The organism is Caulobacter ginsengisoli, from assembly GCF_030814835.1.
GTDB classification, from domain to species: domain Bacteria; phylum Pseudomonadota; class Alphaproteobacteria; order Caulobacterales; family Caulobacteraceae; genus Caulobacter; species Caulobacter ginsengisoli.
This window is the reverse complement of sequence record NZ_JAUSVS010000002.1, coordinates 1-457,350: the sequence shown is the minus strand read 5'-3', so window position 1 is coordinate 457,350 and position 457,350 is coordinate 1. Positions and strand designations below refer to the sequence as shown.

The 457,350-nt window shown below is 68.7% G+C and carries 389 protein-coding genes, 4 tRNA genes, 1 other RNA gene and 4 pseudogenes (1 of these 398 only partly in view); 186 read left to right on the top strand and 212 right to left on the bottom strand.

Annotated features, from left to right (window positions below; all coding sequences use genetic code 11):
- Nucleotides 1–108 carry the beginning of an Hpt domain-containing protein gene (locus tag QO010_RS07495; protein ID WP_307347865.1) on the bottom strand. It extends 237 nt beyond the left edge of the window, so 108 of the gene's 345 nt are visible here — the first part of the coding sequence; it begins with the start codon at nt 106–108; its stop codon lies off the left edge, out of view.
- Nucleotides 109–185: 77 nt separating this feature from the next.
- On the opposite strand from QO010_RS07495, the gene QO010_RS07490 reads away from it, so the two are divergent.
- Together QO010_RS07490 and QO010_RS07485 are read left to right on the top strand one after the other, a co-directional pair.
- Nucleotides 186–261: transfer RNA gene (locus QO010_RS07490), tRNA-Lys, on the top strand.
- A gap of 136 nt (nt 262–397) precedes the next feature.
- Nucleotides 398–1,690 (top strand): MATE family efflux transporter, encoded by a 1,293-nt coding sequence (locus tag QO010_RS07485; protein WP_307347864.1) that lies wholly within the window; start codon nt 398–400, stop codon nt 1,688–1,690.
- Here QO010_RS07485 and QO010_RS07480 read toward each other — a convergent pair.
- The 3 genes from QO010_RS07480 to QO010_RS07470 form a co-directional block, all read right to left on the bottom strand.
- Entirely contained in the window at nt 1,687–1,860 is a 174-nt protein-coding gene (locus tag QO010_RS07480) for a hypothetical protein (protein WP_307347862.1), read from the bottom strand. The genes QO010_RS07485 and QO010_RS07480 overlap by 4 nt on opposite strands.
- A gap of 79 nt (nt 1,861–1,939) precedes the next feature.
- The gene (gene glk / locus QO010_RS07475; protein WP_307347860.1) at nt 1,940–2,893 is read right to left on the bottom strand and encodes a glucokinase; all 954 of its coding nucleotides are present in this window, start codon (nt 2,891–2,893) and stop codon (nt 1,940–1,942) included.
- Nucleotides 2,894–2,992: 99 nt separating this feature from the next.
- Nucleotides 2,993–3,565 carry a TetR/AcrR family transcriptional regulator gene (locus QO010_RS07470; RefSeq protein WP_307347858.1) on the bottom strand — a complete coding sequence of 191 codons (573 nt, stop codon included), beginning with the start codon at nt 3,563–3,565 and terminating at the stop codon, nt 2,993–2,995.
- Nucleotides 3,566–3,627: 62 nt separating this feature from the next.
- On the opposite strand from QO010_RS07470, the gene QO010_RS07465 reads away from it, so the two are divergent.
- Nucleotides 3,628–4,644, top strand: coding sequence for an alpha/beta fold hydrolase (locus tag QO010_RS07465; protein WP_307347856.1), 1,017 nt, complete (start codon nt 3,628–3,630; stop codon nt 4,642–4,644).
- 3 nt (nt 4,645–4,647) lie between these two features.
- On the opposite strand, the gene QO010_RS07460 is transcribed toward QO010_RS07465, so the two are convergent.
- From QO010_RS07460 to QO010_RS07445, 4 genes are all read right to left on the bottom strand, one after another.
- Nucleotides 4,648–5,397, bottom strand: a complete 750-nt coding sequence (locus QO010_RS07460; protein WP_307347855.1) for a glucose 1-dehydrogenase — start codon at nt 5,395–5,397, stop codon at nt 4,648–4,650.
- Between the two features lie 56 nt (nt 5,398–5,453).
- Nucleotides 5,454–6,128, bottom strand: a complete 675-nt coding sequence (locus QO010_RS07455) for a DsbA family oxidoreductase (RefSeq protein WP_307347854.1) — start codon at nt 6,126–6,128, stop codon at nt 5,454–5,456.
- An 81-nt stretch (nt 6,129–6,209) separates the two neighbouring features.
- Nucleotides 6,210–7,442, bottom strand: coding sequence for an LLM class flavin-dependent oxidoreductase (locus QO010_RS07450; protein ID WP_307347853.1), 1,233 nt, complete (start codon nt 7,440–7,442; stop codon nt 6,210–6,212).
- Between the two features lie 52 nt (nt 7,443–7,494).
- Nucleotides 7,495–8,211, bottom strand: coding sequence for a glycosyltransferase family 2 protein (locus tag QO010_RS07445; RefSeq protein ID WP_307347852.1), 717 nt, complete (start codon nt 8,209–8,211; stop codon nt 7,495–7,497).
- Nucleotides 8,212–8,340: 129 nt separating this feature from the next.
- Between QO010_RS07445 and QO010_RS07440 the strand changes: the two genes are divergently transcribed.
- Complete coding sequence (locus QO010_RS07440; RefSeq protein ID WP_307347851.1) at nt 8,341–9,495, top strand: aminotransferase; 1,155 nt, start codon at nt 8,341–8,343, stop codon at nt 9,493–9,495.
- A gap of 4 nt (nt 9,496–9,499) precedes the next feature.
- Here QO010_RS07440 and QO010_RS07435 read toward each other — a convergent pair whose 3' ends face one another.
- Nucleotides 9,500–10,216: a Crp/Fnr family transcriptional regulator gene (locus tag QO010_RS07435; RefSeq protein ID WP_307347850.1), complete on the bottom strand. Its 717-nt coding sequence runs from the start codon at nt 10,214–10,216 to the stop codon at nt 9,500–9,502.
- Between the two features lie 93 nt (nt 10,217–10,309).
- Here QO010_RS07435 and QO010_RS07430 point away from each other — a divergent pair, with 93 nt between their 5' ends.
- Nucleotides 10,310–11,062 (top strand): class II aldolase/adducin family protein, encoded by a 753-nt coding sequence (locus QO010_RS07430; protein ID WP_307347849.1) that lies wholly within the window; start codon nt 10,310–10,312, stop codon nt 11,060–11,062.
- 10 nt (nt 11,063–11,072) lie between these two features.
- Entirely contained in the window at nt 11,073–11,636 is a 564-nt protein-coding gene (locus tag QO010_RS07425; RefSeq protein ID WP_307347848.1) for an HD domain-containing protein, read from the top strand.
- On the opposite strand, the gene QO010_RS07420 is transcribed toward QO010_RS07425, so the two are convergent.
- The gene (locus QO010_RS07420; protein WP_307347847.1) at nt 11,626–11,829 is read right to left on the bottom strand and encodes a hypothetical protein; all 204 of its coding nucleotides are present in this window, start codon (nt 11,827–11,829) and stop codon (nt 11,626–11,628) included. The two genes, QO010_RS07425 and QO010_RS07420, sit on opposite strands and share 11 nt — an antisense overlap.
- Before the next feature lie 62 nt (nt 11,830–11,891).
- Here QO010_RS07420 and QO010_RS07415 point away from each other — a divergent pair, with 62 nt between their 5' ends.
- Complete coding sequence (locus QO010_RS07415; RefSeq protein WP_307347846.1) at nt 11,892–12,902, top strand: formylglycine-generating enzyme family protein; 1,011 nt, start codon at nt 11,892–11,894, stop codon at nt 12,900–12,902.
- Here the strand turns inward: QO010_RS07415 and QO010_RS07410 are convergent.
- The gene (locus QO010_RS07410; protein ID WP_307347845.1) at nt 12,874–13,668 is read right to left on the bottom strand and encodes a glutathione S-transferase family protein; all 795 of its coding nucleotides are present in this window, start codon (nt 13,666–13,668) and stop codon (nt 12,874–12,876) included. The genes QO010_RS07415 and QO010_RS07410 overlap by 29 nt on opposite strands.
- Before the next feature lie 119 nt (nt 13,669–13,787).
- Between QO010_RS07410 and QO010_RS07405 the strand changes: the two genes are divergently transcribed.
- The gene (locus tag QO010_RS07405) at nt 13,788–14,591 is read left to right on the top strand and encodes a crotonase/enoyl-CoA hydratase family protein (RefSeq protein WP_307347844.1); all 804 of its coding nucleotides are present in this window, start codon (nt 13,788–13,790) and stop codon (nt 14,589–14,591) included.
- Here QO010_RS07405 and QO010_RS07400 read toward each other — a convergent pair.
- The 3 genes from QO010_RS07400 to QO010_RS07390 all read right to left on the bottom strand — a co-directional run bounded on the left by QO010_RS07400 (nt 14,579) and on the right by QO010_RS07390 (nt 16,762).
- Nucleotides 14,579–14,785 carry a hypothetical protein gene (locus tag QO010_RS07400; RefSeq protein WP_307347843.1) on the bottom strand — a complete coding sequence of 69 codons (207 nt, stop codon included), beginning with the start codon at nt 14,783–14,785 and terminating at the stop codon, nt 14,579–14,581. The two genes, QO010_RS07405 and QO010_RS07400, sit on opposite strands and share 13 nt — an antisense overlap.
- Nucleotides 14,786–14,860: 75 nt before the next feature.
- A complete protein-coding gene (locus QO010_RS07395; RefSeq protein ID WP_307347842.1) occupies nt 14,861–15,277 on the bottom strand; it encodes a VOC family protein in 417 nt (138 codons plus the stop codon).
- Between the two features lie 69 nt (nt 15,278–15,346).
- Nucleotides 15,347–16,762, bottom strand: a complete 1,416-nt coding sequence (locus QO010_RS07390; protein ID WP_307347840.1) for a helix-turn-helix domain-containing protein — start codon at nt 16,760–16,762, stop codon at nt 15,347–15,349.
- A gap of 130 nt (nt 16,763–16,892) precedes the next feature.
- On the opposite strand from QO010_RS07390, the gene QO010_RS07385 reads away from it, so the two are divergent.
- The 3 genes from QO010_RS07385 (at nt 16,893) to QO010_RS24050 (ending at nt 20,899) form a co-directional block, all read left to right on the top strand.
- On the top strand, nt 16,893–18,512 hold the full coding sequence (locus QO010_RS07385) for an isocitrate lyase (RefSeq protein ID WP_307347839.1): 1,620 nt from the start codon (nt 16,893–16,895) through the stop codon (nt 18,510–18,512).
- A gap of 27 nt (nt 18,513–18,539) precedes the next feature.
- Nucleotides 18,540–18,770 carry a hypothetical protein gene (locus QO010_RS07380; RefSeq protein ID WP_307347837.1) on the top strand — a complete coding sequence of 77 codons (231 nt, stop codon included), beginning with the start codon at nt 18,540–18,542 and terminating at the stop codon, nt 18,768–18,770.
- A gap of 260 nt (nt 18,771–19,030) precedes the next feature.
- On the top strand, nt 19,031–20,899 hold the full coding sequence (locus QO010_RS24050) for a methyl-accepting chemotaxis protein (RefSeq protein ID WP_307347835.1): 1,869 nt from the start codon (nt 19,031–19,033) through the stop codon (nt 20,897–20,899).
- On the opposite strand, the gene QO010_RS07370 is transcribed toward QO010_RS24050, so the two are convergent.
- The 3 genes from QO010_RS07370 to QO010_RS07360 all read right to left on the bottom strand — a co-directional run bounded on the left by QO010_RS07370 (nt 20,853) and on the right by QO010_RS07360 (nt 24,068).
- A complete protein-coding gene (locus QO010_RS07370) occupies nt 20,853–21,902 on the bottom strand; it encodes an aspartate-semialdehyde dehydrogenase (RefSeq protein WP_307347833.1) in 1,050 nt (349 codons plus the stop codon). The genes QO010_RS24050 and QO010_RS07370 overlap by 47 nt on opposite strands.
- A gap of 217 nt (nt 21,903–22,119) precedes the next feature.
- A complete protein-coding gene (locus QO010_RS07365; protein WP_307347831.1) occupies nt 22,120–22,881 on the bottom strand; it encodes a hypothetical protein in 762 nt (253 codons plus the stop codon).
- A 2-nt stretch (nt 22,882–22,883) separates the two neighbouring features.
- Nucleotides 22,884–24,068, bottom strand: a complete 1,185-nt coding sequence (locus QO010_RS07360; RefSeq protein ID WP_307347829.1) for an acyl-CoA dehydrogenase family protein — start codon at nt 24,066–24,068, stop codon at nt 22,884–22,886.
- 125 nt (nt 24,069–24,193) lie between these two features.
- On the opposite strand from QO010_RS07360, the gene QO010_RS07355 reads away from it, so the two are divergent.
- The 7 genes from QO010_RS07355 (at nt 24,194) to QO010_RS07325 (ending at nt 32,113) form a co-directional block, all read left to right on the top strand.
- Complete coding sequence (locus tag QO010_RS07355) at nt 24,194–25,246, top strand: phosphotransferase (protein ID WP_307347828.1); 1,053 nt, start codon at nt 24,194–24,196, stop codon at nt 25,244–25,246.
- Entirely contained in the window at nt 25,243–26,028 is a 786-nt protein-coding gene (locus QO010_RS07350) for an enoyl-CoA hydratase/isomerase family protein (protein WP_307347826.1), read from the top strand. Before QO010_RS07355 ends, QO010_RS07350 begins: the two co-directional genes overlap by 4 nt.
- A gap of 10 nt (nt 26,029–26,038) precedes the next feature.
- Nucleotides 26,039–26,767: a ribonuclease T2 family protein gene (locus tag QO010_RS07345; protein WP_307347824.1), complete on the top strand. Its 729-nt coding sequence runs from the start codon at nt 26,039–26,041 to the stop codon at nt 26,765–26,767.
- Between the two features lie 33 nt (nt 26,768–26,800).
- A complete protein-coding gene (locus QO010_RS07340; protein WP_307347822.1) occupies nt 26,801–27,370 on the top strand; it encodes a pyridoxamine 5'-phosphate oxidase family protein in 570 nt (189 codons plus the stop codon).
- Nucleotides 27,363–29,264: a sulfotransferase gene (locus QO010_RS07335; protein WP_307347820.1), complete on the top strand. Its 1,902-nt coding sequence runs from the start codon at nt 27,363–27,365 to the stop codon at nt 29,262–29,264. The genes QO010_RS07340 and QO010_RS07335 overlap by 8 nt, the downstream gene beginning before the upstream one ends.
- Before the next feature lie 103 nt (nt 29,265–29,367).
- Nucleotides 29,368–31,713, top strand: coding sequence for a TonB-dependent receptor (locus QO010_RS07330; RefSeq protein ID WP_307347818.1), 2,346 nt, complete (start codon nt 29,368–29,370; stop codon nt 31,711–31,713).
- Between the two features lie 142 nt (nt 31,714–31,855).
- Nucleotides 31,856–32,113 carry an SWIB/MDM2 domain-containing protein gene (locus tag QO010_RS07325; RefSeq protein ID WP_307347816.1) on the top strand — a complete coding sequence of 86 codons (258 nt, stop codon included), beginning with the start codon at nt 31,856–31,858 and terminating at the stop codon, nt 32,111–32,113.
- A 97-nt stretch (nt 32,114–32,210) separates the two neighbouring features.
- Here QO010_RS07325 and QO010_RS07320 read toward each other — a convergent pair whose 3' ends face one another.
- Nucleotides 32,211–33,413 carry a diguanylate cyclase domain-containing protein gene (locus QO010_RS07320; protein ID WP_307347815.1) on the bottom strand — a complete coding sequence of 401 codons (1,203 nt, stop codon included), beginning with the start codon at nt 33,411–33,413 and terminating at the stop codon, nt 32,211–32,213.
- A gap of 198 nt (nt 33,414–33,611) precedes the next feature.
- On the opposite strand from QO010_RS07320, the gene QO010_RS07315 reads away from it, so the two are divergent.
- Nucleotides 33,612–33,986, top strand: a complete 375-nt coding sequence (locus QO010_RS07315) for a hypothetical protein (RefSeq protein ID WP_307347814.1) — start codon at nt 33,612–33,614, stop codon at nt 33,984–33,986.
- Between the two features lie 6 nt (nt 33,987–33,992).
- On the opposite strand, the gene QO010_RS07310 is transcribed toward QO010_RS07315, so the two are convergent.
- Entirely contained in the window at nt 33,993–34,865 is an 873-nt protein-coding gene (locus QO010_RS07310) for a sigma-70 family RNA polymerase sigma factor (RefSeq protein ID WP_307347812.1), read from the bottom strand.
- Between the two features lies 1 nt (nt 34,866).
- A complete protein-coding gene (locus QO010_RS07305; protein ID WP_307347811.1) occupies nt 34,867–35,337 on the bottom strand; it encodes a carboxymuconolactone decarboxylase family protein in 471 nt (156 codons plus the stop codon).
- A 164-nt stretch (nt 35,338–35,501) separates the two neighbouring features.
- Between QO010_RS07305 and QO010_RS07300 the strand changes: the two genes are divergently transcribed.
- The 5 genes from QO010_RS07300 (at nt 35,502) to QO010_RS07280 (ending at nt 42,517) form a co-directional block, all read left to right on the top strand.
- Nucleotides 35,502–36,647, top strand: a complete 1,146-nt coding sequence (locus tag QO010_RS07300) for an amidohydrolase family protein (RefSeq protein WP_307347809.1) — start codon at nt 35,502–35,504, stop codon at nt 36,645–36,647.
- Complete coding sequence (locus tag QO010_RS07295) at nt 36,644–37,252, top strand: TetR/AcrR family transcriptional regulator (protein ID WP_307347807.1); 609 nt, start codon at nt 36,644–36,646, stop codon at nt 37,250–37,252. Before QO010_RS07300 ends, QO010_RS07295 begins: the two co-directional genes overlap by 4 nt.
- 103 nt (nt 37,253–37,355) lie before the next feature.
- Nucleotides 37,356–39,095: a flavin monoamine oxidase family protein gene (locus QO010_RS07290; protein WP_307347805.1), complete on the top strand. Its 1,740-nt coding sequence runs from the start codon at nt 37,356–37,358 to the stop codon at nt 39,093–39,095.
- A 116-nt stretch (nt 39,096–39,211) separates the two neighbouring features.
- Nucleotides 39,212–40,333 (top strand): glycosyltransferase family 4 protein, encoded by a 1,122-nt coding sequence (locus QO010_RS07285; RefSeq protein ID WP_307347803.1) that lies wholly within the window; start codon nt 39,212–39,214, stop codon nt 40,331–40,333.
- 33 nt (nt 40,334–40,366) lie between these two features.
- Complete coding sequence (locus QO010_RS07280; RefSeq protein ID WP_307347801.1) at nt 40,367–42,517, top strand: amylo-alpha-1,6-glucosidase; 2,151 nt, start codon at nt 40,367–40,369, stop codon at nt 42,515–42,517.
- Here QO010_RS07280 and QO010_RS07275 read toward each other — a convergent pair.
- The 6 genes from QO010_RS07275 to QO010_RS07250 all read right to left on the bottom strand — a co-directional run bounded on the left by QO010_RS07275 (nt 42,514) and on the right by QO010_RS07250 (nt 49,608).
- Entirely contained in the window at nt 42,514–43,920 is a 1,407-nt protein-coding gene (locus QO010_RS07275) for an amidase (RefSeq protein ID WP_307347799.1), read from the bottom strand. The genes QO010_RS07280 and QO010_RS07275 overlap by 4 nt on opposite strands.
- Nucleotides 43,921–43,941: 21 nt before the next feature.
- Nucleotides 43,942–44,760, bottom strand: a complete 819-nt coding sequence (locus QO010_RS07270; protein ID WP_307347797.1) for an enoyl-CoA hydratase/isomerase family protein — start codon at nt 44,758–44,760, stop codon at nt 43,942–43,944.
- Between the two features lie 41 nt (nt 44,761–44,801).
- A complete protein-coding gene (locus QO010_RS07265) occupies nt 44,802–46,040 on the bottom strand; it encodes an acyl-CoA dehydrogenase (protein WP_307347795.1) in 1,239 nt (412 codons plus the stop codon).
- A gap of 15 nt (nt 46,041–46,055) precedes the next feature.
- Entirely contained in the window at nt 46,056–47,171 is a 1,116-nt protein-coding gene (locus tag QO010_RS07260; protein ID WP_307347793.1) for an acyl-CoA dehydrogenase family protein, read from the bottom strand.
- 65 nt (nt 47,172–47,236) lie between these two features.
- A complete protein-coding gene (locus tag QO010_RS07255) occupies nt 47,237–47,893 on the bottom strand; it encodes an NUDIX domain-containing protein (RefSeq protein ID WP_307347791.1) in 657 nt (218 codons plus the stop codon).
- The gene (locus QO010_RS07250) at nt 47,815–49,608 is read right to left on the bottom strand and encodes a phosphoenolpyruvate carboxykinase (GTP) (protein ID WP_307347789.1); all 1,794 of its coding nucleotides are present in this window, start codon (nt 49,606–49,608) and stop codon (nt 47,815–47,817) included. Before QO010_RS07250 ends, QO010_RS07255 begins: the two co-directional genes overlap by 79 nt.
- A 230-nt stretch (nt 49,609–49,838) precedes the next feature.
- On the opposite strand from QO010_RS07250, the gene QO010_RS07245 reads away from it, so the two are divergent.
- The gene (locus QO010_RS07245; RefSeq protein WP_307347787.1) at nt 49,839–51,935 is read left to right on the top strand and encodes an acylase; all 2,097 of its coding nucleotides are present in this window, start codon (nt 49,839–49,841) and stop codon (nt 51,933–51,935) included.
- A gap of 12 nt (nt 51,936–51,947) precedes the next feature.
- On the opposite strand, the gene QO010_RS07240 is transcribed toward QO010_RS07245, so the two are convergent.
- The gene (locus QO010_RS07240) at nt 51,948–52,124 is read right to left on the bottom strand and encodes a YegP family protein (RefSeq protein ID WP_307347785.1); all 177 of its coding nucleotides are present in this window, start codon (nt 52,122–52,124) and stop codon (nt 51,948–51,950) included.
- A gap of 156 nt (nt 52,125–52,280) precedes the next feature.
- Between QO010_RS07240 and QO010_RS07235 the strand changes: the two genes are divergently transcribed.
- Genes QO010_RS07235 through QO010_RS07225 form a run of 3 tightly spaced genes read left to right on the top strand, consistent with a single transcriptional unit; the run spans nt 52,281 to nt 54,357 of the window.
- Nucleotides 52,281–53,513 carry an FAD-dependent oxidoreductase gene (locus tag QO010_RS07235; RefSeq protein WP_307347783.1) on the top strand — a complete coding sequence of 411 codons (1,233 nt, stop codon included), beginning with the start codon at nt 52,281–52,283 and terminating at the stop codon, nt 53,511–53,513.
- A gap of 1 nt (nt 53,514) precedes the next feature.
- Nucleotides 53,515–53,862, top strand: a complete 348-nt coding sequence (locus QO010_RS07230) for a YybH family protein (protein WP_307347781.1) — start codon at nt 53,515–53,517, stop codon at nt 53,860–53,862.
- A gap of 9 nt (nt 53,863–53,871) precedes the next feature.
- Nucleotides 53,872–54,357 carry a DUF3291 domain-containing protein gene (locus tag QO010_RS07225; protein ID WP_307347780.1) on the top strand — a complete coding sequence of 162 codons (486 nt, stop codon included), beginning with the start codon at nt 53,872–53,874 and terminating at the stop codon, nt 54,355–54,357.
- A 176-nt stretch (nt 54,358–54,533) separates the two neighbouring features.
- On the opposite strand, the gene QO010_RS07220 is transcribed toward QO010_RS07225, so the two are convergent.
- Together QO010_RS07220 and QO010_RS07215 are read right to left on the bottom strand one after the other, a co-directional pair.
- Nucleotides 54,534–55,682 carry an acyl-CoA dehydrogenase family protein gene (locus tag QO010_RS07220; protein ID WP_307347779.1) on the bottom strand — a complete coding sequence of 383 codons (1,149 nt, stop codon included), beginning with the start codon at nt 55,680–55,682 and terminating at the stop codon, nt 54,534–54,536.
- Nucleotides 55,683–55,750: 68 nt separating this feature from the next.
- Entirely contained in the window at nt 55,751–57,121 is a 1,371-nt protein-coding gene (locus tag QO010_RS07215) for a pectate lyase family protein (protein ID WP_307347778.1), read from the bottom strand.
- 130 nt (nt 57,122–57,251) lie between these two features.
- On the opposite strand from QO010_RS07215, the gene QO010_RS07210 reads away from it, so the two are divergent.
- Together QO010_RS07210 and QO010_RS07205 are read left to right on the top strand one after the other, a co-directional pair.
- Nucleotides 57,252–58,082 (top strand): 2-keto-4-pentenoate hydratase, encoded by an 831-nt coding sequence (locus tag QO010_RS07210; protein WP_307347776.1) that lies wholly within the window; start codon nt 57,252–57,254, stop codon nt 58,080–58,082.
- Between the two features lie 22 nt (nt 58,083–58,104).
- Nucleotides 58,105–59,382, top strand: coding sequence for an MFS transporter (locus QO010_RS07205; protein WP_307347775.1), 1,278 nt, complete (start codon nt 58,105–58,107; stop codon nt 59,380–59,382).
- 236 nt (nt 59,383–59,618) lie between these two features.
- On the opposite strand, the gene QO010_RS07200 is transcribed toward QO010_RS07205, so the two are convergent.
- Entirely contained in the window at nt 59,619–60,287 is a 669-nt protein-coding gene (locus tag QO010_RS07200; protein WP_307347774.1) for a UdgX family uracil-DNA binding protein, read from the bottom strand.
- Between the two features lie 93 nt (nt 60,288–60,380).
- Between QO010_RS07200 and QO010_RS07195 the strand changes: the two genes are divergently transcribed.
- The 4 genes from QO010_RS07195 (at nt 60,381) to QO010_RS07180 (ending at nt 63,994) form a co-directional block, all read left to right on the top strand.
- Nucleotides 60,381–61,256 (top strand): transglutaminase family protein, encoded by an 876-nt coding sequence (locus QO010_RS07195; RefSeq protein WP_307347772.1) that lies wholly within the window; start codon nt 60,381–60,383, stop codon nt 61,254–61,256.
- 52 nt (nt 61,257–61,308) lie between these two features.
- On the top strand, nt 61,309–61,455 hold the full coding sequence (locus QO010_RS07190; protein WP_307347770.1) for a hypothetical protein: 147 nt from the start codon (nt 61,309–61,311) through the stop codon (nt 61,453–61,455).
- Between the two features lie 111 nt (nt 61,456–61,566).
- Nucleotides 61,567–62,475 carry a hypothetical protein gene (locus QO010_RS07185; protein WP_307347768.1) on the top strand — a complete coding sequence of 303 codons (909 nt, stop codon included), beginning with the start codon at nt 61,567–61,569 and terminating at the stop codon, nt 62,473–62,475.
- A 40-nt stretch (nt 62,476–62,515) separates the two neighbouring features.
- The gene (locus tag QO010_RS07180) at nt 62,516–63,994 is read left to right on the top strand and encodes an MFS transporter (RefSeq protein WP_307347767.1); all 1,479 of its coding nucleotides are present in this window, start codon (nt 62,516–62,518) and stop codon (nt 63,992–63,994) included.
- On the opposite strand, the gene QO010_RS07175 is transcribed toward QO010_RS07180, so the two are convergent.
- The 6 genes from QO010_RS07175 to QO010_RS07150 form a co-directional block, all read right to left on the bottom strand.
- A complete protein-coding gene (locus QO010_RS07175) occupies nt 63,991–65,064 on the bottom strand; it encodes a Leu/Phe/Val dehydrogenase (RefSeq protein ID WP_307347766.1) in 1,074 nt (357 codons plus the stop codon). The two genes, QO010_RS07180 and QO010_RS07175, sit on opposite strands and share 4 nt — an antisense overlap.
- Nucleotides 65,065–65,126: 62 nt before the next feature.
- Entirely contained in the window at nt 65,127–66,146 is a 1,020-nt protein-coding gene (locus QO010_RS07170; RefSeq protein ID WP_307347765.1) for an alpha/beta fold hydrolase, read from the bottom strand.
- A complete protein-coding gene (locus QO010_RS07165; RefSeq protein ID WP_307347764.1) occupies nt 66,143–66,727 on the bottom strand; it encodes a uracil-DNA glycosylase family protein in 585 nt (194 codons plus the stop codon). The genes QO010_RS07170 and QO010_RS07165 overlap by 4 nt, the downstream gene beginning before the upstream one ends.
- 5 nt (nt 66,728–66,732) lie before the next feature.
- Nucleotides 66,733–66,981 carry a DUF3253 domain-containing protein gene (locus QO010_RS07160; protein ID WP_307347763.1) on the bottom strand — a complete coding sequence of 83 codons (249 nt, stop codon included), beginning with the start codon at nt 66,979–66,981 and terminating at the stop codon, nt 66,733–66,735.
- 10 nt (nt 66,982–66,991) lie between these two features.
- A complete protein-coding gene (locus tag QO010_RS07155) occupies nt 66,992–67,927 on the bottom strand; it encodes a DUF1444 domain-containing protein (RefSeq protein ID WP_307347762.1) in 936 nt (311 codons plus the stop codon).
- On the bottom strand, nt 67,924–68,277 hold the full coding sequence (locus QO010_RS07150) for a hypothetical protein (RefSeq protein ID WP_307347761.1): 354 nt from the start codon (nt 68,275–68,277) through the stop codon (nt 67,924–67,926). Before QO010_RS07150 ends, QO010_RS07155 begins: the two co-directional genes overlap by 4 nt.
- 61 nt (nt 68,278–68,338) lie before the next feature.
- Here QO010_RS07150 and QO010_RS07145 point away from each other — a divergent pair, with 61 nt between their 5' ends.
- Nucleotides 68,339–68,797, top strand: coding sequence for a PaaI family thioesterase (locus QO010_RS07145; RefSeq protein ID WP_307347760.1), 459 nt, complete (start codon nt 68,339–68,341; stop codon nt 68,795–68,797).
- Complete coding sequence (locus QO010_RS07140; RefSeq protein ID WP_307347759.1) at nt 68,794–69,285, top strand: GNAT family N-acetyltransferase; 492 nt, start codon at nt 68,794–68,796, stop codon at nt 69,283–69,285. The genes QO010_RS07145 and QO010_RS07140 overlap by 4 nt, the downstream gene beginning before the upstream one ends.
- On the opposite strand, the gene QO010_RS07135 is transcribed toward QO010_RS07140, so the two are convergent.
- From QO010_RS07135 to QO010_RS07125, 3 genes are all read right to left on the bottom strand, one after another.
- A complete protein-coding gene (locus tag QO010_RS07135; RefSeq protein WP_307347758.1) occupies nt 69,263–69,667 on the bottom strand; it encodes a molybdopterin-dependent oxidoreductase in 405 nt (134 codons plus the stop codon). The genes QO010_RS07140 and QO010_RS07135 overlap by 23 nt on opposite strands.
- Nucleotides 69,668–69,843: 176 nt before the next feature.
- The gene (locus QO010_RS07130) at nt 69,844–70,464 is read right to left on the bottom strand and encodes a glutathione S-transferase family protein (protein ID WP_307347757.1); all 621 of its coding nucleotides are present in this window, start codon (nt 70,462–70,464) and stop codon (nt 69,844–69,846) included.
- Between the two features lie 2 nt (nt 70,465–70,466).
- Nucleotides 70,467–71,753, bottom strand: a complete 1,287-nt coding sequence (locus QO010_RS07125; RefSeq protein ID WP_307347756.1) for a NupC/NupG family nucleoside CNT transporter — start codon at nt 71,751–71,753, stop codon at nt 70,467–70,469.
- 130 nt (nt 71,754–71,883) lie between these two features.
- On the opposite strand from QO010_RS07125, the gene QO010_RS07120 reads away from it, so the two are divergent.
- On the top strand, nt 71,884–72,081 hold the full coding sequence (locus QO010_RS07120; RefSeq protein WP_307347755.1) for a hypothetical protein: 198 nt from the start codon (nt 71,884–71,886) through the stop codon (nt 72,079–72,081).
- 3 nt (nt 72,082–72,084) lie between these two features.
- On the opposite strand, the gene QO010_RS07115 is transcribed toward QO010_RS07120, so the two are convergent.
- Nucleotides 72,085–74,160, bottom strand: a complete 2,076-nt coding sequence (locus tag QO010_RS07115) for a S46 family peptidase (protein ID WP_307347754.1) — start codon at nt 74,158–74,160, stop codon at nt 72,085–72,087.
- A gap of 176 nt (nt 74,161–74,336) precedes the next feature.
- On the opposite strand from QO010_RS07115, the gene QO010_RS07110 reads away from it, so the two are divergent.
- The 7 genes from QO010_RS07110 to QO010_RS07080 all read left to right on the top strand — a co-directional run bounded on the left by QO010_RS07110 (nt 74,337) and on the right by QO010_RS07080 (nt 81,479).
- Complete coding sequence (locus tag QO010_RS07110; protein WP_307347753.1) at nt 74,337–75,497, top strand: ABC transporter permease; 1,161 nt, start codon at nt 74,337–74,339, stop codon at nt 75,495–75,497.
- Nucleotides 75,494–76,255 (top strand): ABC transporter ATP-binding protein, encoded by a 762-nt coding sequence (locus QO010_RS07105; RefSeq protein ID WP_307347751.1) that lies wholly within the window; start codon nt 75,494–75,496, stop codon nt 76,253–76,255. The genes QO010_RS07110 and QO010_RS07105 overlap by 4 nt, the downstream gene beginning before the upstream one ends.
- Nucleotides 76,256–76,276: 21 nt before the next feature.
- A complete protein-coding gene (locus QO010_RS07100; protein ID WP_307347749.1) occupies nt 76,277–77,266 on the top strand; it encodes an HlyD family secretion protein in 990 nt (329 codons plus the stop codon).
- A 109-nt stretch (nt 77,267–77,375) separates the two neighbouring features.
- Nucleotides 77,376–78,281 carry an SDR family NAD(P)-dependent oxidoreductase gene (locus QO010_RS07095; RefSeq protein ID WP_307347747.1) on the top strand — a complete coding sequence of 302 codons (906 nt, stop codon included), beginning with the start codon at nt 77,376–77,378 and terminating at the stop codon, nt 78,279–78,281.
- A 128-nt stretch (nt 78,282–78,409) separates the two neighbouring features.
- Nucleotides 78,410–79,393, top strand: a complete 984-nt coding sequence (locus tag QO010_RS07090; protein WP_307347745.1) for an aldo/keto reductase — start codon at nt 78,410–78,412, stop codon at nt 79,391–79,393.
- Nucleotides 79,390–79,971 carry a TetR/AcrR family transcriptional regulator gene (locus tag QO010_RS07085; protein WP_307347743.1) on the top strand — a complete coding sequence of 194 codons (582 nt, stop codon included), beginning with the start codon at nt 79,390–79,392 and terminating at the stop codon, nt 79,969–79,971. Before QO010_RS07090 ends, QO010_RS07085 begins: the two co-directional genes overlap by 4 nt.
- Nucleotides 79,972–80,048: 77 nt before the next feature.
- Nucleotides 80,049–81,479 carry an MFS transporter gene (locus QO010_RS07080; protein WP_307347742.1) on the top strand — a complete coding sequence of 477 codons (1,431 nt, stop codon included), beginning with the start codon at nt 80,049–80,051 and terminating at the stop codon, nt 81,477–81,479.
- Here the strand turns inward: QO010_RS07080 and QO010_RS07075 are convergent.
- On the bottom strand, nt 81,472–82,596 hold the full coding sequence (locus QO010_RS07075) for an Mrp/NBP35 family ATP-binding protein (protein ID WP_307347740.1): 1,125 nt from the start codon (nt 82,594–82,596) through the stop codon (nt 81,472–81,474). The genes QO010_RS07080 and QO010_RS07075 overlap by 8 nt on opposite strands.
- A gap of 105 nt (nt 82,597–82,701) precedes the next feature.
- Here QO010_RS07075 and hflK point away from each other — a divergent pair, with 105 nt between their 5' ends.
- The 4 genes from hflK to QO010_RS07055 all read left to right on the top strand — a co-directional run bounded on the left by hflK (nt 82,702) and on the right by QO010_RS07055 (nt 86,511).
- Nucleotides 82,702–83,877 carry an FtsH protease activity modulator HflK gene (hflK, locus tag QO010_RS07070; RefSeq protein WP_307347739.1) on the top strand — a complete coding sequence of 392 codons (1,176 nt, stop codon included), beginning with the start codon at nt 82,702–82,704 and terminating at the stop codon, nt 83,875–83,877.
- A complete protein-coding gene (gene hflC, locus QO010_RS07065; protein WP_307347737.1) occupies nt 83,874–84,731 on the top strand; it encodes a protease modulator HflC in 858 nt (285 codons plus the stop codon). Before hflK ends, hflC begins: the two co-directional genes overlap by 4 nt.
- A 184-nt stretch (nt 84,732–84,915) precedes the next feature.
- Nucleotides 84,916–85,449 (top strand): DUF2087 domain-containing protein, encoded by a 534-nt coding sequence (locus tag QO010_RS07060; protein WP_307347735.1) that lies wholly within the window; start codon nt 84,916–84,918, stop codon nt 85,447–85,449.
- A gap of 36 nt (nt 85,450–85,485) precedes the next feature.
- Nucleotides 85,486–86,511 (top strand): alpha/beta fold hydrolase, encoded by a 1,026-nt coding sequence (locus QO010_RS07055; protein ID WP_307347732.1) that lies wholly within the window; start codon nt 85,486–85,488, stop codon nt 86,509–86,511.
- Here the strand turns inward: QO010_RS07055 and QO010_RS07050 are convergent.
- Nucleotides 86,508–87,362, bottom strand: a complete 855-nt coding sequence (locus QO010_RS07050) for a permease (protein WP_307347730.1) — start codon at nt 87,360–87,362, stop codon at nt 86,508–86,510. The two genes, QO010_RS07055 and QO010_RS07050, sit on opposite strands and share 4 nt — an antisense overlap.
- Nucleotides 87,363–87,496: 134 nt before the next feature.
- Between QO010_RS07050 and QO010_RS07045 the strand changes: the two genes are divergently transcribed.
- Nucleotides 87,497–88,345, top strand: a complete 849-nt coding sequence (locus QO010_RS07045) for a universal stress protein (protein WP_307347728.1) — start codon at nt 87,497–87,499, stop codon at nt 88,343–88,345.
- Between the two features lie 11 nt (nt 88,346–88,356).
- Nucleotides 88,357–90,882 carry a cation-translocating P-type ATPase gene (locus QO010_RS07040; protein WP_307347726.1) on the top strand — a complete coding sequence of 842 codons (2,526 nt, stop codon included), beginning with the start codon at nt 88,357–88,359 and terminating at the stop codon, nt 90,880–90,882.
- Here the strand turns inward: QO010_RS07040 and serB are convergent.
- Nucleotides 90,872–91,753, bottom strand: a complete 882-nt coding sequence (gene serB, locus QO010_RS07035) for a phosphoserine phosphatase SerB (protein ID WP_370873726.1) — start codon at nt 91,751–91,753, stop codon at nt 90,872–90,874. The two genes, QO010_RS07040 and serB, sit on opposite strands and share 11 nt — an antisense overlap.
- Here serB and miaA point away from each other — a divergent pair.
- The 4 genes from miaA (at nt 91,737) to ilvN (ending at nt 95,798) form a co-directional block, all read left to right on the top strand.
- Nucleotides 91,737–92,648, top strand: a complete 912-nt coding sequence (gene miaA, locus QO010_RS07030; RefSeq protein WP_307348634.1) for a tRNA (adenosine(37)-N6)-dimethylallyltransferase MiaA — start codon at nt 91,737–91,739, stop codon at nt 92,646–92,648. The genes serB and miaA overlap by 17 nt on opposite strands.
- 65 nt (nt 92,649–92,713) lie before the next feature.
- Entirely contained in the window at nt 92,714–93,178 is a 465-nt protein-coding gene (locus QO010_RS07025) for an eCIS core domain-containing protein (RefSeq protein WP_307347724.1), read from the top strand.
- Between the two features lie 230 nt (nt 93,179–93,408).
- Nucleotides 93,409–95,226 (top strand): acetolactate synthase 3 large subunit, encoded by a 1,818-nt coding sequence (locus QO010_RS07020; RefSeq protein ID WP_307347722.1) that lies wholly within the window; start codon nt 93,409–93,411, stop codon nt 95,224–95,226.
- Between the two features lie 8 nt (nt 95,227–95,234).
- Nucleotides 95,235–95,798: an acetolactate synthase small subunit gene (gene ilvN, locus QO010_RS07015; protein ID WP_307347721.1), complete on the top strand. Its 564-nt coding sequence runs from the start codon at nt 95,235–95,237 to the stop codon at nt 95,796–95,798.
- Between the two features lie 4 nt (nt 95,799–95,802).
- On the opposite strand, the gene QO010_RS07010 is transcribed toward ilvN, so the two are convergent.
- Nucleotides 95,803–96,645, bottom strand: coding sequence for a Crp/Fnr family transcriptional regulator (locus QO010_RS07010; RefSeq protein ID WP_307347719.1), 843 nt, complete (start codon nt 96,643–96,645; stop codon nt 95,803–95,805).
- A gap of 48 nt (nt 96,646–96,693) precedes the next feature.
- Between QO010_RS07010 and QO010_RS07005 the strand changes: the two genes are divergently transcribed.
- Nucleotides 96,694–97,308, top strand: coding sequence for a group I truncated hemoglobin (locus QO010_RS07005; protein WP_307347718.1), 615 nt, complete (start codon nt 96,694–96,696; stop codon nt 97,306–97,308).
- 40 nt (nt 97,309–97,348) lie between these two features.
- Here QO010_RS07005 and QO010_RS07000 read toward each other — a convergent pair whose 3' ends face one another.
- Nucleotides 97,349–97,765, bottom strand: coding sequence for a MarR family winged helix-turn-helix transcriptional regulator (locus tag QO010_RS07000; protein WP_307347717.1), 417 nt, complete (start codon nt 97,763–97,765; stop codon nt 97,349–97,351).
- Nucleotides 97,766–97,811: 46 nt separating this feature from the next.
- On the opposite strand from QO010_RS07000, the gene QO010_RS06995 reads away from it, so the two are divergent.
- On the top strand, nt 97,812–98,177 hold the full coding sequence (locus QO010_RS06995) for a VOC family protein (protein WP_307347716.1): 366 nt from the start codon (nt 97,812–97,814) through the stop codon (nt 98,175–98,177).
- On the opposite strand, the gene QO010_RS06990 is transcribed toward QO010_RS06995, so the two are convergent.
- Both QO010_RS06990 and QO010_RS06985 read right to left on the bottom strand, forming a co-directional pair.
- A complete protein-coding gene (locus QO010_RS06990) occupies nt 98,165–98,743 on the bottom strand; it encodes an inner membrane-spanning protein YciB (RefSeq protein WP_307347715.1) in 579 nt (192 codons plus the stop codon). The genes QO010_RS06995 and QO010_RS06990 overlap by 13 nt on opposite strands.
- A 123-nt stretch (nt 98,744–98,866) precedes the next feature.
- Complete coding sequence (locus QO010_RS06985; RefSeq protein WP_307347714.1) at nt 98,867–99,535, bottom strand: aquaporin; 669 nt, start codon at nt 99,533–99,535, stop codon at nt 98,867–98,869.
- Between the two features lie 111 nt (nt 99,536–99,646).
- On the opposite strand from QO010_RS06985, the gene ssrA reads away from it, so the two are divergent.
- From ssrA to QO010_RS06955, 6 genes are all read left to right on the top strand, one after another.
- Nucleotides 99,647–100,012: a transfer-messenger RNA gene (gene ssrA, locus QO010_RS06980) on the top strand.
- Between the two features lie 132 nt (nt 100,013–100,144).
- Complete coding sequence (locus QO010_RS06975; RefSeq protein WP_307347713.1) at nt 100,145–100,621, top strand: SspB family protein; 477 nt, start codon at nt 100,145–100,147, stop codon at nt 100,619–100,621.
- Nucleotides 100,622–100,624: 3 nt separating this feature from the next.
- Nucleotides 100,625–101,095, top strand: coding sequence for a PaaI family thioesterase (locus tag QO010_RS06970; RefSeq protein ID WP_307347712.1), 471 nt, complete (start codon nt 100,625–100,627; stop codon nt 101,093–101,095).
- Nucleotides 101,096–101,104: 9 nt separating this feature from the next.
- Nucleotides 101,105–101,914, top strand: a complete 810-nt coding sequence (locus QO010_RS06965) for a C13 family peptidase (RefSeq protein ID WP_307347710.1) — start codon at nt 101,105–101,107, stop codon at nt 101,912–101,914.
- An 86-nt stretch (nt 101,915–102,000) separates the two neighbouring features.
- Complete coding sequence (locus QO010_RS06960; protein ID WP_307347708.1) at nt 102,001–104,013, top strand: serine hydrolase domain-containing protein; 2,013 nt, start codon at nt 102,001–102,003, stop codon at nt 104,011–104,013.
- 105 nt (nt 104,014–104,118) lie between these two features.
- A complete protein-coding gene (locus QO010_RS06955; RefSeq protein WP_307347706.1) occupies nt 104,119–104,505 on the top strand; it encodes a DUF5367 family protein in 387 nt (128 codons plus the stop codon).
- Here the strand turns inward: QO010_RS06955 and QO010_RS06950 are convergent.
- Nucleotides 104,502–104,855 (bottom strand): RusA family crossover junction endodeoxyribonuclease, encoded by a 354-nt coding sequence (locus QO010_RS06950; protein WP_307347704.1) that lies wholly within the window; start codon nt 104,853–104,855, stop codon nt 104,502–104,504. The two genes, QO010_RS06955 and QO010_RS06950, sit on opposite strands and share 4 nt — an antisense overlap.
- Nucleotides 104,856–104,917: 62 nt before the next feature.
- Between QO010_RS06950 and QO010_RS24065 the strand changes: the two are divergent.
- Nucleotides 104,918–105,409, top strand: a pseudogene (locus QO010_RS24065) (molybdopterin cofactor-binding domain-containing protein); the annotation flags it as partial.
- 120 nt (nt 105,410–105,529) lie between these two features.
- Entirely contained in the window at nt 105,530–106,975 is a 1,446-nt protein-coding gene (locus QO010_RS06945) for a xanthine dehydrogenase family protein molybdopterin-binding subunit (RefSeq protein WP_503128608.1), read from the top strand.
- On the opposite strand, the gene QO010_RS06940 is transcribed toward QO010_RS06945, so the two are convergent.
- Nucleotides 106,972–107,292, bottom strand: coding sequence for a YbjQ family protein (locus tag QO010_RS06940; protein ID WP_307347700.1), 321 nt, complete (start codon nt 107,290–107,292; stop codon nt 106,972–106,974). The two genes, QO010_RS06945 and QO010_RS06940, sit on opposite strands and share 4 nt — an antisense overlap.
- A gap of 98 nt (nt 107,293–107,390) precedes the next feature.
- Between QO010_RS06940 and fumC the strand changes: the two genes are divergently transcribed.
- Together fumC and QO010_RS06930 are read left to right on the top strand one after the other, a co-directional pair.
- Complete coding sequence (fumC, locus tag QO010_RS06935) at nt 107,391–108,782, top strand: class II fumarate hydratase (RefSeq protein WP_307347699.1); 1,392 nt, start codon at nt 107,391–107,393, stop codon at nt 108,780–108,782.
- A gap of 98 nt (nt 108,783–108,880) precedes the next feature.
- Nucleotides 108,881–109,387 carry a hypothetical protein gene (locus tag QO010_RS06930; protein WP_307347697.1) on the top strand — a complete coding sequence of 169 codons (507 nt, stop codon included), beginning with the start codon at nt 108,881–108,883 and terminating at the stop codon, nt 109,385–109,387.
- Here the strand turns inward: QO010_RS06930 and QO010_RS06925 are convergent.
- Nucleotides 109,384–109,782 (bottom strand): YccF domain-containing protein, encoded by a 399-nt coding sequence (locus QO010_RS06925; protein WP_307347695.1) that lies wholly within the window; start codon nt 109,780–109,782, stop codon nt 109,384–109,386. The genes QO010_RS06930 and QO010_RS06925 overlap by 4 nt on opposite strands.
- A gap of 41 nt (nt 109,783–109,823) precedes the next feature.
- Here QO010_RS06925 and QO010_RS06920 point away from each other — a divergent pair, with 41 nt between their 5' ends.
- Genes QO010_RS06920 through QO010_RS06905 form a run of 4 tightly spaced genes read left to right on the top strand, consistent with a single transcriptional unit; the run spans nt 109,824 to nt 111,472 of the window.
- Nucleotides 109,824–110,504: a phytanoyl-CoA dioxygenase family protein gene (locus QO010_RS06920; protein WP_307347694.1), complete on the top strand. Its 681-nt coding sequence runs from the start codon at nt 109,824–109,826 to the stop codon at nt 110,502–110,504.
- Nucleotides 110,501–110,959: a GNAT family N-acetyltransferase gene (locus tag QO010_RS06915; RefSeq protein ID WP_307347692.1), complete on the top strand. Its 459-nt coding sequence runs from the start codon at nt 110,501–110,503 to the stop codon at nt 110,957–110,959. Before QO010_RS06920 ends, QO010_RS06915 begins: the two co-directional genes overlap by 4 nt.
- 8 nt (nt 110,960–110,967) lie before the next feature.
- Entirely contained in the window at nt 110,968–111,237 is a 270-nt protein-coding gene (locus QO010_RS06910; RefSeq protein WP_307347690.1) for a type II toxin-antitoxin system CcdA family antitoxin, read from the top strand.
- 1 nt (nt 111,238) lies between these two features.
- A complete protein-coding gene (locus QO010_RS06905; protein ID WP_307347688.1) occupies nt 111,239–111,472 on the top strand; it encodes a CcdB family protein in 234 nt (77 codons plus the stop codon).
- A gap of 61 nt (nt 111,473–111,533) precedes the next feature.
- Here QO010_RS06905 and QO010_RS06900 read toward each other — a convergent pair whose 3' ends face one another.
- Genes QO010_RS06900 through QO010_RS06890 form a run of 3 tightly spaced genes read right to left on the bottom strand, consistent with a single transcriptional unit; the run spans nt 111,534 to nt 114,688 of the window.
- A complete protein-coding gene (locus QO010_RS06900; protein WP_307347686.1) occupies nt 111,534–112,475 on the bottom strand; it encodes a glycosyltransferase family 9 protein in 942 nt (313 codons plus the stop codon).
- A gap of 12 nt (nt 112,476–112,487) precedes the next feature.
- The gene (locus QO010_RS06895; protein WP_307347685.1) at nt 112,488–113,618 is read right to left on the bottom strand and encodes a sensor histidine kinase; all 1,131 of its coding nucleotides are present in this window, start codon (nt 113,616–113,618) and stop codon (nt 112,488–112,490) included.
- Between the two features lie 59 nt (nt 113,619–113,677).
- The gene (locus tag QO010_RS06890; protein WP_307347683.1) at nt 113,678–114,688 is read right to left on the bottom strand and encodes a polyprenyl synthetase family protein; all 1,011 of its coding nucleotides are present in this window, start codon (nt 114,686–114,688) and stop codon (nt 113,678–113,680) included.
- A 107-nt stretch (nt 114,689–114,795) separates the two neighbouring features.
- On the opposite strand from QO010_RS06890, the gene QO010_RS06885 reads away from it, so the two are divergent.
- Nucleotides 114,796–115,533, top strand: coding sequence for a tRNA1(Val) (adenine(37)-N6)-methyltransferase (locus QO010_RS06885; protein WP_307347681.1), 738 nt, complete (start codon nt 114,796–114,798; stop codon nt 115,531–115,533).
- Here the strand turns inward: QO010_RS06885 and QO010_RS06880 are convergent.
- From QO010_RS06880 to QO010_RS06870, 3 genes are all read right to left on the bottom strand, one after another.
- On the bottom strand, nt 115,530–116,090 hold the full coding sequence (locus tag QO010_RS06880) for a nucleoside 2-deoxyribosyltransferase (RefSeq protein ID WP_307347650.1): 561 nt from the start codon (nt 116,088–116,090) through the stop codon (nt 115,530–115,532). The genes QO010_RS06885 and QO010_RS06880 overlap by 4 nt on opposite strands.
- 45 nt (nt 116,091–116,135) lie before the next feature.
- Nucleotides 116,136–117,155 (bottom strand): ketol-acid reductoisomerase, encoded by a 1,020-nt coding sequence (gene ilvC, locus QO010_RS06875; protein WP_307347648.1) that lies wholly within the window; start codon nt 117,153–117,155, stop codon nt 116,136–116,138.
- Nucleotides 117,156–117,326: 171 nt separating this feature from the next.
- Nucleotides 117,327–117,632, bottom strand: a complete 306-nt coding sequence (locus QO010_RS06870; protein ID WP_307347646.1) for an RcnB family protein — start codon at nt 117,630–117,632, stop codon at nt 117,327–117,329.
- 30 nt (nt 117,633–117,662) lie between these two features.
- Between QO010_RS06870 and QO010_RS06865 the strand changes: the two genes are divergently transcribed.
- Nucleotides 117,663–118,397: a hypothetical protein gene (locus QO010_RS06865; protein ID WP_307347644.1), complete on the top strand. Its 735-nt coding sequence runs from the start codon at nt 117,663–117,665 to the stop codon at nt 118,395–118,397.
- Nucleotides 118,398–118,498: 101 nt separating this feature from the next.
- A complete protein-coding gene (locus QO010_RS06860) occupies nt 118,499–119,053 on the top strand; it encodes a DUF924 family protein (protein ID WP_307347642.1) in 555 nt (184 codons plus the stop codon).
- A gap of 4 nt (nt 119,054–119,057) precedes the next feature.
- On the opposite strand, the gene QO010_RS06855 is transcribed toward QO010_RS06860, so the two are convergent.
- Nucleotides 119,058–119,342 carry a hypothetical protein gene (locus QO010_RS06855; protein WP_307347641.1) on the bottom strand — a complete coding sequence of 95 codons (285 nt, stop codon included), beginning with the start codon at nt 119,340–119,342 and terminating at the stop codon, nt 119,058–119,060.
- 179 nt (nt 119,343–119,521) lie between these two features.
- On the opposite strand from QO010_RS06855, the gene QO010_RS06850 reads away from it, so the two are divergent.
- From QO010_RS06850 to QO010_RS06840, 3 genes are all read left to right on the top strand, one after another.
- Nucleotides 119,522–120,361, top strand: coding sequence for a thymidylate synthase (locus QO010_RS06850; RefSeq protein ID WP_307348632.1), 840 nt, complete (start codon nt 119,522–119,524; stop codon nt 120,359–120,361).
- Nucleotides 120,358–120,876, top strand: coding sequence for a dihydrofolate reductase (locus QO010_RS06845; RefSeq protein WP_307347639.1), 519 nt, complete (start codon nt 120,358–120,360; stop codon nt 120,874–120,876). The genes QO010_RS06850 and QO010_RS06845 overlap by 4 nt, the downstream gene beginning before the upstream one ends.
- 65 nt (nt 120,877–120,941) lie before the next feature.
- Nucleotides 120,942–121,853 carry an SMP-30/gluconolactonase/LRE family protein gene (locus QO010_RS06840; RefSeq protein ID WP_307347637.1) on the top strand — a complete coding sequence of 304 codons (912 nt, stop codon included), beginning with the start codon at nt 120,942–120,944 and terminating at the stop codon, nt 121,851–121,853.
- A gap of 79 nt (nt 121,854–121,932) precedes the next feature.
- On the opposite strand, the gene QO010_RS06835 is transcribed toward QO010_RS06840, so the two are convergent.
- Nucleotides 121,933–123,027, bottom strand: a complete 1,095-nt coding sequence (locus QO010_RS06835; protein ID WP_307347635.1) for an NADH:flavin oxidoreductase — start codon at nt 123,025–123,027, stop codon at nt 121,933–121,935.
- A gap of 197 nt (nt 123,028–123,224) precedes the next feature.
- Between QO010_RS06835 and QO010_RS06830 the strand changes: the two genes are divergently transcribed.
- On the top strand, nt 123,225–125,075 hold the full coding sequence (locus tag QO010_RS06830) for an alpha/beta fold hydrolase (RefSeq protein ID WP_307347634.1): 1,851 nt from the start codon (nt 123,225–123,227) through the stop codon (nt 125,073–125,075).
- A 170-nt stretch (nt 125,076–125,245) separates the two neighbouring features.
- The gene (locus QO010_RS06825; RefSeq protein WP_307347632.1) at nt 125,246–126,205 is read left to right on the top strand and encodes a CsgG/HfaB family protein; all 960 of its coding nucleotides are present in this window, start codon (nt 125,246–125,248) and stop codon (nt 126,203–126,205) included.
- Nucleotides 126,206–126,889: 684 nt separating this feature from the next.
- On the opposite strand, the gene QO010_RS06820 is transcribed toward QO010_RS06825, so the two are convergent.
- The 7 genes from QO010_RS06820 to QO010_RS06790 all read right to left on the bottom strand — a co-directional run bounded on the left by QO010_RS06820 (nt 126,890) and on the right by QO010_RS06790 (nt 132,473).
- Complete coding sequence (locus tag QO010_RS06820) at nt 126,890–127,603, bottom strand: hypothetical protein (RefSeq protein ID WP_307347630.1); 714 nt, start codon at nt 127,601–127,603, stop codon at nt 126,890–126,892.
- Between the two features lie 56 nt (nt 127,604–127,659).
- Nucleotides 127,660–128,451: a hypothetical protein gene (locus tag QO010_RS06815; RefSeq protein WP_307347628.1), complete on the bottom strand. Its 792-nt coding sequence runs from the start codon at nt 128,449–128,451 to the stop codon at nt 127,660–127,662.
- 82 nt (nt 128,452–128,533) lie between these two features.
- On the bottom strand, nt 128,534–129,697 hold the full coding sequence (locus QO010_RS06810; RefSeq protein WP_307347626.1) for an MFS transporter: 1,164 nt from the start codon (nt 129,695–129,697) through the stop codon (nt 128,534–128,536).
- A 71-nt stretch (nt 129,698–129,768) separates the two neighbouring features.
- The gene (locus tag QO010_RS06805) at nt 129,769–130,992 is read right to left on the bottom strand and encodes an acyl-CoA dehydrogenase family protein (RefSeq protein WP_307347624.1); all 1,224 of its coding nucleotides are present in this window, start codon (nt 130,990–130,992) and stop codon (nt 129,769–129,771) included.
- A 5-nt stretch (nt 130,993–130,997) separates the two neighbouring features.
- On the bottom strand, nt 130,998–131,285 hold the full coding sequence (locus QO010_RS06800; RefSeq protein WP_307347623.1) for a putative quinol monooxygenase: 288 nt from the start codon (nt 131,283–131,285) through the stop codon (nt 130,998–131,000).
- A 92-nt stretch (nt 131,286–131,377) separates the two neighbouring features.
- A complete protein-coding gene (locus QO010_RS06795; protein ID WP_307347621.1) occupies nt 131,378–131,668 on the bottom strand; it encodes a hypothetical protein in 291 nt (96 codons plus the stop codon).
- A gap of 115 nt (nt 131,669–131,783) precedes the next feature.
- A complete protein-coding gene (locus QO010_RS06790) occupies nt 131,784–132,473 on the bottom strand; it encodes a TerB family tellurite resistance protein (protein ID WP_307347620.1) in 690 nt (229 codons plus the stop codon).
- 35 nt (nt 132,474–132,508) lie between these two features.
- Between QO010_RS06790 and QO010_RS06785 the strand changes: the two genes are divergently transcribed.
- Both QO010_RS06785 and QO010_RS06780 read left to right on the top strand, forming a co-directional pair.
- The gene (locus QO010_RS06785) at nt 132,509–136,042 is read left to right on the top strand and encodes a hydantoinase B/oxoprolinase family protein (protein WP_307347619.1); all 3,534 of its coding nucleotides are present in this window, start codon (nt 132,509–132,511) and stop codon (nt 136,040–136,042) included.
- 9 nt (nt 136,043–136,051) lie between these two features.
- Nucleotides 136,052–137,053, top strand: coding sequence for a hypothetical protein (locus QO010_RS06780; protein ID WP_307347618.1), 1,002 nt, complete (start codon nt 136,052–136,054; stop codon nt 137,051–137,053).
- 40 nt (nt 137,054–137,093) lie between these two features.
- Here the strand turns inward: QO010_RS06780 and metH are convergent, their stop codons facing one another.
- From metH to QO010_RS06745, 7 genes are read right to left on the bottom strand one after another with little or no spacing between them, the layout of a single operon-like run.
- The gene (gene metH / locus QO010_RS06775) at nt 137,094–139,760 is read right to left on the bottom strand and encodes a methionine synthase (protein WP_307347617.1); all 2,667 of its coding nucleotides are present in this window, start codon (nt 139,758–139,760) and stop codon (nt 137,094–137,096) included.
- The gene (locus tag QO010_RS06770) at nt 139,757–140,140 is read right to left on the bottom strand and encodes a hypothetical protein (RefSeq protein WP_307347615.1); all 384 of its coding nucleotides are present in this window, start codon (nt 140,138–140,140) and stop codon (nt 139,757–139,759) included. Before QO010_RS06770 ends, metH begins: the two co-directional genes overlap by 4 nt.
- Nucleotides 140,140–141,201, bottom strand: coding sequence for a homocysteine S-methyltransferase family protein (locus QO010_RS06765; RefSeq protein WP_307347613.1), 1,062 nt, complete (start codon nt 141,199–141,201; stop codon nt 140,140–140,142). Before QO010_RS06765 ends, QO010_RS06770 begins: the two co-directional genes overlap by 1 nt.
- On the bottom strand, nt 141,198–142,073 hold the full coding sequence (gene bla, locus QO010_RS06760) for a subclass B3 metallo-beta-lactamase (protein WP_307347611.1): 876 nt from the start codon (nt 142,071–142,073) through the stop codon (nt 141,198–141,200). The genes QO010_RS06765 and bla overlap by 4 nt, the downstream gene beginning before the upstream one ends.
- Nucleotides 142,070–143,008, bottom strand: coding sequence for a methylenetetrahydrofolate reductase [NAD(P)H] (metF, locus tag QO010_RS06755; RefSeq protein ID WP_307347609.1), 939 nt, complete (start codon nt 143,006–143,008; stop codon nt 142,070–142,072). Before metF ends, bla begins: the two co-directional genes overlap by 4 nt.
- A complete protein-coding gene (locus tag QO010_RS06750) occupies nt 143,005–143,976 on the bottom strand; it encodes an ArsR/SmtB family transcription factor (protein WP_307347607.1) in 972 nt (323 codons plus the stop codon). Before QO010_RS06750 ends, metF begins: the two co-directional genes overlap by 4 nt.
- A gap of 32 nt (nt 143,977–144,008) precedes the next feature.
- The gene (locus tag QO010_RS06745; protein ID WP_307347605.1) at nt 144,009–144,365 is read right to left on the bottom strand and encodes a winged helix-turn-helix transcriptional regulator; all 357 of its coding nucleotides are present in this window, start codon (nt 144,363–144,365) and stop codon (nt 144,009–144,011) included.
- Nucleotides 144,366–144,402: 37 nt separating this feature from the next.
- Here QO010_RS06745 and QO010_RS06740 point away from each other — a divergent pair.
- Both QO010_RS06740 and QO010_RS06735 read left to right on the top strand, forming a co-directional pair.
- A pseudogene (locus QO010_RS06740) lies at nt 144,403–144,735 on the top strand (carboxymuconolactone decarboxylase family protein); the annotation flags it as partial.
- 3 nt (nt 144,736–144,738) lie between these two features.
- A pseudogene (locus QO010_RS06735) lies at nt 144,739–144,945 on the top strand (carboxymuconolactone decarboxylase family protein); the annotation flags it as partial.
- Here the strand turns inward: QO010_RS06735 and QO010_RS06730 are convergent.
- The 5 genes from QO010_RS06730 to ettA all read right to left on the bottom strand — a co-directional run bounded on the left by QO010_RS06730 (nt 144,942) and on the right by ettA (nt 162,138).
- Nucleotides 144,942–145,892, bottom strand: a complete 951-nt coding sequence (locus QO010_RS06730) for a 2-hydroxyacid dehydrogenase (protein WP_307347603.1) — start codon at nt 145,890–145,892, stop codon at nt 144,942–144,944. The pseudogene QO010_RS06735 and the gene QO010_RS06730 overlap by 4 nt on opposite strands.
- A 45-nt stretch (nt 145,893–145,937) precedes the next feature.
- Complete coding sequence (locus QO010_RS06725; RefSeq protein WP_307347601.1) at nt 145,938–148,820, bottom strand: M10 family metallopeptidase C-terminal domain-containing protein; 2,883 nt, start codon at nt 148,818–148,820, stop codon at nt 145,938–145,940.
- A gap of 109 nt (nt 148,821–148,929) precedes the next feature.
- Nucleotides 148,930–151,467, bottom strand: coding sequence for a M10 family metallopeptidase C-terminal domain-containing protein (locus tag QO010_RS06720; RefSeq protein ID WP_307347599.1), 2,538 nt, complete (start codon nt 151,465–151,467; stop codon nt 148,930–148,932).
- 107 nt (nt 151,468–151,574) lie between these two features.
- Nucleotides 151,575–160,382 carry a M10 family metallopeptidase C-terminal domain-containing protein gene (locus tag QO010_RS06715; protein ID WP_307347597.1) on the bottom strand — a complete coding sequence of 2,936 codons (8,808 nt, stop codon included), beginning with the start codon at nt 160,380–160,382 and terminating at the stop codon, nt 151,575–151,577.
- A gap of 88 nt (nt 160,383–160,470) precedes the next feature.
- A complete protein-coding gene (gene ettA / locus QO010_RS06710) occupies nt 160,471–162,138 on the bottom strand; it encodes an energy-dependent translational throttle protein EttA (protein WP_307347595.1) in 1,668 nt (555 codons plus the stop codon).
- 128 nt (nt 162,139–162,266) lie between these two features.
- Here ettA and QO010_RS06705 point away from each other — a divergent pair, with 128 nt between their 5' ends.
- Nucleotides 162,267–163,925 carry an amidase gene (locus tag QO010_RS06705; RefSeq protein WP_307347594.1) on the top strand — a complete coding sequence of 553 codons (1,659 nt, stop codon included), beginning with the start codon at nt 162,267–162,269 and terminating at the stop codon, nt 163,923–163,925.
- Between the two features lie 39 nt (nt 163,926–163,964).
- On the opposite strand, the gene QO010_RS06700 is transcribed toward QO010_RS06705, so the two are convergent.
- Together QO010_RS06700 and QO010_RS06695 are read right to left on the bottom strand one after the other, a co-directional pair.
- Nucleotides 163,965–165,608 (bottom strand): right-handed parallel beta-helix repeat-containing protein, encoded by a 1,644-nt coding sequence (locus QO010_RS06700; protein ID WP_307347593.1) that lies wholly within the window; start codon nt 165,606–165,608, stop codon nt 163,965–163,967.
- Nucleotides 165,608–167,281: a tetratricopeptide repeat protein gene (locus QO010_RS06695; RefSeq protein WP_307347592.1), complete on the bottom strand. Its 1,674-nt coding sequence runs from the start codon at nt 167,279–167,281 to the stop codon at nt 165,608–165,610. Before QO010_RS06695 ends, QO010_RS06700 begins: the two co-directional genes overlap by 1 nt.
- A gap of 330 nt (nt 167,282–167,611) precedes the next feature.
- Here QO010_RS06695 and QO010_RS06690 point away from each other — a divergent pair, with 330 nt between their 5' ends.
- A complete protein-coding gene (locus QO010_RS06690) occupies nt 167,612–169,417 on the top strand; it encodes a YfbK domain-containing protein (RefSeq protein ID WP_307347591.1) in 1,806 nt (601 codons plus the stop codon).
- 39 nt (nt 169,418–169,456) lie between these two features.
- Here QO010_RS06690 and QO010_RS06685 read toward each other — a convergent pair whose 3' ends face one another.
- From QO010_RS06685 to QO010_RS06665, 5 genes are all read right to left on the bottom strand, one after another.
- Complete coding sequence (locus QO010_RS06685; protein ID WP_307347589.1) at nt 169,457–170,491, bottom strand: hypothetical protein; 1,035 nt, start codon at nt 170,489–170,491, stop codon at nt 169,457–169,459.
- Between the two features lie 88 nt (nt 170,492–170,579).
- Nucleotides 170,580–171,026, bottom strand: coding sequence for a DoxX family protein (locus QO010_RS06680; RefSeq protein ID WP_307347587.1), 447 nt, complete (start codon nt 171,024–171,026; stop codon nt 170,580–170,582).
- Entirely contained in the window at nt 171,023–171,733 is a 711-nt protein-coding gene (locus tag QO010_RS06675) for an HvfC/BufC family peptide modification chaperone (protein WP_307347585.1), read from the bottom strand. The genes QO010_RS06680 and QO010_RS06675 overlap by 4 nt, the downstream gene beginning before the upstream one ends.
- Nucleotides 171,726–172,571 (bottom strand): MNIO family bufferin maturase, encoded by an 846-nt coding sequence (bufB, locus tag QO010_RS06670; RefSeq protein WP_307347583.1) that lies wholly within the window; start codon nt 172,569–172,571, stop codon nt 171,726–171,728. Before bufB ends, QO010_RS06675 begins: the two co-directional genes overlap by 8 nt.
- A 3-nt stretch (nt 172,572–172,574) precedes the next feature.
- On the bottom strand, nt 172,575–172,859 hold the full coding sequence (locus QO010_RS06665; RefSeq protein ID WP_307347581.1) for a BufA1 family periplasmic bufferin-type metallophore: 285 nt from the start codon (nt 172,857–172,859) through the stop codon (nt 172,575–172,577).
- Between the two features lie 215 nt (nt 172,860–173,074).
- Between QO010_RS06665 and QO010_RS06660 the strand changes: the two genes are divergently transcribed.
- From QO010_RS06660 to QO010_RS06650, 3 genes are all read left to right on the top strand, one after another.
- Nucleotides 173,075–173,632: a sigma-70 family RNA polymerase sigma factor gene (locus tag QO010_RS06660; RefSeq protein WP_307347579.1), complete on the top strand. Its 558-nt coding sequence runs from the start codon at nt 173,075–173,077 to the stop codon at nt 173,630–173,632.
- Nucleotides 173,622–174,263 carry an NrsF family protein gene (locus QO010_RS06655; RefSeq protein WP_307347577.1) on the top strand — a complete coding sequence of 214 codons (642 nt, stop codon included), beginning with the start codon at nt 173,622–173,624 and terminating at the stop codon, nt 174,261–174,263. The genes QO010_RS06660 and QO010_RS06655 overlap by 11 nt, the downstream gene beginning before the upstream one ends.
- Before the next feature lie 164 nt (nt 174,264–174,427).
- Nucleotides 174,428–176,266 (top strand): sensor histidine kinase, encoded by a 1,839-nt coding sequence (locus QO010_RS06650; RefSeq protein ID WP_307347576.1) that lies wholly within the window; start codon nt 174,428–174,430, stop codon nt 176,264–176,266.
- 3 nt (nt 176,267–176,269) lie between these two features.
- Here the strand turns inward: QO010_RS06650 and QO010_RS06645 are convergent, their stop codons facing one another.
- Together QO010_RS06645 and QO010_RS06640 are read right to left on the bottom strand one after the other, a co-directional pair.
- Nucleotides 176,270–176,926: a response regulator gene (locus QO010_RS06645; RefSeq protein WP_307347575.1), complete on the bottom strand. Its 657-nt coding sequence runs from the start codon at nt 176,924–176,926 to the stop codon at nt 176,270–176,272.
- A complete protein-coding gene (locus QO010_RS06640; protein ID WP_307347573.1) occupies nt 176,923–178,041 on the bottom strand; it encodes a hypothetical protein in 1,119 nt (372 codons plus the stop codon). Before QO010_RS06640 ends, QO010_RS06645 begins: the two co-directional genes overlap by 4 nt.
- Before the next feature lie 154 nt (nt 178,042–178,195).
- On the opposite strand from QO010_RS06640, the gene QO010_RS06635 reads away from it, so the two are divergent.
- Complete coding sequence (locus QO010_RS06635) at nt 178,196–178,978, top strand: hypothetical protein (protein ID WP_307347571.1); 783 nt, start codon at nt 178,196–178,198, stop codon at nt 178,976–178,978.
- A 55-nt stretch (nt 178,979–179,033) separates the two neighbouring features.
- Nucleotides 179,034–179,615, top strand: coding sequence for a CsgG/HfaB family protein (locus QO010_RS06630; RefSeq protein WP_307347569.1), 582 nt, complete (start codon nt 179,034–179,036; stop codon nt 179,613–179,615).
- 238 nt (nt 179,616–179,853) lie between these two features.
- Here QO010_RS06630 and QO010_RS06625 read toward each other — a convergent pair whose 3' ends face one another.
- Both QO010_RS06625 and QO010_RS06620 read right to left on the bottom strand, forming a co-directional pair.
- Nucleotides 179,854–181,080: an acyl-CoA dehydrogenase family protein gene (locus tag QO010_RS06625; protein ID WP_307347567.1), complete on the bottom strand. Its 1,227-nt coding sequence runs from the start codon at nt 181,078–181,080 to the stop codon at nt 179,854–179,856.
- Nucleotides 181,081–181,097: 17 nt separating this feature from the next.
- Nucleotides 181,098–182,213: an acyl-CoA dehydrogenase family protein gene (locus QO010_RS06620; protein ID WP_307347565.1), complete on the bottom strand. Its 1,116-nt coding sequence runs from the start codon at nt 182,211–182,213 to the stop codon at nt 181,098–181,100.
- Between the two features lie 146 nt (nt 182,214–182,359).
- Between QO010_RS06620 and QO010_RS06615 the strand changes: the two genes are divergently transcribed.
- Complete coding sequence (locus QO010_RS06615; protein ID WP_307347563.1) at nt 182,360–182,929, top strand: hypothetical protein; 570 nt, start codon at nt 182,360–182,362, stop codon at nt 182,927–182,929.
- Here QO010_RS06615 and QO010_RS06610 read toward each other — a convergent pair.
- Nucleotides 182,926–183,588: an OmpW/AlkL family protein gene (locus QO010_RS06610; protein WP_307347562.1), complete on the bottom strand. Its 663-nt coding sequence runs from the start codon at nt 183,586–183,588 to the stop codon at nt 182,926–182,928. The two genes, QO010_RS06615 and QO010_RS06610, sit on opposite strands and share 4 nt — an antisense overlap.
- Nucleotides 183,589–183,702: 114 nt before the next feature.
- Complete coding sequence (locus QO010_RS06605; RefSeq protein ID WP_307347560.1) at nt 183,703–184,620, bottom strand: CPBP family intramembrane glutamic endopeptidase; 918 nt, start codon at nt 184,618–184,620, stop codon at nt 183,703–183,705.
- A 125-nt stretch (nt 184,621–184,745) separates the two neighbouring features.
- Here QO010_RS06605 and QO010_RS06600 point away from each other — a divergent pair, with 125 nt between their 5' ends.
- Complete coding sequence (locus QO010_RS06600) at nt 184,746–186,173, top strand: nitrilase-related carbon-nitrogen hydrolase (RefSeq protein WP_307347558.1); 1,428 nt, start codon at nt 184,746–184,748, stop codon at nt 186,171–186,173.
- 31 nt (nt 186,174–186,204) lie between these two features.
- Nucleotides 186,205–187,596 (top strand): NAD-dependent succinate-semialdehyde dehydrogenase, encoded by a 1,392-nt coding sequence (locus QO010_RS06595; protein WP_307347556.1) that lies wholly within the window; start codon nt 186,205–186,207, stop codon nt 187,594–187,596.
- Between the two features lie 189 nt (nt 187,597–187,785).
- Here the strand turns inward: QO010_RS06595 and QO010_RS06590 are convergent, their stop codons facing one another.
- Nucleotides 187,786–188,187, bottom strand: coding sequence for a GxxExxY protein (locus QO010_RS06590; RefSeq protein ID WP_307347554.1), 402 nt, complete (start codon nt 188,185–188,187; stop codon nt 187,786–187,788).
- A 53-nt stretch (nt 188,188–188,240) separates the two neighbouring features.
- Here QO010_RS06590 and pepN point away from each other — a divergent pair, with 53 nt between their 5' ends.
- Both pepN and QO010_RS06580 read left to right on the top strand, forming a co-directional pair.
- Nucleotides 188,241–190,832: an aminopeptidase N gene (gene pepN, locus QO010_RS06585; protein WP_307347552.1), complete on the top strand. Its 2,592-nt coding sequence runs from the start codon at nt 188,241–188,243 to the stop codon at nt 190,830–190,832.
- 201 nt (nt 190,833–191,033) lie between these two features.
- Complete coding sequence (locus QO010_RS06580; protein ID WP_307347550.1) at nt 191,034–193,460, top strand: sensor histidine kinase; 2,427 nt, start codon at nt 191,034–191,036, stop codon at nt 193,458–193,460.
- A gap of 301 nt (nt 193,461–193,761) precedes the next feature.
- Here the strand turns inward: QO010_RS06580 and QO010_RS06575 are convergent, their stop codons facing one another.
- Nucleotides 193,762–199,632, bottom strand: coding sequence for a beta strand repeat-containing protein (locus QO010_RS06575; RefSeq protein ID WP_307347548.1), 5,871 nt, complete (start codon nt 199,630–199,632; stop codon nt 193,762–193,764).
- A 620-nt stretch (nt 199,633–200,252) separates the two neighbouring features.
- On the opposite strand from QO010_RS06575, the gene QO010_RS06570 reads away from it, so the two are divergent.
- The 3 genes from QO010_RS06570 (at nt 200,253) to QO010_RS06560 (ending at nt 202,015) form a co-directional block, all read left to right on the top strand.
- A complete protein-coding gene (locus QO010_RS06570) occupies nt 200,253–200,783 on the top strand; it encodes a phage tail protein (protein WP_307347546.1) in 531 nt (176 codons plus the stop codon).
- A gap of 73 nt (nt 200,784–200,856) precedes the next feature.
- Complete coding sequence (locus QO010_RS06565) at nt 200,857–201,417, top strand: phage tail protein (RefSeq protein ID WP_307347544.1); 561 nt, start codon at nt 200,857–200,859, stop codon at nt 201,415–201,417.
- 52 nt (nt 201,418–201,469) lie between these two features.
- On the top strand, nt 201,470–202,015 hold the full coding sequence (locus QO010_RS06560) for a phage tail protein (RefSeq protein WP_307347542.1): 546 nt from the start codon (nt 201,470–201,472) through the stop codon (nt 202,013–202,015).
- 61 nt (nt 202,016–202,076) lie between these two features.
- On the opposite strand, the gene QO010_RS06555 is transcribed toward QO010_RS06560, so the two are convergent.
- Nucleotides 202,077–202,370, bottom strand: coding sequence for a DUF6916 family protein (locus QO010_RS06555; protein WP_307347540.1), 294 nt, complete (start codon nt 202,368–202,370; stop codon nt 202,077–202,079).
- Nucleotides 202,371–202,440: 70 nt separating this feature from the next.
- Between QO010_RS06555 and QO010_RS06550 the strand changes: the two genes are divergently transcribed.
- The 3 genes from QO010_RS06550 to QO010_RS06540 are packed head-to-tail and all read left to right on the top strand — an operon-like array spanning nt 202,441 to nt 204,615.
- On the top strand, nt 202,441–202,947 hold the full coding sequence (locus QO010_RS06550; RefSeq protein ID WP_307347538.1) for a GNAT family N-acetyltransferase: 507 nt from the start codon (nt 202,441–202,443) through the stop codon (nt 202,945–202,947).
- Entirely contained in the window at nt 202,947–203,525 is a 579-nt protein-coding gene (locus tag QO010_RS06545; protein WP_307347536.1) for an aspartyl/asparaginyl beta-hydroxylase domain-containing protein, read from the top strand. Before QO010_RS06550 ends, QO010_RS06545 begins: the two co-directional genes overlap by 1 nt.
- Nucleotides 203,515–204,615: a sulfotransferase family protein gene (locus QO010_RS06540; RefSeq protein WP_307347534.1), complete on the top strand. Its 1,101-nt coding sequence runs from the start codon at nt 203,515–203,517 to the stop codon at nt 204,613–204,615. Before QO010_RS06545 ends, QO010_RS06540 begins: the two co-directional genes overlap by 11 nt.
- Here QO010_RS06540 and QO010_RS06535 read toward each other — a convergent pair.
- From QO010_RS06535 to QO010_RS06510, 6 genes are read right to left on the bottom strand one after another with little or no spacing between them, the layout of a single operon-like run.
- Nucleotides 204,554–205,066, bottom strand: coding sequence for a periplasmic heavy metal sensor (locus QO010_RS06535; protein WP_307347532.1), 513 nt, complete (start codon nt 205,064–205,066; stop codon nt 204,554–204,556). The two genes, QO010_RS06540 and QO010_RS06535, sit on opposite strands and share 62 nt — an antisense overlap.
- Nucleotides 205,063–205,509, bottom strand: coding sequence for a hypothetical protein (locus QO010_RS06530; protein ID WP_307347530.1), 447 nt, complete (start codon nt 205,507–205,509; stop codon nt 205,063–205,065). The genes QO010_RS06535 and QO010_RS06530 overlap by 4 nt, the downstream gene beginning before the upstream one ends.
- Nucleotides 205,510–205,519: 10 nt before the next feature.
- On the bottom strand, nt 205,520–206,071 hold the full coding sequence (locus tag QO010_RS06525) for an RNA polymerase sigma factor (protein WP_307347528.1): 552 nt from the start codon (nt 206,069–206,071) through the stop codon (nt 205,520–205,522).
- A 56-nt stretch (nt 206,072–206,127) separates the two neighbouring features.
- Nucleotides 206,128–206,598, bottom strand: coding sequence for an EF-hand domain-containing protein (locus tag QO010_RS06520; protein WP_307347527.1), 471 nt, complete (start codon nt 206,596–206,598; stop codon nt 206,128–206,130).
- A 34-nt stretch (nt 206,599–206,632) separates the two neighbouring features.
- A complete protein-coding gene (locus QO010_RS06515; protein ID WP_307347525.1) occupies nt 206,633–209,536 on the bottom strand; it encodes a bifunctional [glutamine synthetase] adenylyltransferase/[glutamine synthetase]-adenylyl-L-tyrosine phosphorylase in 2,904 nt (967 codons plus the stop codon).
- 33 nt (nt 209,537–209,569) lie between these two features.
- Entirely contained in the window at nt 209,570–210,343 is a 774-nt protein-coding gene (locus QO010_RS06510; RefSeq protein WP_307347523.1) for a sterol desaturase family protein, read from the bottom strand.
- A gap of 68 nt (nt 210,344–210,411) precedes the next feature.
- Between QO010_RS06510 and QO010_RS06505 the strand changes: the two genes are divergently transcribed.
- Nucleotides 210,412–211,053, top strand: a complete 642-nt coding sequence (locus QO010_RS06505) for a TetR/AcrR family transcriptional regulator (protein WP_307347521.1) — start codon at nt 210,412–210,414, stop codon at nt 211,051–211,053.
- A 13-nt stretch (nt 211,054–211,066) separates the two neighbouring features.
- On the opposite strand, the gene QO010_RS06500 is transcribed toward QO010_RS06505, so the two are convergent.
- The 7 genes from QO010_RS06500 to ccmI form a co-directional block, all read right to left on the bottom strand.
- The gene (locus QO010_RS06500; protein WP_307347519.1) at nt 211,067–212,479 is read right to left on the bottom strand and encodes a sensor histidine kinase; all 1,413 of its coding nucleotides are present in this window, start codon (nt 212,477–212,479) and stop codon (nt 211,067–211,069) included.
- A gap of 9 nt (nt 212,480–212,488) precedes the next feature.
- Nucleotides 212,489–213,160, bottom strand: coding sequence for a response regulator transcription factor (locus tag QO010_RS06495; RefSeq protein WP_307347517.1), 672 nt, complete (start codon nt 213,158–213,160; stop codon nt 212,489–212,491).
- 68 nt (nt 213,161–213,228) lie between these two features.
- Nucleotides 213,229–214,785 (bottom strand): Do family serine endopeptidase, encoded by a 1,557-nt coding sequence (locus QO010_RS06490; RefSeq protein WP_307347515.1) that lies wholly within the window; start codon nt 214,783–214,785, stop codon nt 213,229–213,231.
- A gap of 75 nt (nt 214,786–214,860) precedes the next feature.
- Nucleotides 214,861–215,376, bottom strand: a complete 516-nt coding sequence (locus QO010_RS06485) for a cytochrome c-type biogenesis protein (protein WP_307347513.1) — start codon at nt 215,374–215,376, stop codon at nt 214,861–214,863.
- A 199-nt stretch (nt 215,377–215,575) separates the two neighbouring features.
- Nucleotides 215,576–217,543 (bottom strand): heme lyase CcmF/NrfE family subunit, encoded by a 1,968-nt coding sequence (locus QO010_RS06480; protein WP_307347511.1) that lies wholly within the window; start codon nt 217,541–217,543, stop codon nt 215,576–215,578.
- 1 nt (nt 217,544) lies between these two features.
- Nucleotides 217,545–218,036, bottom strand: coding sequence for a cytochrome c maturation protein CcmE (gene ccmE, locus QO010_RS06475; protein WP_307347508.1), 492 nt, complete (start codon nt 218,034–218,036; stop codon nt 217,545–217,547).
- Entirely contained in the window at nt 218,033–219,145 is a 1,113-nt protein-coding gene (gene ccmI, locus QO010_RS06470) for a c-type cytochrome biogenesis protein CcmI (RefSeq protein ID WP_307347506.1), read from the bottom strand. Before ccmI ends, ccmE begins: the two co-directional genes overlap by 4 nt.
- Nucleotides 219,146–219,255: 110 nt before the next feature.
- Between ccmI and QO010_RS06465 the strand changes: the two genes are divergently transcribed.
- From QO010_RS06465 to QO010_RS06450, 4 genes are all read left to right on the top strand, one after another.
- Nucleotides 219,256–219,843, top strand: a complete 588-nt coding sequence (locus QO010_RS06465) for a TetR/AcrR family transcriptional regulator (RefSeq protein ID WP_307347505.1) — start codon at nt 219,256–219,258, stop codon at nt 219,841–219,843.
- A 70-nt stretch (nt 219,844–219,913) separates the two neighbouring features.
- Nucleotides 219,914–220,384 (top strand): (2Fe-2S)-binding protein, encoded by a 471-nt coding sequence (locus tag QO010_RS06460; protein ID WP_307347504.1) that lies wholly within the window; start codon nt 219,914–219,916, stop codon nt 220,382–220,384.
- Nucleotides 220,381–221,334: an FAD binding domain-containing protein gene (locus QO010_RS06455; protein WP_307347503.1), complete on the top strand. Its 954-nt coding sequence runs from the start codon at nt 220,381–220,383 to the stop codon at nt 221,332–221,334. The genes QO010_RS06460 and QO010_RS06455 overlap by 4 nt, the downstream gene beginning before the upstream one ends.
- A complete protein-coding gene (locus tag QO010_RS06450; protein ID WP_307347502.1) occupies nt 221,331–223,499 on the top strand; it encodes a xanthine dehydrogenase family protein molybdopterin-binding subunit in 2,169 nt (722 codons plus the stop codon). The genes QO010_RS06455 and QO010_RS06450 overlap by 4 nt, the downstream gene beginning before the upstream one ends.
- Here QO010_RS06450 and QO010_RS06445 read toward each other — a convergent pair.
- From QO010_RS06445 to QO010_RS06415, 7 genes are all read right to left on the bottom strand, one after another.
- Nucleotides 223,496–224,440 carry an L-lactate dehydrogenase gene (locus QO010_RS06445; protein ID WP_307347500.1) on the bottom strand — a complete coding sequence of 315 codons (945 nt, stop codon included), beginning with the start codon at nt 224,438–224,440 and terminating at the stop codon, nt 223,496–223,498. The genes QO010_RS06450 and QO010_RS06445 overlap by 4 nt on opposite strands.
- Before the next feature lie 5 nt (nt 224,441–224,445).
- Entirely contained in the window at nt 224,446–225,507 is a 1,062-nt protein-coding gene (locus QO010_RS06440) for a sensor histidine kinase (RefSeq protein WP_307347498.1), read from the bottom strand.
- 246 nt (nt 225,508–225,753) lie between these two features.
- Nucleotides 225,754–227,091 carry a hypothetical protein gene (locus QO010_RS06435; protein WP_307347497.1) on the bottom strand — a complete coding sequence of 446 codons (1,338 nt, stop codon included), beginning with the start codon at nt 227,089–227,091 and terminating at the stop codon, nt 225,754–225,756.
- Nucleotides 227,092–227,192: 101 nt separating this feature from the next.
- The gene (locus QO010_RS06430) at nt 227,193–228,593 is read right to left on the bottom strand and encodes a sensor histidine kinase (RefSeq protein ID WP_307347496.1); all 1,401 of its coding nucleotides are present in this window, start codon (nt 228,591–228,593) and stop codon (nt 227,193–227,195) included.
- On the bottom strand, nt 228,590–229,270 hold the full coding sequence (locus QO010_RS06425; RefSeq protein WP_307347494.1) for a response regulator transcription factor: 681 nt from the start codon (nt 229,268–229,270) through the stop codon (nt 228,590–228,592). The genes QO010_RS06430 and QO010_RS06425 overlap by 4 nt, the downstream gene beginning before the upstream one ends.
- Nucleotides 229,271–229,273: 3 nt before the next feature.
- On the bottom strand, nt 229,274–229,687 hold the full coding sequence (locus tag QO010_RS06420) for a PepSY domain-containing protein (protein ID WP_307347492.1): 414 nt from the start codon (nt 229,685–229,687) through the stop codon (nt 229,274–229,276).
- A gap of 100 nt (nt 229,688–229,787) precedes the next feature.
- Nucleotides 229,788–230,750 carry a DnaJ C-terminal domain-containing protein gene (locus QO010_RS06415; RefSeq protein ID WP_307347491.1) on the bottom strand — a complete coding sequence of 321 codons (963 nt, stop codon included), beginning with the start codon at nt 230,748–230,750 and terminating at the stop codon, nt 229,788–229,790.
- 140 nt (nt 230,751–230,890) lie between these two features.
- Here QO010_RS06415 and QO010_RS06410 point away from each other — a divergent pair, with 140 nt between their 5' ends.
- The gene (locus QO010_RS06410) at nt 230,891–231,352 is read left to right on the top strand and encodes a DUF805 domain-containing protein (protein ID WP_307347489.1); all 462 of its coding nucleotides are present in this window, start codon (nt 230,891–230,893) and stop codon (nt 231,350–231,352) included.
- On the opposite strand, the gene QO010_RS06405 is transcribed toward QO010_RS06410, so the two are convergent.
- Nucleotides 231,349–231,828 carry a YcgN family cysteine cluster protein gene (locus tag QO010_RS06405; protein ID WP_307348628.1) on the bottom strand — a complete coding sequence of 160 codons (480 nt, stop codon included), beginning with the start codon at nt 231,826–231,828 and terminating at the stop codon, nt 231,349–231,351. The genes QO010_RS06410 and QO010_RS06405 overlap by 4 nt on opposite strands.
- 65 nt (nt 231,829–231,893) lie before the next feature.
- Here QO010_RS06405 and pbpC point away from each other — a divergent pair, with 65 nt between their 5' ends.
- The 7 genes from pbpC to QO010_RS06370 all read left to right on the top strand — a co-directional run bounded on the left by pbpC (nt 231,894) and on the right by QO010_RS06370 (nt 240,817).
- Entirely contained in the window at nt 231,894–234,149 is a 2,256-nt protein-coding gene (pbpC, locus tag QO010_RS06400; protein ID WP_307347487.1) for a multimodular transpeptidase-transglycosylase PbpC, read from the top strand.
- Nucleotides 234,150–234,190: 41 nt separating this feature from the next.
- The gene (locus tag QO010_RS06395; protein WP_307347485.1) at nt 234,191–235,978 is read left to right on the top strand and encodes an ABC-F family ATP-binding cassette domain-containing protein; all 1,788 of its coding nucleotides are present in this window, start codon (nt 234,191–234,193) and stop codon (nt 235,976–235,978) included.
- A gap of 474 nt (nt 235,979–236,452) precedes the next feature.
- The gene (locus QO010_RS06390) at nt 236,453–237,460 is read left to right on the top strand and encodes an ABC transporter substrate-binding protein (RefSeq protein WP_307347483.1); all 1,008 of its coding nucleotides are present in this window, start codon (nt 236,453–236,455) and stop codon (nt 237,458–237,460) included.
- A gap of 10 nt (nt 237,461–237,470) precedes the next feature.
- Complete coding sequence (locus QO010_RS06385) at nt 237,471–238,214, top strand: ABC transporter ATP-binding protein (RefSeq protein WP_307347481.1); 744 nt, start codon at nt 237,471–237,473, stop codon at nt 238,212–238,214.
- On the top strand, nt 238,211–238,978 hold the full coding sequence (locus QO010_RS06380; protein WP_307347479.1) for an ABC transporter permease: 768 nt from the start codon (nt 238,211–238,213) through the stop codon (nt 238,976–238,978). The genes QO010_RS06385 and QO010_RS06380 overlap by 4 nt, the downstream gene beginning before the upstream one ends.
- A 73-nt stretch (nt 238,979–239,051) precedes the next feature.
- The gene (locus QO010_RS06375) at nt 239,052–239,714 is read left to right on the top strand and encodes a hypothetical protein (RefSeq protein ID WP_307347478.1); all 663 of its coding nucleotides are present in this window, start codon (nt 239,052–239,054) and stop codon (nt 239,712–239,714) included.
- Nucleotides 239,711–240,817 (top strand): DUF2336 domain-containing protein, encoded by a 1,107-nt coding sequence (locus tag QO010_RS06370; protein WP_307347476.1) that lies wholly within the window; start codon nt 239,711–239,713, stop codon nt 240,815–240,817. The genes QO010_RS06375 and QO010_RS06370 overlap by 4 nt, the downstream gene beginning before the upstream one ends.
- A 4-nt stretch (nt 240,818–240,821) precedes the next feature.
- Here QO010_RS06370 and QO010_RS06365 read toward each other — a convergent pair whose 3' ends face one another.
- The 7 genes from QO010_RS06365 to QO010_RS06335 all read right to left on the bottom strand — a co-directional run bounded on the left by QO010_RS06365 (nt 240,822) and on the right by QO010_RS06335 (nt 247,207).
- Entirely contained in the window at nt 240,822–241,181 is a 360-nt protein-coding gene (locus QO010_RS06365) for an energy transducer TonB family protein (RefSeq protein ID WP_307347475.1), read from the bottom strand.
- Nucleotides 241,178–242,539, bottom strand: coding sequence for a hypothetical protein (locus QO010_RS06360; RefSeq protein WP_307347473.1), 1,362 nt, complete (start codon nt 242,537–242,539; stop codon nt 241,178–241,180). The genes QO010_RS06365 and QO010_RS06360 overlap by 4 nt, the downstream gene beginning before the upstream one ends.
- Before the next feature lie 148 nt (nt 242,540–242,687).
- The gene (locus QO010_RS06355) at nt 242,688–243,002 is read right to left on the bottom strand and encodes a hypothetical protein (protein ID WP_307347471.1); all 315 of its coding nucleotides are present in this window, start codon (nt 243,000–243,002) and stop codon (nt 242,688–242,690) included.
- Between the two features lie 50 nt (nt 243,003–243,052).
- Complete coding sequence (locus tag QO010_RS06350) at nt 243,053–244,639, bottom strand: peptide chain release factor 3 (RefSeq protein ID WP_307347469.1); 1,587 nt, start codon at nt 244,637–244,639, stop codon at nt 243,053–243,055.
- A gap of 65 nt (nt 244,640–244,704) precedes the next feature.
- Entirely contained in the window at nt 244,705–246,237 is a 1,533-nt protein-coding gene (locus tag QO010_RS06345) for a hypothetical protein (RefSeq protein WP_307347467.1), read from the bottom strand.
- 86 nt (nt 246,238–246,323) lie between these two features.
- On the bottom strand, nt 246,324–246,704 hold the full coding sequence (locus tag QO010_RS06340) for a hypothetical protein (protein WP_307347465.1): 381 nt from the start codon (nt 246,702–246,704) through the stop codon (nt 246,324–246,326).
- Between the two features lie 158 nt (nt 246,705–246,862).
- Nucleotides 246,863–247,207 (bottom strand): DUF1491 family protein, encoded by a 345-nt coding sequence (locus QO010_RS06335; RefSeq protein ID WP_307347463.1) that lies wholly within the window; start codon nt 247,205–247,207, stop codon nt 246,863–246,865.
- Between the two features lie 84 nt (nt 247,208–247,291).
- Between QO010_RS06335 and QO010_RS06330 the strand changes: the two genes are divergently transcribed.
- A complete protein-coding gene (locus QO010_RS06330) occupies nt 247,292–248,209 on the top strand; it encodes a hypothetical protein (RefSeq protein ID WP_307347461.1) in 918 nt (305 codons plus the stop codon).
- Between the two features lie 5 nt (nt 248,210–248,214).
- Here the strand turns inward: QO010_RS06330 and QO010_RS06325 are convergent, their stop codons facing one another.
- Entirely contained in the window at nt 248,215–249,909 is a 1,695-nt protein-coding gene (locus QO010_RS06325; protein WP_307347460.1) for a sensor histidine kinase, read from the bottom strand.
- A gap of 178 nt (nt 249,910–250,087) precedes the next feature.
- Between QO010_RS06325 and QO010_RS06320 the strand changes: the two genes are divergently transcribed.
- Together QO010_RS06320 and QO010_RS06315 are read left to right on the top strand one after the other, a co-directional pair.
- Nucleotides 250,088–250,867: a sensor histidine kinase gene (locus QO010_RS06320; RefSeq protein ID WP_307347458.1), complete on the top strand. Its 780-nt coding sequence runs from the start codon at nt 250,088–250,090 to the stop codon at nt 250,865–250,867.
- 203 nt (nt 250,868–251,070) lie between these two features.
- On the top strand, nt 251,071–251,496 hold the full coding sequence (locus QO010_RS06315; protein ID WP_307347456.1) for a SufE family protein: 426 nt from the start codon (nt 251,071–251,073) through the stop codon (nt 251,494–251,496).
- On the opposite strand, the gene mopJ is transcribed toward QO010_RS06315, so the two are convergent.
- The 5 genes from mopJ to QO010_RS06290 all read right to left on the bottom strand — a co-directional run bounded on the left by mopJ (nt 251,493) and on the right by QO010_RS06290 (nt 256,454).
- Nucleotides 251,493–251,978: a motility/cell cycle regulatory protein MopJ gene (gene mopJ, locus QO010_RS06310; protein ID WP_307347454.1), complete on the bottom strand. Its 486-nt coding sequence runs from the start codon at nt 251,976–251,978 to the stop codon at nt 251,493–251,495. The genes QO010_RS06315 and mopJ overlap by 4 nt on opposite strands.
- A gap of 254 nt (nt 251,979–252,232) precedes the next feature.
- Nucleotides 252,233–252,655 carry a Ros/MucR family transcriptional regulator gene (locus tag QO010_RS06305; protein WP_307347452.1) on the bottom strand — a complete coding sequence of 141 codons (423 nt, stop codon included), beginning with the start codon at nt 252,653–252,655 and terminating at the stop codon, nt 252,233–252,235.
- A 246-nt stretch (nt 252,656–252,901) separates the two neighbouring features.
- Nucleotides 252,902–254,134, bottom strand: coding sequence for a DUF2336 domain-containing protein (locus QO010_RS06300; protein WP_307347450.1), 1,233 nt, complete (start codon nt 254,132–254,134; stop codon nt 252,902–252,904).
- 65 nt (nt 254,135–254,199) lie between these two features.
- Nucleotides 254,200–255,084, bottom strand: a complete 885-nt coding sequence (locus QO010_RS06295) for a crotonase/enoyl-CoA hydratase family protein (protein WP_307347449.1) — start codon at nt 255,082–255,084, stop codon at nt 254,200–254,202.
- Nucleotides 255,085–255,110: 26 nt separating this feature from the next.
- The gene (locus QO010_RS06290; protein WP_307347448.1) at nt 255,111–256,454 is read right to left on the bottom strand and encodes a cytochrome P450; all 1,344 of its coding nucleotides are present in this window, start codon (nt 256,452–256,454) and stop codon (nt 255,111–255,113) included.
- Between the two features lie 191 nt (nt 256,455–256,645).
- On the opposite strand from QO010_RS06290, the gene QO010_RS06285 reads away from it, so the two are divergent.
- Entirely contained in the window at nt 256,646–258,202 is a 1,557-nt protein-coding gene (locus QO010_RS06285; RefSeq protein ID WP_307347447.1) for an acyl-CoA synthetase, read from the top strand.
- 5 nt (nt 258,203–258,207) lie between these two features.
- Here QO010_RS06285 and QO010_RS06280 read toward each other — a convergent pair whose 3' ends face one another.
- Nucleotides 258,208–258,993, bottom strand: a complete 786-nt coding sequence (locus QO010_RS06280) for a thioesterase family protein (protein ID WP_307347445.1) — start codon at nt 258,991–258,993, stop codon at nt 258,208–258,210.
- The gene (locus QO010_RS06275; RefSeq protein ID WP_307347443.1) at nt 258,990–259,769 is read right to left on the bottom strand and encodes a helix-turn-helix domain-containing protein; all 780 of its coding nucleotides are present in this window, start codon (nt 259,767–259,769) and stop codon (nt 258,990–258,992) included. The genes QO010_RS06280 and QO010_RS06275 overlap by 4 nt, the downstream gene beginning before the upstream one ends.
- A 125-nt stretch (nt 259,770–259,894) precedes the next feature.
- Between QO010_RS06275 and QO010_RS06270 the strand changes: the two genes are divergently transcribed.
- From QO010_RS06270 to QO010_RS06260, 3 genes are all read left to right on the top strand, one after another.
- The gene (locus QO010_RS06270; protein WP_307347441.1) at nt 259,895–260,257 is read left to right on the top strand and encodes a nuclear transport factor 2 family protein; all 363 of its coding nucleotides are present in this window, start codon (nt 259,895–259,897) and stop codon (nt 260,255–260,257) included.
- Between the two features lie 80 nt (nt 260,258–260,337).
- Nucleotides 260,338–260,787, top strand: coding sequence for a MaoC family dehydratase (locus tag QO010_RS06265; protein WP_307347440.1), 450 nt, complete (start codon nt 260,338–260,340; stop codon nt 260,785–260,787).
- A 14-nt stretch (nt 260,788–260,801) separates the two neighbouring features.
- A complete protein-coding gene (locus QO010_RS06260; RefSeq protein WP_307347439.1) occupies nt 260,802–261,206 on the top strand; it encodes a VOC family protein in 405 nt (134 codons plus the stop codon).
- Here QO010_RS06260 and QO010_RS06255 read toward each other — a convergent pair.
- Nucleotides 261,203–264,133, bottom strand: coding sequence for a hypothetical protein (locus tag QO010_RS06255; protein WP_307347437.1), 2,931 nt, complete (start codon nt 264,131–264,133; stop codon nt 261,203–261,205). The genes QO010_RS06260 and QO010_RS06255 overlap by 4 nt on opposite strands.
- A 101-nt stretch (nt 264,134–264,234) precedes the next feature.
- Here QO010_RS06255 and QO010_RS23980 point away from each other — a divergent pair.
- Nucleotides 264,235–264,690, top strand: a pseudogene (locus tag QO010_RS23980) (LysR family transcriptional regulator); the annotation flags it as partial.
- Nucleotides 264,691–264,752: 62 nt separating this feature from the next.
- The gene (locus tag QO010_RS06240; RefSeq protein WP_307347432.1) at nt 264,753–265,148 is read left to right on the top strand and encodes a LysR substrate-binding domain-containing protein; all 396 of its coding nucleotides are present in this window, start codon (nt 264,753–264,755) and stop codon (nt 265,146–265,148) included.
- Here QO010_RS06240 and QO010_RS06235 read toward each other — a convergent pair.
- Nucleotides 265,145–268,015 (bottom strand): hypothetical protein, encoded by a 2,871-nt coding sequence (locus QO010_RS06235; protein WP_307347431.1) that lies wholly within the window; start codon nt 268,013–268,015, stop codon nt 265,145–265,147. The genes QO010_RS06240 and QO010_RS06235 overlap by 4 nt on opposite strands.
- Before the next feature lie 100 nt (nt 268,016–268,115).
- Between QO010_RS06235 and QO010_RS06230 the strand changes: the two genes are divergently transcribed.
- Nucleotides 268,116–269,018 carry a LysR family transcriptional regulator gene (locus QO010_RS06230; protein WP_307347429.1) on the top strand — a complete coding sequence of 301 codons (903 nt, stop codon included), beginning with the start codon at nt 268,116–268,118 and terminating at the stop codon, nt 269,016–269,018.
- The gene (locus QO010_RS06225; RefSeq protein ID WP_307347426.1) at nt 269,018–269,926 is read left to right on the top strand and encodes a LysR family transcriptional regulator; all 909 of its coding nucleotides are present in this window, start codon (nt 269,018–269,020) and stop codon (nt 269,924–269,926) included. The genes QO010_RS06230 and QO010_RS06225 overlap by 1 nt, the downstream gene beginning before the upstream one ends.
- Nucleotides 269,927–269,944: 18 nt before the next feature.
- Here the strand turns inward: QO010_RS06225 and QO010_RS06220 are convergent, their stop codons facing one another.
- Complete coding sequence (locus QO010_RS06220; protein WP_307347424.1) at nt 269,945–270,163, bottom strand: CsbD family protein; 219 nt, start codon at nt 270,161–270,163, stop codon at nt 269,945–269,947.
- 151 nt (nt 270,164–270,314) lie between these two features.
- Between QO010_RS06220 and QO010_RS06215 the strand changes: the two genes are divergently transcribed.
- The 3 genes from QO010_RS06215 (at nt 270,315) to QO010_RS06205 (ending at nt 273,960) form a co-directional block, all read left to right on the top strand.
- Entirely contained in the window at nt 270,315–272,468 is a 2,154-nt protein-coding gene (locus tag QO010_RS06215; RefSeq protein WP_370873725.1) for a S9 family peptidase, read from the top strand.
- Nucleotides 272,453–273,013 (top strand): GNAT family N-acetyltransferase, encoded by a 561-nt coding sequence (locus tag QO010_RS06210; RefSeq protein WP_307347420.1) that lies wholly within the window; start codon nt 272,453–272,455, stop codon nt 273,011–273,013. The genes QO010_RS06215 and QO010_RS06210 overlap by 16 nt, the downstream gene beginning before the upstream one ends.
- 140 nt (nt 273,014–273,153) lie before the next feature.
- Nucleotides 273,154–273,960: a hypothetical protein gene (locus QO010_RS06205; RefSeq protein WP_307347418.1), complete on the top strand. Its 807-nt coding sequence runs from the start codon at nt 273,154–273,156 to the stop codon at nt 273,958–273,960.
- A gap of 28 nt (nt 273,961–273,988) precedes the next feature.
- Here the strand turns inward: QO010_RS06205 and QO010_RS06200 are convergent.
- Nucleotides 273,989–274,062, bottom strand: a tRNA-Gln gene (locus QO010_RS06200).
- Between the two features lie 153 nt (nt 274,063–274,215).
- Between QO010_RS06200 and QO010_RS06195 the strand changes: the two genes are divergently transcribed.
- Both QO010_RS06195 and sppA read left to right on the top strand, forming a co-directional pair.
- A tRNA-Pro gene (locus QO010_RS06195) sits at nt 274,216–274,292 on the top strand.
- 165 nt (nt 274,293–274,457) lie between these two features.
- A complete protein-coding gene (gene sppA, locus QO010_RS06190; RefSeq protein ID WP_307347416.1) occupies nt 274,458–276,254 on the top strand; it encodes a signal peptide peptidase SppA in 1,797 nt (598 codons plus the stop codon).
- Between the two features lie 581 nt (nt 276,255–276,835).
- On the opposite strand, the gene QO010_RS06185 is transcribed toward sppA, so the two are convergent.
- On the bottom strand, nt 276,836–280,003 hold the full coding sequence (locus QO010_RS06185) for a TonB-dependent receptor plug domain-containing protein (RefSeq protein ID WP_307347413.1): 3,168 nt from the start codon (nt 280,001–280,003) through the stop codon (nt 276,836–276,838).
- A 365-nt stretch (nt 280,004–280,368) separates the two neighbouring features.
- Here QO010_RS06185 and QO010_RS06180 point away from each other — a divergent pair, with 365 nt between their 5' ends.
- Nucleotides 280,369–282,384: an alpha/beta hydrolase family protein gene (locus tag QO010_RS06180; protein ID WP_307347411.1), complete on the top strand. Its 2,016-nt coding sequence runs from the start codon at nt 280,369–280,371 to the stop codon at nt 282,382–282,384.
- 59 nt (nt 282,385–282,443) lie between these two features.
- On the opposite strand, the gene QO010_RS06175 is transcribed toward QO010_RS06180, so the two are convergent.
- Complete coding sequence (locus QO010_RS06175; protein ID WP_307347409.1) at nt 282,444–283,112, bottom strand: Fe2+-dependent dioxygenase; 669 nt, start codon at nt 283,110–283,112, stop codon at nt 282,444–282,446.
- A gap of 129 nt (nt 283,113–283,241) precedes the next feature.
- Between QO010_RS06175 and QO010_RS06170 the strand changes: the two genes are divergently transcribed.
- Nucleotides 283,242–284,876 carry a tetratricopeptide repeat-containing sulfotransferase family protein gene (locus tag QO010_RS06170; RefSeq protein ID WP_307347407.1) on the top strand — a complete coding sequence of 545 codons (1,635 nt, stop codon included), beginning with the start codon at nt 283,242–283,244 and terminating at the stop codon, nt 284,874–284,876.
- On the opposite strand, the gene QO010_RS06165 is transcribed toward QO010_RS06170, so the two are convergent.
- The 3 genes from QO010_RS06165 to QO010_RS06155 all read right to left on the bottom strand — a co-directional run bounded on the left by QO010_RS06165 (nt 284,861) and on the right by QO010_RS06155 (nt 290,570).
- Nucleotides 284,861–286,168: a tetratricopeptide repeat-containing sulfotransferase family protein gene (locus QO010_RS06165; protein WP_307347405.1), complete on the bottom strand. Its 1,308-nt coding sequence runs from the start codon at nt 286,166–286,168 to the stop codon at nt 284,861–284,863. The genes QO010_RS06170 and QO010_RS06165 overlap by 16 nt on opposite strands.
- A gap of 7 nt (nt 286,169–286,175) precedes the next feature.
- Nucleotides 286,176–287,354 (bottom strand): aspartyl/asparaginyl beta-hydroxylase domain-containing protein, encoded by a 1,179-nt coding sequence (locus tag QO010_RS06160; protein WP_307347403.1) that lies wholly within the window; start codon nt 287,352–287,354, stop codon nt 286,176–286,178.
- 102 nt (nt 287,355–287,456) lie between these two features.
- Nucleotides 287,457–290,570: a TonB-dependent receptor plug domain-containing protein gene (locus QO010_RS06155; RefSeq protein WP_307347401.1), complete on the bottom strand. Its 3,114-nt coding sequence runs from the start codon at nt 290,568–290,570 to the stop codon at nt 287,457–287,459.
- 336 nt (nt 290,571–290,906) lie between these two features.
- On the opposite strand from QO010_RS06155, the gene QO010_RS06150 reads away from it, so the two are divergent.
- Nucleotides 290,907–291,887: a hypothetical protein gene (locus tag QO010_RS06150; protein ID WP_307347400.1), complete on the top strand. Its 981-nt coding sequence runs from the start codon at nt 290,907–290,909 to the stop codon at nt 291,885–291,887.
- Nucleotides 291,888–291,897: 10 nt separating this feature from the next.
- Here QO010_RS06150 and QO010_RS06145 read toward each other — a convergent pair whose 3' ends face one another.
- A complete protein-coding gene (locus QO010_RS06145) occupies nt 291,898–293,514 on the bottom strand; it encodes a peptide ABC transporter substrate-binding protein (RefSeq protein ID WP_307347398.1) in 1,617 nt (538 codons plus the stop codon).
- 65 nt (nt 293,515–293,579) lie between these two features.
- Between QO010_RS06145 and QO010_RS06140 the strand changes: the two genes are divergently transcribed.
- On the top strand, nt 293,580–294,116 hold the full coding sequence (locus tag QO010_RS06140) for a hypothetical protein (RefSeq protein WP_307347396.1): 537 nt from the start codon (nt 293,580–293,582) through the stop codon (nt 294,114–294,116).
- A gap of 28 nt (nt 294,117–294,144) precedes the next feature.
- Here the strand turns inward: QO010_RS06140 and QO010_RS06135 are convergent, their stop codons facing one another.
- Nucleotides 294,145–295,053 carry an ABC transporter permease gene (locus QO010_RS06135; protein ID WP_307347394.1) on the bottom strand — a complete coding sequence of 303 codons (909 nt, stop codon included), beginning with the start codon at nt 295,051–295,053 and terminating at the stop codon, nt 294,145–294,147.
- Entirely contained in the window at nt 295,050–296,009 is a 960-nt protein-coding gene (locus tag QO010_RS06130) for an ABC transporter permease (RefSeq protein WP_307347392.1), read from the bottom strand. The genes QO010_RS06135 and QO010_RS06130 overlap by 4 nt, the downstream gene beginning before the upstream one ends.
- Before the next feature lie 98 nt (nt 296,010–296,107).
- Between QO010_RS06130 and QO010_RS06125 the strand changes: the two genes are divergently transcribed.
- A complete protein-coding gene (locus QO010_RS06125; RefSeq protein ID WP_307347390.1) occupies nt 296,108–296,512 on the top strand; it encodes a TIGR01244 family sulfur transferase in 405 nt (134 codons plus the stop codon).
- Here the strand turns inward: QO010_RS06125 and QO010_RS06120 are convergent.
- Nucleotides 296,509–296,658 (bottom strand): hypothetical protein, encoded by a 150-nt coding sequence (locus tag QO010_RS06120; protein ID WP_307347388.1) that lies wholly within the window; start codon nt 296,656–296,658, stop codon nt 296,509–296,511. The two genes, QO010_RS06125 and QO010_RS06120, sit on opposite strands and share 4 nt — an antisense overlap.
- A gap of 146 nt (nt 296,659–296,804) precedes the next feature.
- On the opposite strand from QO010_RS06120, the gene QO010_RS06115 reads away from it, so the two are divergent.
- Both QO010_RS06115 and QO010_RS06110 read left to right on the top strand, forming a co-directional pair.
- Complete coding sequence (locus QO010_RS06115; RefSeq protein ID WP_307347387.1) at nt 296,805–297,743, top strand: hypothetical protein; 939 nt, start codon at nt 296,805–296,807, stop codon at nt 297,741–297,743.
- Nucleotides 297,740–298,633, top strand: coding sequence for an MBL fold metallo-hydrolase (locus tag QO010_RS06110; RefSeq protein WP_307347386.1), 894 nt, complete (start codon nt 297,740–297,742; stop codon nt 298,631–298,633). Before QO010_RS06115 ends, QO010_RS06110 begins: the two co-directional genes overlap by 4 nt.
- Here the strand turns inward: QO010_RS06110 and QO010_RS06105 are convergent.
- Both QO010_RS06105 and QO010_RS06100 read right to left on the bottom strand, forming a co-directional pair.
- Nucleotides 298,622–301,708, bottom strand: coding sequence for a long-chain-fatty-acid--CoA ligase (locus tag QO010_RS06105; RefSeq protein ID WP_307347385.1), 3,087 nt, complete (start codon nt 301,706–301,708; stop codon nt 298,622–298,624). The two genes, QO010_RS06110 and QO010_RS06105, sit on opposite strands and share 12 nt — an antisense overlap.
- A gap of 60 nt (nt 301,709–301,768) precedes the next feature.
- Nucleotides 301,769–303,313 carry a bifunctional aminoglycoside phosphotransferase/ATP-binding protein gene (locus QO010_RS06100; protein ID WP_307347383.1) on the bottom strand — a complete coding sequence of 515 codons (1,545 nt, stop codon included), beginning with the start codon at nt 303,311–303,313 and terminating at the stop codon, nt 301,769–301,771.
- Nucleotides 303,314–303,493: 180 nt separating this feature from the next.
- Between QO010_RS06100 and QO010_RS06095 the strand changes: the two genes are divergently transcribed.
- The gene (locus QO010_RS06095; protein ID WP_307347382.1) at nt 303,494–304,093 is read left to right on the top strand and encodes a TetR/AcrR family transcriptional regulator; all 600 of its coding nucleotides are present in this window, start codon (nt 303,494–303,496) and stop codon (nt 304,091–304,093) included.
- Nucleotides 304,094–304,243: 150 nt separating this feature from the next.
- On the opposite strand, the gene pdxH is transcribed toward QO010_RS06095, so the two are convergent.
- Nucleotides 304,244–304,909, bottom strand: a complete 666-nt coding sequence (pdxH, locus tag QO010_RS06090) for a pyridoxamine 5'-phosphate oxidase (protein ID WP_307347380.1) — start codon at nt 304,907–304,909, stop codon at nt 304,244–304,246.
- A gap of 94 nt (nt 304,910–305,003) precedes the next feature.
- On the opposite strand from pdxH, the gene QO010_RS06085 reads away from it, so the two are divergent.
- The 3 genes from QO010_RS06085 to QO010_RS06075 all read left to right on the top strand — a co-directional run bounded on the left by QO010_RS06085 (nt 305,004) and on the right by QO010_RS06075 (nt 307,457).
- Nucleotides 305,004–305,684, top strand: coding sequence for a J domain-containing protein (locus QO010_RS06085; protein WP_307347379.1), 681 nt, complete (start codon nt 305,004–305,006; stop codon nt 305,682–305,684).
- 13 nt (nt 305,685–305,697) lie between these two features.
- Nucleotides 305,698–306,819, top strand: coding sequence for a chorismate synthase (gene aroC, locus QO010_RS06080; RefSeq protein WP_307347377.1), 1,122 nt, complete (start codon nt 305,698–305,700; stop codon nt 306,817–306,819).
- 134 nt (nt 306,820–306,953) lie between these two features.
- The gene (locus QO010_RS06075) at nt 306,954–307,457 is read left to right on the top strand and encodes a response regulator (protein WP_307347375.1); all 504 of its coding nucleotides are present in this window, start codon (nt 306,954–306,956) and stop codon (nt 307,455–307,457) included.
- Here the strand turns inward: QO010_RS06075 and queE are convergent.
- Nucleotides 307,454–308,086, bottom strand: coding sequence for a 7-carboxy-7-deazaguanine synthase (gene queE, locus QO010_RS06070; protein WP_307347374.1), 633 nt, complete (start codon nt 308,084–308,086; stop codon nt 307,454–307,456). The two genes, QO010_RS06075 and queE, sit on opposite strands and share 4 nt — an antisense overlap.
- Nucleotides 308,083–308,817 (bottom strand): 7-cyano-7-deazaguanine synthase QueC, encoded by a 735-nt coding sequence (queC, locus tag QO010_RS06065; protein ID WP_307347373.1) that lies wholly within the window; start codon nt 308,815–308,817, stop codon nt 308,083–308,085. Before queC ends, queE begins: the two co-directional genes overlap by 4 nt.
- Before the next feature lie 50 nt (nt 308,818–308,867).
- Between queC and QO010_RS06060 the strand changes: the two genes are divergently transcribed.
- From QO010_RS06060 to QO010_RS06050, 3 genes are all read left to right on the top strand, one after another.
- On the top strand, nt 308,868–309,080 hold the full coding sequence (locus QO010_RS06060; protein ID WP_307347372.1) for a hypothetical protein: 213 nt from the start codon (nt 308,868–308,870) through the stop codon (nt 309,078–309,080).
- Between the two features lie 184 nt (nt 309,081–309,264).
- Nucleotides 309,265–312,192, top strand: coding sequence for a TonB-dependent receptor (locus QO010_RS06055; protein ID WP_307347371.1), 2,928 nt, complete (start codon nt 309,265–309,267; stop codon nt 312,190–312,192).
- 143 nt (nt 312,193–312,335) lie between these two features.
- Nucleotides 312,336–313,868 (top strand): response regulator, encoded by a 1,533-nt coding sequence (locus QO010_RS06050; RefSeq protein ID WP_307347370.1) that lies wholly within the window; start codon nt 312,336–312,338, stop codon nt 313,866–313,868.
- Nucleotides 313,869–313,894: 26 nt separating this feature from the next.
- On the opposite strand, the gene QO010_RS06045 is transcribed toward QO010_RS06050, so the two are convergent.
- Nucleotides 313,895–313,971, bottom strand: a tRNA-Met gene (locus tag QO010_RS06045).
- Nucleotides 313,972–314,072: 101 nt separating this feature from the next.
- On the opposite strand from QO010_RS06045, the gene QO010_RS06040 reads away from it, so the two are divergent.
- From QO010_RS06040 to QO010_RS06030, 3 genes are read left to right on the top strand one after another with little or no spacing between them, the layout of a single operon-like run.
- Entirely contained in the window at nt 314,073–315,101 is a 1,029-nt protein-coding gene (locus QO010_RS06040) for a glycosyltransferase (RefSeq protein WP_307347368.1), read from the top strand.
- A 13-nt stretch (nt 315,102–315,114) separates the two neighbouring features.
- Nucleotides 315,115–316,851, top strand: coding sequence for an asparagine synthase (glutamine-hydrolyzing) (asnB, locus tag QO010_RS06035; protein ID WP_307347366.1), 1,737 nt, complete (start codon nt 315,115–315,117; stop codon nt 316,849–316,851).
- A gap of 11 nt (nt 316,852–316,862) precedes the next feature.
- Nucleotides 316,863–318,068, top strand: a complete 1,206-nt coding sequence (locus QO010_RS06030) for a PQQ-dependent sugar dehydrogenase (RefSeq protein WP_307347364.1) — start codon at nt 316,863–316,865, stop codon at nt 318,066–318,068.
- On the opposite strand, the gene QO010_RS06025 is transcribed toward QO010_RS06030, so the two are convergent.
- Nucleotides 318,058–319,170: an NAD(P)/FAD-dependent oxidoreductase gene (locus QO010_RS06025; RefSeq protein ID WP_307347361.1), complete on the bottom strand. Its 1,113-nt coding sequence runs from the start codon at nt 319,168–319,170 to the stop codon at nt 318,058–318,060. The genes QO010_RS06030 and QO010_RS06025 overlap by 11 nt on opposite strands.
- Before the next feature lie 260 nt (nt 319,171–319,430).
- Between QO010_RS06025 and QO010_RS06020 the strand changes: the two genes are divergently transcribed.
- Genes QO010_RS06020 through QO010_RS06010 form a run of 3 tightly spaced genes read left to right on the top strand, consistent with a single transcriptional unit; the run spans nt 319,431 to nt 322,114 of the window.
- Entirely contained in the window at nt 319,431–319,928 is a 498-nt protein-coding gene (locus QO010_RS06020) for an Lrp/AsnC family transcriptional regulator (RefSeq protein ID WP_307347359.1), read from the top strand.
- A complete protein-coding gene (locus tag QO010_RS06015; RefSeq protein ID WP_307347356.1) occupies nt 319,909–321,210 on the top strand; it encodes a tetratricopeptide repeat protein in 1,302 nt (433 codons plus the stop codon). Before QO010_RS06020 ends, QO010_RS06015 begins: the two co-directional genes overlap by 20 nt.
- Nucleotides 321,211–321,220: 10 nt before the next feature.
- Nucleotides 321,221–322,114, top strand: coding sequence for a pirin family protein (locus QO010_RS06010; protein WP_307347353.1), 894 nt, complete (start codon nt 321,221–321,223; stop codon nt 322,112–322,114).
- A 157-nt stretch (nt 322,115–322,271) separates the two neighbouring features.
- Here QO010_RS06010 and pgsA read toward each other — a convergent pair whose 3' ends face one another.
- Both pgsA and uvrC read right to left on the bottom strand, forming a co-directional pair.
- Nucleotides 322,272–322,913 (bottom strand): CDP-diacylglycerol--glycerol-3-phosphate 3-phosphatidyltransferase, encoded by a 642-nt coding sequence (gene pgsA, locus QO010_RS06005; RefSeq protein WP_307347351.1) that lies wholly within the window; start codon nt 322,911–322,913, stop codon nt 322,272–322,274.
- A 14-nt stretch (nt 322,914–322,927) separates the two neighbouring features.
- Nucleotides 322,928–324,814 (bottom strand): excinuclease ABC subunit UvrC, encoded by a 1,887-nt coding sequence (gene uvrC / locus QO010_RS06000; protein WP_370873724.1) that lies wholly within the window; start codon nt 324,812–324,814, stop codon nt 322,928–322,930.
- A gap of 96 nt (nt 324,815–324,910) precedes the next feature.
- On the opposite strand from uvrC, the gene QO010_RS05995 reads away from it, so the two are divergent.
- Entirely contained in the window at nt 324,911–325,873 is a 963-nt protein-coding gene (locus QO010_RS05995; protein WP_307347345.1) for a proline iminopeptidase-family hydrolase, read from the top strand.
- On the opposite strand, the gene QO010_RS05990 is transcribed toward QO010_RS05995, so the two are convergent.
- The 3 genes from QO010_RS05990 to QO010_RS05980 all read right to left on the bottom strand — a co-directional run bounded on the left by QO010_RS05990 (nt 325,870) and on the right by QO010_RS05980 (nt 337,140).
- Complete coding sequence (locus QO010_RS05990; RefSeq protein WP_307347343.1) at nt 325,870–326,664, bottom strand: DUF6065 family protein; 795 nt, start codon at nt 326,662–326,664, stop codon at nt 325,870–325,872. The genes QO010_RS05995 and QO010_RS05990 overlap by 4 nt on opposite strands.
- A gap of 67 nt (nt 326,665–326,731) precedes the next feature.
- Complete coding sequence (locus QO010_RS05985) at nt 326,732–331,297, bottom strand: M10 family metallopeptidase C-terminal domain-containing protein (RefSeq protein ID WP_307347340.1); 4,566 nt, start codon at nt 331,295–331,297, stop codon at nt 326,732–326,734.
- Between the two features lie 107 nt (nt 331,298–331,404).
- Complete coding sequence (locus QO010_RS05980; RefSeq protein ID WP_307347337.1) at nt 331,405–337,140, bottom strand: M10 family metallopeptidase C-terminal domain-containing protein; 5,736 nt, start codon at nt 337,138–337,140, stop codon at nt 331,405–331,407.
- A gap of 183 nt (nt 337,141–337,323) precedes the next feature.
- Between QO010_RS05980 and QO010_RS05975 the strand changes: the two genes are divergently transcribed.
- Together QO010_RS05975 and QO010_RS05970 are read left to right on the top strand one after the other, a co-directional pair.
- The gene (locus QO010_RS05975) at nt 337,324–338,097 is read left to right on the top strand and encodes an SDR family oxidoreductase (RefSeq protein WP_307347334.1); all 774 of its coding nucleotides are present in this window, start codon (nt 337,324–337,326) and stop codon (nt 338,095–338,097) included.
- A 4-nt stretch (nt 338,098–338,101) separates the two neighbouring features.
- On the top strand, nt 338,102–338,938 hold the full coding sequence (locus QO010_RS05970; protein WP_307347332.1) for a TauD/TfdA dioxygenase family protein: 837 nt from the start codon (nt 338,102–338,104) through the stop codon (nt 338,936–338,938).
- On the opposite strand, the gene QO010_RS05965 is transcribed toward QO010_RS05970, so the two are convergent.
- Entirely contained in the window at nt 338,919–339,644 is a 726-nt protein-coding gene (locus tag QO010_RS05965; RefSeq protein ID WP_307347330.1) for a Crp/Fnr family transcriptional regulator, read from the bottom strand. The two genes, QO010_RS05970 and QO010_RS05965, sit on opposite strands and share 20 nt — an antisense overlap.
- A 179-nt stretch (nt 339,645–339,823) precedes the next feature.
- On the opposite strand from QO010_RS05965, the gene QO010_RS05960 reads away from it, so the two are divergent.
- Nucleotides 339,824–340,567, top strand: a complete 744-nt coding sequence (locus QO010_RS05960; RefSeq protein ID WP_307347328.1) for an alpha/beta fold hydrolase — start codon at nt 339,824–339,826, stop codon at nt 340,565–340,567.
- 130 nt (nt 340,568–340,697) lie between these two features.
- Here QO010_RS05960 and QO010_RS05955 read toward each other — a convergent pair whose 3' ends face one another.
- The 5 genes from QO010_RS05955 to QO010_RS05935 all read right to left on the bottom strand — a co-directional run bounded on the left by QO010_RS05955 (nt 340,698) and on the right by QO010_RS05935 (nt 347,890).
- Nucleotides 340,698–343,100, bottom strand: a complete 2,403-nt coding sequence (locus QO010_RS05955) for an aldehyde dehydrogenase family protein (protein ID WP_307347326.1) — start codon at nt 343,098–343,100, stop codon at nt 340,698–340,700.
- A gap of 6 nt (nt 343,101–343,106) precedes the next feature.
- Nucleotides 343,107–344,090, bottom strand: coding sequence for a deoxyribose-phosphate aldolase (deoC, locus tag QO010_RS05950; RefSeq protein ID WP_307347323.1), 984 nt, complete (start codon nt 344,088–344,090; stop codon nt 343,107–343,109).
- A gap of 210 nt (nt 344,091–344,300) precedes the next feature.
- Entirely contained in the window at nt 344,301–345,509 is a 1,209-nt protein-coding gene (locus QO010_RS05945; RefSeq protein ID WP_307347320.1) for a phosphopentomutase, read from the bottom strand.
- 29 nt (nt 345,510–345,538) lie between these two features.
- A complete protein-coding gene (deoA, locus tag QO010_RS05940; protein ID WP_307347319.1) occupies nt 345,539–346,858 on the bottom strand; it encodes a thymidine phosphorylase in 1,320 nt (439 codons plus the stop codon).
- Nucleotides 346,859–347,890, bottom strand: a complete 1,032-nt coding sequence (locus tag QO010_RS05935) for an AraC family transcriptional regulator (protein WP_307347317.1) — start codon at nt 347,888–347,890, stop codon at nt 346,859–346,861.
- Nucleotides 347,891–347,988: 98 nt separating this feature from the next.
- Between QO010_RS05935 and QO010_RS05930 the strand changes: the two genes are divergently transcribed.
- A complete protein-coding gene (locus QO010_RS05930) occupies nt 347,989–348,843 on the top strand; it encodes a DUF2306 domain-containing protein (RefSeq protein ID WP_307347315.1) in 855 nt (284 codons plus the stop codon).
- A 3-nt stretch (nt 348,844–348,846) separates the two neighbouring features.
- On the opposite strand, the gene QO010_RS05925 is transcribed toward QO010_RS05930, so the two are convergent.
- Nucleotides 348,847–349,530, bottom strand: coding sequence for an imm11 family protein (locus QO010_RS05925; RefSeq protein ID WP_307347312.1), 684 nt, complete (start codon nt 349,528–349,530; stop codon nt 348,847–348,849).
- 1 nt (nt 349,531) lies between these two features.
- Nucleotides 349,532–350,296, bottom strand: a complete 765-nt coding sequence (locus QO010_RS05920) for a class I SAM-dependent methyltransferase (protein ID WP_307347309.1) — start codon at nt 350,294–350,296, stop codon at nt 349,532–349,534.
- Between the two features lie 110 nt (nt 350,297–350,406).
- Between QO010_RS05920 and QO010_RS05915 the strand changes: the two genes are divergently transcribed.
- Complete coding sequence (locus QO010_RS05915; protein ID WP_307347307.1) at nt 350,407–350,982, top strand: hypothetical protein; 576 nt, start codon at nt 350,407–350,409, stop codon at nt 350,980–350,982.
- Here the strand turns inward: QO010_RS05915 and QO010_RS05910 are convergent.
- Together QO010_RS05910 and QO010_RS05905 are read right to left on the bottom strand one after the other, a co-directional pair.
- A complete protein-coding gene (locus QO010_RS05910) occupies nt 350,927–351,727 on the bottom strand; it encodes a CPBP family glutamic-type intramembrane protease (RefSeq protein ID WP_307347305.1) in 801 nt (266 codons plus the stop codon). The two genes, QO010_RS05915 and QO010_RS05910, sit on opposite strands and share 56 nt — an antisense overlap.
- A gap of 84 nt (nt 351,728–351,811) precedes the next feature.
- Nucleotides 351,812–352,189: a VOC family protein gene (locus QO010_RS05905; protein WP_307347303.1), complete on the bottom strand. Its 378-nt coding sequence runs from the start codon at nt 352,187–352,189 to the stop codon at nt 351,812–351,814.
- A 207-nt stretch (nt 352,190–352,396) separates the two neighbouring features.
- Between QO010_RS05905 and QO010_RS05900 the strand changes: the two genes are divergently transcribed.
- The gene (locus QO010_RS05900; protein ID WP_307347300.1) at nt 352,397–353,293 is read left to right on the top strand and encodes a hypothetical protein; all 897 of its coding nucleotides are present in this window, start codon (nt 352,397–352,399) and stop codon (nt 353,291–353,293) included.
- A gap of 5 nt (nt 353,294–353,298) precedes the next feature.
- Here the strand turns inward: QO010_RS05900 and QO010_RS05895 are convergent, their stop codons facing one another.
- The 10 genes from QO010_RS05895 to QO010_RS05850 form a co-directional block, all read right to left on the bottom strand.
- Complete coding sequence (locus tag QO010_RS05895) at nt 353,299–353,598, bottom strand: hypothetical protein (RefSeq protein ID WP_307347297.1); 300 nt, start codon at nt 353,596–353,598, stop codon at nt 353,299–353,301.
- Nucleotides 353,599–353,602: 4 nt separating this feature from the next.
- Nucleotides 353,603–355,522, bottom strand: coding sequence for an FAD-dependent oxidoreductase (locus tag QO010_RS05890; protein ID WP_307347294.1), 1,920 nt, complete (start codon nt 355,520–355,522; stop codon nt 353,603–353,605).
- 84 nt (nt 355,523–355,606) lie between these two features.
- Entirely contained in the window at nt 355,607–356,947 is a 1,341-nt protein-coding gene (locus QO010_RS05885; protein WP_307347292.1) for an MFS transporter, read from the bottom strand.
- A complete protein-coding gene (locus QO010_RS05880; protein ID WP_307347288.1) occupies nt 356,948–358,003 on the bottom strand; it encodes a 2-oxoacid:ferredoxin oxidoreductase subunit beta in 1,056 nt (351 codons plus the stop codon).
- Nucleotides 358,000–359,832, bottom strand: a complete 1,833-nt coding sequence (locus QO010_RS05875) for a 2-oxoacid:acceptor oxidoreductase subunit alpha (RefSeq protein WP_307347285.1) — start codon at nt 359,830–359,832, stop codon at nt 358,000–358,002. Before QO010_RS05875 ends, QO010_RS05880 begins: the two co-directional genes overlap by 4 nt.
- A gap of 46 nt (nt 359,833–359,878) precedes the next feature.
- The gene (locus QO010_RS05870; protein ID WP_307347282.1) at nt 359,879–361,666 is read right to left on the bottom strand and encodes an FAD-dependent oxidoreductase; all 1,788 of its coding nucleotides are present in this window, start codon (nt 361,664–361,666) and stop codon (nt 359,879–359,881) included.
- Nucleotides 361,667–361,830: 164 nt separating this feature from the next.
- Nucleotides 361,831–362,178, bottom strand: a complete 348-nt coding sequence (locus QO010_RS05865; RefSeq protein WP_307347279.1) for a hypothetical protein — start codon at nt 362,176–362,178, stop codon at nt 361,831–361,833.
- A 10-nt stretch (nt 362,179–362,188) separates the two neighbouring features.
- Nucleotides 362,189–362,827 (bottom strand): peptidoglycan L,D-endopeptidase MepK, encoded by a 639-nt coding sequence (locus QO010_RS05860; protein ID WP_307347275.1) that lies wholly within the window; start codon nt 362,825–362,827, stop codon nt 362,189–362,191.
- 1 nt (nt 362,828) lies between these two features.
- The gene (locus tag QO010_RS05855) at nt 362,829–364,400 is read right to left on the bottom strand and encodes a L,D-transpeptidase family protein (protein ID WP_307347272.1); all 1,572 of its coding nucleotides are present in this window, start codon (nt 364,398–364,400) and stop codon (nt 362,829–362,831) included.
- An 88-nt stretch (nt 364,401–364,488) separates the two neighbouring features.
- Nucleotides 364,489–365,658 carry an acyl-CoA dehydrogenase family protein gene (locus tag QO010_RS05850; RefSeq protein WP_307347270.1) on the bottom strand — a complete coding sequence of 390 codons (1,170 nt, stop codon included), beginning with the start codon at nt 365,656–365,658 and terminating at the stop codon, nt 364,489–364,491.
- A 212-nt stretch (nt 365,659–365,870) separates the two neighbouring features.
- On the opposite strand from QO010_RS05850, the gene QO010_RS05845 reads away from it, so the two are divergent.
- Nucleotides 365,871–366,386 carry a phage tail protein gene (locus tag QO010_RS05845; protein WP_307347267.1) on the top strand — a complete coding sequence of 172 codons (516 nt, stop codon included), beginning with the start codon at nt 365,871–365,873 and terminating at the stop codon, nt 366,384–366,386.
- Between the two features lie 31 nt (nt 366,387–366,417).
- On the top strand, nt 366,418–367,497 hold the full coding sequence (locus QO010_RS05840; protein WP_307347264.1) for a phage tail protein: 1,080 nt from the start codon (nt 366,418–366,420) through the stop codon (nt 367,495–367,497).
- A 12-nt stretch (nt 367,498–367,509) separates the two neighbouring features.
- Here QO010_RS05840 and upp read toward each other — a convergent pair whose 3' ends face one another.
- The 4 genes from upp to QO010_RS05820 form a co-directional block, all read right to left on the bottom strand.
- Nucleotides 367,510–368,145 (bottom strand): uracil phosphoribosyltransferase, encoded by a 636-nt coding sequence (upp, locus tag QO010_RS05835; protein WP_307347261.1) that lies wholly within the window; start codon nt 368,143–368,145, stop codon nt 367,510–367,512.
- 12 nt (nt 368,146–368,157) lie between these two features.
- The gene (locus tag QO010_RS05830; protein WP_307347260.1) at nt 368,158–369,366 is read right to left on the bottom strand and encodes a DUF1688 family protein; all 1,209 of its coding nucleotides are present in this window, start codon (nt 369,364–369,366) and stop codon (nt 368,158–368,160) included.
- Nucleotides 369,353–370,609 (bottom strand): GTP cyclohydrolase II, encoded by a 1,257-nt coding sequence (locus QO010_RS05825; protein WP_307347257.1) that lies wholly within the window; start codon nt 370,607–370,609, stop codon nt 369,353–369,355. The genes QO010_RS05830 and QO010_RS05825 overlap by 14 nt, the downstream gene beginning before the upstream one ends.
- Before the next feature lie 115 nt (nt 370,610–370,724).
- The gene (locus QO010_RS05820) at nt 370,725–370,904 is read right to left on the bottom strand and encodes a hypothetical protein (RefSeq protein WP_307347255.1); all 180 of its coding nucleotides are present in this window, start codon (nt 370,902–370,904) and stop codon (nt 370,725–370,727) included.
- A gap of 240 nt (nt 370,905–371,144) precedes the next feature.
- Here QO010_RS05820 and QO010_RS05815 point away from each other — a divergent pair, with 240 nt between their 5' ends.
- On the top strand, nt 371,145–372,176 hold the full coding sequence (locus QO010_RS05815) for an adenosine deaminase (protein WP_307347252.1): 1,032 nt from the start codon (nt 371,145–371,147) through the stop codon (nt 372,174–372,176).
- Here the strand turns inward: QO010_RS05815 and QO010_RS05810 are convergent.
- The 6 genes from QO010_RS05810 to QO010_RS05785 all read right to left on the bottom strand — a co-directional run bounded on the left by QO010_RS05810 (nt 372,166) and on the right by QO010_RS05785 (nt 377,601).
- A complete protein-coding gene (locus QO010_RS05810; protein ID WP_307347249.1) occupies nt 372,166–372,933 on the bottom strand; it encodes a glycine zipper 2TM domain-containing protein in 768 nt (255 codons plus the stop codon). The genes QO010_RS05815 and QO010_RS05810 overlap by 11 nt on opposite strands.
- Before the next feature lie 69 nt (nt 372,934–373,002).
- The gene (locus QO010_RS05805; protein WP_307347246.1) at nt 373,003–374,151 is read right to left on the bottom strand and encodes an acyl-CoA dehydrogenase family protein; all 1,149 of its coding nucleotides are present in this window, start codon (nt 374,149–374,151) and stop codon (nt 373,003–373,005) included.
- A 5-nt stretch (nt 374,152–374,156) separates the two neighbouring features.
- Nucleotides 374,157–375,311 carry an acyl-CoA dehydrogenase family protein gene (locus tag QO010_RS05800; protein ID WP_307347244.1) on the bottom strand — a complete coding sequence of 385 codons (1,155 nt, stop codon included), beginning with the start codon at nt 375,309–375,311 and terminating at the stop codon, nt 374,157–374,159.
- On the bottom strand, nt 375,308–375,784 hold the full coding sequence (locus QO010_RS05795) for a GNAT family N-acetyltransferase (protein ID WP_307347242.1): 477 nt from the start codon (nt 375,782–375,784) through the stop codon (nt 375,308–375,310). Before QO010_RS05795 ends, QO010_RS05800 begins: the two co-directional genes overlap by 4 nt.
- Nucleotides 375,785–376,579 (bottom strand): enoyl-CoA hydratase/isomerase family protein, encoded by a 795-nt coding sequence (locus tag QO010_RS05790; protein WP_307347238.1) that lies wholly within the window; start codon nt 376,577–376,579, stop codon nt 375,785–375,787.
- On the bottom strand, nt 376,576–377,601 hold the full coding sequence (locus QO010_RS05785; RefSeq protein WP_307347236.1) for an NADP-dependent oxidoreductase: 1,026 nt from the start codon (nt 377,599–377,601) through the stop codon (nt 376,576–376,578). Before QO010_RS05785 ends, QO010_RS05790 begins: the two co-directional genes overlap by 4 nt.
- Before the next feature lie 209 nt (nt 377,602–377,810).
- Between QO010_RS05785 and QO010_RS05780 the strand changes: the two genes are divergently transcribed.
- Nucleotides 377,811–382,619 (top strand): beta strand repeat-containing protein, encoded by a 4,809-nt coding sequence (locus tag QO010_RS05780; protein ID WP_307347235.1) that lies wholly within the window; start codon nt 377,811–377,813, stop codon nt 382,617–382,619.
- 13 nt (nt 382,620–382,632) lie between these two features.
- Here the strand turns inward: QO010_RS05780 and QO010_RS05775 are convergent, their stop codons facing one another.
- The 3 genes from QO010_RS05775 to QO010_RS05765 form a co-directional block, all read right to left on the bottom strand.
- Nucleotides 382,633–385,440 carry an FG-GAP-like repeat-containing protein gene (locus QO010_RS05775; protein ID WP_307347233.1) on the bottom strand — a complete coding sequence of 936 codons (2,808 nt, stop codon included), beginning with the start codon at nt 385,438–385,440 and terminating at the stop codon, nt 382,633–382,635.
- 345 nt (nt 385,441–385,785) lie between these two features.
- Nucleotides 385,786–388,605, bottom strand: coding sequence for an FG-GAP-like repeat-containing protein (locus tag QO010_RS05770; RefSeq protein ID WP_307347230.1), 2,820 nt, complete (start codon nt 388,603–388,605; stop codon nt 385,786–385,788).
- Nucleotides 388,606–388,732: 127 nt separating this feature from the next.
- A complete protein-coding gene (locus QO010_RS05765) occupies nt 388,733–389,344 on the bottom strand; it encodes a TetR/AcrR family transcriptional regulator (protein ID WP_307347227.1) in 612 nt (203 codons plus the stop codon).
- A 215-nt stretch (nt 389,345–389,559) separates the two neighbouring features.
- On the opposite strand from QO010_RS05765, the gene QO010_RS05760 reads away from it, so the two are divergent.
- Together QO010_RS05760 and QO010_RS05755 are read left to right on the top strand one after the other, a co-directional pair.
- Nucleotides 389,560–390,426 carry a phytanoyl-CoA dioxygenase family protein gene (locus tag QO010_RS05760; RefSeq protein ID WP_307347224.1) on the top strand — a complete coding sequence of 289 codons (867 nt, stop codon included), beginning with the start codon at nt 389,560–389,562 and terminating at the stop codon, nt 390,424–390,426.
- A 47-nt stretch (nt 390,427–390,473) separates the two neighbouring features.
- Nucleotides 390,474–391,130: a hypothetical protein gene (locus tag QO010_RS05755; protein ID WP_307347221.1), complete on the top strand. Its 657-nt coding sequence runs from the start codon at nt 390,474–390,476 to the stop codon at nt 391,128–391,130.
- On the opposite strand, the gene QO010_RS05750 is transcribed toward QO010_RS05755, so the two are convergent.
- From QO010_RS05750 to QO010_RS05725, 6 genes are all read right to left on the bottom strand, one after another.
- Entirely contained in the window at nt 391,127–394,318 is a 3,192-nt protein-coding gene (locus QO010_RS05750) for a beta strand repeat-containing protein (protein ID WP_307347218.1), read from the bottom strand. The genes QO010_RS05755 and QO010_RS05750 overlap by 4 nt on opposite strands.
- A gap of 142 nt (nt 394,319–394,460) precedes the next feature.
- Nucleotides 394,461–397,580: a hypothetical protein gene (locus QO010_RS05745; RefSeq protein ID WP_307347216.1), complete on the bottom strand. Its 3,120-nt coding sequence runs from the start codon at nt 397,578–397,580 to the stop codon at nt 394,461–394,463.
- Nucleotides 397,581–397,734: 154 nt separating this feature from the next.
- Nucleotides 397,735–398,046 (bottom strand): cupin domain-containing protein, encoded by a 312-nt coding sequence (locus tag QO010_RS05740; protein WP_307347213.1) that lies wholly within the window; start codon nt 398,044–398,046, stop codon nt 397,735–397,737.
- 9 nt (nt 398,047–398,055) lie between these two features.
- Nucleotides 398,056–400,935: a hypothetical protein gene (locus QO010_RS05735; protein ID WP_307347210.1), complete on the bottom strand. Its 2,880-nt coding sequence runs from the start codon at nt 400,933–400,935 to the stop codon at nt 398,056–398,058.
- A gap of 77 nt (nt 400,936–401,012) precedes the next feature.
- Nucleotides 401,013–401,918, bottom strand: coding sequence for a hypothetical protein (locus QO010_RS05730; protein ID WP_307347207.1), 906 nt, complete (start codon nt 401,916–401,918; stop codon nt 401,013–401,015).
- 105 nt (nt 401,919–402,023) lie between these two features.
- Nucleotides 402,024–405,146, bottom strand: coding sequence for an FG-GAP-like repeat-containing protein (locus QO010_RS05725; RefSeq protein WP_307347204.1), 3,123 nt, complete (start codon nt 405,144–405,146; stop codon nt 402,024–402,026).
- 208 nt (nt 405,147–405,354) lie between these two features.
- On the opposite strand from QO010_RS05725, the gene QO010_RS05720 reads away from it, so the two are divergent.
- The gene (locus tag QO010_RS05720; RefSeq protein WP_307347201.1) at nt 405,355–406,245 is read left to right on the top strand and encodes an HTH domain-containing protein; all 891 of its coding nucleotides are present in this window, start codon (nt 405,355–405,357) and stop codon (nt 406,243–406,245) included.
- Here the strand turns inward: QO010_RS05720 and QO010_RS05715 are convergent.
- The 3 genes from QO010_RS05715 to QO010_RS05705 all read right to left on the bottom strand — a co-directional run bounded on the left by QO010_RS05715 (nt 406,242) and on the right by QO010_RS05705 (nt 413,366).
- Complete coding sequence (locus tag QO010_RS05715; RefSeq protein WP_307347198.1) at nt 406,242–409,184, bottom strand: hypothetical protein; 2,943 nt, start codon at nt 409,182–409,184, stop codon at nt 406,242–406,244. The two genes, QO010_RS05720 and QO010_RS05715, sit on opposite strands and share 4 nt — an antisense overlap.
- A gap of 122 nt (nt 409,185–409,306) precedes the next feature.
- Nucleotides 409,307–412,054 carry a M10 family metallopeptidase C-terminal domain-containing protein gene (locus QO010_RS05710; protein WP_307347195.1) on the bottom strand — a complete coding sequence of 916 codons (2,748 nt, stop codon included), beginning with the start codon at nt 412,052–412,054 and terminating at the stop codon, nt 409,307–409,309.
- 100 nt (nt 412,055–412,154) lie between these two features.
- Nucleotides 412,155–413,366 (bottom strand): acyl-CoA dehydrogenase family protein, encoded by a 1,212-nt coding sequence (locus tag QO010_RS05705; RefSeq protein ID WP_307347192.1) that lies wholly within the window; start codon nt 413,364–413,366, stop codon nt 412,155–412,157.
- A gap of 93 nt (nt 413,367–413,459) precedes the next feature.
- Here QO010_RS05705 and QO010_RS05700 point away from each other — a divergent pair, with 93 nt between their 5' ends.
- The 9 genes from QO010_RS05700 (at nt 413,460) to QO010_RS05660 (ending at nt 427,502) form a co-directional block, all read left to right on the top strand.
- Nucleotides 413,460–415,526, top strand: a complete 2,067-nt coding sequence (locus QO010_RS05700) for a 3-hydroxyacyl-CoA dehydrogenase NAD-binding domain-containing protein (protein ID WP_307347189.1) — start codon at nt 413,460–413,462, stop codon at nt 415,524–415,526.
- Between the two features lie 335 nt (nt 415,527–415,861).
- On the top strand, nt 415,862–419,125 hold the full coding sequence (locus tag QO010_RS05695; protein ID WP_307347186.1) for a beta strand repeat-containing protein: 3,264 nt from the start codon (nt 415,862–415,864) through the stop codon (nt 419,123–419,125).
- Between the two features lie 27 nt (nt 419,126–419,152).
- Nucleotides 419,153–419,278 (top strand): hypothetical protein, encoded by a 126-nt coding sequence (locus QO010_RS05690; RefSeq protein ID WP_307347184.1) that lies wholly within the window; start codon nt 419,153–419,155, stop codon nt 419,276–419,278.
- 226 nt (nt 419,279–419,504) lie between these two features.
- Nucleotides 419,505–422,426 (top strand): hypothetical protein, encoded by a 2,922-nt coding sequence (locus tag QO010_RS05685; protein WP_307347181.1) that lies wholly within the window; start codon nt 419,505–419,507, stop codon nt 422,424–422,426.
- Nucleotides 422,427–422,507: 81 nt separating this feature from the next.
- Nucleotides 422,508–424,064, top strand: a complete 1,557-nt coding sequence (locus QO010_RS05680; protein ID WP_307347178.1) for a class I adenylate-forming enzyme family protein — start codon at nt 422,508–422,510, stop codon at nt 424,062–424,064.
- A 32-nt stretch (nt 424,065–424,096) separates the two neighbouring features.
- A complete protein-coding gene (locus QO010_RS05675) occupies nt 424,097–424,714 on the top strand; it encodes a hypothetical protein (protein ID WP_307347175.1) in 618 nt (205 codons plus the stop codon).
- Between the two features lie 42 nt (nt 424,715–424,756).
- The gene (locus QO010_RS05670) at nt 424,757–425,389 is read left to right on the top strand and encodes a hypothetical protein (RefSeq protein ID WP_307347173.1); all 633 of its coding nucleotides are present in this window, start codon (nt 424,757–424,759) and stop codon (nt 425,387–425,389) included.
- Nucleotides 425,390–425,475: 86 nt separating this feature from the next.
- Entirely contained in the window at nt 425,476–426,417 is a 942-nt protein-coding gene (locus QO010_RS05665; RefSeq protein WP_307347170.1) for a D-alanyl-D-alanine carboxypeptidase family protein, read from the top strand.
- Between the two features lie 44 nt (nt 426,418–426,461).
- Nucleotides 426,462–427,502 carry a L,D-transpeptidase family protein gene (locus tag QO010_RS05660; protein ID WP_307347167.1) on the top strand — a complete coding sequence of 347 codons (1,041 nt, stop codon included), beginning with the start codon at nt 426,462–426,464 and terminating at the stop codon, nt 427,500–427,502.
- A gap of 203 nt (nt 427,503–427,705) precedes the next feature.
- Here the strand turns inward: QO010_RS05660 and QO010_RS05655 are convergent, their stop codons facing one another.
- A complete protein-coding gene (locus QO010_RS05655) occupies nt 427,706–428,704 on the bottom strand; it encodes an LLM class flavin-dependent oxidoreductase (RefSeq protein ID WP_307347165.1) in 999 nt (332 codons plus the stop codon).
- A gap of 149 nt (nt 428,705–428,853) precedes the next feature.
- The gene (locus tag QO010_RS05650) at nt 428,854–429,276 is read right to left on the bottom strand and encodes an OsmC family protein (RefSeq protein WP_307347162.1); all 423 of its coding nucleotides are present in this window, start codon (nt 429,274–429,276) and stop codon (nt 428,854–428,856) included.
- A 353-nt stretch (nt 429,277–429,629) separates the two neighbouring features.
- Between QO010_RS05650 and QO010_RS05645 the strand changes: the two genes are divergently transcribed.
- Entirely contained in the window at nt 429,630–431,000 is a 1,371-nt protein-coding gene (locus QO010_RS05645; protein ID WP_307347158.1) for an MATE family efflux transporter, read from the top strand.
- Between the two features lie 176 nt (nt 431,001–431,176).
- On the opposite strand, the gene efp is transcribed toward QO010_RS05645, so the two are convergent.
- Entirely contained in the window at nt 431,177–431,743 is a 567-nt protein-coding gene (gene efp, locus QO010_RS05640; RefSeq protein WP_307348626.1) for an elongation factor P, read from the bottom strand.
- A 101-nt stretch (nt 431,744–431,844) separates the two neighbouring features.
- On the opposite strand from efp, the gene epmA reads away from it, so the two are divergent.
- The 4 genes from epmA (at nt 431,845) to QO010_RS05620 (ending at nt 434,558) form a co-directional block, all read left to right on the top strand.
- The gene (epmA, locus tag QO010_RS05635) at nt 431,845–432,861 is read left to right on the top strand and encodes an EF-P lysine aminoacylase EpmA (RefSeq protein WP_307347155.1); all 1,017 of its coding nucleotides are present in this window, start codon (nt 431,845–431,847) and stop codon (nt 432,859–432,861) included.
- A 51-nt stretch (nt 432,862–432,912) separates the two neighbouring features.
- On the top strand, nt 432,913–433,959 hold the full coding sequence (locus QO010_RS05630) for a lysine-2,3-aminomutase-like protein (RefSeq protein ID WP_307347153.1): 1,047 nt from the start codon (nt 432,913–432,915) through the stop codon (nt 433,957–433,959).
- Nucleotides 433,960–434,121: 162 nt separating this feature from the next.
- Nucleotides 434,122–434,304 carry a hypothetical protein gene (locus QO010_RS05625; protein ID WP_307347151.1) on the top strand — a complete coding sequence of 61 codons (183 nt, stop codon included), beginning with the start codon at nt 434,122–434,124 and terminating at the stop codon, nt 434,302–434,304.
- A 2-nt stretch (nt 434,305–434,306) separates the two neighbouring features.
- Complete coding sequence (locus QO010_RS05620; protein ID WP_307347148.1) at nt 434,307–434,558, top strand: hypothetical protein; 252 nt, start codon at nt 434,307–434,309, stop codon at nt 434,556–434,558.
- Nucleotides 434,559–434,675: 117 nt separating this feature from the next.
- Here the strand turns inward: QO010_RS05620 and QO010_RS05615 are convergent, their stop codons facing one another.
- Nucleotides 434,676–435,116, bottom strand: a complete 441-nt coding sequence (locus QO010_RS05615) for a hypothetical protein (RefSeq protein ID WP_307347145.1) — start codon at nt 435,114–435,116, stop codon at nt 434,676–434,678.
- 222 nt (nt 435,117–435,338) lie between these two features.
- Nucleotides 435,339–435,737, bottom strand: a complete 399-nt coding sequence (locus tag QO010_RS05610) for a hypothetical protein (protein ID WP_307347143.1) — start codon at nt 435,735–435,737, stop codon at nt 435,339–435,341.
- A gap of 89 nt (nt 435,738–435,826) precedes the next feature.
- Between QO010_RS05610 and QO010_RS05605 the strand changes: the two genes are divergently transcribed.
- On the top strand, nt 435,827–436,969 hold the full coding sequence (locus tag QO010_RS05605) for a serine hydrolase domain-containing protein (RefSeq protein WP_307347141.1): 1,143 nt from the start codon (nt 435,827–435,829) through the stop codon (nt 436,967–436,969).
- Nucleotides 436,970–437,049: 80 nt separating this feature from the next.
- Nucleotides 437,050–437,586 (top strand): hypothetical protein, encoded by a 537-nt coding sequence (locus tag QO010_RS05600; protein ID WP_307347138.1) that lies wholly within the window; start codon nt 437,050–437,052, stop codon nt 437,584–437,586.
- 158 nt (nt 437,587–437,744) lie between these two features.
- On the opposite strand, the gene QO010_RS05595 is transcribed toward QO010_RS05600, so the two are convergent.
- From QO010_RS05595 to QO010_RS05565, 7 genes are all read right to left on the bottom strand, one after another.
- Nucleotides 437,745–438,302 carry a GNAT family N-acetyltransferase gene (locus tag QO010_RS05595; protein WP_307347136.1) on the bottom strand — a complete coding sequence of 186 codons (558 nt, stop codon included), beginning with the start codon at nt 438,300–438,302 and terminating at the stop codon, nt 437,745–437,747.
- The gene (locus tag QO010_RS05590; RefSeq protein WP_307347134.1) at nt 438,299–439,261 is read right to left on the bottom strand and encodes a quinone oxidoreductase family protein; all 963 of its coding nucleotides are present in this window, start codon (nt 439,259–439,261) and stop codon (nt 438,299–438,301) included. The genes QO010_RS05595 and QO010_RS05590 overlap by 4 nt, the downstream gene beginning before the upstream one ends.
- Before the next feature lie 213 nt (nt 439,262–439,474).
- The gene (locus tag QO010_RS05585) at nt 439,475–440,905 is read right to left on the bottom strand and encodes an amidase (protein WP_307347131.1); all 1,431 of its coding nucleotides are present in this window, start codon (nt 440,903–440,905) and stop codon (nt 439,475–439,477) included.
- A 29-nt stretch (nt 440,906–440,934) separates the two neighbouring features.
- Nucleotides 440,935–442,206 carry an aminotransferase class III-fold pyridoxal phosphate-dependent enzyme gene (locus QO010_RS05580; protein ID WP_307347129.1) on the bottom strand — a complete coding sequence of 424 codons (1,272 nt, stop codon included), beginning with the start codon at nt 442,204–442,206 and terminating at the stop codon, nt 440,935–440,937.
- A 226-nt stretch (nt 442,207–442,432) separates the two neighbouring features.
- Nucleotides 442,433–443,380: an aldo/keto reductase family protein gene (locus QO010_RS05575; RefSeq protein WP_307347126.1), complete on the bottom strand. Its 948-nt coding sequence runs from the start codon at nt 443,378–443,380 to the stop codon at nt 442,433–442,435.
- Between the two features lie 18 nt (nt 443,381–443,398).
- Nucleotides 443,399–443,881, bottom strand: coding sequence for a type III secretion system chaperone family protein (locus tag QO010_RS05570; RefSeq protein ID WP_307347124.1), 483 nt, complete (start codon nt 443,879–443,881; stop codon nt 443,399–443,401).
- Between the two features lie 66 nt (nt 443,882–443,947).
- A complete protein-coding gene (locus tag QO010_RS05565) occupies nt 443,948–444,220 on the bottom strand; it encodes a GNAT family N-acetyltransferase (protein WP_307347122.1) in 273 nt (90 codons plus the stop codon).
- A 70-nt stretch (nt 444,221–444,290) separates the two neighbouring features.
- On the opposite strand from QO010_RS05565, the gene QO010_RS05560 reads away from it, so the two are divergent.
- Nucleotides 444,291–444,869, top strand: a complete 579-nt coding sequence (locus QO010_RS05560) for a DUF3617 domain-containing protein (protein ID WP_307347120.1) — start codon at nt 444,291–444,293, stop codon at nt 444,867–444,869.
- Nucleotides 444,870–444,893: 24 nt separating this feature from the next.
- Here QO010_RS05560 and QO010_RS05555 read toward each other — a convergent pair whose 3' ends face one another.
- The gene (locus QO010_RS05555) at nt 444,894–446,078 is read right to left on the bottom strand and encodes a thiolase family protein (RefSeq protein WP_307347118.1); all 1,185 of its coding nucleotides are present in this window, start codon (nt 446,076–446,078) and stop codon (nt 444,894–444,896) included.
- Between the two features lie 107 nt (nt 446,079–446,185).
- Here QO010_RS05555 and QO010_RS05550 point away from each other — a divergent pair, with 107 nt between their 5' ends.
- Together QO010_RS05550 and QO010_RS05545 are read left to right on the top strand one after the other, a co-directional pair.
- Nucleotides 446,186–447,673: a hypothetical protein gene (locus QO010_RS05550; protein ID WP_307347116.1), complete on the top strand. Its 1,488-nt coding sequence runs from the start codon at nt 446,186–446,188 to the stop codon at nt 447,671–447,673.
- A gap of 67 nt (nt 447,674–447,740) precedes the next feature.
- Complete coding sequence (locus QO010_RS05545; protein ID WP_307347113.1) at nt 447,741–448,226, top strand: winged helix-turn-helix transcriptional regulator; 486 nt, start codon at nt 447,741–447,743, stop codon at nt 448,224–448,226.
- A gap of 122 nt (nt 448,227–448,348) precedes the next feature.
- Here the strand turns inward: QO010_RS05545 and mnmA are convergent, their stop codons facing one another.
- The 3 genes from mnmA to flgK are packed head-to-tail and all read right to left on the bottom strand — an operon-like array spanning nt 448,349 to nt 452,596.
- Nucleotides 448,349–449,509, bottom strand: a complete 1,161-nt coding sequence (mnmA, locus tag QO010_RS05540; RefSeq protein ID WP_307347111.1) for a tRNA 2-thiouridine(34) synthase MnmA — start codon at nt 449,507–449,509, stop codon at nt 448,349–448,351.
- Between the two features lie 40 nt (nt 449,510–449,549).
- Complete coding sequence (locus QO010_RS05535) at nt 449,550–450,476, bottom strand: flagellin (protein WP_307347108.1); 927 nt, start codon at nt 450,474–450,476, stop codon at nt 449,550–449,552.
- A gap of 14 nt (nt 450,477–450,490) precedes the next feature.
- Nucleotides 450,491–452,596, bottom strand: a complete 2,106-nt coding sequence (flgK, locus tag QO010_RS05530; RefSeq protein ID WP_307347105.1) for a flagellar hook-associated protein FlgK — start codon at nt 452,594–452,596, stop codon at nt 450,491–450,493.
- A gap of 405 nt (nt 452,597–453,001) precedes the next feature.
- On the opposite strand from flgK, the gene QO010_RS05525 reads away from it, so the two are divergent.
- From QO010_RS05525 to sciP, 4 genes are all read left to right on the top strand, one after another.
- Nucleotides 453,002–454,489: a flagellar hook-length control protein FliK gene (locus QO010_RS05525; RefSeq protein WP_307347102.1), complete on the top strand. Its 1,488-nt coding sequence runs from the start codon at nt 453,002–453,004 to the stop codon at nt 454,487–454,489.
- An 8-nt stretch (nt 454,490–454,497) separates the two neighbouring features.
- Nucleotides 454,498–455,166, top strand: coding sequence for a flagellar hook assembly protein FlgD (locus QO010_RS05520; protein WP_307347100.1), 669 nt, complete (start codon nt 454,498–454,500; stop codon nt 455,164–455,166).
- Nucleotides 455,167–455,215: 49 nt separating this feature from the next.
- Complete coding sequence (locus tag QO010_RS05515) at nt 455,216–456,622, top strand: flagellar hook-basal body complex protein (RefSeq protein WP_307347098.1); 1,407 nt, start codon at nt 455,216–455,218, stop codon at nt 456,620–456,622.
- 166 nt (nt 456,623–456,788) lie between these two features.
- Nucleotides 456,789–457,070, top strand: a complete 282-nt coding sequence (gene sciP / locus QO010_RS05510; protein ID WP_307347096.1) for a CtrA inhibitor SciP — start codon at nt 456,789–456,791, stop codon at nt 457,068–457,070.
- The last annotated feature ends 280 nt before the right edge of the window (nt 457,071–457,350 follow it).

Sequence of the window (457,350 nt, the reverse complement as noted above, 5' to 3'; positions counted from 1 at the left end):
CTGTTCGCGGAACAGCGCCAGCACCTCCTCGATCACCGTCCGGTCGCCGGCGGCATAGTCCTCGAGATACTCAAAATCGACCGCGCCGGTGATGTCTCGCCTGGCCATGATTCCCGCCTTGCCTTCCCGACGCTTTACAGTATGTTCCGCGCCCTTGCCGAGGGGTTCCCCCCGGAGCGGGAAATGGGTGCATAGCTCAGTTGGTAGAGCAGCTGACTCTTAATCAGCGGGTCGTAGGTTCGAATCCTACTGCACCCACCATTTCCCGGACACTGCCTCGCCAGATCGGCGGGGCGAGGCCTAGTCCCTCATCAATCCGCTGATTCCGCCAGAATTCTGAGCCTGGCGACGCCGTGCTAGCCTGCCGCCGTCAACAGACGGGGGCGTCCGAGCAGGTATGGCCGGCCGTTTCGACCTGGAGCGGAAGTTGCTGCGCCTGGCCGCGCCGGTGGCGGCCGGCCGGCTGGGCGTGGTCGTCATGGGGCTGGTCGACATGATCGTCGTCGGCCAGTTCGCACCTCGCCAGCTGGCCGACCTGGCCCTGGGCTGGACCCTGGTCGGGCCGGCCTCCTACGGCGGCATCGGCCTGTTGCTGGGCGTGCAGGTGCTGACCGCCCGGGCGGTGGGCGCCGGCGAGGCGGCCGGCGGGATCTGGCGGCGCGGCCTGGTCATCGCCACGGTCGCCGGCCTGGCGGTCTGGCTGGCGGCCTGGAGTTCGGGGGAGCAACTGCTGGCCGCCTTTGGCCTGGCCCCGGCCCTGGCCGAGCGCGGCGGCGCGGTGGCCGGCGTGCTGGCCCTCTCGCTTCCCTTCCATCTGGCCTTCATGGCCTGCACCCTGTTCCTGGAAGCCCGGCAGCGGCCCCTGCCGGGGTTGATCGCCATGTGGGTGGCCAATCTGGCCAATCTCGGCCTGGACCTGGCCCTCATCCCGACCTGGGGCGCCCTGGGTTCGGCCTGGGCGACCGCGCTCTCCCGGGTGCTTCTCTTTGGTCTGCTGGCGGCCTGGATGCTGGCCTCCCCCGGCGTGCGGCCCTGGCTGCGGGCCGGGCGGCGCGAGCCCGGCTACCGGCCATTGCTGGCCATCGGCGGGGCGGCGGCGGTCAGTTCGCTGATCGAGGCCGGCGCCTTCGCCACGCTGGGGATCATCGCCGGCCGGCTGGGCGCGACCGCTGTTGCGGCCTTCTCGCTGGCCACCGGGGGGCTGCTCACCTTGGTCTATCTGCTGGCCCAGGGCCTGGCGACGGCCGGGGCGGTGCTGAGCGCGGAGGCCCTGGGTCGCGGCGAGCCAGGCGCGGCGCGCCAGGCCGGCTGGCGCGCCATCGGCCTCTGCCTGGCGGCGATGCTGCTCAGCGGACTGGTCAGCCTGGCTTTCGCCAGTCCGATCGCCAGAGGCTTCACCGCCGATGCGGCGACGGCGGCGGCTCTGACGGCGGTGATGGGGCTGGTGGCCGTCCTGATGATCCCGGACGGCGTTCAGGGCGTCGTCGATTCCGTCCTGCGGGCGCGCGGGGAAACCTGGCAGCCGACCGTACTGCGCACCGCGCCCTTCGTGCTGCTGGCCCCGCCCCTGGCCCTGTGGCTGGGCGAGCGGCAGGGTCTGAGCGGTGTTCTGACCGCCCTGCTCTGCGCCAGCCTGCTGGCCATGGCCCTGGTGCTGGCGCGCCTGTGGATGATTTCCCGCCGACCCTAGTGCGTGCGGACGTACCAGAAGAAGGCCAGCATCAGGGCGAAGATGATGGTCACCGCCAGGGTGCCGACCACCAGGGGCGGGCCGTTGTCGCTGTGCTCGTCGCCTTGGCGGGCTTCGGTCTTGTCCAGTTCCACATGGCCTTCTTCGCCGGCCTTCTGGGTCCAATGCATGACGTCGCCTCCAATCGTCAGAGCCCGCGGGGTGCAGAGCCTCGCAACAGGAAATGGCTGGGCGGGGTCGAAGGTTCCGTCAGGGGGCCGCCGGCGACGCCGCCAGCGCCGCCCCGACCAGGGCGGCGTGCGGGTGGACGATCACCTGGGTGGGAATGCGGGCCACATAGGCCTTGAACCGCCCCTTGTCCTCGAAACGCGCGCGGAAGGGCGAGGCGTCCAGCAGGTCCAGGATGCGCGGCGGGATGCCGCCGGCGATATAGACCCCGCCCGTGGCCCCGAACCCCAGCGCCAGGTCGCCGGCCACCGCGCCCAGGATGCCGCAGAACCGCATCAGGGTGTCCAGGCTGGCCGGGTCGCCGGCCAGGGCCGCCTTGGTGATGGCCGCGGGATCGTCGGTTTCCACCGGCCGGCCCGCCATGTCGGCCAGGGCCCGGTGCAGGCTGCAGATGCCCGGCCCCGACAGCAGCCGCTCGATCGACACCCGGCCGAACTCCGCCCGCAGCCGGCGCAGCACCTCGTCCTCGACCTCGTCGCCCGGCGCGAAGGCGGCATGCCCGCCCTCTGTCGTGACCACCGTCCTGCCCGCCGCCAGGGCCGAGACCCCAAATCCGGTCCCCGGTCCCATCACCACCAGAGTCCCGCCCGGCTCGGCCTGCGCCTCATGGCCCAGCCGGTGCAGGTCGTGGCCGGTCATGGCCGGGGCCGCCAGGGCCAGGGCCGCGAAGTCGTTGAGCAGCCGCGCCTCGCCAAACCCCATCTCCCGCAAGCCCTGCTCGGAGAGGAGCCAGTCGCTGTTGGTGAAGTCGATGGCCCCGTCGATGATCGGCCCGGCCACGGCGATGGCGGCGCGGGCGGGCGGGGCGCTCAGCTTGACCGCCTCGAGATAGACGCGGATGGCGTCGGTCGCCTGGGGATAGTCGGCGACCTCGTATCCGTGGATGGCCTCGATCTTCGCCGACCCGGCGCGAGCCAGGCCGAAGCGGGCATTGGTGCCGCCGATATCGCCGACCAGAACCAGGTCTTCCGCCATGCGCATCCTTTCTTTGTCGCGTGACAACGCGCCAGCGGGGCGAGCGGCTGCGAAGAGAGGCCTCTCGCCCGAAACATCGCCATTCTGCGGCTGTCGCCGTCAGCCCGCCAGCGCCTCGAACGCCGCGATGGCCACTTCGGGCGTCACCGCGTCGGGGGTCAGGCAATGCTGATAGACCAGGCCCAGCGACAGCGCCTGGATGACAACAGGCAACACCTGCGGTGGCATCGGCAGGCAATCGGCTGGAAACCGCGCCACGAGGTCGGCGGCCCCGGCCGCGAAGCCGGCGGCGTGGGCGTCGCCCAGCCGCTGGCGCATCTCGTCATGGGTCAGGGTGTAGAGGTGAAACTCCGAGATGAAGGCCGCCTGGGCGCGGGCGCGGGGCAACAGTTCCGCGCAGGCCTCGCCCAGGGCCCGCAGACAGGCCCGCAGGTCGCCATCCGGCGGAAAGCGAGGCTGCATGCGCAGGGTCTGGGCCGACATCACCGCCAGGAACAGCGCCTCCTTGCTGGCGAAGTTCGAATAGACGGCCCCCTTGGTCAGCCCCGCCCGGGCGGCGATCTCGTCGAGGGAGGCGCGCTGGAACCCCTTCTCGGCGATGACCGCCGTGGCCCCGGCCAGCAGCCGTTCCAGGGTCTGGGCGCGCTTGCGGCTGAGAGGACGACTCGACATGGGCTCATTTTCGATACTTATTGGTATCCGATACTATAAAGTATCCGATTGAGGGATGGAATATGGCGGACATCGGAAAATGGGCGCTCTGGCTGGGCCTGGGCCTTGGCGGCCTGGTCGTAGCCGGGCTCATCGGCGCCGTGGCGATCGAGGTCTGGCTCGAGCATCGCGACGCCACCAGGTTCCCGCCGCCGGGACGGATGGTCGATGTCGGCAATGGTCGTCGGCATATGCTCTGTGTCGGCCAGGGCGGCCCCACCGTCGTGCTGGTGTCGGGCGGCGGGGTTCCCGCTGTCCTGCTCGCTCCGTTACAGACCCGCATCGCCCGTTTCGCCCGGGTCTGCGCCTATGACCGCGCCGGGCTGGGCTGGAGCGAGCCGAGCCGCTCGCCGCTCAGCATCGCGGGCCAGGCCGCCGAGCTGCGCGCCGTGCTGGCTGGGGCGGGCGAGACCGGGCCGTTCGTCCTGGTCGGCCACTCCTATGGCGGACTGATCGCCCGCCAGATGGCGCGGGATCAGCCGGGGGCCGTTGCCGGCATGGTGCTGGTGGACGCCGCCGAAGAGGGTGTGGTCTTCAATCAGCGCTTCTTCGACTGGGTGTCGTCCGGCGCGGCCTTCTATCGCCGGCTGGAGGGCGCCGCCAAGCTCGGGCTGGTCCGGGCCCAACTGGCCGCCGACCCGGCCAAGGCCCGCCTGCCGGCCTCCCTGGATCCGGCCCAGCGCCGCCAGGCCCTGGCCCTGGTGGTCCGCCCGGCCTTCTTCCGCGCGGCAGGCAACGAGGCGGCCCACGGCTACGACCTGACGCCGGAGGACCAGCGGCGGCCAGGCGGCTTCGGCGCGCTGGGCTCCATGCCGTTGATGATCGTGCGGCACGGCCGGCCGTTCACGGGTCCCGACGCCTTTCTCGAGCCCGGTTGGGCCGCCGGCCAGGCACGGCTGGCGGCGCTATCGACCGACAGCGAAACCCTGGTCGCGCAGGGCAGCGGTCACGACATTCCCGGAACCGGCCCGGACCTGGCGGCTGCGGCGATCGCCAAGGTCGTGATCGCCCTGCGTGAGAAACGGCCCTTGCGGCGCTGAGACCTACCGGGCTCCGACCCCGCCATCGACCCGCAACGCATCGCCGGTGATGAAGCTAGCCGCATCCGAACAGAGCCACAGCGCCGCCCGGGCCACCTCTTCCGGTTCGGCCACCCGGTTCATCGGGTGCATGCCGGCCACGCGGTCGGCCCTGGCTGGGGCGGCGGCGATGGCGGCCTTCATCATGGCGGTGCGAACCACGCCCGGGCAGACGGCGTTCACCCGGATGCCCAGGCGGGCGTATTCCAGGGCGGCGGTGCGGGTCAGGCCGATGACGCCGTGCTTGCTGGCGGCGTAGGCCGGCATGTTGGGCGCGCCGCCCACCCCGGCAATCGAGGCGGTGTTGACGATGCTGCCGCCACCGGTCTTCAGCATGGCGGCGATCTCATGCTTGAGGCAGAGGAAGACGCCCCGCAGGTTCACTGCGATGGTGCGGTCGAACACATCCTCGTCGGCCTCGTGGGTGGGCCTGGCCTCGACCTCGATGCCGGCGTTGTTGAAGGCGCAGTCCAGCCGCCCGAACCGCTCGACCGCCGCGGCGACCATGGCCGCCACCGAGGCGCTGTCGGCGACATCGACCCGCACGGCGAGGGCGCTGGGCAGGCCCGCCGCCACCGCCTGGGCCCCCTCCAGCGACAGGTCCGCGCAGACCACATTGGCCCCGGCCTCGGCGAACAGCCGGGCCGAGACCGCCCCGATGCCGCCGGCCGCCCCGGTGATGATGGCCGTGCGGCCCCTGAGTTCCCCTGACATTCCAGCCCCCCCGTTTAGGTGCACGATCCTCCGGGCCGGGGGCCCGGGTCAACCGCTCAGCACCAGCTGGCCTGGTCCTGGGCCGGCTCGCGCAGCAGTTCGCGGATATTGGCGTCGAGCACCCGATAGCCGACATTGCCGTAGAGCTTCTGACGCCCTTCGTTGAGCACGAAGCTGGGACTGCCCTGGATGCCCATGGTCACTGCATCGGCGTAGTCGCTGGCCAGGGCCGCGAAGGCCCGGCCGTCCAGGATCAGCGCCTCCACCGGCGCCAGATCAAGGCCCGTGGCATGGGCGATCTCGCCCTGGATGCGCCAGACGCCGATATCGCGCCCCTCGGCGAAGAAGGCGCGGCGGAAGGCCCAGGTCGCCGCCTCGAAGGCGCCTTCCGCGCAGCCGCCTTCCGCCTCCAGAAGCTGAATGGCCTTGAGGAACAGTTGCGGACCGGTCGAGGACGCCGGGCGCACCGTCAGCCAGAGGTCGGGGCTGATCGCCGCCTCGGGAAACTGTCCGGCCACATGGCGGATGTGGGCGTTGAAGCCCTCGTACCGGCCTTTGTCCTTCCAGGCGGTCGAAATCTTGCGGGCGGTGTCGCCGAACACCGAGCAAAAGCGCGGCTCGAAGCGGATCTGGTCGCCGAACGCCGCCTTGAGCGCATCGACCCGGAGCTGGGCGATGTAGGCCCAGATGCAGAGGACGTCGGAGAAACAGACGATCGGGACGGGGGTCACGGTAAAACTCCAGCAATGGCCGACGGCAGATTGGACCAGTTGCCCCCTGCCCGCCTTGACCTGGGTCAGGCTCGCGCCCGGCTACTGGTTGATCTGGGCCTTGGCGACCGAGGCCCGGACCACGGGGATGTCATCGTCGGCCAGGGGCTGCATCCAGATCTTGCGGGCCAGGGCCGCCTCGATATGCGGGGCCAGTCGCGCCGCCTTGGCCGCCTCGCGCTCGGCGACATCGGCCTTGAACTCGGCCATCACCTCGGCGGCGAACAGTTCCAGAGACTGGCAGATGTGATCGTGCCGGTTGCGGCCGGCCTGCTGCATGAAGATGACCTGGTCGATGCCCGAGGCCTGGAAGGCCCGCAGGTGCTCGCGCATGTCGTCGGGTGTGCCGATGCCCGAGGCGCGGTAACCGGCCAGTTCGCTGGCGGTGATCAGGTCCTGCGTGCGGTCGCCGCGCCTGGCCAGGTATTCCGGCCACAGATTGGTGCGGCCGGGCACGGTGTCATGGGCGACCAGGGCGTTCAGGGCATAGCCGAAAAACTCGAACCCCTCGTTGCCGCGCCGGATGGCCGCGGCCCGGTCGTGGTGGATCGAGAAATTGGAGACCATGGCGATGTTGGCGTTCACCGTGTGGCCGATGGGCACGCACTGATCGGAGGCGATGATGTCGTAGTAGATCTGCGACCAGACCCTGGCCTCGTCCGGGTCGATGAAGCTGAAGGCCAGGGCCCCGACACCCTTGGAGGCGGCGACCTTGATGGTGTCGCGGTTGGTGCAGGCCATCCACATCGGCGGATGCGGCTTCTGCATCGGCTTGGGCAGCACGTTGCGGCAGGGCATGGAGAAGCTGGCGCCCTCGAAGCCGGGATAGGGCTCCAGCACCATCATGTTGGCGATCTGCTCGGCGGCCTCCAGGCACATGGCCCGCTTTTCCTTGGCCGGGATATGGAAGCCGCCCAGCTCCAGCCGGGTCGCTCCCTCGCCGATGCCGAAATCGACCCGGCCGTGGCTGACGATGTCGAGGGTGGCGAGGCACTCGGCGGTGCGGGCCGGGTGGTTGTAGTTGGCGATGACCTGGCGGATGCCGTGGCCCAGCCGGATGTTTTTGGTCATCCCCGCCGCCGCGGCCAGGAAGACCTCCGGGGCCGAGGAGTGGCTGTATTCGTCGAGGAAGTGGTGCTCGACCTCCCAGGCGTAGTCGAAGCCCAGCTTGTCGGCCAGAACCACCTGCTCGAGCGCCTCGTGGAACAGCCTGGCCTCGTCACCTGGCAGCCAGGGCCGGGGCAGCTGGTGTTCGTAGAAGACGCCGAACTTCATGGCAGCCGCTCCCCGCGTTTTGCGGGAGTGTCGGTTGGAAGCGGCTAGGGAATCAAGCGCTCCAGGCCGACGCCCAGCGTTTGTTGCCACCCATCAGCTTGAGCATGGCGAAGTTCTGGCGGACGACGCCGCGCACGGTCAGCAGCTTCACCGTGTCGCCAATCATGTGGACCTCGTCGACCAGGCCGCGCCAGGCGTTGGTCTTCTCGCTCTTGGGCGTGTGGCGGACCTGCGGCCATTCGACGACCGCGACCCGCAGGCCCTTGCCGATGATCAGCTCGTTCATGAACACCTCGCCGCTCCAGCGGGGCATTTCCAGCATGGCCTTGGCCGCTTCGCGCACCAGATGGGCCGGGATCACCCGCTCGCCGGAGATGAAGTCCAGGCCCATCAGCTTGTAGACCCCAAGACTGTTGCCGCGCAGGCTGATGCTGACATCGGCCTGGCCGCTCAGCACCGGTTCGGCCAGGGCGTCGATGTCCTCGGATTCCAGGCCGTTCAGGTCGGCGTCGAGGAACATCAGATGATCGCACTTGGCGGCGGCGATGCCGCAGGCCAGGGCGTGGGTCTTACCGCGATTGTCGGGATAGCTGATCAGCCGCACCTCGGGGTAGGCCGCCACCCGGGCGTGCGTATCGTCGGTCGAACCGTCGTTAACGACGATGACCTCGGAGATCAGAGGATGCTTGAGGGCCGCTTCCAGGATCCGGTCGATCCGTTCGGCTTCATTGTAGGCACAGACGATACAGCTGATGCAGTCCGCTGGCATGGTGGGTTTCACCCTTGTTGACCCTGTTACTAACTCAAGAAGCAGATCGGGGTCGCGATGGTTCCTGGCCTTCGGTTTGAAGAGCCAGAATTGCCGCCCGCCCCCGCAACGCTTACCAAGCGGCGTAAGATGAACCCTATCTTCACCCAATTGCCAACCACCATCTTTACCGTGATCTCGGGCCTGGCCCGCGAGCATGGCGCGGTCAACCTGGGCCAGGGTTTCCCGGACGATCCGGGGCCGGAGGATGTGCGCCTCCGGGCCGCCGAGGCGCTGGTCAGCGGCTACAACCAATATCCCCCGATGACGGGCCTTCCCGAGCTGCGCGCCGCCGTGGCCGAGCACTATCGCCGCTTCCAGAACCTGGACCTGGAACCGGCCGAGGTGCTGGTCACCTCCGGCGCCACCGAGGCGCTGGCGGCGTCGCTCCTGGCGCTGATTTCGCCGGGCGACGAGGTGGTACTTTTCCAGCCGATGTACGACGCCTACCTGCCGATGGTGCGGCTGGCCGGCGGAATCCCGCGATTCGTCGATCTGGCGCCGCCCGACTGGCGAATCACCGAAGCGGCCCTGGCCCCGGCCTTCAGCCCGAAAACCCGGCTGGTGGTGTTCAACAACCCGCTCAACCCCGCCGCCCGGATGTTCGACGCCCAGGAGGTCGCCCTGCTGGCCGACTATTGCCGGCGTTTCGACGCCATCGCGGTTTGCGACGAGGTCTGGGAGCATGTGGTGTTCGACGGCCTGACCCACCGGCCGCTGATCGCCGAGCCGGGCATGCGCGAGCGGACGGTCAAGATCGGCTCGGCCGGCAAGATCTTCTCGATGACCGGCTGGAAGGTCGGCTTCGCCTGCGCCGCCCCGGCCCTGATCGAGGTCATCGCCAAGGCCCACCAGTTCCTGACCTTCACCACTCCGCCGAACCTGCAGACGGCGGTGGCCTACGGCCTGGGCAAGGACGAGGCCTATTTCACCGGCATGCGGGCCGACTATCAGCGCAGCCGCGACCGCCTGGCCGCCGGCCTGACCGCCGAGGGGTTCAAGGTGTTGCGGGCCGAGGGGGCCTATTTCCTCTGCATCGACCTGCCGGCCTCGGGCATCGACATGGACGACGCGACCTTCTGCCTGCGGGCGGTGAAGGAGGCGGGCGTGGGGGCGATCCCGGTCAGCGCCTTCTATGCCGAGCGGCCGGTAACGACCGTGGCGCGGCTCTGCTTCGCCAAGGTGGACGCGACGCTGGACGCGGGGATCGAGCGGCTGGCCAAAGCGCGGCGGATGTTCGCTTGAGGATCTACCGCAGCCCCTCAGGCAGGGTCCGTGACCGGGCCAGCGCCTCCAGCCCCGCCGGGTCGCGAATGGTCAGAGCGCCATAGCCCACCGAAATCAGGCCCTGCGCTTCCAACCCCTTCAGGGTCCGGTTGAGCGTCTGGCGGGAGACCCCCACTGTCTCGGCCAGACTCTCCTGCGACAGGCGCAGGCCGATGACCACCGTCTCGCCCTCGCGGCGGCCATGCGCCTGGGCCAGGCCCACCAGCCGCTGGGCCAATCGCACCGGCAGGGGCAGGTCGGCGGTGGTGACGATGTAGTCCATCGCCTTGCGGTACTGCTCGCAGACCAGTCGGGCGAAGGCCGCATAATGGTCGCTGTTTTCCGCGGTCAGCCGCCGGAACACCGCCGGGCTGAGCTGCAGCACCCGGGCCCGGCCCACGGCCAGGGCGTCGGACGTGCGCGGCAGGCCGTCGATCATCGCCGCCTCGCCGAACCAGACGCCGGGGCTGGCGATCATCAGCAGGGCTGAGCGGCCCTGCGCCGTGGTCTGGATGACGCGGATCTCTCCGGAGATCAGCGCGAAGAGTCCGTTCGGCGGATCGCCAGCGGCGTAGACCACCTCGTCGATCAGGGTGCGGACCATGCCCTGCTCGAGAATGCCGGCCGCCAGGGCGCCCGGCAACGCCCGGAACCAGGGGTTCCGGGCCAGCACTTCGCGCACGGTTTCTGAAGTCGCCATGGATCAGGCTCGACGGAAACGGTCCGAATTGTCAACTACGCGACAGTTTACCTTTCGGGTCCGCCTTAGGGTCCGGCAGCCAAGGAGGCCGCCATGCCCAACAGACCCTCATCGATCAGCCCCAACGAATGGGATCGCCGCGTCGACCTGGCGGCCTGCTACCGGATGATCGCCCATCTGGGATGGGACGACCTGATCTTCACCCATATCTCGGCGCGGGTTCCGGGGCCGGATCATCAACTGCTGATCAACCCCTATGGCCTGATGTTCGAGGAGGTGACCGCCTCCAACCTGGTCAGGATCGATCTGGCCGGCGCGATCCTCGACGGCTCTGACGCCGCCATCAACCCGGCGGGCCTGGTCATCCACAGCGCCGTGCATGCGGCGCGGGCCGACGCCGAGTGCGTCGTCCACCTGCACACCCCGCACGGCGTGGCGGTCTCGGCCCAGAAGGGTGGCCTCAAGCCCGCATCGCAGACCGCCCTCTACGCCCTGTCGACCCTGGCCTACCATCCCTACGAGGGCGTGGCGCTGGAGGCCGACGAGCAGCCGCGCCTGCAGGCCGACCTCGGCGACCGGGACCTGATGATCCTGGAGAACCACGGCCTGCTGGCCTGCGGCCGCACCGTCGCCGACGCCTTCCTGAAGATGTTCATGCTGCAGCGGGCCTGCGAGATCCAGATCCTGGCCCAGTCCGGCGGCGGCGAACTGATCACCGTCGGCCCCGACATTCTCAAACGCATCGCCGCCCAGTCGCGCCGCTCGCTGGGCGACGCCGGCGCCGGCCTGATCTGGCCGGCCATCCTGCGCAAGATGGACCGCCTCGACCCCAGCTACCGCCATTAGGAGCCCAAGCATGACCCTTCGCGCCCGCTTCACCGATATGAAAAACGGCGACCAGGAGGACTGGACCCGCATCGCTGCGCAGTTCTTCCCCTTCGCTGCCAAACTGCCCGACCGTGTGCTCGATCATCTGCACGGCCTGGGCGGCGACGGCGGCGGTTTCGCCGTCGACCGGCTGACCCACAGCCTGCAGACCGCCACCCGGGCCCAGGCCGACGGCCGCGACGAGGAGTATGTGGTCTGCGCCCTGCTGCACGACATCGGCGACGGGCTATGCAGCTACAATCACGCCGCCATGGCCGCGGCCATCCTCAAGCCCTTCGTCAGTCCGGAGAACCACTGGATGGTCGAGAACCACGACGTCTTCCAGGGCCACTACTTCTTCCACTTCATCGGCCGTGATCGGCATGCACGCGACCGCTTCGCCGAGCATCCGAGCTATGCCCGAACCGTGGAGTTCTGCGCCCTCTATGATGCGCCGGCCTTCGATCCCGACTATCAGACCCTGCCGCTGGACGCCTTCGAACCGGCCCTGCGCCGGGTGCTGGCCGCGCCGCGCATGGCCGCTACTTCTTGAGCACCGCGTCGGCCTTGCGGTCGATGCGCTTTTCCTCGGCCTTGGACATGCGGCCGGCCTTCACGGCCTGGCTGGCCCGGGCCTTCGCGTTGCGGGCATGGGTCTTGTCCTCAATCGGATAGGCGCGTTTTTCCGGTTCGGCGAAGTCCTTGTTCGGCAGCTTGTTGCGATGTTGGGCGTCGAGTTCGGCCATGACGGTCTCCTTTGGCGGTAAAACGCCTGATGCGGCCGCGCGTTCGGTGTCAGGATAGGGCCGTGACTCGCTCGATCCTGATCCTGCTCGGCGCCCTGACCCTGGGCGCCTGCGCGCCTAAGCTGGCGGTCAAGGCGCCCGCCGCCTGCCAGACCGGCCTTGTGGTTCCCACCCCGGACCAGCCCCAGGCCGGCATGGTCCTCATCAAGGGCGGCCGCTTCGAAATGGGCGCCCAACCCCGCCACCGCGAGGAAGGCCCGCCGCGCCGCACCCGGGTCGGCGATTTCTGGATCGACAGGACCGAGGTCACCAACGCCGACTTCGCCCGCTTCGTGGCGGCCACCGGCTATGTCACCCAGGCCGAACGCCCGCTCGATCCGGCGGCCTATCCCGGCCTGACCAAGGAGCAGCGCCGTCCTTCCTCCCTGGTCTTCGTGCCCAATCCCAAAGCCGACCTCTCCAATCCCGCCGACTGGTGGCGTGTGATCCAGGGCGCGAACTGGCGCCATCCGCAGGGGCCAGGCAGTGACCTCAAGGGCCGGGACAGCTTCCCGGTGGTCCAGGTCAGCTGGGCCGACGCCAAGGCCTATGCGAAATGGCTGGGCCGCGACCTGCCGACCGAGGCGGAGTGGGAATACGCCTCGCGGGGCGGCCTGGACGGGGCCGCCTACAGCTGGGGCCAGACCTATGACAAGGCCGGCAAGCCGATGGCCAATATCTGGCAGGGCGTCTTCCCGGCCTTCGACAGCGGCGGCGACGGCTACAAGGCCCAGACCGCCCCGGCCGGTTGCTATCCGGCCAACGGCTATGGGCTCTTCGACATGGCCGGCAATGTCTGGGAATGGACGAACGACTGGTACGCCCCCGGCCTCAACCCCGCCGACGGCGACGATCCCCAAGGCCCCAGCGACGCCCTCGACCCCGCCAACCGCTCGCACGTGATCAAGGGCGGCTCGTTCCTCTGCGCTGACAACTATTGCTACCGCTACCGGCCGGCGGCCCGGGAGGTGGGACCGCCGGACACCGGTTCATCGCATGTGGGGTTCAGGACTGTACTGAGGGTTCGCCGTTGAAGCGGATGTTGTCCTTCTCCAGGCCCTTGAGCACCACCTCGACGCCGCCCGAGCGGATCATCCATTCGAGGCGGTGATCGCGGTACTGCCGCTTGAACTGCCCCCGCTCGACGATGCCGGCCACCTGGCTCATGGCCGCCAGCGAGTCCCGGGCCGCCTTGAAGGCCGCCGCCACCGACGGCCGCTGGCGCACCCGGCCCAGCCAGTCCGCAAGCTTCGACCCCTCCGCCGGCGCCAATTCATAGCCCGCCGAGCCCTGCACGAAGGGCGCGACACAGAGGTCGGCCCAGCCAAACGTCTCGCCGCCGAACCATGGACCATCGCCCAACTGCGACTCCAACCAGGCGTGCAGCCGGCCGACCTGCCCCTTCGCCTCGGCCTTCAGCTTCTCGGCCAGTTCGCCCTCGGCGCGGCGGAACCAGGCGATCTCCGACAGGCCCCAGTTGATGGCTTCGTAGGTGGTGTCGCAGACCTCCTCGATGGTGCGGGCCGCGGCGCGGGCCAGCGGATCCCTGGGCAGCAGCGGCGGGTCGGGGAAGCGATCCTCGATAAATTCCAGGATGATGGTCGAGTCGTAGATCGGGGTCCCCTCGACGAACAGCACCGGCACCTCGCCGCGCGGACTGGCGGCGCGGAACTCGGCCGGGGTGGCCCCCGAGCCCATGGCGTCCGGGGTGCGGACGGTGAAGGGGACGCCCTTCTCGGCCAGGGCGATCTTCACCTTCTGGGCGTAGGGCGAGAGGGGGTGTTCGAGCAGCTCGATCATCGGCGTTCTTCCCTGGGCTTTTGGCTATCAGGCCGGGGAAATTCGCCTCGCGCAACGGCGGATGTTTGCTTCCCCAAGGGCGCCTGGGCCACTATTCGCCCAATCGAGGGAGAGAGATCATGGACGAGCGCATCACGGTCGAAGTGTCGAACGGCGTCGCCGACGTGCGGATGGTGCGGGTCGACAAGATGAACGCCCTGGACGACGCCATGTTTCAGGCCCTGATCGACACCGGCGAGGCGCTGAAGAGCCGCGCCGATGTCCGCGCCGTGGTGCTGTCCGGCGAGGGCCGGGCCTTCTGCGCCGGACTGGACATGGGCAACTTCGCCAAGATGGCCTCGGGCGAGCGGCGCGGCGGCGACAGCCTGGTCAAGACCGAGCGGACCCCCGGCGGCTCCAACCGCGCCCAGCACGCCGTCATGGTCTGGCGCGAACTGCCTCAGCCGGTGATCGCGGCCGTCCACGGCGTAGCCTTCGGCGGCGGCTTCCAGCTGGCGCTCGGCGCCGACCTGCGTTTCGTCACCGCCGACGCCCGCATGGCGGTGCTGGAGATCAAGTGGGGCCTGATCCCCGATATGGCCGGCATGGTGATCCTGAAGGGTCTGGTGCGTGACGATGTGGCCCGTGAGCTGACCTACACCGGCCGCATCTTCAACGGCGAGGAGGCCCTCAAGCTGGGCCTGGCCACCCGGGTCTGCGCCGACCCGCGCGCCGAGGCCCTGGCCCTGGCCGCGGAGATCGCCGGCAAGAGCCCCAGCGCCATCCGGGCCGGCAAGCGGCTGCTCAACATGGTCGAGGACGGCGACCAGCACGCCATCCTCAAGGCGGAGTCCGTCGAACAGGGCGCGCTGATCGGCTCGCCCAACCAGATCGAGGCGGTGATGTCCAACCTGGAGAAGCGGACGGCGGTCTACGCCGACTGAGCGTCCTTCTGGCCGCCTTCCCGGCTGACCCGGAACAACCGCCGCTCGCGCGACCACACCTCGATGGCCGCATGACCCTCGGCCAGCCGCTGACGAGCCAACTCATGAGCCCGTTGGTCATCGCGCACGACTACGGCCAGCACCTCCGGCTCGGGCCGATCGAGGTAATGGACGTGGAAAACGTAGTCCTGCATGCGTCGGCCCCTGCCTGCCTCTACAGGTCAAACGCCGGAGCCGGCGGGTTCCATCCCTGGAACCCGCCGAAATCGTCAGGCGGCTGGCGGTCCCCCGGCGACGGCGGCCGGGTCCATCCAGTTCAGTTCCCAGACATGACCGTCCAGGTCGGTGAAGCTGTCGCCATACATGAAGCCGTAGTCCTGGGCCGGCAGCCATTCGCCCCCGCCGGCGGCGATGGCCTTGGCCTTCAGCGCCTCGACCTCGGCTCGGCTGGCGCAGGAGAGACAGACCAGCACCTCCTTGCCCTTGGCGGTGTCGGCGACATCGCCCTTGATGAAGGCCTTGAAGCGGGCCGTCTCCATCAGCATCGAGAAGATGTTCTCCTCGATCACCATGCAGGCGGTGTCCTCGCTGCAGAACTGCTCGTTGAAGGTGAAGCCCAGGGCGCCGAAGAAGTCGCGGGAGGCTTTGACGCTCTTCACCGGCAGGTTCACGAAAATCATCCGCATGGCGGGTCTCCTGTTTGATCTGGCCCTAGGACGGACAGCCAGCAGGCCAACCGACAGGCCGTCGCAAATTTATGGCGCGAACGGGAACGACGTCACGCTCTTGACCGACTCCTCGACCAGCGGCTTGCGGTTGACCGGGGCGGCGGCGCGTTGCGGACAGTTTCGACGCTCGCAGATCCGGCAGGCGGGGCCGACCTCGACGATGGCCGGCGAGACGATGTCCAGGCCCCTGGCATAGACCAGCTTGCCGGCGTGCTTGAGCTCGCAACCCAGCCCCACGGCCAGTTCGTCCTCCAGCCCCGCCAGCAGGCCGGCGACCCGGCGTACGGTGCGCGAGAGGGTGAAGTAGCGTTCGCCATCGGGGGTCTCGATCACCTGGGTGACGATGCGGCCCGGGGTCTTGAAGCTGTCATGGACGTTCCAGCGGGGACAGGTGCCGCCGAACCGCGAGAAGGGGAACGGGCCGCTGGAATAGCGTTTGGAGATGTTCCCCGCCGCATCGACCCGCACCATGAAAAAGGGGATGCCGCGCGCGCCGGAGCGGGCCAGGGTGGTCAGGCGATGGGCGGCCTGCTCGAACGAGACGCCGAACCGCGAGCGCACCCGCTCGATGTCGTAGCCGGTCTCTTCCAGGGCGGCGAGGAACCTGCCGTAGGGCATCATGACGGCCGCGGCCAGGTAGTTGCCCAGGAAGACCTTGAGCTGCTCGCGGGTCGCCCGGTCCGGCGGAACATAGCGGTCGGCGATCTGGGCGATGGCATCGCCCTGTTCGATCAGGCCCAGCTGATAGGCCATGGCGAAGGTGCGGCTGGCCGGGGCCATGGTTTCGGAGACCAGCAGCTGCTTGCGGTGGCGGTCGAAGCGGCGAAGGGCGCCGGCCATGATCTCCACCGGCATCACGCGGGTGCGGACGCTGTGCGCTTCCAGCAGCCGGTCGCGCAGGGCCGGGGTCAGGTCGCGCGGATCGACCCCCAGGTCGGCGACGATCTGCTCGGCCAGCTCCTCCAGCTCGGCGAAGTGGTTGCGCTGGGCGCCCACCAGGTCGCGGACCCAGTCGGTGGGCGTCGGCCCCGTGGGCCCGTCGCGGCCCTCGAAGGCGCCCAGGTCGATCAGATTGCCCCGGTCCAGATAGGCCCGGTAGAGGCGTACGAAGGCCTCGGCCAGGCTGGGGGACAGCTCGGCGACCTCCGCCACCTCGTGGCGGCTGAGGGCCAGGTCGGCGAACATCTTGTCGGCCAGCACCTCCTCCAGCCCGGCCCCGCCGCCCGGCTCGTCGGCGGAGAGGCTGCGCAGGTCGAGATCATACGCTTCGGCCAGCCGCAGCAGCACCTGGGCCGTCACCGGCCGCTGGTTGCGCTCCAGCAGGTTGAGATAGCTGGGCGAGACCTTGAGCTGCTCGGCCATGGCGCTCTGGGTGACGCCCAGGTCGCGGCGCAGGCGCTTCAGTCGCCCGCCCAGGAACAGCTTCTTGTCGCTCGTCGCCATACGGTCACGTTGTCACAAGTTTACAGAAAACACAAAGTCACTTTGTGACAATTCGGCTTCAATTGGTTCGCGCTGGCGGAGCCGCCGAGGCTAGCTGCCGTTACGCAATTTCGAACCGTCGAGGAAGTCCATGTCGCCCCGCAAGACCTACGCCGAACACCAGCAAGCCCTGCTCGCCCGCTATCCCAGCGGCCAGACCTCGGGCGGCGTGGCCGTGGACGACATCATCCAGCTGAAGCTGCAGAACACCTTCAACACCCACCTGGATATCGCCAAGGCCATGTCCCTGGTCATGCGGGCCGACATGGCCGAGTACGACCTGGACAGCAGCAAGTTCACCCAGTCGCTGGGCTGCTGGTCGGGCTTCCACGCCCAGCAGATGATCAAGTCGGTCAAGCGCCTGCGCGGCACGACCAAGGGCGCCTATGTCTATCTGTCCGGCTGGATGGTGGCGGGCCTGCGCAACCGCTGGGGCCACCTGCCCGACCAGTCGATGCATGAGAAGACCGCTGTGGTCGAACTGATCGAGGAGATCTACGTCTCCCTGCGCCAGGCCGACGAGGTGGCGATCAACGACCTGTTCAAGGACCTGAAAGCCGCCCGCAAGGCTGGCGATGACGTCGCCGAGCGCGCCGCCATCAAGGCCATCGACAACTTCGAAACTCACGTGGTGCCGATCATCGCCGACATCGACGCGGGCTTCGGCAACGAGAACGCCACCTACCTGCTGGCCAAGGAGATGATCAAGGCCGGCGCCTGCTGCCTGCAGATCGAGAACCAGGTCTCCGACGCCAAGCAGTGCGGCCACCAGGACGGCAAGGTCACCGTGCCGCGCGAGGACTTCATCGAGAAGCTGCGCGCCTGCCGCCTGGCCTTCGAGGAACTGGGCGTCGACGAGGGCGTCATCGTCGCCCGCACCGACAGCCTGGGCGCGGGCCTCACCCAGAAGGTGCCGGTCAGCAAGGAGCCGGGCGACCTGGCCAGCCAGTACATCAAGTGGCTGAAGACCGAGGCCATCACGCCTGAGAACCCCATCCAGGAGGGCGAGATCGCGCTCTTCCAGGGCGGCCAGTTCGTCAAGCCGGTGCGCATGCCCAACGGCCTCTTCGCCTTCCAGGACGGCACCGGCCGGGCCCGGGTGGTCGAGGACTGCATCGCCTCGCTCACCGAGGGCGGCGCCGACCTGCTGTGGATCGAGACCGACACCCCCAACGTCGACGAGATCGCCTCGATGGTGAACGAGGTCCGCGCGGTCGTGCCGAACGCCAAGCTGACCTACAACAACAGCCCGTCCTTCAACTGGACCCTGAACCTGCGCAAGCAGGTGATCGCCCAGTGGGTGGCCGAAGGGAAGATCGCCGCCGACGCCTATCCGGACGGCGCCGGCCTGATGTCGGCGGAGCTGGATGGCACGGAGCTGGGCCAGGAATCCGACCGCCGCCTGGCCGCCTTCCAGGCCGACATCTCGGCCCGGGCCGGGGTGTTCCACAACCTGATCACCCTGCCGACCTTCCACCTGACCGCCAAGTCGATGGACGAGCTGTCGCGCGGCTATTTCGGCCCTGACCGCATGAAGGCCTACGTCAATTCGGTGCAGCGCGAGGAAATCCGCCGCGGCGTCTCGGCGGTGAAGCACCAGCACGAGGTCGGCTCGGACCTGGGCGACACCTTCAAGGAAATGGTCGCCGGCGAGCGCGCCCTGAAGGCCGGCGGTCACGGCAACACCATGAACCAGTTCGCGGCCGAGTAGCCGCACCGTATCGAAGGAGGAAATCCCATGGCGACTTCCCAGTTCTCCCCGGCCGCAATGCCCAACTCGTCGGCCCGCGAACGGGCCGTGCACCGGGTGGCGGAAGCCTCGCACCGGCTCAACGAGGCGGTGCGCAAGGCGGTCGAGGCCGGCTACAGCGTCGAGTTGGTCCGCACCTCGCGATGCCACGACGGCTCGGGCAACTGGGGCGACCAGATCGTGCCCACCGTCGGTGAGAAGGAACCAGCACAGGCTTGATGTGGGCCGCGGCCGCGACGGCATTTTGTCGCGGCCCGCGCCGCCTTCGGAAGTAAACGCCAAGCCTTCAGGTTGCTGCACCCAAGAGAAGGCTATACCCGAATTGAGCATCACGCTGGCGACATCATCAACCAGGCACAGTTTAGGGTTGCATTTCGCCGCTCAGAGCTAATCGAGAGCGGTGTTCGCTGATCATTATTGGTTAATTCTTGTGGCGCTCCCTGTCAGTCCTGAATGCCACGCGGCAAAGGACTGATGCGGTGAAACTCAATCTAAAGACCGGCGGGCGGTTGGCGCTCGCGTTCTTCGCGGTCATCGCTGTTGCCCTGGTGACCATCGGCACCGTGGTGCCGCAAATCCAGAACGCCTCCCGCCGGGTGAGCCTGGCGGCCGATGTGCGCGGCCCCGCCGCCATGACCAGCCTCAAGCTTTCGGTCGCCACGGTCAGCTCGGCCAACGCCCTGCGCGGCTACATCATCACCCATGATCCGTCCCTGCGCGACCAGTGGTCGACCCAGTGGACGCGGGTCGACGAGCTCACGGCCCAGATGAACCGCCTGGCCCCGAACTTCACCAACCCGCAAAACAAGGCGGATTGGGCGAGCCTGTCGCAAACCCTGCCGAAATTGAAAGCGGCGCAGGCGGCGGCCTTCCAGGTCGCCGACACCGGCGACGCGGCCGCGGCGGCTCAGGCCCTCAAGGAACAGGTCCTGCCGGTGTTCAAGCAAACCCAGGCCCTGCTGGTCGGCGAGAAGGGCAACGGGGGGCTGGCAAGCCGTCAGAGCCAGCTACTGACCTCGGACCTTGAGGCCGCCCGCGCCCAGATGAAGCGCAGCGAACTGCAGATCATGATCAGCCTCGCGGCCCTGATCGCGCTGGCCGCCCTGGTCGGCTGGCTGACCACCCGGGCCATCGCCGCCCCCTTGACCCAGCTGAACGGCCTGCTGCTGCAGATGGCGGGCGGCCGGTTTGATCTGAAGGTCACCGGCACGGAACGGGCCGATGAAATCGGCGACATCGCCCGCTCCGCCGAGGTCTTCCGCGAAAACGGCCTGGAACGGGCCAAGCTCGAAGCCCAGGCCGCCGCCTTCCAGCAGCATCTGGACCAGAAGCTCAAGGAAACCGAGACCGCTTTCGAAGCGGCGGGACATGAGCAGAAGCGCGTCGTCGACGCCATGGCGCGGGCGCTTTCGGCCCTGGCCGAGGGGGACCTGACCACCCGGCTTTCGGCCGAGGTGGCGGCGGACTACGCCGCGCTCAAGCAGGACTTCAACACCGCCGTCTCCAGCCTCGAAAGCGCGATCGCCACCATTGCCCAGGCGGCGAGCGGCATCGGCAATGGCTCCGACGAAATCGCCTCGGCCTCGGACGACCTGTCGCGCCGGACCGAGCAGCAGGCCGCCAGCCTCGAGGAAACGGCCGCGGCCCTGGACGAGATCACCTCGACCGTCCGGCGCACCGCGGCCGGCTCGACCGAGGCCGCGTCTGTCGTCGCCACCGCCCGCGGCGACGCCGAGCAGTCCAGCGCGATCATGCGCGAGGCCGTCGAGGCCATGAGCGCCATCGAGGAGTCCTCGACCCAGATCAGTCGGATCATCGGCGTCATCGACGAGATCGCCTTCCAGACCAACCTGCTGGCCCTGAACGCCGGGGTCGAGGCCGCGCGGGCCGGCGACGCCGGCCGCGGTTTCGCCGTGGTCGCCTCGGAAGTCCGCAGCCTGGCCCAGCGCTCGGCCGACTCCGCCAAGGAGATCAAGGCCCTGATCAACACCTCGGCGGGGCAGGTGGGCCAGGGCGTCGATCTGGTCGGCCGCACCGGCGAGGCGCTGCAGCGGATCGTCGCCCAGTTCGCCAGCATCGACGCGGTCGTGCGCGAGATCAGCGCCTCGGCCCAGGAGCAGGCCACCGGGCTCCACCAGGTCAACACCGCCGTCAACCAGATGGACCAGGTCGTCCAGCAGAACGCCGCCATGGTCGAGCAGGCCAGCGCGGCCACCTATTCGCTCAAGGGCGAGGCGGACCAGCTGACCGAACTGGTCGGCCGCTTCAAGGTGACGCGGGCGGCCTCCGGTCAGCGCGACCTCACCCCGCCCGCGAACAGAGCGCCTCCGCGATTTGCACAGCGTTGAGCGCCGCGCCCTTGCGCAGGTTGTCCCCGGTGACGAACAGCGCCAGGCCGTGCTCGACGGTCGGGTCGGCGCGGATACGGCCGACATAGACCGGGTCCTTGCCTGAGGCGGCCAGAGGGTTGGGGATGTCGACCAAGACGACGCCCGGCGCCTGAGCCAGGATTTCGGTCGCCGCTTCCGGGCTTAAAGCCCGCTCAAACTCCGCATTGATCGACAGCGAGTGGCCGGTGAACACCGGCACCCGCACGCAGGTCCCGGAGACCGGCAGGTTCGGGATGTCGAGGATCTTGCGGGTCTCGTCCCGCAGCTTGACCTCCTCCTCGGTGTAGCCCGCCTCGGCCAGCCGGTAGTTGAACGGCACCACGTTGAAGGCCAGCGGCGCGGCCCACTTGGCCGGCGGCGGGAAAGTCACAGCCTCACCGTCCCGCGCCAGCGCGGAAGCTTGCGCGCCGGCTGCGTTCACCTGCGCTTCCAGCTCGTCGATCCCGGCCACCCCGGCGCCGGAAGCGGCCTGATAGGTGCTGACCACCAGCCGCTTCAGCCCCGCCGCGCGGTGCAGCGGCCCCAGCACCGGCATGGCCGCCATGGTCGTGCAGTTGGGGTTGGCGACGATGCCCTTGGGGATGCTGGCCAGGGCTTGGGGATTGACCTCGGACACCACCAAAGGCGCGTCCGGATCGCCGCGCCAGGCCGAGGAGTTGTCGATGACCACCGCCCCCGCCGCCGCCACCTTGGGCGCCAGGGCCAGGGAGGTCGAGCCGCCGGCCGAGAAGAAGACGATATCCAGGCCCGCATAGTCGGCTGTCGCGGCGTCCTCGACGACGACCTCGCCGCCGTTCCACGGCAGCCGCTTGCCCGCCGACCGCGCCGAGGCGAACAGGCGCAGCGAGGCCAGCGGGAAGGCCCGCTCGGCCAGCAGCTGGCGCATCATCTCGCCGACCAGGCCGGTGGCGCCGACGATGCCGACATGCGGCGGCGAGGCGGCGGAAAAGCGGGGGTTCATGGAAGGCGTCTCCTTGTGGTGCGGAGGCGCGGGGTCTTGTCTAAGCCCCGCGCGTCGGCGGGGCTATGTCCTGATGGCGCGGTCTTAGACCTTGCGCCCACCCGACAACGCCCCGCCGAAGCAGGTCGTTTTAATAGTCGGTTTGGCGGTCGCGTTGGACATCGGGGATGTTCTTAGGGGGAGCGGCGTTTTCTGTAAACTGACCTCTGCAGTCGAACTAGTTCGGCAGGTCGGTTTCCCGGCTGAAGACAAAACGCGCCGGCCGGGCGATGGCCTTGAACAGAGTGGCTTTGGACACCCGAAGCACGGGCGAGTCGGGATCCGGCTCGTCGCGGTCCGACACGGCCAAATAGAAGCTCTCGCTGGTGATCCCCGGCAACGCCAGCATGGTGTCAAAATACAGGAACAGGTTGGCGCCCATATCGAACCAATCGCTTGTGCCCGGCAGCGTCTCCGAACTCACTGACATCGACAGACTTCGGCTCTCCTGAAACAGCCCCGGCAGAGGGTCGGCGTCGAGATCGTAGATGGTCGCCACCAGCGGCCGGGCGTCTCCGATCTGGCCGGCGATCTGGCAGGATCGCCAGCGCCGGGCGCTGATAAATATCAAGTCTCCGCCACCCATCTGCGGCTGGTCAGCCTCCTGATAGACGAGGGATTGGCTGTGGCCAGCGTCCAGCCACCAAGCGCGGACTGTATCCGACCTCAGGGCTCGGGTTGGTAAGTCCGGTTGGGGCTTGTCACGATCCTTGCGCAACGGTTCGACCACCGTAATCGGCTCGACAGCAGCCATCTCCTCCGGCGTCCAGGCCGTAAGGCTCTGAGCCTGCGCGAGTTTCTCGATATCTGGGGCCCGGCGCGACAGGTCGTTGCAGGCCTTCATCAACGCCGCCAGATCAGCTTCAGCGTGAGCGCTCGCCAGTGGCGTGAGCCCGAACAGCACCACCAACGCGATGGCCGCCAGCCGCCTGTAGCCCATCCCTAGAGCCCCAACACCAGCCGCGCCATGATCCCCCGCTGGATCTCGTTCGACCCGCCATAGATCGAAGCCGCCCGATTGTTCAGGTAGCGGGGCATGGCGACCAGGGTGTGATCCGGCCCGACCGGCTCGATGTTGGCCCCCACCGCCCGCGCCTCGGGCTGGTAGACCCAGCTGTAGGCGCCGCCGGTTTCGATGGCCAGTTCGTCGATCCGCTGGGTGGCCTCGGTGCCCTGGGTCTTGAGCATCGACGAAGCCGGGCCGGGGTTCTTGCCGGCCGAGAGGGCGGTCATCACCCGGTGCTCGGTCATCTCGATGGCCTGGACGGCGATCTCGGCCTCACAGAGGCGGGCGCGGTAGGTGGGATCGTCCAGCAGGCCCTCGGCCTTGGCCATGGCCCGCAGGCGGCCGAGCGCCACCTTCAGCCCGCCGGCCGAGCCGCCGCCACGCTCGAATTCCAGCAGGTATTTGGCCACCGTCCAGCCGTCGTTCTCCTCGCCCAGCCGGCCCGAGACGGGGACGCGGACATTGTCGAAGAAGACCTGGTTGACCTCATGCTCGCCGGCGATGGTGATGATCGGCTTCACCTCGATGCCGGGGGTGTTCATCTCCAGCAGCAGGAAGGTGATGCCCTGCTGGGGCTTGCCCTGCGTGCTGGTCCGCACCAGGCAGAACATGCGGTTGGCGAAGTGGGCGTGGGTGGTCCAGATCTTCGAGCCGTTCAGGACATAGTGGTCGCCGTCGCGCTCGGCCCGCATCTGCAAGGAGGCGAGGTCCGAGCCCGAGCCCGGCTCGCTGTAGCCCTGGCACCAGTAGTCCTCGCCGGCCAGGATGCGCGGCAGGAAGAAGGCCCGTTGCTCGGGCGTGCCGTAGCGCATGATGCAGGGCCCGACCATGCGCAGGCCCATGGGCGAGAGGTTGGGCGTGCCGGCCCGGGCGCACTCGGCGGACCAGATGTAGCGCTGCATCTCGTTCCAGCCCGTGCCGCCGAACTCCACCGGCCACGAGGGGGCGACCCAGCCCTTGGCGTAGAGAATCCTGTGCCAGGCCAGATTCCATTCCTTGTCGGTGAAGACGCTGGTGGTGCGCCGGCCGGCCTCGCGCAGGATGGGCGGCAGGGCCTCCTCCAGGAAGCCGCGGACCTCGGTCTGGAAGGCGAGTTCCTCGGGGGTGAGATCGAGGTTCATGGGGCCGCTCCCTAAGTCTGTCCCCCTGCCCTGCCACCGCTGGCGAGCCGCTTCAAGGGTGACGCCGGGGCACGGTTGTCGGCCCTGACGGCGGCGGCGCATAGTTGGCTCAAGAGGAAACGCCCATGAGTCAGCCCGCTCCCGCCGTCGTCGATGTCGCGCCCGCCCACCGGTTCGACAACGCCAGGCTCGACGCCTACCTGACCGCCAGTATCCCGGGGTTCGGCGCCGGGATGGTGGTCAAGCAGTTCCAGGGCGGCGCCTCCAACCCCACCTTCCTGCTGGCTGCCGATGGCGGCGACAAGCTCTATGTCCTGCGCAAAAAGCCGCCGGGCGCCCTGCTGGCCAGCGCCCATCAGGTGGACCGCGAATATCGGATCATGAAGGCGCTGGGCCAGACCGATGTGCCCGTGCCGGTGATGCGCTGGCTGTGCGAGGACCCCGAGGTCATCGGCACCAGCTTCTATGTCATGGACTATCTGCCCGGCCGGGTGTTCCGCAACGCCACCCTGCCCGACCTCACGCCCCCGGAGCGCACCGCCGTCTATGACGAGCTGAACGCCACCCTCGCCAAGCTGCACAGGGTCGACTTCGAGGCCGTGGGCCTTTCCGACTTCGGCCGGCACGGCAGCTATTTCGAGCGCCAGGTCAGCCGCTGGATCAAGCAGTATCGCGGGGCCGAGACCGACCATATCCCGGAGATGGAGGCGCTGATCGAGCGCCTGCCCAACATGATCCCCCCCGATGACTCGGTGACCATCGCCCATGGCGACTATCGGCTCGAGAATGTCATGTTCCACCCGACCGAGCCGAGGCTGATCGCGGTGCTGGACTGGGAGTTGTCGACCATCGGCCACCCCTTCGCCGATATCGCCTACAACTGCTTCCTCTGGCGCTCGGAATCCCAGGCCTGGGGCAGCCTGGTCGGGGTGGACTTCAAGGCCACCGGCATCCCGACCGAGGCGGAGTATGTCGCCGCCTATTGCCGCCGGACCGGGCGGGACAGCATCCCGGACTGGAACTTCTACATGGCCTTCGGGATCTTCCGCCTGGCCTCGATTTCCCAGGGCGTCTACCGCCGCATCCTGGGCGGCAACCTGGCCATGGAGCGCGAGGCGATCAACGGGACACCCCGCCTGGCCTGGCAGGCGCTGGAAGTGCTGGAGGGAAGGCTGTGAGCGATCTCGTCACCCTGAGCGTCGAAGACCACGTCGCCCTCATCACCCTGAACCGGCCGGAAGTCCGCAACGCCCTCAACTTCCCGGCCTATGACCAGCTCGAGCGGCATCTGAAGACCGCCAGCGCCGACCCGGAGGTGCGCTGCGTCATCGTCACCGGGACCGACCCGGCCTTCTGCTCGGGCGACGACGTGCGCGAGATCATGGCCGCGCCGAAACCCGCCGTCGCCCCGCCGCCGGTCGTCAAGCACAAGCCGACCCCGGCGGCCATGGCGGCGCTGGACTGCGAAAAGCCGATGATCGCGGCGATCAACGGCGCGGCCATCGGCTGGGGCATGGAGCTGGCCCTGTTCGCCGACATCCGCATCGCCTCGGAGAAGGCCAGGTTCGCCGAGATGTTCATCAAGCGCGGCCTGATCTGCGACGTCGGCGGCTTCTACCGCCTGCCGGCCATCGTCGGCCCGGCCAAGGCCGCCGAGCTGCTGTTCAGCGGCGATATCATCGACGCGGCCGAGGCCCTGCGCATCGGCCTGGTCAGCGAGGTGGTCGCCCACGAGGCCCTGCTGGACCGCGCCAGAGCCATGGCCGCCCGCATCGCCGTCAACCCGCCGCTGGCCCTGCGCTACATGAAGGAGGGCCTGCGCCGCACGGCCTATGGCGACCCGCACGAGATCGGGTCCTGGGCGATCGAAACCATCCGCCTGCTCATGAAGACCGAGGACCACCGCGAGGGCGTCGCCAGCTTCCTGGAGAAGCGTGCGCCGGTGTTCTCGGGGCGCTAAGCTGCCGCCCATGAGTCTCAAGCATCTGGCGGCAGCCGCTGCCGTCGTCGCCCTGTTCGGCGCCTGCGCGCCGCCGGCCGCGCCGCCTGCTTCCGTCGCCTGCACGGTCCCCGCCGACCTGGCGCCGGCCCCGGTGCTGACGCCGCCGGAAGACGAGATCCAGAGCGGGGTCACCAACGCCTACTACCTGCTGGCCCTGACCTGGTCGCCGGAATGGTGCCGGACCAATGGCCAGGGGACCACCAAGGAAGAACTGCAGTGCGACCGCGAAGCGCGCGGGTTCGTGTTGCATGGTCTCTGGCCCAACGGCGTTGCCAAGCCCTATCCGCGCTATTGCCGCCCGGTCGGCGGGATCGACGCCCAGACGGTGCGCCAGATGTTCTGCCGCACGCCCTCGCCGGGCCTGATGCAGCACGAATGGCAGGCCCACGGCGCCTGCGGCTGGCCCGACGCCAAGAGCTATTTCCGGCAGTCGGCGGCACTCTACGACAGGATCGTGTTTCCGAAGATCGAGACCATTCCGAACCCGACGGCAGGCGCCGTGCGCCAGGCCTTCATCGCCAGCAACCCCTGGCTCAGCGCCGGAAGTATCTACCTGCAGGTCGACAAGGCCCAGCGGCTCACCGAGATCCGGCTCTGCTATGACCTGAAGTTCCAGCCGATGCGCTGCATGAGCGGGACGGGCACGCCCGACGCCATCCCCATCCGCCTGACGCCGAGCGCCAACGGGGGGTTCTAGCCTCGCCCCCTTTGGGTCGGTTAGGTTGCCGACATGGCCAAGCAACTCCCCGCCCTGACGCCGGTCCTGCGCGAGTTTATCCAGCGGCAGAAGATTTTCTTCGTCGCCTCGGCCGCGCCGGGCGCGCGGGTGAACCTGTCGCCCAAGGGCAATGAATGCCTGGCAGTGCTCTCCGACAACGCCGTGGCCTATCTGGACCGCACCGGCAGCGGCAACGAGACGGCCGCCCACATGATCGCCGATGGCCGGCTGACCTTCATGTTCTGCGCCTTCGAAGGCCCCCCGGTGATCCTGCGGCTCTATGGCAAGGGCACGGTGCTGCACAGGCGAAGCAAGGCTTTCCGTGACCTGCTCGACGCCCATTTTGACGGCCAGTCGGTCCCGGGCTGCCGTCAGGCCATCCGCCTGGATTTCGACCTGGTCCAGACCAGCTGTGGCTACGCCGTGCCATTGATGGACTATGTTGAGGACCGTACCATTCTCGACGACTGGGCCGACCAGAAGACCGAAGAAGAGCTGGAGGCCTATTGGCGGCTGAAGAACCAGCGGAGCCTCGACGGGCTACCGACGGGCCTGTTCGAAGAGGCGGAAGCGCTTGGCTGAACCCGCCGGCGACCTCGCCACCGCGCTGGCCCATACCGAGCGGCTGCTCGGCCCTCGGCCCGACCTTGCCGAGGCCCAGGCCCGCGAAATCCTCAAGGTGGTCCGCGACCACCCCGGCGCCCTGACCCTGCTGGCCCGGGCTCAGGCCGTCCAGGGTCGCAGCCGGGCGGCCATCGACACCCTGCGGCGAACCACAAGCCTGGCGCCCGGCCATGCCCTGGCCTGGAGGCTGTTGGCCGAGCAGCTCGACCTGGTCGGCGACAGCGCGGCGGCCGAGCAGGCCCAGGCCCGCCATATCCGCGCCTCGGTCAACGTCCCGGAACTGATGGCCGCCGCCACGGCCCTCTGCGACAACGACCTGCCGACGGCCGAGCGGCTGCTGAAGCCCTATCTGGCCGACCATCCCACCGATGTGGCGGCCATCCGCCTGCTGGCCGAGGTGGCGGCGCGGCTGGGGCGGTTCGTCGATTCCCAGGCTCTGCTGGAACGCTGCCTGGAGCTGGCCCCCGGCTTCACCGCCGCCCGCGCCAACCATGCCACCGTCCTCTATCGCCAGAACAAGTCGGCCGAGGCGGCCGCCCAGCTGGACCGGCTGCTGGCCGAGGAGCCGGACAATCCCGGCCACCGCACCCTGCGGGCCGCGGCCCGGGTGCGGATCGGCGACTATCTGGACGCCATCGCCGACTATGAGATCGTGCTGGCCAGCCATCCCGACCAGCCCAAGGCCTGGATGAGCTACGGCCATGCGCTCAAGACCGTTGGGCGGGTGGCGGACGGGATCGCCGCCTACCGCCGCAGCCTGGCCCTGGCGCCGGGCCTGGGCGAGACCTGGTGGAGCCTGGCCAACCTCAAGACCTATCGCTTCACCGACGAGGACCTGGCGACGATGCGGTCCCAGTTGGCCCGCGATGACCTGACCGACGAGGATCGCTTCCACCTCGACTTCGCGCTGGGCAAGGCGTTGGAGGACGCCGGGCAATTCGAGGTCTCCTTCGCCCACTACGCCGCCGGCAACGCCCTGCGCCGCCAGACCCTGGACTATGACCGCCAGGCCCACACCGACCTCGTCGCCCGCACCATCGCCTTCTTCACCCCCGAGCGCTTCGCCGAGCGCGCCGGGGCCGGCTGCGCGGCGCCCGATCCGATCTTCGTCGTCGGCCTGCCCCGGGCCGGCTCGACCCTGGTCGAGCAGATCCTGGCCAGCCATTCGATGGTCGAGGGGACGATGGAGCTGCCCGACATCATCGCCCTGGCCCGCCGCATCGCTGGCGGACGAAACGGCGACGCCTATCCCGAAGCGCTGGCCGATCTGCCGCTGTCGGCCTTCCGGGAATTGGGCGAGGAGTATCTCGAACGCACCCGCATCCAGCGCAAGCTGGGCCGGCCGCTGTTCATCGACAAGATGCCCAACAACTGGAGCCATACCGGCTTCATCCACCTGATCCTGCCGAACGCCAGGATCGTCGACGCCCGGCGCCATCCGCTGGGCTGCGGATTCTCGGGCTTCAAGCAGCATTTCGCCCGCGGCCAGAGCTTCACCTACGACCTGACCGACATCGGCGGCTACTACGCCGACTATGTGCGGCTGATGGCCCATATCGACGCGGTGCTTCCCGGCCGGGTGCACCGGGTGATCTACGAGGCGATGGTCGCCGACCCGGAAGGCCAGGTGCGGGCCCTGCTCGACTATTGCGGCCTGCCGTTCGAGGCCGGCTGCCTGAAGTTCTACGAGAACGACCGGGCCGTGCGCACCGCCAGCAGCGAACAGGTCCGCCAGCCGATCTTCGCCGAGGGCGTCGACCAGTGGCGGTCCTACGAGCCGTGGCTGGGACCGCTGAAGGCGGCCCTGGGGCCGGTGCTGGACGCCTATCCGGATGCGCCGCCCAACCTGTGACCCTGTGATCACAAAGCTCAGTGAACGTCGGCTCTCCGACTTGACAGACTCTCGGGCCTGAGCGCGACATTCAACCATCAGGAATTAGGTCGGGGCCGGACCAATGAAGACGCGCAAGCTTTCCGCCGTGCTGCTGGGCGCCAGCATGCTGGTTCCCCTCGCCACACCGGCTTTTGCCCGCGACGACGACGGCGTCTCGCTTGAGGCGGTGATCGTCACCGCCCAGAAGCGCGACGAGAACCTGCAGTCGGTGCCGGTCAGCATCCAGGCCCTGGGTTCCGACAAGCTGGAACAGGCCAATGTCTCCAGCTTCAACGACTACGCCAAGCTGCTGCCCAGTGTGGATTTCGCCACCACCGCCCCGGGCTTCTCCCAGGTCTATATGCGGGGCGTCGCCAGCGGCGGGGACGGCAACCACTCCGGCTCGCTGCCCAGCGTCGGGGTCTATCTGGACGAACAGCCGATTACGACGATCCAGGGCGCCCTGGACATCCACATCTACGACGTCGCCCGGGTCGAGGCCCTGGCCGGGCCGCAGGGCACCCTCTACGGGGCCAGCTCGCAGGCCGGCACCATCAGGATCATCACCAACAAGCCCAGCACCGCCGGCTTCTCGGCCGCCTATGACATCGAGGGCAACATCGTCTCCAGCGGCGACCCGGGCTACAGCGCCGAGGGCTATGTCAACATTCCGCTGTCCGATAACGCCGCCATCCGCCTGGTCGGCTGGGCCGAGCATGACGGCGGCTATATCGACAATGTGCCGGGCACGCTGTTCTACCCGACCTCCGGGGCGACCTCGGACAACACCGCCATCGCCAAGAAGAACTATAACGACGTCGATGTCATCGGCGCCCGCGCGGCCCTGAAGATCGATCTCAATGAGAACTGGACCCTGACCCCCAGCCTGATGGGCCAGAAGGAAGAGACCAACGGCATCTTCGGCTACGACCCGCAGGTTGGCGACCTGAAGGTCAGCCACTTCTATCCCGAGACCAGCAACGACCGCTGGTACCAGGCCGCCCTGACCCTGGAAGGCAAGCTGGGCATCTTCGACCTGACCTATGCCGGCAGCTATATGAAGCGCCGGGTCGACTACCAGCAGGACTACAGCGATTACAGCTACTTCTACGACACGCTGAGCGGCTACGGCGTCTATTTCTACGACAACGCCTTCAACTTCATCAATCCGGGCCAGTTCATCCGGGCCAAGGACCGCTACACCAAGGAATCGCACGAGTTCCGGCTGCGCACGCCGGACGAAAACCCGGTCCGGGCGCTGTTCGGCCTCTATTACGGCCGCCAGGAGCACCTGATCGAGCAGCGCTATATGGTGGCCAACCTCAACGACAACCTCGAGGTCACCGGCTGGCCCGACACCGTCTGGCTCACCGAGCAGTCGCGGATCGACCGCGACAAGGCGGTGTTCGGCGAGATCGCCTGGGACGTGACCCCCAGCCTGACCCTGACGGGCGGCATGCGCTACTTCCAGTCGGAGAACAGCCTGTCAGGCTACTTCGGCTTCGGCCCAGTGTTCGCCGCCAACTTCGGCCTCACGACCGGCGAACTGGAATGCTTCAAGCCGACCACCGTGGGCCGCGGCCCCTGCACGAACGTGCAGAAGGTCATCGAGGAGACCGGGCACACCTACCGGGTCAACCTTTCCTACAAGCTCGACGACGACAAGATGATCTACGCCACGGTGTCGACCGGCTTTAGGCCGGGCGGGATCAACCGGCGGGCCACCCTGCCCCCTTACAAGTCGGACTTCCTGACCAACTACGAGATCGGCTGGAAGACCATGCTGTTCAACAACCGCATGCGGTTCAACGGCGCGGTCTATCTGGAGAACTGGAAGGACTTCCAGTTTTCGCTGCTGGGCACCAGCGGCCTGACCGAGATCAAGAACGCCGGCCAGGCCGAGATCTACGGCGTCGAGAGCCAGATGAGCTGGCGGGTGACCCAGAACTGGACCGTGCAGGCGGCCGGCTCCTACACCCACGCCGAGATCACCGAGAACTTCTGCGGCTTCCTCAAGCCCAACGGCCAGCCGGAGACCAACTGCCCTTCGCCCGAGGCGCCGACCGGGACCGAGCTGCCGGTGACCCCCAAGTTCAAGGGCAACCTCTCCAGCCGCTACACCTTCACGGTGGGCGACTGGGACGCCTACTGGCAGGCATCCGTCAACTATGAGGGCTCGGCCTGGACCGACCTGCGCATCCTGGAGCGCGGCATCATCGGCAAGCAGGACAGCTACTGGACCGCGGACCTCGGCTTCGGGATCTCCAAGGGCGACTGGACGGTCGACGCCTATGTTCAGAACCTGACGGATGAACGGGGCGATCTCTACCGTTACGCCGAGTGCGCCGAGACGGTTTGCGGGGGTCGCGTCTACCGAGTTCCCGTCCGGCCGCGGCTGATCGGGATCAAATTCGGCCAAAAGTTCTAAATCGGGGCCTTTTCAACCGCTTTACTGTGCACAAATCCACTTTGCGCGGATGACTCTCCCCTCGGGGGCTCCTAGGCTGCTTGGAACGACTCACCGCTGGCGTCGCCGGCAAACCTCAACTCCAGATAGGAGCAGGCACGACGTGACTGAAAAGAAACCCAACGCTCTGCAGAAGCCCCTCACCCCCTCATCCGAACTGGCCGCCGTGGTTGGTTCCGCCCAGCTGTCGCGCGGCGAGGTGGTCTCGAAGATGTGGGAATACATCAAGAAGAACAACCTCCAGAACCCCGCCAACAAGCGGGAAATCCTGGCCGACGCCAAGCTGAAGCCGATCTTCGGCGGCAAGGACAAGGTCAGCATGTTCGAAATGAACAAGCACCTGGCCGGCCATCTGAAATGAGCTGAGCCGCAAGGCATAGCCCTTCGGTTCACGGGGGCGACGGAAAGGGCGGGTCCAGCAGGATCCGCCCTTTTTGTTTGGACGGCCGGGGAGTGGCTCAGGCGACCGCCGCCGCCAGCGGGGCCGCTTCCTCCACCTCGCGCCAGAAGGCGATGGTCCCGCGGCCATTGGCCTTGGCCTGGTAGAGGGCTGCGTCGGCCCGGGAGGCCAGCTGTTCCAGGTCCACCCCGTCCTCCGGCGCCACGGCGATGCCGACGCTGACGCCGATGACGATCTCATGGCCCTCGATCATGTAGGGCGCGGCGATGGTGCGCACGATGCGGTGGGCCAGCATCCGGGCTTCCTCGGGTTGGGCGACGTCGGTCTGGACGATGACGAACTCGTCCCCGCCCAGCCTGGCGGCGGTGTCCCTGGCCCGCAGCACGCGGGTCAGCCGCTCGCCCACCGCCCGCAGCAGGGCGTCGCCGACCGGATGGCCGTAGCGGTCATTGACCGGCTTGAAGCGGTCCAGGTCCAGGTAGTGGATGGCCAGCAGCCGCCCGGCCGCGTCGATGTCGAGGATGTCGTCGTCGAAGCGCTCGCGCAGCAGCAGCCGGTTGGGCAGGCCCGTCAAAGCGTCCTGGCGGGCCATGTCGGCGAAATTGCGCTTGGTCAGCAGGTGGCCGACCGTGGTGCGGTAGGTCCACATCACCGTCTCCAGGCTGCCCAGCGCGAAGGCGGCGACCAGCAACGCCTGGCCGCCATAGGCCAGCTGATTGTGCAGCCCCCCGCCGCCGCCCACCTGTACGGCCAGGGCCAGGGCGGTCGGCATCGCCGCCAGCATCAGGCAGGCCGTGCAGATGGCCGGCCGCATCGCCAGCCGGGTGACCAGCCCCGCGCCGTAGCCGAACACCAGCCCGGTCACCAGCATGTGGTCCAGCAGGTCGCCGGTCGCCAGGGCCCGGACATTGAATGTCCCCAGGACGGCGGCGAACGCCAGGCAGGCCGTCGCATAGCGCCGCTCCCAGATCTTGGCTTCGCCGCGGGTCAGATTGCGGGCCATCGAGGTCTGCGCGGTTCCGCGCCGGCGATAGGCCAGGATGACCCCGGCCCGGGCCAGGCCCGCGACCACACCCACGGCGGCCAGGCCGGCGAGCAGCGGATCGTTATTGCGCACGGCGATCAGCGCCCCCATGCCGGCCATCGCCGCGGTCATGATCAGCACCGCCGGCAGGGCGGCGAACAGCAGGTCGACCAGCTCGACATAGACGTCGTTGGGCAGTCGCCGGCTGGACGCCTTGAGGATCAGGAAACGCCACATGGCCCGGGGCCTCCACACGACGACGGCGAAGTCCCGAACCTCCGCGCGCCTTGGTCGCCCCTGAGCCTCAGCATCGCGCGCCGTCGTTAAGGAATTGTCGTAGAATCATCCGCCGCGCCGCGACCGATTATCCAGCCCCGACTGGACAACCGGGAGGACGCCACGCCAGACTGGCGCGGCTGCGAGGGAGGCTTGCCCATGACCATCCTGCGGATCATCGCCCTGATCCACGGCCTGTCGCTGATCATCGGCGAAACCTGGCGCAGCTGGGGCGCCGGCCGGCCGCTGGTCTTCGTGGTCGACGACTACCTGATCGGCGGGTTTGTCATCCTGGGCGCCTGGCTGATGCGCACCGACACCCTGAGAAACCGGGCGCTGTTCGCGGCGGCCTGGGGAGCGAATGCGGGGATGCTGTACGGGAGCTTCTTCGGCAAGCTGGTGGACCCGGCGTCGAGTAATGCCGGGAACTGGTCGATCGGGGTGCTGACCTGGCTGGTCGGGCTGGCGTTCGTGGTGTCGGTGGCGGGAATGGTGGCGGCCATCTTGTTGCCCGCCAGGCCGAAGCCGGCCTAGCGTCCGTCAGATAGAGGCGACGCGCTCCAGCTTGTCCGGATTGCGCACCACATAGATCCCGACGATCCGCCCGTTCGCGACCTCCAGCGCCGTCGTCTGCACCACGCCATCCGGCTCCATGGTGACGAACCCTGGCAGCCCGTTGACCAAGCCCAGCCGCAGCAGCTTCGAACCGCCGGCGGCGACCACCGCGGCGATCCGTTCGTGCACCGCCATCACCGCCTCCAGCCCCTCGATGGGAACCATGGCCGCCGGGCGTTTGCCACCGCCGTCGGCCTGCAGGACCACGTCGGCGGCCAGCAGACTGCGTAACGCCCCCATGTCGCCCTGGCGGGAGGCGGTGAAGAAGGCCTGGGCGATTTCCAGGCCGTGTTCGCGCGGGACGTCGAAGCGGGGCCGCTCAGTGCGGACGTGGGTGCGGGCGCGGCTGGCCAGCTGGCGGCAGGCGGTCTCGTCGCGGCCGATGGCCTCGGCGATCTCGGCGAAGCTCTGGCCGAACACGTCGTGCAGCAGGAAGGCGGCCCGCTCCAGGGGGCTGAGCCGCTCCAGGGCCAGCAGCAGCGGCAGGGTGACGTCGTCGACGTCGGCCGCGTCCTCGGCCTCGACGATGGGCTCGGGCAGCCAGGGGCCGACATAGGTCTCGCGCCGGCGGTGGGCCGACTTGATCAGGTCAAGGCTCAGGCGGGTGACGACGCGGATCAGGAAACCGGCCGGGTCGCGGACCGCGCCGCGGTCCGTGCCCAGCCAGCGGATGAAGGCCTCCTGGACGATGTCCTCGGCGTCGGCCACCGAGCCCAGCATCCGGTAGGCCGCCCGGACCAGGCGGGGCCGCAGGGGGTCGAAGACGGCGGCGGCCGTGTCTGGTCCGGGGGCGCTCACGTCAGGCGGCCTGATGGGCGACCGGACGAGCCGTCAGCAAGACGGGATCGACCCGGAAGCCGATATTGAAGCGGTTGAAGCCGTTGATCACCACGATCATCATCGTCAGCTTCACGCGCTCCTCCTCACTGAACTGGGTCTCGACCAGGGCCCAGGCGGCGTCCTGCTCGGCCGGACTATTGAGCCGGGTGAGGGCCTCGGTCCAGGCCAGGGCGGCCCGTTCGCGGTCACTGTAGAGCGAGGTCTCGCGCCAGGCGTCCAGCAGGACGATGCGGTTCTCGGTCTCGCCCTGGGCGCGGGCTTCGGTGACGTGCATCTGCAGGCAGACGGCGCAGCCGTTGATCTGCGAGGCGCGGATCTTGACCAGTTCCAGCAGGCTGGGCTCGAGGCCGGACGACTGCACCTTCATGCCGCAGTCGATCAGCGGCTGGAGCAGGGCGAGATGGGCGAAGGGGTTGAGGCGGGCGGTCATGTGAGGGTCTCCGTTGGGGTTACGGAGTGAGGACGAGATGGCGGAGCGGAAGGTGACATGAACGGTTGGAAAAAAATGCGACCATTAGTGACTAAAATTGGAATTGCGGCGTCGACGCCTTCCGGCTTATCGTTCCCGCAACAAGAAGAGCCGGAGGAAACGCCATGCCCTACGCCGGGACGCGCCTGATCAACGACGCCGACAGCCATATCATGGAGAGCCTGGACTGGCTGGCCGGCTACGCCGACGCCGATGTGCGTGAGCGGCTGGGCAGCATGCGGCTGGAGGCCGGCGGCTCGGGGGCGGCCAAGGCCATCGAGCGGGCTCAGGCGCGGGTCAGGGACCCCGTCGCCACCGCCGAGATCTCCAGCAATGTCGTGGCTGGGCCCAAGGGCTGGGCGGGGTTTGGGGCCATCGACCCGGCGGAGCGGCGAGCGGCGTTGGACGACCTGGGCTTCAACCGCCAGCTGGTCTTCACCACCTTCGCCGGCTCGCAGTTCCTGCCCTCCAGGGACCTGGCGGTGAAATACGGCGGCGCGCGGGCGCTGAACCGGGCGGTCGCCGACTTCTGCCGGGGCGATGACAGACTGATCGGCGTGGGCGTGGTTCCGCTGGACGAGCCGGACCTGGCCCTCGCCGAAGTGCGGGGGGCGATCGCCGCCGGCTGCGGCGCGGTGTGGCTGCCCGCCGCGCCGGCCGGCGATCGTTCCCCCGGACACCCGGACCTTGACCCCATATGGGCCGCGCTCAGCGAGGCCGGGGTCCCTTTCATGCTGCATGTCGGGGCCCTGACCCCGATGCTGCCGGCCGCCTATCACAACAACGGCCATCCGCGGCCCAAGGACTGGCTGGGCGGGGGCGAGAACCTGCGGGCCAAGGACTTCTTCTCGCTGGCCTTCGCGCCGCAGAACTTCCTGGCCAGCCTGGCCCTCGACGGCGTCTTCGACCGCTTCCCGACCCTGCGCGGCGGGGTGATCGAGCTGGGCGCCGGCTGGGTGCCCGACTTCCTGCGCCGACTGGACCAGGCCTGGAAGGGCTGGCGCAAGACCGACCCGGTGGTGGGCGGCCTCTCCATGCCGCCCTCGCAGTTGATCCGCCGGGCCGTCCGCTTCACCCCCTTCGCCACCGAGGACGCCGGGACCATCATCCGCGAGGGCGGCGAGGAGCTGTTCCTCTTCTCCTCCGACTATCCCCACCCCGAAGGCACCAAGAACCCCATCGAGCGGTTCGAGAGCACCTTCGAGGGCCTCTCCGAAGAGGCCAGGGACCGGTTCTACCGGCGGAACTTCGAGGATATGTTCGCCGGGTGACTCTGGTCGAAACCAAGCGGCGGATCAGCGCCGAGGCCCGCCGCGACGGCCTCCTTGAGGCGGCCGCCCGGCTGATCGTCGAGCAGGGGCTAGTGGCCTGCACGCTTGAGGCGGTCGGCGAGGCGGCGGGGGTCAGCAAGGCCCTGGTCTACAAGCACTTCGCCAACCGTCCGGCCCTGTTCGAGGCCCTGATCGAGCGCGAGTTCGCTGAGATCCGCCGCCGGGGCCTGAGCCTGGCCCCGGTCGGCACGCCGCTGGCCCAGGCCCGCGAGCCCTACCTGAGGAGCTACCTGCGCTACCTGGCCGAACGCGGCGCGGTGCTACGGTCCCTGCTCGGCGACCCCACCATCGCCTCCCTTACCGCCAGGCAGCGGCGCGGCGAGCGGGGCGGCATCGAGGGCTATTTCGTCAAGGGCGTGATGGAGGCCTATGGCCTGCCCAAGGACCTGGCGATGCTTGGCCTGCGCATGACCCTGTATGCGCCGGAGTCGGCCATCGGCTGGATGACCCGCACCGGCTTCGACCTCGACCGGGCGGCGGAATTCTGGGCGACCTTCCTGGAGGGCGGCTGGCGGGCGGCGGCGGGGAAGTTCGGAACGGACTGACCCGAATCCGAGATGGGTCGTTGAGGTTGTATTTTTCTACTATTTCAGGTTGACGACTCCGCCCCGTCCGCCGACCCTCCGCCATCTCGTCGGAGGGATCCCCATGACCAGCTACACCATCTTCGGCGCCGGACCGGCCGGCCTCTACACCGCCTGGCGGCTGGTGACCGGCGGCAAGGCCGTCAGTGGCGACACCATCAACTTGATCGAGTGGGGCGACTACGCTTTCGGCGGCATTGGGACAGGCACGCGGGCGCCGGCGGGGCGGATCTGCTCCTATTTCTGCAACAACGACCCGACCCAGTCCTATATCGAGGCCGGCGGGATGCGGTTCATCATGTGGGACCCTACCCAGAGCCAGGGCCACCAGCTGGTCACCCTGACCATCCAGGCCCTGGGCCTGGGACCCAAGATCATCGACTTCAACACCACCGACAATCCGCTGCTCTATCTGCGCGGCGAGCACATCTACCAGAACAACCTGGCCGCCACGCCGGCCCCCTACAACACGCCCGGCAACAACGCCGCCCCGGCCGCCACGCTGTTCTCGAACATCTCGGCCCTGATCACCGGCAATCCGGGGCCCAAGACCCGCGCGGACCAGTGCACGTTCTACGGAACCGGCGCGCTGCCGCCCAGCTTCAACAGCTATGTCTATCCGCCGGGTTCGCTGGCCGGCTCGATCGGCTACTGGAACGTCTTCTATGACCAGGCCGGCAACGAGGGGTATGAATACGCCTCCGACGCCGGCGGCTACACATCCAACGTCATCAACTGGAACGCCGCCAACGCCGCCATCTATAATGGCGAGTTCGCGCCCGGCGGGGCCTTCAAGACCCTGGACGGCGGCTACAGCCAGGTGTTCGAGCAGCTGTTCCAGCAGACCCAGGCCGCCGCGGCCAACGCCGGCGTCGCGTTCAACTTCCAGAACAACACCCGCCTGCACTCGATCTGGCTGACCCCGCAGAACCAGCTGCAGTTCCAGACCGCCAGCGCCAGCGCCCCCGACACCGCCAATTCCGGCGTGCTGACCAGCGACTACGCCTTCATGGCCATGCCGCCGGCGTCGATCGACCTGGTCGCCAACGCCACCCGCTATGCCGACAACACCGGCAAGGTCGACGTGATCAACAACACCCAGGTGCAGCTCTATCTGGACGGGGTGATCCGCCAGCCGTCGATGCGGGTGATGATGTTCTTCGACAGCCCCTGGTGGGAGACCTGTCCCTACCCGCCCGACCTCAGCGGCGGGACCAATGTCTTCGGGCCCAGCATCACCGACCTGCCGCTGCGCCAGGTCTATTATTTCGGCAACAACTCCAACGGCCAGAACCCCAACCCCACCTACGGGGTGCTCTGCAGCTATGACGACATGCAGTACATCCAGTTCTGGCAGGAGCTGGAAGTCGAGATCGACCAGAACCGCAGCGTGCCGCTGGACCAGGACTACCAAGTGCTGCAGGGCCCGGGGACCGGCACCGACACCATGACCCGCATGGTGCTGCTGGAACTGGCCAAGCTGCATTTCGACCAACCCAACGGCGGCCTGATCCCCTGGCCGGTGCAGACCATCTACAACGACTTTTCGCTGAACCCCTTCGGGGCCGGCTACCACGCCTGGGCGGCCCATTACGACATCTGCGACGTGATGCAGAAGATCCGCCAGCCCAGCGTCCTGGCCGGGGTCGGGGCGGCCAACCTGTTCATCATCGGCGAGGCCTATTCCAACGACCAGGCCTGGGTCGAGGGGGCGTTCTGCACGGCGGAATCGGTGCTGGTCGACTATCTGGGCATGACCACCATCGCCGACACGACCAACTATCCGCTGATCTGCGCCTGCTGACGGACGACAGACTGGGGATTTCGCCCGAAATCCGCCGTTATCGGCGCAACCTCCCGGCCCTCTGAGGCTTTACTCCGTGCGCCGAGAGTCACGGCGCGCGTAAGGAGAGCTGCGCCGTGAAAATCGCTCAAATCCCCCCGCTGTATGAAGCTGTCCCCCCGGTCCTCTACGGCGGCACCGAGCGGGTGGTGGCGCATCTGACCGATGCCCTGGTCGAGCTGGGCCACGACGTCACCCTGTTCTCCACGGGGGAGACCCGCACCCTGGCGCGGCTGGAGGTCGTGCGCGACCAGGCCATCCGCCTGGATCCCTCGCCCCTCAAGTCCGACCTGGCGGCCCACCTGACCATGCTGGCCCAGGTCAAGGCGCGGGCCCATCAGTTCGACGTCATCCACTTCCATGTCGACATGGTCCACTTCCCGCTGTTCGCCGACATGGCCGACCGCACGGTGACCACCCTGCATGGCCGGCTCGACATGAAGGACCTGCCCGGCGTCTACGACCACTGGCCGCAGTTCCCCCTGGTCTCGATCTCCGACGATCAGCGCCGCCCCCTGCCCTTCGCCAACTGGGCGGGCACGGTGCATCACGGCCTGAACGCCGACATCTATCAGCCCAGCGCCGCCTCGAAGGGCTATCTGGCCTTCCTGGGCCGGATCTCGCCCGAGAAGCGCCCCGACCGGGCCATCGAGATCGCCAGGCGGCTGGGCATGCCCCTGAAGATCGCCGCCAAGGTCGATCAGGCCGACGCCCGTTACTTCGCCGAGGTCATCGCCCCGATGATCGAGAACGAGCCGCTGATCGAATTCATCGGCGAGATCGGGGATGACCAGAAGTCCGAGTTCCTGGGCGGCGCCCAGGCCCTGCTCTTCCCCATTGACTGGCCCGAGCCCTTCGGCCTGGTGATGATCGAGGCCATGGCCTGCGGAACGCCGGTGGTCGCCTGGCGCTGCGGCTCGACCCCCGAGGTGATCGAGGACGGCGAGACCGGCTTCCTGGTCGATTCCATGGACGACGCCTGCGCCGCCGTCGAGCGCTGCCGGACCCTGAACCGAGCCAGCGTCCGGGCGCGGTTCGAGCTGCGGTTCTCGGCCACGGTGATGGCGCGGCGCTATGTCGAGCTCTATTCTGACCGCCTGGCGCGGATGCCGTTCGCGCCGGAAGAACCCGAAACCGTCAGCGAGTCGGTCACCGCAATTGTGACTCAAGCCGAGACCAGACTGGCGCAAACCGCCTGACCAATCCCCTTTGCGGCAAGATTTAGGGGCCGAATGGACGACGCGCCGAACCTGACGTCCGCCCTGGACGAGACACATGACGACGACAGCGCCCGGCTGCGCCAGCCGGCGCTGAAGGACGGCGACTGTTTCCTGGTCGCCGACGAGCATGGCGACATCCTGGGCGGGGTCGACGGCCTGTTCGACGGCGACACCCGGCTGCTGTCGCGGCTGGGCCTGCTGATCGCCGGCAAGAAGCCCTCGCAGCTCAGCGCCGGGGTGACCTCCGACAACGTGATGTTTGTGTTCAACGGCGCCAACCGGCCGCTGCCGCCCAATGCCGGCCGGCACGTGCCGCCTGGCGTGCTGCACGTCGAGCGGCGGCGGTTCCTGTGGAACCGGCGGATGTATGAGCGGATCCGGCTGATCAACCACAACCTCGACGAGGTGATGGTGCCGGTCACCCTGGAGTTCGCCGCCGACTTCCGAGACATGTTCGAGGTGCGCGGCATGGTCCGCCCCAAGCGCGGCGAGATGGCCCAGGCGGTACTGGACGGCCGCAGCGCCGCCTTCGCCTATCGCGGGCTGGACGGCCTGGAGCGGACCAGTGTCATCAGCTTTTCCGAGCCGCCCTACCGCCTGCGCCACGACCACGCCGACTTCATCGCGCCCATGGCCCCTCGCTCGGCCCTGACCCTCTACCTGGAGGCCGGCGCCGAGGCGGACGAGCCGCCCAGCCGCTACCGCTTCCGCAAGGCGGCGGCTCAGGCGCGGCTGGCCATGCGCAAGCGCGAGCGGATGGGGGCGCGGGTGCGCACCTCGAACCGGCGGTTCAACCGCTGGATCGGCCAGTCGCGGATGGACCTGGCCCTGCTGACCACCGACCTGCCGACCGGGCCCTATCCCTATGCCGGCATCCCCTGGTTCTCGACCCCGTTCGGGCGGGACGGGATCATCAGCGCCTGGCAGATGCTGCTGTTCCACCCGGCCCTGGCGCGGGGGGTGCTGGCCTATCTGGCCAGCCGGCAGGCGACCGAGGTCAACGCCTTCCAGGACAGCCAGCCCGGCAAGATCATGCACGAGACCCGCAAGGGCGAGATGGCGGTGCTGGGCGAAATTCCGTTCGGCGTCTACTACGGCGGGGTCGACACCACGCCGCTGTTCGTGGCCCTGGCCGGCGCTTACGGACGGCGCACCGGCGACCTGGACTTCATCCGCGGCATCTGGGGTCATCTGAAGGCGGCCACCGCCTGGCTGGACGATTATTCGGACTCCAACGGCGATGGGCTGATCGACTATGCCCGGGCCGCCGCCACCGGCCTGGCCAACCAGGGCTGGAAGGACAGCCACGACAGCATCTTCCACGCCGATGGCCGCTTCCCCAAAGGCCCGATCGCCTTGGTCGAGGTGCAGGGCTACGCCTTCGCCGCCTGGCGGGCCATGGCGGACCTCGCCGGTCTGCTGGGCGAGGACGGGGCCGAGGGCTGGGCGGCGCGGGCCGAGCGCATCCGGGCCCAGGTCGAGGACCGCTACTGGATGGAGGAGGTCGGCTATTACGGCATCGCCATCGATGGCGAGGGCGAGCTTTGCCGGCCGCTGGCCTCCAATGCCGGGCATCTGCTGTTCTGCGGCCTGCCGACGCCCGAGCGGGCCAAACGAGTGACCGGCCACCTGGTCAGCGCCGCCTTCGACAGTGGCTGGGGCATCCGCACCCTGGCCCAGGGCCAGGCCCGCTATAACCCGATGAGCTACCATAACGGCTCGATCTGGCCGCACGACAACGCCCTCTGCGCCGCCGGCATCGCCCGCTACGGCGAACGGGAGACGGTGGCGGAACTGCTGCGTTCGCTGTTCACCGCCGCCAGCACGGCCGACATGCGCCTGCCCGAACTGTTCTGCGGCTTCCCCCGCCGGCCGGGCGAGCAGGCCGTCCCCTACCCCGTCGCCTGCGTGCCCCAGGCCTGGGCGGCCGGCACGCCGTTGATGGTGCTCCAGGCCCTGCTGGGCATCCAGGTCGACGCCATCGCTCGTGAGGTTCGGGTGACCAAGCCGCGGTTGCCCGATGGGGTGTCCTCGCTGACGCTGACCGGGCTGGAAGTGGCCGGCTGCACGGTGGATCTCAACTTCGAGACCGTGCGCGGCAGCCTGGTCATGGTCGCCGCCAGCAACTGCGGCGAAGGCATCAAGGTGATGGTCGAGGCCTAAAGGCTCGCCCGCTTGTCGCCCCAGGGCGCGGCCTGCTCCAACTGCCCAGCCAGGCGGAACAACCCCGCCTCATCGCCCATCCGTCCCACGAACTGCAGCCCGATCGGCAACCCGCCCTGGCTCCAGGCCAGCGGCACGGTCATCGCCGGCTGGCCGGTGATGTTGAAGGCCTGGGTGTTGCTCATGAAGCTGAACAGCCGGTCGACATATTGCTCGCGGGGCCCGCCGCGCAGCCAGCCGACCGGCACCGGCGGGCGGCCCATGGTCGAGGTCAGCAGCACGTCATAGGTCTCGAAATACCGCGCCACCGCCCGGCCGAAGGCGTGGGCGGTCTGGATGGCCTGGATGTAGGCCGAGGCCGGGACGCCCTCGCCCTGCTTGGCCAGGGCCAGGGTCAGGCCCTCGACCTCGCCCAGTTCGACCGGACGGCCCCGGCGACGGCCCTCGATCTCCAGGGTGGCGGCGATGCTGGGCGCGATGACCTGGCCGGCGGCGGCTCTGGCGCCGGCGAAGTCGGCGTCGGGCTTGGCCTCGACCACCTCGTGGCCCAGGCTTTCGCAGAGCTTGGCGGCGGCGTGGACCGCGGCGGCGCATTCCGGGTCGATGTCGGCGGCCGAGAAGGAGCCGGCGAAGAAGCCGATCCGCAGCTTGCCGGGATCGCGGCCGACTTCCTGCGTGTAGGGCCGCTCGGGCGGGGTCATCCAGTAGGGATCGCCGGCCACCGGCTTGCAGACGGCGTCGAGCAGGGCTGCGCTGTCGCGGACGCTGCGGGTGACGGCGTGCTGGATCGAAAACCCGCCCCAGCCCTCGTTGGCGGGCGCGAAGGAGACCCGGCCCCGGCTGGGCTTGAGGCCGAACAGCCCGGTGCAGGAGGCCGGGCAGCGGATCGACCCGCCGCCGTCGCTGGCGTGAGCGGCCGGTACGATGCCGCCCGCCACCGCCGCCGAGGCCCCGCCGGACGAGCCGCCCGGCGTGTTGTCGAGGTTCCAGGGGTTGCGGCTGGGCCCGAAGGCTTCCGGCTCCGTAACCGGCTCCAGGCCGAACTCCGGGGTGTTGGTCTTGCCGAAGATCACCAGCCCGGCCTTGCGATAGGCGCTGACGATGGCGCTGTCGGCAGGCTGCACAACGTCCTGGAACAGCCGCGAGCCGCCGGAGGTCGACGTGCCGGCGACATGGGCGCCCAGGTCCTTGATCAGATAGGGAACCCCGCTCAGCGGGCCGTCGGCCGGCGTCGCGGCGCGGGCCTGGTCGGAGAGGTCGAGGGTGACGGCGTTGATCTTCGGATTGACCTCGGCCATCCGCGCGATGGCGGCTTCGAGAACTTCGCCGGCGGAAACTTCGCGGCGTTTGATCAGGTCGGCGAGCCCAGTCGCGTCCTGAGCCAGATAGTCGGCCTGATTCATCCTCGCCTCCCCGCGATTGCTTTAGCTATCGGTATAGACCGGCGCCCGCTTCTGCAGGAAGGCCGTCATGCCTTCGCGCACGTCGTTGGTCTGGCTGCAGAGGATCTGGTTGCGGTCCTCCATGTTGATCGCCGCCTCCAGGCTGCCAGCGTCGACGCTCATGTTCAGGCATTCCTTGGTCAGGCGCAGGCCGAGAGGCGAGGTGGTCAGCATCTCGTCCAGATAGGGCCGGGCCGCCGCCGTCAGTTGATCGTCGGGGACGACCTCGGAGACCAGGCCGACGCGCAGGGCGCGGTCGGCGTTGATGAAGCGGCCGGTCAGCATCAGTTCCGAGGCCACCGACACCCCCACCAGACGCGGCAGGAAGTAGGAGACGCCAATGTCGCAGGCCGAGAGGCCAATGCGGATGAAGGCGGCGTTCATCCGGGCGCTCTCGCCGGCGATGCGGATGTCGCTGGCGAGCGCGAAGGCGAAGCCGCCGCCGCAGGCCGGGCCGTGGATCAGGCTGACGATAGGCTGCGGGCAGCGGCGCATGCGCATGACGATCTCGCTGATCCGCCGCTGGCTAAGCAGGCCCGCCGCCGCCCCGCCCATGTTCGGCCCGCTCTCGTTGCGACGCTCCGCATTGGCCTTGAGGTCCAAACCCGCGCAATAGGCCCGGCCCGCCCCGCGCAGCACCACGATCCGCACCTGCCGGTCGAAATAGAGGCCGCCGAAATAGTCGAGAAGTTCGTCGATCAGCACCGGATTCAGCGCGTTGAGACTCTCCGGTCGGTTGAATGTGACCCAGTCGATCTGGCCCTCCTTCTCGATCGAGAGGGCGGTGTAGGGCTGCGGCATGACTTCGTCTCCGGCGAATCCTTGGGAATACTCCCAAGCGACTAAGCGGTGGGAATCTTCTCGAACGGCACATCCTTGTCGACGCGGATGTCGGCGGGCAGGCCCAGCACCCGTTCGGCGATGATGTTGCGCAGGATCTCGTCGGTGCCGCCCTCCACTCGCGTGGCGGGGGAACGCAGCAGCATGGCCTGGAAGCGCGACTGCGCCGCCGCCATCTCCGGATCGGAGACCGCGCCGTACTGGCCCATCAGGTCCAGCGCGAAGGTCGCGATATCCTGCATGGTGGCCCCGGCGACCAGCTTGCCGATGCTGTTTTCCGGCCCAGGGGTCTCGCCGCGCGACAAGGCCGAAATGGCCCGCATGCCGGTGTATTTCAGCCCGCTGGCCCGGCAGGCCCAGTCGGCCAGCTTGGACCGCACGGCCTTGTCGTCGACCGCCGGACCCTCACCGGTGTCCATGCGGCAGCAGAAGTCGAACATCTCCTCAAACCCGGTCGGCATGCCCGAGCCGATGGTGAGGCGCTCGTTCATCAGGGTGGTCAGCGACACCGTCCAGCCCTGGCCCACAGCGCCCAGGCGCTGGGCGTCGGGGATGCGGACGTCGGTGAAATAGACCTCGTTGAAGCCGGACTGGCCGTTGACCTGCTTGATCGGGCGGATCTCGACGCCGGGGCTCTTCATGTCCAGGAAGAACATGGTCAGGCCCTTGTGCTTGGGCACCGTCGGGTCTGTGCGGGTGATCAGGATGCCGTACTGGCAATGCTGGGCCCCGCTGGTCCAGATCTTCTGGCCGTTGATCACCCAGTCGTCGCCGTCCTTGACCGCCCGGGTGCGCAGGCCCGCCAGGTCAGAGCCGCCGGCCGGTTCGCTGAACAGCTGGCACCAGATGTCCTCGCCCGCAGCCATCGGCGGCAGGTACTGGCGCTTCTGCTCCTCGGTGGCCCAGGCCATCAGGGTCGGGCCGCACATGCCGTGGCCGATGATGAAGGTCCCGGAGAGCTTGCCGTAGGCGCCCTCCTCCTGCCCCCAGATCACCCGCTCGATCGGCGTGGCGCCGCGGCCGCCGTAGTCCTTGGGCCAGTGCAGGCAGGCCCAGCCGGCGTCGAACTTCTTCTTCTGCCACGCCTTCATGGCCTGCATCGGGTCGACCCCGGAGAGGTTCAGGCCGCCGAACCCGGCATTCTCCAGGTCGGCCAGCAGCTCGTGCGGGGCGTTGGCGTCGATCCAGGCTCTGGCTTCGGCGCGGAAGGCGGCTTCTTGCGGCGTGTCGTCGAAATTCATGGCTCGCTCTTTCGATCAGGCGGCGTTACGGCGGCGCAGGCGCTCGACCAGCTTGTCTTCCCACTCCGACTGGCCGCCCAGGGTGAGGGCCAGCAGGTTGGCGCGGCGGTAGAAGAGATGGCAGTCGAAGGCCCAGGTGAAGCCCATGCCCCCGTGGACCTGGATGTTGTTCTTGCCGCACAGCTGGAAGGCCTTGGTGGCGCTGACCCGGGCCGTGGCGGCGGCGACGCCCAGTTCGGCCGCCCCGGTGGAGAGGGCCCAGGCCCCGTAATAGGCGTTGGAACGGGCCAGGGTGGCGGCGACATACATGTCGGCCAGCATGTGCTTGATGGCCTGGAAGCTGCCGATGGGGCGGCCGAAGGCGATGCGCTGCAGGGCGTAGTCCCGGGCCATCTCCAGCGCCTTGTCCGAACCGCCGACCTGTTCGAAGGCGGTCAGCACGGCGGCGCGGTCCAGGGCCTCGGTCAGCAGGCTGAAGCCCTCGCCCGCCGCGCCGAGCCGCTCGGCCGGGGCGTTGTCGAAGGCGATGCTGGCCTGGCCGCGAGCCGGGTCGATGGTGCCGACCGCCTGGCGGGCGACGCCGGGTCCGTTCAGGTCGACGATGAACAGCGAGAGCGATCGGTCGCCATCGCGCGCCGCCACGATAGCGAAGTCGGCGGCCATGCCGTCGAGGACCGGGACCTTGGCGCCGGAAAGCCTGTCGCCGGTCACCCGGGCCTGGATCGACTTCTCGCTGACCCGGCCGGGACCTTCCGAGGTCGCGAGGCACCCAATGGCCTCGCCGCTGGCGAGCTTGGGCAGCCAGGCGGTCTTCTGGGGGCCGCTACCCGCCGCCTTGATCAGTTCGGCGGCCAGATAGATGGATGAGGACATCGGCACGGGCGCGAGACTGCGGCCCAGCTCCTCGGCGATGACGCAAAGCTCCAGATAGCCCAGGCCCAGTCCCCCGAACTCTTCGGGAATCGCGGCCCCCAGAAAGCCCATCTCGCCCAGGCCCTTCCAGAGGGCCGTGTCGTAGGGCTGCTCGCCCTCCAGCACCGCGCGCACGGCGACGCTGGGGCTATGGTCGGCCAGATAGCGGCGGGCGGTGTCGCGCAGCTGCTGCTGTTCGTCGGAGAATTCAAAATTCATGCGGCGGTCCCTCGTTGCCGCGAACGTAAACCGCTGCGAGGGGGCGGGGAAAGACTGTCGCTAGGTCACTTCACAGGAGAATCGAACACTTCCGGGCGCCTAACCCGCAGCGCCAGGATCAGGGCTACCGTCTTGAGATCCTCGATCCCGCCCGCCTCGAATGTGGCCCACAGATCGGCCAGCTTCCATTCCTCGACGACGATGTCCTCATGCTCCTCGGCCACCCCGCCACCGGCCTCGACGCGATCGGCCGCGCTGTAGGGGGCGAGGAAGAGGTCGGTCTGTTCAGTGCACATGCCGGGCGAGGTCCAGGCGCGGACCACCGGTTCCAGCGTGGTGAGACGCAGGCCCGTCTCCTCCATCGCCTCACGCCTCGCACAGACGTCGGGCTCGTCGCCGTCCAGCATGCCGGCCGGGGCTTCCAACATCGTCTGGGGACCGCCGGCCCAGATCACCGGCGCGCGCGGCAGGCGGACCAGGATGGCGGTCTTGCGCTCGGGGTCATAGGGCAGCACGGCGGCGGCGCGGCCGTGGCGGACGATCTCGCGCACCACCTCGTGGCCGTCCGCGTCCCGGAAACGGCCGATGACCAGGTCCAGCCAGCCCTTATGGACGGTGCGGCTGCCCCGCAGGGTCAGCCGGTTCAGGCGGCGTCGACCTTCTGGGGCTGGCGGGCCGACGCTGCTTGCAGCCGGGCCAGCAGGGCCTCGTACTGGTCCCACAGCGCCGGCGGCAGACGCTCGCCGAACTGCTCATAGAAGGCCGGGATCAGGCTGGCCTCTTCGCGCCAGATCTCGACGTCGACGCTGGTCAGCGCCTCCATGCGCCGGGCGTCGAGGTTGAGGCCCGAGATATCGATCCCGTCCGCCGTCGGCAGCCGGCCGATGGCGGTATCCTGGGCGTCGGCGTCGCCTTCCAGGCGGTCGAAGATCCACTTCAGCACGCGGCTGTTTTCGCCATAGCCCGGCCAGATGAACTTGCCGTTCTCATCCTTGCGGAACCAGTTGACGAAATAGATGCCCGGCAGCTTGGCGGGATCCTTGGCGTTCGCGCCGACCTCGAGCCAGTGCTTGAAATAGTCACCCATGTTGTAGCCGCAGAACGGCAGCATGGCGAAGGGATCGCGGCGCAGCTCGCCCACCTTGTTCTCGGCGGCGGCGGTGCCTTCCGAGGCGACATTCGAGGCCAGGAAGACGCCGTGGGCCCAGTCGAAGGCCTCGGTGACCAGCGGCACGGCGCTGGCCCGGCGGCCGCCGAACAGGATGGCGCTGATCGGCACGCCAGCCGGATCGTCCCACTCGCTGGCGATGACCGGGCACTGGCTGGCCGGCACCGTGAAGCGGGCGTTGGCGTGGGCGGCCGGGCCGGGGGTCGCCGGGGTCCATTCGCGGCCGCGCCAGTCGGTGAGGCGTTCAGGCAGTTCTTCCGTCAGGCCTTCCCACCAGACGTCGCCGTCCGGGGTGAGGGCCACGTTGGTGAAGACGCAGTTGGCGTGCAGGGCGTCGATGGCGTTGCGGTTGGTCTTGCCACCCGTGCCTGGGGCCACGCCGAAGAAACCGGCCTCGGGATTGATAGCCCGCAGCTGGCCCTCGTCGTCGAAGCGCATCCAGCAGATGTCGTCGCCGATGGTCTCGGCCTTCCAGCCGGGAATGGTCGGCTGCAGCATGGCCAGGTTGGTCTTCCCGCAAGCAGAGGGGAAGGCGGCGGCCACGTAGCGGACGGCGCCCTTGGGCGAGGTCAGCTTGAGGATCAGCATGTGCTCGGCCAGCCAGCCGTTATCGCGGGCCATGACCGAGGCGATGCGCAGGGCGTAGCACTTCTTGCCCAGCAGGGCGTTGCCGCCGTAGCCCGAGCCGTACGACCAGATCTCGCGGCTCTCGGGGAAGTGGACGATGTATTTCTCTTCGTTGCAGGGCCACGGCACATCGGCCTGGCCGGGCGCCAGCGGGGCGCCCAGGCTGTGGACGGCCGGCACGAAGAAGCCGTCCTCGCCCATCTCGTCCAGGGCCGCCTGGCCCATCCGGGTCATCACCCGCATCGAGATGGCGACATAGGCGCTGTCGGTGATCTCTACGCCGAGCGCACTGATCGGCGAGCCGAGCGGACCCATGCAGAACGGCACCACATACATGGTGCGGCCGCGCATGCAGCCGGCGAACAGGCCCCGCAGCGTCTCGCGCATGGCGGCAGGGTCGGACCAGTTGTTGGTGGGGCCGGCGTCGATCTCATCCTGCGAGCAGATGAAGGTGCGGCTCTCGACCCGGGCCACGTCCTTGGGGTCGGAGGCGGCGTAGAAGCTGTTGGGGCGTTTGTCGGGATTTAGCCGTTTAAGCGTGCCGGCCTCGACCAGGCGGTCGGTCAGCAGGGCCCATTCCGCGTCCGAACCATCGCACCAATGCACGGCCGCGGGCTCGGTCAGGGCGGCGATCTCACGCACCCACGCCACGAGTCTGGCATGCTTTGTCGGGGCTGGCTCGAGCCCGGGAATCGATTGACCGCCCATCACCGGCGTCTCCTTGGTACTGGCGATCCCCGGCCGTCATTGAGTGCGGCTCTGGTCGATACGCCTTGCGCAATGCAGGTTGGGTAACAGGGCGGAAGGCCGCGCGGCAAGACAAAAGGCCGTTCACGGCGCTAGGTTGCGCTCCAACGAACGGGGAGGCCGTCATGAGATTCGTCCGCAACATCGCCCTGGCGGTGCTGGGAGTGCTGCTGGGCGCCGTGGCGGCAGCCGGCGGCTACGGTCTCGCGACGGCCCCGGCCAGGCCCGACCTCAAACCCTTGCTGGCCAAGGCTTCCAGCTACGATGTCCGCATTCGCCGCGACCGCTATGGCGTGCCGCACATCCTGGGCAGGACCGATCCCGACGCCGCCTTCGGCCTGGCCTTCGCCCATGCCGAGGACGATTTCGCCACCATCCAGGAGGTCACCCTGGCGGTGCGGGGCGACCTGGCGGCCAGCAACGGCGCCAAGGCGGCGCCCGGCGATTATCTGGTCCGCCTGCTGGGGGTCTGGCAGACCGTCGACACCGGCTACGACCGCGACCTACCAGCCGACGTCAGGGCGGTGCTGCAGGCCTATGCCGACGGGATCAACTATTACGGCGCGCTGCATCCGGAGGCGGTGAAGCCGGGCTTTCTGCCGGTGAGCGGCAAGGACATCGCCGCCGGCTTCGTCTTCAAGACCCCGTTCTTCTACGGCCTCGATTCGACCCTCAAGGAACTGAGCGAAGCCAGGCCCGACAAGACCCCGGTGGGCTCCAACGGCGTCGCCGTGGCCCCCAGCCGTTCGGCCGATGGCGCGACCCGGCTGCTGGTCAACAGCCACCAGCCCTATACCGGCCCGGTGGCCTGGTGGGAGGCGGTGGTCGAGAGTGGCCAGGGCTGGCATGTGGCCGGCGGCTTCTTCCCCGGCTCGCCCTTCATGCTGCATGGCCACAACGCCCATCTGGGCTGGGCCAACACCGTCAACAACCCCGACCTGATCGACGTCTACAGGCTGACCGTCAACGACAAGGGCCAGTACCGGCTGGACGGCCGCTGGGTCGATTTCCAGAAGTCGACGGCGGTGCTCAGGGTCAAGCTCTGGGGTCCGTTCGCGATTCCCGTGCGCATGCCGGTGCTCCGCTCGGTCCACGGGCCGGTGATGAAGACCAAGGCCGGCTATTTCGCCCTGCGCTACGCCGGCATGGGCGAAGTGCGCCAACCGCTGCAGTACTGGCGGTTGGATAAGGCCGAAAACCTCGAGCAGTGGAAGGCGGCCATGGCCCTGCAGGCCCTGCCTTCGATCAACTACGTCTATGCCGACGAGAAGGGGAACATCGGCTACGTCTATAACGGCCTCTTCCCAGAGCGCGCCGCCGGCCCCGACTGGTCGGGCGTGCTGCCCGGCGACCGCGGCGACCTGGTCTGGACCCGCTACCTGCCCTTCGATCGCGTCCCGCAACTGTGGAATCCGGCCGGCGGGCTGGTGTTCAACGCCAACAACACGCCCTTCGCGGCGACCACGGCCAACGACGGCCTCAAGGCCCAGGACTTCCCCGCCTGGATGGGCATCCAGACCAACATGACCAACCGGTCTTATCGGGAGCAGGAGACGTTCGGAGCGGACAGCTCGATCACGCCGGAAGAGTTCGCGACCTACAAGTTCGACATCGCCTACAGCCGCCGCTCAGAGGTCGGCCAGATGCTGGCGGCGCTGAGCAGGGTCGACCCCGGGCAGGATCTGGACCTGGCCAAGGCCCTGCTGCTGCTGGCGCGCTGGGACCTGCGGGCCAGCCAGGACAGCCGCGCCGCCGCCCTGGCCCTGTTCTCGGCCCAGGCCATCCACGACGCCAAGGAGGACGGCAAGGTGCTGGAGCCGGCCGCCGCGCTGCGCCAGGCGATGAACCGCCTCAAGCTCTCCTTCGGCCGCATCGACCCGACCTGGGGCGAGGTCAACCGCATCCGCCGCGGCTCGGTGGACCTCGGCATCGACGGCGGCCCCGACACCCTGCGGGCGGTCTACGGCAAACCCGACGCCAAGGGCCGGCTGGAGGCCATGGCCGGCGACACCTTCATCATGTTCGTCAGCTGGGACCGGTACGGCGTGCTGTCATCGAAGAGCATCCACCAGTTTGGCTCCGCGACCCTGGACAAGGGCTCGCGCCACTACGCCGATCAGACGCCCCTGTTCGTGAAGGAGCAGCTCAAGCCGGTGCTGTTCACCGAGGCGCAGTTGGCCGGCAACATCGAGGCCGACTACCGTCCCGGCCAGAGGCGGTAGCGCCTACTCCGCTCAGCTGTTGTCTTCGACCGGTGCGCCGGGACCGTTCTTCTTGATGGAGTCGATGGCTTCCTTGGCTGAGGTTTTCGAGGAATAGCCTTCGGTCGAGAACATGACCTCGCTGTTGTATTTGAAACGCACGCGGAACTCGCCGGCCTTGTCCTTGTAGATCTCGAACTTGTGGGCCATCGCCGGTCTCCATGCTGGGGTTGTCAAACCAGACTCTCCCTGCCCCCCGGACGCGTCAATTCAGTGACGCCTCACGATGTGGAGAGCCGCGGTTCCGCCGGGTCACGGTTGCCAGGGCCGCCAGCCGTCCTAGGTTGACCGGCACGGGAGGCCCAGATGAGCGAATTTCACGAGGTGGTCATCGTCGGCGGCGGCATCGGCGGCTCGGCCCTGGCCAGCGTGTTGGCGCGGCGCGGGGTCGACGTGCTGCTGCTCGAGCAGACCGAGGTGTTCCAGGACCGGGTGCGCGGCGAGTGGATCGCCCCCTGGGGCGTGGCCGAGACCCAGCGGGTCGGACTCTACGACACCCTGGTCAAGGCCGGCGGCCACCACATCACCCGCCACGTCACCTATGACGAGACCCGCTCGGCCGCCGAATCCGAAAGCCGGACGCTGCCGCTGAACATCTTCGCGCCGGGCATTTCCGGACCGCTGGCCATCGGCAACCCCCATCACTGCCAGGTGCTGTTCGACGAGGCCGTGGCGGCCGGCGCCAAGGGTCTGCGCGGGGCCAATGTGCTGACCGTGCGGCCGGGGGCCGAGCCGTCGGTGACCTATGCCAGGGACGGCGTGGAGCAGACCGTGCGAGCCCGGCTGATCGTCGGGGCCGACGGGCGGACCTCCGGCGTGCGCGAGGCGGCCGGGATCACCCTGCGCCAGGACAGGCCGCACCACTGGTTCGCCGGCATGCTGGTCGATGGGGCCAAGGGTGTTGACCTGGACCTGCAGACCATCGGCACCGAGGGCGACTTCAACTTCCTGACCTTCCCCCAAGGCGACGGCAAGGTGCGGGTCTATGGCGGCTATCCGCTCGAGCAGAAGGGCCGGTTCGTCGGCCCGAACGGCCAGCGGGCCTTCCTCGACGCCTTCAGCCTGGCCTGCTGCCCGGCCAACGAGGCCCTGGTCGCCGGTGAGCCGGCCGGGCCGGTGCTGAGCTATTTCAACAACGACAGCTGGACCGACCAGCCGTTCGCGGAGGGCGTGGTGCTGGTCGGCGACGCGGCCGGCTGGAACGACCCTATCATCGGGTTGGGCCTGTCGATCACCTATCGCGACGTGCGGACCGTCAACGACATCCTGGCCGCCGGAGACTGGTCACCCGCCGCCTTCGCCCCCTATGCCGAGGAGCGGGCCGAGCGCATGCGCCGCCTGCGCTTCACCGCGGCCCTGACCTCGGCCCTGGACGCCGAGTTCGGCCCGCAAGCCAAGGCCCGCCGGGCCCGTCACTTCGAGCGCTCGGCCGCCGATCCCAGCCTGGGGGCCCACGCCTTCGCAGTCATGGCCGGCCCGGAATCCCTGCCGCCCGAGATTTTCACCCCGGAACACCGCGCCCGCGTGCTGGAAGGCTGACATGGACATCGAGGCCTACAATGCCCGCTGGCTGGCCGCCTGGACGGCCAAGGACGTGCCCGCCCTGCTCGGCTTCTACGCGCAAGACTGCGTCTACAAGGACCCGCAGACCGCCGCCGGCCTGACCGGCCACGCCCAGCTCGGCCCCTACCTGACCGGCCTCTTCGCCGCGACCCCGCCGATGACCTATACGCCGGAGACGGTGTGGGCGATCGAGGGCGGCTTTTGCGGCCGCTGGTACTGCGAGATCGCCGGGCCGGATGGGCCGACAAAGATGCGCGGGTTCGACCTTGTGCTGCTGGATGGCGACCATATCTCCTGGAACGAGGTCTACGTGCATCCACTCTAGGGGGCGAACATGAGCGGCTATCATCTGGCGGAGATCAACATCGCCACCCTCAAGGCCCCCATCGACGCGCCCGAAACGGCCGAGTTCGTCGCCAACCTGGACCGCATCAACGCCCTGGCCGAGAGCCAGCCGGGCTTCGTCTGGCGGCTGACCGGCGAGGGCAACGACGCCACCGACCTGCAGGCCTTCGACAACCCGCTGACCATCCTGAACATGTCGGTCTGGACCGACACCGACTCCCTGGCCGCCTTCGTCTACCGCACGGCCCATCGTGAGGTGATGCGCCGTCGGACCGAGTGGTTCGAGAAGATGGAACTCTATACCTGCCAGTGGTGGGTCCCGGTCGGCCACCAGCCGACGCCCGAGGAGGGCATCGCGGCGCTGGAAACCTTGCGGCGGCTGGGGCCTAGCCCCGCGGCCTTCACCTTCAAGAACCCGTTCCCGGCGCCGGATGTGGCTGTCCGGCCCCAGCCGATCCTGGATGAGTGCGCCTGAGTCCCAAGCCCTTCCCCCGCTGGCGGGGGAAACCTTCCCTGAGATGCGCAGCATCGAAGGTCGTTGGGGGTCCTTGCGGCGTTGGCGGGTGGCACAACCGTGGGAAAGGGTCCCCAACGAGCCTCCGGCTACGCCGTCGGCCCACTTCCCCCGCCAGCGGGGGAAGGGCTTGCTGTCTACCCGCCCCGCTTCATCGTCTCCCGCGCGATGACCAACTGCTGGACCTGACTGGTCCCCTCGTAAATCCGGAAGATCCGCACGTCGCGATACAGCCGCTCTATGCCGTGGTCGGCGACGTAGCCGGAGCCGCCGAAGATCTGCACGGCCTTGTCGGCGACGCGGCCGACCATTTCGGAGGCGAAGTATTTGGCGGCGGCCGCTTCCAGGACGATGGTCTGGCCGCTGTCGCGCTTGCGGGCGCCTTCCAGGACCAGCGCCCGCGCCGCCATCGCCTCGGTCTTGCAGTCGGCGATCATGCCCTGAATCAACTGGAAGCTGGCGATCGGCTGGCCGAACTGCTTGCGCTCGGCGGCGTAGGCCACCGTATCGGCGATCAGCCGCTCGGCGACGCCCACGCACAAGGCGGCGATGTGCAGGCGGCCCTTGTCCAGCACCTGCATGGCGACCTTGAAGCCCTCGCCCTCTTCGCCGAGGCGATTAGCGGCGGGCACGCGGACGTTCTCGAAGATGACGTCGTGAATCTGCGCGCCGTGCTGGCCCATCTTCTTCTCGGGCTTGCCGACCGACAGGCCCGGGCTGCCGCCCTCGACCAGGAAGGCGCTGACCCCGCCGCCGCCCTTGGTGTTGGGATCGGTGCGGGCCATCACCGTGAACAGGCCCGCCTTCCCGGCATTGGTGATGAACCGCTTGGTGCCGTTCAGCACATACTCATGGCCGTCCAGCACGGCGGTGGTGCGGACCGAGGCGCTGTCGGAGCCGGCCTCCGGCTCGGTCAGGGCGAACGAGGTGACGATCTTCCCCGAGGCGATGCCAGGCAGCCACTTCTGCTTCTGGGCTTCATTGCCGAACATCACCAGGCCCTGGGCGCCGATGCCGACATTGGTGCCGAACTCCGAGCGGAAGGCGGGGCTGGTGCGGCCCATCTCGAAGATCACCAGGCACTCGTCCTCCATCGAGAGGTCCAGGCCGCCGTATTCCTCGGGGATGGAGATGCCGAACAGGCCCAGGTCCGCCATATCGCGGATGATCTCGTCGGGCACCTGGTTGGCCTCGGCCACCTGGGCCTCGATGGGCCGCAGCCGCTCGGCGACGAACCGGCTCACCGTGTCGATCAGTTGGTCCCGGGTTTCCGTGTCGAGCGCCATGGCCGTCTCCCCTCGTGCTTTGAGGATGGGTTACGGCAGAAGGCGGGAGAGGAAAAGGGGCCGCTAGGTCAGGTCCCTTTCGCCTTGGCCCCGGCGTCCAGCACGTCGGGGCGCCTGGGGGTCATGTCGAAGAGGTTCCAGTCATCGGGATTGAACGGCCGGCTGGTCGGCTTGGGATGGGGATAGCCGTGGATGGCGTCCTCGCTGTCGATGATCTGCCCGCGCCCCTCGGCGACGTCGGCGATCAGGCGGACGTCGTCATAGTCGCGGTCCCAGGGCCGGGCGCCGGCCTTGGCCAGCACCGACTGCTGCACGTCGACCGCCGCCAGCGGCGCCAGGCCCAGCGGCCAGAGCGGCGGCTTCTTCACGACGATAATCTTCGCGGGCGAGGTCGTGTAGCGGCCGAACATCGGCAGCGGCCGGCCGATGCGGTCCACGGCGATGTTGTCGCGGCCGTAGAACTCCAGGTCGCCATAGCCGCCGATCTCCAGGAAGGCCAGCTGGTCGGGCGTCGAGGGCCCGGCCCGCAGCACGTTGCCGACGGCGACCATCTGGCCCAGCTGGTATTCGTGGCCGGCCCATTCCTCGGCCATCAGGTTGTAGTGCAGGGCCCGCTGGCCGGGGTCGTAGATCAGATTGTTGACGATCACGCCCCGCACCCCGCCCTTGAACAGCGGGCTGCGCTCGTAGTTGTGGGCGTAGAGGTTGCCGATGATCAGGATGTCGCTGGTGTTGTCGTGGATCAGCGAGCCCTTGGAGTGCTCGATCTTGAAGTGGGTCGACCAGGCCAGCCCCTCGGCCACGATATTGTTGGAAAAGGTGACGGCGTGCGAGGCGCCGGCCCGCCATTCGTCGGGGGTCTTGCCGGTGAAGCGCGGTCCCGAGGCCGACATGTTCTCGTCGGTGGCCCAGGTCAGGGTGCAGTGGTCGACGATGACGTTCCAGGCGCCGCCCTGGGTGGAGAAGCTGTCCTCCTCCCAGCCGCTCTTCTTGGGCCGCCCGGCCTCGCCCGAGCGGATGCGGATATGCTGCATGACCACGTCATGAGCCGAAACATCCATGCCGCCGCGAATGATGGTGATGCCAGGCGACGGCGCGGTCTGGCCGGCGATGGTGACGAAGGACTCCTTGACCACCAGTGTCTTGGTGTCGAGGTCGATGACCCCGCCCACCTCGAAGACGATGATCCTGGGGCCGCTGGCGTTGATCGCCTCGCGCAGGGAGCCGGGGCCGTCGCCGGCCAGGGTGGTGACCTTGATGATTCGCCCGCCCCGCCCGCCAGGGGTCACGGCGGCCCAGCCCTGGGCGCCGGGGAAGGCCAGAACCGGAGCCGGAGCGGCCGGAGCGGCCGGTTTGGCGGCCCCGGAAAGGGGCGTGAGCAATAGGCCAGCCGCCGCCATGGCGGTCAGCGAAAGCCCTGCGAAAACGCGCTTGAACACGGGGTCCGCTCCCTGGAATTTCCTGTCGCGCGGCTGTTTCGCCGCGTCCGGATTGAAAATGACACCGGTTTCCTTTAGACACAACTGCGACCCGCAGAATGGTCGGTATCGGTAGTGGAGGACAGGGGGCGTGACGATTCCGGCGGCAAAGGCCGCGAGCCATACCAGCGTCTCCGATATCGCGACCCGCTTTGTGCGGGCGCGCCGCGCCGCCGTTTCTCTGCCAGGCTATCCCGGCGACGCGCCCGCCGACCTCGCCACCGGCTATGCCGTCCAGGACACCGCCATCCCGCTGTGGGGGACGCCGGTCGTGGGCTGGAAGGTCGGGCGGATCATGCCGGAATTCCACGACAAGCTGGGGGCCGACCGCCTGGGCGGCCCGGTGTTCGCCGATCGTCTCTGGACCGCCAAAGCCGGCGAAACCCTCGCCTTCCCGGTCATCCCCGGCGGCTTCGCGGCCGTCGAGGCCGAGTTCATCTATCGCCTTGGGACCGACGCCCCAGCCGGCAAGACCGACTGGACGCCGGACGAGGCCGTCGGCCTGGTCGAGACCCTGCTGTTCGGCGTCGAGATCGCCGGCAGCCCGCTGGCGACGATCAACGCCCTGGGCCCCACTGTGGTGGCCTCCGACTTCGGCAACAATGCCGGCCTGATCCTGGGCGGCGAGATCCCCGGCTGGCGTGACCGCTCGCCGGAATCGATGACCTGCGAGACCTTCATCGACGGCGCCCTGGTCGGCAGCGGCTCGGCCGCCTCCCTGCCCGGCGGCCCCACGGCCTCGCTGGCCTTCCTGCTGGGCTCCTGCGCGGCGCGCGGCCGGCCGCTGAAAGCCGGCGACCTGGTCTCCACCGGGGCGGCGACAGGCATTCATGACATCACGGCGGGCCAGTCGGCCCGTATCGTATTCGACGGCTTCGGCGAGATTCTCTGCCTGGCCGAGACGGCCAAGCCTGCCGCTTAGAGCGGGCTTTTGGGAGGACGACATGAGTGAAACGACCGCGGCCGCGCCGGAGGTTGCGCGTGTTGGCCGCTATCGCTGGGTGATCTGCGGCCTGCTGTTCCTGGCCGTGGTCATCAACTATGTCGACCGTCAGCTGCTGGGGGTGCTCAAGCCGTTCATTTCCAAGGACCTGGGCTGGAGCGAGACCAACTACGCCGACATCGTCTTCTATTTCCAGGCCGCCTATGCGGTCTCCTACCTGCTGTTCGGGGCCTTCGTGGACCGGGTGGGGGCCAAGATCGGCTATGCCGTGGCCTTCATCATCTGGCAGGCGGCCCACATCGCCCATGCCGGGGCGCGTGAGCTCAGCCACTTCTTCATCGTGCGCATGGTGTTGGGGGCCGGCGAGGCCGGCAACTTCCCGGCCGGCATCAAGGCGGTGACCGAGTGGTTCCCCAAGAAGGAGCGGGCGCTCGCCACCGGCATCTTCAACGCCGGCTCCAACATCGGGGCGATCATCACCCCGCTGGCGGCGCCGATCATCATGACGCTGTGGGGCTGGCAGATGGCCTTCATCGTCACCGGCGTGATCGGCTCGCTGTGGCTGGTCGCCTGGCTGACCATCTATCGCGAGCCGGCCAAACACCCCAAGGTCGGGGCCGCCGAGCTGGCCTATATCCAGCAGGACCCCGCCGACCAGGACGAGAAGGCCGGCTGGCTGAAGGTGCTGGGCAAGCGCGAGACCTGGGCCTTCGCGCTGGGCAAGTTCCTCATCGATCCGGTCTGGTGGATGCTGCTGTTCTGGCTGCCCGACTTCTTCAAGAAGACCTTCGAGCTGGACATCGCCACCTTCGGCCTGGTGCTGGCGGCGGTCTATCTGATCTCCGACGTCGGCAGCGTGGCCGGCGGCTGGATGTCCTCGCAGCTGATGCGCATGGGCCGCAGCATCAACTTCGCCCGCAAGATGACCATGCTGTTCTGGGCCCTGGCGGCCCTGCCCTACCTGTTCATCACCCAGATCCATAACCTCTGGGCCGCCACCGCCGTGGTCGGTCTGGTCGCCGCCGCCCATCAGGCCTTTTCGGCCAACCTCTACACCCTGCCCGGCGACATCTTCCCGCGTAAAGCGGTGGGCTCCGTCATAGGTATCGGCGGCATGCTGGGCGGCATCGGCGGCATGGTCATGGCCAAGTCGGTCGGCCATGTGCTCGAAGGCCTGGGCGGCTATGGCCCGATCTTCGCGGTGGCCGGGACCATCTATCTGCTGGCCCTGCTGGTCATCCACCTGCTGTCGCCGAAGCTGGCGACGGTGACGGTGTAGCCACTCCGCCCCCGGCGGGGGCGGACGACCTCGCCAGAGCGAGGTCCGGTGAGGGTTTCCGGGCCGTGCGGCGACAGGCCGTGACTGGCTTAGGCCTATGCGCCACGCGCTCAAGCGGTGCGGAAACAACTCACCTTCTGACACCGCACGGCTTTTGAAACCCTCACCTGGCCTGCCGGCGGGCGCGCTGCAGGCGCGCCTCGGGCGGGCCGTCCGCTCCCGCCGGGAGCGGAGCTCTAACCCGCCAGCTTCCAGGCCAGCCTGAGGTCCTCGACCAGCTCGCCGAACGCCTTGTCCCTGGCCCGTTCGTCGGGGACGCGGAGCAGGAAGCTGGGATGCCAGGTCACCAGCCCCTGGGACTGGTCGGGCAGCTGCAGCGCCCGGCCGCGGTTGGCGCCGATGGGGGTGGCCTTGCCGAACACCGCCGTCGCCGCCGTGGCCCCCAGGGCCAGCACCACCCGGGGCCGGATCAGCCGCCGCTCGGCGTCCAGCCACCAGCGGCAGGCGGTGACCTCGCCGGCGTTGGGGGTCTGGTGAATGCGGCGCTTGCCGCGCAGCTCGTGCTTGAAGTGCTTGACCGCGTTGGTCACCCAGACCCGTTCACGCGGCAGGCCGGCCTGCGCGGCGGCGCGGTCGAACAGCTGGCCGGCGGGGCCGACGAACGGCCGGCCGGCCTGATCCTCCTGATCGCCCGGCTGCTCGCCGACGATCATCAGCCGCGCCCTGTCAGGCCCCTCGCCCGGCACGCCCTGGGTGGCGTCGCGCCAGAGATCGCAGCGGCGGCAGTGATGCACGCCCGCCGCCACCTCCTCGAGCGACATGGGGGCATCGCCCTCCCAGGAGCGGTCACGAGACTGGCGAAGCGCGGTGCGGACGGCGCGGTCCGAGGGTTGCGAGGCGGTCATGGGCGAACCCTAATGTTCTCTTTTTGTTCTGTCCAGTTACTCTGCAGCCAGGATGATGGAACGGGCGGGCGAACCGGGAGTTCACCCCTTCACATGGCCCGGCTGACCATCCTGCATGAGACCCAGTACAGCTACGAGCATCCGGTGCGGTTCGGGCCGCACCGCCTGATGCTGCGCCCCCGAGACACCCATGCGCTGCGGGTGGTCGAGGCCGGCCTGACCGTCTCGCCGCCCGGCGAGTCCCGCTGGGTCTATGACGCCCTGGGCAACAGCGTCTGCCTGTTCACCCCCTCCGGCGAGGCGCGGGCGCTGAGCATCGTCAACCGCCTGATCATCGAGCGCTATCCGGCCCCGCTCCACCCGCTTCGCCACGACAATCCCCACACCCTGTCGCCCATCGTCTACGCCCGCGACGACCGCGTCGCCCTCAACCCCTTCATCGAGCCCTGCACCGACGACGAGGACGCGATCCTGCTGCGCTGGCTGCGCAGCCAGATGGGGGCGCTGGACGAGCGGGCCCTGCCCTTCCTGCTGCGGCTGAACCAGGCGATCCACGACGACTTCGCCTATGCCGAACGCGGGAACGAGGGCGTCCAGGCTCCCACCGAGACCCTGCGCCTGCGCTCAGGCGCCTGCCGCGACCTGGCCTGGCTGATGGTCGAGGCGCTGCGGCGACTGGGCTATGCCGCCCGCTTCGTCAGCGGTTATCTGCACGACCCCTCGGGCGGCAAGCGCGGGGCCGGCGCGACCCACGCCTGGTGCGAAGTCTTCCTGCCGGACCTGGGCTGGATGGAGTTCGATCCGACCAACGCCCTGGCCGAGTCCCCGGACCTGATCCCCATCGCCGCCACCCGCACGCCGCGCGAGGCCGCGCCGGTGTCGGGGACCATCGTCGGCGATCCCGGTCACAGCCAAATGATCGTCAAAGTCTCTGTCACGGCTTGTGAAAACCTGCCGCAAGCCGCTTGATTCAACTGGGGTCCTGGCGGCCCCAAAGTGAAAGAGCGTGAGGAGGACGGACATGCCCACCGGATTCCAGCAGCAGTCGCAGCACAACAGTTTTCAGATCCCCAAAACGGCCGCGGCGCCGAAACATGGGGAAAAGGCCGACAAATCCTGCCTGAAAAACGTCGAGCCGCGCAGTTTCAAACCCCGCCCCGGGCACTAGCGACCCAAACCGGGCGCCTTGGGGGCGAAATCGCCTCGCTTGTCCCGCGAGCCGGGTTGCGCTGGCCCCCCAACGCGTTAACCTTTGGGACAGGGGAATTAGGGGGAGAACGTGCGGACGCGAGTCGGCATCGGTTTGTTTGCAGTCACCAGCGTCGTCGCGGCGTCGCTGAGCGTTGCGGTGACTGCCGACAGCGGCGCCAATCCGAACCGCGCCCTCAGCGACACCCAGTTCGCCGATGTATCGACCGCCCCGGGCTCGCAGGTGGCTCTGGCCGGCGGCGACGATCCCGACGCGCCGATCCGCACCGGCCGCTGGGCCGAGGACCGGCCGCCGGTGCAGCTGGCCGGCGGGCCCGCCCCGTCCGTCCCCAATTCCTCCGTCATCCGCCTGGCCTCCGCCCCGCCGCCAACCGCGACTTCGGCTTCCAGCATGGCGCCCCGGCCCATCACCATGGCCGCGCTGCTGCCGCCCGACGCGAGAGCCAGCCTGCAGCCGACGTCGCGGTCGACCAGAGCCGCCCTGCCCCGCATCACCCTGGCCCTGGGCGCGCCCGGCGGCGCCGTCAATCCGGGCTCGGGCCTGGCCATCGATCGCGACAGCTTCGACAATCCCGCCGCGCCGCGCGTGTCGCGGCCGCCGCCCAGGACCCAGTCGCGCGGCCTGCTGGTCCAGCTGCAGGCCAAGCCCGACCGCAGGAAGGGCCGCTGGTTCATCTTCGCCGCCGGCTCGGGCGAGGCCTATGGCTTCAACCTGATCCGTGATCCGTTCAGCGGCTGGAAGAAGTCGGGCTGGTCGGTCGAGCAGCTGGCCGAGTTCGGCAAGGCCCAGATCGGCATCGGCTGGCGCAAGGGCCGGGCCCAGATCGCCGCCACCGCCGCCCGCCGCGAGATCGGGGCCTATGGCATCTCGCGCGAAGACACGGTGTTCGGCCTGACCTTCTCGCTGTCGGGCGCCAAGCCCACGGCCCGGCCACGCGGTGGCATCGGCCGCCAGCCGTCGCTGCAGTCGCCGCGCTGAGGCGGTTCCAAACCGCGTCGTCCGGCGTTACACCCGCGCCGTGCCCTCCGAAGATCGACTAGACTCGGCGCCGCAAACGCCGCTGCCCGATGCGCCGCCTGCCGTTTCCAGCTGGGCCTCGCGCCTGGTGGCGCTGGCGGTGGCCAGCGCGCTGTTGATGGAGTTCATCGACTCCACCGCCCTGTCGACAGCCCTGCCGACCCTGGCGCGCGGCTTCCATGTCGATCCGATCCACCTGAAGCTGGCCCTGACCTCCTACATCCTCGCCCTCGCGGTCTTCGTGCCGGTCAGCGGCTGGGCGGCCGAGAAGTTCGGGGCGCGGCGGGTGTTCCTGGCCGCCATGGCCGTCTTCCTGATCGGCTCGGCCCTGTGCGGCCTCTCGCGCACCCTGACCGAGCTGGTGGGCGCGCGGATCATCCAGGGCATGGGCGGGGCGATGATGACCCCGGTGGCCCGGCTGATCGTCGTCGGCCAAGCCCCCCGCGAGCAGCTGCTCAGGGCCATGGGCTGGTTCGTCATGCCGGCCCTGATCGGGCCCCTGATCGGCCCGCCCTTGGCCGGCTTCGTGCTCAGCGTCGCCGACTGGCCGTGGATCTTCTACCTCAACCTGCCGGTCGGCCTGCTGGGCATGGTGGCGGTCATGCGGTTCGTGCCGCCGATCAAAAGCCCCGACCCCGGTCCCTTCGACTGGCTGGGCTTCTTCCTGGCCGCCAGCGCCATCTCCGGTATCGTGGCGGTGGCCGAAACCGGGGGCCTGTCGATCATCCCGCCGGTCTGGCAGGCGGTCCTGGTGGCCGCCTCCCTGGCCGCGGCCTTCGCCTATGTCCGCTTCTCGCGGCGCAAGGCCCGGCCGATCCTCGACCTGGGCCTGCTCAGGTACAAGACCCTGCGGGCCAGCCTGGTCGGCGGCACCTTCGTGCGGCTCGGCATCGGGGCAGGGCCGTTCCTGATGCCGCTGCTGTTGCAGGTCGGTATGGGCTGGACGCCGCTGCAGGCCGGCTCGGTCACCCTGGCCGGCGGGCTGGGCGTGCTGGGCGCCCGGCCGTTCGCCGGGGCCATTCTCAAGCGGGTCGGCTTCCGCACCGCCCTCTGCGTCTTCCTGGTCGTCTCCTCGGTGATGATCGCCGCGCCCGCGGCCTTCCGGATCGGCACGCCGGCCCCGCTGATCATGGGCCTGCTGCTATTCGGCGGCTTCTTCCGCTCCAGCCAGTTCATCGCCGCCAACACCATCGCCTATGCCGACGTCCCCGACCGCTCGGTGGCGGCGGCCTCGACCCTGTCGGCGGTGACCCAGCAGGTGGGGCTGGCCCTGGGGATCAGTTTCGGCGGCCTGATGCTGCACTTCGCCAGGGGCGGCGCCGACGGCGCCCTGACCCCGGACCGCTTCACCCTGCCCTATATCGCCATCGGCGCGGTCACCCTGATGGCCCTGCCCTTCTATCTGGGCCTGGACAAGGACGCCGGCGCCAACCTCAGCGGCCACAAGGGCGCGACGTCGGCGGGGGCGGAGAAGATCTAGGCCGCCGCCTTGCGGTCCGGCCGCTGGATGCGGGCCCGGGCGATCTCGTCGGCGACGACGTGGGTCGGGCGGCGCTCGGCGACAGCCTGGTCCAGGACCTCGGCCATGGTCTGGGTCAGCCGGTCCAGCTTGGCGGCCACCCAGGCGCGGTCGAAAGCCTCGCCGCGTTCCAGGGCGCGGATCTCGCCGGCCACATTGATGATGCCGCCGCCGTTGATCACATAGTCGGGGGCGTAGAGCAGGCCGCGCTCGAACAGCGCCTGGCCGATGGCGGGCGTAGCCAGCTGGTTGTTGGCCCCGCCGGCGATCACCCGGCCCTTCAGGCGCGGCAGGGTCTCGGCATTGATGGCCCCGCCCAGGGCGCAGGGGGCGAAGACTTCCGCCTCGGCGTCGAAGATGGCCTCGGGCGCCACGATGGTCGCGCCGGTGCGGGCGGCGACCTCGGCCAGGACCTTTTCGTTGACGTCGCAGATGATCAGCTTCGCGCCGGCCGCGTGCAGCTTGTCCGCCAGATAGGCGCCGACATGGCCGACACCCTGCAGGGCGACGGTGACGCCCTTGAGGTCGCGGTCGTAGGCCCGCTCGACGGCCAGCCCGATGCCCCGGAACACGCCCTCGGCGGTCACCGGACTGGGATCGCCCGACCCCGAGCGGCTGCCCTCCAGGCCGGCCACGTGGCGGCTCTTGCGGGCGGCGTGGGTCAGGTCGGCGGGCGAGACCCCGACATCCTCGGCGGTCCAGTAGCGGCCGCCCAGCGACTCGACCGCCTCGCCGAAGGCCTCGAACAGGGCCGGGGTCTTGTCCTTGCGGCTGTCGCCGATGATCACCGACTTGCCGCCGCCCAGCGGCAGGTCGGCCATGGCGTTCTTGTAGGACATGCCGCGCGACAGCTTCAGGGCGTCGATCAGGGCGAGGTCGGCGCTGGCATAGGGCCACATGCGGCAGCCGCCGGCGGCGGGGCCCCGCGCGGTGGAGTGGATGGCGATGATCGAGCGGAGGCCGGACTTTTCGTCAAAGAAGGCGTGCACGCCTTCGTGGTTCTCGAAGGCCGGGGAATCGAACAGAGTCATGCCAGTCCGCAACGCAAATAGGGGAAGGAAGTTGCGCGGGGTTTACGCCCCGAAAGCCGCCTTCACAACCCCGAAGCCATCTGCCGGTTGGGCAGGGTCGGGGCGCCGGGAATGGTCGGAACGCCGGAGGGCAGCGGCCCGCGCGGGTCACGGATAAAGGCGGCGACATCGGCGATGACCTTGGCCCCCTGCTTGTCGCGGGTCAGCAGGTGATAGCCGTTGGCGTAGTAGGCCGAGCGGTCGGTCTTCTTCAGCCGGCCGGCCGCCTGGAAGCTGGGCCGGGCCGGAATGATCGGGTCATGCTTGCCATAGCAGTAGAGCACCGGGGCCTTGAGCCGGCCGGTCGAGGCCCAGGCCTGCTCCATCAGATCGACCATGCCGTAGAGGGTGTCGTTGCGCGCGCCCCAGATCATCAGGTTGTCGCGGCCCATGGCGACCAGTTCGTCATGATTGTCGGTGGGCCAGATGTTGCGGACCAGCGCCTCGGGCGGCTGCATGACCTTGGGCCCGGCGACATGGGCGGTGATCCACAGGGCGGTCTTGTAGGGGATGGGCTGGTTGGACCAGCCCCAGACCGCCGGCGCCAGCAGGACGATGCGATCGACCGCCGGGGCGCTGGGGTCGGCCATGGTGATGATGGCGTCTGCCCCGCCCATGCTCTCGCCCATCAGGGTCAGGGTCGCGCCCGGATGGCGGGCGCGGACCAGGCCGACGAAGGTCATGACGTCGCGCTTGATCAGATCCTGGCCAGCCCAGACGCCGCGATTGGGCGAGCGGCCATAGCCGCGCTGGTCGAAGGCATAGGTGGCGATCCCCTGCCCGGCCCAGACGGGGGCGGCGACGTGGAAGGCGTTGGCGTAGTCGTTCATGCCGTGCAGGGCGACGACCACCGCCGTCGGCTCCTCGGGCGCCGACCAGACGGTCATGCCCAGGCGCGCGCCGTCGAAACTGACGAAGCTGTCGCCGTCCAGGCGCGGACCGGCAAAGCCGGTGTCCGGGCGGCCGGCGGCCTGGATGATCGGCGCGCAGGCCCCCAGGGTCGACACGGCTGCAGCGGAGGCCAGGAAGACGCGGCGGTTCATGGGCCGAGTATTTCGCGAACTTTGGCGCGAAGAAAAGGCGACACTTCGTCCCCGAACCAGGGGTTGCGCTTCAGCCAACCGGTGTTGCGCCAGGACGGATGCGGCAGGGGCAGATAGCGGGGCAGATAGTCCCGCCAGCGTCGCACCGTCTCGGTCATGTTGGCTCCGGCCGCCTCGCCCAGGGCCCAGTCTTGCGCGTAGGCGCCGACCAGCAGGGTCAGTTCCGGGTTCGGCAGCGCGGCCATCAGCCGCGGCCGCCACAGCCGGGCGCAGCGCGGCGGCGGCGGATAGTCGCCGCCCTTGGGATTGGTCCCCGGAAAACAGAAGGCCATGGCCGCCACCCCGATCTCGCGGCGGCCGTAGAAGGTCTCATAGTCGATCCCCATCCACTGGCGCAGCCGGTCGCCGGAGGGGTCGGTGAAGGGGACGCCGCTCTCATGCACCCGCCGGCCCGGCGCCTGGCCGATGATCAGCAGACGGGTGTCGGGCGTCACCCAGGTCACCGGCCTGGGCTCATGCGGCAGCTCGCCGGCGCAGGCGCGGCAGGCGGCGATCTCGGCGAGCACGGCAGCGAGGGACATGGCCCCTAGGCGGGATCGGGACGCTTCAGGCGGTAGACGCCCTTGAAGGTGTCCGGGTCGGCCGGCTTGCCGTGGCGCAGGATCACCAGCCGCCCCTGCCTTGCCATACCGATGGCCTCGTTGCGCACCCGGCCGAGCTGCCGGCGCCAGCCCTCGGCGTCCAGCGCCTTGGCGACGGCGGCGGGATCGATGCTCTTGCCCTCCGGCGCGGCGGCCAGCAGGGCTTCGATGGCGTCTTCGATGGGCGAGGTCATGCCAAGGGGCCTATCCCATCCGAGGGCGTGGCGTCACGTCGGAATTGTCGGTCTCCAGCCCGGGCGCGCGGACCATCCACTGGCCGCCACGGCGCACCAGCAGCACCTTCGACAGAGCATCGCCGTTGTCGAACTGTTCGGTGACGAAGCCCTGCAGGAAGTCGAAGTCCTTCTGGTCCTGCACGTGACCGACCAGCAGGGTGCTCTTGTCCAGCACCGCCACCGTCAGTTCGCCCGGCCCCTCCAGCTCCTTGCGGCGCCAGAAGGCGTCGTCCAGCAGCAGGCTGGGCGCCAGGTCGTCATTGGCCGACACCAGCACCAGGCCCGGCGCGACGGTTTCGAACTGGATGTCGGTCATCGCCGCCAGGGTGGCGGTCCGGGCCGAGGCCCAGATGGCGTCCTGGTCATCGCCCAGTTCCTTGCGCACATCGCTCCCCAGCGGGTAGCGATAGGCGTCCGGAGTGTTCTGACCCAGCAGTATCACCAGATCGCCGGTGAACGGGCGGGAGAGGGGCGGATCGTCCATGCCCTGCTCCTTCTGCAATCGCGCCAGTTCGGCGAGGTAGGACGCCGGCCGGATCAGCAGCCGCATGTCGGCCCGCACGATCGGTAGGGTCTGGTTCATGGCCATCGTGACCCGGACGAACCGGCCGATAATCTCGTCGAGCGCCGAGGGGTTGTTGGCGTACTGCCGATAGGCGTTGCCCAGGTAGAGCTGGGCCGGCTCCTTTTCGCCCGGCGCGGTGATGTCCAGCTCGTCGACGCTCTTGCGGGTCACCTTCAGCTGCGGCGCGGCCTGATGCAGCGCCTCGACGAAGCGGTCGGTGAACGCCCTGGGGGTCAGCAGCGCCGCCTCCGCCCAGGCCCCGGCCAGCGGCGCCAGCATCAGGCAGAAGGCCGCCAGGACCGGGGCGAATCCGGCCGTTCTCCTCGTCAGGGCGATCATGGGGCCAGCACTTTCCATTTGCCGTTGCGCCTGACCAGCAGCCTGTCCCTGACGGGCGGCGAGTCAGGGTCTGGATCGGCCAGGTAGGCGCGCAGCTCCGCCACCGCCTGGGCGTCGCCCTCGTGGGCGATGAAGATGTAGTCGGCCAGCACCAGCGCCACGAGGTCACCGTTGCCCTTCAGCTCGGGCTGGGACCAGAAGCCGTCGTCGTCCAGCAGCGGAACCGCAGCGCCCGCCGCCGTCGCCACCTGCAGGTTGCCCTCTAGGCCCCGCAGGGTCGGCGGGCCGGGCCGTGGCCCGCTGGCGCCGAGCAGCACGCAGGCCACAAGCAGGGCCAAAAGCCTGGACATTCCTGTTCGCATCGGCGGCGAGCCTCGCTATGAGCAAACCCGAGTGAGGGATGTTGAGCACATGGACGGCGGAGACGAAATAGTCGGCGGGCCGCGGCTGATCGCCGAGGGCGAATGGGCCGGCTGGCAGTACTGGGGCGATCACGATCCCTTCGAGCACCAGTCGGGGCCCTATTATTTCCGCGACGAGCCGGACGGGACGGTGCGCTGCGCCTTCCGGGCCGAGAGGAAGCACATGAACGGCGGCGGCTTCATGCATGGCGGCTGCATGCTGACCTTCGCCGACTACGCCCTGTTCTGCATCGCCCGCAAGGAGCTGCTGGAACAGCACGCCGTTACCGTCAGCCTGAACGGCGAGTTCGTCGGCCCCGCCCATGTCGGCGACCTGGTCGAGGCGGTCGGCGAGGTAGTCCAGGCCGGCCGCTCGATGATCTTTCTGCGCGGCATCGTCTCGACGGGCGGGCGGCCGATGCTGACTTTTTCCGGCATCATCAAGAAGGTCGGGCGCCGCGCGCCATGAGCCTGGAGCCGGCCACAGAGGAAGACCTGCCGGCGATCATGCGGATCGAGCGGACGCCGGGCTATGAGCTGTTCATTGGCCACTGGGACCTGGAGACCCATAAGGCGCACATGGCCTCGACCGACGCCCGCTACTTCGTCTGGCGCGATGACGGGGTGGCGGGTTTCGCCATCCTTCTGGGGTTCGATGGGCCGCACCCGACGGTGCAGCTCAAGCGGCTCGGGGTTGGCCGGCCGGGCAAGGGGCTGGGCACGCGGTTCCTGCGGGCGGTGATGGCCCACGTCTTCGAGACCACCGACACCCACCGCTTCGAACTGCAGTGCAACATGGCCAACCCGCGCGCCCTGCATGTCTACGACCGCGAGGGCTTCACCGTGGAAGGGATCAAGCGGGATATCTACCGCATGGAAGACGGCTCGTTCTCCTCCTCGGCCTTCCTGTCGATCCTGCGGCCGGAATGGGCGGCTAGGGCGCCGGGACGACCTTGATCGACACCACCTGGCGGATCGAGCGCTCCGGCCGCTTGTCGGCGTCGATCACCAGCCGAAGGGGTCCGTCGTCGGCGGCCAGCGGGCCGTCGGCCTTGCGGTCGGCCAGGATGATCGCCCCATCCCGGAACGAAGCGTCGGCCTCGGCCAGCGACAGCACCACGCGATAACCGTCGGCGGCGGTGATCACTACGACCGAGGCCACCGGCTTGCCATGCAGACGTGGGCCGGAGGGAACACCGGCTTCCTTCAACACAGCGCTGAGCAGAGCGCCTTCATAGGCGGTCGCCTTGTCGCCCGAGCGCAGACTGGCGGTCGCGCGCGGCAGATCAGCCAGGTCGGCGGTCGTGAAGCTGGTCACCTTGCCGTTCAGCCCGGTCACGCTCAGGCTGGAGGCACCCAGGTTTGAAGAGGGCGCACCCGGCGCAAGGATGGGAGACGGCAGGGCCGGCGCCGGGACCGGCGGCTTTGTCCGCTGAGCCGAGGGCAAGGCTTGCCAGTCGTCCTGCGCCCAGGCGGGGGCCGCCAGCAGCAGAAAGATGGCCGCCGCCCGGCGGATCAACTCACACCCGCCTTGGCCGCCGGCCGGGCCAGCATGCCCTCGTACCAGTGGCGGACATGCTCGAACTCTTCCGGCACCGAGAACTTGGCCATGCGCGAGAAGTCGATGGCCGTGGCGGCCAGGATGTCGGCCATGGTGATGCGGTCGGCGGCGATATAGGCGCTCTCGGCGAGGCGCCGGTCGAAGAATTTCAGCACCCGGGTGGCGGCGGCGCGGTTGCTGTCGGCGATCTCGGGGATCTGCTTTTCCAGCGCCGCCAGGGCCGGGTGGCTGTGGCGCACGGTCATCATCAGCGGGTTGGACAGCATCAACTCGGCCCGCCGGGTCCACATCTCGATGACGGCGGTTTCCTTGGCGTCGACGCCGAACAGGTTGGGCTCGGGATAGACGCTCTCCAGATAGCGGCAGATGGCCACCGACTCGGTGATGGTGGTCTCCTCGTCGATCTCCAGGGCCGGCACGTTGGGCAGGCCCGTCTTGGCCAGGTAGTCGGGCGCGCGGTGCTCGCCCTTGAAGACGTCGAGATTGACGATCTCGATGTCGTCTATGCCCTTCTCGGCCATGAACCAGCGCACCCGGCGCGGGTTGGGAGCCCGGAAGCTGTCGTAAAGTTTCATGGCTATTGGCCCGCGATCAGGCCGGCCGGCATCAGGCCCACGACCGAGGCGGTCAGGCAGGTGGCCAGGAAGCCGGCGATCATTGCCTTCCACACCATGCCCATCACCTCGGCCCGGCGGCTGGGCACCAGCACGCCAAAGCCGGCGACGTTGATGCCGACCGAGGCGATGTTGGCGAAGCCGCAGAGGGCATAGGTCATCAGGATGCGGGTGCGCTCGGAAAGCTCGGTCATGCCCGACAGCTGGATGAAGGCGGTGAACTCGGTCAGCACCAGCTTGACCCCCAGCAGCCGGCCGGCGACCGGCGCCTCGCCCCAGGGCACGCCGATGCACCAGGCCAGCGGCGCGAAGACAGCGCCCAGGCCGCGCTCGATGCTCATCGGCTCGCCGCCGACGGGCGGAAAGGCCCCCAGGATGTGGTTGGCCAGCGCCGCCAGGGCCACGAAGACGATCAGGGTGGCGCCGACATTGAGCACCACGTTGAGGCCATCGCCCGTGCCCTTGATCAGGGCGTCGATGGAACTGTCATAGGTCTTGTCGGTCCCGCCATCGAGCTCCTCGGTGGCCTCGCTGGGGTCGGCCGGCATCATGATCCGGGCCAGCAGGATGCCGGCCGGGGCCGAGATCAGCGAGGCGGTCAGCACGTGGGCCGCGGCGTTGGGAATGGCGTTCTGCAGGATGGTGACATAGGCCACCAGGGTCGAGCCCGAGACGCAGCTCATCCCCACCGCCAGCAGCATGAACAGCTCCGAGCGGGTCAGCTTGTCCAGATAGGTGCGGATGAAGATCGGCCCCTCGATCTGGCCCATGAAGATGGTCGCCGCCGCCGCCAGACCGGGCGGGCCGCGCAGGCCCATGGTCTTCTGGAACAGGATGCCGAACAGCTTGGTGATCCATTTGAGGATCTTCCAGTGCCACAGCAGCGCCGACAGGGCGCAGATCACCAGGATCACCGGCAGCACCTGGAAGGCGAAGATGAAGGGCGCGGCCTTGGGGTCGGTCAGGGCGAACGGCGGCGGACCGCCGGCGAGGAAGCCGAACACGAAGGCGGTGCCGGCCTGGGTCGCGCTGCGGATGCTCTCCACGAACGCCCCAACCCCGTCGAAGAAGGCCTGGCTGCCGCCGCCCTGTCCCAGGCCGAAAAACAGGCCGATCAGGATCGCCTGCACGGCCAGGGCGCCGATGGCCAGCTTCCATGGGAAGCGCTTCCTGTTCTCGGAAAGCAGCCAGCAGATGCCCAGGACGACGGCGATGCCCGCCAGGCTCTGGAGGTTTTGCAGCGCGTACATGTGTGTCCCCCGGTGACAGCGGGACAGTTTGACATTGATCTGTGGGCTGCGCGCAAGGGCGTTGATGGCGCCCCTCGGAACCCTGGCCCGGCGCGCGGGTTTGCCTTTGGAAGCCCGCAAGGAGGTTCCCATGGCCGATAGCAGCAAGATTCAAGGCGAAGGCGACTACATTTCCGGCAAGCGCTACCAGAAGGAACAGACCGAGTTCGCCAGGTCCGGCAAGGTCGACAAGGCGGCCCATGAGGCCGAGGACGCCCTTGAGGGGCCTGAAGCCGCCGAGCTGGAACGCGCCCGGCGCGAAACCGCGGCCGGGCGCCCCAAACACTAGCCGCTACTTGCCGAGAAGTTCCTGCACCAGCGCCGTGCGCCCATACACCTTGGTCAGCGCCTCGGTGATCGCCGCCGTCGACACCACGACCGTCCGGTTGACCCGGCCGTCATAGCCGTACGCCCCGCCCAGGCTGTGGATATTGCCGTCGAAGGCCGCGCCGATCACCTCGCCCTTGGCGTTGATCACCGGCGAGCCGGAATTGCCGCCGATGATGTCGTTGGTGCTGACGAAGTCGAAGACGGTGTCGGGGTTCAGCTTATCCTTGGCGTCGATCCAGCGCTGCGGCAGGGCGAAGGGCTCCTGGCCGGTGGCGCGGTCCCAGAGGCCGCCGATGCGGGTGAAGGCCGGGACGTCCGCGCCGCGATAGCTCCAGCCGGCGACCTTGCCGTAGGAGAGGCGCAGGCTGAACGTCGCATCCGGATAGACGCTCTCGCCATAGACCGCGAACCGGGCCTGGGCGATCTTGCCGGCCGCCCGGTCGGTCGGGCCCGATACCGAAGACTCCCAGATGGTCCGCACGGCTCTGGCGTCCGGATCCGTCTTCAGCACGAACTGGATCATCGGATCGTCCGAGGCCATGACGGCGGCCAGGCCTCCATCCCACAGCGCCTTGCGCACCGCCGGGTCGGCCAGCTTGCTGCCGGCCACCAGACGGGCGGCCAGGGCGTCGGGGCTGTCCTTGCCCAGGATGGTCTTCACGGCCGGGGCGTCGACGGTCAGGTATTCCCGGGTCTTGAGCAGCCAGTGCTCCATCTGCAGGGTCTCGATCTGCGGATCGACCGGGCGCGGGTCGAGCAGGCGCTTGGCCTCCAGCGGCAGGCGCACCTCGGCATAGTCGCTCATACGCTCCGCGTCGGGCTTGGCCCGTTCCTGGCCGGCGCGCACCAGCGTGCGGGCCCAGCCGAACAGGCGCGAGCCGCGGCCAGCTTCGGATTCCAGCTGGCGATAGACCAGGAAGTTGTCGGCATAGGCCTTCTGGGCGGCGGCGATGTCCGCCCAAGGATCGCCGATCTCGGCCGACAGCTTGGGATCGGCGGCGACCTTGGCGCGCAGCTCGGCCTCTGCGGCTCGCTTTGCGTCCATGAAGGCCTTGTCGTTCAGCACCATCTGGCGGCCGAAATAGACCTTGAAGCTGTTCTCCAGGCCAAACAGGGGCTCGTTGGCGATGCGCTTCTGCTCGGGGCCCTGCTCGCCGAACTGGATCAGCCGGCCGCGCAGCTCGGAGCGCTGCAGCTGGCCGATCGGGATGCCCAGGTCCCGCAGCGTCTCCAGCTGCGAGACGGTCAGCAGGCGGTCGGTCGAGCCGGGATTGCCGGCCACGAAGGTCATCGAGCCCTCGGCCGGCGCGTTGGGATTCCACTTCAGGAACTGCGGGGTGGCGGCCGGCTTGTCGCCGTCATAGAGGCGCAGGAAGGCGCTATCGAGATCGAAGCGGGGGAAGTTGAAATTGTCCGGGTCACCGCCGAAGAAGGCGATGTCGAACTCCGGCGCGAAGACCAGCCGCACGTCGGTGTAGCGGCGGTACATGTAGACCTTGTACTGGCCGCCCCGGTAGAAGCTGATGGTCTGGCAACGCCGGCCCGGGACGTCATTGCAGATGGTCTTTTCAGCGACGGCCTGAGCCGCCTCCTTGGCCTGCACATAGGCCGCGCCGACCTTACCCTCGCCCGCCGCCTTGATCTGGCCGGTGACGTCGGTGATCGAGATCAGCACCTCGGCGGTCATGCCCGGGCATTTGCCCTCATCGCTACGGGCGTCGGTCAGGAAGCCGTCCTTCACATAGTCCTGGCCGGCCTTGGACAGCGCCTTGGTGCAGTCGACGACGCAGTGGTTGTTGGTCAGCACCAGCCCGGCCTTGGAAACCAGCGAGGCCGAGCAGCCCGGAATGCGCACGGCGGCGGCCTGGACCCTGTCCAGCCAGGGCTTGTCGATCTTCACCCCATAGTCCGACTGCACCTTCGCGGCCGGGAAGTTGTCGAAGGTCCACATGCCTTCGTCGGCCCAAGCGGGGGCGACGGCGGCGGTGGCGAACAGGGCGGCCAAAACGGCGCCGGCAAAAGTGCGGAATACGGTCATGAACCCCTCGTACTGGCCGACCCGGTCGGCAGAAACGTGCGCAAGATGCGGCAATAGCGCGCAACCTGTCCCCATGGCGAGTCGGTAGCGGCGCCGGTTACCCCGATTTAACTTGGACGCAGGTGATCCTAGCGTCCATACGGAGGACCCTGTTCGCCGGAGGGGTTGTAGAGCGTATGTCGCTCGCGCTTTCTACCTTGCTTTACGAGTGGCGCCGCTACATGGCCGCCATCGTCGCTTTGGGTGTCGCGGGCCTGCTGGTCCTGGCCCAGGTCGGCATGTTCATGGGCATCGGCAAGTCGTTCACCGCCCAGATCGACCGGGCCCGGGCCGATGTCATGGTGCTGGGCCCCGGCGCCACGGCCCTGTTCAACGGTGGCCCCTCGGGCCTGCCCCGCCGCCTGATGGGCGTGGTCTACCGCCATCCCGAGGTGATCCAGGTCGCCCCGCTGGACGGCTCCGGCGGCCGCTTCCAGAACATCACCCCGCCCGACAACAGCGGCGGCCCGCCCAAGGCGCGCAAGATGGAATTCGTCAGCGTCACGGTGATCGACCCGATCCAGGGCTATGTGACCGTGCCGACCGACTACAGCGACGCCCTGATCGAGACCCTGCGCCAGCCCTATGCGGTGGCGGTGGACCAGACCGCCCTGGCGCGGCTGGGCGTCAAGGTCGGCGACAAGGCCGTCTACAACGGCAAGACCATCACCATCGCGGCGACCACCACGGGCTATCCGAACGTGATGCAGCCGGTGCTGGTCATGTCGCGCGACACCCTGCGCATGCTGGGCGAGGCCGACACCGGCGAGCGGGTTGGGCCTCTGATGGTCAAGCTGGCCGATCCTTCCCGCGCCGAGATCGTCGCGGCCCAGCTCAACAAGGCCTCGGGCGGCAAGTTCAAGGCCTGGACCCGCCAGCAACTGGCCGCCGCCAACCAGGCGTCGATGTTCAAGGAGGCCTTCATCGTCATCCTGCTGGGCTTTTCCGCGGTGATCGGCATCTTCATCGGCGTGGTGATCACCTGGCAGACCCTGCGCGGGGCGATCATGGCCAACATCAAGGAGTTCGCCTCGCTGCGGGCCCTTGGCGTCTCGATGAGCGACCTGCGCCAGATCGTCATGGAGCTGAGCTTCTGGGTCGGCGTCGTCGGCATCGCCCTGGCGGGCCTGTTGACCTGGGGCGTGGCGTGGCTGGCGGGGGTCTTCTCGATGACCATGGCCTTTCCGCCGTTCATGGTGGTGGGCGTGGTCATTCTGCTGCTGCTCATCGCCCTGGCCTCGGGCTTTCTGAGCCTGGGCGTTCTCAAGAACAGCCAGCCGGCGGACCTGCTGCGATGAGCCGCAAGCCGCGCACCGACCATTCCGAGAAGCGGGGCGAGATCGCCATCCAGGCCCATGGCCTGGTCAAGCGCTTCAAGACCGGCCGCACCTTCGTCGAGGTGCTGAAAGGCGTCGATTTCGACGCCCGCCACGGCGACGTGACCATGGTCATGGGGCCGTCGGGTTCGGGCAAGTCGACCCTGGTGGCGGCGCTCTCGGGGCTGCTCAAGCCCGAGGAGGGCCAGGTCAGGGCCCTGGAAGCCGCGGACCTGTGGAAGCTGTCGCCCACCCGCATCGACCGCTTCCGGCTGGACCATTGCGGCTTCATCTTCCAGGGCTTCAACCTGTTCCCGGCGCTGAACGCCAAGCAGCAGGTGATGACCGCCCTGCACTATCAGGGCGTCCCCAAGGGCGAGGCCCACCAGCGGGCCCTCCAGGCCCTGGAAGAGGTCGGCCTGACGCCCAAGATGAACCAGAAGCCCTCGGAGATGTCCGGCGGCGAGAAGCAGCGCGTGGCCATCGCCCGGGCGCTGGCCAAGAACCCCAACCTGATCTTTGCCGACGAGCCGACCAGCGCGCTCGACGGCGAGAACGGCCAGGTGGTTATCCGCCTGTTGCGCCGGGCCGCCACCGAGCGCGGCGCGGCGGTGATCTGCGTGACCCACGACCCGCGCCTGGAGGCCTATGCCGACCGGGTCATCCACATCGAAGACGGCCGCATCCTGGACGACGTTCGGCGCACGCCCGACGCCAACCCCGCGCCGCTGAGCCATTGAGTTAGAGGATCGAAACGCCCCATGCCCGGGTTCCTGCGCAGCCGTTGGTTCTGGATCATTGTCGTGATCGTCGCCCTGGTGGTCGGCGGCGGCTACTTCGTGAAGAGCCAGGCCAAGGCCAAGAAGAAGCAGCTTGAGGCCGCTGCGGCCCAGGTGGGGCCCAGCCCCTATGCGGCCATCGGCAACGGCAAGGCCGATGTCGAGGGCGGCATCATCCAGGTCGCCGCCCGCCGCGGCGGCGTGGTCCGCGAGGTCTATGTCCAGGAAGGCGACGTGGTCACCAAGGGCCAGATCCTGGCCCGTCAGGAGGATGACGATCCCCGCCTGGCCGTCGCCGCCGCCCGGGCCGCGGTCGCCCAGAGCCAGGCCCAGATCCAGGTCATGCAGGTCAAGCTGACCGCCGCCCGCCGCGAGTACAAGCGGCTGGAGGATCTGTCGGCCCGCAACTTCGTCGCCCGCCAGCGCCTGGACCAGCAGGGCGACCAGATCCATGACTGGGAAGCCCAGATCGCCGCCCAGCGCGCCGCCGTCCAGACCCTCCAGGCCCAGCTGGCCGAGGCCCAGTACGCGCTGGAACTGACCATCATCCGCTCACCGGCCAACGGCCGCATCGCCCGCCGCTACGCCAACCCCGGCGCCGGCGCCTCGACCCTGAACGTCTCCAACATGTTCGACCTGGAGCCGGACACCGCCCGCATCGTCCGCGCCGAAATCGTCGAATCCGACCTGCCCAATGTCAGTATCGGCCAGCAGGTCGAGATCCAGCCGGAGTCCGACCCGACCAAGGCCTATGTCGGCACGGTCCTGCGCCGCGCCGCCGTGTTCGGCGCCCGCAAGCTGGCCTCGGACGACCCGACCCAGCGCTCCGACGAGCGCGTCGTCGAGGTCGTGGTCAGCGCCAATGACGCCCCGTTCCTGATCGGCCAGCGGGTGCTGGTGAAGTTCATGAAGCCGGGGTTCAAGGCTGGGGAGAAGCGCGATCCGCCGAAGGTCGCGGTGAAGAAGAAGTAGCCCTGCACGAACAGCTCTAAAAATGGGCCGTAGCGTCACGCTTGACGCCCCCTCTCCCGCACCGCACAACGCGGCCCGAATTCAAAAACGTTCCAGGGAGAGCGAACTCATGTCGGACATCCGCTTCGACGGCAAGGTGGCCATCGTCACGGGCGCGGGCGGGGGCCTCGGCCGTCAGCACGCCCTGGAGCTGGCCCGGCGCGGGGCCAAGGTCGTGGTCAACGACCTGGGCGGCAGCATGGACGGCTCGGGCGGCGGCTCGGAGGCCTCCCACGCGGTGGTCGAGGAGATCAAGGCCCTGGGCGGCGAGGCCATCGCCAACGGCTCCAGCGTCACCGACGACGCCGGCGTCGCCCGCATGGTCAAGGACACCATGGACCAGTGGGGCCGCATCGACATCCTGATCGCCAACGCCGGGGTGCTGCGCGACAAGTCGTTTTCCAAGATGGACCTGCCCGACTTCGAGTTCGTGCTGGGCGTCCACCTGCTGGGCACGGTCAAGCCGACCAAGGCGGTCTGGGAGATCATGCGCGAGCAGAACTATGGCCGTATCGTCTGCACGACGTCGTCGTCGGGCCTCTACGGCAACTTCGGCCAGTCCAACTATGGCGCCGCCAAGCTGGGCATCATCGGCTTCATGAACACCATCAAGCTCGAGGGCCAGAAGAACAACGTCCACATCAACGCCGTCAGCCCGGTCGCCGCCACCCGGATGACCGAGGGCCTGATGCCGCCGGCGGTGCTGGAGAAGCTGAAGCCGGAATATGTCACCCCGGGCGTCGTCTATCTGTGCTCGGAAGAGGCCCCCACGGGCTGCATCCTGACCGCCGGCGCGGGCGCCTTCGCCCTGGCCCGGATCGTCGAGACCGAGGGCGTCTACCTGGGCGAAGACGGTCTGTCGGCCGAGGAGGTCCGCGACAACTGGGCCAAGATCACCGACGAGACCGGCCAGAAGGCCTATTTCGCCGGCGGCGAGCAGGGCCAGAAGTTCTTCCGGAAGATGTCGGGCGGCTGATCGTCCAGGACGAAATCAGTGGGTGTGGCGCGGTCATGCCCACTTTTTTCGCACTGATGAATTACAAATATTGAAATCTGTAATTTGATACCCACATGCCAATCACAGCAAGCATGGGAGATTGCAGAATGAAGACGATCCAACTCGGAAAAGACGGCCCCACGGTTTCCCGCGTGGGCCTGGGCTGCATGGGGATGTCGGGCATGTACGGCCCGGCCGACCGCGCCGAGTCCCTCGCCACCATCCATGAGGCCCTGGAAGCGGGGGTGACCCTGCTGGACACCGGCGACTTCTACGGCATGGGCCACAACGAGATGCTGATCGGCGAGGCGCTGAAGGGCGGCAAGCGCGACAAGGCCTTCATCTCGGTCAAGTTCGGGGCCCAGCGGTCGCCCGACGGCCAATGGATCGGCTACGACGCCCGGCCCGAGGCCGTGAAAACCGCCCTCGCCTACACCCTGCAGCGGCTGGGGGTCGACCATATCGACCTCTATCGCCCTGCCCGGCTGGACCCCAACGTGCCCATCGAGGATACCGTCGGGGCTGTCGCCGACTGCATCAAGGCCGGCTGGGTCCGGCATCTGGGCCTCTCGGAAATCAGCGCCGCGACCCTGCGGCGGGCCCATGCGGTCCATCCCGTGCGCGATGTGCAGTTCGAATATTCGGTGATGAGCCGGGACCTGGAGCGCGAGCTGCTGCCGGCCGCCCGCGAACTGGGCGTCTCGATCACCGCCTATGGCATCCTCTCGCGCGGCCTGATCTCGGGCTCCAAGCCGGGCGGCGGCCAGGTCGGGGATTTCCGCGGGTTCATGCCCCGTTTCAGCGGCGACAACCTGGCGGCCAACCAGAAGCTGATCGACGCCTTCGCCCAGGTGGCCGCCAGCAAGGGCGCCAGCGTCGTGCAACTGGCCGTGGCCTGGGTCCTGGCCCGGGGCGAGGATATCGTGCCGCTGATCGGGGCCCGCAAGCGTAGCCAGCTGCAGGAAACGCTGGGCGCCCTGGCCCTCGACCTGACGGCCGAGGACCTGGCGGCCATCGAGGCGGCGATTCCGCCTGGCGCCGTGCAGGGCGACCGCTATCCTGCCCCGCAGATGGCCCATCTCGAAGCATGACCACGGACGACCCCAGAGGCCGCATCCTGGATGCGGCCGAGGCGCTGCTGCGCCGCCACGGCCCCGACAAGCTGGCCGTGGTGGACGTGGCGCGGGCGCTGGGGATGAGCCACGCCAACGTCTACCGCTATTTCGGCTCCAAGACCGAGCTGTTCGGCGAACTGGTGGCCCGGTGGCTGGGCCGGCTGGAAGGCCCGCTGGCCGCCATCGCCGCCGAGCCCGGCCCGGCGCCGGACCGGCTGAAGCGCTGGGCCCTGACTCTGCACCGCCAGAAGCGCGAAAAGGTCAGCGTCGATCCGGAGATGTTCGCCGCCTTCGACAAGGCCGCCGAGATGGCCCGCCCCTCGGTGGCCGGCCACCTGGCCCATCTGCACGCCCAGCTCACCGCCATCCTGGCCGATGGCAAGGCGGCGGGGCTGTGGCCCGGCGTCACCGAGCACAGCGCCCTGGACGTCTTCACGGCGATCAGTCCGTTCAGCCACCCGGCCCTGGTCCTGGCCGACGGCGCGACCGATCGTTCCGCCCAACTGGCGCGGGTCATCGACCTGATCGACGCGGGTTTGCGAAGTTCAACCTGAGAGGGGTTGCATACCGGGCTTTCTAACGATCTCATGTTCCCCACGCGCCAGCCAAGAGCGCTTCGGGAGACACGCCCTTGACCACCGCCCCGCCCAGCGGCGCCGGCCGCAAGCTGTCGGCCGCCACCATCGCCGCCTTCGCTGTGTCGGCCCTGCCCGTCGGCACCCTGACCACGCCGCTGCTGGTCTATCTGCCCAACTACTATGCCGGCCTGATGGGCATCTCGCTGACCGCGGTCGGGGCAGTGTTCTTCCTGGTCAAGGTCCTGGACATCGGTTTCGACCCGGTGATGGGCATGGTCATGGACCGCACCACCACCAGGATCGGCCGCTACCGGTTCTGGCTGGTGGTCGGGGCGCCGATCCTGATGCTGGGCGTCTGGATGCTGTTCATGGCGCCGCCTGGGGTGGGCCAGGCCTATCTCTTCGCCTGGCTGGCCGTCCTCTATGTCGGCTATTCGCTCTATGTGCTGTCGACCGTGGCCTGGGGCGCGGTCCTGGCGCCCACCTACCATCTGCGCAGCCAGGTCTTCGCCTGGGCCCAGGTGGCCGGGGCAAGCGGGGCGGTGATCGTGCTGACCCTGCCCTCCATCCTGGCCGGAAAAGCCGGCGGCACCGGCGACATCGGCGTCGTGCAGCTGATGGGCTGGATCGTCGTCATCTCGATCCCGATCTGCGCCGCGATCACCGCCCTGGGCGTGCGCGAGCCCATCGTGCCCCGGCCCAAGGGCAGCACCCGGGTCGAGCTGAAGGATTTCCCGGCGCTGATCCTGCGGCCCAGCATGGCCCGCCTGTTGCTGGTGGACATCTGCCTGACCCTGGGGCCGGGCTTCACCTCGCCCCTCTTCCTGTTCTTCTTCCGCCAGGCCCGCGGCTACACGCTGACCGAGGCCAATGTCCTGCTGCTGATCTATCTGATCGGCAGCCTGCTCTGCGCCCCGCTCTGGGCGCTGGTGTCGCGGCGGCTGGGCAAGCACAAGACCCTGATCGCCGCGGCCGGGCTCTATGCCATCGCCCAGACCCTGGTGGTGACCATCCCGCACCACAGCGTCGGCCCGATGGCGATCGGCATGTTCCTGGCCGGCGGCATCGCCTCGGCCTTCGCCTTCATGGTTCGCTCGATGGTGGCCGATGTCGGCGACGAGGTGCGGCTGGAAACCGGCAAGGACCAGATCGGCCTGATCTATGCCCTGATCACCAGCACGGCCAAGATCGGCACGGCCAGCACGGTGATGATCACCTATCCGCTGCTGCAGCACCTGTTCGGCTTCAACCCCGCGCCCGGCGCCGTCAACACGCCTGAAGCCCTGCACGGCCTGGTGCTGATCTACACCATCCTGCCGGTGGTCATGGTGGCCCTGGGCGGGGTGGTCATGCTGGGCTACAAACTGACCGGCGAAAAACACGCCGAAATCCGCGCCGCCCTGGATGAACGCGACGCCCAGGCCGCCCTGGAGGCCGAGAAGACCGCCCTGGCGGCGATGAGCGGCGAACCGCTGGTTACCTGAGGACCGCGTCCCGCAGCGTCGCGGCGGCCTGACGGAAGGCCACGGCGGCCGGACTGTCATTGTCCCCCGCCGTCAGCGGCCGGCCCTCGTCGCCGCCCTGGCGCAGGGGGATGTCGATCGGCACCTGGGCCAGCAGGGGCACGCCCAGCTTGGCGGCCTCGGCCTTGGCCCCGCCCTCGCCGAAGATGTGGATCGGCGCGCCCGTGACCGGGTCGGGGAAGAAGGCCATGTTCTCGACGACGCCCAGGACCGGCGTGCCGGTCTTGCCGAACATCGCCACGGCCCGACGGGCGTCGATCAGGGCCACCTCCTGCGGGGTCGAGACGATGACCACACCGTCCAGCTTGACGCTCTGGATGACGGTCAGGTGGATGTCGCCTGTTCCGGGCGGCAGGTCGATGATCAGTACGTCCAGCGGACCCGTTTGGCCCCATGCCACGCCGGCGGTCATCTGGCGCACCGCGCCCGAGGCTCTGGGTCCTCGGAAGATCATCGGGGAGTCGCCCTCGGCGATGAAGCCGATCGACATCACCTCCACCCCATGGGCCTTGAACGGGATCAGCTTGCCGTCGGCGAAGGCCGGCTGGCCCGAGACGCCCAGCATGCGCGGGGCCGAGGGGCCGAAGATGTCGGCGTCGGCCAGGCCCACCGCCAGGCCCATCCGGGCCAGGGCGCAGGCCAGGTTGACCGAGACCGTGGACTTGCCCACCCCGCCCTTGCCGCTGGCAACCGCGATGACATGCTTGACGTTGGCGGGGCGGACGGCGGTTTCGGAGGGACCGACCCGGCCTTGCGGGTCCTCGTTCAGCCGTCCGGTTCCCGATTGCTTTGGGGCCGGCTTGGAGGCTGGGGCGCCGCCCGAGGCGGTGGTCAGCACCACCTGGGCCCGCTCGATTCCTGGCAATCCGGCCAGAGCCTTCTCGGCGGCATCGCGCACAGGCGCGTAGAGCTGGGCGACGGCGGCGGGGACTTCGAGCATGAAGCCAGCCCGGCCATCGCGGATCACCAGGCCCTGAACCAGCCCAGCCGCCGCCAGCCCCTTGCCGCTGGATGGATCGCGGATACCATCCAGAACCGCCAGCGCGGCGTCCATGTCGGTCGATGTGGAGTGGCCCATGAATTCCGGTTCAGCTTGCGTTGGGGGCTTAGGGGTCTCATATCCGGCTGACCGCGCCGGCTTGCAAGGCCCGCCCGCACAACGACGGAAAGACGCGCAAGTCGCATGCCCTGGAACGACAACGCCAACCCCGGCCCCTGGGGCGCTCCGCCGCCCGACAAAGAGCCCGGCAAGAAGCCTGACAAAGCCTCGGGCGACCGGCCCTCGCCGGACCGTGAACCGGAGCGCGGCCCCCCGCCGCGCCGACTGCCTCCGCCGTCCGGCAACCCGCCGCCAGACCTGGACGAACTGCTGCGCCGCTTAAATCAGACCTTCCGCCGCCTGACCGGCGGTGGTGGCGGCAATCCCCTGGGCGGCGAGGGCGGCGCCGGCATCGACCAGCGCACGATCTACATCGTGGCGGGCGCGGTGGTGGCGCTGTGGGTGTTCTCGGGCATCTACATCGTTCAGCCGACCTATAAGGCGGTGCTGATGACCTTCGGGGCCTACACAGGTGACACAGGCCCAGGCCTGCACTACCACCTGCCCTGGCCGCTGCAGTCGGTAAAACAGATCGACTTCACCACCCTGCGCACGACGGCGATCGGCACGATCTCGGCCGACGACAGCGTCCAACCCTCCGACAACTCGACCCTGATGCTGACCGGCGACGAGAACATCGTCGACCTGAGCTTCACGGTGCAGTGGCGGGTCAAGGACGCCGGCAGGTTCGTGTTCAACATCGACAACCAGGCCCAACTGCTGACCACGGTCGCCGAGAGCGCCATGCGCGAGGTCGTCGGCCGCACCCCCCTCAGCCCGATCATCAGCACCGGCCGTGGCCAGGTCGAGGACCAGACCGCCGCCCTGATGCAGCGCATCCTGGACAGCTACGGCGCCGGGGTGACCATCGTGGCCGTTCAGATCAAGGAATCAGGCCCGCCCAAGGCCGTGGCCGACGCCTTCGTCGAGGTGGCCAGCGCCAAGCAGGACGCCCAGAAAATGGCCAACCAGGCCCAGGGCCAGGCCGCCAAGATCGTCCAGGACGCCAAGGGCTATCAGGCCCAGGTCGTGCAGGAAGCCCAGGGCGAGGCGGCCCGCTTCAACTCGGTCTACGCTCAGTACAAGCTGGCCCCCGGCGTCACCCGCCAGCGGCTCTATATCGAGACCATGCAGAAGGTGCTGGCCGGCTCGACCAAGGTCATCGTCGACAGCAAGGGCGCCAGCGCCCCAATCATCCTGCCGCCCGACGTCTTCCGGCCCAGAGCCCCCGTCGCTCAAGCCCCGGGAGCCGCCCAATGAACCGCAACACCCTGACCGGCTGGGCCGTCGGCGGCCTGCTGTTCGTCGTCCTGCTGGCCAACAGTCTCTTCGTCATCGACCAGACCGAACAGGCCGTGGTCGTGCGGCTGGGCGATCCGGCGCGCATCGTCAACGGACCGGGCGGCGACGGGCCGGGCCTCAAGCTCAAGGTCCCCTTCCTGGAAAACGTAGTCCGCTTCGACAAGCGCAACATCGGGGCCGAACGCGACGCCGGCGAGATCACCGCCGGCAACCAGGAACGGCTCGTGGTGGATGCCTATATCCGCTACCGCATCGTCGATCCGCAGGCCTTCTACCAGCAGCTGCACAACACCACCGACGCCGAGCAGACCCTGGGCCTGATGGTCACCTCCTCGCTGAAGAAGGCGCTGGGCCGGGTGCCCTCGCAGGAGATCATCTCGAGCCGCCGGGCCGAGGTGATGCAGATCACCAAGGAGGATCTCAAGCGCCAGGCCGAGCGCAGCCGGCTGGGTATCGAGATCATCGACGTGCGCATCAAGCGCGCCGACCTGCCCAAGTCCAACGCCGACGCGGTCTTCGAGCGCATGAAGTCGAACCGCCAGCAAGAGGCCGCGGCCTTCCGCGCCGGCGGCGCCCAGCAGGCCCAGCAGATCCTGGGCAAGGCGACCGAAGAGGCCGAGACCATCCGGGGCCAGGCCGACGCCGACCGAGCCCGCATCTTCGCCGCCAGCTACGGCCAGGACCCCGGCTTCGCCGCCTTCTACCGCTCGATGAAGGCCTACGAGCAGTCCCTGGCGGGCGGCAACACCACCCTGGTCCTGTCCCCCGACAGCGCCTTCTTCAAGTATTTCAGCCAGGGGCCGGGGGGCTAGGCCCCCGGTTGCGTGACGCCGGCCGTCGGGTTAATCAGCCGGACGGTCGGCAGTTCACCGAGGCGTCGCTGTCCCGAGAGGGAAGCTAAACCTGCCATCTGAAACGACTTCGCTCCGCTCCCCTTGGCGCCGCGTCGTAAGCCAGCGACCATCGACCCTCTTCGGCGCCTTGGAGGATCAAGCGATGTCCAGGGTCATGTTTCCCTACGCCGTGAACGACATTTCGGCGCTCGCCAAATCGATGAGCCGCGAACTTGGCGCCGCCGAGGGCCGGCCCGGCCATGTCCAGCTGCTCAACATGCTGGCCCGCGCGGCCGGATACCGGAACTACCAGCACTTCCGCGCCGGCGCGGAAGGAACGCCGGAGCAACCACCGCCCGCGCCGATCGCCGACCAGGGTCTGGTCGAGCGGGTCGCCCGGCATTTCGACAGCGAAGGGCGGCTGCTGCGCTGGCCTTCGCGCGATAGCCACGTGCGGCTGGCGCTCTGGGCCCTGTGGGCGCGGCTGGAGGCGGGCGCGGTCCACACCGAGCGCGAGATCAGCGCGGTGCTGAAAACCCTGCATGTCTTCGGCGACCACGCCCTGCTGCGGCGGGCCCTGGTCGACTATGGGCTGGTCACCCGCACGGCCGATTGCCGGGACTACCGCCGGATCGAACAGCCGCCGCCCGCCGACGCCCTGGCGCTCATCCGGCGGCTTGCCTCAAGCCGGCATTAGCCCCACATCCCTTCCCGGACCTAGGGAGGGGATGCCATGGCAGTCGCGATCACCGAAGAGACCCTGACCACCCCGCGCCACACCACCGGCTTCCTGGCCTGTGGGCCGGCCGACGGACCGCTGATGATCTTCGTCCACGGCTGGCCCGAGCTCTCCTGGAGCTGGCGTCATCAGCTGCCGGTGTTCGCCGGCCTGGGCTTCCGGGCCATCGCCCCGGACATGCGCGGCTATGGCCGCTCCAGCGCGCCCGGCCGGCACGAGGACTATGCGCTGCAGGAGATCGTGGCCGATATGATCGAGCTGCTCGACCACCTCGGCGCCGAAAAGACTGTCTGGGTCGGTCATGACTGGGGCGCGCCGCTGGTCTGGAGCCTCGCCCAGCAGCATCCTGACCGTTGTCATGGGGTCGCCAATCTCTGCGTGCCCTACATCCCGGCGGGATTCGCGCCGGAAAACCTGATCCCGCTGGCCGACCGGACGGTCTATCCGGAGGCGCGGTTTCCGGCGGCGCAGTGGGACTACCAGCTATTCTACCAGGAGAACTTCCCCGCCGCCGTGGCCGGCTTCGAGGCCAATGTGCGCAACACGGTCAGGCTGCTGTTCCGGAGGGGCAGCCCCGACGGCAAGGGCCAACCGGTGCTGACCGCCATGGTCCGGGCCATCGGCGGCTGGTTCGGCCCGGGCGCCCCGGCCCCCGAGCTGCCGCGCGACGAGACCGTGCTGACCCAGGAGGACGAGGACCGCTACACCGCGGCCCTGGAGCGCAATGGCTTCTTCGGGCCGGACAGCTGGTACATGAACCCGGCGGCCAACATCGCCTACGCCGAGCGAGCCAGACACCAGTGGCGGCTGACCATGCCGGCCCTCTTCCTGCACGCGGCCTACGACTACATCTGCGAGACGACCGACTCGCGACTGGCCGAGCCGATGCGCGAGCACTGCGCCAACCTCACCGAGGGCTTGGTCAAGTCCGGCCACTGGATGGCCCAGGAACAGCCGGCGGCGGTCAACGCCCACCTGGCCAAGTGGCTGGCGGCGCAGTTTCCGGCGCTCTGGCCTTAAGGGGGCGGCTTGCGGGCGTCGTTGAGCAGCAGCGCCGCCGCGTAGAGCACCACCACGACCACGCCCCAGCGGATGACCTCCAGGGGCAGCGACTTGATCACGAAGGCGGCCAGCAGCACGGCAGGGATGCCGCCCAGGGCCAGGCCCAGCACCACCTTGAGGTCGATCCGCTCGGCGGTGACGAAGCGCATGCCGCTGACCGGCATCAGGAAGGCGCAGGCCCCCATCATGATCGGGAAGATGGCGGTGGGGTTCAGACCCATCAGGCTGAGCAGGATGAGCGAGGGCGCATAGAGGCCGATGCCGAACGTCATCAGCGCGCCCAGCACGAAATGCAGCGCCACGGCCAGGGCGAATTCCATCGGCGGCAGGCTGAGCGCTTCGCCGCCGGCCGGCATCAGGCCCAGGTTCTTCATGGCGTAGAGCCCGGCCGCCACCACCAGCGCCAAGCCCACAACCCCCTGCACCACCCGCACCGGCAGGCGTGTGACGATGGGCGCCCCGACCAGGGCCCCGGCCACGGCGGCGGCGATGCAGCCGGCCAGCAGCATGGGGTCGACCTTGACCAGGGTGATGAAGATCAGCGCCTGGGCCACCGTCGGCAGGGCGTGGCCGGCGTTGAGGGTGGCCGGCATGAAGCTGTCCGGGACCAGCTTGCGCAGCTTCAGCCAGGCGGTGGTCGGAGCAAAGGAGCCGATGCCCAGGGTGTCGAAGAAGTTGGTCACGGCGCCCAGCAGAACCGCCTCGGCCTTGGGGACCAGTTCGTGACGGGCGGCGGCGGTGCGGATCAGCACGGCCGCGAAGGCCAGGGCCAGGACGGCGAGCCCGCCCAGCAGGATTGTGACGATCATGGCCAGGCCCCCAAGCTGTGGCTGGAGTTGGCCACGGGTCCGCCCCCCGCGCAATGGCCCGGCCGGCATGACCTCGATCAAGGCGCGGGCCGGACGGGCGCCCCATTCTGAGGTCTCTGATCGGAGCGCGCGCCATGGCCCTGAACGACATCCTGCTGCATATCGACAGCTATCCCGACCCGACGCCCAACGCCGCCATCGATGAGGCTGTCGCCCTGGCCGCCAAGCTGGGCGGGCGGGTGACCGCTCAAGCGTTCGCGATCCAGATCCCGCTGCGCCGCAACGCCGTCGCCGACCGGCTGGTGGGCCTGAGCGGCCTGGCGCGGGAAGAGGAGGCGCGCAGCCTCGCCGCCTGCCAGACCAGCCTGGCCCATTTCGCCACGGTCGCCTCCGAGGCCGACGTGTTCAAGGACACCCGGCTGCCGAGCAGCGACCTCTATGACCTGGACGCCGCAGTCGCCGTCCAGGCCCGCACCCACGACCTGACCATCGTGCCTTTCGGTTCCCCGATGGATGGCCAGCGCAGCATCGCCGAGGCCGCGATCTTCGGCTCGGGCCGGCCGGTGCTGGCGTTCCGAACCGGCAAATGCGGATCGGCGACATCCGAGCTGGGTGTCGTCGTGATCGCCTGGGACGGCAGCCGCGCCGCGGCCAGGGCCCTTGCCGACGCCCTGCCCGTGCTGGCCAGGGCGCGCGAGGTTCGCATCCTGACCATCCTCAACGACAAGCCGGCCGCCGGCGTCGGCCTGGGCGCCGAGGCGGCCCGGCATCTGGCGGCGCACGGCGTCTCGGCCAAGGTCGAGGAAGTCGACGCCAAGGGCCGCAAGATCGGCGCGGTGCTGGACGACTATCTGGCCAGCGCCAAACCGGACCTGCTGGTCATGGGCGCCTATGGCCATTCCCGCCTGCGCGAATTCGTGCTGGGCGGCGCCACCGAGCACATGCTGTTCGATCCGCCGGTTCCCGTCCTGCTGTCGCACTGACCGGCGGGTGCATGACCGGCGCCGGCCTCACCGGCCTTAGCGAAACCGAGGCGGCGGCCCGGCTGGCGGCCGACGGCCCCAACGCCCTGCCCCGTCCGCCCGGCCGCAACCTCGTCCGCATCCTGCTGGAGACGGCCCGCGAGCCGATGTTCCTGCTGCTGCTGGGCGCCACGGGGCTCTACCTGCTGCTCGGCGACCTGGGCGAAGGGCTGTTTCTGGCGGCGGGGGCGATGGCGGCGGTCGGACTGGTGGTGCTGCAGGAGGCGCGCAGCGAGCGGGCCCTGGCGGCCCTGCGCGACCTGGCCCAGCCCAACGCCCGGGTGATCCGTGAGGGCGAGGCGCGCAGCCTGCCGGCCGACCGGCTGGTGCGCGGCGACCTGCTGCTGGTCGGCGAGGGCGAGCGCATGCCGGCCGACGCCCTGCTGGTGGCCGGCGAGATGCTGAGCGTCGATGAATCGGCTCTGACGGGCGAGTCCGCTCCCGCTCTCAAGCGCCTGGCCACGCCGGGCGAAGTGTTTTCGGACGAGCCTGTTCCCGAGGGCCAGGCCGACCCCAGGCTGTTCGCCGGCGTCCTGGTCGTTCGCGGCCAGGGCGTGGCGCGGGTCGCCCGCACAGGGCCCCGCTCGGCCCTGGGGCGGATCGGCGGATCGCTGGCCAACCTCGCCGAGGCCCCGACTCCCTTGCAAAAGACGGCCGGCCGGCTGGTCGTGGTGCTGGGCGGGCTGGCGCTGGCCTTTTGCCTGGTCGTCGCGGTGGCCTATGGCCTGCAGCGGCACGACTGGGTCGGCGGCGCCCTGGCGGGCGTCACCCTGGCCATCGGGCTGATCCCCGAGGAATTTCCGATGGTGCTGGCCGTCTTCCTGGCGCTCGGGGCGTGGCGGCTGGCGGCCCACAAGGTGCTGGTCCGCCGCTCGGCGGTGATCGAAGCGCTGGGCGGGGCCAGCGCGCTCTGCGTCGACAAGACCGGCACCCTGACCGAGAACCGCATGCAGGTCGCCCGGCTATGGACCGCCGCCGGAGACATGGACCTGATAGGCGGCGAACCGGGGCCGGCCGGCCTGGACCTGCTCGCCCTGGCGGCCCGGGCCTCGGCGGTCCAGCCGGTCGATCCGATGGACCGGGCCATCCGCCGGCGGCTGCGGGACGGCGCCGACCCGGCGCCCACCGAGCTGGCGCCCGAGCGCGTCTGGCCGCTACATGCGGGCCGGCTGGCGGTGATCCAGGTCTGGCGCGGTCCCGGCGAGACCCGGCTGGCCGCCGCCAAGGGCGCCCCGGAGGCCATCTTCGCCCTCTGTGGGCTGGATGCGGCGCGGATCGCCCAGATGCATGCCGTTATCGAGACCTATGCTGAACAGGGACTGCGGGTGCTGGGCGTGGCCTCGTCCCGGCGCGATGGCCCGTTCGACGAGGAGCCGGCGGCGGGATGTTTCGAGTTCGCCGGGCTGGTCGGCTTCCTCGATCCGGTCAGGGCCGACGCGCCGGCCGCCCTGGCCGAGGCGAAGGCGGCCGGCATCGCCGTCTTCATGATCACCGGCGACCACCCAGCGACCGCCCTGGCGGTCGCCCGACGCTGCGGCCTCGACGTTTCCGATGGTGTCGTGCTGGGCGAGACCCTGGCCGCCCTGCCCTTCCCCAGCCTGTGCGAGCGGCTGCGCCGGGCCCGGGTCTTTGCCCGCGTGGCCCCCGAGCAGAAGCTGCTGATCGTCGAGGCCCTGCAGGCGGACGGCCATGTGGTGGCGATGACCGGGGACGGCATCAACGACGCCCCCGCCCTGCAGGCCGCCGACATCGGCGTGGCCATGGGCCGCAAGGGCACCGACGTCGCCCGCGAGGCCGCCGACCTAGTGCTGCTGGACGACAGCTTCGCCTCCATCGTCGGTGGGGTGCGGCTGGGCCGGCGGATCTTCACCAACCTGCGCCGGGCCCTGACCTATGTGACCGCCATCCACGTGCCGATCGCCGGCCTGGCCCTGGCCCCGATCCTCCTGGGCCTGCCGCCCATGCTGTTTCCGATGCATGTGGTGCTGATGGAGCTGGCCATCGACCCCACCTGCGCCCTGGTCTTCGAAGCCGAGCCCAGCGAACGGGACGCCATGCGCCGGCCCCCGCGCCGGCCGGACGAGACCCTGTTTGGCCTGCCCCAGCTGGCCGCCGCCCTGGTTCAGGGGGCCGGCGTCCTGGCCATCGTGCTGGGCCTCTACGTCTGGGCGCTGGGCGGATATCCGCAGGCGCAGGCGCGCGGCGCGGCCTTCCTGGCCCTGGTGCTCGGCAACCTGGTGCTGGCCCTGACCGACGCCACCGCCGGCCAGGGGCGGCTGTTCGCGCCGCAACACCGGACCTACTGGCTGATTTCCGCCGGCGTCGGGGCCATCCTGCTGCTGGTCTTCGCCCTGCCGCCGCTGGCCGCGGTGTTCCGCGTCGCGCCGCTGGACGGACCCCTGGCCGGCCTGGCCCTGGCGGCGGCCCTGGTCGGCGGCGGCTGGTTCGCCGTGGCGCAACAACTGCCGCGCCTGGCAGGGTGGCGGCCTACCGCTTGAACTCGTCCACCGAATAGCCCTGGAAATACAGCAGGGCGGTGAGATCGGCGTGGTCGACCCGGGCGGCCGCCTGCTCGGCGACGATGGGCTTGGCGCGGTAGGCGACGCCCAGGCCCGCGGCCTGGATCATGGCCAGGTCGTTGGCCCCATCCCCCACCGCCAGGGTGGCCTCGGGCGACAGTCCCAGGGCGGCGGCCTCGCCCTGCAGAGCGGCCAGCTTGGCCTCGCGGCCGAGAATGGGCTCGGCCACCTCGCCGGTCAGCACCCCGCCCGCCTCGATCAACCGGTTGGCGCGGTCTTCGTGGAAGCCGGCCTTGGCCGCTACGCGGCTGGTGAAATAGGTGAAGCCGCCCGAGACCAGCAGGCAGCGGGCGCCATGATGGGCCATGGTGCGGACCAGGGTCGCGGCGCCGGGATTGAGCCGCACCCGCTGCTCGTAGCAGGCCTGCAGGCTGCGGACCGGCAGCCCCTTGAGCATGGCCACCCGTTCGCGCAAAGCCCCCTCGAATTCCAGTTCGCCGCGCATGGCCCGCTCGGTGATGGCCGAGACCTGGTCCTTGACGCCGGCAAAATCGGCCAGCTCGTCCAGGCATTCGCAGCCGATGATGGTCGAATCCATGTCGGCGATCAGCAGCCGCTTGCGCCGCGCCTCGGTGGGCTGGACGCAGACATCGACCGCCAGGCCCTCCAGCAGGGCGGCGGTCATCCTGCGCGTGGCCTTGAGGTTGCCCTCGGCGGAGAAGTCGACGCAGCCGGGCCCCAGCGAACGGGCCGCGCCGGCGCATTGGCCCGACAGCCGGCCGGCGGCCTCGCCCAACACTTGCGCTTGAGGGGCAACCAGGGTGATGGAGAGCATCATGACCTCCCGCATCTGGCTGATCGCCGGTCCCACCGCAAGCGGCAAGTCGGCCCTGGCCCTGCGGCTGGCCCGCGAGACCGGCGGCGAGATCGTCAATGCCGACGCGTTGCAGCTCTATGCCGACCTGCGGGTGCTGAGCGCCCGCCCCGCGCCGGACGAGGAGGCGCAGGCCCCCCACCACCTGTTCGGTGTGGCCGACGGGGCCGATGGCTGGTCGGTCGGCCGCTGGCTGCGGGCGGCGACCGGGGTGCTGGACGACATCGCCGCGCGGGGGCGGACGGCCATCGTAGTCGGCGGGACCGGTCTCTACTTCAAGGCGCTGACCGAGGGCCTGGCGGAAATCCCCCCAGTACCCGTGGAAGCGCGGGCCGAAGCGGCGGGCGTGTTCGACACGCTGGGTGAAGCGGCGACCCGGGCGCGGCTGGCGGCGGCGGACCCGGTGTCGGAGGCCCGCATCGCGCCAGGCGACCGGACACGGCTGATCCGGGCCCTGGAGGTCTGGCTGGCCACGGGCCGGGCCCTGACCGCCTGGCATGCCGACACCCGCCCGGCCCTTACCCCCGATAGCTGGCGGGCGGTGGCGATCGAACCGGACCGGGCCGCCCTCTACGGCCGCTGCGACGCGCGGCTGGGGGCGATGCTCGAGGCCGGGGCGCTGGACGAGGTGGCGCGGCTGGCGGGGCGGGGGCTGGCGTCCGATCTGCCGGTGATGAAGGCCGTGGGGGTGCGCGAACTGGCGGCCCATCTGCGCGGCGAGCTAACCCTGGAGGCGGCCCTGACGGCGGCGCGGCAGGAAACCCGCCGCTACGCAAAACGGCAGCTGACCTGGATCCGGAACCAGACCCCGGACTGGCCGAGGATCACGGCGCTGGAGCCCGACGCGGCGTGGAGGCAGTTGGGGCCCTAGGGGACGGCGGCAACCCAGGGCATAGACCCGACATGGCGCGGCCCTATCTCCCTGCCGAAACGGCGATGCTGACCCGGATCTTCGGGGGTTCCATCGACTATGGCCGGGTGCGCATCGCCAAGGGCGCGGGCGCCAACCTGGTGGCGATTGGCGCCTTCCAGCGCAGGGCGCCCGCCATCACCCTGGGGCGAACCATCTACTACCGCGACGACTTCTACCGCGAAGATTTCACGGCCAATCCCGCCGACGCCGCCCTGCTAGCCCATGAGACCACCCACATCTGGCAGTACCAGACCCGGCTGGGCGAGACGCTGGGCCCGCCGACCGTGGCTCTGGACACCCTCAAGCACGGCAAGGACGCCTACGAGGTCGCCAACCTGACCGCCGACACCGACTTCAACAGCCTGGGCTATGAGCAGCAGGCCGAGGCGGTGCTGGAATACGCCACAGCCATGCTGGGCGGCCATGCGGCAAACCTCGCCCGCTATGGCGCGGTGTTGCGGTCAGGCGGCATCCCGCTGCCCGGCTAAATCCCGGATTTGGGCAATTCCTTTCCCCAAACCTCACCTTGACCCTAAACCCGTGTCGTGGCATGACGCTCACGCAAGCTTTGGAGCAAAAGTCGTGCGTATCGCAAAGATCGTACTTACGGAGCGGCCGACCACGACGTGACCCCAGCACGTCGTGAAACGGCCGCGCGAACTGAGGGCCCCTTGTGGGCCTTTTTTCTTGCCTTTTTCGCCTCCTCCGGACCGATCAGATGCCCAGCCAGAAGACCCTGACCCCCACCAACACGACCGCCACCCAGGAAATGACCGGCGCCGAGATGGTGGTCCGCGCCCTCGTCGACCAGGGCGTCGAGGTGATGTTCGGCTATCCGGGCGGGGCGGTGCTGCCCATTTATGACGCCCTGTTCCAGGACAACGCCGCCCACGGCGATCGCCTGCGCCATATCCTGGTCCGCCATGAGCAGGGCGCGGCCCATGCGGCGGAGGGCTATGCCCGCTCGACCGGCAGGCCGGGCGTGGTGCTGGTGACCAGCGGGCCGGGGGCGACCAACGCCATCACCGGCATCGTCGACGCCCTGATGGACTCCATCCCGATGGTCGTCCTGACCGGTCAGGTCCCCACCCACCTGATCGGCACCGACGCCTTCCAGGAGGCCGACACGGTCGGCATCACCCGCGCCTGCACCAAGCATAACTACCTGGTCAAAGACGTCCGCGACCTGCCGCGGATCATCCACGAGGCCTTCCACATCGCCACCTCGGGTCGGCCCGGTCCGGTGCTGATCGACATTCCCAAGGACGTGCAGTTCGCCAAAGGGACCTATGCCGGTCCTGGCGAGGTGGTCCACGCCCACGCCTATAATCCCCGCACCAAGGGCGATCCGGCCAAGATCGCCGAGGCCGTCCGACTGATCGCAAACGCCAAGCGGCCGATCTTCTACACCGGCGGCGGCGTCATCAACGCCGGTCCCGCGGCCAGCGAGCGGCTGCGCGAGTTCGCGGCCCTGACCGGGGCGCCCGTGACCTCGACCCTGATGGGGCTGGGCGCCTTCCCGGCCGCCGATCCGGCCTGGCTGGGCATGCTGGGCATGCACGGCACCTTCGAAGCCAACCACGCCATGCATGACTGCGACGTGATGATCTGCGTCGGAGCGCGGTTCGACGACCGGGTGACCGGGCGGCTGGACGCCTTCTCGCCCGGCAGCAAGAAGATCCACATCGATATCGACGCCAGCTCGATCAACAAGAATATCCGGGTCGATGTCGGCATCGTCGGCGACGCCGGCAGCGTGCTGGACGACATGGTCGCCGCCTGGAAGGCCGGCGGCCACACCGCCAACCGCGAGGCCCTGGGCGACTGGTGGCGCAGCATCGACCACTGGCGGGCGCGGCAATGCCTGCGCTACGGCCACTCCGACAGCGTGATCAAGCCGCAGTACGCCATCGAGCGTCTCTACGCCCTGACCCGCGACCGCGACGTCTACATCACCACCGAGGTCGGCCAGCACCAGATGTGGGCCGCCCAGTTCTACCGCTTCCAGGAGCCCAACCGCTGGATGACCTCCGGCGGACTGGGGACCATGGGCTATGGCCTGCCGGCGGCGGTGGGCGTGCAGCTGGCCCATCCGGATAGCTTGGTCATCGACATCGCCGGCGAGGCCAGCGTGCAGATGACCATGCAGGAGATTTCCACGGCGGTGCAGTACCGCCTGCCGATCAAGATCTTCATCCTCAACAACGAGTGGATGGGCATGGTGCGCCAGTGGCAGGAACTGCTGCACGGCCAGCGCTACAGCCACAGCTATTCGGAAAGCCTGCCCGATTTCGTGAAACTGGCCGAAGCCTATGGCGCGGTCGGCATCCGGGCCGACACCCCCGCCGAACTGGACGCCAAGATCATCGAGATGATCGACAGCCCCCATCCGGTGATCTTCGATTGCCGGGTCGAGAAGAACGAGAACTGCCTGCCGATGATCCCGTCGGGCAAGGCTCACAACGAGATGATCCTGCCCGAGGAAGGCGACGACCTGGGCGCGGTCATTGACGAGGCCGGCCGCCGGCTGGTTTGAAGGACTTCATGAGCACCGATCCCCAAGCGGCCGACCAGCCGGCCAGCGCCTATGACCTCAGCCACGAGACCGAGGTCGAGAACCTGGCGACCTTCGCCCTGCTGGTCGACAACGAGGCGGGGGTGCTGCATCGGGTGGTGGGGCTGTTCGCCGCGCGGGGCTACAATATCGAGAGCCTGACGGTGGCCGAGACCGACCGCCGGGCCCACACCAGCCGCATCACGGTGGTGACCCGCGGCGCGCCCCACGTGCTGGACCAGATCGAGGCCCAGCTGGAAAAGGTGGTCAGCGTCCGCCGCGTCCACAACGTCACCCGCGACCCCAACGGCGTCGAGCGCGAGCTGGCCCTGGTCAAGGTGCGCGGCACGGGCGCCGAGCGCGTCGAGGCGCTGCGGGTGGGCGAAATCTTCCGGGCCCGGGTGATCGACACCACCGCCGAGAGCTTCGTCTTCGAACTGACCGGCGCGCCGGGCAAGATCGACAGCTTCGTGGAACTGATGCGGCCGCTGGGGCTGGTGGAACTGTCGCGGACGGGCGTGCTGTCGATCGAGCGCGGCGCGACGGGGATGTAATTCCTCATCCGGCGACTGCCGCTTTCGTGCTGTCCTCGACGGCGCGCAGCCAAGGAAAATCAAGATCGCCATCGCGGTCGGCGTAGTGTCCCAACTGGGCGAGCGACGGCTCCCTGACGATCGAAACCGTTCGCCCCACGCAGCGGATCAGGCCGTCGGCGATGAGGGCGTTCCACAGGCGACTGGCGTGGACGGGCGTTATTCCCGCGGTCTGGGCGATCTGCCGCCGGGTCAGATGCAGCAGGAATGAGTTCTCGACCTGGCCATCGGCGGACCGCAGGCGATGCAGGATATCGATCAGAAGATAGGCAATGCGGGCCTTGGCGGAGTCGAGGCCCAGGCTTGCATGCCGGTCGCCTGCCGTAACCCGCTCGGCCTGGGCGAACATGTACATGATCGCCGCAAGCCGGGGCATGTTGAACATCTCCGCAAGCAGGCGTTTGTCAAAGGGCGCGATGACGGCGTCGGAAAGCGCTTCCAGACTCTCTGCGTGGTGACGCATCGAGACGCTGGGCATGGCGAGCAGATCGCCCGGAAAGTGCAACCGCCGCACCTGCTGCGACCCGTCGGGAAAGCAGCTGTAACTCATCACCCAACCGGCCATGAGCACGAAGGCCCGATCGGCGGGATCGCCCTCCTGGACGATGGTGTGGCCGCGTTTCACGGGCAGCGGACTGGCTTCAAGTCTTTCAAGGAAGGCCAGTTCGGACCGGTCGATCCTGAAGCGTCGTGTCACGCGCTCTGCAAAGACACCCATGGTCTTCTCCGGCGTAGCCGTCCGCAGTGCATAGCCGCAAACCAGCCTGACCGGTAACAAATGATATTTGAAGCCGAAACCGGGCGACATAGGCTGCGGAGGTTCATGCCGGGGGATTTTGAACCGAAGGAGCCCCTCATGAGCCCGACACTGGAAGATCAGGTCGCAAGGGAACCTGCGAACACTGAGGAACGGCCGGATAGCCGGCGCGATCTATTCATGCGCGGGACAGTGATGCTGTCCGGGGTGGCGTTCTTCGCCCTTCCCGCAGCCTGCGCTCGCGCCCAGGAGCCGCCGGCCGCGAGCAAGCCGGCGGACAAGCCGTCAGGACCGTCGCTCTATGACCGACTAGGGGGCATTTTCGCGATTGCCGCGGTCGTGAACTATTTCAGCGACGAGATCATCAAGGATCCGATCGCGGGTGCGCAATCGGCCAACCCCAGGCTTCGCGAATGGCACACAAAACAACTCGGCCGGCTGCCGGGCTTGAAGTTCATGCGCACGCTCTGGGTGGCCGCCGTGTCGGGTGGGCCATTCCAATACACCCCCACGCGGCCGGGAAGCACGAATCTCGGGCTCGAGGAAGCCCACAAGGATCTGAAGATCTCGCCCAAGGAGTTTGACGCCGTCGCGGCGGTGTTGTCGCGTTCCCTCGATCATTTTTCCGTGCCCCAGCGCGAGAAGTCGGAAGTCCTGGCCGCCTTCGCCGCGCACAAGGACGAGGTGACGAAAGGATCGCAGGCCGCGCCATAGCCAGGCCCAGGCGGGGATGCGGACCCTCGGAGCATGTCCCCTACAGGCCCGCCAGCCTCTGCATCAGCTCGGCCGCGCGGGCCAGTTCCGCCTGTTCCTTCACGGTCAGCGCCGCGTCCATCGCCGAGGCCAGCCAGGCTCGGCGGGCGGTCATGTCCTGGCTGATGACGGCGCGGCCGGCGGCGGTGATTTCCAGCAGCAGGGTCCGGCGGTCGACTTCGCCCCGGGTGCGGACAACCAGGCCGTCAGTTTCCAGTCGGGCAATCAGCCGGGTCAGGGACTGGGGCTGCAGCCTTTCGGCCTCGGCCAGACGGGCGGCGGGCATGGGGCCCTCGCGGTGGAGGGTGTTGAGCAGGCCCAGGCCCGACAGGCTCACCGCGGATTGGGGCCGCTCGGCGCGCAGGCGGCGAGCCAGCTGCAGAACGGCTCTGGCGATGGTGGCGGTCGAATCCGGCATTTGATACGCATAGCGTATTATCGAGAAAGGTGATAGAGCGGGGAGCATGACCGCTCTGACCGCCATCCTACCCTGCAACGACCTGGACGCCAGCGAGGCCTTCTACGGCCGGCTGGGCTTTGTGCGGGAGGGCGGGCCCGACGACTACCGCATGCTGAGCGACGGCAAGGGCGGAACCCTGCATCTGACCGATGCGGTGGCAGGGTGGCTGGTCCCAGGCCGCAATCCGTTCGGCCTGTATCTCTATGCCGAGAATGTCGACGAGCTGGCCGCTGGCGTGGCCGACCTGATCCTGGGCGGCAAGGTCGAGGACAAGCCCTGGGGCATGTACGAGTTCGCCCTCTCCGACCCCGACGAGACGCTGGTGCGGGTGGGCTGGCCCACCCGCCTGCGCGGCGCTCAGGCCGGCTGAGCCGCCAGCCGCTCGGCGCGCACCTTGCGGATGACCAGGGTGCGGAAGACCCCATACTGGCCCAGGAACAGGGCCGCCTTGGAGGCCATCGGGAAGATGGCCATGAACAGGGCCCAGGTCGTCAGGCTGTAGCTCATGGCGACATAGGCGTTGATCGCTGCCGTGGCGAACATCAGGGCGGCCCAGACATAGCCGGCGATCAGCAGCGGCCGCTCGCCCAGCCGGCCCTTGGCGATGTCGGGCATGTAGCGGCGCATCCAGTAGGGCTGCAGCATGACCGTCCCGACCACGATATAGATGATGCTGGGCTTGACCATCACGAAGCGCGGGTCGTCGGTCAGGATGCTGACCCCGCCCAGGACGGTGATCAGGCCCAGACTCATCCACTGCAGGGCGCCGATGGGCTTTTTGGCATAGAGCGCCCAGCCGATCTGGGCCACGGCGATGGCGATGCCCAGGCCGACGGCCAGGCGCAGATCGACCCCGGCCAGCCGCAGGCCGACGAAGACGAAGGTGGAGAGCATATCCGCCGCGAGGGGACGGACGGCTTGCATAAAGGGGTTCATGGCGGGGCTCCGTGATGTGAGGCCCCAAGACTGCGGGCAGCGGGGGAAATCGGCCAGACCGGTCCGCGAAAGGAACCCGTCGATTGGCGAAGACCACCCGCCGCTCGCGCTTCGTGAGCTGTCTTAGGCGGCTTTCAGCAGGTTGAAGCGGTAGAGGGCCGCCCCGATCGCCGCGCCGATGGCCGGCGCGACAATGAACAGCCAGAGCTGGCTGAGCGCCTGGCCCTGGACCAGAATCGCCGGGCCGAAGCTGCGGGCCGGGTTGACCGAGACGCCGGTGACCTGAATGCCGACGATGTGGATCACCGCCAGGGTGATGCCGATGGCCAGGCCCGCGAAGCCTGGCGACGAGCCTGCCCCGGTCGAGCCCAGGATGACGATGACGAAGAGGGCGGTCATCACCACCTCGAAGGCGAAGGCCGCCTGCATCGGGAACTCGCCCAGATAGCCCTCGCCCCAACCATTGGCGCCCAGGCTGCCGCCCAGGCCGCCGGCGTTGGCGATATACCAAAGGATGGCGGCCCCCACCGTCGCCCCGGCGAACTGGGCCACCCAGTAGATGACCATCTCGCGGGCGCTCATCCGCCCGGCGATGAACGCCCCCAGGCTGACCGCAGGATTGACGTGGCAGCCCGAGATCGGCCCGATGCCGTAGGCCATCGCGACGATGGCAAAGCCGAAGGCCAGGGCAATGCCCAGCTGACCGACGTGATCGCCGCCCAGCACCGCGGCGCCGCAACCGAAGAGTACAAGGGTCAATGTGCCGATGAACTCGGCCAGGAACTTGGACATCTGGACGTCTCCCTATGTTTTTTGTCGCCCCCGACTTGGGAGAGGCGTGGCGGGAGGTTGGTTGCTTTTGCCGAGTCTAGGAAGGGCTGGATGACGACATGTCGCGCCGGTGTTCTTCCCTCGGCAACCAATCGTCCCTATATTAGACCCGTTCGGGCTTGCCCGGACTATGGAGATAAACGCGCGCGTAATAAGCGGACTGGACCCGGGTGCGATTCCCGGCGGCTCCACCATCACCTTTTCCGGGTATCGCCGGAGAGCATGGGGCCGATCAGCATCGACAGACGTCTAAAGGTGTTTGCTTTCTCTCGGCCTGACCCACCGCTTCGGGTCATTAAACTAAATGCGAACGATAACTTCGCTGAAGAGTTCGCTGTCGCCGCGTAATGCGGTTCCGGTGAGTTCGACCTAAAGCCCTGCGGGTTTAGCACCTTCAGGCGGGGCCCGGAGGGAGCCTGGCAACAGAATCCCTCCACCTTCGTCATTTGCGGATTTGTTCAGGCTTCCCGCCGTTGTGGAAAGCCTGTCGCCCGGCAAGAGTCCGGCTTTGCGCCGGGCCGCCAACAGGCTACCTTCCCCTCAACAGAAACCGTCAGTTCGCGTCGGACAATGCCCCAGGACAAACCGCCTCAAGACCAGATGCAGTACGAGGCGATGGCGCAGGATGCGCTGCGCGGCGTCGTCAAGGCGGCGCTGCGGCGCGCCGCGGCCCCGGGCGGCCTGCCCGGCGACCACCATTTCTACGTCACCTTCCGCACCGACGCCCCGGGCGTTTCGGGCCCGCCGGAGGTGCTGTCGAAATACCCAGAGGAGATGACCATCGTCCTGCAGCACCAGTACTGGGACCTGGCGCCGGGCGAGACCTTCTTCTCCGTCACCCTGAAGTTCGGCGGCCAGCCCAAGCGGCTGTCGGTGCCCTATTCGGCGGTGGTGCGCTTCTTCGACCCGCATGTGCAGTTCGGCCTGCAGTTCGAACCGCCCGAGCCCCGCGCCGCCGAGCCGGTCGAGGCGCTGGAGGAGGCCGAGGCCGCGCCGATCTCGGACGAGCCCAAGGTCGTTTCGCTCGACCAGTTCCGCAAGAAGTAGGGCGTGGGCGACATCGCCTCCGATGAGGCCAAGACCCTGACCGACGAGGCCATCCTCGAGCGGTTCACCCGCACCAAAAACCAGCCCACCGGCTCGCAGACGCTCGGCTTTCGCCTCGTGGCCGTCAGCCAGGCCCGCAAGGAGGTCGAGGTCGCCTTCGACGCCCGGGCCGAGCTGCTGTGCAACCCGATGGGCCAGGTCCAGGGCGGCTATGTCTGCGCCATGTTGGACGAATGCATGTCGGTGGCCGGCATGGTCGCCTCGGGCATGACCAGCGTCGTGCCGACCCTGGAAATGAAGACCAGCTTCCTGCGGCCCGCCATGCCCGGCCCCCTGCGCGGAGTGGGCCGGGTGATCCGTTACGGCCGCACCATCGCCTTCCTGGAGGGCGAACTCTACGACGGTGAAGATCGGCTGTTGGCCAAGGCCTCGGCAACCGCTATTCCAACGCCCTTCAAGTCCTTCAAGAAATAGGATTTTCGCATGCGCCGCTGGCTTCAGATGGGTCTGGGATTGCTGGCCGCCGCGACGCTCTCCGCTTCAGCCCTCCCCGGCGCCGCCATGGCCGCCGGCAAGCCCTCGCCCTTTGCGAACTGGGCAGCCGTGGTCGTGGCCGGTGACTATCACGCCGCCCACGACTCGGAAGAGACCGAGGCCTTCGACAACGCGCGCCGCGACGTGACCACCGCCCTCAGCACGGAGATGGGCTTCCAGCCCGGCAATGTCCGCCAGTTTTCGGTGCGGCCCGGGCGCTATCCGGACACCAGGCCGGGCTCCAGCACCGTGTTCAACATCTACGACAATCTCAAGGAACTGGCGGGCCAGGCCAAAGGGGGGTGCCTGTTCTACTACACCTCGCACGGCGCCCCGGAAGGCGCATACCTGGGCAGCGAGGATCCTGACGGGGCGACCCTCATCTTCCCGACCGAACTCACTGAGCTGATCGAACGGGCCTGCCCCAAGCGTCCGGTCATCGTGGTGATTTCGACCTGCTTCTCGGCCGTCAACATCCCGGCCATGAGCAAGCCCAACTGGATGGTGATGACCGCCGCCCGCAAGGATCGCACCTCGTTCGGCTGCAGCGCCAGGGACACCTATCCCTACTTCGACGCCTGCTTCCTGTCGCAGCTCAAGGCGGCCAAGAACTTCGCGGTTCTGGCCCCGGCCGTGAAGGCCTGTATCGGCCAGAAGGAAATCGATACCGGCATGCGCCCGCCCGCGGAGCCGCAGACCTACATCGGCGGCGCCATGCTGCCGCTGCTGCCGCTGATGCCCTTCCCGCACGGGGGCTAGGTTTTCAGCGGCAGGCCCGCAAAATCCCTCCCGTTCCGCCGGGTTAAGCTCTAGAAGCTGAAGGCACCACAGCCCCGAGGCCGACCTTGCACCTTCCCCCAGCCGCGCGCGCCGTGACGGCGGCGCTCTGCGTCTTCCTGACCAGCCTGGCCCCGACGATGGGCGGCGCGCAGACCGCGAAGCCGACGCCCGTCGCGCCCACCGCCGCGCCGGCCGCCACGCCTGGCGTCGTCCCCATGGTTCCGGCCGAGCTGGAGGCCTTCGTCGACGGCGTGGTGCGCGACGCCATGGTCCGCGACCATGTGGCCGGGGTGACGGTCAGCGTCGTGCAGAACGGCCAGGTCGTCCTGAAGAAGGGCTATGGCTTCGACCGCCTCTCGCCCGGCCGGGCGGTGGATCCCGACCGCAGCCTCTTCCGCATCGCCTCGATCTCCAAGACCTTCACCTGGATGCTGATGATGCGCGAGGTCGAGGCCGGCCGCATGCGGCTGGACGGCGATATCAACCTCTACCTGCCCCAGGCCGTGCGGGTGCCCGACCAGGGCTATGACCGCCAGGTTCGGGTCAGCGATATCATGACCCATCGCCCCGGCTTCGAGGACCGGGCGCTGGGCCAGCTGTTCGAGCGCGAGCCGGCCCGGGTTCGGCCCCTGCTGACCTATCTGCGCCAGGAGCGGCCCCGGCGGGTGCGCGAGCCGGGGACCCTGCCCTCCTATTCCAACTATGGGGTGGCGCTGGGCGGCGAGGCGGTGGCCTATCTGAACGGCAAGACCTTCCAAAGCCTGGTCGAGAGCCGCATCACCGGCCCGCTGGGCATGAGCCGCACCACCTTCCGCGAGCCCTATCCAGCCAAGCCCGGACTGCCCGCGCCCATGCCGGCCTGGCTGAGCGGCGACGTCTCCGAGGGCTATATGTGGACCGGCGGCGGTTTCTCACCCCGCGGCTTCGAATACGCCAGCCAGGTCGCCCCGGCCGGCGGCGCCTCGACCACCGCGGCCGACATGGCCCGCTACATGCTGATGATCCTGGGCGACGGGACCCTGGACGGAACCACCATCTACAGTCCCGCGACGGCGGCGGGCTTCCGCACCCCGGTCCGGCCCTATCCCGGCGTCGCCGGCTGGGCCCATGGCTTCAACGAGACGACCCTGCCCGGCGGCTATACCGGCTATGGGCATGGCGGCGACACCCTGGCCTTCCACTCGCAGATGGTCACCGTCCCGGCCCTGGACCTGGGCGTCTTCGTCTCGACCAACACCGACACCGGCTATCGCCTGGCCGGCGTGCTGCCCGGGATGATCGTCCAGCGCTTCTACGCCCCGCGCTCGGACCTGCAGGCGCCCGGTTCCGACTGGCTGAAGGCCAATGCCGGCCGGTTCGAGGGCGAATACATCTCCACCCGCCGCGCGCACCACGGCCTGGAAAAGCTGGTCGACCTGATCAACGCCAGGTCAAAGGTCTCGGTGAACAGGGCCGGCTACCTGGTGATGAAGGGCTTCGACTTCCAGAACGTCTGGGCCCCCACCGACGAGGCCGGCCATTTCCGCGAACTGGGCGGCTGGCGGACCCTCACCTTCGAGATGAAGGAAGGCCGGGCCGTCCGCTACTACAGCCCGGGCGGGGCCGTAGCCTATAACCGCGGCGGGCTGGTGTTCAGCCAGACCCTGATGTTCCTCGTCACGCTGGCGACGCTGATCGCGGCCCTGGCCACCCTGGCCGGCGTCTTCCAGCGCGACCGCCGCGACTTCCGCCAGACCACGCCGCAGAGCCGGGCCAGCCTGGTCCAGAACATCCAGTCGGTGCTGTTCCTGCTGGCCATCGGCGAGTTCGCCCTGTGGGGCATGAAGGCCGGCGACGTCACCGCCATCTTCTACGACTGGCCGGGCTGGCTGCTGCTGACCGGCTCGGCCTTCGCCCTGGTGGCCAGCGTGCTGCAGCTGATCGTGCTGGTCCTGCTGCCCTTCATCTGGCGCGGTGGCCGGCGGGTGGACAGCTGGACGACCGGCCGCAAGCTGCGCTTCTGCGCCACGGCGGCGATCTTCACCCTGTTCTCGCTGCTGCTGGCCCTGTGGGGCGGCATCTACCCCTGGGCGGCTTAGAGGCGCCATTTAGACGTTAACGAATCAGTTACCGCGACATCTCGCCCCTTGTCGGCACGGTCCTCGCAGCCCCAGGATCAACTTGGGCAGTTGGGGTTCAGTAGCGTGTCAAAAGGGGACGGTATCGCGTTCGGGGCCGCGGGGATTGCGGCCTGGTTGCTGGCGACGGCCTTCTACGCCGCGTTCGGGGGCTCGCTGCTGGAAACGGCCTTCTGGTTCTATGCGCTCAACGCCTTCCTGATCGCGGCGGGCTATGGCCTGCTGTTCGTGGCGGTGGCGCGGCTTCGCCGTGTACCCTGCCGCAAGCGTGGACTGCCGGCTCTGGTCTTCGCCGCCCCGGGCGTCATCGGCGCCGCCGTCGTGCTCAGCAATTTCGGCCAGCTCTTCCCGGACTTCAGCCCCGCGAGCCTCGGCCGCTACGGCGCCTATCTGTTCGTCGGCTTCGCGGCCCTGACCCTGCTGGCCCTGGAGCGCCCGCGCCCCAAAGCCTAGCGCTTGGTCACCCTGATGGTGATGCGCTCGCGCTCGCCCTGGTGACGCTCGACCAACAGCCGGGCCACCTGGGAGTCGTCGTGGAAGGCATAGCCCTTCACCGCGTCCAGCAGCGCCTTGGCCAGGTTGTCCAGGTCCATGAGCGGCGGTTCGCCCTCATGCTCCATGCGGATCTCGACCTCATGGTCGCCCCAGCTCGGCCGGGCGGCCCGCCATTCCTTGCGGAAGAACTCATAGAGCAGCGGCTTGTAGTATTTGGCCTGGGTGGTCAGGCCGTCGACGACGACCTCCAGGACGCCGCCGATCTCGCGGGCCCTGACCTTGCCGAATCCGACCCAATCGCCATCCATGACCGCGATGTAATAGTCGCAGCGGCCCCGCCTCCGCTAGACTCGCCGCGAAGAGGAGGCGCGGGATGGCGGTCTCACGGCGAGGCTTTCTGACCTGGAGCGCCGGCGGCGCCTTCCTGTTGGCCCTGCCGGCCCGCGCGGCCGGGCCCCTGTCGCCCTGGATCGCCATCCATCCCGACGGCCGGGTGGTGCTGACCACCACCGCCCTGGAGATGGGCCAGGGTTCGCGCACCGGCCAGGCGCAAATCCTGGCCGACGAGCTGGACGTGGCCTGGGAGCAGGTCTCCACGGTCCTCTCGCCCGAAAGCGCACCCTTCCTCAGCGACGGGGCCCTCTATTCCGGCGGCAGCGAGACCCTGCGCACCCGCTTTACCCTGCTCCGCAAGGCCGGGGCCTCGGCCAGGCTGCAGCTCATCGCCGCCGCCGCCCGCCGCTGGGGCGTCGGTCCTGGCCAATGCGACACCGAGGCCGGGTTTGTGCGCCATGGCGCCAGCGGCCGGCGCCTGGGCTATGGCGAACTGGCGGCCGAGGCCGCCGTCCTGCCCCCGCCCGCCGATCCGCCGCTCAAGCCGGCGGCGGCCCGCCGCTTCATCGGCAAGCCGCTCTCCACCCTGGACCAGGCCGACAAGACCAACGGGACCGCCCGCTATGGCATCGACTTCCGCCTGCCCGGCATGCTGTTCGCCTCGATCTGGCAATGCCCTGCCTGGGGCGGGAGCCTGGAGAGCGTCGATCCGGCCCCCGCCCTCGCCAGACCCGGGGTGGTTAAGGTGGTCCAACTGAAGAACGCCGTGGCGGTGGTGGCCCGCTCGACCTGGCAGGCCTTCCAGGGCCTGCGCACCCTGGAGCCGAAATGGCGCGAACCCGACACCCTTGCCGCCTCGCCCCTGATCGCCAAAACCCTGGCCGCGCAGCAGGGCGGGACGGGTTCGATGGTGCGGCCGCGCGAAGGCGGCGAGGCGCAGCGGGCGGCCCTGCGAGCCGCCTATGCCACGGCGACCCGCAAGCTCGAGGCGAGCTACGAGCTGGCCTATCTGGCCCATGCGCCGATGGAGCCGATGAACGCCACGGCCCGCTGGACCCCCGAACGGCTGGAGATCTGGGCGCCTTGCCAGTCGCCGACCTGGCTGCGGGACGATGTGGTGGCCGCGACCGGGCGGCCGGCGGCGGAGATCGTCGTCCATCCCCTGTTGATGGGCGGCGGGTTCGGGCGGCGGCTGAAGGGCGACTATGCCGCCCTCGCCGCCCTGGTCGCCCGCGAGGTCGACGGGCCGGTGCAGCTGGTCTGGACCCGCGAGGAGGATTTCGGCCACGACTTCTACCGCCCGGCGATGCGGGCCACCTTCCGCGCCGCCCTGGACGGCGGCCTGCAGGGTTACGAGGTGGTCGCCGCCACCACCGACGATGTCACCGGCTCCAGCCAGCCGGCCCCCTATGGGCTCAAGGCCTGGGCCGCCACCCTGACCAATGTGAAGACCGGCGTCCCCATCGGCGCCTGGCGCTCGGTCGACACCGGCATGATGCTGTTCGCCAGGGAGAGCTTCATCGATGAGTGCGCCGAGGCTCTGGGCATCGACCCGCTGGCCTTCCGCGAGCGCCTGCTCGGCGACAATCCCCGCGCCCTGCGGGTGCTGCGCGCCGCCGCCAAGGCCATTGGCTGGGGCAAGCCCGCGGCCAAGGGCGTCGGCCGGGGGTTGGCCCTGATGCATGACTGGGACACCCTGGTCGCTCACGCCATCGAGGCGGAGGTCACGGGCCAGACCCTCAAGGTCAGGCGCATCGTCGTGGCCGCCGACTGCGGCCTGGCGGTAAACCCTCAGCAGGTGCGGGCCCAATTCGAGGGCGGAACCCTGATGGGCCTGTCGGCGGCGCTGGGCGAGGCCATCACTGTCACCGATGGGCGAGCCGACCAGTCCAATTTCGACACCTACGCGGTGCTACGCATGAACCAGGCCCCGCCCATCCAGGCCATCCTGTTCGACAGCCCCGACGCGCCGGTCGGCGGGGCCGGCGAGCCGCCGGTGCCCGGCGTCGCCCCGGCCCTGGCCAATGCGGTGCGGATGGCGACCGGCCGGCGGGTGCGGTCCCTGCCGTTCGCCGCCCAGGGTTTCTCGGTCTAGAGCTTCTCGACCTTCACCGCGGTGCCGTAGGCCAGCACTTCGGTGATGCCTTCCATGATCTCGTTGGCGTCGTAGCGCATGGCGATGATGGCGTTGGCGCCGGCCGCCTGAGCGTGCTCGATCAAGAGGTTCAGGGCCTCCTGCCGGGCCGTCTCGGCCAGGTTGGTGTAGATCGACAGGTTGCCGCCGAAGATGGCCTGGATGCCACCGCCGATATTGCCGATGACGCTGCGCGAGCGGACGGTAATGCCCCGGACCAGGCCGACATATTCGGTGACCCTGTAGCCGGGCAGATCGTTGGTGGTGGCGACGAGCATGACGTCCTCCCTGGATGATGGCCCGCTATAGCCCATCGCCCGTTGCGGCGGGAGCCCCGCGCGGCTAGACCGCCGCCATCGTTGAGATGGATGCCAAGATGACCGCCACCCGCACCGAGACCGACACCTTCGGCCCCATCGAGGTCGCCGCCGACCGCTACTGGGGGGCGCAGTCGCAGCGGAGCATCGGCAACTTCAAGATCGGCTGGGAGAGGCAGCCCAAGCCGATCATCCGGGCCCTGGGGATCGTGAAGCGCGCCGCGGCCGAGGCCAACATGCAGCTGGGCAGGCTGGACCCGACGATCGGGAACACCATCGTCGCGGCGGCCCAGGAGGTCATCGACGGCAAGCTGGACGACCACTTCCCGCTGGTGGTCTGGCAGACCGGTTCGGGCACCCAGTCGAACATGAACGCCAACGAGGTGATTTCCAACCGCGCCATCGAGATGCTGGGCGGCGAGATGGGCAGCAAGAAGCCCGTCCACCCCAACGACCACGTCAATATGAGCCAGTCGTCGAACGACACCTATCCGACGGCCATGCACATCGCCTGCGCCGAGCAGGTGGCCCACGACCTGATGCCGGGCCTGTCCCACCTGCACGCCGCCCTGCAGGCCAAGACCAAGGCCTTCGACCACATCATCAAGATCGGCCGCACCCACACCCAGGACGCCACCCCCCTCACCCTGGGCCAGGAGTTCAGCGGCTACAGCCAGCAGGTCGGCCAGGCCATCCGGCGGATCAAGGAGACCCTCTACGGCCTCTACGAACTGGCCCAGGGCGGCACCGCCGTCGGCACGGGCCTGAACGCCCCCGTGGGCTTCGCCGAGCTGGTGGCCGAGAAGATCGCCGCCATCACCCACCTGCCCTTCATCACCGCCCCCAACAAGTTCGAGGCCCTGGCCGCCCACGACGCCATGGTGTTCAGCCACGGCGCCATCAACTCGGCCGCCGCGGCCCTGTTCAAGATCGCCAACGACATCCGCTTCCTGGGCAGCGGCCCGCGCTCGGGCCTGGGCGAACTTTCCCTGCCCGAAAACGAGCCCGGCAGCTCGATCATGCCCGGCAAGGTCAACCCGACCCAGTGCGAGGCCCTGACCATGGTCTGCACCCAGGTGTTCGGCAACCAGGCCACCATGACCTTCGCCGGCGCCTCGGGCCATTTCGAGCTCAACGTCTTCAACCCGGTGATGGCCTACAACTTCCTGCAGTCGGTCCGGCTGCTGGCCGATGCGGCGGTCAGCTTCACCGACAACTGCGTGGTCGGCATCGAGGCGCGCGAGGACAACATCAAGCGCGGGCTGGAGAACAGCCTGATGCTGGTGACGGCGCTGAACGGCCGCCTCGGCTACGACGTCTGCGCCAAGATCGCCAAGACCGCCCACAGGAACGGCACCACGCTTCGCCAGGAAGCGGTCGGCGGCGGCTATCTGACCGACGCGGAGTTCGACGAGTATGTGCGGCCGGAGAAGATGATCAGCCCAGGCTGAGATCGTCGAATCGCTTCGGGGGACTGCCCCCCTAACCGATGGTGACGCGTCGGCCGTCCGGCATGACCCTCTGGACCACAGTCCAAGGGATTTTCACCATGCGCCGTCCTCTCGCTCCGGTCTTCGCCGCCCTGGCCCTGGCCACCTCGGCCCAGGCCGCCAACCCGCCCGGCGCTCCCGCCGTCGTCGAGGCGCTCGACCAGGCCTGCTCGATCTATGTGCTGTCGGGCGACTACGACGGCTACATCGCCAAGGCGGAGTCCCTGGAGTTCAAGGACTTCTTCGGGACGCGGGTGCGGCGCACCAGCGGCGTCGACATGTTCATCATCTCGGCCACGGCGGATGCGCCGGACAAACGCCGATGCACCGTCGCCCTGGACGGACCGCCGGCCCTGGCCGAGCCGATGCCGGCCGCCGTCGCCGCCTGGGCCAAGACCCGCGGCTTCAAGCCCGACGGCAAGCCGACCCAGAAGACGAACGACGAGGGCAAGCCCTATGTCCGTACTGGGTGGAAGGCCCCCAAAGGCAGCCTGGAGATGAACGTCTTCGGCGTCGACGCCAAGGGCCGGGTCAATGTGGTGGTGACCTGGACGACCCGGGACTAGGGCTTCGGCACCACCGTCTTGCCGATCGGGGCCAGGGCGACGAGGGCCAGCTGGACATCCTTGAAGGCGAAGGGAATGCCGATGATGCTGACCGCCTCGGGAATGGCGATCAGCACGTGGCTTAGCGCGATGTGCCAGCCGCCCAGGATGAACCACAGCACATTGAGCACGCAGCCGACCGGGCCGGTGCCCAGGTCGTGCTGGCCGGTGACCTCGCTGCGGTCGACGATGTCCTTGCCGAACGGGAAATAGGCGAAGCCGGCGATCCGCCAGGCCGCGCCGGTATAGGGCAGGCCGATCACGGTGATGGCCATCAGCGCTCCGCCCAGAATCCACAGCGTGCCGGAGATCCAGCCGCCGAAGATGAACCACAGGATGTTGAGGAGCAGGGTCAAGGCAGGTGATTCCTATCGGGGTCGCGCTAAGGTGGGTGGTGATGAACGCCCCTGCAAAGAAAATCGGGACCCTGGGCCTGGACTTCAAGCGGGATGGCGCGGTTTTCCATCCCGCCGCCCTGGATGCGGCGACGGTGGCGGCGCTGCGCAGCCTGGATATCGAGCGCGCCGGCGTCCGGCTGAGCGGCGAGGCGCTGGCAGGCCGGCTCGCGGCGGCAACCGGCATCGCGGAGACCTTGCTGGGCCCTGGCGCAAGGCCGGTTCGGGCCGTGATGTTCGACAAGACCGCCGCCGACAACTGGATGGTGGCCTGGCACCAGGACCGCACCGTCTGCGTCCGGGAACGCCTTGAGACCCCGGGCTTCGGCCCCTGGTCGGTCAAGCACGGCCTGACCCACGTCGCTCCGCCCATCGATGTGCTGGAGGCCATGGTCACCCTGCGTCTGCATCTGGACGACTGCGGCCCGGACAACGCCCCGCTGCAGGCGGCCCTGGGCTCGCACCGGCTGGGCCGAGTGGCGGCAAGCGACGCCGCGGGACGGGCCCTGACCCATCCCATCCTGGAATGCCTGGCCGCCAGCGGCGACGTCTGGGCCTATTCGACGCCGATCCTGCACGCCTCGGCCCGGGCCAGGGTCCCGGCTCGGCGGCGTGTGCTGCAGCTGGACTATGCCGCCTTCGACCTGCCCGGCGGCCTGCAATGGCTGGGGCTGGCGACATGAGCGTGCAGATCGTCCGGGTCGAGGGCGCCCTGCCCGAAGGCTTCCCGGCCCTGCGCGCCCAGGCCGAAGCCGAAGGCGTGCGCAACATGAGCGCCCTGGCGGCGCAGTGGGTGGAGACTGAGAACCCCTTCCGCGACCCCGGCGCCCTCTTCGCCGCCTTCGCCGAGGGCGAGTTGGTCGGCCTCGGCGGGGTGACGCCGCAGCCTGGCCTGGACCGGCCGGCCATGCGCATGCGCCGGCTCTACGTGGCGCCGTCAGCACGGCGACTGGGCGTGGGACGGATGCTGGCCGCGGCGATGATGCAGCAGGGGCTTCAGGCCGCCGACCTGCTGGTTTCCAATGCGCAGGCTACGGCCGCGGCGCCGCCTTTCTGGGAGGCGATGGGGTTCGCGCAAGCCCCGGAAGGGATGGGGTTCAGCCACTGGATGGGCGACGGGATCGCGAAATTGAGTTAGGCTTGGGTATGGGCAAGGCTGAGCTCAAGATCGAGATCGACGCGGACCTGCTGGAGACTGCCAGACAGGCTGGCATGCCGCTCGAACTCGTGGTGGAGGACGGCCTCAGGCGCGCCCTGGCTCATCATGCCGACCTCGTCAGCCCTTCGAGATTGTCAGAGGGAATGGGTGAAGAGCGCGCGAAGCAATGGGCGAGCGACAACGCCGAGGCCATTGCGGAGTTCAATCAACGTGTCGCCGAACGCGGTCTGATCAGCGCCGAGTGGCGGCGCTGGTAGCGTGCGTCAATTCGATTTCTATGAAAATCCGTTCGCTTCGAGCCGGGCTATAGCGCCCTATCTGATCGTTCTTTCCTCTCATTTGATGCGCCAGACCGATGTCGTCATCGCAGCGCCATTGGTCAGAGATCGCCAAAGACAGATTGAAGAGATCGAGGTTCGCCTGCATGTGCGGGATGAGGATTTGATCCTTTCGCTGGCCGATATGGGCGGATTGGAAGCCAAGGTCCTCTAACGGCGTGTCGGCTCGCTGCTGGAGCATGAGGACGCGATCCGGCGCGGCATCAGCCGCGTCTTCACCGGTTTCTGAGCGTCTCCACGACCGACCAGACCGGCGCCACGGCCAAGTCCTCCAAATCCATCTCCCGCAATATCTCCACCCGCCCCTCCCCTGACGGCCGGGGCGCGCTGAGCGCCGGGTCGCTGTCGGCGGAAAACAGGACCAACGACGGGCAACCGCCGGCGGCGATGACGTGCATGGGGCCGGTGTCGTTGCCGACGGCCAGCGCCGCGGCGCGGGCGAGGTCGGCGATGTCGCCGAGTTTGGTCTTGCCGACCAGGACCACGGCGCTCGGCTCGGAGGCCCGGATGATCTCCGCCAGCCCGGCCTCGTCGGGGCCGTGGCCAAGGACGACGGGCGTAATCCCCTCCCTCGCCAGCCTCGCCGCCAGTTCGCCATAGCGTTCGGCCGGCCAGCGCTTGGCGGGCCGGTGCGGGGCGCCGCCGGGGACCAGCAGGGCGTAGGGGCTCTGCAGATCGAAACCGCCCTCCCCCTTCAGCCAGGAGACGTCCGGCGGCGGCGTCTGCGGGATACCGGCGACAGCCAGCTGGTTGCGCTGGCTGTCCTGGATGTGCAGCCGGTCGCGCTCGGGCCCGGCGTAGCGGAACTTCGCGCCCGGGGCGTTGCCGGACCAGTCGGGGCGTCGCGGCCAGAGCAGCTGGAAATAGCGGATGGTGCGGCTCTGGGTCTGCAGGTCGTAGACCCGGTCGAACCGGGCCCCGCGCAGGCGGCTCAGCAGCCGCCAGACGGCCGGCAGGTCGCTCCAGTCAGGGCGGCCGTCGCTCCAGACCTCGTCGAACCAGCCGGTGGCCTGGCCCATGGCCACGTAGGGGCCGGTGGTCAGCAGGGTGATGTGGGCGTCCGGATGCGCCGCGTGGATGGCCTTCATGGGGCCGCTGGCCTGGACGAAGTCGCCCAGGGCGGAAAGCTTGATCACCAGGATGCGTTGCGGCGCCATCGGCGCTGGCTATCAGATCGCGCCGGCCAGGGCGATCCTGTGCGAGAGCGGGCAGTCGAGGCTGTAGCGGAAGCCCTCGGGGTGGAAGTCGAGACTGGCCTTGCCGCCCACATCGCGCGGCAGGCCCCGCTCGATCAGCCGCTGGCCGAAACCGGGGGTGCGCAGGTTCGGAACCGGCGGCCCGTCCAGCTCGCGCCAGTCCAGCACCAGCCGCTCGTCCTCGATCCGCCAGGTCAGCGCCGCCTGTCCCCCGGAAGGACCCAACGCGCCGTGGCGCACGGCGTTGTCGGCCAGTTCGTGTAGGGCCATCATCATGCTGACCGCCGTCTCGGAGGCCAGGCGGATCGGCGGCCCCTCGAAGCTCACCCGCCCTTCCAGGCCCTCGCCCAACCCCGCCACGGCGGCGCGGGCCACCAGGCCCAGGTCGGCCTTCTGCCAGTCGTGCTCGCCCAGCAGCTCATGGATGCGCGACAGGGCCATGATCCGGCCACTGAAAGCCTGGTTGAAGGCCGCGGGGGTGGACGCGCGACCCATGGTCTGGTTGGCGATGGCCAGGCTGGCGGCCAGGTTGTTCTTCACCCGGTGATTCAGCTCGCGGACCAGGGCGTTGCGCACCGCCAGGGCCGATTCCAGCGACCCTAGCAGGGTGACATTGGCCAGGGCCGTCGCCGTGGCCCGGGCGATCAGGGCCAGGTTGGCGATCTCCTCATCGCTCGGCCGCCGCACCTCCGACCAATAGGCGCCGATCGCGGCGATGGGTTCTTCGGGCCGCACGGGGGTCATCACCAGGCTTCGCACGAAGGTGGGGCGATAGGCGTCGTGGGGAATGCGGTCGTCGAGATAGATGTCCTCGATCACCACCGTCTGGCGGTTCAGCATCGCCCAGCCGGAGATGCAGGCGCTCATCGGAAACTTCAGGCCCTTCCAGAGCGGCCCGATGGCGTCTTCATCCAGGTAGTGGCACTGGTCGCCGTCGCGCAGGACGATGGTCACGCCATCGGCGCCGGACAGGTGCCGGGCGGCCGAGCGGACCACGGCGGCGACGTCCTCGACCTGCCGCGCCGAGGCCAAGGCCTCGATGGCGGACACCAAGGTGTCGAGCGAAGACACGGGGTCGGTCGTTCCGCCTGCAAGCCCGGTCAAGCCGCGTCTCCGCCTGTTGCCAGAGACCAACCTATCACCCGCCAGTTGCGGAGAAAATCTTAAGCCCGGCGGCTCACGGCGAAATCAGCCAGGTCGGCCAGAGCGTCACGCCATTGCCCGGCGGCCATGGCGTGCAGCGCCGTCTTGGCCTGTTCGGCGAAATCGGCGGCCAGGTCCAGGGTGGCGTCCAGCGCCCCGGAACTGACGATCAGGTCGCGGGCCCGGCGGAAGTCGGCCTCGGACTGGTCCTTCTGGCCGATGGTGCGATCCCAGAAGGCCGCCTCCTCGGCGCCGGTGCGGGCGATGGCCAGCAGCAGCGGCAGGGTGGCCTTGCCTTCCCGGAAATCGTCGCCGGCGTTCTTGCCGAGCGTCTCGGTGGCGCCGCCATAGTCGAGGGCGTCGTCGGCCAGCTGGAAGGCCAGGCCCAGGTTCAGGCCATAGGAGCGCATGGCCCGGCGCTGCTGGTCGCTGGCCCCGGCCGACACGGCGCCGGACTCGGCGGCGGCGGCGAACAGCTCGGCGGTTTTGGCCCGGATGATTTCCAGATAAACGTCCTGGCCCAGGTTCAGGTCATGGGCCCGGGTCAGCTGCAGCACCTCGCCCTCGGCGATGACGCCGCTGGCCTTGGCCAGGATGTCCAGCGCGGCCAGCGAGCCGGCCTCGACCATCAGCTCGAACGAGCGGGCGAACAGATAATCCCCGACCAGTACGCTGGAGGGCGCGCCCCAGATCAGGTGGGCGGCGACCTTGCCGCGGCGCAGCTGCGAGGAATCGACTACGTCGTCATGCAAGAGCGTGGCGGTGTGGATGAACTCGACCGCCGCCGCCAGCTTCAGGCAGGCGTCGTCGCGGGCGCCGGCCAGGCGGGCCGAGGCCACCGTCAGCAGCGGCCGCAGCCGTTTGCCGCCGGCGTTGATCAGGTGATCGGCCAGGGCGGGAATGGTCGCCACCGGGCTCTGCATGCGGTTGGCGATGATCCGGTCGACCTGGCGCATGTCGGCCGTTCCCAGCCGCACCAAAGCGTCAACCGAACCCGCCGGACGGACTATGGCCGCTCTCGCTGCGTCCAAGACCCTCGAACTCCTGACAGGCCGAATGACGACCATCGCCGTTGCGGCGCCTGCTCATGGCGGGATAGGTCAGGGGACGAGCGAGCACAAGGCCGGATGAGCAACTCATGAGCATCAGTGAGGACGGCCTGATGAACGGGCAGCTCAAGCTGCGCCAGCCGGCCCGCGGCTATCGGGCCGGCCTGGACGCAGCGCTGCTGGCCGCGGCCTGCGACGCCGGGGCCGGCGAGCGGGTGCTGGAGGCCGGCTGCGGCCCCGGCGGGGCGCTGCTGGCGGCGGCCTGGCGGTCGCCGCAGGCGCGGTTCGTCGGGATGGAGCGCGACGCCGAAGCACTGGACCTGGCCCGGCAGAACATCACGCTGAACGGCCTTGAGGATCGGGTCGAGGCGCTGGCCGGTGACGTGCAGTCGCCGTTCAAGGCCCTGAACCTGCCGGTCTTCGACAAGGTGATGGCCAACCCGCCCTTCTTCGACGACCCCGCCGCCCTGAAGGCCCCCGATCCCGCCAAGACCGGGGCCTGGATGGCCGACGGCGGCCTGGCGGCCTGGACCGGCTTCCTGGTCAAGGCGGTGCGCGAGGGCGGCCAGATCCTGATCATCCACCGGGCCGACCGGCTGGCCGATATCCTCGGCCTGCTGGCCCCCAAGGCCGGCTCGTTCCGCATCCGGCCGATCCATCCCTTCGCGGAGGCGCCGGCCAAGCGGGTGCTGGTTCAGGCGACCAAGACCGGCAAGGCGCCGCTGGTCCTCCTGCCGCCGCTGGTCCTGCATGACGCCGAGGGCGGCAAGCACACGGCGCGAGTCGAGGCGATCCTGCGGGGCGAGGCCGGCCTGGCCTGGGATTAGTCCTGATATTCGCCCAGCGCCTCGAGGCAGAGCTGCAGCCCCGTCAGGTCGCGCAACGGATCGTCGGTCAGCACCACGAACAGCCGCCGCGACTCCGCCCACAGCATCAGGCTCTCGGGCAGGCCGAAATCCTCGATCATGCAGCCGTCGGGATCGCGCCAGGAGCCGTCGGATTCCAGCCGGGCCCCGACATGGGAGGCGATGCGGTCGCGCAGTTCGCCGTCATCCTCTTCGGTGATGTTCAGCCAGGCGAACACCGGCCGGCCCAGGCCGGCGATGAAACCGGCCTCGAAGGCGGCGGCGGGGTCGGCGGTGGGGCCGCGGAACGGGGTCAGGTTGATCAGGCCCGCGTCGGCCCGGCGCATGCGCGAGACCCGCTCGGCATAGATTTCGCGGGCCCTGACCTCGGTCAGGTCCGGCCCCTCGATGGGGTCGGCCTTGAGTAGGTCGAAGCCCATGGCCTGGCAGAGGGCGATCTGCAGCAGGCTGTGTTCACCGGCGTCCGGCAGGGTGTTCTCCGGGCCGGCCAGGTAGAGGGTTTGGATGCGCTTTGCCACACCCCCTACCTAATGATCCCCGGCCACCCCGGCTAGCTTCAGACTCTAGTTCACCGCCTTATCCACCAGCTTGTTCTTGGCGATCCACGGCATCATGCCGCGCAGGCGCTCACCCACCGCCTCGATCTCATGCTCGGCGGTGCGGCGGCGGGTGGCCTTGAAGCTGGGCTGGCCGGCGGCGCATTCGGTCATCCAGTCGCGGACAAAGCGGCCCGACTGGATGTCCTCCAGGATCCGCTTCATCTCGGCCTTGGTGTCCGGGGTCACGACGCGCGGACCGGAGACGTATTCGCCATACTCGGCGGTGTTGCTGATCGAGTAGTTCATGTTGGCGATGCCGCCTTCATAGATCAGGTCGACGATCAGCTTCACCTCGTGCAGGCACTCGAAATAGGCCATCTCGGGGGCGTAGCCCGCCTCGACCAGGGTCTCGAAGCCGGCCCGGATCAGCTCGACCACGCCGCCGCACAGCACCGCCTGCTCGCCGAACAGATCGGTCTCGCATTCCTCGCGGAAGTTGGTCTCGATTATCCCTGAGCGCCCGCCGCCGATGGCGCTGGCATAGGCCAGGCCCAGGTCCAGCGCCCCGCCGGTGGCGTCCTGATGGACGGCGATCAGGCAGGGCACGCCGCCGCCCTTCTGATATTCCCCGCGCACGGTGTGGCCGGGACCCTTGGGGGCGACCATCAGCACGTCGATGCTGGCCTTGGGCTCGATCAGCCGGAAATGGACGTTCAGGCCGTGGGCGAACAGCAGGGCGGCGCCATCGCGGATATTGGGGGCGATGTCGTTGTTGTAGATGTCGCGCTGCAGCTCGTCGGGGGCCAGGATCATGAGGGCGTCGGCCCAGCCGGCGGCGTCGGCCACGCTCATCACCTTCAGGCCGTCGGCCTCGACCTTCTTGGCGGTGTCGGAGCCGGGGCGCAGGGCCACCACGACGTTCTTGGCGCCGGAGTCCTTGAGGTTGAGGGCGTGGGCCCGGCCTTGGCTGCCATAGCCTACAATGGCGATCTTCCGGTCCAGGATGCGGGCGATGTCGGCGTCGCGGTCGTAGTAGACGCGCATGATTGTGTCTCCGGACTGGTCGTTTACGCTGCACCCGCGCAACGGCAGTGCAGCAAAGGCCGGGCCATGGAGCGGAATTTTGCGCGGCCGTCAAGATCGGGGAGCCGCGTGGCGCCATGAAAAAGGGCCCCGGCGTCGCCGCCGAGGCCCTCATTCCATCTGGGATCGATCCTACCAGAAGATGCCGTAATAGACGGTCAGCACGCGGCCGGTCCAGATATCGACCAGCAGGGCGTCGTTGCCGACCCGCACCCACTCCGTCCCGATCGGGGGCGTGGGCAGGCCATACTCCCAGTAGTTCAGGTAGTAGTTCGAGGTGAACCAGCCCCAGGGCAGGATGTCGTTGTAGTACCAGGTCCGCACATAATAGTTGCGCGGCGCGTAGTAGCGCGGCAGGTGGTAGCGCCGGGCCGGCCGATAGCTCGGACGCCATTGCCGCTGGTCGTACCAGCGCCGGTTGCGGTCGCGGTCGCGCATCTGACGCCCATCGCCAGGACGCCCGTTCCATTGGCCGCCCCGACCATCGCGTCCGTCACGGCCGTCCCACTGGCCGCCGCGACCGTCACGATCGCGATCGCCGTCCCAGCGTCCGCCGCGGGGGCCGCCTTGCTGGCCGCCCTGGCCGCCCTGACCGCCGCCATTCCATTGGCCGCCGCCTTGACCACCTTGGCCTTGACCGCCGCCCCACTGGCCGCCGCCCTGACCACCTTGGCCCTGACCGCCGCCCCATTGGCCGCCGCCTTGGCCGCCGCGCGGACCACGGGGACCGCCGCCGCCTTGACCGCCGCCCTGGCCACCTTGACCGCCGCCATTCCACTGGCCGCCGCCCTGGCCGCCTTGACCGCCCTGGCCGCCGCGCGGACCGCGAGGACCGCCGCTCCATTGGCCGCCGCCTTGGCCGCCCTGGCCGCCGGCGCCCTGGCCGCCCTGACCACCTTGGCCGCCGCCACCGCCGCCGCCTTGGCCGCCACCGCCGCCGCGCGGACCGCGCTGGCCGCCGCCCTGGCCGCTACCGCGCGGGCCGACTTGCGGGCCCTTGGGCGGGGGCGCCGGGGGCGGGCTCTGGGCCTGTCCGGATTGTGGAGCCGTCGTGGTGTTGTCGCGCCAGTTGCCTTCGCCGCGCGGGGCCGCATTAGCCGAGGCCCCCGCCATCAGCGCCAGCACGGCGGTTGCCGTGATCAGACGTTTCATCTCTCTTCTCCTGGAGCCGCCCCGACGGTCGGCCCTGCTCTTGTCCCTTGAAATGGTGATTGCGCTTTTCATTGTGAACCGAACTTGAACGATTTGAGCGACGGATTGGGCGGGACTATGCGTAACGCGAAGCGGGGGGCGAGGAGGCGGTCATGGCGGCGGTTCCCAACGATGTTGTCGGCTTCTGGACCAGCGCCGGACCCAAGAAGTGGTTCGCCAAGAACGACGCCTTCGACCAGGCCATCCGCCTGAAGTTCGAGGCCACCCATTTCGCCGCCGCCCAAGGCAGGTACGACGCCTGGCGCTCCACGGCGGAGGGGGCTCTGGCCCTGCTGATCCTGCTGGATCAGTTCCCGCGCAACCTGTTCCGGGGCAGCGCCCATGCCTTCGCCACCGACCCCCTGGCCCGGCAGATCGCCCGGGCCGCCACCCAGGACGACCTGGATCTTGGCGTCGAGCCCAGCCTGCGGCCGTTCTTCTACCTGCCGTTCGAGCATTCCGAGCTGATGGCCGACCAGGACCTGTCGGTGCGGCTCTGCGAGGCTCATCGCGACCGCACCGGCGACGCCGAGACGCTGAAATGGGCGGTGATGCACCGCGACATTATCGAGAAATTCGGCCGCTTCCCGCACCGCAATCGGGCGCTGGGCCGCGAGACCACCGCCGAGGAGCAGGCCTTCCTGGATGAGGGCGGCTTCGCCGGCTGACGGTCTATTCGCTTCTGGTGCGGTTGCTGTCTGTGTCGAGCAGACGGTCGGCGTTACGCCGCCGGTCTTCCTGCAGCTTCTTCCACTCCTCGCGGGTGTGGCAGATTTTGCGGGTGAAGAGAGTGCCGGCCTGGGGTTCCTTGACACAGACCACTCGGTTGGGGTCATCCGGCGCAGCCGGCGCTGGAGCAGCGGCGGGGGCGGCGGCTAGGACGGCCGGGGCCGCCGGTGCGGTGGCGGCTGGATCATCGCCCACCGAAAACAGAAGCAACGCGAACCAAATCACCATGACGTCTTCCCCCTAACCTTCTGACCAGGCTTTCCGGCATGTTCAGCCAGGACGGCCGGGCAGACAAGCGGCTCGAAGTTGTGGATGATTCGCCGCAGGCTGTTCGCGACCGGCGAATATCGCGCGAATCGCGGGTATCCTCCGCGCATCGACTCCCTTGGACGAGCGCCGTGAACGCCATCGCCCCCGTTATCGCCGCGCCACCCCACGCCGCCCCGGACCATCCGGAGCGGCAGTATCTGGGCCTGCTGGCCGACATCATGGCCAATGGCGTCGAGCGGGGCGACCGCACGGGCGTGGGCACGCTGGGGGTCTTCGGCCGGCAGATGCGCTTCGACCTGGCCCAGGGCTTTCCGCTGCTGACCACCAAGAAGCTGCATCTGAAGTCGATCATCATCGAACTGCTGTGGTTCCTGCGCGGCGAGACCAATGTCCGCTGGCTCAAGGACCGGGGCGTCAGCATCTGGGACGAATGGGCCGACGCCGAAGGCGAACTGGGCCCCGTCTACGGCAAGCAGTGGCGCAGCTGGACCGCGCCGGACGGCCGGGTCATCGACCAGATCTCGGCCCTGATCGAGAGCCTCAAGACCAACCCCAACAGCCGCCGCCACATCGTCAGCGCCTGGAACCCGGCGGATGTCGACGACATGGCCCTGCCGCCCTGCCACTGCCTGTTCCAGTTCTTCGTCGCCGACGGCAAGCTCTCCTGCCAGCTCTACCAGCGCAGCGCCGACGTTTTCTTAGGGGTGCCGTTCAACATCGCCAGCTACGCCCTGCTGACCCTGATGGTCGCCCAGGTGGTGGGCCTGAAGCCCGGCGAGTTCGTGCACAGCTTCGGCGACGCCCACCTCTATCTGAACCACCTGGACCAGGCGAAGGAGCAGCTTCGGCGCGAGCCCTACGCCTTCCCGACCATGACCCTGTCGCCGCGTAGCGACCTGTTCGCGTTCGAATACGAGGACTTCAAGCTCGAGGGCTATCAGGCCCACCCCGGCATCAAGGCGCCGATCGCGGTTTGAGCCATCCCATCCTCACCCTCGGCCCGGTCGCCCGCGGCCGCAATGGCGTCATCGGGCGGGATGGCGACCTGCCCTGGCGGCTGAAGTCGGACATGCAGCTGTTCAAGGAGCTGACCTTCGGCAAGCCGGTGATCATGGGCCGCAAGACCTGGGACAGCCTGCATGTCCGCCCGCTGAAGGGCCGCATGAACATCGTGCTGTCCCGCGACGGCTCGTTCGAGCCGCACGGGGCCGTGGTCTGTGAGGACTTCTCCGAGGCCATCCAGATCGGCCGCGAGCAGGCCGAGGATGACGGGGTCGACGAGGTCTGCGTGATCGGCGGGGCGGCTCTGTTCGCCATGGCCCTGCCCAAGGCCAGGCGGATCTACATCTCGGAGATCGACATGGCCCCCGAGGGTGATGTCCGCCTGCCCGACTTCGACGAAGCCGGCTGGACCGAGGTTCGCCGCGATTTCCACCCCGCCGGCGAGGGCGACGACTGCGACTGGACTTTTCGGGTGCTGGAGCGCCGCTAGGCTCTTGCGTTGCCTCTGGGTCAGCGGGTTCAATTCCGGCCAACGATAAACGGCAGGAAACACCCATGGACATCGAACTGGTCGCCGAAGGTTTCGAATTCCCCGAAGGCCCCATCGCCATGGCCGACGGCTCGATCATCCTGACCGAGATCGCCGGCCAGCGGCTGACCCGCGTCACCCCCGACGGCAAAAAGGAGACGGTGGCTGAGACCGGCGGCGGACCCAACGGCGCGGCCATCGGCCCGGACGGCAAGATCTGGGTGACCAACAACGGCGGATCGTTTCAGTTTCACGAGGTCCAGGGCCTGCTGATCCCCGGCCCGACCCCACCCAGCCACACCGGCGGCATGATCCAGAAGGTCGACATCAAGTCGGGCAAGGTCGAGACGGTCTATGACGCCTGCGAGGGCCGCCGGCTGATCGGACCCAACGACATCGTTTTCGACAAGAACGGCGGCTTCTGGTTCAGCGATCACGGCTGCTCGACGCCCGAGGGCCGCAAGTTCGGCGGGGTCTATTACGCGACCGCCGACGGCAAGAGCATCACCCGCCAGCGGGACGGCCTGATCTCGCCCAACGGCATCGGCCTCTCGCCCGACGAGAAGACGGTCTATGTCGCCGACACCCAGCTGGGCCGCCTCTGGGGCTTCGATGTGTCGGGCGTCGGCCAGCTGGCCGAGGGGCCTCCGTTTCAGCCGGGCCGGGTGGTCTGCAACCTGCCGGGTTACCAGCTGCTGGACAGCCTGGCGGTCGAGGCCGGCGGCAAGGTCTGTGTCGCCACCATCATCAACGGCGGCGTCACCGCCTTCGACGAGGACGGCACGACCGAGCACTATCCGTTCCCGGACATCCTCTGCACCAACATCGTGTTCGGGGGGGATGACATGCGGACGGCGTGGATCACCGCGTCGGGGACGGGGAAACTCTACAAGGCGAAGTGGCCGAGGCCGGGGCTGAAGCTGAACTTCAACGCTTAATCCTTGTTTCTCCCTTCCTCCTCCCCCGGGTCGGGCCTGCCCGGCCCGCCCGACCCGAGGGAGGGAGGGTTCTCAAGCTCTAGTACAGCGTCATCATCGCCGAGCGCTCGAAGCTCTTGAGCTCGTCATTGCGCCCGTCACGAACCTTCACCACCCATTCGGGATCCTGCAGCAGCGCCCGCCCGACCGCGACCAGGTCGAACTCGCCGGCGTCCAGACGCCGCTCCAGCTCGTCAAGCGACGCCGGCTCCGACGCCTCGCCGCCATAGGCCGCGATGAACTCGCCCGACAGCCCCACCGAGCCCACCGTGATGGTCGGCTGGCCGGTCAGCTTCTTGGCCCAGCCGGCGAAGTTCAGGTCGCTGCCCTCGAATTCCGGCTCCCAGAACCGGCGTTGCGAGCAGTGGAAGATGTCGGCCCCGGCGTCGGCCAGGGGCTGCAGCCAGGCTTCCATCTCGGCGGGCGTATGGGCCAGCCTGGCGGTGAAGTCCTGCTGCTTCCATTGCGAGAGGCGGATGATCACCGGGTAGTCGGGGCCCACGGCGGCGCGGACGGCCCTGAGGATCTCGGCGGCGAAGCGGCCCCGGTCGGAAATGCTGGGTCCGCCGAAGGCGTCGTCGCGCTGGTTGACCCCGTCCCAGAAGAACTGGTCGATCAGATAGCCGTGGGCGCCGTGCAGCTCGACCGCCTCGAAGCCCAGGGCCTTGGCCGCCGCCGCGGCGCTGGCGAAGGCGGCGATGGCGTCGGCCACTTCCACATCGGTCATCGGATCGCCGAACTGCTTGCCGGGGCTGGAGAGACCCGAGGGGCTGTCGTACTTCTCCGGCTGCCATTCGGGATGACGGCTGCGCACCGCGCCCACATGCCAGAGCTGGGGCGCCATCACCCCGCCGGCGCTGTGCACCGCGTCGATCACCGTCTTCCAGCCCGCCAGTTCCTTGTCGCCATGGAAGCGTGGAATGTTGGGATCGTTCAGCGAGACGGGCCGGTCGACCCCCGTCCCTTCCGAGACGATCAGCCCGACATCGTTCTGCGCCCGGCGGCGGTAGTAGTCGGCGACATCCTGGGTCGCGACTCCGCCCGGTGAGAAGGACCGGGTCATGGGCGCCATGACGATGCGGTTCTTGAGGGTCAGCCCCTTGTGCGAAAACGGCTTGAACAGCGGGTTGGTCACGCGGGCTCTCCAGTTGTTACCGCCGTTTAAACAAGCGTTTGAGCCCTTGGCCACGCAGAAAATCTGATCATACCCCCGCTCCAACTGCCCGATTTGGGGACTTGGCGGCATTCCGTTCATCTGACGTTGTTTTGCGATGACCCATACTGGGCTACTAGAAAGGCTGTGCGTCCGGTCGGGGACGCCGGGTTGGTGTGATGCCGAGTCTCAAGACGGCCGAACGAAGCTGGCCGGAAACCCTGGCGTATCGGACGGCCGAAGGCTGGCCGACCCAGGCGCTGTTCGACGCCTGGCCCTCCCTGGAAACCACCGCCCTGCACGAGCCGGAACGGCTGGCCGTGGTGCTCAGCGAGATCGTCGCCTCGCCGGCCGCCGCCGCCTTCGCCACCCATGCCCCGGCCTCGGGCCTGGTTAGCGCCGTGGTCTCGGCCGACGGCCAGACCCTCTATACCGACAGGGGTTTTCGCGACTGGTTCGGCGTGCCAAGCGATACGCCCGCCTTCCGCCGCCTGATCCGGTTGGCGCTGAAGAACGGCCAGGTCTCGGGTCTGGTCGAGGCGCGGGACGGCGACGCCATCGCCTGCTGCGCGGGCCTGGCCGAGATGACGGCGGGCTGGCCGATGCCCGAGGCCTGCCGCACCATGCTGCGGGACGGCGGCCGGCGCGTGGTGCTGCTGGGCTTCTCCCCCTCGCGCTCCAGCGAGCTGACCCAGCGGGCGGCCGAGGCCTATGGCCTGACGCCGCTGGAGGCGCGCCTGGCCGAGGCCCTGCTCGATTCGCCCAACCTGGAGGCGGCCGCCGCCCAGATCGGCGTCGGCCGCGAGACCGCCCGCGAGGCCCTGAAGAAGGCCATGCGCAAGGCCGGGGCCAAGCGCTCGCCCGAACTGGTCCGCAAGATGATGGACCTGATCTGCGGCGACCATCCGCCCTCCCCCGACATCGAAGCCACCCTGGCCGCCTCGTTCGGCGCCACCCCGGCCGAGTCGCGGGCCGCGGCGGCCTTCGCCCGGGGCCTGACCGCCCGCGAGGTCGCCGCCGACCTGGGGGTCAAGGAAGCCACCGTGCGCGGCCAACTCAAGGCGGTGTTCGCCAAGACCGGGGTCAACAAGGCCAAGGACCTGGTCCGCCTGTCGGTCGAGACCAGTTCGCTGGCGGCGATGATCTCCAACGCCGAATCGGTGGTGTCCGACCACGATCCGGGCGGCCGCCTGAGAGTGCTGGTCGCGCCCGGCGAGCGGCGGGTGGCCTTCACCGACTATGGGCCACGCAGTGGCCAGGCGCTGTTCGTGCTGCACGGCCAGGCCACCGGGCGCAACCTGACCCGCCCCTTCGTCGCCGCCCTGCAGGCCAAGGGCTTCCGGCCCATCGTGCCGCAGCGGCCGGGCTTTGGCCTGACCGACCCGGCCATCGGCGACATCCTGGAGACCGCCGCCGCCGACATGGCCGCCATCCTGGATGCGCTGAAGATTCCCCGGGTCATCATGCTGGCCCGCGACGGCGCCGTCGCCGCCGGCCTGACCTTCGCCGCCCGCTATCCCCTGCGCGTCATCCGCGGCATCGTCGTCAACGGCAAGTGGCCGGCCCATGAGCGCCTGGCCGCGGGCGGGATGATGAACTCCATCTTCCGGGCCTTCCTGGCCAATCCGGACCTGATCGGGGTGTTCTCGGAGATGCTGCGCCGCCAGACCCGCAGCGACCTGGTGCGCACGACCCTGCGCAATTCCCTCAAGGACAATCTCGCCGACCGCGAGGCGCTCGAGCAGCCCGGCATCCTCGACTACATGGTGCGCGAGGCCCAGGCGATGAGCGCCAGATCCTGCCGCGGCTTCGCCGACGAGCACGCCGCCTACGCCCGCGGCTGGCGGGTGCCCGAGGGGATCGGCGGCGAGCGCTGGCTGGTGGTCGAGGGCGCCACCCTGGCCCTGGAGGGTGTGGAGCGGGTGTTCGGCGACCTGCCGAACGCCAGCTTCGTCAAGATGCCGCGCGCCGGCCTGATGCTCTATATCTCCCATCCGCGGGAGATGGCCGAGCTGGTCGCCACCGGCTGAGCCCCTCAAACTGGCCCCCCAAAACTGGGGAGACGGCGGGGCAGAGTGCGGCTAGTCTTCCCGCACAGTGTTCGGCGGCCCGGGTGTATGGGTCCGCCACCCGCTCGTGGAAGTCGGGAGCCCGGGCGGGCTGTTTTCCAGTTGAAGCACGCCAATTCCCCGGAGGGGCCATGCGCAAAATCACCACCGCCGTCGCTACTGTCAGCCTGATCCTGAGCGGGCTGGCCGTCACCACGCCCGCCTACGCTCAATTCGGCATGGACAAGAAGCCGCCGAAGAACGCCGCCACGCCCCAGCTGCCCAAATGCGCCGCGCCGTTGGGCACGGCGGCGGTGCAGGAGCCGGAGAACCGCTGGTGGACCCAGCTGGGCCTCTCCAGCCCCGAGGCCCTGCTCAAGCTGTTCGCCGCCCGCTCCGGGTGCCTGCGGATGGTCGACCGCAACGGCGGCCTGGCCATGCGCGACCAGGAGCGCGACCTCGCGGCCTCCGGCGACCTGCAGCAGGGCAGCAATATCGGCCGTGGCCAGGTCAAGGCGGCGGACTTCTTCCTGGTCCCCGACATCGCCAATTCCAACTCCAACTCCGGCGGCAGCAACATCGGCGCGGTGGCCGGCAGCTTCCTGCCCGGCGGCTTCGGCGCCCTGGCCGGCAAGCTGCAGACCAAGTCCTCGGAAGCCCAGGTGATCATCACCCTGGTCGATGCGCGGACCACCGAGCAGCTCTATGTCGCCGAGGGCGTGGCCAAGAAGACCGACATCGGCTTCGGCGCGGGCGGGGCCCTGCTGGGCACCACCGGCGGCGGCGCCCTTGCCGGCGGCGGCTATAGCAACACCGAGATCGGCAAGGTCATCACGGCCGCCTATTTCAACGCCTTCATCGATCTCATCAACTACCTGCAGACCCAGGCCCCGACCGGCGCTCAGACGTCCGCGGCGGCGCCTTCGGCCCAGGTCACCACCCAGGCCATCCCGATGCGCCAGCAGCCCTCGCCCTCCTCACCGGTGGTGCTGACCCTGCGCACCGGCGCCATCGTCTATCCGACCGGCGGCCGCAACGGCGTCTGGATGGAAGTCGATGACGAGAACGGCAACCGCGGCTGGGTGTCGTCGGCGTATCTGACGGCCCGCTAGTCTCTGAGAGACGGGGCGCTGTCCTGGCGTCCCGTTTTTCAATTATCCCGCAAGCCTACCCTTTTGCCGCCACCGGCGAATCTGTGGTGCGTTTACGGCCGCGACGAGAAGCATGGCGGTCGTTGGTACGGTCCAGACATACAAATCGATGTCCGCAAACATTTTCGTGACAGCGTATTGCGTCGCGTGCAGAACGAACCCAGTCAGAAAAGCTGCGATACCCCAGGTAAACCTTCGACCTTTCGCTCTGAAATTAAGCACACTAGAGACATAGTGGACCGCGAAAGGACCTAAGGACGCGTATAGAAGTAATAATTTGATTTCATTAGGGCTTTCTCTATTTGTGGAAAGTCGAGCTGCAGTCTCAGCCGCCCATATGCAAATGGCCATAGTAGCAGCCCCGACCTCTGATCGGATCGCCGGACTTCGAATTATAGCGACCCTTACGATCTCTTCAGCAAATGGGAAAAAGATCGCGGTTGCAGGTACAACAAAGTTAAGCCTAGGGTGCGGTCCCAGCAGGAAAAAAATCGACAAATATAGGCCAGCAGAAATGCAAACTACGGCAACGAGAAATGGAAAAACCATAATCGCTGGCACGATGATATCGCGCTCTACCGAGAATTTGTATTCTCGCGACTCGGTCACGCGATTGCCTACTAGGTGCATAACGCACTGCAGATTCTAGAAGATCCAGCCCGAGTCGCCATCACCGCCGCCGCCACCGCCTTCACCACCGGAACCGCCTCCGCCACCACTTGGCTCGTTCTGGTCGCCGGTCGTAGTATCCGCAAAGATTGCCAACAGCCCGATGGCGTCGGGCACTGAGTTGGCAAGAACCTGAAACGCTAGGGAATCGACGCTGTCACCCTGGTCAAGTTGACGGGCAGCCTCATCCAGAAACATGTCCCTAAGAACTGCCTGGGCGTCATTCAGATCAATATCTCCATCGTGATCGGCGTCGCGCATGCCAGGCATAAGCCCCGTGCTCGCATCCAGAAAAGATGCTGCAATGAGACCCACTGCTATGGCCCCGTCCAATCCCCCGTCCCTTATATCTTCATACAAACTTAGGCGAATATTTATCACTTGGCTTTGGCCGTTCGCCATCTCATAGGAAAGTAAGATATAATCTGTGCCATCGATATTGACAATTGTCGGCCCAGAAGGCGGCACGACCATCTGCCCATTTACGATTGTTGCGGCTTGAACGGTAGGCAGATGAGGATCTGAGTATTGATCTCCAAAGTATATTTTTCCGTCGTTCAATCCCATGACAAAGAGAACGTGCCCTTGTGCGTCGCGCACCGTCACCCCGATCCCGCTGCCAGTGCACACCGTTCCTGGAGGAGCGGTCGCGGGTCGATAGATACTGGTGCCGTTAGTCCCAACAGGCATTTGTCGCCCTCCCAGAAGGACGCCATTTATCCACGATTCCTATATAGAAACAACTCCTAGGAGAACGCTTTCGCGACTCCGTTTGCGTCGCCGCCCTCGGCAGACTTGAGCTCCAAGTAAGCTATTACAGAAATTATCGCCGCAATCGCGGTTGCTGCCACTACGCCAAATTGCAACACGACAGCATACGAAACAGAATACCGCCTGGGCGACACAATTTCGGCAAGCGTTCCAAAAATCGTGGCTAAGGCAGCTCCCAGCGTGGCCACAATTAGGAAGAGAATAAATATTCTCACTCTATTTCCCTTGCCTACCGTGAAGGCGCTCAAGAAGCTCTGGGCCAAGCCGCTTCTCTGATGAAGTGAAATCGGTATCGCGAACGCAAAAGCAGAACTAAAGACGACAGGCCAGATAAGAATAACTGGCAGCAACCATCTATGCGGCGACCACCATTGTCCATCGCCGACTGCTTCGCCGAGCAGTGGGGACAATACGGACAGAATTGAAGCGAGACCCGGACCCATCGAAGCATATACTACTCCGACGACTATTGAATTTATCGTAATACCTATTTCCTTCTTTTCGGACCCGCTTAGCGCCAAAACTCTACGAAATCCGAGGGTGCAGAAAGAAAAAAATACTATTAGAAATGAACACAAATAGGTAGAAATTTGAGCTATACTGAGAGCTGTACTATTTCTCAGCACTTTGAATTCCATAAATACGCTTAGATAGTAAGAGAGAACACCGAAAGCCAATCCAGCTATGATCGGAATGAGCGTCGAGGGCCACCCTCCCCGCACCGCCGAGGCGGCCGCAACGAAGGACCGCCGTATGGAAAACTTCATCGTATTCCTCCCGACGTCATGGTGTTCCCGCAACGCGTCTACTCTCGACCTTTGGTAGAGAAGGCAACGACAAAATCGCGCGCTAGTCCAACACACTTTTGGCGGCCTCCTCAGGCGCCCTCACATTCCGGAACATGAACAGCATCAGAAGATCGTAGGCGATCTTCAGCCCGCCGCCGACCAGCAGCGGCCAGGCAAATCCCCCCAGCGACAGCATCCACCCGGCGATCGTCGGCCCCGCGGCCGAGGTCAGGCTGCGCGGCACCGCCGTGAAGCTGGCCGCGGCCGCGCGTTCGGGCGGGGTGACCACGGCCATGACGTAGGAGGTGCGGGCGGGCACATCCATCGAGGACAGGAAGGCGCGGACCAGCAGCAGGGCCAGCACCGCCCAGAGACTGGGGGTGAAGGCCGCCGCGATCAGGCAGAGGCTGGCCGGGATGTGGGTGAAGACCATGGTGTTGATCAGCCCGAACCGCTTGGCCAGGCGCGGGGCGACCAGGAACGAGGCCGCCGCCAGCAGGCCCGCCCAGAAGAAGAACAGGGCGCCCTGGGCCAGGCTCAGGCCGAAACGGTCGAACAGCCACAGCGCCAGCAGGCTCTGGACCAGGAAGCCGCCACCGAAGCTGTCCAGGCTGAAGACCGCCGCCAGCTGTATCACCCGCTTGCGTGACGGGCCGAGCGGGGTGTGGGCGATTGCGGTGTCGGCCTGGGCGACGGGCAGGCGGCGATAGAGGAAGAAGACGACCAGGCCGGCCAGGGCGTAGAGGCCGAACATGCCGCGGATGGCCTCCAGCCTGGGCAGGAGAGCGCCCAGCAGATCCGGCAGACCGGCGGCCAGGGCCCCCAGCGCGCCGACCAGGCCGGCAATCAGGCTGTAGTTGGAGAAGAGCGCCGTGCGGTCGCGGTCGGCGACGGCGTGGGCCAGCAGGCTGTGTTCCAGAGGCAGGAACAGGCTGACATCGCCGCCCGAGGGATTGAGCGTGCCGACGAAGGCGACCACCGCCAGCGGCCAGAAATCGGAGAACCCGGCGAAGGCCAGGCCCGTCAACGCCATGGCCAGCGAGGCGCCAAGCAGCAGCAGGCGTGGCACGATGCGATGGGCCAGGAAACCGACGCTGAGGGTCACCGCCGCCGAACCGGCCAGGGTCAGGCTGGCCAGTAGGCCGATCTGCACGGCGTTGCAGCCCAGGGCCGTGAGATAGACCGGCAGCAGAAGGGCGACGAAACCGTCGGCGAAGGCCCGCACCCCCCGCGTCGTCAGTAGCAGGGCCGCAATCTTGCGGCCCTCAGGCGCCGTGTCTGGCAGCCAGCCGGCCGTCAGAGCCCCAGGACCAGCTTGGCCATGATGTTACGCTGGATCTCGTTGGACCCGGCATAGATCGAGGCCTTGCGGTAGTTGAAATAGGTGGGCGCGGCCGGGGCGGCGTAATCAGGCCCCGGCAGCGGCTCGTTGCTGTCGCCGCGCAGATGGGCCCAGCCGTCCTGCACGAAGGGCTGGCCGTAGACGCCGACCGCCTCGAGGGTCAGTTCGGTGATCGCCTGCTGCACTTCCGACCCCGCGCATTTCAGCATCGAGGAGGCCGGCCCGACCGGCTCGCCGCCGCTCATGGCCGAGAAGATGCGCAGTTCGGTGGCGTCCAGGGCGGCGACTTCGATCTCCAGCGCCGCCAGCTTGCGACGGAAGGCCGGATCGCTGATCATCGCCTCGCCGCTGCCGTCCAGCTCGACCGAGGCGATACGGCGGACCTTTTTCAGCACGCTTTTCAGGCTGGGGGCGAAGGCGTTGCCGCGCTCGAATTCCAGCAGGTATTTGGCGTAGGTCCAGCCCTTGTTCTCCTCGCCGATGCGGTTGGAGACGGGCACCCGGACATCCTCGAAGAAGACCTGGTTGATCTCCTGCTGGCCATCGACCGGCCCGTCCAGGGTCGGCAGCGACTTCACCGTCACCCCGGGCGTATCCATGCGCAGCAGCACGAACGAGATGCCGCTCTGGGGCTTGCCCTCGGTGGAGGTGCGGACCAGGCAGAACATCCAGTCGGCCCATTGCGCCTGGGTGGTCCAAATCTTGGAGCCGTTGAGGACGTAGTCATCGCCGTCGCGGACGGCCTTCATCTGCAAGGAGGCGAGGTCCGAGCCAGAGCCCGGCTCGCTGTAGCCCTGGCACCACCAGATGTCGGACGACAGGATCGGCGGCAGATGCTGGCGCTTCTGCTCCTCGGTCCCGAAGGCCAGGATGACCGGGGCCACCATGTTCAGCCCCATGGGGCTGGGCCGCGGCGTGCCGGCCAGGCCCATCTCGGCGGTGAAGATGTAGCGCTGCGAGGCGGTGAACCCCGCCCCGCCCCACTCGACCGGCCAGTCCGGCGCGGCCCAGCCCTTGGCGGCCAGCTTCTTCTGCCAGCTGACCTGGCCGGCCTTGTCCAGATAGCCGTTCTTGGACTGGGCCAGCCAACGGCGGGTGTCCTCGTCGAAGTTCTCGGCGATCCAGGCGCGGACCTCGTCCCGGAAGGCGAGGTCGTCCGCTGACAGGGCCAGGTCCATGGCGATCAGACCGCGTCGAGGTATTCGATGCTGGGACGGCCGCCCAGGCAGGCGCCGATGCCGGGGCCGGCGGCCTTGAAATAGTCGGTCGAGCCGTGGTGCTTCAGGGCCTCGTCGGAGGCGTAGAGCTCCAGCACCTTGTAGACGTTGGGCTCGGTGCGCGACTTGGTCAGCTGATACATCAGGCAGCCGCTTTCGTTGGCCTTCACCTTGGCGGCGAGGTCGGCGAACACCGCTTCCAGGTCCGCGCCCTTGCCGTCCGCAACCGTCAGGGTCGCCACAACACCGATCATATCCGCCTCCCGAACATCTGTTTGAATGGAGAGACTAGCCGCGCGGAAGGGCGCCGTGAAGTGCGTTGCTGAGGGATTCGTCGGTTGGGCTGTTAGGCCCGGTCGTTCCAGCCGTAGGCGACCCAGCTGTGGCCGCCCAGGTGGCGGGCCTCGATCAGGTCGGGATCGGTGTTGGCGCGGGCCTTGGCCGAGCGGCGGGCGCGCATGGCCAGACCGGCGAAGGCCAGGGTGGCGCTGGCCATCAGGGCCAGGACCACGACGGTGACCGTGGCGAACACCGCCAGCACGGCGGCGACCGTCAGGGCGGCGCAGGTGGCCAGAAGACCGCCGACCCAGGCCAGGCCCTTGAAGGCGCCGCCGGAGCCGTTTGCCAGTCGTCCCATCGAAAACCCTTTCCCGGGCGGTTAACGCCCCTAATTTCTGCCTAGAGCGACGGCGCGTCAACTCAACATGCCTGTGAGGCGGTTTTTCGGCGAAGCTGTGTGCTTCTTAGGCGCCCTACTCCGCCGGAACCATCGCCTTGCGTTCGCGCATCACGGTGTCGAAGGCGGCGTTGATCGAGGCCGATTTGGCCTCCGCGACCTCGATGAACTCCGACGGCAGGCCCCGGGCCCGAGCGCGGTCGGGGTGGGCCACCGAGAGGGCGGATTTCCAGGCGCTGCGCACCACCTCGTCCGGCGCGTCGGGCGGCACATCGAGGATGACATAGGGGTCGTTCGGTCCGGCCCCCAGATGGGTGGCCTTGATCCGGCGATAGGTGAGCGGCGAGAGGCCGAACAGCGCCCCGACCCGCTCCAGATAGGTCAGCTCGTCATGGGTGACCGCCCCGTCGGAGCCGGCGATGTGGAACAGGCCGTCCAGCACGTCCTCGAGCAGCTGCGGACAGGCCCGGTAGCGCTTGGCCAACTGCTTGGCATAGCTCTCGTAGCCGCGCGTGGTCTGGCGGGCCAGGTCGTAGAGGCGGTGAACATTGCGTTCGGAGGCCTGATCCGGCTGGAAAACCCCGGCGAAAGCTGCGAATTCATCGGCGTCGGCCCGGCCGTCGGCCTTGGCCAGCTTGGCGCCCAGCGCCGTCACCGCGGTCGAGAAGGCGGGGTCCTCGCCCGGCAGGCCGGGAGGACAGGTCGAGCACTCGGCCTCGTCGACACGCTTGGCGGCGAGGCTTGCAATGTTGCGCCAGAAGCTCATGGGATCGGTTTGAAGCTTATGATCGTGGCGCTCGGATGACAACTGAACTCGGCGTAACAATCGGCTGGAGCTTCTGGATCGACCGGGGCGGCACCTTCACCGACGTCATCGGCCGCGCCCCGGACGGCGGCGAACAGACCCTGAAGCTGCTGTCGGCCTCGCCGTCCTATGCCGACGCCGCCGTCGAGGCGATGCGCCGACTGCTCGAGGTCGAGCCTGGCGCGCCGTTCCCGGCCGAGCGTGTCGCGGCGATCAAGATGGGCACCACGGTGGCCACCAACGCCCTGCTTGAGCGCAAGGGCGCCCGCACGCTGCTGCTGGTGACCGAAGGCTTCGCCGACGCCCTGCTGATCGGCGACCAGTCGCGGCCCGAGCTCTTCGCCCTCGACGTCATCCGGCCCGATCCGCTCTACAGCGGCGTCGCCGAGGCCAACGAGCGGCTGGCGGCGGATGGCGCGGTGGTGCGGCCTCTGGACGAGGCGGCGCTGGCCCAGAGGCTGTCCGACGCGAAGGCGGAGGGCTACGAGGCCATCGCCATCGCCTTCCTGCATTCCGACCTCAACCCGGCCCACGAACTGAAGGCCGGCGAGATCGCCCGCGCCGCCGGATTCGCCCATGTCACCCTCAGCCACGAGGCCAGCCCCCTGCCCCGCTATGTGGCGCGGGCCGAGACGGCGGTGGCCGACGCCTATCTGACCCCGGTGCTGCAGGCCTATGTCCGCCGGGTCAGCCAGGCGGTGAACGGCGCGCCGCTATGGTTCATGACCTCGGCCGGCGGGCTGGTGCGGGCCGAGGCCTTCCGGGGCAAGGACGCGGTGGTTTCCGGCCCGGCCGGCGGCGTCGTGGGCGTGGCCCGCACCGCCCAGGCTGCCGGCGCGGCGGCGGTGCTTGGCTTCGACATGGGCGGCACCTCGACCGACGTCTGCCGCTATGCCGGGGCGCTGGAGCGGCGCGACACCGCCAAGGTGGCCGGGGCGCGGCTGCGCAGTCCGATGCTGGATGTCGAGACCGTGGCGGCCGGCGGCGGCTCGATCCTGACCTTCGACGGCTTCCGCGCCCGGGTGGGGCCGCACAGCGCCGGGGCCGATCCGGGCCCGGCCTGCTATGGCCGTGGCGGCCCGGCGACCGTGACGGACGCCAACCTGGTGCTGGGCCGGCTGGACCCGCTGTATTTCCCGCTGGTCTTCGGCCCTCATGGCGATGGCCCGCTCGATGTCGAGGCCGCCCAACAGAAGCTGGCCGAGCTGGCCGACGCCATGAACCTGCCCAGCGCCGAAGCCGCCGCCGAAGGCTTCCTGGCCGTCGCTGTGGAGCAGATGGCCCAGGCGGTGCGGCGCATCTCCACCGAGCGCGGCTTCGACCCGCGCGGTCATGCCCTGGTGGCGTTCGGCGGGGCGGCGGGCCAGTGCGCCTGCCAGGTCGCTGATGCCCTGGGCGTCGAAGAGGTGCTGAGCCCGCGCTATGCCTCGCTGCTGTCGGCCTGGGGGATCGGCCAGGCGCGGGTGCGGGTGCTGCGTCAGGCGGGGCTGGAAAAGCCGCTGGGCGAGGCGCTGGAAGAGGCGGAAGTGCTGGCCGGGAGGCTGGCAATGGACGCGCTGGCAGGCATGGCCGAGCAGGGCGCCGAAACCGGGGCGACCGAGCAGCGGTTGATGCTGCGCTACGACGGGGCGGATGCGGTGCTGGCGGTTCCGCTCTCGGATACGGCCAGCGCCAAGGCGGCCTTCGAGTCGGCGCACCAGCGGCTGTTCGGCTTTGTCGAACCGGAGCGGACCATCCTGATCGGCAGCGTCGAGGTGGAGGTCGAGGCCGCCGGCGCCGGAAACGAAAAAAGCCTGGGTCCCCGCCTTCGCGGGGATGAGCGGAAAGAGGGAACGGTCGTACGCGCCGAAGATCTGACCGAAGCCGAGGGACCGGTCCTGATCGTGCGCGGCGATACCCAGATCGCGGTGGCGGACGGCTGGCGGGCCAGGGGCGAGGCCGATGGCCTGATCCGGCTGACCCGCACCCGGCCGCTTTCGACCGCCGCCATCGCCGCCGACAAGCCAGACCCGGTCACACTGGAACTCTTCAACCGTCGCTTCATGGGCGTGGCCGAAGCCATGGGGGCGGCGCTGGAGCGGACGGCGCATTCGGTCAATATCAAGGAACGGCTGGACTTCTCCTGCGCCCTGTTCGACGCCGACGGCGGGCTGGTGGCCAACGCCCCGCACATGCCGGTGCACCTGGGCAGCATGGGCGCCAGCGTGCGGGCCGTGCAGGTCCGCCACCCGGTGCTCAAGCCCGGCGACGCCTTCGCCCTCAACAACCCCTATTTCGGCGGGACACACCTGCCCGACATCACCGTGGTCATGCCGATCTTCATGGAGGGTGAGACACCGGCCTTCTACGTCGCCGCCCGGGGCCACCATGCCGATGTCGGCGGCGTGCAGCCCGGTTCGATGCCGCCCTTCTCCCGCACCATCGACGAGGAAGGCGTCATGCTGGACGCCGTGCCGATCATGCGCGATGGCCGGTTCCTGCAGGACGATACCCTCGCCGCCCTGAAGACCGGCCAGTGGCCCGCCCGCAGCCCGGACCGCAACATCGCCGATCTCAAGGCCCAGATCGCCGCCTGCCAGGCCGGCGCCCAGGCCGTTTCCGGCATGATCGAGGCGCATGGCGCCCAGACCGTGGCCCGCTACATGGGCTTCGTGCAGCAGAATGCGGAGGCTGCCGTCCGCCGGGCCCTGGGCCGCCTCACCGACGGCGAGGCCCGCGTGCCGCTCGACGGGGCCGGCGAGATCGTCGTCACGATCAAGGTCGACAGCGAAGCCCGCGAGGCGGTGCTGGACTTCCGTCAGTCGGCCGACCAGCTCGACACCAACTTCAACGCCCCCTCGGCCATCGTCTCGGCCGCCGCCCTCTATGTGTTCCGCACCCTGGTCGACGACGACATCCCGCTGAACGCCGGCTGCCTGGCCCCGCTCAACATCCTGACCCGCGAGGGCTCGATGCTGGACCCCAAGCCACCGGCGGCGGTCGTGGCCGGCAATGTCGAGACCAGCCAGCACGTCGTCGACGCCCTCTATGCGGCGCTGGGGGTGATGGCCAACGGCCAGGGGACGATGAACAACTTCACCTTCGGCGACGAGACGCGGCAGTATTACGAGACCATCTGCGGCGGGGCCGGCGCCACGGCCACGCGCGACGGGACCAGCGGCGTCCATATCCACATGACAAATTCCCGCCTCACCGATCCGGAAATACTGGAGCGTCGCTTCCCGGTCAGGGTCGAGTCGTTCGGGGTCCGTCACGGCTCCGGCGGCGCGGGCCTGAGGCGCGGCGGCGACGGCGCCGTCCGGCGGATCCGCTTCCTGGCCCCCATGGAAGCGGCCCTGCTGTCGAGCCGTCGCGAGAACGCCCCGCAGGGGATCGCTGGCGGCGGTCCGGCGCTCGCGGGGCGACAACGGTTGATCGCCGCCACCGGCGCGGTAAAGGAACTGGCCGGCTGCTTCTCCGTCACGGTGGAGCCCGGCGATGTGATCGAGATCGAAACCCCCGGGGGCGGCGGTTTCGGAAAGCCTGCGTAAAGGATACCGATGGCGCCCTTCCTCGTTTTCATGCTGGCCCTGCTGGGCGCCGACGAACCCCCGACCGCCATGGCCGAGCCGGCGGCGCCGCCTGCCGCGGCCGCACCGGCCGCCGCGCCGCAGCCTGCGCCTATGGGCTCCAGCCCGGTCTCGGCGCCGACTGATGACTATGGCTATGTCGCCTGGTGCTACGGGGCGATCAGCGCCTATGTCGAGCTCTACGACAAGGCCATGCCCGAGGTGATCCGCATCGAGCGCGCCTGGCCGACCCCCAGCACCGAAGAAAATATCAACGAGGTCTATCCGAGCCAGAAGAAGGAAAGCCTGGCCGAGCTGAAGCTGTTCCGGCGGGCGATGACCGCCGCCGAAAAGGCCAGCGCCCAGCCCATTCAGCAGCGCGGCGCCGCCGCCATCCGACGCGGCCGGGCCGTCTGGACCGGCGCCGACACCGTCAAGCCCGCCCAGCTGGCCCAGTTCTGGATGTCCTGGACCCCGCCCGCCAAGTGCGAAGAGACCGCCAAGGCGCTGGAAAAGAAGGCGAAACTGTTCGGCCAGGCCCTGACCTACAACGCCGAGCCAGAGCCGGAAGCGGCCCCGCCGGCCGATGCGGCGCCGCCCGCGGATGTCGCAGCGTCCAGCGAACCCGCGCCCGCCGCCGACACCACCGGCGATGTGATGGGAACCCTGACGGACGGCGCCGCGCCGGCGCCGGAGACGACGGCCGACACGCCCGCGCCCGACGCCTCCAAGCCGGAAGATCTGCAGTTCGCGCCAACGGCGGATGGCATCGCTCCGGCGGCTGACAAGCCGCCCGAGGCGGCAGGCGATACGCCGGCCGCCGAACCCGCCCTCACGCCCAGTCTCGAACCCCTGGCCGTGACCGATCCGCCGGCGTCGGCCGACCTGACCCCGGTCCCCGACGTGATCACCCCCGCCCCGAAGGGCGACGCCGCCTCGGCCACCGGCTTCAAGCCGCGCAAGAAGAAGCCGGCCCTGCGCGGGCCGCAATAGCTAGAGCCCTTCCCCCGCCAGCGGGGAAAGGGCTTGTGCCCTAAGCCGCGTCCTTGGCCACGCTCAGCGGGTCATAGGCCAGGATCGGCGACAGCCAGCGCTCCGCCGTCGCCAGATCCATGCCCTTGCGCCGGGCATAGTCGGCGACCTGGTCGCGGTCGATGCGGCCGACGCCGAAGTAATGGGCCTGGGGGTGGCTGAAATAGAGGCCCGACACCGAGGACGGCGGAGTCATGGCGAAACTCTCGGTCAGCTCTATCCCCGTCTGAGCCGTGGCGTCCAACAGGCTGAATAACGTGGCTTTTTCGGTGTGGTCGGGCTGGGCCGGGTAGCCGGGCGCGGGGCGGATGCCGACGTATTTCTCGGCGATCAGCGTCTCGATGTCGAAGGCCTCGTCGGGGGCATAGCCCCACAGCTCCTGCCGGACCCTGAAGTGCATGGCCTCGGCGAAGGCCTCGGCCAGGCGATCGCCCAGGGCCGCCGACAGGATGGCGTTGTAGTCGTCACCGGCTGCCTTGAAGCGGGCCGCGATCTCGATCTCATTGTGGCCGGCGGTCACCGCGAAGCCGCCGATATAGTCCGGCGCGCCGCCGACGGGAGCGATGAAGTCGGCCAGGGCCAAGTGCGGCTTGCCGGCCGTGCGGGCCATCTGCTGGCGCAGGGTGTGGAGGCGGGCCTTCTCGACGGTGCGGCTCTCGTCCTCATAGACCACGATGTCGTCGCCATCGGCAGCGGCCGGCCAGAAGCCGACCACGCCGCGCGCCTCGAACCAGCGCTCGTGGACGATCTGCTCCAGCATCGCCTGGGCGTCCTTGAAGAGGCCCCGCGCCGCCTCGCCGACCACGTCGTCCTCCAGGATGGCCGGGTAGTGGCCGACCAGCTCCCAGCTGGCGAAGAAGGGGGTCCAGTCGATGTATTTCGCCAGATCCGACAGATCGTAAGACGAGAAACTTCGCGTGCCGATGAAGCTGGGCTTCGGTTGCGTCAGGGTAAAATCGGTCGGGTAGCGGTTGGCCCGCGCCACGTCGATCGGGGTGCGGTTCTTCTGGTCCTGACCCCGGGCGAACTGCTCGCGGATGCGGACGTATTCGGCCCGGGTCTCGGCCTGGAAGCGATCCTTCTCGGTCGGCGAGAGCAGGTTGGACACCACCCCCACCGCCCGGCTGGCGTCGAGCACATAGGTGGTGGACCCGCGCCGATAGGCCGGCTCGATCTTCACCGCCGTGTGGGTGCGGCTGGTGGTGGCGCCGCCGATCAGCAGGGGCCGGTCAAAGCCGCGCCGCTCCATCTCGCTGGCCAGATAGACCATCTCATCGAGCGAGGGGGTGATCAGGCCAGAGAGGCCGATGATGTCGACGTTGTGCTCGATGGCCTCGGCCAGGATGCGGTCGGCCGGAACCATGACGCCCAGGTCGATGACCTCGTAGTTATTGCACTGCAGGACCACGCCGACGATGTTCTTGCCGATGTCGTGGACGTCGCCCTTGACGGTGGCCATCAGCACCTTGCCGGCGGTCTGGCGTTCCTGGCCTTCCTTCTCGGCCTCCATGAAGGGCATCAGCCAGGCCACCGCCTGCTTCATCACGCGGGCCGACTTGACCACCTGCGGCAGGAACATCTTGCCCGAGCCGAACAGGTCGCCGACCACGTTCATGCCGTCCATCAGCGGGCCCTCGATGACATGCAGCGGCCGCTCGGCCTGCAGCCGCGCCTCTTCGGTATCGGCCTCGATGAACTCGGTGATGCCGTGGACCAGGGCGTGGCTCAGCCGCTCGGCCACGGGCTGCTCGCGCCAGGCCAGGTCCGGCGCCTTGGCCTGGGACTTGTCGCCCTTGTAGTTGGGGGCGATCTCGACCAGCCGCTCGGTGGGGTCCAGGCCATCGGCCCTCGTGCGGTTGAGAATGACGTCCTCGACGACCTCGCGCAGTTCCGGATCGATGTCGTCATAGACCGGCAGGTCGCCGGCGTTGACGATGCCCATGTCCATGCCGGCGTTGATTGCGTGGTAGAGAAACACCGAGTGGATGGCCCGCCGCACCGGCTCGTTGCCGCGGAAGCTGAACGAGACGTTGGAGACGCCGCCCGAGATGCGGGCATGGGGCAGCAGCTGCTTGATCCGCCGGGTCGCCTCGATGAAGTCGACGGCGTAGTTGCGGTGCTCGTCGATCCCGGTGGCCACGGCGAAGATGTTGGGGTCGAAGATGATGTCCTCGGGCGGGAAACCCACCTGGTCGACCAGGATGCGGTAGGCGCGCTCGCAGATTTCCACCTTGCGGTCGGCGGTGTCGGCCTGGCCGACCTCGTCGAAGGCCATGACCACCACGGCGGCGCCATAGCGCAGGCATTTGCGGGCCTGCTCGATGAACTCGGCCTCGCCGGCCTTCATGCTGATCGAGTTGACGATGGCCTTGCCCTGCACGCAGCGCAGCCCGGCCTCGATGACCTCCCACTTGGAGCTGTCGATCATCACCGGCACCCGGGCGATGTCCGGCTCGGCGGCGACCAGGTTGAGGAAGGTGACCATGGCCGCCTTGGAGTCGAGCAGGCCCTCGTCCATGTTGACGTCGATGACCTGAGCCCCGGCCTCGACCTGCTGGCGGGCCACCGACAGAGCCTCGCCATACTGGCCGTCGGCGACGAGCTTGCGGAATTTGGCCGAGCCGGTGACGTTGGTGCGCTCACCGATATTGACGAACAGGGGCCTCAAGACGCTGGTACTCCGGGATCAATAGCGGGCTCGCGGCCGGCCAAGGCGAGGCGACGCGACAGCACCGCCTGGGGCAGGCCGTCGGCGAGGGCCTGGACGATGGCCTTCTCCTGGCCCTTCAGTTTCACAAGGCCCGCCACAGCTCCGCGCAGTTGCGTCAGGCTGGCCTGGCCGGCGGCGCGCCTGAAGGCGTCCGCATCGGCCGTCGCCCAGACGCGGTCGCTGGGTTCGAGGCCCACCCGCGGGGCGGTCTGGAAGACACCGTTCAGCAGCACCACCGCCGCCTTGTCGCTGGCGGGGCGGTTCAGCCGGCTGCGCAGATCACGCAGCAGCTCGGTCTCGACGGCGCTGAGCGCCAGGGCCTTGTCGTGGGCTAGCATCAGGCCAGCTCGAAAGCCTCTAGGCCGGCCAGCCGCATAGCTGTGGGTCGCTCGGGCAGCTGGCGCGGCGGCTTGCCGGCCGCGGCCTGGGCGACATGGCGAATGTGGTCCGGCGTGGTGCCGCAACAGCCGCCCAGGATGTTGACGATCCCGGCCTCCGCCCACTCTTCCAGCATGCAGGCCGTCTCGTGCGGCTGCTCGTCATACTGGCCCATGGCGTTGGGCAGGCCCGCATTGGGGAAGGCGGCGACCAGGGTGTCGGCGATGCGCGACAGCTCGGCGATGTGCGGCCGCATCAGCTCGGCCCCCAGGGCGCAGTTCAGCCCGATAGCGAAGGGCTTGGCGTGGCGCACGCTGTTCCAGAAGGCCTCGACCGTCTGGCCCGACAGGGTGCGGCCCGAGCGATCGGTGATGGTGCCGCTGATCCAGATCGGCAGCGGCTCGGCCCCCTCGTCCTGCAGGTCCAGGATGGCCTTGATGGCGGCCTTGCAGTTCAGCGTGTCGGTGATGGTCTCGACCAGGAAGAGGTGCACACCGCCCGCGTGGAGCGCGGCGGCCTGCTCGCGATAGGCCTCATAGACCTGGTCGAAGGTCACCTTGCGGGCCCCCGGGTCGTTCACGTCCGAGGACATCGACAGCATGACGTTGAGCGGCCCCATCGAGCCGGCGGCGAAGCGCGGCTTGTCGGGCGTCCTGGCTGTCCAGCGGTCGGCGGCCTCGCGGGCCAGCCGAGCGCCTTCATAGTTGATGTCCCAGACCGCGCTCTGCAGGCCGTAGTCGGCCTGGGCGATGGTGGTGGCCGAGAAGGTGTTGCTCTCGCTGATGTCGGCGCCGGCTTCGAAATAGGCGTCGTGCAGGCCGGCGATGATGTCGGGCCGGGTCACGCACAGCAGGTCGTTGTTGCCGCGCAGCTGGCCGTCATGGTCCTTGAACCGCTCGCCGCGGAAGTCGGCTTCGGTCAGGCCCTGGCGCTGGATCATCACGCCCCAGGAGCCGTCGAGGATCAGGATGCGTTCCTTGGCGGCCTGCTTGAGGCGGGCGATGTGGTCCTGGCGGCTCATGACTTGGCTCCTTGCTGGCGGGCCAGTTCTTTCTCGAAGGCGGCCTGGTAATCGGCCATGGCCTTGGCGTACTCGCCCGGAACGATGAAGGGGTTGGGCTTGCCCGGTCCCATGGCGGCGCGCTTGGCGACCAGGCCAAACTGCTCGGCGTGCGGGGCCAGGAAGATGTCCGGGTCGATGCGGCCGGCCCGGGCGAAGGTCTTCTGATAGTCGGCGACGATGGTCGGATACTGCGGCTTGGGAGCCAGCCGGTTGGCGCCCACGCTGGCGCTGCAGAAGAAGATGATTTTGTGGGTGACCCCGGCGCTGTCCTTCACCCCCATGGTCCAACTGGTGCAGCCGGCCGTGTGGCCGGGCATCAGGACGGCGGTCAGGTTGTTGGGCCCGACGGTGACCGTGCCACCATCGGCGACCGTGCCGTCGACCTTGACGGGCGGGAAGGCCCAGGCAGCGACGTCTTCCGACCCCGCATAGACGCCGCGCTCCAGGGCCGAGCGGTCACCGACGCTGGAGACCATCACCGCCTCCTTGCCCGCGTCCTTCTTGAGCTGGGCCAGGGCCCCGGCGTGGTCGAAATGGGCGTGGGTGTTGAGCAGCAGCTTCACGTCGGTGATCTTGAAACCCAGCGCCCTGATGTTGGCCTCGACCAGGGCGGCGCTGCCCGGCATGCCGCCGTCGATCAGGATGTGGCCCTTGGGACTGGTGATCAGCCAGACCGAGATGCCCTCGGTGCCGACGTAATAGACATTGCCAATGACGTTGAAGGGCGTCGTCGGGGTCGTCCAGCTGGCGGGGTTGGACGAGCTCGTGGCGGCCATCAGGCCGACGACGGCGACCAGGGCGGCGGCGGTTCTGACAAAAGCGCGGATCATGCGGCGGCCTCCGAGGGAGCCGGCGTCGGCTCACGCACCCCCAGCACGCGGCACAGAGCATAGACCAGGTCGGCCCGGTTGAGGGTGTAGAAGTGGAAGTCGGAGAAGCCCTCCTCCTCCAGCCGGGCGCACATCTCGGCGGCCACCGAGCAGGCGATCAGCCGGCGGGTGTCGGGGTCGTTGTCCAGCCCGTCGAACAGGTTGGCCAGCCACGGCGGGATCGGAATGCCGCAGGGCCCGGCCATGCGCTGCAGGCCCTTAAAATTCGACACCGGCATGATGCCCGGCGAGATGGGGATGGTGACCCCGGCCTTGCGGACTTGGTCGGTGAACCTGAGGAAGGCGTCGGTGTCGAAGAAGAACTGGGTGATGGCCCGGGTGGCGCCGGCGTCGACCTTGGCCTTCAGCACATCGATGTCGTGCTGGGTCCCGGGGCTTTCGGGATGCACCTGCGGATAGAGGCCGACCGAGATCTCGAACGGGGCGATCTTGGCGATCGCCGCCGTCAGTTCGGTGGCGTTGGCGTAGCCGTCGGGTCGCGGCTCGTAGGCGCCGCCAATGCTGCCCGGCGGGTCGCCGCGCAGGGCCACGATGTGGCGGATGCCGCTTTCCCAGTAGTCACGCACCACCTCGTCGACCTCGGCCTGCGAGGCCCCGACGCAGGTCAGGTGGGCGGCGGGGGCCAGGCTCGTCTCGTCCAGCATGCGCTTGACGGTGCGGTGGGTGCGCTCGCGGGTCGAGCCGCCGGCCCCGTAGGTCACCGACACGAAGGACGGGCCCAACGGCTCCAGCCGGCGAATGGCCTGCCACAGGCTTTCCTCCGCCTCGGGGGTCTTGGGCGGCGAGAACTCGAAGGAGACGCGCATGCCGGCGTGATCGCGGCCGCCGGAACGGGCGACGGGCCCCAAGGCTGATTTCCGAGTGGGCAGAGTCATGCCGCGCTCCTCTTGTGGTCGGCGGCCCGGCGGCCGCTCCAGATCTTGACGGTCAGGCCCTCGCCCGAGGCGGTCGGCAGAGTGGCGTCGATGCCGCCCTCCAGCCCGGCAGCGTCCAGCCAGCGCAGGATCTCCTCGTCGGAGAAGCCCAGGCGGCGGTGCTGGTGCTGCTCGCGCAGGTATTCCAGGCGGTGAGGGGCGAAATCGATGATCATCAGTCGCCCACCCGGCCCGATCAGCCGCGCCGCCTCGGCGACGGCGGCGGCCGGGTCGTTCAGGTAGTGCAGCACCTGATGCACCGTCACCAGGTCGGCCACGCCGTCGGGCAGGCCGGTGGCGAAGATGTCGCCGTGGCGCAGCTCGCAGGCCGCCAGTCCGGCCTCGCCCACATGCATGCGGGCGATGTTGAGCATCTGCTGCGATAGATCCAGGCCCAAAGAGCGCCCGGCCCGGCCGCCCAGCAGGGTCAGCATGCGGCCCGTCCCCGCGCCCAGGTCGACCAGCAGGCCGGGCTGCTCTTCGCCCAAGGCGTCGAGAATGGCGCTCTCGACCTCGGTCTCGCTGACATAGAGCGAGCGAATCTCGTCCCAGCGGGCGGCGTTGCGGGCGAAATAGGCGGCGGCCGCCTCGGCCCGCTCGCCGGCGATGGCGGCCAGTTGGTCGGCGTCCTTCTTGAGCACCGCGTCCCCGTCGGCGATCAGTCCCAGGGCCAGATCGACCAGGCCCCGGCCGCCGGTGCCCACTGTCAGGCGATAGAAGACCCAGGCCCCGTCCGGGAACCGCTCGACCAGCCCGGCCTCGGCCAGCAGCTTGAGGTGGCGGGAGACGCGCGGCTGACTCTGGCCCAGGATCCGGCACAGCTCCAGCACCGACAGTTCCTCATGCGACAGCAGGGCCAGGATGCGCAGCCGGGTGGTCTCGCCCGCCGCGCGCAGTATCTCCACAGCCTGTCCGGAACTCAGCGCCATGGGGATATAAAGAAATCTTTATGTCCCTTTTGTCAAGACATCTCCCGCCCCTTGGCCCAGTCCTCGGACCACTGCACCAGGGGCCAGAGGGCGGTCAGCAGGGCTGAACCTTGCCCGGTCAGGCGATAAATCCCGGCCGGCTCGACGACGCCCGCAACCCGCAGTTCCTTGATCCGGCTGTTCAGCGTGCCGGGCGGCAGGCCGGTGGCGGAAGCCAGGGCCCGGAAGCTCAGCGCCCTGCCCTCCCGCAGCTCCCAGAGTATCCGCAGGGCGCCCCGCCGACCCAGCAGGTCCAGCGCCGCCATGATCGGCCGGCCGGTCTCCGAGCCCCGGACCGGGACGCCGGGAATCGGCGCTTCAATTTCTGTAGCGACTCGCTCATCCGTCATGCTATGGATTTTGTAGCACCCGTCAGGAGCCAACGCCATGTCCCGCCTCGCCCCCGCCACGCCGCCATGGTCCGACGCCATCGCCAGGACCCTGGCCCCGCTGACGCCCGAGGGAACCGAGCCGCTGATCCTGTTCCGCACCCTGGCCCGCGACGAGCGGCTGTTTAGCCGGTTCATGGGCGGCGGCCTGCTGGACCGCGGCCACCTGACGCTGACCGAACGGGAAATCGTCATCGACCGGATCTGCGCCTTGAACGGGGCCGAGTACGAGTGGGGCGTCCACGCCGCCATCTTCGCCGAGGCGGCCGGGCTGACGCCGGAGCGGCTGGCGGCCACGGTGCATGGCGATGCGGCCTCGCCCTGCTGGACCCCGAAGGAAGCGCTGCTGATCCGCTTCTGCGACGCGGTGAACGCCAAGGCCGACATCGACGACGCACTGTGGGCGGCGCTGGGCGAGCATTTCAGCGAGATGGCCCGGCTGGAGCTGATGCTGCTGGCCGGCTTCTATCGGACGGTGTCGCTGCTGGTGAACGGCCTGCGGCTGCCGATGGAGCCGGGGGCCATCCCCTTTCCCGCCTAGTCCGCCACCGGCGTCGGCAGCGGCTCGCCGGCGAAGAAGCAGCGCAGGTTCTCCAGGCACGAGGCCACCATCAGCGGGATGGAATCCACCGTCCCGCCCGCCGAATGGGGCGTCAGCACGGTGTTGGGCACATCGGCCCAGCGCTCGGCCGGGGTTGGCTCCTGGGCGAAGACGTCCAGGCCCGCCAGGCCCAGCCGCCCGGCCTTCAGCGCCGCGATCAGGGCCTCCTCGTCGACCACTTGGCCGCGCGAGATGTTGATCACCGCCCCGCGCGGGCCGACCGCGTCGATGACCTCGGCGGAGATCAGCTTCTCGGTCTGCGGGCTTGCGCGGCAGCAGACCATCAGGGCGTCGGTGTCCCGGGCCAGGTCCAGCAGACTGGCGGCCATCGGCCAGGGCGCGCCGGGCTTCTCGCGATGGCCCCACCAGTTGACCGTCATGCCGAAGGCCTCCAGCCGGCGGCCGACCGCCTCGCCGATATGGCCCAGGCCCACAATGCCGGCCTTCTTGCCGCGCAGCGAGGCCCGGGGCCGCATGCGGTCGGTCAGGGTCCAGGTCCCGGCCCGGACCATCTGGTCGCCCTCGACGATGCCGCGCCAGCCGGCGATCAGCATGCCCACCGCATGGTCGGCGACATCGTCGGCGTTGAGGCCGCGCGAATGGGTGACCTCGATGCCGTTGGCCCGGCACCAGGGCACGTCCACCCCGTCATAGCCGACGCTGACATTGGCGATCAGGCCCAGGTTCTTCATCTGGCCCAGCACCGCCGGGTCCAGCCTGAACTCGCCGGCATGAACGATGGCCCGCACCGCCTGACCCGGCCCGGCCAGGAAGGCGGCTGGGTCGGCATGGTCCCAGAAGCGGTGGACCTCGTAGGCGCCCTCCAGCACCGGTTGCATCGGGCCGATCATCGGGTGGGACAGCAGGACGGCGGGTTTCTGGCTCATGGGCGGGAGCCTTAGCGCCCGCCCATCAACCGTCAATAACCGAAGCTAGAGGACCCAGCCGCTGGTGATATTCCCGGCCAGCGTGATGGTCATGTCGGCCACCCCGTCGCCGTTCACATCGAACGACAGCGTGGTGAGATTGGCCCCGCTGTTGAAGCTCACCGCCATTTCACCGGCATGGTTGGTGAAGGCGCCGACCTTGGTGAAGGCCTGATCGCCGGCCAGGCTGCTGTTGGCGTCGATGAAGCTGACGTCCAGCGAGTCGCCCTGGGCGATGTTGAAGTCCTTGATGATGTCCGGCGCGGCGGTCGTGGAGTCGGTCAGGGCCAGGAAATAGTAGGTGTCGGCCCCAAGCCCACCCGACATCGTATCGCCGCCGGCGCCGCCGATGATGACGTCGTCGCCGGCCTCGCCATAGAGACCGTCCACGCCGTTGTCGCCATAGAGCCAGTCGTTGCCGGCCCCGGCCTTCACCGAGTCATTGCCGTCCAGACCGTGGATCAGGTCATAGCCGGCGGTCCCGGCCAGCAGGTTGTTGGCTGCGGTGCCGGTGACGTCGTTGTGCCCGTCCGGCGGCGTCGGCGCCACCGGAGGCGGAGGCGGCGGCGGGCTTGGGGGCGGCGACGGCGGCGGGCTCGGGGGCGGCGACGGCGGCGGACTCGGCGGGGGAGACGGCGGCGGCGAGGGCGGCGGAGACGGCGGCGGGCTCGGCGGCGGCGAGGGTGGCGGAGACGGCGGCGGGCTGGGCGGCGGCGCCGGCGGCGGGCTCGGGGGCGGAGACGGCGGCGCCAGGCCGATGAAGCTCGCGTCGGTCACCGTCGCGGCGTTGGTATTGCTCAGCACCAGACCCGAGCCATCGGCGAAAGTCACCAGCGTGCCGCTGCCCTGCTGGGTGATGCTCTGGTAGGCCCCGAAGGCGCTGACATCGATATGGTCGGTACCGACCAGGAAGTCGACGGCCGTGTCGGTGCCGCTACCGGCGGTGATGACAAAGACGTCAGCGCCAGCGCCCCCGGTCATGGTGTCGCTGCCGGTCCCACCCCAGAGGGTGTCGTTACCGGCCTCACCGTAGAGGCGATCATCGCCATTGCCACCCGACAGCCAGTCGTCGCCGGTCCCGCCCTTGAGCAGATCGTTGCCGTCGAGGCCGTAGATGGCGTCGGCCCCGGCTGTGCCGCTGAGCAGGTTGTTGGCCGCCGTGCCATTGATGACGTTGGAGCCGCCCGGCGGCGTCGGAGGCGAGGGAGGGCTAGGGGGCGGGCTGGGCGGCGGCGAAGGCGGCGGGCTCGGGGGCGGAGACGGTGGCGGGCTCGGCGGCGGTGAGGGCGGCGGGCTCGGCGGAGGAGACGGCGGCGGCGAGGGCGGAGGGCTCGGCGGCGGCGAGGCCAGGCCCGTGAAACTGGCCGAGGTCACCGTGGAGGCGGTGACGCCGGTCAGCAGGAAGCTCACCCCCGAGGCGACGGTCACCAGGGTGTTGCCGCCCTGCTGGACGATGCTCTGGTAGGAACCGAAGGCGCTGACGTCCATCAGGTCGGTCCCGACCAGGAAGTCGGTGATGGTGTCGGCCCCGCCGCCGCTGGTGGCGACGAAGGTGTCGACGCCGCCGCCGCCGGTCAGGTTGTCGGCGCTGGCGTTGCCGGTGATGCGGTTGGCGCTGGAGTTGCCGATGATGGCGTCGACGCCCGAGCCGCCGATGGCGTTCTCGATCACCGCCCCCATGGCGATGGCGACGTTGCCGATCATGTTGGTGAACGAGCCGGTGGTGCCGACGCTCGAGAAGTGACCCTGGTTGAGGTCGATGGTCTGGGTGTTGGAGAAGCCGGAGAAGTCGAAGGTGTCCGTGCCGCCGGCGTCCCAGACCGCGAAGATGATCGGCTGGCCGACCGCGGCGATGAACCAGGGCCGATCGGCGTTGGAATTGAAGCCGTAGACCGTGTCGCCCGTGCGGGTCGACATGTTGGCCCCATAGCCGCGCTGGGCCGAGGCGATGTCGTCCAGCTGCGGAGCGGCCGGGTAGGAGATGCCGAAATAGGCGCCGGTGTGGTCCTCGGTGAAGTAGCTCATCACCGTGTACTGGTGAGAGTCTTCGTAATAGATGGCGTCGTCAGCGTAGGTGATCGGGCCATCGCCCTCGCCGGCATTGTAGTCAGCCGGGTGCGACAGGCCGATGGCGTGGCCGGTCTCGTGGGTCAGGGTCAGCTGGCCGTAGTTGTACAGGCTGGGATTCTGGTTGTACGACAGGGTGGAGTTGACCCAGACGTCGCCGCCGCTGGCGCCCAGGCTGGGATAGTAGGCGAAGGCGGCCGCCCCGGAGGCGCCGCTGGCGTAGTTGCTGTAGAGGATGGTGGCGTTGTTGGTGTAGGCGCCCTCCCCCGAGGTCCCGGACCCGACCCGCACGAAGATGATGTTCGCCACGTCCGACCAGGCCGCCAGGCTGAGTTCGGCGGCGGCGATTTGGGCCGTGGTGAAACGGGTGAAGCCGCCGGTGTCGTCCGGCATGGTCCCGGGAGCGGTGGACCGGAAGCCGTAGGTCACCGTCGAGGCCCCGCCGGTCCAGTGATTGTCGACATCGGCCACGCCCGGCTGCGGAGCGAAGTCGTTCCAGGTCGCGTAGGTGCGGTTCAGCTGGTAGGCGGCCTGGGCCACCGTCTTGGACGGCTTGCCATTGTCGGACGCGCCGCCCCGCTCCTCGGCGTTGAGGAAATCGACCGGGCGGACCGGGCCGGGATCGGTCACCACCTGCTTCGGCGGACCGCCCCAATCCAGGTCGATGCTCGGCTTGGCGGTCAGAGGCGCGGCCGAATAGCCGGCGGAGGCTAAGGTGAAGTCCAGGCCCACAGGCGATGACCACACCCAATGATGGGATTTCACGACGATGGCGTCGTCATCGACGACAGTGTCGAAGGCCATGGGGTCGATGACGCGCATGAAAAAATACTTCCTGGCTAGCCCGAGCCCCGTGACTAGCCAGGAAACTAGGCCGCGACGCGACGCCCATCAAGCGGGACGGACAATGCGACGCGGCCGGTTAGTGATCTTATAACACCCAGCCGCCCTGCACATTGCCGGTCAGGCCGATGGCGAAGTCGGCCACCGAGTCACCGTTGATGTCGAAGCTGAGCATCGTCAGGTTGGTCCCGGCGTCGTAGCTGCGGACCATCTCGCCGGCATGGCCGCCGAAGGCCGTGGCCAGTTGGAAGGCCTGGTCGCCGGCCATGGTGCTGTCGGCGTCGATATAGCTGACGTCGATCAGGTCGCCGGCCGCCTGGCTGAAGTCGGTGATCAGGTCGAAGCCCGATACCGTCGAGTCCGAGGCCGCGAAGAAGTAGAAGGTGTCGGCCCCGCCGTTGCCGGTCAGGGTGTCCTTGCCGGCCCCGCCGATCAGCACGTCGGCGCCCAGGCCGCCGCTCATCTTGTCGCCGCCGTTGCCGCCCTCCAGCCAGTCGTCGCCGCCGCCGGCGCTGATCACGTCGTTGCCGTCCAGCCCCTTGAAGGTCTCGTTGGCGGCGGTGCCGATGAAGCTGTCGTTCAGCGCCGTGCCGCTGACCAGCAGGTTGCCCGCGGGGGCGGTCGGCGGGGTCAGGACCGGTCCGGTCCCGGCGTTGATGAAGCTGTCGGCATGGACGCTGGAGGCCTGAACGCCGACCAGCAGCATGGATTCCGCGCCGCTGACGTTGATCAGGGTGTCGGCGCCCTGCTGGGTCGCGGTCCAGGCGCGGCCGCCCAGGTCGATATGGTCGCTGCCGACCTGGAAGTCGGTGACGGTGTCCGTCCCCGTCCCGGCCGAGACGACGAAGGTGTCGCCGCCCGCGCCGCCGGTCAGGGTGTCGGTCCCGCCGCCGCCCTTGAGAGTGTTGGCCGCGTCGTTGCCGATGATGGTGTCGTTGCCGTCACCGCCGGTCGCCTTCTCGATGGTGACGCCGTTGGCGATCGTGTAGCCGCCATAGATGCCATAGGCGTAGGAGATCCAGCCGCCGCCGCCGTATTCATATTTCAGGCTGGCGGGCCGCAGATCGATGTTGGCGTTCTTGGAGCCGACATAGCGAATCTCGTCCGAACCGCCGGCGTCCCAGATGCTGGAGTAGTAGGTGCCAGGCGCGTTCTCGTCCTTGAGGGTGTAGACGTCGTCGCCGGTCGCGTACTCCTCGTTGACGCCGTACTTGTCCTGGATGGCGGCGATGTCGAAGGCCATCAGGCTGCCCAGCCAGCCGTAGGGATCGGTGGTGTCGGCCTGGCCGTAGGGGGATTTCTCCCAACCGTCCTGGTACGACATCATCGTGAAGACGGCCTGGTTCAGGTCATAGTCGCCGGTGGTGTAGTCGAAGGCCGGGCCGTCCGAGGTCACCCCGTTCATGACGCCCGAATGGCCGCCGTTGTCGTGCGGATGGGCCAGGCCGTGGCCGTGACCCATCTCGTGGATCAGGGTGGTGAAGGTGAAGCCGCCGGGGGCGAGGCCCGCCTCGGTCCAGCGTTCGTCGGCGGCGTTGAACTCGCCCTGCCCTTCATTCTCCTCATCCGGCGGGCTCATCCGGCCCAGCAGGCTGACGCCCGGCCCGGGCGTGCCCAGATAGGTGACGAAGTTGAAGTCGGCCTCGGCGCGGTTCTGGACCTCGACATAGATGATGTCGGCGACGTTCTCATAGGCCGACATAGCGACCTTCAGGGCCTGGACTTCCCATTCCGAGAAGCCCTTGGCGACCATGGTGTCGGTGGTGCCGGGGGTGGTGGGGTCCTCGTCGATATAGATGTCTCCGGCCTTGGCCAGATAGTAGGTGATGACGTTCTTGCCGGTGATCCCATAGGGGTTGGAGCCGACGCCGGTGAAGTCGTTCTCGGTCGGGCGCGGGCCTTCCTGGCCGTCGGGATTGCGCGAGGAGCCGTCGACCTGCGTGCCCCAGTCGATCGCATAGAGCGGCGAATCCGGGGTGTAGTAGGGGTGATAGCTGTAGCCGGTCGCAGGGGTGACCTGCAGGGTGTAGTCGCCCACCGCATCGCCGGTCGTCCCGTTGGTGGCGTCCTGATCGAAGGCCCGGGCGTTGATGTAGTAGGTGCCGGTATGGTCGGCCGTATAGCTCAGGATGGCGTCCAGACCCGACGGAGTGTTGGGCCCGCCACCGTCGGCGCTGGTGATCAGATTGCCGCTGGCGTCATAGAGCTCGATGAAGGCGTCGTTCAGCGGCACGCCGCTGGGCCCGCCGACTTTCAGGAACAGGTTGATGTCGTAGGTCTGACCGGCCTGCAGCTGGACCGCGTAGAAATCCTGGTCGCCGATCATGTCGATGGTGCCGGTGATGGCGGGGGCGCCGACCGTCACGCTGGCGGTGGTCGTGGTGTTGTCGGCCACGGTGTCGGGGGTCAGCAGCAGCGGCGCCACGCCCGTGCCGGCGACGTCCTTGTCGCCGATGCCGTCGGCCGAGAACCAGCTGTAGCCCTTGACGGGCGAGGCCAGCGAGGTGGAGCCCATCAGGCCCCAGCGGCCGTCGGCGATCCCATCGTCATTGCCGATGCTGTCGAAACGGAAGTCAGCCCCCAGGATGTCGAAATCGCGATGGGCGGCGTGGAAACGATAAGCCATGGAACCCTCCAGCAAGGACCGCGCGGCGGTCGTGTTGTCTGGAAGGGTCAACGACGGGGGTGCGGCATTTCATCCCACCCCCGCCGAACAATGTTCGAAGCCCGTCGCTAGCTGATGATCCAGTCTCCGTGATTGGCCAGAACATCCGGCAGACCGGTGGGCAGGCTGGGCATGGCGGCCGGCCTGTCGGCATGCAGCTGGCTCCAGACCGTCTCCGCCCGGGCCTCGCCATCGACCGACCAGGCATGAACCAGCAGGGCCAGCTTGGCGGCCGTGTCGGCTGACGGGGCCGCTGCCGGCTGAGCCTTGGGCGGCTCGGCCGGCATGGTCGCCGGCGCGGCGGGCGGGCTGGTGATGAAGCTGGCGGCGGTCAGGCTGAGGGCGGTGACCCCGGCCAGGGTCACGTAGCTGCCGTCGGACAGCATCACCTTGGCCCCGCCGGCGGTGGCGGCGATCGAGGCGTAGCCCCCGAAGGCCGAGACATCGAGCCTGTCCTCGCCGACCACGAAGTCGGTGATGGTGTTGGCCCCGTCGCCGGCGCTGAACACGAAGATGTCGTGCCCGGCCCCACCGGTCATGGTGTCGGTGCCGACCCCGCCGACCAGGACGTCATCGCCGTCCCCGCCCAGCAGCTTGTCGGAACCGACCCCGCCCTCGAGCCGGTCGTTGCCGCCCAGGCCGTTGAGCGTGTCGTTGCCGTCCAGGCCCTGGATCAGGTCCCGGCCGGCGTCGCCGGTCAGGGTGTTGCCGGCGGCGGTGCCCACGAGGGTGTGATCCCAGGTCGCCGACGGCGGGGGCGGAGACGGCGGCGGGCTCGGCGGCGGAGCCGGAGGCGGGCTCGGCGGGGGTGATGGCGGCGGCGCCGGAGGTGGTGACGGCGGCGGGCTCGGCGGCGGGCTCGGCGGAGGACTGGGCGGCGGCGCAGGCGGCGGACTCACCGGCGGCGGCGAAGGAGGCGGCGCCGGCGGAGGACTGGGCGGCGGCGCCGGCGGCGGACTGGCGCCGGTGATGAAGCTGGCCGCTGTCAGGCTGGACGCGGCGACGCCGCTCAGCAGTACATAGCTGCCGTCGGCCATCAGCACCTTGGCGCCGGCGACCTGCTGTACGATCGAGGCGTAGCCGCCGAAAGCGGACACATCCAGCTTGTCTTGACCGACCGCGAAGTCGGTGACCGTGTTGGCCCCGTCGACCAGGCCGACGACGAAGACATCGGCGCCCGCGCCACCGGTCAGGGTGTCGGTGCCGGCTCCGCCGACCAGGACGTCATCGCCGTCCCCGCCCAGCAGCTTGTCGCTACCGTCGCCGCCTTCGAGGCGGTCGTTGCCGCCCAGGCCCGACAGGGTGTCGTTGCCGGCCAGGCCCTGGATCAGGTCCTTGCCAGCGTCGCCGTTCAGGGTGTTGCCGGCCGTCGTGCCGACCAGGGTGTGATCCCAGGTCGGAGGCGGCGGCGGGCTCACCGGTGGCGGTGAGGGCGGCGGTGACGGCGGCGGTGAGGGCGGCGGTGAGGGCGGCGGACTCGGGGGCGGCGAAGGCGGCGGACTCGGGGGCGGCGCCGGCGGCGGGCTTACCGGCGGCGGGCTGGGGGGTGGCGCGGGCGGCGGACTCACGGGCGGCGGCGAAGGCGGCGGCGCCGGGGGCGGCGACACCGGCGGTGGGCTCGGCGGTGGCGCGGGCGGAGGGCTGGCGCTGGTGATGAAGCTGGCGGCGGTCAGGCTGAGGGCGGTGACGCCGGTGAGGGTGACATAGCCGCCATCGGCGAAGGTCACCTTGGCCCCGCCCGCCAGGGCGCTGATCGAGGCATAACCCCCGAAGGCGGAGACATCGATCAGGTCCTGACCGACCACGAAGTCGCTGATGGTGTTGGCGCCGTCGCCGGCGGTGAACACGAAGGTGTCGATCCCGGCCCCGCCGGTCAGCGTGTCCGTGCCGGCCCCGCCGACGATGACGTCGTCGCCATCGCCACCGAGCAGCTTGTCGGACCCGTCGCCGCCTTCGAGGCGGTCGTTACCGCCCAGACCCGACAGCGTGTCGTTACCGGCCAGACCCTGGATCAGGTCCTTGCCGCCATCGCCGGTCAAGGTGTTGCCAGCCACCGTGCCCACCAGGGTGTGGTCATAGGGTGAGGCGGGCGGCGGTGAGACGGGCGGCGGGCTCGGCGGTGGGCTCACGGGCGGTGGGCCTGGGGGCGGCGACACCGGAGGCGGCGAAGGAGGCGGGCTGGGCGGTGGGGCCGGCGGCGGGCTCGGGGGCGGCGGGCTCACCGGTGGCGGGCTGGGCGGCGAACTCAGGATGAAGCTGGCGCTGGTAACGGTCGAGGCCTGCAGCCCGGTCAGGGTCACCGTGTTGCCGGCCGAGAAGGTCACCAGAGTGTTGGCCCCCGACTGGGCCACCGACTGCACCGACCCGAAGGTCGAGGCATCGATATGGTCGGTTCCGATCTGGAAGTCGGTGATGGTGTCGGCACCGTCGCCGGGTGTGAAGACGAAGGTGTCGGCCCCGGCCCCGCCGGTCAGGGTGTCATTGCCCTTGCCGCCCTTGACCCAGTCGTTGGATGCCGACCCGATGAAACGGTCGTCGAAGTCCGAGAGCTCGAACCGCTCTATGCTGGTGAATTCGTCACTGGCCGCGTCGCCGGTCGTCGTGCCCCGGAAGGTGTCGGTGCTGAAATCCAGCGTCACGGCCGCCGTGGCGTCGCGATAGGAGGCGGTGTCGATCCCCGCCCCTCCGTCCATCGCGTCCCGACCAGCGCCCCCGACGATCAGGTCATCGCCCTCGTAGCCGCGCAGATTGTCGTTGCCCTGGCCGCCCAGGACGACGTCGTTGCCGGCGCCGCCGTCGACATAGTCGTCGCCGCCGAACGCTTCCAGCAGATCGGCGCCCGATCCCCCGTTGAGGGCGTCGAACTGGCCGCTGCCGATCAGATGGTCGTCGCCCGATCCGCCATACAGGTTGGAGGCCGCGTTTCCAGCCTTGAGGGTGTCGGCGAAGGCCGAACCGATCGCCGCCTCCACGGAGGCCAGGGTGTCGGTTCCCCCGCCGCCGGTGTTTTGCGCGCCGCTCAGCCCCAGGTCGACGGTAACCCCCGCGGTCGCCGAGCTGTAGTCGGCGATATCGAAGCCGTCCCCACCGTCGATAGCGTCGTTGCCTGCGCCGCCATCGAGAATGTCGTCGCCGGCCAGCCCGGAAATCACGTCGTCGCCGGCCAGGCCACGCATGCGGTCGTTGGCGCCGGCGCTGCCGGTCAGGTGATCGGCGTCGGCGGTCCCGCTGCGCACGGTGCTGATGGAATCGTATTGGATATCGCCCGCCAGCAACTGTGACGGAGCGATGTTCTGCAGGCGAATTCGCGTCTGCATGTCGACGGTGATGATGGTGTCGGCGCCATCCTGGTCGAGCAGCAGATAGAATTGGGCGTTGGGTAGGCTGAGCTTGTCGACGTCGGGGGTGAAGTCGGTGACTGTCCCCTTGCTGCCGTACCGCAGGATAAACAGGTCGGCATCTCCGCCCCCCGTCATCACCGCGCCGTTGACCAGCGTGTCCTTGCCGCCCGCCCCGAACAGGATGTTGTAGCCTTCGGCGCCATCCAGATAATTGGCCGACAGGTCCAGCTCGCCGCCGGGCAGGTTGCCGCCATAGATGATGTCGTCGTCATAGGTGCCGGTGAGGGTGTCGGCCCCCAGGCCGCCGACTATCGTGCCGACGAGGCCGAAATGACGTGCGATCAGAATGTTGTCGCCGAACGCTGACCCGACGATGTTGGCAAAGCGGACGATGCTGTCGACTTCGTTCTCGCCGGTGACGGCGGAACTCATGTTGATGACGACCCCTCGAGGGTTGTCGACGTAGGACACGGTGTTCACGCCCTCGCCGCCGTCGAGTTGGTCGGAGCCGGCGCCGCCCTGGATGAAGTCGTCGCCGGCGCCGCCCTGGATGATGTCGTCGCCGCCCAGGCCGCTGATCGTATCGTTGCCCGCGAGACCGTCTATCTGGTCACGGCCGGCGGCGCCCACCAGCACGTCATCACCGCTGGTGCCGTCCAGGTATGTGATGGGGAGCGGCGGAGGCGGCGGCGGCGGCGGGGGCGGCGGCGGGGGCGGCGGCGGAGGCGGCGGCGACGGGGTGTAGAAGAAGTTGGCGTCGGTGAGCTGACCCGGCGCGATGTTCTGCAGCGTGATGCTGCCACCGCCCGCCAGCTTGATAACCGTGTCGGCGTTCACTGCCGTGATCGACAGATAGCTGCCAATCGAGGAGATATCGATCCGGTCCTTGGTGACATCAAAGTCGAAGATCGTGTCGGCGCCGTCTCCGGCTGCGAAGACGAAGACGTCGGCGGCCTGGCCCCCCCACAGGTGATCGTTGCCGGTTCCGCCGACCAGAATATCGACCCCCTGCGCGCCGCTCAGGGAATCGTCGCCGGCCCCGCCCTCGAGCCGGTTGGTGCTGATGTCGGCGCCGTTGAGCGCGCCGGCGTCCATCGCATCGTCGCCGTCGCCGCCGTACAGGAAGTCGGCGCCCAAGCCGCCCAGGATGTTGTTGCCGCCGGCGTCGCCGATCAGGGTGTCGCCAAACTGGCTGCCCCGGATCGACTCGATGCCGACAAGGGTGTCGAGACCCTCGCCGGTGTTCTGGGCGGAGGTGATCCTCAGGTCGACGGAGATCGCCCCCGCCGCATTGGTGAAGTCGGCGGTGTCATAGCCGAACCAGCCCCAGAAGGTGTCGTTGCCCGCTCCCCCGGCCAGGAAGTCGTTGCCCCATCCGCCGTTGAGGAAGTCGTCCCCTGCCAGGCCGCTCAGGCTATCGTTTCCGAACTTGCCGTCCAGGAAGTCCGCCGCCGCGGTTCCGGTCAGCGTGTCGTCGTTGTCGCTGCCCGTGATGGCCCCGGCCGGGGTCCGCGGGGGTATGACCGGGGTAGGCAATAGCGGCGGGTTGCCCGGCGGCGACGGCGCGGGCGGCGGCGGCGAGAAGCCCGTGGGGACGGGCAGGTTGGCCGGCGCCGTCCCCGACGGCAGGCCATAGTGGATGATGGTCGCGAGCGCGGCCACACCGACGTCGTTGATCTTGATGGACCCGCCGTCCGCCAGCAGGATGACAAGCTGATCGCCGTCGCGGTCGATTCCATAGCTGGAATAGCCGTTGAGCCAGATCTCGTCCCCGTCCTTGAGGCTCAGATCGTAGATCTGGTCGGCGCCGTCGCTGGCCGAGTAGATGAACTTGTCCGCCCCGGCTCCGCCACGCTCTGAGTCATTGCCGCCCCCACCGAACAGCCAGTCGGCGCCGCCGCCGCCGACCATCACCTCGCCCGCCGCGGTCCCGCGCAGGGATTCGGCGGCGTCGGTCCCGATCAGGGGATAGGCCGGCGGCGCCGCGTTCGGCAGGGTGGGCATGGCCGGCAGAGCCGGCGCGGCCGGCAGCGGCGTTGGGGCCGCCAGGGCCGGCGCCGAGAACTGGAAGTCGGCCGCTGTCAGGGCCGAAGCCTGCACGCCCGTCAGCAGCAGAGTGTCGGTCGCCGAGAAGCGCACCAGGGTGTCGGCGCCCTGCTGGGTCACTGACTGGTAGCCGGAATAGCCCACCACAACGATGACGTCGTCAACGCCGCCGGCGGCGAAGTCGGTGATGACGTCGGCGCCCGATCCGACTTCGAAGCGGAAGCTGTCATTGCCCTGGCCGCCGGTCAGGGTGTCGGCCCCGATCCCACCGCTCAGCACGTCGTCGCCGTCGCCGCCATCAAGTCGGTCGGATCCCGCGCCGGCCAACAGCACGTCGGCGCCTTCGCCGCCCGAAACGCCGCCCAGCTCGGTCCCGAGCCGGCCGTCATAGATGTCGGCCCAGCCGCCCAGATCCACCGCCCCGGTGATCTTGCCGGTGTTGAAGATCTGGTCCTGGCCATGGTTGAGCGACACCCGGCCGCGCAGTTCGCCCGAATTGTAGATGATCTCGGTCGTCGTATCGGGGTGGCTGCTGAACGGGTTTTCGCAGATGGCGACGTCGGCTTCGATCAGCCCGGAATTGAAGAAGTTCACCGACGAGTCGATGGCGAAGATGACGCCGTAGCTGTCCCGGGCCGCCGAATAGTCGACCGCCCTGATCGTGCCGCTGTTCACGAACGTAAAGTGGGCGCCATAGACTTCCAGCCCGATGCTCTGGCCGAACGGGACCGCCGCCTGATCAAGGCTGGCGTTGGCGCTGATCAGGCCGCTGTTCCAGAAGCTGCCGCCGTTCATCATCACATAGGCTTGGGCGGTCGCAACCCCGGTGACGTTCATCTCGCCGGTGTTGACGATCTGGACCGGCGCATCCGCCCGGAAACCGTAGGCGGCCAGCGAGGAGAACACCCGGAACAGGCCGGCGTTGTAGAGATCCGGCGCAAACGTCCAGCTGACGAAGCCCCTGGCCCCCGCCTCGCTGGTCGAGACGACGTCGATCACGCCGGAGGCCTGATTGTAGATGAAGGTGCCGGTATGGGGCCACTCGCCGTTCGTCCGGGTGGTGATGCCGGTGACCACAGGGAAGGGCGAGTTGCCGCCGTCCCCCGCCACCCGGATAACGCCGCCGTTGATCAGCGAGGTGGTCCTGGACGACAGGTTGGCCTCAAGCACGAAGCCTGTGCTGTTGCCGAACTCCACCGTCTCGCCGGCATAGACCTGCCAGTCGAAGCTGACGGACTGGGCGTGATGGGCGCCGGTCGGATCGGGGGCCGCCTCCAGCGGCGTCGCCGAGAGCTGGAAGTCGGCGCTGGTCAGGGCCCCCGCCTGGACATTGCGCAACAGGATGCTGTCCGTCGCCGAGAGCACCACGCGGGTGTCTGCGCCTTCCTGGACCAGGCTCTGATAGGCGGCATAGCCATAGATGAGCAGCCGGTCTTCCGCTCCGCCGGCCTGGAAATCGGTAACGACATCGGCGCCATCGCCGGCGGTAAAGACGAAGCGGTCATCGCCCGCGCCACCGGTCAGCTGGTCGGCGCCGGCGTCGCCGAACAGGACGTCCGCGCCGCCGCCGCCGGAGATGATGTCGTCGCCGGCATTGCCTTCCAGGGCTTCAGCCACGGCCGAGCCTAGCAGGGTATCGCCGAACCGCGATCCCAGGACATGCTCGAAGCTGCGGATGCGGTCGACGCCCGCGTAGTAGGCGGTCTCGTTGGCCAGATCGACAACGACCCGGCCGTCGGCCGACAGGTAGGACAGGGTATCGTAGCCCGCGCCGCCGTCGAGCAGGTCTGAGCCCGGCCCGCCGTCCAGGGTGTCGTCGCCCCCGCCGCCGAGCAGGATGTCGGAATCCAGCTCGCCATACATCGTCTCGCCGCCGGCGCCGCCCAGCAGGATGTCATTGCCGACTCCGCCGACCACCTGGCCCAGGTGCGTGCCCTTCTGGCCGTCATAGAAGTCGTCGCCCTCGGCCAGGAAGCTCTGGCCGGTCATTTCGCCGGCGTTAATGACGACGTCGTCGCCCCAGGCCAGGTCCAGCGCGCCGTGGATCTGGCCGGTGTTCTGGATGATCTCAACCGTCTCGGGACTGCGGTCGTCAGGATTACGCAGGACATAGAAGGCGTAGTCGCCCTCGATCAGGCCGGAGTTCACGTAGACCCCGGTGAAGGGGGAGTCCCAGGTTTGCAGGACGGCGATGCTGGAATAGTCGGAATAGGAGGTAGCCCGGATCACGCCGGAGTTTTCAAACGTCGCGGCGCCGGTCAGGGTGATGGCGATGGCGTTGAGGCCGCCGGCCACGTCGATGGTCCCGCTGTTGACGAAGCTGGTGATGCCCGAGCCGACCCCGTACGCAAAACCATAGGACTGGACGACCATCAGGCCGGTGTTGAGGAAGGAGATGCTGGCGCCGTACATGTCGAGCGCCTGGGCGCGGTACCAACCGAAGACGTCGAATTCACCGCGGTTGATGAAATTCCCCGCACCCCCCGCGCCGGACAGGCCCCAGGCCATGCCCCCGGGGTCCAACACGGTTCCCTCCTTAGGGGCGCTGACCACGACCAGCCCGGTCTCTTCGTTGACGAAGGCGGCGCCGGTGTAGTCACCCGGCTGGTGCCAGCCGATGCCGTAGACAAGGTCCGGCCCTGTCACCAGGATCGCGCCCTTGTTGAACAGCGACGGCGGCGGGGCCGGCCAGTTGACCTCGATCGAGATACCGCCGCCCTGGTCGAAGGTCAGGACCTCCTTGGTGGCGATGGTCCGGGTCGTCGTCACGGCGATCGAGGTCCCGTGAGGAACCGGCGTGGGGATGGGGGCGGGGCCCGTTTCGACCTTGATGGCCCCCGGCGCGGCGTTGAGCTGCGCTAGGGTGACGCCGGTAAGGACGATGGCCGAGCCGTCCGAGAACTTGATGACCGTATCGGTCGGGCTGTTGGCGACCAGGGTATAGGGCGTGGCGTCGGTGATGCCGTAGAGCTTGATGACATCGCCTTCGCCGGGCCTGAAGTCCATGATCCCGTCGGTGCCGTCGCCTTTGACGTAGATGAAGGTGTCGGCGCCGGATCCGCCGTACAGTTCGTCGCTGCCCAGGCCGCCCCAGATGGTGTCGTTGCCCCCAGCGCCGTCCAGCTTGTCGTTGGCGCTGCCGCCCTCCAGGATGTCGTCGCCTCCGTACCCCCACAGCGCGTCTTCGCCGCCGAAGCCGACCAGTTTGTCGTTGGCTTCATCGGTCCCGCTCAGCCGGTCGCCGCCGGCCGTGCCCAGCTGGGTCCGCGTGACGGCCGTCGTAGCCGAGGACTTGAGCGTCGAGAGGGGGATCGCCAACCCGAAGGCGGCGGTCGTGGTCAGGTAGTCCTGGGGCCGGACATCACGACCGCCCAGGCCCACCGCGCCGGAGTAGCGACGCACCGATTCGGCGACCGCCGGCCCATCCGCGAGCAGGTCAAAATCCCGCGCCCCGGCGACAAGACCGATGGTGCTGACCGCGATCGTCATCAAACTATCCCCCCGGTGGAGGACGCACTGTCCACCACCCCCCGACGGGGGGACAGAGTAGAGGAAGCTCTTTGAGGGGAGAAGCCCTCTACCGCGCGAACTTCTGGAACTTGATCCTGTGCGGGATCAGGCTGTCCACCCCCAGCCGCCGCTTCTTGTCTTCCTCGTACATCTCGAAATTCCCCTCGAACCATTCCACATGGCTGTCGCCTTCGAAGGCCAGGATGTGGGTGGCCAGGCGGTCCAGGAACCAGCGGTCGTGGCTGATGACCACGGCGCAGCCGGCGAAGTCTTCCAGCGCCTCTTCCAGGTTCTGCAGGGTCTCGATGTCCAGGTCGTTGGTCGGCTCGTCGAGCAGGATCAGGTTGCCGCCCGTCGCCAGGGTCTTGGCCAGGTGGACGCGGTTGCGCTCACCCCCTGACAGCAAGCCGACCTTCTTCTGCTGGTCGCCGCCCTTGAAGTTGAAGCTGCCGACATAAGCGCGGCTGTTGATCTCGCGCTTGCCGACCATCATCACGTCGGTGCCGCCGCTGATCGCCTGCCAGACGGTGTCGTTGGGTTTCAGGTCATCGCGGCTCTGGTCGACATAGGCCAGCTTGACCGTCTCCCCGACCTTGATCGTGCCGGCGTCGGGCGTTTCCTGGCCGGTGATCAGCTTGAACAGGGTCGACTTGCCGGCCCCGTTCGGCCCGATGACGCCCACGATGCCGTTGGGCGGCAGCTTGAAGGTCAGGTCCTTGAACAGGACCTTGTCGCCGTATTCCTTCTCCAGGCCGTTGACCTCGAGCACCACATTGCCCAGGCGCGGGCCGGGCGGGATCTGAATGACGGCGTAGGTCTGGTCCTTGGTGGCCATCTCCTGTTCGCGGACCATCTCGTCATAGGCCGCGAGGCGCGCCTTGGACTTGGCCTGCCGCGCTTTCGCGCCGGACCTCACCCATTCCAGTTCGCGGGTCAGGGCGCGCTGGCGGGCCTCGGATTCCGACTTCTCCTGGACGACGCGCTTCTGCTTCTGCTCCAGCCAGCCGCTGTAGTTGCCCTCGAAGGGGATGCCCTTGCCGCGGTCCAGTTCCAGGGTCCACTTGGTCACCTGGTCCAGGAAGTAGCGGTCGTGGGTGACCAGGATGACGCAGCCCGGGAAGGCCTCCAGGTGGTGCTGCAGCCAGGCGACGCTCTCGGCGTCCAGGTGGTTGGTCGGCTCGTCCAGCAGCAGCATGTCGGGCTTGGACAGCAGCAGCCGGGCCAGCGCCACCCGGCGCTTTTCACCGCCGGAAAGCTTGGTCACGCCGCTGTCGTTGGGCGGACAGCGCAGGGCGTCCATGGCCATCTCGATGCGGCTGTCGATGTCCCAGAGGTCGCCCGCGTCGATCTTCTCCTGGAGGGCGGTCATCTCCTCCATCAGCTCGTCGGTATAGTTCTCGCCCATCTCGGCGGCGACGGCGTTGAAGCGGTCGAAGATGGTCTTTTCCTCGCACCAGGCGATGACGTTTTCCCAGACGGTCTTGCTGTCGTCCAGGTGCGGCTCCTGCTCCAGATAGCCGCGCTTGACCCCATCGGCCGCCTTGGCCTCGCCGCCGAACTCGGTGTCGATGCCGGCCATGATCTTCAGCAGCGTCGACTTACCCGAGCCGTTCACCCCGACCACGCCGATCTTGGCGTCGGGGTAGAAGGACAGCCAGATGTTCTCGAACACCTTCTTGCCGCCGGGATAGGCCTTGGTCAGGCCCTGCATTTGGAAGATGTACTGTGCGGCCATGGGGAGGCGAGCTCGCTTGTTCGTCGGGTGTGTCGGGGTTGGGCGGGGGTGTAGCGATCAGGCGGCGCCTTGCCAAGTCGCGGCCTTCGGCGGAAGCATGGCGGCCGTCGTTCGGGGAGCCAAAAATCATGCGCAAAGCCGCCGCTCTATCCACCGCCGCCGCCCTGGCGCTGGCCGCCACTTCGGGAGTCGCCGCGATGCAATCCCCGCCCAAGGCCGAGGATGTTGTCGGCAACGCCAGCCAAGTTGAGCTGCGGGACGGGCTGGACACCGGCAACCTCTCGTCCAAGCGGATCACCATGGCCTATTTCCAGCGGATCTTCTCGTTGGACCGGCCGCGCGAGGAGCTGACACCCGCCGAGCAAAAGGCCGCCGATGCGATGAAGGCGGGGGCGCCGGCCGGGCAGTCGCTGCGCAGCATCATCGCGCTGAACAACCTGGCCATGGCGCAGGCGCATGAATCCGACCTGCGCTACAGGGCCGGCGCGCCGCTGGGCCCGCTCGACGGTCTGCCGATCCTGGTCAAGGACAACATCGAGACCAAGGACGCCATGGCGACCACCGCCGGGTCGCTGGCGTTGAAGGACAACATCACCGGCCGCGACGCCCCGATCATTGCGCGGCTGCGGGCCGGCGGGGTGGTGATCCTGGGCAAGGCCAATCTGTCGGAATGGGCCAATATCCGCTCGGATAACTCGATCAGCGGCTGGAGCGCCACCGGCGGCCAGACGCGCAATCCCTATGCGCTGGACCGCAATACTTGCGGCTCGTCCTCGGGGTCGGGGGCGGCGGTGGCGGCGGGGCTGGCCTGGGCGGCGATCGGGACCGAGACGGATGGCTCGATCACCTGTCCGGCGGCGATCAACGGGATCGTGGGGCTCAAGCCCACGGTGGGGCTGCTGTCACGGACCTATATCGTGCCGATCAGCCATAGCCAGGACACGCCCGGGCCGATGACCCGAACCGTGCGGGACGCGGCGCTGATGCTCAACGCCATGGCCGGCAGCGATCCGGCCGATGCGGCGACCAAGGAGGCCGACGCCAGGAAGGTGGACTATACGGCGGGGCTGAAGCCCGACGCCCTGAAGGGGGTGCGGATTGGGGTGATGCGCTATGCGGCCGGCTTCCATCCGGGGACCGACGCTGAGTTCGAGAAGGCCCTGGCGGTGCTCAAGGCCCAGGGCGCCACCCTGGTCGAGGTCAAGGAATTTCCCAATCGCGACAAGATCGGCGGCGATGAGCTGATCGTGCTGCTGACCGAGCTGAAGGCGGACCTCAACAGCTATCTGGCCTCGACCGATCCGCTGAAGGTCAAGACCCGGACCCTGGCCGACGTCATCGCCTTCAACAAGGCCAACGCCGACAAGGAGATGCCGCTGTTCGGCCAGGAGCTGTTCGAGAAGGCGCAGGCGACCAAGGGCCTGACCGACCCCGACTATATCAAGGCCCGCGACGAGGCCAAACGGCTGGCCGGGCCGGAGGGGATCGACGCCCTCCTCAAGGCCGACAAGCTCGACGCCCTGGTCGCCCCGACGCTAGGGCCGGCCTGGCTGATCGACCCGGTGCTGGGCGACCGCTTCGTCGGCGGCGGCGCCGGCGGGGCGGCGGCGGTGGCGGGCTATCCGCACCTGACCGTGCCGATGGGGTCTGTGCGCGGGCTGCCGGTGGGGCTGAGCTTTGTCGGCGCGGCCTGGAGTGAGGCGCGGCTGCTGGCCTATGGCTATGCATTCGAGCAGGCGACCCACGCGCGGCGGATGCCCTCGTTCCTGGCGACCATTTCTGAATAAGCTCCCTTCCTCCTCGATGGAGGAAGGGTTCCAGAAAGCCTAGCTCTTGCGCCCCCAGCGCTTCTTCGGCGCGGCTGGCGGCGCTGCCGGCGGCAGGGCCTTGGGCTCGCCGTCGCGCATGTAGCCACGGTCGTAGCCGTCGCCTTCCCAGTCGCGGCGGTAGGTCCCGAAGTCGCGCTCGTCGCGCACGGCCGGCGGCAGCTGGCGGCTGGCCAGGCAGTAGACGCCCGGATCCCAGCTGCGCCGCCAGCAGTCCATCGCCGAATAGGCCCAGTTGAACTGGATATCGACGTTGCTGCCCGGCTCGACGTAGATCGCCTCGCGCTGGAAGTCGTAGATGCGGTTCCGGATGATGCTGGCCCGGCCGCCGCCGATCACGAAGCCCGTATCGGTCCCGGCCACCGCCGATTCCGACACCGTGACATCGCCGCCGTCGGAGACCACGCCGCGCACGGCCCGGCAGATGCGGCTGCGGGTCAGGGTGACATTGGCCCCGCGCTCGGCGTGCAGGCCCGACCGGAAGCCGCAGATCACCGAGTTCTTGACCAGCAGCGTGCCGCTGCCGCTGCGCAGGCCGCGGGCCAGGATGCCGACATCGCCCGGATCGTTGACGCCGCGGGCCAGGATGCCGACCTGCTCCAGCTTGCTTTCGCCGGTGCCGGGGGTGATGTCGAGGCCGGCGGCCTCGCCGGTGATGCGGGTGCGGGCGATGTCGATGACCGCGCCCTCGCCCACCACCGTGGCGTCCCAGGTGTGGCCGTCGATATTGCTGTCGCGGACGATCAGCTTGCCGCCGTTGATATAGACCGCCGAGCTGTCGCCCCAGTAGGTGACCTGGGTGCGGACCAGGGCCACGTCAGAGTCCCACGCCTCGATGCAGGCGGTGCGCGAGCCGGCTTTGACCGAGAAATCCAGGTCCCGCAGCTCGACGCCATGGACGCCGGGCGCGACCCGCACGCAGGGCATGCCGCCCGTGGGCTGGAAGCTGGCCGCCGCGGTGTCGGTCGAGGTCGAGAAGGCCGAAACCCCCTCGCCGGCGATCACCACCGGGTGGGTGACGTTGATGGTCTCCTTGCAGACCGAACCGGCCCGGACATAGACCACGCCGTTATCGATGACGCGGTTCAGGGCGTCGGAGACCGGGGTCGGGCCCAGCTTGGGGTCGCCACAGTCAACGGTGATGCTGGGCAGGTTGCGGATGTAGTAGTAGCCGCCGCCCTGGCCATAGCCGGGCTGGCCATAGGCGGGCTGGCCATAGGCGGGCTGTTGGCCATAGCCGCCTTGGGCGCAGGCGTCGGGCTGGCCGTAGGGGTCCTGCTGACCGTAGCCGCCCTGCTGAGGCTGGCCATAACCGCCCTGCTGGGTCTGGCCGTAGCCGCCCTGCTGCGGCTGTTGCCCGTAGCCGCCCTGCTGCGGCTGGCCATAGCCACCGCCTTGCTGTCCATAGCCGGGATCGCAGTTGTAGGGCCCGTAGCCGGCCGGTGCCCGGCCCCACTTGTAGGCGCCTGGCCGCCAGCGGTCGGGACGCTTGCGCGGCTTGAGCGGCGGGGTGATCAGCCCGCCGAAATTGGGACGGATCTGCTGGTCGATCTGGGCGTCGGGATAGGCGTCGGCCGTCATGGCGACGACGAGAACGCCGAGTGCCGCGCCGGCCGCCAGGGTCAATCGGATGGCGGGTCGCATCAGCGGTAACCTCTCTCACCTGTACTGGAGTCCCGGGGCGGATCGGCCGACCGGGACGTGTCGCCGGCGGCGGACCCTTCGTCGGATCCCTCGCCGGATTGCGGAGCCTGGCCATAGTCGGCCGGCGGCCCCTGTTGCGGCTGGCCATAGGAACTGGGCGCCGGGGGATAGTCATAGCCCTGCTGCGGGCCGCCGTAGCCGTAGCCGCCGGCTCCGCGATAGCGCGGACGCCCGCCGCGCGAGACCTGGGCCAGCACCTGCTGCAGGCGGGTCACCGAGGGCTTGAAGCCGGCCAGGGCGCCGTCGATCTGGTAGACCACGGCCCGGGCCTTGTCCTGGTCGGCGATGCCGGCCATGCCCAGCGAGAAGAAGGTCGACATGGCGTATTTCGCCTCGGCCGAACCTTGCCGGTCGGCCTCGGAATACCAGCGGAAGGCCTTGGCGTAGTCGCGCGGCACGCCCACCCCTTCCGAATACATCACCGCCAGCACCAGCTGGGCCTTGGGCGAGCCGTTGACCGCGGCATACTGGATGGCCCGCACCTTCTCGATGGGGGTCAGCCGGCCGGTGGTCTCGCGGCCCAGCATGGCCTGCAGGGTCTGCACGTCGTTGGGCGCGACGCTGCTCTCCTTGCTGACCGACTTGGGAATGATGTGCAGATAGGCCAGGGCCTCGGCCACATGCTGGAAGGGCAGCTCGCCGATCCGCGACAGGGCCTGGTCGCTGACATCGTCGGCCCAGTCGGTCTCGTCGGAATGCGGCACGCCGGAGGGCGGGGCGTCCGGCGGATAGAACTCGTAAGGGGGCGTCCAGCGCTTGGCCTTGGCCTCGACGAACTGGGAATAGCCGGCGCGCTCGGGCTTGGACTTCTCGAAGTCCTTGAGCATCACATAGGCCCCGACATCGCCCGTCTGGACGGCCAGGTAGTTGTAGAGATAGGCGTCGACGTCGTTGCGCGGGAACAGGTTCAGCACCGCCGGCGCGGCCGGATAGCCGGGCCGGCCCAGGGCCAGCTTGGCCTCCTTGTTGTCCGGCGGCTCGCCGAACGGGCCGAAGAAGCCGTCATGGATGCGGGCCAGGGTGCGGTAGCCCTCGGCGCCTTCCCCGGCCAGGATGTAGATCACCCGGTCGCGGACCTTGGACTGCTCCTCGGACGACATCTGGCCCAGCAGCCGCTCCAGCGTGCCATAGGCGTTGCGGCGCTCGACCCGGCGGCAGTCGTCGTAGCGGCCTTCGTCCTTCTTGCTGCCGCCGCTGGTCTGATAGGCGGCGATCGGCGTGTAGCCCGAGGCGTTGGCCAGGGCCATGGCGTACCAGACCGCCGATTCGATCGGGTCTTCCAGATTGCGGTCGGCGACCTTCTGGCCTTCGTAGCGGCGGGCCAGTTCGAGCTGGGCGAAGAAGTCGCCGCGGAAGCCGGCCCGGCGCAGGGCGTGGATTTCCTGCTGTTGGACATTGAACTGCGGTGAGCTGGCGACCGGGATGGCCGGCCGTGGGCAGGTGGCCCCCGGTCCGGCGAAGACGCCGCCCGGGCCACCGTTGGGGCCGGGGCCGCTGTCGCAGCCCAGCAGCGGGCCCAGGAACACCAGCGAGAGGGTGGCGATCGACAGACCACGGATCAACGGACCGCGCGGCGAACGCCTCGACCTGGCCGCTTCCGGTTCGTCGAACATGGTTAACGCCTGGGGCGAAGGAGGCCCGGTATCGGCGTCACTCTCAAACTGCATCCGACCCCCTCCGACCTGCCATACCCCCGGCAGACCGTTAACCTTTTGCCCGTGCGGCGGTCCTGTCAAGCTGACGGAACCCCGAACCCCACAGTTCCATCCTCTACCTGACGGGGGAATGAACAGCTTTCCCCCGTCAGGGGAAAATAAGGGTCCCCAAAACATGGGATCGAGGCTCAACGCCGCCGTTGTGGGCCGATTCCGCCGCTATTTCGCCTAACACGGGTCGCCACTCTCTGTTTCAGCGTCGCAACAAATCGCGTCGGGGAGAATCGCATGACCAGACTGCTCAGCATCCGGGGCCTGACCACCATGACGGCTATCGCCGCCCTGGTCGTGGCGATGTCCCCGGTCGCCACCGTGGCCGCCTCGCCGGCCGGCGGGGATGGCCAGCCCAGCGCCGAGGCCTGCGCCAAGCTGGGCTTCGCCCAGGCCCGCGACGAGGAACCCAACACCGGCGCGCCCAGTCGCTATCGTCCCACGCCGAAGGTCGGGTTGGCCGCGCCTCCGCCACCGCCCGCCCCTCCGCCTCCACCGCCGCCTCCACCGCCAGCTGTGGCCGGGGACACCAGCGTGGAGAGCCTCGTCGTCACCGGATCGCAGCGGGCCCAGCCGGCCTACACCTCGGCCTCGCCCGTCGCGCCGTCCATGGCGCCTGAGCCGGACACCGAGAAATACCCCGGCGCCGCCTCCAACCCGATCAAGCAGGCGGCCACCGACCCGGTCTCGACCTTCTCCATCGATGTCGACACCGCCAGCTACGCCAACGTCCGCCGCTTCCTGAACGACGGCCAGGCCCCGCCGCGCGACGCCGTGCGGGTCGAGGAGCTGCTCAACTATTTCGACTACGGCTACGGCAAGCCGGCCGACGCGTCCGAGCCCTTCAAGGCCTATGTCGCGCTTGCCCCCTCGCCCTGGGCCCAGGGCCGGCAGATCCTGCATATCGGCCTGCAGGGCTATGACATCCCCCGCACCCAGCAGCCGCCGCTGAACCTGGTGTTCCTGATCGACACCTCCGGCTCGATGCAGTCGCCCGACAAGCTGGACCTGGCCAAGAAGGCGATGAACATCCTCATCGACCAGCTGCGGCCGCAGGACCGGGTGGCGATGGTCGCCTATGCCGGCTCGGCCGGGGCGGTGCTGGAACCGACCGATGGCCGCTCCAAGCTGAAGATGCGCTGCGCCCTGGGCGCGCTGAACGCCGGCGGGTCGACGGCCGGCGGTCAGGGCCTGGCCCTGGCCTATGCGCTGGCCGAGCAGAACTTCGACAAGAGCGCGGTCAACCGGGTGATCCTGGTCACCGACGGCGACTTCAATGTCGGCGTCTCCGATCCGTCCAAGCTGAAGGACTTCGTGGTCGATAAGCGCAAGACCGGCATCTATCTGTCGGTCTACGGCTTCGGGCGCGGCAACTACAACGACACGCTGATGCAGGCCCTGGCCCAGAACGGCAACGGGACGGCCGGCTATGTCGACACCCTGGAGGAGGGCCGCAAGCTGTTCCGCGACGACTTCTCCGGCTCGGTCTTCCCCATCGCCGACGACGTGAAGATCCAGGTCGAGTTCAACCCGGCCCGCGTCCAGGAATACCGACTGATCGGCTACGAGACCCGGATGCTGAACCGCGAGGACTTCAACAACGACCAGGTCGACGCCGGCGAGGTGGGGTCCAACGTCTCGGTGACCGCCCTTTACGAGATCACCCCGGTCGGCGGCCCCTCCAGCATCGATCCTCTGCGCTACGGCCAGCCGGTCAAGGCCGGGGTCGGCGGCGAGCTGGCCTATCTGAAGGTGCGCTACAAACTGCCGGGCCGCGACCAGTCCAAGCTGATGACCCGGGTCATCACCGACAGCGACGCCTACGCCAGCGTCGACAAGGCTCCCGAAGCCACCCGCTGGGCGACCTCGGTGGCCGGGTTTGGCCAGATGCTGCGGCGCGACCCCTGGCTGGACAAGACCTTCGGCTGGGACAGCGTCGGAACCCTGGCCCAGGGCGCCCGCGGCGACGACCCCGACGGCGTCCGCGCCCAGTTCGTGCAACTGGTCAAGGCGGCGAAGGGCGCGCGGCCGCTGAACGAGTAGCGCCAACTCCGCCCCCGCCGGGGGCGGAGTTTCCAACCGTCAGCTCACTGTCTTCCAGTCCGCCATCGCCGTGTCCCAGCCGGGGATCAGCGCCTCGTAAGCCGCCATCTGGTCGGAGGCCGCCTGCAGCCCCTCGTAGCGCCGGAAGCCGGAGATCGCCGCGGCGATGTATTCCTGCTTGCGCAGCTCCGCCGCATCCTCAAGCGAAAGCCCGGGATGCTGGCTGGCCTCGATCATGTCCTGGATCGGGGTGTCGATCATGTCGCTCTGTTCGGTGAAGTTGTCGGTCACGCGCGTGCCGGCAAACACCATGATGGCGCTGTGGATTTCCTCGAAGGCGATGAAGGTCCGGCGCGTCGCCACCGCCTGGTCGACCATGGTGCGGAAGGCCCGCACATAGCCGGCCGGACTTTGGACGTCGTGGCGGAACTGGACATAGTCCTGATGGGCGGCGGCCCTGCGGTCGACGCCTTGCGGGTCGGGACCGCCCCGCTGGGCCAGGAAGGCGTCGAACTGGATCCACAGCTTCTCCAGGGTGAACAGCGCCGCCGCCCCATGGGCCATCAGCCGGATCGCCCTGGCCTGGGCCTTCAGCAGGCCGACATTGTCCGTGGGCGTGATGAACAGGGTCAGCCGGTCCAGGGTGCGGCCCAGCCTGGCGACGTGGCTGGGCAGTTGGTCCTGCCCTAGCGCGCGGCGGGCGTAGGCGACCTGCTCGGCCTCGTCGCCCGCCGCCCGGACCTGGTCGACCGAGATCGACAGCCAGTGATAGGCGGCGTCGATGTCGGCGGTCAGGTCATCGAGCTTCTCGGCGGTGATGAAGACTTCCAGCTCCTTGACCGCCGCCTTCACCGCCTGCTGGACGGCGTCGATGATGATCTCGGCCTCGCTGGGCCCACCGCCCGAAAACAGGTCCATCAGGGTGTTGACCATGCCCAGCGCCTGGCCGGCCGGGCCGGGCAGCATCGGTCCCGCCATGTTGGCGAACTTCATGATCTGGTCGACATCGCCGCCGAAGGGGCCGGGCGAGGCCTGTTGGGCCGCGAGCGGCGCGACGAGGGTGGTGGTGGTCATGGCCGTCTCTCCTCTGAAGTGGAGAGGCCAGCTTCCGCGTCAGCGCCCGGCGCAACAACGTACAGTTTTGATAGGAGTTTTCGGCAGGTCAGGTTGCCGTCGGCCGGTCCCGCTGCAGCCAGCGGTCCAGCGACAGCGCCCCGCCGCCCCGGGCGATCAGCGGGACCAGCAGCCCGGCCCAGCTCAGATGGGTCGGCCAGGCGTCCGGGTAGACGAAGACCTGGATGACCAGGGTCATGGCGAGCAGGGCCAGGGCCGAGGCGCGGGTGAAAAGACCAAGGACCAGCAGCAGCGGGAACAGGTGCTCGGCATAGGCGGCCAGGTGCGCGGCGATGTCAGGCGGAATGACCGGCAGGCGGTATTCGGTGGCGAAGAGGTCGACCGCCGATGGCTTGATATGCAGCAGCCCCTCGACCTTGGTCCGCCCCGACTGGAAAAATACGGCCGCTACGCCCAGCCGGGCGATCAGGGGCAGGACCCAATCGGGGACCTTGTCGGCGATGGCGAGGGGTGAGCGCCAGGTCGTGTCGGTCATCGGGCGGGCTCCGCGAAGGCGCCGGCGGCGAGCAGGCGGGCGACCAGGCCGGCCAGGTCGGCGTCCGGGTGCTGTTCCAGCAGGGCGACCGCCGCCTCGCCAAACGTCGCGCCGGCCAGGCAGGCGGTCAGGAAGGCCAGGGCGTCCTCATCGAGGTCGGTGACGATCACCTCGTCGGCGGGCCGCGACACCAGGCAGGCCTGGGGGACCCAATCGGGCTGGATCGCCTTGGCGAGAACGGGCGCCGGGGGGCGGTTCAGTCGCCACAGCGTCACCGCCGGCAGGCCGAAGGCCAGCAGCCGGGCGGCCGGGTGAAGCGTCGGGACCTGGTCGAAATCCGGCTCGGCCAGGGGCTCGGCGTCGGCGGCGATATGGGCCTCGGTCCAGGCGCGATCCAGGCGAGCGACTTCGGCGATCCACCCCCTCCCCTCCGCCGTGATGCGATGGAGGAATAGGGGAAAGCCCTCGCCATAGTCGGCCAGCACCGGGCTGACCGGCGGATGAACCCTGGCGAAGGCCAGCGCCTCGGCCGCGAACCAGGCCTCGCCCATCAGCCGCTGCACCGTCGGATACGCCCCGGCCAGGACCTCGATCAGGCCCTGGGCGATGGTGTTGCGATAGACCTTCAGGCCCGCCGGGGCGTCCGGCGGCGGATCGTCGGTCAGGCTGGCGGCGAAGCGGTCCTGGAAGTCGGCCAACTCAGGCAATGGCCGTCTCTTTGGGGGCGGCCTCGCGCGCCCGGTCCAGGATGAACTCCGCATGGGCCCGCTCGACCATCAGGTCGGTGAAGGGCGGCAGGTTGGCGTCCCGCTCGATCAGGGTGGGACGCGGGCCGATGCGGGCGATCAGCCGGCGGAACAGAGCCCAGACGGCGGGGGCCACCGGGGCGTCGTGGCTGTCGATCAGCAACGAACCGTCAGGATCGATCCGGTGGCCGGCCAGGTGGATTTCGCCGATGGCCTGGGCCGGCAGGGCGTCGAGATAGGCGTGTGGATCGAGGCCCAGGTTGCTGGCGCTGACATGGATGTTGTTGACGTCAACCAGCAGGCCGCAGCCGGTGCGGCGGACCAGGGTGGTCAGCAGCTCGACCTCGTCCATCTCGTGGCCGTCGAGGGCGAGGTAGAGCGAAGGGTTCTCGATCAGGATGGCGCGGCCCAGATGGTCCTGGACCTGGCCGATATTGGCGGCCAGCCGCTCCAGGGCGTGGGCGGTGCGCGGGAACGGCAGCAGGTCGGGCAGATAGGCGCCGTTCCAGGCCGACCAGGCCAGGTGTTCGGAGACCAGATCCGGCTGGAAGCGGTCCACCAGGCGCTTCAGCCGGTCCAGGTGGTCGGGGTCGGGATCGCAATCGGCCGCCAGCGACAGGCCCACGCCATGCAGCGACAGCGGCCGGCGCCGGCGCAGCGCCTCCAGCATCTTCAGGCGCGGCCCGCCGGCCATCATGTAGTTCTCGGGATGGACCTCGAACCACAGGTCGGCCGCCGGCGAGGTCATGGCCTCGTCGAAATGCTCGGGCTTGAACCCCAGGCCGGCGGCCGCGCGCACGGTCTAGCCCTTCGGCAGGGTCAGCGAGCCGTGGCCCTTGGGCGTAACGATCTTGGTGCAGGTCCCGGTCGGGACGTTCTTCCAGGCGTCGGCCTGGTAGTCGACCTTGGAGGTGCCGGCGCAGCTGGTGCCGGGGCCGGCCTTGCAGTCGTTCTCACCGGCCTTGGAGACGCCGTAGCACTTCTCATAGCCGGGGGGCGGGTCGGTCATGTCGCGGGCCATCGCGGCGCCGGCCGCCAGGGCGGAGAAGGCGGCGGCCGAGAGCAGGGCCTTGGTGGTCAGGTTCATCGGAAATCTCCGGAAATGAGGACGCGGGAAGCCCCAGACTTCCCGCGGCGACCGGGTCGTTAGGGGGGCTGGGTTCGCCCCGGTCGCTATCGGTCATTCGGCGCCTCGGCCAGGGCGGTTACGCCCCCTCGCAAAATAAATCGCACCCTGGCTTTTTCCGCCCGTCGCTGTAACCACGGACTCGACTGCGGCGAATGCCATGCCAGGGAGCGGGCGTGACGGCGAGTGAGGACGGTCTCAAGGCGCTGATGCTGCAAGGCCTCGACGGCGACGCCGCGGCCCATAGCCGGCTGCTGTCCGAACTGGCCCGACTGCTGCGCGCCTATTTTGTCCGGCGGCTCTTCAACGATCCCGCCGAGGCCGAAGATCTGGTGCAGGAAACCCTTATCGCCGTGCATACCCGCAGAGTCAGCTTCGATCGCAGCCAGCCCTTCACGCCCTGGGCCTACGCCATGGCGCGCTACAAGCTGATCGATCACCTGCGCCGCACCCGCCGCCGGCCGTCCGTGCCGCTGGAGGACGCCGGCGTGCTGCTGGCCCCCGAGGACACCGCCCAGGCCACCGCCGGCGCCGACCTGGACCGGCTGATGGCCGACCTGCCGGAAAAACAACGCGCCGCCATCCGCCACACCAAGCTGGACGGCCTGTCGGTCGCCGAAACCGCCGCCCTGACCGGCCAGTCCGAGGTTTCGGTCAAGGTCGGGGTGCACCGGGGCCTGAAATCCCTGATGTCCCGCATCCGCAAGAGCGAGGAGGGTCAAGATGACGGATGACCTGATCGCCAAGCTGGCCGCCGACACGGCGGCCGTTCCCAGGGCCGCCCTCAGCCGCCGCTTCGGCCTGGGCATGGTGGTGGGCGCCGTTGTCTGCTTCGCCCTGGTGCTGACCTGGCTGGGCCTGCGCCCGGACATGGACGACGCCATGCACGGCATGCGGTTCTGGATGAAGGCCAGCTACACCCTGTGGGTCGCCCTGGCCTCCCTGCCGCTCGCCATCGCCTTCTCGCGGCCCGACGGCAGGGTAGGCGTGACGCCGTGGCTGGTCCTGGCCTTCGCCCCGGTCTTCATGCTGGCGATGACGGCGATGGAGCTGATGCGCACGCCGGAGAGCCGCTGGATGGCCCTGGTGGTCGGCAGCTCGGCGATGCACTGCTCCTGGCGCATCCTGTTGCTATCGATCCCGATCTTCGGAGCGCTGGTCTGGGTGTTCAAGCGCCTGGCGCCCACGCGCCTGGCCATGGCCGGCCTCACCGCCGGCCTGATCGCCGGCGGCCTGGCGGCGACCATGTACGGCCTGCACTGCCAGGAACCGGCGGTGACCTTCGTGACGCTGTGGTACACGCTGGGCATGGTGGCGGCCGGAGCGCTGGGGGCGCTGGTCGGGCCGCGTCTGATGCGCTGGTGAGCCCTCGCCCCGCGAACATGGGGTGACGGCCTGATAACCAGCATGCCAACCTCGCCCGCACGGAAGGGATGGGGTCTTTGCTTGAAGCGTGGCGACAGAGTGCGCGGTGGGCCAGGGCCAGGTTGCGGCAGGGCTGGCTATCGCCTCTGATCCGGCTGGCCGGCGTGGCCGGCGTCCTGGCCGTGACGGTGGTGACAGCCGCGCCGCTGAACGCTCTTGAGCCCTGGAAACTGTCGGGCGGCCACTGGCTGACCATGCCGGACATGGGCCAGCCGCGCTGGCCGCTCGAGGGGGAGCGGACGCCACCCCTCTCCAGCCTGCCCCGCGCGCCAGGCAAGGCGGTGGTGCAGGTCTACTACCGCATGCCGGGCCCGCCGCCGCCGATGGAGCGGATGGCGCTGCTGGCGCCGGCCATGTCGGGCGACGACGTGCATGTCTTCCTGAACGGCGTGCGGCTGCAGCGTCCGGCCATCGCCACGGACCGCCCGGCCGCCGCGCCCTGGAGCCAGGCGGTGCTGTGGGAGGCGCCCGCGGACTATCTGCGGCCGGGCAGGCAGCGGCTGGAGGTGGTGATCACTGGGGCGGTCGGGCCGCCGGTCAGCGCCCCCCTCTATCTGGGTCCGAGGACCGTGCTGGAGGCGGCGGCGGACAAGACGGCGATCTGGGGCGGGACCTGGCGTCACAGGCTGGCCGGACTGGGACTGGCGGCGGCGCTGCTGGCCCTGGCCGGGGCGGCGCTGGACGCCCGGCGGCGGCCGATCCTGCTGGCGGCGGCCGGGCTGGCGGCGGCGATCGGCGCGCGGGCCAGCCTGGGCGAGCATCATGTCGTGACCGAACTGGGCCGGCATTGGGGTGCGGCGGACCGGCTGACCGTGTCGCTGGGCCTGCTCAGCCTGGCGCTGCTGATGACGGGCCGGCGTCCGGCGCAGCGGGCCGACAGCGCGATGCTGGGTCTGGCGGCGGCGATGGCTCTGGCCTGGATCATCGATTTCTCCGCCCCGGACTGGGCCCCAGCCCTCGCCTCGCCGGCCGCCTGGGCGGTGGTGCTGGCGCCAACCGCGATGCTGGTCGCCAACCTGGTGCTGACTGGCGGGCTGGACTGGCGCGGATCGGTGCTGCGCCGCACGCAGGCGGTCGCGACGGGGGCAGTACTGGCCCTCATCCTGGTCCTGGTCGCCTGGACCGGGCTGGCCTTGCATGTCGGTCTCAGCGGCCTGGCGATGGACGTGGCCTATGTGGCGGCGGCGGTGGTGACCTTGACGGCAACCGCCCTGGCGGCCGTGTGGCTGGTTGGGGTCGGCGCGGTGCGGCTGGTGCGGACCCAGCTGGACCAGTCGCGCATCATCCGCCGCCAGCAGGCCCAGATCGCCGCCGCCGCCACGGCCCTGGAGCAGGAGATGCGCCGGGCCGCCACCCTGGAGGAGCGGCAACGGCTGGCGCGCGACATGCACGACGGGGTCGGCGGCCAACTGGTCTCCCTGATCGCCCGGGTGCGGTCGGGAAGGATCACCCAGGATCAGCTCGAGGGCGAGCTGATGCGGGGCCTGTCGGAGCTGCGGATGGTGGTCGACTCGCTCGACGCCACCGGCCAGAGCCTGGAGGACGCCCTGCTGGCCTTTCGCCTGCGGGCCCAGACCCAGGCCGAGGGGGCGGGCATGACCCTGGATTGGCTGCAGGGCGACGTCTCGGGCGTCGAGACCGGCGATCCGCGCTGGGTGCTGACCCTCTATCGTTTCATGCAGGAGGCGGTGACCAACGCCGTGCGCCATTCGGGCGGGCGGCGCCTGGCGGTCAGGATCGAGCGCAACGGCCCCGCCCGTCTGGCCGTGGAGATCGTCGATGACGGCAAGGGTTTCGACCCGGAGGCGGCCCAGAGCAGCAAGACGGGCAAGGGTCTGCGCAACCTGGGCATCCGGGCCGCGCAGCTGGGCGGAACCCTGACCATCGACACGACCGCACGCGGCGCCCGGATTGGGCTGGACCTGCCTATTCCCGAGGATTGACCCTCAGTCGAGCAGCGAAATAAGCCCCATCTGGCGGGCCTCAAAGATGGCCTCGCTGCGCGAATGCACCGCCAGCTTGCGGTAGATGCATTTGACATGGTCGCCGATGGTGTGCGGCGAGATGCCCAGGATGTCGGCCGCCTCGCGGTAGCTGAGGCCGCGTGAAAACAGCTTGAGCACCTCGACCTCGCGCGGGGTCAGCCCCTCCCCTTCCGCCGCCCGGGTCAGGGCGCCGGAGGCGGATTTCCAGGTCTCCAGCAGATGGGTGGCGGCCTGAGGACTGAGCGGTGTCTCGCCGGCCAGGGTCGAGGCGATGCTGCGGCGCAGCTGGTCGGGCGGGGTCTCCTTGAGCAGATAGCCGTCCGCGCCGGCCTTCAGGGCCATCAGCACGCTGGCCGGATCGCCCAGGACGGTCAGGATCAGCGCCTTGGCGCCGGCCGCGCGCAGGGGCCCAAGCAGGCTGAGCCCGTCGCCATCCGGCAGCCGCAGATCGACCAGGCAGAGGTCGCAGGCCGTCCTGGCCAGGCTGGCCTTGGCCTGGGCCAGCGTCTCCGCCGAGAAGGCCAGGATCAGCCCCTCGCCTTCGGCGATCACCTCTTCCAGATAGACGCGCAGATGCTCGTCGTCCTCGAGGATGGCGATGCGTTTGGGTTTGCTCATTTGCGCGCCCAGCAGGTGGCGTGCGGCTGGTCGGCGACATCGACCCAGGCCCGGGGTTCGAAATCGGCCGCCCGGCCACGGCCGATGGCCGTCATCGAGAACATGGCGTCCTGCACGCCCAGCACCCGCCAGTCCTTGCCCAGGTTGGCGGCGCAGTAGCGGTCGGCGTCGGCGATGGTGCGGAAACGGCTGGCCGGGGTCGCCGGCGCCGCGGCCAGCCGCCCGCCGGTCCAGTCCGACGGCGCGCCTCCGCCGGCGAAGGCCCTCGGCCACGGTTCCTGGTCGGGCCGGATACAGGCCACGGGCAGCGAAACCTCGCAGGCGGTGTCCCCCTCGAAGGGCTCGCAGACATAGCGGTCGTTGCGCTGGATCGTACAGCCGAGCAAGACCATGTCGCCCTTCCTGGGGCGGGGGTCGGGGATGAAGGTGGCCCCCTTGATGCGGGGCGGGCCGACACAGAAGGCCGCGCCCATGAAGTCGACGCTGGTGTCGTCGGTTGTCTGCACATCGATCCACCCGCCGCCGTCCTGGAGGTGGTCGAGCAAGGTAACGGTCCCGCCCGCCCTAGGTTCGAACCGGATCTCGTCGAGGCGGGCGAAGCGGACAACGCCGCTGACATTCCATCCCGGCTGGCGGTCGAGTTCCGGGATCGGGGCCTGCATGAACGGCCGGCCCGGACCGCTCTCGAAGCGCCGGCTGAGATCGCCGATGGCGAAGCCGTCATTCTCCTTGCCGCGCAGGGGTTTGAGGCCAATGACGAACAGGCCCCGCGACACCAGGCCGGCCGGGACCTGGATCGAATCGCTGAAGGCGTGGTCCTCCTCGACAACGTCGTAGCCGCTCTTGGCCAGCATCGACATCAGGGTGGCGCTGCGCAGCGCCGGCCGCACGGACAGCGGCTCCTCGCCCTTCGGCGAGAAATTGTCCTCGACCCCGCGGACCACGACCACCTTCCGCGTCGGCTTGAAGCAGCGGAAGGCCTTAAGCAGGGCCATGCCGCTGCGCGGCGGGCGGACGGCGCTGGCGCGATCCGGGGCCGCCGTCGTCCAGCCATAGGCGCCCAGCACCGCGCAGACCGCGATCGCGCCGATCAGGAATGGCGTCGCCAGCCGCATCGTCAGCCCCCTCCGGAGACCCTAGCACCCGCCGCCCCGGTAGCAAGCGGTGGGGACCCGCCCCCCATGAACTCGGGGCGCCCACCCAGGGCTTTGTCGGACAACGTTGTGCGACGGGACGACAGACCTGCGGGGCAGGAAAAGGGAGCTACCTATGAAACTGACCTATCTCACCAAGGCCGTGGCGGCGCTGGCGCTGATCCTGGCCCCCATGGCCGGACCGGCAGGCGCCGCCGGACCGACCGGCAGCGTTCCGGCCGGCGTTTCGACGGCCGACGCCAGCTTCCAGCGGCTGCTGGGCGGCCAGGAACAACTGCGCGGTTCGCGTCTGCTCACGGCGCGCGATCTCGAGGCGTCGCTCGACCAAAGCTATGCGTCCGGAATGAACGACCTCTTCAACCAGGTCGCCGGCAACGCCAAACTGGCCTCGGAGAGCAAGGGGACCAAGGGCGACGTCCAGGGCTTGAAGGCGTTCGAGGACCTGGCCCAGGTCCATGAAGCGACCCTCAACAAGGAAGCCGACGCCAACGACGACTTCATGGGCCGTATTCAGTCGGGCGACGTGCTGATCGACGCCAGGCTGGTGGCCGGCTGGCCAGTGCGCGACCAGCAGGCCTTCAAGGCCTTCCTGTCGCCCAAGGCCGTGGGCAGCTATCCCTCGCTGAGCAAGCTGACGGCGATCCCGCAGGAACCGCAGCGGCTGGCGCTCGCCGGCCCGACGGCGACGCAGTGCAGCGCCGCGATCCCCTGCATCGCGCCCTGCTACGCCCAGCAGTGGACCGCCTGTGTCAACTGCATCATGCAGGCGACCGCGAAGGCGAAAACGGCCTGGGCCCAGTACCAGAGCTGTAAGGGCGGCGCCGGCAAGCCGAAGTGGATGCCGCTGAAGGTCTGGCAGGCGGGCTGCCTGACCAAGTTCATCGCCGTGCTGGCCTAAGGGGCTGGAACGGGCCGGGCGGCGACGCCCGGCCCCTTTTTCCGGAGACATGACCATGCACGAACTCACCAGGCGCCATTGGCTGGCGGCCACCGCCGCAATCCTCATCGCCCTCCCCGCCCAGGCCGCTACGCCACTGCGGGTGACGGTGGTCGGGTTCGGCGCCAGCAGCCTGCTGGGTTCCTCGGCGACCGAGGAGAGCCTGGTCGCCCTGTTGATCGAGGAATTGCTGGCCAGCGGCGGCTTCGCCGTGATCGAGGCTGAGGACGCAGCCGGCGACGCCGACCCGCCGCGCCTGCTGCGGGCCTCGGTGACCAAGTTCGAGACCAAGGGCGGCGCGGGGCTGGATATCGGCGGCCTGGGCGGGGCCCTTGGCGGCCGGGCCGGGGTCGGGAACGAGCGCATCGAACTGGCGGTCAGCCTGCGGCTGCTCGACGGCGCGACAAAGCAGGTGCTGGCCCTCGCCACCGGAACCGCTCAAGCGAGCGGGCGGACGCTGAAGGCCGGGATCGAAGACGACGACGGCCGCGGCCTGGGCGGAGAGCGCAAGCGCAACCCCGCCATCGAACAGGCCTGCCGCGCCGCCATCCACCAGGCGGTGGAAAAGCTGGCGGCGGCGGCGCAGAAGTTAGGGTGATACTCCGCCCCCGGCGGGGGCGGACGGCCGCCCCGAGGCGCGCATCGAGCGCGCCCGTGGGCAGCCCGGTGAGGGTTTAAGAGGCCGTGTAGCGAAAACGGCCGAGTTTCCCCGGCCGCTGTGCTGGGCTCCTGGCCCACAAGTCTCAGATAGCCAGGACTGACTGACGCACGGCCCGGAAACCCTCACCGGACCTCGCTCTGGCGAGGTCGTCCGCCCCCGCCGGGGGCGGAGTAACCTACCGCCCCGTCGGCATGTCCTTGAACGCCACGTCCTTGTCGACGCGGACATCGCCCGGCAGGCCAAGCACCCGTTCGGCGATGATGTTCTTGAGGATCTCGTCGGTGCCGCCGGCGATGCGCAGGCCCGGGGCCCACAGCAGCGACTGCTGGAAGGCCGCCTGCAGAGGCGCCTCGGACGGGTCGGTGAGGATGCCGTACTGGTCTTCCATCTCGACGCCGGCGTTGGACATTTCCTGCATCTGGTTGGCGGCGATGATCTTGCCGATCGAGCTTTCCGGGCCCGGGGTCTGGCCGCGCGACAGGGCGGTCATGGTCCGGAAGCGGGTGAACTTCAGCCCCTCGGCCGCTACGTACCAGTCGGCCAGCTTCTCGCGGAAGGCGCCGTCGCGGATCGCCGCGCCATTCACCGTATCGGTCGTGCGCGCCAGCTCCATGATGGTCTTGTAGTCCGGGCCCGAGGACCCGCCGACCGCCAAGCGCTCGTTCATCAGGGTGACCAGGGCCACCTTCCAGCCGTCGCCCACGCCGCCCAGGCGCTGGCTGTCCTTGACGCGAAGGTCGGTGAAATAGACCTCGTTGAACTCGCTGCCGCCAGACGCCTGGTGGATCGGACGGACCTCCACGGCCGGATCGTGCATGTCGATCCAGAACATGGTCAGGCCCTTGTGCTTGGGCACGTCGGGATCGGTGCGGACCAGCAGGATGCCGTAGTCGCTGTATTGGGCGCCGGTGGTCCAGACCTTCTGGCCGTTGATCACCCACTCGTCGCCGTCCTTGATGGCCCGGGTGCGGCTGGCCGCCACGTCCGAGCCGCCGGCCGGTTCGGAAAACAGCTGGCACCAGATCTCCTCGCCCTTCATGGCCGGACCCACGAAGCGGGTCTTGGTCTCGGCGTCGGCGAAGGCCATGACGGTCGGCACGCACATGCCCAGGCCAATGGTGAAGTAGCCGTAGTTGACGCCGACCTTGGCCTCTTCCTGGCTGAAGATCACCGACTGCAGCGGGGTGCCGCCACCGCCGCCCCATTCCTTGGGCCAGGTGATGCAGGCATAGCCGTTCTCAGCCTTCTTGGTCTGCCAGGCCTTGGCGGCGGCCATGTGCTCGGGGCTGTTGGGCCGGCGGCCGTTGGCGCTGGTGCTCTTGTGGGCGGCGGCGTTCTCTTCCAGCCAGGCGCGGGCTTTTTCGCGGTAGGCGGCTTCTTCGGGAGAGTCGTTGAAGTCCATGATTATCTTCCTCTCGCTCAGGCCGCGTTACGGCGTTCGAGCTGGGTGACCAGACGTTCTTTCCAGACCTTGGGACCGCCGGCCACCAGGGCCAGCTGCCGCGAGCGGCGGTAGTAGAGGTGGCAGTCCACCTCCCAGGTAAAGCCCATGCCGCCATGGGTCTGGATGTTTTCCTTGGAGGCGAACCAGTAGGCCTCGCTGCCGGCGATGCGCGCCGCCGAGGCCGCCACCGGCAGTTCCGGGGCGTTGGTGTTCAGCGCCCAGGCTCCGTAGTAGGCGTTGGAGCGGGCCACCTCGTTCTTGACGTACATGTCGGCCAGCTTGTGCTTGATGGCCTGATAGCTGGCGATCACCCGGCCGAACGCATAGCGCTCCAGCGCGTACTCCTTGGCCATTTCCAGGCAGCGGTCGGCCCCGCCCACCTGTTCGAACGACAGCAGCACGGCGGCGCGGTCGAACACCTGCTCGGTGATGTTGAAGCCCTCACCGGCCGCGCCCAGGGCCCGCGCCGGGGCGTCCTTGAAGGTCAGCCGGGCGACGCCGCGGGTGGGGTCCAGGCTCTTGAGGGTCTCGACGGTGACGCCGCCCCCCTTCAGGTCGACGAGGAACAGGCCCGGGCGGCCCGCCTCGTTGGCCAGCACGATGGCGATGTCGGCGCAGTCGCCGTCGGTCACCGGGATCTTCACGCCCGAGAGTTTGCCGCCCTCGACCTTGCACTTCACCGCGCCGGGGGTCAGGGCGCCGGGGCCTTCCGAGGTGGCGTAGCAGCCGATCAGCTCACCGGCCGCGATCTTCGGCAGCAGGTCGGCCTTCTGCTCGTCCGTGCCGGCGGCGGCGATGGCCTCGGCGACGAAATAGACGGTCGAAGCGAAGGGGATCGGGGCGGCGACCCGGCCCATCTCCTCGGCTATGGCGCAGAGCTCGATATGGCCCAGGCCCAGCCCGCCGTGCTCCTCGGCGATGGCGGCGCCCAGCCAGCCCTGCTCGGCCACGCCCTTCCACAGATCCTTGTCGAAGGAGACGTCCTCATTGTTGAGCACGCCGCGCACCACGGCGCTGCCGCAGCGGGCTTCGAGGAACTTGCGGGCCTCGCCCTTCAGAAACTTCTGGTCGTCGGAATAGTCGAAATTCACAGCGTCCTCCCGCGCCCCGTTCCGGAGCGTCTGCGGCTGGCAATCTAGCGGCGTTTCGGCGCGGGGGAAGATTGACCTCGCGTCAATGATTTCAGGTTCTTATGCAGCCGAAGATTCTGGCCCAAAAGAAGTTTGGCGGTGAGGACATGGCGAAGGCCACTTTCCAACGAAATCAGCGTGTCTGGGTCGAGAGCGTCGGCGCCTGGGCGGTCATCGAAAAGGTGGTGCCGACCTGGGCCAGGGGCTTCGATGAGCCCGTGCGGGTCACCTATGACGTGGGCCTGGGCCGCGAGTTCCACGGCCATGAGCTCAAGCCCGAAGACCAGGTCGCCGAGGTTTCGTCCGACGGCGAGCGCTGGCGTCTGCTTCGGGCCAAGAACAAGTGGCAACAGCCCGCCGACTGCGCCCATCACCCCTTCCCCGGCACCTATCCGGTGGTGGTCACCGACCCCAACGACTGGGGCGGCTGGCGCACGCCGGGGGCGGAATACGACCGCGACCCGCACCGCATCGAGCGCCAGGCCCGGCTGATCGCCAACGCCCCCAAGCTGCAGGCCCTGGCCCGCCAACTGATCGAGCTGGTCGCCGAGGAGCCGGACAACGCGCCGCCCGCCGTGCTGGAAATGGCGCGGCAGGCGGCGGCGATCGAGCGGTTCATCAACGACGTGCCGGCCGCGCCGGAGCGGCCGGAGTCGGAGGAGACGGCGGCGGCCTAGAACCTGTAGCCGAAGCCGACCGACAGCACCCACGGGTCCAGATCGACCTTGGAATGCAGCTTCGTCGCCGGCTTCAGGGTCGTGGTCGCGTCAGTCTCGAAATAGATCTTCTTGACGTCGACGTTCAGGCTCCAGGGGCCCTTGATGGCGACATCGGCGCCGGCCTGCAAAGCGTAGCCGAAGCCGTTGTCGACCTTGGTGCTCTTGAAGCCGGTCTTATCCTCGGTCCCGTAGAACAGCATGTAGTTGACGCCCGCGCCCACATAGGGACTGACCCGGCCCTTGGGATTGAAGTGGTACTGCAGGGCCACGACCGGCGGCAGCACCCAGGTGTCGGCGACGGGAAGGCCGCTGGCCGAGATCTTATGCTTGGTCGTGCCAGCGATCACTTCGAGAGCCAGGTTGTCGGTCATGAAGTAGGTCAGGCCGATGGTCGGCATGACGCTGGACGAGACCTCGGCGTTGAGGCCCGTATCGACATTGGCGGCGGTCAGGATGTCGTTGCCGGCCTTCGGGTCGACATCGGTCAGCCGGACATTGAGCATCAGCGTGCCCTTTTCCTTCGGCTGGAAATCTTCGGCCAGAACGGTGCTCGGAAGCGCTGCGCCGGCCATAGCCAAGCCGGCCAGCAGCGCTAGAGCGTAGCGCGAGACAGTCATCGGTATCCCCTTGGTTTTCATCAGCGCGGTTGAATCCGCGTCGAAGGGGGTTTGGGCCGATGCGCGCCGGAATTTGTTGATCTGGCGCAATATCCATAAGTTTTTTGCAGGTATTCAACCCGGATCGGGGCGGACCGGATCGCGGAGAGCCCGAAGATTGCCGCGCCGCCGGGCGATGACCAGGGCCGCGATCGCCACCAGCGTCCCGGCGACCATGGCCGGGGCCGAGGCCTCCGGCCCGAACGCCCCGCCGCTCAGCCATTCCGGCGACCCGGCATTGACCGTGCTGGTCCACAGGCTGCCCTTCATCTCGATGCCGGACACCCGGGCGCCGAACACATAGGCCTGCACGAAATTCCAGGCGACGTGGAAGCCGATGGCGGCCCAGACCCGGCCCGTGGCCAGGTAGAGGGCGGCCAGCGACAACCCGGCCTCGATGGCGATGGCGATGGCCGCCATCGGCGTGGCGTTGGGATTGGCCAGATGCCCGGCCCCGAACAGGGCGGCCGAGAACAGCAGGGCCGGCCAGACGCCAAAGGCCCGCATCACCAGCCGGAAGATGATGGCCCGCAGGAACAGTTCCTCGAGAAAGCCGGAGCTTAGCGCCATGTTGACGTCGGCCAGCACCGGGGCCGGATGCGGCCCGGTCAGCTGATAGGCGCCGCTCGCCACCAACGCCGCCATCACCACGCAGAACATGCCGATCCCGACGCCCGCGCCGATCGCCAGCCCGCCCAGGGCCGCGCCCGGCGCCAGTTCCTGGGCCTCGCGACCCTCGCCAAGCCTGACCAGCAGCCAGTAGAGGCCGAAGCAGACGGCGATCATCAGGAAGACGCCGGACAGGTGAAACGGCGGGCTGTCCCCGCCGAGCATGCCGGCGGTCAGTCTCAGCCCACGGCCCAGCCCCCACTGCGCGGCGCCGATCAGGAGGACCATCGCCACCATCCAGCCCAGGGCCCGCAGCCAGCGCAGCGGTCCGGGATGCAGAATACGATGACGGCCGATGTCGAGACCCGCTGCGGCGTTGTCCATGACTGTGCTCCCCCGTTCGGCCCAGCTTGGCACGGTTGCGGGCCGGCTTGAACCGATGATCCGAACACCGCGCCTGGCCGTATCCCGCGCGAACGGCCAGTCGCCGTTTTCAGTTCGGGGGTTTCATGACGACGCGTGGGCGCTCGCTCGCCACTCTGTTGCTGATCTTCCCGGCGGCGGCCTTCTGGGCGTTCGGCAACGGATATGCCGCGGTCTGGCCGGCCGCCTGGTTGGCGCCACTGCTCATGGTCCGCTTCCTCAGAGGCCAGCCGGTCGGGCGCGGGTTGCTGATCGCCTGGCCGGCGGTTCTGGCGGCCTGGGTGTTCAGCTGGGCCGGCGTCTTTCGCCTGCACGGGATTGAACTGGCGGTCGCAGCCCTTGTGCTGTCGCTGGTGAGCCTGCTGCCCCTGCTGCTCAACCGGCTGCTGGCGCCTCGCCTGCCGGCCCTGCTCGGGACCCTGGTGCTGCCCTGCGCCTACGCAGGCTATGAGTATGGCCTGACCGTGCTGCTCCCCTATGGCAGCTGGGGTTCCATCGCCTACAGCCAGGCGGGGCTGCTCCCGCTGGCCCAGATCGCCTCGCTGACCGGCATGTGGGGCCTGACCTTCCTGGTGGCCTGGAGCGCCTCGACCGCCAACCTGATCTGGGAGCGACGCGCCGCCCTCCGAACCGCCCTGCCCGCCGCGGCGGCCTTCGCCACGGTCCTGGTCTTGGTGCTGGCGTTCGGCGCGGTCCGCGCCGCCGAGACCGTTCCCGCCGGCCCGCTCGCGGCTATGGTGTTGCCCAGGCGCGAGAACAACGAGAACTATCAACTGCGCTACTCAGCCGAGATCGCCGACGATCTGTTCGCCCGCAGCGCGGCCGCCACCAACGGGCCGCGGTTCATCGTCTGGCCCGAGGATTCGCTCGCCATTCTCGCCAGCGACGAGCGGGCCCTGCTCGACCGCGCGGGCCGGTTCGCGGCTCAGCACAACGTCTATCTCCAGCTCTCCTATGGTCGGCGTCAGTCGTCCTCGACGCTGCGCTACGAAAACAAGACGGTGATGATTGCGCCGTCCGGCCAGGCCCTGTGGAGCTATCGCAAGTCCTTCCCCGTGCCGGGCCATGAGCGCAGGAACATGGTCCCGGGTGACGGCCGCGTGCCCTCCGCGATCATCGATGGCGCACGCTACGCGGCGGCTATCTGTTTCGATGGCGATCATCGCGCGATCATGCGCCAGGCGGCGGGCGCCGACGTGCTGTTCCTGCCCTCCGACGACTGGCCGGCGATCACGACGCTTCACGCCGAGATGGCCAGGATGCGGGCCATCGAGTACGGCCTGAACATCGTGCGGCCGACGATCAACGGCCGCACCGTCGCCTATGGCTGGCACGGCCAGGCCCGGGGCGTGATCGAGCCCGGCGCCAACCAGCGCACCGCGATCGTGCGCCTCGACAGCGCGCGCGGCTCCACCCTCTATGGCCGTTATGGCGACTGGTTCGCCTGGCTGGCCCTGGCCGGTCTGGCCGGGCTGACGGCGATGGCCCTGGCCCGGCGCAAGCGCGGCGCTTGAACGGGCGGGCGCTTCGGTGCGTTGATGGGCCATGACCAGGCCCAGCTTCACCCCCGTCAATCCCGCCACCGGCGAGGCCCGCCAGCCCGTCCAGGGTCACAGCCGCCAGGAGGCGCTGGACATCGCCGCCGCCGCCGCCAAGGCCCAGCAGGCTTGGCGCGGGACCGGCTTCGCCCACCGCGCCGCCCTGATGAAAACCGCCGCCCAGGTCCTGCGCCGCCGCAAGGACGAGCTGGCCGCCCTGATGACCGCTGAGATGGGCAAGACCCTGACCGACGGCCGGGCCGAGGTGGAGAAGTGCGCCTTCAACTGCGACCACTTCGCCGAGCACGCCGAGGCCTATCTGGCCCGCGAGGATGTCGACCTGTCGGACGCCCACGGTCCCGGGCCGAAGGCCTTCGTCACCTTCAACCCGCTGGGGGTGGTGCTGGCGGTGATGCCCTGGAACTTCCCGTTCTGGCAGGTCTTCCGCTTCGCCGCCCCGACCCTGATGGCCGGCAACGGCGCGGTGCTCAAGCACGCCAGCAATGTGCCGGGCTGCGCGCTGGCCATCGAGTCCGTCTTCCATGAGGCAGGCTTCCCGAAGGACCTGTTCCGCACACTGCTGATCCCCAGCGGCGATGTCGGGGCCCTGATCGCCAGCCCGGCCATCGCGGCCGTGACCCTGACCGGCAGCGTCGCCGCCGGTCGCTCGGTGGCCTCGCAGGCGGGCCAATCCCTGAAGAAGTCGGTGCTGGAACTGGGCGGCTCAGACGCCTACGTCATCCTCGAGGACGCCGACATCGCCCTCGCCGCCAAGGTCTGCGCCGCCGCCCGCATGGTCAACGCCGGCCAGAGCTGCGTGGCCGGCAAGCGCTTCATCGTCGTCGACCAGATCGCGCAGGCCTTCGAAACCGCCCTGGTCGAAGCCATGTCCGCCTGGACCCCCGCCGACCCCACCGACGCGACCACCAAGCTCGGCCCCCTGGTCAGCCTCGCCGCCCGCGACGAGATCCATCACCAGGTCCGCCAGAGCCGCGACAAGGGCGCCCGCCTCCTGCTCGGCGGCGTCATCCCCGACCAGCCCGGCGCCTGGTACCCCCCCACCGTCCTCGCCGGCGTCGCCCCCGGCCAACCCGCCCACGACCAGGAAATCTTCGGCCCCGTCGCCGCCGTCATCCGCGCGCGGGACGAAGCCGACGCCATCCGCATCGCCAACGACAGCCCCTATGGGTTGGGGTCGGGGGTCATCACGTCGGACCTGGCGCGGGGCGAGCGGATCGCAGCCGAGGCGTTGGATGCGGGGATGGCGTTCGTGAACAAGAACGTGGCGTCCGATCCGCGGCTGCCGTTTGGCGGGGTGAAGGATTCGGGGAATGGGCGGGAGTGTGGGCGGTATGGGATTTTGGAGTTCGTGAATGTGAAGACGGTGGTGGTGGGATAGGCCTAAAGAACTTCACCACGAACAACACGAACAACACGAACGGGCTTGAGCCAACAGTGGCCTCATCGGCCGAAGGCCTCTCTATCCATACGGCCCTTCGGGCAAAAACTGGGTTCCGCTGGAGCGTTCGTGCTGTTCGTGTTGTTCGTGGTGAAACTTTACAGCGCCAGCCGCACCCCTAACCGAGGATCAAAGCGCAATGCGCTCAATCTGCGCCTTTGGCGAAGTACCGAAGTTCACCAGAATTCCCAATCGCAGACCTGTGCCGCGCAGGTAGTTCATCACCTGCATCCGGTGCTCCTTCGCCAGAGCCGTCGCTGCCTTGATCTCCACGATGATCCGTTCGTAGCAGACAAAGTCCGGCACATAGGTCTGACGAAGGGGTTGGCCTTTGTAGCTCAGGCTCAAAGGCCGAGACGCGGCGAACGGAATTCCCCGCGCCACAAACTCCAGCGCCAGACACTCCTGGTAGACGGCCTCCAGGAACCCTGCGCCCATCGCCCGGTTGACCTCAAAAATCGCACCCTGAATAGCAAAGGCTTCCTCCGGGAAGAGGACCCCTTTGCCGGGTTCGTGTTCATCCCCACTCATTCTTCCGCCCCTCCCCGGTGGCGCCGATACACGCCAAACGCTACATCATCGAAATGCGCACCGACACGCCCCAGCCCGTCCGCCTGGCCGAGTACCGGCCTCCCGCCTTTCTCATCGAGACCACCCGTCTGGAGTTCCATCTGGAGCCCAACACCACCCGGGTGAAGGCGACCCTGGCCATCCGGCGCAACGGCGATCACGCCGAGCCGCTGGTGCTGAACGGTGAGCGGCTCAAGCCCATCTCGGTGGCGATCGACGGCCGCGTCCTCTCCGACAACGAGCGGACCATCGATAGCGAATTCCTCACCGTCCCCGACGTGCCCAACGCCTTCACCCTGACCACCGAGGTCGAGATCGATCCGGAGAACAACAAGGCGCTGGACGGCCTCTACATGTCCGGCGGGCGGTTCTGCACCCAGTGCGAGGCGGAAGGCTTCCGCAAGATCACCTGGTTCGCCGACCGGCCCGACGTCCTCAGCCGCTACACCGTGCGCATCGAGGCGGACAAGGCCTTCCACCGCCTGCTCTCCAACGGCAACCTGCTGAACTCGGGCGAACTCCCCGACGGCCGCCACTACGCCGAGTGGGAAGACCCCTTCCCCAAGCCCTGCTACCTGTTCGCCCTGGTGGCCGGGGAGCTGGACGAACTGGCCGACAGCTTCACCACCCTGTCGGGCCGCAAGGTCGAGCTGCGCATCTATGTCGACCCCGGCATGGCCCCCCGCGCCGCCTACGCCATGGACGCCCTCAAGCGCTCGATGAAATGGGACGAGCAGGCGTTCGGGCGCGAGTACGACCTGGACCTGTTCATGATCGTCGCCGTGCGCGACTTCAATTTCGGGGCGATGGAGAACAAGGGCCTCAACATCTTCAACTCGGCCCTGCTGCTGGCCGACGAGGCGACCGCGACGGACCTGGACTATGAGCGCATCGAGAGCGTCGTGGCCCACGAGTATTTCCACAACTGGACCGGCGACCGCATCACCTGCCGCGACTGGTTCCAGCTGTGTCTGAAGGAGGGCCTGACCGTCTTCCGCGACCAGAGCTTCTCGGCCGACATGCGCGGCGCCGCCGTGCAGCGGATCAAGGACGTGCGGGCCCTGCGCGCCCGGCAGTTCCCCGAGGACGCCGGCCCGCTGGCCCACCCGGTGCGGCCTTCGGCCTATCTGAAGATCGACAACTTCTACACCGCGACCATCTACGAGAAGGGGTCCGAGGTCATCCGCATGCTGAAGACCATCATCGGCGCGGACGCCTTCCGGGCCGGGATGGACCTCTATTTCGAGCGCTGGGACGGCCAGGCCACCACGGTCGAGGAATTCATCAAGTGCTTTGCCGAGGCCTCGGGCCAGGACCTGACCGGTTTCTTCGGCTGGTATGAGCAGGCCGGCACGCCGTCGGTCAGCATCGGCCAGAGTTGGGATGAGGACAGCGGCGTCCTCGAACTGACCCTCCGCCAATCCACCGCCCCCACGCCCGGCCAGCCGAACAAGCAGCCCCTGCCCACCCCCATCGCCATCGGCCTGCTGGACGACGACGGCCGGCCGCTGCGCGAGACCGAGGTGGTGCTGCTGGACAGCGCCGAGAAGACCGTCCGCCTGGACGGTGTCACCCGCCAGCCGGTGATCTCGGCCCTGCGCGGTTTCTCGGCCCCGGTGAGGCTGACCATCGAGCGGCCGGCCAAGGACCGCTATGTGCTGCTGGCCGCCGACCCGGACCTGTTCAACCGCTGGGAAGCCGGCCAGGAGCTGGCTCGCGACCTGATCCTCAGCCGCGCGGGCGGAACCCCCGACGAGGTGGGCGAGGAGCGGTTCGCCGAGGCCATGGGCCGGGCCCTGGGCGACCAGGCCGCCGACCACGCCTTCAAGGCGCTGCTGCTCTCGCTGCCCAGCGAGCAGGATCTGTCCCTGGCCATGGATCCGGCCGATCCGGGCGCCCTGCACGAGGCCCGTGACGCCCTGCGCGCCCGCATCGCCGTGCATCTGGAGGATGACCTGCGCCGGCTGCATCTGAGCCTGCAGGAGGTCGGCGAGTTCTCGGCCGATTCCGACGCGGCGGGCCGCCGGGCCCTGCGCAACGCCATCCTGGACCTGCTGTCGGCCCAGCCGTCCTCCGACACCCTGGCGCTGGCGGTCGGCCATTTCGAGGCCGCCGCCAACATGACCGACGCCATGGGCGGGCTGCTGGCCCTGGTCAACCTGGGCGGCGAGGCCTGCGACAAGGCGCTGACCGACTTCCATGCCAAGTGGAAGGACGAGCAGCTGGTGCTGGACAAATGGTTCGCCGTCCAGGCGCGCGACCCATCCGACGGGGCGCTGGGCCGGGTGCTGGGCCTGACCGCCCATCCCGACTTCGACTCCAAGAATCCCAATCGCCTGCGGGCCCTGATCTCGACCTTCGCCTCGATGAACCCGGCCCGGTTCCATGCCGAGGACGGCAGCGGCTACCGTTTCCTGGCCGACCAGATCATCATCATCGACGGCTTCAACCCGATGACCGCGGCCCGGATGGTCGAACCCCTGGGCGGCTGGCGGCGTTATCGCGACGACCTGGGCGCGCTGATGCGGGCCGAGTTGGAGCGAATCGTCGCCCATCCGGGATTGTCGAAGAACGTTTTTGAACTGGTGTCTAAGTCGCTGGCTTAGCCGAGATTGCGATTTTTGCGGCTAACTGACTCAGGGTGGGTAACAAACCCCCTTTGGTCCGTGACGCGGTGACTCCGCTTCCGTAAGATTCGTGAATCCGGGGTGAATCGGTCAGGGGACCAGGTGGCGCGTGGGAAGGCAGCATCGGCCGGTGAGCCCGCGTTCGCGGCTGCCTCGTCGCGCGCGCCGCGCCGCGCCTTCGTGCGCGTCTCGATCCTGGCGGCCCTGCTGCTTTTGGCCATCTACAGCGCCTTTGGGGTGCAGCGGTTGCAGCGCGGCTGGATCGCCAAGCCTATCGTCCATGCCGCCGACAGCCAGGCCGAGCTGCTGGCCGCCCGGCTGGAGGGGGACCTCAATCTGCGCGGCGCCGCCCTGGCCGCCGCCGGCCAGTTCCTGCAACGCCAGCCCGATGACCTGCAGGGCGCCGCCGACTCGGCCCTGGCCCTGGCGGGCTCGGGCGTCCAGGCCATCGCCATCGTCGGCCCCGAGGGCGGCGTCACGGTCGCCGGCCAGGCCCCGGCCGCCGACTGGACCGGCGCGACGCGGCTGGCGGCCGGCAAGAACTGGGTCGGCGCCCCGCCGGGCGACCCCAAGCGGCTCTATGTCATCAAGACCCTCGATGCCCCCTCCGGCCGGCTGACCCTGATCGCCGCCGGATCGGTGGGCCAGCTGCTAGGCCGGGTGGTCGCCAGCGACCAGATGGCCGTCGCCACGCCGGACGGTCGGCTGCTGGCCTCGGCGGGACCGGGCGGCGTCGCCCAGGCTATCACGGTCCGCGCCGCCTTCAGCCTGGCGCCCGACGACATCCGCACCGACCGCCTGATCCGGGCCGAGCGGCCCGACGGCGTCACCATCGACGTGGCGGCCCAGCCAGTGGCGGGCGGGGCCCTGCTGGCCCTCGCCGCCGCCCGGCCGCCGGGCCTGGTCCAGGCTAACCGCGACCGCATCGACGGCATTGTCGCCCTGCTGGTGCCGCTGGCCATCGGCATCGCCCTGGCCCTGCTGCTGTTCTCGCAGAGCCGGCGGGCCGAGGAAGCCCAGAAGGCCTTTGTCGATAGCGAGCAGCGCTTCCGCCTGGCCGTCGAGGCCGCCCGCTGCGGCATCTGGGAATGGGACCTGGAGGCCGACCAGGTGTTCATGTCCGACGTCACCGGCGCCATTTTCGGCTGGGGCGGCGGGGGCATCGTCACCGGCCAGGAGGTGCTGGAGCGGGTCGCCGCCGATCATCGCGAGCGGGTCCGCCAGGCCCTGGCCCACGCGGCCGCCTATGGCGCCTTCGACGTCAGCTTCCGGGTGCCGGGGCGCGAGGGCGGCCGCTCGATCTGGATCGACGCCCGCGGCCAGGGGCTGGGCGTTGGCGGCGACGACGGTCACCGGCGGATCATCGGGGTGGCGCTGGACGTCACCGAGGAGCGGATCGCCCAAGCCAGAGCGCAAGCCGCCGAGAACCGCCTGCGCGACGCCATCGAGAGCGTCTCCGAAGCCTTCGTGCTGTGGGACCGCAACGGCCGGCTGCTGCTCTGCAACCGCAACTACCGCGCCACCTTTTCGCTGGAGCCGCGGATGCTCAAGCCCGGCGCGGCCCGCGAGCAGGTCAACCGCTTCGCCCAGCTGGCCATCAAGGCCGAGCAGGTCCCCATCGACGCGCCGAAGGGCATGCGCGAGGCCGAGCTCAACGACGGCCGCTGGATCCAGATCTCCGAGCGGCGCACGGCCGAGGGTGGCCTCGTCATGACCGCCGCCGACATCACCGCCATCAAGCAGCAGGAAGAGGCCCGCCGCCTCAACGAAGAGCAGCTGCAGAACGCGGTGATCAGCCTGGAGCGCAGCCAGGAGCAGCTGGCGGAACTGGCCCGCAAGTATGAGGCCGAGAAGGTGCGCGCCGAGGCGGCCAACAAGGCCAAGAGCGAGTTCCTGGCCAATATGAGCCATGAGCTGCGCACGCCACTGAACGCCATCAACGGCTTCTCGGAGATCATGGTCACCGAGATGTTCGGCGGCCTGGGCGACGCCCGCTACAAGGAATACGCCCAGGACATCCACAACAGCGGCCAGCACCTGCTGGCCCTGATCAACGACATCCTCGACATGTCGAAGATCGAGGCCGGCAAGATGAACCTCAAGTTCGACCCGATGAGCCTGGAGGAGGTCGCCGACGACGCCGTCCGGCTGATGCGCAACCGCGCCGAGGCGGCGGGGCTGGAGATGGAGGTCGACTTCCCGCACCTGCCCGAGATCGAGGCCGACTACCGCGCCATCAAGCAGGTGCTGCTGAACCTCTTATCCAACGCCGTGAAGTTCACCCCGCGCGGCGGCCGGATCACCGTGCGGGCCGAGCCGCGCCGCGACGGCTTTGGCGAGCGAATCCGCGTCTCGGTCACCGACACCGGCATCGGCATCGCCAAGGAAGACCTGGCCCGCTTGGCCAGGCCCTTCGAGCAGGTCGAAAGCCAGCACGCCAAGACCCAGCAGGGCTCGGGCCTGGGCCTGGCCCTGACCAAGTCCCTTGTGGAACTCCACGACGGCTCACTCGACATGACCAGCGCCCCGGGCGAGGGGACGACGGTCAGCTTCACGCTACCGATCCATCAGGGCGCGGCGGCGGTGGCGGGGACCAACGCGGCGTAGATGCCGTGGGGGGCCTACCCTCCCATCGCTCAACCGCCCCAGTGATCCTTCTCCCCTTGCGGGAGAAGGTGGCCTCCGAAGGAGGTCGGATGAGGGGTCCCATCCACCTGTCCGATTAGCTTTGAGAGACCGCAGCGTTGAACGCCGTGCGACCCCTCATCCGTCAGCTTCGCTGACACCTTCTCCCGCAAGGGGAGAAGGAAACGCTCGGCGGGCCAATCACGACGTGTGCATGGCCGTCCCCAAATGCAAAACGCCCGGTCTTTCGACCGGGCGTTCGCTTTGGCTCAGCCTTGAGACGCTAGAGGATCCAGCCGCCGTCGCCAGCCGGCTCGCCGCCGGTGTTGATGTTGGTGGCGGTCGCCGTCACGTCGCCGGTGATCTTCATCTGGTAGTCGGTCGTGCCGTCGCCGTTGACGTCGAGGCGCAGGAAGGTGAACCCCGAGCCGGAGTCGTAGGTCAGGGTGGCTTCACCCGCATGGTGGCTGAAGCTGGCCACGAAGGTGAAGGCCTGGTTGCCGGCGAGGCCCGAGTCGGCGTCGATGGCCGACAGGTCGATGCGGTCGCCGCCGGCCATGTTCAGGTCATAGACGAAGTCGGTTTCCAGGCTCGGGGTGCCGATCGACTCCTGCAGCACCACGAAGGTGTCGAAGCCGGCGCCGCCCGTCATCTGGTCGTTGCCGACGCCGCCGGTCAGGGTGTCGTTGCCGCCACCGCCGTTCAGGGTGTCGTTGCCGGCCAGGCCCTTGAGTTGGTTGTCGCCGGTGTTGCCGGTCATGTTGTTGACCAGGGCGTTGCCGGTGCCGTTGATATTGGCCGACCCCTGCATCTCCATGCTCTCGATGTTGTCGCCCAGCGTGAAGTTGACGCTGTTACGGACGATATCGAAGCCTTCGCCCGAGAGCTCGACCGCGCCGTCGCCGGTGTTGTCGACGATATAGACGTCGTTGCCCGTGCCGCCTTCCATGTAGTCGGCGCCGGTCCCGCCATCGAGGTTGTCGTTGTCGCCGCCGCCGTAGAGGTGGTCGTTCTCCTCGCCGCCGCTCAGCTGGTCGGCGCCGTTGCCGCCATAGAGGTTGTCGGCCCCGGCGTTGCCGTTGACCTTGTCGTTGCCTTCGTCGCCGTAGACGACGTCGGCGCCGTCGCCGCCGCTGACGATGTCGTTGCCGGCGTCGCCGTGGATGTTGTCGTTGTCGGCCCCGCCATCGACGGTGTCGTTGTCGTCACCGCCGTTGATGATGTCGTTGCCGTTACCGCCCTGCAGGTTGTCCTTGCCGGCCAGGCCGTTCAGCGTGTCGTTGCCGTCCAGGCCCTGCAGCGTGTTGTTGCCGATGGTCCCGGTCATGTTGTTGTTGGAGGCGTTGCCGGTGCCGTTGATGTCGCCGGACCCCTGCATCTCCAGGTTTTCGACGTTGGCCGACAGGGTGTAGTTGGCCAGGCTCTCGCGGACGATGTCCGTGCCCTCACCCGGATTTTCGTCGACCGTGTCGCCGGCGTCCTCGACATTGTAGACGTCGTTGCCGGCGCCCCCGTGCATGTCGTCGTTGCCGCCGTCGCCGAACATGTTGTCGTTGTTGTCGCCGCCGAAGATGTGGTCGTCGCCAGCGCCGCCATGGATCAGGTCGGCCCCAAGCCCGCCGTTCAGCGTGTCGGTCCCGTTGTCGCCGTTCAGCTTGTCATTGCCGTCGTTGCCGTTCAGCGTGTCGTCGTTGTCGCCGCCGTTGACGATGTCGTTGCCGTCACCGCCACCCAGATCGTCGTTGCCGCCCAGGCCGTTCAGCGTGTCGTTGCCGATGCCGCCGGTGATGTCATCACCGCCGGCCGTGCCCTGCAGGATGTCGCCGTTGGAGTCGACGCCGTTGATGGTCACGGTGACCGTGGCCGTATCCCCGCCATCCACCGTGTAGGTGAAGCTGTCGGTGGCGGTGATGTTGGAGGCGCCGGAGGTCGGCCCGCCCAGATAGTTGAACTGGCCGTTGGGATCGTAGCTGAAGGTGCCGTCGGCGTTGACGGTCAGCAGCGCGCCGCTGGGCAGGGTGATCTGGGTTCCGACATTGGCCCCCACCCCGTTGACCTCGGTGACGTTGGTCACCCCGGTGTCGGCGCCGTGGCCATTGTTGTTCTCGACATTGCCGCTGAGCACGACGTTCTCGTTGGTCGAGACATCGTCGTCATTGGCCACGCCGCCGGTCAGGTCGGTGACATGGATGGTCTGGGTGACCGCGTCGGTCAGGCCGCCGCCGGTTCCGATATTGCCCCCATCGTTGAAGGTGAAGGTCACCACCCGGTCAGTGTTGGTCGGGGTGGTGGTGTTGTTGGAGAAGCCGAAGGCCTCCAGCAGCGAGTTGATCACCGACGGCGTGGCGAAGGCGGTCAGGGCCGAGACGAGGAAGTCGCTGGTTCCTTGGCCAGTCACCGTGCCGATGGCGTTGCCGCCAAACATCAGGTTGCCAGCGGAAACCGTGAAGCCGGAAGCGGCCAGCACATCGATCTGGTCGCCCGCCGTGGCGCCGGTGGTGATCTGCACCCGCAGGCTGCCGCCCGTGTAGTTGACCGGCGAATCCACGTCGCTGACCACGCCGGTGGCGTTGAGCTGTACCGCCGCCGTCGCTTCGGTCCAGGCCACGTCGCTGGGCGCGTTCGGGGTCAGGTCCGGGGCGTCATTCACCGCGGTGACAATGATGGTGTAATCGTCGGTGTCGCTCTGCGCGCCACCCGTGCCGGTGGCGCCGCCATCGTTGGTGACAACATGCAGCGTGTCGGCGCCGTTGTAGTTGGCGTCACCGTGGAACTGCAGGCCGGTGGCGTCGGCCAGGGTGGTGTTGATGGCTGCCTTGGTGCCGGTCAGGGTGACGGTGTTGGTGCCGTTGCCGGACACGCCAGCCGCCAGCAGACCGCCGCCGACCGCCGTGTTGATGGTCAGGACGCCGTGCGCCACCGACAGGGTGACCGTGACGGTCGCCCCGTTGTCGTCGGCGTCGGTGATCGAAAGCCCGGTGATGGGGAAGGTGGTGTCTTCGCTGCCGGTCGCGCCGCTGGGGGCCACGTTGACCGGCGCATCGTTGACCGCCGTCACATGCACGACCTGCGTCGACACGTCGGTCAGGGCTCCTCCCCCGACGGCGCCGCCGTCGTTGAAGGTGAAGGTGATAGTGCGGTCGCCGGAGCCCGGGTTGTCGGAGCTGCTCTGGAAGCCGAACGCCTTGACCAGAGCGTCGACGACGCTGGGCGTGGCGTTGGTGTTGAGGGTGACGGTGAAGTCGCTGGTGCCGGAGCCGGTGACCGTGCCGATCACCGTGGCGCCCTGCATCAGGTTGCCGCTCGAGACCGAGAAGCCCGAGCTGCCCAGCACCACGATCTGATCGCCGGCGACCGCGCCGCCGGTGATCTGGACGCGGAAGCTGCCGCCGTTGAAGTTGGTCGGCAGGTCGACATCGTCATTGACGTCGCCGGTGGCCAGCAGGCCCACGGCCGCGCCGTTTTCGGTGTAGGTCACCGCGGTCTCGGAAACCGGGGTCAGGACCGGCGCGTCGTTCACCGCATTGACGGTGATCGCCTTGAGGTCGGTGTCGGTCAGGGCGCCGCCCGTGCCGTTCAGACCGTTGTCGCTGGTCTGCACCGTCAGATTGTCGCTGCCGTAATAGTTGGCGGCCGGCGCGTAGGTCAGACCCGTGGCGTTGGCCAGGGTGGCGTTGATCTGGTTCTGGGTGGCGGTGATGGTGATGGAGCCGGTGGTGTCGCCGGTCACCTGGCCGGCGGTGACGCCGCCGGCGACGTCGGTGCGGATATCCAGCGTGCCGTGCGTCACCGACAGGGTGACGGTGACATTCTGGCTGGCCGGATCGGCGTCGGGGTCGGCGATCGAGATGCCGGTGAGAACGACGGTAGCGTCCTCGTTGACGGACTGGCTGGAGCCGACAGTGTTGACCGGGTTATCGTTGACGCCGGTGACGGTGACGCTGACCTGCTGCTCATCGCTGGAGACCAGGCCGTCGCTGACCGACCAGGAAATGGTCCGGCTGCCGTCCGTGCCGTAGTTGGTCGGGTTGTCGCCCGAGACGCTGTAGCGGACCAGCACCAGGGCCGCCTGGTAGTTGGCGAAGGTGCTGGCCCCGGTCAGGGTCATCACGCCGGTGGTGCTGTCGTAGCTGTAGGTGATGTCCTGCGAGCCGAAGTCCAGCGTGCCGCTGGTCGTGCCGTTGATCGTCAGCCGGTCCTGGTGGGTCGCGCCCTGCAGGAAGCCGTTGGAGATGCGGACGATGGCGCCGTTCAGCTGGTCGGTGAAACCGCTGGTGTCGGTGTCGGCCGCGGTGGCCGCGCTGATCAGCTGCACCGGGGTGTTGAAGCCCGAGCTGGCCCCGGCGGTTTCCGTGTAGCTGGCCGACGAGGTGGTGACCGTCAGGGTCGGCGAGCGGTTGATCTCGAAGCCGTCGAGCAGCAGGCCATTGATGTTGGAGATGGTCGAAATCTTGACCGGCGTGCCGCCGCTGAGCAGACCGGTCCAGATGCCTTCGTCGCCGGGCTGGGCGGTGCCGCCGGTGGTGTCGTGGACATAGTAGCGGCCGCTGGTCTCGTCGATTTCCAGCTCGTCGAGCAGGCCTTGCGGGCCGGCGCCGCCGATCGTCTGCACATAGATCTGGGTGAAGGTGCCCGCCGCGTTGCCGGTCAGCGCATAGCTGTAGATGCCGCCCGGACGGAGCACCGGCGCGGTGCCGCTGCCGCCGCCCGTGCCGCCGTCGCCATCGGTGTCTTCCAGCACGCTGGCGGTGGCGAAGTAGATGACCGTGCCGGCCGCGTTGATGGCGATGCCTTCCAGCGAGCCGAACTCGCGCGGGAAGGCTTCCCCGGGCGTGGTCAGGACGCCGGCGTCGTCGTCGTCGGGGCTGAACGGCAGGACGGTGACGTTGCCGCCCGTGAAGGTGAAGGTCGTGCCGCTGAAGGTGCTGACGCCGGTGACCTTGTAGATGTAGTTGCGGCTGATGACGTCGCCGTCCGCCGCCGCCGTGACCCGGTGGCTGGTGATGTACAGCGTGTCGTGCACGGTGTCGTAGACGAAGTCGTCGACGAAGTTGTTGGTCGTGCCGTTCGGGTTGCCCGAGGCGGTCCCGAGGTTGACGATCGTCGAAGGCGTCTGGCCGGCGGTGTCGTAGTTCACCCGCTGGACGGCGTTGTTCACCGCATGGCTGAAGAAGACATAGCCGTGCTCGGGGTCGATGATCAGGTTGCGAATCTGGCCGTTCACGCCGGCGGTGGCGTCGCTGTAGAGGACGGTGACGGTCGGGACCGTGCCGGGGCTGCCCAGCAGGTCGCTGAGGTTGCCCTGCAGGATGCGGTTGGTGCCGGCCAGGTCGGAGTCGGCGATGAAGAACTTGCCGTGCACCGTGTCGATGACGATGTCGCGCGGCGCGACGAACAGGTTCTGGAAGGCCGCGCCTTCGTCGCCGTCCGAGGTGTAGATACGCACCTGGTTGAGCTGGACGCCCAGGCCCGTGGTGGCGTCGGCGTCGATGCGGATGATGCCGTCGCCGCCGCCGGCCGCCGCGCCCCAGATCTGAATGTCGGGCGAGGTTAGGAAGGTGCCCTGCGGCGGCTGCACCAGCGCGTTCACGGTGTCGCGGTTGTCGCCGTACCAATTGTTCGGGTCGCTGATGGCGTGGACCAGGTCGGTCCCGTTCTTGAGATAGCTGTCCTGCTGGGTGCTCGGACCGCTGTAGGCGCCGCTGTCCAGGTCGACGGCCAGGGCGTTGACGCCGTTGGTCAGGCCGGTGTTGCTCAGCGAGGCGTTGAAGGTGGTGTTGCCGTCGCCGAATTCGACCGCATAGAGGAAGGTCGTCGGGGTGTTAACGTTCGTGCCCTGGAAGACATAGAGGGCCTCGCCGGCCTCATCCAGGTCGATGCCCGCCCCGAGCAGCTGCGCCGAGCTGAGGGTGATCACCGTGCCGGCGGGCAGGTCGGCGCCGGCGGTGTAGGTGAAGGTGCCGTCCGTGCCGCTGGTGGAGAAGGCCGAGCCGTTCCAGGTGCGGTCGGTGAAGTAGATCACCGTGCCGTTGGTAATCGGGGCCAACAGCACGAAATAGATCGCGTTGGTGGTTGCCGGTTGCCCGCTGCTGTCGGACTGCGCGGTGTTGAAACCGACAACCGCAACATCGCCCGCCGCCAGAGTGCTAGCCATAACATCTCTCCCCGCCGGCCGCGCCGGCCTAAACCGCCACAAGACCCGAGCCCCCAGGCGTCGGATCCGCTATAAATTTCGACCTGGTTCAGAACCCCGAAAGTCCAGCCCCCAGCCGATCCTCCATCAGCATACCTCAACACACGGCAAGCGCGAACAGGGTTTGAGAGACACGCTGTTTGCCCCCGCCCCCTGTCGCGTCGCCGTGATTCGCGCCGAACCAACATCCGACAGCACTGCAACACGGGAGTGAATCGCAGTTGCCCGCCGATTGTAAACCCCGTTCTTCGAAACAATACGCCCCAGACGACACATCCCGTCCCGGCGATTCACTCCTGGGGCGAACGCCAAATGGCGCTCGGCTATGTCGGCCAGCCGCCTTAGGCGTCGCGAAAACGTCAAGACGGCAGACCCGTGCTGGCGGCGCCGGACAGACCTTAAACCCCCAGTAGCGGGCCGATTCACATGCCCCGACAGCGCGAACAACCCCTATTGTCGGCCCGCAAAGGCTGGTCTACGGTGACGCTGTTATCCGACGCTGGCCTCTCGGGGGGACACGCGTCGCGGGCATTTCGACACGCCATCGCCCGGTCATCCGGGCCGCCAGGGGGAGTTTCAATATGGCTCAGCCATTCATTGGCGAAGTTCGCATGTTCGGCGGCAATTTCGCGCCGAGCGGTTGGATGCTCTGCCAGGGCCAGCTGATTCCGATCAGCGAGAACGACACGCTGTTCAACCTGATCGGCACCACCTACGGCGGCGACGGCCAGGAAACCTTCGCCCTGCCCGACCTGCAGGGCCGGGTGCCGATGCATGCCGGCACCGCTCCGGCGTTTGGCACGACCTATCAACTGGGCGAAAAAGGCGGGACCGAGAGCGTCACCCTCACCACCCAGCAGATGCCGGTCCACAACCACCCGCCCCTGGCCACCACCCAAGGACCAGTGAACTCGCCCCAGGGCGCCCTGCTGGGCATTCCCAACGGCGGGCCGGCGGGCACCACCATCTATGGCAGCGACGTGCCGCTGCAGGCGCTCAACGCCACCTCTGTGCAGGGCGCGGGCGGCAGCCAGCCGCACGAGAACATGCAGCCCTTCCTGGTGATCAACTTCATCATCTCGCTGTTCGGCGTCTTCCCGACCCAGAACTAGCCACCCTTCGCGAACGGCCGTCCCCGCGCCTAGCCGGGGGCCGCCTCCTCCGCCCATCGCTGGAGAATGAAATATGTCTAGTCCGTTCGTCGCCGAGATCCGGATGTTCGCGGGCAACTTCGCCCCCACAGGCTGGGCCATGTGCAATGGCCAGCTCTTGCCGATCTCGCAGAACACGGCCCTCTTCTCGCTACTCGGCACCTATTATGGCGGCGACGGCAAGAGCACCTTCGCCCTGCCCGACCTGCAGGGCGGCTCGCCGATCGGTCAGGGCGACGGCGCGGGCCTCAGCTCGCGCTTCCTCGGCGAGATGTCGGGATCGTCGAACGTCACCCTGATCCAGTCGGAAATACCGCTGCACAGCCACAGCTTCAACGTCAGCAACAACGACGCCGACACCACCGGCAACGGGGCGACCCCGACCAACCAGTACCTGGCCAAGGGCGCCTATGACGACGGCTCCAACAACGGGGTCATCGCCTATTATTCAGCGGCGAACGCCAACCCCAACGTGGCCATGAGCCCATTCGCCAGCACCATCGCCGGCTCGAGCTTCCCGCACAACAACATGATGCCCTACCTCACGGTGCTGTTCATCATCGCGTTGCAGGGCGTCTTCCCGGCCCGCCCGTAAGACCTGAGACAATCATCCGGCGCGCCGGCAACCTTTTCGCAGGATCGACATCATGTCCCAGCCATTCATGGGCGAAATCAAGATCATCTCCTGGAACTTCAGCCCCAAGGGCTGGGCCTTCTGCAACGGCCAGTTTCTGCCGATTAACCAGAACCAGGCCCTGTTCTCCATCCTGGGCACGACCTACGGCGGCAACGGCCAGACCACCTTCGCCCTCCCCGACTTCCGCGGTCGCACGCCCATCCATCAGAGCAACAACTTCATCGAGGGTCAGGCCGGCGGTCAGGAATTCCATACCGTCACCCTGAGCGAGATGCCCGCTCACAACCACTTCATGATGGCCAGCAACGTGGCGGTCACCGCCACCGCCGCCAACGCCACCCCGGCCGCCACCAAGGTGCTGGCCCCGGCCATCGCCGCCCTCCAGGGCGGCGGGACCCAGAACGTCAACATCTATGGCAACGGCAGCGCCAACACCGCTCTGAACCCCGGCTCGTCGGGCAACCAGGGCGGCAGCCAGCCGCACGAAAACCGCCAGCCCTTCCTGGTGCTGAATTTCATCATCGCGCTACAGGGCATCTTCCCGTCGCACAACTAGAGCGCGGGCGAGAGACTGGTTTACGTCAGCCGCCAGACCTCAGGGTCTGGCGGTTTTCGTTTCAGGCCATCACCGACTGATATTCCTGCCGGTCGGCGGCCATGGTCTGGATCGGAGACACGTGGATCCAGAAGGTCTCGCCCGTCTCGACCTCGACGTCGTAGATGCCGCCCGGCAGCACCGGCCCCGGCTTGGGCCCGCGGAAGATCAGGACGAACGGCGGCCGCGCATACCCCGGGGGTTGCTCGCCGCTGCCTTCGATACGGTCGAGCGGCAGGCTGAACTCGGCGCCCACGAAGCGGAACTGCTTGCCGATATGAGGCTCGAAATCTTCCCGCATCAGCAGCTTGGTCATCGGGGGCTCCGTGGTCTATCCATGTGTTCTAGGCAGCCGTGCAGTCGGCGACAAGCCAGGGCGTCGTTGCGTGGGCAAGTCCGAGATCATCGCCATCGACTGGCCGCACGGCCGGCTCGAACTGCGGCCCGAAACGCCCGACGACCAGCTGTTCCGCTTCGTGCTGTTCTGCAACTCCCGGCTGCCGGAATGGGACCTGGTCGAGCCGGGCTTCCGGGCCCAGGTCATGCAGCACCAGTTCCAGGCCCAGACCGTCAGCTACGAGCGGGAGTTCCCGGACGCCCGCTTCGACATTGTCGAACTGGACGGCGAGCCGATCGGCCGCATCGTCGTCGATCGCGAGCCGAGCCTGGTCCACCTGGTCGACCAGGCCATCGTCCCCGAGCAGCGCAACCGCGGCATCGGCACGGCCATCATGCACGACCTGATGGCCAAGGCCGCCACCGACGGCCTGCCGGTGCAGCTGGAGGTCGCTTCCGACAACGATCCCTGTATCGGCCTCTACCGCCGCCTCGGCTTCCGGCAGACCGAGGTCGCCGAGCTTTACCTGCGGATGATGTGGCGGCCGGAAAGCTGATGCTGGACGCCTTCAACCTGCCGGTCAGCTTCGACGTCGCCGCCCTGCAGGCCGACCTGGCCAAGGTCGGGCCGGAAGAGTGGCTGCCGCACGTCAACCGCGCCCACTACGAGGGCGACTGGACGGTCCTGGCCCTGCGCTCCATCGACGGCCACGTCCGGCGCACGGCCCCGATGCCCGGCGGCGACTATCGCGACACGGTCCACATGGCCCGCTTCCCCTATTTCCGAGAGGTGCTGACCGCCTTCCCGATGGCGCTGGAATCGGTGCGGCTGCTGCGGCTGGCGGCCGGCTCGGCCATCCTGGAACACAGCGACGGCAACCTGGGTTTCGCCGACGGCCAGGTCCGCTTCCATGTGCCCATCGTCACCAGCCCGCTGGTCGATTTCCGGCTGCGCGGCCAGCGGCTGGACATGCGCGAGGGCGAGGCCTGGTACGCCGACTTCAACCTGCCGCACAGCGTCGACAACCGCAGCCAGATTGTCCGGGTGCATCTGGTCATCGACGGCCCGGTCAACGACTGGGTGCGCGGCGTCTTCGAGGAGGCCGAAATGGCCTGGCGCGCCGATGCCGGCTGACGCCTGGGAAGCCGTACGCCAGACAGTGCTGGCCGATCCGGCCCGGCAGAACGAGCTGTGGGCGCTGGACCAGGACGCCTTTCGCCGCCGCCTGACCGAGCTTGGCGCTCCGGCGCAGGGCGGCTGGCCCTGGGATCCTGGCCCGGTCGGCATCGGACCTGGCACGCCGGTGCTGCCGCAACCGCCACCAGGGCCGGGCTGGACGCTGTCGTATCTCGACAGCCGCCGCTGGCCGCCGCTGGTCCATTGGGTCCAGACCGGCGGCGAGCCCCTGGCCGCGCCCTTTCACAACCACGACGCCTACAGCTGGTCCCGCCGGCCGCTCAATCGCTTCCTGGACGTGCGCACGCCGTTCGCCGCGCTGGCCGACGCCAGCGGGGCCGACCCGGCCGGCATCGTCTTCCATATGTCGCGCTGCGGCTCGACCCTGACCTCACGGATGCTCGGCGCCCTGCCGGGGGTGCTGGCCCTGTCCGAGCCCCGCGCCGTCGCCGATGTGCTGCGCTTCAACCGCTTCGACCGCGCGGCCGACGACGCCGAGCGGGCCCGGCGGCTGCGCGCGGTGACGGCGGTGCTGGCCGGCGGCGCGCGCAGCTTCGTGATCAAGACCGACGCCCTCTCCATCCTCGACCTGGCGACCTTCCGCCTGGCCTTTCCGCGGACGCCCTGGGTCTTCCTGTATCGCGACCCGGTCGAGGTGCTGCTCTCGCAGCAGCGGGACCGGGCGCCGGAGATGACGCAGGGCCTGGTGGACGCCGGGGCGGGCGGCCAGGGCCTCTCGGCTGACGCCTTCTGCGCCCAGGCGCTGGGGCAGATCTGCGCGGCGGCGGCCGATGGGCTTGCCCAAGGCGGCCGGGCCATCGCCTATGACGACCTGCCGGACGCGGTCGAAACCGTGATCGCGCCGCTGTTCGGCCTGGAGGCCGATCCGCGGGCCATGCGCGCCGTCACCGGCTTCAATGCCCGCCGGGGCGATCAGGCCTTCGTCGACGACCGGGCCGCCCGCCGCGCCGCCGCCAGCGACGAGATCAAGGCCTTGGCGGCGCGCTGGGTGGCGCCAGCTCTGGCGCGTTTGCGTCCGCCGGCCTGACCGGCCGCGTCGGCTTGCGCATGCCTTCGGAGAGGATGGCCCGCTGGTCTGGCGGCAGGGTGGCGGCAAAGCGCAGGATGGCCGCCTCGACCTGGCCCCGCGCCTTCTGGTCCAGGGCCCGGCCGCGCTGCAGCTGGGCCTCGACCGCGGCGATGTCATAGGTCGGCTGGCCCATCTGGGCGAGGGCGTCCTGGCGCAGGCGGCGGCCCTCGCGGATGTCGTCGCGGGTCGCCAGCACCGCCTCGCGCACCGTCTTGCGGAACTCCCGGCGATAGGGCTGGGCCAGGCCGTCGCCGGCCCGCCAGATCGGCGATTTCAGGACTCCGGCGCCCACGGGCTGAGCCTCGGCCACTCGCCGCCCCACCACCACCGCGCCGACGATCAGCCCGCCCAGGAACAGGTTCAGGGCGACTGAGACGATCAGCGCGACATAGAGCCAGCGTGGCTTCACGAATTGCTCTCCGTATCGACCGATCCGAGACTTTCGACCGGTCCAAGCGCGGCGCCGTCATCGCTGGCGGCCATCAGGGCGTCGGCCGTGGCGTCGGCGGAAGGTCCTGTGCTGACGGCTCCCGCCAGGACGCCGGCGGCGCAGGCGGCGGCCAGGCCAGCGCCCAGGCCGGCCCCGGTCAGCCAGCGCCACAGCCGGGAGCGGCCGGCCCGCAGGCGCGGGGCGGCGTCCAGGATGGCCTGGCGCAGGGCGGCCGAGGGCTGCGGCGGACGCAGTTCCTGCAGCTGCTCGTCCAGGCTGGCGGCGTCGGCCAGCAGCGCGCGGGCCGTCTCGCCCTGTTCGGCCACGAACCGCCAGGCAGCCTCCCGCTCGGCGTCCGGCCACAGGTCGATCCGCCCGCCGAACGCCTCGGCCAGCGCCTCGAACCTCGTGCGATCCATCATGCCCATCGCCTCATTCCCTCATGTCGGCCAAAGCCGCGCGCAGAGCCCGCCGGGCTCGGGACAGCAGACTTTCCAACGCCTCGACACTGACGCTCATCAGGGCCGCCGCGTCGATATTGCTCAGCTCCTGATAATGACACAGCACCACCGCCTCGCGTTGCCGATCCGGCAGGGCCGCCAGCGCCGCCTCGACCCGCCGGCCGGTGTCCCGGGCCTGCAGGCCCCGGTCCGGCGCGGGACCCAGGTCCGCCTGCTCGGGCGGTTCGGCCATCAGGGTCTCGCGCCGCCGCCGCAGCCGGTCGTAGCAGAGATTGACCGCCACCCGGTGCAGCCAGGTGTCGAACCGGGCTACGCCGGGCTGCCAGGACGGCGCCTGTTTCCAGGCCCGCAGGAACAGCTCCTGGGTGACGTCCTCGGCCTCGATGGCGTCGTCCAGCATCCGGCGCGCCAGCTGCAGCATGCGCGGCAGCTTGCGGGCCATCAGCGCCTGGATGGCGGCGGGATCGCCCCGCCCCACCCGGACCACCAGCTCTTCGTCCGGATCGCCGCCCTGGGATTTCAACCGTTACTCCATAGGACCGCGACCCCTGCGGGCCCCGGTTGACCGATGGGAAGGCGTCAGAGCCCGCCACCCTGGCCACCCATTCCGCGCTGCTGGCGGCCGGCCGCCAGTTCGCTGGCGCTCAGCTGGCCGTCGCCGTCGACGTCCATGCGCTGGAAGCGCCGCTCGGACAGTTTGCCGATTTCCGACTTGTCGAGGAAGCCGTCGTGATTGGCGTCGGCCATGGCGAACAGTCTGCCGCCCCCGCCTTCACCGCCGCCCGGCTTGGCCGCGTCATCGCCGCCCCTTTTGCTGGCGCGCATGGCCCGGGCTGTCTGCAGCTCGGTCTGGCTGAGCTTGCCGTCCTTGTTGGCGTCGGCGCGCAGCATCATCGTCACGCGGGCGGCCTTGAACTCGGCCAGGCTCACCTTGCCGTCGCCGTTGGTGTCAGCCTTGGCGCCGCCAGCCCCCTGAGCAAAGGAAGAGGGGGCCAGCGCGGATCCGGCGATCAGCAGGGCCGCGCCGGCGACAGTCAGAAACAGTTTCATTCTAAGGTCTCTCCATGACCCATCCCCGGCCCGTTCAACGTGGGGCGGGACCGCTTCCGTCGCCCAACAGGTTCAGGTAGGCGGCTCTGGCCCTGGCCTGGGCCGCGTCGAGCCGTTTGCGCAGCGCCGGCAATGTCTTGGCGCCCCCGGCCCGCGCCAGTAAGGCCTTGAGCGCATTGGGTTCCTGGGCCGGATCGGCGCCGTCCGCCAGGGCCACCTTCAGCAGCTGGCCGACGTCCTGCTGCAGCCGCCAGCCCTGCGTCAAATCGTCCAGAGCCGCCGCCGGGGCCGCTCCGGCCGCCGCCAGGGCCGCCAGGGCCGCGCCGGTGTTGGGCTCCAGCGGCCCGCCGCCGGCCGCCCCGATCAGCTGCAGATACTGGGCGGCGAACTCGATATCGACCAGGCCGCCGGGGGCCAGCTTGAGGTCCCAGTCGCCCTGGGGCGGGCGCTCGTCCTCCATCAGCTGACGCATTTCGCGCACGTCGGCGGCGGTGCGGGCCGCATCGCGCGGCCGGCGCAGGGCCGCGTCGATGGCGGCCACGCTCTCCCGCGCGAAATCGTCGGAACTGGCCCAGACCACCCGCGCCCGGGTCAGGGCCAGCATCTCCCAGGTCTCGGCCTCGCCCTCGTAGTAGCTGTGGAAGGCGGTCATGCTGACCGAGATCGGCCCCTTGCTGCCGGTCGGGCGCAGCTGCATGTCGACCTCGTAGAGCCCGCCCTCGGCCGTGGGCGCCGAGAGGGCCGCGATCAGCCGCTGGGTGAAGCGGCCGAAGAACACCTCCGCCGCCCATTCCCGGATCGACGAGGCCGCGCCCGGGACGTCCGAGCGATAGAGCACCATCAGGTCCAGGTCCGAGCGGGCGGTCATCTCCCGCGAGCCGCACTTGCCCAGCGCCACCACCGCTGCCTGGCCGGGGAAGGTTCCGCCCTGCCGCACGGTCTCGGCCAGGGCGGCGGGGGCCAGGCCCTGGATGGTCAGGTCGGCCAGGTCGGCGAAGGCGGCGCCGGCGTCGGCGGCGGTCGCCGAGCCGCTGATCACCTGCACCCCGATGCGGAAGGCCTGCTCGCGGTGGACCCGGCGGGCGGCGTCCATGGCCTGTTCAAAGCCCTCCGCCGCGGCCAGGGCGGCGCGGAAGGCCCCCTCCCCCTGCCCCGCCTCGAACGGGGCGAAGAAGGCCGGGTCCAGCAGGGCGTCCAGCGCCGCCGGCCGCCGGGCCAGGGTCGAGGCCAGCTGCGGGGCGAAGGCCATCACCTGCACCACCAGTTCGAATATCTTCGGCTGGGCCAGGAACAGCGACTGCACCTGCACGCCGGAGCTGAGGCGCGAGAAGAAGTCCGAGAACCGGTTGAAGGCCGCGTCCGGCGCGCCGGTGGCGGCCATGGCGTCGAGCAGGCGGGGGGCCAGGCGGGTGAACAGCTCGCGGCCCCGCTCGGTGCGGGTGGCGGCGATGCGGCCGTGGTGCCAGCTGCGGATGGCCTGGGAAACCTGGGCCGGATTGGAAAAGCCCATGCGCTTGAGGGTGGCCAGGGTCTCGGGATCGTCCTCGACCCCGGTGAAGACCAGACTGCCGAATTTCGAGGACAGCTGTTCTTCGCCCTGGAACAGCTCGCCATAGCGGCGGTTGACCCCCTGCAGCAGCTTGCCCACCGTCGCATCGAAGGTGCGCAGATTGTCGTGACCCCACAGCGCCGCCACTCGTTTGCGGTCGCCGTCGGCCTCCGGAAGTTTGTGCGTCTGGTCGTCGGCCAGCATCTGCGCGCGGTGCTCCAGGGCCCGCAGGTCGCGGTAGGCGGCCGTCATGTAGCCGGCGGTTTCCTCGGTGATCTGGCCGTCGCGGGCCAGGAGGGCCAGGGCGTCGACCGTGCGCGGGGCGCGCAGGTCGGGGTGGCGGCCGCCCAGGATCAGCTGCTGGGTCTGGGCGTAGAACTCGATCTCGCGGATGCCGCCATGGCCCAGCTTGAGATCGGCGCCCTTGGCGGTCAGGCGGTCGTCGACCTTGTGGACATGGATCTGACGCTTGATCGAATGGATGTCGGCGATGGCCCCGAAGTCCAGGTTCTTGCGCCAGATGAAGGGCTGCAGCTCGTCCAGGAAGGCCTGGCCCCGGACGATGTCGCCGGCCGCCACCCGGGCCTTGATGAAGGCCGCCCGCTCCCAGTTCTGGCCCACCGTCTCGTAATAGGCGAAGGCGGCCTCGACCGGCACCGCCGGCGGGGTCGAGGATGGGTCGGGGCGCAGGCGCAGGTCGACCCGGAACACATAGCCGTCGGCCGTGCGGTCCTGCAGCAGCCGGGCGACATGCTGGGTCAGCCTGACCGCCGTTTCCGCCGACTCGGCGCCGTCCAGCAGGGGCAGCAGATCGGGCTCGTAGAAGATCGAGATGTCGATATCGCTGGAATAGTTGAGCTCGAAGGCCCCGTGCTTGCCCATGGCCAGGCAGAAGAAGCCGGGGATCGGTCCCGCCGGGCCCGGCTGCGGCGCCGCCAGCCGCCCGCGATCGGCCTCGATGCGGGCCGCCTGGATCAGGGCCGTGGCCAGCGCCGCATCGGCGAAGCGGCTGAGCGCCCCGGTCACCGCGTCCAGGTCCCAGACCCCGCCCAGGTCCGCCAGGGCGGTCAGCAGGTGCAGGTCGCCCTTCAGCTCGCGCAGTCGCCGGCCGACCGCCTCGGTGTCCGGTTCATCGGCGGCGGCAAGCGTGGCCGCCAGTATCTCGGCCAGCCGCTGGTCGGGATCGCTCGCCAGGATGTCGGTCAGCCGCCGGGGCGCCTGCCGCGCCAGCCCGGCCAGATAGGGCGAGGCGCCGAACACGGGGCCGAGGGCCGGCCAGGCGGCCTCCAGCCCCTCGACCCGGCCATCGAGAATCTCACGCGTCCGCCCGGCCGCCTTGGCGTCCACGACCGGACCGCAGGGGGCGAGGCGTTCGGAGAGCGGAGTCATCCGCCCCTTGATGCCCCCCTATCGCGTCGGATGCTAGGTCTTCGCCCGCCCCAAACTCCCCGGCCCGTTGATCGGCGCGTTCACATCCGCGAAGGCCAGCATCGCGCCGAGCCGCCGGTCGGCCGGGGCGTCGAACCCGACCTCGCCCTCAAAGGCCTTGGGATTGCGCCAGGAGCCGAAGATCATGTCCCAGACCGGCAGGTCGGCGTAGTTCCAGGCATGCACCCCCCGGCCATGGTGCAGGCAGTGGGCCTCGGGCCGCTGGATGATGACGCCCAGCCATTGCGGGGTCTTCAGGTTCAGGTGCTGGAACATGCCGTAGAAGGCGGCGACATAGCCGGTGACCGCCGCGGCCAGCGGGTCCAGGCCCAGGACCAAGGTGGTGATCGCCACCCCCATCGCCGCGAAAACCAGCATCTCCAGCGGGTGGAACAGCTGCGAGCCGGACATGTCGACCCGCTGGGGGCTGTGGTGGATCTGGTGAAAGCTGCGCCACATCAGCGGGAAATGGTGGGCCGAGCGGTGCCAGACATAGCTGACGAACGACAGCACCCCGTAGCCGACTACCGCGCCCCAGCCGACGCCCAGTCCGGTCAGGTCCAGCAGCCGATGCCGCGCCAGCCATTGGGCCGGGATCAGCAGCGGCGTGACGACCTGGACCAGGCCGTTGAGGATCAGAAAGCCCACGCCCAGCCACCGCCAGCCCCTGGCCGGCGGGAATTTCCGGGCCGGCGCCAGCGCCTCCAGACCCAGGAACGCCAGGTAGGTGACCGGGACCAGCAGGGTCATGATATCGACGGCGGACATGGCGACTCCTTGGCTTGCCCGGGCTTACGGCGTAAGGTCGATAAAGCGATAGACCTTACGTCGTAAGAATGCAAGCTCCAGCCACCAAGAAACCCCGCGCTTCCCTCACCCGCGACGGCATCGAGTCGGCGGCGCTGCAGCTGATCGAGCAGGATGGCCTGGAGGCCTTCAGCACCCGCAAGCTGGCCCAGATGCTGGGCTGCGAGGCGATGAGCATCTACCACCACTTCCCCAGCAAGGCGCACCTGCTGGACGCCCTGGTGGACCGGGTGGTGAGCGACCTGCCCGCCCCTCAACCGCCCGCCCCCTGGCGTGAACGCCTCACGCGGATGGCCCAGGACTTCCGGGCCATGGCCCACCGCCACCCGGTCTTCTTCCGCTACATGGCCACGCACCGGATGAACACGCCGGCGGGGCTGCGCTGGCTGGACGGTGCGCTGGCGGCGTTCCGCGAGGCGGGGCTGTCGGAGGAAGACGCCGTGCGGCTGTTCCGGGGTTTCGGCTACTACATCATCGGCGGCGCGCTGGACGAAACCTCCGGCTACGCCAAGGGCCCCTCGGCCCTCAACCCGCCCTCCAACGAGGAGGTTGCCCGCGACTATCCCAACGTGGCGGCGGCGGGCCGCTGGTTCGCGCCGGGCGAGCGGGACGCGACCTTCGAACTGGGATTGAACATCCTGCTGGACGGGGTGACGGCGCGGCGCCGCTAGCCGGGGACTGCCCTTACTCGAACCGCGGCATCACGAACGCGACCCGCAGGCCTGTGCCCTGGCCGTCGAAGCTGCCCGGCCCCTCGTCCAGTTCCAGCCGCCCGCCATGCGCCTCGGCGACGGCGGCGACCAGGGAAAGGCCCAGGCCCGAGCCGGGCTCGTTGCGGCTGTTTTCCAGGCGCACGAAGCGCTGCACGACGCGGAGGCGGTCTTCGAGGGGGACGCCCGGGCCGGTGTCGGTGACCGAGAACTCGACCTCGCCGGAGCTGCGGCGGCGCACCCGCAGCATCACCGCCCCGCCGGTCGGGGTGTATTTCACCGCGTTGTCGAGGATGTTGGCCAGAGCCTGGGCGACGAACTCGCGGTTGCCCTTGACGGTGAGCTGGGGCACCAGCTCGGCCTTGAAGTCGAGGTTCTTCTCCTCGCAGAGCGGCTCGTAGAGCTCGCTGATATCGGCGGCCAGTTCGCCGGGGTCGAAGGCCGACTGGTCGGGGGCCTGGCCGGCGGCCTGCAGGCGGGCGATGGCCAGCACGGCGTTGAAGGTCTTGAGCACCCCGTCGGCGTCCTCCAGGGCCTGGATCAGGGCCTTGGTCGGATCGCCCTTGCCGGCCTCGACCTCGATCAGCGCCGCCTCGAGCCGCGCCCGCAGGCGGGTCAGCGGCGAGCGCAGGTCGTGGGCGATGGCGTCGCCGGCGTGGCGCAGGCCGCCCATCGAGCGCTCCAGGCGGTCGAGCATGTCGTTGAGGCCCTCGGCCAGCTCGTCATACTCGTCGCGGGCTCCGCGGATCTTGGCCCGGGTCCTGAGGTCGCCGCTGCGCACGGCGCTGACCACATCGTTGAGGCCGGTCATCTGGCGGCTGACATTGCGGCTGACCAGCACCCCGCCGGCCAGGCCCAGGATGATCACCAGCGCCCCGGCCCCCCACAGCGCCCGGGCGATGCCAACCACGAAGGCCTCGCTGTCGCCGACATCGGCCCCGACGAACAGGGTCTCGCCACCCGGCAACCGCTCCTGCACGCCGCGGGCCGGGCGCTTGACGATGGCGCCGTCCATGTCGGTCTCGGTCAGCTTGAAACTGGCCCAGCGTTCGCCCTCGCTGTCCGCGTCCTCCTCGTCGATCGGCGAGGCGGCCAGCGAGCCGGTGATCTTCTTGCCCTTGGCGTCCTTGAGCAGGTAGAGGAACGGTCGCTCGCCCGCCGCCCGGTCGATCAGGGTCTGGTTCAGCGCATCGACCCCGCCCTGGCGATAGGCGGCCTCCAGCGAGTTCATCTCGCGGGTGATCTCCTCGTCGGCGCGCCGCGTCACCTCGCCGGCGGTGGCGATATAGATATAGGCCAGGAAGGCGCTGGCCGCGGCCGCGAACAGGGCCAGGAACAGCAGCGTCAGCCGAAACGGCGTGGTGCGGAAAGTGCGCGGCAGGCGCATGCAACAAACCTAGGGGTCGAGGCGGTAGCCCGCGCCCCGGACGGTCTGCAGCATCGGGCGGTCGAAGCCCTTGTCGATCTTGGACCGCAGCCGCGAGATATGGACGTCGATGACGTTGGTCTGCGGATCGAAATGATATTCCCAGACCTTCTCCAGCAGCATGGTGCGGGTCACCGACTGGCCGGCATGGCGCATCATGAATTCCAGCAGCTGGAACTCGCGTGGCTGCAGGTCGATCTCGGCCCCGGCCCGATGCACCGTGCGGGCGATCAGGTTCATCTCGAGATCACCGACCTTGAGGGTCGTGGCCACGGCGCCGGTTTCGCGGCGGCGCGACAGGGCCTCGACCCGGGCCATCAGCTCGGGGAAGGCGTAGGGCTTGACCAGATAGTCGTCGCCGCCGGCCTTGAGGCCCACCACCCGGTCGTGGATTTCGCCCAGGGCCGAGAGGAACAGCACCGGGGTGGCGTCACCCTCGCGCCGCAGGGTTTCGACCACGGTGACCCCGTCCATGCGGGGCATCATCCGGTCGACGATCAGCACGTCGTAGCCGCCCTTCTGGGCCGCGGCCAGGCCGTCGACTCCGTCGGGAGCGTGGACACATTCGTAGCCGGCCTCGGTCATGCCCCGGCGCATCGCCTCGGCGGCTTCGAGATCGTCCTCGATGATAAGGATACGCATCGTTCAAAGGCCCCCCAAAGGCCATCCCCGGACGCGCGGCGATTCGCGCGTCCGGGGTTTGCTTAAGTCTACTCGATCTTGAGCGGCAGGTAGCCGGACTGGCCGCCGCGCATGAAGCCCAGCAGCACGTTCGACCGCCCGGCCTTCTTGGCCGCCTCGACGTTGGCGGCGACCTCGGTGGAGTTGGTCACCGGCCGGTTGTTGACCGAGGTGATCACGTCACCCTTCTGCAGGCCCTTGTCGGCCGCGTCGGAGTCGCCGCGCACGCTCTGGACGATGACGCCCTTGGTGTTGGGATCCAGCTTCAGGGCGCCGCGGATGGCCGGGTCGAGCGGCTGCAGCACCATGCCCTGGACGGGCTTGACGGTCGGCGGCGCGGTCGGATTGACCGGACGGGCGTCAGGGCCACCCGAACCGCTGGCGGCGGCGATCAGTTCTTGCTCGGAGGGACGCCGGCCGGAAACGATGTCGATGGTCTTCTTCTGGTCGTCGCGCATGATCTCCAGGTGAATTTTCCCGCCGACCGCGACCTTGGCCACTTCTCGGGTCAGGGCGGTGTTGGAGGCGACGGGAACGCCGTTGATCGACAGGATCACGTCATAGGGGCGCAGGCCCGCCTTCTCGGCCGGGCCGCCGGGGGCCAGGCTGGAGACCAGGGCGCCCTTCTGGCCCTTCAGGCCGCGGGCCTCGGCGATCTCGTCGCTCAGGGTCTGGATGGTCGCGCCCATGTAGCCGCGCTGGATCTTGCCGCCCGAAATCAGCTGCTTGGAGATGCTGTCGGCGATGTCGGCGGGGATGGCGAAGCCGATGCCGACCGAGCCGCCCGACGGCGAGAAGATCGCCGAGTTCACCCCGATCACCCGGCCGTAGATGTCGAAGGTCGGGCCGCCGCTGTTGCCGCGGTTGATGGGGGCGTCGATCTGGATGTAGTCGACGAACTGGTCGCCGATGTCACGGCCATAGGACGAGACGATGCCGGCCGTGGCGGTGCCGCCCAGGCCAAAGGGGTTGCCCACCGCGATCACCCAGTCGCCGACCCGCGGCTTGGCCGAGTTCTCGAAGCTGACGAACGGGAAGTTGGAGCCCTCGACCTTGACCACGGCGATGTCGGTGTTCTCGTCGCGGCCGACCAGGGTAGCCTTGAGCTCGCGGCCGTCCTTCATGATCACCTTGATGTCGTCGGCGCCTTCGACAACGTGGTTGTTGGTGACGATGTAGCCGTCAGCTGAAATGAAGAAACCGGAACCCTGGGACTGCTGCTTGGGCGCCCGGGCCCCGTCCGGCGGCGTGGGGCCGCCCTCGTCGGCGCCGCCGTTGTCGTCACCGCCACCGCCTGGAGGGACCAGGCCGAACGGCAGGCCGGGGATCTGGCGCAGAGTGCGGGCGTCGACCTTGGAGGTGACTTCGATCGACACCACGGCCGGCGAGACTTCCTCGAAGATGTCGGCGAAGGACTTCGGCGAACCCGGCGGGGGCGCGAACATCACCGAGGTATTGGCGGCGCGCGTGAGGCCCGGCTGGTCGGCGGCCTGGCTGGCCCGCAGGCCCATGCCGGCCATGGCGGCGGCGGCGACGCCGATCCCGGCCACGGCGCCAACAAGAAATCCGGTCTTTCTGGCAGGCATTCTATCAGTTCCTCTCCCCGGTCATGGCCGGGTGAATATGAGACTTAAGGGCGATGCCAAGAACAGCAACACTCCTCAAGTTACCTTTCCGTCATCGGCGGGCTTTTCTTTGGGGCGCCTTTCAGGCGCAAACGTGTCATCAGGCGCGCCCGCCAGCAAGGCCGCCAGCCGCTGTTCCTCCTCGGCGCTGAGCGGATCGACGACGCTCTGACGCCGCACCCTCAGGACCAGCAGCCCGCCCCCCAGCAGCAGCACGGCGAACGGCCCCAGCCACAGGGCCAGATTGCCGCCCGTGAACGGCGGCTTGAGCAGCACGAACTGGCCGTAGCGGGCGACCAGGAAGTCGCGGATCTCGCGGTCGGTGCGGCCGGCCCTGATCTGCTCGCGGACGATCTGCCGCAGGTCGTGGGCGAGATCCGCCTCGGAATCGTCGATCGACTCGTTCTGGCAGACCAGGCAGCGGATCTCCTGGAACAGATGCCGGGCGCGGGCCTCCTGGGCCGGATCGGGCAGGCGTTCGGCGGGGTCGGAGGCGGCGGCCAGGGACAGAGTTGCGAAGAGAGCGGCGAAGAGTTGGGGTAGCCGTTTCACAGTGACAGCCCCCTCGAATTCCTCGCCCGTTGGGCGAGGGGGACCACGAAGTGGTGGAGTGGGCCCTTCCGACCGCACACAAGCGAAGGAAGACCCACTTCGGCGACGCCTCGTTCTGAAACCCCGTGCGGACCACGGCCCACTCCGTCGGCTTCGCCGCCACCTCGCCCAATGGGCGAGGAATATCGGTAGCCAAGCCTCACGCCGCCACCTCCCGCCGCCGCCCCACCGCCAGCCTCAGCCGCCGGTCCGACAGCGACATCAGCCCGCCCAGCGCCATCAGCAGCGGCCCCAGGAAGATCAGCTGGACCCACGGGTTGTAGTAGGCCCGCACCAGCCAGACCGGTTCGCCCTTGGCGTCGGCGCGGCGCTCGCCCAGCACCAGGTAGATCTGGTCCAGGCCCCGGGCGCAGATCGCCACTTCCGAGGTGGTCTGGCCGCCGGTCGGGTAGAAGCGCCGCTCCGGCTCGCCCCGGCAGACCACCCTCCCGCCGCGCGTCACGGTCATCACGCCGCGCTCGGCCAGGTAGTTGGGCCCCTCGGCGCCGCCGACGCTGTCCAGGGTCAGGTGATAGGCGCCGAAGTCGAGGCTGCGGCCCTGGCCCAGCACCTCGGCCGCTTCCAGCTTCCAGGCGGTCTCGAAGGTGGCGCCCAGCGCGAACACCCCCAGGCCCATATGGGCCAGAGTCATGCCCCAGGCCCCGCGCGGCAGGCCGGTCAGGCGGCGCAGGACCTCCGGCCCCGGCGCGCGGAAGGCCCGGGTGCGCTCGGCCAGCTCGGCCAGGGCCCCCAGGATCAGCCAACCGCCCAGCGCCAGGCCGATGCAGGCCAGGGCGTGGCGCGGTTGCACGAGGGCCAGCGCCGCTACGGCCAGCACGGCGGCGATGACCGCCGCGATCCACAGCCGCTGCAGGGCGCCTAGCACATCGCCGCGCTTCCAGGCCAGCAGCGGCCCGAACGGCAGCACCAGGGCGGTCAGCGCCATCAGCGGCACGAAGGTGATGTTGAAATAGGGCATGCCCACCCCCGCCGTGCCGCCCATCGCCTCGCTGATCAGCGGAAACAGGGTGCCGAACAGCACCGTGGCGGTGGCGGCGGTGAGCAGGATGTTGTTGAGCACCATGGCGCTCTCGCGGCTGATCGGGGCGAAGACGCCACCCTTGGCCAGATTGGGGGCCCGCCAGGCGAAGAGGCCAAAGCCGCTGCCCGCCGCCAGGGTCATGATGGTCAGCAGCAGCACGCCCCGCCTGGGGTCGACCGCGAAGGCATGGACCGAGGTCAGCACCCCCGAGCGCACCAGGAAGGCCCCCAGCATCGAGAAGGTGAAGGCCAGCAGGGCCAGGAACACCGTCCAGCCGCCCAGCGCCCCGCGCTTCTCGGTGACCATGGCCGAATGCAGCAGGGCGGCGCCAGCCAGCCAGGGCATGAAGGAGGCGTTCTCGACCGGGTCCCAGAACCACCAGCCGCCCCAGCCCAGTTCGTAATAGGCCCAGAAGGAGCCGAGCGTGATGCCCACGGTCAGCAGGGTCCAGGCGGCCAGGGTCCAGGGCCGCACCCAGCGGGCCCAGGCCGCGTCGATACGGCCCTCCATCAGCCCGGCCAAGGCGAAGGAGAACACCACCGAAAACCCGACATAGCCGGCGTAGAGGAAGGGCGGGTGGACGGCGAGCGCCGGGTCCTGCAGCAGCGGGTTGAGCGAGGCCCCCTCCACCGGCGCATCGACCAGCCGGGCGAACGGGCTGGAGGCGAAAACGGTATAGGCCAGGAAGAGCACGCCCAGCGCGCCCTGCACGCCCAGCACCCGGCTCTTCAGGCTGTGCGGCAGGCCCTTGCCGAACACCGCCACGGCCGCGCCATAGCCGGTCAGGGCCAGGCACCAGAGCAGGATCGAGCCCTCATGGCTGCCCCAGGCCCCGGCGATCTTGTAGAGCAGCGGCTTGGCCGTGTGGCTGTTATTGGCCACGTTGGCGACCGAGAAGTCGCTGACGATGAAGGCGTGGATCAAGAGGCCGAACGACAGGGCCGTGGCCAGGAAGCTGCCGATCGCCGCCCCCTCCCCCGCCCCGGCCAGGCCCTGGCGTTTGGTCCCGCCGAACGAGAAGCCGGTCTGCAAAACCGCCAGCACCAGGGCCAGCATCACCGAGAAGGCGCCAAGTTCAGCGAACATGTTATTTTGAACTCGGCGCTGAATAGGCCGGAGGCGCGGCGCCGTCGCCTCGCCACTCGCCCTGGGCCTTCAGCGCCTTGGCGACGTCGCGGGGCATGTAGCGCTCGTCGTGCTTGGCCAGCACCCGCTTGGCGATGAACTGGCCCTGGCTGTTGAAGCTGCCCTCGGCCACCACCCCCTGTCCCTCGCGGAACAGGTCGGGCAGGTCGCCGCGATAGAGGACCGGCGCGCTGGCCTTGCGGTCGGTGACCCGGAAGCTGACCCCGCCATCGGGGAACTTGCGCACGCTGCCCATCTCGACCAGCCCGCCCAGCTGCACGGCGCGGCCGGGCGGCACATGGGCCTCCGCCGCCTGGGCCGGGGTGTAGAAGAAGCTGATGCTGTCGCGCAGGCCGAACAGGGTCAGCCCGGCCGCCAGGGCCAGCACCGGGGCCACGGCCAGCAGGATGGTCAGCCGCTGGCGGGCCTTGCGGGATTTCGGCCAAAATCTCATTGGGGGGCCCCCTCCACGGGTGCGGTAAGGGCGTCAGTCAGCTTCTTCAGAACCTGCGGATTGCCCGCGTAGCGCTTGCGGGCGTCAGCCAACGCCGCATCGCGCTTGGCGGTCGCGCCCTGCACGGTATAGGCCCGCACCAGCATCACCCAGCCGTCCGGATCGTCGGGATTGGCGGCCAGCCGGGCGGCCAGGCGATCGACCATGCCGGCGATCATCTGCTGCTGACCCTCAGGCGGCGCGGCGCCGGGCGGTGGCGGCTTGGGAATGCCGCCGGCCTTTTCGATCTCGGCGATCTCCTGGGTCAGGCCCACACGGTCGCGGCCCGGCGGCAGGTCCTGCTGCAGGGCCCGCAGGTCGGCCAGCCCGCCGGCCAGGTCGCCGCCGTTAATGCGGGCGCGGGCCAGCCGGTAGCGGGCCTCCGGGTCCTTGGGATCGATGTCCAGAACCTGGCGCAGCGCGACGAGAGCGTCCGGGGCGAACTCGTCCTGGGCCCGGGACATGCGGGCTCTGGCCAGGGACAGCCACAGCTGGGTGTTCCTGGGCTCGATGATGATGGCCTTGCGCAGGGTGTCTTCGGCCAGCACCGGCTGGTTCTGGCCGATCTGCGCCTCGGCAAGGTTGCGCATGATCAGGGGATTGTTGGGATTCTTGCGGTTGAGCACGTCCATGACCGCCCCGAACCGCGCCGGGTCCTGGGCCAGCGTTTCGAGCGGCTCGGCGCTCCAGGCCTTGATGCGGGCCATGAACGGCTGGTCGGGCATGTCCGGCCGGCCCAGCGCGATATAGAGGGCAAGGGTCAGGGCCGGGGCCAGGGCCGCCAGCACCAGGATCAGCCGCCGCTCGGCCGGGGTCACCGCCTTAGGGGCCGGCCGGGCGCCCTCGGCCGCCGCCAGCAGCCGCCGCCCGGCTTCGGCCCGCGCCTGCTTGCCCTCGTCCTCGCCCAGCAGGCCGCGTTCGGTGAGGTCATCCAGCTCGGCCAGATGCCGCCGATGCACCGCCAGCGCCGGGTCGGCCACCTCCGCCGACGCCACACGCCGCGCCCGCGCCAGGACCAGCCCGGCGGCGGCCGCGGACAACACCGCTGCGGCGATCCAGAAGAGCAACATGGGAGCGGGATTAGCGGGTTTGCGGGGCGAAAACTATGGGGCAGATCAAACCGCGGGGGCGCGGCCGTCTTGGCGCTTCGCCCGCCGCCCCGCCCCTGCTACGAAAGCCCATGGGCGAGCGACGCGACGCTGAACGCACCCGGGCGAAGATCATGGCCGCGGCTCGCGAGGAGTTCGCGGCGCACGGGCTGGCGGGCGCGCGGATCGAGGCCATCGCCCGGCGGGCGGGGATCGCCAAGCAGCTGATCTATCACTACTTTTCCGGCAAGGAGGCGCTGTTCGAGGCGACGCTGGAGAGCAAGTATCGCCAGCACAGGGCCGCCTCGCCAGGCGAGGGTCCGGGCGCCCTCTTCCGCCATCGCTTCGAGGCCGCCGCCCATGATCCCGTCTGGATGCGGTTCCTGACCTGGGAGGCGGCCGAGCATCCCGAGTCGGGCCGCATCGTCGCCGAGGACGTCCGCCGCGAGGCCATCGCCCGCCAGGCCGCCCTGATCGCGCAGCGCCAGGCGGGCGGCGAGCTGCCCGCCGACCTGGACCCGGCCCTGCTGCAGCTGGCCATCTACGCCCTGGCCATCTACCCGCTGGCCTTCGGACAGGTGACCCGGATGATCACCGACCGCTCGCCGGAGGACCCGCGGTTCCAGGCCGACTGGGCGGCCTTCCTGACGGAGCTTGGAGCCCGGCTGGCGCCGAAATAACTTACCACTTGTCAAATTAGATATCGGGCGTAAGCTTGGAGGATCACATCCTCACAGCTCTGGAGCCGCCATGCCCGATCCCGGCCGCATTGCGCTTGCGCTCACCCTCAACGGCGCCGCCCGCGCCCTGACGGTGGCGCCGACCGACACCCTGCTCGACCTGATCCGCGACCAACTGGGCCTGACCGGGACCAAGAAGGGCTGCGACATGGGGGCGTGCGGGGCCTGCACGATCCTGGCCGATGGGCGGCGGATCAAGGCCTGCCTGGCCCTGGCGGCCTCCTATGACGGCGCGGCGATCACCACCATCGAGGGGATCGGCGCGCTGGAGGCGCCGCATCCGCTGCAGGAAGCCTTCGCGCGCCACGACGCCCTGCAGTGCGGCTACTGCACCCCGGGCCAGATCATGTCGGGCCTGGCGGTGCTGGACGAGCATCCGGCCGACCTGGAGACGATCCGCGAGGCGATGAGCGGCAACCTCTGCCGCTGCGGGGCGCATCCGAACATCGTCGCGGCCATCGCCGAGGTGGCCGGGCTATGAGCGACTTCCAATACGCCCGGGCCGGCGATGTGGCCGAGGCGCTGCGGCTGGGCGCGGCGCCCGGAGCTGCTTTCCTGGCCGGCGGCACCGACCTGCTGCAGCTCTGGAAGGCCGGGGTTCAGTCGCCCGGCCAGGTCATCGACATTTCGCGCCTCCCGCTGAAGGACATCACGGCCGCCGATGGCGTGCTGACGCTGGGCGCCCTGGCGCGGCTCGCCGAGGTGGCGGCACACCCGGCGGTCCATCCGCTGATCGTCGAAGCCATCGCCGCCAGCGCCAGCGGCCAGATCCGCAACATGGCGACCGTCGGCGGCAACCTGCTGCAGCGCACCCGCTGCGTCTATTTCCGCAGCCACGACCTGGCCTGCAACAAGCGCAGCCCCGGCTCGGGCTGCGGCGCCCTGGCCGGCGAGAACCGCCAGGCCGCCCTGTTCGGGACCAGCCAGGCCTGCGTGGCGACCCACCCCTCGGACCTGGCCGTCGCCCTGGCGGCCCTGGACGCCGAGGTCGAGATCATCGGGCCGGGCGGGACGCGGCGCCTTGGCCTGGACGAGCTCTACCGCCTGCCCGGCGATACGCCCGAGCAGGATGCCAACCTGGCGCCGGGAGAGCTGATCGCCAGCGTCATCGTGCCCGCCTTCGCCGGCCGCTCGACCTATCTGAAGGTCCGCGACCGCGCCTCGTTCGAGTTCGCCGTCGTCTCGGTCGCCGCCGCCCTGCGCGTCGAGGACGGCCGGATCGTCCAGGCCCGGCTGGCCGCCGGCGGCGTCGCGCCCAGGCCCTGGCGGCTGAGGGCGGCCGAGGCGGCGCTGACCAATGGCGCCAGCTTCGCCGAGGCGGGCGCCCTGGCCATCGAGGGCGCCCAGCCCCTGGCCGACAACGGCTTCAAGATCGAACTGCTGCGCCGGGCCGTGGTCCGGGCGCTGGAAACCGTGGGAGGCGCCGCATGATCGCCGAGGCTCCGGAACGCTGGGAGGCCGCGCTCAAGGTCGCCGGCCAGGCCGTCTTCCCCGCCGAAACACCGGTGGAAAACCTGCTGCACGCCGTGCTGGTCGAGGCGCCGATCGGTTGCGGCGAAATCCTCGCCGTCGATGGCGAGGCCGCGCGGGTTGTCCCCGGTTTCGCCGACCTGATCACCTATGCCGAGGCGCAAGAGCTTCGCGCCTTCGGGGTGACCGCCCTGATCCGCCAGCCGGTCATCCACTTCCCCGGCCAGCCGGTCGCCCTGGTCGCCGCCGACAGCCTGCAGGCCGCCCGGACGGCGGCGGCGTCGGTGCGCATCGAGGCCCGGGCGGACCTGGCCATCACCCATCTGGATCAGGCGCTGGACTGGGCCTATGGGCCGGCCCTGGCCGGGCGGGTCCCGGCCGAGACCCAGCGCGGCGACGCCGCCCAGGCCCTGGCGCGCGCCGCCCTGGTCGTGCGCGGCCACTATGAGACGGCGGTCAACAACCATCACCCGATGGAGCCGCATGCCGTGGTCTGCTGGTGGGAGGGCGAGCAGGCCATCGTCCACACCAGCACCCAGGCGGTGTTCGCCACCCGCTCGGCCATCGCCCACGCCTTCCAGATCCCGCTCGAAACCGTGCGGGTGGTCTGCCGCCATCTGGGCGGCGGCTTTGGCTGCAAGGGCCAGCTGTGGTGGCCCTGGATGTTCCAGGCCATGCTGGCCTCGCGCCGCACCGGCCGCCCGGTGCGGCTGGAACTGACCCGCGCCCAGCTGTTCACCCTGGCCGGCCGTCGCCAGGAGACCCGGCAGGAGCTGGCCCTGGGCTTCGACGCCGACGGCCGGCTGAGCGCCATCGACCACCAGGTGCTGGGCCAGACCTCCACCCATGGCGAATACAGCGACCCCACGGCGGGGGTGTCGCGCTGGCTCTATGCCTGTCCGAATGTCACCACGGCCCACCGCCTGGTGCGCACCAACGAGCCCCAGCCGGTGCCGATGCGGGCGCCGGGGATCGCACCGGGCCTGTTCGCGCTGGAATCGGCCCTCGACGAGGCGGCGCAGACGCTGGGAATCGACCCGATCGAACTGCGCATCCGCAATTTCGCCGGTCACGACCAGCAGGCCGACCTGCCCTGGTCGAGCAACAGCCTGCTGGACTGCTACCGCCAGGGCGCCGAGCGGTTCGGCTGGGCGGATCGGCCCGCGCCAGGCACGACGAGCGAGGGCCGCTGGCGGATCGGCTGGGGCGTGGCGACGTCCTGCTATCCGGCCCACCGCGCCGCCGCCCGGGCGCGGCTGAGGCTCGCGCCCGACGCCTCGCTCACCGTGCAATGCGGCACCCAGGACATGGGCTCGGGCACCTATACCGTCCTGGGCCAGGTGGCCGGCGAGGCGCTGGGCCTGCCGATGTCGGCCGTCACGGTGGAACTGGGCGACACCCTGTTGCCGGAGGGCCCGGTCTCGGCCGGCTCGATGGTCACCGCCAGCATCTTCCCGGCGGTCGACGCCGCGGTGACCGAGCTGCGCCAGGCCCTCGCCGCCCTGGCCGTCGGCGATGAAGCCTCGCCCCTGGCCGGCCAGGACCCGGCCGATCTCGGCTTCCAGGAGGGCCGCATCGTCAGCCGGACCGGCAACGCCGCCGAGCCGCTGGCCGAGCTGCTGGCCCGCCAGGCGCCCGACGGCCTGGAGACCGAGTCCGCCTTCGAACCGCCGCAGACCGCCAGCTTCAGCGGCATGGGCCATGGGGCGGTCTTCGTCGAGGTGGGGGTCGATCCAGACCTGGGCGAGATCCGGGTCCGCCGGGTCTGCGCCGCCTTCGCCGCCGGCCGCATCCTCAACCCGCTGCTGGCCCGCAGCCAGTATGTCGGCGGGCTGATCGGCGGCATCGGCATGGCGCTGCACGAGCGGACCGTCACCGACGCCGCTTCGGGCCGCATCCTGGGCCAGGGCTTCGCCGACTACCTGATCCCCACCCACGCCGACATGCCCGACTTCGACATCGTCATGGTCGACCAGGACGACCCGCACCTGCCGGGCGGGGTGAAGGGAATCGGCATGCTGGGGACGGCCGGGGTGCAGGCGGCGATCGCCAACGCCATCCATCATGCGGTGGGCGTGCGAGCGCGGCGGCTGCCGATCCGGATCGAGGACGTGTTGGGGGCCTAGCTGGCCTTCGCGACGCCCACGAGCGGCAAAGCGTTGCGCAAGGCCGTCGCCGAGGCTTGCAGATCCATGGTCTCGCGGCGGGTCAGGGGCGGCTCCAGCACCCGCTCCACGCCCGACGCGCCCAGCACGCAGGGCAGGCTCAGATACAGCCCGTCGATCCCGAACTGGCCGGTCAGCAGGGTGGAGACCGGCAGCACCGCCCGCTCGTCCCGCAGGATGGCCTCGCAGATCCGCACGATGGCGGTGGCGATCCCCCAGGAGGTCGAACCCTTGCCGGCGATGATCCGGTAGCCGTCCTTGCGCACCCGATCGGCCAGGGCCTGGTGGTCGGTCATCGGGGCGGGAGCGGCGAAGGCCTCCAGGGTCAGGCCGCCGACCCGGGCGGTCGAGAAGGCGGCGACCTCGCTGTCGCCATGCTCGCCCAGCACATGGCAGTCGATCGAGCGTGGATCGACATCCAGCCGGTCGGCCAGGCGCTGGGCCAGGCGGCGGCTGTCCAGCAGAGTGCCGGTCCCGATGACCCGCGCGGCCGGCAGACCGGCCTGGCGGAAGGCGATCAGGCTCATCAGGTCGACGGGATTGGCGGCCACCAGCAGGATGCCGGCAAAGCCCGCGCCGGCCAGCCGGCTGACGCAGCCGCCGACGATCTCGGCGCTGGCGGAGGCCACGCTCAGGCGGGACTGCGACTGATGCGTGGCCGCCCCCGCCGCGAGGACGGCGATCTGGGCGCCGGCGGCGTCTTCATAGGACCCGGCCCAGATGCGCACCGGCCGGGCCATGGCGTTGGCGTCGGCCAGATCGGCCGCTTCGGCCTCGGCCAGGGCGGGATCGCTGTCGATGAGCACGATCTCGCCGACCAGGCCCCGCAGCATCAGGGCATAGGCGGCGGCCGCGCCGACATGGCCGGCGCCGATGATGGCGATCCGCTGCGGGCTGTTCATCGGTCCTAGACGGCTTCGCCGACGGGTTCGGCGCCCTCGACCACCCCGAGCTGGCGGTGGACGATCGAGACCGTGGTGCCGGGTTTGGCCGGGGCGCTGTGCACCTCGCCCTTGAGCTGCCTGGCCAGGGCCTCGACGATCGAGGAGCCCAGGCCAGGCGTGGCCTTCGGATCGGCCGGCATGCCCACGCCATTGTCGGAGACGGCAAGGGTCCAGTTCGGCCCGCGCGCATGGTAGTCGACGGTGACCTTGCCCGCCCGCCCGCCCGGGAAGGCGTGCTTGAGCGCATTGATCACCAGCTCGGTGACGATCAGGCCCAGGCTGATCGAGACATCCGCCGGGACGGCGCTGTCGTCGGCCGTGACCTCGATGGAGATCTTCTTGTGGTCTCGGATCATCGAGGCGCCCAGGCTCTGGCAGAGCTGTTTGAAATAGGGCCCGAGCTCCACATCGCCCAGGGTCGAGGTCGCCAGCTGCTTCTGCACCTCGGCGACCGACATTACCCGGTCATGCGCGTCGTGGAGGTGGGCGCGGACATCCTCCGAGCGGGCGCGCCTGGCGCTCTGCAGGATGACGCTGGAAATGATCTGCAGGCTGTTGGCGACCCGATGCTGCACCTCCTGCAACAGGATGGCCTTCTCGCGCAGCAGGTCGTCCTTGAGCTTTTCGGCGATGCGCGCCTGGGTGACATCCAGGACGGTCAGCAGCAGCCTGACCTGGTCGGCGTTGCCGTATTCCAGCTTGTGGGCGTTGAGGACCAGGCGGCGGAGGGGCTTGCCGGCCGGCTGCAGGTCCATCTCGTAGGCGTCCACCTTGGCGACGCCCGAGGCCGTGGCGCTGAGCAGCGAGTGGAGCTGGCGGATATCCCACTCGCCATCGCCCAGCGCGAAAATCCGCCGGCCAATCACCTTGTCGGCCGCCAACTGGAAGGTGCGGCAGAAGGAATCGCTGGCGGAGACGACGGCGAAGTTGCCGTCGAGCAGCAGGATCGGCGCCGATGACGAGGCGACCACGGCAAGCGCCAGGTTGAGCGAGACGTCGGGATGTGTAGGTGGCCGGGCAGCCATGGCTGACCCTTCATATATGGCCGGAGGCTCGCGATGCGAAAGCCGTACCCGGTCGAGCAGCAATCAAAGAGTAACACGGCGGTGATTCACGGTGCCGGCCCGCCTGTCGCGAACATAACACAATATGTCGTCTAGTCGGCAGAGTTTCGCAGCGCAGCGCGCGTTTTTGTTTAAACGGGCCCTTGGCGCGGCCTGGAGTTGCGAAAACCCTTTTTCCTCCCCGCGAAGCGGGGGAGGAGAAAGAAGTTACGCCGCCGCGGCGCGTCGCCGGACGATCTGGGCCGACTTTTCGTCGCGGGAGGCGCTGACGATCTCGGCGGCCGCTTCCAGATAGGCCCGCAGACGTTCGGGCGGGTCGCCGTCGCCGCTGCGCAGGCGGTCGAGCAGGTCCTCGACATAGGTGTCCATGCGCGACTCCAGGGCCTCGAAGACCTTGGTGCGCACCGCCCCGAACCCGGCCCCGTCGGCCTCGGCGCGGACGCCGTCGGCGAAGTTGAGCAGGGTGAGCGCCCGGGCGATCTGCACGGGATCGGGATCGGTGGTCAGCTTGGGCGCGGCCTTGACCATGCGGGCGCCGTAGCGGAGCGACTGGGTCGGCAGGGCCAGGTCGACGACCTTGCTGACGTCCTTGAGACGGGACTCGACCGCCAGGGCCAGGCTCTTCTTCTGATTGGCCAGGCGCTGGGCCCAGGGGCCGCCGGCCATCCGGACGCTGTCCTCGAACTCGGCGATCTGGTTGCTGGCCCGGCGCACGGCCTGGGCGACGCTGCGGGCCGCCGCTTCGCCGCCGGCCAGGTCGAAGCCGCGGATGATGGTCAACTGCTGGTCGATGTCGGTGAACACCCGGTCGGCGAAGCTGGCCATCTCGGAGGCGGCCAGATAGGTCTCGGACGGCTTGTCCATCACCGCCGAGATGATCCGCAGGATCTGCCAGGGCTCGCTCATCTGAGCGGCCAGCATCTCGAAGAAGTGGATGCCGCCATCGGCCTCCAGGGCGCAGGCGTCGCGGTAGTGGAGCCGCACCAGGGCCGTGCTCTCGGAATTCATGCGCCGCACCCAGTCGGCCAGGCGCCGGGTGGCGGGCCGCACGATGCGCGACAGCTCCAGGCAGCCCACCAGCGCCGCGACGCCCTCGTCATTGGCTTTCGCGCAGGCCTGGGCGGCGGCGGCAAAGTCGGTCTGTTCGCCCGCCGCGAGTTGCTCGGCGGCGGTCTTGCAGAGGTCGTCGAAGACCCGCGGCGGATCCTCGTCGTCATTGAAGCGCAGGCAGAACAGCTCGGCCTCGCGGACCTGGTCGGGCGCCTCGGCCTTGAGGCCGCGCCAGATCAGCCGCAGGGCGTGGCTGGGAAAGGTCAGCTGGCCCGCGGCAGCCGGGCGGAACAGCGCCGCCACCGGCGAGAGGGCCGAATTGCGCACCCGCCGGTCGGTGGCCTCATGGGTGACCAGGGCGCGGACCGCGGCCAGGGCGCCATCGCTCGAGGTGTCGTCGGAGAGGCGGTCTTCAAGCATGAAGACCACGGCGTCGGGCGCCATCGCCACCAGGTCACGAAGGATCTCGACCTTCGCTGCGCTTAATTCGGCCATTGCACTGTCCGCAGCCCCATCGTTGGGGGCAGCCCAGAATGGGTCCGACAAGGTTAAGGCTTTGCGAAACCGGGGTTTCCCGGCGGCGTCGGGTCGGGGCGCTAATTCTCCGCCGACGGCAGAGTAAGCACGACCTTCAGGCCACCCAGGGCCGATTCCGCCAGCTCCAGACCGCCGCCATAGGCCCGGGCCAGTTCGTCGACGATGGCCAGGCCCAGGCCCGAACCGGGGGCCGATTCATCGAGCCGGGCCCCGCGCTTGAGCACCTCGCCGCGCCGGTCGGGCGGCAGGCCAGAGCCGTCGTCCTCGACCGTCAGGCGGAAGCGGCCGGGGCCATCGGGCTGGGCGGTGACCCGGACCCGGCCTTTGCAGAACTTGCCTGCGTTCTCCATCACATTGCCGGCGATCTCGAGGAAATCCTGCCGCTCGCCCCGGAAGCAGAGGTCGTCGGGACAGACCCAGTCGATCTCCAAGCCCTTGTCGCGAAAGATCTTTTCCAGCGTGCGGGAGAGTTCGTCCAGCACCGGTTCGACCAGGGTGCGCTCGCCCATGGTCTGGGCCCGGGCCGCCGCCCTGGCCCGGCGCAGATGGTGGTCGACCTGTTCGCGCATCAGGTCGGCCTGGTGGCTGACCACCTGGGCCAGCTGGCCCGGCTGCTGCTGGGCCTCGGTCAGCATCACCGACAGCGGGGTCTTCAGGGCATGGGCCAGATTGCCGACATGGGTGCGCTGGCGCTCGACCACATCCTGGTTGTGGGCGACCAGGGCGTTGAGCTCGTTGGCCAGCGGGGCCAGCTCGGATGGATAGGTCCCGACCAGGCGGTCGGCCTTGCCCTTGCGCACATCCGCGACCTCACGCCGCAGGGTAAACAGCGGGCTGAGGCCGATGCGCACCTGAACCAGCACCGCCGCCAGCACGCCCGCCCCCAGGATCATCAGCGCCAGGGCGGTGCGGATGGCGAACCGCCGGGCTTCCTGATCGACGGGCGTGCGATCCTCGGCGACCAGCAGCAGCACCGGCGCCGGCCGGTCGGCCTTGAGGGTGATCTGCATGAGCGAGGCGCGCAGCGGCTGGTTCAGCGGGCCGACGGTGTCGTAGCGGATCACGGTCCCCGGCTTGGCGGCCGCCTGCGCCAGCGCGGCCCGGGGCACCGTCAGGTCCTTGTCGAACAGCGAGTGGGACTTGACCAGGGTGTGCGCCGCGCCGCTGGGGGTCGGTTCGGCCAGGGCCCAGTAGCGGCCGGAATAGGCCCGGGTGGCCCGGGCGTCGATCAGGGGCGGGGCGACGACCTGGCCGTCCTCGACCACGACGCCGCTGTTGAGGGTGGCCAGGACCTCGTCCGCGGGCTGGTCGAACCGGCGCAGGGCCGCCTGCTGGAAGAAGGTGGTCAGGAGGACGCCGGTGATGATCAGCGCCAGCAGGCTCCAGCCGGTGGCCAGCAGGACCAGCCGGCCGACCAGCGAGGATTGGCTCCAGGATCGGCGGATGTCGCCGAATGTCACGACTCGGTCGCCTCGCCCTCGAGCGCCACCAGCCGATAGCCGAGGCCCCGCACCGTCTCGATGCGGTCAGGGCCGATCTTCTTGCGGACCCGGCCGATGAACACCTCGATGGTGTTGGAGTCGCGGTCGAAGTCCTGGTCGTAGAGGTGCTCGACCAGCTCGGTGCGGCTGATCACCCGCCCGCCATGCATGATCATGTAGTGCAGCAGGCGGTATTCCAGCGAGGTCAGCCGCAGCGGCTCGCCATTGACGCTGGCCCGGGCCGCGCGGGGATCGAGGCGCAGGCCGCCGCAGACCAGGTTGGGGGCCGAATGGCCGGCCGAGCGGCGCAGCAGGGCGCGCAGACGGGCCAGCAGTTCCTCGGTGTGGAAGGGCTTGGTCAGATAGTCGTCGGCCCCGGCGTCGAAGCCGGCGACCTTCTCGCTCCAGGCGCCGCGGGCGGTGAGGATCAGCACCGGGGTGGCGATGTTCTCGCGCCGCCAGCGCTCCAGGACCGACACGCCGTCGATCTTGGGCAGGCCCAGGTCCAGGATGATGGCGTCGTACGGCTCGGCCTCGCCCAGATAATGGGCCTCCTCGCCGTCGGCGGCGTGATCGACGGCATAGCCGGCGTCGCCCAGAGCCAGCTTCAGCTGGCGCGACAGATCCGGATCGTCTTCGACCAGCAGAACCCGCATGAGTTACTCTCCGTTGGCGCTGAGGATCTGTCCGCTCGAGGCGTCCACGATGTAGTCAATACGCCGGCCGTCGTTGGCCTGCCAGCGCACGCGGTAGACAACCCGGTCGCCGCGGTTTTCGGTTCCGGCGTCCAGCAGCCGGCCGGGGGTGCGTGAGGCAATTCGCCCCACCACCTGTTCCAGCGACACCATCCGCTGGCTCTGGCCGCCGCGCTGCTCGCCGGCCTCGGGCCGCCAGCCGCCGGGGCGCTGACCGCCGCCGCCACGCACCGTGCCCTGATCGCGCAGCGCCTCACGGCATTCGCGGCCCGCCGGCCCCTGCGGACAGCCGCCATTGGGGCCGCGCTGCGCCTGGGCGGCCGCGGGAATCGCGGCGCCGAGCAGCAGGACGGCAATGGGGACCAGGAGACGCTTCATGCCCTCCTACCTAGAGGCGCGCGGCTGAATAGGGGCTGAATGAACAGGTTATGCGGCGTCAGGCCCAGCCTGTCACCCTCAAGCATGACGACAGGCGAATTCACCGCCGCCGGGGCGAATACGGACGATCCTTGCGCCAGGACTCGGCGAACTTTTCCAGCTCCGGATCGATGGTGTCGGGCAGGACGATCATCAGCCGGGCCAGCAGATCGCCGCGCTTGCCCTTGGCGTCGATGAAGCCCCGGCCCTTGAGCCGCAGCGACTGGCCGCTGGAGGCCCCGCGCGGCACGGTCAGGGTCACCGGCCCGTCCGGCGTCGGCGCCTCGACCTTGCCGCCCAGGATGGCGTCCGGGGCGCTGATCGGCAGGTCCATGATCAGCGTGTCGCCTTCGCGGCGATAGAGCGGGTGATTGCGGATCGACAGTTCGATCAGGGCGTCGCCCGGCCCGGCGCGGCCGGGCGCGCCCTGGCCCTTCAGCCGCAGGGTCTGGTGGTCCTGGGCGCCCTTGGGGATGTTGATGTCGATGGTGCGGCCGTCCGAGAAGGCGATGCGCTTCTTGGCGCCCTTGATGGCGTCCTCCAGGTCGATGTCGAGATGGGCGCGCAGGTCCTGGCCCCGGGCGGAGAAGCCGCCGCCGAAGCCGCCGCCCGCGCCCCGGCCCGCCCGGCCGCCCATCATGTCGCCGAGGATGTCGTTGAGATCCATGCCCTCGAAGGCGCCGCCGGACTGGAAGGGATTGGGCCCCGGACCGGCGCCGTGCGCGCCGGCGCGTCCCGCGCCCGAGCGGAAGCCGCCGTTCTGGAACGGATTGCCGCCGCCGAAGCCCGGGTGGGCCTCACGGCCGTCGGCGTCGATCTCGCCGCGGTCGAACTTCTTCTTCTTCTCCGGGTCGCCCAGGATGTCGAACGCGGCGGTTATGCGTTTGAACCGCTCCTCGGACACCTTGTTGTTGGGGTTGGTGTCGGGGTGATGCTGCTTGGCCAGCTTGCGGAAGGCCTTGCGGATATCGTCCGCCCCCGCGCCGCGGGATACGCCCAGTTCCTGGTAGGGGTCTTGCGCCAAAGGGGCCTCGAAACGACTGACTCGACCACTCTATCACTTAAGGCCAGCGCCATGGGAAGCAAGGGCGAATGTGATATTTTTGCCACAACTTAGGGGGCGAAACCGGATAGCCTCCGTTAAAGGGCGCTCGGGAGGGAATCATGAGTTGGCTGACGCTGTTCTTCAGTCCGGAGGGCCGCATCAACCGGGCCCATTTCTGGCTGGGCTGGCTGATCCTGTTCGGGGGCGGCCTGCTGATCGGCTGGTTCCCGGTGTTCGGGCAGATCGCGGTTCTGCTCAGCCTCTATTGCCACGTCTGCGTCTACGCCAAGCGGCTGCATGACATGGGCCGCACCGGCTGGCTGCAGATCATCCCCTTCCTGGCCTTCGCCATCCTGCCGCTGGTGGGGCTGATCATGAGCGGCGCGACCGTCTTCTCCAACCTCCATCGGTTCGACAACGGCGCCGACTGGTGGGTCATCGCCCAGGCCTTCGGCTGGCTGGCCCTGGGCTTCCTGGCCGCCGGGACGATCTGGACCATCTTCCTGATCTGGATCGGCGCCAGTGGCGGCCAGCCCGGCGAGAACCGGTTTGGACCGCCGGCGCCAACAAGCCTGGCCTAATCCTCGACCGGATCGTCGCTCTTATCCCGCATCAGGTCCCAGGCCGCGAAGTCCAGCGCATCCTCCGGTTCGTCCAGAGTCAGTTCGTTGATGGTCTGGCCCCGGATCGAGACGCCCGCCCGGTGCACGCTCTCCGGATCGCCGGTGACCAGCGGATGCCAGTCGGGCAACGGCTTGCCTTCATTGATCCGGCGATAGGCGCAGGAGGGCGGCATCCAGTGCAGTTTGTCGATATTGTCGGGGCTCAGCTTGACACAGTCGGGCACCGTGGCCCGGCGGTTGGCGTAGTCCGTGCACTGGCAGGTGTCGGGATTGAACAGCTGGCAATGCACCCTTGTGGGGATGATTTCGCCGCTTTCCTCATCCTCGAAGCGAACCAGGCAGCAAAGGCCGCAGCCGTCGCATAGACTTTCCCACTCGCGCACGGTCATCTGCCGGAGGGTCTTCGTCTCCCAGAAGGGTTTGCGCGACATGATCCGCTCGTCCTAAACCCTTAGGCCGCAAACTCAAACCCGACTGGCCTGCCCGTAAAAGAGCGCTCTTGTCCGACGATTGGTCCCTGGAACCCTACCGGTTCGACGAACAGCCCGCCAGCCCGCCCGAGCCCGAGGCGGCGCCGCAACCGGCCGACTCCAAGGCGGCGTTCGGCAAGGCCAAGGGGCCCAAACCCAAACCGCCGAAACCTCCCAAGGCCGCCAAGGAGCCCAAGGCCTCGAAGGAACCCAGGCCGCGCAAGGCCCAATCTCCTGGGGCCAAGTCCGGCGGCCTGTTCGGCAATCCGCCCGGCGGCGGTGGGGATAGGCCCTGGTACGCCCGCCTGGCCTGGCTGTGGAAGACCATGGCGGTGGCCGCCGCCGTCGGGCTGGTGGTGCTGATCGCCGGCGCGACCTTTGTCTGGTTCAAATACCTGGCCGACGTGCCGGCCCTGCCCAGCCGCGAGGCGCTGTTCGCCATGAACCGCGCGCCGGGCATCCGCTTCCAGGACAAGGACGGGGTGGTGATCGCCAGCCGGGGGCCGCGCTATGGCGACCGGGTCAAGCTGGACGAGCTGCCCAAATACGTCCCCGAGGCCTTCCTGGCCGCCGAGGACCGCCGCTTCTATCACCACGGCGCCATCGATTTTTACGGCATCGCCCGGGCCAGCTTCAGCAACTGGCGGGCCGGCCACGTCGTGCAGGGCGGCTCGACCATCACCCAGCAGCTGGCCAAGGGCCTGTTCCTGACCCCCGAGCAGACCATGAAGCGCAAGCTGCAGGAGGCGCTGATGGCCCATCGCCTGCAGAAGGTGCTGAGCAAGGACGAGGTGCTGACCCTCTACCTCAACCGCATCTTCTTCGGGGCCAACACCTACGGCATCGACGGCGCCTCCAGGGCCTATTTCGGCAAGCCGGCCAGCCAGCTGACCCGGGGCGAGGCGGCCCTGCTGGCCTCGCTGCCCAAGGCCCCCTCGCGCCTGGCCCTGACCCGCAACATGGGCGCGGCCCTGGCCCGTTCGCACCTGGTGCTGGGCAATATGCTCAGGGAGAAGTGGCTGACCCAGGCCGAGTACGACCAGGCCATGGCCGAGACCCCGAAACTGGCGGCCGGGGCCATCCAGCAGGACGGCGACCTGGGCTATGTGCTCGACTACGCCACCACCGAGGCGGTGCGGCTGGTCGGCGCCAACTCACCCGACCTGGTCGTCAAGCTCTCCATCGACACCAAGCTGCAGCGCATCGGCGCCCAGACCCTGCGCGAGGTGCTGCGCACCGACGGGGCCCGGATGGGCGCCCACCAGGGGGCCCTGCTGGCGCTTTCGACCGACGGCGCCATCCGGGTGATGGTCGGCGGGGCCGATTTCGACGAAACCCCGTTCAACCGCGCCGTCCAGGCCAAGCGCCAACCCGGCTCGACCTTCAAGCCCTTTGTCTACGCCGCCGCCCTGGAGAAGGGCGTGCTGCCCACCGACCAGCGGGTCGACGGGCCGGTCAAGATCGGCGACTGGGAGCCGGAGAACTATGGCGCCGGCTACAGCGGCACGGTGACGGTCGAGACGGCGCTGGCCAAGTCGATCAACACCGTGGCGGTCAAGCTGGCCCAGGAGGTCAAGGGGCCGGCGATCGGCGACCTGGCCCGGCGGTTTGGCCTCAAGGACATCCCGTCCAATCCCGACCTGTCGGTCGCGCTGGGCAGCTACGAAGTGAATCTGCTGGACCTGGTCAGCGGTTTCCAGGTCTTCCAGCAGGGCGGTAAGCGTATCGAGCCCTACATGATCGAGACCATCGCCACCCAGGGCGGCCAGCCCCTCTACAGCCATGCCGCCCAGGCCCCCGGCGAGGTCTATGACATCCACTTCGCCAGCATGATGGTGAAGATGATGGAGAAGGTGCTGACCCGCGGCACGGGGACCAAGGCGGCCTTCAACCGGCCGGCCGCCGGCAAGACCGGCACCAGCCAGAACTGGCGCGACGCCTGGTTCGTCGGCTTCACCCCCGACTACGTGGCCGGGGTCTGGCTGGGCAACGACGACGACAAGCCCATGGCCCATGTGGCCGGCGGCACCCTGCCGGCGATGATCTGGCGCAGGTTCATGATCGCCGCCCACGACGGCCTGCCGGTCCGCGACTTCGACTGGCTGCTGCCGGACCCGGTACCGGAAATGCAGGCCGACCCCCGCAACGGCTTCTATAGCGACCTGGCCGCCGACTTCGGCCGGGCGTCGGACGAGGCTGCGGAGGCGGCGAGGAAGATGGACGTCCCGCCGCCGGTCGTGGCGCCCCCGCCCCCGCCCAAGCCGGAAGAGCCGATACCGTTCTAGCTCTGGACTTACGGCAGCCGCCGTGGTTCCACCCCCCTCCCATGCCGCCGCCCATTCTCGCTCTCAAGGACGTCCGTCTCGCCGACGGCGCCCGCCCTCTCTTTGAAGGGGTCGACCTCGGGCTCGAGCCCGGCGTGCGCGCCTGCCTGGTCGGGCGCAACGGGGCGGGCAAGTCGACCCTGCTGCGGATGCTGGCCGGCGAGATCGCCGCCGACTCCGGCGAGCGCTTCATCACCCCGGCCGCCCGGGTGGTGATCGTGCCCCAGGAGCCGGTCATCACCGGCGCGACCCTGCTGGACTACGCCACCATGGGCGGCGCCCAGCCCTACGAGGCCGAGGCCGCCCTGCAGGCCTTCGGCATGGACCCGGCCAAGACCACCACCGGCCTGTCGGGCGGCGAGATCCGCCGGGCCGCCCTGGCCCGCGGCCTGGGCGAAGCCCCCGACGTGCTGCTGCTCGACGAGCCGACCAACCACCTGGACATCTTCGCTATCGAGACGCTGGAGGAGCAGCTGGCCGCCACCCGGTCCGCCGCCCTGATCGTCAGCCACGACCGCGCCTTCCTGACCCGGGTCACCCGCCGCTGCTTCTGGCTGGAAGACCGCCAGGTCCGTCGCCTCGACAAGGGCTTCGCCGCCTTCGACGACTGGGCCGAAAAGGTCGCCGAGGCGCAGGTCGAGGAGGCGCGGCGCCTCAACAAGGCCCTGGCCCGCGAGGAGCACTGGCTGCAGCGCGGCGTCACCGGCCGCCGGGCCCGCAACGAGGGCCGCCGCCGCCGGCTGATGGCCCTGCGCGAGCAGAAGTCGGAAGCGCTGCGGGATTCGCGCGGCCAACTGGTCATGGGTCTCAGCAGCTCCGGCCTCTCCGGCCAGCGGGTCGCCGAGGTCAAGAACCTGGCCAAGGCCTTCGGCGACAAGGTCATCGTCAACGGCTTCTCCACCCGCATCCTGCGCGGCGACCGGGTCGCCGTGGTCGGCCCCAATGGCGCGGGCAAGACCACCCTGGTGCGGCTGCTGCTGGGCGAGCTGAAGTCCGACGGCGGCGAGGTCAAGCTGGGGGCCAACCTGGAGGTCGCCTATATCGACCAGGCCCGGGCCAGGCTGTCGCCCGACGAGACCCTGTGGGACGCCCTGACCGAGGGCGGCGGCGACCAGATCATGGTGCGGGGCCTCCCCCGCCATGTGGCCGGCTACGCCAAGGAGTTCCTGTTCCGCGACAACCAGCTGCGCCAGCCGGTCGCCAGCCTGTCAGGCGGCGAGCGGGCGCGCCTGCTGCTGGCCCGGGCCCTGGCGACGCCCGCCAATCTGCTGGTCCTGGACGAGCCGACCAACGACCTGGACATGGATACGCTCGACCTGCTCGAGGACCTGCTGGCCGATTTCGACGGCACCCTGATCCTGGTCAGCCACGACCGTGACTTCATCGACCGCCTGGCCACATCGACCATCGCCCTGGACGGCCGCGGCCAGGTCGTCGAGACCCCCGGCGGCTGGACCGACTTCACCGCCCAGAACCCGGACTTCTTCGAACACCCCAAGCCCGCCGTGGCCAAGGCCGCGCCCAAGGCGGCGGCCGCGCCGAAGATTTCGGTCAAGCTCAGCTACAAGGACCAGCGTCGGCTGGAGGAGCTGGAAAAGCTGATCGAGACGGCGCCGGCCGAGATGGCCCAGCTGGAAGCCCGGCTGCACGACCCGGCCCTCTACGCCAAGAACCCCAAGGCCTTCGCCGACATCAGCGCCTCGCTCGACGCCATCCGCGCCAAGGTGGCGGCGGCCGAGGAGGAATGGCTGCTGCTGGAAGAGAAGCGCGAGGCGCTGGCCGGCGGCTGAATATTGTGGAAAACCGCAATCCCTGCCGCGGCAAGGGCCAGCAAGGCGCCGTCCACATCTTATCCACAAGTCGCCCACCGGCCGTGAAGTCAGTATTCACAAGCTGGCTTTTCTGGGCGGTTGCTTAAACGCCGTAAGCATCGGAAAGTCAACTCGCCGACAGGAACCGCGGCGCGGGCGAGACGGGAAACCGGAAGGCCAAGCGAACGGGATGGTCCTGATCCTTAGGACCAGCGGGAGACCGCTGGAAACCGGATCAAGGCCGGGACTGGAAATCGCCAGGGCAACCTGGAAACGATGCCGATCCGTACCTGAAGGCCACAGGTCCCTTACGGGGCTTGGGTGAGGAGGCGAAGCGGCCGGGCAACCGGAAGCTTCGCCTCCTTGCTCGCTTCAGGGCCTCATTTTCCGGAAAATTCCATCGACGGCGCAGGGCCGCCGCCCTAGGCTCGCCCTCTCTTCGGGGAGAGTTCCATGCCGTCCAGACGCCTGATGATCGCCGGCGCCGCCGCTGCTTTGGCCGCCGCCTGCGCGCCCGCCGCTAAGAAGGACAAGACGCCCACCGGCCGCACTCAGCTGCGCTTCGCCACCGATTGGCGGGCCCAGGGCGAGCACGGCGGCTTCTACCAGGCCCTGGCGACCGGCGAATACGCCAAACGCGGCCTGGACGTGCAGATCATCCAGGGCGGCCCGAACGTCTCCATCCCGACGCTGCTCTCGAACAACGCCGTCGAGATGGGCATGGGTTCCAACGACTTCGTGGTGCTGAACATGGCCCTGGAGAAGCGGCCGGTGAAGACCGTGGCCGCCTTCTTCCAGAAGGACGTCCAGGTGCTGATCGCCCACCCCGACGTCGGCATCAAGACGATCGCCGACATGAAGGGCCACCCGATGTTGCTGTCGGGCGAGTCGCGCACCGGCATCTGGGTGTGGCTGAAGGCCAAGTACGGCTTCACCGACGACCAGCTGCGCCCGTACAATTTCTCGACCGGCCCGTTCCTGGCCGACAAGAGCGTGGTGCAGCAGGGCTATCTGTCCAGCGAGCCCTATACGATCGAGAAGGAGGCCGGCCTGAAGCCCGCCGTCTTCCTGCTCGCCGACAACGGCTATCCCAGCTACGGCACCATGGCGATGGCGTCGCAGGCCTTCATCGACAAGAGCCCCGACGCCGTGCGCGCCTTTGTCGAGGCCAGCGCCATCGGCTGGAAGTCCTACCTGCATGACGACACCAAGGCGGCCGACGCCCTGATCATGAAGGACAACCCGGAGATGACGCCCGACCTGCTGGCCCATGCCCGCCAGCTGATGCGCGACTACGGCATCGTCGAAAGCGGCGACGCGGCCAAGGGCGGCGTCGGCGTCATGACCGACGCGCGGTGGGAGGCGTTCTTCCAGATGGCCTCCGGACAGGGGGTCTATCCAAAGGACCTGGACTATAAGGCCGCCTACACGCTCGAGTTCCTGCCCAAGGCGCCCGCCTAGGATTCACAAGGTGACCATCGCCTCCCTCAAGGATGTCGAGGTCGAGTACGGCAAGCGGGGCCGGGCGGTGGGGCCGTTCAGCCTGAGCCTTGAGGCCGGCGAGATCGTCGCGCTGGTCGGGCCGTCGGGCTGCGGCAAGTCGACGGCGCTGCGGCTGCTGGCGGGACTCGAAGGACCGACGCGAGGGACGGTGACGCGGGCGGCCGGGCGAGGCGAGACCTCGCTGGTCTTCCAGGCCCCGACTCTGGCGCCCTGGCTGAGCGCCACGGATAATGTCGCCCTGCCGCTGGAACTGGCCGGCATGGCGTCCAAAGAAGCCCGCGACCAGGCGCGCGCGGCGCTCGGCCGGGTCGGACTGGCGGGCGCGGAGGCGGCGCGGCCGGCCCAGCTGTCGGGCGGCATGGCCATGCGGGTGTCATTGGCGAGAGCGCTGGTCACCTCGCCCCGGCTGCTGCTGCTGGACGAGCCCTTCGCGGCGCTGGACGAGATCACCCGCCGCACCCTGGCCGACGACGTGCTGGCCCTGTGGCAGGAGACCCGCCCCACCATTCTCTTCGTCACCCACAACGTCGAGGAGGCCGTCTACATGGCCCAGCGGGTGGTCGCCATGACCCCCGGCCCCGGCGTGCTGGCCGGGGAGCGGGTGGTGACCGGTCCCCTGCCCCGCCCGCACGGTTTCCGCACCACCGAGGGCTTCCGGGCCACCGCCGAGCAGGTCTCCGACCTGCTGGCCACGGGACGGGCGGCGGCATGAGGCGGATCGTCGACCAGGTCGCGCCCATCCTGCTGCTGGCCCTGCTGATCGGCGGCTGGGAGGCGGCCTGCCGGCTGATGGACATCAAGCCCTACTTCCTGCCCGCCCCCTCGGCGATCTGGACCGAGGCGATCAAGGACGCCCCGCTGCTGGCCCTGTCGGCCTGGGGCACTCTGTCACGGGCCTTCATCGCCCTGGTCGTCGCCAGCCTGATCTCCGGCCTGCTGGCCCTGGCCGTCTCGCTAAGCGGCATCCTGGAGCGGGCGGTGCGACCCCTGGTCGTCACCCTGCAGGTCACCCCGATCATCGCCATCGCCCCCATCGTGCAGATCTGGGCGGGGGTGGCGCATCCGGAGCGCGCGGTCATCTCCCTGGCCGCCATCGTCGCCTTCTTCCCGATCTTCTCGGGCGCCCTGACCGGCATGAAGGCCGCCGATCCAGACCTGGAGCGCCTCTTCCGCCTCTATGGGGCCAGCCGCTGGCAGACCCTGACCCGCCTGCGAATCCCCTCGTCCATCCCCTTCGTACTGGAGGGCCACAAGGTGGCGGCCGGCCTGGCCCTGGTCGGGGCGGTGATCGCCGAGTTCGCCGCGGCAGGCGGCGGGGTCATCGGCCTGGCCTGGCGCATCCAGGAATCGCTGTTCCGCCTGCAGGTCGCCAAGGCGTTCGCCGCTCTGCTGATCCTGGGGATCATGGGCGCGGCGGTCTACGCCCTGCTGGGCCTGGCCGAGCGGCGGATTCTGGCCTGGTGGCGAGGGCGCTAGTTTGGGGGCGTTAGGTCAAGGTTAAGCGGCGGGGCGTAAGCCTTGGGTCGTCCTTCGCAGTTTGGCCGCCCCCATGCGCCTGGTTCCGTTCTTCGCCCTGACCGTCGCCGCGACCGCCGTCGCGTCGACCGCCATGGCCGGCGACCGCTACGGACCGCCGCCGGTCCCGCGCGCCGCGCCGGTCGCAGCCACAGCGCCCACCGCCGCCGCCCTGCCGGGCGCCCCCACTCCGATCAGCTATGCCGGCCCGACCCTGGCCTGGCCCGGCAAGGTCGCCTCCGCCGCGCCGACCGCGCCGCAGCCGCAGCAGCCCGCCGCGCCGCAACGGTTGGCCAACGGCCTTTATGGCGGCGGGCCCACCTACGCTCCGCCCGCCGCGCCCACCGCGGCTCCCGCGCCGCCGACCGCGCCCCTGCCGGACAGCCTCTACGCCGCGCCCCGGCCGCCGGCGGCGCCGGTCGCCAGCCTGCCGCCGCCGCCTGGCCCGACCAAGCTGGCCGCCAACCCCTATGCCGGCTCGCCGACCCGGTCCTATTCGGTGATCCGCGAATATGGCGGCACGCCCGACGCCATCGCTCCGCCCGCCGGAGCCGGCGGCATGGCCTTTCGCCCGACGACCAGCCTGACCACGCCGCTGGACGATCCCAAGCCCAAGAAGCCGCGCACCGCCGACGCGGGCGACCCTGACTGGGGCGCCGCCGACGATCCCGGCCTGACCTCCGAAGGCGCCCCATGAGTTCCCCCGCCGCCGCCTCCAGCCGCCTCAGCGACCTGATCGCCCTGGCCGAGCAGCCTTCCAGCGAGCGGCGGCGTGAGCTGCTGCGCAGCGTCACCGACATGTTCTTCACCCATGAGGGTCATGGCGCCGGGGAGATGGCGCTGTTCGACGACGTGATGAACAAGCTGGCCGGCGACATGGAAACCGCCGTCCGCGCCGAGCTGGCCCAGCGCATGGCCGGCGCCCACACCGCGCCCTCCAGCCTGCTGCGCAATCTGGCCAGCGACCATATCGAGGTCGCCCGGCCGGTGCTGGAACGGGCCTCGGGCCTGACCGACGCCGATCTGGAGCACGTGGCCCGCACCCAGGGCCAGGAGCATCTGCGGGCCATTTCGCAACGCCCGGCCGTGCCGATGTCGGTCTCCGACGTCATCGTCGAGCGCGGCGACGACAACACCCTGGGCGTCCTGCTCGGCAACGAGGGCGCCTCGCTGTCACGCGAAGCCCATGAGCGGGTGGTCGACCGCGCCGCGGCCAACCCGGCCCTGCACGAGATCGTCATCGATCGCCAGAGTCTGCCGGTCGACCTGCTCAACGACATGTATTTCATGGTCGAGGCCCGGCTGCGCGACACCATCATGGCCCGCAACGCCACCATCGACCCCGCCGAGCTGGAAGCCGCCCTCGAGGCCGGCCGCAAGCGCGTGGCGGCCCAGGATGGCGCCCTGCCCGCCGACTTCGCCGAGGGCGAGGCCTATATCCGCAACATGAAGGCCAGAGGCGACATCACGCCCAGAGCCCTGGCGGCCATGCTGCGCAATCGGGAAATGACCCGCTTCCTGCTAGCCCTGGCCGAGCTGGCCGAGATCGACTTCCACACCGCCCGCCGCATCATCGACCGGCGCGAGCTGGACGCCCTGGCCATCGTCTGCAAGGCGGCCGACTTCGACCGAAGCCTGTTCCTGACCTTCGCGGTGCTGATCCTGGACCGCGACGCCGACGCCATGGGCAAGGCCAAGACCTATGGCGAACTCTACAGCGCCCTGCCGCGCGAGACGGCGACGCGGACGGTGCGCTTCTGGCGGATGCGGCGGACGACCGGAGACGTGGCGGCGGCCTGAGGCGCTAGTCCGACGGCGGTTGGAAGATAATCGGCACCCGCACCCAACGTCCGGCCACCGAGCGGCCATCCGGCGTTCTGGGCGCCATCACAAAACGGGTCGATAGCTTCAGCGCCGTTTCGCCGAACCGTTCGTAGCCGGCCGGCGTCACGCTGACGGTGCAGCGGGTGAGGCGCCCTGACGCGGTTACCGCACAGACGAGAATAGTGTGCACCGGTTGAAACTGAGGCGCAGTCGTCTGTGGAAAGAACTGAGAAACATCGGACCATGAGGGCCTCTGCAGCCACTGCGGATTCTCGATGAAACGCACATCGCGCGGCGGGCCGAGATCGCCCGCTAACAGCGCGATGGCAAGGCCGATCACTCCTGCCCCACCCGCTCGCGCAGGCGCTCCAGCCCCCGCGCCGCAAGATCGGCCAGCGAGCGCATGCCCTGCTCGCCGAACACATCCAGCGCTACGGCCAGAGCCGTCGCCGCCCGGTCGAGGGCGCCCTCGTCGCGGCCGGTGATTTCGACGCGGGTTTCGTAGAGGCGGGCCAGGTTGATCTGGGCGATGGCCCAGGGGATGGCGTCGCGGCCGGGCGAGAGGCCGGCCAGTTCGGTCTTGAAGGCGGCCTCGGCGGCGTCGAGCACGGCCAGGTCGCCGGTGAGTTCCGCCTGACGGCCCAGGCAGGTGGCCCGGCTGTTGACCACGCTGGCGCGCAGGGCCAGCTCGGGCTGGTTGGCGAGGACCATCAGGGCGCGGTCGAAACAGGCCACGGCCTGCTCGAAGGCCCGGCCGGCGTCGGTCGCCTCGCCCAGCGCCAGCAGCGCCAGGCCCAGCGAGGCCTGGGCTCTCGCCCAGTCCAGCGGGCTGTGATCGCGGGACAGCTCGCCCAGGGCGGCGGTCAGGGTGTCGACCCCATCGGCGACCGCGCCGACATCGCCGGTCAGTTCGCCCTTGAGGGTGAGGGTCGAGCCCTTCAGCGCGGTGAGGCGGGCGACGATCAGCGGCTCGTAGGCGGCGTCGAGGACGGCCAGGGCGGCGGTGATCTCCCGCAGGGCGGCGTCGACCAGCCGCAGGTCCTTCAGACGCGAGCCGCAGCCGGCCAGGATGTCGGCGCGGGCCCCGCGCTGTTCGGCCAGGGCCAGGCGGGCCAGGGCGGCGTTGCGGGCCGGGCCCGTCAGCCGGGCGAAAGGGGTCTCGTAGGCCTCGGCGGCGTCGAGGGCCGCTTCCAGTCCGCCATCGGCCAGGGCGCGGCGGCCGGCCAGGCCGGCCAGCAGGCAGCTGGCGAGAGCGGCGGCGAAGCCCTGGGCCGGAGCGGCTCCCTTGAGCACGGCCTCGGCGGCGGCGTTCAGGCCATCGTCGCCGAACAGCTCGGCGCCCAGCATGGCGCATTGGGCCTGCTCGACCCGGGCCCGGGCCTGGGCGGCGCCGCGATGCTGGGCGGCGAAGGCCTTGCCGGCGGCTTCGGCGTGCGAGGCGGCCTTGCGCAGGGCGACGGGGTCGCCGGAGCGGCGGGCGACTTCCCGCCAGACGATGGAGGCTTCAAGCTGGCGGGCGGCGGGGTCCTTGGCGCTGACCCGGCCGGCGGCGACGTCGGCCGCGCGGGCCTCGGCCATCAAGAGGCGCAGGTCCAGCAATTCCAGGAGAGCGCTGTCGCCCCCGGTCAGGCCATCCTTGAAAGCGCCTGGCACACCGCCGCTGAACACACGGCGCAACTCCCGACCGAACTCGAACATATGGCGTCGCCTCTCTGGCGATAAACGTCCCAGCCCGGAACAGCCCGGGTCGGGGTCGTTGCCACAACAGCAAAGCCCGGTCCTAAGCCGTTAACAAGACATTAACTTTAGCAACATGGTTAACGTGGCGCTTGAAGCTGTGGACGGCTCAAGCGGCCGGCACGCGCATGGCGCAGATGCCCAGCAGGGCATTGATCCTGGGGTCACGGTCCCGGAGCTTGCCCACATACGCCTCGCGTCGCGCCTTCTGGTCGGCCTCGGCCTGGGCGGATGAGATCCCCTCCGCCCTCGCCGCATCCATGGTGGCGAGCGACCAGTAGATGGCGTGATCGAGCGCCTCCCTGTCATCCGGCGCCAGCTTGGACGCCGCCTGGGTCACGGCGGCGCAGGCCAGGGCTTCGCCGTAGGGCGGCAGCGGCGGGGCCGCCGCGATCAGTCCCAGGGACAGGGCGCCGAGCGCCAATGTGCGTTTAAGGGCCATCACCGCAGGCTGCCATGGCCATCGCGACGGGGCTAGCCCCGCTCCCGCGTGCGCAGGAACTGCAGTTTCGGGTAGCGGTCGGCGACGTAGCCGATTTCCCAGCTCGACTTGCCCAGGAAGACCGGCTGATCGTCGATGTCGCGGGCCATGGCCGTCTTGTGCTTGTCGTCGAAGTCCTCGATGTCGGCGGCGGTCCCGCCCATCCAGCGGGCCTCGGCGTAGGGAGACTCTTCGAAGATGGCTTCCAGCTGGTACTCATTGATCAGCCGGTCGGCCATGACCTCGAACTGCAGCTGACCCACGGCGCCGACGATGAAATCCGAACCCAGGTTGGGCCGGAACAGCTGGGTCACCCCCTCCTCGGCCAGGCCTTCGAGCGCGCGGCGCAGATGCTTGGCCTTGAGCGGATCCTTGACCCGCACCCGGCGCAGGATTTCCGGAGCGAAGTTGGGCAGGCCCGCAAAGCGCAGCTGGCCGGTTTCCGACAGGCTGTCGCCCACCCGCAGGACCCCGTGGTTGGGAATGCCGATGACGTCCCCCGCGAAGGCCTCCTCGGCCAGCTCGCGGTCGGAGGCGAAGAACATGATCGGCGCGTTGACGCTCATCTGGCGGCCGGTGTTCTGGGCCTTGAGCTTCATGCCGCGGGTGAACCGGCCCGAGGTCATGCGGAAGAAGGCGATGCGGTCGCGGTGGTTGGGGTCCATGTTCGCCTGGACCTTGAAGACGAAGCCCGAGACTTCCGGGTCGCCAGGGGCCACATGGGTCGGCTGGCCATTGCGCTCGGCCGCCACCGGCTTGGGCGGCGGGGCGTAGGCGGCCAGGCCCCCAAGAAGTTGATCGATCCCGAAATGGCGCAGGGCCGAGCCGAAGAAGACCGGGGTCATATGGCCTTCCAGGAAGGACTGCACGTCGAACGGCTTGGCGGCCTCCTGGACCAGCATGGCCCCCTCCTCGACCTCGCCCTGCTCGTCGGGGTCGAGATACTGGGCGATGGCGTTGGAATTGATCGGCAGGGCGGCGGGATGCTCGCCGCCGCGGGTGTAGGGCAGAAACTTCTGGGCTCGCAGGTCCATCATGCCCTTGAACCGCCCGCCCGAGCCGGCCGGCCAGTAGAGCGGGGCGGGATCGAGCGCCAGGCGGCTGGCGATCTCGTCCAGCAGAGCGAAGGGGTCCTGCGCCTCGCGGTCCATCTTGTTGATGAAGGTGACGATGGGGATGTCGCGCAGGCGGCAGACCTCGAACAGCTTCAGGGTCTGGGGCTCGATCCCCTTGGCGGCGTCCAGCACCATGACCGCGGCGTCGGCGGCCGTCAGGGTGCGATAGGTGTCTTCCGAGAAGTCCTCGTGGCCGGGGGTGTCGAGCAGGTTGAACATCAGACCGGCGTGGTCGAAGGTCATGACGCTGGCCGAGACGCTGATGCCCCGCTCGCGCTCGATCTTCATCCAGTCGGACCGGGTGCGGCGGTTCTCGCCCCGCGCCCGCACCGCGCCGGCCGCCCGGATCGCCCCGCCGGCCAGCAGCAGGTTCTCGGTCAGCGTCGTCTTGCCGGCGTCCGGGTGGGAGATGATGGCGAAGGTGCGCCGGCGTTGGGCCTCGGCGGCGATAGCGGATTGCGACATGAGCGCGGGGGTAACGGCTGCCCCGGCGTTTGTCACCCGCCATCGTTACATCCAGCGCCGGTCGGCTAGCCCGAGACGCTGGCGATCTGCTTGAGCAGCGACTTGGCCGCCTCCGCCGCCTCGCCGCCGTGCGGACTGTTGGCGACCGGTCCCAGTAGCCCCTTGGCCTCCTCGAACCGCTTCCGGCGCATCAGGGCGCGAGCCGCGATCAGGGTGATCTCCTCGACCTGCGGCGCCAGGTCATGGGCCGTCAGCATCACCTGCATGTCGTTGTCGGTTGGGAAACTGGGCTCGATCAGCCGGCTGCGGATATAGCCATACAACACCTGATAGCGATCGGGATCGGCCTGGTAGGCGCGGCCCAGCAGCTTGCCGGCCTCGCGATAGAGGGCATCGCGCTTGTCGTCATCGGTGTCGCCCATATCCATGCGGCTATTGGCCAGCAGGAGCAGGGCCTCGGAATCCTTGGGATCGGCGGTCAGCAGCCGGCCCAGAATGACCTCGCCGGTGGTCCGATCGCCGAATTCGGTTTCAGCCCGCGCCAGGGTCAGCTGCGCCAGCCGGTCATTCGGATACTTTGCCGCCGCCTGCCGGATGCGAGCCAGCAGGGCGGGCTTGGCCGCCTTGTCGACCTCGCCGCGCCGCAGCCGTTGGTTTTCCAGCAGCAGATCATCGGCCGAAGGCGGCATCTCGGTGACGGTCATCGCATACTGCGGCCGCTTGAACGGAGTGCGGAGCGAGGCGATGTTGCCCTTTGAATAGGCGACCAGAGTGGTGAACAACGCCGCCGGCGTAAGACCCGTGGCCTCCTGCATGGCGCCAACCGGGCTGGCCCCCTGGCCTACCAGCTTCATATACTTGGCCAGCTGCGCCCGGTGCTCCGGCGTGCTCAGCAGATAGTGGGTCAGCAGCCAGCCCTCGGCATAGAGCCGGGTGCGCTTTTCGGGATCGATGTCGGCCAGCGGCTTGCCGAGCAGATCCTCCATCGGGATCCACTTGTTGAACAGCAGGTCCTGGCCCCGGCCCTTGTCGAAATACCCGACTTCGAAATAGTCGCCGGTGATGATCGTCGTGGCGTAGTACTCGGCGTAGCCCTCGACGAGCCAGGTCGGATAGGCATAGGGCGCGTACTGGAACATGAAGTGGTGCGTGTATTCGTGCAGAACGGTGTTGTCGCTGTCGACATCGGTCCTCGACTTGAGGCGACTACCAGTCGATCCCCCGCCCAGTGGTGTCAGAATGGCGGTGGCGAAGATATCGCCCGTGCTGGTCGAATAGATGCCGCGGATCTGCTCATCCGCTCCCGGAAAGACCCGCTGGAAGTCCTTGTCCTGTTTGACCAGATACATCTCGAATTTGCGCGGCGGCAGACCCTTGGGGTCGACACCGTTGAAGGCCCGCAGGATGGTGTCGAACTCTTCCAGCTTGGCGACGTATTCGCGCAGACCCTTTTCATCCCCATCACTGTAGATGATGAACTTGGCGCTCTCGGCCCGCAGCCACTTGGCCTGCGCGACGCCGGGATGCAGCACCACCATGGAAACCATAACGGCGGCCGCGGCGCGAACCAGCCAGGCGAGGCTCAAGACCTTGCGCATAATCCCCATCAGGCGGTCTGTTGGACCGCCCGCCCCCTCAACTCAACGGCGACAGTTAGGCACGCCCGCGGGGTTTAGCCAACGAATTAGGCCGCCAGCCGACGCCAGACCTGGCGATCGGCTTCCAGAGTGGTCAGGACGCCGTTCTGCTGGCGCTCATAGAGCAGGCCCATGACCTCGAACGAGATCTGCACGTAGCGGATGGCCACCTGGTCGACCGGGCAGTTCTGGAACGGGGCCACGAACAGGGCGGCGTTGATCTCCGGCGCCTTGGCGGTGATCAGGGCGGCCAGGCGGCAGGCGCGCTCGGGGGCGGTGCGGTGCAGCAGCGGCTCTTCGGAGAACAGCTCCTGGCCCAGCTTGCCCACGAAGCCCAGGGAAAGGGCATGAAAGCGCTTCACCGTGGTCGGCGGCGCCAGGTCCAGCGCGTCGAGGCTGAGCACGACGTCGTTCATCAGGAAAAGCATGATGTATGCGGGGGCTCTGCAAGCTACGACCGTCAAAGTCGCATACGCCGCTTTCACTTCCGTCAAGGAACGGGGTTAACGGCCCGAGCGCTTCCCGGCTGGTGGAACACCAGCCGATCAGGAAGCGCGACCACCAAGAATCGAAAATCCTGTCGGACCTATTGAGGTCCGGGAGGATTTTCCACAGCGTCGACGAGGAAGTGGCGGCCTTCGTTATCCTCGATTTCCACCACCCAGATGTCGGGGTCGATGCGGGCCGTGCGGGCGACATAGGCGTCCAGCTCCGGCTCGTCGTGCGAGGCCACCGGCTGCATCCAGACCCGCTCGCCATCGCCCCGGGTGGCCTCGCTGTAGAGGCTGGCCTCGCCGGCGCGGCGGTTGACGACCTTGACCAGCACCGCCCCGGCCCTGGGGTCGCCCTTGCGGGCCACGGTGGCGAAGGCGCCGCCCAGTTCGGCGCGGCGGATCAGGGCGCCCACCCAGATGTCGGTCGAAAGCAGCAAAGAGAAAGCCTCGCTAACCGTCCGGAAAGCCGGAGCCGGTAGGTTTCCATAAGGTCGAGCAGACCAAAAGGAAACGAAGTCGCCATGACGAACCCGCGCAAAGCGCCGGGGACCGGGCGGCGGTGGGTGGGGGTGGTTCTGACGGCGGCGGCTCTGGCCGCGCCCGTGATCGCTTTCGCCACCGCGGCGGACCTCTATTACGAGCGGACCGTGATGGCCGCCGCCGACGCCCGCTGCCGGCTGTTCACGCCAGAGATCGGCTCGGCCCTGGCCGCCGCCCAGGCCCAGGCGCGGGGCGCGGCCCTGCGCTCCGGCGTCGATGAAGCCTCACTGGCCGACACCGCCCGCCGGGCCCGGGCCAAGGTGGTCCAGGTCGGCTGCGGGTCCAAGGACATCGCCGTGGCGGCCGGCCGGGTCCGCACCGCCTTCGAGGAATATGCCCGCATCAACCGGCTGAACTATCCGGGCGACACCGCCGCCTGGGCCGCCGACCGCACGCCGCGCGAATACAGCACCTGGCGGCTGGCCCAGCCGGTCAGCTTCGGCTGGGACCGCATGGTGTTCGGCCTGGCCGGCCGCACCGCGCCGGGATCGCTGACCGCCGTGGTCAGCTTCGCCGACGGCGCGACGCCCTACACCGCCCGACTGGTGATGCGCGACACCACCCGGCTGAACCACTACTTCATCGACCCCCGGCGCAGCGGCGCGGGCGGGCGGGCGCCGCTGGCCTCGCGGCTGCCGCCCCGCAGCATGTCGCTGGTGTTCGCGGCGCTGAGCCGCACGACCGCCCCGATCGCCCTGCTGCCGCGCCAGACCAAGGCGGCCTTGAGCTTCGGCTTCCCCGACAGCGCCGCCCAGGCCCTGGCCGGCCTGGATCCCCGCGAGGCGGTGATGGTCGAGTTCGTGTTCGCCGGCCGCAGCGGCGACACGGTCCGACAGGCCTATATCGAGGTCGGCGACTTTGCGGCCGGCAAGGCGTTCCTGACCTTGGCTCAAAGATAAGCGCGTCAGCGCTGAGGCGTGAACGCCACGACGTTGTCGCCGTTCGGCTCGCCTGAGGCCGAAGGCGGCAGCAGGACCGGCAGGCGGACGGTGACGCTGGTCCCCTCCCCGACGGTGCTCTCGATGATCATCTCGCCGCCGTGCAGCTCGGCGAAGGCCCGCACCAGCGACAGGCCCAGGCCCGTGCCCAGCGAGCGCTGGCCGCTGTCGCCCGCCTGTTCGTAGGGCCGGCCCAGTCGTTCCAGGTCATCCTGGGCGATGCCGACCCCGGTGTCGGCCACCACCAGCTCGAACACCCCGTCGTAGCCGTGGACCGTGACGGTCACCGAGCCGCCTTTCGGCGTGAACTTCAGGGCGTTGGAAACCAGGTTCAGGACGATCTGCTTGAGCGCCCGGCGGTCGGCGTCGATGTCCAGGGGCCTGGCCGGCAGCACGCCGCGCAGTTGCACCCCCGCCCCGTCCGCCTGCACCCGCATCAGCCGCAGCGCCGCGGCCACCGCCTCGCGGGCGTCGAAGGCCTCTCGGGAAAGCTGGTAGCGCTCGGCCTCGATCTTGGACATGTCCAGCACGTCGTTGATCAGGTCCAGCAGGTGCGAGCCGGACTCGTGGATCAGCGAACCGTATTCCTCGTAGCGTTCGGGCAGCGGCCCGAACAGCTTGGACTTCATGATGTCGGAAAAGCCCATGATGGCGTTGAGGGGCGTGCGCAGCTCGTGGCTCATATTGGCCAGGAAGCGCGACTTGCCGGCCGCCAGGCTCTCGGCGTCGATCCGGGCCTGGTCCAGCGTGGCTTCTCTGGCCTGCTCCAGGGTGGCGTCGCGCAGGGTGGCCAGCAGCAGGCTGTCCTCGACCCGGCGCAGGCTGGCGACCACCCAGCGTTCCGGCGCGCCGGCCGGGGCGAAGCCGACTTCCGAGCGGCCCTGGGTGATGGCCCCGCGCAGGGCCTCGATGATGACCGCGTGGTTGAGCGCCACCGCCGTCAGCCCGCTCTTGACCAGCTGGTCGGTGTCGATGCCCTCGGGCGCCCGGCCGAACACCGCCCGCACCTTGCCGTGCGGAAAGAGGGAGACGATCAGGTGCGGCTGCTCGCTGAGCAGCATGCGCAGCCGGCCCAGCTCCCCATCGCGGCGGCCGTCCTGCACCCGGCCCCGGCGCTGTTCGAGCAGCAGGCCCGCGCCCAGGCCAAAGCCGCTGGTGGTCAGGGCCAGCAGGCCCAGCCACAGCCCGCCGCCGGCTGGCGGGGCCGGGGTCAGGCCGGCCAGGCCGCCCAGCGCCGCCAGCGCCGCCGCCACCATGGCCAGAGCCGCGCCCTCTGCGACCCGCGAGCCGCCGGCCAACAAGGCGCCGGCCGCCACTGGGGCCAGGCACCAGGCGGCCAGCGGACCGGTCAGGCCGCCGGTCAGCAGGCAGGCCGTCCCCGCCCCGATCGCCCAGAACACGATCTGCAGGATCTGAAGCGAGGGATGCTCGTTTCGCCCCAGCGCCAGGCTGACCAGGGCCGGCGCGATCCCGGCCGCCAGGGCCAGTGCGGTGGGCACGATCTCGGACGGATAGGCCAGCGCCAGGCCGATGCCCGTCAGGACAGCCGCCAGCGCCCAGCCGGCGCTCCATGGCGCGGCCGGTCCTGCGGCGAGCCAACCCGGCGAACGCGGTGGTTCGCCAGGCGCGGCGGCCGGCTCATCGATCCTGTTGTCTAGCACCAGGCAACATCCCCTCGTGGGGGGAGATTAACGGTTGAAGAGGGCGGGCTCCAGACCGCTCAATCGCCGGGCGACGAAGGATGGGCGCCATAGCGGGGATGAGCTGTGCACGGAAACGGATTCGTAAGCGCGTTGGCGCAGGATCGCACCTCAACCGCTTCTGGGCCCCTGATCGCGCATGTCCAATCTGGCCCGACAAACGCCTTCGCCAAACGCCGCCGCGGAAGTCGATCTTCGCGAGACCCGGCTTGCCCGTCGCGAGGCGGCGCTGGACGCCAACAAGCGCTCCTTCCTGCGCATGGTCAGCCACGAACTGCGCACGCCGCTCAACGCGGTGATCGGGTTTTCGGAAATCCTGGCCACCGAACTCTACGGCCCGCTGGGTTCGTCCCAGTACCAGGAATACGCCCAGCTCATCCATCAGAGCGGCCACCGCCTGCTGGCCCTGGTCAACCAGGTGATGGAGATCGCCCGCCTGGAGGGGCATGCCCTCGACATGGACGTGCGGCCCGAGGCGGTGGATCACGCCATCGAGGACGCCCTGGAGACCCTAGGCGAGGCGGCGGCGGACCGCGGCCTGCGGATCGTGGTCAACGACAGCGCCCATCAGAAGGTCATGGCCGACGGCCGTGGCCTGCGGACGATGCTGTCCAACCTGCTGCAGAACGCCGTCGCCTGGTCGCCGGACGGTGGCTTGATCCGGATCGACGTGCGGCGCTGCGGCGCCTCGATCGAGATCGAAATCGCCGACCAGGGGCCCGGCATCCCGGCCGCCGACATCCACCGCCTGATGCGGCCTTTCGAACAGGGCGAGGACGCCCTGACCCGCTCCAGCCAGGGCGCGGGCCTGGGCCTGCCGATCGTCCAGTTGCTGTGCAAGGCCATGGGCGGCCACCTGCGCCTGCGCTCCCCGCCCGGCCAGGGGCTCAGCGCCATCGTCAGCCTGCACGCCGCCTAGTGTGCTGGATCAGAAGTTCGCCAGAGAATGGGTCGACCTGAGGAGCGAACTTCTGATCCAAAAAGCACACTAGGAACATCGACTTGCTAGTGTCCTTATCGATTCCGAAGTTCGTCAGCGCCTGCCACAATCTCATGCGAACTTCGGAATCGGGACACTAGAGCGCGGTTGCGTCTGGGGTTACCAGACCCTAAGTCCGCCCCATGACCGCCATCGACGCCGCCCTCAACGACCTGGTCGAGGAATTCGACCTGCTGGGCGACTGGGAAGAACGCTACCGCTATGTGATCGACCTGGGCCGGGAGCTGGCGCCGCTCAGCGACGCCGAACGGTCGGAGGCCAACAAGGTGCGGGGCTGCGCCAGCCAGGTCTGGCTGGTCACCGAGCCGCAAGGCGACGGGGCGGTGGTGTTCCGCGGCGATTCCGACGCCCACATCGTCAAGGGCCTGATCGCCATCCTGCTGCGGCTGTATTCCGGACGGGCGGCGGCCGAGATCGCCGGGTTCGACGCCAAGGCGGCTATCGAGAAGCTGGGATTGTCGGGGGCGCTGTCGTCACAGCGCTCGAACGGGCTGGCGGCGATGGTGGCGCGGATTCAGCGGGATGCCGGGGCCCTGCTCAAGGCCTAGGCCGCCCGGATGCCCGAGCCATTATCCCCCTGCGCCCCGACCACCGCGTCATAGCCCAGGATCATGTCGACATCCTTGCCGTTGCTGGCCAGCGGCAGCCGCAGCCACAGGATCGACATGTGGGACGCGCCTCGCCAGGACATGGAGTGGACCCCCACGCCGGGCCGGCCCTCGCGCACGACGGTGTCCAGTTCCTTGCGCCAGTATTCGGCGGCCTGGCTGTTATAGACGTCCTCCAGCCGGCGGCCGGTGATTTCGCGGCCATAGACGCTGTAGAGGCCGGTGCCGGCCAGGCGCAGGCGGTAGTCGCCGTCCGGCAGCACGTCGATCAGGCTGACGGTCGGCAGCAGGCGCTTCAAATCTTCGGGACGAATGTCGGCGCGGCCCGGCAGACGCCCCGCACGCCGCAGACTCGCCCAGTAAGCGAACAACTCTTCATGGGCACGGGCAGCCGTTGCCGAGGCGCCCAGTTGCGCAACCATCTACAGATTCCTTAACAACCCCTTGGAATCACGGTGATTCACTATCGCTTAACCGCCGAATCGGGGGCAAGGGGAAATCGCCTCCTGCGACAAAGATTCTATCTGAGAGTCAACTCTGCCACAGCGGGGCGGTTCCGCGATCTTCGCCCAAAACGCGATCGCCCGCCGACTTACCGCCGGCGGGCGATGCTTTAACGATGGCCTTGGATGGAGAGCCTAGCGGCCCTTCTTCTTGGCGGCCTGACGGCCGGCGCCTATCGGCCTTTTTTCTTGGCGGCCTGACGGCCGCCTTGGCCCAGGCCCATCTGCTTGGCCAGGTCCGAGCGGGCCTTGGCGTAGTTCGGCGCGACCATGGGATAGTCCTTGGCCAGGCCCCACTTCGCCCGGTACTCTTCGGGGCTCATATTGTATTTGGTGCGCAGGTGCCGCTTCAGCGACTTGAACTTGCGACCGTCTTCCAGGCAGATCAGGTAGTCGGGGGTGATCGAGCGCTTCAGGGGAACCGCCGGTTCCTTGGGAGCGACCTCAACCGCCTCAGCGCCGGCCGCCACACCCGTCAGGGCGCGATGCACATTCTGGATCAGGCTGGGCAGGTCGGCAGAAGCGACCGAGTTGTTGCCCACGTAGGCCGAGACGATATCCGTCGTCATCTCGATGATCGCCGATTTATCTTCCATGACTCTGATTTCCACCGCGGGATGATTTGAAGGGTGTGTTTGTCTGATTCCGAAAACCAGTCATGGCTGCATATATCGACTGATTCGGAGAAACAAGCCTTTCCAACTGACTTGCCGCGCTGCAATAGGCTGGTTTTTTTCAGATATGGCACGCGGGTGGTCAATGGTCGGTTGTGCGATCCACTGTGCCAATGCTCGAAAATCTGACTAGAAGAGCCGGCGGGCTTCGAAGCGCCGGTATGGCTGTCAGCGCGCCAGATCGCGGCTCAGGGCCAGCATCGCGGTCCGCTGCGGGATGGAATACTCGTCCATACCTTCATGGTCGCCGTCCCGGATGGCCTTGAGCAGGGCCGGGGTCAGGGCGGACGACAGCGACCAGTTCCAGTAACGCAGCACGGTCTGGGCCCGGTCGACGGCGATCATGTCGAAGGTGGTCAGGACGCGCTCGAGCGCCGGCGCCATCGCCCCGGTCGTGTCGGTCTCGGGACGCCGCAGACCGCGCCAGAGCGCCCGCAGCGCCGCCCGGGGCAGGCCGGTCGCCTTGCAGAGGATGGCCAGGGGCTCGCCGCCCGGGTCGGTGAAGATCTTGGCCCCGGTCATCGGCTTGACGCCGGACAGGTAGCTGATCTCCTCGGCCAGTTCGCGGTTGATGCCCGAGGCCGCCGCCGCGATCGCCTCGTCGAGGCTGTCATAGGGGCTTTTGGCGATGGCCAGGCGGTTGCGCTGGCGCCGCTCGATGAACTGCAGGGCCTTGCGGGTCAGCGGATCCTGCCAGCCCTCCTCGGCGGCCATGCCGAACACGTCGCTGACCGCCTCCTGCAGCACTTCGCGCGACACCGCGAAGCGTTGCAGGATCAGCCGCCGGCAGTCGGCGTCCGACCACCAGAACATCACATAGGCGTGGCTGGGCTTCAGCTCCGAGCGCTTGAGCAGCAGCGGGCCCAGGCGCGGATTGTCCCGGGTGGTGGCGACAATGGTCTCGATGGCATCGTGCCCCATCCGGGCCAGGTCGTTGCGCAGCAGGGCCTCGATCACCTGGTCTTCGCCCAGCATCACCAGGGCGTCGACCACCACCTCGCTGATCCCCCGCCGCAGGGCGATCATCCGCCGGTGCTCCAGCGTGGTGGTCAGCACGCAGTCGATCAGGTCGGCGTCGCCCAGCGTGGTGCTGTGCTCCAGCAGCGCCCTGGCCACCGGAAAATCGTCGCGCAGCAGCAGGCGGCTGAGGCCGCCGGGGATTTCCGCCAGGTTGGCCAGCCGCCGGGCCACCTTGGCGCGGTCCTCGGGCGAGGCCTCGCGCAGCATCTCGACCAGCAGGTCGGCGGTCATGGCCCGCTCGAAGCCGTTGACGCGGCTGGCCGGCAGACAGACCACGTCGGCCAGTCGCTTGAGCAGGGTCGAGCGCGAACGCGTCGAAGGCGCGGACGCGATCGGTTCGCCTTCCGCAGGCGCGGGGGTGAGGTCAGCGGGCTCGTTCATCAACCGCCGATGACAGCAGAGCCCCGTTAATCACTCATGAGGAAATCGCGACAGCGCCGGTAATTTTACCGAAACTCCGGCTGCTCCCAGAACGGCCAGATGTCCGGCAGGTCGCTGGACACCTTGTTGGGATAGCTGGGCTGGCGCTTTTCGAGGAAGGCGGTGACCCCCTCCTTGGCGTCGCCGGCCGCGCCGCGGAACATGATGGCGCGGCTGTCGGCGCGGTGGGCGTCCATCGGATGGTCGGCGCCGGCCATGCGCCACATCATCTGCCGGGTCAGGGCCAGGGAGACCGGGGCGGTATTGTCGGCGATCTCGCGGGCCAGGGCCATGGCGGCGGGGAGCAGGTCGTCGGGCTCGTGCAGCGAGCGGACCAGCCGCCCGTCCAGCGCTTCCTGGGCCGGGAAGACCCGGCCGGTGTAGCACCACTCCAGCGCCTGCTGCATGCCGACCAGCCGGGGAAGGAACCAGGACGAGGCCGCTTCCGGTGTGATGCCGCGGCGGGCGAAGACGAAGCCGAACCGGGCCGCCGTCGAGGCCAGGCGGATATCCATGGCCAGCTGCATGGTCACCCCAATGCCGACCGCCGCGCCGTTAACGGCGGCGATCACCGGCTTCAGGCTTTCGAAAATACGAAGGGTCAGCCGCCCGCCACCGTCACGATAGACGTCGCCGACCTTCGCTTCTTCGCGAGCCTCCTCGCCGCGCTTGGCGTAGTCGAAGGTCGCCCCGCCCGACCCGAGGTCCGCCCCGGCGCAAAAGGCCCGGCCCGCGCCGGTAACGATCACCACCTTGACCGCATCGTCCGCGTCGGTGGCGTCGAAGGCGGCGATCATGTCCAGCATCATCTGGGCGGTAAAGGCGTTCATCCGGTCGGGCCGGTTGAGCGTGATGGTCGCGACGCCGTCGGCGACATCATAGAGGATGGTCTCGAAGGTGGGCTGGGCCATAGGCGGTCCTTATCTGAAGTGGGTGGTCAGGCGGCGGCCTGTTGGGCCTTGAAGCTGACCGGCAGCTTGCGGATGGCGTGGACGAAGTTGTTGGGGGCGATGTCGATCTCGCCGGTCCAGCGCATGTCGGGGAAGCGGGCCAGGATCTGGCGATAGGCCTCCTCCAGCTGGATCTGCGCCACCCGCTTGCCGATGCAGACATGGGGACCGTAGCCAAAGGCGATGTGCTTGTCGGCGTTGGCCCGTTCGACGTCCAGCTGGTCGGGCCTCTCGAACACCGCCTCGTCGCGGTTGGCCGCGCCGTAGTACATGATCACCTTCTCGCCCTCGGCGATCTTCTGGCCGGCCAGCTCGGTGTCGCGGGTGGCCGTGCGGCGCATGTAGATGACGGGACTGACCATGCGGATGAACTCATTGACCGCATTGGGCATCAGGGCGGGGTTGGCCGAGAGTTTGGCGCGCTGTTCGGGGAATTCGGTCAGCAGCTTCATGGTCCCCGACAGGGTGTTCCGCGTGGTGTCGTTGCCGGCGAAGACGATCAGCAGCCAGGAGCCGTCCAGGTATTCGTCGCTGAGCTGCTCGCCCTCGACCTGGGCCCGGGCGATGGCGGTCATCAGGTCGGACTGCGGGTCGGCCCGGCGCTTGTGCAGCATGTAGCGGCCGTAGTCGAACATCGCCTCGACATTATCGTTGAAGGCCTGGATGAACTGCATCAGCTCCAGGGTGGGCGCGGTCGGGTTGGCAGCCTGGTCCATGGCCATGTTCTGGGCCAGCTCCAGATAGTGCATCCATTGCAGGAACTTGGACCGGTCCTCCTGCGGCACGCCCAGCAGTTCGCAGAGGGTGAACAGCGGTAGCTGGGCCGAGAAGTGCTCGACCAGGTCGCAGCCGCCCAGCGGGGCCATGTCGTCGAGCAGGCGGGTCACCTCGCCGGCCACCTTGGTCTTCACATCGGCCAGGTAGCGCGGGGTGAAGAAGGGCATGTGCTCCTTGCGCAGCTGCATGTGCCAGGGGGCGTCCATGTTGATCATGGCGTCCATCGAGGCGCGGAATAAGAGGGCGTGGCGGCGCGCGGGATCGCCGCTGGCCATCAGGATGCCGCCGCGCTGCGAGGAGAAGGTCTCCGGATCGCTCCCCACCGCCGAGACGTCGGCATGACGGGTCACCGCCCAGAAGCCCGGGCCGTCATAGAAGGCCTCCTCGTGCCAATAGACCGGCGCCTGGGCCCGCAGCCGCGCATAGGACTCGAAGGGCTGGCCGTGGGTGAAGCCGCGGATGTCGGTCAGGTCGACCCCCTCCAGCGCCGGATAGGCGGGCGGGAAGTTGGGCCCACGCCGGCCCTCGACGACGGTCTGGCTGAGCAGGTCCATGGGGCGTCCCTCCGACAGATTATCGTTGTTCAGGTCAGCATAGGGGAATCGCCGGGCGGGCCAAGCGTGACGCAGCGGCGCCCTTCCGCCACGGCGCCCTTCACAAGCGGCATGGGGGCGGGCCATATTCGCCTGAACAACGATAACCTGGGCCGCCAAGGCCCGGCATAGTTAGGGACGCCCGGGAACAAATGCATCCGATCCATCACGCCAAGACCACCCCCGGCAAGGCCGCCATCATCATGGCCGGCTCGGGCGAAACGGTGACCTATGGCCAGCTGGACGAGCGTGCCAACCAGGGGGCGCACCTGTTCCGCTCGTTGGGCCTGAAGCGCGGCGACGCGGTGGCCATCTTCATGGACAACAACGCCCGCTACATGGAGGCGGTGCTGGCCAGTGAGCGGTCGGGGCTCTACGTGACCTGCATCTCGTCCAAGCTGACGGCCGGCGAGGTCGAATATATCGTCAAGGACTGCGAGGCGAAGGTCTTCATCGCCTCCAGGGGCGTCGCCGCGGTCGCCGCCGAGGTGGTCCCGCTGATCCCCGGCGTGGCGCTCTATATGTGCGATGGCGCCCAGCCGCCGTTCCAGAGCTTCGAGGACGCCCGCGCGGCCTTCCCGACCACGCCCATCGCCGATCCCTCGCCCGGCATGACCATGCTCTATTCGTCGGGCACCACCGGCCGGCCCAAGGGTGTGCGCCGGCCGCTGCCCGAGGGCGGCGTCGGCGAGACGCCCGGGCCCCTGATGATGCTGCATGTCGGCCTCTATGGGGCCTCGCCGGACAGCGTCTATCTCTCGCCGGCCCCGATGTACCACGCAGCCCCCTTGGGCTGGTCGATGGGCATGCTGCAGCTGGGCGGCACCGTGGTGGTGATGGAGAAGTTCGATCCGGAAGCGGCGCTGAAATACATCGAGCAGTACAAGGCCACGACCGCCCAGTGGGTGCCGACCCACTTCGTCAAGATGCTGAAACTGCCGGAGGAGGTGCGCTCGCGCTACGACCTCTCCAGCCTCAAGGCGGTGTTCCACGCCGCCGCCCCCTGCCCGATCCCGGTCAAGGAGCAGATGATCGGCTGGTGGGGCCCGATCATCCACGAATACTACGCCGGCACCGAGGGCAACGGCTTCACCGCCATCAACTCCGAGGAGTGGCTGGCCCACAAGGGTTCGGTCGGCAAGGGCCTGACCGCCGAGGTCAAGATCTGCGACGAGAACGGCGAACCCCTGCCCCCGCGCGCCGAGGGCGGGGTGTATTTCTCCGGCGGCGGGGCGTTCGAATACTACAAGGACCCCAAGAAGACCGCCGAGGCGGCCAATCAGCACGGCTGGACGACGCTGGGCGATGTCGGCTGGCTGGACGAGGAGGGCTTCCTCTACCTGACCGACCGCAAGAGCTTCATGATCATCTCCGGCGGGGTGAACATCTATCCGCAGGAGATCGAGAACCTGCTGATCGGCCACCCCAAGGTCGCCGACGTGGCGGTGATCGGCGCCCCGGACGACGAGATGGGCGAGAAGGTGGTGGCCATCATCCAGCCGGCCGACTGGAGCCAGGCGGGTCCCGACCTGGCGGCCGAACTGATGGCCTATGCCCGCGCCAACCTCAGCCATGTGAAAGCGCCCCGCCGGGTCGACTTCATGGAGGAACTGCCCCGCCACGCCACCGGCAAACTCTACAAGCGGCTGATCCGCGACGCCTACTGGGGCAAGGGCGATGGCTCGATGGTGATCACGCCCGGAGCCTGAGAGGCCTACCGCCGCTCCAGGACGATGCACTGCACCGCCCGGCCGAACCAGCCGCGGCGGTCGGCCAGCCGGCCCATGGCCAGGCCGGCGCCGTCGCCGCCCATCCAGCTCTCGGCGTCGAGCAGGATCCATTCGCCCTCGGGCTCGCGGGCGAAGCTCACCGACAGGTCGGCGTTGAGGAAGGTCCAGTCCTGGAAGTCCACGACGTTGGAGACCCCGTTGCAGAAGTCCGCCGTCAGGGCGGCGCGCATCACCGGGCTGGTCGCCTCGCCCTTGACGATGGGGCGGTTCATCCGGAACCACTGGCTGGCCGGTCCCTTCTGGCCCATCGATCCGGCCACCGGGCGCACCGTCAGGCCTGAGGCGAAGCCGTTGTTGATGCCAAAGGCGACGTCGGTGACCCCCTCGCCCTCGAAGCCCGGCAGGGTAACCGGCGGCGTGTGCTCCTCGTCCGCCTGGGTCTCATCGGCGCGGATCTTCAGCACGCTGGCGCGGACCACCTCCTGGCCCGCGGCCTTGAGGCTGACCTGGATGAGCTGAATCTTGCGCCCCTCACGCACGATGCTGGTCTCGACGTTCAGCGGGGCGACGGGCACCGGCCGCATCAGATCGACGGTCAGGCGGGCGATGCGCATGGGGCTGGGCGCTGGAACGCGCTCAGCGGCGCGCACGACCAGCGACGAGGGCGCGCCGCCGTGCTGCATGGTCTGGTTCCAAGGGCCTGAGGCGAACGGGCTGGCGACCATCAAGTCACCCTGGGGTTCGAACACCCACTCGTCGGCCAAGCTCATGACGCCCCCAGATTTCGCACGATGGCGGCGGTGGCCGCGTCGGCGGGAAAGAAGCTCTCTATGGCCAGTTCCGACAGGGTGACGTCAACCGGGGTGCCGAACACGGTGGTGGTCGACAGGAAGGAGAGCACGCCGGCGGGCGTGGAAAGGCGGTAGGGGATGGCCACCGCCATGCCGTCGCCGACATGGGCCGGGCCTTCGGGGGCCGGATAGCTTTTCAGTTCCTCCAGCAGGTCGGCCAGGACGGGGTCGGCCGAGACCTCGATCTGGCGGCGCAGGCGTTCAAGAATGTGGGCGCGCCATTCGCCCAGGTTGACGGTGCGCGGCGCCAGGCCGCCGGGGTGCAGCGACAGCCGCAGGACATTGATCGCCCCGCTGGTCAGGCTTGGATCGGCCCCGGCCATCAGCGGCGCCACGGCCCGATTTGCGGCCACCAGCGTCCAGTGACGGTCGACGGCCAGGGCGGGGTTGGGCTCGTGGGCGGCCAGGACCAGGTCGACGATCTCCCGCGCCCCATCCAGGGCCGCCAGCGGCCGCTCGGGAAACAGCGGGGCGAAGCCGGCGGCGTTCAGCAGGCGGTTGCGCTCGCGCAGCGGGATGTCGAGGTGTTCGGCCAGCCGCAGCACCATATCGCGGCTGGGACGTGAGCGGCCGGTCTCAAGGAAACTGAGATGGCGGGTGGAAATCTCGGCCTCGCAGGCCAGGTCGAGCTGGCTGAGGCGGCGGCGCTGGCGCCATTCGCGGAGGTGGTCGCCGACGGTGGAGGTGCTGGTCATGGCCGCAGGCTAGCCCAGGGTCCGCCGCGCCTCCATTACCTCGCCGGTAATCGACGGCCCTATCGGCATGGGTCCAGGCTTGGGTCATCGGCGCTGCGTTGGCGCCGCCCAAGGAGATCTCCCCCATGACCGATCCCACCCCCGTCGTCGATCGCTACATCGCCATCTGGAACGCCACCGACCCGGAAGACCGCCGCGACCTGGTGGCCGGCAGCTGGGCCGAGGACGGCGCCTATCTCGACCCGCTGATGAAGGGCGAGGGCCACGCCGGCATCGACGCCATGATCGCCGGCGTGCAGGCGCGCTTTCCCGGCTTCGTGATGAGCCGCACCGGCCCGGTCGATGCCCACAACGACCGCGTCCGCTTCACCTGGGCCCTGGGCCCCGCCGGCGCCGAGCCGCTGGTCGCGGGCCTCGACGTCGGAGTCCTGGCCCAGGACGGACGCCTCGCCAGCATCACCGGCTTCCTCGACAAGGTTCCCGGCTAAGCAAGACAGCCCCGTCCGGTGCTTGCCGGGCGGGGCGCTTTGGGCCAAACAACCCTCGAAACAAATCGAGGGAAAACGCCATGAAGGAAGTCGCATTCGCCGATCTGGCCACGCTGGTCGGTCAGGAAACCGGGGTTTCGGACTGGCTGGAAGTCACCCAGGAGCGGGTCAACCAGTTCGCCGAGGCCACCGGCGACCACCAGTGGATCCATGTCGACGTCGAACGGGCCACCCGCGAGATCGGCGGCCCCATCGCCCACGGCTACCTGACCCTGTCGCTGATCCCCTTCCTCAGCGCCGGCCTGCTGCGGGTGACGGGCGTGACGCGGGGCATCAACTATGGTTCGGACAAGGTGCGCTTCACCAACATGGTCCGGGTCGGCAAGAAGGTGCGGCTGCGCCAGAAGCTGCTGGCGGTCGAGCCCAAGTCCGGCGGTCTTCAAATGAAGAACGAGTGCACCATCGAGATCGAGGGCGAAGCGCGCCCGGCCTGCGTGGCCGAGACCATCTCGGTCATCTACGGCGGCTAGGGCCCAGCGCGGCCATGCGCGGCGCCGTCCACCATATCGACCTGACCGTCCAGGACCCCGCCGCCTCGGCGGGGTTCTACGAGGCGGTGCTCGGCTATATGGGCTATCGGCGGATCGTCACCCATGACAACGGCATGGACTTCGACCTCAACGGGCCGGACGGCTTCTGCTCCATCGGCATCGTCAAGGCCCGGCGCGAGCGGCCGCATGACCGCTACACGCCCGGCCTGCACCACCTGGCCTGGAACGCCGCCAGCCGCGAGGATGTCGACAACCTGCATATCCTGCTGATCGGCATGGGCGCGACCATCCTGGACGCGCCCGCCGACTATCCGAAATACGGCGAAGGCTACTATGCGGTGTTCTTCGCCGACCCGGACGGGCTGAAGCTGGAATATGTCTACAAGCCGCGCGCCTAGAGCAGCCAGCCGCCGCTGTCGCCGGTGACATTGCCGGCGATGGTCATGCGGTAGTCGGCCCGGCCGTCCCCATCGACATCCAGCGCCAGCACCGTGGAGCCGGCTGCGAAGGTCAGAGTCATCTCCGCCGCGTGGTGGGTGAACCCTCCCACCAGATGGAAACCCTGGTCGCCCGCCGTGGCGCTGTCTGCGTCGATGGCCGAGAGGTCCAGCCGGTCGCCTTGCCCCGCGACCAGGTCATTGACCGTGTCGGCCTCGATCGGCCCGCTGGTGTGGATCGAGGCGGCGGTGACCACGAAGGTGTCCAATCCACCCCCACCGACCAGGATGTCATTGCCGGTCCCGCCGATCAGCGTGTCGGCGCCCAGGCCCGCCTTGATGATGTCATCGCCTGCCCCGCCGTCGAGGCTGTTGTTTCCACCATTGCCAGTGAGGGTGTTGGCCAGGCCGTTGCCGGTCGCGTCGATGTTGCCCGAGCCGTCCTGGATCAGGTTTTCGATGTTGGCCGCAAGGGTGAAAGTGGCAGTGGCGCGGACCGTGTCGGTCCCCTGCCCGCTGGCCTCGACGGTCGTGTCGCCCGCGTCGTCCACGTAGAAGGTATCGTCGCCCAGCCCCCCGGTCATGGCGTCGGCCCCGAGGCCACCGGTCAGCACGTCGTTGCCGTCGGCGCCGGTCAGGCTGTCATTGTTGTCGCCGCCGTTGAGCTGGTCGTTACCCACGCCGCCGTTCATCGTGTCGATGCCGGCGCCGCCGTCCAGGATGTCATTGCCGATCCCGCCGGCCAGGATGTCGTCGCCATTGCCGCCGTCGAGGCGGTCATCGCCGTCGCCGCCGTCGAGATTGTCAGCCCCGTCCTGGCCCAGCAGCTGGTCGGCGCCAAGGCCGCCAAGCAGGGTGTCATTGCCCAGGCCGGCCTTGATCAGGTCGTCGCCGTCGCCGCCGTCGATATGGTTGGCGCCGCTGTTGCCGGTGATGATGTTAGCCAGGGTATTGCCGGTCCCGTCGATGTCGCCCGAGCCGTCGAGGATCAGCTTCTCCAGATTGGCGCCCAGAGTCCAGCTGAGCGAGGCGATGACCACGTCACCGCTGCCCCCGCCGCCGGCCTCCACCGCAGTGTCGCCGGCGTTGTCGACAATAAAGGTGTCGTCGCCGGCCCCGCCGGTCATGGCGTCGGCCCCCGTCCCGCCGTCCAGCCAGTCGCCGTTATTGCCGCCGTCGAGGGTGTCGACGCCCGCGCCGCCATAGAGGAAGTCGGCGCCGTCGCCCCCGATGAGCTGATCGGCGCCGCCTTGACCGTTAAGGGTGTCGCTGCCGGCCAGGCCGCGCAGGATGTCAGCCCCGGTTCCGCCGCTGTGGGTCTCGTCCGCCACCGTACCGGTGAAGTCGACCAGGCTGGAATGGCCAAGGATCACATAGGCCGATCCGGTCTGGCTGCCGAGTTGGTCGGTTCGTGGAGCGCCGATGATCAGGTCGTCGAAACCGTCATTGTTGATATCCCCGGCCGAGGCCACCGTGACGCCGGCATAGTCGCCGGCCGCCACGCCGGCGATCTTGAACCCTTCGCCGCCATCCAGGCTGGAGAGATAAAGGCTGGCCAGGAAATCACCCTCGGTGGCGGTATCCTTGCCGAACACCACGTAGCTGGCGCCGGTCCCCTCGCCGTTGCGGGTGCCGATGATCAGGTCATCCACGCCGTCGCCGTTGACGTCGCCGCCCGAGGCCACGGAGATGCCGCTGCGATCGCCCGTCGCCCCGCCGGCGATCCGGAAGCCGTTGATTCCATTCAGGGCGCTGAGCTGGAAGGTGGTCGCGAAGGCCCCATCGGCGGCCGTATCCTTGCCGAACACCACGTAGCTGGCGCCGGAATCAACGCCATTGGCGTCGGCGAACGCCGCCCCGATGATCAGGTCGTCAATCCCGTCGCCGTTGACGTCTCCGGCCGAGGCGACCGACCAGCCGCTGCGTTCCGCGGCGGTCGCGCCGACGAGCCGGAAACCGTTTGAACCGTTCAGGGCGCTGAGCTCAAGGGCCGCTCCGAAGGCGCCGCCGGCGGCCGAGCCGAACACGACATAGCTGACGCCGTTGTCGCTAGCGCCCAGGTCGGCGTCCCTGGCCCCGATGATCAGATCGCCGATCCCGTCGCCGTTCACATCCCCCGCCGAGGCGACCGAATAGCCGGCCAGGCCCGCCGCGATCACGCCGTTGATCTTGAAGCCGTTCGTGCCGTCCAGCGACCCGAGCGACAGGCTGGCCGCGAAGTCGCCGGCCACGCCGGTGTCCTTGCCGAACACCACATAGGTTGCGCCCGTGCTTATCCCGTTCGGGTCCGCGAAGGGGGCGCTGACGAGCAGGTCGTCGACGCCGTCGCCGTTGATGTCCCCCGCCGAGGCGACGGAGAAGCCGGCCAGGTCGCTGGTGGCCTGACCGATGAGGGTGAAGCCGTTGGTTCCATCGAGGGCGGCGACCGAAAGGTTCGCCGCAAAGGCGCCATCGACAGCGACGTTCTTGCCGAACACGACGTAGGCGGATCCAGGCAAGCCCGAGCCGTACGGCGCGCCGATGATCAGGTCGCCGATACCGTCGCCATTGACGTCTCCCGCCGCGGCGACGGACCAGCCGCTGTTGCTGATGGTGATATTGCCGTTGATCTGGAAGCCGTTAGTCCCGTCCAGCGTCGAGACGTTGAAGTTGACCGGGAAGCCGGCCGCCGTGCCGAACACCACATAGCTGGCCCCCGCATTGCCGCTGAGGGTATCGTTGGCCTTGGCCCCGATGATGAAGTCATCGATGCCGTCGCCGTTGACGTCCCCCGCGCCGGCGACCGAGAAGCCGAAGAAGTCGCTCGCCGCCTCGCCGCCCAGCGTGAACCCTTCGGAGCCGTCCGAGCTGAGCGCGGCGATCTCCACGACTGCTGCAAATCCGGCCATGACGATGTCCCCCAAACGCGCCGTCGCGACGCGGGCGAACGTTGGTCACCGGCTGGATTTCAATCAAATTCCGTTTTGACCTTCTGCTATACGCTAGGCGTATGGATCGCCCCGACCCTCACTCCCTCGAAGTCTTCCAGGCCGTGGTCGAGACCGGCTCGGCGACCCTGGCGGCGCGGCAGCTAAACATGACCCAGCCGACCGTCACCCGCGCCATCGCCCAACTGGAGCAGGTGACCGGCCTGACGCTGTTCGAGCGCGGCCGGTTCGGCATGCGGCCGACCGCCGAGGGGGCGATGTTCGCCGAGGAGGTCCGCCGCAGCTTTTCGGCCCTAGACCGGGTCGCCGCCTCGGCCCAGGCCATTCGCCAGGGCGTGCGCGGCCGGATCGTGGTTGGCGCCATACCGGCGTATGGGGAGGGCTTCGTCGCCCGGGCCATCGGCCGCCTGGTCGAGAACGCCCCCGAGGTCGACGCCTGTATCGACATCGACATCCCGCAGGACATGCTGCGCAAGGTGCTGCACGGCCAGACCGACCTGGCCGTCATGGCCGGGACCTTCGCCGATCACCCGGAACTGGAGGTCCATGTGCTGGGCCAGCGCCGGCTGATGGCGATCTCATGCGGGCCGACCACCCGCTGGCCGGCCGGGACGCGGTCGGGGTCGCGGAACTGGCCGGCACGGACATCGTGCTGCTGGCCGACCCCAATCCCCACCGCGCCCTGGTCATGCAGGTCTTCGCCAGCGCCGGCCTGCCGATCCGACCCCGCCTGGAGGTGGTCACCCAGCGCGGCGCCGCCTGGTTCGCCCTGTCGTCAGGCGCCGTCACCCTGATCGACCAGGAGATGGCCGCCGAGCTGGTGCGGCTGGAGCCCGGCGTGCGGGCGGCGACCTTCACCGCCGCCCCGCCCTGGGACGTGGTGGCCATCCGCTCGCGAGACCGCGCCCCGACCCTGCTGGCCGACGCCGCCCTGGCGCGGCTGAAGGAGGCCGCGGCCGAGGTCGGCGGGCGCTAGAGCAGCCAGCCGCCGCTGTCGCCGGTGACGTTGCCGGCGATGGTCATCCGGTAGTCGGCCCGGCCGTCGCCGTTGACGTCGAGCTGCAAGGTGGTGACCCCGGCCGCGAAGCTGAGCGTCATCTCGCCGGCGTGGTGGGTGAACCCGCCCACCAGATGGAAGGCGTCATCGCCGCCGGTCGAGATGTCGGCGTCGATGGCCGACAGGTCCAGCCGGTCGCCCTGGCCGGCGATCAGGTCGTTGACAGTATCGACCTCGATCGCCCCGCTGGTGCGGATCGAAGCCTGAGTCACCACGAAGGTGTCGAGCCCGCCGCCGCCGACCAGGATGTCATTGCCGGTCCCGCCGATCAGCGTGTCGGCGCCCAGGCCCGCCTTGATGACATCGTCACCCGCCCCGCCGTCCAGGCTGTTGGCGCCGCCGTTGCCGGTTAGGGCGTTGGCAAGGCTGTTGCCGGTGGCGTCGATGTTGCCCGAGCCGTCCTGGATCAGGTTCTCGACATTGGCCGCCAGGGTAAAGGTGGCGGTGGCGCGGACCGTATCGGTCCCCTGCCCGACGACCTCGCCGATCAGGTCGCCCGCATCGTCGACATAGAAACTATCATCACCCAAACCGCCGACCATGGTGTCGGCGCCCAGACCCCCGTTCAGAACATCGTTGCCGTCATCGCCGATGAGGGTGTCGTTCTCCGAGCCGCCGTTCAGCTGATCGGCGCCCGTCCCGCCGTTCAGGGAGTCGATCCCCGCGCCGCCGTCGAGAACGTCGTTGCCGATCCCGCCGGTCAGCGAGTCCTCGCCATTGCCGCCATCCAGCCGGTCGGCGCCGTCGCCGCCGCTGAGCCGGTCGTCGCCATCCTGCCCCAGCAGTTGATCGTTCCCCAGGTCGCCCAGGACGGTGTCGGCGCCCCCGCCGGCCTTGATCAGGTCGTCGCCGTCCCCGCCGCTGATGGTGTTTACGCCGCTGTTGCCGATGATGGTGTTGGCGGCGCTGTTGCCGGTCCCGTCAATGTCGCCCGAACCGTCGAGGATCAGCTTCTCGATGTTGCTCCCCAGCATCCAGGTGACCGTGGCGTAGACGACGTCGGAACCCTCGCCGCCGACCTCCACCGTGGTGTCGCCGAAATCGTCGACGATGTAGCTGTCGTCGCCCGCCCCGCCGGTCATGGCGTCGGCCCCCGTCCCGCCGTCCAGCCAGTCGCCGTTGTTGCCGCCGTCGAGGGTGTCGACGCCCGTCCCGCCATAGAGGAAGTCGGCGCCGTCCGCGCCGTTCAGATGGTCGGCGCCGCCAAGGCCGTTCAGCGTGTCGTCGCCGGCCAGGCCATTGAGCGTATCGGCGCTGGCGCCGCCGTCGTGCGCGTCGATGCCGATGGTGCCCGACCAGGTCTGGCCGGCCACATGGCCGTAATAGATCAGCGCCTGGCCGTTCGCGCCGTCATGCATGCCGCCAAACAGCAGGTCATCGATCCCATCGTCGTTGAAATCCCCGCCGCCGCCGATGATCTGGCTGCCGAAGAAGCCCGAGGCGGATACGGCCTCCACCCTGAAGCCGTTGCTGCCGTCCAGATCGGTGATGCTGATCGCCGCGGCGAAATCGCCCTCGGCGGCCGTGTTGCGGCCGAAAACCACATAGCCGGCGTTGTTGCTGCTGAGCGCCCGCTCGGAGATGACGATGTCGTCGACGCCGTCGCCGTTGATATCGCCCGCGCCCTGAGCGAACCGGCCCAGCCCCCTGTTGAGCTGGCCGTCGATACGGAAGCCGTTGGTCCCGTCGATGGTCGACAGATCGAACCCGCTGGCGAAGCCGCCTGACTGGCCGAAGACGACATAGACCTTCCCGGCCTGGCTGGCGTCCAGGGCCGAGACGATGACATCGTCGATTCCGTCGCCATTGACGTCGCCGGCGGCGCCCACCGCGAATCCAGCTGCGGCGCTGGCGGCAGGGCCGCGGATGGTGAAGCCGGTCGATCCCGTGATCGACGAAGCGGCGATGGAGGCCGCAAAGGCGCCGGAGACCGAGGTGTCCTTGCCATACAGCACATAGGCGGCGCCGGAGTTCGTCCCATTGACGTCGGCCGAGGCGTCGCCGACGATCAGATCGTCGATGCCGTCGCCATTGACGTCGCCGGCCCGTGAGACGGCGCTGGCCGAGCTGGCGGCGGTGGCGTTGGTGATCTGAAAGCCGTTGGTCCCGTTCAGGCTGGAAAGGTCGAGACTGGCGGCGAAGTCGCCGGACACGCCGGTGTCGCGGCCGAACACCACATAGGCGGTGGTCTTGTTCGTACCGATCAGAACGTCGTCGACGCCGTCGCCGTTGATGTCGCCCGCCGACGACAGCCACCGCCCGGCCTGATCGTTCGTCGACACACCGTTGATCTGGAAACCGTTCGGTCCGGTCAGGGTGGAGAGGTCGAGATTGGCCGAGAAGTCGCCGGCCTGGGCCGTGTCCTTGCCGAACACGATATAGACGGCCCCCGAGAACGAGCCGTGAGGATCGGCGCCGATCGCGCCGATGGCCAGATCGTCGATGCCATCGCCATTGAAATCGCCATGACCGAAGGTCGCGGCCAGATCGTCGCCGGGAATCTCACCGCTGATCTTGAAGCCGTTGGTCCCATCCAGGCTGGACACGCTGAAGCTGGCCGGAAAGCCGCCCGCCGTCCCGAACACCACATAGGCGGCGCCGGGGCTTCCATCTGGGACGTCGGCGGTGGGCGCTCCGATAACGAAGTCGTCGATGCCATCGCCGTTGAGATCGCCGGCCGCGGTGACCGAATAGCCGAAAGTGTCGCCCGCCGCCGCGCCATCGATCAGAAAGCCGCTGACGCCGTCGCCGTCCGCAAACGTGATTTCCGCCGGAAAATCAGCCATTTTCGCCCCCGTCCCCACTATGGGTTTATGCGGCGCAAGCTGGTCGCGGACCGGCGTTCAATCAAATTCCGTTTTGCCCCCGATGATATACGCTGCGTCTATGGATCGGCTGGACCCGCACGCCCTCGAAGTCTTCCTGGCCGTGGCCGAGACCGGATCGGCCAGCCTGGCCTCGCGGCGGCTGCGCCTGACCCAGCCCACCGTCACCCACGCGATCGGCCAGCTGGAGAAGCAGACCGGCCTGACCCTCTTCGAACGCGGCAGGTTCGGCATGCGGCCCACCGCCGAGGGCCTGCTGTTCGGCGAGGCGGTGCGCCGCAGCTTCGCCGGACTGGACCGCATCACCGCCGCGGCCGAGGCGATCCGGCGCGGCGTGCGGGGCCAGCTGGTGATCGCCGCCCTGCCCGTCTATGCCGACGGCTTCGTCCATCACGCCATCGGCCGGCTGGCGGCCCGCTCGCCCGATCTCAATGTCCGGACCGAAACCCACGGGCCCGAGGAGGTGCTGCGCAAGGTGCTGCACGATCAGGCCGACCTGGGGGTCATCATCGGCCCCCTGCCCGGCCAGACCCAGCTTACCGTGCACCGGCTGGGCGAGCGGCGGCTGATGGCGGTGATGAACGCCAGCCATCCTCTGGCCGCCCGCTCGGAGGTGGGGGTCGCGGACCTGGCGGACCAGGAGATGGTGCTGATGGCGCCGCCGAACCCGCACCGGACCATGATCGCCCAGGCCTTCGCCGCGGCCGGGGCGCCGCTGCAGGCGCGGCTGGAATCGACGACCCAGCGCGGGGCCGGCATCCTGGCCCTGACCTCGGGAACCATGACCCTGATCGACCAGGAGATGGCCGGCGAACTGGCGCGGCTGGACCCCGATGTGCATCTGGCCACCTTCACGGCGGCGCCGTCCTGGGAGGTGCTGGCGGTGCATTCCAAGGACAGGCCCCTGACCCTGGCCAGCGAGGCGGCGCTGGAGGCTTTGCGCCACGAGATGGCGGCGCGCTGATGGACCGGCTCGATCCTCGCGCGCTGGAAGCCTTTCAGGCCGTCGTCGAGACCGGCTCGGCGACCCTGGCCGCTCAGAAATTGCATCAGACCCAGCCGACCATCACCCGGGCCATCGCCCAGCTGGAGCAGCAGACGGGCCTGACCCTGTTCGACCGGGGCCGGTTCGGCATGCGGCCGACCGCCGAGGGCCTGCTGCTGGCCGAGGAGATCCGCCGCAGTTTCGTAGGCCTGGAACGGCTGGCCGCCTCGGCCCAGGCCATTCGCGGCGGGCTGCGCGGCCAGATCGTGGTGACGGCCATGCCGGTCTATGGCGAGGGCTTCGTCACCCGCGCCCTGGCCAGGCTTGCGGCCGGCGCCCCGGACGTGCAGGCGCGGGTGGAGCTGGACGCGCCGCCGGACGCGGTGCGCAAGGTGCTCAGCGACCAGGCCGATATCGGCATCGTGGCCGGCCCGTTCGCCGGCCATGCGGAGGTCGAGAGCATTCCGCTCGGCCGCCGCAAACTGATGGCCTTCATGGGCCAGGATCACCCGCTGGCCGGCCGCGCCAGCCTGGGCGTCGCCGATCTCGCCGGGCTGGACCTGGTGCTGATGGCCGACAACAATCCCATGCGCGCCCTGGTGCAACAGGCCTTCGCCGCCGCCGGCGCGCCGCTGCGGCCCAAGCTGGAGGCCTTCACCCAGCGGTCGGCCGCCCTGATGGCGCTGTTGTCGGGCTCTCTGGCGCTGATCGACCAGGAACTGGCCGCGGAACTGGTCCGCCAGGACAGTCAAATCCGCATCGCCGACTTCACCGCCACCCCCGCCTGGGACGTGGTGGCGGTCCGTTCACGCGCCAAGCCAGCCACCCTGGTCGCCGAGGCGGCCCTGGCGCAGTTGAAGAGCGCCATGGCGGAAAGCTCCGCCTGACGCTCCTCAGCCTATCGTCTAGTCCTTGAAGGTCTTGGGCTCGTTATGCCGGGCCTCGAAGTCACGGATTTCCGACTCGGCCTTGTCCTTGGCGTAGCCGTAGCGCTCCTGGATCTTGCCCAGCAGCTGGTCGCGCTTGCCGGCCACGGTCTGCAGGTCGTCGTCGGTGAGCTTACCCCACTGCTCCTTGACCCTGCCGCTCATCTGTTTCCACGAGCCCTCAATACGGTCCCACATGGTCTGCTCTCCTTATATCGTCGGCGTTTGCGGGTCGATCCGCGAACGTCTCGCAAAAAGAACAAGCAGGCGGGGCGCGGGTTCCGCCGGCGGGTGAAAAGGCTCAAGCTGGCGTCATGATCCACCATCGCTACCCTGGAGATTCCCCGGCATGAACCGCCGCCAGTTGATCCTGACCGCCTCCGCCCTCCCCTTCGTTCCAGGACTAGCCATGGCCGCCACACCCGTTCCGCCGATCGTTCGGAAAGACCCCAAGCGCATCGAGCAGCTGGGCCGGGTGCGGGTCGACGAATACGCCTGGATGAAGGACGACAACTGGCAGAACGTCCTGCACGACCCCAGCCTGATCAAGGCCGAGGTGAAGGCGCACCTGCTGGCCGAGAACGCCTACTTCAAGGCGATGATGGCCCCGACCGAGCCGTTGCAGGCCAAGATGTTCGAGGAGATGAAGGGCCGCATCAAGGAGGACGACGCCTCCGTCCCCGTGCCCGACGGCCCCTGGGAATACTACACCCGCTTCGAGAAGGGCGCACAGCAGGCCATCCATGCCCGGCGGCCGCGCGGCAAGACCGATGGTGAGCAGATCCTGCTGAACGAGGAGGTCGAGAAGGTCGGCAAGGCCTTCTATCACGTCGACGAGGCCGACAATTCGCCCGACCATGGCCTCTATGCCTGGATGGCCGACGAGCAGGGCAGCGAGGTCTACCGCCTCTACGTCAAGGACCTGGCCACCGGCGCGGTGCTGCCCGAGCCGATCGAGAGTGTCTACGGCTTCTGCTGGTCGCCGGATTCGAAATTCATCTTCTGGGTGCTGCGCGACGAGAACGGCCGCCCGGCCAAGGTCTATCGGCGGCCGGCGCGCGGCGGCAAGGCCGACGACGTGCTGATCCATGACGAGCAGGACGAGGGCTTCTTCATCAGCGTCTATCCGACCGCATCCAGGCAATGGGTGGTGCTGTCGCTGGGCGAGGGCGAGACCAGCGAGATGCGGCTGATCCCGGCCGGCGATCCGACCGCCACGCCGGCCATCGTGGAGCCGCGCAGCAAGGGCGTGCTCTACGACATCGACCACTGGGGCGAGGAGTTCATCATCCGCACCAACGCCGACGGAGCCATCGACTTCAAGCTGGTCAAGGCGCCGGTGGCGAGCCCCGGCAAGGCGCACTGGAAGGACTGGGTCCCCTACAAGCCCGGCCGGCTGATCGAGGGCGGGGCGGCCTTCAAGGACCACTTCGTCCGCCAGGAAAAGTCCGACGCCCTGAGCCGCCTCGTCGTCACCGACCGCGCCGGCAAGGAAACGCCTCTGGCCTTCGAGGAGGAAACCTACGCCCTGACCCTGCAGGGGGGCATGGAGTACGGCGGCGGGACGATGCGCTTCGTCTATGAATCGCCGACCACGCCCAAGCAGTGGTTCGACTACGACCTGGCCAGCGCCAAGCGCACCCTGCGCAAGACCCAGGAAATCCCCTCCGGCCACGATCCGAGCCGCTATGTCACCCGCCGGCTGAACGCCAAGGCGGCCGACGGCGCGGAGGTGCCGATCTTCGTGCTGATGAAGAAGGATACCAAGCTCGACGGCCAGTCGCCGCTGATGCTCTACGGCTATGGCAGCTATGGCTCCTCGCAGGAGCCGACCTTCTCGATCCGCAATTTCAGCCTGGTCGACCGCGGCTGGATCTGGGCCCAGGCCTGCGTGCGCGGCGGCTCGGAAAAGGGCTGGGGCTGGTTCCAGGACGGCCGCAAGTTCAAGAAGAAGAACAGCTTCAGCGACTTCGTCGCCTGCGCCGACCACCTGCACGCCGCCGGCTATGGCGCGGCGGACCGCACGGTGGCCTATGGCCGCTCAGCCGGGGGCCTGCTGATGGGCGGCGTCACCAACCTGGCCCCGGAGAAGTTCGCCGGGATCATCGCCGGGGTGCCTTTCGTCGACGTGATCAACACCATGAGCGACACCAGCCTGCCGCTGACCCCGCCCGAATGGCCCGAATGGGGCGATCCGATCAAGGATCCGGCCGCCTACGACTACATGATGAGCTACAGCCCCTACGACAACGTGGCGGCCAAGCCCTACCCCGCCGTCCTGGCCTATGCCGGGCTATCCGACCCCCGGGTGACCTACTGGGAGCCCGAAAAATGGACACAGCGGCTTCGGACCCACACCACCAGTGGCAAACCCATCCTGCTGTGGGTCAACATGGAGGCCGGACATGCCGGCTCCTCGGGCCGGTTCGACTATCTGAAGGAAACCGCCCGTGACCTGGCCTTCGCCGTCTGGGCGGTCGACAAGGGATGGCTGAAGGCGTGACCTTGGTGAGGGCGGCGACGCCGCAAGACGCGGGGGCCCTGGCGGCCATCTATGGCCATGCCTGCCTGCATGGCTTTGGCACCTTCGAAGAAGCCGCCCCAACGCCTGAGGAAATGGCCGGGCGGATGGCCGCCATCCAGGCGCGCGGCCTGCCCTATCTGGTGGCCGAGGTCGAGGGCGAGGTGCTGGCCATGGCCTATGCCGGCCCGTTCCGGCCGCGGGCGGCCTATCGCTACAGCGTCGAGGACAGCGTCTATGTCTCGCCCCGGGCCCAGGGCCAGGGGCTGGGCCGCCTGGTGCTGAGCGCGGTGATCGACCATTGCGAAGGCATGGCGCTGCGCCAGATGATGGCGGTGATCGGCGACAGCGAAAATCTCGGCTCGATTCGGCTGCATGAGTCGCTGGGCTTCGTGCGCCAGGGGGTTATGCGCTCGGTCGGCTACAAGCACGGCCGCTGGCTGGACATCGTGATGATGCAGCGCCCCCTGAACAGCGGCGACGCCAGCCCGCCCGACGCTGGCGGACTTCAGCTCTCCGGTTTCTGAGCGGCCAGCGCCTGGGCGGCGTGGCGGGCCAGCCGCTCGCCGATGGCGGCGTCCTGAGCCTGGGAAAATCGCAGTCCGTTTCCCATCGCGATGAAACGCGGCCACCATGGGCGTGATCCGCAGGTTGTTGAGAGAATTCCATGATCCGCCTTCCTGTCCTTGCGCTCGTGCCGGCCGTGATCCTGCTGTGTCCCGGCCCGGCCGCCGCGGCCGGTGGGACCAGTCTCGCCGACGCCCGGACGCAGCCGGCGACGCGGCTGGCGGACCGTGTGCTGTCGCAGTTCGCCGGCCAGCTGGTGGCGGTGCGCCGGCCGCCGGGCGAGGTGTTGTCGACCCTGGAATTTTCCACCCGGCCGAAGTCGGCGGGATTCCCGGGCCTGTGCATGGCCAAGATCGTGATGGTCGAGATGCGCTATGACGGACAGGGCGCGGGCCTGCGCACCCCGGCCCGGGCCGAGGACCTGTCGTTGCGCGAGGTCTATCGCATCGTCGGCGACACCAAGCCGATTCCCGGCGGCTGGAACGAGCCCTACGGCCGCTGGCTCGATTCGAACTGCGGACGGTTTGCGGACGGGCTGGACTTCTTCTCCGCCTCGACCCCCGCCGCCGCCTGGCGTGGCGCGCAGGTCATGGCGCAGATCCTGCCCGGGCCGGACGGCAAGACCGCCTCCAGCGTGGCGGTCTCCTGCGCCAATCGGGGGCAGGCCTGCGACATCCCCGCCATGCTGGCCAAGCTGGGCGACAGCGGCCTTGGCAGCGTCGAGGAAACCCCGTGCAACGCCGAGGCGCCCGATGGCCTCTCCTGCATGACCCTGATCTTCGCCATCGACCGCACGGCGGCCCAGGACACCATCGTCACGCTGCGGGTCGTGCTGAAGCAGCGCGAGCCTTTTCCGGTCGAAATCGTCCGGGCCAGCATCTCGGGCGTGCGGGCGGCGGCCGACTGACGGCGCGGAAAATCCCGAGGGAGGGCGTTGGCTGGGGAACTAGGACTCGAACCTAGAATGACGGTACCAAAAACCGCAGTGTTACCATTACACCATTCCCCAGCAGGAACGGCGCGGGCCCTTCCGGGCCCGGCGAGGCGGTGGAGATAGCGTATGAGCGAGGGCGATGCAACGCCGCCGTCGCTGCTTTGAAATAGTCTTGTCAGGCTCGCTTGCGGACTGGAAGAGCCTCCCCTATAAGGCGCGCTCCCAAGTCGGAGTGTAGCTCAGTCTGGTAGAGCACCGTGTTCGGGACGCGGGGGTCGCAGGTTCGAATCCTGCCACTCCGACCATTTCCCCGCGTTAAGTCCTGAACACAAATCGCCCTTACCAGCCGCCACGCCCAAGCGCGGCAAATTCGCCTGAATGTTGCGTCGTGTTCATTTGACGCCAACGCCTGTGCATATAGGTCATAGTGGACATTGGCGGATTGGACCGCCGTGACGCCGGGGTCCCCGATGAAACAGTTCCTGTTGACCATGGCCGGCGTCTTCGTCGGGCTGATGCTCTTCTTTTTCGTGGCGATGGTCAGCTTCTTTGGGTTCATCGCCTCGATCGCCTCCAGCAGCAGCAAGGACATCACGCCCGCCCATGCCGTCCTGGAGCTGGACCTGCGCCAGGGCCTGAGCGATCAGGATCCGCAGAACGCCTTCGCCATCTTCAGCGGCGGCTCGCAGTCGGTGATGACCATCATCCAGGTGCTGCGGGCCGCTGAAACGGACAACAAGGTCGAGGCCATCTTCGTTCGCCTGCCCGAGGGCGGCGTCGCCCCGGCGGCGGCCGACGAGCTGCGGCTGGCCTTCCAGCACTTCAAGAAGAGCGGCAAGCCGATCTGGGCCCACAGCCAGGGCCTCTACCCCTCCGGCGCCGTGGTCTCGACCTACATGCTGGGAGCTTCGGCCGACCAGCTGTGGATGCAGCCCGACAGCAGCTTCCAGGCGGTCGGCATGGCCAGCGAGGACATGTTCTTCAAGCGCTTCTTCGACAAGTACGGCGTCAGGGCCGACTACGAGCAGCGCTACGAGTACAAGAACGCGGTCAATCCCTACCTCTACAGCGACTACACCGCCGCCCACCGCGAGTCGGAACTCAGCTGGATGGGCTCGATCTACCGGACCGCGGTGCTGACCGCCTCGGCCGACCGCAAGCAGAATCCCCAGACCTTCCTGGCGACGCTCGAAGCCGGGCCCTATTCGGCCGAGGAGGCCCGGGCCAAGGGGCTGATCGACCAGGTCGGCCAGGTCAAGGACGCCGAGGACGCCCTGATCGCCAAGGTCGGCGGCGACGCCAAGCTGGCCGACTTCGACGACTATGCCGGCGGCGCCAAGGCGCGGATGGGGTCCGGTTCGGGTCCGGTGATCGCCGTGATCGGGGCCGAGGGCGCCATCATGACCGGCAAGGGCGGCGGCGGCAGTCCGTTCGGCGGCGAGCAGACCGTCTGGTCCGACGACGTCGCCAAGGCCATCTACGAGGCGGCCGAGGACAAGGACGTCAAGGCCATCGTCTTCCGCGTCTCCTCGCCCGGCGGCTCGGACACCGCCTCGGAACAGATCCTGGCCGCCGTGCGGGCCGCCAAGAAGGCCGGCAAGCCGGTGGTGGTCAGCATGGGCACCTATGCGGCCTCGGGCGGCTACTGGATCTCCAGCCAGGCCAGCGCCATTGTCTCCCAGCCCACCACCCTGACCGGCTCGATCGGGGTGTTCGGCGGCAAGTTCGCCCTGGGCGAGGCGCTGGGCAAATTCGGGGTCGACGTGCGCGGCGTCAGCGTCGGCAGCGACTATGCCGGCGCCTTCGGAACCGGCGACGAATTCACCCCCAAGCAGCGGGCCGCCTTCTCCGCCTGGATGGACCGCATCTATGGCGGCTTCGTCGCCCGGGTGGCCGAGGGCCGCAAGCTGCCCCAGGCCCGGGTGCGCGAGATCGCCAAGGGCCGGGTCTGGACGGGCGTGCAGGCCCAGCAACTGGGCCTGGTCGACCAGATCGGCGGCTTCTACGACGCCGTCGACCGGGCCAAGGCCCTGGCGGGCGTCAAGGGCGAGGTTCGGCTGAAGATGATCGGCGGCGCCAAGTCGCCCTTCGAGGCCCTGGGCCGCCTGTTCGGTGGCACCGAGACCTCGATGAAGACCCTGGCGGCCGCGGCCTGGGTGATGGGCGATCCCCGCTCACAGGCGATCCTGGACCAGATGGCCCAGTCGCGGCTGCGGGATCGCGGGGCGACGGTCCTGGCCCCCACGCCGATCCGCCAGGGGCGCTAAGCCCCCGCCAAGACAAAGACGCGAAGGGCCGGCAGTCCCACTGCCGGCCCTTTGTTTTACGCTAGACCTCACCGCCAACAGCCCGCCGGCTGACTTGCGCCGCAGGCGTCTCAAACGTGCGCATGTCCCAGGCCCACGAGGATTGGCGAGGCCTGTTCGCGTCGTTCGCGTTGTTCGCGTTCCAGCCTTGCAGGCGTGGATGCGCCTCCCAACGCCCGGATTTTTTAACGCGAACAACGCGAACAACGCGAACGAAGCAAGCCAAAGCCTGATGGCGGTGAGCGGCGCTCAGCGGCCGCAGTGGGGCTGACGATAGCTGTCCGTGTTGTCCGTGTTGTCCGTGGTCAAACCTTGCAAGCGGCGATACCGCCCCCGCCGCCGGAATTTTTACCACGGACAACACGGACAACACGGACGGGCTTAGCCTTTGATGGCTGGGTTCGGGTGACCCTTCGGGTCGATGCTGGTGGTGCCCCTGCGAACCAGCGTCATGCCCCAGCGATCTGGGCTGCGGGCAAAGAAAAAGGGCGGTGGGGTTTCCCCCACCGCCCTCGTTCATGTCAGGGCTGAAGCCCCGCCTTCTACCACTTCTTGGAGATTTGGATGAAGGCGCGGCGGCCGATGACGTCATACTGGTTGATGGCCGCGGTGCCGATCCGGAACTGGCCGGTCGACTGCGACGGCGGACGCTCGTCGAACAGGTTCTGGATGCCGGCCTGGAAGGTCCAGCTGTCCATCTTCTTGCGCACCGAGATGTCGTGATAGGCGGTGAACTCGTCATAGCGCTTCAGATAGACCGTCACCGGGACGAGGGTCAGAGGCCCGGTGCCCAGCAGACTGGTGCAGGACTGGATCGGGCCGGCGCCAACCCGGCAACGGTCGGTGTAGCGCGTGTTGTTGGTGATGGTATCGGCGCCGAAGGCTTCCGGACCGGAGTCCGACTGCTTGCCGACCAAATCCACGCCCCAGAAGAAGGTCCAATCGCCCTTGTCGAAGCGGGCGTTGATCTGGGAGGTGAAGTCCGGTTCGGTCGTCGTGCCGTTCTGGTCGGTGCTCGCCCCCGCCAGCAGCGCCTGGGTGTCCTTGAAGGTCCAGGTGGTCGACGTGTCGAGGGTGAATTTACCGAAGTCGAACTCGTGGGCGTAGTGGGTGTTCAGGTCCAGACCGTTGTTGATCTGCTCAGCCACGTTCAGGTAGCCGTCGAACACATCGATGATGTTGAAGGTCGGCGGGTTACCGTTGATGCCGGTTTTGTCGCGGTGGAACAGGGTGCAGAAGGCGTTCGGGAACGAGCCCACGCCGCGATAGCACTGGTTCAACGTATTCAGCGGACCAAAGCGGGTGATTTCATTCTCGACCGTGATCTCGAAGTAGTCGACCGCGACGGAAAGGTCGATGAAGCTGGGGGTCCAGATCACACCGACCGTCTTGGCTTCCGAGGTTTCGGCCTTGAGGACGCCCGCGCCGCCGCCCGCGATGATCAGGGCGGAGGAACCGCCGCCGAACGAGTTGGCCGCGGTGTAGCCCGCCGGGATCCCATCGGCCGCACAGTTGGTCAGCAGGTTGGGATCGCCCGAAGCGACATAGTTGATGCAGGGATCGACCTGGTTCTGGCCCAGGAAGCTGGTCTGATTGGCCAGATACAGTTCATACAGCGCCGGGGCGCGGAACGAGGTGCCCTTGGTGGCGCGGATGCGCCAGGCGTTGGAAATCTGCCAGTTCAGACCGACCTTATAGGTCGAGTCCGAGCCGTAGGAGTCGTAGTCGGTGTAGCGGCCCGACAGCTGGACGTCGAAGGACTCGATGCCCGGAAGACCCTTAAAGACCGGGATTTCCAGTTCGCCGAAGACTTCCTTCACCGTGTCGTCGCCCTTGGTCTGGCCGGCGGAGGTGGAGCCCCACAGGTTGCCAGAGCGCTCGTTCAGGCCCGGAAGGTCGTTGATCTCGTCCTTGCGCCAGCTGATGCCGAAGGCCGAGCCGAGCGGGCCGGCCGGCAGCTGGAACAGGTCGCCAGTGATCGAGAACTCGAAGGCGTCCTGGGTGTAGGTGGTGTTGCCGGTTTCCTTGGCGAACAGGAAGGCGGCCTGAGCAGCGGAGAAGTTGCCGTTCAGGACGTCGGCCGAGAGCCAGTTGATGCCGCCGGGCAGCTGGCTGGCGCAGTTGAAGCCGGAAATGTTGTGGCTGGCGTGCGGTTGGAAGCAGGGAACGTTGGCCGCCGCGCCATAGGCGGTGGGGGGGGCCAAGATCGCCGGGTTTTGGATGTTCACAAAGCCGCCGGTCGTCGCCAGCACCCGGTCATTATAGATGATGTCCGTGGTGTAGTCGGCGTCCGAGTCGCTGTGCTGGTAGAACAGGTCGTAGGACCAGCCGTCCATGAAGGGGATGTCGCCACGGACGCCCACGACGGCGCGCCAGTAGTTGACTTCCTGGCTACGGTCGGAGGCCAGCGGGATGATCGGCAGCAGCGAGCCGAGGGTGGCGCCCCAGCCGGCCGTGTTGCCTTGGTAGCCCTGGTTCACACCCGGGAAGAACTGACGGGCGCCGTACTGGACCGACTCACGACGGTTCAGCAGCAGCTCGCCGTAGAGTTCGGCGTTCGGGGTCAGATCATAACCACCCGTGGCGAAGAGGCTGGTGCGCTTCACCGGGCTCAGGATCGAGGAGCGGGCATAGGCCGGCGCGTCCTGGTGCGAGTAGGGGTAGGTGATCGGGAAGCCGGCGCGGGTCTGACGGACCAGGCCGAACGGAATCGGCAGGCTGCCGAAGCCCCCGCCGATGTTGTTGGGGCCGCCCGAGTTACCTTGCGCGGCGGTCGGATAGGTGACGCCGGCGTCCGGGAACATCAGGTCGCCGTAGGTGCCGGTGCGCACAATCCGGCTGAACAGGTTATAGCACTTGAACTTGTCCGAAGCCGACTGGCCGGGATCGGTGTTGGCGTAGTCGACGCGAGCCCCGCCACGGCCGCCGGCGAACTCATAGTCGCTGGTGCAGGCGGTGTCGTCGCGGTCTCCGCGGCGCAGGACCTTCTGCTCATAGTAGTCGGCGGCGATGTTGATATAGCCGCGGTCGAAGGTCTTGCCCCAAGCGCCGCTCAGCCGGAAGGTTTCACCACCCTGCTCGAAGGGGATGTTGCCGAAGACGTTCAGCTCGATGCCGTCGTAGTTCTGCTTGGTGATGATGTTGATGACACCGGCGACGGCGTCGGAGCCGTAGATCGACGAGGCGCCGTCCTTCAGGATCTCGAAGCGTTCGACGATCGAGTTGGGGATGACGTTCAGGTCGACGGGGCCGACCGTGCCGCGGGTGCCGGCCGGACCGACGCGACGGCCGTTCAGCAGAACCAGGGTGCGGGTGGCGCCCAGGCCGCGCAGCGAGATGGTGTTGGCCCCGGGGCCGCCGTCCGTCACGAAGCCGGTCAGCTGGTTGTTCACCTGGAACGAACCGCTGGCGATGGTCGACTGCTGGAGAATCTCGGTGGTGTCCACCAGGCCTTCCAGGGTCGATTGCTCAGCCGTGATCACCTGGATCGGGGCCGAGCTGGTGTATTCGGTGCGCTTGATGCGCGAGCCGGTGATCACCAGGGCCTCAACCGTGTTGCCCTCGTCCGAGGAGGACGTGGTGGTCGAAGCCGGCGGCGTCGTGGCCGGCGGAGCGCCTTGCGCGAAGGCGGCGGACGGCGCGGCGGCGAGTGCGGCGGCCGCGAAGCCCACCATCACCGTCGTGCCGAAGAGAAACTTGCGATCCAGCATGTTGAGCACTTTCCCCAGTAGCCCGATGAAATCTGCAGCCGAACAGGCCGGCCGCCCGCGAGACAGGGTCCCGCAAGGTCTGTCGAACCTAGCAGCTTCAAGAGCCGCGACAAGGATCATGACCGAAAAGCGTTCGTTAGCCGCAACCCCGTTACAATCTCGCCACACTTTCCCTTCGAGCGCGTTACAAAGCGCCCGACTCGCCCCTCAGGCGTGGCGGCAACCACAGCTTGGCGTTCTGAAATATCAGGTTAGATTGCTCCCTTGAGAGCGGCGATCCGCCAAACCGCTGACCCCGAACCGGCGCGGAAAGGGCAGTTCCTTTCCGATTCGGCCCCTCGGGCGGCATCATTCATGAGGGCAAAGTGAAGCCACATTTCCGTATCCTTCGCCGTGTCGCGGCCCTTGCGCTGTTCGCGGGGCTGGGGGCCATCGGGGCCGCCCAGGCCCAGACTCCGGCCGCCGCACCCGCCCCGCCCAGCGCCAACGACTTCGGTCGCGAAGCCGCCATCCGCGGCGTTCAGCTGTCGCCGGATGGCTCGCGAATCGTGGCCGTCACCTCGCCGGACGGCGTGACGCCCTACGTCACCATCTGGCGCACCGACGCCATGGATCAGAAGCCGACCTATCTGGGTTGCGGCGAGCGCAACACCTGCCAGAGCGCCCGGTTCATCAAGAATGACCGCCTGATCGTGTCGATCCGTCAGACCATCGACAGCGGCTCGACCAAGACCCACCTGTTCTGCGCTCTGATCACCGACCTGAATTTCGGCAGCGTGCGCAACATCAGCGGCGCCAAGGACCAGAACAGCTGCTCGGGCGGCTCGCTGGTCGACGATCTGCCCTTCGATCCGAACAACATCCTGATCCAGAACAACGACGGCATCTACAAGATGAACGTCTACACCGGGGCGCGGGCCAAGGTGTACACCAACTCCGACAAGTTCGGTGGCGAGCAGACCGACCTCAAGGGCGAGATTCGCGCCCGCCAGTCGGTCGACTACGACAATGGCCGCGTCTACATCGCCCAGTGGATCCGCAACCCCAAGACCAACAACTGGGAAGAGCACTTCCGCTGGTACGCCGCCGACCGCGAGCCGGTGGACATCGTGGGTTTCACCGAAGACCCCGACGTCATCTACGTCAGCACCAACCGCGGCCAGGATAAGTCCACCATCTTCGAGTACAACATTCAGACCCGGAAGTTGGAGCCGGCCTTCGGCATCAAGCTGTTCGACGCCGACGGCGTGGTGCAAAACCAGAACCCCAAGGACTATGGCCGCCTGCTGGGTTTCACCTACCAGGGCGAAACCCGCCACACCTATTGGGTCGATGGCAAGATGGAGGCCCTGACCAAGGGCCTGCGCGCCGCCCTGGGCGTCAAGACCGTCACCGTCAGCTGGACCGACATCGCCACGGGCGAGGCCAGCAAGTTCCCGGTCGCCGACGGCGCAGACGCGGTGCTGAGCAACTGGTCCGATGACATGGAGTACGCCATCGTCGTCAAGACCGGTCCCAGCCAGCCGCCGGAATATTACCTGCTGCACAATGGCCAGCTGAAGCTGCTGGGCAAGCAACGCCCCTGGTTCAACACGGCGATGCTGGGCGATACCCGCCTGGTGCAGTATCCGGCCCGGGACGGCATGTTGATCCCCGGCTTCCTGACCACGCCCAAGGCCGAGTTCTATGGCCCCGGCCCCTACCCGACCATCATCCTGCCGCACGGCGGTCCGTGGTCCCGCGACGACCTGAGCTGGGACGGCTCCGGCTGGATCCAGTATTTCGCCTCACGCGGCTACGCGGTCCTGCAGCCCGAATACCGCGGCTCGCAAGGCTGGGGGCAGAAGCTCTGGCGCGCCGGCGACAGCGAGTGGGGCCAGAAGATGCAGGACGATATGGATGACGGCGCCAAGTGGCTGATCAGCCAGAAGATCGCCGCCCCCGATCGCATCGCTATGCACGGCTACAGCTATGGCGGCTATGCGGCCATGGCCGCCTCGGTGCGCTCCAACGGCATCTACCAGTGCTCGATCGCCGGCGCCGGGGTGGCGGGCCTGGACTACTTCCGCGAAAGCATGGTCTCGAACCCGATCCTCAAGGCCTTCCAGCGCCCGACGATCAACGGCCTGCAGCCGATCGATCATGTGGGTGAGGTGTCGATCCCGATCTTCCTCTACCACGGCGACCGCGACGTCACCGTCCGCATCGAGGAGTCGGAGCGGTTCGTGGCGGGGCTGAAGCGCTACAACAAGCCCTATAAGTTCACCGTGCTGAAGGACATGGGCCACCAGTCCAACCGCTGGGAAGCCGGCCAGATCACCCAGGTGCTGACCGAAATCGAGAGCTACCTGCGCACCGACTGCGGCCCCGGCGGGCTGTAGAATCGAGGCTGAAATCGAGACTGGGAAGGGCGGGGGAAACCCCGCCTTTTCTTTTGTCCCTACCCCGCCTCGCCCCAGATGCGGCGCAGGTTGGCGCGGACGTACTGCAGGCGGGTGCGGTTTTCCCAGCTCATGTTGAAGCCCTCCAGGGCCGCCACCTCGTCGAGCTGGAACAGCAGCTCGCGGAACACCGGGTCGGCGATCTGGCTCTCGATGAAGGTGATGGCCACCAGCCGCTCGCCGGCGGTGACCGGCAACACCTCGTGCAGGGTGGTCGAGGGATAGAGCACCGCCGAGCCGGCCGGCAGCTTGAAGGTCACCTGGCGCGTGCCCAGCGTGATGGCCAGTTCGCCGCCCTCATAGGTATCCGGATCGCCGAGGAAGACCGTGCAGGACAGGTCCGAGCGCAGCGGCCGGGCGCCCACCTGCATGAAGGGCGCGTCGGAATGCAGGCCGTATCTCATTGCCGGCTCGTAGCGGGCCAGCAGCGGCGGGGCCATGATCCGCGGATAGGCGAAGTTGCGGAAGGTCTCATTGCGCTGCAGGGCCGTGGCCACCAGCCGCGAGGATTCGGCATAGGCCTCGCCGCCGCTGTCGATCTGCAGATTGTCCTTCACTTGCGAATGGGGGCTGGAGATGCGGCCGTCGACGAAGCGGGCGCTCTTGGCGATGTCGCGCAACCGCGCGCACTCCTCGGCGGTCAGGACGTCGGCGATCTCCTGGAACATAACGCGGCCCGCTCCCAAAGCTGTCCCAGGCCTTATAGCGGCAAGAGGACGAGCCGCGCACCCCCGGCTGGCGGAGACCGACGGGCTCGGCTAAAGGGACCTGCAAGTCATTGTATTGAGGCAGGCTTTATGGCGACGAACGACGCCCCGCGGGACCGCGCTCTGGGCGCCATCGAGCAGGCTCTGGGAGCCAATCGCATCGACCAGGCGATCGGCCTGGCGCGGCAGGCCGAGGCCGACGGCGTCGAGCACCCGCTGATCCTCAACCTGGTCGCCTTCGCCTTCGAGAACGAGGGTCAGTTCGGCGAGGCCCTGACCCGGCTGGACCGGGCGCTGCAGCTGGAGCCGCAGAATGTCCTGACCCTCAGCGCCATCGGCCAGTGCCTGTCGAAACAGGGCCGGCCCAAGGACGCGCTGGAGGCCTTCGACGCCGCCATCTCGCTGCTGCCCAGCCATGCGCCGGCCCATCACGGCCGCGCGGCGGCCCAGGCCTCGCTGGGCGACGACGACGACGCCTGGCAGAGCGAATCGCTGGCGGCGCGGCTGGACCCGCGCTTCCCCGACCCGCTGGGCGGGCTGGCCGAGATGTCGATGCGCCGTGGCGAGATCGACCAGGCCCGGCAATATGCCCGCCAGGCCCTGGCCCTGGACCCGCGCCAGCCGGTGGCGGCCTATGTCATGGCCTCGCTGAACGCCCGCGACCAGCAGCCCGCCGAGGCGGCCCGCCAGCTCGAGGCGCTGATTGCCGGTGGCGGCCTGACCCCGCTGCACGCGGCCATGACCCAGCGCCTGCTGGGCGACCAGCTGGAAGAGCTTGGCCGGTTCGACGAGGCCTGGCAGGCCTACGACCTGGCCAACAAGGGCATGTGGCGGCTGCTGGGCCGGGGTTTCGAGATCACCGGGGTCGAAACCGCCGCCCCGATGTGCCGCCGGGTGCGGGCCTATGTCGAGGCGGCCCCCGCCGGCGCCTTCGATCCAGCGCCCCAGAACACCCCCTCCCCCGCCGCCGAACACATCTTCCTGGTCGGGTTCGTGCGCTCTGGCACCACCCTGCTGGAGCAGGTGCTGGCCAGCCATGCCGACGTCGTGGCGCTGGAAGAGAAGCCGACCCTGCGGGCGCTGACGGCGGAGTTCTTCTCGGACCAGGCGGGCCTGGATCGGCTGACGGCCATGACCGAGACGGAAGCGGACGTCCTGCGCGAGACCTACTGGCGCTCGGTGGCCGACCAGGGCGCCCAGGTCGCCGGCAAGGTGTTCGTCGACAAGGCGCCGATGACCTCGATCTGGCAGCCGCTGATCGCCAAGCTGTTCCCCAGGGCCAAGATCCTGTTCGCCATCCGCGACCCGCGCGACGTGGTGCTGAGCTGCTTCCGCAACGCCTTCATCGTCAACGCGATGAGCGGGGCCTTCTCGGACCTCAACAACACGGCCGAGCTCTACAGTGAGGTGATGGCCCTCTCGGAGGTCTACGCCAAGGTCCTGCCCCTGCCTCTGCACCGCCATCGCCACGAGGACCTGATCGAGGACTTCGAAGGCCAGGTGAAGGCGATCTGCGGCTTCATCGGCATCGACTGGGATCCGGCCATGGCCGACTTCGTGAGCACCGCCAACAGCCGCGACATCCGCACCCCCAGCAAGGACCAGGTTCGCCAGGGCCTCAACCGCTCGGGCATGGCGCAATGGAAGCGCTATGAGGCCCACCTGGCGCCGGTGCTGCCGGTGCTGGAACCCTGGGTGAAGGCTTTCGGCTACGAAGTCGGGTAGCCGAAGGCTTCGATCCAGGGTCGCAGGATCGGCTCGACCTTCTCCAGGTCCTTGAACCGCCGCCAGCGCTCCAGCCCACCCAGATTGACCCCGGCCATCACCTGGCGGGCGCTCTGCGAGGCGGTCAGGCCGCGCCGGGCCCGCTCACCCGGGTCGCCGATGCCGGCGGGGTCCAGGTCCAGGCGCTGCGCCAGGGCGGCGATGGCCGTCTTCGGGTCCTGAATGAAGGCTTCATGCCGGTGGACATAGACATCCAGCGGCAGCCGCTCGCGGGCCAGGGCCCAGAAGCCCATCACCGCATCGTAGAGGGCGGCGGTGTTGGTCAGGTCGAGCATCTCGTAGCTGTAGACGCTGATCTTCAGCCGGTGCTGGAAGCAACTCAGCACCACATCGCGCGGGTCGCGCTGGGCGAAGATGATCAGGGCGTCCGGAAACAGGCGTTGGATGATCGGCAGCTTCAGGGTGTTGAAGGGCTGCTTGTCGACGAACACCTTGCCGGCCGGATCCAGGCCCTGGCCCGCGACCTCGGCCCAGTAGGCGGCCCGCAGCCGCTCGATTCCCGCTGCATCAAGGGCTTTGAGGCCTTCGAAATCGGGACGCTCGCCCATGAAGGCGATCGCCGCCGCCGCCAGCGCCTCGTACTCTTCCAGGGCGACCACATCGGGATGGGCGGCCAGCATTTGTTCCAGCAGAGTGGTGCCCGAGCGCATGAAGCTGAGCAGAAAGACATGACGGCGGGGCGTGCGATCGGGCGCCGGACCGTCGGGCCAGCCGCCCCGGCTGGCCGTGTCGAACCGCTGGGTCAGGCCGCCGATCTGGGCGGTGAGGCGTTGGCGGCCAGGCAGCTCAAACCGGGGGCGGTGCAGATCGCGGAAGGCGCGGTTGCCGGCCGTCCAGGCCTGGAAGGCCAGGGCCGGGCGGTCCTGGCGATCCAGGACCTCGCCCAGCAGGCCCATGGCGTGATGACGCGGCCCCGCCGCCAGGTCCGGTGTCTTCAGCCAGATCCGCAGCCGCGCCTCGGCCTCGGCCAGCCGGCCCTGGGCAAAGTCGGCCTCGGCCGTCGCCCGCAGCGCGTTGGGCTCGGCCGGATCGACCGCCAGGGCGCGTTCAGCCAGCCGCCGGGCCTCGTCGGCGTCGCCGGTGTGGGAGGCCAGGATGGCTGCCTGGCCCAGGGCCTCGCTGTGGTCCGGCTGCAGGGCCAGCGCGGCCTGGAAGCTGGCCATCGCCTCGGACACCCGGCCGGCGGCGACCTGGGCCGCGCCTTGGCGCACTAGTGACTGGGGATCGCTCACGATCGCCCTACAGCGAACCGGACGGGCCGGCGCCGTTGAAGGCGTCCATGGTCGCCATCACCTGGCTGATGACCTGGCGCTCGTCCTCCGGGATGCGCGGGTTCCAGACGTCGCACAGCAGGATGACCCGCCGCTCGCCGCTGTCGTTCCAGGCCTCGTGCTCGATGGTGTCGTCGAACACCCAGGCCTGGCCCTCCCGCCAGGACCGCACCTCGTTGCCGACCCGGAAGCGGCAGTCCGGGGGGACCATCAGCGGCAGATGCACGACCAGTCTGGTGTTGGAAATACCGGTGTGCGGCGGGATGTGGGTGTGGGGCTCGAGCACCGAGAACATTGCCGAGGGCGAGCGGTTGACGTTCACCGGCTGGGGAATGTCGGCCAGGGCGGCCAGGGTGTCGGGGCAGCGCTCGCAATTGGCCACAACCGGACGGCCGAACTCCAGCAGGTGGAAGGCGCTCCATCGGTCGGAGTGGTTCAACGTCTCCCACTGGTCCAGCGGGGCGCTGTCGGGATAGTCGATATAGGGGGTCAGCTTGGTGGCCGGCGCCTTCAGCGCCGCGTGCAGCTCAGCCTGGATGGCGGCGGTGCGGGCCTCGAAAGCCTCGATCCAGGGAAACTCCTCGCGCTCCCAGAACTCGATGGCCGGCAGGCCGGGGTAGTAGTAGCCGACCGGCGCCTGATGATAGACGCGGCGCTTGCCGGTTAACAGGTCCATGAAGGCCTGCATGCGGCGGGTCTGGCTCCCGCTCAGGCCGGAGACGTCGATCGTCTCGGCGAAGCGAGCCTGCAGGTCGCGATTGTGCTTTTCGGCCAGGGCGCGGCCGTGCAGCACCGCCCGCAGGGTCGGCGCGTCCAGCTGCTCATCGCCCGGCGCCTGGGCCAGCGCGATGGCATAGGCGGGAATCGCCTCGAGCGGCCGTCCAGCCCGCTCCAGCAGCGAGGCCTTCATCAGCAGCACCAGGAAGGCGCGGGGATCGACGGTCAGGGCCTGGTCGAGCGTGGCCAAGGCCGCTTCTACCTCGCCGGCCGCCCGCTGGCTGGCCGCCAGGTTCAGCCAGAGCGCCTGACGCCGCGGCTCGATAGCCAGGGCCTGGCGCAGCAGGTCCTGGGCCGTGGCCTGCTGGCCCGCCGCCATGGCCGCCATAGCCGCGCGATTGAGGGCTTCCGCCCCAGGCCCGGTTTCCACGCCGTTCAGGTCTCCAGGTCGCTCACAAGGGAGCGCTCACAAAGAAAAGGGGCGGCGACCCCGAAAGATCGCCGCCCCCAGACTAGGCTTTGTCGTCCGGTCTTAGAAGTCGGCGGTGATGCCGATGAAGACCGTCCGGCCGAACACGTCGTAGGAACCCGGGAAGGTGTTGCCGTTGCCGCTGCCGGCGACGGGGATCACGTTCGCGTCGAGCGCGGGCGGATCCTTGTCCATCACGTTGTTCATGCCGAAGCGCATCACCCAGCCGTCCTTGATGTTCCAGGTGCCGGCGAGGTCGAGGTAGTTATACGCGTCGATGTGGTTGTCCCGCGGGTTGGTGTCGGTGACGCCCGACGGGTGGTTCGACAGGTAGATGCTCGACTGGTTGAAGTCGCCATCCGACTCGCCGACGTAGCGCCAGACCGCCGAGAGGCTGACCGGAGCGAAGGTGGGGGTCCAGGTGACGCGGAAGCGATGCTTCCACTTGGCCACCGGGCCGCCCTGGCGGACGCCGTCAACGCAACCCGGGCCATGCAGGCCGGCGCAGTCAAAGGGCTCGGCGCCGGTCACCGGAGAAACTTCCAGCGACTTGGTCCAGGTGCCGGTCAGGTTGAACGCCAGGCCGCCCCAGTCGCCGAGGCCCATGTCCTCGAAGTTGGTCTTGTAGTTGGCCGAGATGTCGCCGCCCTTGGTCTGCACGAAGCCGGTGTTGATCGTCTGGGCCAGCACGTAGCCGGCTTGCCCAAAGAGTTCACCTGTGCCCGGATCGCGATGGAACTGGGCGCAGGCGCTCAGAACGCCGGAGCCGCAGGCCAGTGTGGTGGCGCCCGGGTTCGAGCCGATCAGGCCGTCGACCTTGATGTTGAAGTAGTCGAAGCTGAAGTTGAAGCCCGGGATGAAGGTCGGGGTGAAGACGAACCCGACGGTGTAGGTGTCGGCTTCTTCCGGCTTCAGGGCGGTGTTGCCGCTGAACAGGGCCGAGCACTGGCCGGCGGGGCAGCCGCCGATCGTGCCGTAGTCGCCCGGGGCCAAGCCGCTAGCCGTGCAGACGGCCAGCGAGGCGGTAGGAACGGCGCCGGCGCACGGGTCGTTGCCCGAGAACAGGCCCACGGTCTGGGCGGTGAACAGTTCGACAATGTTCGGCGCGCGGACGGCTCGGTTGTAGCCGGCGCGGAAGCGGATGTCGTCGTTGATCGCCCACTCACCGGACACTTTGTAGCTGTCAGTCTGGCCCGACAGGCTGTAGTCCGAGAAGCGGTAGCCCAGTTCCAGGGTGATGTTCTTGGCGATCGGCGCGTCCTGAACGATCGGAACGCGCGCTTCACCGAAGATTTCGTAGACGTCGAACGAGCCGGCATTGGGCAGGGTCGCCCCGCCCTGGCCGGACAGGTCGCCGGTCTGGAACTCGTTGTCGACGCTGAGGACCAGGGTTTCACGCCGGTATTCCGTGCCGAACGCGATGCCGACGCCATCGGTGGCCCACGGCGTCTTGAAGCCGTATTGGCCCAGGTCGCCGGTGATCGAGCCGCTGATCACCGCTTCGGTGGTTTCACCCGACTTGAAGCCGCGGGTCACGACGTAGTCCAGCTGAGCTTGGTTCAGGCCACCATATTGGAAGATGTCGATCGGAACGCAGGCGCCGCCGACATAGCACTGGCCGGTCAGCGGATCGACCAGCAGGGCGTTCTGGACCTTAGCGGTCGAGACGTCGTTGTTGTAGTGCTCGTTGAACACCGACGAACCGTACTGGGCGTAGACGTCGTAGTTCCAACCGTCGGCGAATTCGCCGCGCGCGCCGACGTCGATCTTGTACTGGGTGTGACGCAGGTCGTCCTGACGGGGCAGAACCGGGTTGGCGAAGCGGAAGCCGGCCGAGACGTTGACCTGGTGAGGGGTTCCGGCGAAACCGCCGGAGATCAGGGTGCCGCAGAGCTGGACCTGTTGGGCGGGCGTCAGCAGCGGGTTGTCGCAGTTGATGGCGTAGGTCGAACCGCCGTTGGCGCCGGTGCCGGCGAAGAGGCCCGAAGGCGCGATCTGGGCGACGGTGTGGTCGTCCGAGAACATGAAGTCGGAATAGACGTCGACCTTGTCGTTCACCTGGTAGTGGGCGAAGAAGCCGGCGGTGTAGCGGGTGTCCGGACGCTGGAAGTAGTTCAGCGGACCATAGTTATAGGCGGGCACGCCGGCAGTGGTGAAGGTCGGGTTGCCGTCCGTGGTCACGTGGAAGAACGTGCCGCCGTTCCGGCCGAAGTTCGGCAGGAGCGGATCGCTTTGGAACTGGGTCGGGCCGCTGCCGATCTGGCCGTTGCCGGGGTTGGTGAAGACGTTCAGACGATCGCCGGGAGCGATCTGGAAGCGGCCGTAAGCCGAGTTGGCGTTCGAACCGAAGCAGCGAGCGCCGTCGTAGTGGTAGGAGTCCGGGTCGGCGACGTTGGTGGCGCCCAGCGAGCAGGCGCTGATGTCGTATTGCGACTGCAGGATCGGCTTCAGTTGGGTGTAGCCGACATAGCCGGTCACGTTGCCACGGCCGTCGGGGGCGTTGACACCCAGGATGGCGGTGAAGCTGTTGCTCAGGCTGGTGTTGGTGTTGTCCGACGGCGCGCGGGGATAGGTCGAGGCGCCTTGGACGCCCTGCAGGCCGCGCAGGTAGCTGTTGTCGTTGGTGTGGTTGCCGAAGCTGTACTGGGCGTCGAGGCGCAGGCCTTCGAAGTCACGCTTCATGATAAAGTTGACGACGCCGGCCACGGCGTCCGAACCGTAAACGGCCGAGGCGCCGCCGGTGACCACGTCCACGCGCTCAACCAGAGCGGCGGGGATGTTGTTCAGGTCGGCGAAGGGCGCGGCGGGGTCGCCGGGCATCAGGCGGCGGCCGTCGACCAGCACCAGGGTGCGGGACGGGCCAAGGCCGCGCAGGTTGACCGTGGCGGTGCCGGAGGCGCCGTTGGACACGGTGGAGGTCTGATCGACCACGACCTGGGGCAGGCTGTTGAGCAGGCTTTCGACGTTGGTCGTGCCCTGCAGCTTCAGTTCCTGGTCATTGACGACGGTCAGCGGGCTGACCGAGGTGAGGTTCGGCTGCGGGATGCGCGACCCCGTAACCACGACCGCGGCGACTTCGGTATCGTCCTGCGCGAAGGCAGGCGCGGCGGCGAGCAGAGCTGCCCCGCAGATGATGGTCGAAGCCAGCAGGCGTTCGCGCATGGTTTTGTTGTGCAACTCTTATCCCTCCGAGCAGGCCGGCTTGACGCGGCCAATCCCCTGAAAAAATTCCCGTCGTCCAGGCGCAAAGACAGAGTCTCCGCGACAAGGCGCCACGTGAGACTTTAGTGACACCGCCGTAATGCGCCGGTCAACTCTAGACAGGTGCTTGCGCCACAAGCCCAACGCCATGTTACATAACCGCCACAGAACTGCCCGTATTCCGCCCGCTCCGCGCCCAGACTGGGTCGCGACGGGGCGAAACGACCCCCAGGATCCGCTCAGAACGGCATGATGCAGCCTGCGAATCGTCCATTCAGAGCAACGCCGGATTTGTGTCCCATTGCCATAGATGTGGCGGATCAATCCGTCACGGCTCTGTCACTAACGCCCCGCGACTACGAGATCATCAGTTTCCTCGACCAGCGACTACTGATGAAGGATTATCCGCGAAAGACAATTGGGTGGGACGATATTGAAGACTTCTCCCAGGGAGACGCCGAAGCGCTGGATTACATCTTCCACATAGGGCATGTCGGCTCGACCCTGCTGTCGCGGGTTTTGGGCCAGAACCCGGGCGTTTTCTCGTTGCGGGAGCCGGCGGCGCTGCGCAGGCTGACCGAGCTGCACGGCGCGCTGGGAACCGCTGGCGGTTCCTGGACGCCGGCGGCGTGGGAATCGCGGGCGGGCGGCCTGCTGCGCCTGTGGTCGCGGGTCTGGCTGCCAGGGCAGCGCACCCTGCTCAAGGCCACCAGCAGCGTGGGCGAGATCGCCACGGTCCTGCTGGCCCGCAATCCCGCCGCCCGGGCCGTGCTGCTGACGGTGAAGCCGGAGACCTACATGGCGACCATCCTGGGCGGGCCCTCCTCTCGGGTGGAGTTGGAGCAGATGACGCCCGGCCGGCTGCAGCGCCTGCACCGCCGGCTGGGCGGCGCGGTCTGGCGGGCGGAAGGCCTGTCGGAGGGCGAGCGAACGGCGATGAGTTGGGCCTGCGAGATGGCCGGCCTGGCCCAGGCGGCCGCGGCCCATCCGGCCGGCTGTCGGTGGCTGGATTTCGACGCCCTGCTGGCGCGGCCGCGGGAGAGCCTGGCCCTCGCCCTGACCCATCTGCGCGGCGCGGCGCCGGCCGATGCCGTGGACGCCATGGCCGCCAGCCCCTATTTCAGTCGCTACTCCAAGGCCCCGGAATACGGCTACGACGCGGGCCTGCGCCGCCAGGTGCTGGACCAGGCGCGGGCCGAGCACGGCGTCGAGCTGCGCCGGGGCATGGCCTGGCTGGACCAGGCCGCGCGCGATCATCCGCTGATCGCCGGACTGCTCGCCGCCCAGCCCTGAACAGGCGGCCCTAGGCAGCCGGCTTGGCGCAGAGCCAGCGGGAGCGGTGCTGGTCGACGATGTTGTCGACGAAGCCGCTGACCTTGGGATTCACCAGGTTCTTGTTGATAAGGTAGTAGATCGGCACGATCGGGGCGTCACTCAGCATCAGGGTCTCGGCCTGGCCCAGGATGGCGGCGCGGGCCTGGGGATCGGGCGTCTCGTCGGCCTTGGTCAGCAGGGCGTCATAGACCGGGTTGGCGTAGTCGCCGTAGTTCTGCGCCCCGGTGTTGGACCGCTGCAGGTACAGGAAGGTCATCGGGTCGTTGTAGTCGCCGATCCAGGAGGCGTCGGCGACCTGGTAGCTGCGGGCCCGGTAGTCGGCATAGGCGATCTGCACCTCCTCCTGCGCCAGGCTGGCCTCGACGCCGATGGCCTTCCAGTCGGCCTGGATGGCCGGCATGAACAGCATCGGATCGGCCGAGTTGCGGTGCTTGATTTCCAGCTTCAGCGGATGGCCGGGGCCGTAGCCGGCCTCCCTGAGCAGCCGCCGCGCCTCGGCCTGGCGCTTCTCGAACGGCCAGGCGGCCCAGTCCGGCGGGGCCGGCGAGGTATAGTTGGCCGTGCCTGGCGGCACGAACATGTAGGCCGGCTGCTGGCCGCCGCGCAGCAGTTTGGCGGCGATGAACTCGCGGTCGACGGCCATGCTCAGGGCCAGCCGCACCCGCTTGTCCGCGAACGGCGGATAGCCGGACTTTTTACTGCGATTGAAGGCCAGGTAGACCACGCCCAGATAGGTGTTGGTGTGGACATAGGCCGGCATCTTCTGGCGCAGCAGGCTGATGCGGTTGGACTGGATGTCGGTGTTGATGTCCAGCTCGCCCCGGGCCACCTGCCGTTCCCCGGAAATCGCGTCGGCGGTGGGGTAGTAGTAGATCTCGTCGACACAGACCTTGTCGGCGTCGAAGAACCGCGGGTTCTTGACCACCTGCACATAGTCGCCCAGCCGCCAGGCCTTGAGCATGTAGGGGCCGTTGCCGACGAAATGCCCCGGCTTGACCCAGGCGTCTCCCCATTTGGCGATCACGTGTTCGGGGACCGGATACATGGTGTGGTGCTTGACCAGTTGGAGCAGGTAGGCGGCTGGGTGCTCCAGCCGGATGATCAGGGTGTGGGGATCGGGCGCCTCGACGCCCAGGGCGGTGAGCGGCAGCTTGCCGTCGCTGACCGGCTGGGCGTTCTTGATGGCGTAGAGGTTGGAAGCGTATTCCGACGCCGTTTCCGGCGACAGGATGCGGCGGATCGAGAAGACGAAGTCCTGAGCCGTCAACGGCGCGCCGTCGGACCATTCCGCATCGCGCAGATGGAAGGTCCAGGTCAGGCCGTCGGGACTGGTCGTCCAGCTTTCCGCCATCCCCGGGATCGGCTTTCCGTCGGGCCCGCTCTGGGCCAGGCCCATCAGGACGTCCGATTCGATACGGTCCTCCCAGGTGCCGGTGGACTTGTGCGGATCCAGGGTCAGGGGCTCGGAGGTGTTGCCGATCTGCAGGCAGACCTTGCCCTTGGGACAGGGGGGCAGCGAGGGCTTGGACCCGCAGGCGGCGAGCAGGGTGACAGCGGCCAGGATCAGGAACAGATTGCGGATCACGCCAGACGCCTTTTCAATGGGGGGCGCCTTTTCAATGGGCCGGCGAACAGTGGCACAGGTGATCGATGCGAACGCTCAAGACGGCCGCCAAACTGGCCTTGGTGATGACGGCGGTTCTGGCCATGGCGGCGCAGGCTGCTCCTAAGCCCCCCGGCCGGGCGCCCGTGCTGCAGAGCGTGGTCGACTGCCGCAAGCTGACCGACGATGCGGCGCGCCTGGCCTGCTACGACGCGGCGACCGCCAAGCTCGATGACGCCGAAAAGGCCGGCGACGTGGTGGTGGTCGACAAGGCTCAGGTCCGCGAGGCCCGCAAGGCCGCCTTCGGCTTCAACTTCCAGATGCCCGCCTTCATGACCGCCGGCGAAAAGCCCGAGGAACTGGAGAGGATCACCGCTGTCGTCGCCTCGGCCCGCCAGGAAGGGATGAGCGGCAAATGGGTCATCAAGCTGGAGGACGGGGCGGTCTGGCGCCAGATCGACACCGTCGTGCTCACCCGAGACCCCAAGAAGGGCTCCAAGGCCGAGATCCGCACCGCCGCCCTGGGCAGCTATTTCATGAAGATCGACAACAACCCGCAGATGCGGGTGCATCGGGACAACTGAGGGAGGCACCATCTCAGCGGTCCCCATCTCAGCGGTCTTTCGGGTCGAGCGCGTCGCGCAAGCCGTCGCCGATGAAGTTGAAGCCCATCAGGGTCAGGGCCATGGCGACTGACGGGAAGATCAGCAGCCAGGGCGCCGGCTCCATGTCCTGGGTTCCGTTGGCGATCAGCGTGCCCAGCGAGGCCATCGGCGGCTGCACGCCCAGCCCCAGGAAGCTGAGGAAGCTCTCGGCCAGGATGACCGCCGGGATGGTCAGGGTGACATAGACCACCACCGGCCCCAGCAGGTTGGGGACGATATGGCGGCTGATGATCTGCCAGGGCGACAGGCCGGCCGCCCTGGCCGCCTCGATGAATTCCTTCTGCTTCAGGGACAGGGTCTGGCCGCGCACGATGCGGCTCATGGTCAGCCACTCGACCGCCCCGATGGCCAGGAAGATCAGGATGAAGTTGCGCCCGAAGGTCACCATCAGCAGGATGACGAAGAAGATGAAGGGCAGCGAATAGAGGGTGTCGACCACCCGCATCATCACCTCGTCGACCCGGCCGCCGACATAGCCCGCCACCGCGCCCCAGACGACGCCGATCACCAGCGAGACCGAGGTGGCCACCACCCCAATCAGCAGCGACACGCCCAGCCCCGCGAACAGCCGGGCCAGCAGGTCGCGGCCCAGGGAATCGGAGCCGATCAGATGGCCGCCCTGCAGCGGCGCCAGCCAGACGTCGGTCTTGGTGACGGTGTCATAGCGGAACGGGGCCAGGAATGGCCCGACGATGGCCAGCAGCACCATGATCGCCAGGATGATCATGCCGGCCACGGCGGCCTTGTTGCGCATGAGCCGGCGGCGGGCGTCGTCCCACAGCGAGCGGCCCTTGACCGCGTTCTGCAGCAGCTCGGCCCGCTCGGGGGAGCCGGGAATCATCGCGGAGACGCTCATGACAACCTCACGCGCGGATCGAGGGCCGCAAGCAGCAGGTCGGCGATCAGGTTGAGGACCAGGATCAGGGCCGCGTAGACGATCACCATGCCCATCACGACGGTGTAGTCGCGCTGCAGGGCGCTGATCACGAAGAACTTTCCCAGGCCCGGCAGCTGGAAGATCTTCTCGACCACCAGCGAGCCGGTCAGCAGGCCGGCGCAGGCCGGGCCCAGATAGCTGACCAGGGGCAGGATGGCCGCGCGCAGGGCGTGGCGGCGGACGATCAGCCATTCGGGCAGACCCTTGGCCCGGGCCGTGCGGATATAGTTGGAGCGCAGCACCTCGATCATCCCGGCCCGGGTCAGACGCGAGATGATGGCGATCTGCGGCAGGGCCAGCACCGTGACCGGCAGGACGATATTGGCGAGGCGCGGCAGCGCTCCGATGATGGGCAGGACGATGGTCGTCTCATCCCACCCCGCAATGGGCAGCCAGCCCAGCTTGGAGCCGAAGGCCAGCACCAGCAGGGGCGCGGTGACGAAGGTGGGGATACAGACGCCGATTATGGCGAGCGCCATGGTGGCGTAGTCGATACTTCGGTTTTGCCGCAGCGCCGCCAGCACCCCCAGGGTCACCCCGACGATGGAGGCCAGCAGGATGGCCGAGAGGCCCAGTATGGCGCTGACCCGGGCGTTTTCCTTGAGGATGTCGCCGACCGACTTGTCCTTGTATTTCAGCGATGGGCCCAGGTCCCCATGCAGGACCACGCCCTTGACGTAGGTGAAATACTGCTCGGCCAGCGGGCGATCCATGCCGTACTTGGCCATGACCGCCTTCTCGACCTCGGGGCTGAGCTGGCGTTCGTTGACGAACGGACTGCCCGGCGCCGCCCGCATCATGAAGAAGGCCAGGGTAACCACGAGAAACATGGTGGGGATCGCCACCAGGAGCCGTCGAAGCAGAAAACGCAGCATGAATGGCTCTTTGCGCGGCGAGGGGACCGCTACGGCGTTGCGAAACTTCCATCGCCCCCCGATCTTGTCAACGAAGCCCCACCGGAGATGAACCACCGATGACTGACTTTCGCCAGGTGACCGATTCCTATGCGGTCAGCCCGCAGATCCAGCCCGAGGATATCGCAAAGGCCAAGGCGGACGGCTTTGTCATGGTGATCAACAACCGGCCGGACAGCGAGGTTCCGGACCAGCCCTCGAGCGCGACGATGGAGGCGGCGGCGAAAGCAGCGGGTTTGGCCTATCGCCACATCCCTGTACGCGGTGGCCCGACCCCGGACCAGGCGGCCGAGCAGGCCGAAGCGATCGCCGAAGCTGGCGGGCCGGTGCTGGCCTTCTGCCGGTCCGGCACGCGCTCGATCATCACCTGGTCGCAGGCGGCGGCCAAGGACGCGGGGCTGAGCCGCGACGAGATTGTCGAGAAGGGCTCGGCGGCCGGTTACGACCTGTCGGGCGTGGTCTAGTTCCCGCCCAGGCTCACCCGCGCCGCCATGGCGCTCGGCTCGGGCTGGCAGCTGGCGATCACGAACTGTGCGGCGATGAGACAGACGATGGCGAACGCCGCCCGCTGGAGCCGTTTTGAAACAAAAATCGCCGCATCCGCCGCCATGACCGTAACTCCTGGGCCGTTTGGACGAACTCAGCGCAAGAGGCGGGCCTGACGCGCGCATCGCCGCATCACGGCCATTCCGGTTGTCCGCGAGCGAGATTCACCTAGTTAATAGCTGGGCGAAGGAACCGGGGGCGGAGCAGCGCGTGACGGATACGGCGACAACCTGGGCCAGCGACTTCGTGTTCGCGGGCGGCCGCATCAAGGTCAAGAAGACCGGCGCGGATCTGGCGCTGGACTGGCCGCTGATCCATGAGGCCCTGGTCTGGATGGTCTATTTCGTCTGCGTGCGGGCCAAGGCGGCCTGGACGCGGCTGGTGCGCCCCGGCCCCCGGGTCTGGTTCACCCCCGACGTGCCCCGGCCCTGGTATCTGGTCTGGGCCGCCGCGGCCTGGGGCGGGGCGCGCATCGCCCGCAATCCCGACCAGGCGGCGGCGGGGATGTATTTCGAGGACACCGCCCAGGGCCCCGCCCCCAACACCGGCCCGGCCTTCCGCCTCAACTACGGCTGCACGGACGTCACCAAGACCGAGGTGGCGCGGGTGTTCGAGCGAGTGTTCGGCTATCCCCTGATGGTCGACCCGGGTCAGGGCCACGGGCTGGTGGTCGAGAAGGGCGAGGACAACGGCGTCCACGACGGCCGGACGGTCCAGACTCCCTGCCCGGCCCTGCCCGGCAAGACCTATCAGAAGCTGGTCGACAACGCCGACGGCGACTTCGTCGACGACCTGCGCACCCCCTGTATCGGCGGCAAGCCGGTGCTGGTCTTCATCAAGCGCCGGCCCCTGGCCGACCGGTTCTCCAACCACAACACCTCGGTGACCCTGCATCGCAGCGAGGATCTGCTGTCGCCCCGCGAGATCGAGCAGATCGGCGACTTCTGCGCGGCCATGCAGATGGACTGGGGCGGGCTGGATATTCTGCGCGACCGCCAGAGCGGCCTGATCTATGTGGTGGACGTCAACAAGACCGACATGGGCCCGCCCATCGCCCTGCCCCTGAAGGACAAGCTGGAGGCCACCGAGATGCTGTCGAAAGCCTTCCTGGACCTGGTCGCCGGCGGAAGGTCGCTAAGCAGGCCGTGATTCCGTTCGTCCGCGACATCAAGTTCGAATACGGGGCCTGCGACCATGTCTCGCCGCTGATCCGCCGGGTGGTGGCGCGCAATCCCGGCCCCTTCACCTTCCTGGGCACCGGCACCTATATCGTCGGCCAGGGCCAGGTGGCGGTCATCGATCCGGGGCCGGACATCGAGGAGCACCTGGACGCCATCCTCGCCGCCACCCGGGACGAGGTCGTCAGCCACATCTTCGTCACCCACAACCACATGGACCACTCGCCCCTCTCCCCCGCCCTGGCGGCGGTGACCGGGGCGGTCATCCACGGCTTTGCCCAGAAGGGTGGCGCCGGCGAGATGGAGTCGAAGATGGAGGCCGGCCGCGACAGCAGCTTCGCCCCGCAGGTCGATGTCAGCCAGGGCGGCGTCTTCCACGGACCTGGCTGGACCCTCGAGGCCATCCCGACGCCCGGCCACACCTCCAACCATGTCTGTTTCGACCTGAAGGAAGAGCAGGCCCTGTTCTCCGGCGACCACATCATGGGCTGGTCGACCACGGTCATCACCCCGCCGGACGGCGACATGGGGGCCTATTTCGCCTCGCTGGACCGCATCCTGGAGCGCGACTTCCAGACCCTGTGGCCGACCCACGGCCCGCCGATTACAGAGGTCCGGCCCTTCATCCAGGCCTATATCGACCACCGGCGCGCCCGCGAGGCCCAGGTGCTGGGCGCGGTGGCGGCCGGGCATGGGCGGATCAGGGCCATGGTGCCGGTGCTCTACAAGGACGTGGACCCCCGCCTGCACCCGGCCGCGGCCCATTCGGTGCTGGCCCACATGTTGCTGCTGGTCCGCGAGGGCAAGGTCGTCACCGATGGCGAACCGGCCATCGACAGCGAATATCGGCTAGCCGGCTAGACCTTCGACCAGCTTGCCGATCCGGCGGCAGTTGGCACCCATGTCGGCGAAACCCTGGCGGCTGATCGAGCGCATGTTGACCGTGGAACCCTGGCCGCTGGGGCTCACCTGAACCACGACGTCCGACTTCAGACCGTAGAGAAGGCCGGTGGCGGTCGCCTCGAGCTTGCCGGCCGCTGAGTCCTCGGTGACCAGCTCCAGGCCCGCCTGCAGCAGAGACGCCTTGGCGGCCTCGAAGGCGCGCGCCGGGGTTTCCGTCAGCGTCACCGGCCGGGCGGAGCCGCAGGTCTCGGCGTTGACATCGGCCACCCGGCGGCCGGCGAAGGCCTGCGAGCCGAGCGGCAGGACGGGATCGAGATCGACCGGATTGGCGGCCGGTCCGCGCAGCTGCATCAGCTTGGCCGAAAAGGTCAGCGGCTGGCTCCATTCGGTGGCGACGTCGTGCACCGGCGGACTGGTCTTCTGCAGTTGCTTGAGGCCGATGAAGCCGCCCCAGGTGGCCAGGCAGATCAGCAGGGCGAGCGCCGCCTTGCCCCACAGCCGCGACCAGCCGGCGAACACCGCCACGAAGAGGCCGATGACGCTGGCCAGCAGGGCGACCAGGGCCGCGGCCTGGGCCCAGCCCAGCGAGGCCGTCGGGCCGGCCGACAGCATGGCCGTCTGGCCCTGCTGCAGATCCAGCAGGCCGAACCGCACGCCCAGCGCGCCGCCCAGGACCAGCAGGGCCGGGACCAGGGACAGCAGCACGCAGAAGGTCAGGTAGCCGCTGGCGGCGCCGCCCTTCTTCCTGGCCGGCCGGCGCGGAGTGATGGGCATGGAAAGCGGCGTATCGCCGGACGCCAGGGTCGAAGGGGCGCGAACCGGAGCGCCCTTGCTGTCCTTCCCCCCCATCGCGGCGCCGGCCAGCGTGGTAGCGGCGGCGGCGCCGACCGGGGTGAGGTCGGGCATGCTGGGCAGAGGCGGCGGCACGTCCTTGGGATCGACCTTGTCGGAGACCGACCAGATCAACGGCCCACTGGGCTTGTCGGAGGGCGGTTCGGCCATTTCCGGGCCGGACGGGGCGGACTCGGGTGTCGGCGCGGGGTCCGGATCGGCCAGAGGATCGGGGATCGGATTCTCGACCAGTTCGGGCGAGGGATCGGCCGGCGGTTCGGGCGCTGGTTCGGGCTGGGCCGCGACGGCCTGGGCCGGCGGATTCTTGGGTGAAGGGGCGACGACGAACATGGCCGGCGCCTCGGGCGGCGGCGTCATCACCGGCGGCGGTTCCGGCTCCGGCTCAGGTGGCGGCGCGGCCTCAACGATCGGCGGCGGCGGTTCCGGCGCGGCGACCGGCTCGGGCGGCGGTTCCGGCGCGCGCAGCACCGGGTCGGGCGCGGCCCGCTGGGCCAGGGCGGCCCCCGTGGCGGCGGCTGCCCCGGCGGCTGCAATGGTCGGCAGGACGTGGTCGCCGTGGCGCTGGCGCAGGATCTTCTTGTCGATCTTGCCGGTCGCCCCCAGCGGGATGTCGTCGACGAACAGCACGTCGTCGGGCATCCACCACTTGGCGATCTTGCCGTCGAGATACTGCAGGAACTCTTCCTTGGTCGCCGTCTCGCCGGGCTTGAGCTTGACCAGCAGCAGGGGCCGCTCATCCCACTTGGGATGGGGCACGCCGATCACCGCCGCCAGCTCGGCCTTGGGATGGCCCATGGCGATGTTCTCGATGTCGATCGAGCTGATCCACTCGCCGCCGGACTTGATGACGTCCTTGGCGCGGTCGGTGATCTGCATGAAGCCGGCCGGGTCGATGGTCGCCACGTCGCCGGTGTCGAAATAGCCATCGGAATCAAGGATCTGGCCGCCGGCCCCCTTGAAGTATTCGCGCACCACCGCGTGGCCCTTGACCATCAGCCGGCCGAAGGTCTTGCCGTCGTGCGGCAGTTCGCGGCCCTCGTCGTCCAGCAGGCGCAGCTGCACGCCCATCGGCGGGCGGCCCTGCTTGAGCATGTAGGGCAGCTGCTGGTCGAAGGGCATTTCCGCCGTCTCGGCGGTGGGCGTGCCCAGGGTTCCCAGCGGCGACATCTCGGTCATGCCCCAGGCGTGGATGACCTCCACCCCGTAGCGGTCATGGAAGCCTCGGATGATGCTTTCGGGACAGGCCGAGCCGCCGATCACCACCCGCTTCATCCTGGTGATCTTGCCCTTGGTGGCGTCCAGGTGCTGCAGCAGCATCTGCCAGACCGTGGGCACGGCGGCCGAGAAGGTGACGCCCTCGGTCTCGATCAGTTCGTGGACGGACGCCCCGTCCATCTTGGCCCCGGGCATGACCAGCTTGGCCCCCACGGCCGGGCAGTCGAAGGCCAGGCCCCAGGCGTTGGCGTGGAACATCGGCACGATGGGCAGGACCACGTCGCTGGCCCCGATGCCGAACACGTCCTTCTGCAGCCCGATCAGGGTGTGCAGGAAGTTGGAGCGGTGACTGTAGAGCACGCCCTTGGGATCGCCCGTAGTGCCCGAGGTGTAGCAGAGGCCGGCGGCGGTGTTCTCATCGAACCCGCCCCAGGCGCAGTCGGGGCTGGATTCCTCGACCAGGCTTTCGAAGGCGTAGGCGCGCTTGAAAGCCATGGCCGGCACGGGCTTGACCTGGAAGGCCGGCATGTGGCCGGCGTCGGTCATCACCACCACGTGCTCCACGCTGGGACACTTGGCGAGAATCTCCTCCAGCACCGGCACGAAGGTCAGGTCGGTGAAGATGATCCGGTCTTCGGCGTGGTTGATGATCCAGGTCAGCTGTTCGGGGAACAGGCGCGGATTGAGCGTGTGGCAGACCGCCCCGATGCCCATGACGCCATACCAGGCCTCGATGTGGCGGCCAGTGTTCCAGGCCAGGGTGGCGACCCGGTCGCCCGGGCGAATCCCCAGGTTCAGCAAGGCGTTGCTGAGCCGCTTGGCCCGCTCGTGGATCTGGGCGTAGGTCGTGCGGACGATCGGTCCCTCGATCGAACGGGTCACGACCTCGCGTCCGCCGTGCCAGAGCTTGGCGTGGTCCAGGATGGTGTCGACCGTCAGGGGCGACTGCTGCATCAGGCCCTGCATGGGGGCTCCTCGTCTCTGTCTAGCGGCCGAAGCGTAAGTGTCCCGCCCTGGCTCGGCAATCTAAGTCGCTTTTGGCGCGTGCAAGGAGCTGACCATCGCATCGACCAAGGCCCGCGCCTGGTCGTCCAGCGGCGCCCGGGCGTCCAGGATACGCCAGTCCATCGGACCCGGATCACGGCGAAGTTGGCTTTCCAGGGTGGCGACATCGGCGTCGGAGGCGTCGCCCGAGCGGCCCTGGACCCGGGCGCGCAGCACATCGGCCGGCGCGTCCAGCCAGACGCCTTCGAACGGTAGGTTGAGGCGCGCGGCCAGGGCGGCGGCCTGGGCCCGTTCCTCGGCCTTGAGGAACACCGCGTCCAGCACCACCGCCCGGCCCGCCTTCAGGCAGAGCTCGGCCTCATGGAACATGCGGGCATAGACCGGCTCGCTGGTCCCCGGCGCATAGGCCTCGCTCGGCAGGGCTTCCAGAGGACCCACGCCCCACAGCCGCTTGCGGATCTCGTCGCTGCGCAGCACCACCGCGCCCGGCGACGCTCCGAGCCCCGGCGCGGCCAGCCGCGCGAAGGTCGACTTGCCCGACCCCGAAAGCCCGCCCACCGCCGCCAGGGCCGGGGGCGGCGGTTCGAGATGGGCAAGCGCGACGCTGAGATAGGCGTCGGCGGCCTCCAGGTCGCCGGCATAGGCCTGGACGTGGCAGCGCACCGCCGCCCGCACCGACAGGGCCAGGGGCAGCACGGCCAGGCCCCGCCAGAGGCTGTCGTCCTCCCCCCCTCCCTTCATTGGGCGGGCCGACTCATCCAGCCAGCCCGACAGCACCCGCACCGCCGCGTCGCGCCGGCGGCGGAAGTCCAGGTCCATCAGCAGGAAGGCGATGTCGTAGAGGACGTCGATCTGCGACAGGGCGTCGTTGAACTCGATACAGTCGAACAGCACCGGCGCGCCGTTCTCCAGCAGCACATTGCCCAGATGCAGGTCGCCATGGCAGCGGCGGACATAGCCGTCCGCCACCCGCTCTTCCAGCAAGGGCTTCAGCCGTTCCGCCGCCGCGAAGGTCGCCGCCGCCAGCGCCTCGACCCGCTCGCCATCCAGCCGCTCGCCCAGGCCTCGGAGAACCTCGGCGTTTGAGCGGATAGTGTAGGACATGCCGCCGCCGCCCTCCGACTGGCGCTGCACCGGCGCGCCGGCGTGGTAGCGGGCGACGGTGCGGCCCAGGGTCTCGGCCAGGGTTCCGTCGACCGTCCAGGGCTGCTCGGCCAGCACGGCCGTCTCGTCGAAGCGGCGCATCTCCAGGGCGTGCTCGACCACCTCGCCCGGCCCGTCCAGCTCCAGCCCACCGCCGACGGCGCGGGTCAGCGCCACCACCCGGCGGTAGATGTCCGGCGCGGCGGCGCGGTTGAAGCTCAGTTCACGTTGAAGCGCCCAGAACCGCTTCTCGCCGGTCGAATAGTCCAGGAAGCCGAAATTGACCGGACGCTTGATCTTCCAGGCCAGTTCGCCGGCCAGATAGACCCGGGCGCAGGAGGTCTCGATGACCCGCTCGGCGACGCCGGCGAACCAGGCGGCGATCTGCGCCTCGCGGCGGGCGTCGTCTTCGGAGGAACTCATCGCCCCATCCTTAGCGCATGGCGCGCCGCGCGCCCAAGCGTGCGACAGGATGGAAAACCGCGATTCCCCAAATACGGGAGGAATAACCCCGCCGCTTCCTTGCGGACGCTCTCATCCGGCCGGTATGGTAAAGGATAACAGCGTTCAGGTAGGGGATTCATGCCAGGAAGGCCTGGGACATTGTCCCGTTCAGATCGCAAGCGCCGGGAGATTCTCGACACCGCGCGCATCCTGTTCCTGAAAGAGGGCTTCGCCGGCGCGGGCATGGAAACCCTGGCGCGTGAGGCGGGGGTCTCCACGGCGACCCTCTACGCCCACTTCCCCAGCAAGAGCGAGATGTTCCGCACCGTCGTCGAGGAGGCGGTGGCCGAGCTGGCCCGCCGGGTGCGCGACACCACCAGCCACCGGGGCGACCCCCGCAGCCGGCTGTGCGAATTCGCCTATGCCTACGCCCAGTTCTACGCCGACCCGCTGTCGCGGTCGGTGTTCCGGATGGTCACCGCCGAGCGCCGGCGATTCGGCGGCGTGGCCGACTACTTCCAGGACCGCGCCCATTCCGAACTGGGCGGGGCGGCCATCGAAATCCTGAACGCCCTGGCGGCCGCCGGGGAGATTCGCTTCGAAAAGGCCAGCTGGGCGGCCGGCCAGCTGCTGGGCATGCTCGAGCACGCCACCCTGGTCTTCGGCCTGGTGGCCGGCGACGACGCCATGCCGCGCCGCCCGCTCAAGATGATCTGCGATGACGCGGTGGATACCTTCCTGGCGCGATACGGGGTCTAAATATACTCCGCTCATCCCCGCGAAAGCGGGGACCCAGGTGTTTTTCGTAGCTGACTTTCAGCCGCCCAGACCTGTCAGAATCGCCCTCAACAGCAAAAAGCCTGGGTCCCCGCTTTCGCGGGGATGAGCGGATGAATTGAGTGCTGGACCCTAAGGATAGAGCCGGCTGGTCCCCCAGCCCTGCCCTTCCCGCGTGAACACCAGCCGTTCATGCAGGCGGAAGGGCCGGTCGCGCCAGAACTCCAGGCTGGCCGGAACCAGGCGATAGCCGGACCAGTGTGGCGGCCGGGTGACCTTGCCCAGGCCGAACCGCAGGCCGGCCTCGGCCACCCGTTTTTCCAGCGCGAACCGGTCGGGCAGCGGCCGCGACTGCTCCGAGGCCCAGGCCCCCAGCTGGGCGGGCCGCGCCCGGGTCGCGAAATAGGCGTCGGCCTCGGCGTCGGTGACCGGGACGATGGGACCGCGCACCCGCACCTGGCGGCGCAGGGACTTCCAGTGGAACAGCAGCGCGGCCTTGGGGTTGGCCGCCAGCTCGACCCCCTTGGCGCTCTGGGTGTTGGTGAAGAACACGAAGCCGCCGGCGTCGACCCCCTTGAGCAGCACCATCCGCACGTCCGGCAGGCCATCGGCGTCGACGGTGGCCAGGGCCATGGCGTTGGCGTCGTTGGGCTCGCTCTCGCCGGCCGCCTTCAGCCAGGTCTCGAACAGGCTGATGGGATCGGCTTCCGGCAGCAGCGGCAGGGGCTCGGCCGCCGTGACCTGGCTGACATAGTCGCCCTCGCTGGGCGAATGGGGGATCAGAGCGTCGTCCTTCATTCCCCCTATTTAGTCCTTCGCGCGCCAAAGGTCAGGCTTAACCGGACATTGACCCTAAGCCCGCCATGGTCGACCCATGAGCGGGGCGGGCCCAATGACGATCGATCAGGCTCGGGCCCTGCTGGGGACCGCGCTCGGCGCCGATCCCGAGGCCCTGCAGGCGGCCTTCCGCCAGGCCGTCAAACAGGCCCATCCCGACCGCAGCGGCGGCGACGCCGTCCGCTTCCACAGGGTGGTCGAGGCCTATCGTCTCTTGCGCGCCGACCTGTCGGTGCTGCCGGCCGCCGCGCCGGCGCCCCCTGCCCCGTCCACCGAGGTTGGCCCCGCCCGGCTGTCGATCAGCCCGGCCCAGGCGGTGCTGGGCGGCGAGCTGCACCTGATCGACGAGGCGGGCCGGCGGCTGCGCATCCAGCTGCCGCCCGGCCTGCGCGGCGGCGACCGGCTGCGGGCCGGCGAGACCGTCTATGACATCCTCATCGCCGGCGACGGGGCCAGCGTGGTGCGCGGCGACGACCTGTGGATCACCCTGTGCCTGACCCCCTCGCTGATGGACGATGGCGGCCGCGTGCCGCTGGAAACCCCCGCCGGACCGCGCCTGATCTGGGTCAGCCGCGCCGCCGCCGCCCGGGGCCTCGTCCGCCTGCGCGGCGAGGGTCTGCCCGCCGCCCGCGGCCGCCCCGCCGGGGACCTGTTCGTGCGCCTGGAAACCCGTCCCGCCGCCGACAGCGAGGTGCGCCAGCGCCTTCGCCGCTTTGCAGCGGCCTGGGCGGCGTAATAGAAGCCCCTCCATGTCGCACAACAGCTTCGGCCATCTGTTCCGCGTGACGACCTGGGGCGAGAGCCACGGGCCGGCCCTGGGCTGCGTGGTCGACGGCTGTCCGCCGGGACTGCAACTCACCCCCGCCGACATCCAGGTCTGGCTGGACCGCCGCAAGCCGGGCCAGGGCAAGTTCGTCACCCAGCGGCGCGAGCCGGACGAGGTGAAGATCCTCTCGGGCGTCTTCGAGGACGCGGCGACCGACGGCCCGGTGACGACGGGGACGCCGATCTCGCTGATGATCGAGAACCTCGACCAGCGCTCCAAGGACTATGCCGACATCGCCACGGCCTTCCGGCCCGGCCACGCCGACTGGCCCTATTTCGCCAAGTATGGCGTGCGCGATTATCGCGGCAGCGGCCGGGCCTCGGCCCGCGAGACCGCCGCCCGGGTCGCGGCCGGGGCCGTGGCCCGCAAGATCATCGACGGGGTCCAGGTGCGCGCCGCCCTGGTGCAGATCGGCCCGCACGCCATCGACCGCGAAGCCTGGGACTGGGACGCGGTCGGCGAGAACCCCTTCTGGTCGCCCGACCGGGGCATCGTCGCAACCTGGGAAGAGCACCTGGAGGCCATCCGCAAGGCCGGCTCCTCCACCGGCGCCGTCGTCGAGGTGGTGGCCACCGGCGTTCCCGCCGGCTGGGGCGCGCCGATCTATGGCAAGGTCGACGCGGAACTGGCCAGCGCCCTGATGTCGATCAACGCCGCCAAGGGCGTGGAGATCGGGGCCGGGTTCGCCTCCGCCGCCCTGACAGGCGAAGAGAACGCCGACGAGATGCGGAAGGGCGACGACGGCCCGGTCTTCACCTCCAACCAGGCCGGCGGGGTGCTGGGCGGACTGACCACCGGCCAGCCGGTGGTGGCGCGGGTGGCCTTCAAGCCGACCTCCTCGATCCTCACCCCCCGTAAGACGCTCAACCAGGCCGGCGAGGAAATCGAGCTGCGCACCATCGGCCGCCACGATCCCTGCGTGGGCATCCGGGCCGTGCCGGTGGTCGAGGCCATGACCGCCTGCGTGCTGGCCGACGCCTTCCTGCGCCACCGCGCCCAGACCGGCGGCGGGGCCTTTCATCCCGGCGAAACCGAGCGCCGCTAAGGCCTCTCCCGAGGTTGCGACCGGTATCATTCCGCAATTCTCGTATTTGACGAAAACGGCCGTTTTTCCGTTGACGACCAAAGGCTTAGGCGTTTAACCACGGCCACCCTGGGGCAGTGGGCGGCTACCTTCCCGTGCGTTTCGACCGACTGAAAATTCTTGTCGTCGACGACAATCACCACATGCGGGTCCTGCTGGCCGAGATTCTGCGCGCCATCGGCGTCACCGACATCCACGAGGCCAATGACGGGGCCGAGGCGCTGCATCTGATGCGGCGGATGAATATCGACGTGGTGCTGACCGACCTCACCATGTCGCCGCTCGACGGCATCGATTTCGTGCGGCTGTTGCGCAACGCCGCCGACAGCCCCAACCAGATGACGCCGGTGATCATGGTCACCGGCCACTCCACTCAGAAGCGGGTGCGCGAGGCGCGCGATGTCGGGGTGGACGAGTTCCTGGTCAAGCCGATCACCGCCCGCGGCCTGCTCTCGCGCCTCAAGGAGGTGATCGAAAACCCCCGGCCCTATGTCAGGATCGACAGCTATTTCGGCCCCGACCGCCGCCGGCGGGCCGATCCGCGCTTTTCCGGCCCCTATCGCCGCCAGGACGACGAATTCGAGAGCCTGCCCGTCTAGGGGATGCCCAGGTATTTGTGGCTCTGCACGCTCAGCCGCCATTTCGGGTGGGCCAGGCAGTAGGCGATGCAGGCCTGGGTCGCCCCCGCCCGATCCGGCCCGTCCATCGGCTGCAGGAAGAAGCGTTTGAAATCCCAGCCCTCGAAACGGGCCGGATCGACGCCGGCCTGGGGCCAGACCAGCTTCAGTTCCTGGCCGCTTGTCTGGACCACCGGCGCGTCGGCCTTGGGGCTGACGCAGACCCAGTCGACGCCCTCCGGCGCGGGCAATGTGCCGTTGGTCTCGACGGCGATGGCGAACCCTTCGGCGTGCAGGGCCGCGATCAGCGGCGGATCCAGCTGCAGCAGCGGCTCGCCGCCCGTGCAGACCACCAGCCGGTTCTCCGGCGCGCCGGTCCAGGCGGCGGCCACGGCGGCGGCCAGGGCGGCCGGGGTTTTGAACCGCCCGCCGCCGGGGCCATTGGTTCCGACGAAATCGGTGTCGCAAAAGGTGCAGACGGCGCTGGCGCGGTCCTTCTCGCGGCCGGTCCACAGGTTGCAGCCGGCGAAGCGGCAGAACACCGCCGCCCGCCCGGCCTGGCCGCCCTCGCCCTGCAGGGTCAGGAAGATCTCTTTGACGCTGTAGGTCATGCGACCAGCCTGGGGCGGCCGGCCGCCGTCCATTCTTCCCAGCCCCGCGCGCGCAGATCGCAGGCCGGACAGTCTTCGCAGCCGTAACCCCAGGCGTGGCGTTCGCCGCGCTCGCCGCGATAGCAGGTGTGGCTCTCTTTCAGGATCAGATCGACCAGCGCTTCGCCGCCGAGACCTGCAGCCAGGGCCCAGGTTTGGGCCTTGGTCAGCCGCATCAGCGGCGTCTCGATGACGAACGCCCGCTCCATGCCCAGGTTCAGCGCGCCCTGCATGGCGTCCAGGGTGTCGCGCCGGCAGTCGGGATAGCCGGAGAAGTCGGTCTCGCACATGCCGCCGACCAGGGCGGTCAGCCCCCGGCGGTCGGCCAGGGCGGCGGCATAGATGAAGAAGGCCAGGTTGCGGCCCGGCACGAAGGTCGAGGGCAGGCCCCGCTCGGTCATCTCGATGGCCCGGTCGGCGGTCAGGGCCGACTGGGCGACGGCCCCGAAGCCCTTCAGATCCAGCACATGGTCCTCGCCCAGCCGGGGCGCCCAGTCGGGAAACCGGGCGCAGAAGCCGGCCAGCACCGTCTGGCGCGCCTGCATTTCGACGAGGTGGCGCTGTCCGTAGTCGAACCCGACGGTCTCGACCCGGCCATAGCGGGCCAGCGCCCAGGCCAGGCAGACCGACGAGTCCTGGCCGCCTGAAAACAGCACCAGGGCGCCGGTGTCTTCAACTGCAACTGAGGTCATGGGCCAGAAATCCGCCGTCGCCGGTCATGTGGGTAGAATGGCCGGCCGTGGTGGCCGGCCGCATCGAAGAGGCTGGCTTCTACACCACCGCCGAGGCGCCACAAAACCCGCTCGGCCGCCCCGATGATTCCATTCCCCAACGTCAGGTAAAATGGACCATGGCGCCTTGTTTTCAGGCGCATTTTCTCTCGCGGATTGAAGAAGTAACCCCCCGCGGGACCAGCGGCGGCGCATCCGGGCAACACAAAGGTGAAAAGCCATAACCTATCACTGTTCACCTAGCGCCGGCTGTTGACACGATCCAAACGTCTGTATGCAATCTGGTCAACTGCGGGGGAAAGTCGCGCGCCCTTGTGGTGTGATATCAGCGCGACGCCGAGGAAACACATAGGGACTAGCGCGAAAGGACCGGCTTACACGGTCCGTGCTGTCCGGGGAGGGTTACGAATGTTGAAATCTCTGCGCCTGCGGAGTCTGCTCGTCATGGGCGTTTCCGCCGCGGCCGTTTTGGCCGTAGCCGCACCCGCCGCGCCCGCCTTCGCCGCTGATGACGAAGGAACAACGGTCGCCGATGTCATCGTTACGGCGCAGAAGAAGGAAGAAGCCCTTCAGGACGTGCCGATCGCGGTGTCGGCGTTCAGCCAGGACGCGCTTGAAAAGCAAAAGATCGACGGGGGCCCCAACCTGGTCACCTCGATCCCGAACGTGAACTTCTCCAAGGGGAACTTCACCGGCTACAACTTCCAGATCCGCGGCGTCGGCTCCAAGCTGGTGTCGGGTTCCGGCGACGCCGGCACCGGCATCCACCTGAACAACGCGCCTTTGACCGCCAACAACCTGTTCGAAGCCGAGTTCTTCGACGTGGAGCGGGTGGAAGTGCTGCGCGGCCCGCAGGGCACCCTCTACGGCCGCAACGCCACCGGCGGCGTGGTCAACATGATCACCGCCAAGCCGGTGATGGGTGAATTCTCGGCCTTGGCCAAGGTCGAGTACGGCAACTACAACTCGCTGAAGCTGAAGGGGATGATCAACGTCCCGATCGGCGACGACCTGGCCCTGCGCGTGGCGGCCGTGTCGCTGACCCGCGACGGCTACGGCGACAACACCTATACCCACCACGACGTCGACGACCGCTCGCTGTGGGACGTCCGCGCCACTCTGGCCTGGCAGCCCAGCGATACCTTCAAGACCTATCTGCTCTACGATCACTTCGACGAAGACGACAACCGCTCGCGGATCGGCCGTCAATTCTGCGCCAAGGACCCCGGCCCGACCAGCGTCGGCGGCGTCGGCCTGTTCCCGTTCAATGCGCCCTCGGCGCTGATTGAGCGTGGCTTCCTCAGCCAGGGCTGTCAGGACGTCTCGCTCTATACGCCCGGCGTCTCGACCGGCACCCTGAACACCCAGGCGACCCTGGGCGGCCTGTTCGGCGCCCTGACCGGCCTGATCACCGGCGACGCGCTTGCGGGCAAGGTGCAGGACCCGAACATCCGCAACATCGAGTCCATCCACGATCCGATCTATCAGTCGTCGACGGACATCTACGAGTTCAATATCGACTGGGATCTGACGGACGAGTTGCGGCTGACCTCGCTGACCTCGTACTCGACGCTCAACCTGTTCACCCGCCAGGACTACAACCGGGTGGTGCCGAACATCGCGTTCAACGTCGCGCCGAACCCGGTGAACGCCATCGCCAGTGCTGTCCAGGCCGGCGTCTGCGGCTCGCTCTCACTGCCCCGCAACTGCCCCGCCGGCGCCGGTGTCTATAACGGCATCTATGCCAGCCTGTTCCCCGGCGGCGTGGTCAACGACCCGCAGAACGGTGCGACCAACCGCTTCGCCACCTTCGATATCTCGACGGCGGACACCAAGCAGTTCACCCAGGAACTGCGACTGCAGTCGGACTTCGACGGGCCGATCAACTTCAACGTCGGCGGCATCTACCTCGACTTCAAGGCGACCGGTGACTACTTCGTGATGTTCAACACGGGCACGGCCTATGTCGGCGTCCAGAACTTCCTGAACACCGGCGCGGTGAACTGCGCGGCCAGCAACCCCGCCTGTATCTTCATCGATCCGAACCAGAACCCCAACCGCAGCGGTCACAACTACTATGACAACTACGGCCCCTATCACCTGAAGTCGCGCGCCGCCTTCGGTGAAGTCTATTGGCAGCTGACCGATACCTTCAAGATCACCGGCGGCCTGCGCTACACCGACGACTCCAAGTCGGTCGAGAACCACCAAGTGACGCTGGCGACGCCGGGCTCCGGCATCGGGGCGCCGCCGACCGGCCAGCCGCCACTGCTGAAGGTCCGGTTCCAGGAAATGACCGGTCGCCTGGGCTTCGACTGGAAGCTGACCGACAACAACCTGGTCTACGCCTTCTACTCGAAGGGCTACAAGGCGGGCGGCGCCAACCCGGCCTGCTCGCCCGGCGTCGCCAGCTGCCCCCCGCCGGCCTTTGACCCTGAGTTCGTCAACAGCTTCGAAATCGGTTCGAAGAACACCTTCTTCGATGGCAGCCTGCTACTGAACGTCACCGGCTTCTACTATGACTACAAGGGCTACCAGGTCTCCAAGATCGTCAACCGCACCTCGATCAACGAGAACATCGACGCCAAGATCAAGGGCCTGGAAATCGAGACCATCTGGAACCCGGTCCGCGGCCTGCGGCTGAACGCCAACATCGGCTATCTTGACACCGAAATCGTCAATGGCAGCTCGATCGATACCTTCAACCGCACCCAGGACAATCCCGCCCTGACCCTGGTCAAGTCGAGCAGCGCCGCCAACTGCGTGGTTTCCACCACCGCCCTGGCTGGCTTCATGGCCACCTACAACGCCCAGACCCCGGTCATCCCGGTGCCGGGCGACGCGAACAACCCCTTCAGCATCCGTCCGCTGAACGTCTTCGACTTCCTGGGCATCTGCTCCGGCAGCTTTGCGGGCGCCCTGCCCGTCACGGGCTACAATGCCGGTCTGATTCCCAGCGACGGCGTGGCGGTGAGCCTGAAGGGCAAGGAACTACCGAACTCGCCGCATTGGACCACTTCGTTTGGCGCCCAGTACACCTGGGACATGGGCGACTGGTCCACGACGCTGCGCGGCGACTACTACAAGCAGACCGACAGCTTCTCGCGCATCTACAACAGCAATGCCGACAAGATCAAAGGCTGGCAGAACGTCAATGTGACCCTGACGGTGGCGAACCCCGGCGCCGGCCTGGTCATCGACGCCTTCGTCAAGAATGCGACCGACGAGGAAGCCATCACCGACACCTATCTGACGGATGACAGCTCCGGTCTGTTCCGGAACGCCTTCTACACTGAGCCGCGCACCTACGGGATCGCGATCAGCAAGTCGTTCTGATCAAGGCATAACACTGGTATCTGGCGGCGGGAGCGCAAGTTCCCGCCGCCTTTTTCTTATGGGGGTGGCAGACCTCGTCAGGCTTAACCTCTTTTCAAGCGCCGCCGGTCATAGTGATCGTCTCAAACCGGCCGGCGACATTCATGGACACCCTCGCTCATCTGATCGATCGCCCCGCGCCTGTCGGCTCCGATACGCGTCTGGACGATCTTGCTGACCGGTTCGCCGCCGAGCCGGCCGCCATGGCTCTGGCCGTGGTCGCCGACGGGCGTCCGATCGGCCTGGTCGGCCGCGAAGCCTGTTTCGCGCATCTGCGGGCCGATCCGGCCAAGGCCGCCGCGCCGGTGAGCCAGATCATGGACGGCCGGCCGCTCGTCGCCGAAGCCGGCCTCTCGGCCCGGGCCTTCGAGGATCAGGTCCTGGCGGCTTCGCCCGCCAGCCTGGCCCTGGGCTTCATCGTCGTCGAGGGCGAGCGCTATCTGGGCGTGGGCTCGCCGCTGTCGCTGCTGACCGCCCGCCGCGACCGCAACCGCGATCTCAAGGAAACCAACGCCGCGGTCACCCAGACCGTCGCCGCCGAGACCCTGCGCCAGCTGGAGGCCATCGCCGACCTCAGCACCCGCCTCTCGCGCCTGCCGCTGCCCAGCGACGCCCTGGCCTGCGCCCGGGCGATCGGCGAGACCAGCGACGACATCCGCCGCCTGATGCATCGGGCCGCCATGCTGCACGCCGCCGACATCAAGGGCCTGACCCTGACGCCCGCGCCGCACAAGCTGCAGGATCTGATGGACGCGGTCGCCGCCCGCTGGGTCGACCGCGCCGCCGCCGCCGGGGTGACCCTGCTGGCTTCGTACGACGGCGAGCCCGATTTTCAGGCCGAGGTCGACGCCGAGCAGCTGCACGAGATTTTCGACGCCCTGATCGGCCGGGCCATTGGCGAGAGCCGCCGCGGCGCGGTCGAGGTGTCGCTCAAGGCCCGTCCCTGCCCCGAAGGCCTAGCCCTGGAAGGCCGGGTGCGCGACGGCGGCCGCGAGCTTGAAGCCAGCCAGTTGGCCGGCATGTTCGAAACGCTGTCCGGCCGTGATCTGCGGCGGATGCCCGACTTCGCCACCGCCATCGGCATGACCTTGGCCGGCCGCATCATCGCGGCGATGGGCGGCGAAATCCGCGCCGAGGCCAATGTCGGCGCCGGCGTCACCGTGACCTTCGACCTGGCCGTGGCCGAGGCCCGGCAGGCCGAAGCCGCCCCCGTCCCCAGCAATCATGGCGGCGGCGCCTTGGCCCGTATCCTGATCGTCGACGACAACGCCACCAACCGCATGGTGGCCGAGGCGCTGTGCGAGATGTTCGACTGCGCCTCCGAACAGGCCGAGGACGGGGTCGAGGCCCTGGCCGCCCTGGAGACCGGGTCGTTCGACCTGATCCTGATGGACATCAAGATGCCGCGCATGGACGGGGTGGCCGCCACCCGGGCCATCCGGGCCCTGCCGGACGCCAGGGCCCGCATCCCGATCATCGCCCTGACCGCCAACGCCGATCCCGACGACGTCAAGGGCTACCTGGCGGCCGGCATGAACGACGTGGTCGAAAAGCCGATCAAGCCCGACCGCCTGCTGGCGGCGCTGGACGCCCTGCTGCCGGCGACCGACGGCCCGGATCATACCCAGGCCGCCTGATTTCTCTGATTATTCAGAAGCATAGTTGGTAGCTGGGGGCGGGATCGAACCGCCGACCTGTGGGTTATGAATCCACCGCTCTAACCATCTGAGCTACCCAGCCATACGGCTCGCGCCCAACTATGAGCGCGGGGTTATAGGGACTCGAACTCATCGCTTCAAGCGGCTTGGGAAACTGGCCTTTGCCAGCTAGTTTCGCCGCCGATGAGCGTGCTGCATCTCCTGGGCTCCAACGCCGACGGCGGGGCGGAAACCTATTTCGTCGACCTGGTCACGGCGCTCAGCCGGGCCGGCCTCAGCGAAGCCTGCGCGATTCGCCCTCACGCCGGCCGCGAGCAGGCCCTGACCGCCGCCGGGCTGGCGGTGAAGACCTTCGGCTTCGGCAGCCCGCTGGACCTGCTGACCCGTCCGGGGATCGCCAGCTTCGCCAAGGCCCGGCAGGCCAGGGTCCTGGTCGCCTGGATGAACCGGGCCGCCAAGCATACCCCCAAAGGTCCCTGGGCCCGCATCGGCCGACTGGGCGGCTATTACAAGCTGAAGAACTACCGCGGTTTCGAGGCCCTGGTCGGCAACACCCGCGATATCGTGGACTGGATGGTCCGCGAGGGCTGGCCGGCGGATCGCGCCCACTACATCCCCAATTTCGCCGAGGCGCCCGCCGATGGCGCACCGGTGGATCGGGCCAGCCTCGATACGCCATCGGATGTCCCCCTGCTGCTCAGCATGGGCCGCCTGCATTCGGCCAAGGCCCACGACATCAGCCTGCAGGCGCTGCGCGCCATCCCGGGCGCGTATCTGTGGATCGCCGGCGCCGGGCCGCTGGAGGACCAGCTCAAGACCCTGGCCGGGGCGCTGGGCCTTGGCGACCGCGTGCGCTTCCTCGGCTGGCGCAACGACCCCTCGGCCCTCTACGGTGCGGCCGACCTCTGCCTCTTTCCCTCGCGGTTCGAGCCGCTGGGCAATACGGTCATCCAGGCCTGGGCGCATGGCCTGCCGGTGGTCGCCGCCGCCAGCCAGGGCCCGGCCGCCCTGATCCGCGACGGCGACGACGGCCTGCTGGTCCCCATCGACGACGCCGAGGCCCTGGCGGCGCGGACCAACGCGCTGCTGGCCGATCCGATGCTGCGCATCCGCCTGATCCAGAACGGTCACGCCCGGGTCGAGGCCGAGTTCAGCCAGGCCGCCATTCTGGGCCAATGGCGGGCCCTGTTCGCCCAATACGGCGCCTCATGAACGGAGCGGCCTGATGTGCGGTATCGCCGGCGTGCTGGGCGGCGGGGGGTCAGCCAGGCCGCTGATCGACACCCTGCAGCATCGCGGCCCCAACGGCATCCGCATCGAGCAGGTCGGCGACGCCTCGCTGGCCCATGCACGCCTGTCGATCATCGACCTGGAAGGTGGCTGGCAACCGCTGCACGCGGCCGGCTCGACCATCATCGGCAACGGCGAGATCTACAACTATCTGGAGCTGGCCGAGGCATTCCAGCTGAAGGGCAGGCTGGGGACCGGCTCGGACTTCGAGCCGCTGCTGCACATCTACGCCCAGGAGGGCGAGAAGGCCTTCGAACGCCTGCGCGGCATGTACGCCTTCTGCCTGATCGGCTGCGACGGCAGGACCTGGCTGGTCCGCGACCCGTTCGGCATCAAGCCCCTCAGCGTCACCCGCGACGGGAACGCCCTGAGCTTCGCTTCCGAGCCCCGCGCCCTGTTCGCCGCCGGCAAGACCGCAAAAATGGCCCGGCCCGAGGCGCTCGAGGACCTGCTGGCCCTGGGCTATGTCGCGCCCGACCGCATCTATGCCAACACCATCTGGCGCGGGCTGGAAGCGGTGGAGCCGGGCGAGATCGACCAGGTCATCGTCGGCGACCGCGAGGAGCGCCTGCAGCCGGCCATTCCGCCCATGGGGACGCCGGTCCGCGACGAGGCGGACGCCCTGGCCCGCCTGGACGCGGTTCTGGAGGACAGCGTCAAGGTTCACCAGCGTTCCGACGTGCCCTACGGCCTGTTCCTCTCCGGCGGCGTGGACAGCGCCACGGTGGCAACCCTGATGGCGCGGCTCAACGAGCGGCCGGTCACCGCCTTCACCTGCGGCTTCGACGCCCCCGGCGCCCGGGACGAACGGGCCCAGGCCGAGCGGGTGGCCCGGGCCCTGGACCTGGACTGGCGCGAGACCAGCTTTGGCGAAGAGGACTTCTGGCGTATTGCCCCCCAGGTCGCCTGGGCCCTGGACGAGCCGACCGCCGACTACGCCGCCCTGCCGACCTACAAGCTGGCCGAGGCCGCCAAGGGCACGCTGACCGTCATCCTGACCGGCGAGGGGGGCGATGAGCTGTTCGCCGGCTATGGCCGCTATCGCCGGGCCCAGCGGCCCGCCTGGCTGGGCGGCCGGGCCGCCGAGCCGCAGATCGACGCCCCCTTCCTCAAGGACCGCGGCCACGGGGCCCTGGCGCGCTGGCGGGCGGCCGCCCAAATCCCCAAAAGCATGTCGCCGGCCGGATACAGTCCGCTGCAGCGCGCGCAGTGGGGCGACATCGCCACCTGGCTGCCCAATGACCTGCTGCTCAAGCTGGACCGCTGTCTGATGGCCAACGGGCTGGAGGGCCGCACGCCCTTCCTCGACAAGGAGGTGGCCGCCCTGGCCTTCCACCTGCCCGACACGATGAAAATCCGCGACGGCAAGGGCAAATGGCTGTTGCGCAAATGGCTGGAGCGTCACTGCCCGGCCGCCGACCCCTGGGGCAAGAAGAAGGGCTTCACCGTGCCGGTGGCCGACTGGATCGCCCCGCGCGCCGCGGATCTGGGTCCCCGCATCGCCGGGCTGAAGGCGGTGACGGAGCTCTGCAAGCCCGAGGCGGTGCGCGCCGTCTTCACCGACGACACCCAGGCCCACAACCGCTGGCCTCTGCTGTTCTTCGCCCTGTGGTCGCTGATCCACCTGGAGAACGTCGACCCGGCCGGAGCGTTGAAGGAACTGCTGCCTTAAAGGAACCGGCCATGCGCCCCGCCCCCGCCGTCTTCGCCCTGCTGCTTCTGGCCGCCTGTGGCGCGCCACCGAGCGTCGCCCAGACGCCCGGCCAGCCGCTGGAGACCCGCAGCCCCAACGCCCCCGACCAGAAGCCGGCCTTCCCGGGCCAGACCCGCGCGCCGTTCGCCACCGCCAAGGTCGCCTTCGATGTCGTTCCGGTCGCCAAGGGGCTGGACCATCCCTGGGGCATGGCCTTCCTGCCGGACGGCCGGCTGCTGGTGACCGAGCGGGCCGGGCGGCTGCGGATCGTGGGCAAGGACGGAGCGTTGTCGGCGCCCGTCGCGGGCCTGCCGCCCGTCGATGCGCGGGGCCAGGGCGGACTGCTGGACGTGGCGGCGGGGCCGGACGGGCTGATCTACTGGACCTATTCGGAACCGCGCGAGGGCGGCAACGGCACGGCGGCGGCGCGGGGCCGGCTCTCGGCCGACGGCGCGAAGATGGAGGCCGTGCAGGTCATCTGGCGCCAGACCCCGACCCTGGACTCCACCCTGCATTTCGGCGGCCGCCTGGTCTTCGCTCCGGACGGCAAGCTGTTCATCACCACCGGCGAGCGCTCGATCCTGCCCGGCCGTCACCAGGCCGAGCGGCTGGACGGCACGCTGGGCAAGGTGGTCCGCATCAATCCCGATGGCGGGATCCCCGCCGACAACCCCTTCGTTGGCAAGGCGGACGCCAAGGGCGAGATCTGGTCGCTCGGCCATCGCAACATCCAGGCCGGGGCGATCAATCCGGCCACCGGCAGGCTCTGGACCATCGAGCACGGCGCGCGGGGCGGCGACGAGATCAACGCGCCGCTCGCCGGCCGGGACTATGGCTGGCCGACCATCACCTACGGAACCGAATACAGCGGCGCCAAGGTCGGCGGGGGCATCACCCAGAAGGCCGGGCTGGAACAGCCGCTCTACTACTGGGACCCGGTGATCGCGCCGTCCGGCATGGCCTTCTACAACAGCGATCTTTTTCCGGCCTGGAAGGGCAGCCTGTTCGTCGGCTCGCTGAAGGACCAGCAGCTGGTCCGCCTCACCCTCGACGGCGAAAAGATCGTGGGCGAGGAGCGGCTGCTGACCGATCTGAAGGAACGCATCCGCGACGTGATCGTCGGGCCGGACGGGAGCATCTATGTCTCGACCGACGACAGCGACGGCCGGGTGCTGAAGCTGGTCCCTAAGTCGTAAGCCGCTCGGCCACCGCCTCGCCGATGGCCAGGGAGGAGGTCAGGCCCGGGCTCTCGATGCCGAACAGCGCCATCAGGCCCGGCAGGCCGTGGACCTCGACGCCATCGAGCTGGAAGTCCGGTTGCGGCTCGCCGGGGCCATGCAGCTTGGGCCGGATGCCGGCATAGTCGGGGCTGAGCGCGCCGTCGGGCAGGCCAGGCCAGAACTTGCGGATATAGGCGTAGAACTCCGGCGCATGGCTGTCGTCGACCGAATAGTCCTCGGTCTCGACATAGCTGAGGTCCGGCCCGAACACCGCCTGGCCGCCCAGGTCCTTGCGATAATGGGTGCCCAGCGCCCCTGGGATGGGCGGCGGATAGATCAACCGCTCGAACGGCGCTTTGCCGGTCAGCCGGAAATAGACCCCCTTGCCCAGATGGCGGGGCGGAATGCGATCCTTCGGAAAGCCCTCGATATGGCCGGCCACGGCCTGGGACGACAGACCGGGCGCGGTGACAAGCAGCCGGGTCGTCAGCGTCGCCGGCGCCTCGCCCCCGGCCCGCACCTTGAAGCCGCCGCCCGCCAGCGGCTCGGCCCCCTCGAAGGGCGTGGCGGTGACCACGGCCCCGCCCCGCTCGCCGATCTCGCCTTCCAGGGCCGACATGTAGCCGTGGCTGTCGAAGACGCCGCTCTGCGGCGACAGCACCGACATATGCGCCCTGAGGCCCGGCTCCAGAGCCAGGGTCTGGGCGCCGCTCAGCACCTCCAGCCCCTCGACATCGTTGGCCCGAGCCTGCTCGGCGATGGCCATGACCCGCGCCTCGTCCTCGGGCGAAGGCGCGACCACCAGCTTGCCGCAGCGGCGGTAGTCGACCTTGTGGCTGTCCAGGAAGGCGTAGAGCGCCCGCCGGCCCTGGACGCAGAACTGGGCCTTCAGCGAACCAGTCGGATAGTAGAGCCCACCGTGGATGACCTCGGAGTTTCGCGAAGACACCCCCTGGCCGATGATCCGCTGGGCCTCCAGCACCGCCACGGTGAGCCCGCGTTTGGCGAGGGCATAGCCGCTGGCCAGGCCGACCGCGCCCGCGCCGACCACGACGGCGTCGAAATCAAACGAATCCATGAAGCGAGCCTACCCACCCCGCCTCCTCAGCGAAAGCTGGGCGCATGAGTGAATGGCCGCCCCGCGTGGCCGTCTTCGAGAAGATATTAGTCGTCCAGCGCCGCATGAGCCCGCCGCATTGAAAAATTTTTCCTTTGGAGGATGGGGATCGGCTTGCAAGAATATATAAGTGCGGCGAAATTGTTGGCCAAAGCCATGCCCGCCAATCCTCGCCACGCGGCACGTTCGCGGCGCGGATCGGCAAACTGGGGGAAGAAAGTTTGTCCGAGACGCTCGACGCGGTTGACGCCAAGATTCTGGATCTGATCCAACACGACGCCGGCCTGTCGGTCGCCGAAATCGCCGAGCGGGTCGGCCTGTCGTCCAGCCCCTGCTGGCGGCGGATCAAGCGGCTGGAGGATGCCGGCATCATCCAGCGGCGGGTGACCATCCTGGACCGCGAACTGCTGGGCCTGGGCTTCGAGGTCTATTGCACCGTCAAGCTCAGCCTGCCGACCAAGGAAAACCTCGAGAAGTTCGAGAGCGCCGTCGTCAAATGGCCCGAGGTGGTGCAGTGCGCCACGGTCACCGGGGCCGCCGACTACGAGCTGCGCATCGTCACCCGCGACATGCACGCCTTCGACGACTTCCTGCGCGACAAGATCCTCGACCTGGGCGTGGTGTCCAACATCGAAAGCCGCATCGTCATCCGGGGCGTCAAGAACTCCACGGCCGTCCCGCTCGGTCTGGTCAGCCCCTATGTCAGCCCGCACGGCTAGGCTGCTCGCCGCGGTCTGCGCCCTGGCGCTGATCGGGGCCGCTCCGGCCGAGAGCATGATCGAGCAGGTCTTCCGCCTGCGCACCGAGGCGGCCGAGGCCGCCAAGGCCGGCGATCTGAAGACCGCCCAGGCCCGGCTCGAATCGGCCAGGACCCTGTTCCCGACCAGTCCCGGCCTGCTGATCCGGCTGGCGCGGGTCCAGGCCGCCAACGGTCAGCCCGAGGCGGCCGTGGCCACCCTCAAGGCCTATGCGGATCTGGGCCTGGTTTTCGATGTCGCCAACGATCCAGCCCTGAAGGACCTGGCGGCGCGGCCGGACTTCGCGCTGGTCGCCACGGCCATGAAGACCAATGCGCAAGCCCGGGGGACGGCCGAGCTTGTCGTTACTGTCGATCGCGGCGACTTCATCGGTGAGGGCGTGGCTGTGCTGCCGGACGGCGACCTGTTGCTGAGCGGTGTCGCCGCCCGCGCCGTGTTGCGTGTGCACGAAGGCCAGCTCAGCCCCTTCCTGCAGGGCGATGCCGACACCGGCGCCCTGTTCGGCATGGCGCTGGACCAAGACGGCGCGGTCTGGATCGCCGAGGCCTGGGGCGCCGACCTGCCCGGCGGCTCGGGACCGGCGCGGACCGGGCTGCTGAAACTGGCTCCCGACGGCAGGGTGCTGGCCCGCTACCCGTTGGTCGACGACGGCAAGCCTCGGCAGTTGGGCGACGTGATCGTCGATGAGGCCGGCACGGTCTACGCCACCGACTCCGTCAGCGGGGGTGTCTATCGCCTGCGCGCGGGCGAGGCCGCTCCCAGTCTTTTCGCCCAGTCCAACGCCATCAAGTCACCCCAGGGCATGGGCCTGTGCAGCGGGGCTCTGCTGGTGGCCGACTATTCGAGCGGCCTCTATCGCATCGACACCGACGACGGCGCGGTCAGCCTCGTCGCGGGCCAGGGCGGCGCCGCTTTGGTCGGCCTCGACGGCGTGGCCAGAGACCCGTCGGAAGACCGGCGCGGCCTCCGCAGCCGCGTGCTGACTCTTGACTTCATCGCCACCCAGAACGGCGTCGAACCCCAGCGGCTGATGGGCCTGCGGCTGGACCGCGGCTGCCGTAAGCTGATCTGGGCCGAGGCGCGGCTTGCCAATATGCCGGGCATCGACGACCTGTCGCTGGGAGCAGTCGGCCAACACCACTACTATTTCGTCGGCCACAGCCAGTGGGGCGCCTGGGGCGGAGAAGGCAAACCGGTCAAGGACGACCAGCCGGTCAGGCTGTATAGCGTCCCGATCTTCTAGGGAGCGCACCATGATCGAACTGGTCATCGACCAACGCCGCAAGGACCTGGGTGGATTCGAGGTCGGGCGGGTGCTGCCCTTCGCCGGCCACCGCACGGTCGGCCCCTTCATCTTCTTCGACCATATGGGCCCCGCCACGATGGCGGCCGGCCTGCCGCGCAGCGTCGATGTGCGGCCCCATCCCCACATCGGTCTCTCGACCGTCACCTATCTGTTCGACGGCGAGATCATGCACCGCGACAGCCTGGCCAGCGAACAGGCCATCCGGCCGGGCGAGGTCAACTGGATGATCGCCGGCCGCGGCATCACCCATTCAGAGCGCTTCGAGAAGGCCCGGGCCCAAGGCGACACCCTGCACGGCATCCAGGCCTGGGTCGCCCTGCCCGAGGCGCTGGAGGAAACCGACCCCGCCTTCTTCCACCACGGCGAGATGGACCTGCCGACCTATGAGGGCGGCGGGATGTGGGCGCGGCTGGTGGCCGGCAAGGCCTTCGGGGTGGAGGCCAAGGTCAAGACCCACTCGCCGATGTTCTATGTCCACTGGCGGCTGGACGCCGGGGCCAAGGCCGAGCTGCCCGCCGAGTATCCCGAGCGGGCGGCCTATGTCGCCCAGGGCTCGGTCGAGGTGGACGGGCGGACCTTCCAGACCGGCCAGATGCTGGTCTTCGCGCCGGGCCAGCCGGTGCTGTTCACCGCCATCGAACCGTCCATCGTCATGCTGCTGGGCGGCGAGCCGATCGGACCGCGCTTCATTGAGTGGAACTTCGTCTCCTCCTCCAAGGAGCGGATCGAGCAGGCCAAGGCCGACTGGCGGGCCGGCCGCATGAAGCTGCCCGACCTCGACCACGACGAGTTTATCCCGCTGCCGGGCGACCCGCCGCCGGCGGCCAATCCGATGTCCTAGACCGGCCAGGGCCTCGCTTGCGCCTTGCCATCGCCAGAATTGCAAATCATTCTCATTTGCGAAACGCGATGGGAGACTCGCATGGTGGTCAGAGGCCTAGGTCCCCGCCCGCTGGTCGTGTTGATGCGGAGCGAACGGTCCCTCGCGAACCCAGAAGTCAGGCCGCCGGCGACTCCGCCAGCGCCTTGCGAGCCTGCAGCGCGTACTCCACCCCCGTCCAGACGGTGACGGCGGCGGCCAGCCAGAGCAGGCCCTGCGACAGCAGCTGGGCCTGATCGGCGAGCGGGCCCTCTTCCGGCAGCTTCCACAGGCTCCAGCCGAAGATGAACAGGTGGAAGCCCAGGGCGAAGAGCTGCAGCGTGGTCTTCCACTTGGCCAGCAGGGTCACCGGCAGCTTGATGCCGCGCGGGGCCAGGGTCTCGCGCAGGGCGCTGACCGCGAATTCCCTAAACAGCATCAGCCCCCCCGCCACAGCGGCGGTCCAGGAGTGAACCAGGGCCATGGCGATGACCATGCCGGCCACCAGCACCTTGTCGGCGATGGGGTCGAGGATGGCCCCCAACGTGCTGACCGCGTCCAGTTTGCGGGCCAGCCAGCCGTCGACGAAATCGGTCAGGGCCGCGATCACGAAGCCGAAGAAGGCCAGGAAATACAGGAACTGGGCCACCACGATCGGAGTCCAGCCGGCCTTGGTCGCCAGGTCGGCCAGCGGCCCGAAGGCCAGGGTGGTCAGGGCCAGGAAGACCACCAGGGTCAGGGCCAGCCGCAGGCCGGTGACGATGTTGGGGAGCATTTTCATGCCCCCTAAATACCTCATCGGCGGAAGAAGTCATGGATGCGTTGCGCCAGCGGCCCGCTGACCCCCTCGACCTTCTCCAGGTCGGCGACGGCGGCTCTGGAGACGCCCTTGGCCGAACCGAACGCATGCAGCAGCGCCTTCTTGCGGCCCGGACCCACCCCCTCGATCTCGTCGAGCGGATTCTTCTTCATGTCGATGGCCCGGCGGGTGCGGTGCGAGCCGATGGCGAAGCGGTGGGCCTCGTCGCGCAGTCGCTGCAGATAGTAGAGCACCGGCGACTTGGGCTCGAGCATGAAGGGTTCGCGCCCCTCGATGAAGAACCGCTCCAGGCCCGCGTCGCGGTCGGGGCCCTTGGCCACCCCGACCACGGCGATGTCGTCGACGCCCAGGTCGGCCATGATCTCGCTGGCCGCCGCCAACTGGCCGGCCCCGCCGTCGATCAGCACCAGGTCCGGGCGCGGCGAGGAGACGGCCTCGCCGGTCTCCTCCTCCTTGACCATGCGGGCGAAACGACGGCGCAGCACCTCCCGCATCATGCCGTAGTCGTCGCCGGGGGTCAGTTCGGTGCTCTTGATGTTGAACTTGCGGTACTGGTTCTTCTGGAAGCCCTCGGGCCCGGCCACCACCATGCCGCCGACCGCGTTGGTCCCCATGATGTGGCTGTTGTCATAGACCTCGATCCGCTCGGGCGGCGCGTCCATGCCGAACGCCTCGGCCACCCCATTGAGCAGCTTGGTCTGGGCCGAGCCCTCGGCCATCTTGCGGCCCAGGGCCTCTCTGGCGTTGGTCAGGGCCTGGGCGACCAGGTCGCGCTTCTCGCCCCGCTGCGGCCGACTGATCTCGACCTTGCGGTTCGACTTGATGGTGAAGGCCTCGGCCAGCAGCTCGCGCTCGCTGGGCTCCAGGCTGACCAGGATCAGCCGGGGGATGGGTTTGTCCTCGTAGAACTGACCGAGGAAGGCGGCCATGATATCCTCGTCGGTGTCGCTCTTGTCGACCCGGGGGAAGTAGGCGCGGTTGCCCCAGTTCTGGCCGGCCCGGAAGAAGAACACCTGGATACAGGCCTGGCCGCCCTCGCTGTGCAGGGCGATGACGTCGGCCTCGTCCACCGTCTCGGGATTGACCCCGGTCTCCTGGGCGACGCTGGCCAGGGCCCGGATGCGGTCGCGCAGACGGGCGGCGCGCTCGAACTCCATCTCGTCGGAGGCGGCCTGCATCTCCTCAGCCATCTTGGCCGTCACCGCCCGGCTCTTGCCGCGCAGGAAGAGCTCGGCCTGCTCGACGAGGGCGGCATAGTCCTCCAGCCCGATCAACCCGGTGCAGGGGGCGCTGCAGCGGCGGATCTGGTGCAGCATGCAGGGCCGGGTGCGACTCTCGTAGACGCTGTCGCTGCACGATCGCAGCAGGAAGGCCTTCTGCAGGGTGTTGAGCGTGCGGTTGACGGCCCCGGCGCTGGCGAAGGGGCCGAAATAGTCGCCCTTGATCGAGTGGGCGCCGCGATGCTTGCGCAGCTGGGCGGCCGGGTGTTCGCGGCGAATGACGATCTCGGGGAAGCTCTTGTCGTCGCGCAGCAGCACGTTGAAGCGCGGCTTCAGCTGCTTGATCAGGTTGATCTCGAGGAGCAGGGCGTCTGTCTCGGTGCGGGTCGAGACGAACTCCATGGCCCGGGTCTGGTCGACCATGTGGGCGATGCGGTTGGTGTGGAACCGGCCCTGGGCGTACTGGATGACCCGCTTCTTGAGCGAGCGGGCCTTGCCGACATAGAGCACCTCGCCCGCCGCATCGATCATGCGGTAGACGCCCGGCGCGTCGGGCAGGCGGCGGCAGTAGTCCTTGATCAGGGCCGCGCCTGACAGGGGGGGAGATTCGGTTAGGTCGGTCACCCCGCCAATATAGGGCAATCGTCCGGCCGGCGCCGCCCGGGTGTGTCAGCAGCCGACTTGATCCAACCGCGCCTCTGCTGCGTAACTCCGCGAAACGCTTCTGGGGAGGCCACCATGACCCATCTGAACCGCCGCGGCCTGCTGGCCGCTTCGGGCGCTCTTGCATTGACCGCCTGCGCGCCCGCCGCCAAGCCGCCGGCAAAACCGACCGTCGCCGAAGGCATGGCCCAGGTCCCCGGCGGCAAGGTCTGGTGGCGCAAGGTCGGCGAGGGTGACAAAGCCCCGCTCCTCACCCTGCATGGTGGACCCGGGGCCGGGCACGACTATCTGGAGCCCCTCGCCGCCCTGGCCGACCAGCGGCCGGTGATCTTCTACGACCAGCTGGGCTGCGGCCGCTCCGAGAAGCCGGCCGACAACAGCCTGTGGACCATCGACCGCTTCGCCGAGGAGATCGACGCCCTGCGCGCGGCGCTGAAACTCGACCTGGTCTGTATCCTGGGCCACAGCTGGGGCGGTTTCCTGGCGGTGGACTACATGACCGACCGCGCGCCCAAGGGCGTCGAGGCCCTGATCCTGGCCTCGGGTTCGGCCAGCACGCCCCAGGCGTCACGCGGCATCCTCAAGCTGGTCGACCAGACGCCGAACGGGGCCGGGGCCCGCATCCACGCGCTGGAAAAGGCCGGCCAGATGCAGAGCCAGGAATACCAGGACCTGGTCCAGCAGTTCTATGCCCTGCACGTCTATCGCGGCGACCCGAACAACCCGTTCTTCCAGGCCACCCTAAAGAACCTCAGCTCCACGCCGGTCTATCCGGTGATGAACGGGCCCAACGAGTTCACCATCACCGGCACGATCAGGGACTGGGACCGCACGGCGCAACTGGGCAGGATCGACTGCCCCACTCTGATCACCACCGGGGAGTTCGACGAGGTGTCGCTGGACTGCCAGCAGACCCTGAACGAGGGCATCAAGGGATCGCGCCTGGAGGTGATGAAGGGCGTCAGCCACCTCTACATGCTGGAACAGCCGGACGCCTATAACGCCCTGATCCGCGGCTTCCTGGCCGATAAGGCCTAGAACTCCCGGAAGGGCTTCAGCCGCACCCGCGTGCGGTGGTCGGCGGGGCCCTCGGCCTGACCCTCGACGCCCTGGCCGCGGTAGTAGTTCTTCTGCCAGCCGTCGGCCTGGGCCTTGGAGCCGGCCTGTTTGAGCTCGGCGTTAAAGCCGTTGCGGCTGGCGGACCAGGCTTCGTACTGGGTCTTCAGGCCCGGATTGGCCTCGAGCGGAATACGGCGGGGCTGGATGCGCTCCAGCATGCCGCGCTCGACCGGGAAGAGGTGGCAGAAGGGCTCGTCCTTCTCGAAGCGGGTCAGGATGCCCGGCCGGGTGAAGATCCAATTCATCGTGAAGGTGAAGGGCGCCCAGTCGGTCTCGATCACCCCGGTCAGCGGATAGACCCCGTCCTTGGGCCGGTTGATCGGCCCGCCGCACCAGATGTCGTAGCCTGGCGAGGTGCGCATCAGGGCGTTGATGTGGAAGGTGACGATGCCGTGGCCGAAATGGCTGACGGCCGGCGCGGTCGTCCCCGGATCGGCCTGGATGACCACGGCCTCCAACCCGGGGGCGCCGGTCCAGCCGACCGCGAAGCCGCTGGGGCAGAGCACCTCCCAGCCGTGGGCGTTGGCGATGTTCAGCGGCAGGCAGCGATAGGCGTAGCGCTCGTGGGTGGCGTCCATCCACGGCCGCTCATGCGGGGCCGGCCGGATGTTCAGGGCCGTGTTGTCGATGGCATAGGCGATCAGGGTCTGGGCCTCGCCGGCCTGGCCCCGATCGGCGGGCTTCGCATCGCCCGGTTTGGTGTCGCTCACGCTCAGCCTCCTTCGGCCGCATTCCGCGTCTGGCTAACGCGGAAGCGGCCCCCACGGCAACCACAGATCATGAAATGATCCAGTCGCCGTGGTGGGAGATCTGCTCGAGCAGGACCGGGTCGCTGCCCATCCAGGTGACCCCGGGGGCCCAGGCGTGCGGCAGTTTCTCCGGCGCGGTGTCGGCGCCGTCGAACAGCGCCGCGCCGGCCTGGGCCTTGTCGACCGCCAGAGGCGCGGCCAGCGGGGCGGCCGGTGGGCTGGTGATGAAGTTGGCGGCGGTCAGGCTGAAGGCGGTGACCCCGGTCAGGGTGACGTATGAGCCGTCCGACAGCATCACCTTGGCCCCGCCGGCCAGCGACGTGATCGAGACGTAGCCGCCGAAGGCCGAGACATCGAGCTTGTCTTCGCCGACCATGAAGTCGGTGATGGTGTTGGCCCCATCGCCCGCGCTGAACACGAAGATGTCGTGTCCGGCGCCCCCGCTCAGGGTGTCGGTGCCGACCCCGCCGACCAGAACGTCATTGCCGTCCCCGCCCAGCAGCTTGTCGGACCCGACCCCGCCCTCGAGCCGGTCGTTGCCGCCCAGGCCGTTGAGCGTGTCGTTGCCGTCCAGGCCCTGGATCAGGTCCCGGCCCGCGTCGCCGGTCAGGGTGTTGCCGGCGGCCGTGCCCACGAGGGTGTGATCCCAGGCCGCCGGCGGCGGCGGCGGGGGCGGAGCCGGCGGCGGGCTTGGCGGCGGCGCCGGAGGGGGTGAAGGCGGAGGACTCGGTGGCGGAGCCGGCGGGGGAGAAGGCGGCGGGCTCGGCGGCGGCGAGGGGGGCGGGCTGGGCGGTGGCGAAGGAGGCGGCGCCGGCGGAGGGCTCGGCGGCGGCGCCGGCGGCGGGCTGGCGCCGGTGATGAAGCTGGCCGCGGTCAGGGTCGAGGCGGTGACGCCGGTCAGGGTGATGTAGCTGCCGTCAGCCATCAGCACCTTGGCCGCGCCGGCCTGCTGCACGATCGAGGCATAGCCGCCGAAGGCCGAGACATCGATCCTGTCTTCACCGACCGCAAAATCGGTGACGGTGTTGGCGCCGTCGACCAGACCGACGACGAAGACGTCAGCGCCCGCGCCGCCGGTCAGGGTGTCGGTGCCGGCCCCGCCGACGAGAATGTCGTCGCCATCGCCGCCGAGCAGCTTGTCGGAGCCATCGCCGCCTTCGAGGCGGTCGTTGCCGCCCAGGCCCGACAGGGTGTCATTGCCGGCCAGGCCCTGGATCAGGTCCCTGCCTGCATCACCGGTCAGGGTGTTGCCGGCCGTCGTGCCGACCAGGGTGTGATCCCAGGTCGGAGGCGGCGGCGGGCTCGGCGGCGGCGCGGGCGGCGGCGAGACCGGAGGCGGACTCGGCGGCGGCGGCGGCGCAGGTGGAGGAGACGGCGGCGGTGGCGGGCTCGGCGGGGGAGCCGGTGGTGGCGACGGCGGCGGACTCGGGGGCGGAGCCGGCGGTGGCGCGGGCGGCGGGCTCGGCGGAGGCGCGGGTGGCGGCGACGGCGGCGGCGCGAGCGGCGGGCTGGCGCCGGTGATGAAGCTGGCGCCGGTCAGGCTGGCGGCGGTGACGCCGGTCAGAGTGACATAGGAGCCGTCGGACAGCATCACCTTGGCCCCGCCGGCCAGCGCCGTGACCGAGACGTAGCCGCCGAAGGCCGACACGTCGATCAGGTCCTGGCCGACCGTGAAGTCGGTGATGGTGTTGGCGCCATCCAGAAGACCGACGACGAAGGTGTCGGCTCCGGCGCCACCGGTCAGGGTGTCGGTGCCGGCCCCGCCGACGATGACGTCATCGCCATCCCCGCCCAGCAGCTTGTCGGACCCGACCCCGCCCTCGAGGCGGTCATTGCCGCCCATACCATTGAGCGTGTCATTGCCGTCCAGGCCCTGGATCAGGTCGCGGCCGGCATCGCCGGTCAGGGTGTTACCGGCGGCAGTGCCGACCAGGGTGTGATCCCAGGTCGGGGACGGCGGCGGGCTCACCGGCGGCGGGCTCGGCGGCGGACTGGGAGGCGGCGGACTGGGAGGCGGCGGACTGGGAGGCGGCGGACTGGGAGGCGGCGCCGGAGGTGGTGACGGCGGAGGGCTGGGCGGCGGCGCCGGCGGCGGGCTCGGCGGCGGCGCTGGCGGAGGGCTCGGCGGCGGCGCGGGTGGCGGGGGCGGCGAAGCGGTCAGGCCTATGAAACTGGCGGCCGTCAGAGTGCTGGCGGTCAAGTGGCTCAGCCGCAGGATCGCGCCGCTGGCGAAGCTGACCACCGTATCGGCGCCATCCTGCGTGATGGCGCTGTAGCTGCCGATGCCGGTAACGTCGATATGGTCGACCCCGACAGCGAAATCGCTGATGACGTCGGTGTTGCCGGCCAGGTTGTCAGCCACGAAGACGTCGGCCCCATCGCCGCCGGTCATGGTATCGTCGCCGGCGCCTCCGGTCAGGCGGTCAATTCCGTCCTGGCCCAGCAGGGTGTCGTTGCCCGCGTCGCCGAAGACCTGGTCATCCCCCGCTTCGCCATCGACGCTGTCGTTGTCGGCTCCACCGTGCAGGACATCGGCGCCGACATCGCCGTGGAGGCTGTCGTTGCCGCCGGCGCCGTTCAGGACATCGTTACCCGCATCGCCGAACAGCCCGTCCACTCCGGCCCCGCCGTTCAGGGTATCGTCGCCGCCTGAGCCGGAGACCCAGCTCCCTCCGTTGCCCGCGGTGATCACGTTGTTGAGGACGTTGCCGATGAGGCGCTGAGCGCTCGCGCCCGTGCCGACGAGATTTTCGACATTGGCGCCCAGGTCATAGTCGAGGGCCGTGCGGATCGTATCCGTGCCGGCGCCCGCCGCCTCGATGACGGTGTCGTTCATGCCCACGACGTAGGTGTCGTCGCCCAGGCCGCCCCGCATCACGTCGGTCGCGGCGCCATCATCGGCGCCGCCATCCAGCAGGTCGGCGCCGTCGCCGCCGCGCAGATCGTCCGCGCCCGCGCCGCCGTAAAGGGAGTCGTTTCCTGTTCCGCCGTCCAGCAGGTCGTCGCCCACCAGGCCGTTCAGGGTGTCGTCGCCGTCCAGGCCGTAGATATGGTCGGCGGCGCTGGTCCCGTTCAGGGTTTCGCTGGCCGCCGTGCCCATCACATCGTGAGAGTCGGGGCCCAGGCCGATGAAGCTGGCATTGGTCACAGCGGTGGGCTGGATGCCCTCTAGGGTCAGCTTTGCCCCGTCGGCAAAGGTGATCACCGCGTCGCCGTTGACCTGGGTAATGGTCTGGTAGGCGCCATAGGCGGTCAGATCGATGAAATCGGTTCCGACCTGGAAGTCGGTGACGGTGTCCGAGCCAGTGCCCGGCGCGACCACGAAGGTGTCGGCGCCGGCCCCGCCGGTCAGGAAGTCGTCACTCTGGCCGCCATCCAGGCGGTCGTCGCCATCCCCGCCCGACAGGTGGTCGCCATTGAAGCCGCCGAACAGCCGATTGGCCGCAGCGTTGCCGGTGATCCAGTCGCTGCCCGAGCCGCCGATGGCGTTCTCGATCACCACACCCATGGCAATGGCGACGTTGCCGGTCAGCCCGCCGACGCTGGAGAAGGCGCCCTGGCTGAGATTGATGGTGGCGCCCTGGCTGTACCCCGAGAAGTCGAAGGTGTCGTTGCCGCCGGCGTCCCAGACCGCGAAGATCAGCTTGCTGGCCTCGCTCAGCGCCTGGAACCACGCCCGGTCGGCGTTCGAATTGAAGCCATAGACCGTATCGCCGGTCCGGGTGGCCATGTTGGCGCCGTACAGCCGCTGGGCCGCGGCGATGTCGTCCAGCATGGTGGTGGCCGGATACAGCGGTCCGAAATCCCCCCCGGTCTCGTACTCGAAGAAGTAGCTCATCACCGAATACTGCTGGCTGTCCTCGTAGTAGGAGGCATTGGCGGCATAGGTGAGGTCGTCGTTCACGCCCGCGTCGTAGTCGCTGGGATGGTCCAGGCCGATGGCGTGGCCGATCTCGTGCACCAGGGTCAGGGCGCCGTAGCCGCCGATGCTGGGGTTCTGGTTGGCGGCCTGCGAGATGTTGACCCACAGGTCGCCGGATTCCGCGTCCGTCGGCGCGCCGAAGGTGTTGTCCGGCAGATAGGTGAAGGCCGCCGCCCCCGCCGCGCCGCTGGCATAGTTGCCGAACAGGATCTGGGCGTTGTTCGAATAGGCGGCCGCGCCGCTCGTGCCGCTGCCGACCCGCACGAAGATGATGTTGGCAACGTCCGACCAGGCGGCCAGCGCCAGCAGGGTGGCGTTGATCTGAGTGGTCGTGAAGTGGGAGAAGCCGGCCGTGTCGTCCGGCATGGCCCCGAACGCGACGGTGTCGCGGAAGGCGAAGGTCACCGTCACCGCGGTCCCCAGCACGCCCGGCGCGTTCCAGCTGTAGCCGTCCCGGGTCAGCTGGGCGGCGGCCTGGTCCACCGTCTTGGAGGGCTTGCCGTTGTCGCTCGCCCCCCCACGCTGGTCGGCGTTGAGGAAGCCGCGCGTGGCGTGGGGGAAGACCTGATAATGGCCGAAGCTGTCGGCGCGATAGGCGCGCGCGCCCTCACTGCCGATGGACGCGAAACCGGTCGAAGTCTCGTCCGGCCGTCCATCCATGTCGTAAGGCACGGCTATCCCCCCAAGAACACCACTTCAAGCACACTACTGGGCGGCGAAAATACGAGCTTCGCGACCTCGCCGCAAGGCGCGGCGATGTCGCGATCCCACCCCCCCGATTAGCCGATGATCCAGTCTCCGTGATGGGAGACCGCGTCCAGCAGACCGCTCTCCAGACCGACCCAGTCCGCGTGGCTGGCCCAGGCGTGAGCCAGTTTCTGCGGCGCCTCCAGCGTCTCCTCGGCCTGGCCGCTCGCCGCCGTCGCCACGCTCTTGGGCTGGGCCAGGGGCAGCGAGGCGGAGACCGGCGCGGCGGGCGGGCTGGTGATGAAGCTGGCGGCGGTCAGGCTGAGGGCGGTGACCCCGGCCAGGGTCACGTAGCTGCCGTCGGACAGCATCACCTTGGCCCCGCCGGCGGTGGCGGCGATCGAGGCGTAGCCCCCGAAGGCCGAGACATCGAGCCTGTCCTCGCCGACCACGAAGTCGGTGATGGTGTTGGCCCCGTCGCCGGCGCTGAACACGAAGATGTCGTGCCCGGCCCCACCGGTCATGGTGTCGGTGCCGACCCCGCCGACCAGGACGTCATCGCCTTCCCCGCCCAGCAGCTTGTCGGACCCGACCCCGCCTTCCAGCCGGTCGTTGCCGCCCAGGCCATTGAGCGTGTCGTTGCCGTCCAGGCCCTGGATCAGGTCCCGGCCGGCGTCGCCGGTCAGGGTGTTGCCGGCCGCCGTGCCCACGAGGGTGTGATCCCAGGTCGCCGACGGCGGGGGCGGAGACGGCGGCGGGCTCGGCGGCGGAGGCGGAGGCGGGCTCGGCGGAGGTGACGGCGGCGGCGCCGGAGGGGGTGACGGCGGCGGGCTCGGCGGAGGGCTGGGCGGCGGCGCGGGCGGCGGACTCACCGGCGGCGGCGAAGGTGGCGGAGCCGGCGGAGGACTGGGTGGCGGCGCAGGCGGCGGACTCACCGGCGGCGGCGAAGGAGGCGGCGCCGGCGGAGGACTGGGCGGCGGCGCCGGCGGCGGACTGGCGCCGGTGATGAAGCTGGCCGCTGTCAGGCTGGACGCGGTGACGCCGCTCAGCAGCACATAGCCGCCGTCGGCCATCAGCACCTTGGCGCCGGCGACCTGCTGTACGATCGAGGCGTAGCCGCCGAAAGCGGACACATCCAGCTTGTCTTGACCGACCGCGAAGTCGGTGACCGTGTTGGCCCCGTCGGCCAAGCCGACGACGAAGACATCGGCGCCCGCGCCGCCGGTCAGGGTGTCAGTGCCGGCTCCGCCGACCAGGACGTCATCGCCGTCCCCGCCCAGCAGCTTGTCGGACCCGACCCCGCCTTCCAGCCGGTCGTTGCCGCCCAGGCCATTGAGGGTGTCGTTGCCGGCCAGGCCCTGGATCAGGTCCCTGCCGCCATCGCCGGTCAGGGTGTTGCCGGCCGTGGTGCCGACCAGGGTGTGATCCCAGGTTGGAGGCGGCGGCGGGCTCGGCGGCGGCGCGGGCGGCGGCGAGACCGGAGGCGGACTCGGCGGCGGCGGCGGCGCAGGTGGAGGAGACGGCGGCGGTGGCGGGCTCGGCGGGGGAGCCGGTGGTGGCGACGGCGGCGGACTCGGGGGCGGAGCCGGCGGTGGCGACGGCGGAGGCGCGGGTGGCGGCGACGGCGGCGGCGCGGGCGGCGGGCTGGCGCCGGTGATGAAGCTGGCGCCGGTCAGGCCGGCGGCGGTGACGCCGGTCAGGGTGACATAGGAGCCGTCGGACAGCATCACCTTGGCCCCGCCGGCCAGCGCCGTGACCGAGACGTAGCCGCCGAAGGCCGACACGTCGATCAGGTCCTGGCCGACCGTGAAGTCGGTGATGGTGTTGGCGCCATCGACCAGTCCAATGACGAAGGTGTCGATCCCGGCGCCGCCGGTCAGGGTGTCGGTGCCGGCTCCGCCGACGATGACGTCATCGCCATCGCCGCCGAGCAGCTTGTCGGAGCCGTCCCCGCCTTCGAGGCGGTCATTGCCGCCCAGGCCGTTGAGGGTGTCGTTGCCGGCCAGGCCCTGGATTAGGTCCCTGCCGCCGTCACCGTTCAGGGTGTTGCCGGCCACGGTGCCGACCAGGGTGTGGTCATAGGGCGAAGGCGGCGGAGACACCGGCGGCGGACTGGGCGGCGGCGAGACCGGCGGCGGGCTCGGCGGAGGACTGGGCGGCGGCGGAGGCGGCGGGCTCGGAGGCGGCGCCGGCGGCGGGCTGGGCGGCGGAGCAGGCGGCGGCGGCGGGCTGGGCGGCAGCAGCGGCGGGGGAGGCGGCGGGGGTGAGGCCGGCGGCGGGCTCACAGGCGGCGGCGGCGGGCTGGCCGGCGGCGTCGGCCCGGTGATGAAGCTGGCGGCCGTCAGGCTGCTGGCCTGGACGCCCCCGAGCGTGACCGAGCTGCCGTCGGCGAACGTCACCCGGGCGCCGTACATGGTCTGGGCGATCGAGGTGTAGGTTCCGAACGCGGAGACATCCAGCCTGTCGACGCCGACGGTGAAGTCGTAGATCAGGTCGTCGCCCCAGCCCTGGCTGAAGACGAAGACATCGGCGCCGGCCCCGCCGGTAAGCTGGTCGTTGTCGTTGCCGCCGACGAGTCGGTCGGCGCCGTCGCCGCCCTTCAGCTGGTCCGATCCGCCCAGGCCTTCCAGCAGGTTATCCCCGCCGTCGCCGATCAGGGTGTCGCCCTCCTGGCCGCCACGCACGCCTTCGATGCCGGTAAAGGTGTCCATCCCGAAGAAGGTGTTTTGCGGTCCGGTCTTGCTGAGGTCGACCACAACGCCGAACCTCAGCACCGTGCTGAAGTCCAGCATGTCGAACCCGCCGCCGCCATCGATGACGTCATCGCCGCCGAACCCGTCGAAGGATTCATTGGCGGCCCCGCCGGTCAGGTGATCGGCGAAGTCGCTGCCCCGCACGGCCTCGAATCCGCTCAGGGTGTCGTTGCCCTGGCCGGTGGCCTGCGGCCCGGCGAGGGCCAGATTGACGGTGACGTCGCTGCTCGCCCCGGCATAGTCGAGCCAGTCGAAACCCAGGCCGCCGTCCAGGCTGTCATTGCCCAGGCCGCCGAACAGGCGGTCGGCGCCATCGCCACCGGAGATGGTGTCGTCACCGGCCCCGCCGGCCAGTTCGTTGGCCGTGGCCGTGCCGGTGATGACGTCGTTGCCGGCCCCGCCATCCACCTTGCCGAAGGTCGCGGTCGCGGCGAGGGTTTCGTTACCCGCCCCGCCCACCAGCCAGAAGCCGCCCAGCGGATAGGTGACGATGTTGGCGTTGGTCAGGGCCGTGGTGGCGAGGTTCTCGAACCGCACCAGGGTGGTCCAGTCCTCGCCCTGCCCGTCCTCGTTGAACTGCAGCAGCGTGTCGCCGCCCGCCTGGCCCAGCCGCAGAAAATTCTCGCCGAACGGGGACGGCGTATAGACCCGCCCCTGCACGAACTGGGTCACGTCCAGGATGTCGCCGGCGGTGAAGTCATGCACCGTGATCAGGCCGAGCGGATAGCCGTGGAAGCCGTCCATCAGGATCAGCCGGTCGGCCCCGGCCCCCAGGGTCAGGTCTATCACTCCCGCCGGGTCGGTGAAGACCAGGTCGTCGCCCTCGCCGGCGTCGACGAAACCGTGGGCCGAGACGATGCGGATCGCGTCCTTGCCGGTCCCGCCATAGAGGTGGACGGTGTCGTTGTTGTAGCCGCTGTACTCGACCCGGTCGTCCCCCGCACCGCCATCGAGAATAAGGTTCGAGCCCGCATCATAGGACCAGCTCCGCATGGCGTGGACCCAGTCGTCGCCATCGTCGCCGTAGAACTGGTCGGCCAGTCCATTGTCGTCTCCGACGGCGTCGCTGCCCGTCCCGCCATGGACAATGTCGGAGCCATAGTAGGTGAACAGTATGTCGTCGCCATCGCCGCCATTGACGATATCGTCGCCGCCCCAGCTGATCAGCCAGTCGTTGCCGCCCAGGCCGTTGATCACGTCCGGCCCGGGGCCGGTATTGACCTCATCTCGCGCGGCCGTGCCCGTGAAAGTCACGCCGGCCGGAACCGAGCCGTCCGAGGCGTAGCCGCCCAGGTTTTCGGCCGTGAAGGCCAGCGGCGCGGTGTTCTGGAAGGTGGCCAGGGTCGTCCAGTGACCCGAGCGGTCCCCATCGATCTGCAGAAGGCTGCTGGTCCCGTCGGCGATCATCCGCAGGAAGTGGGCGGCGAAGGGGTTGGTGCTGCGGTCCCAGTTGACGAAATGGGGTGTCACATAGTCCAGCATGTTGAGCCGGTCGCCGCCGGCGCCGGTCTGGAAGTCGGTGATGGTCAGCTGAAATCCCGGCAGCTGGCTGTAGTAGAGCGAGACGGTGTCCACCCCGGCGCCCAGGGTCAGGGTGACTCCCGCCCCGACCTCGCGAAGGCTGAAGGTGTCATCTCCGGCGCCGCCGATCAGCCGGGCGACCCCCTCGCCGTTGAGCTGGAAGAGGTCATTGCCGTCGCCGCCGTCGGCGATGACGTGGCCCGTGGCGCCGGGGACGAAGCTGACGTTCAGCGTGTCGGCGCCACCCTCGCCGTAGAGCCGGGCCTCACCGCCCAGCGCCGCATAGCCGACGACCCCGATGGTGTCGTCGCCGTCCTGGCCGTGCAACTCGTCGCCGATCTGGCCGCTCAGATTGTCGGCGCCCGTCCCGCCGAACAGCTGGTTGTCGCCGCCCTGGCCATAAAGGTTGTCGTTGCCGTCGCCGCCTTCCAGACGATCGCCGCCGGCCCTGCCGAACAGGGTGTCGTCGCCCCCCAGCCCCTGCATCAGGTCGATGCCGTCCGTGCCCGTCAGATTGTCCGCCCCGGCGGTCCCGACGAAGGTGGCGCCGGGCGGCAGGGCGCCGTCGGGCGACAGGCCGTGGAAATTGGCGGCCGTGAACAGCGAGGCGGTGGTGTTCTCAAAGCGGACAAGGGTGGTCCAGCTGTCGGCGCCGCCGTTGGCGTCGATCTGCAGCAGGGTCGCCGCCCCCGATTGCAGCAGCCGCAGATGGCCGGTGCCGAAGGGATTGTTGCCGTTCCAGCCCGTGAAGAGGCTGAAAAGGTTGTCGCCGAAATCCAGCACATCGCCCAGATTCCCGACCAGAAAATCCCGCACCTGCAGGGCGCCGGCGATCGAGGTTCCGCCGAGGTTGAGCCACCGCAGCGTGTCCCGGCCATCGCCCAGGGTGATGTCCGTGTCATGGAAGGCGGTGAAGTCCAGCCGGTCGTCGCCGCTGCCGGCGTCGATGACCAGGTGACCCTGAGCGCCGAAGAAGTCGATGACGTCGTCGCCCGAGCCGCCCCAGATGCTGCCATTGATGACCCGGCCGACCCATTCCTCGGACACCCGGATGTTGTCCGCCCCGGCCCCGCCGTCGACGAGGACGGTGCTGACATCGCCCTGCCCCGCGACAGCGCGGGTGACGCCCAGATAGTCGTCGCCCTCGCCGCCGAACAGGCTTTCGTTGCCGCCCTCGCTGTCCTGGAGAGAGTCACTGCCGATCCCGCCCACCAGGACATCGGATCCGCTCTGGCCGTTCAGCGTATCGTCGCCATCGCCGCCCAGGATGTAGTCATCGCCCTCGTGGCCATAGACCGTGTCGTTGCCGCCGCGCGCATCGATGACGTCTGCGCCCGCGCCGCCGTGCAGCATCTCGCCGTTGTCGGATCCGGTCAGGGTGACCGGCGGGGGCGAGGGTGGCGGGGGCGGCGCGGCGGCGGCCTTGCCGCCGTCGACCGGCAGGGCCGACCTGCCGGCCCGAAGCGCCGGTTCGGCGGAGGGGGACTGGATGGAAAGGTCGGAGTCGGGCGCAAGCCCACCCAGGCCCACCGGACCGGCGTCCTTGAAAGTCACTGTGAAATCCCCCCGAGGGACACCGCCAGCGCGGCGCCGAGCACTGCTACGTCGACGACTCTAGCAGGCCCGCCCCGCTCGGTGAAAGCCCCCTTCTGCCGCGTGAGGCTGCAGGCCGCCGGATGTTTGCCAGCAAGGCGGCCGATCCTTAGGGTAGCGAAAACAGACCCAGGAAACCCGCCCATGACCGACCTCTTCTCCCTCGCCGGCCGCACGGCCCTGATCACCGGTGGCTCGCGCGGGATCGGCAAGATGATCGCCGCCGGTTTCATTGCGCAGGGCGCCCGGGTCTACATCTCCAACCGCAAGGCCGGCGTGGCGCACGACACCGCCGCCGAGCTGTCGGCCGGGGGCGGGTTCTGCAAGGCCCTGCCCGCCGACCTCTCCACGCCCGAGGGCGTCGCCGAGCTGGCCAAGGCCTACACGGCGCTCGAGCCCAAGCTCGACATCCTGGTCAACAACGCCGGCGCCGCCTGGCTGGCCCCGTTCGACGAGTTCCCGGAAAAGGGCTGGGACAAGGTCGTCGACCTCAACCTCAAGACCCCCTTCTTCCTCACCCAGGCCCTGATCGGCGCCCTGCGCGCCGCCGCGACGGCCGACCAGCCGGCCAAGGTGATCAACATCGCCTCCATCGACGGCACGGCGGTCAACCCGCAGGAGACCTACAGCTACGCCGCCTCCAAGGCCGGCCTGGTCCACCTGACCAAGCGCATGTCCCTTCGCCTGATCCAGGACAACATCGTGGTCAGCGCCATCGCGCCGGGCGCCTTCCAGTCGGACATGAACCTCGACGCCCGCGACCACGCCGACGAGGTCGCCAAGCGCATCCCCTCGCGGCGCATCGGCCGCGACGAGGACATGGCGGGCGTGGCCATCTACCTGGCCAGCCGGGCCGGCGACTATGTGGTCGGCCAGACCATCGCCGTCGACGGCGGGGTCAGCCTGGTGCGGGTCTAGGCCGATGGGCCACAATACGATCACCGTCCGCAAGGTCGCCGGCGCGCTGGGCGCCGAGATCGGCGGGGTCGACCTGTCGCAAACCCTGGACGACGAGACCATCGCCGCCATCCGCGCCGCCTATGTCGAGCACCAGGTCATCTTCTTCCGTGACCAGACCCTGACCCCCGACCAGCACCTGGCGTTCGGGCGCCGGTTCGGGCCGCTGAACATCCATCCCTACGTCAAGGGCATGGCCAGCCACCCGGAGATCATGGAGATCATCAAGGAGCCCTCCGACAAGCTGAACTTCGGCGGCGGCTGGCACAGCGACATGAGCTTCCTGGAAACCCCGTCGATCGGCTCGATCCTTTATGCGGTCCAGGTTCCAGAATGGGGCGGCGACACCCTGTTCGCCAGCCAGGCCGCCGCCTATGACGCCCTGTCGGACGGCCTGAAAGTGACTCTGGGCACGCTGAACGCCGTCCATTCCGCCGGCAAGGAATACAGCGCCAAGGGCGCCTCGGCCCAGAAGCGCTCGTCCATGGTGGTGGCCGAGGCCGAGGGCCTGGCCGGCGAGTTCGTCCACCCGGTCGTCAAGGTCCACCCCGAGACCGGCCGCAAGGCCCTCTACGTCAACCCGGCCTTCACGATGCATATCGACGGCTGGACCCGCAAGGAGTCCAAGCCCCTGCTCGACTACCTGTTCGAGCACAGCCGGCAGGAGGCCTTTACCTGCCGGTTTGCCTGGCAGGCAGGGTCGCTGGCCTTCTGGGACAACCGCTCGGTCTGGCACTATGCGCTGAACGACTATCCGGGCCAGCGGCGGCACATGCGGCGGGTCACCGTGGATCCGCGATGAGGCTGGCCGGCGCCCGCCGCTGCTCGATCAGTTGGCGGAAATGGCGGTTGGTCGCGTAGCACTCGCAGCTGCGGCGCTCCAGGCCCTCGCGATCCAGTATCCGGATGCTCCCCCGGACATAGGAGATCAGGTTTTCGGTCTTCAGGGCCGCGGCCACGGTCGAGACCGTGCTGCGCTGAACCCCCAGCATGGCGCTCAGGAATTCCTGGGTCAGGGCCAGGTCTTCCAGCCCCGTGCGGTCCTGGCATTCGAGCAGCCACCAGGCCAGCCGCTCCGCCACGGGATGGTGGGCGATGCAGGCGATGGTCTGCCGGCCCTCGGCGATGGTCAGTTCGATGTGCGACGCCACCGCCCGCCGCAGCGTGGCGCTGGTGTCAAGCGCCTCCAGATAGGCCGCCGCCGACGCCCGCTGCGCCACCAGGTCGATCTGCACCACGGCGCGGGAGAAGATGATGCCGGCCCCCGCCGCCTCGACGAAGCCGATGCCGCCCTCTGTGCCGACGACGCCGGATTCCACCTGGTCGCCCGACAGCATCACCGAGATCAGCGAGACCAGGCCGCTCTCGGGGAAATAGACCCAGTCCACCTCGTCCTCGGGCTCGTACAGCACGTGGCCGATCTTGAACCCGATGGGGCGCAGGCTCTTCTGCAGCGCATGGTAGTCGTCCGGAGACAGGGACCGCAGGAAGGCGTTATTGGTGTGCATGGCGGCGGCTCCAGCGGCCGCGCCGTCGAAGCTTTGCAGACGGCGCGACGCGATGATGGCCCAAGCGTTGGCCTTCCCCTGTCGGGTGTCAACCGCGCTGCCACTATGGGGCGTTCGCCCCCGCGAACCGGCGCCGCGATCGAGCGTTACCCGCTGCATCCAAACCAGGAAGGTCCGCCATGACCAGACAGCTTCTGTTCGTCCAGGGCGGGGGCGCAAATACGCATGACGCCTGGGACAGCAGGCTGGTCGAGAGCCTGGGGCGGGAGCTGGGGCCCGGCTACGAAATCCGCTATCCGCGCATGCCGAACGAAGACGATCCCCAATTCGCGCCGTGGAAGGCGGCGCTGCGCAGGGCGCTGGGCGAGCTGGATGACGGCGCCCTGCTGGTCGCCCATTCGGTCGGCGCGACCATCCTGGTCCACAGCCTCGCCGAGGAACCACCGGAGCGGTCGCCGGCCGGCCTCTTCCTGATTGCGATGCCGTTCATCGGCGAGGGCGGCTGGCCGAGCGACGAGATCGCGCCGAAGCCGGACCTCGGCGCCAGACTGCCCCCGGGGTCGCCCAACTATGGCTTCGACCGCGCCAAGGGCGAGGCGCTGCTGGACGTGGTCATCGCCTACAGGACGCCGCTGGCGGGCGGCGGAAAGCCGGTCGCCTTCCTGCTTAAGCAACTGGACCTCGATTGCTCCAAACGCCAGGTGCGCGACGAGGCGAACTACGCTTTCGGCGCCGACCAGCGCCCGGTGTCGATGTCGGAAACCCCCACGGCCTGGGCGCCGTTTCCCGCCGCCTCAACCCCGATCGGAGCCTTGCTGGCGGCCGCCTGCACCGGAACCCTGCCGACCAGCGGGATCAGGTTCCACGGCACCGAGGAGGCGCTGATGCGGGACATGGCGCGGCGGCTGAACGGCGGCGGATAGTAGGGCGCAGGACGGGGTCGATCCCCAAAGGGGGTCAAAAATGACTCTGACCCCTTTTTCACTTTTTCCAGGTCCCTTCATCTTTAGCAACTAGCTGAAGCAGCGCACCAGTTCGGGCAACTGCAAGAGTCTAATCCCCATACGGCACCCAAATCGACTTCACCTGCGTCGCCGCCCGCAGGAACTCCGGCCCCTCCCCGGTCGCCTTGTCGAACCAGTCCCGCGCCTTGCCGTTGTTGACCCAGGTCCGCTTCAGGTTGCCCGTCGAGGCCGCCTCGACCATGCGGCTGCTCTCGGCGCTGCCGTGGTGCCAGAGGCCGTCCAGGCTGTCGTGCTCGGCCAGGGTCTTGGTCAGCGCATCCGCCTCGCCGGTGACGATGTTGACCACCCCCCCCGGCAGGTCGGACGTTTCCAGGACCTGGTAGAAGTCGGTGGCCAGCAGCGGATAGCGCTGGGACGGCACGACCACGCAGCGGCTCCCCATGGCGATGATCGGGGCGATCTGGCTGATGAAGCCCAGCAGGGGCGGCGCATCCGGGCAGGTCACGCCGATGATCCCCAGGGGTTCATGGACGCTGATAGCCAGCTGGCGGCCGGGCGGGTTGAGGACCGGGGACTCGAACTTGTCGGTCCAGGCGGCGTAGGCGAACAGGCGCTCGATGCTGGCGGCGACCTCGCGGTCGGCGGCCTTGGCGGTGGCGCCGGTCAGGCTGACCAGGCGGTCGCGGAATTCGCCCGCGCGATAGTCGAGGTTCTCGGCGATGTAGAACAGGATCTGGGCGCGCAGGTGGGCGGCGCTCTTGCCCCAGCTCTCGGCGCCGACGGCGGCCTCGACGGCGTCGCGGATGTCCTTGCGGTTGCCGTCGCCGACCCGGCCGGCGAAGCGGCCGTGGTGGTCGAGCACCTCCAGGCTGTTGCCGCCGTCGGGGCGGGTCTGCTTGCCGCCGATGTAGTTCTTGGCGGTGCGGTCGATGCCGCTCATCGGCACGGGGCCCTCGCCGCCGTGGCGGGCGGGCGCGGCGAGGCGCACCTCGCCCTTGTCGAGCCAGGCCTTCTCCGGCTTGAGGTATTCGTAGAGGCCGGCCCGGCCGCCCTCGCGGCCGAAGCCGCTTTCCTTGTAGCCGCCGAACGGTACGGCGGCGTCGAACTGGTTGGCGGTGTTGACCCAGACCACCCCGGCCTTCAGCTCGGCGGCCAGTTCCAGGGCGCGGTTGATGTTCTCCGACCAGATGGCGCTGGCCAGGCCATAGCGGGTGTGATTGGCCAGCTGGGCCGCCTCCTTCACCGAGCGGAAGGTCATCACCGACAGGACGGGGCCGAAGATCTCCTCGCGCCAGGCGATGTTGCCGGTTCCGACGCCGGTCAGCAGGGTCGGCGGATAGAAGCTGCCATTGGCGGGGATGGCGACGTCGGCCTGCCAGACCTGGGCCCCCTCCCCGCGCGCCTGTTCGACCAGGGCGCCGACGCGGGTCTTCTGGATCGGGGCGGCCAGGCTGCCCATGTCGATGGTCTTGTCGAGCGGATCGCCCAGGCGGAACTTGCTGAGCCGCGCCTTGATCTTGCCGACCAGCTTGTCGGCGACGCCCTCCTCGACCAGCAGCCGGCTGCCGGCGCAGCAGACCTCGCCCTGGTTGAACCAGATGGCGTCGACCAGGCCCTCGACGGCGCCGTCCAGGTCGGCGTCCTCCAGCACGATGAAGGGCGACTTGCCGCCCAGCTCCATGGTCAGCGCCTTGCCCGAACCGGCGGTGCGCTGGCGGATGCGGCGGCCCACGGCCGTGGAGCCGGTGAAAGCGATCTTGGCGACGTCAGGATGGTCGACCAGGGCCTCGCCGGTCTCAGCCCCGCCGGTGACGATGTTGATCACGCCGGGGGGCACGCCAGCTTCCTGGCAGAGCTCGGCGAAATAGAGGGCGGTCAGGCTGGTGTGGTCGGCGGGCTTGAGCACCACCGTGTTGCCGCAGGCCAGGGCCGGGGCGATCTTCCAGGCCAGCATCAGCAGCGGGAAGTTCCAGGGAATGATCTGGCCGACCACGCCGACAGGTTTGTAGCCGGGGAACTCGCGGTCGATGATCTGGGCCCAGCCGGCGTGGTGATAGAAGTGGCGGGCGACCAGGGGCACGTCGATGTCGCGGGTCTCGCGGATGGGCTTGCCGTTGTCCAGGCTCTCCAGCACGGCCAGGAAGCGGCTCTGCTTCTGCACCAGGCGGGCGATGGCGTAGAGGACGCGGGCGCGCTGGTGGCCTGACGTCGCCGACCAGGCGGGGAGCGCGGCCTTGGCGGCGGCGACGGCCTTGTCGATGTCCTTGGGGCTGCCGGTGGCAACCTTGGCCAGCGGCTCGTCGGTGGCGGGGTTGAGGGCGTCGAAGCTGGCCTTGCCGGCCATACCTTTGCCGGTGGGCGCCACCCAGGCGCCGTCGATGAACAGCTTGAAGCCATCCTTATGCTCGGCCAGCCAGGCGCGCACCTTGGAGGCGTCTTCGGGGGCGGGGCCCCATTCCATGGTTTCGAAGATCTCGGCAACTTTTGTCATGACGGCTCAGCCCAGGGCGTGACGGTGGGTGGCCGAGTAGCGGCCGGTCAGGAAGTGCTCGAGCTGGCGCTCGATGTCGCCCAGCAGGCGCGAGGCGCCGAAGCGGAAGAGGTCGGGCTTCAGCCAGTCGTCCCCCAGCTCCTCCTTCATCAGGGCCAGCCAGTTGAGGGCGACCTTGGCCTGGGCGATGCCGCCGGCGGGCTTGAAGCCGATCTTCTGGCCGGTGCGCTCCTGGTAGTCGCGGATCTGGCGGCACATCACCAGGCCCACCGGCAGGGTGGCGTTGACCCCCTCCATGCCGGTCGAGGTCTTGATGAAGTCGGCTCCGGCCATCATGCAGACCATCGAGGCCTTGCCGACCTTCTCGATCGAGCCCAGCTCGCCGGTGGCCAGGATGGTCTTGACGTGGGCCGGCCCGCAGGCCTCGCGATAGGCGCGGACCTCGTCATAGAGGGCCTGCCAGTCGCCCGTCAGCACGTGGCGGCGGGAGATGACGATGTCGATCTCGCGGGCCCCGGCGGCGACCGAGGCCTCGATTTCCGCAAGGCGGGTCGAGAGTGGCGACAGGCCCGCCGGGAAGCCGGTGGAGACGGCGGCGACGGGGATGTCCGTGCCTTCCAGGGCGCGGACGGCGGTCTCGACCATCTCGTGATAGACGCAGACCGCCCCGACGGTGAGGTGCGGGACGCCGAGTTGGGCCAGCATCTCCGGGGCGATCGGCTGGCGAGCCTTGGCGCAGAGGCGCTCGACCCGGCCGGGGGTGTCGTCGCCGGCCAGGGTGGTCAGGTCGATGCAGGTCACCGCCCGCAGCAGCCAGGCCGCCTGCCAGTCCTTCTTGACGCTGCGACGCGCGCCGAGCGTGGACGTGCGGCGCTCGACGGCCGACAGGTTGACCCGCACGGCCTCGACCCAGGCCTGGTCGAAGGGAACGCCGGGATTACGCGCGCTGTGGGCGGATGGGGCGTCACCGATGCGATGGATGTTGCTCATGGGTGTGCTTTCAAATCCTCCCCCGGAGGGGGAGGGGGACCGCGCCGAAGGCGTGGTGGAGGGGGTTGAAGCTACATTCACGGTTCACGAAAAGACGCGGCGGATCGGCTGCGGGCCCTCGGGCGAAGGTGGATGTAGTGGCTGACCCCCTCCACCACCGCTTCGCGGCGGTCCCCCTCCCCCTCCGGGTGAGGATTCGCGCGGGGCCGATCACAGGAACGCCGTCCCAGCGCCAAGCGCCGGCAACTGCAGATGCGTCGCCAACGTCTGGCCGATGTCCGCAAACGTCTCCCGCCGCCCCAGCGGCCCGCCCTCGACGCCGGGGCCGAAGGCGATCACCGGCACGTATTCGCGCGTGTGGTCGGTGCCGGCCCAGGTCGGGTCGCAGCCGTGGTCGGCCGACAGGATCATCAGGTCGCCCGGCCGCATGGCGGCGCGGATTGCGGGGATCCAGGCGTCGAACTGCTCCAGGGCCGCCGCATAGCCGGCCACGTCGCGGCGGTGGCCGTAGAGGGTGTCGAAGTCGTTGAAGTTGGTGACCATCAGGGCGCCGTCGGCGTTGTCCTTCAGCCCGGCCATCAGGGCCGCGAACACCGAGGAATTGTCGCCCGCCTTGACCGGATGGGTCACGCCCCGGCCGGCGAAGATGTCCGGCACCTTGCCCACGGCGATGACGTCGCGGCCGCCGGTCTTGGCGCGGTCCAGCAGGGTGTCGCCGTGCGGGGGCACGGCGTAGTCGTGGCGGTTGGTGGTGCGCTTGAACTCACCGACCCGCTCGCCGACGAAGGGCCGGGCGATGACCCGGCCGACATTGTGCTCGTCGACCAGCCGGCGGGCGATCTCGCAGGTCCGGTAGAGCCGCTCCAGCCCGAAATGGGTCTCGTGGGCGGCGATCTGCAGCACGCTGTCGGCCGAGGTGTAGACGATGGGCTTGCCGGTGCGGATGTGTTCCTCGCCCAGCTCCTCGATGATCTCGGTGCCGGAAGCGGCCTTGTTGCCCAAGATGCCCGGCAGGCCCGCCTGCTCGATCAGGTCGGCCAGCAGCTGGGGCGGAAAGCTCTCGGCTTCGGGGAAATAGCCCCAGTCGAACTGCACCGGCAGGCCGGTCATCTCCCAGTGGCCGCTGGGGGTGTCCTTGCCGAAACTGATTTCACGCGCGAAGCCATAGAGGCCCTGCGCCGGGTGCGGATGGGCCAGCGGCAACGGCGCGCCACGGGCGGCCTCGCCGGCAAGGCCCAGGCCGAGCGCCGTCAGGTTCGGGATGTTCAGCGGTCCAGCCCGCAGGCCTTCGCGGTCGGCTTTGCCGGCGGCGCAGGCCTCGACGATGTGGCCAAAGGTATCCGCCCCCTGCTCGGCCGGGGCGGCGTTGTCGGCGGAACCAACGCCGAATGAATCGAGGACGCAGAGAAAGGCGCGCATGGGATTACTGGAGTCCTTGACCGCGCATGTCAGGCGCGGGTGATGAGATCGTGCAGCACGGCCCTCGGGGCCGGTGGCGTCTGACCGATCATATAGGCATTTCTCAGCTTTTCCGACGCTTCTTCCGCAGCGGCATCATTGGCCGCGTGGACGGTGGCCAGAGGACGATCCGGCCCCACGGCGCTGCCGACCGGAGCGATGTCAGAGAAGCCCACCGAAGGGTCGATGTCATCCTCGACCCGCCCGCGCCCACCGCCCAGATCGATGATAATGTTGCCGACGTCGCGGGCGTTGACCGAGCTGATATAGCCGGCGGCCCTGGCGAAGACTGGCCGCACAACCGGCGCCTTGGCCAGGTAGCGGTCCTGGTTCTCCATCAGGTCGCCCGGCCCGCCCAGCGCCTTGACCATGCGGGCGAAGATCTCGGCCGCCTTGCCGGAGACCAGGGCGTCCTCGGCCAGCGCCTTGCCCACGACTGCATCGACCGCCAGGCCCGACACCACCAGCATCTCGGCGGCCAGGCCCATGACCACGGCGTCCAGCCGATGTTCGCGGTCCTCATTGCGCAGATAGGCCAGCGTCTCGGCCACCTCCAGCCCGTTGCCGGCGGTGCGGCCCAGGGGCTCGTCCATGTCGGTGATCAGGGCGTGGATGGTCATCCCCGCCGCCGCGCCCGTGCCGATCAGGCTGCGGGCCAGGGCCTCGGCGCGTTCGGTGGTGGCCATGAAGGCCCCAGAGCCGGTCTTGATGTCCATGACCAGCGAGCCGACCCCGGCGGCGATCTTCTTGGAGAGGATCGAGGCGGTGATCAGCGGAATGCTCTCCACCGTCCCGGTCAGGTCGCGGATGGCGTAGAGCCGCCCGTCGGCCGGGGCCAGCTGCCCCGTCTGGCCGATGATGGCGCAGCCGACCTCGGCCACCACCTTGCGGAAGGTCGCGCTGTCGGGGGTGGCGTTGTAGCCGGGAATGGCCTCCATCTTGTCCAGCGTGCCGCCGGTGTGGCCCAGGCCCCGGCCCGACAGCATGGGCACGAAGGCTCCGCAGGCCGCCGCGATCGGGGCCAGCATCAGGCTGACCTTGTCGCCGATGCCGCCGGTGGAATGCTTGTCGACGACGGGCCCGTCCAGCAGCCCGGCCCATTCCATCACCTCGCCCGACCGCGCCATCGCCCCGGTCAGGGCGGCGGTCTCGGCGAAGCTCATGCCCTGGAAATAGACGGCCATGGCCAGGGCCGAGGCCTGCTCGGACGGAATGCTCCCGTCGGCCAGGCCTTTGACGAAGAAGCCGATCTCCTCATCGCTGAGAGCGGCGCCGTCGCGCTTGTGCGCGATCAGTTCTCTGACGTTCATTCAGGCAGTAGTAGCGCGGTTGCTCTCGGCGCCCAACCGGATCGTGCTGGGACTGACCCCGGTCCAGCGCTTAAAGGCCCGCGAGAAGGCGGCCGGCTCGGAGAAGCCGACCAGATAGGCCGTCTCGTTCACCGACACCTTGCGGCCGCTCAGATAGTCGACCGCCAGCCGGTGGCGCAGCTCGTCCAGCACCTGCTCGAAGGTGACACCCTCGGCCTTGAGCCGCCGGCCCAGAGTCGGGCGGCTGAGGCCCAGCCGGTCGGCGACCGTATCCATGCGCGGCTCGCCAGTGTGCAGGATCGGCAGCAGCAGGCCCTCGACCCGGCCGCGGATGGTCTTGGAGGCCTGCAGCCGTTGGAGCAGCGCCTCGGCCCGCTCACTGAAGATGCCGAAGACGTAGCGCGGCTGGGCCTGGAGGCGGTGGTGGATCCATTTCTCGTCGAGCAGCATGGCGTTGCGCGGGGCGTTGAAGGTCACCGGCGCCTGGAAGACCCGCTCGTATTCGTCGCCATAGCCGGGGTCCGGATGGGTGACCTGCACCGCCTTGGCCAGCTGGGTCACGCCGAACCGGCGCGGGCCGCAGATCATCCGGGCGAAGGTCGATTCCGTCAGCTCCGGGAAGGCGTTGGGATTCTGACGGGTGTCGACGCCCCAGACGCCTTCATGGTCCACCGCGGTGGTGAACCGGTCCGGACCGCCGTCGAACTCGATAACCAGCCGGCCGAAGCGATTGAGCTGATGCATGGCCTCCAGCATGGTCTCGGACGCCTCGCCGATCAGGCCGACGATGGAGATCTGGGCCAGGTCGTTCATCTCGCCATAGTGCAGGGCCAGGGCCGGATCGCCGGTCATGGCCTTGGCCGCCCGCATCAGCGCCACGTAGCGCTCGAAAGGCACGCGGTTGTCCTGGTCCTCGAGATCGGCGAGCGCGATGCCGGCCTTGGCCGCCAGCGCCGAGCGGTCCGCGCCCCGGCCCTGCGCGAAGGTCATCAGCCCGTCGGCCAACCCGGCCGCCACGGTCAGCTCCGGCATGCGGCGCTCCCGATACCAGCGATCACGCGATTGACGCCTGGCGTCATGGCCATCCTGTCCATCGCCCGTGAGGTTACGCCCACACGGAGCCAGTCCAAGTGACAAACACGCAAGTTTCGGCCCTCCCTTTTTCCAAACCACGCTTTTCCGAGGCCGTCCTCACCGGGGCGGCCGGGTTCTGGCTGGCGGCCGCCCTGATCGGCCAATGGGCCTTCTTCAGTTACATCGCCGCCTTCTACGGGCCCAACCTGGTGAGCGGCAACTTCCAGGCCTGGGCCGTGCTCAGCAAGATGGGCGGGACCGGCTATGTCGCGGGCGACACGGCCGGCAACCTGACCTTCGGCGCCCACGCCCTGGCGGCGGGGATCATCGCGTTCGGCGGCGCGCTGCAGCTGATGCCGTGGGTCAGGGCGCGGTTCCCGGCCTTTCACCGCTGGAACGGCCGGGTCTTCCTGCTGACGGTGACGGGTCTCAGCCTGTCGGGCTTCTACCTGGTCTGGGTGCGCCATTCGAGCCCGGGCCCGATCAGCGCCATCTCCACCACCGTCAACGGCCTGCTGATCCTGACCTTCGCGGCCCTGGCCTGGCGGACCGCGGTCGCGCGCAATATCGCCGTCCACCGCCGCTGGGCCATGCGGCTCTATCTGGTCTCCAACGCCCAATGGTTCCTGCGCATCGGCCTGTTCAGCTATTTCATCGTCAACATGGCCATCGGCGCCAAGGTCAAGATGAGCGACCCGTTCCTGATCTTCTGGACGCCCGGCTGCTACCTGGTCCCGCTGGCGGTGCTGGAACTCTACCTGCGCGCCAAGGACAGCGGCGGGCCGGCGGCGCGGCTGGCCGTGGCGGGCGGCCTGATCGTGGCCGCCCTGCTGATGGTCATCGGCATCCTGGCCTTCTCGGTCTTCTCGCTGAAGATCGTCACCGGCGCGCCGCTGGCCCTGCCCGGCTGAGGCTCAGTGGATCGCCTCGATCAGTTCGGGCTCAATGACCTCGCCCAGCGCGTCGCGAACCACCTCCCGCTCGACCCCGCGCAAGGTGCGGTAAGGAACGCCCGGGCCGAAATCGAAGCGGGCGGGATCGAAGAACCGGAGGCCCGTACAGCCGGCCCTGAGCACCCGCATCGCCAGGGCGTCGCTGGCGAACTGGAAGCCCAGGAACAACCGGTCGCGAAACAGTTCGTGGTCGGCCTGCGCATCCGGCCGCAGCGCGATGCCGCCGACCCTGAGGACCATCTCGGGACTGTCGGGAGTCAGCCGGCCGAGGTCGTAGTCTGAGGCTTTGGGATCGGCCACCGACTCCTGGGCGACGATGTTGAGGATCTGGTAGCCGCGCGCGCGGACCTCCGGGATCGAGGCGCTGTCGTCGACTTCCAGGTATTGAACCTCGGCCGGTCCCAGGGCCATAGCCTCGCGCAGCCGCCGCGAGACCAGCAGGTAGCTCTCCCAGTCGAACGCGTCGACCTCGAAGCCTTTCAGGGTCAGCTCCAGCTCGGCGACCGGGAAGTCCCGCCAGAGTTCGCCAGCCGCCTGACGGGCGCCGAACAGGAGCTCGCTGTTACGGAAGCGGCAGTGACGGACCAATCGGCGTTGGTCCGTCTCGTAAGGCAGCCAAGCGACGGCCAGCCAATAGGGCGACATGTCAGGCCTTCGGCTTCCTGAACCGGTAGGCGAAGCGGTCGGTCTTGCCGCGGATGCCGGCGTCGAAGACGTTCACGGTCCTGGGGTCGTCCGGCATGGCCAGCACCTTGCTCTCACCGTCGAAGACGAAGCCGGCCTTCTCGACCTCGGCCCGCAGGGCGGCGGGGTCGATGCGGTGCAGGTCCTCGGTGTTGGCCAGGCCCGAGCCGGCCGGGGCGGCATGGTCGACGATGACATAGTAGCCGCCCGGCTTGAGCAGGGCGAAGACGGCCTTGTTGAAGGCGTCGACGTCGGCGCCCTTCATGAAGCTGTCGTGCAGGTCGTGGTAGTTCTCGAAGGTCCAGGCGACATCCACCGTGCCCAGCGCCTCGGCCGGCGGCGGCGAGGCCAGGGGATCGGAAATCACCTCGACATTGCCCAGGCCCGGCTCGGCGGCCATGGCCTTGGCGGCGCCCAGCGGGTCGGACTTGAACACGGTGATTTCGGACGGGACATAGGCCACCACATGGCCCTTGGGTCCCACGATCTTAGAGAAGATCCGGCTCCAGTAGCCGCCGCCCGGCCAGATATCGACGACCACGTCGCCCGGCTTGATCTTGGCGAACTCGATCAGGTCGGCGGGCTTGCGGACCGCATCCTTCTCGACGTCCTTGGCGGGCCGGCTCGTGTCGGCGATGGCGGCGGCGATGGGTCCGGAGACGGCCGCCATCACGGGAGCGGCGACGAGGACGAGCGCGGCGGCGGCGGCGATCAGGCGGAGTTTCATGGCGGGTCAGCCCCTCTGGATGGACGGCGTTCGGCGAACCTTACGCCGGGACCGCAAGGGGCGGACATGTATAGTTTGTAATCCGCCGCCGGCTGTCGGAAGCTCGCCCCATGGCCATCGACATCCCCAATTTCGGAACCCCTGACAGCACCCTGGTCGCCGTTACCCTGGGGGCGGTGCTGGCCACGCTGGGCGGCTTTCTGGGCAACCGGTTCGAGGCCCGGGTCGAGCGGCGCCAGCGCGAGCGGGACGCGGCCCTCCTGCTGGGCGAGATCGTCTTCACCTTCGTGATGATCCTGAAGATGGCCCATGAGGCGCGCCAGATCGGCGACCCTTACGGGCCCATCACCCTGCGCATGCTGTCCGGGGCGATGCGCGAGGCCGACGCCTATGAGCGCAACCGCGAACGGCTGCCCGACCTGAGCGACGGCGCGCTGCGGGTCGAGACCCACAAGCTGATGGTCAGCATCACCATGTCGCTCGAAGGCATGCTGGAAAACACCCGCCGCCTGGAAACCCTGCCGGCCAGGACGCCACAGGCCACGCTGGAGGCCCTGCGCGCCGGCCGGGACAGCGGCTTCGACTTCATCATGGAGACCCTGCCCAAGTTCGAACCGACCCTGGCCCGCTTCAGCCGCCTGGCGAAGGTGTCGTTCGAGGGGCATGAGGCGGTGGTGCGGGGCTAGCCCGCATCGCGATCAGGGCGATCGCCACGCCGGCCATCAGCAGGCCGTTGAGCCTTGGGTCGAACCAGGAGCCCTGCACGGGAAACAGCTGCCAGCTGAGATTGGTCATGGCGTGGAAGACGGCCATCCCGAACACACTTGGCCCGGCGAGGCCGTAGAGCCGGACCATGATCAGCCGCAGGCTCATGGTCCACAGCGTCCACCAGCCGATCCAGGCCAGCGAGCGGTGGGCCTGCAGCAGGGCCGGATAGTGCCAGGCGGCCCAGACCGCCCCGATGATCAGGCCGGCGGCCAGCGGGCCGCGCGACTTCAGGGCTTCCAGGGCAAAACCGGTCCAGCCCAGCTCCTCCAGCAGGCCGCCCAGCAGGAAGACGCCGAACAGCGCCGCCGTCCCGGTGAGGCTGAAGGCCGGATCCGGTACGGCTGAGCCGCCCATCCGCAGGATCAGGAAGGCGGCGGCCGCGACGGCGGGCGCGGTCAGCACCAGCGCCAACCAGCCGGCCAGGGACCGCACCTGCCCGCCGTCGAACACCCGCCCCAGCAACGCCCGGCCGCCGGCCGCTCCGCCCCGTCGCCAGGCCAGGATCAGGCCCGCCGCCGCCGGACAAGCGACCGCCAGGCCCGCCAGCGGCAGGCCCGGCATCAGCTGTGCGGCGCTGACGGCGCTGACCACCCAGAACGGCGCGGTAAGCGCGATCGTCAGGGCGAAGAAGGCCAGGACGGCGCGGGTGGGAGTCTTGTCCATCTTGGGTCCAGGCATGCGAACGCCCGGGAGAGTCTATCCCCCGGGCGTCGCCTGGCGTTGATCCGCATCAAGACGCGGGACCGATCACCCCATGCGGTGCAGGCCGCACAGCTTGTTGCCGTCCGGGTCGCGCAGATAGGCGAGATACATCTTGCCCATGCCGCCGGCCCGCACGCCGGGCGGGTCTTCGCAGGTAGAGCCGCCGTTGGCGACGCCGGCCGCGTGCCAGGCGTCGGCCTGCTCGGGCGAGGCGCAGGCGAAGCCGACGGTGCCGCCATTGGCGTGGCAGGCCGGCTCGCCGTTGATCGGCTTGGAAACCGAGAAGATGCCGGTCGGGGTCATGTAGAAGATGCGATGGCCATCGACATGGGCCGGCGGCACGCCCAGCGTGCCCAGCACCGCGTCATAGAAGGTCTTGGCTTTGTCCAGGTCGTTGGTGCCGATCATGATGTGCGAGAACATCGTGGAAATCCCTCCGCTCATTGTTTGGCGCAACCGGGTTCAGCCCGGCCGGCGGCGCGCGCCTGCGATAGACGGCCCCTGCCCTGCGCTCTAGCGGCTAGATAGGTCGGCTGGCAACGGCGACCACACACCCCAAACTCATGTCATTGACGATCGGACGGGGGCCGGCCTCAATTGCCGGCCTGACGGGCCAGGGGGACAGACCGCGTGATCGCATCGGCCGACGATTTCGCCGCCCTGGCCAAGGACCCGACCCGGCAGTTCCAGGCCCTGACCGACACGGCGCCGGAAGCGGTGTGGCTGGAAGTGCTGGAGCGCTTCCCCGAGCTCAAGGCCGAGGTGGCCCAGAACAGCTCGATCACCGAGGCGGTGGTGCGGCGGCTGGCGGCCGACCGCGACCCGGCCCTGCGCCTGATGATGGCGCGCCGCCCGTCCCTGCCGGACGATGTCTTCGAAGCCCTTTCCCGCGACCCCAACCCCGAAGTGCGCCGCGCCATCGCCTGGAACAGCCGCGCGCCCGCCGCGATCCGCGAGCGCCTGGCCGGCGACCCCGACCCCGGCGTGGCCAGCCGCGCCCGGCAGGTCATCGAAACCCTCAAGGCGGCCGCCGATCGCCAGATCGCCATGCCCTCGATCCCCGGCCTGGATCCCGATCGCAGTCAGCCCGATCAGGCGGCGGTGACCGCGCGCGCGGACACGACGGTCGAGGCTTTCCGCGCCTTGCTGGACTGGCTGCCGCCCAGCCTTGGCCTGCATTTCTACGACGCCGACCATCCCAGCCCCAGCGACCCGGGCGCCTACGTCACCGTCCAGAAGACCGCCAAGGGCCTGGCCTGGACGATGGGCAACCACGGCTGGTCCGGCCCCTGGCGCCCGGTCGCCGTCGAGGCGGTCGTCGAGCGCCTGCTCGCCAACCGCCTGACCCCTGAGGGCAAGCCGGCCCGGTTGACCATCGAGCCGGCGGTGTCGATGCAGGAGCGGCGGGTCATCGCCCGCAGGCGCAAGGGCGGCTGGGTCCTGGCGATCATCATCCTGGGCGTCCTGGCCTGGGTCGGCTTGACCATCGCCATGAACATCGGGTTCGACTATCGGCTGCCCTGGTAGCCGCGTCAGTCGGCCCGGAACGGCGACACCGTCCACAGATCCTCCAGCACCTCCAGCCTGAGTTCCTCCAGGAACTCGACACCGGCCAACGGCGGACTGGCCTCGATCCTTGCGAAGGCCTCGGTGCGGGTCTGCTGGTCGGGCCACAGGGCGATGGCGACGAACTCGCCGTTTTCCGTGCGGGTCAGTGTGGAGCCGAACGCGCCGAACTGCAGGGCGGCCTTGGTGATCGACGTCCAGCGCTCGCGGAAGGCCGGCTCGGCCTCGGGCGAGACCCTCCAGTGGTAGGTTGCGATGAAGCCCACGGCCCTACCCGATCACGAAATCCTTCGGGTTCGGCGCCCGCGTCGCGTCCCAGTAGTCCACCAGAGGGAAGGGCCAGTTCTGGCTGACCCGGCCCTTGTCGTTCTTGTACCAGCTGGAGACCCCCTCCACGCCCCAGGCCATCAGGGCGTTGGCGGCGTCGACCTTGGCGTTGAAGGCGTCGTGGACATCCGGCTTCACCTCGATGGTCCTGGCGTTGTCGCGGGCCAGCAACTCCAGGCAGGAGACGATGTAGCGGACCGAGGCCTCGCTGAAGAAGATGATCGAGCCGTTGACCACGATGTTGGTGTTGGGGCCGTAGATCATGAAGAAGTTGGGGAAGCCCGGCGTGGTCATGCCGAGGTAAGCCCGGGCGTCGCCGTTCCATTTCTCGTGCAGTTCGACCCCGTCCTTGCCGACGATGCGCATGGGGGTGAGGAAGCGGCTGGCCTGGAAGCCGGTGCCGTAGATCAGCACGTCGCAGGGGTGCTCGGTCCCGTCCTCGGTGACCACGCCCTTGGCGGTGACGGCCTTCACCGCTTTCGTGACCAGTTCGACGTTGTCGCGGCGCAGGGCGGCGATCCAGACGCCGTTGTCGCGCAGGGCCCGCTTGCCACCGAAGGGGTAGTTGGGCACCACGGCCTGGCGCAGGATCTCGTCGCCTTCGGTCTGGGCCGAGATGGCCGCCACCAGCATCTCGCGCAGCATCTGGTTCATTTCGCTGACGGTGGCGTCGGGGGCGTTCCAGGCGGGGTCGGCCTTGACCGCGTCATAGACCCCGTCGGTCATGGTCCAGAACAGGTAGAAGCGGTACCACTTGTCGTAGAAGGGGACGTGCTCGAGCAGCCACTTTTTCCCCTCGCCCACCGCCTCATGATAGTTCTCGGTCGGGGCCAGCCAGGGGGCAGAGCGCTGGAAGACGGTGACTTTCGCGGCCTTGGGCGCGATCTCCGGCACGAACTGGAAGGCGCTGGCGCCGGTGCCGATGACGGCGACGCGCTTGCCCTCCAGCGCCACGTCCGAACGCCAGCGGGCCGAGTGGAAGGACGGGCCTTCGAACAGGTCGCGGCCGGGGATGTCGGGGAAGCGCGGCTGGTTGAGCTGGCCCACGGCGCTGACCACGGCCGTCCCCTTGACCTCGCCATGCGCCCCATCGGCGCGGACCGTGCGGACGGTCCAGGTCGCCGAGGCCTCGTCCCAGATGGCCTCCTCGACGCTGGTGTCGAAGCGGATGTGTTTCTTCAGGTCGTACTTGTCGGCGACCCGGCGGAAATAGGCCAGCAGCACGTCCTGGGTGGAATAGCGTTGGGGCCAGTCGTGATTAGGCTCGAAGGAGAAGCTGTAGAGGTGGTTGGGCGTGTCCACCCGGCAGCCCGGATAGCTGTTGTCGAACCAGGTGCCGCCGACGTCGGGGTTCTTCTCCAGGATGGTGAAGGCGACCCCCGCCTGCTGCAGGCGAATGGCGGTCAGCAGGCCCGACATGCCGGCCCCGATGATCACCACATGCATGTCGGCGGCGGCCTGCTTCTCGCTCTCGGTCCATTGCGGCCGGTCGGCATCGACGCCCTCCAGACCGAGTTCCTGCATCAGGAAGGTCGCGTAGCGCTGCGGGATTTCGCCGCCGACGATGACGTCCATCATCTTGCGGACGGTGGCCTGGTCGGGCTGGGGTGGCAGGGGCTTGCCGTTGTTGGCGTGGTCGAGGATGGCCTGGCGGGCCAGGGCGCGGACGGCGGCGCGCTCGGCCTCGGGAATCTCGCCCTGCTCGTCGCCCAGCGGGATATAAGTCGGCGTGCGGGCGGGGGTCAGGTGGTCGGTGGAGCCGGTCAGGTGGACCAGGGCCATCATCAGCGAGGGGATGTGAGCCTCGGCCAGGGCGGCGTCCAGCTCGGCGGGATCGACGGGTCCGGTGGCCTGGGTGGTCATGGCTAAATCCTCCACTACGGTCTCGAAACACGCTTACGCGAGAGGAAAGCATATCAGGCCGTTGGGGTCGCCTATGACGCAGCGTCAATCGCGCGGCCTGGCCCGCCACAGGGTCGCCGCCAGCACGAGCGAGGCGGCCGAGCAGGCCACCCAGAACAGCACCGCCGGCTGGAAGTCGTAGACCGCCGCGACGCCCTTGCCGACCATGTGGCTCTGGATCAGCCAGCCACTGACATTCTCCTGGATGGCCGTGCCGACATAGCTGAACACCCCGATCATCCCCAGGGCCGCGCCCATGGCGTGCTTGGGGCAGATGTCGGTGGCGAAGAGGCCGCCGACCGAGGTGACCAGGCCCGTCATGCCAAAGCCGAACAGCACCATGCCCAGGGACAGCACCCAGATGTTGTCCGGGCCGTAGAAGAAGATCAGCAGGCCCGTCAATTCGATGACGCCGAACAGCAGGTTGACCGGCGGCCGGCGGGCCTTGAACACCAGGTCGGAGAGGAAGCCGAAGGCCACCGTCCCGGCCGCGCCGGCGAAGGTGCTGATCGACAGGATGGCGGCGGCCGGGCCCGGGTCGAAGTGATGGGCCTTCTGCAGATAGAGCACGCCCCAGCTGGTGATGGCGTAGCGCGAGACGTAGAGCAGGGCGCTGGCCACGGCCAGGACCCAGACCTCCGGGAAGGCCAGGATAGCCAGCTGGCCGCGCAGTCGCAGGGCCGGGGTCTCGGGCGGTGGCGGCGGTTCGGGCACGCCGCGCCAGCGGGCCACCGACGGCAGGCCCAGGACCTGTGGCCGCTCGCGCATCATCCACCAGGTCCAGGCGGCGACCAACAGGCACAGCAGGCCGGGCCCGATGAAGCCGGCCCGCCAGCCCAGGGCCCCGACCAGCGTGCCGGTGACCAGGAAGGTCAGGCCCTCGCCCAGGGTGTGGGAGATGGTCCAGATGCCGTAGTAGCGGCCGCGCTCCTCGCCCGAGAACCACTGGGCCATCGAGATGACGCAGGCCGGGGCGCCGAAGCTCTGGAACCAGCCGTTCACCCCCCAGATGATCGCGGCGATCCAGACGACGGTCGTGGCGCTCATGGCCAGGTTGCACAGGGCCGACAGCAGGATACCGGCCACCAGCAGGGCGCGCGGATTGACGTGGTCGGCCAGGAAGCCGTTGAACAGCTTGCCCCCGGCATAACCGTAATAGGTGGCCGCCCCGATCAGGCCCAGCTGGATGGGGGTGAAGATACCCGCATCGATCAGCGGGCCTTTGACGACCCCCAGCCCCACCCGGCAGGTGTAGAGCAGGCCATAGCCGAGGGTGACGGCGATGATGATCCGCAGCCGCGCGGCGTTGAAGCGGCGGTCGATCTCCTGCGGATCGCTCAGCGGCGGCGCATCGGCGCTCGGCGCGAAGGCCGCCAGCAGCTTCACCTAGCGCAGGGCCGCGTTGATCTTGGCCAGGGCCGCGGAGCCGGGGGTCAGATCGCCGCCGCCCAACTGGTTCAGCGGCGTGGCCACCGTGTCCAGGGCGTCGTGCAGGTCCTCGGCCTCGGGGTCGATATAGAGCAGGCCCGTGACTACCTCGCCGGCCGCCTGGCGCTCCATGAGAAAGCCCATGGCCTTGGCCCGGTCGGTCGGGTCGTAGTCGGCGGCGACCTTGCGCAGGGTCAGGACCGTGCCGTCATGCTGCTCGACCGACACGGTTTCGCCTGGGGCGTACTGGGCGGTGATCGGGGCGCGGCCGACCATGAAGTCCAGGTGGTTGACCGCCTCGTTGTGCTCGCGGACCCAGTCGAAGCTCTTGGTGGAACCGGCGTGGTTGTTGAAGGCGATGCAGGGGCTGATGCAGTCGATGAAGGCGGCGCCCTTGTGCCGGATGGCCGCCTTGATCAGCGGCACCAGCTGGGCCTTGTCGCCCGAGAAGCTGCGGCCGACGAAGGTGGCGCCCAGCTGCAGGGCCAGGCTGACCATGTCGATGGCGCTGTCGTGGTTGACCACGCCCTTCTTGGACTTGGAGTTCTTGTCGGCGGTGGCCGAGAACTGGCCCTTGGTCAGGCCGTAGACGCCGTTGTTCTCGACGATATAGGCCATGCTGACCCCGCGCCGGATCGAGTGGGCGAACTGCCCAAGCCCGATGGAGGCGCTGTCGCCGTCGCCCGAAACGCCCAGATAGATCAGGTCGCGGTTGGCGAGGTTGGCGCCGGTCAGCACCGAGGGCATGCGGCCGTGGACGGTGTTGAAGCCGTGGCTGGCCCCCAGGAAATAGTCCGGGGTCTTGGACGAACAGCCGATGCCCGACAGCTTCGCCAGGCGGTGCGGCTCGATATCCAGCTCGAAACAGGCCTGGACGATGGCGGCGCTGATCGAGTCGTGGCCGCAGCCGGCGCACAGGGTCGAGACCTTGCCCTCGTAGTCGCGGCGGGTGAAGCCCAGCTTGTTCTCGATCAGGCTGGGGTGATGGAACCGGGGCTTGGCGATGTAGGTCATTTGGCCATTTCTCCGGTCTGGGCCGGGGCGCCCATCAGGCCGGCGATCTCGCCGGAAATGAAGCGGGCGGTGATCGGCGTGCCGTCATAGTGCAGCACCTTGACCAGCCGGGCCGGATCGATGCCGCCCTCGCTCATCAGCAGGGTGCGCAGTTGGGCGTCGCGGTTCTGCTCGACCACGAAGACCAGGTCGTGCTGGTGGATGAAGTCGAACACCTCAGCCGAGAACGGGAAACCCCGCACCCGTAGCGCATCGAGATGCAGGCCCCGGCTCTCCAGCGCGTCGAGCGCCTCGTGCATGGCCGGGCCCGTGGAGCCGAAATAGAGCACGCCGAAGCGGGTGGCCTTGGGCGCCTTGCGCAGGACGGGGGCCGGGACCAGCGACTTGGCGGCCTCGAACTTGCGGACCAGCCGCTCCATGTTGTCGACATAGACCGCGCCCTCCTCGCTATAGCGGGCGTAGCGGTCGCGCGAGGTGCCTCTGGTGAAATAGGCGCCCTTGTCCGGGTGCGTGCCCGGATAGGTGCGGAAGGGGATGCCGTCGCCGTCGACATCGAGATAGCGGCCGAAGTCGGCGCCGGCCTCGAGCATCTCGGCGGTCATCACCTTGCCGCGGTCGAGGTTGCGGTTGTCGTCCCAGGTGAAGGGGGCGGTCAGCCACTCGTTCATGCCCATGTCCAGGTCGAGCATGACGAAGATGGTGGTCTGCAGCCGGTCGGCCAGGTCGAAGGCCAGCGAGCCGAACTCGAAACACTCGCCCGGATCCTGCGGCAGCAGCATGACATGCTTGGTGTCGCCGTGGCTGGCATAGGCGGCCGAGAGGATGTCGGATTGCTGCGTCCGCGTCGGCATGCCCGTTGAGGGCCCGCCGCGCTGCACGTCGAAGATCACCGCCGGGATTTCGGCGAAGTAGGAAAGGCCGATGAACTCCTGCATCAGGCTGATGCCCGGCCCCGAGGTGCAGGTGAAGGCCCGCGCCCCGTTCCAGCCGGCCCCGACGACGATGCCGATGGAGGCGATCTCGTCCTCGGCCTGGACGATGGCGTATTTGGCCTTGCCGGTCTCCGGATCGATGCGCAGCTGTTCGCAGTAGCTGGTGAAGGCCTCGGCCAGCGAGGTCGAGGGCGTGATCGGATACCAGGCGCAGACCGTCGCCCCGCCATAGACGGCGCCGAGGCCGGCGGCGGTGTTGCCGTCGACGAAAATGCGGTCGCCCACCCGGTCGGCCCGCTTCACCTGCAGGCCCAACGGCTTCAGGTGCTCCTTGGCGTAATCGACGCCCAGATGCAGGGCCTCGATATTGGCCGGGATCAGCTTGGGCTTCTTGGCGAACTCCTCGGCCAGCAGGGTCTCGAAGACCGCGACCTCGATGCCCAGGATATGGGCCAGGGCGCCGACATAGATGATGTTCTTGAACAGCTGCCGCTGGCGTGGATCGCTGTAGGCGGTGTTGCTGATCTGGGTCAGCGGCACGCCGACCACATTGATATCCGCCCGGAATTTCGACGGCGGCATCGGCTTGGTGGAGTCGTAGAACAGGTAGCCGCCGGGCTCGATCTCGGCGACATCGCGATCCCAGGTCTGGGGGTTCATGGCGACCATCAGGTCCACCCCGCCCCGCCGGCCCAGATGCCCGGCTTCGCAGATCCGCACCTCGTACCAGGTCGGCAGGCCCTGGATGTTGGACGGGAAGATGTTGCGGGCCGCGACGGGCACGCCGCTGCGCAGGATCGACTTGACGAACAGGCCGTTGGCGCTGGCCGAGCCCGAGCCATTGACGTTGGCGAACTTGACGACGAAGTCGTTCACCGAGGCGAGTGGCTTGCTCATCGAACGCCCCCCGGGGCCTGACTGGAGGCTATGGCCTCCTCTTCGGTCAACGCGAGCATCCGGAACCTCCGGCGTGGGTGATATCGAGCAGGAACTTCTGCATATCCCATGCCCCGGTGGGGCAGCGCTCGGCGCAGAGGCCGCAGTGCAGGCAGACGTCCTCGTCCTTGACCATGACCCGGCCGGTCGGGAGCGTGCCCGAGACGTAGAGATCCTGGGTCTCGTTGGTCGCCGGGGCCTTCAGCCGGGTGCGCAGGTCGTCTTCCGGCCCGTTGGCGGTGAAGGTGATGCAGTCGGTGGGGCAGATGTCGACGCAGGCGTCGCATTCGATACAGGCCGGGGCGGCGAACACCGTCTGGACGTCGCAGTTCAGGCAGCGCTGGGTCTCGGCCAGGGCCTGTTCCAGGGTAAAGCCCAGCTCGACCTCGGCCTTGACGTCGGCCAGGGCCTTGGACGTCTCCAGGTGCGGGACCTTGAAGCGCAGGTCCAGCGAGACGTCGTTGTCATAGCTCCACTCGTGGATGCCCATCTTCTGCGAGGCCAGGGTCACCCCCGGCGGCGGCCGCAGGCGGACGTCGTTGCCGCGGCAGAAGGCGTCGATGGAGACCGCCGCCTCATGGCCGTGGGCGACGGCCCAGATGATGTTCTTGGGCCCGAACGCCGCGTCGCCGCCGAAGAAGACGCGGGGGTTGGTCGACTGGAAGGTGATCTCGTCGACCTTGGGCATGTCCCATTGGTCGAACTCCAGCCCGACATCGCGCTCGATCCAGGGGAAGCTGTTCTCCTGGCCGATGGCCAGCAGCACGTCGTCGCATTCGATGAACTGGTCGGGCTCGCCGGTGGGGACAACCTTGCGGCGGCCGTCCTCACCCACGCGGGGCTCGACCTTCTCGAACATCACCCCGGTCAGCCGGCCGTTGTCATGCACGAAGGCCTTGGGGACCATCCAGTTGAGGATCGGAATCCCCTCATGCATGGCGTCTTCCTTTTCCCAGGGCGAGGCCTTCATCTCCTCGAACCCGGAACGGACCACCACGGTGACGCTCTCGCCGCCGAGACGGCGCGAGGTGCGGCAGCAGTCCATGGCGGTGTTGCCGCCGCCCAGGACGATGACCCGTTTGCCGATCTTGTCGATGTGGCCGAACGAGACGGACGAGAGCCAGTCGATGCCGATATGGATGCTGGCGGCGGCCTCCTGACGGCCGGGGATGTGCAGGTCCCGGCCGCGCGGCGCGCCGGTTCCCACGAAGATGGCGTCGTATTTCTCGGTCAGCAGCGCCTTGAGGCTGTCGACCCGCTGGCCCAGCTTCATGACCGGGCCCAGGTCGGTGATGTAGCCGACCTCCTCGTCGATCACCGATTCGGGCAGGCGGAAGCGCGGGATCTGGCTGCGGATCATGCCGCCGGCCTTGGCGTCGCCGTCATAGACCACGACCTCGTAGCCCAGCGGAGCCAGGTCGCGGGCCACGGTCAGCGAGGCTGGCCCGGCCCCGATACAGGCGACCCGCAGGCCGTTATGCTTGGCGGCGGGCAGCGGCATGCGGGCCGAGACATCGCCCTTGTGGTCGGCGGCGACGCGCTTGAGGCGGCAGATGGCCACCGGCTCGTCCTCGACCCGCCCGCGCCGGCAGGCCGGCTCGCAGGGACGGTCGCAGGTGCGGCCCAGCACGCCCGGAAAGACGTTGGACTTCCAGTTGACCATGTAGGCGTCGGCATAGCGGCCGGCGTGGATCATGCGGATGTATTCAGGCACGGGCGTGTGGGCCGGGCAGGCCCACTGACAGTCGACTACTTTGTGGAAGTAATCCGGCGCCTCGACGTTGGTCGGCTCCAAAACGGAACGCTCCTTCTTCCCCCAGGCTCTTGATGTCTAAGCTGGGGGAAGAGCCGCAACGGGGCGACTGCCCTACGCCTGCACAAGATGCCGAACAGCTGTTTTAGGCCCGTTTTGGGCGAAGGCAAACGCTCTGCGACAATAAATCCCTTACCGGCCAAGCCCTATTGGGATGGGGCTCGCGAGGTCATGCCGGCCGAGGCCGCGTCGTCGGGATCGAGATTCTCCGAATCCGGAGCGATGGTCGGGGATGGCGCGGCGGACGAGGTCGGCGCTGGCGGCGCGTCCGTCCCGGTCGGCGATCCGGCCAGGACCGGCGCGGCGGGCTGGGCGGCGCCGGGCGCTACGGGCTGGCTGACCGGCGGGGCGACGATGGCGGACTGGGCCTGGACCGGGGTCTCGGGATCGCGGGCCAGGAAGGCCAGCATCGCCAGGGTGGCGATCACGCCCAGCAAAAAGCCGCTGATCAGCCAGGTGAAACCGCCGCCGCCGCTCTTGGTCTTCTCGGCCATCTTCGCCCCTCTAGCTGCCCTGCCAGGTCCGCACCGGACCCACGTCCACATGGATGAAGTCGGAATCCGGATAGATGCCGACGCCACCGCCCTTCAGGCTTAACGCCGTCTGGTGCAGGCCGGTAAGCGATACGTCGATGAGGCGAAGGTCAATGGCCCTCCCCTCCATGTGCTGACTTTTCTTGGCGACCTGTGGCCCGTCCGGATTGGCCGCGGCGCTCTGGTCGCGCAGCATCTCGTTGGTCTCGGGCGAGCGGAAGGCCGAGATGATCCGGTAGGGCTCGCGCGTGCCCGTCGCCGCCCGCAGAGTGCACAGCAGGTCGAGCAGGTTATTGTCGATGAAATGCTCTTCCTGGGTGCGGAAGTCGCGCAGCAGGTGGCGGATCTGGGCGATTGGCTCGCCCAGATAATAGCCGTCGGCCCAGTAGACGACGTCCAGGTCCTCGAGTGTGTGCAGGTGGCGGAACACGAGCCGGCGCGGCCCCGGCGGCGGCTGGCGCACGGGCGTGGGCGCCCTGAACGGCGCTTCCGGCGGGATGGGATCGGCTGGCAGCGGCGGCTGGACGTCCTCCGCCCGAACCATCCCGGCGGCGGCCAGGCCCAGGCCCGCGCCCAGGCCCAGCAGTCCCCGCCTGGGGATCGTCACCATGTCAGACCGCGCCGCCCTGGGCCGCGATCCGCTGGATCAGCAGGCCGTCCCAGCCATAGGGGTCGCCGCGGAAGTTCATCTGGCCGTCCTGGGTCATGTAGGCGGTCCAGTAGAGCAGGAAGACCGAGATCGGCCGACCCACCGGCACCCGCACCGTCTTGCCGGTGGCGATGGTCGCGTTGATCTGTTCGGGCGTCCAGACCGGGTCCCCGGCCAGCAGGGTCTCGGCCAGCAGCCGGGGCTTTTCGAGGCGCACACAGCCGTGGCTGGCCAGGCGCGTGTAGCGGCCGAAGGTGGTCTTGGTCGGGGTGTCGTGCAGATAGACGGCATAGGGGTTGGGGAAGTCGAACTTCACCACGCCCAGAGCCGCGTTGGGCCCGGCCGGCTGGACGATGCGCGAGCCGCCGGCGCCGTCGGGCATCAGCACATAGCCGTTGCGGCGCAGATAGCCGGGGCTGGCCCGCTCCTTGGGCCACAGCTCCTTGGAGGCGATGGACGCGGGGACGTTCCAGGGCGGGTTGAGCACGATGGTCTGGATTTGCGAGACCAGCATCGGCGTCTCATTGCCCGGCCGGCCAGTCACGGCCCGCATCGACAGGATGGGCTCATCGCCCTGGAAGAGGCTGAGCACGGCGGCGGCGATGTTGACCTGGATACGGTCGGACGGCAGTTGCTGGGGCAGCCAGCGCCAGCGCTCCATATTGGCGATGATCTGGCCGATGCGCTGGTCGACGGGGATGTCCAGGGCGGTGCGGGTCGCATCGCCAATGGCCCCGGTCGGCTCCAGCCCAAAGCGCTTCTGGGCCCGCTTCACCGCGTCGGTGAGGGCGGCGTCGTAGATCGGATCGCCGGGACGCGCCGCGCCGGGCGCGGGCGGCGGGGCGCCGGGGGCCTGGGGCGGCACGGTGGAGACGGTGGCGGGGACAAGCCGGTCCTCCACGGCCAGACGGGCGCGCAGGGCCTCGACCTGGGGACCGGTGGCGCCGGGCTTCAGGTCGCCGACGACCGGCAGCGAGCGCCAGCCGCCCCGCGCCTCGATGCCGCGATAGTTGGCCAGGCCCCGTTGCAGAGTCTGGTAGCCGGTATAGGGCGGCGGCAGCGAATTGAGCCAATCCTGCAACCGGTCGGCGGCCACGGCCTGCACGAAGCCGGGGGTCGGATCATAGGGCTGCGGCTTGAGACCCCAGTCCTCGCGGAAGCCGCTGATCTGCAGCCGGCCGCTGTGCACGGCCTTGGCGTAGCGCAGGGTGGCGTTGACCAGGCTGGCCTGGTCATTGCCGGCCGGAGCGAACTCTCCCGGATCGAAGCCGTGAGCCTCGCCCTGGCTCAGGGCCTGCATCAGCAGTTGCGCCTGGTCAGGCCGCAGGACGATCTGCAGGGGACCTGGCGTGAAGGCCTGGGACTGCGGCGGCAGGGGCGCGGTCGGCGGCGCGACCACCGGGGCCGGCGGCAACCGGGTCGGCAACGGGCCGCGAACCGGCGGCGACTGGGCGAGGCTGGGGGCAAGGCCGAACGTCATCATCGCCGCCGCCAGGACGGCGGTGACGGCTCGGCGGCCTGTCTTTTTGATCACTGACGTTTGCCCCGCATAAATCTCACACCCAAGTCTAACGCCCGTCACCGCTCTTAAGCTCCCGCATGCCCCTCAGCAGGCGAGTTGGTCAGAACGACTTGGGCATGCCCAGCACATGGGTGCCCACATGGCTGAGGATGAGATTGGTGGAGATTGGGGCCACTTGGTAGAGGCGCGCCTCCCGGAACTTGCGTTCGATGTCGTATTCCTCGGCGAATCCGAAGCCGCCGTGTGTCTGAAGACACATATCCGCCGCAAACCAGCTGGCTTCCGAGGCGGTCATCTTGGCCATGTTGGCTTCCGTCCCGCAGGGCTGACCCGCATCGAAGAGGCCAGCGGCGTTGTCGACCATCAGGGCGGCGGCGGTGATGCCCACATAGGCCCTGGCGATGGGGAACTGGATTCCCTGGTTGGCCCCGATCGGCCGGCCGAACACCTCCCGCTCCCGGGCGTAGGCGCTGGCGCGGTCGACGAAGAAGCGGCCATCGCCGATGCACTCGCTGGCGATCAGGATGCGCTCGGCGTTCATGCCGTCGAGGATGTATTTGAATCCCTTGCCTTCCTGGCCGATCAGGTTCTCGGCCGGAACCTCCAGGTTGTCGAAGAACAGCTCGGTGGTGGCGTGGTTGAGCATGGTGCGGATCGGCCGGATGGTCAGGCCCTTGCCGACCGCCTCGCGCATGTCGACCAGCAGCACACTCATGCCGTCCGAGGCCTTGGCGACGTCCTCTCTGGCGGTCGTGCGGCAGAGCAGGACCATCAGGTCGCTGTGCTCGGCCCGCGAAATCCAGATCTTCTGGCCGTTGACCACATACTTCTCGCCCTCCCGCCGGGCGAAGGTGCGGATGCGGGTGGTGTCGGTGCCGCTGGTCGGCTCGGTGACCCCGAAGGCCTGCAGCCGCAGCTCGCCCGAAGCAATGGCCGGCAGATACTTCGCCTTCTGCTCGGGGCTGCCATGCCGAAGGATGGTGCCCATGGTGTACATCTGGGCGTGACAGGCGCCGCCGTTACAGCCCGAGCGATGGATCTCCTCCAGTACCGCCGTCGCCGCCGACAGGCCAAGGCCCGAGCCGCCATACTCCTCGGGGATCAGCACCGACAGGAAGCCGGCCTCGGTGAGGGTGCGGACGAACGCCGTCGGATATTCCCGCTCCCGATCCAGGGCGCGCCAGTATTCGCCGGGGAAGCCGGCGCAGAGCTTGCGGACGGCCTCGCGGATCTCGGGGTGGCTGGTTCCGGGCTGGGCGGGTGCGGTCATGACCTGGCTGGCCTAATCCCTACGGAGCGCCCCGCCAAGTCCTCACCCTAGGTGAGATCGCTCCCGTGCGACCGATCAATCTGGAAATTCCTGGATTTGCCGGCCCGATCATGTTTCAAAGCAATTCCCTTCCTGATAGAAACTGCATCAAGAAACTCGCTTAGATTAGCACCCAAGCCAGCGGCCGGCTTGCCTGATCAGGAGACCTTCGGATGACCGAGGCTTATGTGGGCGAAATCCGCATGTGGGGGGGCGATGTCGCGCCCGACGGCTGGATGTTCTGCAACGGCCAGCGCCTGACCGACCTCGAATATCCCGAACTCTACACGGTGATCGGCGAGACCTATGGCGGAGACGGCGCCGGTGGTTTCAACCTCCCCGACCTGCGAGGCCGCGTCCCGGTGCACAAGGGAACCCTGACGAGCGGCCAGACCTACCAGCTTGGCCAGAAAGGCGGCGCCGAGCGGGTGGTCCTCACCCCGGATCAGCTTCCCGTCCACAATCACCCCATGAAGGCCTCGTCCGGGCCGCCGGTCGACCTGCCCACCGGAGCGGCCCTGGGTCCGGCGTTCGGCGGGCCCGAGGAGACCAAGACCTATGGGACGGACGCGCCGGTCGTGGCCCTGTCGCCGGCCGCCTCCACCATCGCCGGCGCCGACCGCGCCCACGAGAACATGCAGCCGTTCTCGGTGATCAGTTTCATCATCGCCTTGTCGGGCTCGCGTTAGCCCCCGCCTGACCCCCTCCGGGAGCCCGATCATGTCCGACCCCTACCTCGGCGAAATGCGGATGTTCGCGTTCGACTTCACCCCCAGGGACTGGGCCCCCTGCAACGGACAGATTCTGCAGGTCTCCAACTACCGGACCCTGTTCTCGCTGCTCGGCGCCCGCTACGGCGGCGACGGGCTGAACACCTTCGCCCTGCCCGACCTGCGCGCCCAGGTCCCGGTGCATCAGGGCCAGGGCGACGGCCTCAGCCCGCGAAAGCTGGGCGACCATGGCGGCGTCGCGAACGTCACCCTGGGCGAACCGGATCTGCCCCGGCACAGTCATTCCATGCAGGCCAGCGGCAGCGAAGCGACCACCGCCCAGGTGGCGGGCCAGATGCCCGCCAGCGGACGGTCCGGCGTGGAGCCGGACACCGCCGTGGTCGCCTTCTATTCGACAACGCCGCCCAACGTGAAGATGAACCCCGACGCTATGGCGATCGATGGCGAGGGCGGTTCGCACCCCAACCTGATGCCCAGCCTCTGTGTCGGCGTCTGCATGGCGATGGCCGAGCGGCAGGCAGTCGCGCCGACACCCTATATCGGCGAAATCCGCATCATCGCCGGCGACCGCATCCCCAACGACTGGGCCCCGTGCGATGGGCAGATCCTGCAGATCAGCCAGTACAAGCCGCTGTTCAGCCTGCTGAGCAACCGCTACGGCGGCGACGGGATCACCACCTTCGCCCTGCCGAACTTCCAGGGCCGCACGGTGGCGCACACCGACCCCACCATCCCTATCGGCACGGCCTTCGGGACGGAGGGGCATGTGCTGACCAGGGCCCAGATGCCGGCTCACCGCCACATCCCGCAGGCCAGCGACGTCCCGGTTGGGGCGACGGGGGCCGGCAGCACCCCCGGCCCCACCAAGGTCCTGGCTCCCGCCCGGGCCGCCATCAAGAGCGGCGGCGAGCGGGTGGTCCAGCTCTACGGCGCGGGCCCTCTGGACCAGGCCCCGAAGGACACCGCCATCAAGCCGGCCGGCGCCGGCCTGCCGCACGAGAACAGGCAGCCCTTCCTGACGCTGCAGTTCATCCTGTCGATCTACGGCATTATGCCGTCGCCGCACTGAGCGGCGGTGGGGTCAGCGCGTCCCGTAAAGCCGGTCCCCCGCATCCCCCAGCCCCGGCACGATATAGCCGTGGTCGTTCAGCCGCTCGTCGATGGCGGCGGTCCAGATCGGGCAGTCGGGGTGGGCGTCGTGGAAGTGGGCGATGCCTTCCGGCGCGGCGAGAAGAACGACCAATCGCAGGTCCTTGACCCCCGCCTCCTTCAGCCGCTCGACGGCGGCCACGGCGGTGTTGGCGGTGGCCAGCATGGGGTCGATGACGATGACCTGGCGGTCGGCGATGTCTTCCGGGGCTTTGAAATAGTATTCGACGGCGACCAGGGTCTTGGGGTCGCGGTAGAGGCCGATATGGGCGACGCGGGCCGAGGGGACCAGGTCGAGCATGCCTTCCAAGAGACCCATGCCGGAGCGCAGGATCGGTGAGAAGACCAGTTTCTTGCCGGCCAGTTTCTCGCCCTGCATCCTGGTCAGCGGGGTCTCGATCTCCACCGGCTCCAGGGCCAGGTCGCGGGTGGCCTCGTAGCAGAGCAGCGAGCCTATCTCGCGCATCAGATGGCGGAAGGTCTTGGTCGAGGTCGAGACGTCGCGCATGACGGTCAGCTTGTGACGGACCAGCGGGTGATCGACGACGGTGACTTTGCTCTTGGACATTGGCAGGCCCCTCTAGAAGACGGTTCCATCGCTGAGGATGGTGAAAGGCGGACCGCCGTCGGACCGGCGCTCCTTGGCGGTGATGCGGCCGGCGGCCCAGGCTCCGCCCTCGAGCAGGCGGGCCAGCGGGAAGTCGGCGGCGGAGAGGCCCAGCCGGTCGCGGACCAGCGGCGCCAGTTCGTCCAGCAAGGCCACGGTCAGCGAGCGCCAGCCGACCACCAGCGGGCCGGAGACGGCATGCGGCCGCTCAGCCATGGTGGAGTCGGTGGGGACCAGCACGGCCATGTCGAAGAACAGGCCGCCATTGCGGTATTCGGCCAGGCCCGTCAGGCCGTCGATGTCGTAGACCTCGATCCCGGCCCACTGCAGCGGCTCGATCAGCGAATAGCTCAGCCATTGCGACAGCTTGTGCAGCGGCACGAAGCCGTCGCCTGGCATGGCGGGGTGCGGCCAGCAATCGCCCAGCGGCACGCCGCCCAGGCTCGGGCGGTTTTCCCAGACGGGACCCAGGGCTTCGAGCAGCACCTCAAGGATCACCGGGGCGGGCAGCCGGCCGTTCTCGGCGCGGGCGGCCATGGCGTCGAATAGGCCGCCGGGGCGCGGCGCGTCGTTGAGGGCAAAGAGGTCGGGCCTGGCCTTGGCCTGGGCGCCCAGCCGGCGCAACAGGCCGGCCCGGCCTTCCAGGCCGACCAGCGGATTCTCCGGCGTGACCTGGAAGCCCTTGGCCAGGGTTTCGGCGGTCAGGGTCTCCAGGGCGTCGGCCCGCAGCGGGTCGCTTGTCGTCGAGAGAGCGCCGGACTCGAACAGCCGGAAACTGGCGATCGCCAGGCCTTCCGAGCGGCTGGTGGTCGTGCCGGTCGGCTCATCGCAATAGCGCCAGGCCATGCCGGCGCCCGCGTCGAGCAGCACCGAGGTGATGGCCAGATCGAAGGCCGCCCTCCCCTTCGCCGCCGCATCCGGCCAGTCGCCGAGGTCGGCCCACAGATCGTGGCCGTCGACAAGAAAATGCCGCCAGCGGGCGTGGAAGGGCACGTTCAGATCGGGGTAGCGCTGGCGCACGACCTCGGCGACGAAGTCAGCCACGGCCGGCAGCCGCGACAGGTCGACCCGCCAGTCGGCGAGCCCCCCATCGAGGCCGATCTTCAGCATCTGGTGCGCCCGCTGACGCACCGCCTTCGCCGACAGCAGCGACCGCGCCGCCGCTTCCTCAGAAGTCTTCAAGATCACGTCCCACGACCTTGCTCAGGTCCTCGACCGTGGGCGGGGCTTCGGGGCTGTAGTAGCCGGCGGCCTTCTTGGCCTCCATTTCCACCGAGGCGTCCTCGGGGATCAGATAGGCCGGGATCGGCACCCGCTCGCCGATCTCGATGCCGCTGCCGACGATGGCGTCGTACTTCATGTCGCTCATCGAGATGAAGCGATCGATCCGCCGGATGCCCAGCCAGTGCAGCACGTCGGGCATCAGCTGCTGGAAGCGGGCGTCCTGCACGCCGGCGACGCATTCGGTGCGTTCGAAATAGGTCGCCGCCTGGTCGCCGCCCGGCTGGCGCTTGCGGGCGTTGTAGACCAGGAACTTGGTCACTTCGCCCAGGGCCCGGCCTTCCTTGCGGTTATAGGCGATCAGCCCGCCGCCACCGTTTTGGGCTTCGCGGATGCATTCCTCTATACCGTGGGTCAGGTACGGGCGGCAGGTGCAGATGTCCGAGCCGAAGACGTCCGAACCGTTGCACTCGTCATGCACCCGGCAGGTCAGCCGCCGGGCCGGGTCGGCGATCGCCGCCGGGTCACCGAAGATGTAGAGGGTGATGCCGCCGATCGGGGGCAGGAAGACCGAGACGTCCGGCCGGGTGACCAGCTCGGGATACATGCCACCGGTCTCTTCGAAGAGGGTTCGGCGCAGGACGGTTTCCTCGACCTCGAACCGCTCGGCGATGCCGGGCAGGTACCAGACCGGATCGAGGGCGGCCTTGGTCACCGCCACGTCGCGGCTCTCATGGATGACCGTGCCGTCGATCTTCAGCCGGCCGCTGTCGATAGCCTCGCCGATCTCGGGCAGGGTCAGGCGGGCCTTGGTGACCGCGATGGTCGGGCGGATGTCGACGCCCTCGGCGATTTCCTTGGAAAAGTCGCTGGCGATGCGGGCGCCCCAGGGGTCGAGCGAGACGATCTTCTTGGGATCGGTCCAGCTGGGATAGGGTCCGAACTCGGTGACCGGCGAGGTGTTGGTCAGGTCCGGCCTGACCAGCGGGTTCATCGCCCCCGACGAAATGGCCAGGGCGCGATAGACGCTGTAGGCGCCGCCATGAGCGCCGATGGCGTTGCGGTCGCTGCCGGCGTTGACGGTGGCGATCACCGGCCCGCGTTCCTGGGCGGTCGCGGCGCCCCAATGGATCGGGAATCGGCTGGGCGCGCCTGCGCCCGGATGGGAGGTCAGGCGGATATGGCCTGTGCGGTTTACAGACATTGTTCTCGTGCGCGCCCCTAGGGCGATCTCCAAAAGGAAAAAGCCCCGCGCCGGGTTCGCCGGCGGGGGGCCTTTGAGCGGAGATAGTGGTCCGGTTTCAGCGACTTGGCAAGAGTCAGGGCAGGCGGAGCACCGGCTGGTCGTCCTCGAACACCTCGATGGCCTGGTGGTGGTCGGATTCGTCCAGCCAGGCCTGGGCGTGCCGCCGGGCCTCGTTCTCGTCGGGCGCCTGGACCAGCTTCAGGGTCGGCGCCGAATAGCGGACGTCGTGAATGTAGAACGAAAAGGTCCGCACCAAGAGACTTTCAGCGATGAGGGGAGCGTAGGACTGCGACATGGTCGAGCCGATCTGGACTTGCGTCGGTGACGCCGACGACCTGGGAAGTCTAGACCTGTGCCTGCCTCGCGTGGAAACACTTTGGATGACGTACACGCGATGCTGCGAATTGCGTCGCCTCGCCGACAGTGCCCAGCCTCCCGCTTGACCCGGGCGGCCGGCGCGCCCGAAATAGCCGGCCGTTTGAGAGGACCGCCGATGGCTGACGAGACCTTCGACCTGGACGCCTTCGTCGCCGGCCTGCCCAAGGCCGAGCTGCATCTGCATATCGAGGGCAGCCTCGAGCCGGAACTGATGTTCGAACTGGCCAGGCGCAACGGCATCACCCTGCCCTTCGCCAGCGTCGAGGCCATCCGGGCCGCCTACGCCTTCTCCAACCTGCAGGACTTCCTGGACATCTATTACCAGGGCGCCGGAGTGCTGCAGACCGAGCGGGACTTCCATGACCTGGCCATGGCCTATTTCACCCGACTGAACGCCGACGGCGGGCGCCATGCCGAGATCTTCTTCGACCCCCAGACCCACACCGACCGGGGCATTCCCTTCTCGGTCGTCGCCGACGGCCTGCTGGCCGGCATGGCGCAGGCCGAGCGGGAGTTCGGCATCTCCAGCAAGCTGATCCTCTGCTTCCTGCGCCACCTGGACGAGGAGGCGGCGTTCGCCACGCTCAAGGCGGCCGAGCCCTATCTGAACCGCATAACCGGCGTGGGGCTGGATTCCTCGGAAGTCGGACACCCGCCGGCCAAGTTCGAGCGGGTGTTCAAGGCGGCGGGCGAACGCGGCCTGCTCAAGGTCGCCCATGCCGGCGAAGAGGGGCCGCCGGAATACGTTTGGGAAGCGCTGGACCGCCTGCGGGTCGACCGCATCGACCACGGCAACCGCAGCCTCGAAGACGCGGCCCTGACCGCGCGGCTGGCGGCGCAGGAAATGACCCTGACGGTCTGCCCGCTGTCGAACCTCAAGCTCTGCGTCGTGAACGACATGACGGCGCATCCGCTGAAACGGATGCTGGATCTCGGCCTCAAGGCCACGGTCAATTCAGACGATCCGGCCTATTTCGGCGGCTATCTGAACGCCAATTTCGTGGCCGTGGCCAAGGGGGTGGGGCTGAGCCGCGCCGACCTGGCGACCCTCGCCCGCAACAGCTTTACCGGCTCGTTCCTCGACGAGGAGCAGGTCGCCCTGCGCCTCGCCGAGGTCGAAGCCTACGACGCCGCTTTTAGCGGGTAATGCGGTAACGGCCGCGGTTGTCCGGGCAGACCCGGACGTAGCGGTAGTCGGACGTGCCGTTGTAGTAGGCCGGGGCGACGGCCAGGCGGCAGCCGCGACGGGCATAGTAGCGGTAGTTGTAGCGGCCGCTCGAGGAGGCGCCGCGATAATAGCCGCCCTCGTTGTACGGATAGGTCTGGTTGTAGCTGTAGTAGTAGCCGCTGCTGTCGCACTGGGCGGTGCTGCGGCCGACGCTGGCGCCGACGCCAGCCCCGATCACCGCGCCCAGGACCGCGCCTTCGGTGCGGGCGTTGCGGGCCGCGACGTTGGAGCCGATGGCCGCACCCGCCAGGGCGCCGATCACGCCGCCCGTGGTGGTGTTGTTGCTGCGGCGACGCTCGCACGGGCTGTCGCGATAGCGGTCGGGACCAGGGCCATAGCCTTGAGCGTAGCCGTCGTTGCTCGGCCGATAGCCTTCATAGCGCCACTCGCCATACTGACGGACATAGGATCCGGGGCCGTAGCGGGCGTCATAGTCGGCGCGATCACGTTCCCACTTGGCCCGGCGGGCTTCGTAGTCGGCGCGTTCAGCCTCGTAATTGTCCTGGCGGTCATTATAGGCGCTGCGCTGGTCCTGATAGGACTGTTGCTGCTGCTGATACTGCCGCTGCTGGGCGCGCCAGGCGTCATAGCCGGGCGAGCTGTAGCCCTGGGCCGAGACCGTGCCGGCGGTGAGCGCCAGGACCGTGACCAGGGTGAGCATGGGGGTAGTTTTCATAGACGTCCTCCGATGAGTGCCGCCCCCTGGCTCGATGGTTTACCTAACGCCGATATACGCTGTCGGTTGCTACAGCATGGAATCCCGGGTCGGCTGGCCCAGCAGCACCCGCCCCGCCAGCTCCCAGCTGGCCGGCGCCACCATCACGTGGTGGGTCATGACATTGGCGTCGCGGAAGCGCCGCTGCAGCTCGCTGTCCAGGAACACCGCCTGGCCGCCCAGCAGGTCGTAGGCGGTGCGGCAGACGTCGGCGCAGGTCCTGGCGGCGTGGGTGCAGGCGAGGCGCAGCCGGGCCCGCAGGTCCTGGGGGATGGGCCCGCCGGATTGGGCCGCGTGCCAGCACAGGCCGACGGCCTCGTAGAACAGCGCCCGGGCCGCCGACAACGCCGCGACCGCCTGGGCGAACTCGGCCTGGGTCATGTTTCGCTCGGCGAGCGTGCGCTGCGAGCCCTCCGAGGACTTGGCGGTCGCCTGCTGGCCGGCCGCCAGCAGGGCGGCGCGGGCGTTGCCCAGGGCCACGGCGGCGATGCCCATGGCCAGCAGCCCGAAGGCCGGAAACTTGAAGGCCGCGCCCTTGACCAGCAGCGGGTCGCTCTGCAGGGCGACCGAGCGGGTCTTGGGCACGCGGGCCTCGCGGACCGAGAAGTCCAGGCTGCCGCTGCCGGCCAGGCCCGCCGTGTACCAGGTGTCGTGCAGCTCCACCTGATCGGCCGAGAAGACCATCATCCGGTGCATCGGCTGGCCCTCGGCGTCGAGCCGGGGCTTGTCGCCGTCCATCAGCATGGCCCCGCCGGCGATCCAGCGGCAGTTCTGGGTGTGGCTGCCCCATTTCCAGCGGCCGGTGACGACATAGTCGTCGCCATCCTCGACCGCCCGGCCCATCGGCGCGAACACCCCGCCGGTGATGACGTTCGCTTCGCCATAGATATGCCGGGCCTGATCGGCCGGAAGCCGCGCCGCCAGCGAGGCGGTCGTGGCCGAGATCATCAGGCACCAGCCGGCCGAGGCGTCGGCCTGGGCCAGGGTCTCGATGGCGCGGGCCACGTCGACCGGCGAGGTCTCCAGCCCGCCATACTCGGCCGGGACCAGCATGCGGAACAGGCCCGCCTCGGCCAGTTTCTGCGACAGATCGGCGGGCAGGCGCCGGCCGGACTCGATCTCGGGGGCCCGCTGGCGGACCTCGGCGGCCAGGCTCTGCGCGACGGCGACGACATCCATAAGCTTTACCCCGGCAGCCGCAGCAGGGCGGCGATGTTGTTCTTCTGCATGTTCGACGAGCCCCCGACGATGGGCATGCCCAAGAGGTCGCGGACATGGCGCTCCATGTCATAGGCGTCGCTCATCGCATAGGCCCCCATGACCCGCTGGCAGATCAGGGCGATCTCCACGACCGTGTCGCCGATGAAGAGCTTGGCCATACTGGTTTCCACCGCGCAGGGCTGGCCGGCATCGGCCAGGCGCGCGGCGTGATAGAGCATGTGGCGGCAGGCTTCGAGCTTGGTCCTGGCCTCGACCAGGCTGTGGCGGACGGCCTGGTGGCCCGAGATGGGCTTGCCGAACTGCACGCGTTCCTGGGCGTAGGTCCAGGCTTCCTCGACCGCCGCCTGGGCGATGCCGAAGGCGCAGGCGGCGATCTCCAGCTTCTCGATATCCAGCGCCCGGCCGGCCAGCATCTTCCAGCCCTGGTTCCAGCGCTCGGTCCCCCCGACGATGGACGACAGCGGCAGGCGGACATCGTCGAAGAAGACGTCCGAGGAGAGGGTGTAGCGCAGGTTGGAATGCTCGATCGGGGCCAGGGTCACGCCCGCCGCCTTGGTCGGGACCAGCAGGAAGGAGAGGCCCTGCCGCGCCGGGGCGTCCGGGTCCGACCGGACCAGGCAGTAGATGTAGTCGGCGAAATCGGCCCCGGTGCACCAGCGCTTGGCGCCGTTGAGGATGACGGTGTCGCCCTCGATCCGGGCCCGGGTCTTCACCGCCGACAGGTCGCCGCCGACATCGGGTTCTGAAAGGCCATAAGCGAAGGTCAGCTCGCCCCTGGCCAGCCGGGGCAGCAGCTCCGCCTTCTGCTCGGGCGAGCCGTTCTCGCCGATGTTGAGGCCGCCATAGAAGGCGCAGTGGATGAAGGGGCCGGCCAGGAAGGCGCCCGCCCGGCAAAGCTCCTCGATGGCGGCGACGGCGGCCAGGATGTCCTGGCCAGAACCGCCGTATTCTTCGTCGATGGTCAGGCCGCAGAGGCCCAGCGCCGCCAGCTCATCAAAGAGCTCGCACGGGAAACTGTGGGTGCGGTCCCATTCGCGGCGCTTCTCGCGCGGCGCCTTCTCGGTGACGAAGCGGCGCAGCTGATCGCGCAGGGCGGTGACATGTTCGGGCTCGATCATGCCCCGATCTCCAGTCGCAGCCGCGGCAACTTCCTGCCGGGGACGGAGCCCGACGGGGCCAGCCCGTCGTCCCGCGCGCCCATGCGCCGGTAGAAATCGGCGGCGCCGGGATCGGACTCGATCACCATGTGGTCGGCGCCCCGCTCGGCGGCGGCGGCCGCGCACCAGTCGAACAGCAGCGCGCCCAGACCCTCGCCGATGGCCTCCGGCTCGACGAACAGCTTTTCCAGGCTGGCCTCGCGGTCCGTCACCGCCACCTGGGCCACCCCCGCCGGGCGGCCGGACAGTTCGGCGACGATGATGGCGTCGCGATCCAGCTCCTCGGGAGTCAGCGTCAATTCTCCCAGGCAGGCCGCCAGGAAGGCCGCGTCATAGCCCCACCAGGCCTTCGACCTCAGGCACAGGTCGCTGAGCGCCGCCAGCTCGTCGGGCTGGGGCGGACGCAGGCGGGCGAGGCGCGACAGGCCTGGCACTTACTCCCCCGTCAGCCTGGGCGGGCGCCGCTCGCGGAAGGCGTTGACCGCCTCGGCCCGGTCGGCGGTCATGTTCGACAGCATCTCATAGGCCACCGCCGCGTCACTGTTGGAGACGGCCAACTGCTTGAGGGCGATATTGGCCACGGTCTTGGTCCAGCGCACCGCCCAGCGGGGGTTGGCGAGGATCTTACCGGCGATCTCGGCGACCTTGGCGTCCAGCTGATCGGCGGGAACCGCATAGTTGATCAGCCCCATGCCGACCGCCTCGCGGGCGCCGATCAGCTCGCCGGTCATCAGCAGTTCCTTGGCCTTGGCGAAGCCGATCAGCTGCGGCCAGATCACCGCCCCGCCGTCGCCGGCCACCAGGCCCACCTTGACGTGGGGGTCGCCGATCCTGGCGTTCTCCTCGGCAATGATGACGTCGCACAGCAGGGCGATGGTCGCCCCCAGGCCCGCCGCCGCCCCGTTCATCCGGCAGATGATCGGCTTTTCCAGGTCCAGCAACGTGCCGACGATGCGTTTTGCGTCATGGGCGATGGCGCGGAACTTGGCGGGATTGGCGATCTGCTCGTCGAACCAGTCGAAGTCGCCCCCGGCGCAGAAGGCCCGGCCCTGGCCGGTCAGGACGATCAGGTCGCTGCCCTCATCGGCCTGCAGCTCGATGAACAGCCGCGCCAGCTCGTCATGCATGGCCGCATCGACCGCGTTGACCGCATTGCCGGTGATGGTGACCGTCAGAATCCGCCCGTCGCGGTCGAAGCGGAAGCGGCTGTAGTCCTGCAGCGGGGTCATGCCGGCTCCGGCGAGAGTTGGACCAGGCGGCGGCCGAAGTTCTCGCCTCGAAATAGGCCGCAGAAGGCTTCCGGCAATTTGTCGAACCCGTCGAAGGTCTCGATGGCGAACTTCAGCGAGCCCTCGGCGATCCAGTCGGCCATCTGGCTCTGGGCGGCGGCGAAGCCGCGGATGTCGTCGAACACCACCAGCCCCTCCATCCGCACCCGGTGGGTGATGAAGACGTCGGTGTGCCTGAGGCCCGGCCGCTCTTCGACCGGGGTGTTGTAGTCGGCGACCTGTCCCGAGACGACCACCCGGCCGCGCAGTTTCATCATCGGCAGCACCCGGTCGATCATGGCGTTGCCGACATTGTCGAACAGCACGTCGACACCCTCGGGACAGGCGGCGCGGATGGCCGCCGTCAGGTCGCTCTCTGCTTTGTAGTCCACCACCGCATCGAACCCGGCCTCGTCCTTCAGCCAGGCGCATTTCCTGGGACCGCCGGCCACGCCGACCACCCGCATGCCCAGCTTCTTGCCGATCTGCCCCGCCGTCGCCCCGACCGGGCCGGCGGCCGAGGTCACCAGCAGGGTCTCGCCCTCCTTGGCCTGGGCGACGCGGTTCAGGCCGAACCAGGCGGTCATGCCCGGCACCCCCAGCACCCCGATCCAGCAGCCCAGCGGCACGCGGCGGTCGACGATCTTCTGGAAATAGCCCCGGCCACTGGACAGCACATGCTCGCGCCAGCCGCCGCCGGTGGCGATCAGATCGCCCACCGCATAGTTCGGATGCCGGCTCTCGATGACCTCAGCGACCGAAAAGCCGTCGATGATCGCGCCCAGCGGGGTGGCGGCGCTGTAGCTGTCGCCGCCCGACAGGGTCGAGCGCATGCCCGGATCGACCGAAGCCCAGATGGTCCGAGCCAGGAACATGCCGTCCTCAACCGCCTGAAGGGGCGTCTCGGCGACGGCGAAATCGTCCGGAGACGGCGCGCCATCGACATGGCGCCGCAGCCCCCAGCTGCGGGTAGTCCCCGACACGTGCGCCTCCCTGGCGTCTGAGTTATTGAGCCGACCCTAAGCTGTTCGACCGCCGGAGGGAAACAGCCTGTCGCTTGCCATAGGTTCGCGACAACTTCGCGGTATTTGGCCCAGCCCCCTAATCGCCAATTGTCTTGGGGGTCGGCCTGTGGTGAATGCGGCCTGGGGGGCGGTCCTGTCGGATTTGCCAGTACGACAGGAGTAGAGTGATGGCCACGATCAATGGCACGTCGGGCGACGACGGTCTGGATGGCACCAACCAGGACGATATCATCAACGGCCTCGGCGGCGTCGATGTGCTGACCGGCTATGTCGGCGATGACATCCTCAATGGCGGCGACGATACCGACTATTTGTACGGCCATGCCGGCAAGGACGTCCTCAACGGCGACGCCGGCAACGATTTTCTGGTGGGCGACCTGGATGACGACACGCTGAACGGCGGCGCCGGCAACGACCTCATGGAGGGCGGCACGGGCATCGATACCGTCACCTATTTCGACGCCACGGGCGGAATCACCGTCAACCTGGCCCTGACCACGGCCCAGGTCACGGGCGGCAGCGGCACGGACACCCTCTTCAATATCGAGAACATCGTCGGGTCCGGCTTCAACGACACGCTCACCGGCACGAGCGGCGACAATCTGATGGTCGGCGGGGTCGGCAACGATGTGCTGAACGGCGCGGGCGGCAATGACCGCCTGGTCGGCGGCGTGGGCAACGACACCCTCAACGGCGGCGGCGGGATCGACATCGCCACCTACAGCGACGCCACGGCGGCGGTGATCGTCAACCTGACCCTTGGCGGGCAGCAGAACACCCTGGGCGGCGGGCTCGAGACCCTGATCGCCATCGAGAACCTGGAAGGCTCGGGCTTCAACGACACCCTGACGGGTGACGGCGGCGCCAACCTGCTGATCGGCCTGGCCGGGACCGACACTCTCAACGGGGGTGATGGGAACGACACACTGAAGGGCGGATTGGGCAATGACACCCTCTCGGGCGGGGCCGGAAGCGACACGGCCTCCTATGCGAACGCCACCGCCGGGGTCACCGTCAGCCTGCTGCTGCAAGGCGTGGCCCAGGATACCGGGGCCGAAGGCTCCGATGTCCTCACCGGGATCGAGAATCTGACCGGTTCGGACTATGGCGACACGCTGACCGGGGACGCCGGCGCCAACACCCTGCGCGGCGGATACGGGCTGGACACGCTGAACGGCGGCGATGGCAACGACCTGATCTATGCCTTTGCCGGTGTCGTCGACGGGGGCGCGGGTTCGGACACCGCCGCCTTCTTCCAGCATTTCGACGGCGTGACCGTCGATCTCAACCTGCAAGGCGCCGCGCAATATGTCGATGGCGCCATGCTGACCTTGATCGGCATGGAGAACCTGAGCGGCACCAGTGACGACGACACGCTCATTGGCGATGGCGGCGACAACGTCCTCTACGGCCAGTCCGGCTACGACACCCTGAGCGGCGGCGGCGGGAACGACACGCTATGGGGCGGGAGCGACGGTGACTCGATTGACGGCGGCGCTGGCTTCGATGTGGCCGAGTATTTCGGAGCCGAGGCCGGCGTGCATGTGAGCCTCATGCTGCAGGGCGACTATCAGATTATCGGCGAGAGCTACGAAAAGCTGGTCAGCATCGAGGGTCTGGACGGTTCGGACTTCGGCGATAGCTTGACCGGCGACGGCGGCGCCAACCGCCTGCGCGGCCTGGTGGGCGATGACGCGCTGCATGGCGGCCAGGGCGATGACGAACTGGAAGGCGGCGCCGGCAACGACGCCATCGACGGCGGCGAGGGCTCCGACACCGCCGCCTATCGCACCGCCACTGCCGGGGTCAGCGTCAGCCTGGCGCTGCAGGGCGCCGCCCAGGCCACCGGCGCCGAGGGTAGCGACACCCTGACCGGCATCGAAAACCTGGTCGGCTCCGCCTTCGCCGACACTCTGACCGGCGACGGAGCCGACAACCAGTTCACCGGGCTGGCCGGCGCCGACGCCATCGATGGCGGGGGCGGGACCGATACGGCGGTCTTCTCCGGGGCCCGGTCGGACTATGCGATCAGCGAGGCCGGCGGGGTCGTCACCATCACCGACACCCGCAGTGGCGCGCCCGACGGCAGCGATACTCTCACCCATATCGAAGCCTTCCGGTTCTCCGACGGGACCTTCACCCTGCAGGAGCTGATCGTCCATCCGATCACTCTGACAGCGGACATGCTGCAGGTGACCCGTGGCCAGGCCAGCTCGCTTTCGGCCGACGTGCTGCTGGCCAACGACGACGTCCAGCAGGGCGCGACCGTCCAGGGCGTCAGCAACGCCGTCGACGCCCAGGTGTCGCTGGTGGCCGGCCGGCTGGTGATCCTGGCGATGGGGCCAACGGCCTCATTCGACTACACCGTCATCGGACCCGACGGTCCCGCGACCGCCCATGTCACTGTGCAGACCGTGGCGACTACGGCCGGGGTCGATGTCGTGACGGCGAACGTCAACGCCGCGGCGGCCGACCTGCAGGGCCAGAACGGCAACGACACCCTGACCGGCGACGCCGGCGCCGACCACCTGGTCGGCGGCGCGGGCAACGACAGCCTGGCCGGCGGTCACGGCCGCGACCTGCTGGCCGGCGGCCTGGGCAATGACGCCTACAGGGTGGACGACGTCCATGCCGTCATCCTGGAACTGACCAACGAGGGGACGGACACTGTCTCCGCCAGCGTCGACTTCACCCTCGCCGACAACCTGGAAAAGCTCATTCTGCTGGACGGCGCCCTGCGGGGCACGGGCAACGCCGGAGCCAACACCATCGTCGGCAACGGGGCCGCCAACATTCTCGACGGCGGGTTGGGCGCCGACATCCTGCAGGGCGGCCTGGGCGACGACCTCTACTATGTCGATAACGCCGGGGACGTCGTCCAGGACACCGGCGGCGCCGACACCGTGCGCACCACGCTGAACGTCTACAAGCTGGCCACCGGGATCGAGACCCTGGTCTTCGAGGGGATCGGCAACTTCCAGGGGACCGGCTCCTCGGCCGCCAACACCATCATCGGCGGCAATGGCGATGACCGGCTGGATGGCGGCGGCGGCGGCGACACCCTGAAGGGGGGCCTGGGCGACGATGTCTATATCGTCACTCGCACCAACGACGTGGTCGTCGAACTGGCCGGCCAGGGCGCGGATCGGATCGACACCTCGGTGAGCTATGTGCTGGCGGGCGGGGTGGAGATCGAGACCCTGCGCGCCGTCGGAACCGTGGCCATCAACCTGACTGGCAACGCTCTGAACAACAGTCTCGAAGGCAACGCCGGAAACAACATCCTGGATGGCGGGGCCGGCTTCGACCAGATGGCCGGGGGCCTGGGCGACGACACCTATCTGGTCGATAACGCCTACGACACGGTCATCGAAGCCTCCGGCGGCGGCACGGACACGATCAAGACCACGATCGACATCCTGACGGCCGCGGCCTGGGTGGAGAACTTCGTGCTGCTGGGCTCGGCGCTCAAGGTGGTGGGCAATGCGCTCAACAACACCATCACCGGCAATGAGCAGGACAACATCCTCGACGGCGGGGCCGGCGCCGACGTTCTGAAGGGCGGCCTGGGCAACGACACCTACTATGTCGACAACGTCGGCGATGTGGTCAGCGACAGCGGTCCGGGCGTGGACACCGTCATCACCGGGCTCTCGGCCTACACCCTGACCAGCCAGGTGGAGAACCTGACCTACCAGGGCGGGTCCGGCGGCGGGACCTTCACCGGCAACAGCTCGGCCAACATCATGACCGGCGGCGATCAGGCGGACGGCCTGTCAGGCCTGGCCGGGGCCGACGTGCTGAACGGCGGCGACGGCGGCGATACGCTCGACGGCGGCGACGCCAACGACATTCTCAACGGCGGCGCGGGGCAGGACCACCTGATCGGCGGCGCGGGCGCCGACCTGCTCGATGGCGGCGCCGCGGCCGACCAGATGGAAGGCGGCGTCGGCAACGACATCTATGTCGTCAACGACGCCGGCGACCAGGTCGTCGAATTGACCGCCGGCGGCACGGATACGGTGCGAACCACGCTCGCCGCCTACACCCTGACCGACGCGGTCGAGATCCTGACGTTCGAGGGCGACGGAGATTTCGCGGGCACGGGCAACAGCCTGGGCAACACTCTTTTCGGCGGCGCGGGCGTCGACACCCTCAGCGGCCTCACCGGCAACGATGGCCTGTACGGCTACGAGGATAACGACGTCCTGATCGGCGGCGAGGGCGCCGACACCCTGGACGGCGGCGCCGGCGACGACCAGATGAGCGGTGGAATCGGCAACGACATCTACGTTGTGGACAGCGATGGCGACACCATCGCCGAACTGGCCGGCGGCGGCATCGACACCGTCTTGGCGCTGGGCGACCACTACACCCTGGGCGATCAGGTGGAGAACCTCACCCAGGGAGCCGCCAATTCCAGCTTCGCCGCGGTAGGCAACGGTCTGAACAACGTCATCGTCACCGGCGCCTACAACGACACCCTGGATGGCGACGCCGGCAACGACACCCTCCGTGGCGGCGGCGGCAACGACCAGATCTGGGGCGGCATGGGGCTGGACAAGCTCTATGGCGAAGCGGGCGACGACAGCCTGCATGGCGGCGACGGCAAGGACATCCTGGAAGGCGGAGCCGGCCGCGACATGCTCGAAGGCGGCCTGACCGGCGATACATTCGTGTTCGCCCTGGCCAGCGATTCAGGCGTCGGCGCCGCGGCCCGGGATACCATCATCGACTGGGACGCCAGCGACGTCATCGACCTGCACCAGATCGACGCCGACACCGTGACGGCGGGCAATCAGGACTTCGCCTTCATAGGATCGGCCGCATTCAGCCACACCGCCGGCGAGCTTCGCTGGAGTCTCGACGGGCTGGGCGTGCATGTCTACGGCGACACTGACGGCGATGGCGCTGCCGATTTCGAGGTTCTGATCCTCGGCAATCTGGCGATGAACAGCGCCGACTTCCTGCTGTAGGCGCCGCCGCCGGCTAGAGCGGCCAGCCTCCGCTGTCGCCGGTGACGTTGCCGCTGATCGTCATCCGGTAGTCGGCCCGGCCGTCGCCGTCGACATCGAGTTGCAGGGTGGTGACCCCGGCCGCGAAGCTCAGGGTCATTTCCGCTGCGTGGTGGGTGAAGCCGCCCACCAGGTGGAAGGCCTGGTCGCCCGCGGTGACGCTGTCGGCGTCAATGGCCGAGAGGTCCAGCCGGTCGCCCTGGCCGGCGATCAGGTCGTTGACGGTGTCGACCTCGATCGGCCCGCTGGTGCGGATCGAGGCCTGGGTGACCACGAAGGTGTCGAGCCCGCCGCCGCCGACCAGGATGTCATTGCCGGTCCCGCCGATCAGCGTGTCATTGCCCAGGCCCGCCTTGATGACGTCATCGCCGGCCCCGCCGTCGAGGCTGTTGGCGCCGCCGTTGCCGGTGAGGGCGTTGGCCAGGCCGTTGCCGGTGGCGTCGATATTGCCCGAGCCGTCCTGGATCAGGTTCTCGACATTGGCCGCCAGGGTGAAGTTGACGGTGGCGCGGACCAGGTCCGTTCCCTGGCCCGAGACCTCGACCGTCGTGTCGCCGGCATCGTCGACATAATAGGTATCGTCGCCCAGCCCCCCGGTCATCGCGTCGGCGCCCAGGCCGCCGGTCAGCACGTCATTGCCGTCGTTACCGGTGAGGGCATCGTTGTCCGCTCCGCCGTTCAGCTGGTCGTTGCCGACGCCGCCATCCATGGTGTCGGCGCCGATGCCGCCATCCAGGATGTCATTGCCCGAGCCGCCGGCCAGGACATCGTCCCCGTCGCCCCCGTCCAGCCGGTCGTTGTCCCCGCCGCCGTCCAGGCTGTCATTGCCATCCTGGCCCAGGAGCTGGTCGGCGCCGAGCCCGCCCAACACCATGTCGATCCCGCCCCCGGCCTTGATCAGGTCGTCGCCATCGCCGCCGTCGATCTGGTTGAGGCCGCCGTTGCCGGTGATGACGTTGGCCAGGCTGTTGCCGGTTCCGTCGATATCGCCCGAGCCGTCGAGGATCAGATTTTCCAGGTTGGCGCCCAGCGTCCAGTTCACCGTCGTATGGACGACGTCGCTGCCCTGGCCGCCGGCTTCCACCGTGGTGTCGCCGGCGTCGTCGACCAGGTAGGTGTCGTCGCCGCCGCCCCCGGTCATGGCGTCAGCCCCCGCGCCACCGTCCAGCCAGTCGCCGTTGTTGCCGCCGTCCAGACTGTCGGCGTCGTCGCCGCCATAGATGAAGTCGGCCCCATCGCCGCCGTTCAGCTGGTCGGCGCCGGCCAGGCCGTTGAGGGTGTCGTCGCCGCCCAGGCCCGACAACTGGTCGTTGCCGGCATCCCCGTTCAGGGTCTCGCCCGCCCCCGTGCCGCTGAGGATGATCGGCGAGGCTGGGGCGGTGTCCCACAGCACATAGACCGCGCCGGCGTCGTCCGCGCCGTGCCGGCTGGCGCTCAGCACCAGTTCGGCGGCGCCGTTGCCGTCCAGGTCGGCCAGCGTCAGGTTGAAGCCCAGCTGGTCGCCCGCCAGGCCGTCGATCACCGCCGAGGCGCCGACGAATCCGGCCCTCTGCCCCGGCGTTCCGTAGATCACATAGACCCGCCCGGCGCTGTAATTGTAGCCGGCGTCGCTGATCAGCACGTCGTCGAAGCCGTCGCCGTTGATGTCGCCGCCGCCAGCGACCCGGGCATTGAGGCCCGGCGGGTGGGCCAGCTGGGTCAGGTACTGGTTGACGCTGTGGTCATAGGGGTTGAGCACGATGTTGGCCGGCAGGCCGCTGGCCTGGCCATGGACCAGCATGAAGCCCGCCGTCCCCTCGGTGGTGACGACGATGTCGTCGAAACCATCGCCGTCGAAATCGCCGGCCGAGGTGACGCTGGCCCCGGCATTGGCGGAACCGGAGCCGCTGATCGTCACGCCGTTGGACCCATTGAGCGTGGTCACGTCGAAACTGCCGCTCCAGCCGGAGGCCTTGCCAAAAATCAGATAGGCCGCGCCGGAGTTGGTGAAGCCGACGTCGGCGGAGCTGGCGCCGATGACGATGTCGGCCAGGCCGTCACCGTTGAAGTCGCCGGCCGAGGCTGCCGAGATGCCGAGCAAGGCGGAGGACCCCGCCCCGTGGATCTCGAAGCCGTTGGTCCCATCCAGGTCGGCCAGGCTGAACGAGGCCGGCCGGGCGCCGGCGCTGCCGAACACCAGCCAGGCCGCCCCGGTGAAAACGCCGCCGCCGTCGCGATCGGCGAAGGGGGCGGAGATCAGGAAGTCGTTCACCCCGTCGCCGTTGAAATCACCCACGCCCTCGACCCCGAACCCGGAGGAGTCGCCCAGCTGAGCCCCGGTCATGGCAAAGCCGTTGGTCCCGTTCAGGCTGCCCAGGCTCATGCTGGCGGCCCAGCCGGAGGCCTTGCCGTAGACGACGTAGGTGGCCCCCGCCCCGATGCCGGTGGCCCCGATGATCACGTCCGCCAGGCCGTCGTCGTTGACGTCCTCGACCGCCACGGCGGCGCCGGCCCGGCCGTAGGCCGTCGGCCCCGTCAGCCGGAAACCGTTGGTTCCATCCAGGGCGTTGAGCGAGACGGGCGGCGGCGTGCTGCCGCCCCGGCCGAAAACCACATAGACCGCGCCGGAATAGGTCCCGCTCGGGTCGGCCCCGCTGGCCCCGACCACGAAGTCCATGAAACCGTCGCCGTTGACATCCCCGGCCGCCGCCACGGACGTGCCGGCATAGTCGGACGCGGCGACACCGGTGACGAGATAGCCGGCGTCAGGGGACAGCGTCCCCAGATCGGATGGCAACGGCATGGTTCCGCCCTCCCCAATTCGGGTTTTCGGGAAGCTGCCGTCAGATTTTCACGGGCTCAACAAAACGGCCGAAAAACGCAGGCTTCAATTTTTTCGGGGAACGCCGTTAGAGCAGATGCACAGGAGTATTGACGGTTTGGCCGGGAGCCCCTCCATCAGGCGGCACGCTCGCCCCCCAACTTCCCGGTCCATCCTGGCGAAGGCCAGGATCCATGCGGGACCGGCCACCCTGCCCGCACCTCTTCAGGACCCTCCGCTTGGGCCCTGACCTTCGCCAGGGATCTCGGGGGAGTAGGGGGCAGCGCCGCGGCGAATTCAAACAGTCAAAATCTCTGTGCAGAGTTGCTAAAGCAGCCAGCCGCCGCTGTCGCCGGTGACATTGCCGCTGATCATCATGCGGTAGTCGGCCCGGCCGTCGCCGTCGACGTCGAGCTGCAGGGTGGTCGTTCCGCCAGCGACCGTCAGCGTCAGTTCTCCGGCGTGATGGGTAAAGCCGCCCACCAGGTGGAAGGCCTGGTCGCCCGCGGTGAGGCTGTCGGCGTCGATGGCCGAGAGGTCGAGTTTGTCGCCTTGCCCGGCGATCAGGTCGTTGACCGTGTCGACCTCGATCGGCCCGCTGGTGTGGATCGAGGCCTGGGTCACCACGAAGATGTCCAACCCGCCGCCGCCGACCAGGATATCCGCCCCAGTCCCGCCGATCAGGATGTCGTTGCCCAGCCCCGCCTTGATCACGTCGTCGCCCGCACCGCCGTCCAGGGTGTTGGCCCCGCCGTTGCCCATCAGGGTGTTGGCCGAACCGTTGCCGGTCCCGTCGATATTGGCCGAGCCATCCTGGATCAGGGTCTCGATATTGGCGGCCAGGGTCCAGGTCAGGCCGGCATGGACCGTGTCGGCGCCCTGGCCGGACGCCTCGGTCGTCGTGTCGCCGGCGTCGTCGACGTAGTAGGTGTCGTCGCCCAACCCGCCGGTCATGGCGTCTGCCCCCAGGCCGCCCGTCAGCACGTCGTTGCCGTCGCCGCCGGTGAGCGCATCGTTCTCCGTCCCGCCGTTCAGCTGGTCGTTGCCGATCCCGCCATCCAGGCTGTCGACGCCCGCGCCGCCGTCCAGAATGTCATTGTCCGAGCCGCCGGCCAGGACATCGTCGCCATTGCCGCCGTCCAGCCGGTCGGCGCCCACGCCCCCGTCCAGGCTGTCATTGCCGTCCTGGCCCAGCAGTTGGTCGGCGCCCAGCCCGCCCGACACCATGTCGATGCCGCCCCCGGCCTTGATCAGGTCGTCGCCGTCCCCGCCGTCGATCTGGTTGAAGCCGCTGTTGCCGGTGATGACGTTGGCCAGCGCATTGCCGGTCCCGTCCATGTCGCCCGACCCTTCGAGGATCAGGGTCTCGATATTGGCGCCAAGGACCCAGCTGATCGTGGCCCGCACGACATCGTTGCCTTCGCCGCCGCTCTCCGTCGTCGTGTCGCCGGCGTCGTCGACATAGTAGGTGTCGTCGCCCGTCCCGCCGGTCATGGCGTCCGCGCCCGCCCCGCCGTCCAGCGTGTCGCCGCCGTCATCGCCGTTCAGGGTGTCGTTGGCGCCATAGCCGTAGAGAATGTCGGCCCCGCCGCCGCCCGACAGATTGTCCGAGGCCGCCGCGCCGTACGAGGTCTCCGCCCCCGCGCCGCCGTTGAAGGCGATCGGCGGCGAGGGCGCGTAGAGGATGTAGGCGCCGCCCTGCGCGCCGTTGGTCTGGGTCAACGTATAGGCGCCGACCAGGATGTCGGGCCGGCCATCGCCATTGGCGTCGCCGGCCGAGGACACGGAAATGCCCAACGAGCTGTAGGCGCCGCCGCTGATCTTGTAGCCGTTGGACACACTCAAGGCGCCCAGGCTGAGCGAGGCGCTGAACCCGCCGCCATGGCCATAGACCACATAGGCCGCGCCGCTGAGCTGGCCATAGGCGTCGCGGCCATTGCGGGCGCCGACGATCAGGTCGTCATAGCCGTCGCCATTGACGTCGCCCAGGCTGGAAACCGAGGTTCCGGCAGCGTCCCACACCGCCGCGCCGGTGAGACGGAAGCCGTTGGTCCCGTCCAGGGCGTTGATGTCGATGCTGGCCCCGAATCCGCCGGCCTTGCCGAACACCACATAGACCGCGCCGGCATTGTAGCCCCCGACACCGGAATAGCGGGCCCCGACGATGACGTCATCGAAGCCGTCGCCATTGATATCGCCGCCCGAAGCCACCGAAATCCCGCCCTGGTCCCCCGGGCTGAACCCGGTAACCGCAAAGCCGGTGGTCCCGTCGAGGCTGGACAGGTCGACGTCCGTAGCCGTCCCGCCGTGGCCAAAGACGACGTAGGCCGCACCCGCCTGGCCGCCCGTCAGCCGGGCGCCGATGATCACGTCGCTGAAGCCGTCGTTGTTGACATCGCCGTACGACAGCGAAGACCCGATCGCGTTTCCGGCGCCGACGCCATGGATCTGGAAGCCCGCGACCGAGCCGCCGACCGCGTCCAGGCCGGCCGAGGCGGAAAAGCCGCCGCCGCTCTGGCCGAAGACGACATAGGCCGCGCCGGCGTTGTAGCCCGTCGTGTCGTTGCGCGGGCTGGCGACGACGAAATCGGCGACGCCGTCGCCGTTGACGTCGCCGGCCGCCGAGACCGCGAACCCGCCGTTGTCGTCCCCCGTCGCCCCGGTCAACCGGAAGCCGTTGCCGCCGTTCAGGCTGGCCAGGTCGAAGTTGGCGCTGAAGGGACCGGCATGGCCGAAGATCACATAGGCCGACCCGGAGTAGCCGCCGTTGTCGTCGGCATAGGGCGCGCCCAGGACCATGTCGTCGAAGCCGTCGCCATTGATGTCGCCGATCCCCGAAACCTGGAAGCCGGAGAAGTCGTTCGCGTGCAGGCCCTCGATGATGAAGCCGTTGGTCCCGTTCAGCGCATCGAGATGCAGCAGGGACGGGGCGACGCCGCGCTGGCCGAACACCACGTAGGTCGTTCCGAAATTGGAGCCATTGTGCGTTCCCGTCGCCGAGACGATGAAGTCGTCGATCCCATCGCCGTTGATGTCGCCGGCCGAGGCGACGTCCGTGCCGAGTCGGGCGTTGTTCTCGGCCGGGCCGATCATGGCAAAGCCGTTCTCGCCGTCGAGCGTACCGACGTTGACCACCGCACTGGGCATGACTGAGGACCTCCCGCTCCGACCCAGAATGGGTCACCCGCACTCATTGCGGGGAGGTTTTCAACGCGGAGGCCGACGGCGCAACGAAACGGCTGAAAAACGCAGGCTTCAATTTTCTGGTCCCGCCCTAGCGGCCGGGCCGGTAGCCTTCCATAAAGAGCCGCACCGCCTCGGCGCAGTAGGGCTCGGATTCATGCAACGGCGAAGCCTGGTCACCCTGCAGCATCGAGATGGTCAGGGTCACATGCTCGATCATCCCCTCGAACAACCGCGAGGCGATGCCGATGTCGTCGATGCGCAGTTCGCCCTCGGCCACCAGGGTCTCGAGCAGTCGCCGCAGCCGCGCGCCCAGCAGGTTGTGGGCGTCGCGATAGAGATGGGCGCCCAGGTCCGGCCGCAGGTTGGTCTCGGCGCTGACGATGCGGTAGGCGGCGCGCAGTTCCGGGTCGGCCATGAAGCGGAAATAGACCCGGGCGAAGGCCATCAGCCGCGTTCGGCCATCGCCTTTCACATGGCCGACCCCGGCGAACAGGTTCTCGTAGCGGCCTAGCGTGGTGGTAATAAAGGCGTCGAACAACGCCTGCTTGTGTTCGAAATGGGCGTAGACGGTGGCGCTGGAGACCCGCGCCTCCTTGGCCACCAGGTCCATCGTGGCCCGGCTGAAGCCCTTGGCCATGAACACCTCGCGCGCGGCGGCGAGAATCTTGCCGCGCCGCGCCTCGTGCAGTTCCTCACGCATGACAGCGACTCGACCGGATCCGACCCCCAAAAGGCTGACGGCTTGGACGACCGTCAGGCGCTGGGGACGCTAGGGGGCGCACCCCTCGCAAGCAACCCATTTTGGGTGAAGTTTCCCCGAAATGGGGATGGACAAATCGCCGCGCGAGACGGGTTTGGAGGCGCGCCGTTTCGTTGCACAATGGCGCCGTTGGCCCCGGGCGGGAGAGGTGGGCGATGGACGGCGATTTCCGGACGACCGACGCTCTGGCGCCCTGGCTGGGCGGCCAGTCGTTCGCGGCGCTCAAGGCGCGGTATGACGCCGAGGGCTACCTGATCTTCGAGCGGGTCCTGACCCCCGGGCAGATCGCGGCGCTCAAGGCCGCCCTGGCCCCGTATCTCGACGGCGGCAAGACGGGCCGCAACAATTTCGAGGGCTACTCGACCAACCGCGTCTACGCCCTGCTCGCCAAGTCGCCGCTGTTCGCGGACCTGGCCATCCATCCGCTGGCCCTGGCCTTCGCCGAGGCGGAACTGGGCCCCAGCTGCCTGCTCTCGGCGTGCCTCGCCATCAACCTGCATCCCGGCGAGACGGTGCAGCCCTGGCATTACGACGACTCCGTCGGCGTTCCCCGACCGCGCGCCGCCTATGGCCTGTCGGCCTTCTGGGCCCTGGACGACACCACCGAGCTCAACGGCGCCACCGAGATCATTCCGGGCAGCCATCTGTGGGGCGAGGACCGCATCGCCGGCGCCATCAGCCCCGACGACTTCAGCAAGACCGCGCCCAGCCCGCACGACGACCCCGGCGCCCATCCGGGTACGGCCAAGCTGGTCATGCCCGCCGGCTCGCTGGCCATCGCCAAGGGCACGCTCTGGCACCGGGGCGGGGCCAACCGCTCCGACGCCCCGCGCCTGATCATTACCCCTCAATACTGCGCCGGCTGGGCGCGGCAGCTGGAGAACATGGTGCTGGCCGTGCCGCCGCAGATCGTCGCCGCGCTGCCCGAGCGGGCGCAGGAACTGATCGGCTATTCGATCCACCCGGCCTTCATGGGCTATGTCGACGGCGTGCACCCCAAGCGTGGCCTGCCGTCGCGCTGAGCGTGCGTGCAATTTCGCCATGATCCGGGATCGACTATGACCCCCACATGCGCCGCCTGATCCTGATTGCCGCCCTGACCGTTCTCGCCGCCGGCCCCGCGCTGGCCCAGGACGCGCCGGCCGATCCCGGCCAGGATCGCGGCATGGCCGAAAAGCGCCCCAACCTGCGTGACGCGGTGACCGCGCCGCTGGACGATCTGAACCTTAAGCATATCGACATCCCCGATGTGCTGACGCGCGCCACCGCCGGGCCCTATGACATGGAGGGCCTGACCCGCTGCGAGGCCATCGCCGGCGAGGTCGGCCGGCTGAACGAGGCGCTGGGTCCGGACCTGGACGAACCGCCGCCGCCCGACAGGCGCACCAGGGGCCAGAAGGTCAAGCAGGCGGCCGGCGACGCCGCCGTGGGCGCCATCGGTGACAAGACCCGCAGCCTGCTGCCGTTCCGCGGCTGGATCCGCAAGCTCACCGGGGCCGAGCGCCGCGACAAGCGGGTCGCCGCCGCCATCCAGGCCGGCAAGATCCGCCGTGGCTATCTCAAGGGCGCCGGCATGCGCATGAACTGCGCACCGCCCGCCGCGCCCAGCTGGTTCGTGCCCAAGGGCGAGACCCCAGGTAAGGGCAACGGGGGCGGCGGCTTCCTGGCCTGGCTGGGCGGCGTGTGGGCGGCCATCGTCGGCTGGGTGAAGGGGCTGTTCGGCTAGAGAATCCAGCCGCCGCTGTCGAGCCGGACGTCGCCGGTGATCTTCATGCGGTAGTCGGTGTTGCCGTCGCCGTCGACGTCCAGCTGCAGGGTGGTGACGCCGCCCGCGAAGCTTAGGGTCATCTCGCCGGCATGGCTGGTGAAGCCGGCCACCAGGTGGAAGGCCTGGTCGCCCGCCGTGCTGGCGTCGGCGTCGATGGCCGAGAGGTCCAGCCTGTCGCCCTGGCCGGCGGTCAGGTCGTTGATCGTGTCGACCTCCAGCGTTCCGCCCAGATGGCTCTGGCGCACCGACTCCTGGCGCACCACGAAGGTGTCGGCCCCCGCCCCACCGACCAGGATGTCGGCCCCCGTTCCGCCGATGATGATGTCGTTGCCGCCCAGGCCCTTGAGGATGTCGTCGCCGCCCTGGCCGTCGAGGCTGTTATTGCCGCCATTGCCGGTCATGGTGTTGACCAGGGCGTTGCCGGTCCCGTCGATATTACTGGAACCGTCCAGGATCAGGTTTTCGATATTGGCCGACAGGGTGAAGCTGGCCGTCGTGCGGACGATGTCCGTGCCACCGCCCACACTGTCGACCGCCGTATCTCCGGTGTCGTCGACATAGAAGGTGTCGTCGCCCAGGCCGCCGGACATGGCGTCTGCCCCGGTCCCGCCGTCCAGCACGTCGTTGCCGTCGCCGCCGTTCAGGATGTCGGTCCCCGCCCCGCCGGTCAGCTGATCGGCCCCCGTGCCGCCGTTCAGGGTGTCGTTGTCGGTCCCGCCGTCCAGCTGGTCATTGCCCGAGCCCCCGTAGAGGGTGTCGTCGCCGATGCCGCCGTTGAGGATGTCGTTGTCCCCCGCCCCGTCCATGTCGTCGGTCCCGTTGCCGCCGACCAGCATGTCGTCGCCGTTGCCGCCGATCAGGCTGTCGTTGCCGTCCCCGCCCTTGATGATGTCGTCGCCGTCCATGCCGTTCAGCGTGTTGGCGCCGCCGTTGCCGGTCAGCAGGTTGGCCGAGGTGTTGCCGGTCCCGTTGGTGTCGCCGGACCCGTCCAGGATCAGGGTCTCGAGGTTGGCCGCCAGGACCCAGCTGATCGTGGCGCGCACCACGTCCGAGCCGCCGCCGCCCGTCTCGATGGTCGTGTCCCCGGCGTCGTCGACATAGTAGGTGTCGTCGCCCGAACCGCCGCTCATGGCGTCGGCCCCGATCCCGCCGTCCAGCAGGTCGCCATTGGCCCCGCCGTCGAGGGTATCCCCGCCATCGCCGCCATAGAGCAGGTCGGCGCCATTGCCGCCGATCAGGCTGTCGATCCCCGCTCCGCCGTTCAGGGTGTCGGCGCCATCGCCGCCGTCCAGCCTGTTGGCCCCGCCGTTGCCGGTGATGACGTTGGCGTCGCCGTTGCCCGCACCATCGATGTCGCCGGAGCCCTCCAGGATCAGCTGATCCAGATTGGCCGCCAGCGTCCAGCTGATCGCCGCCCGGACGGTGTCATAGCCTTCGCCGCTGTTCTCCGCGGTCGTGTCGCCGCCGTCGTCGACATAGAAGGTATCGTCGCCTGCCCCGCCGGTCATGGCGTCGGCGCCGGTCCCGCCGTCGATGATGTCGTTGCCCGTCCCACCATCCAGCTGGTCATTGCCGGCGCCGCCGTCGATGGTGTCGTTACCGTCGCCGCCCGAGAGCACGTCGGCCAGATTGCCGCCGGTCTGGACGTCGTCGCCAGAGCCGCCGGTCAGGTGAATCGAGGCGGGCGGCGGGGTGGCCAGATAGACCCAGACCCCGCCGCTGTTGAAGCCGCCCGGGTCGGCGACCGCCGTGCCGAAGACAAGGTCGCGGGCGCCGTCGCCGTTGACATCGGCCGAGGCCAGCGCCTGGGCAAAGATGTCATTGCCGGCGGCGCCATCAAGCCGAAACCCGTCTCCCGCGTCCACCATGGTCGTCAGGTCGACGCTCGCGCCGAGGTTGGCCTTGCCGTAGATGACAAACACCGACCCGCTTGAGTTGCGGTAATTGTAGCCGGCGAGGATCTCCGACACCATGAAGTCGTCGAAGCCGTCGCCGTTGATGTCGCCGACGCCGACGCCGTTCATGGCGGCATTCGTCCCGGCCGGCCCGATGATGCGGACGCCATCGGCGCTGGTGATCGTCGCCAGGTCGATCTCGGCGCTGAAGCCCGACGCCTTGCCATAGAGCAGGACCGCGCCCTGGTTCGCCCCCTGGCTGGACGGCATGATGAGGATGTCGTCGTAGCCGTCGCCGTTGACGTCCCCCGCCGAGGCGATCTGGGTCCCGGCCTGTTGAAGCGCCGCGCCGGTGAAGTGGAAACCGTTGGTTCCATTCAGGCTGGGCAGGGCGATGGTCTGGGCGAAGCCGGCCGCCGTGCCGAACACCACATAGCCGCCACCGCTGCGATTGACGCCGCCGACAATACCCGTCGATCCCGCGCCGATCAGCAGATCGCTGATCCCGTCGCCATTGACGTCGGCCACCGAGAGAGAGCCCCCCGTCCCTTCCAGGAAACTGCCGCCGTCCAGCCGGAAGTAGGTCCCGGGGGTCAGGCTGGCCAGATTGAGGTTGGCGCCGAACCCGGCCTGGGTTCCGAAGAACACATAGGTCGAGCCGGACAGATTGGCCCCGCCGAGGGCTGAATTGTGGGCGTTGACCATGAAGTCGTCGATGCCGTCATGATTGACATCACCGGCCGAGGACACCGCCCAGCCCGTGCCGGAATTGAACCCGCCGGTGATCGAGAACCCGTCCGCCCCGGTCAGGTTGGCGGGATTCAGCGTGGCGCTGAACGCGCCGGCATGGCCGTAGATGACATAGGCCTTCTGGTAGGCCCCACCCCCGGTCGCCCCGATGATCAGGTCATCGACGCCATCGCCGTTGACGTCGCCGGCGCCGGCGATCGCCACACCGAGGCCGTCGTAGGCGACGCCGGTGGCGATCAGGAAGCCGTCGGTCCCATCCAGCGTCGAGATGTCGAGGTTGGCGGCGAACCCGCCGGCCTTGCCGAACACCACATAGACCTTGGCGACCCCGTTCACGGGCGTCGAGGAAACGATCAGGTCCTCATAACCGTCGCCGTTGACGTCCCCCGCCGAGGCGACGAGCGATCCGACCTGGGCGTCGGCCGCCGGGCCGCTCAGTTCGAAACCGTTCGTCCCGTCGAGTGTCCCGATATCGATGGTGCTCGGATAGGTTATCGGCATGGCTGGTCCCCCTTGGACGCCGCCGCTACCGTTGGATGGGCCCGCCCGGCCCCATCGAGCCTCAAAAGCCGATCGGCCGGGAGTGGACTAATTTGTCACGACTTTTGCGTGCATCGCCGATGCCGCACTGGTTGCGCCTGACTCAAAGCACCCACCCGCCGCTATCCAGATGCACGTCGCCGGTGATCTTCATCCGATAGTCGGCGGTCCCGTCGCCATCCACGTCGAGCGACAGCGTGGTGATCCCGCCCGAGAAACCCAGCACCATTTCACCGGCGTGGCTGGTGAAGCCGGCGACCAGATGGAAGGCCTGGTCCCCGGCCGTACTGCTGTCGGCGTCAATGGCCGACAGGTCGATCTTGTCGCCCTGGGCCGTGGTCAGGTCGTTGACCGTGTCGATCTCCAGCGTTCCGCCCAGGTGGCTCTGCCGCACCGACTCCTGCCGCACGAGAAAAGTGTCGGCCCCGGCCCCGCCGACCAGGATGTCGGACCCCGTTCCACCGATCAGGACGTCGTTGCCATTGAAGCCCTTGATGACATCGTCGCCCACGGCCCCGTCCAGGGTGTTGGCGCCGCCGTTGCCGTTGAGGTTGTTGACCAGGCTGTTGCCGGTCCCGTTGATGTCGCCGACACCGTCCAGGACGAGAGTCTCGGTATTGGCCGCCAGGGTCCAGTTTATGACGGTGTGGACGATGTCGTTGCCCTCGCCAGCCGCCTCGATGGTCGTGTCGCCGGGGTCATCGACATAATAGATGTCGTCGCCCAGCTCGCCGCTCATGGTGTCAGGGCCTGCGCCCCCGTCCATCACGTCATTGCCCTCCCTGCCATACAGGCCATCGACGCCGGCCCCGCCGTTGAGCTGGTCGTTGCCCGCATCAGCAATAAGGAAGTCGTTGCCGTCTCCTCCGTTCAGGGTGTCGTTCCCAGTGCCGGCGTAGATGACGTCATTGCCGGCGTCGCCGTTCAGGACATCGTTGCCGGCGTCGCCTTGCGCCAGGTCGCTGCCGTCGCCGCCATACAGAATGTCGTCGCCGTCGCCGCCATACAGGGCATCGCCGCCCAGCCCGCCCTTGAGGGTGTCATTGCCGCCGCCACCCTCCAGCAGGTTGTCGCCGCTGTTGCCGACCATGAGGTTGTCCAGGCCGTTGCCCGTGCCGGTGATGCTCCCCGATCCGTCCAGGATCAGGCGCTCGATATTGTCGCCGAGGGTCCAGTTGATGAAGGTGCGGACCACGTCGTTGCCCTCGCCCGAAAGTTCGATGGTGGTGTCACTGGCGTCGTCGACGACATAGGTGTCGTCGCCCGTCCCGCCGGTCATGGCGTCGGTCCCCAGCCCGCCGTCCAGCCAGTCGCCCTCCGTGCCGCCCGAGAGGGTGTCGTCGCCCGCCTGGCCGTAGAGGATGTCCTTGCCGGCCCCGCCGATCAGGCTGTCGAAGCCATCGCCGGCATAGATGATGTCATTGCCGCCGGCTCCGTTCAGGGTGTTGGCCCCGCTGTTGCCGGTCAGGCTATTGGCGTCGCCATTGCCGGTCCCGTTGGTGTCGCCCGAGCCGTCGAGGATCAGCGCCTCGATATTGGCCGCCAGCGTCCAGTTCAGGGTCGAGCGGATGGTGTCGTAGCCCTCGCCGCTGTTTTCGTTCGTCGCATCGCCGGCGTCGTCGACATAGAAGGTATCGTCGCCCGTCCCGCCGGTCATGGCGTCGGCCCCGGTCCCGCCGTTCATCACGTCATCGCCGATGCCGCCGTTCAGGACGTCGATCCCGGCCAGGCCGTTCAGGGTGTCGTTGCCGTCGCCGCCCGACAGGCTGTCGCCGCCCGCCCCGCCGCTGGTGACATCGTCGCCTCCGGTGCCGGCCGAGGTGATCGAGCTGGCATGGCCGAAGATGATGTAGGCCGCGCCCTTGGCTATCCCGCCGTCGACCGCGTTGTAGAAGCCCACAGCCAGATCGCTGAAGCCGTCGCCGTTGAAGTCGCCCGCGGCGATCGAATTGCCGGCGCCGGCGATCTTGAAGCCATTGGTTCCGTCCAGCGTGCTCACGTCGAGGGTGACGCCAAAGCCTCCCGACCGGCCGAAGATGACATAGCTGTCTCCGGGCTGGCCGGGGCTTGGGATCGGCGTCGAGACGATGAGGTCGCCGATCCCGTCGCCGTTGACATCCCCGGCCGAGGCCACGCGATTGCCGCCGGCTGTGATCCCAAACCCGTTGCTGCCGTTCAGGCTGGTGATGTTGATCGTGCTGGCGAACCCGCCGCTGGACCCGAACACCACATAGCTGACGCCGGACCCCGAGATGGCGATGTCGGCGATATGGTCGCCGTTGATGTCCCCGATCCCCGCCACCGAAGAGCCCGAGCGGCTGAAGTTGGGCCCCAGCACGCGAAAGCCGTTCGAGCCGTTCAGACTGGTGACGTCGAAGCTGCCCGAGGCGCCCAAGGTCGCGCCGCCGAAGATCACATAGGCCGCGCCGTTCTGGTTGGGCCCGCCGATCGGCGCCCCGACGATCAGGTCGGCCTTGCCGTCGTTGTTGACGTCGCCGGCCCCGGAGACGGACCAGCCCAGATAGTCGAAGGCGCTGACCCCGGCGATGTTGAAGCCGTTGGTCCCGTTCAGGGCGGTCGAGAACAGCAGCGAGCCAACGCCGCCGGCCTTGCCGAACACCACATAGGCCGCGCCTGGGCCGGCGTGGTTCCTGTGCGGCACGCCCACGATGACGTCGCCAAAACCGTCACCGTTGAGGTCGCCGGCGCCCGAAACCGAGAAGCCGTTGTAGCTGTAGGTCGCCGAGGCCCCCAGGACGCCGCCGTTGGCGCCGTTCAGCGAGTTCAGGTTGAAGCTCGAGCCCCAGCCGCCGGTATGGCCCATGACCAGGTAGCCGGCCCCCGTTTGCGTCCCGGCGTCGGGCGCGCCGAGCAGGAAGTCGGTGACCCCGTCGCCGTTGACGTCTCCGGCCGAGGCGACCGAAAAGCCCAGGGAGTTGAAGAAGTCCTGGCCGCCGATCGTGAAGCCGTTGGCGCCGCCGATGGTCCCCAGGCTGGTCGAGACGCCCCAGCCGCTGCTCTTGCCGAAGATGACGTAGGCCGTCCCGGTCGAGAACCCGAGCTGGCCGGTATTGGGCGCCCCGACGATCAGGTCGGCGATGCCGTCGCCGTTGACGTCGGCGAAAGCCACTGAAAAGCCGGCGTTGCCGCTGGCCCCGACGAAGGTGGTTCCGGTCGTCCCGTCCAGGGTGGTGACATCGATGACGGCGGCAAAATCGGTCATAAGCGGCGCTCCAGGGTCGCTCAGATCCCCCTGACCCGCACCGCCCGGCCACAACGGACGCGAAATACCGCCCCGCCGCGAGTGGACTAATTTAACACTACTTTATCGCGCGTTTCTCAAAATGCTTTCATAGAGGGTATTCCATACAGTCGCGCTACCCGCCCAGATGCACGGCCAGCCAGACCGTCGGCTGGTCCGGATCGGTCCAGGCGACCCGGTGGCGGGTGTTGGCCGCGATCAGCAGGCAGTCGCCGGCCGAGAGGATCAGTTCCGGCTCGTCCGCGATCAGCAGGCCCGCCGAGCCGGTGACCAGCAGCACCCACTCGTCCCAGGCCTGGGTCATCCAGTCGCTGGACTGGCCCGTGGAGACGATGCGCTCGATGCGCACGCCGGGGCGGGACAGCAGGGCGGTGACGATCTCCTCGGGAGCCTCGTCGGGGATGTCGTCGAAGATGTTGTCGACCATTTCCCCCGGCTAGAGCAGCCAGCCGCCGCTGTCGAGATGCACATCGCCGGTGATCTTCATCCGATAGTCGGCGGTCCCGTCGCCATCGACATCGAGCTGCAGGGTGGTGATCCCGGCGGCGAACACCAGGGTCATCTCGCCGGCATGGTTGGTAAAGCCGGCGACCAGATGGAAGGCCTGGTCCCCGGCCGTCGCGCTGTCGGCGTCGATGGCCGACAGGTCCAGCCTGTCGCCCTGAGCGGCGACCAGATCGTTGACCGTATCGACCTCCAGCGTCCCGCCCAGATGGCTTTGCCGCACCGACTCCTGCCGCACCACGAAGGTGTCCGCCCCGGCCCCGCCGACCAGAATGTCCGCGCCCGTTCCGCCGGTCAGGGTGTCATTGCCGTTCAGGCCCTTGAGGAGATCGTCGCCGCCCCCGCCGTCGATGGCGTTGTCGCCGGTATTGCCGGTGATGGTGTTGACCAGGCCGTTGCCCACGCCGTCGACGTTCGCCGAGCCCTCGAGGATCATGTTCTCGATATTGGCGCCCAGGGTGAAGCTGGCCGTCGTGCGGACGATGTCCACGCCTTCGCCGCTGTTCTCGGAGGCGGTGTCGCCGACATCATCGACATAGAAGGTATCGTCGCCCAGCCCGCCGTTCATGGCGTCCGCGCCGGTCCCGCCGTCCAGCACGTCATTGCCGTCGCCGCCGTTCAGGCTGTCGGTCCCGGTCCCGCCGGTCAGTTGGTCGGCGCCGATCCCGCCGTTCAGCGTGTCGTTGTCGGCCCCGCCGTCCAGCTGGTCGTTGCCCGAGCCGCCATAGAGGCTGTCGTCGCCGACTCCGCCATTCAGAATGTCGTTGTCGCCGGCTCCGTCCAGGTCGTCCGTGCCGTTGCCGCCGACCAGCATGTCGTTACCGTTGCCCCCGATCAGGGTGTCGTCGCCGTCGCCGCCCTTGACGATGTCGTCGCCGTCCTGGCCGTTCAGGGTGTTGTTCCCGGCGTTGCCGACGATCTGGTTGGCCAGGCTGTTGCCCGCGCCATTGATGGCCCCTCCGCCGTCCAGGACGAGATGCTCGACGTTGGCCGCGAGCGTCCAGGTCAGGGTGGCATGGACAGTGTCGACGCCTTCGCCGGCGTTCTCGACCGTGGTGTCCCCGCTGTCGTCGACATAGTAACTATCATCACCCAACCCGCCGGTCAGCGCGTCCGACCCTGTCCCGCCATCGAGCAGGTCGCTGTTGTCGCCGCCATTGAGGATGTCGCCGCCGGCCGCCCCGTAGAGCTGGTCGTTGCCGCCGCCGCCCGAGAGGGTGTCGGCCGCGGCGCCGCCGTTGAAGACGTCGGCGCTGCTCCCGCCGGTTTGCCTGATCGGAATGGGCCCGGTCGCATGGCCATAGAGGATGCTGGCGGCGATGGGGTCGTTCCGCCGCCCGATGATCAGGTCGTCGAACCCGTCATGATTGACGTCGCCCGCCGAAGCGACCGTGAGGCCGGTGCGGCCATTGGCGTTCTCGCCGTCGAGGCGGAAGCCGTTGGCCCCATCCAGGGTGGTGACGTCGAGCACCGTCCCGAAGCCGCCGGCATGGCCGAACACCACATAGACCGAGCCGCCGTGGACGCCCGCCACGAAGTCGGTCTGCTCGAACAGGTAGCGGGGCGGCGTGCCGGTGTCCCCCGAGGCGTAGGGCGCGCTGACCAGCAGGTCGTCGAAGCCGTCGCCGTTGATGTCGCCGGCCGAGGCGACGCCCTGGCCGAGATTGGTGCCGTTGATGTCGCTGGTCGTCAGTCGGAAGCCGTTGGTCCCGTCCAGGTTGGCGAGCGACAGGTGGGCCGGAAGGCCCGCGGCGCCGCCGAACACCACGTAGGCCGCGCCGAAGTAGCTGGAGATCAGGTTCGGCGCGCCGACGATGATGTCGTCGAAGCCGTCGCCGTTGACGTCGCCGGCAAAGGCGACCTGGCCGACCCGGTCGAGCTGATGCCCGCCTTCGATGGCGAAGCCGTTGGTCCCGTTCAGCGTCGCCACGTTGATGTCGGCGGCAAAGGTCCCGGCCGCATGGCCGTAGACGACATAGGCCGCGCCGGCCGCGATCCGCCCGCTGGGGTCGGCGAAGCGGGCGCCGACCAGGACATCGGCGAAGCCGTCATGGTTGACATCGCCGGCGCCGGAGACGGTGAACCCGGCCTGGTCGTTCACCGCCCCGCCGCTGATGCGGAAGCCGTTGGTCCCGTCCAGGCCCGCGAGGTTGAGGTCGCCGCTGAACGGCGTGGTCCGGCCGAACACCACATAGGCGGCCCCGGCATAGCCGACGCCCGGCGGGTCGAAGCCCGGGGCGCTGACGATCAGGTCGTCGATGCCGTCGCCGTTGACGTCGCCGGCGGCGTGAACCGAATAGCCCAGGTGGTCGATGGTGTTGACCCCGACCATCCGGAAGCCGTTGGTCCCGTCCAGGCTGGTCACGTCGAAATCGGCCGCGTAGCCGCCGGCATGGCCGAAGACCACGAAGGCGGCACCGTTGTCCTGGTTGAGGGGCGCGCCGGCCTCGGAGAACGGGGCGCCGATGATCAGGTCGTCATAGCCGTCATGATTGATGTCGCCGGCCGACGAGACCGAAAAGCCGAACCAGGCGGTGGCGTTCTGGCTGGTCAGCCGGAAGCCGTTGGTCCCGTTCAGGCTGGCCGGGTCGAGGCGGGCGGGAATGCCGCTGGCCGAGCCGAACACCACATAGGCCACGCCGCCTGAGCCCGCCCTGTAGCCGCCGACGATGATGTCGTCATAGCCGTCGCCGTTGATGTCGCCGGCCGAAGACACCTTGCCGGCGTAGGTGTTGACGCCCGGAGACAGCAGATCGAAACCGTTGGTCCCGTCCAGGACGGACAGGTTGATGACCTTGGCGAATGCCGGCATGGAATTTCCCCCGAGGCCACAAGGCCCACAACGACAGGGGTCTTCGATCCCACAGGGCGCCCATTCCGGGTAGTGGACTAAATGCTCGGTATTTGCGCTCCAGGCGCGAGCCCGGGCCCGCCCATTTCAGCCAGCACGCGACGGGCCGCCCAGGCGAAGAGCTGCACCGAACAGGCGATCAGATAGCTGACATGCTGGACCAGCAGCGGCGTCAGCCGGACCTCACCCTCGCTCAGTTCGGCCAGCATGCCGTCCTTCTCGGCGGCCCGCAGCAGGGCCCGCACCTGGGGCCGCGCGGCGCCGGAGAGGCGGGACAGGTGGCTGACGCTGAACCGCGCCAGGCCCTCCGGGGGAAAGACTCCGCCCCGGTCGGCGGCCTGCAGCAGGGCGCCCAGGACGGTCATGCCGCCAAAGCGGTGGGAGAAGACGTCCAGCGACACGGTCTGCGGCCGGAAACCGGTGAACGCCATGATGGTGTTCTGGGCGTGGTGGCGGCGAAAGGCGTCGGCCACCTGCGGCTCGTCGAAGCGGTCCAGCACGGCGGCGATGTCGGCGTCCAGCGCCGCGGCCCAGGTCAGCTCGCTCTTCAGCCGGGTCGTGAAGGCGGTGGTCAGGGCCTCGGTGGGGGCGAACCGCTTGATGCGGCTATCGCCCGTGGGCAGCGGTTTGATGAAGCCGATGAAGCGCAGGTAGATCAGCAGGGCCTGGGCGCGGGCCATGCCCGAGACGCTGGTCGTCTTGAGCAGCTCCTCCAGCCGCGAACGGGTCAGGCCCTCGGGTTCGGAGGCCAGGAAGAAGCTCCATTGCGCGGCGATGAAGCGGCCGATGTCCCGCAGCAGCAGCATGGCGTCGCCATGGGGCGGCGTCCAGCAGGCGACCGCGGCGCGCGCGGCGGCCTCGAATGCCGGGTTGGCGATGACCCGGTCCAGTACGGCGGCCTCCAGAACCTTGGCCGCCTCGGCTGCTTCGATCTGCTCCAACACGCTGACTACGGATTCGGAAAGGCGTCAGGTCAAAATCCTTAACCCGCACGCCGCTGCGACGACAGCCGCCAATCCCCCAAATCCGGAAACAAGGACCGGCGGCGGTTAGAGAAGCCACCCGCCGCTATCGAGGCGGACATCGCCGGTGATCCGCATGCGGTAGTCGGTGGCCCCGTCGCCGTCGACATCCAGCTGCAGGGTGGTGATCCCGCCCGCGAAGGTCAGGGTCATTTCGCCGGCGTGGCTGGTGAAGGCGCCAACCAGGTGGAAGGCCTGGTCGCCGGCCGTCGTGCTGTCGGCGTCGATGGCCGACAGGTCCAGCCTGTCGCCCTGGGCGGCGATCAGGTCGTTGAGGGTGTCGACCTCCAGTGTGAAGGGACCCAGGTGGCTCTGGGCCACCGACTCCTGCCGCACCACGAAGGTGTCCGCGCCGGCCCCGCCGACCAGGATGTCGCCCCCCGTTCCGCCGATCAGGGTGTCGTTGCCGTTCAGGCCCTTGAGCACATCGTCGCCGCCCTGGCCGTCGATGACGTTGTCGCCGGTGTTGCCGGTGATCGCGTTGACCAGGCCGTTGCCGGTTCCGTCGATGTTGGCCGAGCCGTCCAGCACCATGTTCTCGATATTGGCCGACAGGGTGAAGCTGGCCGTGGCGCGGACGATGTCGGTTCCCTGGTTGAGGGCCTCGGCGACCGTATCGCTACTGTCGTCGACATAGAATGTGTCGTCGCCCAGCCCGCCGTTCATGGCGTCGGCGCCGGCCCCGCCGTCGAGGCTGTCATTGCCATCGCCGCCGTTCAGGGCGTCGATCCCGGTTCCGCCGGTGAGTTGGTCGTTGCCGACACCGCCATTCAGCGTGTCGTTGTCAGCCCCGCCGTCCAGCTGGTCATTGCCCGAGCCGCCATAGAGGCTGTCGTTGCCGACCCCGCCGCTCAGGATGTCGTTGTCGCCCGCTCCATCCAGATCGTCGGTTCCATTGCCGCCGACCAGCATGTCGTTGCCGTTGCCGCCGATCAGGGTGTCGGCGCCGTCCCCGCCCTTGACCAGGTCGTCGCCGTCCATGCCGTTCAGGGTGTTGGCCCCGGCGTTGCCCATCAGGGTGTTGGCCGTGGCGTTGCCGGTCCCGTTGATGTTCGCCGAGCCCTCCTGGATCAGGTTTTCCAGGTTGGCGGCCAGGATGTAGGTGACGCTGGCCCGGACGGTGTCGGTCCCTTCGCCGTTCAGCTCGGTGATCGCATCGCTGGCGCTGTCGACGACATAGCTGTCGTCCCCGGTCCCGCCGGCCATGGCGTCGGCGCCCCCGCCGCCGTCCAGCCAGTCGCCGCCATTGCCGCCCAGCAGGGTGTCGATCCCCAGGCCCCCGTTCAGGGTGTCGGCCCCCTCGCCGCCGTCCAGGCGGTTATTGCCATCGTTGCCGGTGATGACGTTGTTCTCGTCATTGCCGGTCCCGTCGATGTTGCCCGAGCCGTCGAGGATGAGCTGCTCGATGGCGCTGGCCAGGGCCCAGCTGATCGTAGAGCGGACCGTGTCGTAGCCCCCGCCGCTGTCGTAGGTCGTGTCGCCGGCGTCGTCGACATAATAGGTGTCGTCGCCCGCGCCCCCGGCCAGGCTGTCCGCCCCCGCCCCGCCGTTCAGTATGTCGTTGCCGACCCCGCCGTCCAGGATGTCGATGCCGTCCAGGCCGTTCAGCGTGTCGTTGCCATCGCCCCCCGACAGGTTGTCGGCGACGGCGTCGCCGTCCTGGGTGTCGTTGCCGCTGCCGCCGGTGAAGTTGACCGGCGCGGGCGGGGTCCACCAGGGGCCATAGACGACGTACATGCCGTTGCGCGTCGCCGTCACACCGCCGATCAGCAGATCGGCGACACCGTCGCCATTGACGTCGGCGACATCGGCGCTGACCCCGATGCCGTCGCCGGCGACGCCGCCCTCGAACTTCAGCGCATTGGCGGTCGATAGCGTCTCGATGGCGCTGAAGCTGGGCCCGCCATAGAAGACCCAGAGCGCGCCGGAATTGGCGCCGTGGGCCGAGTCCTTGGGATTGCCGATCAGCAGGTCGTCGAACCCGTCGCCGTTCACGTCGCCCGCCGCCCGCAGCGTGGCGCCCAGGTCGGCCATGGGATCGTTCTGGGTGATCCGGAAGCCGTTCGTCCCGTCCAGTTGCGACAGGTTGATATCGGGCAGCGTCCCGCCCGTGCCGAACACCACGAACACCTCGGACGGATAGAAGCCGGCCTGTCCCGAGCCGGTGATCGAGGCGACGAAGTCGAGATGGCCGTCGCCGTTGACGTCGCCGGCCGAGGCGATGTTGGAGACGAAGCGGTACGCAAGAGCGAAATGGCCATCGGAGACATAGGGCCAGGGATCTGCAGTGAGCAGGGTTCCGCCGGTGTTGAAACTGATGTTCAGCGGATAGCCGCCCGTGTTCCCGAACGACGGCTGGCCATAGAAGATGCGGGTCCCGGCGATGCCGGCGCCGATGATCGCGAAATCGTCGCAGCCGTCCTCGTTGATGTCGCCAAGGCCGGTGATCGCATCGCCAATCGCCTGCTGGAATTCGCCGTACAGCACAAAGCCGCCGCTGCCATCCAGCATCTGGGGCCTGATCGTCTGCGGCAGGGTCGGCCCGCCGAACACCACCATGACCGAGCCGCCGCCGTTGGCGCCGTAGAAGCTATTGGAATCGGCGACGGTAAAATCGGCATAGCCGTCGCCGTTGATGTCGCCGATCCCCGCGATGGCGCCGGTCGGCGGGTAGCCGCCGTTGAGCTCGTTCTCGATCCGGATGCCGGTGGAGCCGTCGCCGTAGTCGATGGCGTTGAGGTAGTAGCTGCTCCAGTCGTTCACCGAGCGGCCATAGACCAAGTAGGCCTGGGTGACGTAGCCGTCGTGGTTGTCGTAGACGGTGCTGATCAGGAAGTCGTTGATCCCATCGCCGTTGACGTCGCCGACGCCCACGACCTCGCCCTGGCCGTAGCCCCAGAACTGCACGCCGTTCGGCGAGTAGATGCCGGAAGGCGTGTTGAAAGAGCCCAGGCCGCCGGACTTGCCGAACACGATGTAGGACTGCTGGTCGCTGGTCCCGCTGACCATGAAGTCGTCCAGGCCGTCGCCATTGATGTCGCCCAGGGCGGCGATGTACTGCCCAAACCCCGTGAGGTTGGTCGTGCGGATCGCGCGCGCTTCAGCCGGCGCGATGTTCTCAAGAATCTTGACCTTGCTGGAGCTCGGCATGGTGTTTCCCCCCGTCTTGTTCCGCCGCCGGAAGCCGGTCCAGGCGGTCGCGCGAAGGGAGGGGGCCGCGGAAAAACGGGCAACCCGGCCAGCGACCCAAAAGCGGCAATTCCCCGGCCTGGGGACCAATCCAGCGACCCATTTCCGGCATTTCGCGAAACAGGGTTATGCTGATCGCGCACTGGGGGAGCCGCCGAGGTCGTCGGACGTGTACAGGGTTGTCGAGGGTAAGGACCGGGCGGTCGGGCGGCTGACCGGTCAGTTCTGTCTGGACTGGATCATCGCCGGCGGCCGGCTGTTCGGCGGCGAGGCGATGCTGGGCGTGGCCTTCATGACCCTGCTGCGCGCCAATATCCGCGACCTGGGCGCCGATCCCGAGCTGAACGGACGCTCGACCGAGGCGGGCCCGCCCCGCATTCCGATCAGCGCCCGCGCCCTGGCCGAGAGCCTGTCCATCAGCCGCGAAACCGCCCGCCGCTATGTGGCCCGGCTGACCGACATGGGATTCTGCCAGAAGACGGACGCCGGGCTGTTCGCCTCGCCCGGCGCTCTGAACCGGCCCGAGGTCAGGGTGCTGGCGTCGGAGACCATGGCCTTGCTGGACTGGCTGCTGGTCCACCTCGCCGAGCTGGCCGGCGAAGCGCCGGGCGAGCGGCTGACGGCGGCCCGCTCGCCCATGGGCCTGATGGTGGCCTGCGATTTCGTGCTGCGCTGGGCCGAGCTGATCGCCCGCCCCAGCCAGAAGTTCCAGCCGATTGTCCTGACCTTCCAGGCGATCCTGCAGGGCAATATCGGCCATATGATCGACGATCCGGGCTTACGCGAACGCTACGCCAACGATCCGCCGCCTGACGAACTGCGCCGCCCCGTCACCGCCCAGGCCGTCGCCAGGGTGTTGGGCGCCTCGCGCGAAGCGGTCCGCACCCATATCCAGATCATGAAGGGCGCCGGCTATATCGCCCGGGTGAAGGGCGGCATGATCGTGCCGCGCCAGCACTTCTTCTACGAGGGCCACCTGGCCGTGTTTCGGGCCGATCTGAACAACCTGCGCCGCATGCTGGGCCAGCTCCGCGATTTCGGCCTGCTGGTCCCCGCTTAGAGGACCCAGCCGCCGCTATCGCCGGTGACGTTGCCGCTGATCTTCATCCGGTAGTCGGCCACCCCGTCGCCATCGAGGTCGAGCTGCAGGGTGGTGGTCCCGCTGGCGAAGACCAGGGTCATCTCGCCGGCGTGGCTGGTGAAGCTGCTGACCAGGCTGAAGGCCTGGTCCCCCGCCGTGTTGCTGTCGGCGTCGATGGCCGACAGGTCCAGCCTGTCGCCCTGGCCTGCCGTCAGGTCGTTGACCGTATCGGTCTCCAGCGCCCCGCCAAGGTGGCTTTGCCGCACCGACTCCTGGCGGACGAGGAAGGTGTCGGCGCCGGCGCCGCCGACCAGGATATCGGCCCCCGTCCCGCCGATCAGGGTGTCATTGCCGCCAAACCCCTTGAGGACGTCGTCCCCGGCCAGACCCTCGAGCACATTGTTCCCGCCGTTGCCGTTCAGCGAATTGACCAGAGCGTTGCCGGTCCCATCGATATTGGCCGAGCCCTCCTGGATCAGGGTCTCGATGTTGGCCCCCAGCACCCAGCTGAGGCTGGACCGGACGATGTCGGTCCCTTCGCCACTGGCTTCCACCGTCGTGTCGCCCAGGTCGTCGACATAGTAGGTGTCGTCGCCCAGGCCGCCGGCCATGGCGTCCTGGCCCGGCCCGCCGGTCAGCACGTCGTTGCCGTCGCCGCCATTGAGGATGTCGGCCCCGTCGCCGCCCGTCAGCTGGTCGTTGCCGATCCCGCCGTTCAGCGCGTCGTTGTCAGCCCCGCCGTCCAGCAGGTCGGCGCCACTGCCGCCGTACAGGGTGTCGTTGCCGGCGCCGCCGGTGAGGATGTCGTTGTCGCCCTGGCCGTCGAGGTCGTCGGTCCCGTCGCCGCCGACCAGCATGTCGTCGCCCGAGCCGCCCAGCAGGGTGTCATCGCCCGCCCCACCCTTGACGATGTCGGCGCCGCCGCCGCCGTCCAGCGTATTGGCGCCGCTGTTGCCGGTCAGGACGTTGGCCAGGGTGTTGCCCGTCCCGCCGACGCCGGCGGTTCCTTCCAGGACCAGGTTCTCGATATTGGCGGCCAAGGTCCAGGTGATGCTCGAGCGGACCGTGTCATTGCCCTCGTTCAAGCCCTCCACCGTCGTGTCGCCGGCGTCGTCGACATAGTAGACGTCGTCCCCGGCGCCGCCGGTCATGGCGTCGGCGCCCAGCCCGCCCGTCAGTACGTCGGCGCCATCGCCGCCGCCCAGGATGTCGGTCCCGCCGCCGCCCTGGAGCTGATCATTGCCCAGCCCGCCGTCCAGCATGTCGACGCCGAGCCCGCCGTCGAGAATGTCATTGCCGTCGTCGCCATTCAGGGCGTCGTCGCCATCGTTGCCGGACAGGGTGTCGTTGCCCCCGCCGCCCGAGAGCACGTCGTCCAGGGCGCCGCCGCTATGGACGTCATCGCCCGGTCCACCGGTCCAGTGTTCGCCGACCGGACCGCTGGCCTTGCCGTACATCACATAGACCCGGCCCGAGCGGTAGCCGTCGGCGCTGGCGCCATAGGCGCCGATGATCATGTCGGCGACGCCATCGCCGTTCAGATCGCCGCCGCCTGAAATCGAGTAGCCGGTCAGGTCACCGTTACCCACGCCATCGATGCGGGCGACATGGGTTCCATCCGCACTGGCCAGGCTGAGAACCGGCGCAAAGCCGTCCGTGCGGCCGTAGACGATGAAGGTCGAACCATGGCCGCCGGCCATGGAGGCCCCGATCAGGAAGTCGTCGACCCCGTCGCCGTTGAGATCGCCGGCCCGGGACATCGAGGCGCCGGAATTGTAGCCCGGGGCGCCATCGACGCGAAAGCCGTTGGTTCCGTTGAGGGCGGTGACGTTCAGGTTGGCGGCGAAGCCACCGGCCGCGCCGAAGACGATATAGGTCGAGCCGGCGGCGTTGCCCGCCTCCTTCGAGAACAGGTACGACACGGCCAGGTCGTCATAGCCATCGCCGTTGACGTCGCCGACGCCGCTGATCTGCGATCCCAGGCCCAGGAAGTTGCTGGCTGCCGCGCTGGCCGACCCGCTGATCTTGAAACCGTTGGTTCCGTTCAGGGCGGCGACGTCCAGAATGTCGGTAAACCCGCCCGCCTTGCCGAACACCACGAAGGCGGCTCCGGTGGCGTTGCCGTTGGGATCGGCGCCGGGCGCGGAAACCCCCAGATCGTCGAAACCATCGCCGTTCACATCGCCCAGCGCGGCGACCGACCAGCCGGCATAGTCCTTGGCCGTGCTGTCCTGGATGACGAAGCCGTTGCTTCCGTCCAGATTGGCGAGAAGGAATTCCGACCCAAAGCCGGCGGCCGTGCCGAACACCACATAGGCCTGCCCGGCGTCGACGCCGGGGGTGTCGGCGGCCCAGGCCCCGATGATCAGGTCGTCGTAGCCATCGCCATTGATGTCGCCGGCGCTGGAGGCCTGGGTTCCGGCCCGCTCGGCCCCGCCGCCGCCCCCATGGAAGATCGCGCCGCTGGTCCCGTCCAGCCCGCCGACCCCCAAAAACGCCGGGAAGCCCGAGGCCTTGCCATAGATCAGAAAGACGTTGCCCGCCAATCCATTGCCCCTGGACGCCGTCGCCAGGAGGTCGGCGTAACCGTCGTGGTTGACGTCGCCGGCGCCGGCCACCCAGTAGGCGAAGTTCTGATAGGCGAGCGCGCCGCCGATCCGGAAGCCATTCGTCCCGTCCAGGGTGGTCAGGTCGAACGAGGCCGGAAACAGGCCTGGCTTGCCGAACACCACATAGGCCGGGCCGACGCTGTACTGCACGCCGTTGCCGATGATGAAGTCGTCGAAGCCGTCGCCATTGACGTCGCCCAGGAAGGCCACCGACCGCCCGACCCTGGCCTGGGCCCCATGGCCGTCGATGTGAAAACCCTCGCTGACCGTGATCGAACCCAGTTCGGTCGTCGCCGCAAACCCGCTCATCCCGCTCCCCCTTGGCCAACAGCCAGAGGCAAACGGCTAAGAGAGCAGCCGGACTTCGGGAACGCGTCCTTGGCTCAGAATGGGTTTCGGAGCGACTCCATCTGGCTCAAAATGGGTTCCGCCTAGAGGATCCAGCCGCCGCTGTCGCCGGTGACGTTGCCGCTGATCTTCATCCGGTAGTCGGCCTTGCCGTCGCCATCCACGTCGAGCGACAGCAGGGTGATGTTGGTCGAGGTCGTATAGGCCAGGGTCATCTCGCCGGCGTGCTTGCCGAAGGCGCCGACCAGATGAAAGGCGTCGTCGGCTGCGGTGCCGGTATTGGCGTCAATGGCCGCGAGGTCGAGCCTGTCGCCTTCGACCTTGTTCAGGTCGTAGACGAAATCGATCTCCAGGGTCCGGCCGGCCGGCGCCTTGCTGGAATAGACGCTCTCGGCCAGCACTCTGAAGGTGTCCGCTCCCGACCCGCCGGTCATCAGGTCGTTACCCGTCCCGCCGGTGATGGTGTCGGCGTTGCCGCCGCCGAGGATGGTGTCGACACCCGCCAGGCCGCTCAGCGCATTGGCCCCGTCATTGCCGGTTAGGCGGTTGGCGAGCCCGTTGCCGGTCCCCGACAAGTCGGCCGGGCCCTGCAGCTCGAGCTGCTCGATCTCACCGCCCAGGACCCAGCCGATGGCGGCGCGGACGATATCGACGCCCTCGCCCGCCGCCTCGGTGGTCTGGTCGTTCTGGTCGTCGACGAAGTAGATATCGTTGCCCAGGCCCCCGGCCATCGCGTCGGCGCCGGTCCCGCCGTCCAGGCTGTCGTTGCCCGCCCCGCCGTCGAGCGCGTCGTTGCCGACGCCGCCGCTCAACTGGTCGGCGCCCTCGCCGCCGTGGAGCTGGTCGTTGTCGTCCTCGCCGAACAGCTTGTCGTTGCCGGTCCCGCCGTCCAGCTGATCGGCGCCCCAGTCGCCATGCAGGATGTCGTTGCCCAGCCCGCCCAGCAGGTCATCGTCGCCCAGGTCGCCGTTGAGGGTGTCGTTGCCTTCCGCCCCGTCCAGCCGGTTGGCGCCGCTGTTGCCCAGGATGTAGTTGTTGAGGGTGTTGCCGGTCCCGTTGAGGCCGGCCGAGCCGGTCAGGGCCAGGTTCTCGACATTGTCGCCCAGCGTCCAGCTGCGGCTGGACCGCACGAAGTCGGCTCCCCCGCCCGGCGCCTCGATCACCACGTCCAGGTTGCTGTCGACGAAATAGACGTCGTTGCCCGCGCCGCCCGTCATCCGGTCGGCGCCGGCGCCGCCATCCAGCCAGTCGTCGCCGTTGCCGCCATCCAGGATGTCCTTGCCGGCCAGCCCATAGAGGAAGTCGCCGCCCTCACCGCCGCCGAGATTGTCCAGGCCGCCCCCGCCGATCAGGGAGTCGTTGATCGGGGAGCCCGACGAAGTCACACCGGCCACAGGTCCGCCCTGCGGTCGGCCGAAGAGGACATAGGCGGCGCCCTGCGCTGTGCCGCCGAAATGTGCTGAGCGGGCGCCGATAACCAAGTCGTCATAGCCGTCGTGGTTGAGGTCGCCCGCGGACGAAACCGAAAAGCCCAGCTCGTCGTTGGCAAGGGCCCCGTCGATACGGAGACCAAAGCCGGTCGCCGGCGCGGCCAGGTTCAGGTCGGCCGGAAAGCCGTCCTCGTTGCCATAGATCACATAGGCCGAGCCGGAATAGGTCCCGTGGGGGTCGGCTGCCCGGGCCCCGATAACGATGTCCTGGAAGCCGTCGCCGTTGACGTCACCGGCGGCGGCCACCGACCATCCTGCCTTGTCGCGGAAGGCGGCGCCGCTGATCCTGAAGCCATTGGTCCCGTCCAGGGCCGAGAGGTCGATGTCCGAGGTGAAGCCGCCGGCCTTGCCGTAGACGACATAGACCGCGCCCGTCTCGGACCCGTTGACTGAGGCCGCGTAGCCAGCGCCCAGGATCAGATCCTGATAGCCATCGCCATTCAGGTCGGCCGCGGCGACCGACTCCCCCAGACGGTCGCCGGTCGTCAGGCCGCGAATGATCACGCCGCTCCCGCCGGCGAGGCCCGTGAGGTCCACGACGTTGTTGGGCGCGTTCGCCGCGCCGTAGAGGAGATAGACGAAGCTGGTCCCGCTCTGATTGGGCGCGCCGACCAGGATGTCGTCGAAGCCGTCCTGGTTGATGTCGGCCGTGGCCACTGAGGCCTGGCCGATATTCGCCCCGAGGTTGACGGTCATCCGGAAGCCGTCGATCCCGCTGAGGGCCGCCGCGTCCAGGCTGGATGCGAAGGCGCCGCCGTGGCCAAACACCACCACGCCGGGGCTGGATCCGCTGGCGTCCAGAATCACGTCGCCGAAGCCGTCGCCGTTGATGTCGCCGGCCGCGGCGGCGTAGGTTCCCAGGCGACGGATTGAATCGGCGATCAGGAAGCCGTTGGTTCCGTCGATGCCGGAAAGATCGAAGTTGGCGGCGAAGGCGCCGGCATGGCCGAACACCACCCAGGCCCCGCCGCCACTACCCGCCCGGCTGACGATCAGGTCGTCGAAGCCGTCTCCATTGACGTCGCCAGCCGCGGATACGGCTCGTCCCGCCCAGTCACGCATTGCCGAGCCGGTCAGCTTGAAGCCGTTAACCCCGTTCAGGGACCCCAGGCTGAAGCTGGCGGGAAAGCCGCCGGGGCCGCCGAACACCACATAGACCGCGCCGGTGTTGGTCCCGTGCGCGGCGCCATAGGGCGCGCCCACCACGAAGTCGTCATAGCCATCGCCATTGACGTCGCCGGCCGACGACACCGAAACGCCGGCATGCTCGCCGCCCGTCCCGGGGACGGCGAAGCCGTTGACGCCAGTCAGGGTGCTGACCGCTACCGTGATGATCGCCATGAAGTCCCCCCTCGCGGCTCAACTGTCCGCGCCGAAAGTCAGCAGACTAGCGGCAGATGCGAGGTCAGGTCGAGATCGACGTCGGGGGCGCCCCGACCGCCTAGAGCCCCAGAACCGCCTTGGCGATGATGTTGCGCTGGATCTCGTTCGAGCCGCCGAAGATCGAGGTCTTGCGGGTGTTGAAATAGACCGGCGCCGCCTTGACGTCCCAGCCGTTGCCGATCGGCAGGGCGTTGTCGCCGGCCGGGGGGAACTCGCGGTAGAAGGGTTCGCCGAAATGGCCGGCCGCTTCCAGGGTCAGTTCGGTCAGGCGCTGGCCGACCTCGGTGCCCTTGATCTTCAGCAGCGAGGCCTCGGGGCCGGGGCCCTTGCCGTGCGCCTCGCCGGCCAGGGTGCGCAGCTCGGTGTATTCCAGGGCGGTGAGGTCGATCTCCAGCTCGACGATGCGGCGGCGGAAGTCGGCGTCCTCGATCAGGCTGGTTCCGTCGTCGCTCGAGGCAGTGGCGGCGATCTCACGCAGCCGCTCGATGCCGCGCTTGGAGCGGGCGACGCCGGCGATGCCGGTGCGCTCATGGCCCAGCAGGAACTTGGCCACCGACCAGCCCTTGTTCTCCTCGTGGATGCGGTTCTCGACCGGGACCTTCACGTTTTCCAGGAAGACGTCGTTGATCTCGTAGCCGCCATCGACGGTCTTGATCGGACGGACCGAAATGCCGGGGGTCTTCATGTCGATGAGCAGGAAGGTGATGCCCTCCTGCTTCTTGGCCGTCGGATCGGTGCGGACCAGGAAGAAGCCCCAGTCGGCGTGCTGGCCCTGGGTGGTCCAGGTCTTCTGGCCGTTGACCAGATAGTATTCCTTGCCGTCGTCTCCGGTGAAGCGCTCGGCCTTGGTCGAGAGGCCCGCGAGGTCGGAGCCGGCGCCCGGCTCGCTGTAGCCCTGGCACCACCAGATGTCGCCGCTACGCGTGCCGGGCATGAACCTGGCCTTCTGCTCGGGCGTGCCGAAGGTGAAGATCACCGGGCCGATCATGCCGATGCCAAAGGCGGTCTGGGTGGTGTTGGCCCGGGCCAGCTCCTCGGAGAAGATGTATTTGCGGACCGGGTCCCAGGTCGTGCCGCCATGCTCCAGCGGCCAGGACGGGGCCAGCCAGCCCTTTTCGTGCAGCTTGCGGTGCCAGGCCAGGATGTCTTCCTTGCCCAGGGTCTCGCCGGCTTCCTGCTTGCGGCGGGTCTCGGCCGGATAGTTGGCCTCGATCCAGGCGCGCACCTCGGCGCGGAATTCACCGTGTTCCGGCAGGAAATCCAGGTCCATTATCGCCTCCCAACCCTGACCTTGGCTGGACTCTGCGGTCCAGTTATGCAGGGTGCGCTCAAACAAGTGTTTCAACGATAGGGGCGAGGCGCCATGGCCGCAATCAATTCCGTTACCGACCTGACTTTGGACGGCGACATCGCCGTCATCACCCTCAACAGCCCGCCGGTGAACGCCCTGTCGTTCAACGTCCGCGACGGCCTGTTCGAAGGCTTCAAGGCCGCCATCGCCGATCCGAAGGCCAAGGCCATCGTGCTGATCTGCGAGGGCAAGACCTTCATCGCCGGCGCCGACATCAGCGAGTTCGGCGGGGCCCAGAAGGGCGCCAGCCTGTTCGAAGTCCAGACCATGATGGAGGATTCGCCCAAGCCGGTGATCGCCGCCATCCACGGCACCGCGCTCGGCGGCGGGCTGGAAGTGGCCCTTGTCGCCCACTACCGCGTCGCCGTGCCCTCGGCCAAATGCGGCCTGCCGGAAGTGAACCTGGGGCTTCTTCCCGGAGCGGGTGGGACGCAGAGACTCCCCCGCATCGTCGGCGCCGAAAAGGCCCTGGAGATGATGACCAGCGGCAGCCACGTGCCGGCCAAGCAGTGCCTGGCCATGGGCCTGGTCGATTCGCTGGCCGAGGAAGGCAAGCTTCTGGAGGGCGCGGTCGCCTTCGCCCGCAAGGTGCTTGAACAAAGTATGCCGCTCAAGAAGGTTCGGGATCGTGAAGTGACCGCCGACCCACAGGTCTTCGCGGACTTCCGCAAGGCCAACGCCCGCAAGTTCCGCGGCTTCCTGGCCCCGGAATACAACATCCAGTGCATCGAGGCCGCCTGCACCCTGCCCTTCGACGAGGGACTCAAGGTCGAGCGCAAGCTGTTCATGGAACTGGTCACCGGCGTGCAGTCGGCCGCCCAGCGCTATGTGTTCTTCGCCGAGCGCCAGGTCTGGAAGATCCCCGGCATCGCCGACGACACCGCCATCATCCCGGTCGCCACGGTCGGCATCATCGGGGCCGGCACCATGGGCGGCGGCATCGCCATGAACTTCCTCAATGTCGGCATCCCGGTGAAGATCATCGAGACCAAGCAGGAAGCCCTGGACCGGGGCCTCGGCGTCATCCGCAAGAACTATGAGAACACCGCCAAGCGGGGCCGCCTGACCCTGGAGCAGGTCGAGGAGCGCATGGGCCTGCTGACCGGCAGCCTCGAGCTGGAAGACCTGGCCGACAGCGACCTGATCATCGAGGCCATCTTCGAGAACATGGCCGTCAAGAAGGAGGTGTTCGGCAAGCTGGACAAGATCGCCAAGGCCGGCGCGATCCTCGCCACCAACACCTCGGCCCTCAACATCGACGAGATCGCCACCGCCACCACCCGGCCCGAGGCGGTCATCGGCCTGCACTTCTTCTCGCCGGCCAACGTCATGCGCCTGCTGGAAGTGGTCCGCGCCGACAAGACCAGCGACAGCGTCATCGCCACCTCGATGCAGCTGGCCAAAAAGATCGGCAAGATCGCCGCCCTCGTGGGCGTCTGCCCCGGCTTCGTCGGCAACCGCATGCTGTTCCAGCGCCAGAACCAGGCCCAGGCCATGGTCATGGAAGGCGCCATGCCCTGGGACATCGACCGGGTGCTCTACGACTTCGGCTTCCCGATGGGGCCGTTCGCCATGAGCGACCTGGCCGGCCTCGACATCGGCTGGAACAAGGACACCAGCAAGGGCGAGACCATCCGCGACCGCCTCTGCGAACTGGACCGCCGCGGCCAGAAGACCGGCGCCGGCTATTACGACTACGACGAGAACCGCAACGCCAAGCCCTCGGAAATCACCGAAGGCATCATCAAGGAATTCGCCGCCAAGACCGGCCGCAACCAGCGCGACATCTCCGATGAGGAAATCCTGGAGCGGACCATCTTCCCGATGATCAACGAGGGGGCGAAGATCCTGGAAGAGGGCAAGGCCATCCGCCCGTCCGACATCGATATCGTCTGGATCAACGGCTACGGCTGGCCGGTCTATCGCGGCGGGCCGATGTTCTACGGCGACACCGTGGGCCTGGCCAAGGTGGTCGAGCGGCTGAAGCACTACCAGTCGCAGATGGGTGACTTCTTCAAGCCCTCGGCCCTGCTGGAAAAGCTGGCGGCTGAAGGCAAGCGCTTCCAGGACATGAAATAGGGCTCACGCCAGGCGGTCTTGGCTGAATCTGAGATCTACGCCCCGCAGGGAAACCCGCGGGGCGTTTGGCGTCAATGGCAACGTCGCTGACTACGCATGAAGATCAGTGGCGAGGCACATCTCGATAGCGACGGGTGAGCGCCCCGTCACCGCCAGTTGTGGCAGAGACGAAAGACAAGTGCGCGGCGCGATATAAAATATCAGGCAGCCGATATTGGGCAGGGTGAATCGCCGATAAACTAAAACGCCCGTTCTTACTTTCGCTCAATTCCTCGACACCCGATCTTCCGCCGCCTTATGCCGGAGTCGCGCGTTGCAGCGACGGGGTTTTCGGCATGGCGGATTTCGCACCGGTCATCGACATTCTCACCATGGACAGCGCGACCGGGTCCTTCATCCAAGGCATCCAGCCTGGCGACCAGGCGGGGTGGTCTGTCGCTTCGGCGGGTGACGTCAATGGCGACGGCTTCGAGGACTTCATCATCGGCGCCAGGACCGCCGACGCCAACTACGTTGGTAACAGCGGCGCCGCCTATGTGGTGTTCGGCACGGGCGGGGGCCCCCCGCAATACACCGACCTCACGGCGCTGAACGGGACCAACGGCTTCAAGCTTAGCGGCGTGGGGCTTGGCGACGCGGCCGGTACGTCCGTGGCTTCGGCCGGCGATATCAACGGCGATGGCTATGGCGATGTGATCATCGGCGCGCCCAATGCCGATGCCAATGGCGTGTCCAATGCCGGGGCCGGTTATGTGCTGTTCGGCCATGCCGGCGCCTTTGCCGCCAATCTGGACGTGTCCGCCCTGAACGGAATCAACGGCTTCATGCTGAGCGGCGTGGCGGTCAATGACTACGCGGGACGCGCGGTGGCCTCGGCCGGCGACATCAATGGCGACGGCTATGATGACCTGATCCTCGGCGCGAAGAACGCCGACCCGCATGGCCTGGATTCCGGGACCAGCTATGTCGTGTTCGGCCATGCGGGAGGCTTGGGGGCCGGCGGGTTCGGGGCCAATCTGGACCTTTCGACGTTGGACGGAACCAACGGTTTCAAGCTGAGCGGCACGACGGCTTCGGACTTTGCCGGGCGCTCCGTGGCGGCGGCCGGCGACATCAACGGCGATGGCTATGGCGATCTCCTCGTCGGCGCCTACCGGGCAGATCCGCACGGCCTCGACTCCGGCGCTGGCTATGTCGTGTTCGGCCATGCGGGAGGCTTGGGGGCCGGCGGGTTCGCGGCCAACCTGGACGTCTCGGCCCTGGACGGGACCAACGGCTTCAAGCTCAGCGGGGTGACGCACAATGAGGTCACCGGCTTTACCCTGGCCTCGGCCGGCGACATCAACGCCGACGGCTATGACGATGTGATCATCGGCGCGCCGCTCGCGCCGAACGGCACAGGGACCGGCGCCGCCTACGTGGTGTTCGGCAAGGCCGGTGGCTTCGCCGCCAACCTCGACCTGTCGACGCTGGACGGAACCACCGGCTTCAGGCTCACCGGCGGAGCGGGCGGTGACCTGGCCGGCTACTCCGTCGCCTCGGCGGGCGACGTGAATGGCGACGGCTACGGCGACCTGATCATCGGCGCCAGCCGCGCCAGTCCCAACGGCACGCTGTCCGGCTCGACCTATATCGTTTTCGGCAAGGCCGGCGGCTACGCGGCCAATATCAACCTGTCCGGTCTCAACGGCCACGACGGTTTCAAGGTCAACGGTGTCGCGGCAGGCGACAACACCGGTTTTTCGGTGGCCTCGGCTGGCGATGTGAACCATGACGGCTTCGATGATGTGATCATCGGGGCGCCTAACAGCGATCCTCTTTTTGGCGGCGCCAACGCGGGCTCGGCCTACATCATCTTCGGACACGCGACGACGGCGGCGGCAACGGTGACCTTCACCGGCGATGGCTCGGCCGATACGCAGAACGGCGACAGCGGCGCCGACACGCTGTCAGGGGGTGGCGGGGCCGATACGCTGTACGGCCAGGCCGGCATCGACACGCTGGATGGCGGCGACGGCGATGACATCCTCAATGGCGGCGCGGGCGTGGACGCCATGACCGGCGGGACCGGTGACGACGCCTTCTATGTCGACAACGCCGGCGACACGACGGGGGAAGCGAGCGGCGAAGGCTATGACACCGTCATTTCCAGCATCAGTTGGACGCTGGGGGCGAATCTGGACGCCCTGGGCCTCACCGGCGCCGGCGACATCAACGGGACGGGCAACGGCTCGGCCAACGCCATCAATGGCAACGCGGGCGACAACACGCTGAACGGCGGCGGCGGCGATGACGTCATCCACGCGGGCAACGGTATCGACAGCCTGGTCGGCGGGGCGGGCAAGGACATCCTCTACGGCGAGACGGGCGCCGACACGCTGGCCGGCGGTTCGGAGGGCGACTGGCTGGACGGCGGCATCGGCGCCGACACCATGTCGGGTGGCGCGGGCGACGATGTCTATGTGGTCGACAGCGCCAGCGACACCGCCATCGAGGCAGGTGGCGAGGGGGCCGACACGGTCCGCGCCTCGGTGACCTGGACCCTAGCCGCCAACTTCGAGACCCTGGTCCTGGACGGCGCGGGCGACATCAACGGGACCGGCAACAGCGTCGCCAACCAGATCGTCGGCAATGTCGGGGCCAACCTGCTGGACGGTGGCGATGGCGATGACCTGATCAAGGCCGGGGCCGGGATCGACACCGTGCTCGGCGGCATCGGGGCAGACCAGCTGCTGGGCCAGGACGGCAATGACAGCCTGGACGGCGGCGACGGCAACGACCGGCTGGACGGCGGGCTTGGCGACGACAGCCTGATCGGCGCCGTCGGCAATGACATCATGGACGGCGGGGCCGACAACGACACGCTGGCCGGCGGGACCGGCAATGACCAGCTGAACGGCGGGACCGGCATCGATACGCTCAGCGGCGGCGACGGCAATGACGTGTTGGATGGCGGCGTTGGGGCCGACGCGATGACCGGCGGCCTGGGTGACGATACCTTCTATGTCGATGACGCCGGCGACACGACGGTCGAGGCCTCCGGCCAGGGGAGCGACACCGTCCGCGCCACGGCCAGCGTCACCCTGGCGGCCAACATCGAGAACCTGGTGCTGGAGGGCGTGGGGAATATCGACGGGACCGGCACCAGTGCGATCAACGCCATGACCGGCAACGCCGGCGCCAACATGCTGGACGGCCTGGCCGGGGACGACGTGCTCAAGGGCATGAACGGCGACGATTTCCTGATCGGCGGGACAGGGTCCGACATCATGGTCGGCGGCGCCGGAGCCGATACCTTCGTCATCCGCCAGGAGTCGATCCACGTCAGCGGCCCGATCGAGATCGACACGGTCAACGACCTGCTCGCCGGGCAGGGCGACAGACTGGACCTCTCGGCCATCGACGCCGACAGTTCGACCGGGGGCGACGACGCCTTCCACCTGGTCGGAAGTTTCAGTCACCAGGCCGGCGAGATGACCCTCAGCTTCGCCGGCGGGATCACCACACTGCAGCTGGACGTCAATGGCGACGGCCTGGCCGACTACCGGATGAAGATCAGCGGCGACGTGCATCTCGACAGCGGCGGGTGGCTGCTCTGAGGGCGCGACGGCTGGCCGGTCTATCGCGTGGGCCTGGCCAAGGTGGTCGAGCGGCTGAAGCACTACCAGTCGCAGATGGGCGACTTCTTCAAGCCGTCCGCGCTGTTGGAGAAGATGGCGGCCGAGGGCAAGCGCTTCCAGGACATGAAGTAGGCGCCGGCCGTAGTCCAAGATCAGCGCCCCGTGGGGAAACCTGCGGGGCGTTTTTCATGGGCGCGGCGGGAGTCCCAAATTCCCCATTGCGGGCGCCGGACCCCGGCCCCGCACGGAATAGGTCCGATTTAGTACACTGCCGCAAAGCGGCCGAAGCTGGTGGGTTTGGCGCGCCAGGCTTTCGAAGGCGGTCAGGGGATCGGCCAGCCTGGCGGGGGCGAGCCTCATGCCGGCATTCGACGCGGTCATCGAACTCATCGACCTGTATGGCGGGGATGGCGCTGTGGTCGCCGGCGCCGGGAACGGCGACAAGGCGGGCATCTCCGTCGCCTCGGCGGGGGACGTCAACGGCGATGGCATCGACGATTTCATCATCGGCGCCATCCAGGCCAACGGCAATACGGGCGCCGCCTATGTGGTGTTCGGCCGGGCCGGCAGCCTGTCCAGCTACCTGGATCTCGGGTCGCTGAACGGGACCAACGGCTTTCGGCTCAGCGGCGCCGGGGCCTTCGACTACACCGGCCTGTCGGTCGCGTCGGCGGGGGACGTCAACGGCGACGGCTACGATGACCTGATCGTCGGCGCCTACGGAGCCGACCTGTATGGCGACTATGCCGGCACGACCTATGTGGTGTTCGGAAAGGCCGGCGGCTTTTCGGCCAATCTCAATCTGCTGAGCCTGAACGGGACCGACGGCTTTCGGCTGAACGGCGGGAATGAGGACGACTACGCCGGCTACGCGGTGGCCTCGGCGGGCGATGTGAACAACGACGGCTTCGACGACATGATCGTCGGCGCCAAGGGCGCCGGGGCGAACGGCGTCAGCTACGTCGTATTCGGCAAGGCTGGCGGCTTTGCCGCCGACCTCGACCTGTCAGCCCTGAACGGGGTCAATGGCTTCCAGATCAGCGGCGCGGCCGCTGGCGACGTGGCCGGTTTCTCCGTGGCCTCGGCCGGCGACGTCAACGGCGACGGCTACGGCGACCTGATCATCGGAGCCATTCTGGCCGATCCCAACGGCGGCAGTTCGGGGGCCAGCTATGTCGTTTTCGGCAAGGCTGGCGGTTTCGGGACCAATATCGACCTTGGGGCACTGGACGGGAACAACGGTTTCAGGCTGAGCGGCGTGGCCGCCGGCGACAACGGCGGCGAGTCGGTAGCCTCGGCCGGCGACGTCAATGGCGATGGTTATGACGACATCATCATCGGGGCGTTCCAGGCCGACCCCCATGGCGACAGTTCCGGCGCCGCCTACGTGGTGTTCGGCAAGGCTGGCGGCTTCGCGGCCAATCTGAACCTCGCGGCCTTGGACGGAACCAACGGCTTCAGGCTCAGCGGCGTGGCGGCCGGCGACCGGGCCGGTTTCAGCGTGGCCTCGGCGGGTGACTTCGACGGCGACGGCTATGACGACCTGATCATCAGCGCGCCCCGCGCCAGCCCGCACGGCTCGCAGTCGGGGGCCAGCTATCTGGTGTTCGGCAAGTCCGGCGGCTTTTCCGCCAACCTGGATCTCTCGACCCTGGACGGCGACAGCGGCTTCAAGCTCGCCGGCGTGGCGGCCAACGACCGGAGCGGCTGGTCCGCGGCCTCGGCCGGCGATGTCAATGGCGATGGCTATGACGATCTGATCATCGGCGCCCCGTTTGCCGACTACAACGGCGCCGATTCGGGCGTGGCCTATATCCTCTACGGCCACTCCAGAAGCGTCAGCTTCACCGGCGGTTCCGGCGCCGACACCCAGGACGGCGGCGGCGCCAGCGACACCCTGTCCGGCGGCGACGGCGCCGATGTCCTGAACGGGCTGGGCGGCATCGACACCTTGAACGGCGACGCCGGAGACGACACGCTCGATGGCGGCGACGACGCCGACAGCCTGACCGGCGGGGTCGGCAAGGACATCCTCTATGGCGGCGCGGGCGGCGACAGCCTCTCGGGGGGCTCGGAAGGCGACTGGCTGGACGGCGGGATGGGTGTCGACACCATGGCGGGCGGGACGGGCGATGACAGCTATGTCGTCGATGATGTGGGCGACACCATCAACGAATCCGGCGGCGAGGGTAACGATGTCGTCGTCGCCCAGATCAGCTGGACGCTAGGCCTCAACCTCGAGCGGCTGCTGCTGGACGGCTCGGCCAACATCGATGGGACCGGCAACGGCCAGGCCAACACCATGGTCGGCAACAGCGGCGACAACCGGCTCGACGGCCAGGGCGGCGAGGACGTCATCAAGGGCGGGCTGGGGGCCGACACCCTGCTGGGCGGCGACGGGGCCGACCTGCTCTACGGCGGCGACGGGAACGACAGCCTGGACGGCCAGAACGACAACGACCGGCTGGACGGCGGCGCCGGCGCCGACACCCTGGTCGGCGGCGGCGGCAATGACGTGCTCGACGGCGGGGCCGACAACGATACGCTGGTTGGCGGCATCGGCGGCGACACGCTGAACGGCGGGGGCGGCTCCGACAGCCTGGACGGCAGCGAGGGCAACGACCTGCTGGACGGCGGGACCGGGGCCGACATCCTGTCCGGCGGGCTGGGCGATGACATCTACTATGTCGACGACGCCCTCGACACGACGTTCGAGCTGGGCGGCCAGGGCACGGACCTGGTGCGGGCGACGGCCAGCTTCACCCTGGAGGCCAATATCGAGAACCTGGTGCTGGACGGCGTGGGCGACATCGGCGGGACCGGCAACGGCCTGGCCAACGGCGTCACCGGCAACGCCGGGAACAACACTCTCGACGGGGGCGGCGGCGACGACGTGCTGAAGGGCCTGAACGGCGCCGACACCCTGATCGGCGGGGCCGGCTCCGACATCCTGGTCGGCGGGGCGGGAGCCGACACCTTCGTGGTTCGGCAGGAGTCGATCCAGACCAGCGGCGCCATCGAAGTCGACATGGTCAACGACCTGATCACCGGCCAGGGCGACCGGCTGAACCTCTCCGCCATCGACGCCGACAGCAACACGGCTGGCGACCAGGCCTTCCATCTGGTCGGCAATTTCAGCCACCAGGCCGGGGAGATGACCTTGAGCTTCGCCGCCGGGATCACCGTGCTGTCGCTGGACGTCAACGGCGACGGCCGCGCCGACTACCGCATGAAGATCAGCGGCGACGTCCACCTCGACAGCGGCGGCTGGCTGCTCTGACGGCCGGGCGCCTGGACCTGGGCCGGTTCAGTCTTCAAGATTGGCCAGCATTCCGTCCACCCTCGAGTTCCGCCTATCCGCATGCCGACCATCGCCGACTACCAGACCGCCGAGTTCGGCCTGCTCTCCGACCTCATCCGCATCCACGCCCACGAGCGGCCGACCCATCCGGCCCTGGTCCAGGACGGCGACAGCCTGAGCTACGCCGAACTCGACGCCCTGATGGACCGCGTGGCGGCCGGGCTGCAGCGCGACGGGGTCAAGGTCGGGCAGGCGGTGGCCATCTGCGCCACCACCTCGCTGAACTACGCGGCGCTGTTCCTGGGCTGCCTGCGGGCCGGCGTCGCCGCCGCACCGCTGGCGCCCTCCTCCACCCCCGAGCAGCTGGCGGGCATGGTGGACGACTGCGGGGCCAGCCTGTTCTTCCTGGACCATGGCGTGGCCGAGGCGATGGCGGGGGTGATGGACCAGGTCAAGGCCCGGCGCATCGCCCTCGACGGCGGACCGGCCGGCGAGGCCTTCGTCCACTGGCTGCCACGGGCGGGCGCGAAACCGGCGCCGGTCGAGATCGACCCCAAGACCCCGTTCAACATCATCTATTCGTCGGGAACCACCGGCACGCCCAAGGGCATTGTCCAGTCGCACGCCATGCGCTGGCGCCACATGGGGCCCCGGGAGGACGGCATGGGGTTTGGCCCCGACGCCGTGTCGCTGATCTCCACCCCGCTCTATTCCAACACCACCCTGGTCTGCTTCTTCCCCACCCTGGCGGGGGGCGGGACAGTGGTGATGATGGCCAAGTTCGACGCGGGCAAATACCTGGAGCTGGCCGAGCGCTACCGCGTCACCCACTCCATGCTGGTGCCGGTGCAGTACCGCCGGCTGATGGAATATCCCGATTTCGGCAAATACGACCTCACCAGCTTCCAGATGAAGTTCTGCACCAGCGCCCCCTTCGCCGCCGAGCTGAAGGCCCAGGTGCTGGAGCGTTGGCCGGGGGGCCTGACCGAGTATTACGGCATGACCGAGGGCGGCGGCGGCTTCGTGCTGTTCGCCCACCTGCACCCTGACAAGCTGCACACCGTCGGCCAGCCAGGCGCCGGCTCGATCATCAAGCTGATCGACGAGGACGGCAAAGAGGTCGCCACCGGCGAGGTGGGCGAGATCGTCGGCCGCTCGCCGGCCACCATGAACGGCTACTGGAACCGCCCCGACAAGACCGCCGAGGCGCAATGGACCGACCCGGCCACCGGCGAGGTCTATATCCGCACCGGCGATGTCGGCCGGCTGGACGCCGAGGGCTTCCTGACCCTGATGGACCGCCGCAAGGACATGATCATCTCCGGCGGCTTCAACATCTATCCGTCGGACATGGAGGCGGTGATCCTGCAGCACGACGCCGTGGCCGAAGCCGCCGTGGTCGGGGTGCCCTCCGACGCCTGGGGCGAGACCCCGGTCGCCTTCGTGGCCTTGAAACCCGGCGCATCCGCCACCGCCGAGGAGATCAAGGCCTTCACCAACGGCAAGGTCGGCAAGACCCAGCGCCTGTCCGACCTGAAGCTGGTCGACAGCCTGCCCCGCAGCCACATCGGCAAGGTGCTGAAGCGGGAATTGCGGGACGGGTACGCGGCGGGATAGCTTCTCCCGGCAATTGCCCCGGGGGGCTGATCATGATGCGCATTGCGCTACTGGCGACGGCAATCGCAGCCGCCGTGGTCGCCGGCCTTTGGGCCTGGTCTGTTCACCCCAATTGGCCGGAACCCAGGACGGTCCTGCATCCCCTTGAATGGAGCGCCATCCAGCGCAACGCGGCCGGCGGCGGTTTTCCAACCGACGTGGAGAGCGCCAAGGCGCGAATCTTGTTGGCCGAGCGCGGCGCACGCCCGAAGGACTGGAAGGCGCAGCCGGGCTGTTGGACCCTGGACCGGGCCCTAAGGCATTGGCGGGTCTGCGCCGCTCCGGACGGTCGGACCCGGTCCATCGCCCTGACCTGGCCCAAGGAGCCGGCCTATCCGCGTGACCATCCGGATCGGGCGACCGTGCGCGAGGGCATCAATCTTCTGGTCTGGGTGACCTCGCCCGGCAGTGGCCTCGCCGACCGGCAGGCCCTCCTTGTCCGCGCCGAAGAAAGAGACCTTGGTCCCGCCGCCATCGTGGGCGTCGCCCGGATTCGTGGCCTCTACAGGCCCTACAGCGAACTCTATCTTCAGGCCATGCCCGCCGCCCTCCCCCTGCCCCCAGACTGGACCTATCGCCCTCCGCCACCGCCCGAATACTTTGTGGATTAGCGAGATGAGCATGAGATTTCCGCCGGCCCCTGGGGTTCGGACATGATCCGCAACGCCCTGGTCGCCACCGGGGTTATCGCGCTGGCGCTCGGCGCCTTTTGGCTGTGGTCGCTCTACCCGCGCTGGCTGGATCTGCGGCCAATCCTGCATTCCACCGAGTGGGCCGACGTTCGCCGCAAGGCAGCCGGGCGGGGCTTTCCGACCGAGCCGGGTCGAGCCAAGGCGCGCATACTGCTCGCCGAACGCGGCGTGCGGTGGAAGGACTGGGACCGTATTCAGCAAGAAGGTCGGGAGTGTTGGGGCCTGTCGGCCAATCCGCGCCTATGGACGGTTTGCCAGGGCGCCGACGGCCGCGTCCAGATGGTGAGTCTCGATTGGCTGCCCCCTAGCGGATATGTTCCCGATCGGCCCCCGCCGGCCATCGTAAAGGATGGCCTAGCGCTGCTGACCTGGGTGACGGCGCCCTCGGCTGACGAAGCGTCCCGCGCCCGACTGGCGAAAAGAGCTCTTGAGGGGTTGGATCCCGGTCCCGCCACGGTCATCGGAGAGGCCCGTGTTCGTGTGGCCTTCGGGCCGTTCGAACGGTTCGTCCTGGAGGCCATTCCAGCGGAGACGCAGCCGCCTGCCGATTGGACCTATCGTCCATTCCGGCCGGATTTCAGGCCGCGACTTTGACGTCTGAAGGTGGGCGAAGCCAGCGGCGCGGTCCCCATCCACGCTTTGGGGCGTTAGAGTCGGAACCTCGACGCCCGGAACCCTGAATGAAGCGCTTCCTCTGGATCTGCCTGATCGCCGGCCTCGGGCTGGGCGGCTTTCTGTGGTGGTCCAATTCGCGGCTGGCGCCTGAAGTCCAGGCCGCCACGTCTGCACGCCTGGCGGAGGTGCGGGCCGCGCCCAACTCCACCTTGACCCTGGCCGGCGGGCCGGGCGTGGTCTCGCCTTGCATCGGCCGGCCGCGGTTCGCCACCGCGGCGTCTCAGAACGCCATGAACCTGAACAACCTGGCCTGGAGCCCCTTCCGGCGGCCGGAGATGGGCTGGCGGACCTATGCCCCGATGGTCGCCAGCGAGATCGGCTCGGACTGCCCCTATGACAGCCAGGTCTTCGCCGACCGGCTGGCCGGCTGGCAGGCGGCGCACGGCCTGCCAGCCAGCGGGGTGCTGGACGCGGCCAGCTTCGACGTCATGCGGGTCATCTGGCACCGCCGCCGCCCGTTCGTGCAGCTCAGCCGCTCGGGCTGCCCCGCCGCCCCGGACCCGGCCAGCCTGGCGACCATCCCCGCCACGATGACCTATGGCTCGCGGCCCATGCTGCTGCGGGCCGACGCCCTGGCGGCCCTCAAGCGCATGACCGCCGACGCCCGCGCCGCCGATCCCGCCATTGCCCGCGACCGGCAGGCGCTCTTGGTATTCTCCGCCTTCCGCGCCCCGGTCGACGATGACCTGCGCTGCCTGACCGAGGGCAACTGCGACAACATCGGCCGCACCACCTGCTCGGCCCACCGCACCGGCCTGGCTGTCGACATCGTGGTCGGCGCGCGGCCCGGCGGCCGGGTCGATTCCGCCGAGGACGCCAACCGCCGCTTCCAGAGCCAGACCCCCGCCTATCGCTGGCTGGTGCGCAACGCCCGCCGCTACGGCTTCGTGCCCTACGTCTACGAGCCCTGGCACTGGGAATGGGCCGGAGCGGGCCTGGGGGCCTGACCTTTTGGGGGGAACGTCCGCCCGGTTGAGACGGTTAGGGGTGCATGAGTCACACCCGCGCCTACCTCGCCGCCGCCAGCCTGTTGGCCCTCGCCGCCTGCGGTCCCGATCCTCAGCCCCAACCCAAGCCAGCGACCCCTGTCGCCATCGCGCCGCCGGCGCCCGTTGCGCTTCCCGCGCCAGTCCTGGCCGGCGGGGCGATCGACACCGCCCAGTATCAGGCCCCGGCCAGCGACCAGCGCACGCCGGACGTCATCCGCGCCCAGGTGCTGCTCGACCGCGCCCACTTCTCGCCCGGCGTCATCGACGGCCGCTCGGGCGAGAACGTCCGCCAGGCCATCGCCGCCTATGAGACCTCGGTCGGCCTGCCTTCGGACGGGGTGCTGGACCAGGCGGTGTTCGACAGGCTGACCGCCGCCGACGGCGCGCCCGTGACAATGTCCTACGCCATCACCGCCGAGGATGTGGCCGGGCCCTTCGTCCCCGACCTGCCCAAGGATCTGGTCGACCAGGCCAAGCTGAAAAAACTGGCCTATCGCGGGCCGCAGGAGCTGCTGGCCGAGAAGTTCCACATGACCGAGGACCTGCTGGCGGCGCTCAACCCGGGGGTCGATTTCGGCCAGGCGGGCGCCAGCATCACCGTCGCCGCCATCTCGCCCACCGTCCTGCCCGAGGTCGTGGCCTCCATCGAGGTCGACAAGACCGAGCGATCGGTCAAGGCCTTCAACGCCCAGGGCAGGCTGCTGGCCTTCTACCCGGCCTCGATCGGCAGCGACGACCGGCCCGCCCCCAGCGGCCTGCTGAAGGTGGTCGCCGTGGCCCCCAACCCCACCTACACCTACGACCCCAGCCGGCTGACCTTTGGCGACAAGCAGAAGAAGGTGACCATTCCCCCCGGCCCCAACAGCCCGGTCGGCTCGGTATGGATCGACCTCTCCGAGGACACCTTCGGCATCCACGGTTCCGACGAGCCGGCCCAGATCGGCAAGCATTTCAGCCACGGCTGCATCCGCCTGACCAACTGGGACGCGCTGCAGCTTTCGAAGAGTGTGAAGAAGGGCGTGCCGGTGAAGTTTACCGGCTGAGAACCGATGGAATGGCCTGGGGAGCGGGTAGGCTCACCCAGGCCATTCATCCGCGCGGCCATCCGCCGCGCGACATCAGTCCGCGCGATCCCCCTCGCCGCGCGTGAGAGGCCTTTCTAGCCGAGGATCGAATTCCCCGCACCGGGACGGATCGCCGCGAGCCCTGGCGGCAACACCACCGCACACCGGACAGTTGAAGATTTCTAGGCAGGCACGAGGACGCTGTGGGCTTCGGCCACGATCTCGAAGCTGCGCAGGCGGGCGGCATGGTCGAAGATCGAGGCGGTGACCATCAGCTCATCGGCGCCGGTGCGGGCGATGAAGTCGGCCAGACCCTGGCGGACCGTATCGCGGCCGCCGACCACGGCGGTGGAGAAGGACTGGGCCAGCATGCCGGCCGCGCCGGGGTCCATCTGGGCGTCGAAGTCCTCGATGGGCGGGCGCAGCTTGCCGGGCGTCCCCGTGCGCAGGGCGATGAAGGCCTGTTGCAGCGAACTGAACAGGGTGCGGGCCTCGCGGTCGGTGTCGGCGGCGAAGACGTTGATGCCCAGCATCACATAGGGCTTGTCGAGGAATTCCGAGGGCTGGAAGCGGTCGCGATAGACCAGCAGCGCCCGGTCCAGATCGCCCGGCGCGAAATGGCTGGCGAAGGCGTAGGGCAGCCCCAGCATGGCGGCCAGCTGGGCGCCGTAGAGGCTGGAGCCCAGAATCCAGACGGGGACGTTGAGGCCGGCGCCCGGCACGGCGCGGACCTTCTGGCCCGGCTCCTCGGGGCGGAAATAGTTGATCAGCTCGACCACATCGCGTGGGAAGTGGTCGATGTCGCCGGCCAGGTTGCGGCGCAGGGCGTAGGCGGTGGTCTGGTCGGTGCCCGGCGCGCGGCCGATGCCCAGATCGATGCGGTCACCGTAGAGGGCCGCCAACGTGCCGAACTGCTCGGCGATGACCAACGGGGCGTGGTTGGGCAGCATGATCCCGCCTGCCCCGACCCGGATGGTGCTGGTCCCCTCGGCGACGAAGCCGATGGCGACCGAAGTGGCGGCGCTGGCCACCCCGGCCATGTTGTGGTGCTCGGCCAGCCAGAACCGCTTGTAGCCGAGCCGCTCGACGTGACGGGCGAGGTCACGACTGTTGCGCAGGGCCTGGCCCGCGTCGGAGCCTTGGATGACGGGGGCGAGGTCGAGGACTGAGAGGGCGGTCATGGCTGGGATATAGGGTTTCTTTTGGCTACCACGATACCCCACCCTCCGTATCCCCAGCGAAAGCTGGGGCCCATGAGGGCAGATGACCGCTAGAGCCAGCGCGGGTTGATCCTCACTCATGGGCCCCAGCTTTCGCTGGGGAAGCGGAGTTAAACGAGGGTCGCCGTCAGGGTGATCTCGGCGTTCAGCAGCTTCGACACCGGACAGTTCAGTTCCGCCTCCTTGGCCAGCTCGTCGAACTTCGCCTTGTCGAGACCCGGCACGCTGGCCGTCAGGGTCAGGGCTGACTTGCTGATCTTGAAGCCGCCATCGACGCTGTCGAGGCTGACCGCCGCCTCGGTGTCGAGCGAAGTCGGCGTGAAGCCCGCCCGCTGCAACTGGAAGGCCAGGGCCATGGTGAAGCAGCCGGCATGGGCGGCGGCGATCAGTTCCTCGGGGTTGGTCCCGGGCGCGTCCTCGAAGCGGGTCTTGAAGCCGTAGGGGCTGTGGTCGAGGACGCCGGACTGGGTGGTGAGATCGCCCGTACCGTCGCGGCCCGTGCCGGTCCAGTGAGCCTTGCCCTTGCGGATCATGATCGTCTCCTGTGGCTGGCGGGCCGCATCGACGACCCGAAACGAGGATATAGGCGCCCGGGGTTTGACCTGCAGGCCGACCAGAGTTATCCAGGCGCCCATCGGATGGGCATGGGGTCCGTCCTGAAGCGAGCGCCGTTCATGCAAGCCACTGGCATGATCCGTTTCCCGTCGCTGACCGCGCCCGATGGCGCGGCCTGCGCCGCCTGCGCTCGCGAGGTAAACCCCGCCTAGATTCAGCTTCGAATCTGCGTCGTTCCCTCCCGAGCCCGAAAGGCCTCTGGGACGGACCCTTATTGTCCAAGCAAAGTCTCAGCGCCGTTCGGGCCCGGGCCACTAGAAAGCCCAAGTCCGTGACCGATCTGATCCTTGACCAAAAGACCATCCGCCCGCCCTGGCTCATCGAGGCCAAGGCGCTCGCCAGGCTGGCCGGCCCCATGGCCCTGGCCCAGCTGGCCCAGATGGCCATCCTGACCACCGACGTCCTGCTGATCGGTCGCTTCAGCGAGGAAGCCCTGGCCTCGGTGACCATCGGCAACGCCGTCTATTATTTCGCCTGGCTGATCGGCAACGGCCCGGCCTCGGCGGTCTCGCCGATGGTGGCGCAGATCCTGGGGGCCCGGCCCAGGGACCGGGCCCATGTCCGGGCGGCCGTGCGCATGAGCCTGTGGACGGCGGTGCTGATCTCCATCCCCATGCTGGCGGTGCTGCTGAACGCCCGGTGGATCCTGCTGCATCTGGGCCAGCAGCCCGAGCTGGCCAAGGGGGCGGGCGTGTTCGTGGCCGTGCTGTGCTTTGGCCTGCCCTTCACCATGGGCTTCCAAGTGCTGCGCAACTTCACCGCCGCGCTGGGCAAGCCCGGGGCGGCGCTGTGGGTGATGCTGGCCTCGATCGTCTTCAACGCCATCGTCGGCTGGACGCTGATCTTCGGCCATTTCGGCTTCCCGCGCCTGGGCTTGGTCGGCTCGGGGATCGCCACGGCGGGATCGGCGGTGTTCGCCTTTTTCGCCATGCTGGTGGTGATCTGGCTGACCCCGTCCGTGCGAGCCTACCGCATCTTCCGGCGGTTCCATATTCCGGTGCGGCCCAAGTTCGTGGAGGTGCTGCGGCTGGGCCTGCCCATGGGCCTGGCGATGATCTTCGAGGCCATGCTGTTCAACACCATGACCCTGGTCATGGGCAGCTTCGGCATGACCCCGGTGGCGGCCCACCAGATTACCCTCAACGTCGCCTCGATCACCTTCATGATCCCGCTGGGCATCGGCATGGCGGCGACGGTGCGGGTGGGGCTGGCGGCGGGGCGCAACGACATGGTCGGGGCGCGGCGGGCCGGCTTCACCGCCGCGGTGATGGCCACGGGCTTCGCGGCGGTGTGCGGACTGATCATGGCCCTGTTCGGCCGCCAGATCGCCAGCCTCTATGTCGGCGTGCCGGAGATCATCGAGCTGACCGCGACCCTGCTGATCGTCGCGGCGGCCTTCCAGGTCTTCGATTCGCTGCAGGTGGTGGGCGTGCTCTCCCTGCGCGGCCTGAAGGACGCCCGGGCCTCGATGATCCTGGCGGGGGTCAGCTACTGGCTGGCCGGGGCGCCGGTCAGCATTGGCCTGGGCGTCCTGCTGGGCTGGCGCGGCCTGGGGGTGTGGATCGGCCTGGCGTTCGGCCTGGCCGTGGCCGCCGCGGCCATGGGCGCGCGGTTCATGTGGCTGACGAGGCGGACAGCGTAACCACTGTCTTCTCCCTTCCTCCTCGATGGAGGAAGGGCGGGGATGGTGGTGGTGGCAGTGCGTTTCCGGAAGCACTCGGGGAGGCGTGGTCGCCACCCTGAGCCAGTCGCCCAGGCTCCGAGCGCGCACCACCAACCCTGCCCTTCCTCCATCGAGGAGGAAGGGTTCTAGAAAGCCTAGTCCTTGGCCCGCTCGTAATAGGTGCCGTCCTCGGTGAGGACGACGATGCGGGTGCCGACGGTCAGGTACGGCGGGACCATGACCCGCTGGCCGTTGGTCATGATGGCGGGCTTGTAGCTGCCCGACGAGGTCTGGCCCTTCACGGCCGGCTCGGTGTCGGCGATCTCCAGGGTGACGCGGGCCGGCAGTTCGACCGCCAGCGGGATGTCGTCATGGGTCATCAGCGAGACGGTCATGCCGTCCTGCAGATAGGCGGCGGCGTCGCCGACCACGTCGACGCTGGCCACGACCTGGTCGTAGTTCTCGGGGTTCATGAAGTGGAACCCTTCGCCGTCCGAATAGAGGAAGGTGTAGGGGCGCTCATCGACGATGGCCCGCTCGACCGACTCGGTGGTGCGCCACCGCTCGGAGACCTTCACGCCGTCGGAGATGCGGCGCATGTCGACCTGGGTCACCGGGGTGCCCTTGCCGGGGTGGATGTTCTGGACGGACAGCGCCACGTAGAGCTTGCCGTCCATATCGATGACATTGCCCTTGCGGAGCGAAGAGGCGGCGACCTTCACGTAGAGACCTCGAGACTTGTGGCCGGCGTATTCGCGGCCTTGGTGATGTTCGGCGCTTCCTATAGCCATCAACGGCCAGATAGCCAAACCGAGGAGCGAACTTGCCCTGGTGGACCCCCGACCGCCACGCCGACCGCCGGCCCCGCCTGCTGGCGCGCAACGCGGTGACGGCGGCGACCCGCGCCTGGTTTGCCGCGCGCGGGTTCGTGGAGATCGAGGCGGCGGGCCTGCAGGTTTCACCGGGGAACGAGACCCACCTGCACGCCTTCGCGACGGAGGCCGTCACCACGGCCGGCGAGCGTTCGCCCCTCTACCTGCATACCTCGCCGGAGTTCGCCGCCAAGAAGCTGCTGGCGGCCGGCGAGCGGCGGATCGTCAGCCTGGGCAAGGTCTGGCGCAACCGCGAGCGCGGGCCGTTGCATCATCCCGAGTTCACCATGCTGGAGTGGTATCGGGCGGGTGAGCCGTACGAGACGCTGATGGCCGACTGCGCCGCGCTGCTGGCGGTGGCGGCGGAGACGGTGGGCGCCAGGCGGCTGACCTGGCGCGGCCTGGAGGCCGATCCGTTCGCCGAACCGGAGCGGGTGACCCTGGCCGAGGCCTTCGAGCGATTCGCCGGGATCGACCTGCTGGCCAACCTGGAGGACCGCGACGGGCTGGCGGCGGCGGCGCGCGATGCCGGTATCCGGGTCGCCGAGGACGACGTCTGGGCTGACGTCTTCAGCCGCGTGTTGGTGGAGAAGATCGAGCCGTTCCTGGGCATCGGCCGCCCCACCATCCTCTGCGAATACCCGGCGGCCGAGGCGGCCCTGGCCCGGCCCAAACCGTCCGATCCCCGCGTCGCCGAACGTTTCGAGCTCTATGCCTGCGGGGTCGAGCTGGCCAACGCCTTCGGCGAACTCACCGACCCGGCCGAGCAGCGGCGCCGCTTCGAGGCCGAGATGGCCGAGATGACCCGGGTCTACGGCCAGGCCTATCCGATCGACGAGGACTTCCTGGCGGCCTTGGCCATCATGCCGCCGGCCAGCGGCGCGGCGCTGGGCTTCGATAGGCTGGTCATGCTGGCGACTGGGGCGGAGCGGATCGAGCAGGTGCTGTGGGTTCCCGTGGCCGACTAACACCCCGGGGAAGTTGCTCTAGCCGCGCACTTGCGCCAGAACCGCCGCTCCATGACCGTCCTGCGCACATCGTCCGCTCTAGCCGAGGCCGGCCTGATCGCCCCCGACCGGGTGGCGAGCCTGCAGGCCGTGGCGGCGCGTTATGCGGTGGCCATCACCCCCGTCCTGGCCGAGCTGATCGACCCGGCCGATCCGCGCGACCCCATCGCCCGGCAGTTCACCCCCAGCGAGGCCGAACTCGACGTCGCGGCCAACGAAAGCCCCGACCCCATCGGCGACCACGCCCACATGCCGGTCCCCGGCGTGGTCCACCGCTATCCCGACCGGGTGCTGCTCAAGGTCACCCACACCTGCGCCGTCTATTGCCGCTTCTGCTTCCGGCGCGAGATGGTCGGCCCCGGTGGCGAGGCGCCGCTGACCGGCGAGGCGCTGGAGACGGCCCTGGCCTATATCGCCGGCCGGCCGGAGATCTGGGAGGTCATCCTGACCGGCGGCGACCCGCTGGTGCTCTCGCCCCGGCGGCTCGGCGAGATCATGGCGCGGCTGGCCGAGATCGAGCATGTGAAGGTGGTGCGGCTGCACACCCGCCTGCCGACCGCCGACCCCGACGCCATTACGCCTGAACTGACCGCCGCCCTCGCCTGCCCCGGCAAGGCGGTGTGGCTGGCCGTCCACGCCAACCACGCCCGCGAGCTGACCCCCGCCGCCAGAGCCGCCTGCGGCCGGCTGATCGCGGCGGGCTTGGCCCTGGTCAGCCAGACCGTGCTGCTGGCCGGGGTCAACGATGACCCCGAGACCCTGGGCGCCCTGATGCGGGCCTTCGTCGAGACGCGGATCAAGCCCTACTACCTGCACCAGATGGACCTGGCCCCCGGCACGGGCCATCTGCGCGTCCCCATCGCCCGCGGCCAGGCCATACTGGCGGCGATGCGCGGCCGGCTCTCGGGGCTGGCCCAGCCGACCTATGTGCTGGATATCCCCGGCGGCCACGGCAAGGTGCCGATCGGCCCCGGCTACCTGGGCTGCGGCCCCGACGGCGAGATCGAGACCGTCGCCGATCCCTGGGGCGGGACGCATAGTTACCCTCCGCGCAACTAAAACGCGGCGCGCAACCCCTGCGTCAATCTGACTCCTCGCGACGGCAGGATGTCGCATGGCCGACAACTCAAGTCTTCGTCATGTTGATGACACGAAACACCTACGTCGCGTTCAGTATCGGTTCATCGGCGATAGGTTAACAACAGGTAAAAGGAGGCCCCCATGGTATTCCTCACACTGTTTACAGCCAGCTGCGCCGCCGCCTGTCTTTTGGTCGCCACGCTGATGCGGTCCAGCCGCTTCCTGACGCACCTTTTCGACGACCAGCCGGCCGCCAAGAACCCGGCCGTCTCTGGTCCGCCCAGCCTCACCCTGGTTTCCAACCGCACGCAACCGGAGCTCTGAACATGGCCCGCCTGCACACCGCCTTCGACGAACCCGACACCTTCACCGTCATGCGCCTGAACAGCGGCTGGGCGGTCGAGCACGAGGGCGCCTACGAGCACCTCGCCGTCAGCCACGAAGCCGCCCGCGCCTGGGCCTGCAAGCAGGCCAGGGCCGCCCTCGACGCCGGCCGCCCCTCGCGGGTGACGGTCAATGGCGAAGGCGGCTTCTTCAAGCTGCGCCGCATGGACCTGGCCAACACCGACCTCGACTGACGTCAGGTCCGCTCATCCCCGCGGAAGCGGGCCCTGGTTTCGCGTCGCCGGCCATAGGCTTCCCCTCTCCCGGTGGCCGGCTTGAAACCGGGACCCGCTTTCTCGCGGATGAGCGGATCAGAACGGTAGCGGCTGGAGGTCGGGCTCGACCCACCCTCGCCGCGCCTCGGCCGAGAACAGCCGCGCGCGCGTCCAGTAGGCCAGCGGCCAGTTCTTGTCCCCCAATTCCCCGGCCAGCAGCGCATTCAGCGCCACGGGCAGCGGCGCGTCCTCGAGCGCCGCCAGCACCGCCCGGGCGCCCCGCAGCGAAGCCTGGGTGATGGTCTCGTGATAGCCTTCGCTGTCGGTGTTCATCACCCCGGTGGCCAGGTTGTAGGCGCGGATCAGCCCCGGCATGTCGCGCTCGGGCGCGATGTCGGGACGCTTGCGGATCAGCCAGCAGGCCGCCGCGAAATGGGCGGCGTGGGTCCAGGCCGGCTTGGGCAGGCTCAGATCCATCACCCCATCGGCGATGGCGGCGATCTCGGCGTCGGAAACGAAGATGGGATGGGTGGTCATATCAAAGGCTCCTGATAGGCCGCGCCGGTCAGAGCCTCCCGCAGAAACGCGAAGACCCGCCGGATCGCGGCGGGTCTGTCGAAGGGTGGAAAGTCGGGGCCTGAGCCCGGTCCTATCTCCACGCACGCGCAGCGGCCGCCGGATGTCTGCGGCGTTGCTGCTGGTTGGCGATGGTGAGGTTCAGGACCATGGACCGGCGTTTTCCATGGCTCCGCGGAATCGTCAAGCGGCGGGGGTCGACTCGTAGGCCAGGTAGCCGCGCTCGACCATCCGCCGCATGGCCTCATAGGCCTCGGTCAGCTCTTCATAGGCCGAGCGCAGGGCCGTCAGCCGGGCGACCTGTTCAGCGGAGAGGGTCTGACCCTGGGTGGCGTAGGTCAGGGCCTCCTTGACCCAGCGGGCCCGGGCGCTGGCCGAGGCCACCGCCAGGTGCTGGAACTGGGCCAGGCCTGTCGCCCCCACGGTCTGGGCCAGGATTTCCTTGTTGGCGGCGTAGGCGGTGTAGTCGATCTGTTCCAGCAGGCCGCGCAGCCGGCGCTGGGCCTGGGGATCGCTGTCGGGCTCGGGCTCGAAATGGTCGAGCGCGTTGCGCCGATAGTTTGAGGTCATGATCGAAGCCATGGGTCGTTCCTCCCTGGAACTTCGCGCCTGGACGTTCTTGGGCGCCAGTCTAAGGTGAACGCAATTAATATGAGATTGAGGACGATCCCATGACGAGCCTGGACCAGGTGCTGACCGCCGCCGATCCGGAGGCCGCGCCGGGCCTGGTGGCCGGGATCGTCCGCAAGGGCGGCGCGGTCGAACTGGCCGCTACCGGCGCCCGCTCCAAGACCGACCCGGCGGCGATGACGAAGGACAGCGTGTTCTGGATCGCCAGCTGCACCAAGCTGGTCACCTCCATCGCCGTGCTGCAGCTGGTCGATGACGGCAAGGTCGGGGTCGAGGACCTGGTAGCCGACCACCTGCCGGCCTTCGCCGACCTGCCGATCTTCGAAGGCTTCGACGCCGACGGGAAGGCCAAGCTCCGCCCCAGCCGGGAGCCGGTGCGCATCCGCCACCTGCTGACCCACACCTCCGGCTGCAGCTATCCGTTCACCGACGCGGATCTCGGCCGCTACGCCCAGGAGAACGGCATCGAGATGATCGAGGGCCACCGCCTGCCGCGCCTGTTCGAGGCGGGGACGCGCTGGCAGTACGGGGTCTCGACCGAATGGCTCGGCCTGCTGATCACCGCCGTGACCGGCAAGCCGCTGGCCACGGTGTTCGAAGAGCGCATCTTCCAGCCGCTGGGCATGGCCGACACCAGCTTCGTGCTGGATGCGCGGTTGGCCGAGCGCGCCGCCGGCATGCATGCCCGCATCCCCGGGGTCGGCCTGGCCCCCATCCCCTTTGCCATGCCGCCCCCGCCCAGCTTCATCCAGGGCGGCGGCGGGCTGTATTCGACCGCGCCCGACTATCTCAAGCTGCTGGGCGCCCTGGTCGAGGGCGGCGGCAAGCTGCTGTCGCCGGGCTCGATGAAGCTGCTCACCTCCAACCAGGTCGGTGAGATCGACTGCGGGGTGTTCAAGGCCGCCGACCCCACCGCCAGCAACGACTTCGACCCCCTGCCCGGCCGTTCCAAACGCTGGAGCCTGGGGGCGATGTATTCCGACGAGGCCGGTGGCGACGGCCGCAGCGAGGGCAGCTTCGCCTGGGCGGGCCTGGCCAACTGCTACTACTGGGTCGATCCCAAGGCGGGCGTGGCGGGGGTGTTGTTCGCCCAGGTCCTGCCCTTCGCCGACCCCAAGGTGCTGGACGTGTTCAGCGCGGTGGAGCGGGCGGCCTACGGCGCGGGCGAGCATCTGGCGATCTAGCCGCCCTTGCCATCAGCCGCCTTTGGGCCGATCAGTCGCTGCAATCCGGCGGGCCGGCCAGTAGCGTCGAGGAACAGCCCATGGGCGGCGGTCGCGGCAGCCTCACCAAGCACAACAAGATCAAGGCCGCCTGGCTGGCGATGCAGACCGCGGCCCTGGAAGGCCTGAACGGTCATACCGTCACGGCCTGGAGCGGCATTGAGCTGGCTTTCGACGAACGTGCGGCCGGCCACGTCTGGAGCGACCCGGGCGTGCCGATGCTGCAGCTCAGCTACCTCCACGCCGCCACCTCGGCCGGCGGCTTCGGCCTGGCGACGGCCGAGGATGACGACACCTGGGGCCTCTACCTGCTGGAAGCCGGCGAGGAGGACACCGAAGAGTTCGACGCCGACGCCACGTCCCGCCGCCGCGACCTGACCGAACTGCCTACCGGCCGGATCAGCGGCCTGCAGATCGAGATGGACGGCGATAACATCGCCGCCGTCACCTTCGAGGTGGACGGCGCCAGCCTTTCCCTGCGGGCCGGCAAGGTTCAGGCCGAGGGCGGGGCTTTCACGCTTCACCCGATGGACGAGGCGATCCTGGTGCAGGTGAACGGCGCCCTGCCCGCCAGCTAGAGCACACTTTTAATTCCGCTCATCCCCGCGAAGGCGGGGACCCAGGCTTTTTGCTTGTTGCGAGCGTTCTGACGGGCCCCGGCGGCTGGAAGCCCGAAACGAAAAACGCCTGGGTCCCCGCCTTCGCGGGGATGAGCGGGAATTTGGGTGTGGTTTGACTAGAGCCCAATCCTGAACAGCCAGCCCTCGCCGCCGCCATAGACGTCCGGCTTGGTGAAGGGCCCGACCAGGGTCCCGCCATTCTTGTAGATCACCCTGTGCGAAGCCGGATTGCCAGGGTTGGCGGTCAGGCTGACCTCCTCCAACCCGGCCTCGCGGGCCATCGGCAATATCTGGCGCAGGGCCTCGGTCGCGTAGCCGCGGCCTTCCTTCCACGGCACCACGGCATAGCCGATATGGCCCAGCACGTGCGGTGGCAGGGCCGAGGTCCCAGGCTCCCAGCGCAGGCTGATCGAGCCGCAGAAGTCGTCGTCCCAGATCCAGCGGTGGAAGCCCGGCAGCCGCCGCATCGTCGTGCCGTCGGGCATCTTCAGCGGCGGCTGCTTGCCCTCGGGGTCGTCCAGGCCGTTGACGAAACCGAGCGCGTCCACGGCGATCCGCTGTAGTTGCTCGTCGGCGGCGACCTTGAGCCGGATGTTGTCCGGCGACCAGCCGCGCTCCAGCGCCTCGATATAGCGGTCGAGGTGGTCCAGATCGGGTCTGACCAGCGTGATCATGGAATCAGCAGGACGCGTCCGACCGCCTGGCGGCTCTCGATCCAGTCATGGGCGGCGGCCGCCTCGCTGAGCGGGAAGCTCCTGTCGAGCAGGACCTTGAGCCTGCCCGAGGCGACGTCCTCGATCAGCCGCTGGATGTTGTCATGAACCCGGTCGGTCATGATCTCGGCGCCCAGGAAGACGCCGCTGAGCGAGCGGTTGCCGCCCATCAGCCCGCCGACATCGACGACCATCGGCTCGCGCCCGGCCGCGCCCACCATCGACACCCGGCCGCGATAGCCCAGGCTGTTCAGCGATCCCTGCAGGGTCGAGCCGCCGACGCTGTCGACCACCAGGTTGACCCCTTTGTTGTCGGTCAGCTTCATCACCGCCTTGGCGACGTCGTCGCGAGCGTAGTTGATGCCCTCGTCCATCCCATAGGGCTTGAGCTTTTCCAGCCGCTCGTCCGAAGAGGCGGTGGCCAGCACCCGGGCCCCGGCCTGCTTGGCCAGCTGAATGGCGGCGATGCCGACGCCGGACGCCCCGGCCTGGACCAGCACCGTCTCGCCGGCCTTCAGGCGGCCGAACTCGAACAGGCAGTCGTGGGCGGTGCCGAACGGCACGGGAATGGCGGCGGCCTGGCGCACATCCATGCCGTCCGGAATGACCCAGCAATTTCGCGCTGGAACCGGCCGCAGCTCGGCGTGGCTGCCGAAGCCGTCGACGGTGGTGACCTTCTGGCCGATCCGCAGATGCTCGACCTCGGCCCCGACGGCGACGATCTCACCGGCCGCCTGGTAACCGACGATGTGCGGCCGCGTGGCCAGGGCGCCCCGGCCGCGATTGAGGGTGTCGCCACCCTCGATGCTGACCGCCTCGACGCGGATGATGACGCCCTTGGGGTGCAGGGTGGGGTCTGGAACGTCCTCGTATTTCAGAACCGAGGGGGGACCGTTTTCGTAATAGACGGCGGCTTTCATGGTGAAGTTCCTCTCTAATCAAATCCTCCCCCGGAGGGGGAGGGGGACCGCGCCGAAGGCGTGGTGGAGGGGGTCGGCCCCTACATCCACCTTGGTCCAGCAAATCTCAGCCGATCGGCCGCGTTCTTTCCTGACGCCTGCATGTAGGCTCAAACCCCCTCCACCACCGCTTCGCGGCGGTCCCCCTCCCCCTCCGGGGGAGGATTGAGGTTGTTAGTTCCAAACCTGCGGCTTCCGCCCGGCCCAGGGCAGTTCCTTTTCCAGCTGCCCCGCCAGGCGGAACAGCGTCGCCTCGTCGGCATAGCGGCCGGTGAACATCATGGCGATCGGCAGGCCGTCCTCGCTCTCGCACAGCGGCAGGCTCAGCGAGGGCTGGCCGGTGAAGTTGAAGGGCGGGGTGAAGGGGAAGGTCTGGGCCTGGGCCTTGTCGAAGGCGCGCAGGTCGTCGGTCAGGGTGTCGAGGAATTCGTGCTTGGGCGGCGTCGTGCCCAGCACCGGGGTCAGGTAGACGTCGATATCCTCGAACCTCTGCAGGATCTGGCGGTTCATGATCCGCAGCTGCTGCCAGCCATACATGGCCTGCTGGCCAGTGATGCGCTTGCCGCCTTCGTAGGCGCGGCGGGCCAGGCCCTCGATCTCGCCCTCGGCCGGTTCGCGGCCCAGCTTCTCAACCCAGCGCTGCATGCCGGCGGCGAAGTTGGCGGCCCCGACCAGGCTCTGCGAGCGGTAGAGGGTGCGGTAGTCGATGCCCAGGCCCCGTTCGAACACCTCGTGGCCCAGCGCCGCCAGGGCCTGAGCGGTCTTCTCCAGGGCGGCCTGCACCTCCGGCGAGATCGGTTTGCCGTTGGCGGTCTCGGACGACCAGGCGATGCGCAGCCTGCCGGGTGAGCGCGACACCTCGTCCAGATACGGCCCGGCCTTGGCGGGGGTGGCGTAGGGGCTGTCGGCCTCGGCATAGCCGGTGGCGTCCAGCATGGCGGCGCTGTCGCGGACGGTGCGGCTGACCACATGGTCGACCGAGAAGCCGATGGCGCGGTCGCTGTCCTCGGGCCCCTGCGGATTGCGGTCGCGGGTGATCTTCAGCCCGACCAGGCCGCAGCAGGCGGCGGGAATGCGGATGCTGCCCAGGCCGTCGCTGGCATGGGCCAGGGGCACGATGCCGGCGGCGGTGGCGCTGGCCGCCCCGCCCGACGAGCCGCCGGAGATGCGGGTCGGGTCCCAGGGGTTGGAGCAGGCCCCCAGCCGCCGCGACGTGGTGACGCCGGGGATGCCGAACTCCGGCGTGTTGGTCTTGCCGACCAGCACTACGCCGCTGGCCCGATAGCGGCGGGTCAGCTCGTTGTCCTCGGTGTCGGCCGGCACCTGGGCGAACAGGCTGCCGGAGCTGCGCGGCCAGCCCTTCACCTGCATCCCCAGGTCCTTGATCAGGAAGGGCACGCCCTTGAAGGCGCCGTCGGGCAGGTCGCCGGCGGCGGTCTTGCGGGCCTCGTCATAGGCCTTGTGGACGACGGCGTTGAGCACGCCGTTGTGCTTCTCGATCCGCTCGATGCAGGCCTCGACCAGTTCGGCGGGCGTCACCTCGCCCTTCTTGACCAGGGCCGCGAGGCCCAGGCCGTCGTGGTCGGCATATTCGGCGAAGGCCATGCGTTCTCTCCCGTTTTCTTCTTGAATTGTCAGCCGGCGAGGAAGGCCAGCTTCTCCACCGGCCCCAGGGTCGGCGCCTCGCGCTTCAGCACCTTGAAGGCCCCCTCGGCGGCGTCGAGCGCCGCGTCGATATCCGCCTCGGTCATCGCCGCGCAGAGGAACATGTTGTGCCAGGGGTGCACGTAGACGCCGCGCTCCAGCATGGCGCTGGACCAGCAGAAGCCCTTGCGCAGGTCCCTGTCGTCGTCGAACAGGAAGAGCGGCATGGTCACCGGGCCGGTCTGGCGGAAGCCGAAACCGGCGGCCTGAGCGCGCTCGGCCAGGCCATCGCGCAGCTTGTCGCCCAGGGCCTCGATCCGCTCCAGATAGTCGGTCTCGCGGACCAGCTTCAGCGTCTCCAGCGACGCGGCCATGGCGGCGCCGGCGTACCAGAAGCTGCCGGTCACATAGATCGAGGCCGCCGCCGCCCGGCATTTGTCGTTGCCCAGCAGGGCCGAGATCGGATGGCCGTTGGCGATGCACTTGCCCCAGGTCGACAGGTCCGGCTGCACGCCCAGCTTCGACCAGGAACAGTCGCGGGCCACGCGCAGCCCGCCGCGCACGTCATCGACCACCAGCAGGGCGCCCGTCTGGTCGGCCAGCTCGCGGGCCCGGCGGGCGTAGGCCGGGTCGGGGGCGGCCTGGTCGATGAAGGCGTCGTGGCGGAAGGGCGCTGCAAAGATGGCGGCGATGTCGTCGCCGGCCTTGGCGACGGCGGCCTCCAGGCTGGCGATGTCGTTGTAGACGCAGTGGACCTGGTTGGCCTTGTCCTCGGCCGTGGTGCCGGTCGGGCGGGGCGTGCACCAGGGAGCGGCCCCGTGATAGGCGCCCTTGGCCAGAACCAGGGTCTTCCTTTTCGTGTGGGCGCGGGCGGTGACCATGGCCATCGAGGTGGCATCCGTGCCGTTCTTGCAGAACATCGCCCAGTCGGCGTGGGTGACCATGGCCACGAAGGCCTCGGCCAGTTCGACCATCGCCGGCCCCGGTCCGGTCAGGGCGTCGCCCTTTTCCAGCTGGCGGACATAGGCCGCATCGATCTGCGGGTTGGCGTAGCCGAACAGGTTGGGGCCGTAGGCGCACATCAGGTCCAGGTAGCGGCGGCCGTCGACATCGGTCAGGTGGGCGCCCTCGCCGGACGCGAAATACTGCGGATAGTCCTCGGGCAGCAGGCCGACCGACTGGTGGCCATACATGCCGCCCGGAATGACGGCTTCGGCCCGGCGGCGCAGGTCACGGTCGCGGCTGTTGGGCATATCGGTCATGGGGCGTTTCCTCTCCGGGCCTAGCTTGCCATTGGGAAAGCGCGGGCGCCAAACGATTGTTCGAGTCCGCCCCACCCTCAACCGTCATCCTGGGCCCTGCGCCCAGGATCCCGCGTTCAGCTCGCTGGAAATCGAGACGTTGATCGACCGCGCTCGACGGCCCGCTGCCCTTGTAGCGGACAGCGGGATCCTCGGCACAAGGCCGAGGATGACGTGGTTTGGGCGGTCAGGCGCGCGGAATGGCGTCCGCGATGGCCTCGGCCTTGGCGAACAGGGCCGGATCCACCACCAGCCCCGAGGCCTTGGCGTTGTCGTCGAGCTGGCTGGGCCTGCTGGCCCCGACGATGGCCGAGGCGACATTGGGCTCCCTGAGCACCCAGGCCAGGGCGAACTGGGCCAGGCTGCAGCCGGCCTCGGCCGCCAGCGGCTTGAGCTGCTCGACGGCGACCAGGACGTCGCGGCGCAGCCAGTTCTTCATCGGCCCGCCCATGGAGTCGCTGGCTCCGCGGCTGCCCGTCGGCAGCGGCGCGTCGACGGCGTATTTGCCGGTCAGCACCCCCTGGGCCAGCGGCGACCAGACGATCTGCGAGACGCCGTTGGCGGCGCAGAGCGGGATCACCGCCTTCTCAGGCCGCCGCCAGAGCAGGCTGTACTGCGGCTGGCTGGAGACGAAGTGCTCGACCCCCGCCATGTCGATGGCCGCCTGAATCTGCTCCGGATTCCATTCCGAGAAGCCCAGCCAACGCACCTTGCCCGACTTCACCGCCGCCGTGAGCGCCGCCATGGTCTCTTCCAGCGGCGTGTTCGTATCGTAGCGGTGGCACTGGTAGAGATCGACGAAGTCGGTGCGCAGCCGCTTCAGCGAGGCGTCCAGCTGCTTTTCGATCTGGGCGGCCGACAGGCCCTGGTCAGTGTCGCTCATCTGGCCGAACACCTTGGTGGCCAGCACGTAGCTGCCCCGCGGCCGGCCGGCCAGGTCCTCGCCCAGCACGGCCTCGGCCGCGCCCCGGCCATAGACATTGGCCGTGTCGATGAAGTTGATCCCCAGGTCGAACGCCCGGTCGACACAGGCCTTGGCGGCATCCCGCTCGACCCCGACGCCGAAGGTCAGCCACGATCCCAGCGAAATCTCGGAAACGGAGAGATCGCTGGCGCCCAGCCGACGATAGCGCATGAGGCGTTCCTTCCTGGCTTACAGGTCGTCCCAGATCTTCTCGGCGATCGACAGGAAGACCGTCAGGTTGAGTTTGACGTTCTCGCGCGAGATTCCGTAGTCGAAGATCAGATAGCGGTGGACGTTCAGGGTCTTGTCGCCATCGTTCATGATGGTCACCGCCACATAGTCCAGCGACTTGACCTTGGCCGCAACCGCTTCGTCGGACTCGAGGGTGTAGGTGGTCGAAACCTCTGCGCCACGGCAGCGCTTGGTCGGGCCCACATCGCAGGCGGTGCCATAGATGGTGAACTTCAGGCCGGCCGAGGATTCGGCGTTGATATAGGGCTCGCCCTCGTCGTTCTTGCCCTCATCGACAACCTTGGCGTCGACCTCCTTGAGGATCGACTTCATGTCGTCCGGCGCCCAGTCGCTGAGATAGGTCGGGGCGGCCTGGGCGTGGCCGGCACCGCCGAGCGTCAGGGTCGCGGCCGCCACCACGGCCAAAACAAGATTCTTCATGGTCAATCCCACTCCGCTGGGGCCTTGCGGCCGCTTGCCACGGTTCCCGCCGGAGGGATGTCCCCCTCAGCCCGTCAGGTCCGCAAAGTCAGGATGCCGTGAAAGCCAGGCTGCCGCATAGCCACAAATGGGGGTGATCTTCAGGCCCCGCGCGCGGGCGTCGGCGGCCAGGCCGGCCATCAGCCGCCCGGCCGTGCCGGCTCCTCGCAGAGCGGGCGGCGAGAAAACATAGTCGATAAAGAGCCGGTCTTCGGCGAGGCGATAATCGGCATAGGCGGTCTGGCCCTGCTCGACCAACTCATATCGGTGCTTTGCGGCGTTGTCTGTGATCGCAGTCATGGGGCAAGATAGGGCTGTCGGGACTCAGCTTTCCACCCTTGTTCAAGGGAAATCTCAGGAGTTTGAAGACATGCGCCCCCTGGTTCTCACCACCGCCGCGGCCTGCGTCCTGGCCCTTAGCGCCTGCAAGCCCGGCCCCGACAAGGCCGCTGGGGGATCGCCCGACGCCAAGCCGGCCGCCCCGACCATGATGGCTCCGACGGGCGACGCCGCCCCGCCGAAGGTGCTGGCGGGCCTCTGGGAAATGAAGATGGATGTCGAGGGCGCGCCCAAGGGCCTGTCCGCCAAGGCCTGTATCGACCCGGCCGTGCAGGGCGAAGGCGCGGCCTATGGCCAGCAGTTCACCAAGAAAGACTGCAGCGAGAACCACTGGAACCGGGTGGACGGCGGGATGGACTTCCGCTCGGTCTGCGACATTCAGGGAACCCACATCGCCACCGATGGCAAGGTGCGGGGCGACTTCTCCAGCCACTACACGGTCAGCCTGGACTCCACCATGAGCCGCGATGGCGTCACCAAGACCGGCAAGACCGTCATCGACGCCACCCGCCTGGGCGACTGCCCGTCCGGGATGTCGCCGGGCGACAAGCAGATCACCATGGCGGGCCGCACCATCACCATCGGCGCCGACGGCCGGCCCAAGCCTTAGGGGCGCCCGGCGGCGGTGGCGCTTTCAGACCAGCTCCACCGCCATGGCCGTGGCCTCGCCGCCGCCGATGCACAGGCTGGCCAGGCCCTTCCTGCCGCCGCTGGCCTTCAGCGCCGACAGCAGGGTGGCCAGGATGCGGGCGCCGGACGCGCCGATCGGGTGGCCCAACGCCGTGGCGCCGCCGTTGACGTTCAGCTTCTCGCGCGGGATGCCCAGCTCGCGGGCGGCGATCATCGCCACCACGGCGAAGGCCTCGTTGACCTCGAACAGGTCGACGTCCTCGACGCTCCAGCCGGCCTTCTTTAGCGCCTTCCGCATCGCCGGGACCGGGGCGGTGGTGAACAGGCCCGGCTCATGGGCGTGGGCGGCATGGGCGACGATGCGGGCGACGATGGGCAGGCCCAGGGCCTTGGCCACCGACTCGCGGGTCAGCACCAGGGCGGCCGCCCCGTCGCTGATCGAGGAGGCGTTGGCGGCGGTGATGGTGCCGTCCTTGCTGAAGGCTGGCTTGAGGGTCGGGATCTTGCTGGGGTCGGCCTTCAGCGGCTGCTCGTCGCGGCTGACCACCTCCTCGCCCTTGCGGGTCTTGACGGTGACCGGGGTGATCTCGGCCTCGAAGGCTCCGCTCTCGATGGCCGCTACGGCGCGGCGCAGGCTCTCGATGGCGTAGGCGTCCTGGTCCTCGCGGGTGAACTGGTAGGTGCGGGCGCTGTCCTCGGCAAAGGCTCCCATCAGCTTGCCGGGGGTGTAGGCGTCTTCCAGCCCGTCCAGATACATGCTGTCGCTGATGACATCGTGGCCGATGCGGGCCCCGCCCCGGTGCTTGGTCATCAGGTAGGGGGCGCCGGTCATGCTCTCCATGCCGCCCGCCACGATGATGTCGGCCGTGCCGGCGGCCAGGGCGTCATGGGCCATGATGGCCGCCTGCATGCCGCTGCCGCACATCTTGTTGACGGTGGTGGCCTCGACCGAGATCGGCAGGCCCGCGCCCAGCGCCGCCTGGCGGGCCGGGGCCTGGCCCAGACCGGCCGGCAGCACGCAGCCCATGAAGATCTGCTCGACCTTGTCGCCATCGACGCCCGCCCGCTCGAGGGCCGCCCGGACCGCCGTGGCCCCCAGCTCCGTGGCTTTCACCCCGGAAAGGGCGCCCTGGAAGCCGCCCATGGGCGTTCTGGCGTAGCTGGCGATGACGACCGGATCTGACGACATGGGAAACTCCTCGTTCAGGTAAGGCTCATCTGGCGCCTGTCACGCTGTGGGACAAGTCCGGGTCTCACGCGTTGTGAACCGGACAGTGCGTAAAAAGGACCGGACCGATGAGAGTCTTGCTGCTGACGGGGGCCGCCTTCGCCGCTTTGAGCCTGGCCGCCTGCAATCAGGCCCCGACCCAGGCCGCCAACGATCCCTATGTCCTGCCGCAGGCCGCGCCGGCCCCGACCCTGGACCAGCTGCCCGCCGCGCCGCCGGCCCCGATCGTGCGCACCTCCAGCCGCGCCCCCGACTACTATTGGGACCGCTCGCAGGAGACCAACGAGATCTATTACGACGAGCCGCCCGCCTACGGCTTCGACTATGGCGACGAGGCCCCCGACGCCTGGGTGCGCGATGGCCAGGTGCTGCGGGTGGTCGAATGGCTGTCGGACGGTCGGCCCCGCTACTACTATTACGAGCCGGGCTACGATGAGCCCTACTTCATCCGCGATCCGGACTATGGCTACGGCTATGACCGGGGCGGGCTGGCGGTTGTCTATGACAGCCGGGGCCGCGTCCTGGACCGGCGCGACTATGATCGCCGCGCGCCCGACGCCGGCCGTTATCTGAGGCAGGGCCGGGCCCTGCGCGAGGCGGCCCTGCGCGGCCAGCGCCGGGAGGTTCAGGCCCAGACCTGGCGCGACCGCCGCCAGGGGCAGCTGCAGCAGGACCAGGCCCAGCGCCGTGACTGGGCCGCCCGCCGCGAGGCCGAGGCTGTCCGCCAGGAACAGGCTGAGGCCGCCAGCCGTGGTCAGCAGCTGGCCCAGGCCGACGCCGAAGCCCGGGCCCGCCAGGGCCTGCAGGACCGCATCCGGGCCGAGCGCCTGGCCGCCCTGCGGGACAACGACGCCGCCCGCCAGGCCGCCCTGGCCAAGGTGAAGGCCGAACGCCAGGCCGCCCAGGCCCAGCGCCAGGACGCCGTCCGCGCCGGCCAGGCCCAACGCCAGCAGGCCGTCCAGGCTCAGAAGCAGCAACAGCAGCTTCAACTGCAGCAGGCCGCCGCCGCCCGTCAGGCCGAGGCGCAGAAGCTTCGCCAGGCGCAGCAGCAGGCCCAGCAGCAGGCTGTGGCCGACCGTCAGGCGGAAGCGGCCAAGGCGCGGCAGGCCGCACTGGCTGTGAAGCAGCAGCAACTCCAGCAACAGCAGCAGGCCGCCGCCACGCGTCAGGCCGAGGCGCAGAAGGCGCGGCAAGCGGCCCTGGCTCAGAAGCAGCAGGCGCAGCAGCAACAGCAGCAGCAGGCGGTCGCCGCCCGCCAGGCCGAGGCGCAGAAGGCCCGTCAGGCCGCCGCCGCCCAGAAACAGGCCGAAATCGCCCAGCGGCAGGCTCAGCGCCAGGCCCAGCAGCAACAGCAGCAACAGGCTGTCGCCGCGCGTCAGGCGGAGGCTCGGCTGGCCCAGCAGGCAGCTGTCGCCCAGAAGCAGGCCGCCGCCCAGGCTCAGCGCCAGGCCCAGCAGCAGGCTCAGGCCGAGCGCCAGGCCGCGGCGGCCAAGGCGAAAGCCGACGCCAAGGCCAAGAAACAACCGGACCAGCCGCAGCCGGCGCCGTCGGAATAGGCGACCCGTCCGTCTGCAATAGAAACCCCCTTGCCTTCCGTAAGGGGAAGGCTCACCTTGAGGCCCCATGGGACGCACCGCCGACTACAGCCACCAACGCTGCGCCATCGCCGCCACCCTCGAGGTCGTCGGCGATCCCTGGACGCTGCTGATCCTGCGCGACGCCTTCTCGGGCATCAAGCGCTTCGAGCAATGGCAGGAACGGCTGGGCGTCGCCCGCAACGTGCTGGCCGCCCGGCTCAAGAGCCTGGTCGCCCATGGGGTCATGGAGACCCAGCTCTATTCGCAGCATCCGCCCCGCAAGGAATACCTGCTGACCCCCAAGGGCCGGGCGCTGCGGGCCGTGCTGCTGACCATGGCCGACTGGGGTGAGATCCACGTCTACGGCGAGGGCAAGGGGCCGTTCGCGTTCGTCCACGACGGCCATCCCTATCGGCCGAAGGTGGTCTGCGGGACCTGTGGCGAGGAGCCCGGAGAGCGCGACATCCGCCGGATCGACCAGGACCTGAACGCCCCGACGGTTGGCGAGGCGTTGGTCAAGGCCGCGGGCTAAACCCGCTGACGGCATTCCCGGCAGGGTAATTTCGGTGACAGTTTGCTTTATTCGCTCTGAGCCCACTCCGCTCGCCCGGCGATCCAAGGGCGAATAAAGTAAACTGTCACCGAAATAAGCCGCTACAGTTCGGCCCGCACCGTCCGTTCGATGAACCCGCCGCCCAGCACGCGACTGGCGTCTTCCGGCGCGTAGAGCACGCAGGCCTGCCCAGGCGCGACGCCTTCCTCCGGCGTATCGAACTCGACCCCCGACACACCATCCACCACAGCCAGCCGCCCCGGCGCCGGTTCCCGGGTCGAGCGGACGCGGGCCAGCACGCGCCGGCCGGCGGCGCAGGCCTCGGCAAGCGTTCCCTCGCCCAGCCAGTTTTCTTCCTTCAGCGTCAGCGCCCGCGTCAGCAACGCCTCGCGCGGCCCCACGATCACCTGGCGCTTGTCGGCGTCGATGCGGACCACGAACAGCGGATCGCCCACCGCCACGTTCAGCCCCCGGCGCTGGCCGACGGTGTAGCGGGTGACGCCCTCGTGCCGGCCCAGAACCCGGCCGTCCAGGTGGACGATGTCGCCCGGCTCGGCGCCATGCGGGCGCAGGCGGTCGATGATGGTGGTGTAGCGGCCTTCGGGGACGAAGCAGATGTCCTGGCTGTCGGGCTTGTCGGCGATGGCCAGGCCCAACTCGGCGGCGACGCGGCGCACCTCCGGCTTGGGCAGGCCGCCCAGCGGAAAGCGCAGGTAGTCGAGCTGCTGCGGCGTGGTGGCGAACAGGAACCAGCTCTGGTCGCGGGCCGGGTCGGCGGCGCGGTGCAGCTGCGGGCCGGCGGGGCCGAGTTCGCGGCGCACGTAATGCCCGGTCGCCATGGCCACGGCGCCGAGGTCGCGAGCCACGTCCAGCAGGTCGCGGAACTTCACGGTTTGATTGCAGCGGATGCAGGGGATCGGCGTCTCGCCGCGCAGATAGGCGTCGGCGAAGTCCTCGATGACCTGCTGCTTGAAGCGGCTTTCGTAGTCGAGGACGTAGTGCGGAATGCCGATGGCCTCGGCGGCCTGGCGGGCGTCCAGGATGTCCTGGCCGGCGCAGCAGGCGCCCTTCTTCTGCACCGCCGCGCCGTGGTCGTAGAGCTGCAGGGTGACCCCGACCACATCATAGCCGGCCCGGGCCAGCAGGGCGGCGGTCACCGTGGAATCCACCCCGCCGGACATGGCCGCGACGATGCGGGCGCCGGCGGGCAGGCCCACGGCGTCGCGCACGGCGTCGACTGGATCGATCAGGGTGGTCGTCATTGCAGGCCGCTATGTAGAGGCTGCGGCCCCAAATTGCGAGCTATCGCAGATAGTTGAGCAGCGAGGCGTCCTTCAGCCCCTGGAAAACCTGGGCCGCGGCCTGCACCGAGGTCTGGGCCTGCTGCAGGCGGGTCAGGGCGGCGGCCATGTCGACATTGGTCAGGTCGCCGAAGCTTTCCTCCAGCGCATCCTTGCGGGTGGAAAGGTCCTGGCGGGCGTTGTCGACCTGGCTCTGCAGCAGGCCGTTCCGGGCGTTGGTGTTGATCAGATTGTTGTGGACCGTGTCGAAGCCCGCCAGCACCCCCTCCAGGAACGACTTCTGAGCGTCGGTCAGCGAGCCGCCGAAATTGCCGGCCGGGGTTTCCGAATAGGCCTGCACAGTCTTGAAGGCGTCGAACAGCGGCCCGCCGACGTCCGAGGCCAGAAAGCCGGTCTGCAGGGTGGTGGATTCGTCCAGCCGGTTGGAGGTCTTGAACTGATCGTTCTGGAACAGGCTGGCGGTGGTCGGGGCGGCGGTGAGGTCCGACAGGCTGCCCGCCGAGGTGGCCGCGGTGTTCACCTGGCCGCCGGCGAACAGGTATTCGCCCTGGAACTTGGTGTTCAGCCCCTGGACGGTGTTGGTGAAGGCCAGCTGCAGTTCCTGCATCAGGGTCGAGCCGCTGCCGGTGGCCAGGGCGTTGGCGATCGCGTCCCGGGCCGACTGGGCCGCGTCGCTGACCTGGCCCATGGCGTTGTCCTGCATGGAAAGCCGCGAGACCAGGATCTGGGTCTGGTCGAGGAAACCGTCGACCCGGTTCCTCATGCTGCGCACCGCCGTCAGGGTTTCGGCGTCGCGGGCATAGCCCTTGAGATCGGAGGCCTTGCGCTCGCTGGAGACCTGGTTGCCGGCCTCGACCTGCCGCTGCTGGGCGGCCATCAGGTTGTTGAGCAGCGCGGAGTAGTTGCCGGAGGTGGAGACGCGGTTCATGGCGTTCTAGGTTCCTAAAGCATCGCCAGCAGGACGTCGTACATGTCCTTCGCCGCGGTGATCACGCGCGCCGAAGCGTTAAAGGCCTGTTGGTAGGTGGTCATGTTGACCAGTTCCTCGTCGAGATTGACCCCCTCCACCGACTGGCGGCGGGCGTCGGCCTCGTCCTTGACCGCCTGGGCGGAGCGCAAGGCGGTGTCGGCGTTATCGGCCTTGCGGCCGATATGGCCGCCAAATTCGGAGGCGTAGCGCGAGACGGTCATCGAGACCGCGCCAAAGCCGCCGGCGGACGAGAAGTTGGTGGTGGTCTCGCCCGCCTGGGCCAGCCCGACCCCGCCGCGCCCGTCGCCCAGGGCCAGGACCGAGACCCCCACCGCCGCAGTCGGATCCAGCTTGGCCATGGCCAGCAGGTTGGGATTGCCGGTGATCGAGGGGTCCAGGGTGTAGCGCGAGGCGCGACCGCCACGCTCGGCGGCGCCGATGCCGAACAGGGCGGTCATCGAGGGACCGCCGACGCCGCGCTCGGTGTCGTCCGACAGCACCGACAACGCGACGCCCGAGCCGGTGTTGGCGGTGAAGGCCATCCGGCCGTCGGGGTCCAGCGCGAAGGCGCCGTAGAGGCCAACCCCGGTGGTGGGATCGTTCAGGGTGTCCAGCAGGTTCTGCATGGTCCCGGCGGCGGGAACGGTGACCGGCACGTCGCGCAGGCGGGCGCCATTGGCGTCGGTCAGGCGCAGCTTGATCTGGTCGCCCGGCGTGAAGCCGTGCGGGTCGCTGGTCCGAAGGCCGGTCACGTAGCTGTAGCCGGTGGAGTTGATCAGGTCGTTCATCCCGAAGAACTGGGAGAAGCCCTGGCTGGCCTTCAGGGACGGGGTGGTCGGGTCGTCGGCGATGACCACGCCCGCGCCGCCCGTCGCCGAGATGGTCAGCGCGCCGCCCGTGAAGCTGGCCGAGCCGTTGGCCCCAAGCTGGCCGTTCAGCGTGGCCAGGAAGCTGGCCGGGGTGAAGGCCGCCGCCCCGCCGCCGTCCAGCGACATGGTCCCGGCGGTGAAGTCGATGGCGATCTTGTGCTGCAGCAGGCCGGCGCCGCTGACCAGGGCCACCGTGGTGGTCCCGGTAAAGCCGCTGACGGCGGTGGGCAGATCCAGGCCGATATCCTTGCCGGTCAGTGAGGCCGGGGCCGGGACGGAAGAGGCGGCGTTGTGGGCCCGGTTGAGCTCCTCGACCGCCTGGCTGACGAATTCGCCCAGCTGGGCCGACATGCCGGGCAGTTCGGTATTGCGCAGATCCAGCAGGCCCTTGATCTCGCCGCCGCTGATCCGGGCGGTGATGGCCGGCACCGTGCTGTCCAGGGCGGTCACCTGGATCGCCCCCGCGCCGCTGTCGGTGCGGTTATAAGAGAGGGTGGCGACCCCGGTCCCGACCAGGATGGTGCCGTCGCCGGCCCGCAGGTTGACCCCGCCGGTGGCCCGCATGCTGACCTGGATGTCCAGCAGCTTGCCCAGCTGGTCGACCAGGCCGCTCTGGATGTTTTCCGAACCGCTGGCGTCGCCGCCCATCGACTTGGAGCGGGCGATGTCGGCGTTGAGGCTGGCGATCTGCTTCAAAAGGTCGTTGGCGCTGTCGACATCGGCGGCGATCTGGGTGTCGGCCTGCTTGGCCAGCGTGCCGAGCGAGGCGGTGATGCGGTCGCTGTCGGACAGGAAGGTCTGCACCCGGCTGAGCGCCTGCGAGCGCAGCAGCTGCGAGGCCGGCGAGTCGGCGGCGCCGGAGAAGGCGGTGTAGACGTCGTCCAGGCCGCTGAAATAGCTGTTGTCGCCGCTGGGGTCGCCGAACATGGCCTGGGCGTTGTCCAGATACTGCGACAGCACCGCCGCCGCCCCGGCGTCCGAGGCCGAGGCCAGGCTGGCCGACTGCAGGTATTTGTTGGCGACCCGGTCGATGCCGGCGACGCCGACCCCGGTCCCCATGCCATTGGTGGCCAGCGAGACCTGGTTGACCGTCTTGCGGACGTAACCGGGCGTGTTGGCGTTGGAGATATTGTCGGAAACGACCCGCAGGCCGGTCTGAGCGGTCAGAAGACCACTGGTTCCCACCGACAGGATGGTGTTCAGCGACATGAAGTCGAACCCTTACCCGGCAAGGCCGCACCCCCATCCCGGACGATTCTGCCGGGCGGCGGCGGATCGGCGGAAGGCTTGGCTCCGCTAACCCTTTGATTCTTATGGCGCGCCTTCTGGCGCACCGGCGTACTCGCAAGTCATATCGCAAGGACGGCGCCAGTCGGGGCGCCAGGCCGGAAGCGGCGCCCAAGATGGGCAGGCTTGGGCCCTGCGACCCCGCATGGCCCGGCAATTTCGTCCATCGCCGATCCCTACCGGGGGATTAACGGGCTCATTTTTCCTTTGGTTTTCATAGGCTTGGCGGCTGGCCCGGCAAGTGGCGCATTGGTTGCTGGGGAGGGGTGGAACGATCCGTGCGCAGTAGGCGCCGCCATCCCCACCAAGAAGGCTCGACCGCCATCCATGAGCGCGCCCGTCGTCAATCCGGCTGTGACCGCCAACCCCGCCGCCCAGGCGGCCGGTGGCCTGTTCGGCCGTGCGGCCGGAGCGCAGACACCGCTGGTCGGCTTCGAGGCGCTGCTGGCGGCGCTGTTCCCGACCGCCGGCGTGACGCCCGCCGTCCCGGGGAAGGTTGCGACTGACGCCCAGGCCGACCAGGCCCAGAGCGATCAGGCCAAGACCGAAGACACCGCCGCGACCACCGACCTGACCGCCCTGCAGGCGCAGCTTGCCGCCCTGCTGGCCCAGGTCCCGGTTGGAACGCCGCCGGCCACAACGCCAACGGCGTCGGAAACGACGTCGTCGCTGACCAGCCCCACGGCGCCCAAGACCCTGCCCGCCGATCTGCTGCTCGCAATGAAAGACAGAACGCTGGCCTCCGCCGCCCAGCCCACGGCGGCGAACGCGACCGCGCCCGCCGCTGACGCCGCACCGACGGACGCCGCTCCGACCCCGACGACGCCCGCCAACGCCGCCCTGCAACTCGCCGCTGCCGATCTGCCGCCGCTGGTCCAGCCGGCGATCCCGCCCAAAGCCGCCGCACCCGCCGCTCAGACAGCCAAGGTCGAGGCGCCCGCCGCGCCGCTCGCCGAGCTCAAGTCGGTCGCGCCGCCCGCCCCGCCTGTTGTTCCGGCCGCCCCGGCCGAAGCGGCGCCCGCGGTAGCGGCCGTGGTCACGCCGCCGGCTGAAGCTCAGGCTGTGGTCGCCGCCCAGACGCCCAAGCCGGACCGCGCGCCTATCGCCCCGGCTAATCACATTCCGGCCCAGGCCGCCGCGCCCAAGGCCGACGGGCCGCAGATTCTGGCCCAGGCCACGCCCACCCAGACCGCCGCCGCCGTCCTGGCCGCCCAGGCCGGCAGTGGCGGCGCCAGCGGCGACAGCGCCGACCGGGGCCAGCCGGATTCGCCTGAAGGCCAGGCCGCCTCCAACCAAGGCGCTCCCGACGCCGCCAGCCTGCCGGCCGCCGGCCAGCCCAGCATCGCCCACATGATCCAGGCCCAGGCTTCGGCGGTCGCCACGCGCGGTGCGCCGGAGACGGTGGCCAAGCTGGCCGCCCAGATCATCAAGAAGCTGGAGGCCCGCACCAGCCGCTTCGACATCGCCCTGGACCCGGTTGGCCTGGGCAAGGTCGACGTCAAGGTCGAGATCGGAGCCCAGGGCCAGATGACCGCCGCCCTCAGCTTCGACTCCGCCGCGGCCGCCGCCGAACTGCGCGGCCGGGCCGGCGAACTGCGCGCCGCGCTCGAGCAGGCCGGGTTCGACCTGGGCAACGGCAGCCTGTCCTTCAACTTCAACGGCCAGGGCGGCGAAGCCGGCAAGCAGACCTTCGCCGAACCGGACCGCCGCCCCAACCGCATCCTGCAGGCGACGACCACGGCCGATGCGCCGCCGATCGCCGCTTCCCGCTCACCCTTCGACAGCCGGCCCTCCGGCGTCGACGTCCGTATCTGAGGTTCCTCATGGTCGACGCCACCACCGCAACCGCCGCCTCCTCGGTCGCCAGCAAACTGGCGAGCAGCAAGGGCCGGCTGGCCGACAGCGAGGAGACCTTCCTGAAGCTGCTGACCACCCAGCTGAAGAACCAGGACCCGCTCTCGCCGCTGGATTCCAACCAGTTCACCCAGCAGATCGTCCAGATGACCGGGGTCGAGCAGCAGTTGATGACCAACGACCTGCTGGCCAAGCTGATCGGTCTGTCGGATGGCGGGCTTTCCGGTTCGGTGGGCCTGATCGGCAAGCAGATCAAGGCGGCCAGCGACAGCGCCACCCTGGCGGACGGCAAGGCCAGCTGGTCCTACGACCTGGCCGGCGCCGCCCAGGACGCCACCATCAGCATCGTCAATTCCGCCGGCCAGACCGTCTACAGCGAGACGGCCTCCAACCTGGCCAGCGGCAGCCACGACTTCACCTGGAACGGCAAGACCACCGACGGCCGCACCCTGCCGGACGGCGGGACCTACACCGTCAAGATCGCCGCCAAGAGCGCGACCGGCTCGACCGTGGCCGTCACCCCCTATGTCAGCGGCGTCGCCACCGGGGTCGAGACCCTGGACGGCGCGACCGTCGTCTCGCTCGGCAAGACCAAGATCCCCGTCAGCCAGATCGTCAGCGTGACGAACCTGTCGTGACGGCCGCTTCAACCCTCACCCTTTCCCGCGTTCGCAGAGGATTTTCGATATGAGCATCAACAGCGCCATGCTCGCCGGTGTTTCCGGACTTGTGGCCAACTCGTCCGCCCTGGCGGCGATCTCGGACAACATCGCCAACGTCAACACCGTTGGCTACAAGCGCTCGTCCGCCAACTTCTCGACCCTGGTCAGCTCGCGCGGCGCCACCAGCTCCTATGCGGCCGGCGGCGTGCTGGCCAAGACGCGGACCTATATCAGCCAGCAGGGCCTGTCCCAGCAGTCGACCAACACCACCGACATGTCGATCTCGGGCCAGGGCTTCTTCGTCACCACCGACAAGCCCGAGGGCCTGACCTCGGCCGACGCCCGCTCGTTCACCCGGGCCGGCGCCTTCGCGCTCGACAACCTGGGCTATCTGAAGAACGACGCCGGCCAGTATCTGCAAGGCTGGCTGGTCGACGACGCCGGGGTCATCACCACCGACCCGTCCGACCTGACCCGCCTCAGCAGCATCAACGTCGCCAATGTCGGCGGCGCGGCCGAGAAGACCACCCGGGCGGCGATCACCGCCAACCTGCAGTCCAGCCAGGTCCAGTCGGCCCAGCTCGGCGCCTACAACGCCGCCACCAACTCGATGGCCATGTATGACCCGGACGCCAACGTCGGGGTGAAGCCGGACTTCTCCATGCAGGTCCCGGTTTCGGACTCCAAGGGCGGCAAGCGCACCATCCAGCTGGACATGCTCAAGAGCAGCGTCCCCAACCAGTGGTACGCCGAAATCCGCGCCGTCCCGGCCAGCGATGTCGAGACGGGCGCGGGCCTTTCCAACGGCCAGATCAAGACCGGCATCATCGCCTTCACCTCGGACGGCCGGCTGGACGCCGCCGCCACCACCCTGTTCCCCGACCCCGACAACCCCATCCTCAGCTTCGGCGACTCGCTGGGCGCCGCGCCGGCCGCCGGCGAAGTGAAATGGGCCACGGGCCTGGGCGTCGACGGCCAGGACATCCGCCTGGACCTGGGCGGCGGGGCCGGGGGCCTGACCCAGTACGACAGCCAGTCGGTGCTGCAGGCGGTGACCACTAACGGCACGGCCTTCGGCAACTTGACCAACATCGAAGTGGACGACAAAGGCTTCGTCACCGCCATCTTCGACAACGGCATCACCCGCAAGATCGCCCAGGTTGCCATCGCCACCTTCGCCAATCCAGACGGGCTGAAGTCAGTCAACGGCAACTCATTCCGGGTAAGCCAGGGCAGCGGAACCTACAATCTGAAGTCGGCCGGCGAAGGCGGCGCGGGTCTTATCGCCCCGTCCAGCCTGGAAGCCTCGACCGTTGATCTGTCCAGCGAGTTCACTGGTCTGATTACTACTCAGCGGGCCTACTCAGCATCTTCCAAGATCATCACTACAGCGGATCAGATGCTTGAAGAACTCCTCAACATTAAGCGCTGATAACAGCCGTTAAGGCGTCTTAAGAGCTTTGTATCAACTTGAAACACCTGGGGCTGGAGGAAGGAAATGATTGGTTACCTTTCTCTTTACTATCGCGATTCACTGGATGTTATCGCCGGACGGCTACTGTCAGCGTCAACAACGGTGGTGAGAGAGGCTTAAGGCCATGCTTCAACAGCAGCGCACGAACAGCAGAGGCGAGAAGTACGTGATCGGACCGACCGGCGCGCCGCTCACGCTGTCCGACCTGCCGCCCGCCAACACCGAACGCTGGGTCATCCGGCGCAAGGCCGAGGTGGTGGCGGCGGTACGAGGCGGGCTTCTGTCCCTGGACGACGCCTGTGAGCGATACCGGCTGACCAATGAGGAATTCCTCACCTGGCAGCAGTCGATCGACCGGCATGGGCTGGCCGGTCTGCGGACCACGAGACTTCAACAGTATCGCTGAGCCGCTTTCCGCCCCCCTTCCTGGCTCGCGAGACTCGCGGCCGTGCTCTGCCGAGCACGGCCGCGTTTCGTTTCCGCCCCCTCTGGGGGCGGGCCGGCGCGCGCAGCGTGACGGCGGGGGCTGAAGCCCACCGGAATCCCGCGCCCTACGAGCCCCCTTCGGCCCTCCGGGCCACTTCCCCCAGAGGAGACCTTTGCATAAGGGCTCGAAGCTTGATTCTCTGGTGATGTAGCCAGGGAGCTGGGGATGCACCGTTCGAGCGGTCAGGGTGATCTGGGGC

What these genes read in the sequence shown, in the direction of transcription:
- QO010_RS05590 (WP_307347134.1), bottom strand. Translation starts at nt 439,261, where the DNA reads ATGAAAGCCGCCGTCTATTACGAAAACGGTCCCCCCTCGGTTCTGAAA.
- QO010_RS06940 (WP_307347700.1), bottom strand. Translation starts at nt 107,292, where the DNA reads ATGCTCGTCGCCACCACCAACGATCTGCCCGGCTACAGGGTCACCGAA.
- QO010_RS06125 (WP_307347390.1), top strand. Translation starts at nt 296,108, where the DNA reads ATGACTGACTTTCGCCAGGTGACCGATTCCTATGCGGTCAGCCCGCAG.
- QO010_RS05965 (WP_307347330.1), bottom strand. Translation starts at nt 339,644, where the DNA reads ATGCACACCAATAACGCCTTCCTGCGGTCCCTGTCTCCGGACGACTAC.
- QO010_RS06985 (WP_307347714.1), bottom strand. Translation starts at nt 99,535, where the DNA reads ATGTCCAAGTTCCTGGCCGAGTTCATCGGCACATTGACCCTTGTACTC.
- QO010_RS05735 (WP_307347210.1), bottom strand. Translation starts at nt 400,935, where the DNA reads ATGCCGGCATTCGCCAAGGTCATCAACCTGTCCGTCCTGGACGGGACC.
- QO010_RS07265 (WP_307347795.1), bottom strand. Translation starts at nt 46,040, where the DNA reads ATGAATTTCGACGACACGCCGCAAGAAGCCGCCTTCCGCGCCGAAGCC.
- queE (WP_307347374.1), bottom strand. Translation starts at nt 308,086, where the DNA reads ATGACCTACAGCGTCAAAGAGATCTTCCTGACCCTGCAGGGCGAGGGC.
- QO010_RS06340 (WP_307347465.1), bottom strand. Translation starts at nt 246,704, where the DNA reads ATGCTTTTCCTGATGAACGACGTCGTGCTCAGCCTCGACGCGCTGGAC.
- QO010_RS07005 (WP_307347718.1), top strand. Translation starts at nt 96,694, where the DNA reads ATGAGCCCGACACTGGAAGATCAGGTCGCAAGGGAACCTGCGAACACT.
- QO010_RS07425 (WP_307347848.1), top strand. Translation starts at nt 11,073, where the DNA reads ATGACCCTTCGCGCCCGCTTCACCGATATGAAAAACGGCGACCAGGAG.
- QO010_RS06610 (WP_307347562.1), bottom strand. Translation starts at nt 183,588, where the DNA reads ATGACTGTCTCGCGCTACGCTCTAGCGCTGCTGGCCGGCTTGGCTATG.
- QO010_RS05845 (WP_307347267.1), top strand. Translation starts at nt 365,871, where the DNA reads ATGACCGAGGCTTATGTGGGCGAAATCCGCATGTGGGGGGGCGATGTC.
- QO010_RS05680 (WP_307347178.1), top strand. Translation starts at nt 422,508, where the DNA reads ATGCCGACCATCGCCGACTACCAGACCGCCGAGTTCGGCCTGCTCTCC.
- QO010_RS06170 (WP_307347407.1), top strand. Translation starts at nt 283,242, where the DNA reads ATGGCGACGAACGACGCCCCGCGGGACCGCGCTCTGGGCGCCATCGAG.
- glk (WP_307347860.1), bottom strand. Translation starts at nt 2,893, where the DNA reads ATGGCGGAAGACCTGGTTCTGGTCGGCGATATCGGCGGCACCAATGCC.
- QO010_RS06615 (WP_307347563.1), top strand. Translation starts at nt 182,360, where the DNA reads ATGGCGAAGGCCACTTTCCAACGAAATCAGCGTGTCTGGGTCGAGAGC.
- QO010_RS07220 (WP_307347779.1), bottom strand. Translation starts at nt 55,682, where the DNA reads ATGGCGCTCGACACGGAAACCCGGGACCAACTGATCGACACGGTGAGC.
- QO010_RS06305 (WP_307347452.1), bottom strand. Translation starts at nt 252,655, where the DNA reads ATGGAAGATAAATCGGCGATCATCGAGATGACGACGGATATCGTCTCG.
- QO010_RS06630 (WP_307347569.1), top strand. Translation starts at nt 179,034, where the DNA reads ATGCACGAACTCACCAGGCGCCATTGGCTGGCGGCCACCGCCGCAATC.
- hflC (WP_307347737.1), top strand. Translation starts at nt 83,874, where the DNA reads ATGAACCGCAACACCCTGACCGGCTGGGCCGTCGGCGGCCTGCTGTTC.
- QO010_RS07140 (WP_307347759.1), top strand. Translation starts at nt 68,794, where the DNA reads ATGAGCCTGGAGCCGGCCACAGAGGAAGACCTGCCGGCGATCATGCGG.
- QO010_RS07170 (WP_307347765.1), bottom strand. Translation starts at nt 66,146, where the DNA reads ATGAACCGCCGCGTCTTCCTGGCCTCCGCTGCAGCCGTGTCGACCCTG.
- ettA (WP_307347595.1), bottom strand. Translation starts at nt 162,138, where the DNA reads ATGGCCGCACAGTACATCTTCCAAATGCAGGGCCTGACCAAGGCCTAT.
- QO010_RS06705 (WP_307347594.1), top strand. Translation starts at nt 162,267, where the DNA reads ATGCGCAAAGCCGCCGCTCTATCCACCGCCGCCGCCCTGGCGCTGGCC.
- QO010_RS06750 (WP_307347607.1), bottom strand. Translation starts at nt 143,976, where the DNA reads ATGGCGCTGAGTTCCGGACAGGCTGTGGAGATACTGCGCGCGGCGGGC.
- QO010_RS07150 (WP_307347761.1), bottom strand. Translation starts at nt 68,277, where the DNA reads ATGTCCAGGCTTTTGGCCCTGCTTGTGGCCTGCGTGCTGCTCGGCGCC.
- QO010_RS05710 (WP_307347195.1), bottom strand. Translation starts at nt 412,054, where the DNA reads ATGGCGATCATCACGGTAGCGGTCAGCACCCTGACTGGCGTCAACGGC.
- QO010_RS06030 (WP_307347364.1), top strand. Translation starts at nt 316,863, where the DNA reads ATGCGCCCCGCCCCCGCCGTCTTCGCCCTGCTGCTTCTGGCCGCCTGT.
- QO010_RS06600 (WP_307347558.1), top strand. Translation starts at nt 184,746, where the DNA reads ATGACGACGCGTGGGCGCTCGCTCGCCACTCTGTTGCTGATCTTCCCG.
- QO010_RS06330 (WP_307347461.1), top strand. Translation starts at nt 247,292, where the DNA reads ATGACGAACCCGCGCAAAGCGCCGGGGACCGGGCGGCGGTGGGTGGGG.
- sciP (WP_307347096.1), top strand. Translation starts at nt 456,789, where the DNA reads ATGCTTCAACAGCAGCGCACGAACAGCAGAGGCGAGAAGTACGTGATC.
- QO010_RS07090 (WP_307347745.1), top strand. Translation starts at nt 78,410, where the DNA reads ATGAAGACGATCCAACTCGGAAAAGACGGCCCCACGGTTTCCCGCGTG.
- QO010_RS05695 (WP_307347186.1), top strand. Translation starts at nt 415,862, where the DNA reads ATGGCGGATTTCGCACCGGTCATCGACATTCTCACCATGGACAGCGCG.
- QO010_RS06780 (WP_307347618.1), top strand. Translation starts at nt 136,052, where the DNA reads ATGGCGCCCTTCCTCGTTTTCATGCTGGCCCTGCTGGGCGCCGACGAA.
- QO010_RS06700 (WP_307347593.1), bottom strand. Translation starts at nt 165,608, where the DNA reads ATGCGACCCGCCATCCGATTGACCCTGGCGGCCGGCGCGGCACTCGGC.
- QO010_RS05685 (WP_307347181.1), top strand. Translation starts at nt 419,505, where the DNA reads ATGCCGGCATTCGACGCGGTCATCGAACTCATCGACCTGTATGGCGGG.
- QO010_RS06545 (WP_307347536.1), top strand. Translation starts at nt 202,947, where the DNA reads ATGCTGGACGCCTTCAACCTGCCGGTCAGCTTCGACGTCGCCGCCCTG.
- QO010_RS07245 (WP_307347787.1), top strand. Translation starts at nt 49,839, where the DNA reads ATGAGATTCGTCCGCAACATCGCCCTGGCGGTGCTGGGAGTGCTGCTG.
- QO010_RS05585 (WP_307347131.1), bottom strand. Translation starts at nt 440,905, where the DNA reads ATGGCCTTCGCCGAATATGCCGACCACGACGGCCTGGGCCTCGCGGCC.
- QO010_RS05815 (WP_307347252.1), top strand. Translation starts at nt 371,145, where the DNA reads ATGGCTGACGAGACCTTCGACCTGGACGCCTTCGTCGCCGGCCTGCCC.
- QO010_RS05860 (WP_307347275.1), bottom strand. Translation starts at nt 362,827, where the DNA reads ATGGTGACGATCCCCAGGCGGGGACTGCTGGGCCTGGGCGCGGGCCTG.
- QO010_RS06515 (WP_307347525.1), bottom strand. Translation starts at nt 209,536, where the DNA reads ATGACTCCGCTCTCCGAACGCCTCGCCCCCTGCGGTCCGGTCGTGGAC.
- QO010_RS06205 (WP_307347418.1), top strand. Translation starts at nt 273,154, where the DNA reads ATGATCCGCCTTCCTGTCCTTGCGCTCGTGCCGGCCGTGATCCTGCTG.
- QO010_RS06685 (WP_307347589.1), bottom strand. Translation starts at nt 170,491, where the DNA reads ATGACCACCACCACCCTCGTCGCGCCGCTCGCGGCCCAACAGGCCTCG.
- QO010_RS05780 (WP_307347235.1), top strand. Translation starts at nt 377,811, where the DNA reads ATGGCCACGATCAATGGCACGTCGGGCGACGACGGTCTGGATGGCACC.
- QO010_RS07290 (WP_307347805.1), top strand. Translation starts at nt 37,356, where the DNA reads ATGACCAGCTACACCATCTTCGGCGCCGGACCGGCCGGCCTCTACACC.
- QO010_RS06380 (WP_307347479.1), top strand. Translation starts at nt 238,211, where the DNA reads ATGAGGCGGATCGTCGACCAGGTCGCGCCCATCCTGCTGCTGGCCCTG.
- QO010_RS06210 (WP_307347420.1), top strand. Translation starts at nt 272,453, where the DNA reads ATGGCTGAAGGCGTGACCTTGGTGAGGGCGGCGACGCCGCAAGACGCG.
- QO010_RS06805 (WP_307347624.1), bottom strand. Translation starts at nt 130,992, where the DNA reads ATGGACCTGGCCCTGTCAGCGGACGACCTCGCCTTCCGGGACGAGGTC.
- QO010_RS06440 (WP_307347498.1), bottom strand. Translation starts at nt 225,507, where the DNA reads ATGGCTGCCCGGCCACCTACACATCCCGACGTCTCGCTCAACCTGGCG.
- QO010_RS06040 (WP_307347368.1), top strand. Translation starts at nt 314,073, where the DNA reads ATGAGCGTGCTGCATCTCCTGGGCTCCAACGCCGACGGCGGGGCGGAA.
- QO010_RS06605 (WP_307347560.1), bottom strand. Translation starts at nt 184,620, where the DNA reads ATGGACAACGCCGCAGCGGGTCTCGACATCGGCCGTCATCGTATTCTG.
- QO010_RS06665 (WP_307347581.1), bottom strand. Translation starts at nt 172,859, where the DNA reads ATGAACCTGACCACCAAGGCCCTGCTCTCGGCCGCCGCCTTCTCCGCC.
- deoC (WP_307347323.1), bottom strand. Translation starts at nt 344,090, where the DNA reads ATGAGCAACATCCATCGCATCGGTGACGCCCCATCCGCCCACAGCGCG.
- hflK (WP_307347739.1), top strand. Translation starts at nt 82,702, where the DNA reads ATGCCCTGGAACGACAACGCCAACCCCGGCCCCTGGGGCGCTCCGCCG.
- QO010_RS06375 (WP_307347478.1), top strand. Translation starts at nt 239,052, where the DNA reads ATGCGCCTGGTTCCGTTCTTCGCCCTGACCGTCGCCGCGACCGCCGTC.
- QO010_RS07470 (WP_307347858.1), bottom strand. Translation starts at nt 3,565, where the DNA reads ATGTCGAGTCGTCCTCTCAGCCGCAAGCGCGCCCAGACCCTGGAACGG.
- QO010_RS07320 (WP_307347815.1), bottom strand. Translation starts at nt 33,413, where the DNA reads ATGTGGCGTTTCCTGATCCTCAAGGCGTCCAGCCGGCGACTGCCCAAC.
- QO010_RS06975 (WP_307347713.1), top strand. Translation starts at nt 100,145, where the DNA reads ATGCCCCAGGACAAACCGCCTCAAGACCAGATGCAGTACGAGGCGATG.
- QO010_RS06215 (WP_370873725.1), top strand. Translation starts at nt 270,315, where the DNA reads ATGAACCGCCGCCAGTTGATCCTGACCGCCTCCGCCCTCCCCTTCGTT.
- QO010_RS07120 (WP_307347755.1), top strand. Translation starts at nt 71,884, where the DNA reads ATGGCCGATAGCAGCAAGATTCAAGGCGAAGGCGACTACATTTCCGGC.
- QO010_RS05890 (WP_307347294.1), bottom strand. Translation starts at nt 355,522, where the DNA reads ATGACCACCCAGGCCACCGGACCCGTCGATCCCGCCGAGCTGGACGCC.
- QO010_RS07435 (WP_307347850.1), bottom strand. Translation starts at nt 10,216, where the DNA reads ATGGCGACTTCAGAAACCGTGCGCGAAGTGCTGGCCCGGAACCCCTGG.
- QO010_RS06645 (WP_307347575.1), bottom strand. Translation starts at nt 176,926, where the DNA reads ATGAGCAAACCCAAACGCATCGCCATCCTCGAGGACGACGAGCATCTG.
- QO010_RS07060 (WP_307347735.1), top strand. Translation starts at nt 84,916, where the DNA reads ATGTCCAGGGTCATGTTTCCCTACGCCGTGAACGACATTTCGGCGCTC.
- QO010_RS05565 (WP_307347122.1), bottom strand. Translation starts at nt 444,220, where the DNA reads ATGACTGCGATCACAGACAACGCCGCAAAGCACCGATATGAGTTGGTC.
- QO010_RS07460 (WP_307347855.1), bottom strand. Translation starts at nt 5,397, where the DNA reads ATGTCAGGGGAACTCAGGGGCCGCACGGCCATCATCACCGGGGCGGCC.
- QO010_RS07095 (WP_307347747.1), top strand. Translation starts at nt 77,376, where the DNA reads ATGTCGGACATCCGCTTCGACGGCAAGGTGGCCATCGTCACGGGCGCG.
- asnB (WP_307347366.1), top strand. Translation starts at nt 315,115, where the DNA reads ATGTGCGGTATCGCCGGCGTGCTGGGCGGCGGGGGGTCAGCCAGGCCG.
- pepN (WP_307347552.1), top strand. Translation starts at nt 188,241, where the DNA reads ATGCGCACCGACACGCCCCAGCCCGTCCGCCTGGCCGAGTACCGGCCT.
- QO010_RS06820 (WP_307347630.1), bottom strand. Translation starts at nt 127,603, where the DNA reads ATGCCTGTTGGGACTAACGGCACCAGTATCTATCGACCCGCGACCGCT.
- QO010_RS05650 (WP_307347162.1), bottom strand. Translation starts at nt 429,276, where the DNA reads ATGATCCGCAAGGGCAAGGCTCACTGGACCGGCACGGGCCGCGACGGT.
- QO010_RS06815 (WP_307347628.1), bottom strand. Translation starts at nt 128,451, where the DNA reads ATGAAGTTTTCCATACGGCGGTCCTTCGTTGCGGCCGCCTCGGCGGTG.
- QO010_RS06565 (WP_307347544.1), top strand. Translation starts at nt 200,857, where the DNA reads ATGTCTAGTCCGTTCGTCGCCGAGATCCGGATGTTCGCGGGCAACTTC.
- QO010_RS07300 (WP_307347809.1), top strand. Translation starts at nt 35,502, where the DNA reads ATGCCCTACGCCGGGACGCGCCTGATCAACGACGCCGACAGCCATATC.
- QO010_RS06770 (WP_307347615.1), bottom strand. Translation starts at nt 140,140, where the DNA reads ATGCTAGCCCACGACAAGGCCCTGGCGCTCAGCGCCGTCGAGACCGAG.
- QO010_RS07160 (WP_307347763.1), bottom strand. Translation starts at nt 66,981, where the DNA reads ATGACCTCGCCCATCGAAGACGCCATCGAAGCCCTGCTGGCCGCCGCG.
- QO010_RS06015 (WP_307347356.1), top strand. Translation starts at nt 319,909, where the DNA reads ATGTCAGCCCGCACGGCTAGGCTGCTCGCCGCGGTCTGCGCCCTGGCG.
- QO010_RS06885 (WP_307347681.1), top strand. Translation starts at nt 114,796, where the DNA reads ATGAGCATCAGTGAGGACGGCCTGATGAACGGGCAGCTCAAGCTGCGC.
- QO010_RS06495 (WP_307347517.1), bottom strand. Translation starts at nt 213,160, where the DNA reads ATGCGTATCCTTATCATCGAGGACGATCTCGAAGCCGCCGAGGCGATG.
- metF (WP_307347609.1), bottom strand. Translation starts at nt 143,008, where the DNA reads ATGACTCTGCCCACTCGGAAATCAGCCTTGGGGCCCGTCGCCCGTTCC.
- QO010_RS05675 (WP_307347175.1), top strand. Translation starts at nt 424,097, where the DNA reads ATGATGCGCATTGCGCTACTGGCGACGGCAATCGCAGCCGCCGTGGTC.
- QO010_RS05620 (WP_307347148.1), top strand. Translation starts at nt 434,307, where the DNA reads ATGGCCCGCCTGCACACCGCCTTCGACGAACCCGACACCTTCACCGTC.
- QO010_RS05625 (WP_307347151.1), top strand. Translation starts at nt 434,122, where the DNA reads ATGGTATTCCTCACACTGTTTACAGCCAGCTGCGCCGCCGCCTGTCTT.
- QO010_RS05550 (WP_307347116.1), top strand. Translation starts at nt 446,186, where the DNA reads ATGAGAGTCTTGCTGCTGACGGGGGCCGCCTTCGCCGCTTTGAGCCTG.
- QO010_RS06390 (WP_307347483.1), top strand. Translation starts at nt 236,453, where the DNA reads ATGCCGTCCAGACGCCTGATGATCGCCGGCGCCGCCGCTGCTTTGGCC.
- QO010_RS05580 (WP_307347129.1), bottom strand. Translation starts at nt 442,206, where the DNA reads ATGACCGATATGCCCAACAGCCGCGACCGTGACCTGCGCCGCCGGGCC.
- QO010_RS07405 (WP_307347844.1), top strand. Translation starts at nt 13,788, where the DNA reads ATGGACGAGCGCATCACGGTCGAAGTGTCGAACGGCGTCGCCGACGTG.
- QO010_RS06510 (WP_307347523.1), bottom strand. Translation starts at nt 210,343, where the DNA reads ATGTCCGCCGTCGATATCATGACCCTGCTGGTCCCGGTCACCTACCTG.
- QO010_RS06260 (WP_307347439.1), top strand. Translation starts at nt 260,802, where the DNA reads ATGCGCGGCGCCGTCCACCATATCGACCTGACCGTCCAGGACCCCGCC.
- QO010_RS07200 (WP_307347774.1), bottom strand. Translation starts at nt 60,287, where the DNA reads ATGACCGCCTCGCAACCCTCGGACCGCGCCGTCCGCACCGCGCTTCGC.
- QO010_RS05570 (WP_307347124.1), bottom strand. Translation starts at nt 443,881, where the DNA reads ATGAAGAATCTTGTTTTGGCCGTGGTGGCGGCCGCGACCCTGACGCTC.
- ccmI (WP_307347506.1), bottom strand. Translation starts at nt 219,145, where the DNA reads ATGTTGCTCTTCTGGATCGCCGCAGCGGTGTTGTCCGCGGCCGCCGCC.
- QO010_RS07345 (WP_307347824.1), top strand. Translation starts at nt 26,039, where the DNA reads ATGAGTCTCAAGCATCTGGCGGCAGCCGCTGCCGTCGTCGCCCTGTTC.
- QO010_RS06370 (WP_307347476.1), top strand. Translation starts at nt 239,711, where the DNA reads ATGAGTTCCCCCGCCGCCGCCTCCAGCCGCCTCAGCGACCTGATCGCC.
- QO010_RS06790 (WP_307347620.1), bottom strand. Translation starts at nt 132,473, where the DNA reads ATGAGCTTCTGGCGCAACATTGCAAGCCTCGCCGCCAAGCGTGTCGAC.
- QO010_RS06175 (WP_307347409.1), bottom strand. Translation starts at nt 283,112, where the DNA reads ATGTTCCAGGAGATCGCCGACGTCCTGACCGCCGAGGAGTGCGCGCGG.
- QO010_RS06270 (WP_307347441.1), top strand. Translation starts at nt 259,895, where the DNA reads ATGACCGATCCCACCCCCGTCGTCGATCGCTACATCGCCATCTGGAAC.
- QO010_RS07000 (WP_307347717.1), bottom strand. Translation starts at nt 97,765, where the DNA reads ATGCCGGATTCGACCGCCACCATCGCCAGAGCCGTTCTGCAGCTGGCT.
- QO010_RS07315 (WP_307347814.1), top strand. Translation starts at nt 33,612, where the DNA reads ATGACCATCCTGCGGATCATCGCCCTGATCCACGGCCTGTCGCTGATC.
- QO010_RS05760 (WP_307347224.1), top strand. Translation starts at nt 389,560, where the DNA reads ATGGACGGCGATTTCCGGACGACCGACGCTCTGGCGCCCTGGCTGGGC.
- QO010_RS06480 (WP_307347511.1), bottom strand. Translation starts at nt 217,543, where the DNA reads ATGTTCGCTGAACTTGGCGCCTTCTCGGTGATGCTGGCCCTGGTGCTG.
- QO010_RS06900 (WP_307347686.1), bottom strand. Translation starts at nt 112,475, where the DNA reads ATGGCGCCGCAACGCATCCTGGTGATCAAGCTTTCCGCCCTGGGCGAC.
- QO010_RS07330 (WP_307347818.1), top strand. Translation starts at nt 29,368, where the DNA reads ATGAAGACGCGCAAGCTTTCCGCCGTGCTGCTGGGCGCCAGCATGCTG.
- QO010_RS05740 (WP_307347213.1), bottom strand. Translation starts at nt 398,046, where the DNA reads ATGGTCGACAACATCTTCGACGACATCCCCGACGAGGCTCCCGAGGAG.
- QO010_RS06255 (WP_307347437.1), bottom strand. Translation starts at nt 264,133, where the DNA reads ATGGCCGGATTTGCAGCAGTCGTGGAGATCGCCGCGCTCAGCTCGGAC.
- QO010_RS05600 (WP_307347138.1), top strand. Translation starts at nt 437,050, where the DNA reads ATGGGCGGCGGTCGCGGCAGCCTCACCAAGCACAACAAGATCAAGGCC.
- QO010_RS07450 (WP_307347853.1), bottom strand. Translation starts at nt 7,442, where the DNA reads ATGAAGTTCGGCGTCTTCTACGAACACCAGCTGCCCCGGCCCTGGCTG.
- QO010_RS05910 (WP_307347305.1), bottom strand. Translation starts at nt 351,727, where the DNA reads ATGGACAAGACTCCCACCCGCGCCGTCCTGGCCTTCTTCGCCCTGACG.
- QO010_RS06465 (WP_307347505.1), top strand. Translation starts at nt 219,256, where the DNA reads ATGGGCGAGCGACGCGACGCTGAACGCACCCGGGCGAAGATCATGGCC.
- QO010_RS07420 (WP_307347847.1), bottom strand. Translation starts at nt 11,829, where the DNA reads ATGGCCGAACTCGACGCCCAACATCGCAACAAGCTGCCGAACAAGGAC.
- QO010_RS06230 (WP_307347429.1), top strand. Translation starts at nt 268,116, where the DNA reads ATGGATCGGCTGGACCCGCACGCCCTCGAAGTCTTCCTGGCCGTGGCC.
- mnmA (WP_307347111.1), bottom strand. Translation starts at nt 449,509, where the DNA reads ATGACGACCACCCTGATCGATCCAGTCGACGCCGTGCGCGACGCCGTG.
- QO010_RS05670 (WP_307347173.1), top strand. Translation starts at nt 424,757, where the DNA reads ATGATCCGCAACGCCCTGGTCGCCACCGGGGTTATCGCGCTGGCGCTC.
- QO010_RS05915 (WP_307347307.1), top strand. Translation starts at nt 350,407, where the DNA reads ATGGCCATCGACATCCCCAATTTCGGAACCCCTGACAGCACCCTGGTC.
- QO010_RS07445 (WP_307347852.1), bottom strand. Translation starts at nt 8,211, where the DNA reads ATGCCAGCGGACTGCATCAGCTGTATCGTCTGTGCCTACAATGAAGCC.
- QO010_RS06010 (WP_307347353.1), top strand. Translation starts at nt 321,221, where the DNA reads ATGATCGAACTGGTCATCGACCAACGCCGCAAGGACCTGGGTGGATTC.
- QO010_RS05840 (WP_307347264.1), top strand. Translation starts at nt 366,418, where the DNA reads ATGTCCGACCCCTACCTCGGCGAAATGCGGATGTTCGCGTTCGACTTC.
- QO010_RS06860 (WP_307347642.1), top strand. Translation starts at nt 118,499, where the DNA reads ATGGCGGCGGTTCCCAACGATGTTGTCGGCTTCTGGACCAGCGCCGGA.
- QO010_RS05575 (WP_307347126.1), bottom strand. Translation starts at nt 443,380, where the DNA reads ATGCGCTATCGTCGGCTGGGCGCCAGCGATCTCTCCGTTTCCGAGATT.
- QO010_RS07130 (WP_307347757.1), bottom strand. Translation starts at nt 70,464, where the DNA reads ATGAAACTTTACGACAGCTTCCGGGCTCCCAACCCGCGCCGGGTGCGC.
- queC (WP_307347373.1), bottom strand. Translation starts at nt 308,817, where the DNA reads ATGACCTCAGTTGCAGTTGAAGACACCGGCGCCCTGGTGCTGTTTTCA.
- QO010_RS07410 (WP_307347845.1), bottom strand. Translation starts at nt 13,668, where the DNA reads ATGATCGAGCTGCTCGAACACCCCCTCTCGCCCTACGCCCAGAAGGTG.
- QO010_RS07380 (WP_307347837.1), top strand. Translation starts at nt 18,540, where the DNA reads ATGGCGACTTCCCAGTTCTCCCCGGCCGCAATGCCCAACTCGTCGGCC.
- QO010_RS05865 (WP_307347279.1), bottom strand. Translation starts at nt 362,178, where the DNA reads ATGGCCGAGAAGACCAAGAGCGGCGGCGGCGGTTTCACCTGGCTGATC.
- QO010_RS05800 (WP_307347244.1), bottom strand. Translation starts at nt 375,311, where the DNA reads ATGATCGAGCCCGAACATGTCACCGCCCTGCGCGATCAGCTGCGCCGC.
- QO010_RS06715 (WP_307347597.1), bottom strand. Translation starts at nt 160,382, where the DNA reads ATGACGATCGCGGTCAGCACCATCGGTCTTGTCGCCGGGGCGCGGGAT.
- aroC (WP_307347377.1), top strand. Translation starts at nt 305,698, where the DNA reads ATGTCGCACAACAGCTTCGGCCATCTGTTCCGCGTGACGACCTGGGGC.
- QO010_RS05790 (WP_307347238.1), bottom strand. Translation starts at nt 376,579, where the DNA reads ATGACCCCGCTGCAGGACTACAGCCGCTTCCGCTTCGACCGCGACGGG.
- QO010_RS05850 (WP_307347270.1), bottom strand. Translation starts at nt 365,658, where the DNA reads ATGACCGCACCCGCCCAGCCCGGAACCAGCCACCCCGAGATCCGCGAG.
- QO010_RS05745 (WP_307347216.1), bottom strand. Translation starts at nt 397,580, where the DNA reads ATGACCGATTTTGCCGCCGTCATCGATGTCACCACCCTGGACGGGACG.
- serB (WP_370873726.1), bottom strand. Translation starts at nt 91,753, where the DNA reads ATGCGGGAGGTCATGATGCTCTCCATCACCCTGGTTGCCCCTCAAGCG.
- QO010_RS06575 (WP_307347548.1), bottom strand. Translation starts at nt 199,632, where the DNA reads ATGGCTAGCACTCTGGCGGCGGGCGATGTTGCGGTTGTCGGTTTCAAC.
- QO010_RS06050 (WP_307347370.1), top strand. Translation starts at nt 312,336, where the DNA reads ATGGACACCCTCGCTCATCTGATCGATCGCCCCGCGCCTGTCGGCTCC.
- QO010_RS06830 (WP_307347634.1), top strand. Translation starts at nt 123,225, where the DNA reads ATGCCGAGTCTCAAGACGGCCGAACGAAGCTGGCCGGAAACCCTGGCG.
- QO010_RS05825 (WP_307347257.1), bottom strand. Translation starts at nt 370,609, where the DNA reads ATGTCTGTAAACCGCACAGGCCATATCCGCCTGACCTCCCATCCGGGC.
- QO010_RS05545 (WP_307347113.1), top strand. Translation starts at nt 447,741, where the DNA reads ATGGGACGCACCGCCGACTACAGCCACCAACGCTGCGCCATCGCCGCC.
- QO010_RS07050 (WP_307347730.1), bottom strand. Translation starts at nt 87,362, where the DNA reads ATGATCGTCACAATCCTGCTGGGCGGGCTCGCCGTCCTGGCCCTGGCC.
- QO010_RS07195 (WP_307347772.1), top strand. Translation starts at nt 60,381, where the DNA reads ATGGCCCGGCTGACCATCCTGCATGAGACCCAGTACAGCTACGAGCAT.
- sppA (WP_307347416.1), top strand. Translation starts at nt 274,458, where the DNA reads ATGAAACAGTTCCTGTTGACCATGGCCGGCGTCTTCGTCGGGCTGATG.
- QO010_RS06435 (WP_307347497.1), bottom strand. Translation starts at nt 227,091, where the DNA reads ATGGCCGAATTAAGCGCAGCGAAGGTCGAGATCCTTCGTGACCTGGTG.
- QO010_RS06825 (WP_307347632.1), top strand. Translation starts at nt 125,246, where the DNA reads ATGCGCAAAATCACCACCGCCGTCGCTACTGTCAGCCTGATCCTGAGC.
- flgK (WP_307347105.1), bottom strand. Translation starts at nt 452,596, where the DNA reads ATGTCGCTGAACACCATCCTGTCGGTGGGAACCAGTGGTCTTCTGACC.
- mopJ (WP_307347454.1), bottom strand. Translation starts at nt 251,978, where the DNA reads ATGGTTGCGCAACTGGGCGCCTCGGCAACGGCTGCCCGTGCCCATGAA.
- QO010_RS07430 (WP_307347849.1), top strand. Translation starts at nt 10,310, where the DNA reads ATGCCCAACAGACCCTCATCGATCAGCCCCAACGAATGGGATCGCCGC.
- QO010_RS06445 (WP_307347500.1), bottom strand. Translation starts at nt 224,440, where the DNA reads ATGAACAGCCCGCAGCGGATCGCCATCATCGGCGCCGGCCATGTCGGC.
- QO010_RS07110 (WP_307347753.1), top strand. Translation starts at nt 74,337, where the DNA reads ATGTCGCTCGCGCTTTCTACCTTGCTTTACGAGTGGCGCCGCTACATG.
- QO010_RS05520 (WP_307347100.1), top strand. Translation starts at nt 454,498, where the DNA reads ATGGTCGACGCCACCACCGCAACCGCCGCCTCCTCGGTCGCCAGCAAA.
- QO010_RS06695 (WP_307347592.1), bottom strand. Translation starts at nt 167,281, where the DNA reads ATGTTCGACGAACCGGAAGCGGCCAGGTCGAGGCGTTCGCCGCGCGGT.
- QO010_RS06800 (WP_307347623.1), bottom strand. Translation starts at nt 131,285, where the DNA reads ATGATCGGTGTTGTGGCGACCCTGACGGTTGCGGACGGCAAGGGCGCG.
- QO010_RS06130 (WP_307347392.1), bottom strand. Translation starts at nt 296,009, where the DNA reads ATGCTGCGTTTTCTGCTTCGACGGCTCCTGGTGGCGATCCCCACCATG.
- QO010_RS06410 (WP_307347489.1), top strand. Translation starts at nt 230,891, where the DNA reads ATGAGTTGGCTGACGCTGTTCTTCAGTCCGGAGGGCCGCATCAACCGG.
- QO010_RS06540 (WP_307347534.1), top strand. Translation starts at nt 203,515, where the DNA reads ATGCCGGCTGACGCCTGGGAAGCCGTACGCCAGACAGTGCTGGCCGAT.
- QO010_RS05655 (WP_307347165.1), bottom strand. Translation starts at nt 428,704, where the DNA reads ATGACCGCCCTCTCAGTCCTCGACCTCGCCCCCGTCATCCAAGGCTCC.
- QO010_RS05750 (WP_307347218.1), bottom strand. Translation starts at nt 394,318, where the DNA reads ATGCCGATAACCTATCCGAGCACCATCGATATCGGGACACTCGACGGG.
- QO010_RS06140 (WP_307347396.1), top strand. Translation starts at nt 293,580, where the DNA reads ATGCGAACGCTCAAGACGGCCGCCAAACTGGCCTTGGTGATGACGGCG.
- QO010_RS07190 (WP_307347770.1), top strand. Translation starts at nt 61,309, where the DNA reads ATGCCCACCGGATTCCAGCAGCAGTCGCAGCACAACAGTTTTCAGATC.
- QO010_RS06930 (WP_307347697.1), top strand. Translation starts at nt 108,881, where the DNA reads ATGCGCCGTCCTCTCGCTCCGGTCTTCGCCGCCCTGGCCCTGGCCACC.
- QO010_RS05630 (WP_307347153.1), top strand. Translation starts at nt 432,913, where the DNA reads ATGACCGTCCTGCGCACATCGTCCGCTCTAGCCGAGGCCGGCCTGATC.
- QO010_RS05665 (WP_307347170.1), top strand. Translation starts at nt 425,476, where the DNA reads ATGAAGCGCTTCCTCTGGATCTGCCTGATCGCCGGCCTCGGGCTGGGC.
- QO010_RS05995 (WP_307347345.1), top strand. Translation starts at nt 324,911, where the DNA reads ATGACCCATCTGAACCGCCGCGGCCTGCTGGCCGCTTCGGGCGCTCTT.
- QO010_RS06220 (WP_307347424.1), bottom strand. Translation starts at nt 270,163, where the DNA reads ATGTGGGACCGTATTGAGGGCTCGTGGAAACAGATGAGCGGCAGGGTC.
- QO010_RS06785 (WP_307347619.1), top strand. Translation starts at nt 132,509, where the DNA reads ATGACAACTGAACTCGGCGTAACAATCGGCTGGAGCTTCTGGATCGAC.
- QO010_RS06350 (WP_307347469.1), bottom strand. Translation starts at nt 244,639, where the DNA reads ATGTCGCAATCCGCTATCGCCGCCGAGGCCCAACGCCGGCGCACCTTC.
- QO010_RS06185 (WP_307347413.1), bottom strand. Translation starts at nt 280,003, where the DNA reads ATGCTGGATCGCAAGTTTCTCTTCGGCACGACGGTGATGGTGGGCTTC.
- QO010_RS06730 (WP_307347603.1), bottom strand. Translation starts at nt 145,892, where the DNA reads ATGAGCCAGAAACCCGCCGTCCTGCTGTCCCACCCGATGATCGGCCCG.
- QO010_RS06965 (WP_307347710.1), top strand. Translation starts at nt 101,105, where the DNA reads ATGCGCCGCTGGCTTCAGATGGGTCTGGGATTGCTGGCCGCCGCGACG.
- QO010_RS06315 (WP_307347456.1), top strand. Translation starts at nt 251,071, where the DNA reads ATGACCGCCATCGACGCCGCCCTCAACGACCTGGTCGAGGAATTCGAC.
- QO010_RS05770 (WP_307347230.1), bottom strand. Translation starts at nt 388,605, where the DNA reads ATGCCCAGTGCGGTGGTCAACGTCGGTACGCTCGACGGCGAGAACGGC.
- QO010_RS07485 (WP_307347864.1), top strand. Translation starts at nt 398, where the DNA reads ATGGCCGGCCGTTTCGACCTGGAGCGGAAGTTGCTGCGCCTGGCCGCG.
- QO010_RS07385 (WP_307347839.1), top strand. Translation starts at nt 16,893, where the DNA reads ATGTCGCCCCGCAAGACCTACGCCGAACACCAGCAAGCCCTGCTCGCC.
- QO010_RS06105 (WP_307347385.1), bottom strand. Translation starts at nt 301,708, where the DNA reads ATGCAGGGCCTGATGCAGCAGTCGCCCCTGACGGTCGACACCATCCTG.
- QO010_RS06520 (WP_307347527.1), bottom strand. Translation starts at nt 206,598, where the DNA reads ATGAAACTGTTTCTGACTGTCGCCGGCGCGGCCCTGCTGATCGCCGGA.
- QO010_RS06460 (WP_307347504.1), top strand. Translation starts at nt 219,914, where the DNA reads ATGCCCGATCCCGGCCGCATTGCGCTTGCGCTCACCCTCAACGGCGCC.
- QO010_RS05595 (WP_307347136.1), bottom strand. Translation starts at nt 438,302, where the DNA reads ATGATCACGCTGGTCAGACCCGATCTGGACCACCTCGACCGCTATATC.
- QO010_RS05805 (WP_307347246.1), bottom strand. Translation starts at nt 374,151, where the DNA reads ATGGATGTCGTCGCCGTCGCGCAGAGCCTGGCCGCCGAGGTCCGCCAG.
- QO010_RS05955 (WP_307347326.1), bottom strand. Translation starts at nt 343,100, where the DNA reads ATGACAAAAGTTGCCGAGATCTTCGAAACCATGGAATGGGGCCCCGCC.
- QO010_RS05970 (WP_307347332.1), top strand. Translation starts at nt 338,102, where the DNA reads ATGGGCCACAATACGATCACCGTCCGCAAGGTCGCCGGCGCGCTGGGC.
- QO010_RS06265 (WP_307347440.1), top strand. Translation starts at nt 260,338, where the DNA reads ATGAAGGAAGTCGCATTCGCCGATCTGGCCACGCTGGTCGGTCAGGAA.
- QO010_RS06745 (WP_307347605.1), bottom strand. Translation starts at nt 144,365, where the DNA reads ATGACGGATGAGCGAGTCGCTACAGAAATTGAAGCGCCGATTCCCGGC.
- QO010_RS06635 (WP_307347571.1), top strand. Translation starts at nt 178,196, where the DNA reads ATGAAACTGACCTATCTCACCAAGGCCGTGGCGGCGCTGGCGCTGATC.
- QO010_RS06300 (WP_307347450.1), bottom strand. Translation starts at nt 254,134, where the DNA reads ATGAACGAGCCCGCTGACCTCACCCCCGCGCCTGCGGAAGGCGAACCG.
- fumC (WP_307347699.1), top strand. Translation starts at nt 107,391, where the DNA reads ATGACCGCCACCCGCACCGAGACCGACACCTTCGGCCCCATCGAGGTC.
- QO010_RS07365 (WP_307347831.1), bottom strand. Translation starts at nt 22,881, where the DNA reads ATGGGCTACAGGCGGCTGGCGGCCATCGCGTTGGTGGTGCTGTTCGGG.
- QO010_RS07205 (WP_307347775.1), top strand. Translation starts at nt 58,105, where the DNA reads ATGAGTGAAACGACCGCGGCCGCGCCGGAGGTTGCGCGTGTTGGCCGC.
- QO010_RS07155 (WP_307347762.1), bottom strand. Translation starts at nt 67,927, where the DNA reads ATGATCGCCCTGACGAGGAGAACGGCCGGATTCGCCCCGGTCCTGGCG.
- QO010_RS06690 (WP_307347591.1), top strand. Translation starts at nt 167,612, where the DNA reads ATGACCAGACTGCTCAGCATCCGGGGCCTGACCACCATGACGGCTATC.
- QO010_RS06135 (WP_307347394.1), bottom strand. Translation starts at nt 295,053, where the DNA reads ATGAGCGTCTCCGCGATGATTCCCGGCTCCCCCGAGCGGGCCGAGCTG.
- QO010_RS06500 (WP_307347519.1), bottom strand. Translation starts at nt 212,479, where the DNA reads ATGCGCCTGCCGCGCACTTTCCGCACCACGCCGTTTCGGCTGACGCTG.
- QO010_RS05605 (WP_307347141.1), top strand. Translation starts at nt 435,827, where the DNA reads ATGACGAGCCTGGACCAGGTGCTGACCGCCGCCGATCCGGAGGCCGCG.
- QO010_RS06920 (WP_307347694.1), top strand. Translation starts at nt 109,824, where the DNA reads ATGAACGCCCCTGCAAAGAAAATCGGGACCCTGGGCCTGGACTTCAAG.
- QO010_RS05810 (WP_307347249.1), bottom strand. Translation starts at nt 372,933, where the DNA reads ATGAAAACTACCCCCATGCTCACCCTGGTCACGGTCCTGGCGCTCACC.
- QO010_RS06680 (WP_307347587.1), bottom strand. Translation starts at nt 171,026, where the DNA reads ATGACCGACACGACCTGGCGCTCACCCCTCGCCATCGCCGACAAGGTC.
- QO010_RS05705 (WP_307347192.1), bottom strand. Translation starts at nt 413,366, where the DNA reads ATGGACCTGGATTTCCTGCCGGAACACGGTGAATTCCGCGCCGAGGTG.
- QO010_RS06025 (WP_307347361.1), bottom strand. Translation starts at nt 319,170, where the DNA reads ATGGATTCGTTTGATTTCGACGCCGTCGTGGTCGGCGCGGGCGCGGTC.
- QO010_RS05535 (WP_307347108.1), bottom strand. Translation starts at nt 450,476, where the DNA reads ATGAACCGCGTCTCCACCTCCGGCAACTACTCCGCGCTGCTCAACAAC.
- QO010_RS06240 (WP_307347432.1), top strand. Translation starts at nt 264,753, where the DNA reads ATGCGGGCCGACCACCCGCTGGCCGGCCGGGACGCGGTCGGGGTCGCG.
- QO010_RS05725 (WP_307347204.1), bottom strand. Translation starts at nt 405,146, where the DNA reads ATGCCGAGCTCCAGCAAGGTCAAGATTCTTGAGAACATCGCGCCGGCT.
- QO010_RS05615 (WP_307347145.1), bottom strand. Translation starts at nt 435,116, where the DNA reads ATGACCACCCATCCCATCTTCGTTTCCGACGCCGAGATCGCCGCCATC.
- QO010_RS07360 (WP_307347829.1), bottom strand. Translation starts at nt 24,068, where the DNA reads ATGAACCTCGATCTCACCCCCGAGGAACTCGCCTTCCAGACCGAGGTC.
- QO010_RS06320 (WP_307347458.1), top strand. Translation starts at nt 250,088, where the DNA reads ATGTCCAATCTGGCCCGACAAACGCCTTCGCCAAACGCCGCCGCGGAA.
- pdxH (WP_307347380.1), bottom strand. Translation starts at nt 304,909, where the DNA reads ATGAAGGACGACGCTCTGATCCCCCATTCGCCCAGCGAGGGCGACTAT.
- QO010_RS07115 (WP_307347754.1), bottom strand. Translation starts at nt 74,160, where the DNA reads ATGACCGTATTCCGCACTTTTGCCGGCGCCGTTTTGGCCGCCCTGTTC.
- QO010_RS06720 (WP_307347599.1), bottom strand. Translation starts at nt 151,467, where the DNA reads ATGGCTTATCGTTTCCACGCCGCCCATCGCGATTTCGACATCCTGGGG.
- QO010_RS07105 (WP_307347751.1), top strand. Translation starts at nt 75,494, where the DNA reads ATGAGCCGCAAGCCGCGCACCGACCATTCCGAGAAGCGGGGCGAGATC.
- QO010_RS05920 (WP_307347309.1), bottom strand. Translation starts at nt 350,296, where the DNA reads ATGAAACTCCGCCTGATCGCCGCCGCCGCCGCGCTCGTCCTCGTCGCC.
- QO010_RS06290 (WP_307347448.1), bottom strand. Translation starts at nt 256,454, where the DNA reads ATGGACCTGCTCAGCCAGACCGTCGTCGAGGGCCGGCGTGGGCCCAAC.
- QO010_RS06530 (WP_307347530.1), bottom strand. Translation starts at nt 205,509, where the DNA reads ATGATGGATCGCACGAGGTTCGAGGCGCTGGCCGAGGCGTTCGGCGGG.
- ilvC (WP_307347648.1), bottom strand. Translation starts at nt 117,155, where the DNA reads ATGCGCGTCTACTACGACCGCGACGCCGACATCGCCCGCATCCTGGAC.
- QO010_RS05775 (WP_307347233.1), bottom strand. Translation starts at nt 385,440, where the DNA reads ATGCCGTTGCCATCCGATCTGGGGACGCTGTCCCCTGACGCCGGCTAT.
- QO010_RS06840 (WP_307347637.1), top strand. Translation starts at nt 120,942, where the DNA reads ATGGACATCGAACTGGTCGCCGAAGGTTTCGAATTCCCCGAAGGCCCC.
- QO010_RS06655 (WP_307347577.1), top strand. Translation starts at nt 173,622, where the DNA reads ATGACGGATGACCTGATCGCCAAGCTGGCCGCCGACACGGCGGCCGTT.
- pgsA (WP_307347351.1), bottom strand. Translation starts at nt 322,913, where the DNA reads ATGAAAATGCTCCCCAACATCGTCACCGGCCTGCGGCTGGCCCTGACC.
- QO010_RS05925 (WP_307347312.1), bottom strand. Translation starts at nt 349,530, where the DNA reads ATGTCGCCCTATTGGCTGGCCGTCGCTTGGCTGCCTTACGAGACGGAC.
- QO010_RS06285 (WP_307347447.1), top strand. Translation starts at nt 256,646, where the DNA reads ATGCATCCGATCCATCACGCCAAGACCACCCCCGGCAAGGCCGCCATC.
- QO010_RS07270 (WP_307347797.1), bottom strand. Translation starts at nt 44,760, where the DNA reads ATGCCGCAGCCCTACACCGCCCTCTCGATCGAGAAGGAGGGCCAGATC.
- QO010_RS07165 (WP_307347764.1), bottom strand. Translation starts at nt 66,727, where the DNA reads ATGTCCCTCGCTGCCGTGCTCGCCGAGATCGCCGCCTGCCGCGCCTGC.
- QO010_RS05560 (WP_307347120.1), top strand. Translation starts at nt 444,291, where the DNA reads ATGCGCCCCCTGGTTCTCACCACCGCCGCGGCCTGCGTCCTGGCCCTT.
- QO010_RS05555 (WP_307347118.1), bottom strand. Translation starts at nt 446,078, where the DNA reads ATGTCGTCAGATCCGGTCGTCATCGCCAGCTACGCCAGAACGCCCATG.
- ilvN (WP_307347721.1), top strand. Translation starts at nt 95,235, where the DNA reads ATGAGCACCGATCCCCAAGCGGCCGACCAGCCGGCCAGCGCCTATGAC.
- QO010_RS07355 (WP_307347828.1), top strand. Translation starts at nt 24,194, where the DNA reads ATGAGTCAGCCCGCTCCCGCCGTCGTCGATGTCGCGCCCGCCCACCGG.
- QO010_RS05880 (WP_307347288.1), bottom strand. Translation starts at nt 358,003, where the DNA reads ATGACCTACATCGCCAAGCCCCGGTTCCATCACCCCAGCCTGATCGAG.
- QO010_RS06595 (WP_307347556.1), top strand. Translation starts at nt 186,205, where the DNA reads ATGACCAGGCCCAGCTTCACCCCCGTCAATCCCGCCACCGGCGAGGCC.
- QO010_RS07045 (WP_307347728.1), top strand. Translation starts at nt 87,497, where the DNA reads ATGGCCCTGAACGACATCCTGCTGCATATCGACAGCTATCCCGACCCG.
- QO010_RS07395 (WP_307347842.1), bottom strand. Translation starts at nt 15,277, where the DNA reads ATGCGGATGATTTTCGTGAACCTGCCGGTGAAGAGCGTCAAAGCCTCC.
- QO010_RS06765 (WP_307347613.1), bottom strand. Translation starts at nt 141,201, where the DNA reads ATGAGCCGCCAGGACCACATCGCCCGCCTCAAGCAGGCCGCCAAGGAA.
- QO010_RS07230 (WP_307347781.1), top strand. Translation starts at nt 53,515, where the DNA reads ATGGACATCGAGGCCTACAATGCCCGCTGGCTGGCCGCCTGGACGGCC.
- QO010_RS06085 (WP_307347379.1), top strand. Translation starts at nt 305,004, where the DNA reads ATGACGATCGATCAGGCTCGGGCCCTGCTGGGGACCGCGCTCGGCGCC.
- QO010_RS07055 (WP_307347732.1), top strand. Translation starts at nt 85,486, where the DNA reads ATGGCAGTCGCGATCACCGAAGAGACCCTGACCACCCCGCGCCACACC.
- QO010_RS07100 (WP_307347749.1), top strand. Translation starts at nt 76,277, where the DNA reads ATGCCCGGGTTCCTGCGCAGCCGTTGGTTCTGGATCATTGTCGTGATC.
- QO010_RS07465 (WP_307347856.1), top strand. Translation starts at nt 3,628, where the DNA reads ATGGCGGACATCGGAAAATGGGCGCTCTGGCTGGGCCTGGGCCTTGGC.
- QO010_RS07275 (WP_307347799.1), bottom strand. Translation starts at nt 43,920, where the DNA reads ATGAATCAGGCCGACTATCTGGCTCAGGACGCGACTGGGCTCGCCGAC.
- QO010_RS07280 (WP_307347801.1), top strand. Translation starts at nt 40,367, where the DNA reads ATGGACGACGCGCCGAACCTGACGTCCGCCCTGGACGAGACACATGAC.
- QO010_RS06055 (WP_307347371.1), top strand. Translation starts at nt 309,265, where the DNA reads ATGTTGAAATCTCTGCGCCTGCGGAGTCTGCTCGTCATGGGCGTTTCC.
- QO010_RS06625 (WP_307347567.1), bottom strand. Translation starts at nt 181,080, where the DNA reads ATGGACTTCAACGACTCTCCCGAAGAAGCCGCCTACCGCGAAAAAGCC.
- QO010_RS07225 (WP_307347780.1), top strand. Translation starts at nt 53,872, where the DNA reads ATGAGCGGCTATCATCTGGCGGAGATCAACATCGCCACCCTCAAGGCC.
- QO010_RS06640 (WP_307347573.1), bottom strand. Translation starts at nt 178,041, where the DNA reads ATGCGGCTGGCGACGCCATTCCTGATCGGCGCGATCGCGGTCTGCGCG.
- QO010_RS06560 (WP_307347542.1), top strand. Translation starts at nt 201,470, where the DNA reads ATGTCCCAGCCATTCATGGGCGAAATCAAGATCATCTCCTGGAACTTC.
- QO010_RS07400 (WP_307347843.1), bottom strand. Translation starts at nt 14,785, where the DNA reads ATGCAGGACTACGTTTTCCACGTCCATTACCTCGATCGGCCCGAGCCG.
- QO010_RS06915 (WP_307347692.1), top strand. Translation starts at nt 110,501, where the DNA reads ATGAGCGTGCAGATCGTCCGGGTCGAGGGCGCCCTGCCCGAAGGCTTC.
- deoA (WP_307347319.1), bottom strand. Translation starts at nt 346,858, where the DNA reads ATGAACGTCAGAGAACTGATCGCGCACAAGCGCGACGGCGCCGCTCTC.
- QO010_RS06590 (WP_307347554.1), bottom strand. Translation starts at nt 188,187, where the DNA reads ATGAGTGGGGATGAACACGAACCCGGCAAAGGGGTCCTCTTCCCGGAG.
- QO010_RS07040 (WP_307347726.1), top strand. Translation starts at nt 88,357, where the DNA reads ATGACCGGCGCCGGCCTCACCGGCCTTAGCGAAACCGAGGCGGCGGCC.
- QO010_RS06235 (WP_307347431.1), bottom strand. Translation starts at nt 268,015, where the DNA reads ATGGCTGATTTTCCGGCGGAAATCACGTTTGCGGACGGCGACGGCGTC.
- QO010_RS05945 (WP_307347320.1), bottom strand. Translation starts at nt 345,509, where the DNA reads ATGCGCGCCTTTCTCTGCGTCCTCGATTCATTCGGCGTTGGTTCCGCC.
- QO010_RS05660 (WP_307347167.1), top strand. Translation starts at nt 426,462, where the DNA reads ATGAGTCACACCCGCGCCTACCTCGCCGCCGCCAGCCTGTTGGCCCTC.
- QO010_RS07085 (WP_307347743.1), top strand. Translation starts at nt 79,390, where the DNA reads ATGACCACGGACGACCCCAGAGGCCGCATCCTGGATGCGGCCGAGGCG.
- QO010_RS05975 (WP_307347334.1), top strand. Translation starts at nt 337,324, where the DNA reads ATGACCGACCTCTTCTCCCTCGCCGGCCGCACGGCCCTGATCACCGGT.
- QO010_RS06570 (WP_307347546.1), top strand. Translation starts at nt 200,253, where the DNA reads ATGGCTCAGCCATTCATTGGCGAAGTTCGCATGTTCGGCGGCAATTTC.
- QO010_RS05905 (WP_307347303.1), bottom strand. Translation starts at nt 352,189, where the DNA reads ATGTTCTCGCACATCATGATCGGCACCAACGACCTGGACAAAGCCAAG.
- QO010_RS07480 (WP_307347862.1), bottom strand. Translation starts at nt 1,860, where the DNA reads ATGCATTGGACCCAGAAGGCCGGCGAAGAAGGCCATGTGGAACTGGAC.
- QO010_RS07390 (WP_307347840.1), bottom strand. Translation starts at nt 16,762, where the DNA reads ATGGCGACGAGCGACAAGAAGCTGTTCCTGGGCGGGCGACTGAAGCGC.
- QO010_RS05515 (WP_307347098.1), top strand. Translation starts at nt 455,216, where the DNA reads ATGAGCATCAACAGCGCCATGCTCGCCGGTGTTTCCGGACTTGTGGCC.
- QO010_RS05755 (WP_307347221.1), top strand. Translation starts at nt 390,474, where the DNA reads ATGCGCCGCCTGATCCTGATTGCCGCCCTGACCGTTCTCGCCGCCGGC.
- QO010_RS06950 (WP_307347704.1), bottom strand. Translation starts at nt 104,855, where the DNA reads ATGGATGGCGATTGGGTCGGATTCGGCAAGGTCAGGGCCCGCGAGATC.
- QO010_RS07025 (WP_307347724.1), top strand. Translation starts at nt 92,714, where the DNA reads ATGCTGACCCGGATCTTCGGGGGTTCCATCGACTATGGCCGGGTGCGC.
- QO010_RS07260 (WP_307347793.1), bottom strand. Translation starts at nt 47,171, where the DNA reads ATGAATTTTGAATTCTCCGACGAACAGCAGCAGCTGCGCGACACCGCC.
- QO010_RS06855 (WP_307347641.1), bottom strand. Translation starts at nt 119,342, where the DNA reads ATGGTGATTTGGTTCGCGTTGCTTCTGTTTTCGGTGGGCGATGATCCA.
- bla (WP_307347611.1), bottom strand. Translation starts at nt 142,073, where the DNA reads ATGATCCGCGCTTTTGTCAGAACCGCCGCCGCCCTGGTCGCCGTCGTC.
- QO010_RS07175 (WP_307347766.1), bottom strand. Translation starts at nt 65,064, where the DNA reads ATGACTCTGTTCGATTCCCCGGCCTTCGAGAACCACGAAGGCGTGCAC.
- QO010_RS07145 (WP_307347760.1), top strand. Translation starts at nt 68,339, where the DNA reads ATGGACGGCGGAGACGAAATAGTCGGCGGGCCGCGGCTGATCGCCGAG.
- QO010_RS06910 (WP_307347690.1), top strand. Translation starts at nt 110,968, where the DNA reads ATGGGCAAGGCTGAGCTCAAGATCGAGATCGACGCGGACCTGCTGGAG.
- ccmE (WP_307347508.1), bottom strand. Translation starts at nt 218,036, where the DNA reads ATGAGATTTTGGCCGAAATCCCGCAAGGCCCGCCAGCGGCTGACCATC.
- QO010_RS06100 (WP_307347383.1), bottom strand. Translation starts at nt 303,313, where the DNA reads ATGAGTTCCTCCGAAGACGACGCCCGCCGCGAGGCGCAGATCGCCGCC.
- QO010_RS05960 (WP_307347328.1), top strand. Translation starts at nt 339,824, where the DNA reads ATGACCAGACAGCTTCTGTTCGTCCAGGGCGGGGGCGCAAATACGCAT.
- QO010_RS05700 (WP_307347189.1), top strand. Translation starts at nt 413,460, where the DNA reads ATGGCCGCAATCAATTCCGTTACCGACCTGACTTTGGACGGCGACATC.
- QO010_RS07125 (WP_307347756.1), bottom strand. Translation starts at nt 71,753, where the DNA reads ATGTACGCGCTGCAAAACCTCCAGAGCCTGGCGGGCATCGCCGTCGTC.
- QO010_RS06795 (WP_307347621.1), bottom strand. Translation starts at nt 131,668, where the DNA reads ATGGGACGACTGGCAAACGGCTCCGGCGGCGCCTTCAAGGGCCTGGCC.
- QO010_RS05525 (WP_307347102.1), top strand. Translation starts at nt 453,002, where the DNA reads ATGAGCGCGCCCGTCGTCAATCCGGCTGTGACCGCCAACCCCGCCGCC.
- QO010_RS05610 (WP_307347143.1), bottom strand. Translation starts at nt 435,737, where the DNA reads ATGGCTTCGATCATGACCTCAAACTATCGGCGCAACGCGCTCGACCAT.
- QO010_RS06505 (WP_307347521.1), top strand. Translation starts at nt 210,412, where the DNA reads ATGCAAGCTCCAGCCACCAAGAAACCCCGCGCTTCCCTCACCCGCGAC.
- QO010_RS06120 (WP_307347388.1), bottom strand. Translation starts at nt 296,658, where the DNA reads ATGGCGGCGGATGCGGCGATTTTTGTTTCAAAACGGCTCCAGCGGGCG.
- QO010_RS06555 (WP_307347540.1), bottom strand. Translation starts at nt 202,370, where the DNA reads ATGACCAAGCTGCTGATGCGGGAAGATTTCGAGCCTCATATCGGCAAG.
- QO010_RS06455 (WP_307347503.1), top strand. Translation starts at nt 220,381, where the DNA reads ATGAGCGACTTCCAATACGCCCGGGCCGGCGATGTGGCCGAGGCGCTG.
- QO010_RS06450 (WP_307347502.1), top strand. Translation starts at nt 221,331, where the DNA reads ATGATCGCCGAGGCTCCGGAACGCTGGGAGGCCGCGCTCAAGGTCGCC.
- QO010_RS07020 (WP_307347722.1), top strand. Translation starts at nt 93,409, where the DNA reads ATGCCCAGCCAGAAGACCCTGACCCCCACCAACACGACCGCCACCCAG.
- QO010_RS07240 (WP_307347785.1), bottom strand. Translation starts at nt 52,124, where the DNA reads ATGGCCCACAAGTTCGAGATCTACAAGGACAAGGCCGGCGAGTTCCGC.
- QO010_RS06345 (WP_307347467.1), bottom strand. Translation starts at nt 246,237, where the DNA reads ATGCGCAAGGTCTTGAGCCTCGCCTGGCTGGTTCGCGCCGCGGCCGCC.
- QO010_RS07075 (WP_307347740.1), bottom strand. Translation starts at nt 82,596, where the DNA reads ATGGGCCACTCCACATCGACCGACATGGACGCCGCGCTGGCGGTTCTG.
- QO010_RS06280 (WP_307347445.1), bottom strand. Translation starts at nt 258,993, where the DNA reads ATGAGCTTGGCCGACGAGTGGGTGTTCGAACCCCAGGGTGACTTGATG.
- QO010_RS06225 (WP_307347426.1), top strand. Translation starts at nt 269,018, where the DNA reads ATGGACCGGCTCGATCCTCGCGCGCTGGAAGCCTTTCAGGCCGTCGTC.
- QO010_RS07440 (WP_307347851.1), top strand. Translation starts at nt 8,341, where the DNA reads ATGAACCCTATCTTCACCCAATTGCCAACCACCATCTTTACCGTGATC.
- QO010_RS06275 (WP_307347443.1), bottom strand. Translation starts at nt 259,769, where the DNA reads ATGACCAGCACCTCCACCGTCGGCGACCACCTCCGCGAATGGCGCCAG.
- QO010_RS06870 (WP_307347646.1), bottom strand. Translation starts at nt 117,632, where the DNA reads ATGCGCGACCGCGACCGCAACCGGCGCTGGTACGACCAGCGGCAATGG.
- QO010_RS07305 (WP_307347811.1), bottom strand. Translation starts at nt 35,337, where the DNA reads ATGACCGCCCGCCTCAACCCCTTCGCCCATCTCGCCCTGCTCCAGCCG.
- QO010_RS05875 (WP_307347285.1), bottom strand. Translation starts at nt 359,832, where the DNA reads ATGAGCAAGCCACTCGCCTCGGTGAACGACTTCGTCGTCAAGTTCGCC.
- QO010_RS06425 (WP_307347494.1), bottom strand. Translation starts at nt 229,270, where the DNA reads ATGCGGGTTCTGCTGGTCGAAGACGATCCGGATCTGTCGCGCCAGCTG.
- QO010_RS06360 (WP_307347473.1), bottom strand. Translation starts at nt 242,539, where the DNA reads ATGTTCGAGTTCGGTCGGGAGTTGCGCCGTGTGTTCAGCGGCGGTGTG.
- QO010_RS06490 (WP_307347515.1), bottom strand. Translation starts at nt 214,785, where the DNA reads ATGCCTGCCAGAAAGACCGGATTTCTTGTTGGCGCCGTGGCCGGGATC.
- QO010_RS06295 (WP_307347449.1), bottom strand. Translation starts at nt 255,084, where the DNA reads ATGGCCCAGCCCACCTTCGAGACCATCCTCTATGATGTCGCCGACGGC.
- QO010_RS05935 (WP_307347317.1), bottom strand. Translation starts at nt 347,890, where the DNA reads ATGCCGGAGCTGACCGTGGCGGCCGGGTTGGCCGACGGGCTGATGACC.
- QO010_RS06395 (WP_307347485.1), top strand. Translation starts at nt 234,191, where the DNA reads ATGCCGCCGCCCATTCTCGCTCTCAAGGACGTCCGTCTCGCCGACGGC.
- QO010_RS06725 (WP_307347601.1), bottom strand. Translation starts at nt 148,820, where the DNA reads ATGCGCGTCATCGACCCCATGGCCTTCGACACTGTCGTCGATGACGAC.
- QO010_RS07370 (WP_307347833.1), bottom strand. Translation starts at nt 21,902, where the DNA reads ATGAACCCCCGCTTTTCCGCCGCCTCGCCGCCGCATGTCGGCATCGTC.
- QO010_RS06420 (WP_307347492.1), bottom strand. Translation starts at nt 229,687, where the DNA reads ATGAAGCGTCTCCTGGTCCCCATTGCCGTCCTGCTGCTCGGCGCCGCG.
- QO010_RS07340 (WP_307347822.1), top strand. Translation starts at nt 26,801, where the DNA reads ATGGCCAAGCAACTCCCCGCCCTGACGCCGGTCCTGCGCGAGTTTATC.
- QO010_RS06995 (WP_307347716.1), top strand. Translation starts at nt 97,812, where the DNA reads ATGACCGCTCTGACCGCCATCCTACCCTGCAACGACCTGGACGCCAGC.
- QO010_RS07010 (WP_307347719.1), bottom strand. Translation starts at nt 96,645, where the DNA reads ATGTCGCCCGGTTTCGGCTTCAAATATCATTTGTTACCGGTCAGGCTG.
- QO010_RS06945 (WP_503128608.1), top strand. Translation starts at nt 105,530, where the DNA reads ATGCTGTTCGCCTCGATCTGGCAATGCCCTGCCTGGGGCGGGAGCCTG.
- QO010_RS06990 (WP_307347715.1), bottom strand. Translation starts at nt 98,743, where the DNA reads ATGAACCCCTTTATGCAAGCCGTCCGTCCCCTCGCGGCGGATATGCTC.
- QO010_RS05715 (WP_307347198.1), bottom strand. Translation starts at nt 409,184, where the DNA reads ATGAGCGGGTTTGCGGCGACGACCGAACTGGGTTCGATCACGGTCAGC.
- QO010_RS05765 (WP_307347227.1), bottom strand. Translation starts at nt 389,344, where the DNA reads ATGCGTGAGGAACTGCACGAGGCGCGGCGCGGCAAGATTCTCGCCGCC.
- QO010_RS07235 (WP_307347783.1), top strand. Translation starts at nt 52,281, where the DNA reads ATGAGCGAATTTCACGAGGTGGTCATCGTCGGCGGCGGCATCGGCGGC.
- upp (WP_307347261.1), bottom strand. Translation starts at nt 368,145, where the DNA reads ATGTCCAAGAGCAAAGTCACCGTCGTCGATCACCCGCTGGTCCGTCAC.